The following is a 341742-nucleotide window of genomic DNA, read 5'->3' on the forward strand; positions in this document are numbered from 1 at the left end:
TTACGTATTAACGGTGACGGATTTTTCCTGGTCAAAATGAATGATGCACAGGAAGTTCCTTATCTGACTCGTGCGGGTGATTTCCACATAGATGCAAACCGGAATCTGGTTACTTCCGATGGATTTTTTGTGGGAGATTTGGGTGGAGATCCAATCACACTTGCTGACAATGTTACGGCAGTCTCTATCTCACAGGACGGTACAATTGTACAACAATTGGATGACGGAACAGTTGATAATGGTACACAAATTGGATTAGCCAGAGTCACGAATCCAGAAGGTTTAGAAAAAATCGGTGGGAGCTTGTACCGTACTACGGTCAACTCAAATATTGATGCAATTGAGCCTGGAGCAGCCAACTCAGAGGGGCGTGGAGCTATCATCGCGGGTCAGCTGGAAATGTCCAACGTTGATCTGACAGGCGAATTTACCGAAATGATCGTAGCTCAGCGCGGATTCCAAGCGAACTCGCGTATCATTACGACCTCGGATGAAGTGCTTCAGGAAGTTGTAAACTTGAAACGATAATCTCATTTAAACGCGGAGGAGTAGAGGCTCCTCCGCACCTATCAGGAGGTTGGTGTTACGATGATCCCGTTAACGCGGCTGAACGGCTCGCCTATGTGGCTTAATGCGCTGCTCATTGAGACTGTGGAGGAAACACCGGATACATACGTCACTTTGGTGACGGGGAAACGGTTGATTGTATTGGAAAAAGCGGCAGATGTCGTCTCCTTGATCAAGGGTTACAGCCGTGAAATCGGCATGCATGCCGCCACGATAAAAGTGCAACAAATGGAGGAAGACGAATGAAGAAGATGCTGCCATGGCTCATTACAATTTTACTCGCGATTACTTTGATTGCAGGCGCGGCCTTTGTACTTATACCAGCGCTTAGCGGGAAGAAGTCGGAAGTCATACCGAATGCGCAAGCTGCTCAAGCAGAACAACTTCCAAGATTGTCAGCAGATGAATTGGTGGAAGTGAGCTCTGAAATTACCGGTATCAAAACGAATTTGGCAGACGCAGATTACATTGTCCAGATGAACCTATCTTTTCAATTGAACGATGCCAAAGCAAAAGAATCTTTTGAAAAAATCAAAGATATCAGTATTAAGCCCATCGTTATTCAATTACTTGCAGACACCAAACCTGATGAGCTCAGAACGGCTAAAGGCCGGGACCAGTTCAGTGACAAGCTGACGGATCTCATCAACAAGTCGCTCCCTGAAGGTCACCTGGGGAACGCCAAAATTACAGACTTTTTGCTGGCAGCCATTTGATTCCAGGTGAACTTGTCAGGAACACGTAAGGGGGTGAATAACATTGGTGGATGTACTGTCACAAGGGGAAATTGATGCCCTTTTAGCAGCTCTTTCGTCCGGTGAAATGGATGCGGAAGAACTTAAAAAGGAAGATACCCAAAAGAAAGTTCGCGCTTATGATTTTAAAAGAGCGCTTAGGTTTTCCAAGGATCATATACGGAGTCTGACGCGGATACACGAGAACTTTGCACGGTATCTGACCACATATTTTTCAGCGCAGCTTCGTACTTTTGTCCAAATTAATGTCGTTCAGGTGGAGCAGCTTCCTTATGATGAATTCATTCGCTCCATTCCGAAAATGACCATTCTGAACATTTTTGAAGCTGAACCGCTGGAAGGCCGTATGGTGCTTGAGGTTCACCCGAACGTTGCTTATGCCATGTTGGACAGGCTACTCGGAGGAACAGGTTCGGCACCGTCAAAGGTTGCTGCGTTGACCGAAATCGAGACGACGATCATGGAGCGAATTTTCAGTCGTACCTTTGATAGCCTGCAAGAGGCTTGGAAAACGGTACTGGACATTGAACCGCGCCTAGAGGCGATGGAAACAAATCCGCAGTTCATGCAGATTGTTTCGCCGAATGAAACGATTGCTCTGATTTCGCTTAGCACCAAAATTGGTGATACCACAGGGATGATTAACCTCTGTATCCCGCACGTGGTATTGGAACCCATTATGGCCAGACTGTCCACGCACCAGTGGTTTACATCCGAAAAGAAATCAAGGGCGCCCGAAGAGATCGACGCCTTGAGATTACGGGTCACCAAAGCAGAGCTCCCTATTATTGCGGAGTTGGGTGAATCCCGAATAAATGTAGCCGAGTTTCTGGGTCTTTCGGTAGGGGATGTCATTTCATTGAACAAGCCTGTCAAAGAAGGACTATCCATCCGGGTAGGAGAGAAATTGAAGTTTATGGGAAGTCCCGGCATGGTAAGAGATCGTGTTGCCGTACAAATTGATGAAATTGTCAACGAAGGAGTTGAAGAAATTGACGAGTAAAGACTATTTGTCCCAGGAGGAAATCGATGCCTTGCTGAAACAGTCTGAAGCGGGGACGGATTCTACTCCCGCCAACAAGACCGTTGACGATTTTCTGACTCCTCTGGAGCAGGATGCTCTCGGGGAAATCGGTAATATAACGTTCGGCAGCGCAGCTACGGCTCTTTCCACACTGCTCGGTCAAAAGGTGGATATTACGACACCTAAAGTTTCAATTATTACCCGTTCTGAATTTGAAACTGCATTTCCAAAGCCACACGTAGCTGTACATGTAAATTATGTTGATGGATTCGAGGGTATTAACTCACTCGTAATCAAAAAGCGTGATGCACAAGTGATAGCTGACTTAATGCTTGGTGGTGAAGGAAACCCAGTAGATGAAGAATTGAATGAAATCCACATCAGTGCCGTGCAGGAAGCGATGAACCAGATGATGGGGTCGTCGGCGACCTCTATGTCTACCATGTTTAATCGTTTTGTTAATATCTCTCCACCGGGGATAGATATTTTGGATCCTATGCACGGTGATGGAGTATCCAGTCTGCCGGATGAAGAGACGCTCATTACAGTATCCTTCCGTTTATTGATCGGGGATCTTATTGACTCTACGCTGATGCAACTGTTACCTGTTAATTTCGCCAAAAAAATGGTGAGCATCCTAATGAATGGCGGAGAGGATGAGGAACAACCGCAAGCGTCCGCACAGCAGGTAGCTGCAACAGCAGCTCCTGAAGCGCCGCAACAAGCTAGCGTTCCGCAGCAACCGCCTGCACCAGCCTATCAGCAGCAGCCTGCAGCCGCGCAGGCGCCACAAGACGCAGGCTATGGGCAACAACCGCCAATGTATCCTCAAGACCCGGGATATGGGCAGCAGGGCGCTCCAGGCTATGGAACACCGGGTTATGGAATGCCAGCTGGTGTACCGCCGCAAGCTCCTTACGGAACGCCTCATCACTACGGCGCAGTACCGGGACGTAATGTAAATGTACAACCTGTACAATTTTCTAACTTGCAGTCCGGTGCATTTGCGCAAGTGGATGAAAACAATTTAAATTTATTGATGGACATTCCCCTTAGAGTCACCGTAGAATTAGGAAGGACCCAAAAGCAAATTAAAGATATTCTGGAGCTCTCACAAGGTTCAATTATTGAACTGGACAAGCTTGCCGGGGAGCCGGTGGACATTTTGGTTAACAACAAACTGATTGCCAAGGGCGAGGTTGTCGTAATCGACGAGAACTTTGGCGTGCGTGTAACAGATATTGTAAGCCAATGGGACCGTATTCAAAAATTACAATAAAAGCATAATTTAGGGAGGATTTATTTCAGATGGCAAACCGTATTTTGATCGTGGACGATGCTGCATTTATGAGAATGATGATTCGGGACATCCTGTCCAAAAATGGATTTGAAGTAGTAGGAGAGGCCCAGGACGGATCACAGGCCATTGAAAAATTCAAGGAGCTTCGTCCGGACCTGATTACGATGGATATCACGATGCCTGAAATGGACGGCATTGCCGCTCTGAAGGAAATCAAACAAATTGACGCGAACGCAAAGGTTATCATGTGTTCCGCGATGGGTCAGCAAGCAATGGTTATTGATGCCATTCAAGCTGGCGCAAAAGATTTTATCGTTAAGCCTTTCCAATCGGATCGGGTTATCGAAGCCATCAACAAAACACTGGGTGTGTAAGGCGCACCCAGTATGGATACACAACAGGGTGCCTCTGACGCATTGAGTACATCCAGCAATATAGGCAACATTGCCTGGGTCCTTTTCGTGCTAATCTTTATCATCGTACTGATCGTGTACTTGATACGGTTTTTGAGTAAAAGAAATCAGAGCTGGTTCAGCAACCGCTCCGTTCGCATACTGGGAGGCGTGGGACTTGGTCCCAATAAATCCCTTCAGCTTGTTGAAGTTGGTAGCAGTGTGTACCTCATTGGTGTGGGAGAAGATATCCGGCTTGTTGACAAAGTATCCGATCCTGAAGAAGTGGAGCAAATTTTGGCCGCACTGGAGCAAGAAGCTTCTCTGCAGCGCGGCCCGATTGCCCCGCTATTCGCTAAAATTGCGGATAAGCTTCGCCGGAACAACGCGGCACAGCAGCAGCCTGAAGAGGAAACATCTTTTCACGAGATGTTTGAATCCAAGCTTCGGCAAATGCCGAATCGCAAGGATAAACTTGAAAAGCTGCGCAATGAGGAGAATACTACAGATCGGTCGGGAGATTCATGAGAAAAAAGATTATACTTGCATGTTTGCTGCTTGTCTTGTTCAGCTTCATTTCGGTGACGGCGGCCTCTGCGGAACCGATTCCGAACATTGATATTCAAGTCGGCAATTCGGACAAAGGACAGCCCGGTGCCACCTCGCTGTCTATTATTTTACTTATTACTGTCATTAGTGTAGCGCCGGCGTTGCTTGTACTTATGACAAGTTTTACGCGAATTGTGATTGTGCTTGGCTTTGTGCGAACTTCGCTGGGAACCCAGCAGATGCCGCCTAATCAGGTGCTTGTCGGGCTGGCTTTGTTTCTCACTTTATTCATTATGGCACCGACGTTCTCAGCTATGAATGAAACTGCACTTCAGCCGTATCTCAAGGGGGATATAACACAGTCTCAGGCGCTGGATAAGGCATCGGTACCGATCAAGACCTTTATGTTCTCTCATACACGTGAGAAGGATCTACTGCTCTTTATGAAATACACCAAGATGGAAAAACCAAAGAATTATCAGGATATTCCACTAACGGTGATGGTTCCGGCTTATGCAATCAGTGAGTTGAAGACGGCATTTCAGATGGGCTTTATGATTTTCATACCGTTTTTAGTTATAGACATTGTGGTGTCGAGTACACTCATGGCTATGGGGATGATGATGCTACCACCAGTAATGATTTCACTTCCTTTTAAGATACTGCTTTTCGTACTTGTAGATGGTTGGTATTTGGTTGTCAAATCATTGCTTCTGAGTTTTAACACATGAATACTTCATGCAAGGACAGCAATCAAGGAGGACGGCAATGACTTCGGAGTTTATTATTTCCCTGGCTGGGCAAGCGGTGTACATTGTACTCAAGGTGAGCGCTCCGATGCTGATTTTGGGGCTAGTCGTGGGTTTGATTATCAGCATTTTTCAGGCGACAACCCAAATTCAGGAGCAAACACTGGCCTTTGTTCCGAAGATTGTCGCCGTATTGCTGGCATTGCTTTTGTTCGGGCCCTGGATATTGACCACATTAGTGGACTTTACGTATAACATTCTGGACAATTTGTACAAATATATAGGTTAGGCTGAATGTTATGAACATATTGTTACAGAGTTTTCCTGTTTTTTTGCTGATTTTTTGTCGGATTACCTCATTTTTTGTAGTAGCGCCTATTTTTTCAACCCGAGGGGTACCTAATATCTTTAAGGTCGGAATTTCAGGATTTCTAGCTTTGGTCGTGTATCTTACATATGGTACGCATCAACAGGTACCGACTGATGTAGCGTATGTGCTCTTAGTGGGCCGTGAAGTGCTGATTGGGTTGTTATTGGGGTTTACTGCATATCTGTTCATGACAGCGATCCAAACCGCAGGTTCTTTTATAGACCTACAGGTGGGTTTCGGAATGGCGAGTGTGTTTGATCCCATGACAGGGGCTTCAACGCCTTTAACGGGGAATTTCAAGTTTGCCATAGCTGTATTGTTCTTTTTAAGTATAAATGGGCACCATCATCTGCTAAATGCTATCTTATACAGCTATGATTGGGTACCGTTGACAAATGATTTTTTTGTAAAGCTGTATGGTGGCAGTGTAACTGAATTCCTGGTACGTTCTTTTGCGGAATCATTTATGCTTGCTTTTCAAATTGCTGCTCCCATTGTAGTGGCTACCTTTTTAACAGATGTGGGACTCGGTTTTTTAGCTAAAACAGCGCCACAATTCAACATTTTTGTTATTGGTGTACCTCTTAAAATTATTGTGGGACTGTTCATGTTACTGCTTCTCATGCCAAGTTTTGCTTTTATATTCGAAAGATTGTTTTCTGTGATGTTCGAATCCATGCGCAACTTGTTGGATATTATGGGTAATCGTCCTTAATGTCTGGTCTGGAGGAACGTAGTTTGTCATTTAAATATGCTATGAACCTGCAGTTGTTCTCAGGGGAAAAAACGGAAAAAGCTACACCCAAAAAGAAACAGGATGCAAGACAAAAAGGGCAGGTTGCCAAAAGCATGGAGTTGCCCGCCGCTGGTGTCCTGCTGGTTACGTTTTTTTGCCTCATGATTTTCGGCGGGTATTTTAAGGATCATGCAGTTCGACTATTTCGAGATATTTTTGTGAATCGGCTCTCTATGGAGGTAACGCCGAACACAACGCTGCTGATGATGGGTGAGTACGGCGTGCAAATCTTGATTATGCTGGCACCTATTTTTATTGGGGCTATTGTCATCGGGATAGTAGCAAATTACATGCAGATCGGTTTTTTATTAACCGGAGAGGGCATTACGCCCAAGTTTAGCAAGATTGATCCGATTAAAGGATTCAAAAATATTTTTTCCATGAGGTCATTGGTTGAATTCCTGAAATCTGTTTTAAAGATGACCGTAATTGGTTATCTGGTGTACAGCGTACTCTGGAAAACAAAGGCTGACCTACCCAAACTAGCTGAAATGTCCGGCGATCAGATGTTGAGCTTTACAGCTTCATTAACAATGGAACTGGGACTCAAAATTGGTGTGGTGCTGTTCGTTTTAGCGGTGTTGGATTATATGTATCAACGTTACGAGCATGAGAAAAACCTGAAAATGTCCAAGCAGGACATTAAGGATGAATACAAGAAAATGGAGGGTGACCCGCTGATCAAGGGGAAAATTCGCGAGCGTCAGCGCCGTATGGCTATGCAGCGTATGATGCAGGAGGTTCCTAATGCAGATGTCATCATCACCAACCCTACGCACTTTGCTGTGGCTTTGAAATATGACGGTTCGGAGATGGAAGCGCCGCAGATTATTGCGAAAGGGCAAGATTACGTTGCACTCCGAATTAAAGAAATTGCCAAGCAAAACGGCGTAATAACGATGGAAAACAAGCCGCTGGCGCGGGCGCTGTTTCAACGAGCCGAAATCGGGGATGCGATACCAGCTGATCTGTTCCAGGCCGTTGCCGAAGTGCTGGCGTATGTATATAAATTAAAAGGTAAAGTGAAATAAAGGGATCGGAGGGCTAGAGACCCGTGAAAATAAAAGAAATAACTGTCCTTGCAGGCGTCATCGGTATCGTTCTTATGATGATTCTCCCGATCCCATCATGGCTGCTGGATATCCTACTCGTCATTAATATTTCTATTGCTTTGATGATTCTACTCGTTTCTATGAACACGAAGGAAGCATTACAGTTCTCTATTTTCCCTTCATTGTTGCTCATTACAACGTTGTTTCGATTGGCACTTAATATTTCTACAACCAAACTTATTTTAGGTGAGGGCCATGCAGGGGAAGTAGTTGCTACGTTTGGTAGTTGGATTGCAGGAGGGCAAATTGCCGTCGGTTTTGTTGTCTTTCTCATTCTCGTGGTCGTACAGTTCATTGTTATCACCAAGGGATCTGAGCGGGTTGCTGAGGTAGGCGCACGGTTTACGTTGGATGCGATGCCGGGTAAACAAATGAGTATTGATGCTGATCTGAATGCAGGTTTGATCAATGAGCAGCAAGCCCGTGAACGACGCAGTAAAATCGAACGGGAAGCAGATTTTTACGGAGCGATGGATGGTGCGAGTAAATTCGTTAAAGGTGATGCCATTGCTAGTATTATCATTTTGATCATTAACTTGGTCGGTGGCTTTATTATCGGTATGGCCGTTCAGGGAAAAGGATTTCAAGAGGCGCTGTCGACTTATTCTGTCCTCACCATCGGTGACGGACTGGTCAGCCAGATTCCCGCACTGCTCATATCCACGGCGTCAGGCTTGATTGTTACGCGGGCTACGTCGGATGGCAACTTGGCGGAGGATTTAACTGGACAGCTCTTTTCTTATCCAAAACTGATCTACATTGTGGCAGCCACAATTGCATTATTGGGACTTTTTACACCTATTCATATCATTACAACTCTTCCACTGGCGATACTGCTGTTTTTCGCGGCTCGAAGAATGCAGGGCAATATGGAGCGCAAGCAGATAGCCGATGAACAGCTGGAAGAGGAGCAACAAATTGAAGAAGTCCGTAGTCCGGAAAGTGTCATTAATCTGCTTCAAGTAGATCCAATTGAATTTGAATTTGGATACGGGTTAATTCCGCTGGCGGATACACAGCAGGGCGGGGATTTATTGGATCGGATTATTATGATCCGTCGTCAATGTGCTTTGGAGCTGGGTTTGGTTGTGCCGGTCATTCGTATTCGGGACAACATTCAGCTCAAGCCTAACGAGTATGTAATTAAAATTAAAGGTAATACCGTGGGCGGCGGAGAGCTTCTGTTAAATCATTACCTGGCTATGAGTCCAGGATACGACGATGATTCTATTACAGGAATCGAAACGACGGAACCAGCCTTCGGATTGCCTGCGCTCTGGATTGATGAGAACACCAAGGATGTTGCGGAACTATCGGGTTATACCGTAGTTGATCCACCTTCAGTTGTAGCTACTCATCTTACGGAGACGATCAAGAAACATGCTCATGAGTTGCTTGGCAGACAGGAAACACGGTCGCTGGTCGACAATCTCAAAGAGAATTATCCAGTGCTGGTGGACGACCTTATTCCTTCTGTGCTTGCGATTGGGGATGTACAAAAAGTGCTGGCCAAGCTGTTGAAAGAAAAAATCTCCATTCGCGATATGGTGACTATTTTCGAAACATTAGCTGACTACGGCACTTATACAAAAGATCCCGACGTGCTGACTGAATATGTCCGTCAGGCGTTGTCCCGCCAGATTACGCAGCAATTTGCCCAACAAGGGGAGACGTTACGCGTTATTACAGTGGGACCAGGATTGGAGAAGAAAATTGCTGAAAGCGTGCAACAGTCGGAGCAAGGTAGCTACTTGGCTCTTGATCCAGTGTCTACGCAAACGGTGTATCAAAGAATGATGGAGCAAATCAACCGCCTTATTCAATCTGGACAGCAGCCTATTGTGTTAACGTCACCGACAATTCGTATGTATTTGCGGCAAGTGATGGAGCGGACGATGCAGGATGTCCCGGTGCTGTCGTACAGTGAGCTGGAGCCGAACGTTGAAATTCAAAGTGTCGGGGTGGTGAACTTATGAGAGTGAAACGATATGTAGTGGATACCATGCCAGAAGCTATGCTGCAAATCAGGGGTGACTTAGGAACAGACGCCGTCATTTTAAGTACAAAAGAAATGAAGGTCGGCGGTTTCATGGGAATGTTCAGTAAAAAGAAAATCGAAGTGGTTGCTGCGGTAGAGGAGAAGCAACCTCAAAAGCCACGACGGTTTGGACCCTCTTCACAAGAACTTGCCCAGGCGTCTTCACCTCTAATGAACGCTCCTGAACAGCCAGAAAAATCATTTATGCCTGTGGTTCCCAGACAAGCTGCTCCAGAAGCTTATCGACGGGTAACGCAGATGACGGGTGGTTCCAAAGAAGAACAAGCTGAATTAACGATGAATGAAGAACAAGCTGCTTCAGCAACTGAGCATTTGTCATCTAGGTCTGCAAATAATCTGGAGACTATATCTCAAGCACTTGATCATGAAGCATTGCTTTCGAACATGAACTCATCCAGTGAACTGTTTAAACAGCCCATTGAAGGAAGTGCTCCAGATAAGAGCGGAGTAGAGGAAAATCAGGCTCTGCTTAATGAATTGCGGGAAATGAAAGCCATGATGACTCGGTTTTCCCGAAATTCTTCATTGGAAAGTACTTGGCCGGAGCCGCTGCAAGAGATTTGTGAGCGTGTACTGGAGCAGGAAGTGGAACGTGATTTACTGGAGTATTGGCTCGAACAGGTATATGTGCGTCGGAGTGAGCACCCTTTTGCGCCTGAAACTTTTGATTGGGAACAAGCCTTTCGTGAGGAAGTGGCCAGTTTTATTCAGACAAGACTGGACAAAGGGATCTCTAAAGATACCAAAATTGTGTATGTGGCAGGTCCTACCGGAGTAGGGAAAACGACAACCATTGCCAAGTTAGCAGCAGAGCAGTTGTTCAAGCATCACCGCAAAGTTGGATTTATTACTTCTGACACGTACCGGATTTCAGCCGTCGAGCAACTGCGTACATATGCTACGATTTTGAATGTACCGCTTGAAGTTGTGCAATCTCCTGGTGACGTTCACAGAGCCATTCAACGTCTGGAACATTGTGACCTGATCCTCATGGATACCGCAGGACGAAATTATCGTAATGAATTACTTGTTTCGGAACTGCAAAGTCTGCTTTCGCCTATTAATGAAAGTGAGACGTATCTGGTACTCAGTCTGACATCCAAAAGTAAAGATATGCTCAATATAACTGGACATTTCAGTAAGTTTGGTCTTGGTAAGGTTGTATTTACTAAGATGGACGAGACAGGTAGCTGTGGTGGGATGTTTAACCTTTTGCATCATTTTCCGATGCAGCTGGCCTATATTACCAATGGACAAAATGTTCCTGACGACCTGCTTCATCCCGATGCAGAAATGGTGACAAGCATGCTGCTTGGACCCAAAGCATCAACAGGAGTTAACGGAGATTCCATATGAGTGACCAAGCCCAATCACTTAGACAAATGGCTTCTTCCTTGGATAAATATCGATTGCCCCCACGTAATCGTCAAGCGAAAATTATAACGATCACCAGTGGTAAAGGCGGGGTGGGCAAATCCAATTTTACGCTGAACTTTGCTCTGGCTCTGCAATCCTTTGGTCGAAAGGTACTTGTGTTTGATGCTGATATAGGTATGGCCAATATTGATGTATTAATGGGGGCCAATTCACAATACAATCTTCTTCACCTGCTAAAACGAGAGAAATCAATTGATGAAATTATTCAAACGGGTGTAGGTGGTTTGCCTTATATTGCTGGAGGATCGGGCTTGAGCGAATTGTTTACGTTATCGGATAACGATCTGAATTATTTTGCCGAAGAAGTAGAGAAAATGGCGGCAGATATGGATTACATTCTATTTGATACAGGTGCAGGTTTATCCAAAGAAAACCTTAAATTCATCACTTCAGCTGACGAATGCCTGGTCGTAACCACACCGGAACCGACGTCCTTAACAGATGCGTATGCGCTAATTAAAGTCGTCAGCGGGTTACAAAAGGATACGGTATTCAAAATTATAGTCAATCGTGCCGATAACGATAATGAGGCCCGTCAAGTTGCCGATAAGATCGCACTGGTTGCGAAACGCTTTTTGGAGATCGAAATCCCGTTGCTTGGACATATCAGTGATGATACTCATGTCATGCAAGCAGTCAAAAGGCAAGTACCTTTTATGGTTGCTTTTCCGGGATGTGCGGCTTCAAGAGATGTATTGAATCTGGCACACCGTTTTGCAGCAATGCCACAGATTCCGCAATCAGGTGCATTGAGTGGAATTAAAGAGTTTATGCAAAAATGGTTGCGGCGTTCTGTACATTGATTTTGATGAGAGGAAACAGAGGTGTTTAACATGTGTGCTTACCAGGTGCTGGTTGTAGATGATTCGGCCTTTATGCGCAAAATTATTACAGATTTAATTGTAAGGGATGAGTCGTTCAACATCGTAGGTACAGCCGCCAATGGCAAAGAGGCTGTAGAGAAAGTGAAGGAATTGCAGCCCGATTTGGTCACCATGGATGTCGAGATGCCTGAAATGAATGGTCTTGAAGCATTGCCATTGATTATGGCAGCCCATCCGCTACCTGTTATTATGCTGTCAGGCATTAATGAACAAGGTATGAAGGAGACCATCATGGCTCTGGAGGCAGGAGCTTTCGATTTTATAAGAAAGCCTTCCATTGCTCATGCGCAAGATATTGAGCAAGTGAGCAAGGCGCTGCTGGAACAGATGCACACTGCTATGCAAGCAGTGCGGAGCCGCCTGGAACGCAAGGAAGCTAATGAGCGCAAAGCTGCATTGGAACAAGCGGAGAAAACGCCACAGGAAAAGCCTCCAGGACAGGCTGTGACTGAGAAACGAACAGGCAGTCAAGCTTCGACAGACAAGCCTCCTGTTGTTCCGCTTGCTCCTTCACCTGCTGTATCAGCTCAGCCGAAGCGTGATGTGGGCAAGTCCGTCCCGGCAACAGCCAAGCAGGAAACTAAACGACAACAGTCTGGAACATCTGTTACAGCGGGGCGCATAGAACAGCCAGCTGCTCAGCCGAGCAAGTCAGTCCAAGCACCTACTGTTCAGAAGAAGGAAGACTTGTCCAAGGGGATGGGACGAACACCAGGGCAACTAAACAGTTCTAATACGGCCGCTGGCAAATCGCTGCATGGTAAGGATAAAGCAGGGCTGGTTAAGCCGGAGCCCCGTAAGACGGTGATTTCATCAGCTACGCCTACTCCTGCGGCTGCTACGCCTCCAGTAACTGCACCTACAGTTCCTGCCACACCTAAGGGATTTTCTCTTAAAAAAGGTGTGCACACGTCCAGCTTTCGCAAACTGGTGGCGGTGGGATGTTCTACGGGCGGTCCGCGGGCGCTCAAGACGCTGTTGGAACGCATTCCTGGTGATTTTCCTGCTCCAATCGTTATCGTTCAGCATATGCCGCCAAACTTCACTCGTTCGCTGGCACAACGCTTAAACACGTTAAGTCCACTCCGAGTTGTGGAGGCTGAGCAGGGAATGACGCTGGAGACTGGAACGGCCTACATTGCCCCAGGGGGATATCAACTAAGAATTGTGCCAGGAGCCGGTGGTAAATACACTGTGTCACTGAAGATGGAGGAAGCTCGCAATGGTCACCGTCCTTCCGTAGATACGATGTTTGAATCGTTGCTCTCGTTAACCTCGTTGGAGCGGCATCTAGTATTGCTCACTGGAATGGGGAGCGACGGGGCCAAAATGATGAAAAAGCTTTATGATGCTGGGGTACAATCCACATTTGCTGAAAATGAGGAAACTTGTGTAGTGTACGGAATGCCCCGCTCAGCAGTAGAGTTAAAATGTGTGCGTCACCTTCTGCCAATGCAGGAGATCGCCCCCAAGCTTGTACAAGTTGTGAAATAATCGGAGTGTAACTCATGGAGGAGGTGTCTCACAATGGACATGAACCAATATTTAAACATGTTTATTGATGAGTCGAATGATCATCTGCAATCTCTTAACGAAAAAATGCTTCAACTGGAAAGCAATCCAACCGATCTAGGCATCGTTCAGGTGATTTTCCGTTCTGCCCATACCCTCAAGGGAATGGCTGCTACGATGGGGTTTGAAGACCTAGCATCGCTCACTCACCAAATGGAAAACGTTCTTGATCTGGTACGTAACAACAAGCTGGCGATGCATGAATTTATATTCGATACCTTATTTAAAGGATTGGATGCTTTGGAGTCCATGGTGCAGCACATTACAGAGGGAGGCGACGGAAAAGCGGATGTCTCCTCTATTGTATCTTCACTACAATCCATCGTGAGCGGGGATTTCCAAAAGTCTGGCGCAAATGCTGTCACTGAGGAGTCTCCATCTAAAAAAGTGGACAAAAACGATAGTGCTGGGCTTGTCTTGGATCAGTTCCAGTATTCTGTACTGGAGCAATCTATTTCTGAAGGACATCGTGTTCACTATATACAGGTAACAATCAGCTCAGAGAGCCAGTTGAAGGCGGCACGTGCTTTTATGGTGTTCAATACGCTGGAAAACTCTGGTGAAATCGTCAAGGCCTATCCGTCGGTACAGGATATTGAGCAGGAGAAATTCGAGCAAAGCTTCTCGTTATATTACATAACGCAGAAAGAAGTTGGGGAGCTGGAAAAGGAAATCGCGGGTATCTCTGAAATTGAGACTGTCTCAGTGGTACAACTAGATCAGGAATCACTTAAACAAATGAGCGAAGTTACTGCTGGACTGGCTGAGACTGCTGCGGTACAGGAAGCTCCTGTTGCCGTGCAACCACCTGCTCCTTCCCAGCCGCAGTCTCCAGCTGCGGCCTCTGTGGCTAAGCCAGCTGCAGGTAAGGCGCCAGCAGCTAAGGCAGCTGCGCCTACGCATAACCGTACGATTCGTGTAGATATTGAACGTCTGGATGTACTTATGAACTTATTTAGCGAGTTGCTTATTGACCGTGTGCGGTTAGAGCAGTTGGCAAGTGAAGCTTCCAATCCAGCACTGACAGAAACCGTAGAGCACATGAGTCGTGTGAGCAGCGATTTGCAAAACGTCGTTCTTAAATTGCGGATGGTACCAGTAGATACTGTTTTCAATCGTTTTCCGCGTATGGTGCGCGATCTGGCCAAATCGCTGGATAAAAAACTTGATTTGGTTATTACTGGAGCAGAGACTGAAATGGACCGCACTGTTATCGACGAAATTGGCGATCCTCTGGTGCATTTGCTTCGTAACTCCGTGGATCATGGCATTGAGTCGGTAGCCGATCGGATAGCAGCTGGTAAACCTGAGACAGGAACGGTTAACTTGCGTGCTTTCCATAGCGGAAATAACGTATTCATCGAGATTGAAGATGACGGAAATGGTATTAATCGCGATAAGGTACTAAACAGTGCTATTTCTAAAGGGATTTTGACGGCAGAGCAGGCAGCGGTCATGACCGACGAGGAAGCCTATCAGGTATTGTTTGCTCCGGGCTTTAGCACAGCTGCAGTCATTTCAGACGTATCAGGACGCGGTGTCGGTTTGGACGTTGTTAAATCCAAAATCACCGCTTTGGGTGGCAATGTTACGGTTCACTCTACACTGGGCCAAGGCACTAATTTCTCTGTGCAATTGCCGCTGACCCTATCCATTATTGCAGCCATGATGATACAGATCGGTTCTGAAAAATATGCGATTCCATTGTCCTCCATTGTGGAAACTGCGATCGTCAAACGGACACAAATTCGTTCTGTACATGGCAATAAAATGATTGCTTTCCGCGATTCTCATATCCCGCTCATCTCCTTGAGTCAGCTGTTTGAGGTACCGGACTTCAATGAAGATGAAGAAGAAGAGACAGAGGTCGTGGTCATCCGCAAGGGAGACCGTCTGGCAGCTCTTTCCGTACAGGACTTTTTGGGGCAAAGTGAAATTGTCCTTAAAAATCTGGGCAAATACCTTCCAAACATCCAAGGAATTTCAGGCGCCACGATTCTGGGTGACGGTCAGGTTGCTTTGATCATTGACCCGAATGTTTTCATTAAATAATGTCTTCATCAGAAATGAAAGAAATGTGAAGTTGCTGACATCAATAAGGAGGGTTTTTAGACATGGGAGAAGAAATTAAAGTTATCGTATTTAAGCTTGGTGAAGAGGAATACGGTGTTGAAGTAGAAAAAGTCCAATCTATTGAACGCATGGTGCCGATTACACGGGTTCCAAGAACCTACGATTTTGTTAAAGGCGTATTCAACATGAGAGGCGTAGTCATTCCGGTTATTGATCTTCGTGGCCGATTTGGATTGCCTGAAGCTGAATATACCGATCAAACTCGCATCATTATCGTTGCAGTGGGTGAAATGCAAGTCGGCTTTATCGTTGACTCAGCGAATGACGTTATTGACCTGAATACTGACAATATCGAGACACCACCGGAAGTGATTGGCGGAGTTAAGGCTAAATACCTTCGCGGAGTTGCTAAAATTGGTGAAGAGCGCTTGTTGATTATGCTGAACTTGTCCGAAGTCCTGAATCGTAGCGAGATGAACCAACTGGAAGGCTTAGAGGATTAACATATGGAAAATCTCGGAAATCTTGAAGACTTCAAGTTGGATGTGTTGAAAGAAGTCGGCAACATTGGCTCGGGGAACGCTGCTACAGCGCTCTCCCGGCTTCTCAATAAACCGGTCGATATGGGTGTCCCCAAAGTACAAATGCTGCCCTTTGAGGAAATTGCCGAGAAAGTCGGCGGCTATGAGCAACTTGTTGTTGCAATATTTTTTAGGGTAGAAGGGGAAGCCCCCGGGAATCTATTCTTCATATTGCAGCCTCAGGCGGCAAAAAGCTTACTTTCCCGTTTGGCGAATATTCCTTCAGATGACGAGGACAGTTTTAACGAAATGGAGCACTCAGCCCTGTCGGAGATCGGAAACATTTTAGCGGGCTCATACCTGTCTTCGCTGGCAGACTTTACGCGTTTATCTATGTATCCAACAGTCCCTGCGCTGGCGTTGGACATGGCAGGAGCAATTCTCAGCTATGGACTGCTGCAGTTTGGGCAGATGGGGGATGCTGCATTATTGATTGACACATCGTTTCTGGAAGGGCAGAATCAGATAGAGGGTCAATTTTTCCTGATTCCTGATCCAGAATCGTTCGGGAAAATCTTTAGGTCGTTAGGAGTCCCGATGAACGATGATTGAGGATAAAAGCATCATTAAAGTCGGTATGGCTGACTTAAATGTTACCAGTAACCCGAACTCGATTCGCACGACAGGACTTGGCTCCTGCGTCGGATTGACTCTCTACGATCCTCATTTGAAATTGGCAGGTATGGCACATGTGATGCTACCATCCTCGGATATTGCACGTGAAGGGCAACTGAATATTGCTAAATACGCCGATACGGCGCTGCCCGAGTTATTTGAGCGGATGCTGAAATTGGGTGCTGAACGACGCAGGCTGATTGCCAAAATGGCAGGGGGAGCGCAGATGTTCGCCTTTGCTGGTAGTGGAGACACCATGCGGATTGGTCCACGTAATGTAGAATCATGCAAGGAAATGCTCGTAGATCTCGGCATTCCTTTGATTGCGGAGGACACAGGTGGCAATTATGGACGAACGATTGAGTTGGACTCTGAAACTGGCGTTTTGAATATTCGAAGCGTACAAAAAGGTGTAAAGGAATTATAAACATGTTATTTGGCAGCTTACGCATTAATCTTTGGTCTGGAGTAGTCGGATTTATTCTGACTTTTGTGTTGTCCGTTGGCAGCAATCTGCTGACCACGAGCTTAATTCGTGGCTTGATCGCCTTCGTTTTTTGGTTCCTACTTGCATTTGTGCTGCGCTGGACACTAGGTGTTGTGGCGCGGCCAGATCTGGGGAATGCCCAAAGCCGGGCAAGCTCTCAGGTAGATGGCGTAGGGGGTAACCTGGACCTGACGACACCAGACGAAAATGAAGACCTGAATGAATTGCTGAAACCGAAACCAGAGCAGACGGACGAGGGGAATAATGGTTTCGCACCTTTAAACCCACCTAAGCTGGTTTCCAACAAGGACCCTGAAGAATTGGCCAAGGCCGTTCGTCACCTGACAGACAAATAAGGAGGGTGAAGCCGATGAACGAGCGAAAAGCCGCTCATTTAAACCATTCCGAACTATGGGAACAATGGAAAGAACACGGTGACAAGGAAGCAAAAAAACAGTTAATTGAAAAGTATCTCCATATTGTGGAATATGTGTCAGGCCGTCTTGCAGTAGGCTTGCCTAAAAATGTATCCAAGGATGATCTGGCGAGTAATGGCGTTATGGGTTTGATTGACGCTTTAGAGAAATTTGACTATGAGCGTGGTTTGCAGTTTGAGACCTATGCTTCTTGGCGTGTTCGTGGAGCGATTTTGGATGGTCTTCGTCAAGGGGATTGGGTTCCTCGTTCAGTTAGGGAAAAAGCGAAAAAAATCGAAGATGCCTACCAGCATTTGGAACAAAGATATCTACGCACGGTAAGCGACGAAGAGATGAGTCATTATTTGGACGTTTCTGAGAAAGAGTTTCAAAATATGATCCAGGAGGTCGCCGTTATGTCGATTGTCTCACTGGAGGACCCGATCCGCGAAGAGGAATCGGAAACACGGCTTTCCCTTTTGGTGGACGAGAAGGCGAAAAATCCGGATCATAAGGTCAATGAATTTACACTTCGTGATGCCCTTGCACAAGGCATTGATAAATTGACTGAAAAAGAACGTATCGTTGTTTCTTTATTGTATTACGAGGATTTGTCACTCAGTGAAATCGCTGAGGTCATGTCGCTATCTCCATCGCGAATTTCACAGTTGCATTCCAAAGCAATATTACGTCTGAGAGCGACATTGGACAAACAACGGGATTTGCTAATGCGTAAAGATTAACGTACGGGAGGTTACAGTAACAGTTAGACGGAAGGAGCACCCTTGTGGAGAAGCAATATGCTTTGGACCAGTTTTTAAAAGTGGTTGTCTCACCTGACAAACAAACCGCCTACTTGGAGTTTGCCAAACGTGAAGAAGGCTTTGCCTGTTCTGTGGAAGAATTAGAGCGTTTTCTAAGCAACCAAAAAATATCCTACGGTTTAATGACCGATGCAATTCGTGTATTTGCGGCAAGTCCGGAAGATCATTTCTTCGGAAAATTACTGATTGCTCAGGGAAAGCAGCCGATCCATGGCACAGACGGAAAAATTAATCTGGCTGATATTGTGACTGGCGAAGATGCACATAAGCCGCTTGAAACCGTGGATGGACGGGTGGATTATAAAGAATTAACTCGTTTAAGAAATGTAAAACGTGGTCAACTGATTGCCGAACGGGTTGATCCTGTGCCGGGTGTACCGGGGATTGCTGTAACCGGAGAGGAAATTCCTTTTCTTCCAGGTAAAGAGGCGCGTTTTAAAGTCGGAAAAAATGTAGTGATCCATCCAGAAGGTGTTGCGATGTATGCGGCTATTGACGGACTGGTGACTACGACTGAAAAGGGCAAACTTAATGTATTCCCTGTATATGAAGTGAACGGGGACGTCGATTATAGTGTCGGTAACATTGATTTTGTTGGAACCGTCGTCATTCGTGGGAATGTCTTGACTGGTTTTCGTGTTCGGGCGGCTGGCGACATTCGTGTCATCGGTGGTGTGGAAGGCGCTGAAATTGAGGCGGAAGGTTCAGTGGAAATCAGTGGCGGTATTATCGGATACCATAAGGGGTTCGTGAAAGCTGCACAAAATGTCAAATGCTCATTCATACAAGATGGTAACGTGATTGCCGGAGGCGATATACTTGTATCCCAGAGCATCATGCATTCCCAGATTAAAGCGAGTGTAAATGTACTCTGTGAGGGGACCAAAGGGCTTATCGTAGGTGGCAGTGTACAAGCTGGTAAAAAGGTAGTGGCTCGTACCATCGGTAATACGATGTCCACAGCTACTGTTATCGAAGTTGGTGTGCTTCCCGAACTGCGCGATGAACTGACAGAACTCCGCGCACGTTTGAAGCAGCAGACAGACAGTCAGGATAAAACGAATAAGGCTCTTACCATATTGGATCAGCTTGCCGCCGCCGGACAGCTTGCACCTGAAAGAATGGCTATGCGAATCAAGCTGACATCTACTAAAAAGTCTAATGAACAGGAGCTTTTGGAAACCAAGTCCAGAATGCTTGAAATTGAACGAACATTAGAGGATACAAGCCGCGCACGGGTAGAAGTGAAAAATGTAATTTACGGTGGCTCTAAAATAGTTATCGGCAGATATACAAAATTCATTAAAGATTCAGTGGAAAGAATGGCGTTTTATTATCACGAAGGAGACATCAGCATGTCCTCCTACGTGTAATTCGGCACACTGAAAAACAACATTCAACATTGTATTCCTTGGAAGACAGAACGGATGCCCAATCGGAAAGGGTGTGGTCCAATGAGCTTGAAGGCTGTTGAATTGCAAATTGCCGTACCTCGCACCAGCGAAGCAGGAAAATACCAAAGTGAGTCCCAGCAGCGGCCGATGAATGATCAAGCATTGCTTGGACAAAAGGCCGCGTTGGAGACGGAAAACATGCGTCAGCGAAGCAGTGCCGTAGACCAGTCTGCGGAAACATTCGTCGGTGAGCGGCAAACAGGAGGGCAGAGCAGAGATTCTTCCCAGCAGAGCCGCTCTCGCTCAGATGAGTCTGAGCTACCTAAGGAGCATCCGGCAGAGCATCCGTTCAAGGGACACCATATTGATTTTTCGCTCTGATCCGACAGGTGGAGAAGCGTTATTAAAGGAGACGATGGGCAGTGGATCAACCATGGATTTATATTGTTCTGCTGGGCGCCGCAGCTGTTGTCTACGCCTGGCTTCTGCCTAAGCGTCAGCCAAGCCGGGGAACAGAAGAGGCCGTCGTCCAAAAGGTCGAGGCCACATTGGAGCAATATATGGCCGATATTGAAAACGATAATGACGAGTTGATTGAGCTCGTTTCGGGTATGAAGCAGGAGCATACAGTTAAACAGGCGGCATTACAGGAGCAAGTAGCTGAGCTTCGGAGCCGTATCGTGGAGCTTGAGCACCAGGCTATGTTTGCTACTGTCTCTATGCAAACCGAGCCTGTATCTAAGGAAATACAACATACAGCTACTTCTCATCAGGCAGCGGTTGCATATGGTCAATTTCAAAGTCCGCAACCTGGAATGTCTGTGCAGGAAGGCTACTCTGGTTCAGAAGCTCCCCTCATAACTATGGAGGAGCAGACGGTATTACAAGACCCTGAAACTGAGCAGGAAGCAGATTCCATCCGTGATCGTTATCAAGAGTTGTTTGCGCTGCATGAGCAAGGCAAGTCAGTGGACTATATAGCCAAGCAATCAGGCATTCAACGGGGTGAAGTACAGCTCATATTGCAACTCGCGGAGCGGGAGGATGTAACGTGATCAAAAACCGTTCATTTATGCTAGGCATGGGTACTGGTCTGATAACGGGGGCATTGCTGTTGCAACTGGCAATGATCGGTCAGGGACAATCGCAGCAATCTTCAATAGACCCGAAAAACATGACGCGAGAGCAGTTAGAAAAGGCAGCAGCCGAATTAAATCTTCAGATTAATGACAGTTCTGATCCGAAGATGACAGAAGAGGAATGGCGTAATAAGGTGATTAAGGAAGGCAACAAAAATCCGGTTGCACCCCAAAAGGCTAAACCAGCTCAAACGCCGGCAACACCAAAGGCACCTGCAAACAGCACATCCTCGACTGCGTCTAAACCTTCGACTAGCACATCGGTTCCACAAAGTCCGAATAAGCCGCAAACTCAAAGATCCGGCACTACACCGACTCCCAATATCCCCAAGCAGCCTGCCACCCCACAAGTGCAGTATAGCATTGCATCGGGAAGCAATTTGAGAAGTGTGGCATCAGGATTGCAACGGGCAGGGGTCGTATCTGATGCTAGTGCATTTGAGGCAGCAGCTAAGGCTCAAAAAATCAATACCAAAATTCGTACTGGTACCTATCAGTTTGCTAAGGGTGAGGATTTCAGTTCTATCATTACTAAAATTACGAAAAAGCCGTCCAACTGACCAGACTGGGAAGTGGGCGGCTTTTATTCTTGCTGACAAGTTCGATGAGAGGCGTAAAACGTCACATTTTGCGTTGTTCCAACTATTGTCGAAAAGTTGGTTGCAACGATGCAAGTGTTATGGTATATTAATTGACGGTGTTAAAAACGCACGTCGGTTAATTTTATAAAGGGTGCTTTCTAATGGAAAGTCTTTATGAAAAATGATGTCGGCGGAGGACACACAAAAAACCAAACTTAGGAGGTGCGTGAAGATGGCAGTAATCTCCATGAAACAGCTTTTGGAAGCTGGGGTTCACTTTGGTCACCAAACACGTCGCTGGAACCCGAAAATGGATCGTTATATCTTCACTGAAAGAAACGGTATTTACATCATTGACTTGCAAAAGACAGTGAAAAAGGTTGAGGAAGCTTACAACTTCGTAAAAAGCATTGCAGCTGAGAATGGTACAATTCTGTTCGTAGGCACGAAGAAACAAGCACAAGATTCCGTTAAAGAAGAAGCAGCACGCGCTGGTCAATTCTACATTAACCAACGTTGGTTGGGTGGTACGCTGACTAACTTCCAAACGATTCAAAAACGTATTGACCGTTTGAAACAACTGGAAGCTTGGGAAGAAGACGGTACATTCGCAGTTCTTCCTAAAAAAGAAGTTATCATTCTTCGCAAAGAAAAAGATCGTCTTGAAAAATTCTTGGGCGGTATCAAAAACATGAAGGGCCTTCCAAGTGCTCTGTTCATCATTGATCCACGTAAAGAACGTATCGCGGTTGCTGAAGCTCGCAAATTGGGTATCCCAATCGTTGGTATCGTTGATACAAACTGCGATCCAGACGAAATCGACTATGTTATCCCAGGTAATGACGACGCAATCCGCGCTGTTAAATTGCTGACAGGTAAAATGGCTGATGCAGTTATGGAAGCAAACCAAGGCGAAGAAACTACAGCATAATATTTCCATTAGGAAATACCTATATGAATTAAATGAAAAGGGTGGTTGGCAGGTGTATAACCTCTCACTACCCTTTTTTTAAGGAATAAAGCACGGTATACCACTGAAAATCAAATTTGGAGGGAAATAATATGGCAGTTAATGCTAGCGCAGTAAAAGAGCTTCGTGAAAAAACAGGCGCAGGAATGCTGGATTGTAAAAAAGCGCTTGAAGAAGCAAACGGTGATTTGACAAAAGCGGTTGAAGTTCTGCGCGAAAAAGGACTTGCAGCTGCAGCCAACAAAGCAGGTCGTATTGCTACTGAAGGTGTTGTTGAATCCTACATTCATGCTGGCGGCCGTATCGGCGTACTGGTAGAAGTAAACTGCGAAACAGACTTCGTAGCTAAAACAGACCAGTTCAGAGATTTTGTACGCGACATTGCAATGCATATCGCTGCATCGAACCCTCGTTATGTTCGTCGTGAAGAAGTGCCACAGGAAGAAATCGAAAAAGAAAAAGAAATCCTGAAAGCACAAGCTCTGAACGAAGGTAAACCAGAGAAAATCGTTGAGAAAATGGTTGAAGGCCGCATTGGTAAGTTCTATGAAGAGTTCTGTTTGCTGGAGCAATCTTTCATCAAAGATCCGGACAAAACAATCTCCACGCTTATCAACGAAAAAATCAGTACAATTGGCGAAAACATCTCCCTGCGTCGCTTTGTTCGTTTTGAACTGGGTGAAGGTCTGGAGAAAAAAGAAGACAACTTCTACGAAGAAGTTATGTCTCAAGTGAAACAATAATTACCAACGAACGGTAATTGCATATGAAAAAAACGGAAATGGAACACATCAGTGTTCCTTTTCTTGCAACAGGACACCTATCCTGTTACATAAAGTATAAATGATATTGGAGGGTGATCATTTGGAAAAACCTGTGTTTAAGCGTGTTGTCCTGAAAGTTAGTGGTGAATCGCTGTCAGGCCCTAACGGTTACGGTATTGATGCGGATACGATTGCGTCCATTGCTGAACAAGTCAAAGATGTGGTGGAACTGGGAGTAGAAGTTGCTATCGTGTGTGGTGGCGGTAACATCTGGCGTGGTATTGCTGGAAGTGCCAACGGAATTGACCGGGCCACGGCAGATTACATGGGTATGCTGGCAACAGTGATGAACTCACTGGCCTTACAGGATGCTTTGGAACAGATTGAAGTACCTACGCGTGTACAAACATCCATTGCGATGCAACAGATTGCAGAACCATACATCCGCCGTAGAGCTATCCGTCATTTGGAAAAAGGTCGGGTTGTAATTTTTGCAGCAGGTACAGGTAATCCGTTCTTCTCGACTGATACTACAGCTGCACTGCGTGCCGCTGAGATTGAAGCGGAAGTGATTCTGATGGCTAAAAATAAAGTGGATGGCGTATATTCTGCTGATCCGTTTAAAGATAGCACAGCTGAGAAATATGAGCAGCTTACGTATTTGGATGTGCTCAACAAAAATCTCGGTGTCATGGATTCTACTGCTTCCTCGTTGTGCATGGATAACAATATTCCGTTGATTGTCTTTGCTATTACAGAGCAAGGTAACATTAAACGTGTCGTGCTGGGTGAGAAAATTGGTACGATCGTCAAAGGGAGTGTAAATTAATGCCACAATCTGTGAAAAAGAGTGCTGAGGAGCGCATGCAAAAAGCAATCCAAGCATTGCAACGTGATCTTGCATCTTTGCGTGCAGGACGGGCGACACCAGCTTTACTGGACCGTGTGCAGGTAGAGTATTATGGTGCAATGACTCCAGTCAACCAGCTGGCGAATGTCAATACACCTGACAGCCGGACCTTGATGATTCAGCCTTGGGACAAATCTTCCTTGGCCGATATCGAGCGCGCTATACAAAAATCCGATTTAGGTTTGACACCTTCGAATGATGGCAACACCATTCGTCTGAGCATTCCTGCTTTGACGGAGGAGCGCAGAACTGACTTGGTGAAGTTGACGAAAAAGAACGGTGAAGAAGCGAAGGTCGCTATTCGTAACATTCGTCGTGATGCAAATGATGACATCAAAAAAATGGAGAAAAGTGATATTTCCGAGGACGAATCTCGTAAATATCAGGAAGATATCCAGAAAACAACTGATAAATTTATTGCTGAAGTGGATAAAGTTTTAGCTGCAAAAGAAAAAGAAATTATGGAAGTTTAAAAGATTGGCAGCCCCTCCCTTACGGTGGGGTTTGTCTCTTTTCAAGCCTGAGGCACATTTTCAGAGAATGCTGGAGGAACTGGAATGATCAAACGGGTTCGGTCTTGGTGGAACGGGGAACAAAAACAGCAAACACCGGCCATTTCAAAAGACAATATTCCGCAGCATGTTGCTGTCATCATGGATGGGAACGGCAGATGGGCCAAACGGATTGGAATGCCGCGGATTGTAGGGCACCAAAATGGAATGAAGGCAGTGAAACGCACAGCAATTGCGGCGGATGAACTGGGTATTAAGTATTTGACTTTGTTTGCATTTTCAACTGAAAATTGGACGCGTCCAAAGGACGAAGTTGATTTTCTAATGCGCTTACCGCAGGAATTTCTGGCTATTGAGCTGGATGAGCTGATTGAAAAAAATGTGCAGGTGCGTATGATGGGAAACAAGGAACATTTACCTTCCCATACCGTTGAGGCGCTGACTGAAGCGACTCGACGAACTGAAAATAATACCGGACTTGTTCTTAATTTTGCATTGAATTATGGAAGTCGGTTGGAAATCACAGAATGCATGCAAACATTGGGCCGTCAAATTGCGGATGGGAAGCTTAAAACAGAAGATATAACATCTGAGCTGATCGGTAATACGTTGCTTTCTAGTGGTATGCCAGACCCTGATTTGCTGATTCGAACAAGCGGTGAGCTTAGACTTAGTAATTTTATGCTCTGGCAGCTTGCCTACAGTGAGTTGTGGTTTACTGATATTTATTGGCCTGAGTTTAAGAAAGAACACTTATACGAAGCAGTGATCGAATATCAGCAAAGAACACGGCGGTATGGCGGACTGAAGTAAATGGAGGATGAAAGCCGTTGAGACAGAGATTAATTACCGGTATTCTGGCAGGCATATTCTTTTTGGCGATGGTCCTGTGGGGCGGCTTGGCCTACCATTTGCTTATATTGGCGATGGCCCTAATCGGATTTTATGAGTTCGCACGAATGACGCAGGTATCTCCTTTTGGAGGTACAGCAATACTTGGATACGTAAGCATATTTGCTTTTGTATTTCCATATGAACCTTTTGGTTTGCACTCACCCTTACCCATTGCCAGTATGCTTTGGCTGGTAATGATAGCTTTTATGATCATCACGGTAGGAACGAAAAATAAAATCCCGATTCAAACGGTAGCTATACTATTCCTTGGTACCGTTTATATAGGGTTTGGATTTTCGTATATAGCGGAATCACGTCATATGGAACATGGACTGTTATGGACTTTTTTATTGTTGGCTTGTATTTGGGCAAGTGATGCAGGGGCATATTTTGTAGGCAAAATGGCAGGGAAGACAAAACTATGGCCTGCGATTAGTCCAAACAAAACGGTCGAAGGATCCATTGGCGGCATTGTTTTAGCGTTGGTTATAGCTCTAGTATTCGCTGGATTGTCAGGTGGACTGCTGCCATGGGGCAAAGCCATCGGCATCGGTTTGTCATGTGCAGTTGTGGGACAACTGGGCGATTTGGTACAATCTGCATACAAACGAGTGTACGGCATTAAAGATTCCGGTAATCTGCTGCCAGGGCACGGTGGTATACTAGACCGCTGCGACAGCTGGATTGTCGTTTTTCCATTTGTACATATGCTGATGCTGCTTCCATGAGTCTGTTGATTACAGTTTATGCTCAGGCTTAATCTCTATGCTGTCACTCTGCGCTACTAAAAGGATGGAACCAGTAGCATAGCTGCCTGAATAACAAACAATGAGCTCCTGGCTAAAAGTGATTTTCAGGATAGGAAGGTGCATCATGAAAAGAATTACGGTACTTGGTTCAACCGGATCTATTGGAACTCAAACGCTGGATGTAGTGTCCATGCACCCGGATCAGTTTACTGTTGAGGCTTTAGCAGGTGGTTCTAATATAAAGTTACTTGCTGAGCAGGCGCATCTCTATAAACCCAAAAAAGTGTCTGTGGGTACTCGGCAGTTGGCGGATGAAATTCGTCCTTTACTGCCTTCTGGAATGGAACTGTATTGGGGAAATGAAGGACTCGTTGAGCTTGCTGCGAACACAGAGGCGGATATGGTTGTGACGGCTGTAATGGGCAGTGTCGGATTGCACTCCACGCTGGCCGCGATTGAGGCTGGAAAACAGATCGGTTTGGCCAATAAGGAAACACTGGTTACTGCTGGTCATCTGGTCACAGCGCGGGCTCGGGCGAAAGGAGTGCCGTTGCTGCCGATTGACAGTGAGCATTCAGCTATTTTCCAATGCTTGAATGGTGAGCGTATGAAAGATGTGGCACATATTACCCTCACAGCATCAGGGGGTTCTTTTCGAGATTTGACAAGAGAACAGTTGCTTGAAGTTACAGTGGAAGATGCACTCAAGCATCCCAATTGGTCAATGGGGGCCAAAATTACGATTGATTCAGCAACGATGGTAAACAAGGGGCTGGAAGTCATTGAGGCGCATTGGCTATTCGGACTTGATTATGAGCAGATTCATGTGTTGCTTCATCCGGAAAGCATTATTCATTCCTATGTTGAGTTTCAGGATACAAGCATTGTTGCTCAACTTGGGAATCCGGACATGAGAGTACCCATTCAATATGCGTTGACTTACCCTGAGCGTATGAAGTCCCCGGCGAAGCCGTTGTCACTGGCTGAAGTGGGTAGACTCCATTTTAAGGAAATGGATTATAATCGTTTTCCTTGTTTAAGGCTTGCCTTCGAATGTGGTAAAATGGGTGGTACAGCACCGACCGCCTTTAATGCAGCTAATGAGATTGCTGTTGCCCGTTTCCTGCGTGGAGAAATTTCTTTTCTGCATATTGAAGCTATTATTGAACGTGTGCTGGAGCGGCATGTCAATGTGGCTAATCCTGATCTTTCTGCGATTGAAGCCTGTGACGGAGAGACTCGTAGCATAGCTGCGGGGTTGTAGGCTAATGCTGGGTTAAGAAACGAAATGTGATTCTCTTGTGCGGGATTGGAGAATAATGATAATCTAGGAAGACAAACTCGATCTCATTGAAAGGGGAACGGAAACGATTGGAAACGATTCAAATAGTGTTGATGACGGTGCTCATGTTTTTCGTCATAGTGACGGTGCATGAATGGGGGCATTATTATTTTGCCAAGCGCGCCGGGATTCTGGTACGGGAGTTTGCGATCGGTTTCGGTCCGAAACTGTTTTCTTATAAAAGAAACGAGACGCGATTTACGCTGCGTTTGTTGCCGTTTGGTGGCTTTGCCCGCATGGCGGGAGAGGATCCGGAGATCAATGAAATTGAGACCGGACAAACGATTGCTGTACGCGTAACGGATGACGTCGTTAAAACCATCTATCTAGATCAACTGGATAATCGCAAGAATGTGGTACGCGGCGAAGTGTTGGATATTGATCTGGAACAGTCGTTAACTTTAAAATTGGATGTAGATGGCGAAGATCAGCAATACACAGTACACCCGCAAGCGATGATGGTAACCAAAGGACAATCCATTCAGATTGCACCAAAGGATCGGCAGTATGGGAGTAAAACAGTAGGACAGCGTGCGATGGCTATTTTTGCTGGACCACTGATGAATTTTATACTTGCCTTTATTCTGTTTGGTCTTCATATTCAGATGGTCGGCATACAAGTGGACAACCCGACCTATGTCCAAATTAGTGAAATTACAGCAGGTATGCCCGCTGCTGAAGCTGATTTGCATAAGGGAGATATCATCGAATCGGTGAATGGAATAGCCATTGGTGCAAATGTTGAAAACATGATCAAACTGATTGCGGATTCTCAAGACAAGCCGATGAAGTGGACGGTTCGCCGTGATAATAAGACCTTTGATCTTACTATTACACCTCGTGCAATGGAAGGACAAAAGGGTGGCAAGGTGGGCATTGTGCCTGAACTTCCAAAACGCCAAGCAGGTGTGGGTGAAACGTTCAAATTTGCCGGACAATCCATGGTCAGAACGACCGATATTATTTTCCAAGGATTTAGCCAGCTCATTCAACGTTTTTCTATCAACGACCTGGGAGGCCCGGTACGTACTTTTGAAGTGACGGGGCAAATTGCCAAGCAGGGGATTGAGCAGTTGACGTATTGGACTGCTATAATGAGTCTTTATCTGGGGATATTTAATTTATTGCCTATTCCGGCGCTGGATGGAAGCAGACTTGTTTTCCTTGGTGTGGAGGCGGTAAGAGGACGTCCCGTTGATCCGAGCAGGGAAGGAATGGTCCATTTCGTTGGTTTTGCTATGCTATTCCTGCTTATGATTGCGGTCACGTATAACGATATTTTACGCTTAATTAATGGTTAATTAGAGACGGACTTATATAAAAACGGTCTATATGGGAGGACATGCATTTCTATGTCGAATGATAAACAGTTTGTCGAGGAAATTACGCCGCAGAGCGAAGATTTTTCCCGATGGTATATTGATGTTATTAAAAAAGCAGAACTGATGGATTATTCCCCTGTTCGCGGATGTATTGTATTCCGTCCCGATGGTTTTGAAATTTGGGAGCATATCAAGGAAGCCATGGACGTGCGCTTCAGAGAAACAGGCCACCGTAATGCCTATTTTCCAATGTTCATTCCCGAAAGCTTTTTTCAAAAGGAAAAAGAGCATGTCGAAGGGTTTAATCCTGAACTACCTTGGGTAACCGAGGCTGGTGGAGAAAAGCTGGAAGAGCGTCTTGCAATACGTCCGACTTCGGAAACCATGATAGGTCATATGTACTCCAAATGGATTCAATCCTATCGTGATCTGCCGGTGCTTATTAACCAATGGGCTAACGTAGTGCGTTGGGAAAAACGCACGTTGCCTTTCTTGCGTACAAGTGAATTTTTGTGGCAAGAAGGTCACACGGCCCATGAAACAGAAGAAGAAGCACGTGAAGAAACGATGAAAATGCTGGAAGTATACCGTGAGGTTATTGAGGAAGTTCTAGCTATTCCGGTTATTACTGGACAGAAAACACCTTCTGAAAAGTTTGCAGGTGCGAAGGATACATTTTCACTAGAAGCGATGATGAAGGATGGACGGGCGGTACAAGCTGGGACTTCCCACTACATGGGGACTAATTTTGCCGTTGCATTTGATATTAAATATTTGAGTCGTGAAAACAATCTGGAATTCGCGCATACGACTTCATGGGGAACAAGTACACGTTTGATCGGCGCACTGATTATGGTCCATGGAGATGACCGTGGTCTGGCATTGCCTCCTAAAGTTGCGCCTACGCAGGTTATTATGGTTCCAATTGGACCACCTAAGAAGCGTGATGCCGTTATCGCTCGTGCAGATGAACTATTTGCTGAGTTGAAACAAGCGGGAGTGCGTGTTAAAATGGACGACCGCAGTGATGTAAGCCCAGGCTGGAAATTTAATGAATATGAAATGCGCGGTGTGCCGGTTCGTATGGAAATCGGGCCTCGTGATATGGAAAACGGCGTCTGTGTGCTCGTATCCCGTATCAGCGGTGAGAAAAAAATCGTGCAGCAGGATAATCTGGTTGAGGAAGTACACGCGATGCTCGCACAGGTACAGCAGGAGATGTTTGATCGTGCGAAAAATTTCATGGAAGAAAATTTCTATTCTGTCGATACGTTGGACGAAATGAAGACTCTCATGGAGGAAAAACGCGGTTTTACTTTGGCAGGTTGGTGCGGATCTGAAGAATGTGAAGACAAAGTTAAAGAAGTGACAGGTGCTACAAGCCGTAATATACCGTTTAAAACAACCGAGCAAAAGTCCACATGTTTGTGCTGTGGCAAACCTGCCAAGCATACAGTAGTGTTCGCACGGGCGTACTAATATAGAAGTAGGGCAATACCACTATACTCACTTCATTCTCTTCGCCGACAGGGTAGCTGTTACCGGACAATGTTCCGAAGGATCTATGTCGTTGTGAGGAGGATTAAAGAGGGTTACGAAAAGCTTTTGCGGTCGGAGATGTTTTTGACGCAGAAGCTTTTCATGTTTTCAGAATGGTAGATTTGAAATTGGGGGGAGAGCCATGGGCGGAGCTGAAGAAAAGAGAAAGCGGCTGGAACTGCTGATGAAGCAGGTTGTGATGCCGACGGGAGTGGTTGAACCTTATTTTTTGGACGGTTGGATTGATCAAGTGGAGATTAGCCGTACCAATAAGGATTGGAATATCACTATTGCCAAGGAGACACTGGTCCCCGCTCAGGTGTATCGTACGTTCTGTATTCAAGTACAGGAAAAAATGAGTCACATCGCAAAAATTACGTTCCGTTTTCAGTATAGTGAGATTCAGCCGGGTGATATCATTAGTGAATACTGGAAACTTTTTCTAGAGTGGGTACATCGTGAGATTCCTTCTGTTAACGGTTGGTTGAATCGGGCTGTGCATGAGTGGGAAGACGGTCTATTATTGCTAACGATGAGCGACAGTATGTCATTGGAACTGGCGCGTAAAAAGCAGATAGATCAAGCTATCATCAAATTTTACAATAAATATTTTGGGCTCTCTATGCGCATTAAAGTCCAGGTGGGTGAAAGTAACCAGGAGGCATTACAGCAATTCCAAGAGAAGAAGATGCAGGAAGAACGCGAAGTTATTCAGCAGATGATGGAAAGTATGGAATCCGAAATGCCGCCTTTGGACGAAGAAGAAGGAGACGTGCGGCTTCAATTTGGTTATGACATCAAAGAACCGGCTGTTCCGATGCAAGATATTCAGGACGAAGAAAAGAAAGTCACCTTACAGGGGACAATCTTCGGTTTGGATAGTAAAGAATTGCGCAATGGCAGTACGTTGTTTACGTATTATTTGACCGACTTTAGTGATTCCCTGCAAATGAAAATGTTTGCTAAAACTAAAGAAGATCTGAAGATCCTCAGTTTGTTGGCTAACGGGAAATGGGTCAAAGTGCGGGGGCGAGTTGAATATGATCGTTTTATGCAAATTCCCGAGCTGGTTATGATTCCTTCCGATCTAGTTGAAGTACAGGCTCCACCCACACGTAAGGATAAGGCAGAGGAAAAACGGGTTGAGTTCCATCTACACACAAAGATGAGTGCAATGGATGCTGTCGCCTCGATTGATCAATACGTCAAAACAGCCGCCAAATGGGGGCACAAAGCGATTGCGGTCACCGATCACGGTGGTGTGCAATGCTATCCTGATGCAGCAAAAGCAGCAAAGAAAAACGGAATTAAAATGATCTACGGTATTGAGGCTAACGTGGTTAATGATGCCGTTGAGGTTGTAATGCAGGCACAACCATTAAATTTGAAAACAGCGACTTATGTCGTTTTTGATATTGAAACCACCGGTTTATCGGTTACACAGAATAAAATTATTGAGATTGCGGCTGTAAAAATGCATGATGGCAAAGAAGTTGATCGTTATGCTACCTTTGTCAATCCGCATGAGCGTATACCCTACAATATCCAACAACTGACCAACATTAACGATGAAATGGTCAAGGATGCGCCGGATGTAGAACCTGTTATGAAGGAGTTTGTAGCTTTTGCTGGCGATGCTGTATTGGTTGCCCATAATGCGCGATTTGATGTCGGCTTTATCCAGGCCACCCTTCGAAATATGGGCTTGCCTGAAATGACCAATCCGGTACTGGATACGCTCGAACTGGCTCGTTTACTGTTTCCAACGATGAAAAACCACCGTCTGAATACGCTGACGACCAAATATAAAGTGGCGCTCGAAAGCCATCACCGGGCCATTGACGATACAGTCGCACTGACTGAAGTGCTGAATGGCTTGCTGAATGATGCGGAACAAATTAAGGGTTTAAAAATGCTCGATCGTCTGAATGATTATGTGGGTAAGGATTTATCGACCGTTCGTCCTTTTCACTGCTGTATTTATGCCCTCAACCCGATTGGTAAAAAAAATCTGTACAAGCTGGTTTCGATGTCTCATACCGAATATTTCAAGCGTGTGCCTTGTATTCCTAAATCAAAATTGTCAGAAATGAGAGACGGATTGCTTATTATTTCTGGCTGCGAAAAAGGAGAGTTCTTCGAGGCTGTATTGAACAAGTCCGAGGAAGAGGCCGAGGAAATTGCACAGTTTTATGATGTGTTGGAGATTCAGCCTTTGACAATGTATATGCATCTAGTGGAAAAGCAATTGGTAAGTGGGCCTGATGCTCTGAAAACGGCGATACGCAAAGTATGCGAAATTGGTCGGCGACTTGATAAGCCCGTAATTGCCACAGGTAATGTTCACTATTTGGAAACTCGCGATAAGCTGTACCGTGATATTACGATACACGGCATTACGGGATTTAGCCCGCTAAAAGATATTCGTAAGCCAGATGCGCATTTACGCACCACAGACGAAATGCTGGCAGAATTCGAGTTTTTGGGCGAGGAGAAAGCCTATGAAGTCGTTGTGAAGAATACCATTGAGCTGGCGGATCGGTTTGAGGAGCTGGAGCTGTTCCCTGACAAGCTGTTTACACCTTTGCTGGATGGGGCGGACGAGGAAATCCGCAACACTTGCTACGAGACGGCTAAATCCATCTATGGTGAGGAATTGCCCGAGGTGGTTGTAGCCCGCCTTGAAAAAGAACTCGAGCCGATTATTAAATACGGTTTCTCTGCCAATTATCTCATTTCCGAGCGTCTGGTTAAAAAGTCTAATAAGGATGGATATCTGGTAGGTTCACGGGGGTCTGTTGGATCTTCTGTGGTCGCTACCTTTCTCGGAATTTCCGAGGTTAATCCACTGCCTGCACATTATATTTGTGGTAATCCTGAATGCAGACATAGCGAATGGATTTTGGACGGTAGTGTGCCGAGCGGATTTGACTTGCCAGACAAAAACTGTCCGAACTGTGGTGGCAAATTGAAGGGTGAGGGACAGGATATTCCGTTTGAAACGTTTCTTGGGTTTAAGGGAGATAAAGTTCCCGATATTGACTTGAACTTCTCTGGCGAATATCAGCCTGTCGCACATAACTATACGAAAGTATTGTTTGGTGAGAAAAGTGTATTTCGTGCTGGAACCATAGGTACAGTTGCCGAGAAAACAGCCTTTGGCTTTGCAAAGAAATATGAAGAGGCGCATCATAAAAAATGGCGTGGGGCTGAGCTGAACAGGCTGGCTTCGGGCTGTACAGGGGTCAAACGCAGTACCGGGCAACATCCAGGCGGAATTGTCGTTGTTCCCGATTATATTGAGGTCGAGGATATTACGCCGGTACAGTATCCCGCCGATGATACAAGCTCAGAATGGAAAACAACGCATTTTGATTATCACGCTTTTGATGCGAATTTACTCAAACTCGATATTCTGGGTCATGATGATCCGACCATGATGAGGATGCTTCAGGATTTGACCGGTGTCGATCCTACGACCATTCCAATGAATGATCCTAAGGTGATGAGCATGTTCAACTCCACGGAGGCGCTCGGTGTAACACCCCAGCAAATCCGCACGCCTGTAGCAACCTATGGTGTACCAGAGATGGGGACGAAGTTTGTACGCCAAATGCTAGTAGAGTCGCAGCCAAGTTCTTTTGCTGATTTACTGCAAATATCCGGACTGTCTCACGGCACGGGCGTATGGCTGGGGAACGCACAGGAACTGATTAAGAATAATACCTGCAACATCAAGACTGTAATTGGTTGCCGTGATGATATCATGTTGTTTCTGATTTACAAGGCAGGGATGGACGCAGGTCTGGCCTTTAAAATTACGGAGAGCGTACGTAAAGGTAAGGGGCTTAGTGCCGAATGGATTGAGGAAATGAAAAAATGCAAGGTGCCACAGTGGTACATTGATTCCTGTCTGAAAATCCAGTACATGTTTCCGAAGGCGCATGCTGCAGCCTATGTTATTTCAGCAGTGCGCACAGCGTACTTTAAGCTGTATCATCCGATTGAATATTATGCGACTTACTTTTCAGTACGTGCAGCCGATTTTGATATTGAGCTGTGCTGTCAGGGATATGATGCAATCGCGCGGAAGATTGTCGAAATCGAGCAGCTCGGCTTTCAGGCACCGCCCAAAGAAAAAGGGATGCTTCCGATCCTAGAAATGGCTCTGGAAATGACGGCTCGCGGGTTTAGTTTTAAATCCATTGATTTGTACCGTTCCGAAGCTACACGCTTCAAGGTCGATGGAGATTCACTCATTCCGCCATTCGGAGCTCTTCAGGGAATTGGAGACAATGCAGCACGTAACATCGCAGCCTCCCGTGAACAGGGTGAATTTTTGTCTGTCGAGGATTTTCAACAAAAATCGAAGGCAAGTAAAACCATTGTCGAAATGCTATCCCAGTTGGGATGCTTTCGAGGTCTGCCAGAGAGTAATCAGCTGTCTCTGTTTTAATCCGAACTACAGTAGTCAAGCTCTGGCACTTGTCACATAACTATGGTTATGTTATAATTTTTTTGGTAATCATGGAGATAAAACCGTTGCTAAAAGAGTGGGGAAACCCACTCTTTACTGTTTGATATACAGTTACAACGTGAAAAGGTTATTTTTGGGCACGAAACCGGTACGCCGGTTTATTTGCAGTGAGCCCGAAATGAACATTACATCAAATGAAAATGAAAATGCCGGTGATGGAGAAGCATTGTCCATGGCAATAGGGCGTCTTTTTTTCACCACAGGAAAGTTCACTTTTGGAGGTTATAATCTTTGAGCACACCAAAGATCAAATCAGTAGTAGAAGAAATGGCCCAACCTTACCTCGATGAGCATGGTTTTGAACTGGTCGATGTCGAGTATGTCAAAGAGGGCAGCAATTGGTTTCTTCGCGTTTTTGTAGACAAAGACGGAGGAATTGATCTGGACGACTGCAGTATGATCAGTGAATATCTGGGTCAAAAGTTGGATGAAAATGACCCTGTTTCTACAGCATATTTTCTGGAAGTGTCTTCACCAGGCGCCGAAAGACCGCTGAAAAAAGCGGAGGACGTTACTAAAGCGGTAGGCAAAAACGTATTCGTTACTACATACGAGCCGATCAACGGCCTGAAGGAATTCGAAGGTCGTTTGCTTTCTTTTGAAGATGGGGAACTCACCGTTCAAAGCGGACAAAAGAAGCATGTTATACCTTATGACAAGGTAGCTGGTGCAAGGCTCGCGATCATATTTTAATTCAGATTTGACTGTTGCTGTTTGACATGTACTACATGTTTTTTGCCTCGTGTGCCGACCAGTACGCAGGTGCATCATTTGAAAGGGGGAGCAGTAATCCATGAGTATGGATTTTATTGAAGCAATGAACGAGTTGGAAAGAGAAAAGGGGATCAGCAAGGATGTGCTGTTTGAGGCCATTGAAGCAGCCTTGATTTCCAGTTACAAACGGAATTTCAACACCGCACAAAATGTGCGTGTTGATATGAACCGCAACTCGGGAGTCATTAAGGTATATGCCCGCAAGCTGATCGTTGAGGAGGTATTGGATCCTCGCACCGAGATTTCGTTGCCTGCGGCCCGTGAGATTAACCCGCATTTTCAGTTGGAAGATATCGCTGAAATTGAAGTCACACCACGTGATTTTGGACGGATTGCTGCACAAACTGCGAAGCAGGTCGTGACCCAGCGTATCCGCGAAGCGGAACGGGGACTGATCTACAACAAGTTTGTGGACAAGGAAGAGGATATTGTGACAGGAACTGTACAGCGCCAAGACCCACGTAATATTTATATTGATCTTGGTAAGGTGGAAGCGGTTCTCCCGTTAGGTGAATTGATGCCTAACGAGAAATTTAGCCATCTGGATCGAATTAAGGCTTATATCACCAAGGTAGAAAACACAACCAAAGGACCGCAAATTATGCTGTCCCGATCACATCCGGGTCTGCTTAAGCGTTTGTTCGAACTCGAAGTGCCTGAAATTTTTGATGGTGTTGTAGAGATTCGTTCCGTAGCGCGTGAAGCAGGCTTCCGTTCTAAAATCGCGGTTCATTCCCGTAACGCCGAGGTTGATCCGGTCGGCTCTTGTGTGGGTCCTAGAGGTACACGTGTACAGACCATTGTAAATGAGCTGCGTGGCGAAAAAATTGACATTGTACGTTATTCCGATAATGTTGATGAATACGTGGCTAATGCGCTGAGTCCATCCAAGGTGCTCGAAGTGCAAGTGTTTGAAGAAGAGAAAATGGCGCGTGTTATTGTGCCTGATTATCAGCTTTCTCTTGCTATTGGTATCAAAGGGCAAAATGCTCGCCTTGCTGCTAAGCTTACGGGCTGGAAAATTGATATTAAGAGTGAAACACAGGCGGAGGAAGAACTCGGCAGACCGAGAACATCCACCGATGAAATGCATCAGGATTCCGTTTCTGTAGATTAAGCGGAGTGTAGGGGGGTTAATGCATGAAACAGAGAAAGATACCTTTGCGCAAATGTGTGGCCTGTCATGAAATGATGCCAAAGAAGCAGTTGATCCGTGTCGTCAAAACCCCTGAAGACGAAGTATTGATTGACTTGACTGGCAAAAAGTCGGGACGCGGCGCTTACTTGTGCGGCAAAGCCGCCTGCTTCAAGCTGGCTCAAAAGAGCAAGGCACTGGATCGAGCATTGAAGCACTCGGTTCATCCTGATATTTATGAGCAGCTAAGTCGTGATTTTGCTGCCGTCGAGGAAGAATTCCTGGCGGCACAAGGCAGCGTGCAGGATGAATAAGGCGCTGTCTGGATTGGGTCTTGCCATGAGAGCTGGCAAGCTGCTAACAGGTGATGAGATCGTTTATAAAGCGATCAGGTCTTCAGAAGCCAAGCTGGTCATTCTTGCGAAAGATGCTTCAATGAATACTCAAAAGAAATTCCGCGACAAATGCGGGACGTACAAAATCCCCTTATTGATAGGATTTGACCGGGAAAGCTTGGGAAGCAGTATCGGCAAACCTGAACGGGTTGTGCTGGCTGTGACGGATCAAGGATTCGCGAAATTGATCAAGAAACATGCGGGGATAATGTCGGAGGTGGAGTATATTGAGTAAACAAGAAAGCAAAGACAAAGTGCGGGTATACGAATACGCCAAATCGTTGAACATGAGCAGCAAAGAAATTATCACCATTCTTAAACGGCTGGATATTCCCGTGAACAACCATATGAGCGTCATGGAACATGATGCCGTAGGTAAAGTGGAAAGTTTTTTTAAGAATATTAAATCCAATGCTGCGGCCAAGCAAGGCGGGGCAGGTACGGCGCAAGTAAGCTCGAATCAGGCCGGTTCAAGCCAGAATAGTAATCATTCAACTGAGCAAACCAAAAATCAACAGGAAAAGCAGGTAAGTATGAATAGGACAAACAACAACCAAAACAGTAACCGAAGTAGCGCTCCAAAAGCGCAAAGCAGTCAGCAGGGCGGTCAAAACCGCAGTCAACAAAGTACTAGCAGACCCACTGGTCAGCAAAGTACACAGAACCGCAGTAATGGTCAACAACAGGGAGGACAACAGCGTCCCGGCGGTAACACAGGTTCGCGTCCTCAAGGTAACCAAAGCACTAACTCACGCCCTCAGGGAAGTAGTCAGGGTGGTACGGCTGTAAGAACATCATCCTCCACAGGTAGCAACAATGCGAACCGTAGTGGTGGCAACCGTACAGGTAGTAACTCCAGCAACGGTGGTAACCGTTCCGGTCAAGGACGTTTTGACGATAACCGTCAAGGCGGCGGACGCGGTGGTAACGGTGGTCGTGGAGGCAATAATCGCGGCGGCAGCAATCGTGGCGGGAAATTTAACAATCGTGGTAAAGGTCAACAACAGGAGCGTCGCGAGAAAATCGACAACACGCCTAAGAAAATTATTGTGCGTGGTGAGATGACCGTAGGCGAAACAGCCAAGCTTCTTCATAAGGATGCGTCAGAAGTCATCAAAAAGCTGATTGTGCTCGGAACAATGGCGACCATCAACCAGGAACTGGATATGGATACCATCCTCTTGCTTGCCGGAGACTTTGGTGTCGAGGTAGAAGTGAAAATTCCTGTCGAAGAAGATCGTTTTGAAACCGTGGAAGAAAATGATGATCCTGCGGATCTCAAAACACGTCCACCGGTTGTAACGATTATGGGTCACGTCGATCATGGTAAAACAACTTTGCTGGATGCCATTCGCTCGACTAATGTAACCGGTGGCGAAGCTGGCGGTATTACACAGCATATTGGTGCATACCAAGTTGAAATTAACAGCAAAAAAATCACTTTCCTGGATACACCGGGTCACGAAGCCTTTACTGCTATGCGTGCACGTGGTGCCCAAGTGACAGATATGACGATTATCGTGGTTGCAGCTGACGACGGTGTTATGCCACAGACGGTCGAAGCTATTAACCATGCGAAGGCGGCAGGTCTGCCCATTATCGTAGCTGTGAACAAGATCGACAAACCGGATGCCAACCCGGATAAAGTGAAGCAAGAACTCACTGAATATGAATTGGTACCTGAAGAGTGGGGCGGCGATACAATTTTCGTCAACGTTTCCGCGAAACAAAGAATGGGTCTGGAAGACCTGCTCGAGATGATTCTGCTCGTAGCTGAAGTGAATGAGTACAAAGCGAACCCGAACAAACGGGCACGTGGTACCATCATCGAGGCAGAACTGGATAAAGGTCGCGGTTCTGTAGCCCGTATCCTCGTTCAGAACGGTACACTGAAAGTCGGCGATGCTTTCGTAGCGGGTAACTGCTTCGGACGTGTGCGTGCCATGGTCAACGATAAAGGTCGTCGTCTTAAGGAAGCAGGTCCTTCCACTCCAGTTGAAATTACTGGTTTGACAGAAGTTCCACTTGCTGGCGATCCATTCATGGTGTTTGAGGATGAGCGCAAAGCTCGTGCTATTGCTGACAGACGTGCGATCACGCAACGCCAATCTGATCTGGGCAGTAATACCCGTGTAACACTGGATGACCTGTTCCAACACATCAAGGATGGCGAAATGAAGGATCTGAACGTCATTATTAAAGGTGACGTACAAGGTTCCGTCGAAGCGTTGAAAGGTTCCTTGAACAAGATTGAAGTCGAAGGTGTGCGCGTTAAAATTCTTCACAGTGGTGCAGGAGCAATCACCGAATCCGATATTATTTTGGCAGCAGCTTCCAATGCTATTGTCATTGGTTTTAATGTTCGTCCGGATAACCAGGCGAAATCTACAGCGGAAGCTGAAAAAGTGGATATTCGTCTACACCGTGTCATTTACAATGTCATTGAAGAAATAGAGCAAGCCATGAAGGGCATGCTGGATCCTGAATATAAAGAAAATGTGATTGGGCATGCTGAAGTACGTAACGTATTCAAAGTTACTAAAGTCGGTACGATCGCTGGTTGTATGGTTACATCTGGTAAAATTACCCGTTCAGCAGAAGCACGCCTGATTCGTGATGGTATCGTCATTTTTGAAGGTAAAATCGACTCACTGAAACGCTTTAAGGACGACGCAAAAGAAGTTGCCCAAGGTTACGAATGTGGTATTACCCTTGATGGCTATAATGATGTTAAGGAACTCGACATTATTGAAGCGTTCGTCATGGAAACAGTGGAGCGCTAACGGCAGAGAGGTGAGCATCCATGGCTAAAATACGTACAGGTCGGGTTGGCGAGCAGATCAAGAAGGAGCTAAGCCAACTCATACAAACTGAATTAAAAGACCCCCGCATCGGTTTTATCACGGTAACGGGTGTCGATCTTACAAATGATTTGTCCCAAGCGAAAATATACTTGAGCGTGCTCGGGGATGAAGAACAAAAAAATTCTTCCCTGAAGGCATTGGACAAAGCGAACGGTTATCTTCGTTCTGAACTCGGCAAACGGATACGGCTGCGCCATATTCCTGAGTTGATTTTCAAAATTGACGAATCTATTGCTTACGGTAGTCGAATTGAAAAACTGCTGAGTGATATCGACAAGGATGAAAAATAAAACTTTTAGTTTGTCTGAAGGAACCATGAACTGAATGTAAAGGAGAAGGCAATGCATACCTATGAACAGGCGCTTCAACAAGCGAAGGAATTTATTCTGGAGCATGATGATTACCTGATCGTATCGCATGTACAGCCGGACGGAGACGCAGTCAGCTCCACCGTAACGGTGGGCTGGCTTCTCTCATGTCTGGGGAAGAAATTTACCATGCTAAATGAGGGACCTATTCCCAAGCGTATGGATTTTTTATGGCATGCCGATGAGATTATGGATATGAGCCAGCAACCGCCAGAACGGAAATACAACCGGATCATTTGTGTAGATTGTGCGGATTACCGTCGTGTTGGTTTGACAGAGCAGTTTTTTACGGAAGATGCCATTATCCTGAATATTGATCATCATCCAACGAATGATGCGTATGGTACAGTTAATGTGATTAAATCGGATGCTGCGGCAACAGCAGAAATTCTTTTTGACCTACTGAAAGAGTTCGCAGTAACTTGGGATGTCGAAATAGCTACGGCTTTATATACAGGGTTGCTAACGGATACAGGAGGTTTCCGTTACTCCAACACTTCACCGAAAGTGATGTCTACTGTGTCACAGCTACTTGCTTACGGTGTAGATGGTCCATCTTTATCCGAGAAATTGCTCGAGGAAATGACTTTTCCACAAATGAAGGTGCTGACAAAAGCATTGCAGACGCTCACGATGTCGGAGGATGGAAAAGTTGCTTGGGTCGTAGTATCACCTGACGACATGACGGAATGTGGCGCTGTAAATGAGGACTTGGAAGGCATTGTGAATTATCCAAGAAATATTCGTGGAGTTGAGGTAGGCATTTTCTTTAAGGTTATTAATGATCAAGCGGTCAAGGCCAGCTTGAGGTCGGCAGGAAATGTTGATGTAGCTGCGCTGGCTCAATCATTTGGGGGTGGTGGACATGTACGTGCAGCTGGCTGCCGTCTAGAGGGTAAGCTGGGAGATATCATTGAGACAGTTGTAGGGCGGGTGAAGTCTGAGCTATGAACCCGATAAAGAAGGAACAGGCAACTTGGGAAGGCGTTCTACCTGTCTATAAACCTGCTGGATTTACCTCTCATGATGTGGTGGCCAAGGCTCGCCGTTTATTAGGTATGAAGCGAATCGGACACACTGGAACGCTTGATCCGCAAGTAACCGGTGTTTTGCCCTTGTGTCTGGGACGTGCCACCCGTGTGGTGGAATACATGCAAGAGCGGCCCAAGGAATATCGGGCTACACTGCGATTAGGAATTGCCACGGATACCGAAGACCTAACTGGGAAAATCACGGAAGAGAGTGAACGTCCAGTAGAGGTGACGGAAGTGGAAGTCAAAGCGGTTTTGAAACGTTTTGTTGGTACGATTTCCCAAGTGCCTCCAATGTTCTCCGCGCTAAAAGTGGATGGCAAACGTCTATATGAACTGGCTCGAGAAGGCAAAACCGTGGAACGCAAAAGTCGTGAAGTGAGCATTTACGAGTTGGAAATGACGGGATTCGCGGAGACGGGGGCGTATGTGGATATTTCTTTTCGTGCCTTATGCTCCAAAGGTACTTATATCCGTACACTATGTGTTGATATTGGCCGTGAATTAGGATATCCTTCAACGATGGTTAAGCTGGAGCGAACCATGTCTGCGGGAATTCCTGCGGAACGTTGTCTGACTTTCGAAGAGATAGAGCGTTTCGTAGCGGATGGTAGTCTTGGAGAGCGACTTATTACAACGGATCAGGCGATTGACTATATGCCTGAGCATATAGTGGCTGAAGCCAAGGTAACTGCGGCTCTGCAAGGCCAACGTCTGTCGCTGAATATGATTTCACCACCTGTGACGGACAACCAGCCCTTCCGTTTGTATAAAGAGGATAAAACGTTTTTAGGCATATATGGTCGGGATGAATCAGACGCGATCGCTCCCATTAAAGTTTTTTTACCTTGAATTGTGCTATAATTTTGACGAAGTTAGTCAAATGATGTGAAATGCAGGTGAATTAATAATGATTACCGTATCGTTATCTTATCCATTGAGTGATGAGCTTTTGCAGCAATGGGGACGTCCACAGGTCACGGCGATCGGTCAGTTTGATGGTCTTCATCTGGGACACGCAAGCGTGATACGTAAGGCCGTTGCGCTGGCTCGTGAACAGCAAGTGCCGGTATCTGTCATGACATTTCATCCTCACCCAAAGGAAGTCATGAAAAAAGGCGATTATGAAGGTTATTTAACACCGCTTGCGGACAAGCAGACTATTCTGGCTGATATGGGTGTGGACGTACTTTATATTTTGAGTTTTAACGAAGAATTTTCTAAGGTCAGCCCTGAGGCGTTTATAAGCGATGTGCTGCTTCCGTTGCAAATTCGAACAGCGGTAGTAGGCTTTGATTTTCGGTTTGGCCACCGGGGAGCCGGGCATGAGGATACCCTCCGTAAGCTGGGAGGAGAGCTAATGTCTGTACACACCGTATCACCGTTCGAACTGGATGGGGACAAGGTGAGCAGTTCTGGCATTCGCCGTGCTTTACAGAACGGGGATCTAGCACATGCCTCTCGCTGGTTGGGACGTCCTTATCGTATCCAAGGTACTGTAATGGATGGAGAGAAGCGCGGACGTACGATCGGTTTTCCGACTGCTAATCTCAAACTGGATGATACCTACGTGATTCCGATCAAGGGTGTATACGCTGTACGGGCGCTTGTAGGCGATCGTTGGATAAATGGTGTAATGAATGTAGGGGTTAAGCCTACTTTTCATGAAGGTGTGCTGAATCCGTCGTTTGAGGTACACCTATTTGATTTTAATCAGCAAATTTATGGGAATTCTGTGCTTGTGGAGCTTCACCATTACATCCGCCCTGAACGCAAATTCTCTTCGGTGGATGAGCTGATCAGCCAAATTGGCAATGACGCACAAACGGCTAAAAAGCTGTTAGGCTAATTTATTTACATAAGACAGGCGCTGTGTTATACTGACTTATGTTGTGTAAACAACGATGAACCTTAGCTTGGTTGTCCGCTTTCACCGGCGGCTACGAGGCTAATGGCGATTATAATGAAGGAGGTGAACAGGATGGCATTGACTCAAGAGCGTAAACAGCAATTGATCGAGGAGTACAAAACTCATGAATCCGATACAGGATCACCAGAGGTACAAATCGCTATCCTTACTGAAAACATCGTCAACTTGCAAAGTCACTTTCGTTCGCACAAGAAAGACCATCACTCCCGCCGCGGGTTGTTGAAAATGGTCGGTCAGCGTCGTAAACTTTTGGCTTACCTGAAGAAGACTGATGTTAAACGTTACAGTGCGTTGATCGAGCGTCTCGGACTGCGTCGTTAATTTTCAGACATGTAATGAGAAAAGAAGCCTGGTTGTTCACCGCTTGTCCCTGCTAAGGCGACGGCGGACAGCAGCCGGGTTCTTTTTTGAAATGAGGAATCTTTTTTTGAATTACATATCCTGATTTGTCTGCTAGCTTCTTATGAATAAGCCCTGCGCAGGAAATACTGGATATGTATAGAACTTTTACAATGAAATGAAATGGAGGGATACCATGGAGCAACGCGTAGAAATGCAGCTCGGCGGAAGAAAGCTGGTGCTGGAAACAGGACGTCTTGCGAAACAAGCCAATGCGGCAGTTAAAGTGAGCTACGGAGAAACAGTTGTGCTTTGTACCGTGACCGCTTCCCGTGAACCGAAAGATTTGGACTTTTTTCCCCTGACCGTAAACTATGAGGAAAGATTGTATGCTGTAGGGAAAATTCCTGGCGGATTTATTAAACGTGAAGGACGTCCGAGTCAAAAAGCAATTTTGTCCAGCCGTTTGACAGACCGTCCAATTCGCCCATTGTTCCCGGAAGGTTTCCGGAATGATGTACAGGTGTTGAACCTGGTTATGAGTGTCGATCAGGATTGCGAACCTGAAATTGCAGCAATGATCGGAACCTCGGCAGCACTTAGCATTTCGGATGTACCTTTTAATGGGCCAATCGGTGGAGTCGCTGTAGGACGTGTAGACGGGCAATTTGTGATTAACCCGGATATTGCACAGCAGAATGCAAGCGATCTGTACCTGGTTGTAGCCGGAACGAAAGATGCCATCATGATGGTAGAAGCCGAGGGCAATGAGATTCCAGAGGAAGTTATGCTGGAAGCTATTATGTTCGGTCATGATGAGATTAAGAACATTGTGGCAGTCATTGAACAATTGGTGCAAGTAGCAGGTAAAGAAAAAATGCAGGTTAAACTGCATGCTGTTGATGAAAAAGTGAACAGTGAAGTACGTGCTTATGCAGCTGAACGTTTAATGGAAGCTGTTAAAATTGCAGAAAAACACGCCCGTCAAGAGGCGATTGATGCAGTCAACGAAGAGACAGTTGCCCATTTTGAATCACAATACATAGAGACACCTGAGCTTTTGAGCGACGTGAGCGAAGTTCTCTATGATATCGTCAAGGAAGAAGTACGTCGTCTGATCACGCATGATAAAGTGCGTCCTGATGGTCGTAAGCTTGACGAAATTCGTCCGATTGAAAGCGACACTAGCATTTTGCCGCGTACTCATGGTTCGGGCTTATTTACACGCGGTCAAACGCAAGCACTTAGCATTTGTACACTTGGTGCATTGGGTGATGTACAAATTTTGGACGGTATTGATCTGGAAGAAACAAAACGCTTCATGCATCATTACAATTTCCCGCCATTCAGCGTAGGTGAGGCTCGTCCTTTGCGTGCGCCAGGCCGTCGTGAAATCGGACATGGTGCTCTTGGTGAACGTGCACTTTCCAAAGTAATTCCTTCCGAAACTGAATTTCCATACACCATCCGTTTGGTTTCCGAGGTACTGGAATCAAATGGTTCGACTTCACAAGCTAGTATTTGTGCAAGTACACTGGCTATGATGGATGCAGGTGTACCGATTAAAGCTCCGGTTGCAGGTGTAGCGATGGGATTGATCAAGGATGGAGACCATGTTTCCGTATTGACTGATATCCAAGGGATGGAAGACCACCTGGGCGATATGGACTTTAAAGTTGCTGGTACTGCGGAAGGCGTAACTGCCATTCAAATGGATATTAAAATTAACGGTATTGACCGCCAGATTTTACAGGATGCGCTCAAGCAAGCTAAAGAAGGACGCTTGTTCATTCTTAGCAAAATGATGGAAGCGATCCAGAAGCCACGTGAGCAGTTGTCTCAGTATGCTCCAAAAATTATGACGATGCACATTAACCCGGACAAAATCCGTGATGTTATTGGAGCTGGTGGTAAAATCATCAACAAAATCATCGAAGAAACCGGCGTGAAAATCGATATTGAACAAGATGGTCGTGTGTTCATCGCTTCCACAAATCAAGAGATGAATGAAAAAGCACGTTCCATTATTGAGGGTATCGTAAAGGAAGTCGTGGTCGGTGAGATTTACATCGGTACAGTAAAACGGATTGAGAAATTCGGTGCATTTGTTGAAATTTTACCGGGCAAAGATGGTCTGGTTCATATTTCTCAACTGTCTACTGAACGTGTAGCCAAGGTTGAAGATGTAATTGCTATTGGGGATACAATTACGGTGAAAGTAACCGAAATTGATCAACAAGGTCGTGTCAATCTGTCCCGTAAGGCTGTTCTGACTGCAGAAGCACCTGCAAAATCCTAGGTACCTGCATGTTGCAGACTAGAAAGGCAGGAGTAGCTTTTCATATTAACAGTACAAGGGATTTGAATAGCATTGTTTAAGCTTTTGGAAAGAGGCAGAGCTACGTTTCTGGCTCTTTTTTCATACATATTGCACAAGCTGCGTCAAAGTAGGCTTCTAGAGGCTACTGCGTCATAGTTCTTGTCCTCCCCGCATACAATGTGGACAAACGGGCGGGAGGATGAAGGAATCATGAGTAGGGCAAAAAGAGCAGTGTGGGTGGTAGCCAGTTTAGCCATCACACTGGTAATCGGACAGTTTAGCGGGGTTCGTGACTTCGCTAATCAATTACGCAATGGAGACGCTACAGGAGTTGGGGAGCCTAAAGCTGAAACAACGATGGCGATGGCGGCTTTACCCGATAATGCGCTTATGCAGCGACTAAGAACAGAGGCAGCCCGTCAGCGGCGGGAACCAGTTGATGCCAAGATCGACAGGGTATGGAAGGCTATTCCAGGCTATAACGGACTGGAGGTGGATTTGGATGCTACCTATCGCAAAGCGATTGCATCTCCGGATCGACCCATTCAATATGTATATCGGCAATTGGCACCTAAAATACATTTAAATCAGCTTGGTAATGTTCCAATTTACAGGGGGAATCCCGAAAAGCCAATGGTATCCTTCATGATCAATGTAGCATGGGGGAATGAATTTATCCTGCCGATACTGAACACGCTGGATCAGGAAAAGGTCAAGGCCACATTTTTTCTTGATGGAAGTTGGCTGAAAAAAAATCCTGAACTCGCCAAGGAGATTCAAAAAAGAGGACATGAGCTTTCGAATCATGCTTACTCTCATCCGAATATGAGCCGTCTGAGTCGGGCCAGAGCCACACAAGAAATTGAAAAGACACAAGAGCTTCTTCAAGAAACTTTGGGCGTCAAAAATAACTGGTTTGCCCCTCCATCGGGCGATTTTAATCAGCAAACGGTGGATATAGCAGCAGAACGTGGGCTCAAAACAGTGTTGTGGACATTGGACACTGTAGATTGGAAACATCCGTCACCGGAATCGGTGATTAACAAAATCAGTAGTAAGGTTGAATCAGGCACACTGATATTAATGCACCCAACAGATTCCTCAGCGGCTGCTCTCAAAGGCATGATCCATGCCATTCGTAGTAAGGGACTTGTGCTCGGAACTGTCAGTCAGACACTTTCCCCTGATCGACAGCTACCTGCTCCGGTTGAGTGAACGTCTTTTTTCTGTTAGGATTGAACATTATGGCTAAGTATGCAATTCAGTTTAGGAGGGCCAATCGTGGAAAGAATTCAACTCAAAAACGGCCTAAGAGTGGTCATTGAAAAAATTCCAACCGTGCGTTCTGTTTCTTTCGGTATCTGGGTTAAAACCGGCTCCCGAAATGAAACGCCGGACAATAGCGGTATTTCTCATTTTATCGAACACATGCTTTTCAAAGGAACAGAGCGTTTTAACGCTAAGGAAATCGCTGAGCAATTCGATGCCATCGGAGGAAATGTTAATGCTTTCACTTCGAAGGAATATACATGCTATTATGCCAAGGTGTTGGATGAGCATCTACCGATCGCAGTTGATGTGCTGTCTGATATGTTTTTTAATTCCAAACTAGATCAGGAAGAATTGGCAAAAGAGAAGAATGTGATTTTGGAGGAAATCTCCATGTACGAGGATACACCGGATGATATGGTTCATGATCTTGTATCTCGCGCGGCCTATGGTGAACATCCACTGGCTTATCCGATTCTCGGAACCGAAGATCACCTGCTTGCTATGGATAGCTCACATCTCAGCCATTATATGAGGGAGCATTATACAATCGACAATACAGTTATCAGTGTGGCTGGTAATGTTGATGATCGCTTGGTAGAATTGTTGGAGCGACATTTTGGACATTTTGATAATCATGGAACCGTTTCGCCGCTGACAGTACCTGCGTTTAACGGTGAGCTGTTGTATCATGAGAAAGCAACGGAGCAAAATCATATTTGTTTATCCCTGCCTGGATTTGCAACGGGTGACGAACTCCAGTATGCTATGGTTTTGCTGAATAACGCGATCGGCGGCGGCATGAGTTCACGTTTGTTTCAAGAAATTCGGGAAAAGCGTGGACTGGCTTATTCGGTCTATTCCTATCATAGCTCCCATGCGGACAGTGGTATGTTCACGATCTATGCAGGTACGGCTCCTAAGCAAACAAAGGACGTGCTGGATTTGACGCTGGAGCTTTTACGAGATGTGGCTGTCAACGGTTTGGACGCTAATGAGCTTCGTAAAGGTAAGGAGCAATTAAAAGGAAGTTTGATTTTAAGCCTTGAAAGTACAGGTAGCCGGATGAATCGGCTTGGAAAAAATGAATTGATGCTTGGTCAGCATTATACGCTGGATCAAATGATCGAGCATATCGAGCAAGTGACGGCAAATGATGTGAATAAAGTGCTGGATCGGATGTTCTCGGAGCCGTTTGCCCTGTCGATGGTGGGAGCGAGTGATTCAGCGGTAAAGGATATGAGGAGGGACTGTTTTGTTAACTTACGTGGAAATTAACAGACTCGCGGGCAATGAAGATATTGAGCTGCCCCGCAAAATGTCAGAGCTTGCATCAGGGTTTGACTTGTATGCAGCAGTACAGGAAAATCTGGTACTGGAACCCGGCAAACGTTGCCTCGTTCCAACTGGATTTGCAATAGCTATGCCAGCGGGATTGGAGGCACAAATCCGTCCACGAAGTGGACTGGCTCTTAAGCATGGTATTACTTGTCTCAATACACCGGGAACGATTGATGCGGATTATCGTGGGGAGATTAAGGTACTTCTTATTAATTTGGGCGAGGAATCGTTCACGATTACGCGCAATGAGCGAATTGCACAAATGGTATTTCAGGTTGTACCTGAGGTAGAGCTGAAACAAGTAGACCAATTATCTGAAACAGTGCGTGGTGCTGGAGGCTTTGGCCATACAGGACGCTGAGGTTATGGTTAGTTTGCGATGTACGAATGTCTATTTTGTAAAATCTTCAAATTTACTTGCTTAAGAGTAAGCATGCAAATAAAGGTCGTCTCATAAAGGGGCGGCTTTTTTTTGTGTTTTTTCACCCCTCTCCGGGCACTCGCATAGACTAAAAGCATATCGTGTCTCGGAAAGGAGTGATCCGGATGCTAACAGGAATACGCGTCGTTGTTTTGGGTGGCGATGCGAGGCAGCTTGAGGTAATCCGCAAATGTGTGGACATGGATGCTACCGTCAGTGTGGTCGGTTTTGACAAGCTTGAAGTACCACTCAAAGGAGTGACACTAGAACCAATGTCTGTCAAGCTGCTGGAATCGTCAGACGCACTGATTTTGCCGGTGGTGGGATGCGATGAGGAAGGCAACGTAAATGCACTTTTTGGAGCACAGAAGCTCCAGTTTCTGAATGAGCATGCTGCTGCTCTTCCACCGCATTGTGTTGTATATACAGGGATGGCGCGGACGTACTTAAAAGAAATTTGTACCAGACATGAGTTAAAGCTGGTAGAGCTGCTGGAGAGAGATGATGTGGCCATATACAACTCTATACCTACGGCCGAAGGCGCACTGATGATGGCCATTCAGCATACCGATTTTACGATTCACGGTGCAGATTGTATGGTTCTAGGCATGGGACGGACTGGATTTACCATGGCAAGGGCACTACAGGGGTTGGGAGCCAGAGTGAAGGTTGGAGTACGGCGGGCAGAGGATGCAGCGAGAGCCGTGGAAATGGGTTGGAAGCCTTTTATGACAAGGGATTTAGCGCAAGAGACAAAGGGAGTTGACTTGATTTTTAATACGATACCCTCTATGATTATCACAGCGCAAATCCTGTCTAAATTGCCATTGAGCACCGTGATTATAGATCTTGCTTCCGCCCCGGGCGGATGTGATTTCCGTTATGCGGAAAAGCGTGGAATCAAGGCTATGCTTGCCCCTGGTCTTCCCGGTATTGTTGCTCCCAAAACTGCTGGTGCCATTATAGCGAATACGCTGGTGCAGTTGTTAATGGAAGATAATCCTGATCGGGGGGATGCACAATGAGTTGGCAAGGGAAAACAGTAGGTTATGCAATTACAGGCTCACATTGCACATTTGAAGAGGTAATGCCTGTTATACAGCGCTTTGTTGATGAGGGTGCGAAGGTCATTCCTATTATATCCAATACAGTACTAACAACGGATACTCGCTTTGGTACTTCGCAAAGTTGGCAAAAACAGTTGAAAGATATAACAGGGAATGATATCATTTCTACAATTGTGGAGGCTGAGCCACTGGGTCCCTCCCAAATACTCGATGTGCTGGTGATTGCACCTTTGACGGGGAATTCAATGAGTAAGTTAGCGAATGCGATGACAGACAGTCCGGTTTTGATGGCTGCCAAGGCGCAATTGCGCAACGGTCGTCCACTTCTTTTAGCCATATCTACTAATGATGGACTGGGTCTAAATGCTGCCAATATCGCCAAATTACTCGTAGCCAAAAATATCTTTTTTGTGCCGTTCGGACAGGACAATCCAGTTAAAAAGCCGAACTCGCTTGTAGCTAACATGGAGTTGATTCCCGAGGCTGCTTATGAAGCATTGCAAGGTAAACAGCTTCAGCCGATGATTGTGGAACGCAAGACCCCATGAAGTACTATAGTTAACTGCTGAGCATCCCTCGCCTAGAAGATGATTCGATATTGTATCGAGTCTAATTTCTTGTTGGCGGTGGATGCTTTCAGAATAAAAAATGGTTTTTTAGTCGAGAAGGGGAGATACACCAGATGAGCAATAGAAAGTTTAATGTAGCTGTCGTTGGAGCAACAGGCGCTGTAGGAGAACAGATCGTAAATCTGCTGGAAAAACGGGATTTTCCTGTGGACAAAATCAAATTTCTTTCTTCGCCTCGTTCTGCCGGCACGTTAATTAGCTTTAAAGGTCAGCAAATTCCAGTAGAGATTGCTACCCCCGACAGCTTTGAAGGAATCGACATTGCTTTGTTTAGTGCAGGTGGAGACGTAAGTAAGGAATTGGCGCCGCATGCTGTTCGTCATGGGGCGGTTTGCATTGACAACACCAATGCATTCCGAATGGATCCGACAGCTCCTCTTGTAGTGCCTGAGGTGAATAGCGACAAAATTGCCGAGCATCAAGGAATTATTGCGAACCCGAACTGCTCCACCATTCAGATGGTAGCTGCTTTGAAACCATTATATGATCAGTATGGCATTTCTCGTATCATAGTATCCACATACCAGGCCGTTTCCGGGGCTGGAAGCCGAGCTATTGATGAATTGAATCGTCAAAGCGCAGCGATTCTTAACGGTGATGAAGTTCAGCCTGATCTGTTGCCAGTAGGCTCGTTGCCAGTAAAGCATCAGATTGCTTTCAATGCTATCCCGCAAATCGATAAATTCCAGGACAATGGTTATACACTGGAAGAAATGAAAATGGTACGTGAAACGAAAAAAATACTGGGTGACGAATCTGTGGACGTAACAGCAACGTGTGTACGTATTCCTGTTGTATACGGTCACTCGGAATCTGTATATGTAGAACTTAAAAAAGATTATGATTTAGAAGAAATCCGCAATCTGCTGGCTTCGGCACCGGGAGTAACGCTAGTGGACGATCCTGCTGCTCAGCTTTATCCACTGGCATCCGAAGCTGCTGGAAAACCTGACGTATTTGTGGGGCGTGTACGCCGTGATTTGGGCAATAGCCGTGGATTGAATTTGTGGGTTGTATCCGATAATCTGCTCAAAGGAGCGGCATGGAACGCGGTGCAAATCGCGGAAATTATTGCTGCAAACGCGGAGTAACGTTCCGATATGGGGGAAGAATAATGGGTATTTTGGTGCAAAAATTTGGGGGAACCTCGCTGTCCACACCTGAAGCACGTCAACTTGTGCTGGCACATGTGAAGCGGGAGCTGGAGCAAAATCTTCAATTGGTTGTTGTTGTGTCGGCCATGGGGAGAAAAGGAGAGCCTTATGCCACCGACACGCTGCTGGATTGGGCGGCGTCTAACGGCGACAGTCTTCCGAAGCGCGAGCGGGATTTACTGCTGTGCTGTGGTGAAATCATTTCTGCTGCTACATTATGCAGCCTGATGGAGAAGGAAGGTATTCCTGCTACGGTGCTAACTGGGGCACAGGCGGGCTTTATTACGGATGATCAATACGGCAATGCTCGTATTTTGGATATAAAGCCAGACCGTGTTGTTGAAGAGTTGAACCAAGGCAGAGTTGTCATTGTGACAGGTTTTCAGGGACAAACAGCAGACGGTGATATGACCACCTTGGGTCGGGGCGGCAGCGATACGTCAGCTACTGCTCTGGGTGCTGCTCTACATGCGGATATGGTCGATATTTATACGGATGTGAATGGTATATTAACCGCCGATCCGCGCATTGTGGAAAATGCAAAGCCACTTACACATGTTAGCTATACGGAGATTTGCAATATGGCTCATCAGGGAGCAAAGGTTATCCATCCTCGTGCTGTTGAAATCGCCATGCAGGCTAATATCCCGGTCCGTGTTCGCTCTACCTTCTCTGAAGGAGAAGGTACGTTAGTTACCCACCCGGAAGGCTTTAAAGACGTGCAGGCAGACATCGTAGACCGTTTCGTGACCGGTATTGCGTATGTCGGCAATGTCACTCAGATTAATGTTGAATTAAAGCCGGGTTTGGAGCACTTGCAATTACAAGTATTCAAATCTATGGCTGAACATGGAATCAGCGTTGACTTTATTAACGTAACTCCATCGGGGGCAGTTTATACTGTGTTCGATCATGATGGAAGCAAAGCGGTTGAAGTATTGAACGGTTTGGGTCTAGAACCTAAGATACTGGCCGGGTGTGCTAAAGTTTCTGTCATAGGCGGTGGTATCAACGGGGTACCGGGCATTATGGCGACGATTGTGGAGGCATTGGCAGAATCAGACGTACAGATCCTTCAATCCGCAGATTCCAACACGACGATCTGGGTACTTGTTAAAAAAGAAGATATGGTGCAGGCTGTACGCGCATTGCATAATAAATTTGAACTCCATCAATAGGTGCATTGTCCGTGCTCGGACTTGCAAAAAGGAGGCAGCATGGTGAACTTCGGCAGATTGATTACCGCAATGGTGACACCTTTTGATCAGCAAGGAGAGATTGACTGGACTGCATTGTCCTCGTTGATTGATTACTTAATAGAAGAACAGCACTCAGAGTCACTTGTTGTATCTGGAACAACAGGGGAGTCTCCTACCCTGAGCGATGATGAAAAAATCAAGTTGTTTGCATTTGTTGTAGAAAAAGCAGCTGGACGATGTAAAATTATTGCCGGGACTGGAAGCAACAATACGCGTCACTCTATTCATCTAACCCGTGCCGCGGAGCAGGCAGGAGCAGATGGTGTTCTACTGGTAGTACCATATTATAATAAACCGAATCAGGAAGGGATGTATCAGCATTTCGAAAGTATTGCAAACTCCACATCCCTTCCAGCTATACTGTATAATGTTCCAAGCCGTACTGGAGCGAGTCTAACAGCTGAAACAACGCTACGTCTTGCACAAATTCCGAACATTGTGGGAACCAAAGAATGTGCATCACTTGCGCAGGTCACACAGATTGCAGCGTCAGCGCCAGAAGGTTTTCTGGTTTATTCCGGGGATGATGCTTCTGGGTTGCCTGCTATGGCTGTAGGTGCTTATGGTATTATCAGCGTAGCGAGTCATGTGGTAGGTGCTGAAATGAAGCAGATGATCGATTCACTTGTAGGAGGACACTCGCAGGAGGCAGCCAAGTTGCATCAGCAGTTGTTCCCGATTTTCAAGGGTTTGTTTGGCTGTCCTCATCCTCTGCCTAATCCGGTGGCAGTAAAATATGCATTGGAATTACGGGGGATTAAGGTAGGTTCGGTTCGGTTGCCACTCATTCCTCCAACTGAGGATGAAGCGGAATTTATTAAGAAATTATTTACCCGCTAAAGAGAAATAGGAATGTAAGCTGTTAATTAATACTAAGGAGTATCCTTGTTAAGGGCAGTCGGTAGGTACAAAACCGATAGAGTTTATTGTCTGACAAGGTTCTCCAGCGTGAAGGGCGTTCTTATAGGACGTCCTTTTTGCTGTGCTTTCAACCATGTATGTAGATAAAATGACAGATACTAATGGTTTCAGACGGCAATGGGAAACCTAGCGTAACGAACAGGATGACTTGTTTTTTCTTATTTTAATCATGTATAATGGGGTCAAGTGACTGGGTGCGGTATTTTTTTGAAAATTAAATAAACAAATCAAGGTACGACGTCCAACTACCATAGGAGGTTTAGATTCATTTGTCTAAAAAAACAAACAACGATAAATTGATGATTTTCGCTTTGGGCGGCGTCGGTGAAATCGGGAAAAATATGTATGTCGTTCAATACGGCAATGACATTGTCGTGGTGGATTCCGGTCTGAAATTCCCGGAAGAGGACATGCTGGGCATTGATATCGTTATTCCTGATATTTCCTACCTTACAGAGAACCGCGACAAAGTAAGAGGCATTGTGCTGACTCATGGTCACGAGGACCATATCGGCGGTTTGCCTTACGTGTTGAAACATTTGAATGTACCAGTATATGGTACCAAATTGACGCTGGGATTGGTGGAAAACAAGCTGAAGGAAGCGAATCTGCTTGGTGAAACCAAACGTATTTTGATCAATGCTGATTCCGAAATCAAGCTGGGTTCCACACTAAAAGCAACTTTCTTCAGAACCAACCATAGTATTCCGGATTCTGTAGGTGTATGTATTGATACTCCTGAAGGCGCTGTTGTTCATACAGGTGACTTCAAATTTGACCATACTCCGGTGAACGGACAATATGCAGATTTGCAGCGTATGGCTGAAATTGGCACACGTGGTGTACTGGCTCTTTTGTCAGACAGTACAAATGCCGAGAAACCGGGCTTTACACCTTCGGAAAAGAGCGTTGGTATTGTCCTGGAAGACATTTTCCGCAAGTCGAGACAGCGTGTGGTCGTAGCCACTTTTGCTTCTAACGTACATCGTATTCAGCAGGTAATTAATGCTGCTGAAGCTACGGGACGTAAAGTAACAGTTATTGGTCGAAGCATGGTTAATGTCGTAGGTATTGCTTCGGACTTGGGCTATTTGGAAATTCCAGATGGAATGCTGATTGAGCCTGAAGAAGTTGGCAAAATGTCAGCGGATCGTGTAGTTATTCTCTGCACAGGCAGTCAGGGTGAACCGATGTCCGCTTTGACAAGAATGGCTCGTTCCACACATCGAAAGGTTGACATTCTTCCAGGGGATTCAGTCATCATCGCAGCTACTCCGGTACCGGGTAATGAAAAATACGTTGGACGCACAATTGATGAACTGTTCCGTCTGGGTGCCAATGTATATTACAGCGCAGCTAATCCAGGTATCCACGTTTCTGGACACGGAAGCCAGGAAGAACTCAAGCTGATGCTGAATCTGATGAAACCAAAGTTCTTCTTGCCAATTCATGGTGAGTTTAGAATGCAACGTCGTCACGCTCTTCTTGCTGAAGGCGTAGGTATAGAGCCTGAAAATATCTTCATCACGGATATCGGTGAAGTCATTGAAATTCAGAATGGCGGAGCACGCAGAGCTGGTAAAGTTACAGCAGGCAACGTACTGATCGATGGACTAGGCGTAGGGGATGTAGGAAATATCGTATTGCGCGACCGCAAATTGCTGTCACAGGACGGTATTTTGGTGGTGGTTGTCACGCTGAGCAAGCAAGACGGAACGATTAAATCAGGCCCAGATATCATTTCCCGCGGTTTCGTATATGTCCGTGAATCGGAAGGTCTACTGGATGAAGCAAATCGTATTGTCTCAAGTACACTGCATAAGCTCATGAGTGAAAATGTAAATGAATGGGCTTCCCTCAAGACAAATGTCAAGGATGCACTAGGTCGCTTCTTGTATGAGCAAACTCGTCGCAGACCGATGATCCTGCCAATTATAATGGAAGTGTGATTCAATTGAAATTTGTTCAAAAACCTGAATTAAAAACTTAAGTCACAGGCACACAGTCGCCTCTCTTCCCGCAGGAAATATTGGACGGTTTCCGCGGGAGGAGAGGCTTTTTTGATTTTGCGGGACAAGGAAAAGCATGGGGTCGGGTATAAAATATTCCATTTCCATCCCATACTATAGGGTGAATACGGGTCATATAGATGCGTAAAGCGAAAGGAAGATCACCCATATGGAACAATACAGCAATCTAACATCTGGCAACGAGGAAACGGAAGCGCCAGATCAACCAGAAATTGGGCAAAGACCCGCTTTACCTGCTATGGAGGCTTTGCAGCAGCTGGGTCAAACTTCCATGCCTGGAGGCGAGTCCAATATTTTTTGCATGACGATTATCGGTCAGATTGAAGGGCATCTCATTTTACCGCCTCAAAACAAAACGACAAAATATGAGCACATTATTCCCCAGTTGGTAGCGGCAGAACAAAATCCTCGTATCGAAGGATTAATGATTTTGCTGAATACAGTTGGTGGTGATGTAGAGGCAGGACTGGCTATTGCTGAAATGATCGCATCGATGAGTAAACCAACGGTGACTATTGTCATAGGTGGGGGGCATAGCATCGGTGTGCCGATTGCTGTGTCTTCCACTTATTCCTACATTGCGGAGAGTGCGACGATGACCATTCATCCCATTCGGATGAACGGTCTGGTCATTGGAGTACCACAAACTTTTGAATACATGGAAAAAATGCAGGAACGTGTTGTACGCTTCGTCGTTTCTCATTCTCGTATTACAGAAGAGCAGTTTAAGGAACTGATGTTTAAAACCGGTGAGTTAAACCGCGATATTGGTACAGCGGTTGGGGGAGCGGATGCAGTGAAGTATGGATTGATGGACGCGGTTGGAGGCATCGGAGAGGCTTTAAAACAGCTGAACACCATTATTGAAACGCGGCGTCAGCAAAACGGGATCGCTGGGATTCAACAGCAGGCTCCGTATGCTCCTTTTTCTCCCAGTCCCACAGGAACTCCTACAGAGACACTGTCAGGGGAGCAAAGCAGGGAGCTACCTCAATGACACTATATACTGTGATGCCAATGGAAATGGTATGGCAAGGGATGTGGAAAGAGGCTGAGGAGCTTGCAGAGGTTCGGGTAGACGGTCTACTTATGCAGGTACAGCCGCTTGAAAGTCGTCGGGGGATCATTGTACGGTTGTTGGACTGTCCGCTGGAAGCCTACCTGAATCCGCGTTATGGACCAGGTCAAGTTATCGAGTGGTCGTAGAAGGTGTCGAATAGTATAGAAATAGGTCATTTACTGCTGAAAAAGAACATATGTGCGGATACCGGGTGACGTGGTATAATATTCTTCTGGGGGGTGACCTTGTATGTCCAGAAGAAGAAAAAGAAAAAAGAAAGCCGCATTTGGCGGAGTTCTAAAATTTGAAATTTACGGCATTGTGCTGATTACATTAGCGGTCATTGCGTTGTCGGGTGAAGCGGCAGTTGGTCGGTCGCTATCCAAGATGTTTGGGCTCGTACTGGGGAAATTCTATTTTGTTATCCCTCTCATTGGCATTTATTATGGTCTGATGGTGATGATTCACCGCAAGTGGCCGAACCAGTGGAACTCGCGTAAAACGGGTTTGCTCCTGTTGGTATTTGCCTTTACACTTATGAGTTCTATTTCATCTATGGAGCAGCGTTTGGGGCCGATCAACGCGCTTCAGCCGGGCGGAGTGATGACCCAGATACATATAGATATGCGTGAGCAGTTGCTGTCGCCTGACCAGCAGGGCCATACCTCAATGCTGAACAAGGATATCAGCGGGGGGTACGTAGGCGCATTGCAGCTTACTGTTCTGTTGTGGCTGTTTGGTCTCACAGGAGCTAAACTGATCATGATTGTTATGTTCGTCATTTGTTTCATGCTGATGACCCAACTGTCCTATGTGGATTTGGTACGGATTGTAAAGACCAAGCTGCTGACAGTCGGGGGAAGCGTGCGTAAAAAATGGACTGGTAAAGCTACTCCGCTTTCGGCATCTAGCAAAGGTAGTGGAAATAGAAAAATCAAGTCTGAGCCGATTCCTGCCTATGAGGAAGACATGGATGATGACTTTGACGAAATGCAGCCTCCTGCACGCAAACAACCGATTTTCTTTCAGTTGTTTGGTCTCAAAAATTCAGATAAAGCGGACAAGGAGAAGCATTCCGTCGATACGGATGAGGATGATCATGATCTTCCATATGAAGCTGAGGACGCGCAGGCCCAGTGGATAAACGATAACCAGAGTGAAGAGCTGTCTGACGTAGTCGAACACGCTGAGCAGGAAGCTGCAATTCCGGTAAAGAGGTCGCCCATTATTAGGGATTTCTTCGAACAAGTAAAGCATGAGGAAAGAAGACCGGAAGCTGAATTTGGAGAGTCCCTTACAGGGGCAGAGCATACAACTTCCATTATTGATGAATCCCTGGATGATGACTTTGTGGATGCCAATGCGAATGATTCGACAACGATCCAGGGGACATTAGAAGGTGCTCAGGGACAAGCTCAGACGATTGCAACTGGGGTTGCAGGCGAAGAGGCTGAAGGTACCCATACAGCTATTCCGGCTCCGCCGCCGCCTAAACCGTACAAGCTCCCATCGTTTCGTTTGCTTGCTAAACCACAAAACGTAGGCAAAGGTATGGGACAAAAGGATTACATGCAAACGGCACGCAAGCTGGAAGCAACGCTGGAAAGCTTTGGTGTGCGGGCGAAGGTACTGGAGGTTGTCCGTGGCCCTGCCGTAACGCGTTATGAAATTCAGCCGGACATTGGAGTAAAGGTCAGCCGCATTGTGAGTCTGACGGATGACATTGCGCTTGCGCTTGCTGCCAAAGATATCCGTATGGAGGCTCCGATTCCTGGCAAATCTGCTATCGGAATTGAGGTTCCGAATAATGAAGTTTCCATTGTCACGATGCGTGAGGTAATGGAGACAACCGTTTTCCAGGAGTCAACTTCCAATTTATCCATTGCATTCGGACGTGATATTGCAGGACAGACGATTGTTGGTAATTTGGCCAAGATGCCCCATCTGCTTGTAGCTGGGGCAACAGGTTCGGGTAAATCAGTGTGTATCAATGGGATCATCACGAGTATTTTGTACAAAGCAAAGCCGGATGAGGTCAAATTTTTGATGGTCGATCCTAAAATGGTGGAGTTGAACGTGTACAACGGAATCCCGCATTTGTTGGCTCCGGTCGTGACTGATCCAAAGCGTGCCTCACTTGCATTGAAGAAAATTGTAGTTGAAATGGAAAAAAGATATGAGTTATTTTCCAAATCAGGAACCCGTAATATTGAGGGCTATAATAATCTGATGAAAGATAACCCGGATGCATTTCTGCCTTACATCGTCGTTATTGTGGACGAGTTGGCAGATTTAATGATGGTAGCTGCGGGAGATGTGGAGGATGCGATTGCACGACTTGCCCAAATGGCGCGTGCAGCAGGCATCCACCTTATCATTGCAACCCAGAGACCTTCGGTTGACGTAATTACCGGGGTGATTAAAGCCAATATTCCTTCACGTATTGCCTTCGGCGTTTCCTCGCAGGTAGACTCCCGTACCATATTGGATATGGGCGGAGCCGAGAAGCTACTCGGACGTGGTGATATGCTATTCATGCCGATGGGTGCTTCCAAACCAGTCCGCGTTCAGGGAGCGTTCATGAGCGATCAAGAAGTCGAAAATATTGTTAACTATGTACGTGAACAGGGTGAAGCGCAGTATGATGAAACGCTAGTGCCGGAGGTGGAAGAGGTATCGGCTGATGCAGATGAAATGCTGGATGAGCTGTACGATCAGGCTGTCAACATCATTTTAGAGGCTAAACAAGCTTCCGTTTCGCTCCTTCAGCGCCGTATGCGGATCGGTTATACACGTGCTGCTCGACTGATTGACTCCATGGAAGCTCGCGGAGTCATCGGCCCTTACGAGGGCAGCAAGCCCCGTGAGGTCCTTATCTCAATGGAGCAATATCAGCAAAATAAAGTTAGTTCCTAAGCATTATCTCTATCCAGCACTACATTAAAACGCTGTTTGTTCGCATGGTGGTTGTTCTATTATGGCAACTCCAAGTGAACAAACAGCGTTTTTTTGTGATGTTTTTTTGAGGTGTGGCGACTACCTGCTGAAAGAAGATTAAAAGGGTGAATAGCTTTAAGCGGAGCTTGTCATAATAAACGTAGCCATCCTGTTAATCCCACAAAAGAAAGGTAGAGCGCAGCATATGAAAAAGACAATGGTCTGGATTTGCACGGGTATCCTCGCAGCCTCGGCTATTACGTACACAGGACTTTTTAAAAATGACTCTGCACAGCAGCAAGCAGAGCCGCTGAGCACACAGCAGAAAGTACAAGCAGCGCAACCTTCCCAGCCGACATTCAGCTCGGGAGCGGTTGATTTTGGATCTTACGGTCAGGATGTATATGAGTTGCAATCACGTTTGAAGTTGCTGGGCTTTTTTGGCGGGAAAGTGGACAGCCATTTTGGCAGCAGTACACTAAAAGCTGTCAAGGGTTTTCAAAAGGAATTTGGCATCCGTCCCGATGGAGTGGTCGGAGCAAAGACGAAATTAAAGCTGGTGAATGCTACTCCTAACTGGAAGCCAACGGAAACTCCTATGCATCGTAACAATCAAGGTTCCGCTCAGGGACAGACAGCGGACAATAACGATAAAGCGGATCAAAATGATGAAACGATGGGATCGGCCAACACCATGGGACTATCTGAAAATGATCTTAAAATTATGGCCAACGCGGTCTACGGTGAATCCCGCGGCGAGCCATTTGAAGGACAAGTTGCCGTCGCGGCTGTTATTTTGAACAGGGTTAAGTCACCCAGCTTTCCCAACTCACCATCTGGAGTGATCTTTCAGCCAGGAGCTTTCACAGCTGTAGCAGACGGCCAAATCTGGCTCACACCGAATGAGACTGCACAAAAGGCGGTACGCCAAGCACTGAACGGCTGGGATCCAAGCGGAGGATGTCTTTATTATTTTAACCCAAAAACAGCCACCTCCAAATGGATTTGGTCCCGTCCGCAGGTGAAAACCATTGGGGAGCATATTTTCTGCATGTAAAACGCCGAAGCAGCCGGGAGCTTGTCTCCGGTTGCTTCTTGGCTTTTGCATGGTTAGAATAAAGATTGGTACACTTTACCTCTTTACAGGAGGATGATTTACAGCAGCTAATGCTAATCAAAGGCTAGACGCAAATTGACGTCACAAAGGAGTTTTGGACTTGAACAAAACAGGTTTCGAGCGTGGCACACGCAGACAACTGAGGATTCATGTACTGCCGACCAAGCGCTTTAAGACGTTTGCCATATCGTTGTATGTAGGTACTCCGCTACGTGAGGAAACCGTAACCCGAGTGGGGCTGGTACCTTTCGTTCTGCGACGGGGTACAGAATCGTATCCGCAGACTACACAATTCAGAGAACAGTTAGAACAATTGTATGGCGCGGGTTTCGGATTCGATGTATACAAACGTGGAGATTATCAGATCGTGCAATTTCGCATGGATACGATTAATGACAGCTTTGTAAACAGTCCGGATAGTTTGCTGGATCGTTCGTTTGCTTTTCTCGGAGAAGTGCTGACGAAGCCTGCATTGGAAAATGGTGCATTTCAAACGGGATACGTCCAGCAGGAACGAGAAAATGTGCGTAAAAAGCTGGAATCTATAGTTAACGATAAAATACGTTATGCTGGTGAGCGCTGTATGGAGGAAATGTGCAAAGATGAGCCTTATCGTCTGCACCCTCTTGGTCAACGATCCGATCTGGACAGCATAGATGCACAGAGCTTGTATCAGGCTTATGGAGAATGGCTGAATCATGCCAGCATGGATTTATACGTTGTGGGAGATACGACGCTGGAAGAAGTTGAGAAGTTTGTTGATCGCTATTTTCAATTGAATCGTTCAGCGGAAGCAGGGTATGTTCCAGAACAGCCCAAGTCAGTAGAGCGTGAGGTTCAAACCGTTGTAGAGCGTCTTGATGTGAACCAGGGCAAGCTCAACATGGGGTTGCGCACCCCTATTACGTATGGAGACGATCGCTATGCTTCCGCTCTGATGTATAATGGCATTTTGGGCGGGTATCCGCATTCAAAGCTGTTCGTTAATGTAAGGGAAAAGGAAAGTTTGGCGTATTACGCTTCATCGCGGTATGACGGGCATAAAGGGATTGGTACGATTCAATCTGGTATCGAAATTCCTAATTATGAAAAAGCGGTTACTATTATCCGCAAGCAACTGGAAGATACGCAAAATGGAGCGATTACCGAGCTGGAAATGACCCAAACGCAGGCGATGATTCGCAACTTGCTGAAGGAGATGCAGGATTCCGCTTTTGAAATGATCGCCTATGATTTTAACAGACAGCTTTCTGGTAAAGAGCGGACGGTAGATGAGCTGCTGAGTCAGGTGGAGGCAGTCAAGGTGCAGGATGTTCAGGATGCCGCCCGGACGTTCCGACTGGACACTATTTATTTCTTGAGAGACCAGAAGGGGGAATAGCGGTGGAGCATATACCATATGAGCATTTGCAGGAAACGTTGTACTATGAAGTAATGGATAACGGTTTACACGTTTATGTGTTGCCCAAACCGGGTTTTCAGAAAACGTACGCTACATTTGCGACTAAATACGGCTCGGTTGATAATCATTTCCGCGTAGAAGGTCAACAGCCCGTAAAGGTGCCGGATGGCATAGCCCATTTTTTGGAGCATAAAATGTTTGAAGAGCCTGAAGGCGATATTTTTGCTACCTTTTCCTCTAATGGGGCATCGGCGAACGCATTTACGAGCTTTGATCAAACAGTATATCTGTTTTCGGCAACCGAGCGTATTCAAGAAAATTTGACCACCCTGGTCAATTTTGTGCAGCATCCTTACTTTACAGATGAAAATGTAGAGAAGGAAAAAGGCATTATCGGCCAGGAAATCAATATGTATGAAGATAATCCCGATTGGCGGAGTTACTTTGGTCTGATCGAGGCGTTGTACAAGGTCCATCCGGTGCATATTGATATCGCAGGTACTGTTCAATCCATCAGTACGATTACAAAGGAAACGCTGTACAGTTGCTATGAAGCTTTCTACCATCCAAGCAATATGATTCTTTTTGTAGTGGGCGGAGTGGATCCAGCTGAAGTAATAGAACTGGTACGTAACAATCAGGCTAAAAAGGACTATAAGCCGCAGGGAGAGATCGAGCGGATTTTCGACGATGAACCCACTACAGTTGCAGAACCACGTCGTGAGGTAAAGCTGGCCGTTTCTCTGCCAAAGCTACTGTTTGGATTTAAGGAGGCTGAAGTAGGCCTAACGGGTGAAGAATTGCTCCGTCATGATCTGGAAACCAAGCTGATGCTAGATCTCCTGTTTGGCTCCAGTACACAATTGTATCAAAAGCTCTACGATGAGGATCTGATTTCGGACAGTTTTGGTCATGAGTACAATAGCACGCAGCAATATGCATTCTCTGCAATCGGTGGGGATACCAAAGACCCGGATCGGCTGTTGGCGAGAATACGTGAAGAGGTGGAGTCCATCCAGAAGCAGGGCTTTGCAGCAGAACATTTTGAACGGGCACGCAAAAAGAAAATCGGTGGTTATCTGCGTACACTCAATTCACCAGAAAATATTGCGCATGAATTTACAAGACATCGCTTCCGGGGCAGCGATTTTTTCCAACTGCTTCCGATTTATGAAAGTATCACGCTTGAGGATGTAAATCGCCGTCTGAAAGACCATATCCAGTGGGATCAACTCGCAATATCACTAGTGGTGAGTCCGTAATGTCCAGGGAGAGGGAAACGATGACCACCGAGGGCGGAGAACTAAAAGCGATTGGCGATACAACCGTGCTGATTACAGGGGCAAGTGGCGGAATTGGTGCGGCTATTGCTGAGCGTTTTGCAGCTGTAGGGATGAATGTGGTCATTCACTACATGAAGTCCCATGAAAAAGCAAATGAAGTTGCCCGTCGTTGCATGGCTTATTCAGGCAAGGTAATGACCGTGTCAGCGGATCTGCGGAGCAAGGAGCAGATTGAACGCATGCGTGAAAAGCTGGATAATCACGGGATGAAGCCGGATATTCTTGTGAACAACGCCGGATTATCTCATTATGGGCTGTTGACAGATGTTTCGGAAGAGGAATGGGACGAAGTGATGGCTGTCAATGTTAAGGGAACCTTTCTGTGCACGCAGGTTTTTATGCCGCATATGATATCCCAACGCTATGGCCGCATTGTGAATGTTTCATCCGTGTGGGGGATGTGTGGCGCTTCGTGCGAGGTGTTGTATTCCACCACCAAGGGAGGCATTAACGCTTTCACTAAAGCGCTGGCTCAAGAGGTAGCACCTTCCGGGGTGACAGTGAATGCTGTAGCTCCAGGTGCAGTGGATACGTCGATGCTGGATCATTTGGATGAAGGCGAAATTACCAGTTTGGAAGAAGAAATTCCTGCTGGACGATTGGCTCGACCTGATGAAATATCGTCCCTAGTTTATTTTCTTGCGCTTCCTGAGTCAGGTTATATTAATGGCCAGGTCATAAGTCCTAACGGAGGATGGGTGACTTAAGGGAAATAGCGCTTGGAGGAATCCACCAGTATAGTAAGCGTCTGAGAAGAGCATATTACAACTGTTGATTTTAAATCTGAATCATCTAAGGAGGATTTAAGTATGTCAACAGTTGTTCAGAATTTTGATGTTTGGAAAAAGTTCCTCGGTCAGCGTGTAGAGCAAGCGGAGAAGCTGGGAATCAGCCAAGATACCATTTCTGAGCTTGCTTATGAAATTGGTGATTTTCTGGATGAGAAGGTCGATCCAGCTAACCACTCCAACCGCGCACTGAAAGAACTGTGGGGAGTTGCCGATGAGGACGAGCGTCACACCATCGCCCGGCTAATGGTTAAATTGGCCAAGAGCAACGCATAAGTAGGAACCAACATGAAAAGCTCCCTTTTGGGGGCTTTTCTGTAATGGTTACAGAGCTGTTCTTGTAATTCCATTGTAATTTATATATCATAAACGTGATTGAGGCTTACAACACAATGCAGCCTATCAAATTTCAATAATTGGTTTTGTCGAAAGATGTTATTTTATGATACAATAATGCTTTGATTTGGAGTTGTTGACGGTTTGAATGTGAATGAGGTGCTAACGTGACGGAAGAAACGAAACAGTGGTACATGGAGTACAAGATACATAAAAATCGACCCGGACTGCTGGGAGACATTGCTTCCATGCTTGGTATTCTGGGGGTTAATATACTGACGATCAACGGTGTTGAAGGCGAAAGACGGGGGATGTTGCTTGAAACGGACGATGACGAGAAGATACGCATTCTCGGAGACACGTTAAAAAAAGCGAGCAACATTACAGTCACGGCCTTACGTGCTCCGAGACTGGTTGATATATTGGCAGTAAGACACGGCCGTTACATCGATCGGGATTCGGATGATCGTAAAACATTTCGCTTTACACGCGATGAGCTTGGGTTGCTGGTCGATTTTTTGGGTGAAGTATTAAAGAGGGACGGCAATCAGGTGATTGGTCTTCGCGGGATGCCGCGGGTGGGCAAAACGGAATCCATTATTGCCAGTAGTGTATGCGCAATGAAGCGTTGGACTTTTGTGTCTTCAACGTTACTACGACAGACGGTGCGCAGTCAGCTCTCTGAAGAAGAAATGAACCCAAACAATGTGTTTATTATTGATGGTATTGTGAGTACAATTCGGTCAAATGAAAGACATTATCATCTGCTTCAGGAAATCATGAGTATGCCAAGTACTAAAGTGATTGAGCATCCTGATGTATTTGTACGTGAATCAGGATACAGCTTTGACGATTTCAATATCATTATTGAGCTTCGCAATAATCCGGCTGAGGAAATTATTTATGATACCTTTACAGCCAGTTATACAGAAGATCTTTAAATAAGCGTAATTACACAAGGAGATGATGACATGTCAGAACTGGGTCAGCAATTAAAGGAGGCCCGGCTGCAAAAAGGATTGAGCCTTGACGATGTTCAGGAAATGACGAAGATACGCAAACGTTATCTGGAAGCCATTGAGACGGGCGATTACAAAGTGCTGCCGGGAAGCTTTTATGTCAGAGCTTTTATTAAAACATACGCTGAAACGGTCGGGTTGAACCCCGATGAGATTCTGGAAGGGCATCAAAGCAATGTGCCTGAACCTGAGCCGGAAGCAGTCATGGAGCCTGTTACACAGAAACGCTCCAGCCGTCCCGCCACGATTGGTAATCTTAAATGGTTGCCTACAGCGTTAATGTGGCTTTTTCTAGTTCTCATTGTTGGGGTTATTTATGCTTATTGGGTGAGCAACAACCATTCAACTCCAAAAACAGCAGAAAACACAACGCCGATTACAACACCAAGTACAACACCAAGCACCACACCAAGCACGTCTACTCCTGATACCACTACGACACAGCCGAACAATGGTCAAACGACGGCTCCAAATGGTGCTGGTGGGCAGACTCCTGATGCGGGGCAAACCGGCCAAACTCAGCCAGGTGGTACGGGGAGTACGGGTGCTACTACTCCAGATACTGGACAGCAGCCGGATACGACTACGCCACAACAAGGTGTAACTGTGGCACAGGACGGCAAGCAAGGCAAGACGACGATTTTTAAAGTTTCCAGTTCAACGGGAGCCGCGGTCAAGGTTGATATTAAAGCGACGGGCGAAAGCTGGCTTGAAGTGTACAAGGGAGAAAATTCCCGTGGAGAAAAGCTGAGTTATGGTATGACTAAAAGTGGAGATGCCATGTCTTTCGATATTGGTCCAGAAGGTTTATATATCAAATCAGGACGGTCTTCTGCCACAGATATTTCCGTAGCAGGTCAACCGATAACAGATAATAAATCGACTACTCGTGTACTGATCCAGCAAGGAGAAGCTTCTTCGACCGGAACGAGTGCAGGGGTAACGGGTTCACCTGCAGATTCTACGACAGGTAGCAGTACGGATTCAGCACAAAGTAGTACAGATTCTACAACTACTGATGGTGAATAAACGCCTTGGTGCGAGGAAATACTAATGACTGTAATTCCTGGAAAGGCAGTCATTTCATTTTCCGCAAAGTGAGGTGTATACGTTATGACCGTCAGCTGGATTGTGACTGGGCTCGGTATAATTGTCAGTTTACTGGGCTATTATCTGACACCGAATGCATGGGGCTATGGCATACTGGGCTTTGGTCTTGCTCACATTGTGCTTGGACTTTTGGATATGTTCCGAACTCCAACACGAAGCCATAATTAGATATTTTGACCGTAAATGAAATAAAGGCGTTTTTGTCAGGAAAACTGGCAAGAACGCCTTTTTAGTCAACGGATTATTGGATTTTTGTAAATGACTAGCCTATAATTAGATATTGAACTTTGTTGTGGAAAGGAAAGTGAAACGATGGCTTCAGAAAATTCATTTGATATCGTCTCCAAAATGGATATGCAGGAGTTAACAAATGCGGTTCATCAGACGGAGCGTGAAATTGAAACACGATTTGATTTCAAGGGTAGCAAAAGTAGCCTTAAGCTTGAGAAAGAAGCTCTTACGATTGCATCGGAAGACGAATACAAGCTGAATGCGGTGATTGATATTTTGCAATCTAAAATGGCCAAACGAGGTCTGTCCCTTAAAAATGTGGAGTATGGCAAATTGGAACCCGCCTCTTTAGGTTCAGTGCGTCAGCGTCTTTCGCTTAAGCAGGGAATTGATCAGGAGAATGCCAAGAAAATTAACATTCTTATTCGGGACTCCAAGCTAAAAGTTAAAAGTCAGATTCAAGGTGATCAAATCCGAGTGACCGGAAAAAACAGGGATGATTTACAGGCGATCATTCAATTGCTGCGTAAAGCTGATTTGCCATTGGAGCTTCAATTTACAAACATGAAATAAAGCTGTTTTCCCTCATACATTTTGTAGGAAAAAACGTTGCTTGATGTGCGGCAGGTTATTTTGACATGCGTTTTGCGCCATATTATACTTGTAACGAAAATGCAGACAATTCAGGTGTATAGCGCTCGTTGATAGCGATTTACATAGGATTGAATTTAATCCGAAAACTGCCATTTGTAATCAAGTACGATAATCAGGGGAGAGTGTGTTGTGAATTTACCCAACAGAATTACAATAACGCGGATTTGCCTTATTCCGGTGATGATGCTGGCTTTGCTGGTGGACTTTGATTTTTATCCGCCGCCGATTGAGATCGGAGCTTTCAAGCTGCCGTATAATCAGCTGATTGCGGCTATCATTTTCCTTGTAGCAGCCAGCACGGATGGTCTTGACGGATATTTGGCACGTAAAAATAATATGGTCACCAATTTGGGCAAGCTGTTGGACCCCCTTGCTGATAAGCTTTTGGTAACCGCCATTTTGGTTTCCTTGGTAGAAATGGGAAAAATCGATTCGTGGATTGTCGTTGTGATTGTTAGCCGTGAGTTTGCGGTTACGGGTCTGCGTCAGATTGCCTTACTGGATGGTTCTGTGGTTGCTGCAAGTAATTGGGGCAAATTGAAGACGATCATCCAGATCGTTGCTATTGTAGCGTTGCTCATTAATAATTTCCCGTTTGTTTTTCTTGGTATCCCGTTTGATTTAATAGCGATATGGGCAGCGGTGTTGATCACCATTTATTCGGGTATTGATTATTTTGTGAAAAATATCCACTTGCTGAGCTCCTCCAAAGTTTAACAGGATAAATTTTATGGAAACAGCAATAGGGACTAAACTTATTGCTGTTTCTTTACATAATTCCCATAATATTCGCAGTACAGGAGGAAGAATTGATGAAAGCTGAAATAATTGCAGTAGGTACAGAGTTATTGCTCGGACAAATAGTGAATACAAATGCTCAATATTTGTCACAAGAGTTGGCTACAATCGGAATCGATGTATATTTTCAGACTGTAGTTGGCGATAACATAGATCGGCTTCAGGAAGCGATAAGAATTGCTCAGAAGCGTGCGGATTTTATTTTGTTTTCCGGTGGTCTGGGACCGACTCAGGATGATTTGACGAAAGATGCGATAGCGTCTGTATTGGGGCGAAAATTGCACATAGATCGTCTTGCAATGGACAAGCTAGATCAGTTTTTCCGTAACCGTGGGGTAGAAATGACCGAGAATAACCGCCGGCAGGCGCTTTCTATTGAAGGCGCTACTCCGCTTGAAAATGAGACAGGGCTAGCTGTGGGCGACGCAATTGCACAGGACGGTAAATTTTATGTAGTTTTGCCTGGACCGCCTAAGGAACTCAAACCCATGTTTGCAAACCAAGCGAAACCTTGGTTGCTTCAGCAGGCATTGAGCGGTGAGGAAATGCCAATTTATTCAAAAATGCTAAAATTTGCAGGGATCGGTGAGTCAGCTCTTGAAACCCATTTGTTAGATCTGATCCAATCCCAGACAGACCCCACGATTGCTCCTTATGCCAAGGAAGGGGAAGTCACGATCCGTATATCCACCAAGGCGGCCAGCGAAAGTGAAGCACTAATTAAGCTGACGGCTACGGAAGTAGAAATTCAGCAGCGTCTTTCGGAATATATGTATGCAAGTGAAGATGTTACGCTGGAGAAGGTTATCGTAGATCTAATGGCCAAACGCGGGCTCACTGTGAGTGCGGCAGAAAGCTGTACAGGTGGAATGCTGATGGAACACATCACTTCTATACCTGGCAGTGCTGTTATGTTTCAAGGTGGCATCGTGTGCTATTCCAATGAAATGAAGATGAAATTACTCAACGTGCCTTATGATTATTTGGAAGGGGATCAAGCGCCAGGTGCAGTGAGTAAGGAAGTAGCCCTTGTGCTTGCAGAGCAGGCGAGAATGATCATGGACAGCGATTTTGGACTTTCAGTTACTGGTGTTGCCGGGCCTGGGTATTCCGAACGGAAGCCAGTCGGTTTGGTGTATATTGGCATTGCTGAACGCGACAAGGAAACGGAAGTACATGAACTGAGACTGAGTGGTAACCGTGAAACAATCCGACTGCGATCAGTCAAAGCAATCCTGTACAGATTGTGGCGCAGGCTGGTAGAGAACGAGAAACTCTCTTAAACATCTATGTACAGTGTGGGTCGTAGAGTTGTTTTAGATAGATATTCATGATATAATCATCTTATCGGAAGAACCGTTGCAAAGCCTTTTGCCAGCGGTTCTTTTTTTGTTTTAAGAGACAGGTGTAATTGTAGAAGAGAGCTGTGTGAACAAAAAAAACGAATGTATGTTCGAAAAAATGCTTGGCAAGCGTGTCAAAACAAGGTATTATTAAAGTACAAACAATGAAGGATGTGAGTTTATTGTCAGATCGTCGTGCTGCGCTGGATATGGCGCTCCGTCAAATAGAAAAGCAATTTGGTAAAGGTTCCATTATGAAGTTGGGTGAGTCTACCCACATGCAAGTGGAAACGATCCCCAGTGGTTCGATTGCTTTGGATATTGCGTTAGGAACGGGCGGCTTTCCAAGAGGCCGGGTTATTGAAATATACGGACCGGAATCATCCGGTAAAACGACAGTAGCTCTTCACGCTATCGCAGAGGTGCAAAAAACAGGCGGACAAGCCGCCTTTATCGACGCCGAGCATGCGCTTGATCCGTCGTATGCAAGCAAGCTGGGTGTCAATATTGATGAGTTGTTACTATCGCAACCAGATACAGGAGAGCAGGCGCTTGAGATTGCCGAAGCTCTTGTACGTAGTGGAGCAGTAGACATTGTAGTTGTTGACTCCGTAGCGGCACTTGTGCCCAAGGCAGAGATTGAAGGCGAAATGGGAGATTCCCACGTTGGTCTTCAAGCACGTTTGATGTCTCAGGCATTGCGTAAGCTTTCTGGAGCCATTAATAAGTCGAAAACCATTGCTATTTTTATTAACCAGCTACGTGAAAAAGTAGGTGTTATGTTCGGTAACCCTGAAACAACACCAGGTGGACGTGCCTTGAAGTTTTACTCTACGGTACGTTTAGATGTTCGTCGTATTGAAAGTTTGAAAATGGGTAACGACATTGTGGGTAACCGCACACGTATTAAAGTCGTGAAGAACAAAGTTGCCCCTCCTTTCCGTCAGGCTGAGGTAGATATTATGTACGGTGAGGGCATTTCCAAAGAAGGTAGCCTGATCGATATCGGTACGGAGCATGACATTGTCGACAAGAGCGGAGCCTGGTATTCCTACGAAGGTGAGCGCCTTGGTCAGGGACGTGAGAATGCTAAGCAATTTTTGAAGGAAAATCCGAATATTGCTAGTACGATCGAACAAAAAATTCGGGTGGCCAGCAATCTGATTACGACGGTTGTTCCGCCTACAGAAGAAGAGTTGGCACAGCAAGCGAAGGAAGAACAGGAATTGTTGGAGCTTGAATAAAGCTCGGTGAATCCTGGTTTGTGAACTGGGGCCAGGGTTATGGCACCGTCCGTTTGAATAGCATGATTCTGATGCCCTGCACAGTTGTGCAGGGCATTTTTGCATCAACTAGAGTCTGCTTTGTCAGTGGAATCTAACTTTTGCGTAGCAGGTGTTCAAAGGCTGCTTTCGTGAATTTCAAAGTGAGGGAAATATATTGCAGTTGGACGATGAAGATGAATACACTTCGGAAGCAAATAAGCAACAAGGGATTTCTCTTTTTCCGGATCATGAGGAATTGATGATTACTAGGGTAGAGCAGGGACAGGGACGCAAACGTGGAAGGTATATCATACATTTTGGTCCTTATTCACTGTCTGTATTAGAAGATGTAATGATCAAGTACAATATGTTCAAAGGAACGTCATTTGATAAAAAAGAACTGGAAGATATCGTTCTGGCAGATGAAAAGCAACAGGCTTATGTACTTGCGCTTCGCTATTTGGGGCGAAAGCCTCGCACACGTCAGGAAATTGCCCAGCGTTTAGCGCAAAAGGAACTGGATCAGTCTGTTATTGACGAAGTAATGGTCCGACTCCATAGGGAACAACTCGTAGATGATGATTTATACGCCCGTCAATGGGCAAGGCAGCGCATAACAAGCCAACGTAAGGGGAAGATGTGGGTTAGGCAAGAACTTCGTCAGAAGGGCATCTCTAAAGCCTCTATTGGCGAAGCGTTAGGTGAGATCACCGATAATGAGGAGTGGGAGAGCGCTTTGACGGTCGGACGTAAGAAATGGAATCAGGTACGTGGTGATATAATGGAGAAAAAAAGGAAAACATACCCTTTTCTCATGAGACGCGGATATTCGGGGGATATGACACGCCGGGTAGTCAATCATCTCACTGCGACCGAGCATGACGCTGCTTCAGATGACGAGGAATTGTTGCAGTGGGAGGAATAGTTGCCAAACTGCTGCTGAACCTTTGGCTAGTATGAACGGATAGGATGAGCTAGTTATTACATGGAAAGCTGCATGGTAGTCTACTAATGTTTGCATTCCCTTGACAATGCCATTTGTCAAATAATAAAATATATATGAAACGATACTTGTGGAACGCCCTTTTTCCTTCCAAAAAAGCGGAATCCACGGTGAGTTCTCATCGCCAAATAACAAGTGATGCCGCTATGCCAGGCGGAATTGTACATGTGAAAGCATGTGCATATGAAATGAAACGACCTTGTGTCGTTGTCTTAGTTTGACGATCAAAGTAAATGTGACAATTGCAAAAAGTCCCAAGGAATGCCTTGGAGGAACCAACGGGGAGGTGAACAGTATGATGACTGCGATCTGGTTCGTTCTCGTTGCTGTAGCCGCGTTATTCTTTGGGTTCGGGATTGGTTATTTTATTCGCAAATCTATTGCAGAAGCTAAGATCTCCAGTGCGGAAGAAGCTGCCGCGCAAATCGTGGAGAACGCGAAAAAAGAGGCAGAAGCGCTGAAGAAGGAAACGGTATTGGAAGCGAAAGATGAAATCCACCGCATCCGTGCCGAAGCTGAAAAAGAAACTCGTGAACGTCGCAATGAAATTCAACGACAGGAACGAAGATTGCTGCAAAAAGAAGAATCGCTGGATAAAAAATTGGAATCGCTGGAACGCAAAGAAGAACAAGTGGCCAACAAAGAGAAACGAATCGATGAAACCCAGCAGCAAATTGATTTGATTTACAAGAGTCAGGTAACTGAGTTGGAACGTATTTCCAATCTGACGATGGAGGATGCAAGAAGTATTATTCTGACCAACGTAGAGCAGGAAGTTCGTCATGAAACAGCTCAGATGATTAAAGAAATTGAACAGCAGGCCAAAGAAGAAGCGGACAAAAAGTCTCGTGAAATCATCACACTGGCCATCCAACGCTGTGCGGCAGATCATGTAGCAGAAACGACGGTTTCTGTTGTCACATTGCCGAACGAAGAAATGAAAGGCCGGATCATCGGGCGCGAAGGCCGTAATATCCGTGCACTTGAAACCCTTACAGGAATTGACCTCATTATTGATGATACGCCGGAAGCTGTTATTTTGTCTGGATTTGATCCGATTCGTAGAGAGATTGCGCGTACTGCGCTTGAAAAGCTCGTAGCGGACGGACGGATACATCCGGCTCGTATTGAAGAGATGGTGGAAAAATCCCGTAAAGAGGTGGACGAACGAATCCGTGAGTATGGTGAACAGGCCACCTTTGAGGTGGGCGTGCATAGCTTGCATCCAGATTTGATCAAGATCTTGGGACGTCTCAAGTTCCGTACAAGTTACGGACAGAACGTATTGAAGCACTCGATGGAAGTTGCATACTTGACAGGTCTGATGGCCGGGGAACTGGGCGAAGACGTTGTACTGGCAAGACGGGCAGGATTGCTGCATGACATCGGGAAGGCGCTGGATCATGAAGTGGAAGGATCGCACGTTGAAATTGGCGTGGAGCTGGCGAAGAAGTACAAGGAACACCCGGTCGTCATCAACAGCATTGCCTCACATCACGGTGACTGCGAAGCGACTTCAGTGATCGCCATGCTGGTTGGGGCGGCAGATGCCCTGTCAGCAGCAAGACCGGGAGCGCGGCGTGAAACGCTAGAGACGTACATCCGTCGTCTTGAGAAGCTGGAACGCATCTCCGAATCTTTTGAAGGCGTTGAAAAATCATACGCGATTCAAGCCGGACGCGAAGTTCGTGTCATGGTACAGCCAGAGAAAATTGATGATGCGGAAGCATTCCGACTGGCCCGCGATATTACGAAAACGATTGAGAATGAACTGGACTATCCGGGACATATCAAGGTTACCGTCATACGCGAGACCCGTGCCGTAGAATACGCAAAATAAAAGCATTTCAATGAAAAGTGGCCGCTGCTTGTAGGGCCACTTTTCATTATGTAAGGCAGACTAGGGAGGGCTTTCTATCAACGTATTATTTATTGGAGACATCGTCGGCAGTGTAGGCAGAAAGGCACTGAGGGAGAATCTCCCTTCGCTAAAATCAAAATACAACCCGCATGTTATTATTGTGAACGGAGAAAATGCGGCTTCGGGAAGAGGAATTACCCCAGCCATCGCCAGAGAGTTTTTTGATTGGGGCGTTCATGGGATTACGATGGGAAATCATACTTGGGACAATAAGGAAATATTTGATTTTATAGATGATGAGCCGCGGATCATCCGCCCGGCTAACTTTCCACCAGGAACACCAGGCCGGGGTTATACCGTTGTAAAAGGTGGAGGTAAGGAGCTGGCTATTGTTAATCTGCAAGGTAGAACTTTTTTGCCAGCTATTGACGATCCATTCCGTGCAGCAGATGAAATTGTCGATGAGCTGCGCAAAAAACATAAACATATCCTAGTTGATTTCCACGCCGAAGCAACCTCGGAAAAAATCGCTATGGGTTGGCATTTGGATGGACGTGCTTCAATCGTGGTAGGTACGCACACACATGTACAGAGCAATGACGATACGATTTTGCCACAAGGAACTGCGTATCAGACAGATGCGGGAATGGTAGGTCCTTATGAGGGAGTGCTTGGGATGCAGAAAGAGGCTGTGTTACAGAAATTCCAGACCCAGCTTCCAGTACGTTTTCAAGTGGACATGGGCAAATGGCATTTTCATGCCATCAGCGTAGAGCTGAATGATAACGATGGAAAAGCCCGCAAAATTCAGAAAATCAGACTCAAAGAAGATGAATGGCGGATGGATTAACCTTTTTGTGAGCTACTTAAGGAAAGAATAAGGAAAACTGTCACCAAAAAGCAGGAATTTTTTGCTGACCCTCGAATAACATCTAATAGTGGAATCAAACCATCATCATTCCCAGGGGAGGTACTTACTATGGATGTATTAAAAGTATCAGCAAAATCCAATCCCAATTCAGTTGCAGGCGCACTCGCAGGAGTACTGCGTGAACGCGGAAATGCAGAATTACAGGCGATTGGAGCGGGTGCACTAAACCAAGCCATTAAAGCGGTAGCCATTGCCCGGGGATTTGTCGCACCAAGCGGAGTGGATTTGATTTGTATTCCTGCTTTTACAGACATTGTTATTGATGGAGAAGATCGGACTGCGATCAAATTGATTGTAGAGCCAAGATAATAAATGTAAGTTGCCTGAGCCTGTTTACGATTTGTAAACGGGCTTTTTTGCTTTGTGAGTCTGTTACTATGATTTTTAAAATAAATTTGTGATGCTTCAATCTCTAAATGGAGGTAAGATGCATGAATGATAAGCTAAAAGTGAATTGGCCAGTTGTTGACTTTCATTGTGATGTGTTATGTAAAATGCAGCTCGATGCGCAGATCGATTTCAGTCATCCATCGCTTGATGTCACAAAAGAACGTTTGCTAGAAGGTAACGTGCGGTTGCAAACATTTGCTATATATATTTCTCAGGTATTGGGCACGCCAAGATTTGAGCATGTGATTCGTCAAATTGAGCTGTTCAGGCAGCATGTTACCTCTATCTCAGGTGGGTTGAGACCATTGCTGTGGAAGGAAGACTTGGTAATGTGTAAAAATACGTCCGCAGTGCATCAGGAGGAGCAAGTAAAGCAGGCAGGAAAAGAGAAGCGCATGGAAAAGATAACGTATGTGGATGGTAATGGGACGGATCATACATGGGCACCTTGGGCTTTGCTCTCACTGGAGGGGGTAGATGCGCTGGAAGGGAACCCGTTTTATGCAGAATTGTGCTATGCCATGGGAATACGATTGATTGGACTGACATGGAATTATGCGAACTGGGCAGCTGACGGCATTATGGAACATAGAGGTGGCGGGCTGAGTAGCAAGGGGCGCGATTTGGTCAATCGCTGTAATGACCTGGGACTGCTGCTAGATGTATCGCATTTGTCCGTACAGGGCTTCTGGGAGGTGCTAGAGGAGGCCACTCTACCGCCCATTGCTTCGCATTCGAATGCCTTTGCGAAGTGTGCTCACCCCCGTAATCTACGGGATGAACAGATTCGTGCACTGATCGCTCGTAACGGACGGATTGGTTTGACCTTCGTCACAATGTTTCTCAAAGAGCAGGGCATGGTAACTGCTGAGGATCTGCTACCACACATTGAGCATATTTGTTCATTAGGCGGCGAAAGGCATTTGATGTTTGGCTCTGATTTTGACGGTATCGAGCACCATGTGCAAGGGCTGGAGCACTCGGGGAAATATCCGATTTTTGCAGAACTGCTGCTGAAGCATTACCCTGAGGAGCTGGTCAAGGGATGGCTGGGAGGACATGCGCTGGAATACTTGCAAACGAATCTGCCTTCCAAAATTTCTTCTTAAATAGCTATTTATAGAGGGAATTTTTAGCTGCGAACACTCTTGACAAAGCGAGAAGGATTACGAAATAATTGGAGCATCTTAGAATTGCATGGTGCTAAAATAACATTTGCAGAAATACGGCAGACGTTGGAGCGAGACTGACGGGTCACCATGCTGCACCGCCATATCAGAGGGGGCTCCATTACATAATGTTGATAAAAAAGGTTACCTGGCTTGAGCTCTTTTATGACTTGTTGTTCGTAGCTGCTGTCTCCAAGGCCACTCATGTTTTGCTACATGTTGAGCATGGTAGTATCTCATGGGAACATATGGAAAAGTTTATTATGATTTTTATCCCAATATGGTGGGCTTGGGTGGGGCAAACGGTCTACAACAATCGTTTTGGGCAAGACAGTATAACACATCGAATTTTTATGATCCTGCAATTGTTTTTCGTGTTGATCATGACCGCCAGCCTGAATATAGATTTTGATGCGTATTATGTATCTTTTTTTGTTGGCTATATTGGGTTAAGAGGTTTGACTGTCGTTCAATATTTACTTTCGGCACCCAAAGAAACGGCTCATAAACAGGAGACAGCTCGTTTTTTCGGAATTTATTTTTGGATTGGAATAGTCATCTCTAGTTTCTCCCTCTTCTTTGATTCTTGGGTTCGATATTTGATTTTATATACAGGTATAGCTATTGATATCCTCGTTCCTTTGATTGGCCGTAAAAAGTTGGTGATCACACCTATCCATACGGAGCATCTTTTAGAACGCTTTGCACAGTTCACCTTAATTTTGCTTGGCGAATCTGTGATAAGTATGCTTTCTGTTTTACAATCCGATCATTTTACGGTTTCTTCTATTGTATTTGCTGCTTTGGCTTTTGTATTAGTCATCGCAATCTGGTGGCAATATTTTGAGAATATGGAGAAGCGCGTAGATAAATCAAAACAATCAGCAGGACAGACTATTATTTATGGTCATTTGTTTATTTATCTTTCCCTTAGCATGCTAGCTGCTTCGATTCAGCTCTTGTTTTTGGGACAAGTAGACTATATCTTTGTGCTTTGCTTTACCTTTGCTTCTGTTTTTATTTACTTTTTGTCGGTTTTGCTGGTATTTCATCAGTACAGATTAAGTCATCTGAAACCTCGTCTCAGAGTCATTTTTTTCTTAACTGGAATACTCTGTGTCCTGTTTATTCTTAATATATTTGTTGTCGTTCCCCCTCATCTCATCGTAGCTGAAATCATGCTTTTCTTTCTCTTGTTCGCTAAAACGACGGTTTGATCCGATTTCTATGGACGATATTTAACGCCGATTAGGGCGAAAAAGGGAACTTTATACGCTCTCCTTTTCTTTCTTGGCAAAATAGGAGTATAATAGCATAGATGTGTAAAGTATTGTATAGAGAAAAAGGAGTGACCACACGATGAGTAAAATCGTACCTGTCGGCGTTTCAGCCCGTCATATTCACCTGACTCAAGAGCATATTGAAATTTTGTTCGGAGCAGGCTATCAATTAACTGAATTTAAACCTTTGTCCCAAACAGGACAATTTGCCGCAAATGAAACGGTAGCTGTAATTGGTTCTAAGGGTCAATTTGATAAGGTTCGCATTTTGGGACCTGCTCGTCCCGCATCCCAATTGGAAATCTCTCGCACTGATTCCTTTGCTATTGGTGTAAAAGCACCTGTACGCGAATCTGGTAGCATTGATGGTACACCAGGAATCACGGTAAAAGGACCCGCTGGTGAAGTGGAACTGCAAGAAGGCGTGATTGTAGCAGCCCGCCATATTCATTTCCATACATCTGATGCAGCTAAATGGGACATTAAGGACAAGCAGTTGCTGAAAGTACGTGTCGGCGGCGAACGTGGCCTTGTATTTGAAAATGTTCTTGCACGTGTGTCCGATTCTTTTGCTTTGGATATGCACATTGATACAGATGAAGCGAACGGAGCCGGTGTGAAAAACGGTGACAACGCTGAAATCGTAGACTAATATACACGTATTTAAATGCCGGAAGGCTTAAAGAGTCCGATTCTTGCAAAAGAATCGGGCTTTTTACATACTATATAATTCACAAATACTTCACTAATGTACAAAAAGAACATGAGTTCACATTGCACTCAATGGTATCTGCGGCTGATCTATGGCGATGGCCTATAAATCATGCTATAATTTAGTGTAATGCCTTTTTTAAAGGTTTTTTAGAACTAAAATAAATTTACCAAGCCTAAAGATACAGTAAAATCACAAATTAGCTCGTGAAATAGATGGTGTAAGGAGTGACTAAGGAATGGAAAAGAAAACAAAAGATTACTCCAAATATTTTGATTTCTCGGATGCAAAGATTATTTCTGAAGATGAGCATAGCAAAAAGATCCGTATTCGCGGACGTGAAATCAACATTATGGCGGAGCCGAACCATAGAAAAGAAAAGCAACGCGGTAAAGAGGATGTACAGGTATTATATGATAACGCAGTCCCGGATGAGTTAAAGCATATCGGTGAGGGAAAGCATTATATCGTATACACATTCGGTTGCCAAATGAACGAGCATGATTCCGAAACCATAAAAGGCTTGCTGGAGCAAATGGGCTACCAGGCAACCGAGGATCGGAAGGAAGCAGACATCATTTTACTGAACACTTGTGCTATCCGTGAAAATGCGGAGGATAAAGTGTTTGGCGAGCTGGGTCACCTCAAGCATCTCAAAACAGAAAAGCCAGGACTGCTGCTCGGCGTGTGTGGCTGCATGTCACAAGAAGAGAATGTCGTTAACCGGATTATGCAAAAACACGGTTTTGTCGATATGATTTTTGGTACCCATAATATTCATCGTCTGCCTCAGCTCGTCAAGGAAGCACTCTTTAGCAAAGAAATGGTGGTCGAAGTGTGGTCTAAGGAAGGCGACATTATCGAAAACCTGCCGAAGAAGCGCGAGGGTATGCGGGCTTGGGTGAACATTATGTACGGTTGTGATAAATTTTGCACCTATTGCATTGTTCCCTTTACACGTGGTAAGGAAAGAAGCCGCCGTCCAGAGGATGTTATCGCTGAAGTACGGGATTTGGCACGTCAAGGCTTTAAAGAAATCACCTTACTGGGGCAAAATGTTAACGCTTATGGCAAGGATTTGAAAGATTTGAATTACAGATTCGGGGATCTGATGGATGATATGCGCAAAATTAATATCCCGCGTGTACGTTTTACGACATCACATCCACGTGATTTTGATGACCATTTGGTTGAAGTGCTTGGTAAGGGTGGCAATTTGGTGGAGCATATCCATCTGCCTGTTCAATCCGGTAATACGGATATATTGAAGAAAATGAACCGAAAATATACCCGTGAGCGTGTTCTGGAACTGGCTGCGAAGATTAAAACAGCTGTTCCGCATGTTTCTCTGACAACAGATATCATCGTAGGTTTCCCGGGCGAAACAGACGAGCAGTTTGAAGATACTCTATCTTTGGTGCGCGAGGTCGGCTATGACTTTGCCTACACATTTATTTATTCACCACGTGAAGGTACGCCAGCTGCTTCGATGGAAGATAATGTGCCTATGTCGGTTAAAAAAGAGCGTCTCCGGCGTCTGAACATTGCTGTGAACCAAAACAGCCTTCGCTTTAATAGTCGATTGCGTGGCGAAGTGGTTGAAGTGCTGGTGGAAGGCGAGAGCAAAAATGACAGCAAAGTGCTTGCCGGTCGGACCCGTTCCAATAAGCTTGTACATTTTGAGGGTTCTAAGGACCTGATTGGTTCCTTTGTTCAAGTGAAAATTACGGAACCTATGACCTTTTACATCAAAGGTGATCTGGTTGAAACGGCTGTAGCAGTTAACGGATAAAAGAATATTCTAGCGGGTTGCATGCGGTCTGAGTAAAGGGCTGTGTGCAAGCCGTCTAAGTGAGAAAAGGAGCGATGGACAATGACAGAGGAGCGGTTGCAACAAACAGAACTTCAATCGGCGGCGCGCCAGCATGATCATTTGGTCAATCGCGAAATGATATTGGCAAAAGCCAAAGAATTGGCAGGTATTTTGGGTAGCAGTGAGGAAGTACAGGTATTCCGAAAAGCAGAAGAAAAGATTCAGGATCATGGGCGCATCCAGCAACTGATTGCAACGATGAAAAAGAAGCAAAAGGAAATTGTAGCATTTGAATCCTTGAAGAATCAAAAAATGATTGCCAAAATAGAGGCCGAACTTCAGGAGCTACAGGAAGAGCTTGACGGTATTCCAATTGTAACGGAGTTTCAGCAGAGTCAGGTGGAAATTAATGAGCTACTGCAAATGGTGATTATGGCGATCCGTGATACCGTTGCTGAGAAGGTAAACGTAGAAGAGGGAAAAAGCACTTCCTCGTCGAATTGCAGTGATTAGAATGAAATCTATGGTGTGGAGGCGTAGCTTCCACGCCTTTTTTTCGAAAGCATTTTGCCAACGTATATGGTTATAGGACTTCAAGAGAAATGGGACAACATAGAAGGGATGGAAGCAAGGGAATGGATAAGTTGGGTAAGATGCTAGAGGGAGAGAATAATACTTTTTGGGAGTATTTAGGGTGTGAACTGATTGCAGCTGATGCAAACGAGGTACAGATCGCTTTGGAGGCCAAACAAGAGCATACCAATGTGATGGGTATTGTCCATGGGGGTGTACTTACTTCATTGATGGATCAGGCGATGGGGATGGTCAGTATGGCTTCACGAAATATGGATCCATGTGTAACGACGAACCTGAATGTTCATTTCTTGTCACCCATGAGGCAAGGACGACTGGAGGTTAGGGCGCGAATTCTTCATCAAGGAGGTCGCACGATAACCACTGAGGCGGAAGTAAGAGATAGTGAAGGCACACTCGGTTCTACATCTACAGCAACCTTCCGAGTATTACGTACACAAGCAAGTGATTCAGGCAAGGCCTGACACTTGACAAAAAAATTTAGTATGTCATAATGAATTTATCAAAACGATATAATATGGTGATGCCAATGGATAGCAATCGTATAAACGAAGAGGCGCAAAAGGCGTCGTACAACATTAAGAAATACCGTACCCCGGATGGAGCTCCGGCGGATATCGTTATGTTTACCTTAACGAAGCGGGAGCGCAAGACGGTAACAAAGACATTGCCGATTCGTGAGCTGAAAGTGATGCTCATCAAGCGCCGCAGTTGGCCTTTTGCAGGACGCTGGGCGTTGCCTGGAGGGTTTTGTCAGGAAGATGAATCCATGTATGGAGCTGCCAAGCGGGAGCTGTTAGAGGAAACGGGTGTGGACGGCGGGCATCTGGAGTATTTGGGTGTATATAGTGGACCGGGACGTGATCCGCGCGGGTGGATCATATCGCATGCGTTTTTTGCGCTGGTAGAAGAATGGATGTTGGAACAGCGTCAGGCGGCCGATGATGCTTCCGAGGTCGGGCTATTCACCATCCGCGAAGCGTTGGAGGAATTGGAGCTGGCATTCGATCACCGGGATATCATTGTAGATGCTTATCGCAAAATTCAGTTGCAGATGCTTCAGACGACGATAGCCAAGCAGTTTTTACCGCTACATTTTACACTGGGTGAATTATATCAGGTGATTCAGAGTGTCGTACCGGATTTCGAAGAGCCAAACTTTATTCGCAAAATAACATCGACTCGTAGCAGGCAGGGAATACTGGAAGAGGTGCGTGATGAGAATGGCAAACCGCTCAGTTCCAACCAGTATTCACAAAGACCGGCACAGTTGTACCGTTTTAGTGACAGAGTACCGCGTTTATCTATCTACACGTAACGCCTAATGTAATAGGTTACGCATAGAACGTACAATATCACTTTGAGGATAAGGAGCTGACCGTACGATGCAGGCACTAATTGTTATTGATTACACGAAAGATTTTGTGGACGGTAGTTTGCCTGTAGGACAACCTGCGATTGAGTTGGATGAACGGATCGCAGCAATTACGCAGGCATATGTGGATCAAGGGGACTTTGTTGTCATGGCTGTGGATTTGCATGAGGAGAACGACCTTTATCATCCGGAGAGCAAGCTGTTTCCTCCACATAATATACGTGGAACCAACGGACGACATTTGTATGGCAAGCTTCGTAGCCTTTATGAGCAACAAAGTGATCTTATCTACTGGTTGGATAAAACACGGTACAGTGCTTTTGCGGGCACAGATCTGGAGCTCAGGCTGCGTGAACGTGGTGTTCTGGAAGTTCATCTAATTGGTGTGTGTACAGATATATGTGTGCTGCATACGGCTGTAGATGCTTATAACAAAGGTTTTGCTATTACTGTATACAAGGACGCTGTGGCGAGCTTTAATCAAGCTGGACATGATTGGGCTTTGGGTCATTTTGAGGGAAGTCTTGGAGCCGCGGTACGGTCGGCTGAGGATACGGTTTTACGTCAGAAGAAGTAAAATAACTTAACGATTGTGCACCAATGTCCGATAACAAAATGGAGCCGGATATTGCTGAATCTGGGCAGATGAGGCGGTACGCTGCCACAAACCTGGGGACAGTCAGAGAGGATGATTACGATGCAGTCAACGAGCCTCGCATTACATACAGATAAATATCAGATTAATATGATGTACGCCCATTGGGTGAACGGAAGTCATCAGCGTAAAGCTGTGTTCGAGGCGTATTTCCGTAAACTCCCTTTTGGTAATGGATACGCCGTGTTCGCTGGTCTGGAACGCATTGTGAATTATATTGCAAATTTGCGGTTTACAGAAGAGGACATTCGCTATCTGTCTGAACAGGAGGAGAATTACGATCCCATGTTCATGGAGGCGCTGCGCCAGTTTAAGTTTGGTGGAACAGTCCATTCGATGAAAGAAGGGGCACTTGTTTTTCCAAACGAGCCTCTGGTACGTGTCGAAGGAACGATTATGGAAACGCAGCTTGTCGAGACGGCATTACTGAATTTTATGAACTATCAGACACTCATTGCGACAAAGGCATCGCGCATCAAGCAGGTGGCAAGTGACGATACACTGCTCGAATTTGGAACACGGCGTGCGCAGGAAGCAGATGCGGCGATTTGGGGAGCACGAGCAGCTTATGTGGCAGGTTTTGACGCGACTTCTAATATGCTGGCAGGCGAGCACTTTGGAATCCCGACGAAGGGAACACATGCCCATTCATGGGTGCAGACCTTTATGACGGAGCAGGAGGCGTTTGACGTGTATGCGAAGGTTTTACCAGACCAGGTTACACTGTTGGTAGACACCTTTGACACGCTGGAAAGTGGTGTTCCTCATGCGATTCGGACAGCAAAAATGCTGGAGAGTCAGGGCAAGCGTATGAATGCAATCCGTCTGGATAGCGGTGACTTGGCTTATCTATCCATTCAGGCGCGGGAAATGCTCGATGCTGAAGGCTTAGATTACGTACAAATCGTAGCTTCCAATGATTTGGACGAAAATACGATTTTTAACCTGAAAGCCCAAGGGGCACGTATTGATGTATGGGGTGTAGGAACACAGCTTATTACGGCTTCAGATCAACCTTCGCTTGGCGGGGTGTACAAGCTGGTTGAGCGTGAAGTGGATGGCGAAATGTTGCCGACGATTAAGATCTCGGGTAACCCAGAAAAAGTATCCACACCAGGCAAGAAGGATGTATATCGCATTGTGGATAAGAAAAAAGGGAGAGCTGTGGCCGATTATATTTCTTTCCCGGATGAAGAGCGTCCGCGTAATGGTAAGCGCCTGAAGCTGTTTAACCCTTTGCATCCGTATATGAAGAAGTATGTAGAAAATTATGAAGCCGTACCAATGCTTGAGCCTATTTTTATAAATGGACAGAAGGTATATGAGCTTCCTGAGCTGGATGAAATTCGTGCCTACCATACTTCACAGTTGAAACTGTTTTGGCCAGAATATTTGCGGAAGCTGAACCCTGAAATTTATCGTGTAAATCTGAGCGAGAAGGTATGGGAGCTGAAGCAAAAGCTGATCGATAGCTATATGCAGCCCGAAGTTGAAGAAAAAGAATAGTTGGAAGAGGCACCTCATGAATATATGGGGTGCCTTTTTGTGTCGCGGCATGTAGGAAATAGGAGCTTATTTATAAATTTCTCTCATCACATGTCGTAGCTCAGGGACAATAATGCGTTCCATTGCCAAACGAACGGCTCCACGTGAGCCAGGCATAGAAAATACAGCTGTCTGGCCCACAGTGCCAGCTACAGCCCGGCTTAAGATAGCTGCTGAACCAATGTCCTCAGCAAAGCTTAAATAACGGAAGATTTCTCCAAAGCCAGGTAGTTCCTTATCCAGTAGAGAGGAGACGGCTTCATATGTAGTATCACGTGGAGAAATACCGGTACCGCCTGTCAAAAGTACAGCCTCGATTTCATCCTGTGCCGCTGCTTCGGATACTAACTGCTGAATACCTTCGTAGTCATCTTTGACGATGACATATCGAACAACCTTATATCCATTGGTTTCTAGTAGATCCATGAGCAGTCGTCCCCCAGTATCTGTTTCCACGGTGCGGGTGTCCGAGACAGTCACGACCATGCAATTAACCTGTTGCGGGGATTCCTGTCGATGCTCCTCTACAGAAGACATATTCATTGAAATGCTCACTCCTTGATCGGTGGTTAGACATACACTTTTTACAATAGAGCAATGACTGAGTGTATGCAAGTCAGAAACAGGGGCTAAAAATCCATGTGATTAATATCCTTGCACTTGCACACTGGAATATAGTACACTTCCTTACATAAGTCGGGATTACTTTGTTTTTATTTTATTGAAAGCGCGCACATCAAATGATTAATCTCAAGGGTCAGCGGGTAATAGTACAGCAGGGTCAACAACTGGGAGGTAATGTAATATGAATCATTCATACCAACAATGCGTGGATGCTTGCCTGGAATGTATGAACGCTTGCAATGTATGTTACGTAGCGAGTTTGAAGGAATATGATTTAGCTATGCTGCGTGAATGTATTCGAGTGAGTAGGGAATGTGCAGAAATATGCGGATTTGCTGCTCAAATGCTGCAGCGTGGAACGGATTTTGCCGAGCAAATCTGTGAGCTGTGCGCCAAGGCCTGTGAGGTATGTGCTGCTGAATGCAGCAAGCATTCCCATGATCATTGCAAGCATTGTGCCGAAGCCTGCCGTCGTTGCGTTCAGGCGTGCCGCCAATTGGTGGCAGTGTAATTACATATATGGAACTAGTGCCTGAAGAGGAAATAATAGGTTGCTTTCTACTGAATAGGTTTGTATAATGATTGGAATTAACGTCATGGAACGGGAGAGTAGCAGCGGAGCCGTATCATTACAGCGAGCCGGAAGAGGTGAAAGCCGGTATGAGGTCCGATGTGAAGCGCACCCGGGAGACGGTTGATCCAACGAGCAGAATTTCTAGTAGATCAGCTCGGCAGACACCGTTATTAGTCATTGGAGTGAAATCGCGATTTGTGTAAGTTAGCTTTAGCTGCACAACCGATTTACGAAGAGTGGTACCGCGGGGATATTGAAGTTCTCGTCTCTTGAATTATTTCAAGAGGCGGGGGCTTTTTTTGTTAGATTCTATAAAAAGAAGGAGAGAGATCATGTTGATGAGGATTGCTGCTCAAGCGATATTGGCCCATACGGGCTTGGAGGAGAAAGAAATTTTATCTTTATTTGAGGTGCCTCCGCAGCCTGAATGGGGAGATGTGGCGTTTCCCTGTTTTGTGCTGGCCAAAAAGTTTCGAAAGTCTCCACAGCACATTGCACTGGAATTGGCGGAGCTAGTGAATCATGAAGAAGGTTTAACTGCTTCAGCATCGGGTGCCTATGTAAATATAACATTGGATCGATCTGTTCATATTCCACTTATGCTTGCTGAATTGAGCAAGGCCGATTTCCTCAGGCCCAATATCGGGCACGGACAGCGGGTAGTTATTGATATGTCCTCGCCCAATATTGCCAAACCGTTTGGTATCGGTCATCTTCGCTCTACTGTTATCGGTGCTGCCTTGTATCGTATTCTTGGTGAAACCGGATATGTTCCAATTAGTGTGAATCATCTTGGGGATTGGGGAACACAGTTTGGCAAGCAAATTGCGGCCTATAAAAGATGGGGAAATGAGGAGCAGCTACAACATGATCCGATTGGTGAATCGCTGAAGCTATATGTTCGTTTTCATCAGGAGGCCGAGCATAATCCGACTTTGGAGGATGAAGGCCGCGAGTGGTTCCGACGTTTGGAGCATGGGGATGCTGAGGCTCAACAACTATGGGAGTTTTTTGTTGAAGTTAGTCTGGGTGAATTTGATCGTATGTACCAGCGTCTGAACATTACATTTGACCATGTGCTGGGAGAAAGTTTTTACAATGATAAGATGCAGGCAGTTGTTGCTCAATTAAGAGCAAAAGGATTGCTGGAGGAAAGTGATGGTGCGCTCGTGGTTCGTCTGGAAGACGAGGAACTGCCTCCATGTCTTATTCTAAAAAAGGATGGGACCACCATTTATCCGACACGTGATCTGGCAACAGCGATTTATCGTCATGAAGTGATGAAGGCTGATCGGTTGCTGTACGTCGTTGGTGGAGAACAGAAGTTGCATTTTCAGCAGGTGTTTGCGGTGCTGAAGCATGCAGGGGAGGCTTGGGCGGAGCAATGTGAGCATGTGCCGTTTGGATTAATGCGGTTTGCGGGTAAGAAAATGTCCACAAGACGCGGAAAAGTTGTCAAACTGGAGGAGGTGCTGGATGAAGCTATAGCGCGTGCTCAAGCCATCATTACTCAGAAGAACCCCGATTTGCAGGAACAACAGGCAGTAGCTGAGGACGTTGGTATCGGGGCGATTATTTTTGGTGATTTAAAAAACAACCGGCTGAATGAAGTGGATTTTTCGTTGGAGGAGGCGTTGACCTTTGAAGGCGAGACCGGGCCTTATGTGCAGTATACTCATGCGCGCATACGCAGCCTTCTGGAGAAAGCTCACGCTCGCGTCGATGTTGATAATACCAATTCTAGCGACAACGCCCTTGTCCAAGATAGCCATTCTCGTGATTTGAATGACGTATCGGATGGAATGTTGGGTGACACAGGTTGGGCGCTGCTTAAGCAGTTGGATCGCTATCACGGACAACTGATACGTGCGGTTCGCCAACTGGAGCCTTCGGTAATTGCGAGATTTGCATTGGATACGGCCCAGGCGTTTAACCGTTTTTACGCCAAGGAAAGGATTGTCGATGGTGGACAGTGGCGTATTCAGTTGGCGGAACAAACTGCCGATATTCTGGCATGCGCGCTGCAACTTCTTGGTCTGAAAGCACCGAATCGGATGTAAGCAAAGCGAACAAAGGGGAGCGAGTTTTTGCTGGCGGGATGACTGCTACCCAGACCTGGATCTTCCAAAGGAATACTGTAAAAAAATAAATCGGTTACAGGCACTTTTGGGTATGTATAAAGATTGTGAGCAGAAAAGAGTTAGACGGGTACACTAAACGCAGGTATTCCACTGTTTTGCAACCAATTTGTGCATATTTGAAACATTTGATGCTTTTATTGCGTCGGTAAGTGTAGAAGCAAAGTAAACATGGAGGTGTATCTCATGAAAAAGAACAAAAGCGTGACAGCTGCCCTGCTTGTCATCTGCTCATTGGCAGTAGCTACGTCGGCCTCTGCTTTTCGTGATATAAAGGGAGCTGAACAGGAGAAGATCGTAAACTCACTTCAGGACAAAGGAATTATTCAAGGAATAACCAAGGATAAATTTGCACCGGATCAAACGCTCACGTATGCACAAGGAGTACACTTGGTTGTTCGTGCAATGGATCTTCAGGTAATGCCTGATTTCACAACGGGTTCCTTTGCAAACATTCCGGCTTCTGCATGGTATGCCCAGTCCTATCGGATTGCAGCCCAACACCAAATCCCTTTGTCACCAGATATTGATCCAAGCACCCGTATGACAAGAGAACAATTTGCGAATATTCTGTATAAAGCAGTGAGTGCAACGGGTGAATATCCAACTGTCCGTATGTTAATTAATGTAGCGGATGGCAAAAAACTAGACCAGGAATCAAATGCAGCCGTTCAATTCCTGCTATTGACCAAAATTGCAAAATTGGACGAACAGAGCAACTTTAACCCGGATCGTAAAGTAACGCGGATGGAGGCAGCAGAAATGGTCTATAACGCATCCGAATTTGTACAAAGTCATAAAACGGTTGAAGCTACTCCTGAAAATCCGGCTGAGCCTGTAGATCCGGTTCAACAAAATAACATTAGTATGAGTATAGAAAAGGCAAATGACGAGCAGAACAAAGTGACAATCACCCGTCTGCAGGCACCTAATCCAGGTTACGGCATTGAAGTGGATCACATCGACTACGTAGATGATACGAATGCAGTAATTTACTACAAGCTGACTAGTCCAAAGCCAGGGGAAATGAATATTCAGGTCATTACGGATACCCACACAAGCACATTGGTAGACAGCAAGTATAAGGTTACGCTTAAAGCAGTAGATGGAACAGTGCTTCCGCCCACAGGAACAGGCACGTCTGTAGCTAAATAAAATTACGAGCCCTATGTTATAGATATAAATAAAACCAGCGAGCCTCCAATTTGTAGGGGAGACTTGCTGGTTTTTTTCATACCAAATGTTAATCGTTAGCCCTAAGCAATAGGGCTATTCAAGCTTTAAATGCTGACTTTGCTTGCAAGTAGGTCATCTTGCGCAGCATGTGCAGAGGATGAAGCCGAATCTGTTGCAACTGTTCCCGACTGGAGCTGATACATTTGGAAGTAACGACCGCCTTGAGCCATAAGTTCGTCATGGCTGCCCCGTTCAACAATTTCACCCCGATGAAGCACCAAAATTTGGTCCGCACTGCGAATGGTGGACAAACGGTGAGCAATGATAAAGGTCGTACGTCCCTTCTTGAGTACCTCAAGAGCGGATTGGATGAGCGCTTCCGTTTCGGTGTCAATATTGGCAGTAGCTTCATCCAGAATTAAAATTGCGGGATCAAAGGCTAGTGCACGAGCGAAGGAAATAAGCTGGCGTTGCCCGGCTGATAAAGTGCTACCTTTTTCAATAACAGGCTCATCGAATCCTTGCGGCAAATGGGCCAGCAATTTGTCGGCTCCAACGTCATGCAGCGCTTTATTCACCTGTTCTCTCGTGATTCGGCTGTCTTCGAGACTGACATTAGAGGCTACCGTACCTGTAAACAAATATGGATCTTGAAGAACAATACCCATATGATGGCGAAGCCATTGCTTAGGGATGTCTTTGACAGATGTTCCGTCAATGGTGATCGTTCCTTTTTGCGGATCATAGAACCGGAATAGCAGGTTAATAATCGAACTTTTGCCTGATCCGGTATGTCCGACAAGGGCAACTGTTTGCCCGGGCTGTGCAGTAAAGGAAATATGTTTAAGTACATCATCCTTTTTGTAGGCAAAGGAAACGTCGTTAAACTCTACCTGGCCTTTGTAGCGTGGCATCGTGCCGTCCGTCACCGGCTCTCCAGTTTCGTCCATCAACTCAAATACGCGTCCTGAGGATACGATGGAAGTATCCAGTACGGCGAGTTGGTTGACCATACCCGTCATAGGTTGGAACAGTCGACCCAGCACATCGACGAAGGCATACAATACGCCTAGTGAAACAGCACTACCTGTAGTTCCGAGCGCCTCAGATCCGAAATACCACAACACGACGGCAAAGGCGAGATTTCTCAACACGTTGACTAAATTGTGCGAGGTGAAGGCGTTCAAATTCAGCATTTTATTCTGATGCTTCATATAATCATCATTCAGTTCTTCAAACTCTTGCTGCGTTTGTTTCTGGTGGCGGAATACGCGAATGATGGACATCCCTTGAATCGATTCATTGATAATCGCATTAATTTCACTGAGTCTGGACCGAATGATCGTATTATAGCGGGTGGCGACCTTGCGATACAATACAATCCACAAGATCAGTAACGGTACAATAAACAGAGAGATAAGACCCAGTCTGAAGTCCAGTAAAAAGAGTGCAACATATACTCCTGCCATCGTTACAATCCCTGAAGTGAAATTTGAGAGCACAGCCACAAACAAATCTTTGACTGCCTCAGTGTCATTCGTAACACGGGATACGACTTTGCCTGCGGGCAAGTTATCAAAAAAGTAAACTGGCAACCGCTGGATGTGCGCGTAGAGATCAAGCCGAAGCTTTTGAATGACCTTGTTCGCCGAGGATTGCAGCCAGTATGTTTTGCCGAATTCAGCAAAAATGGAAATAATCAGGAAGAAGCAATACCAGCCAATCAGCTGAAAGATACCGGGCATTTCCGGTTTGTAAAAGCTATACAGTTCATCAGCTGTCAGAGCCTTAGCTTCATAGCGAAAGGTGTCGGAGCCGCGTGTCACAGTCAGCGTTCCGTTCGTAAAGGAGCGGTTACCGTCAGCCACTTTAACCGAGCCATCGATAAATACGAAAGAGTTCCCAACTTGTAAAATCCTCGCTTCGCGACCTTTGGTCTCCCCGGACTCAAAGCGATCTTCACGCTTAAAGTGGGTTCCAGCATAGCTTACAGTTCCGTCCACACTAGTTGTTTCATAAAATGGTTTTTCAATAGCGAGCATATGGTCGTCAATCATCGTTTTGGCGATGAAGGGACCAGCGAGCTCGGCGGCTACTCCGATAGCCAAAGCGATGAGAGCGGCAATAAAGCCTGCTTTGCTCGTCAGCGCGTACTGGAATAGCCTTTTGCCGATATTAGGTTTCATTAGGATACCTCCCCTGAGGTCAGATCAGATTCCACTTGTTGCCGTTCATACTGTTGTCGGTACCATCCGTCAGCCTGAAGCAGCTCGCTGTGGGTCCCTTCCTCAATAATGCGTCCTTGCTCCAGCACGACGATCCGGTCTGCATGTTCTACAGCAGAGAGGCGGTGGGTGGAGATCAAGGTTGTTTTACCCGAGCGCTTACGTCGGATATTGTCAATAATCCTTGCTTCCGTCCGGGCATCTACTGCAGATAGTGCATCGTCGAGCAATAGAATATCCGGATCACCGATAAAGGCGCGTGCCAGCGAAACACGCTGCTTCTGGCCGCCGGACAGGGCGATACCTTTTTCTCCGACCAGTGTATCCAGCCCATCAGACAAGGTACCTAAATCCTGGTCGAAGGCAGCTGTACGGATAGCTTCCATAATGTCGTCATCATCTGCACGAGGTTTCCCGAACTGAATGTTCTCGCGCACCGATTTAGAAAACAAAATTTGCTCTTGCGGCACGTAGCCGATCCAGCTGTGTAGTTGTTCTACTGCAATGTCCTCCAAACGTATGCCGGAGATTAAAATATCACCGCTACCCGTCGGATATTCATGCAGTAGCTGTTTGAGCAGAGTGGATTTCCCGCTGCCGGTTCTACCAACGACGCCTAGCGTTTCTCCGCGTTTGAGCTCCAGACTCACATGTGACAGATTGTCAATAGTAGAAGTAGGGTAACGGAAGGTAACGTCTTTCATCCTGATGGATTCGAGGCGGTCCACTGGAACAGGTTGAGCTGCATCCTGAACGTCTGGCTGGACATCGAGAGTTTCATTGACCCGGTCCAGGGAAGCGCTACCGCGCTGCATAATGTTAATCAGCTCTCCAATGGCAAACATCGGCCAAATCATCATTCCTAGATACATATTAAAGGAGACCAATTCGCCTAGCGTGATATCGTTATGAAATACCAGATAAATACCATAACCGAGTCCAATGACATAGCTAAGTCCTACACATAAACGAATCGTTGGTTCAAAGAGAGCATCCATCCGAGCGACAGCCAGATTTTTACGAAATACATCGTCGGTAATATCAGCAAAACGCTTTTCGTCCATTCGCTCTTGCACATAGGCGCGAATGACTCGGATGCCTGCTACGGATTCCAACACCTGATCGTTCATATCACCAAATGCATCTTGTGCCAGTGTGTAACGCTCGTGAACGGCTTTACCGTAAATGCTCATAGCCAGTGCAATAAAAGGTAGGGGCAGGATAGCTGCCAGTGTCAACTTCCAACTGATTAGGGTACCCATGGCAACTAATACAACGCTCAGATAGACCGTAGAGTCTGTCAGTGTCAGCATGCCGAAGCCCGCTGTACTTGCTACGGAGCGAAGGTCGTTCGTAGCACGAGCCATCAGATCACCAGTACGATTACGTTCAAAAAATGGAGGGGTCATCCGCAGTAGATGATTCATAAAGCGTGTGCGCAGTAAGCGCTCCACCAGATTGGCACCACCAAACAGCTTGTGCATCCATATGTACGTAATGTAGTAGATGACGGCTAGAATGCCTATGATGTACAAAATATAACGCCAAAGTGAGGACCAGGAAATCGAACCGCGCACAATCTCATCAATGGCACTACCTAGTAGCCGAGGTGGAGCAAGCTCCAGCACACCAACGGCTATCAGCAAAAACAATCCAATGGAGTATCGGCTTCGTTCTCTTTTAAAAAACCAGCTTAAATTTTTAAGTACCGAAAACAAGAGGAATCCCATCCTTTCATGACAAGTTCTTTCGAGAGTTGTGTACCATTTTGAAGAAACAACAGCGACTTGCTACCACAAATATGATCCGGCAACAGGCGCAAAAAAGGCATACCGTCCGCAGACGATATGCCCTAAATCTCAATATCATATGGCGCGCAGGTATTTTCAGCACACTCACCACTGAAAAACTGCTCAAACGCAGGCAGCCACTCGTATTAAACCATACAACGTGAATGGCCCAATTCTGAAGGATGCGACAGGGGAGATGCTCCGGTATGAAGTTGTTGTGTTTGTAGATGTGGGTAAAATGCAATAGGAAATTTTAGCACCGGTAACACTCCTTTCTTCCTCAAAATGGGTTCATTCTAACATGAGTAATCGTTCGAATTGGTAATAAATTTCAAAATGGATCTCGTATGGTTGAATCTTAACACCCTTTTTTGCGAATTGTCAAACCTTTTTCAAAAAAATGTATATGACTTGTCCAAGAACCTCGCTGGGTTGGGACGGTTGGTGGTCATTCTAAAAGATGCTATGATATAGTTGGCAGACGTCATTGTACAAGGAGATGAGCATAACGTATGAGCATACAGGTAACTGAACCTGCGGCACAGTGGTACATTAAGGAGCTTAGTTTGAATCGTGGAGATTCGATCCGTTTTTTTGTTCGCTATAGCTCTGGCGGCGGGTTGCATCCAGGCTTTTCTCTGGGAATTGCCGTAGAGCCTCCGCAGCACCCCGTATTACAGCATGAAGCGGCTGGCATTACGTTTTATATGGAGGACCAGGATTACTGGTATCTGAAGGGCCATCATCTGGAAGTTAAGTATTTGGAGGAACATGATGACATTATTTACACCTATGTTGAGGATGGACAAGCTTAGCGCTCTACTGTCAATCATAGCGTGCAAATAGTTGTTCTTGGACAAGAAAAGCGGTGGAGTATCGTGTTACAGGAGATGAACCTGTACATGATGCTCCGCCGCTTTTTTGTGGTTAAGGCGGGTATGTCGTATGTTAAGGGTTGTTAAGTATCGGGCCATCGAGTGCAAAATCAAAATCATCAATGTCGTACACATGTACAGGTACGGAAGCTTCGATAATGCGGTGGATCCAGTCCAATTGATCCGTCAGAATAGGTAATGATTCACGTTGAGCTGTCAACACTAGTTCAGTCTCAATTGGATCAAAATATTCTCCGTAATGCGCAGTATCAACAGCATTAATGATAATGAGTGATGTATTGGCATCGAATAGAATAGGCAAGCTCTTGGCCCAAGGCATCTGAAGGGCACGCCGAATTTTTTTCTGATTCAACGGTTCCTCAAAATAACTGATCAACTCGCTTACCTTCCGCTTCACATGTTGATCGTCCATAGGATTATCCATGAGCGGCTCTGTGCTATCCTGGAATTCGTATAGCTCTAGCAGTGATGTGTAAGGCACTATATATTCCACAGGGGCGGGAGATGTAAGTAGTTGGCCGTATATAGCCACCATTACAGCTTCCGTTACAAATTGTCGAGACATCGGTCAAGCCTCCTGCATTTACCAAATTATGCGATATGAGTATACCACAAAGCGGGACTGAATTCAGCCCGACATGCAGATTGCTATCATTTATTCCTATATTTGTTGTACGAATTTAGCTGCGGCCGATTAACAAGGAAAGCAATCCGGCAGCAATCAGAGGTCCAACAGGAACTCCTTTAAAGAAGGCAACGCCAATGACGGTCCCGATCAGTAAACCTGTCACAATAATGGGCTGTCCAGACATCAAAGTTACTCCGCGGCCGCCAAGATAGGCTACCAAAATTCCGATACCAATCGCGAGCAGTGATTTCCAGTGCAGGAAAGACTCCATCACCTGATTGATACTGATTTTACCGCTGGCTAGCGGGGTCATGACCCCAATCGTCAAAATAATAATTCCGATTGTCAGGCCATACCTTTCAAGCCAGGGGAAAGCAGAATGAAAGCTGGTTACCCGCAGCAGCAGTAATACAACCATGGCAATAGTCACGGTAGAGTTGCCACTAACAATCCCAAGACCAGCCAATACCAGTAAGATAAGTGAGCTGTAATCCATACAGATGTTCTCCTTCGTTTATTTAGCTTTGGATATGTTCGGCGATTTGTCGCCCGTGCCAGCGGCCTGTTTCAATAAACACTTCATTGGCATTGCTGCCTGAAGCGATGACCCCAGCGACATATATACCTGGGATGTTCGTTTCCATCGTGGCAGGATTAAATTCTGGTTTGTCCAGATCCTCAGCCATGTGGACGCCAACAGACTCCAGTAGTTTTCGCTCCGGGTGAAATCCAGTCAGTGCCAGTACAAAATCATTTTCGAGCCGGAATGCTTCAGTGTCCAGCGGAGTGACTACGACATGGTCTGGATGAATTTCGGTAATACGTGCGCCTAAGTGCAGCGTGATCTTCCCTTTTTGTACCATACTGTCAAACAGTGGACGAACCCACGGCTTGATGTATTGGGACAACTCGCTTCGACGATATACCATATCAATCGTAGCTCCGACCCGCACCAATTCCATTGCAGCATCTACCGCAGAGTTACTGCCACCGATGACTGCGACCCGGGTTCCTGTATAGGGATGGGCTTCGCTGAAATAGTGCGTGACTTTATCCAATTGTTCCCCAGGAATGCCCAAATAGTTCGGATGATCAAAATATCCTGTAGCCACAACGACATAGCGTGACGAATACGTTTTGGTTATTTCCCCTTTGCTCAGGGTATGTACGGTAAATGTACCGTCATCCTGGCGATGAATGGACTGGGCCTCCTCATAATGCTGAATGTTCAAGTTATAATGAGTGGCTACCTTACGATAGTACGCCAGTGCTTCATGACGAAAAGGTTTATCATTAGGGGTGCTGAATGGAACATCACCGATTTCCAGTAGTTCGGCGGTGCTAAAAAACTGCATGTTGGTCGGATACAGAAAAATGGAGTGAACGATGTTGCTTTTTTCAATAATGACAGTTTGCAAACCTCTGCGGCTGCATTCGATTGCAGCGGATAGTCCGCAGGGTCCACCACCGATAATGATTACGTCGTACATTTGGATGAACCTCCAGTTGTATTGGTTTATTACGCCAGTTTTGTAGGGTTAACATTATTTTGACGATTAAAAACGGATCTCAGGATTGAAGCAAATAGCTCAGTATGTGAGAAGTTTTCAAATAATAATCCTACCGCAATGCGAACACAATATCCAGCCGTTTTCAGAAAGTGATGATGGAAGGTGAAGATTGACAGCTACTTTTAGTAAACATATAATTAGATATATATCTATTTTATGTGATTGAATTCGCTTGCATAGCAAGTATGTACTAGTGAAAAGAGGTGCAATAACGATGCAACTGGATAAAATGGTCAATTATCATAAAGCACTTGCTGATCCAACGCGTATGCGAATATTACTTCTTTTGTCCCGTGGGGAGATGCATGGCCAAGCTTTGGCGAAAAAGCTGAATTTGTCTCAGCCGACTGTTACACATCATGCTTCCAAACTCCGTGAGGCTGGGCTGATTAAGGAACGACGTGATAAAAACACGGTGTATTTTACACTGAATCCAGAGCTGATCCGGCAGCATGCCGAGGCGACGGTGCGATTTATTTTCGAAAAAGGAGAGGGGGAGGAAGAGATGTCAGAGTTGAATGAAACGCTGGAGGCGTCGGTCTTACGCAATTTTTTTTCCAAGGACGGCAAGTTGCGCCAAATCCCTGCGCAGTATAAGAAAAAATTAATCGTCCTTCAGATGCTGGCAGAAAAGCTGGAGCCAGGCCGCATGTATCCTGAACGTGAATTAAACGAGTGGATCAAGCAATACCATGAGGATTTTGCAACGATTCGGCGTGAGCTGATTATGCATCAGTTTATGTACAGGGAACGGGAAATGTACGAATTGAACCCGCGTGAGATGTGGACGCGCTGGGATCAAGTACACTAAACGAAACTTGACAAAGATTTCAAAAAAGTTTCGTGGGCAGCCTTGACAGACAATTGATGGACTTGTATGATAAAGGAAATTTTAGGAGGAGGCGATGTTATATGCGTACGAACATGAATGGATGGGTTCAGCAGCAGAATGACTTGTCTCCCGCACGGACGATGCACGGTTAAAGACTGTATAGATCTATAGTCTTGGCTTAGCAGTTGGTTGGCAGTAGAACCAACGAAATCCGCAGGGAGTGATTCCCTGCGGATTTTTTATGGTTAGGCATCTTGTTATCCAGTTGCTGGTTCTGGGGAGTGGTCTGTGAAGACTGCTTGCTTAAGTGAACGAACGGATCACATCGGCCTGAATCGTATACCCTCCGCAGGGAAACCCCTGCGGATTTTTTGCGTTGTTTGCATGCGGGGAGAAAAATGTATACCGATCGATCGAATAACACTACGATCAAAAAAATAATAATGATTTCAGGAGGAAAACAATGAGTATACATGAATACGGTTGGTCTGATTACTGGAACGGTTTTTGGGACCAATGGAAGCAAAGCTTTGAGGAACGCGCAGGAAATACACAGGTACGTCCTGCCCGCTTGATTGCCGATTATGGACAAAAGGTGAAGCTTATCACAATGGATGGAGAACGCTGGGGAGCGGCTTCAGGTAAGCTACGACATGCTATTGTCGATCCGGCGGAAATGCCTGCTGTAGGGGACTGGCTAGCAATCACTACGCCAGATGAAGTGTCGGATGCAGTCATCCATGCCGTCTTGCCACGGAAAAGTCGAATATCTAGACAGGCCGCGGGCTTTGAGACGAAGGAGCAGCTAATCGCTACCAATGTGGATACGTTGTTCCTTGTTAATGCGCTGAATCATGATTTTAATATGCGCAGACTGGAACGGTATTTAATTATGGCTTGGAACAGCGGGGTAAACCCGGTTGTCGTTTTGAGTAAGAGTGATCTTTGTGAAGATGTCGAACAACGGGTTGCTGAAGCGGAGGGAGTTGCCCCTGGTGTACCTGTTATCGTTATTTCTGCTTTGCAGAACGAAGGCAGAGAGCAACTGGAGGCGTTTCTTCAACCTGGCTGTACAGTTGCTTTGACAGGCTCTTCCGGTAGTGGAAAATCCACGATAGTAAACTGGCTCTCCGGATCTGAAGTTCAACTGACACAGGATGTGAGGGAGGAAGACAGTCGAGGCAGGCACACCACCACTCACCGACAGCTTTTTCCCATCGCAAAGCAAGCCGTTTTGCTGGATACACCTGGTATGCGCGAGTTAAATCTGTGGGATGATTCCATGGGTGTCGCTCATACCTTTACGGATATTATGGAAACGGCGCAGCAGTGCCGTTTTGCAGATTGCAAGCATAAGGGCGAAGCTGGATGTGCAGTGGAGGAAGCTATAGAGAGAGGGGAATTGTCGGAATCCAGAGTGAACAATTATCGCAAAATGCAGCGGGAACTGGAATATCAGGCGCGTAAGGAGGCAGACCGGCGCAGGAAAGATAGCCGTTCAAGCACAACCCCGGGTCGTAGGGATCAGCGAAGCGGCTGGCGACGTGATGTGGAGTGGTAAGCCGAACTGCAGTGAAGCATCAAATGTAAAAATATAAGAAAATCTATGTTGTAGTCGGCATATGGTATAAAGGGGTGAATATATGCCGAACTACAGCATTGTGGTGGATTTATCGGATCGTCGTTTATATTTGAAAGATGGAGATCAGATTGTTCTTAGTTATCCAGTCGGTATTGGCAAGCTGGCTACACAGACACCGCATGGGCAATTTACGATTATTAACAAACAGCCCAATCCCGGCGGCCCTTTCGGAGCGTTCTGGATGGGGCTGTCCAAGCCGCATTATGGCATTCACGGCACCAATGAGCCATGGTCCATTGGCAAGATGGTGTCACATGGCTGCATTCGAATGCAGAATAAGGATGTGCTTGAGCTTCAGGAAAAGGTAAGTATAGGCACGCCAGTCACGATACAGCCGTAGCGGCTAGACGATACTAGATTCTGTATCTACTCAGACGTGGATACCGCGTCATAGGCTGTATCTGTGAAGTATATTTCATGGCGAACGGCCGTAACTTTAAGTTAGATGCTGCGTTTAGTTACGATTTGGGTTGGATAGGGATACGGGCTTCAATCTGTTTGGAGCCCTCTTTGTCGTCTGCGGATTTGACTAACGGTCCCGAAAGACGTTCTCCTTGTGTACCGTATGCCTGTTTGGCGTTGGTCCACATATCTTCGTTTGGTTCGAAACTTATGACTATGGTGTAGCGGTTGGCAAGGCTCGGCTTTTTGACCCTCATGCTGAAGGAGCCGTCAGGCATAACTTTGGTTTGATCATCGTAGCCAAACTGCCATCGTCCCGGAAAATCAATCGTGAGTTTGACGTCCGACCCTTCCAGCAAATTGCTGCGCGCATATACATGATAATAGTTACCTTCTTGCTTCACATCAGGCTTAATCCACACTTGAGGACTACCGTAGTCCTTAGGTTTGTTCCAGACGGGCTTAACTAAAGGGGTATTGCGTTCTTGTTCAGGATCAAATTCAGCCCCAATCCGAACTTCATGCAGAAGCTGTTTGTTTTCTTCGTATTGATATACATAAGGACCTTCCAACTTGTTGCCACCGCTGCCATACAGATTTCGTATTTCATTGTCTTGGTCATCCGGACGGAACAGAACAGTCAGATCCATACTGCCCTGTATTCCAGGGCGTTGCACTCGGAGTACAAAACTTCCGTCCTTTTGAATAGTGGTCTCATCCGTGTACCCAGTTAACAGGGAGTTTTTGACCGCAAGATTCCCTTTGATCCGTGCTCCGGCTGGGAGGTTGGAATGTCCTGTAACTTTCACGGTATTTTTATCAATGCTAACGCCACCTGATATTTCGACATAGCTGCTGCCTTGCTGATGAACAGGTGTATGATTGGCAGCTCTTTCATCAAGGGATGATGCGCCTTGGTTGGGATTACCCGTTACGGTGTAGGCACGTGCTTCAGCTTCATGTTGGGCCATACTCCGGGTTGAAGCTTTTTCCCTGCTGCATGCAGCCAGCATCGTTAGGATTAAGAATGCACATAAAAGGTTCCAGCCTATTTTAGTAATCATGTGTTTACTCATGGTTTCTGCTCGCTCCTTGTCCATAGCTTCCAGGCTTAACGTGATAAAATTTTCGAAACTTTATGTATTTACCCTAATTAAAGGGTATGTAATCCCGTCTGCTTTATCCTATAAGGAACGTACCTGTTTAAACAACGTACAGAATGGTTAAAAATGGATAGCCTGATCATCCCCTTGAAAAGCAGGGGCAGCTTGCTGTAAAGGAGCCTGAGTCATATGTCCATTGACCGTTTTATCTTAAAAAAGCTGGACAACTGCCGGGAAGAGCATACACGCGCTAATTTACTAGAACTGTTTAGAATACGGATTGAGAAGGCGCAGAATAAGGAACGAGGCGGTAAAAAAGGTTATCGCAGAATACTTTAAATAGAGTCTGATCAAATGCATAAGCTGCGGTAAGTCACATGTATCATGTTTCAAAGCTGCTGATATGGAGAGGGTGCTGAAATGCCCCTCTCTTTTTTGTGTCTAATGTGGACAAAAAAAAGTCCCTCTTAATAGAGGGACAATGCCAATGAATCATTTTCACTAACGCTATGCAGGATGGCTTCACAACCGACAATCTCTATACTGATCAAAGAGTTAAGACATTTTTGAAGGGCACGTTTGCCGCTGGAGATTTTATTCTCCAAAGTGTTACTTAGAAGTTTTAAAGTTTTTTGTACCGGTTGCTTATTTTCTTGATTGAAGTATACGGGAATACGTTTGTTTTGAAATGTAATTAATGTTCTCACAAAAATCACCTCGCCTGAGTTATTTCATGGCTTTATTGTAGTGCCCGTTTCTTAAAATTACCTTAAAAACACCTTATAAAAACATAAAGGTCTGAAAAATTTACAAAGTGTTCACAACAATCTAGGGAATAATCGAATTTAGTTCTAACTAATCGACAAAATGACGTATATAGCCGTATTAGAAACGATTAAATACATATTATTGATACCAATGACTCTACTAATGTGAGAGAATATGACTAAAGTCGCTGTTTTATTTTTAGAGTGGGTATTTTGTAACAAATTGACAGTCTAATAGTCGGATGCTACAGTTACGATAGCCATATTTCCGTTGAAATAGGCTTTTTGCGTGAACTTTGCCATATATTAAGGATCGGGAGGGATGACAGATGATCCTGACCGTGCTTTCAGGACGACAGGAAACAGAGTGGTTTGACATCGAGGTAGCTGATGAATACTCGGTGGAACATTTAAAGTTGATGCTGGGTGTGCGCATTTTCGGCGAGCCTCCGGCGGAAGGCATGCAATATATTATGGAAGCAAAGTTCCCGGAAGGGCTTTGGTTCAGGGTGGGGGATAACCAGCTACTCACAGGATCAGGCTTACGGGAAGGCTGTACTGTGCGTATTCAGCGCGCTTTTTCGACAACTCAGGACGAAGCGCCTGTGTATGGAAGGCGTTCTCTGTTTCAAAGTGAAAAAAATGGGTAAATACACACATGAAATTATATGAAACCTTGGTAAAATGAAATAGTAAGCGAAAAGGGGGACTTTTGTCTTGAATGCATTATACCAGCGATCCCCGAGATTAAGGCCGGCGCTCCGAGAGGAGAAGCTGGAGATTTTACGGCCTCCGGCTGAGCCGAGCAAGCCGTCTTTTTCTATTATATCTATACTTATTCCGTTAATGATGACGTTGGTGACTATAGGCTTTTACGTATATATGAGCAAAACAGGCAAGATGGGTAACAGTAACTATTTGATGTTCCAGATGGTCACTGTGGTCATGATGCTTACATCTTATACGATTCCTTTTTTCGTCTATTTAAATAATAAGAAGGAATACAAGCGCAATCTGGAGGAACGGGACCGGATGTACCGGGAACAGCTTCAAAAGCATCGTGAAGAACTTGAAATGAAACGCGAGGAGCAAATTCGCACACTATATGAAATTCACGGTGACCCGCAAATATGCACTCAAATCGTCAAAAACCGCAATAGTTCACTCTGGGAACGATCACCGGAGGATGAGGACTTTTTGCAGGTGCGTATTGGGACTGGACAAGTTCCCTTTCATATTAAATTGCAAATTCCACGTCCAGATGGTTATGACCGAGATCCTTTGTTGGGAGCTGCGGATGAGCTGGAAGAGGAATTTCGTCTGGTAGACGCTGCTTCCATTGCATTACCGCTGTTTCAATCCAAAGTGGTTGGATTGGTCGGCGACCGGGAGCATACCCTTGCTGCGTTAAGAGTCATTTTGGCACAGGTGACGGTTCGTCACTCGCCAGATGAAGTGAAAATTGCTTCCTTCTATGACGAGCGAGAGGAAAGTGAATGGACTTGGATGCGCTGGCTCCCACATGTGTGGGATGATGACCGCATCCAGAGAATGATGTCAGACCGCAGTAGCAGTGCACATCAATTAGCTGATTTTCTGTTTGCCAGACTGAACCGTCGTAAAAATAATCGCAATGATCGCCAGGGCAAAGGAATGGAAGTCCCGTGTTATATCGTTGTTTTATCTGACACCCAGCTGATTGAGGAAGAACCGTTGCTGCCGTTGTTACTGGAGGACGGTCGAGCCATTGATGCGTGTACGATTGTGCTGGCTTCTCGTAAAGAGGCTTTGCCGATGCAGTGTCAGCTGATTGTGGAGGCTTCCAAAGAGCAGGGCGTATATGCCCGCAAATCAGAATCGGCGGAGGTTGAACAGCAAAGTTTTAAACCGGATCGTTTGTCAAAAGAGGAAGCCGATGCATTGGCGAGGTACATGGCTCCTATTCGCTTGAAGCGTTCCTCTGCTTCTGACATTCCCGCTGTGCTACCTCTGTTTGATATGATGAGCGTAGCGAGTGTGGAAGAACTGGACGTGGCAGATCGGTGGCGACGTAACCGCCATCCCGATACCTTACCTGTGCCGATGGGCGTGCGAGCAGGCGGTAAGAGGATTATGATTAACCTGCATGATAAGATAGAGCGTCAAGGACATGGTCCCCATGGCTTGATCGCCGGTACAACGGGTTCAGGGAAGAGTGAGGTTATCCAGTCCATCGTAGCCTCGCTTGCTGCCGAGTTTCATCCGCATGATCTTGCTTTTATGCTGATCGATTACAAGGGTGGAGGCATGTCCAACACGTTCGTTAACTTGCCGCATGTTGTGGGTACGATCACGAACTTGGACAATAATTTGATTGAACGTGCCAAAATATCTCTTAAAGCAGAACTGGTTCGTCGACAGAAGATATTGAACGATGCAGGCAATTTACAGCATATTGATGAATATTACAGACTACTCCGGCAGCGGCAGGAACAACCGCTGCCTCATCTGGTTATTATTATTGATGAATTTGCACAATTAAAGCGAGATCAGCCAGAGTTTATGGACGAGCTAATCAGTATTGCCGCGATTGGGCGGACACTAGGTGTCCATTTGATTTTGGCGACGCAAAAGCCCGCAGGTGTCGTAGATGATAAGATCTGGAGTAACTCCAGATTCCGCATCTGTTTACGGGTGCAAAGCGAAGGTGATAGCCGTGACATGTTGAAAATACCGAATGCCGCGTGGATTACGAAGCCGGGACGAGGGTATTTCCAGGTGGGTAGCGACGAGGTGTTTGAAGAGATGCAGTTTGCTTGGAGTGGTGCGCCGTATATAGGCAACAGCGATATTTCTTCTGCACTACCTGTACATGAAGTGAGACTGAACGGGAAACGTGAAGCGCTACTGACGGGCGGCGAACGGGCAAGCTCAGGCTTAAAAGGAGAAGAAGCCCCTAAACAGCTTCAAGTATTTATTGATTATATTGCGAATGAGGCTGCTAAGGCAGGGATCGAACGACTTCAGGGACCGTGGCTTCCACCGCTGCCTGAATTGCTGGATTTAACAAATCTGCCGGCATGCACCGAAATAGATAGTACATCATCACCTTTGGAGCTGAAGGCTCTTATTGGTCTGGTGGATGATTTGCCGAATCAGCGGCAGGAGCCAATTTATGCATCGCTGGATCATGGTCATTGGGCTGTGTATGGCATGCCGGGCATGGGAAAAACGACCTTTTTGCATACATTGCTGATGTCCACGGCTCAGCGTTTTGCAGCGAATCATTGGAACGGGTATATCATTGATATGGGTCGAACGATGCGCGACTTTGGGGAACTTCCCCAAATCGGGGCTGTTATGATGGCTGAGGAGGATGACCGGATCAAGCGACTGTTCCGTTATCTGTTCAAGATGGTGGCCGTACGCAAGGAAATGCTTTCCGAGGCTGGTGTCAAAACAATAAGCTCTTATCGACGTTCTGCTGTTGAGGATATTCCGCAAATTGTCGTAGTTATTGATGGATATCTTAATTTCCGTAATGCTTATCCAGATGAAAATGAACTGCTGGAATCTCTTTTGCGAGAAGGAGGCAGTCTAGGTATTACGTTTATCATTACAGCGAATCGGATTACCGATGTGTTTGAGAAATTCCGCAGTAACATACCGAATGCTGTTTCTTTTGAAATGTCCGACCCGAGTGACTATTACTATGCGGTAGGACGACCAGCCAAAACGCCAGGACCGTTAATTCCAGGCCGCGCTCTGGTTAAAGGGCATGTTCCTCCGCTGGAGTTCCAGACGGCATTGCCTTCACCAGGAGAAGATGAGGCGGAGCGATCAGCACGGTTACGCCGCAATATTGCTGGCATTGTGCACGAATGGAAAGGCAAGCACGCACCAGCCATCCTCCCATTACCTGAGCGGATTCCACTGTCGGAACTGCTTCAGCAGTGGGATCGAACAAGTGGACCATCGGGTGCACTTCCTTATGAAGTACCTGTAGGTCTACAGAGTGACGATCTTGAGCCTTTTCTCCTGAATCTGAAAGAAGGGCCCAATTTTATAGTGGGTAGTCCAATGGAGGGTGGAAAAACCTCTTTTCTAATGAGCTGGATTATATCGCTTGCTTATTACACATCACCCGATCAATTGGAAGTCTATACGATCGATACACGCTATGGAGGCGGAGGACTATCTAGATTACGGCATCTTCCTCATGTTAAGGCTGCTGCCGAAAGCGAGGAAGAAATGGGACCTCTGGTACAGAAAGTGTATGATATCGTTCAACAGCGGAACAAGGAGGGGAATGATCCCGAATTGCTACTGGTCATTGATGATGCGGATATGTTAAGTAAGCAACTGAACGATTTTATGATAAAGGATCAGCTCTCTGCCATTGTACGGTTGGGACGTGATCGCAATGTGCATGTCGTGCTCTCGGGTGTGCCATCTGATTTCCCTACCTTTGGTGTGGACTGGTTTAATGATGTCAAGGCAAGCCAAAGCGGTATGCTATTTGGAACACTAGATTCGAATGATCTATCGTTCTTTCGTATCCCTTATTCGGAGGCGAACGCCGCTGCTGGTGGCCTAAAAGTCCTGCCACCTGGGCAGGGATACTACGTACGGCGCAAATTTACCAGGATAAAAGCGGCAATTCCCTTCTCAGAGCAAGTGAGCTGTGAGGATTGGATAACGAAAATTCGTGACCGATGGCATGTTGTAGTTTGAAGGGAGGTGGCTCATAATGTTAACGTTTCAAGCTTCCAAGCAGAAGTTAATAACCCTCAAGGCGAAGGAACTGTTTTTTCTGGCAGGCGTACTGGGTTCTGACAGACTGCTTGGGGTGGAAGATCCGTTTAAGGGCTATCTAGCAGAGGAGTTGGCGGAAGAGTGGGAGCAGGTAAAAGCTACTCTTTTGGAAAAGGGGTATCTAAAGCGGGTAGATAAGGGCAAAGAGCTAGCAATGCCTCCTACCGTTTTTTCAAGAGTCGCTATCGCGGGATTATCCAACAGGGCTTGCCGTATACGCTATGTGCGGGGAGGTAAGCGGTTTGAAGGCTATCTCCATTGCACGAACGAGCGTGTAGTGGAACTCGTGAAATCCGCTGATGAACCCGATGAGTATCGACTGTACGATCTGGGAAATGTGGAAAAGGCTTGCGAGACATTGATTGATAAAATGGGTTGGGTAGATCGACTTGTGCCTGAATCCCCCGCACTTATGTTCTCCAAGCAGGCATTTAATAAAATTTACGAGCAATCGGCAGGAGAAAGTGTGTCTCTGATCAGCAGTAAACTGACCGAGGCTAGCGGAGATGCAGAGGGGGCTGCAAGACTGGCTCAGTCTTTGAGTTCTCGTGTAGCCGAAGGAGAACTGCAATTGCTGGTATGGAACGGCAGGGAGTGGGAATCACAACGGGCAGCCTTTGTCCTGTGTCCTGCAATGAACTGGATATTTCGGATGAGCTCAAGTGGTAACGGAGACTGGCTGATTGCAGCTATGGCTTCAAGGGATCAGTTTGTGGATTTATTATTAAATTGGTTGAAACAGTCGGCAGTGAATGAAGAAGTGACAGAAGAAGGGTGATGGATATGCGCATTCGAGTTGAACCGGATGTGCTTCGGGGGCTTAGCGGGCAGCTACAGCATGCGGCGGAGCAAATTCAACAGTTAACAGCAGGTTTGGAGCAGGCGTTACAATCGCTGGATTGGGATGTATCTGCACGCGAGGCGATCTTGAATCATTGGATGCAGGCCAAGCGGATGTCAGAACAGATCCATGCTTACCTCCATACATCAGGTACACAACTGAACCGAAAGGCAGAGCAATTTCAGTCTGTTGATCACAACTATCAAACGATTCTGTCATTTGCCAGCCAACCATTGGGACGACCCGTCACAATGCTCGATTGGTCGAATCAGCAATCACCGTCTATTCTGCCTGGGCAAGCTTCGGAAACAGGCAGTCTGATTTCAAACCCGCAGTCTGTCGTACATGCCATTGCTGGTGTACAGTCTTCGGATGTAGAAACGTTGCATCAGGATATTCTGATGCAGGCGTCTTCTAGCAGTCCGCAGGATTGGTATTTTACTGATCCGTCTACAACAAGAGATCAGCCTGTCGCTTAGTTGGGATCGCGTTCCGGGACAATCTGGATCGACTGCAAAATTTACTTGATTCGTTTCGCAGTTCCCGACTTTATGGGACTTATTAGGTGGTTGTTTTGTTAATATTATACTGTTAGGTGCTGTTTTATAGTTAAAAAGTGGGATTGTTACAATTAGGTCCTTTGCCTTTTGTAGGGAATTAAATAGCCATAGTACAATTTGAACTAGATAAAACAAAAACATTTTTATCATCAAGGAGGACGCAAAAAATGGCAGGACGCATTTTAATTACCCCAGAACAGGTTGATCAGGTGGCTAACCAATTTAAACAAAGTGGTGAGCAAAGCCAACAGATCGTTTCCAGTTTGACACAGTCCATCTCAGGTATGGAAGGTCAATGGGAAGGTATGACTAAACAACGCTTCTTCCAAGAGTTTCAGGAAGCTAGCAAACAAATGCAAGCTTTCGTAACGACTTTGAACAGCATCAGCCAAGAATTGACAGCTATCGCTAACAAATTCCGTACGGTTGACCAAACGAAATAAGTTGCCTTGCCTGATAGGCATTAACTTGTCATATACCACTCTATAAGAAGCAATATGTGAGCCATTCCTCACGGTTTGGCACAGGATGTTCAGGAAAAACCGGGCGATCTTCGGATACCCGGTTTTCTTGCCATCCATAGATGTATATAATAAGGTGAGGAAAACTAGCATACTGAATGATGTAAGGAGAGGGATGTTTCATGTCTTTTCAACCGAATCCGGGAGACGAATTGATCATAAACGGCACAGCTTATGTGGTTGGACGACATCCCGCTGCACCCGGTTTAGCCTATGCTCAAGCAGGGCGGCAGGGAATTGTATACCAACTGAATGCCAAAAACGGAGCACCGCATGAGGCAAAAGCCCTTAAAGTGTTTTTTCCGAAGTTCCGCATCCCGGCTATGGTTTATCAATCTGAGCATATGGAAGCATACGGGGATATTCCCGGTTTGCAGGTATGCAAGCGTGATGTGCTCACTCCAGAAAGAAACGGAAGTCTGATCGCCGAGCAGCCTGATTTGCTGTATGCGGTGCTGATGCCATGGGTTTACGGTATGACATGGTTCGATTGTCTCACAGATCAGCGTCAGCTTGAGGCTTCCGATAGTCTGGCTTTAGCCAGAGCATTGGCAGGGATCGGTTCAGCTATGGAGCAAAAAGGATTGGCGCACTGTGATTTATCGGCGCCAAATGTGATGCTTCCGTTTTTTTCTGAAGTGGAACTGCCTCAAGGCACGTCAGCTGTGGAATTGGTGGACGTGGAACAAATGTATAGTACTAAAATGGATCGTCCAGACGCTCTATTGGCAGGTTCGCCAGGGTATGCCGCACATCGTACCGTCCACAGCGGGTTATGGAGTGCGTATGCAGACCGTTTTGCAGGGGCAATTATTATAGGAGAAATGCTGGGCTGGTCTGACCGTGTAGTAGTCGACAAAGCTTGGGGCGAGAGTTATTTTGATCAGCATGAAATGCAGACGCCTTGCGAACGTTATTTTATTTTACGAAAATCGCTTGAATCTCGTTGGGGCAGCAAGGTGGTAGAATTGTTCAGCCGTGCTTGGGAAAGTCAGGATTTAAGCAGTTGCCCTACTTTTGGCGAATGGCTGGTTGTACTTAATGCGGTTACTGAGCAGGAAATTCCAGTTGAGGCTATAGAACCGGAGCCTGTTGCGACAGAAACAATAGAATCGGCAGCGGTGGGCGGTCTTGCCAGTGAAGCTGCACCCTCTTTGTCAGCGCCTGCACCGCTCAAGGCTGAACAGGCTGCATTGCTAAATCAGGCTGCCCTGGAGCAGGGAGAGCGTGGGGTAACGGACAAGCTGTTCCGACAGGCACGTGATTTGGAGCAGCAAAACAAACCTGCTGCAGCGCTGGAAGTATACCGGTCGTTGTATCATTTTGTAGAAGATGGCAGTCCTCTGCATGTGGAGGTGTCGGCTGCGATCACAGGGCTAGAGGAGCAGTTGAATCCCAAGACGCCGGAGCAACCTGAAAAATCAAAAGCCTGGTATCGCTCCAAAGCGTTTATCGTGACAACTGCGGCCGCAGTCGTTCTGTTGGCAGCTGGAATCCCAGCCGTGAATATTCTTGCAGATCAGTCCAATCAGCGGCAAATCGAGGCGGCCAAGCAGGAAGAGGCAGCGAAGGCTGCAAAGGCGGCCGAGGAAAAGCTGGCAGCCGAGCAGGAAGCCGCTCAAAAATTGCTGACGGAGAAACAACGCCAGGAAGCGGAACAGCAGGCCAAACAGCAGGTACTTGCCGCTCAAAAGCAACAGGAAGAGCAGAAGAAACAGCAAGCCCTTATCGATCAACAGGTTAAATATGAAGCTTATCTCGCCCAAAAGGAACAAAATAAGCAGGCGGCTGCCAAGTTAGCGAAGCAAAAAGCGTATGATCAACAGGCAAAGTATGAAAAATACTTGGCTTTGAAAAAGGAGCAGGAAACCCGTGCCGCCCAGGAAGAGGCAGCTCGTAAGGCAGCAGCCGAGGCGGAACAAAAGCAAAAAGAGTCTATGCATGCACGAAACAAGGAGAACGTTCTTCAGCTTATTTCCCTGTACAACAAGGCATATGCCTCTCAGGAAGGTGGAAGCGCTGCGAAGGCAAAGAGCTTTGCGAAGCGTTTTAGAACACTATATGATAGTAATCCTTCTTATTATCGTTCGGTAGGCGAAGTGGGATATCGGGCTTCCTCGATCTATAATTTTTTAGGCGATACGAATTTTAGACTGCCTAAAATTTAATATTTCATATGTTTATATATGGGCGGAATGATAGCTACAAACAGATGAAGATAGAAGGTAACTGAGGGGAGCATGTACAAACCATGAATTATACAATACAGGCTTCACAACGCACTCCCGCCCTGATCATTTACCTGATTGACATCAGCGCGTCGATGAACATGCTGATGGAGGGGCGGCGGCGTATTGACGTTGTATATGAAGCTATATCGTTGGCGATCCGGCAGATGGTTTTCCGATCAACCAAAGGAAATCGGCTGACAGCACGCTATCGGATTGCGATTTTAGCTTATAGTGACGACGTGTATGACCTGCTGAATGGTGTCAAGGGAATTGATGAAATCGCGGCCATTGGTTCGTTGCCCGATTTGACACCCAAACGATTTTCAGATTCAGCAAAAGCCTTCCTGCAAGCTGAGCGTATTTTGCAGGCAGAATTACCAGGGATGCAGGACTGTCCTGCACCTTTGGTCTGTCATATGACAGATGGGGTTTCCACTGGCGATGATCCGGAACCGATTGCGAAGCGCATTATGAGCATGAGTGTACCGGACGGTAATGTACTGGTGGAAAATATATTTTTATCGGACAGGTTGCTGGAAACGCCTATTCAGGACCCCCGTCGATGGAAAGGTCTGACACATAATACGCCGTTGCAGGATGAACATGCTGTGAAATTGCGTGATATGTCTTCTGTGCTGCCTGAAAGCTATCGGGAAATGCTATTTGAGGCGGATTATCAGTTAGGTGAAGGAGCCATTATGATGCTGCCTGGAACCTGTGCGGAACTGGTGTCCATTGGGTTCCAAATGTCGGCTGCAACGCCTGTACGGTAAGGAGGTAAAAGCATGAATCCACTGCTGTCCCTGCTCCCCGCGAGCAAAAAAAAGGGAATGAATGCAAGGCTGACTCAGCAATTTGCTTACATAAGCTCTCAGACAGGCGATCAGCCTTTATCATCTCATCACAGTCGTTTTATGTGTCGTTATGGCTATGGAAGATCTGCCGAATCTGCCAGTATGGGAGAAAGCGGACAGGATTTTGCCGCAGTACGTATTCATAAATCCGTCTGTTGTTTTGTCTTGTGTGATGGTGTGGGGCTCAGTTACCGAGGAGATTTTGCAGCCCGCTATCTGGGTTCTTCTTTACTGGATTGGATGGAACGGGGACAAGATCTGTCTGCTGATCAGTTGAAGGTGTACCTTGAACGTTTGGCAGGTACAGCGGCAGAGGAACTGGATCGGCAGCCTCTGGATCACGAATCAGGCTTAATGCGTTCGGTATTGGAAGATAAACGTCGTCAGGGAAGCCAGTCCATGTATATTTGCGGTAAAATCGAACTGCCGAAGCGTGGTAGCCGTGGCCGTCTCCGACTTGCCTGGCAAGGGGATTCACGTTTACGATTATGGAACGGTGCCGAGGAAATCAGCGAGCTGTTCGATCATACCTTTTCTACATCGGAGCGCTGGTCTACAAGTCGTGGGCCGATTGGAGGGAAGCCTCATTGGTATGAAAGAAGCATACCCGCAGATATGCCGATGAGATTACAGGTGTATACGGACGGTTTATCCGATTTGGACCCCATTCGCGAGCCTGTCCCTGATGAGCAGATACAGGTATTGCTGGACGCATCCCATACCGGGGGACTTGATGATGATGCTGCATTTATTGAGCTGCAGTGGTAAATGAATAAGCAAAAGGACGTTATACAACCATGGTTATGGATGTATAACGTCCTTTTTTTGATGAATACATAGAAAAATACGATTCGTTAAGATATTTATAGAATGTAACGAGGAGGAGAAGGAAAGAGGCGCTAATGCGCATAATATTCGTCCTTTTCTTAAATATCGCAAAGGAATAGCAAAAAATGCGCAAAAATGGTGATTATAAAGTATATCCTTTTGGGTAATCTTGTGATTATACAGATTACTGAAAGGGAGCGATACATATGAGCTACACATATGCAGGAGGCGCGCGCTTTGAAGGCAAAACCGCTCTAATCACGGGGGCTGGTTCTGGGATTGGAAAGGCAACGGCCATTCAAATGGCCAGAGAAGGAGCGAATGTCGCTCTTTTTGACGTAAGTAATGAGCGCATTTTGGAGACGGAAAGAGAAATTAATGCCATACGTGAAGGATCAGCTCGGGCATTTGACGTGGACATTGCTGATCCGGTGCGTGTGGAAAAAGCAGTTCTGGAAGCGGTTGAATTATTTGGCGGTCTGCATATCATTTTTGCTAATGCCGGGATTAACGGGGTCGTCGGACCGATAGAGGATCTGAGCATTGAGGATTGGCGGCAAACATTGTCCACGAATCTGGATGGTACCTTCCTGACGGTGAAGTATACAATACCACATTTGAAAAAGAACGGTGGCGGCAGCATTATTATTACCAGCTCCATTAATGGAAATCAGCGCTTTACCAGCTTTGGGATGTCAGCCTACAGTACATCGAAGGCGGGTCAAACCGGTTTTGCTAAAATGGCTGCGCTGGAGCTGGCTAAGTTCCGTATTCGTGTCAATGTCATCTATCCTGGGGCCATTTCGACCAATATTGATGAAACCACGGAGAAATCGGAAGGGTTAAAGCAAATTACCATCCCCGTCAAGTTTCCCGAAGGAGGGCAACCGTTGGCAGATGGACCGGGTCAACCCGAGCAGGTAGCTGATTTGGTGACATTTTTGGCTTCTGATCATTCGCGTCACATTACTGGTGCACAAATTGTAATTGATGGGGCAGAGTCGTTATTGTTTTAGAAAATAGAGCATGCTCTGGGACGGAGAAATGTTTTGTGGTATCCTGAGTGTATTGTCTTGGTTACGGTGCGAATGTGAAGCTCACATAAAAACCCCGGATCCTTCGCACCTCGAAATTTGTCGAAATGGATTCAGATTAGCTTTCTTCGTTAGAAGTCAATAGTCGATTCAAGCTTTTTTGGCATCGTTTTTTTCGAAAATGCATGGAATTGATATCATTAGGGTATGAATTCCTTCATTTTCGCTGTCGCACTCTATATGAGTGCGTGGATTGAAATACGTTTTTCTTCCTCCTATATGGCATCGACTTCCGGTCGCACTCTATATGAGTGCGTGGATTGAAATAATGATAGTAAATAAAATCGCACTTAGAAACGATCCTAGTCGCACTCTATATGAGTGCGTGGATTGAAATATAAGTCAACCAAAATAATTCGTATTACCTAACCATGTCGCACTCTATATGAGTGCGTGGATTGAAATCTCATCCGTTTTTTCTTCAATCAGATACTTGGCCTTGTCGCACTCTATATGAGTGCGTGGATTGAAATAATCAATTGTACTTCCTGGTCGTCCAACTCAGGGTCGCACTCTATATGAGTGCGTGGATTGAAATTTTAAGTTTGGAAAGCACATCTTCCAAGGCTTGAGTCGCACTCTATATGAGTGCGTGGATTGAAATTGAGAAGCAGCATTAGCAGGATTAGCATTAGCCTTGAGGTCGCACTCTATATGAGTGCGTGGATTGAAATTCTCATACAGATTGAGGACGATTTTTGGAACAAGCGTCGCACTCTATATGAGTGCGTGGATTGAAATCTCACATCCAGCTAAGAAAGCGTCATTTGTGCTCATGGTCGCACTCTATATGAGTGCGTGGATTGAAATATTAGTAGCCCAACGCTTGGCGGCCGCGAGACTCCTAAGTCGCACTCTATATGAGTGCGTGGATTGAAATATTGATATCCCTCAACCAGAATGCAGTTTTGTAGTCGCACTCTATATGAGTGCGTGGATTGAAATTCTGACAAATGTTAATTAAGCAATGCCTCACATGTCGCACTCTATACGAGTATGTGGATTGAAGAATCTATAGTGATCCTAACCTTGCATAGCAACTCCCAGCAGACTTTACATGATTGGAGCCTTTAAGATTATTAGTTTAGTTCTCTCTAAAAATACTATTTCCACATGACTTAAAATAATATTTGTTTACATAACGAGAATAGATCTAATATGATTAGTAAGTAGAAGAGAATCTAGTGTTTTAAGCGGAATACAAGTCTCTTACAATAACCACCTAAAAGTCATAAAATGAATATAGAGCTATGGAGTGAAACCGTAATCCTTGAATTAAGTAGATAAGAGAGGAGAGGAAGGAGAATTACTACAACGCTAGGAAATTATATTAGTATTATTTATAAATTCACTTAACAACGGTAAATGTCCAAGTGGGGATTCTAGATGCTGTCGCTATTGTATCTTATGACACGATTACACATTTTAAGTATTTGCTCAAAGGGGGAAAATAGATGAATTTATTATCTATTCCTGGTTTATATTTTTATATCTATCTAGGTATAGGCCTTATCGTGGGATATTGGTTTGTATCTAAGGAATTAACTGAACGTGCACAGGAAATGCAGCAAGAGAACCCAGAGGAAAACGATGAGGAACTGTCAACAGCTAGAGAGGGTCTTTATCAAGCTCTACATGATCTTTATCATTTAATAGGTCAGAAAGGTGTTATTGCTGCGATCTATATTTTATTTATGCTTTTTTGGCTTCCGATGTGGTTAGTCATTACTTGGAAGAGGTTATTCACGAAGAAAACTAAAGGAGATTAAAAAATGCAATATATCGCCCACATACGGGAAAGCGACCAAGAGATTCAAACGGTTGCCGAACATCTATTGGAAACCCGACAATTAGCAGAAACCTATGGAGACAAAATAGGTATTCGACATATCACCGGACTCGCTGGCATGCTTCATGACTTGGGGAAGTACACGGAAAAGTTTCAAAATTACATACGTTTGGCGGTACAAAATCCTGACAATCCACCGAAACGAGGAAGTGTAGATCATTCTAGTGCGGGTGGAAAGTTATTATTTAATCTTTTTCACATTCAACCTAAAGGCACATTCGATAAGCAGGATTTATTTATCAAATATGTATTGACCGAAGTTGTAGCAAACGCTATTATTTCACACCATTCTTATTTGCAGGATTTTTTAAACCCACAGCTGGAATCAAGATTTTTGTATCGGGTGCGTGACCTAGAGATAGAGGGGTTTGAAGATGCAGTAACGCTTTTCTATGAGCAGGTCATGGAGGAATCTACATTTTTTGATTATGTGAATCAAGCAAAGGCTGAGTTGGATCAATATATGAACCGAGATGATGAGGCAGATTTTGAACTCAAATTGATGTATTTATCCAAGTTTGTGTTTAGCGCTTTGATCGATGCAGATCGAACCAATACTCGCTGCTTTGAAGAAAATAAGAACACAGGCGATAAGATCGCAGTTGAAGCAATGAATTACCAAAAGTTATTTCATGAGTATTACGAAAAATTAATGATGCACATCAAATCCCTACAAGCAGCCAAGGATGCCAATACACCTATTAATCTACTTAGGAAAGAAATGTCCGAACAATGCGAACAGTTTGCAGAAAGGCCCTCTGGAATACATACGCTCTCGATCCCCACAGGCGGTGGAAAGACGCTCGCCAGCTTTCGTTATGCCTTAAAACATGCTGTAACATTTAAGAAGAAACATATTATTTATGTCGTTCCATTTACGACCATTATTGAACAAAATGCCCGAGAAGTTCGCGAAATAATAGTGGACGATGCGAATATTCTGGAACATCATTCTAATGTGGTCATGGACGATGTAGAAGAGGGAGAGAGTAATGAGCTTGAAGATGTAGTTGTGAGTACGCGCCAAAAATTAAAGCTGGCTAAGGACAATTGGGATTCGCCGATCATTTTCACCACAATGGTGCAATTTTTAAATGTTTTTTATGCTGGCGGCAGTAGAAATATTCGTAGACTTCACAATTTAAGCGAGTCTGTCATTATTTTTGATGAAGTACAAAAAGTTCCTACTCACTGTATTTCATTATTTAATCAAGCAGTGAATTTTTTGAAAACATATGCTCATTCAGGTATTGTTCTCTGCACGGCTACACAACCCGAATTGGATTTTGTACATAACAAGCTAGAGATCGAACCAGATGCAGAAATGGTGCATGACCTGAACCATGTTATAGAAGCGTTTAAGCGGGTTGAAATTGTGGATAAAGCAACGGATATGAAATTTAATACGGAGAAACTTGCCGACTTTGTTGAGGAAAGACTTGCTGATGAACAAAGCGTGCTCGTTATTTTAAATACAAAAACAGTGGTGAAAAACCTATATCACAGATTAAAAGAAGAAAGCGGTACAGTCCCGATCTACCATTTAAGTACATCCATGTGTCCAGCTCATCGCAATTCCATATTGGAGAAAGTTAAAAATCACCTGCAACATAAAGAGCCTGTCGTTTGCATCAGTACACAATTAATTGAAGCGGGAGTGGATATCAGTTTTAAGTGTGTCATTCGGTCCTTGGCTGGTTTGGATTCCATTGCTCAGGCGGCGGGCAGATGTAATCGCCACGGAGAAGATAGAATGAAGCAAGTATATGTCATTGACCATGAAGAAGAAGATCTCAAGCGATTAAAAGAAATCAGAATAGGTAAAGAGATTTCCAGAAAAATGTTCATTGACTTAAAACGTAATAAAACTTGCTTAGGCGGAAACGTATTATCAGCTCAGTCCATGGAAATATATTTTCAAAAATATTATTCCGAGTTAAAGACCGACTTAAATTATTTTATTCCTAAATTGAGAAAAAACATGACTGAACTATTATATACCAATCGTATAGAAAATACTTATTTTCAATCTTATTGCAAAGAAAATGAGACGATTCTTCCCTTATTCTTAGCGAATAGCTATAGGACCGCAGCGGACCATTTTCAAGTCATTGAGGATCATACTACGGCGGTAATTGTTCCTTATGGGGATGGAGAAAAAGAAGGAAAGGAGATCATCGCGGACCTAAATGGACAGCAAAGCATAGAAGACCTTACCGATTTGTTACGCAGGGCACAACAATTCACTATTAATATATTTAACTATGAGAAAGACCGATTAGATCAAAATAAGGGGTTAGTTTCTTTTTTGGATGGAAAAATATATGCACTAACCGATGGAGCTTATGATGACAGTTATGGACTTAACCTTGAAAATGACAGTCTGCATAGTAGATTTATCCTTTAAAAACACTTTAATTGGGTCTAGGGACTTATATTCTACATTGACTGACCCTGCCAAAAGTAATATTCTGGTACTGGGTTTAGAAAAAATAGTCATAGAAAGGAGGTAAATGCTAGTTGAGAAATGCGATCGAATTTAAAGTTTATGGAGATTATGCACTGTTCACAGATCCACTAACCAAACTTGGTGGTGAGAAATTAACTTATAGTGTCCCAACATATCAGGCGTTAAAAGGTATTGTCGAAAGTATTTATTGGAAGCCTACGATTATGATGGTAATAGACAAAGTTCGTGTTCTTCATGCTATTCGGATGGAATCCAAAGGCGTTCGCCCCATCGAATATGGCGGTGGTAATACCCTTGCTAATTATACTTACTTGAAAGATCCCTGTTATGAGGTTCAGGCTCATTTTGTATTTAATCCGCATCGTCCCGAGATGGAATATGACCGTAATGAGAATAAGCATCATAACATTCTCAAGCGATCATTACTTGCTGGTGGACGTAGAGATATTTTTCTAGGTACACGAGAATGTCAAGCTTATGTAGAGCCTTGTGAATTTGGTATAGAAGCAGGTTTCTACGATAATTATGGTGACATTCATTTAGGCAATATGGTACATGGGATTAACTATCCAGATGAGACAGGCAGGGATCAAATGGAAGTCCGTTTGTGGAATCCAGTAATGAAGGACGGAGTCATTGATTTTATTCGGCCGGAAGAATGCACACAAGTTCGCACAATAGCGAATATGCAACCTAAACGGTTTAATGAAAATAACGTTCAATCCGCTGATGAGCTGCTTGCGCAATGGGAAGGGTGGGAAATTAAATGAGCTGGTTGTTAAATTTATATGAAACGTATGAATCTAATCTTGACCATGTTGGTGTGATTGAGAAGAAACATAATGATCGTGAATATACATTGTTGCCTATTTCCCACACGACCCAAAATGCGCAGATCGAAGTCGAAGTTACAGAACAAGGTGATTTTCATTCAGCCAGGATATTGGATAAAAATGAGTTTAGTACATTGATTCCTTCTACTGAAAAATCCGCCAGTAGAGCCGGCTCTGTCATATCGCCTTATCCGCTGCATGATAAATTAAGCTATGTTGCCGGAGATTTTGTAGCATATGGTGGAAAAATAAAAAAAGAAGAGCCATTTTCTGCTTATATTCAGCAGTTAGAAGGCTGGGCTACTTCAGATTATGCAACTTCTAAGGTGAAAAGCATATATCGTTACTTAAGCAAGCGCCGCCTGATTAAAGACTTAGTAGACGAGTCGATTTTATATCTTGATGCGAATCAGAAATTAATAAGTACATGGGACAAGAAGTACGAACCTATACATGGGGAAAAACCACCTATATTTACAGCGGTTCCTGGTGAACAAGAGAGCGTATTCATTCGTTTTAATGTGTACTCTCCAGATAAAGTTTTAGCTAAAGTTTGGGAAGATAAAGAAATGTATGATTCATTTGTTGGTTACTATAGCCAGTTGCTGGGAGAAGAAGACATTTGCTATGTTACTGGAAAGCAGCTCCCTAGCACAGACAAGCATGTCAATAAAATCAGAAATTCTGGGGATAAGGCGAAGTTAATTTCCGCCAATGATACGAGTGGATTCACGTTCAGAGGACGATTTTCCCACAGTCATGAAGCTGCAAGTATCAGCTATGAAGTATCTCAAAAGGCTCATAATGCCTTAAAATGGCTCATTAACCGTCAAGGTAAAGTCATGGAGCAACGTGTTTTTCTAGTGTGGGGAAATGATGAACCGAGTATTCTGAATTTTACCGAAAATGATAATATCTTTGCAATGGGCTTGCCATCCAAGGCTAAAGAAATAAAAAGTCATACAAACGAAGAGTTTGCTTTTGAATTAGCCAAAGCGTTAACGGGTTATGCCAATACACTAGCTGTCAAATCTAGTTCCAAAGCAAAAGTCAATATTCTTGTACTTGACTCAGCAACAACAGGACGGATGGCTGTGATCTATTATCGGAATTTGGATAAAAAATTGTATTTTGAAAAGCTTATTCACTGGCATTCCACCTGTGTATGGCTTCATCGCTATCAGAAGGATGAGCAAGGTGAATATTTACAATTTTGGGGTGCTCCAGCAACGAAAGATATTGCTTTTGCAGCATACGGTTCAAAGGCTAATGATAAACTCGTTAAGGGTTTGATGGAACGAATGCTCCCCTGTATAGTAGATGGTCAAAACATTCCTCAGGATATTGTGAGGAGTGCTATTAACCGCGCCTCTAGCCCGGTATCCATGGACAAGTGGGAATGGGAGAAAACACTGAGCGTGACATGTGCTTTGGTTAACCAACGGGAGGGATACAATGTGGCATTAGATAAAGAAAATATGGATCGCAGTTATTTATTTGGCAGACTGTTGGCGATAGCAGATGTGATGGAACGAAGCGCATTAGACAAGGATGAGAAACGATCTACAAATGCAATCCGATATATGAATGCATTCTCACAACATCCAGAAAGAACCTGGAGGACCATTCAGAATGCCTTGCAGCCACATCAGGCCAGACTTGGTAAACGCTTAAGCTATTATTCCAATATGATTGATGAAGTGCTTCACAAAATCCCCTTCAACGAATTCAACAATAAACCATTGACCGGGAAATACTTGTTAGGACTCAGTAGCCAACGCTATGAAATCTACCATAATAATCATAAAAAAGATCTTGAGGGTAATAACGACAACAAGAGAACAACACCTTAGACATGAATGAACAGCAGGAATCCTAAGTAACTTTAAAAATATGTAGGTACATTAAAGGAGAGTAATCATATGTCCGTGTTGGATCACAAAATTGATTTCGCAGTTGTATTGTCGGTTACTAGAGCAAATCCCAATGGCGATCCCCTGAATGGTAATCGTCCGCGGCAAAATTATGATGGTTATGGTGAGATTTCAGATGTGGCTCTGAAACGAAAATTGAGAAATCGTCTGCAAGACATGGGAGAGTCTATTTTTGTTCAATCGAATGATCGTAAATCGGATGCTTTTAATAGTTTAAGAGAACGTGCAGATGCCAATCCTGAATTGGAAAAATTCTTCAAGGGCAAGGAAGGCTCAAGTGATGAATTTGCTAAAATTGCCTGTCAGGAATGGATAGATGTTCGTAGCTTCGGTCAAGTATTTGCGTTCAAGGCGGCGAGTAAGGGAGCAGGAGTGTCCGTTGGGGTAAGAGGGCCTGTATCTATACATACGGCAACCAGTATAGATCCTATTGATATTACAAGTATGCAAATTACAAAAAGTGTAAACTCCGAACCAGGGAAAGAAAGAGGTTCCGATACGATGGGGATGAAGCATCGGGTGGATTTCGGCGTGTACCTTTTCAAAGGAAGTATCAATACGCAGCTAGCTGAAAAAACAGGGTTTACCAACGAAGATGCTGGAAAGATCAAGGATGCGCTGATTTCGTTATTTGAAAATGATGTCTCATCCGCTCGTCCTGACGGTAGTATGGAGGTTCATAAAGTCTATTGGTGGGAGCACAATTCCAAACTCGGAAAATACTCATCTGCTAAAGTACACCGATCTTTGGAAGTGAAACCGAAAGAAAATGTAAGTGCAATCGACAAATCGTTTGATACACATTATGAATGTATATTAACACCGCTCGAAGGCTTAGAGGTCCAAGAGTATGCAGGTCTATAACGAAGAAGATTATTTGCTGCTGTCCGGTTTACAGCATTTTAATTTTTGTAGAAGACAATGGGCGCTTATTCACATTGAGCAGCAATGGGAAGAAAACGTGCGGACGATTGAGGGCAATCATTTGCACAGGAAAGCCGATCAGCCCATGATTCGTGAAAAAAGAGGGGATAAGCTCATCGTACGCGCGTTACCTATACATTCCAGAGAACTTGGAATTACGGGAATCTGCGACGTGGTAGAGTTCATATGTGATCCCCTTGGTGTTCCGCTTGCAGGAGAGGAAGGTACCTACCTTCCTTTTCCTGTTGAATACAAGCGTGGCAAACCAAAACGAAATGACTCGGATCATGCACAATTGGTCGCACAAGTGATGTGTCTTGAAGAAATGCTCGTGTGTGAGATTTCAAAAGGCTACTTTTATTACGATGAGATCAAACACCGTGTAGAGGTCATCATCACGGCGGCTGACCGAGAGCGTGTGCTTAGAAGCTTGCAGGAAATGCGGCATTATTTTGAGCGAAATCATACACCTAAAGCCAAAGCGGGACCACACTGCCTGAGCTGCTCACTACATAACATATGTGTTCCCGAAATATTGAATAAAAAATCAGTTTCAAGCTTTATTGAAAGCAGGATAGCTGAATGAAAAAATTACTAAACACATTATTTGTGACCATGCCAGATACGTACTTGTCACTAGATGGGGAAAATATCGTGGTCAAACAAGAAGAGTCCATTCTTGCACGGTATCCTTTGCACAATTTGGAGGCGGTTTGCACTTTTGGCTATTCAGGGGTCAGTCCAGGCCTCATGGGAGCTTGTGCAACACGCAATATAGACCTAACCTTTATGACACGAAGCGGACGCTTCTTGGCGAGAGTTACCGGGGAAAGCCGGGGAAATGTGGTACTTAGAAAAGAACAGTACCGGATTTCCGATGATGATAGAAGAAGTGCTCTTGTAGCCAGAAATATGATTATAGGCAAAATATATAACCATAAATGGATTTTGGAACGGGCAACGAGGGATTATCCACTTCGTATTGATACGGAACGCATGAAGAAGGTGACCGCTTCTTTGACAGAGATCATGAAGCAAGTCCGAGAAGTGGAGGAACTGGACATATTACGCGGTTTGGAGGGGACGGCGGCAGTTCAGTACAATTCCGTGTGGGATGATCTGATCTTGCAGCAAAAAGATGATTTTTACTTCCATGGGCGCCATAAGCGCCCGCCGCTAGATAATGTGAATGCCCTATTATCTTTTGCCTATACACTGTTATCCAACGATATGAAATCTGCACTGGAAGCTGTCGGTCTGGATGCTTATGTAGGTTTTCTGCATCGAGATCGTCCAGGGCGAGCCTCCTTGGCACTGGATGTGATGGAAGAGCTTCGAGGAGTATATGCCGACCGTTTTGTCCTTACATTGATTAACAAAAAATTGATTCATGGGAAAGGATTTTACAAAAAAGAAAACGGGGCTGTGATGATGGACGATGATACGAGGAAAATCGTATTGAAGGCATGGCAAGAACGAAAACAGGAAAAAATGATTCATCCTTATTTGAATGAGAAAATGTCTTGGGGACTGGTGCCCTATTCACAGGCTTTGCTCTTGGCTAGATATATTCGGGGAGATCTGGACGAGTACCCTCCATTTTTGTGGAAGTAGGTGTGAACACTTGCTCATTTTGATCACGTATGATGTAAGTACAGTAGACAGAGAAGGTAGAAAAAGACTGGCAAAGGTTGCGAAAAAGTGCGTAGATCACGGACAAAGGGTGCAAAATTCTGTGTTTGAATGTATTTTGGACTCGACCCAGTTCCGCAGCTTAAAGTATGAACTCGAAGAATTAATAGACCCAAAAGAAGACAGCTTGCGCTTCTACAACTTAGGAGATAACTACAAGAAGAAAGTAGAGCATATAGGGGCAAAGGAAGCTTACGATATGGAAAGCCCACTAATTTTATAAGGTGCGAATGTGAAGCTCACATAAAAACCCCGGGTCCTTCGCACCTCGAAATTTGTCGAAAAGCATTAGAATGCTGTCTATGAGAAAAAGTCAATAGTTGATACAAGCCTTTTTGGCATCAGTTTTTGCGACAATGTGTGGAATTGATATCATTAGGGTATGAATTACTGCATTTTCGCTGTCGCACTCTGTATGGAGTGCGTGGATTGAAATACATGCACGATTAAGCCCCATTGAGTCTTAATCAGAGTCGCACTCTGTATGGAGTGCGTGGATTGAAATATTACGGTTATCTTCGATTTTTACCACATTTTCTCCGTCGCACTCTGTATGGAGTGCGTGGATTGAAATCAGTCCTTCGGATCAGGAGCAATAGGCATAGCCTCGTCGCACTCTGTATGGAGTGCGTGGATTGAAATAATCATCATCATCTCCTCTTATTTTCTTAATAACGGTCGCACTCTGTATGGAGTGCGTGGATTGAAATCGATCATCGGTGACGAAGGCGTGGTGTACTACCCAAGTCGCACTCTGTATGGAGTGCGTGGATTGAAATTTTGTTTTGTGTAACAAAGAGGGTATTGCATAAAAGTCGCACTCTGTATGGAGTGCGTGGATTGAAATTTGATCACTATATAGCCATCCCTCGTCCCCTCTTAGTCGCACTCTGTATGGAGTGCGTGGATTGAAATTATATTGAAAATTGCACAGGGTCCGGGAATGTTACGTCGCACTCTGTATGGAGTGCGTGGATTGAAATTGTTTAGAAGTGTTAAATAATCCCGATGTTGTACGCGTCGCACTCTGTATGGAGTGCGTGGATTGAAATTCTTGATCTGGTTCGGGGTAGCTTGGGGAGTCATTGTCGCACTCTATATGAGTGCGTGGATTGAAATTTCACAAGTACCGCTCCCATCGAAATGAATAGAAGACACGTTGCGGAATTGAATCGCACAAGGGTTCTGACCAGGCTGTTATTGTTTCCGTTGATTGACTGGTTCTTTGCCGTCTGCACGTGCCATAAAGCCCCGGAATAACTCGGGAAGTGCCTCTGGATATTGCTGAATTACAGGAGCTCTGCTGCGATCTGTTTGAGCACTGGCGGTGTTGGGATGAGTTGGCCGTCACCTTTGTTGCCCTTGATGTAGGCTTTATCCTCGTAGGCATAATATACATCGCCTTGGCCCTCAACGACCGGGTAGCCGCTCTCATCATCAGTTAAAGATGTTAGCACGTGATTGCCATGTTGTGCGGCGTGCTCCTCATCATGCAAGCGCAGGATGCCGTCCTTACTTAAAAATGCGAAACGTGGTTGTGTAGTAGACACAATCATGTCCTCCTGAAATGATTTTTTTGAGAAATCAAAAAGGCCGACACATTGGGCGACCTGATTCACCGAGGCTGAAAAGCTGCGATGTGTTCCTTATTTGATTTTCAATGATACAAATTTACCATATGAAAAGTCGAGTGTTGGGCCTTAAAGGACCAAATTTAGGCCAATTATAGGCCACAGAAAAACTTTTCTGCGAAAATAGGTTATATTTGTCATTCATGTATGATAGTATTGTATTTAGCTGGCCAGCTACCAAGTTTATGTAATCTGGAGGATGAATGAATGAAAAAGCTGTCTGCAACCTTGCTGACACTCATTTTTTTATTGGTATTTTCCATCCCTGTATCCGCAAATCCAGCAGAGTCAGACTCACACGGCTTAGAACCCTTTAAGGATGCTAGTACAAAAAGCGAATCGGAAATTGACGGTTATTTAAAACAAATGGGCTTTACTGACGAAGAATTAGGTTTCACTCCATTGGAATTAAAAAAGGACATTGCGAGTAACGGTGGCACTAAGATAAAAATTGAAGAGTTAGACCCTGAAGTTGTCATTAAAGATGAAAATGGCAAAACAGTCGCACCATCTGATAAAATTTCTACTCAAGATGTAAAAGATGGAATCTTCAAAATGTACGGATATGCATTTAAACTCGAATCTCCGAACAGTAAAGAAAATGCCTACCATGTTTATGCTTCTTATAACTGGGAAAGAGGTCCTTTGGCTTATTACACTGATACATTGGCAATGGCTTGGCAAAGTAAAGTTACTCCTTATCGTTCTCCATATAGTGTCCATAACTGGAGAAGCGGATCGCACCTTTATCAGTACGAAAACCAACTACAGAAACAACAAATTGAGGGTGACGCCTTCGAGGTAGATGTTTTAGGATATCCAGATCCGCAAGATGGATTTGCCAGACAAGAAGTAAGAGCTCCTAAATCACTAACTGGCCAAACAGGCGCAGTGGAGATTGCTTATGCTCACAAGACTATTCCTGGTGTGGCATTGGCAATACTTAACTATTTCAGCATAGACTTCTCTGGAGCAGGACAACAAGAGTACCAAGACAGATTCAATTTTACTTACTAAAATAATTCACAAAAAAATAAAGGTACCGGGATAAACTTTGCCCGGTACCTTTAAATAAGTTGGAGGTAATAAAAATGGTCTATCTATATATGCTTGTCAGTCTCATAGTGTTTTATCTCGTAGTTTTCATTCTCTCTCTGTTCAATATTCATATAATTAAAGGTGATGAAACTACCTATATTTTACTGGTCCTCATAATCGGAATCCTTCTTCACAATTCTGAAAACAAAAAAGATAAGTAGGCATGCACCAATAAATTCGGCTATATAACCTCTCTACATACCCCACCTCATATACTTCGCCTCCAGTTCTGCCTCCTTGTCCACGTTGTATGTGGCGATTTCCTCCGTCTGCTTGCTGATCGCATTTGTAGATTGATGTTCTCTATATGAATACGCCTGAGTGGTTGTTGCTTCCCGACGAACAAAACCGATCTGACGATACTGCCGAACTGTCTCCAAATATTCCTCCACCGCAAGACGGGTGGCTTTTTCGTCGATCGGCAGAATATGAGGGCGTACAGGGGATAAAATGCGGAAGAACCACCGAAGGATGAAAAATCCAGTGCGGTGGTTCTTTTTTTTTACTCGTCTTGTATGCCATCATTATAGGGGGAGGGGATGAAGGATGTTCCAGGATTTCAAGCTCGTAAGTGACCGGCCGGTCTCGATACAAGTAAAAGAATACGTCAATCGTTTAATTATAAAAGGGGCGCTTCAGGCGGATCAGAAGCTACCTTCCACACGAGAAATGAGCGTTCTGCTTAAGGTGAGCCGCAATACAGTCATTGCAGCCTATGAAGGCTTGGAGGATGACGGGTTTACGTATGCGATTCCCGGAAAGGGTAGTTATGTGGCCGCCATGGTGGGCCAGTCGGCCGTAGATAACGGAGGATCTGACGGTTCTGCCACCTGGGAGATCGACTGGAAGGCAAGAATGAACGAGTATGCTGTATCGGCTGTTGATCTGGATATGATGAAGCAGGGCATTCGTGCCCAAAAGGGAACTATCTCGTTCACAAGCATCGCTCCGGATGAGCAGCTGTTTGATCTGGGGGATGTAAGGCGAGCTTTTATGGATCGGATGGCAATCGAAGGGCAGGTGCTGCTCAACTACGGCTATGCCAAGGGCTACAAGCCGCTGATTGATTATCTGATGCATTATATGGAGAACAAAGGCGTCGATATAATTGGCAAGGATATGCTGATTACAGGCGGGTTTACAGAAGGCTTTGACATTGTGCTGTCGGCTTTACGCCCTTCTGCACGCCGTGGAGCGGCAATTTGTGAAAATCCGACCCATCACACAGCGATCAAAAATTTGAAGTTGCAAGGATTTGAGATTACCGGCATTCCGATGGAGTGTGACGGTATTGATGTAGAGCGGCTAGAGGAGGTACTGCAGAACAATAGCTTCGATTTGGCCTATTTGACTCCTTCCTATCATAATCCGACAGGCATCGTCATGTCGCCGGCAAAGCGCAGCGCTGTTATGAAATTAATGGCACGCCATCAGATTCCGGTGATCGAGGATGGATTCAATGAGGAGCTGCGTTACTCGGGAGCGCATATTGCGCCCTTAATAGCGACAGCAGGCCAAGGGAACGGAGTAATCTATATTGGCAGCTTCTCCAAGGTGCTGTTCCCTGGCTTGCGTGTAGGCTGGGTGCTTGGAGACCGAGCACTGATTGACACTCTGGAAAGCATTAAGCGTGCGCGCACCATTCATACCTCAACAATCGATCAATCGATTTTATACCAATATATGCTTAACGGAAATTTCGATAAACATGTAAAAAAAGCACGTACAGAGTATAAGCGCAAATATGAGCTGACAAAGGCATGCTGTGAAGCACATCTTCCTGAGGCGCAGGTGTCTGGTGACGGGGGCTTGCATTTGTTCCTTACCTTCCCGGCAGGCGTAAATACACGCCAGCTGCTAGAAGCTTGCAACGAACAGGGCGTCATTTTTACACCGGGAGACAAGTTTTTTATTCAAGAAGGCGAAGGGACGAATACATTGCGGCTTGGGTTTTCACGAGTAACGGATGAAAATATCGAACGGGGTATTCAAATAATCGGCAAACAGACACGTAACTTTCTTAAAGCATAATGGTTAGAAAAGAGCTACAGAGACGGAATATTGTTCTGGAGAAGCACCAGCGATCAAAAGAACAATCCGTAGCCACATAAAGATTTTGAAGAAAAATGAGGTGTCATGATGAAAATTGGCGTTATTATGGGCGGTATTTCCTCTGAGCGTGAGATTTCTCTGCAGACAGGTCAAGAGATGATCAATCATTTGGATCGCAGCCGTTATGAAGTGGTTCCAATGGTGATCGAGCAGCGAGCGGATTTAATCGCGCAGGTCCAGCAGACAGGCATTGATATCGCGCTGTTGGCACTGCATGGTCAGTATGGCGAGGACGGCACGGTGCAGGGAGCGCTGGAGACGCTGGGCATTCCCTACACAGGCAGCGGTGTCCTGGCAAGCAGCTTATGCATGAATAAGCAGTTGTCCAAGATGCTGTTGAAGGCAGCGGGTGTGCATACGCCTTCAGGCCTTTACTGGCAGGGGATGGACGATTATGATCCGCAGGTGGTGGAGCGTTTGGGCTACCCGGTTATTGTGAAGCCGAATACAGGGGGATCCAGCATTGGCATCCAGCTTGTACAAAATGAGAAGGAGCTGCTACCAGCTGTTCAGGAGGCTTGCAGCTTGGATCAAGCGATCTTGATTGAGCCCTATCATAAAGGGAAGGAGATTACCTGCTCCATCGTAGATGGCGAGGTATTACCGATTATTAGCATTAGCTCCGCTCGTTCGAAGTGGTTCGACTACAAAGCAAAATACGAGGTCGGCGGTGCTGAGGAGAAGGTGATCGAGCTTCCCACCGTTATTGAACAGCGTGTGCGCGAGGCGGCACTGGCCAGCTACCGGCTGCTGCAATGTAAGGTCTATGCAAGGGTCGATATGATTTTGTGTCAGGATAGACCTTACGTGCTGGAAGTGAACACATTACCGGGAATGACCGCCAACAGCCTGCTTCCGAAGAGTGCGGCAGCTGCGGGTATAACCTTTACACAGCTACTGGACCATATTATTGCCAGCTCGCTCCATGAGCGGAAACAGGAATGGGGGATGGCGTAATATGTTTAGTGAAAAGGGGACAGGGCGGTTTGTATCCTCGCGTGTACGGGATATTCGGCCATCGGGAATTCGCGCTTTTTTTGATCTGAATGCAGCAGGCGGAGGTACAATCGCCCTTGGGGTCGGAGAGCCTGATTTCGTTACACCGGAAAAGGTACGTGAAGCTTGCATTCAGGCATTGCGTGAAGGACAGACGAAATATACTTCGAATGCCGGCTTGATGGAGCTGCGGGAGGAGATCTCGGCTTATTTTTCCAGCAGCTTCGCGCTTTCCTATGACCCTGAGCAGGAAATGATTGTGACGGTGGGGAGCAGTGAAGCCGTCGACCTGGCGCTGCGAGCAGTGATCGATCCGGGTGACGAGGTGCTGATTCCAGCACCAAGCTATATTGCCTATGAACCCATTACCCATCTGCATGGCGGTAAAATTGTAGAGGTGGCGGCTACGGCAGAGGAGCAATTCAAGCTGACCCCGCAAGCGCTGCAAGCGGCAATTACACCTCATTCAAAGGTTTTAATGATCAATTATCCCTGTAATCCGACTGGAACAGTTATGACGGAGCAGGATTGGCTGCCGATGACAGAGCTCATTATCAAACATAATCTGGTCGTCATTTCGGATGAAGTGTATGCCGAACTGACTTACGGGAGAAAGCATGTCAGTATCGCCTCTTTGCCGGGCATGAAGGAGCGTACGATTGTCATCAGTGGTTTTTCCAAAGCATTTGCGATGACAGGCTGGCGGGTAGGCTATGCGTGCGGTCCGCATGAGCTGATTGCCGGCATGCTGAAAATCCACCAGTACACAGCCATGTGTGCGCCCACCATTGCACAGATTGCCGCGCTGGAATCATTGCGCCATGGCTTGGCTGCCAAGGATGAGATGATGGCGAGCTACAATGAACGTCGCAAGCTATTTGTGGCCGGCTTGAATGCAATCGGGCTTGCTTGTCATGAGCCTGAGGGGGCTTTCTATGCCTTCCCTTCAATTACTTCTACTGGCATGTCATCTGAGCAGTTTGCACTTCGTATGCTGAAGGAAGCAAAGGTGGCGGTCGTACCAGGACATGTATTCGGATCAGGCGGAGAGGGCTTTATTCGCTGCTCATATGCAGCCTCGCTCGTCGATTTGGAGAAGGCGCTGGAACGGATGGGAAGGTTTATGCAGGTAATGCAGCCGGTATGATGAACAGGATTAATAACTCAACTTTTGCCGAACGTTTTCATAAAATATTTTACAAATACCTTTATGATTTTCGGAAATATAAAGGTATTTTTCTGACCAATGTAGTGGATATTTCCGGATGTATTTACCCAAAGCCAGAACGTTCAGCTTTGGTGTTAACTGGTGGAACCCTGCTTTTAAATGAGCTATCGATGAATTAAATATATTCGAATGTGCGCTTCCTCCTTCACAGGTGGCAGAACTGGCAGAGGTGAAATAAGTCCAGGCAGGTATTTGTTGCTAAGCCAAAAAACGAGTCTGTTCAGGTGCGAATGTGAAGCTCACATGAATTCTCCGAGAGATTCGCACCTCAGATTTTGTCGAATTATATCGAATGTGAACAAGTTTTAAACGATCGCAAGAGGATGAGGTAATATTAGATGCGTTTTTGCCAAAATAACGCTAGAATGGTACTTAAATAGGAGGCATTTGACCCATTTTCGCTGTCGCACTCTATATGAGTGCGTGGATTGAAATTTTTAGGTATGTGGATTATCAAAATAAATATGGCGTCGCACTCTATATGAGTGCGTGGATTGAAATTTCGATGAAAAAATAGTCTTCAAATCTTCCACCAAGTCGCACTCTATATGAGTGCGTGGATTGAAATTTGAGCGAGCCATAAAGGTACTCAGACATTAGGCTCGTCGCACTCTATATGAGTGCGTGGATTGAAATATACACCGCATCTGAAAGAGATACGATCGTTAAAGTCGCACTCTATATGAGTGCGTGGATTGAAATTATCCGTGCTAAAGCAGCTTGTAACGATGCTGCGTCGCACTCTATATGAGTGCGTGGATTGAAATGATCCGGCTTTTTGTATACGGAAAATGATTGGCGTCGCACTCTATATGAGTGCGTGGATTGAAATGATCCGGCTTTTTGTATACGGAAAATGATTGGCGTCGCACTCTATATGAGTGCGTGGATTGAAATCGTCATTTTGCGCGAATCGTTAGAAGCAAAACGGAGTCGCACTCTATATGAGTGCGTGGATTGAAATCTCAGTAAGCCAGTCATAACAAGCGAGATAATAGTCGCACTCTATATGAGTGCGTGGATTGAAATCTCTTTCGTAGGTGTTTTGTATGTTCCGTCGTTACGTCGCACTCTATATGAGTGCGTGGATTGAAATATCCAGACAGATAATGGACGAAGGCTGCTGCGCAACAGTCGCACTCTATATGAGTGCGTGGATTGAAATCAGACGCATGTAAAGCTGGTGTCATTCAGAATCGGTCGCACTCTATATGAGTGCGTGGATTGAAATGCGTAGACTACGAGGTCAGCCACGCCATCTCCGCGGTCGCACTCTATATGAGTGCGTGGATTGAAATCTCTCCTTGCCCTTTAGGGGCTGTGATTTTATTGTCGCACTCTATATGAGTGCGTGGATTGAAATCAGTAAACAATGAAAATCGCATCGCGCACTCTATATAAGTGCGTGGATTGCGAATTTGTTGGCTGCTAAAAGGTTTGGTTTAGAACAAGTCGTGGTTCAGTACAGTCAGCATTTTCATTTTACAAACGAAGATTTGCACGAGGAGGATTATATGAATAAAAATGATGATCGTCATGATAACACCCCAGAATAAAGAAGGCAGTCGAAAATATAGACGTACTCTTGATAAACTTTCTAATACATAAATAATCAGTCAAATAAAACGCCGTTTGGAACGGAGAAAGCAATCACTATTTATCAAGTTTGTCCCTAATTGACAATGAAGTAGGTTGGGTTATTTTTATGAACGTAAGGAATTTGAAATTCACAAATCTAATATTTAACAGTAAAGCTGATCCTAGAAAGGATCAGCTTTACTGTTTACCCATTCCACTATACAAGTAAAAGTACTTTTTTACTTGTGAGTCTTTAGCGTTCTGCCCTTAAAGAGAATATACGACAGTTCATGTTTGATAATTTTTTTATTCTCTATTGTTTTCACATAATCTATGTCATATTTGCGAGTTACAATTTCATCCTTATCTATACTGGGTCTTTTGCGATTTCTATTTTCCCCGGCCGTGCTATCGTCAGAAAAAATAAAAGTGGTATTTAAATCTTCAATGCCCTCACTAATCTTTTTCCCTGTCATATTCTTAGCTGTAATGGCCAGATGAATTTTTTCTCCCATGGCCAATTTGTACGATAATAACTGAAATGCATTTTCATTATCAACATGTTCTCTAAAATGATCCAAATCTTCTACATTCTCCATCATAGGTGTCTTCATTAATTCTTTCCCTGATAGGGAATACAGTTTATTTTGCTGATCCCATTCCTGGTGTATGTCTAAGTGCTTAGTAAGTACCCCTAAAGGGACAAACATCGCATTTTTATAAAGCACAGGGACGGTATCCATCACGGACGTGCTCGAGTCGGTAACAATCTCAGTGGAGTTCATTTTAAACTCAACCTTGTGTGTTCCAAACTTAATTGTGGCCGTATTAGAAGTTGGGTTAAACGTAGTCTGTCCCCCCAACAAATCATTAATGGATCTCAAAGGCACCATATAGCGATTATTCTGATCAATATAAGGTGCTTTAGGAGCTGTGAACAAGACATAGTAATTGTTAATCTTCAAAAATGGAGAGCTTGGAGCTATACTCTGAGCTGACATTTTTCCTGTATAGGGTAGAGAAAAACAAAGAAACAATGCACCTATAAGCATAATTCTGAACAACATCTTTCCCATAAAAATATCCTCCTTAAAAGAGAGGGGCTAGCAGCCCCTCACGGAATTCAATCTAAAAATATATTATCTGTTTCTTCTCCTCCATGTACGTAATCCACTACAACTTTACTCCGTGGCATAGAACAATAATCATAGGTTTGACTGTTTCGCCAAGGGATATTATCTTCTGAATTTGTACCAATATAGGATGTAGCCCAACGAACTTTCCGGATATAAGAGCCATCGTTATAGTCTTGTTGGCCTTGTATCTGCCCGATACTTGTCGTTCTTTTAATAAGGTTACCATTACCAGTAGCCGTCCAACCTGGGGCCGGCTCAACATAGGTTCTACTTATCTTTTCACCGTCTGCGTAGCCTGATACAGTCAAGGCAATGTTACCGTCAGAAGGAACATAAAATTTCATTTGCACTTCCTGATCAGGCTCAAAGCGTGGCTTAAAACTATAAGGCTCTTTTACACCTTCAATGAGCATGAAAGGAGCCCAGTCATTATATTTTGTACTATGTTGCAAACCAACATCAACCGCCATATTGGTGTTACTCCAACCACCCATATAGATAAATCCTGTGCTTCCATTATAACCACTATTATTATCACGTATCTCTCTAGCACTTGGTAAATGAACTCGTGTACTAGCCCATGCAAACCCTATATGTGACCATACCGAACGATACGGCCCGTTTCTCAGGTCTCGACATTCAGGGAAGCTCGCGGAGTTAGTGCTAAAATCCATTGGTGTTAATGAATGATTTCCCATACACGCTGGTTTAGGCTGTAACACGGGTAAAGTATATAGCTGCCCCGTCGAATCTTTATACCTATTATTTTTATACGTAGTATCAGTTACGGATGTGAGGGATGAATTCGAATTCTTATACGTAACCTGACTCACTGGTTCCAGGGGGATAACTTCCTGCCTTAAACTTTCCTTGTTTACCAGCACTTTGCCCGTTTCATCTATGTATGTAACGTTTTCTCTGTCTTCGGGGTCCAACGAGTTGATGATATCGCTCAAAAAAGCATTGTCTGATTTGGTCATCGATGGATTGATTAACTGTTCATTTTGGAGTGATTCTGCACCCACTGAACAAGTTAGCGATAACGAAAGCATGCCTACAACCACACACGTACACAAACTCTTAACCTTCAAAATCCATTCATCTCCCTCAAATTTTTGTTGTTACAATTACATAAAAAATCACTATCCTCCTTTTTTTGGTATTTTAAGCACGAATCTATTATGTACAAAACGATACATTAAATCAAGATCATATAATTTACCATATTTCCAATAAACATGGTTAAATATTTAAAATGGAAACCAATCAAAAGCAAGCATGAGGTAGATTCTGACCGTTGCTGACTTATAACTCTCAAAACTCTATTTCTTAACTTCAACCTCTAATTAAGTAGAAGTAATGGACCTAGACGCGGACGTATGATGTACATTCAATCTCGTATGATGATGATATAAACAGGGAGTATTGAGGTATTTATATGAAAACTGGATTATATTATCATCCAGGCAGAATTAAATCTGACCAATGTCCTGTCATCATGAACGCATCGCATCACAGAGAAGTGGAGGAGCTGGAGATTTTACGCTGTTTGGAGGGGAGGGAGGCCGTTCAGTACAATTCCGTTTGGGATGAACTGATTTTGCAGCAAAAAAATGATTTTTACTTCCATGGACGCCATAAGCGCCCGCCGTTAGATCATGTGAATGCTTTGTTATTTTTTGCCAATACACTGCTGCCCAACGATATGAAATCAGCACTGGAAAGCCGTCGGCTTGGATGCTAATGTAGGTTTTCTGCATAGAGACCATCCGGGATGAGCCTCCTTGTCACTGAATATGATGAAAGAGTTTCGAGGCGTATGCCGACTGTTTTGTCCTGTTTTTGATTAACAAGAAAATGGGCTGTCATGATGAAACGATGATACAAGGAAAATCGTAATGAAGGCATGGTACAATGAAACAGGATAGAATTATGTATCCCTATTTGAAAGTATTTTGGATTTGACCCAATTTCGACGTTTAAAGTATGAACTAGAAGAATTAATAGATAAAAGATAAGATAGCCTACATTTCTATAATTTGGGTGATAGTTATAAAAAGAAGAAGAGCATATAGGGGCTAAAGAAGCTTCCGATATGGAAAGCTCACTGATTTTATAAGGTGCGAATGTGAAGCTCACATGAAAACCCCGGGTCTTTCGCACCTCGGAATTTGTCGAAAAGTATAGAAGATGCTATCAGTGAGAAAAAGTCAATGGTTAATTTAAGCCTTTTAGACATTGCTTTTTTCGAAAATGCATGGAAATGATATCATTAGATAATCAATTACTGCATTTTCGCTGTCGCACTCTACATGAGTGCGTGGATTGAAATCTATAAGGCTGCGCCTGTAACCTATGGTAGTTTGGGAGTCGCACTCTACATGAGTGCGTGGATTGAAATATTCCCAATCCTTAAAGTTACCCAAGACGTGAAGTCGCACTCTACATGAGTGCGTGGATTGAAATTTGATGATTAGTCTAACTATAAAACCAGCAAATAAGTCGCACTCTACATGAGTGCGTGGATTGAAATAGCATGGTAGTCTTCACACCTCGACCAGCACAACGTCGCACTCTACATGAGTGCGTGGATTGAAATTATAGGTGCCCGGCGCAGCGTGGGGACGCTGTAACGTCGCACTCTACATGAGTGCGTGGATTGAAATTTCTATCGCCCGGCGCAGAAACGCCGCAGGAGCGTCGCACTCTACATGAGTGCGTGGATTGAAATACCCCTTGATTTTCTCGACTGCAAACCCTAATGATAGTCGCACTCTACATGAGTGCGTGGATTGAAATCCCCGAACCCTGGAACGATCCGCAATGTCTGGAGTCGCACTCTACATGAGTGCGTGGATTGAAATAATCAGCCAAATCAACCAACCAAAAGGGACAGAAGTCGCACTCTACATGAGTGCGTGGATTGAAATAGATATCTTACTTGCACATACAGGACAAACCCAAGTCGCACTCTACATGAGTGCGTGGATTGAAATACGCCGCGCCAGGGGTCTTTACCCAGGCGGCGCACGTCGCACTCTACATGAGTGCGTGGATTGAAATCAGTAGGAACGTTGCTTAAAACACAGGCCACGGCCTCGTCGCACTCTACATGAGTGCGTGGATTGAAATTTCAGCCCGATCCGAAACCCCAAATCTCCATCAAAGTCGCACTCTACATGAGTGCGTGGATTGAAATCCCGTGTGTTGTAGGAACAGTGAAGTTTCCATCCGTGTCGCACTCTATACGAGTGCGTGGATAATGACGTAGTAGCCTCGTCACCTGGTCACATAAAGTGGTGACCGGATCATGAAGCAAGTCCGAGAAGTGGAGGAACTGGACATATTAGCGGTTTGGAGGGGACGACGGTGGTTCAGTACAATTCCGTGTGGGATGAACTGATCTTGCAGCAAAAAGATGATTTTTACTTCCATGGACGCCATAAACGCCTGCCGTTAGATAACGTGAATGCCCTATTATCTTTTGCCTATACACTGCTGTCCAACGATATGAAATCCGTACTGGAAGCTGTCGGTCTCGATGCTTATGTGGGTTTTCTGCGTAGAGATCGTCCAGGGCGAGCCTCCTTGGCATTGGATGTGATGGAAGAACTTCGAGGAGTATATGCCGACCGTTTTGTCCTTACATTGATTAACAAAAAAAATTGATTCATGGGAAAGGATTTTACAAAAAAAAGAAAACGGAGCTGTGATGATGAAAAAATGATTTTGAATGAGAAAATGTCTTGGGGGCTGGTGCCCTATTCATAGGCTTTGCTCGTGGCTAGATATATTCGGGGAGATCTGGACGAGTACCCTCCATTTTTGTGGAAGTAGGTTGATCTTATTAATACTAATTACGTATGATGTAAGCACAGTGGACAGAGAAGGCAGAAAAAGACTGGCAAAGGTTGCGTAAAAGTACGTAGATCACGGACAATGGGTGCAAAATTCCGTGTTTGAATGTATTTTGGACTCGACCCAGTTCCGCCGCTTAAAGTATGAATTAGAAGAGCTGATAGACAAAAGAGAAGACAGCTTGCGCTTCTACATCTTAGGAGATAACTACAAAAAGAAAGTAGAGCATATAGGGGCAAAGGAAGCTTGCGATATGGAAAGCCCACTGATTTTGTAAGGTGCGAATGTGAAGCTCACATAAAAACCCCGGGTCCTTCGCACCTCGAAATTTGTCGAAAAGCATTAAGGATGCTATCTATGAGAAAAAGTCAATAGTTGTTACAAGCCTTTTTGGCATCAGTTTTTGCGACAATGTGTGGAATTGGTATCATTAGGGTATGAATTACTACATTTTCGCTGTCGCACTCTGTATGGAGTGCGTGGATTGAAATCCTTTAATACGATCTGCAAGAGTTAATTTATCTGTGTCGCACTCTGTATGGAGTGCGTGGATTGAAATAACCCTAGCAGGCAAATCAACATTAACGAGATAAAGTCGCACTCTGTATGGAGTGCGTGGATTGAAATCTTATCAGCCTGAAAAGCGTATGACTGAAATTTAGTCGCACTCTGTATGGAGTGCGTGGATTGAAATTTATTCTCCAGCACAGACACACGCGATGTGTTTTGGTCGCACTCTGTATGGAGTGCGTGGATTGAAATTTAACGGGCCTGTGGATAAGAAATGGACGAGGGCAAGTCGCACTCTGTATGGAGTGCGTGGATTGAAATCAAACTGCTTGCGGAAGCTCTCTGCACTTAACACGTCGCACTCTGTATGGAGTGTGTGGATTAAAATTAAAGCGCTATGCAGTGATTTTGTTGGGCTACGCAATATGTATAGGGTTATTTTACGCTTTGGGATATAAGATGAGCGCTATGGGAATCTATGCAATTTTGACAGGAATTGTGATTGGAGAAATAATCAACTTCGCATTATCGAAGCGAGAGAAATGACCTATGTATCCCTTGATTGCATCAACATCAGGGGATTTTTCATGTAATTAAAAGATCCAACAGAGTTTCTGCATGGGACCTCTATATCATTTACTGGTGAGAATGCACATTGGGAAATGAATCCGTCATGTCAACATTGTGAAACCTTTTACTTGGAACCATCCAATGATTTCAGGATGTCGCTTGTCCAATATGTCTCAATATGTGTAAGTTATGCTGAATTTTCACTATAAACATTAGTTGCATAATACATTGACAGATGGTTAATTATGGAGAAGAATAGAGGGTGATTTTTAAAATAATGGAATTTTTATGTGAAGGGTGGTTATGACTTGAAGCATACACCTACGATTTCAGCGGAGTTTGAGGATTATCTAAAACAAAATGATATGATGTTGAGTCAATTTGCCGAATATTCAGGGGTTCATCAAAGAACGCTTAGTAATTGGATTACTCAGCATCGTCCTATTTCCGTACAGCAGCTAGACAGAATTACTGTGGCTATGGATTTGCCAGAGGGCTATTTTTACGATCTATACATAGAAAATTACATTATTGACCTTTCCCCGAATTTTAGGCGAATCGAGCCATTATTGTATCGTTGTGCGGAGCTGGACAAGCTGGATGCAATCCGTCGAATGGTTGGACATATCATGGATAATCCGCTGTATGCGTCCAGGCTATTTGATGTTGCAGAAGCATTATTTGAACAGGGACGACATGCTGCTGCGCTGCCTCTCTATGAGAATGTCGCAGAAGTGGAGAAATATCAGCATTCTGAACGCTTGGCCACCTGCCAATATCGTATATTCTCAATTCAAGTTGGAGACGACCAAAGCCGTAATCTCAAGGCAGCAACGCTATTTGAACCCTTCGTGGAACGTCTGGATGAAATAGACCAGCTTGATGCTTTAAAAGATTTGGCGAATGTGTATCGTTCTTTACGCTTATGGGACAGGCTTGATGTGATAGCTCGCAAAATGAGAGATAAAGCGAAAATCCAATATACATTAGAGCATCAGCAGAAAAAACGAAATCCTGCACTTGAAAAGAAGCTAAGTCGTCCTTTGTTTGTGTATATCACCTATGCTGATTTATTGTGTGCAAGTGTCTGTGAAGCCCAAGGTAATTACCAACAAGCTCTACAATATACATATGCCTACGTTAATTTAGATTGGGTCAAAGAGACGGACGAGGATACTCTGCATTGGATTAAACTATTTCAAAATTGGGCGCTATGTAATACTTACGTTAATAAGTTATTATCCGGAGATATAAGTGTGCTTCCAGATTATGTTGAATACATTAGTGTATCATCAAATACCACTAAAGAAATGGTTACTCAATTATTGAATATTATGATGGCGGCTAACCGATTTCATGTTGATGTGGATGAAATACTTAAGCAGTTCGAAACGGAGATAGATTCGATCACCCAACAGCAACCATCTGCTGATATGTACACTCATCAAGTGGTTCCAGAACAATCAACGCGTTTTAAATATGAACTGGCTAAATACTACTTAAATAAAGGTAATTACTCATATGGATTTAAATACTTACTAGACGTTTTATCTAAATCATTAGTCATTAACAAAGAAGCCTTTTTCATTAGCTGTATAAGATTATTTGAGCAGTTCAAGCAATTTGCAGACTTTACATTGTGTACAAAGTATGAAAGTTTAGTTAGAGAAGGGCGAAAAGAAAGATTATTTTATTATTAGTAGTAATTAATCATTTCTCAGTGTTGATTCCAAGCTGAATAAAAATGTATATGGAAAACGAAGAAGGCAGAATGTTGCTGTGCAAGTAAAGCGATCGCTTTTGCCACGGATTTTAACCCTCATCTGACTTTATTCAGGAAATACAGGGGTGGTGACGATGGGAAGCAGCATCCGACTGCGTAGTGAAACAATAGTTGAATTTTTAAGTTCAGCTTGTAGGAGTCTGTTGCATTTTAAATAAACATAAATCGCCAAAAAAGTGCCTCTGGAATGCGCCAGAAGCACTTTTTTTGTCGAGCAAATTTTCAAAAAATCCAAAAGTTTACGTTTTGTATTAGGATATGACACAGAAGGGGGCATCATACTGATGAATCCAGGTGAGACTTTACTTCGTGTCGAACGGGCCAGAAAAAGACTGTACCAAATCCAGAAGAAATATGGATTTTTAACGCATCCCAAAGTGATTGAACAATCCATGAAACTGGATGAACTATTGAATCAATACCAAATATACAAAATGAAATCCTAACAAATGAGTTCACGACATGTTGCTAATGGTAGAACGTGAAATCCAATCTCCAAACCCCAATCAAAATTCTAAATCCTATACTATGAAGAGGTGATAACGTTGTTGAACTTACGAAATCCTGTAACCCCTTTTGGATGGAAAATCAAAGAAAAGCTAGTCGAGAGGCAAATGGATCAGAGAACATTTTGTGATACCTACCATATTCCTGCTAGCCGCTTGTCCAATCTCATTCATGGAACACGTAAGGCCAAAAAATATAGAGTACAAGTATGTCAATTGCTTGGGATCGAAGAATAACCCCCTCTCTCTTTTATGGAAACAGGATATCCTAATGATATGTAAGCTACAGTGGCAAAGGACTCCAGGTTTCTTTAATATAGATTGTACATAGGATGTTTAATACAAGGAGTGGAAAGGGGCGATGGGGGGGTTCTCCAGAATGGCAGAGCAGAAGATTGCCGAGGCGATGGCCAAAGGTGAGTTTGATCATTTACCGGAAGAGGGCAAGCCACTGGTGATCGAGGATTTGTCACATGTTCCAGAGGAGCTGCGGATGTCGTACAAGCTGTTGAAGAATGCAGGCATTTTACCGGAAGTGCTTCAGTTACAAAAGGAATGTGTCCAGCTACGTGATTTGCTTCACGCTTGTCATGAGGCAGGAGAGCAACAACGGATCAGTCGCAGGCTGACTGAAAAATCACTTCGTCTCCGTATGCTGCTGGAGGAAAGAGGGCTAAATACGTCGTCTGTATTTTATGAATATGAGTCCGCTATGCGTAAGCGACTGGAGGAATAGAAGCGAGCGGAGCAAAGGGCGGAATGCCCTTGCCCGTACACTTTGATTTCCGCGCTTTACCTCATTACCGTTGCAGTGCGGATAATCTCATGAGGCATTGTTTCGTCAGGATGACGGGTTCTTTGGGCAGTTTGTCCAAATGAAAGTCATCGATTAAATCCACAGCCTTCACAGGCTCAGGTGAATCCAGCAGCCCGGAAAAATAGGCGAGCCAGCCAATGACTGCTTCCGGTGTGATACCTTGTCGGCGCATAGCTCGGAGTGCTACGCCACCATGTCGTTTGGCCAGCCTTCGCCCATCAGGGCCCAGGACAAGGGGAACGTGTGCGAAACGTGGCGACTGCAACCCCAAAGCTTGGTACAGCAATAGCTGACGGGGAGTCGAATCGAGAAGATCATACCCACGTAGTACGTCGGTCATATACATATCTGCATCATCGACAACGACAGCCAGCTGATAGGAAAACATGCCGTCCGCCCGTTTGACGATAAAATCGCCGCCCTCTGCCGCACCGAAGGTCACATGGCCTGCTACCTGATCATGAAACGAAATAACGGCATCTGGATTTTGCGGTACTTTAAAGCGAAGTGAAGGGAGTTTATGTTGTGCTTTGGCTACGACATCTTGAGAGCTAAGGTTACGACATGCACCTGAATATGCGGGTCCTTCACCAGACAGTCCATGTGGAGCATGGGCGGCAGCCACAATGTCGGCCCGACTACAAAAACAAGGATACAGCAAATCTTGCTCCTGTAGTATCTCCAATGCAGATTGGAAGCGTTCCAGCCGCTGGCTTTGAGTGTAGGGACCGTAGGGACCGCCTACGTCGGGTCCTTCGTCCCATTCCAGCCCGATCCAGCGCAAATCTTCCATAATCCCTTGCGCCAACTGGCTGCGAGCTCGCGTCATATCGATATCTTCCATGCGCAAAATATAGGTTCCACCCAGGGAGCGAACGTGCAGCCAGGATAATAAGGCAGTGCGAGCGTTTCCTAAGTGTATCCATCCCGATGGTGTTGGGGCAAATCGCCCTCTGATGGGTTGGGCCTGTAATTCCATACGAAAGTGACCTCGATTCTATATTCCGTCCTTCAGCAATCCATATCAACCATATTATAAAACGAACTTGCCGCGAGTGCATCTCGACAGGTATAGAAGCTAAACACGAAGCATACATAGCCGCGATGGCCAGACGGGAAATTTAAATATCTGTATAATAGATTTAGAAGAATTATGCACGACAGACCGAAGAGAAGTCCCAGAGTGCAGCTTAACATTTTTAATTCAATATTCAATAATTACAGGTAATGAAAAATTCACAATAATAAAGGAATTAAAACTTAGATTCTACGCATCAAGCGTATCATTGGAGAGATTTCATTGACAGATAAACAACTGCCTATTATGCAAGTGATCCCCGAGCTTAAACATACACTGCAATCCCATTCGGCGGCGGTACTGATTGCACAGCCGGGAGCGGGGAAAACGACGGTAACACCGCTGGAGCTGCTGCATGAGCCGTGGCTGGCAGGGCAAAAGATGATTATGCTGGAGCCGAGGCGTTTGGCAGCACGTGCAGCAGCAGCGCAAATGGCGAAAGCGCTGGGAGAGCCCACCGGGAAGACCGTGGGTTATCGGGTTCGTATGGATACAAAAGTAGGACCAAACACGCGGATTGAAGTGGTTACGGAGGGCGTACTGACCCGGATGCTGCAACATGATCAGGCATTGGAGGGAGTCGGGCTGATTATGTTTGATGAGTTTCATGAACGCAGCCTGCATGCAGACTTGGGATTGGCACTTGCCCTGCAAAGCCAGGCGCTGCTGCGACCGGATTTGAAGATATTGATCATGTCTGCCACCCTGGAGGCAGAGCCTGTATGCAGACTATTAGGGGATGCGCCATTGCTGGAATGTCCAGGCACCGTATTTCCAGTAGAAACCTTTCATATGTCCAAACCTTCATCAATCTCATTAGAGTCCTTTACGGCTGAGACGGTAGAAAAGGCGCTTGATGTTCATGAAGGCGATCTGTTGGTGTTTTTACCAGGGGCTAGAGAAATTCATAGAACGGAACGAGAATTGGCTTCAAAGCATTTACCAGCACACGTCAAGGTAATTCCGCTGTACGGCAGCATGAAGCTGGAGCAGCAGGATGAGGCAATACGTTCATCGGCTTTGGGCAGTCGAAAAGTGGTATTGGCCACATCGATTGCCGAGTCCAGTTTGACCATCGCCGGGATTACGGTGGTGATCGATAGCGGACTGTCGCGGGAATCGGTGTTTTCCGCGCGAACCGGTATGAGCCGTTTGACCACCGTCAAGGTGTCCAAGGCCTCCGCCGACCAGCGGCGCGGACGGGCGGGCCGTCTCCAGCCGGGCGTATGCTACCGGCTGTGGAGCGCACAGGAGCATGCCGCGCTCCCCGATGCCAGTCGCCCGGAAATCGCCGCGGCGGATCTGGCCCCGCTCGCGCTGGAGCTGGCGGCCTGGGGCGTGCGCGAGCCCGCCGAGCTGGTCTGGCTGGATGCCCCGCCTGAGGCCGCGTACCGCCAAGCCACAGGTCTGCTGCACCAGCTCGGCTGCCTGGATGAAGCAGCCGACGGCACTACAGGCGGCATCACCGCGCATGGGCGCGAGGTGTCCGCCCTAGGCACGCACCCGCGCCTTGGACACATGCTGTTGCGCGCAGCCGCCCTTGGCCTGGCCCCGACTGCCAGCCGTCTGGCTGCGCTGCTGCAAGAGCGGGACCCGTTCCGCGCACATGGCGGAACGGATTTGCGCCCGCGGCTGGATGCCCTGCGCGAGGCGGCCCATGCCCGCAGTACGCACAGCCTGCTGCGGGCAGCAGACGATACGGTGATTCGCCGTATCGTGCAAGAGAGCCGGCAGCTGCTAGCCACGCTGCCGACAGCAGCCGCAGCGCAGGACGAGCCTGACGGCTCCGCGGCTTGCGGGCTGCTGCTGGCCTTTGCGTATCCGGATCGGATCGCGCAGGGCCGGGGGGATGGCCGCTTTTTGCTTAGCGGCGGCCGGGGCGCGCGACTCCGACAAGTGGAGTGGATGTCGCGTTCGTCCTATCTCGTCGCCGCCGAAGTGGACGACGAGGGAGCAGATGGCGCCATTCAGTTGGCGGCACCAGTTGAACTGCAAGAGCTGATCCAGCATTGCAGCGATTTGCTGCTGGAACAAGCCAGCGTATACTGGGATAGCTCCGCCTCAGCAGTGAGAGCCCGCAAGGTACTGCGGCTGGGCTCACTCGTCTTAAAGGAAACGTCCTATGAGCGACCTCCGGCAGAGGAAGTAGCTGCCGCCTTGATGCAGGGTGTCCGTGAACGAGGTCTGAAGCTACTGTCATGGAATCGGCAAACCCTCCAGTTGCAGGCTCGTTTGATTTTTATGCACTTCTCGGCGCCTGAGGACTGGCCGGACTGCACGGAATCGGCATTGCTGGATTCACTGGAATCGTGGCTGTTGCCTTTTGCTCTAGGAGCCAAAAATGTATCCGATTTGCAACGGCTGGACAGTGCTGCATTGCTGCTTGGCAGGCTGGATTGGGAACAGCGGCAGCAGCTTGATCAGGAAGCGCCGACGCATATCCGCGTACCCAGCGGTTCCCGCATTCCTGTCGATTATTCGAATCCTGAGGCACCAGCGCTGGCTGTACGACTACAAGAGTTGTTCGGTATGAGGGATACGCCTCGTATTGGACGCGGACGCGTACCCATTGTATTGCATTTACTGTCACCTGCCCAGCGACCTGTCCAAGTGACGTCCGACTTGTCCAGCTTCTGGAGCGAGGCTTACTTTGAAGTCAAAAAGGACCTGAAGGGCAGATATCCCAAGCATTATTGGCCGGATGATCCACTGGAAGCTGTGGCGACCAACAGAGCAAAGCCAAAGCGTTAAATAGAAGCTGTTTTATGCTAATCGACTTTTGAATTTTCGTAAAATCGTTTAAACGTCATAATGGCGGGGTAATGAAAGACGAACCACTCAACACCAAAATATTGGGAGGTAACTATTATGGCTAATAACTTAAACGATTATAATGAAAAGAAAATTGTTGGTGTTTTTGATACAGAGCAGGAAGCATCTCGTGCGATAGGACAATTGCAGAGCAAAGGAATCCCAAGCAGTGAAATTTCTGTGATCACCCGTGACCGTGACGAGCTAAGGACGATTAGTGAAGAGACAGGCACCAAAGCACCGGAGGGTGTGGCCACAGGTGCGGCTACCGGCGGTATTGTAGGCGGCGTTGCTGGCTTGCTGGCAGGCATCGGGGCCTTGGCTATTCCGGGTATCGGACCGATCCTCGCTGCTGGACCTATCGCGGCTACTCTTACCGGAGCAGCTGTCGGTGCGGGAGCAGGTGGCTTGGTCGGTGGACTGGTCGGGCTAGGTATTCCAGAAGATGATGCACGTCAATACGAGACATACGTCGATCAGGGCAAGATTTTAGTGCTGGTGGATTCAGCTGACCATCACAGGGATGTTTATGATATTTTCCGCACCAACCGTTCGCTGAATGCGGATCGTTACAGAACGTATGATGATACGGTGGCGGACACGCGGACAGATGCGTACACAGATACTAGAAGGAACCTGTAAACAACTAACGGCTAGTTGAGAACGTGATTTAACAGGCTTTCCTATCTCCTTTGTATATAGGTTGTTTCTCCAGCAGCAGTCTCCCCGAGAGGGAAGACTGCTGCTTTTACATGTTAGTGAAACATAGAATAAACCTGAGATAAATGATGCTTTGCTTGTTGTTGGCACGTTTATCCTTCTATATATTTTTACAGAATTGTCGTTATAATAGATTTGAGGATTTTGAAAAATCATGGATTTATAAATTGCTAGATGTAACAGGAGAGTGACATGAGTCAAAAAGAGAGAATTTCCGAAGTCGCTTTGCTAAGAGGGTTGGCTTTTGCCGCCGTTGTTCTTCAGCATTCCGTCGCACATTATGCGGTTGCGCAGGGGGCGCGCATCCAGGACGGGGTTTTGATGACACTTTTACTGCTGTGTTCCAAATTTGCAGTTCCGGTGTTTGTGTTTATCACGGGCATGGTGCTATTTTACAATTATGATGGGGTCTTAAAGTACGGAACGTTTTTACGTAAAAGATTCATGGACATCATTGTTCCGTATATCATATGGTCTCTTTTATACGAATTGGGAAATCAGCTTGCCCAAAGTGGTGGATATATTCACCCGCTGGATTTTTTCCAGAAGCTATTGAACGGGAAAAGCAGCTATCATCTATGGTACATCGTTATGATTATCCAATGTTATGTGTTATTTCCCGTGTTTCGTTATGCGGTCCGTCATTTGTCTGCGCTACTGCCGTCGAAATGGCGACCAGCTGCATTGGCTGGATTCGGCGTGCTATATATTTTGCTCATGTTCGCCGTTGGACCCGTATACCAAGCGATGGATAAGCTCCAGCTTCCGGTTATTACCTCTTGGTTTACCCTGTACGCTGACCGGAATGTGATCTACTTTTTCTTTTATTTTGTGTTAGGAGCGGCAGCCGGGATGAACGTCAAGCGTTGGAATGCTTGGGTAACCAAAGCACAGATGATATACTGGCCGTTGTTTATCGTGATTACAGGCTACTTACTGTACGAGATGATCGGTCAGTTCCAGACGCCGCGAGGTACAGTTCTTTCCTTTAACTATTTGTCTTTGCTGCGTCCGGTCATGGCTGTATATTGCGTCGCGTCTATTTTTGTAGCTTATCGGGTAGCGACGTGGATTGCTCATAAGGGGGGACGTGCGGCGAGTATGCTGACGGCCATCGGAACGTTGTCCTATGGAGCGTATCTCATGCATGCCTTTATGCTGCGTGTGACCTATTATTTTGACGAGACGTTTTTTGCAGACTGGAGCCACGTTCTTCGTACGCTGGCTTCGTTCGTTCTCTGTATGATCTTTTCCGTTGCCGGAACATGGCTACTTGCACGCTTGCCTCTGGGCAAATGGATCGTGGGGCTTCGGGTTCGTCCTCGCCCGACTGGAGGTCCGCCAGCCTTACAAAAGCAAGCCTGATTTGATAACCCAATCACATATGTTCACAAGAGTATCCCAAAGCCAAGAAATAAGGCAATGGGCTACTTTTCTATCTACATTTGTTTAATAGTATGCATACTGATAGACTGGATGTTCCTTTACCAGTAAGGTGAAGGAACATCCATATGGGAGGGTCGCAAAATGAGTGGTCCAGATACAAGAAGCGTTTTTCCGATGAAAAATATTAGAAGTCTGTGTTTTTTGAACAATGTAGTGGTTAATCCATATATCGAAATCGGGGATTATACCTACTATGACGATGATGATAACCCTTTGGATTTTGAGAAAAATGTCCTTTATCATTTTGATTTTATAGGGGACAAATTAAAGATTGGTAAGTTTTGTGCGATTGCAGCCAAAGCCAAATTTATTATGAATGGTGCTAATCATAATACAAATGCATTTACGACTTTTCCTTTTGGAGCGTTTGGCGGAGATTGGGAAGTTGGTTTACCCAATTTAAGTGGGGGCTACAAAGGGGACACTGTGGTTGGAAATGATGTTTGGATTGGTTACAACGCTACCATTATGCCCGGAGTTCAAATTGGTGATGGCGCGATCATTGCGTCAAACGCCGTGGTGACTAAAGATGTTCGGCCATATTCCATTGTAGGAGGAAATCCCGCGAAGTTAATTCGTTATCGGTTTGATGAGGAAACTATAGCTATGCTACAAACCCTGAAATGGTGGGACTGGGACATCCAAAAAATAACAGAATATATTCCTGTTTTGACAAGTAACGATACGGAGGCCTTAAAACAATTAATCCAGTCTTCGTAATCTGTAACTCTATTTTTTTAGCTTTAGTTATATTATTTCAACATATGAAAAATTCATAATAGCAAAAACAATAAAATCATTTCTCAGCGCTTCGCACACTACTCTATATCGCCTCATTCTATATCTCTCGCCATCTTAAAACAGGTCACAAGAGATGAAGGGTTCTCATACGCTCTCATATCATCAAAGGAAATAGTGTATGGACGCAGAGTGGTTTATAATGGAAGATAAGGTGCACGAATAAGGTGTGGAGGAGGCTGTGAAATGGCGTTTATGATATCCCAGCGGGCTTTTATCAAAATTTATCTGATCACAATGGTGGAGAGGCATCGCGGTTATGGATATCAGATGCTCGAATCGATGAAAGATGAGTTTAGTGGCTTTGGGTATGTTCCGCCTCAGAGCGAGGTTTACCGGGCGCTGCATGAGCTGGTACAGGAAGGTGTTTTTTACCGTACCAAGCGATTGAAAGGAACAGACCCGCGCGTGGATTTTCAGGAGATTGTACTCTATCACTTTACAGATGATGGGGAGGAGAAAGCACGATTGTACAAGAAGCAGGTCAAAGCTGATTTGGACCGTTGCTTAGGTATGCTGCATAAAGCGGAACAAGACAACTATTCCTAACCACGAAAGGATGAGAATGATGGGTAGAAAGCTGAAATGGGGAATTTTAGGCACTGCGGAGATCGCCCAAATCGCTGTAATTCCGGCAATTCAGCAATCCGAACGCGGAGAAGTGCTTGGGATTGCTAGTCGTAATGCGGATAAAGCCGCTGAGACCGCCCGGGAGTTCGATATTCCGAAAAGTTATGGAAGCTATGATGACCTGTTGGCTGATCCCGAAATCGGAGCGGTGTACATTCCGTTGCCGAACCATCTGCATGAAGAGTGGACCATTCGGGCAGCGGAGGCTGGGAAGCACGTTTTGTGTGAAAAACCATCTTCTCTTAGCTCGGCCGGGACAAGCCGCATGATTGAAGCATGTCAACGTGCAGGAGTGATCTTTGCAGAGGCTTTTATGTATCGCTATCATCCCAAACATCGAAGAATTAAGGAAATTATCAATAGTGGGGAAATTGGTGACATTCGCGGCATCCATTGCACGTTTACGTTTAACAATACCGATCAGGCAGATAATGTGCGCTTTAATAAAAACATGGGCGGCGGCTCGCTATATGATGTGGGCGTCTATCCGATATCAGCCGCTCGTATGTATTTGGATCGGGAACCGGAGGCAGTGACGGTACATGCCTTATTTTCCCCGGAGCATGACAACGTCGATATGATGGCTTCCGGTTTGCTGGAATTTCCGGGTGGAGTCAACCTTACTTTCGATTGTGGCATGTGGGCAGCCAACCGTTCCAACATGGAAATTCTCGGTAGCAAGGGTACGATTGCGATGCCCAAAATGTTCGGTTGGGAAAGAACGTCTGTTGTACCGCAAATTTTCGTCCACGTCGGTTCGGTCACGCGTGAGGAACGTCTGAAAGGTTTTAATTCCTTTGAACTGCAAGCGGATGCTTTTGCTAAAGCGGTGCTTGACGGTGTCCCGTTGCCGTATGAGCCAGAAGATGCGGTGAGCAATATGAAGGTGATCGACGCTTGTATTGAGTCAGCTCGCAGTCGGAAACGGATAGAAATTGGATAACGGGATCACTGTATTCCCGTAAAGACATAAAAAGCAGCCTGTCCAAAGGACAAGCTGCTTTTTTAGATGAACGAATACATAAGCATATAGCATTACATATTTTCATCATAATCAGTGACATCACGCTTGGCGGCAGTTGCAGGCGAGTTCGATGTACCGTATTTCTCCACGGCGTCCCATGCGCCCGCATCGTCAAATCGTCCTGCATTCCGTTGGCGAACCTCACCTGCACCCTTGGGCGGCGGAGTCATGACCTGTTCCTCTACAGGACGGTCATTCGATAATTCTCGAGTTGGCGTGTGCTCGACTGTATAGGCTGTATATGGAATGGCTTGCAACCGTTCAAAAGGAATTTCTTCCCCGCTCTCCACACATATTCCGTATGTCCCATCCTTCATCCGTTGAAGGGCTGCATTGACTTGCTCCAGCTCGTCTTGCAGCGAATCATTAATCGCCAGATCACGGGACCGTTCAAAGGTTTCTGTCCCTATATCAGCGGGGTGGTTGTCATAGGACGAGAGCTCACCTGTGGAATCTGTCAGTGTTTCTCCCAATTGAGCGTTTTCCTGACCGTTTTGTTCAAAATGCTTTTCTAAATCCTTTTTCTGCTCCAGCAACATATGTTTCAGCTCTGCAAGCTGCGAATCGTTCAAATGGTTCATGATCATCTCTCCCCTTCGTGGTCTGTATAAGTGACACGTATGCTCTTGTATACCCGTTCATAGGGCCGGGCAATCAGCAGAGACTTTTATTCCCAGCCTAGAATGTGATATAAAAAGAATAGTGTGTTAAGGAGGGAATAACCGATGGATGAACATATGAAGCGTCGTCTGGATAAACAAAAGCAGTTGTTTAAACAACTGGGCATTCAGCTGGACGCGCTCTCCATTCATGAGAAACAGTTTAAGAATAAAATGCGCGGCTATGATCCGGACGAGGTGGATGCCTTTCTGGATGAAGTGATCAAGGATTATGAACGCTTTTATGCGAATATAGCCGACCTGATGGACAAGTGGCAGGAGCAGCAGGCAACCATACGTGATTTGAAAAATGCACCCAAGCCTGCGGCCGACCTTAATGGACTGGACCGTCGTCAACTGGAGGATATCGTTAAGCAGTTGGAATATAGTGTACGCCAATTAAAAGTGCGAGTACGTCCTGAAAATGACTATTTTCCGGAGTAAGGTGCAGTAAGCACTGTGTTGGTGCCTCTATTGTGGTATGATGGAAACAAGCATTTTTCCAAACATTTAATGAGGCACACACATAAAGGTGGTTAACATGAGTACCCATTTTTCCGTTAGTATCCATTGTCTGCTTCTTCTGGCTGAAGGGGCACCGGAGCGAATGACATCGTCACTTATTGCTTCCAGCATCAATACAAACCCAGTAGTTGTGAGAAGGATTATGAGCCGACTCAAACAAGCGGGTTTGGTGGATTCGTCGCCTGGAGCACGCGGCTTTCGTCTAAGCATGTCCAGTTCAAACATCAATCTGAAAATGATCTATGAGGCGACCAAGGATGAAGGTCCGTTGTTCGCCATCCATACCGACAGCAATCATAATTGTGAGGTAGGCAGGAACATAGACGCATTATTGGATGGTTTATATACCGTGGCAGAGCAGAAAATACAGGCGTTTTTCGAGACCGTTACGCTGCGAGATCTGGAGCAGGCACTTCAGCAGCGCGTGGGGCAACAAAGTTCATCCGTGTAAAGACGCTGGTAAGGAGAATTTATATGAAAATCATCGTACTTTCAGACACTCATATGCCGCATAGAAGCAAAGCGTTGCCTAGTCGGCTTGTACAGGAGTTAAAAGGCAGTGACCTCATTCTCCATGCCGGAGACTGGACGGATTGGTTTGTATATGAACGTCTAGCTGAATTTGCGCCTGTGCAAGGCATTGCCGGAAACAATGATGCAATGGACATCGTGGAGCGTTTAGGCTATCAGCGAATCGTTGAAGTTGAAGGCAAGCGGATCGGTATGGTTCACGGTCACGGCTGGCGAGGAACGACAGAAAATATCGCATTGAATACGTTTAAGGGAGAAACGCTGGATTGCCTGATTTATGGACATTCGCATATTCCGGTGGTCAAAACGATTGACGGTCAGCTTGTCCTTAATCCGGGGTCTCCGACGGACAAACGCGGCGAAGACGAATATTCATTTATCGTGCTGACGATTGAAGCTGGTCAGATGGAAGCACAGCTTGTTCTTTATCCAGATAAACATTGATTTAAAACCAACAACTGTTGATTAAAGGGGAAGCTATGGCCATTTTTGAATTAGAACCAATGAAGCATCATGTGTTGATCTGCAATGGAGGCACATGTATGCGACATGAGGGTGAAGAAGTTACACAGGCAATTCGGGATGAAATTCGTAAACAAAATGCAGAAGCATATATTCACACGACCAGAACTCGCTGTAATGGGCGTTGTCATGATGCTGCGGTTGTGATCGTATATCCTCAAGGGGACTGGTATGGTCAAATGACCCCCGACTCGGGGACTCAACTGGTGCAGAAGCTCGTAACGGGAGAGAAGCTGGAACCTCATCTTTTTCATGAGTGTACAGGTAAATCCAGCTCGGAATAATCCAATCAACCATTTATAAGAACATGAGTAGAGAAAATCTTTGCGGAGATTTTCTCTTTTTTGCGTTTAATCCTCGATGTGAAAGGTAAAAGTATACTGTGAACACCAATCCGATAGGGAGGGAAGTAAAATGGCCCCATTTGAAGATAACCTGCACGATCAGAATGAGCAGAAAGGACAGACGGGGAAAGGAACAACGGAGTCTAAACATCAGGAACAGTCGATCAATCGAGATCATGCAGAGCAGTATCCGACAGAGCAGGAAAGCTTGTTTGACCGTTTTGAGATTGAGCAGACGGTAGACGCCATTCCCGTAGAGGATTTGAAGATGGAAAGGCAGGAGGAGAGAGACAAGGATGCAACCAAGCACACCTCTTCCAGTGAGAAAAAATATAATGGTGGCGTATAATCATCAACTAACTGGTAATATTTAAAAAGAAATCTCTTGACTTTAAGATATATGTAATGTATATTAAGTTACGAAAAGTAATTAATTTTTCTCAGGAGGTAACAAAATGGCTAAAGACTTCTTCACAGCTCTGAAAGACAGACGCTCCTATTATGGTATTAGCAAAGAACAAGTCATTTCTGACCAACGGATTCAAGAGATTGTAGAGGAAGCTGTTAAGTATACACCTACCTCTTTCAACTCCCAAACTTCACGTGCTGTAGTGTTGCTCGGAGAGCATCATGATAAACTGTGGAATATTACAGAAGATATTTTGCGTGAGGTTGTAGGCAATGAGGAGCAATTCAAGTCTACTGCCGAGAAGATGAACGGTTTCCGCAGCGGATACGGAACAGTCTTGTTCTTTGAAGACAATAACGTGGTGGCTGGTCTGCAACAACAATTTGAAGCCTATGCGGACAATTTCCCGATCTGGTCCAACCAATCTAATGGTATGCTGCAATTGGTTGTATGGACGGCTCTGGAGCAAGAAGGACTGGGCGCATCCCTTCAGCATTACAACCCATTGATTGATGAAAAAGTGAAAAACGAATGGAACATTCCTGAGCATTGGAAACTGATTGCTGAAATGCCATTTGGTAAACCGACATTCCAACCAGGTGAAAAAGAATTCCAGCCTGTTGAAGAACGAGTAAAAACATTTAAATAATTATAATTTTCACGATAAAATGACGATTCAGGCTCGACTTGGTAAAGCACTGTGGGTATCCACAGTGCTTTTTGTCATTCCATTTTTAAGGCATATAAGCTTTGATATGTACGGACACAGGGGTTAATTCATCCGTTAGTGGGTGATATTATGTTTAAAATTGGATGAGAAGTTTACATTGGTGTTATTGCGGTTTTATGCAGATGTCTAGGATAACGCGCATTCAAAGGAGGAAAAGTGATGAACTATGATTGCATTATTGTTGGTGGGGGAATTGCCGGATTGCAAGCAGCGATTCAATTGGGGAGATACAGCAGTCATCGAGTTCTAGTGATAGATTCGGGCTATGGTCGATCTACGCTGTGCCACCAGTATCATAATATTTTGGGCTTTCCTGACGGAATTTCTGGTGAAGAGCTGCGACGGCTTGGACGTAGTGAAGCCACGAAACTAGGTACTGAATTTGTTGAAGGGAAGGCGGCAAAAGCCGCCAAAAGAGATGAGCTTTTTGACATTCAAGTGGATGCAGGATCCGTCTATTCGTCAAAAACGCTGCTGTTGGCGACAGGGCTAACGGACCGTTTTCCAAAGCTGGATGGGTTACAAGCCTGCTTGGGCAACAGTGTATATGTGTGCCCGGATTGTGACGGTTATGAGGTTCAGGATCGCAGCACGGTCGTTATGGGGGCAGGCAAAGCAGGAGCTTCCATGGCTCTGACTTTATCAGCGCGCACCGATCAACTTGTTTATGTCAATCATGAGCGTTCAGAGGTGCCGGACGAGCTGATCGTAAAGCTGCGGGAAAAAGGGATTGGCTATAAGGAAGCAGCCATTTCAGAGATTATAACCGGAGAATGGGGCTGTTTTGAAGGAGTGCGGCTGGCTGATGGACATGTGGTTCGAGCAGAGCGGGGCTTTTTAGCCTTTGGCAGCAATCACGTTCATTCAGAGCTGGCGGAGCAACTGGGTGTACATCTGCTGCATAATAAGCATATTGAGACTCATCCTCGCAGCAAAATGACAAATGTGGAAAATGTATGGGTAGCCGGGGACTTAGGAGCTCATGCCGAGCAAGCGACTGTGGCGATGGGAGAAGGAGCTATGTCAGCGATTTGGATACACAAGGTATTAACTGGTATGAAAACAAAAGAACCGCAGCTCTGAGAGCTGCGGTTTAGAACGATGGGTGTATACTCGTTGGGAGTTGAAGTTCGAAGCGTTTTAATTGATCGCTCATGCCGTACTTACGTAAAATTTCCGTCTGTTTGTTGCCGATAAGATCAAAATGCGGATAGGGCTGACGCTGATGAATATATTGGGGGTTCAATCCGTTATGGTTGCACCATAAGCGCAGCTTGTCCAAATCAGAACATCCCACCTTGGTGACGGTTGTAATGCCTGGAAAGCGATCATCCAGCCAGTAATGTGTCAGGAAAGCAATTTCACCACGACTGACCTCTCTTTTCCAGGCCATAAGCTCCTGCCGGGTAATGCCAAATGCCATCGTTCTCATCCTTCCTTGGCTCATTCTGAAATCATGAGCTGTTGCGCGGTTGTTCCATTATTTTCGTACTATAGTTTGTATTATGATCCACATGGGGTAACACAATAACAGGAGACCCTGTGTGACGACCTCCTGTTAGCGGTTAAAGCCATCTCTCGGCCCAGCTCTCCACACCATTTAATGCATCACCTAGCTCTTTACCCTTGCGTGTCAGCGAATACTCGGTACGCACAGGCCGCTCTGTGATGACATTGCGAAGGATCAGGCCGGAAAGCTCTAGTTCCTTGATGCGTTCGTTCAGCATGCGTTTACTAAGATCAGGTATGGAGACGTGAATTTCACTAAATCGTTTGGGATGTTCCATCAAAGTATGAATGATGAGAGCGGTCCATTTTTTGCTGATGATCTGAAAGGACTGTTCCACCTTACCGCACAAAAGCTTAGGCTGCCTGTCGTCGCTCATCTGAATCCCCTCAATTTCATTGTTGTTTTAAACAGTATACTAAAAGTAACTCTGTATACCAATAGTAACTATAACGCTTTGTATCAACTGTGACATATTTAACAGTTTTTTCTCTTTCCTTTCGTCAATCATACCACAGAAAACGTTATCATTACAGGATATATCGAATGTTCACGATTTCGCTAAAATTTGATTGACTTGCCCCTTATTTTGGGTGTATTATGGGTTACGTTAATTCCTCAGGTAACTTTTAATAACCTCATCTTTATAATGGGAAGAAGGAATATTTCATGGATTCAATGACATTTGTCTTATTTGGAGCGACAGGGGATTTGGCGAAACGCAAAATTTACCCTGCCTTGTATAATTTGTTTGTAGAAGGTAAAATTCCGGCTTCCTTTTCTGTAATTGGGATGGGGCGTCGTGAAGTGGCGGACGAGCAATTTCAAAGTAATGTAGAGCAATCCATTAAGGATTTTTCCAGACACGTGAATGAAGACCGTGCACAGATGGATCAGTTCTTAAGTGCTTTCCGTTACAGCGCATTGAACGTCAACCACCCGGAAGATTATAAAAAGCTGCTGCAGCTTGCTGAGCAACGTGAAAATGACTTGGGAATTCCGGGGAACCGCATGTTTTACTTATCGGTGGCACCGGAATTTTTTGATGTGATTGCCCTCAATATTCGGGAGAGTGGTTTAGCTGAAACAAAGGGTTGGAAACGGCTCATTATCGAAAAACCATTTGGACATGATCTGGAATCAGCACGTGAGCTGAATGATCGCCTGAGCAGAACATTTGCTGAGGATGAGATTTATCGTATTGACCATTACTTAGGTAAGCCCATGGTACAAAACCTGGAAGCCTTAAAATTTGCTAATCCATTGCTTCAAGGGATATGGAACAATCAATACATCGCCAATGTGCAAATTACCGCATCCGAGACTGTAGGGGTGGAGGAGCGAGCAGGATACTATGATCATTCTGGCGCTATTCGTGATATGGTACAAAATCACATGCTACAGGTGTTGATGATGACGGCTATGAACAAGCCGGGACATGTCACGGCTGACCAGGTGCGTGATGAAAAAAGCAAGGTGATGGACGCGCTTCGTGCACTTGATCCTTCCGATATTGCTTCCAACGTGGTTAGAGGCCAATATACCAACGGTGAGATCAACGGAAAAGCAGTTCCTTCCTATAATGAAGAGCCGGACATCGGTCCTGATTCACAAAATGATACTTTCATTTCAGCTCGCCTATGGATTGACAACGAACAATGGTCGGGTGTACCTTTCTATATTCGTACTGGCAAACGCATGAAAGAAAAATCTACTCGTATCGTTGTGGAATTCAAAAAGGACAGCACAGATCCTTATGCCGCTCAAGGGCAACCGACTGACCCGAACTTGCTGATCATCCATGTTAACCCGGATGAAAAGGTAACGCTGCGTCTGAATAGCAGAGACCCGTTAAACGCTGGTCAACTGGAAACGGTTCTGATGAATTATCATTCCGAGGCCAAGGATGTACCAGAAGCCTATGAGCGCCTCATCTTTGATGCGCTGCGCGGCGATTCCACCTTTTTTGCTCATTGGAACGAAGTTGAGCTTTCATGGGTGTGGGTTCAACCTGTACTGGAAGCTTTTGCTCGTGGTGAGGTTCCACTTCATACGTATGCAGCAGGCTCTTACGGTCCAGAAGCTTCAGACCAATTGTTGGAAGAGCAAGGCTTTACATGGTGGCTGGACGAAAAGTCCGAAAGCACTGAAAAAGCAGTCGTTCGTTCTTAACATCAATAAGAAAGTATATACAAAATATGTTTGCTACGGCAGGAGGCCTTTACAATGCAAGTAGGATTAATTGGTTTGGGAAAAATGGGTTTAAATCTCGGGAAAAATTTGATCGATCATAAGCATGAACTTGTGGCTTACGACGTCAATGCAGCCGCCATCCAAGAAATGAAGGATTATGGAGCTACAGGTGCTTCCACATTGGAAGAGCTTGTACAGGCAACTCAATCCCCTAGAGTATTGTGGATTATGGTTCCTCACCAAATTGTGGATTCTGTGCTGGATCAGCTTCAACCGATGTTGTCCAAAGGGGACATCATTATTGAAGGTGGTAATTCTCATTACAAAGAGTCTATTGCTCGCCATGCCCGTCTTCAAGAATATGGTATCAGCTTCATGGATGCTGGAACCTCAGGCGGGATGGAAGGCGCACGCAATGGCGCTTGTTACATGATCGGTGGCGATCCGGAAGCTTGGGCGGTTGTTGAGCCTATTTTCCGCGACACAGCAGTGGAAAACGGATATCTGTATGCAGGTAAATCCGGAAGCGGACATTTTCTGAAAATGGTTCATAACGGTGTGGAATACGGCATGATGGCTTCCATCGGTGAAGGATTTGAAGTGCTGGAAAAAAGCAGCTTTGACTTTGATTATGAACAAGTAGCGCGTGTGTGGAACAACGGTTCTGTTATTCGCTCTTGGCTGATGGGCTTGACTGAACGGGCATTCTCCAAAGATGCAAACCTGGACGAAATCCGTGGGGTTATGCACTCTTCTGGTGAAGGAAAATGGACGGTTGAGGAAGCGCTGGACATTCAGGCTGCAACTCCAGTCATTGCTTTGTCCCTGCTGATGCGCTACCGTTCTCTTGATGCGGACACGTTCAACGGGAAAGTGGTTGCTGCGCTGCGCAATGAATTTGGCGGTCACGCGGTAGAAAAGAAGTAATAACGATATAAGCTAGTATCTATCCCCGTAGCTTCACAACTGCGGGGATATTGCTATATGTTTTGTCGTTTATTGGATGTTTGCAAAACCTGCATATGCATATTTTTCCTTGTATATCCGCACAATAGATGAAAAAGGCGGAAGGATGAATAGCGTATGTGCAAAAGGTTTTCGTTATCGGCTGATTTGGATGAGGTAAGGGATCATTTTGGTATACAACGGGTGATGTATTATTACAAAACACGCTATAACATGAGCCCCACTCAGCATGTTCCAATTGTGCTGCATCAGGATGGAGAACGGGTACTTGATGAATTTCGCTGGGGATTTATTCCCTACTGGGGCAAGGATTGTGTCAATGCAGACTTGAATACGGTTCGGGTAAATCCGAGTTATCGCAAGATGGCGGAAACCCGACGTTGTATCATTCCATGCAATGGATTTTATTATTGGCGCAAATTGGGTAAACGCATGTGTGCTGTACGGGTGGTACTGCCGGAACAGAAGATGTTTGCGGTCGCGGGGCTATATGAAGTATGGCAGGATAGTCGTAAGGAGCCTTTACGCACCTGTACGATGATGACAGTTCATGCCAATACGGATATACGTGAATTCGATACCCGTATGCCGGCTATTTTGGAAGCTGATCATATAGATTCATGGTTGGACCCGTCTGTCCAGAACATAGATGAGCTGTTGCCTCTACTGCGCACGTATGAGCAAGGAGACATGAGTATCTATCCAGTGACCCCACTGGTGGCCAATGATGAACATGATAACCGTGAATGTATTCAGGAAATGGATTTGCAGTGGTCCTGGATTAAACCTTAAACGTATGGAGATTTTCATCCATGATTGATCATAAGCTTCCCGCCACCTGCATAGGTATGTATTGGGGAACAAGCGTCATGATCCGGGGAGAGGGGAAACGGCCGAAGGAGTATCTCATGTGGGATGGAGGCGATTGGAATGAGTAACGATACACTCATCCAGCTGCTAGTGCTCATGGTGACGATCATCGGTCTGGTCCAAAACCGGTAAGTGGCAGGTTCCAGAAGGCGGGAGAATTGCCGTAGGCAATCTTCCGTTTTTTTCTGTGTTAAAAAGCTCGCAGATTAAGGAAGCTTACGGTACAATAGATGCTAGGCTACAGGTGACAAGACACCTGAATATACGTCTACATACGATATATTTTTAAGGGAGAGCGAATCATGAGTGAATTAACTTCATTACCACCAGCCAAAAAAAGAAAATTGCTGTTTAGCGCAGGGCTCAGCTGGTTGTTTGATGCTATGGATGTGGGGCTGCTTTCATTTATAGTCGCAGCGTTGGCAAAGGAGTGGCATCTGGGATCTGAGCAAATTGGACTGCTGACTGCAATGAATTCGATAGGAATGGTGTTCGGAGCCGCTTTGGCGGGGATTTTGGCGGATCGTTACGGCAGACGCGCCATATTAGTGTGGACATTGTTGATCTTTTCTATTGCCAGCGGCTTATCCGCTTTTGCGACAGGTCTCGGAATGCTGCTGGTGCTGCGTTTTATTGCTGGTGCAGGCTTGGGCGGGGAATTGCCTGTTGCTTCGACGCTGGTGTCAGAATCAGTGCCTGTGAAAGAACGAGGAAGAGCGGTTGTGCTGCTGGAAAGCTTCTGGGCGGCAGGCTGGATCCTTTCGGCTCTTATTGCTTATTTTGTTATTCCAAAGTATGGTTGGCAAATGGCATTTATTCTCGGCGCAGTACCTGCGCTGTACGCTCTTTATCTGCGCAGAGCTATTGAGGATTCACCGCGTTACAAGCAGCAAAGCGTTAAACTTCCGCTGCGTGCACGATTGGCTTCGATTTGGTCGGGACCCAATCGCAAGTCTACGCTGATGCTGTGGATTTTATGGTTCACAGTTGTATTTTCATACTACGGCATGTTCCTGTGGCTACCGAGCATTATGTTTATGAAAGGTTTCGAACTGGTTAAAAGCTTTGAATATGTACTGATCATGACGCTTGCGCAACTACCAGGTTACTTTACCGCCGCCTATCTAATTGAAAAGCTGGGGCGCAAATTCGTACTGATCATCTACTTGCTGCTCACAGCAGTGTCCGCCATTTGGTTCGGCACCTCGGAAACGGCGGGAATGCTGCTAGCTGCTGGTATCTGCTTGTCCTTTTTTAATCTCGGTGCTTGGGGAGCCATGTACGCTTATACTCCGGAATTGTACCCGACAGCGGTCCGTTCTACCGGTGTGGGTATGGCGGCTGCGTTTGGCCGTATTGGAGGCGTTATCGGGCCTTTTGCGGTCGGTATACTCGTAGGACAAGGCGTAGCGTTACCATCTATCTTTGTGATTTTCTTCGTAGCTATCTTGATCGGAGCAGTGGCTGTATGGTTGCTGGGTACGGAAACCAAAAACCAGGAGATTGACTAACCTTTACATTCACCTGTGTAAAGATTCATAATATAAGAGAGAGGAGTGACCTGAAATGGAGCATACCTTTCTGCTCAAGGCAGACTGGAACGGGGGGCGCAACAGCGACGGCCGTATTGAGGCTGGACAGTTGCGGACTGCAATTTCGATCCCAGCTGAGATGGGGGGCCCTGGTGTGGGCACCAATCCAGATGAAATGCTGCTCGGTGCCGCTGCTACCTGCTATTTGATTACTTTGGCGGCGATGATGGAGCGCGCGAGTCTCCCGGTGGCATCACTGGCGCTGGAATCCGAAGGGATTGTCGATGTAACGAACAATATTTTTACATATCGCCGAATTGTGCATCGTCCGCAGGTTCAATTGGCCGCCGATGCGACAGAATCGCAGATCGAACAAGCATTGCGACTGGCAGAGCAGGCAGAAACCTCATGCATGATCTCGCGTGCCGTAGCGGGAAATGTGACGTTGTCCACAGAGCCCGTGGTGGAGCGCGCCTCTTAAAGCGATATTTGTAACAGGAGCAATCATTCCAATTGCCCATCATTTTTTTAATCCAAGGAGGACACAACCATGACAGCACAACAAAAATTGCTCGTATTCGCAGGCTCTTACGCCGAATTGGAAGGTAACGGAGTTTATTCGTACACTTTTAATGAACAGACAGGAGCACTTACACTACAGGATGAGTTCTCCGGCTTGAAAAATCCTACATTCTTGAATGTGGACGTCAAAAATCGGAAGCTGTATTCCATTGGAGAGACGACTTCTGCTGCAGGAGCGAAAGTAGGCGAAGCTTCTGCTTTCGAAATTGACCCAGTTAAAGGAACATTTACATTACTGAATCGTGCGGAAAACGTGGGTGCAACAACTTGCCACATTCAGCGTGATCCATCTGATCGTTACCTTATTGTAGTCAGCTACCACGGAGGTATGGTGGGACTGGTGTCTCTGACTGAGGACGGACGTATCGGTGAGTTGCTGGATGTTAAACAGCATGAGGGCAAAGGAGCGCATCCTGAACGTCAGGATCGTCCACATCCACATTCCAGTTTCTTTAGTCCGGATGGCCGCTTCCTGTTCGTACAAGATCTCGGCCTGGATCTGATCCGCGTTTACACCATTGATGACAACAAAGGACAACTGGTGCTTCATGGTGAAACGAAAACCCATGCAGGTGCAGGTCCACGTCATTTGACGTTCCACCCGAATGGTAAATTTGCTTTTGTCATTAACGAAGTGGATTCTTCCATTACTTCTTTTGCATACGATGCAGAGGCTGGCAAGCTCACTGAGCTTGAGAGCGTACCGACATTGCCGTCTGACTTTACAGGTGAAAACACAACTGCTGAAATTGCGATTTCGGGGGATGGAGCTTATCTGTACGGTTCCAACCGCGGGCATGACAGCATTGTGGTATACGCTGTAGACGGAGCAAATGGCAAGTTGAGCTTGGTCGAGCATGTATCTGCCGAAGGGGAGCATCCACGCCATTTTGCTTTGACTCCAAATGGTGACCATATGCTCGTGGCCAACCGCGACACCAACAACATTGTTACGTTCAAAGTGGACAAGGCAAGTGGACGCTTGACCTACACTGGGCAACAAGTAACCGTGTCCAAGCCAGTATGCGTACAGCCTTTTTACTTTTCCGTGTAAAAATTAGGAAAACATTAGGGGTAACTAAGTAACGGTATGCGGCTTGTGACCGCTACGAGGACGGATCATTCTTCCGATCGCTGTTGCCCCCGGATTTCTCGATTGTATGTTCAAGGGTAGAAATCCGGGGACAAAGGCGAACGCTCCGCTTCTTCAGAACAATTCCGTCCTCTCCGCTGCTTTAGTGCTTTTGGCGACCATTTTTTTATGCAGAAACAATAACTGAATACGTATATGTTGATGGTACTGATAGATTAACCAAGCATAGAAAATTTTTTAGTGAAAACGGCTCGTAGGATAACCTACAGCCGTTTTTATTTTAGGGCTTAGTCATTTCAAAAGAAGTCACTACCTACAAAAATAATATAAAATTTTATGGTTACAAATAAGATACGAATAATCTCGGCAGGAAAAGGGTACATATGTTATAAGCGGGACAAGAATCTCTCAATCCGATAATGCAAATCTAGGACAAGCATTGTGAGTTCCATATAAGGGTTAGAGGCTTAAAATAAAAGTATTATATTTGGCCTAAGTATTAGTTTAGGTCGTTGGCTTTTTTAGAGGCAAACTCATGAAAAATGAGCAATGGCAAGGATAAACTGAGTAACGAAGCGGGCAGATGGATTTCGGAGAAGCGATAGCGTTCGCCTTTGGAACTTGATTTTAACCATTAAAATATATTCAAAAAATCAAGCTCCAACAGCGATCGGAGAAACCATCTGATCGCGAAGTGGGCCTCACAGACCGATAAGAGTATATAAAGGAGGAAACGAAATGAAAATTATCATTACGCAAAAGGAAGCCGTCGACAAAGGAATATGGACAGAGATCATGGGGATGTTTGCTGTAACCAAAGAGGACGAAGTATGGCAAAATGAAGAGTTTATTCTCACCGAAGAACAGGCACGTCAGGTCGGATTATTAAGATAGCAAAGACAAATAGGACATGTTATCAAGTTTTAAGACCAAGTCTTAAAAAATCGTAACTTCTTTTTTATGTATCTGATACACTTTTTAACCGTGCAACGTTTATGATAAGTACACAAGGGTAATGAAGCTTACAGACACCGTGTACATACCCAAACGGCAAGGAGAGATCAGACATGATGAAACTAGCTTCGAAATGGACCGTATTGGCTTTAATGATGATGCTGATTACGACGGCAGGGGCAACAGCGCAAGGCTACACGCCTGTAGCAGCTGCTGAAAATCAGGAGACCGTATATATAAACCAAATGGAGATTCGTGACGGACAAATTTATTTGTCGGCAGACCCGATTGAATGGTATGAAGGCGCGGCAGCTGACAAAGCATTTGTGGAGCATGAAGGAAATACAGAATTGGATGGAGCTCCGGATGGCTACTACATCGTAAACAATTCCGTGCAAAATGACGTGTATCAGGTTGCACCAGATGCTTCGGTAGAGGTGCAGATTTATGATCACACGGGTAACATAGAAGATACAGACGTGCAATGGAACGAATCGATTCCTCTGGCACAGTTTGAGAAAGATTTTGCTAAAAAGGACGTTCTGGACCTCAGTCAATTTCCATACCATATTACGCTTCGTGAGGGTAAAGTTGTAAAAATCGTGCAGCAATTCATTCCTTAAAATAGAAGTAATCTCATTTCACAAACACGTGCTTTCACTTGATCATAGATCAGGGGAGCACGTGTTTTTTTATACTTTATAACAAAAAAAGAGGATATCCAGCCCATATAGGGCGCGGATATCCTCTTCTCTTCATAATATATGATTAGAACGATTTTGCTGTGTCTACTGCACGTTGTACAGCAGAAGCAACGATTTCTTGTGCTTGATCTGGAGATTGATTATGTCCTTCCAGAACAACTTTCACGATGTCTTTCACTCCGAAGAAGGATAAGATGTTGTTCATGAAGTTCAAAGACATTTCAGCTGCAGCAGCTGGTCCTTCGGAATAAACGCCGCCTCTTGCATTCAGCAGGGCTACTTTAGTTTCAGTTACGAGACCAACAGGACCTTCAGCAGTGTATTTGAATGTTTTACCAGCTTGGTTCAGGTAGTCAATGTACGTATGCAGTACAGCTGGAATCGTCATGTTCCAGAGCGGGAAAGCAAATACGACTTTGTCTGCTGCCAGGAATTGATCCAGGTAGCCATTAGCAATGTTTGCCAGGCGAGCTTCTTCTGCGTTCAGCTCCATGCCTCTAGCGGATTTGAACGTGCCGTTGATCATGTTAGCGTTCAAATAAGGAAGCTCGACGGAGAACAGGTCCAGCTCAGTGATTTCATCAGTTGGGTGGGAAGACTTGTAGCTTTCTACGAAGGCGTTATACAATTTAACTGTTGCAGATTCTTCAGCTGTACGATCATTAGCTTTGACAAATAATACTTTAGACATGATTTATTTCCCCCTAAGTAAGTTGAATAAGTAAGTTAAGTTAGTAAGTTACCAAGTAATATTACAATATAAAGATAATATCTGTCAACACTTTTATATTAAATTTACTTTGAAAAGCTACTTTATTTTTTACACTGAAAATTTTACGTGTTTCTTTTGCAAAATATCAGTTTTGCGGTAAAATTTAAATGTAAAGTTTAATGAAGAGAATGGTTTGAGTAGGCGAAGAAGAAAATGAACATGGTGCCAGCAAGATATAGCACAATAGTTGAACGAAAAAAGGTGAGTAGCTTGAAGATAGGTTTTTTTGATTCAGGATTGGGTGGAATTACAGTATTGTCCGAGGCACTAAGACGTTTGCCAAACGAAAATTTTGTATACATGGCGGATACCCTTCATGTGCCTTACGGGACGAAAACTCCCCAAGAGGTGCTTGGTTATGTCAAGGCTTCAGTACAAACGATTCTAAAAGAAGATGTTAAGGCATTGGTAATTGCCTGCAATACGGCTACAAGTATCGCGGTTGCGGAGCTAAGGAAAGAATATCCTATTCCGATTATTGGTATGGAGCCAGCAGTGAAGCCAGCGGTCGAGATGAACCGATCCAATGGTAAAAGAGTTCTGGTGTTAGCCACACCATTGACCTTGAAACAATCCTGTTATGCAGCGCTGGTATCCAGAGTTGACGATCATGGGAGCGTGGACTCACTACCTCTGCCGGAGTTAGTACAGTATTGCGAACAGTTGAATTTTGACCGGGCAGAAATGTCCGAATATTTTAACCGGGAGCTGTCTTCGTTCAATCTCGACATATACGGTACGGTGGTATTGGGGTGTACTCATTATCCTTTTTATAAGGAGATTCTAAGGGAACTACTGCCTTCTCATATTCAGTTAATTGACGGGAGCCAGGGAACAGTTAGACGGTTGAAACAGGTGTTGTCTGAGCGTAATTTGCTGGAGCCTTCGCCAAAATCCGGTCCATCGCAGGAGGGACACATTACATTTCTATGTTCTAGTCAGGATGAGACCTATGTGCATAAGATGGAGCGGGCGCTTGAAATCTATGCGGAGCATGAAAAGATTTATTTTTAAAAGAAGAGCGGCTGGCGAACGTGTTGGATCTTAGTGAAATATCCAAATCGCCAGCCGCATTGTTGATCAGACGCATGGGGGGAGGGCGTAAGATGGATGTTCAACTGATCCTGAATGAGCTTCACGAAACGGGCGTGCTTGAAAGCCATATGCGAAATCTCAAACCGCTGACCGGCGGAACTTCGAGCAAAGTGGTTGTTGTCATGGACGGAACTAAGCCGCGATACGTGATTAAGCAAAATGATCCCGCTGTCGTAGAAGCCGAGGCAGAATTCTTACATACCTATGTACAGGTTGAGAAACTATCGCGTTTGGTTTATGTAGATCCGTTGCACCGTTATTTGGTGTACACGTTTAGGTCAGGGCTCACACAGTATCATGGACGAAACAAAAGCGATTTGTTACTTCGTCTGGCGACGGAGGTGATCTCGCACTATAAGCCTTTTGGTGAGGAACGTCGTTATGGTTATCCGGACCACCCGTTTGTGGAATGGAGAGATTTTCTGCTGCACAGAACGAAGGAATCTGAAAAGATCATACAAGACGTTTTACCCCCAGAGGATCATCGGTTCGTCCATACCCTTGTGGCCGGATCGCCGCAACGGAATATTAAATATTTGCTTCATGGTGACTGTGGAGTACATAATTTTGTGTTTGCCGAAAATGGTACGTTGACAGGCATTATTGATCCTGACCCAGTCGTGGGAGAGCCTCTGTATGATCTGATATACGCCTTTTGTTCTTCACCCGATAGGCTGATCGTCGTGCTAATGCCACCTCCAATGGAGCTTGTCATGCCACGGTGTCCTGTATGCCCGAACTCTTTTTGCACTAATGCGCTGAAAGTGATGTTTTCCTTATCCGTTGTATACGTTGGGTGAAGCACTTTGACTACTTTATCGTTCCAGACCCAGTGCATGACTCCATTTCTCCATGTATAATTTATACCCATCTTAGGCAGGAGTGACAATGGAATATACAATTGACCGTTTTTCATAAACGTTTTAGGGATTGACTCATCCAGCGCTGTCATTGTTCCGTCTGAGTACCTGAAAATCTTTGATTGGTTAGGCATCAACCGTAGTGAAGGAAAAGGTACAGAATTCTCGGCGTCAAAATCCGCCCACGTGCTACCTGTCTTTGCATCCCACTTGATAGTTGCCAAGTGAGCTGTCTCCAGCCATTTGAATGGGAAAAACAAATTATTATTTTTCTTCAGCAGGGGAGCGGCCTTTATGGAGACGGAATCCAGCGATATGGAAAATTTGTTCAATTCGGCAGTCAATTGGTGCGGTACCAGATAGAACACAGCAGCATCCTCTGCGACAATGGGAAGATTGGAAATTGATTTCTCCGCATAACTCAGGGCTGTTGGTAGTATGTCAGAAATAAGTAGACAGGAATATACGAGTAGAGCAACAAAAATTCGTCTCATTGAATAAGCACCTGATTTCATTTTTTTATCATATATACCATAAAAACGAAAAAAAGTTACACAGATGTAATCTTTTATACTGACCACCAGTTTTTTTGATTAACTTAGTGGGGGTTCAAGTCCCTCCACACGCATCTTGTTTTTGCGGACGTGGCTCAGCGGTAGAGCATCGCCTTGCCAAGGCGAGGGTCGCGGGTTCGATTCCCGTCGTCCGCTCCATATTTGCGCCCTTAGCTCAGCTGGATGGAGCGTTTGACTACGAATCAAAAGGCCGGGAGTTCGAATCTCTCAGGGCGCGCCATTAATTTCATAAGCCGGTGTGGCGGAATTGGCAGACGCGCGCGACTCAAAATCGTGAGCGTAAGTCGAAGAAATAACCGCTGAAGCCTTGGTATTATTGGATTTGTTTAAAGTCAGATTTTAAAGTTCTCTCCTAGAGTTCTTTCCTTTTTCTAAAGGAGTTTTGGAGTTTCATAATTGTGCCGATGTGGTGGAATTGGCAGACACGCTGCACTCAAAATGCAGTGCCGTCAGGCTTGCCGGTTCGAGTCCGGCCATCGGTATTATCTAAAAGGTTCATTTTATTCCTTCTTGGAGTAAAGTGGACTTTTTTTCTTTACAACAACTCATCTAATTGTAAGCAATTGTTCATAGCTTGAGCAGAAGAAACCTTTGAACTGTAATCCAGATGAGCATAAATATTAGCGGTTGTTGAGAAATCACTATGCCCAAGCCACTCTTGAATTTCCTTCATTCCTACTCCATTAGCCAGTAACAGGCTGGCGCAACTGTGTCTGAGATCATGAAAGCGAATCCGCCGTAACCCGAATTTTTCAAGCATGAACGGAAAGTGCTGCGTAATATACCCTGGCTTGATTCGTTGCCCTAGTTTGTCCAAGTAGATATAATCTGTGTACTCTGTGCAATAAGACGAATGATATTGAATTTGATTATTCTCTTGCTGGGCTTTCAATTGTAAAAGCAAACTTTCAAAGGCTGGAATCAGCGGCAAGGTACGCCGACTAGCTTTGTTTTTTGTGCGATCTTTGGCAACTGTAATGTATTGTCCTTCTACAGATACAGAAATAACCGTATGTTGGATAGAGATCGACTTATTCTTGAAATCAATGGCATCCCATTTTAATCCTACAACTTCACTGCGGCGTAGGCCATAAAATGCGGCTAATTGAACAGCCAACTCAATAGGGTCTCCTTTGATAGTCTCAACTAACACCTTTATTTCTTCACTATCATAGAAGCTAGCTATAAACGTATTTTTCTTGGGGCGCTCGATTTTATCTGCCGGATTGGAAGAAATCAAACCTGTTTTAAACGCGTATTGAAGGGCTTTTCTAACATTAGCATGAATGCGAATGACGGTGTTGGGTTTGACTCCACGAGTCTTTAACTCGTATTGATAAAATTCTTGAATATGTTTCGGTTGCAAATCCTTTAGTAAAATTTCTTTTTCCTTAAAGTGAGGGACAATACGATTTTTCACTGCACGTGAATAGGAAGCATAGGTAGTGAGTTCAATCTGATGTTTCATCATTTCAAGCCATTGGAGCATGAAATCCGTAAACAGCAATTCAGCTTCCTTGATTTGAGGTGTTTCTTCAAACTGCTGTCGAGCTTCAAGCAACATGGCCTCAGCTCTTTTTTTGTTCCCTTTGATTGGAAGTCCCGTAGGAACCCACTTCGGCTTTCGTTTGCCATTTTCATCCTTACAGTTGAGAACAATATAGAAGAGTCCTTTTTTCCTGTAGGTGGCCTGCTACCATACTCAATCCTCCTTTATTTCGCAGCCTACAACCTACCATTAACACTTTAAATATAACACAGTATACTAGTTGGTTAAATGCTTTAAAGTGATAAAGTAAAGTTGTTTTCTGCGTTTATTTGTTGAGAATGTATCAATGATTGAAGGTGGGCTATAACGTGGACTTTCGGTATCTTGTAGGCACGTCCAATTTTAAAGTGAAGGATTCGATTCGCTTGTAAAAGTTTATACGTACTCTTGGAACTAATTCCACCGAGCATTTCGCATAATTGAGGGATAGTAACAACATCCGGATAGTCTTTAAATATGGTAAGTAGCAGATTCGTCTCCTCAACTATACAATCGGGCAATCTGGCATAGAAAAAAACTCCTTTCATGATGTATGTAGAAGCACACGACGGGCCATGTGCGTAGTAGAAAAAAGTCCACATGCAATCATCTCCATAGGATGAAGTTATATGTTTCAAGCTGCCGTTGGTAACTGGCATCATAGCTTTGGTCGTCCAAAGCTCTCCCTCATCCGAGCGGGCTGCCCCCAATACCGTGACGTTGGCCAGGCAGAAGTATCATAATCCCTTTCGCTGGTCATGGCGTTCATCCCACCACAGGATGATTCCGGCCGGAGAGGTGTCGCTCAAGCCCTAATAGGGGGCTCTCATGGCGCTTCCGCTTTGTCGCTTCTGTTTTCACAGCAGAGAAAGGAACGTATTTGACATGAATTATGAGATTTTCAAAGGTCAAGAAGCGATCAGAACGAATATCTGCATCCCTTTGATTGCTTCCTGATATATAAATGGGGGACAGACAGAAAAAAAGGCAACCATTTCAACAAATTTTTTTCTTTCAATGCATTTGACTTACTTAGCTTTTATTATACAAAGAAAGGGAGCATTTTCATTGAAACTCATTTAAACAGCAAGAAGCCATGAAAGAGTCTCTACATGGCTTCTTGCTGTTTTATTTATAACGACTAAGATCAAAGCGACGAGCAGCCAGAATAAAAGCTATCGTCATCTGTTGTTTGCAATCTTCATCAATAATTCCATTTTTTCTTGCCAATTTATTATTCTTTTTATCTTCACCAAAAAGTTGGATTTGATCTTTGAAATAGCTTGTCTACTTACCCCTAACAATTGAGCGATTTCTTTATCAGTTTTTTCTTCAAAATATTTGTAGTGTAACACCCGTGCCTCCTTTGGAGTAAGCTGGAGAACGTCCATCACCTGAGACAGCATAGAGGAAGGATTAACTGGTAATATGTCATGGGAACGAATAAGTAAATTGATATTGATTTCAAAATTTATGGCGTCTACAGAGATGCAGTGTGCTTTTTCACGATATAGTTTCTCTAAATAATCCTTCTTTGGACGTTGGAGACATGTCTTAACATAACTACTGAATGCCTTTTCAACTGCTTCCTTAGTTCTAGCTTCTGCTATCATAAATTCCCATTTCCTCTCTCTATTTAAATGGGGTACAGAGCAGAAAAAGGCAACCTCGGGTCAAAAAAACAAATATTGGAATCTATATCTCTATTCTCGTCATTTCTCAACAAAAAATGAACCTATAATTCCAACTTGATAATAAAAAAATTAAAATATACAATTGTGAACATTTAAATAGAAAAAGACGGGAGTTAGCTCTCTTAAGAGAGGACTACCCGTCTTTAGCTTTGTTCATGGTCTAGTCATTTTCCAGTAATTCTTTGAGAACTCGATACAGTTTTTTTTGCGTGTTGGGACTCTGCTGTAAAAGTAGCGTCAAACTGTCCAAAGCCCATTTGTTATGCTGAATCCCTGATAGGTGGTCATGTTCAAACAAAGAAAATAGACTATATATAGTTGCTTTCGCAATATATAAACAAATGGATTCCACCAATACAATGCACAAAGTATTTCTATAATTTGTTTTCTCCAATTATCTTTGTAAAAGTAATGTTGCAATTCATGTCGCATAATAAAGTATTGCTCCTCTTTAGTATAGGTTTCGATTGGCAACACAATTGTTGGCCTCAATAACCCATACATAATCGGATAATTAACAAGTGTTATTTCAAGTAATCTAATTCTTGAAGGTAATTTAATCTCATTTTGAAAGTGTTGTATTAGCTCATAATCTATATTTTATTAATTGAACAACTTTCTAAAGATTTTTTAAACTTAAAACTATAAATGAGCAAATTCGCTTCCAGTAAACTGTAAAATCAAAAGAATTGAGACAAAACGCGTTCCTGTGGTAAAAAGTAGTCACCACAACCCCATTTACAACAAGGAGAACATACCGCCATCATACCTGATCATGCCACATTACGCAACTATTTGTTGCATCATAGAGGCTTTCCATTCTTGTGTTGTCATAGCAACGTCCTGTGTCGCTCATGCTCAGAATGACATCTCGTTTAGCCAGGCACGCTCGGAACGCATGGCTCGTGAATTGACTACCTCGATCGCTATGAAAAATCATTCCGCGAGCATTTTTGCTTTACAGACGTTCTCAAAGGCTTGAATACAAAGTTCTGGTGAGTCTTTTGGGTTACAACAAAAGACACGTACCAACTCCAAATGTGCGACGCTACATCCCGAATAGGAAAATGTATCTTAACCGTGAGTGCTTGTTGGGGGGGCTCAATAACTAAATTAGTGAATGTGCTAAGTTTTTGATAGATGTCAAAGAAAATACACTTATGGCAAAGAAATTCCATCTATTTTTATTTTTGTTTGCATTTTGGAGAAAATAACAGTCACTATTTAGGTTTTTGTTTCGTTAACATAGTACAGGCATTAAATACCAGGATTCATGTTATGGTAGTAGATGCTTAGTACATGAGAAAGGTTGCGATAAGTTTATGAAGCAGTGGAAGAATCAGATAGCTAATCTGAAGGCGGACACGGAGAATCCAGTTGGCAGCGTACTGTCTGAATTGACAGATACTGAAATGGAGATGATTTCGGGCGGTATCGGGGCGTATGGATTTACGGATGGTGATTGTATTAGGACCATAACTGCTGGTTGCGATACTGTTTGTTATATTAAGGGCTGCTTCTAATCCAAAAGATTGGGATTTCTGAAAAAGGAAGTTTATTCTTTTTCAGAAATCCCAACAGTATTAGGGAGGGAGAGATCAAGTTTATTGAACGAAATTATTAAAACATTTAGTAAAAAGATTACGATTATTGCTTTATTATGTTTTATTGCCATTGTAGTAATATTTACATTCTCTTGGTTGCGCAATGTTGATGAGTTCACGGTCCTGGACATAATAAGAGGTACTTTAGGACCAATAAGCATGATTTTGATTATACCCTGGTCTATGATTATTCCCCCGATGTTGTTTATGGATGAGTATCAGTATCATACACTAAAGCAACTTTTTTTGCATGCACCTTCCCGCATATCTGTGTATTTTTATAAATTTTTGGGTATGACGGTTCATATTACTTTATTTATTGCTTGTTTATTTGCTGTACCCCTCGTAATGACGCTGGTTGCTACTCCAATAAATATAACCTGGGGAGTAGTAATGAATGTTTTATTTTTAGAGTGGTCATTGATACAGCAATGTGTTTTATATAGCTCCTTGGTAGTTATGATTGGTATATGGACAAAATCCGCTGCAGTAGCTGTAGGATTGGGACAAGGTATATATTTCATTCAGTTGTTGTTTGAAGAGTATTTATTATCTCAACAATGGTCCCATTTTCTGTTTATTCACCATGATGATTTGAGTGTGTATTTAAAAGCTCTTGATTTATCGAGTGGTCGGTTAGATTTTCCTATATCGTTATCAAAAAATATCGGATACATACTGCTGTTCTTACTACTTGGTCTTTGGAAGTTTTTAAAAAGAGATGTTGTGTGAGAAGGGAAGAGTGACTCATGGTAAACGTAGAGCGTGCTGAATACTGGTCAGAGTTTTTTTATAGTAATGAGTTGTACTTGCGTCAGAGTTTAAAGGAAGTATCCGATATTGATATCGAGGATGCTTCAGAGTTGTTAAGATATCGGTCTGATTGGAAGATACAATGGAGAGATTTAATAAATCGTGAGGTAGAGGCTCGAAATTTCTTGAATGAAGATAGTTGTTCCTTTTCAGGATTTGTAGTGAGATTTTTGTTATTCGCCCAAGATTTATTAGATGATAAGCAAAATGAGCAGTTGTCAAGATTAATTATTAAGGATGCTATTTATGAACATTTCTTTGCTTTTCTGACTGAAAGAGTTGTCGAATATAGTTATAAAACATTGATATTAGAATTGAATGTTCTAAGAGAACAATGCTCTTTAAAAGGAGATTCTTCAGAAGATAAATATCGCTATTTTGAAAGTTTATTATGGAATGTAGATTATTTAAGTCAATTAGCGGATGAGTATCCTGTGCTAATTAGTACAATGCTTCAAGTCACAAAACGTTATGTGGAACATTTGAAAGAAGTAATGACACGTTTTAAAACAGATATCTCGGATATCATTTCGTTTATGCCGGAAGTTGGATTTTTTGGTAAGGTTATAAAGTTCCGCATTGGTGCAGGTGACTCGCACAATGGTCGTAGTGTAACGATTTTAGAATTCGAAAGCGGCAATAAGTTGGTGTATAAACCACGTTCCTTAGCAGTAGATAAAAGATATTATGATTTTTTATCGTGGCTGAATCAGTTTGATCTTCCAAATATGCAGGTCATAAGAACAATAGATAGGAAGGAATATGGTTGGTCTGAGTTTGTACAGTTTTCTGAATGCAAATCATTAGAAGAGGTTGAGCGTTTTTATTTTCGCATGGGTGTACATCTTGCTATTATGTACATGTTTAATGCGACGGATTTCCATTATGAGAATATTATTGCTATGGGTGAGCAACCTATCATTATAGATTTGGAGTCTTTATTTCATCAAACATTGAACATGCAATTATTTGCTAATGACGCGAATGGACATGCCTATAAAATATTGTCTAATTCAGTGATGTCATCGGGTATGTTACCGCAATATGTTTATAGGACAAGAGTACATCAAGGCATTGATGTTAGCGGAATATTCGGATATGGAGATCAGGAAATACCTAATTCATCTTTACGAATTATACATGGTCGGACAGATAAAATGAGGCTCGAACGAGGAGCTTCTAAGACGGATAAAACGTACAATATTCCATACTATGATGGGCGAACAATGGACAGCTATCGCTATCTTTCTGAAATTAAACAAGGTTTTAGACAAGCCTATCAGATTATTATTGGTAACAAAACTCGGATCGAACAGCTTATTGGTGAATTCAGTTATGATAGAGTTAGAGTAATATTACGGAATACTAGATCGTATGTTGAATTGTTACGGACTTTGAAGCATCCGGATCTGTTGAGAGATGAATTGGATCATAAGGTAGTTGTTCATCGTTTATGGTTACAGTGTCTAGCCAATCGAGAACACTTAAACTTTGTTAAGTATGAAATGCGTGATATTGAAGCTAGTGATGTCCCCTATTTCTATACTTATCCAGCAAGTAAGGATGTTTGGGCGTCTAATGGTGATGTTATTTCAGATGTATTTAGAAATTCAGGGATAGAAATTGTCATGGATAAAATAGGGAAAATGGATATTCATGATTTGGAGGAGCAACTTGAATTGTTGAATATGTCTATTTCCGCTGCAAGGAATGACTTATATGTGCAGTCTATGCCTAAACTAGATTCTTATTCATCCGATTTAACAGACTTGCAAGTAGCGAATTGGAAGGATGAGTACATTCAAATTGCTACATCTATCGGAGATACTCTTATTCAATCTGCTGTAACTTCTTCCGACATGGGGTGTGATGAAGCGACATGGATAGGTTTGCTGTCTGATAGCAAAGAAGAGCGAAGATTAAGACTAGTTCCTGTAGGCTATGATTTATATAACGGTAATAGTGGGATAGCCTTATTTTTAGCTTATTTGTTCGATGTAACTGGCAATAGAGCCTACAAAAATATGGCGTTGCAGGCGTTAAAGCCATTAATTAATATTATGGAAAATAAGTTCGAAAACAGCTCTCTAACAATCGGTGCGTATAATGTGAATAGTATTGGGGGGGGGATTTTTGCAGCTTATCAATTATCTCTCTTATGGAATGATACTCAGCTATTGCAGGTTATCAAGGGATTTCTTCCATATTATATCCAACATATTGAAAATGATACGTTGTTAGATTATATTGGCGGGGCTGCTGGAGCAATTGATATACTACTACACATATATTATGGAACTGGCTGGGAGCTGGCACTTCAAGGTGCGGAAAAATGTGCCGAACATTTGCTACAAAATGCTCGAACGATGCCAGATGGCAGCGTAGTGTGGGCAATGAATTTGGACAATATTCCTTACGTCGGTTATTCTCATGGCATCTCTGGAATTGTTGCTCCTCTGTCATCGTTATATCGTGTGAATCATCGTAAAGAGTATATTGATTATATTGCTAGGGGATTACGTTATGAACGTGTTAATTATGATAGTAGGGTGAAAAATTGGATTACTCCTAAAGAGCCAGCTAGAGTAACATGGTGTCATGGTGCTCCGGGTATATTACTGTCCCGATTAAGGTTGTTAGAGAATGGATATTGGGATGAGTATATAGATGAAGAAATTAAAAATGCACTTTCTACTACAATTCAATCAGGGTTTGGGATAGAGCCAGTATACTGTCACGGAGATTTTGGAAACTTAGAGATATTACTAGCCGCGGATAAAGTTTTGAATAATCCTGATATTCGTAAGACTATTGATACTGTTAGAATGTATCTACTTAAATTCTTGCAAAATAACCCGTGGAAAAATACGGGTATCCATCGCGGGTTCGACATTAAAGGTTTGATGGGTGGTTTAGCGGGTATTGGATTTGGTTTATTAAAGCAAGTGAATCCTGATAGAGTTCCCAATATTTTGAATTTAGAAAATAAGGAGTCTTACACTCCTCATTTACTGCGGACAGCACATCGAGAAGTGGAGGGAGGGTAATTGTTATTTCGGCGTATACCATATATTGAACAAGTGAATCAAACGGAATGTGGTATTTCTTGTCTAGCAATGATATCTGCATACTATCAGCATGATATAATGTCGTCTGATTTTCAAGAGTTTGCGAGTGCAGGACGAGATGGTACAACATTATTAAGATTAAAACAAATAGCTGAAAGTATTGGTTTTAATGCTAGTGCTTATCGTATTGAAGATATTAATCAATTCAAGCAGATTGTCCTTCCAGCTATCTTACATTGGAATCAAAACCATTATGTTGTACTTGAAAAGATGAATAATCACTATGCTTACATTATTGATCCGAGTTGTGGGCGGCGAAAACTATCTTTATCAATTTTCATTCAGCAGTTTATGGGTTTTGTGATGGTTATGACACCAACAGAAAAAGTGGTGGCCGTAAAAACTCCCAATGTTTGGCTACCGATGCTAAAACTTGTTCAGACACATAAGAAAATGTTTATGTATATTTCATTACTTACTTTTATGTTGCAAATAGCCGTAGTAGGTATGCCAATTTCTATACAATACGTGATTGATTATGTTGTGGTGCCAATGAATCCCCAACCTTCAATAACTATTATTTCTGCAATTATTGGCTTTGTAATGATTTACATGGTAATTACTTTTGCTCGAAGTCGCGCCTTAGTGCGCTTACATAATGTTATTGATTATGCAATTCAGACACATTATTTCTCAAAGTTATTGAGGCTATCATATCCTTTCTTTCTATTACGTTCGTATGGTGATTTATTGTTTCGAGCAAATAGCTTGACCATAATTCGAAATCAGCTTTCAGGTATACTGATTACAGGCATATTAGATGGAGTGATAGTCCTTGTGTTATCCGTGTACATGTTACTAGTGTCACCGTATATGGCGTTATTAGTATTTATTCTCGTTAGTGTAGATATTGCATTTGTGTTCTGGTCGAAAAGATATGTTGCGGAAGTGAATCAGCAGCAGGTAGTGAGTATGTCAAAGCTTCAAGCTTTACAATCGGAGATATTGTATGGTATAGCAAACATCAAAACCTCTGGAAACGAGAACCAAGTATATATGCAATGGCTTGATAAGTTCAATGGATTATTGCAAATATATCGACGTAAGGAGTATCTGAATAGTTATCTTACGACCGTCAGTAATGGAGTGCAGTTTATGTCCCCTCTTATCATATTGGGAACGGGCATATTGATGCTTGATAAGGGGGGGATTTCTTTGACGATAGGGGTTTTGATTTCTTTTCAGGCAATTGCGACGCATTTTTTCTCCAAATCATCAAGTATCATGAATATGATTAATTCGTTTATTTTAACATCTGCTTATCTAAGACGAATTCATGACGTGTTGGAAGCTCCAACTGAACATAATGAGGGTAAATTGCAGGTACAAATCTTGGGGGAGATTTTGCTTTCAAATGTGACCTTTTCTTATTCTCGATATAGTCCTAAGATATTGAAAAATATTAATATACACATTAAACGGGGACAAAAGGTAGCTATTATTGGACATTCTGGTTCTGGCAAGTCTACATTAACGAATTTATTGATTGGTTTACTTTCTCCTACTGCTGGGCATATCTACTATGATGGAAATGATATGGCTTGTTTAGATATGCAGTTTGTACGTAGGCAAATGGGGATTGTGTCGCAAGATGTGACATTATTTAATCGGAGCATTTATGATAATATCGCTTTGCATCAAGTTAATGTTACACTTGAAGACGTAATACAAGCCGCAAAAGCAGCGAATATTCATGATGAGATTATGGCAATGCCTATGCAATATCAAACGATGGTCGCTGAAATGGGTAGAAATATTTCTGGTGGACAAAGACAGAGGATTGCTTGGGCAAGGGCAATCTTGATGAAGCCCTCAGTTTTGATTTTAGATGAGGCCACAACTGCCCTAGACTATAGGAATGAAGAACGAATAGATATGTATTTATCCAGTATTCATTGTACACGAATTGTGATTACTCATCAATTAAAGACAGTTATGAATAGTGATATAATCATTGTTCTAGAAAATGGTAGAATATGTGACATAGGTACACATGACCAGTTGTTATATAAGTCAAAGTATTATCAAGAACATTATAGAGAAATGTATATATGACATACTATAAGTCCATCTAAAATATTGCCCTGCAAAAGGAGAAAGTTAGGGATGTCTTTTCTCAACTTTACGATGATGTCTTTCGAATTCTTAACAATTTAGGACAATAATTTTCTGAACTTAACTATGGTATTCGTGTCACGGTAACAGTATATTGATTAATATTTTATGCTTGATTATCGTTTGCAACGTTTTAACGTCTAACGGGTAGTGGCTACCCAGATATGAGAAATGGTAAAACAAATAGCAGCAAATAGGTATTTTATTAGGAGTTGGCTCAGCAATAGTCGCTTATTGGTCAATACCTAAGCTTAAATTTTATGAAAAGAATACTTGCATATATGAAAAAAGAGAATATTATATTTTTCCATCTAAGTATAAATCTAAAAGATTATTGATTGGGAGGAGGATATCCAGTGGAAACAATATGTTCAGTGCAGTCTGTAACGAAAAAAATTAAAGGGAAAGAAATTGCACAAAACGTTTCATTTGAAGTCTCTAAAGGAGAGATCGTTGGTCTCCTGGGCCCAAATGGAGCGGGTAAGACAACTACGATGAAAATGATCGTTGGGTTGAGTGAAATTTCTGTTGGTGATATTAAGATTATGGGTTACAGTATAAAAGATCATCTATCAAAAGCTCTAAATAATATAGGCGCTGTAATTGAAGAACCAACATTTTATCCTTATCTAACGGGAAATGAAAATTTACGACAATATCAACGGATGCATAAAACCGATGATAGGAAATGGTTGTTGGAAGTAGCCAATCTAGTCGGGATAGAATATGCATTGAAACAACGAGTAGCGACTTATTCAATGGGCATGAAGCAACGATTAGGAATTGCCCAAGCTTTATTAAAGAAACCCAAATTACTTGTGTTAGATGAGCCGACTAATGGGCTTGATCCAGTTGGTATCCGGGACATAAGGGAATACCTTAAACAGCTTGCAGGTAACTTAGGAATGGGCATTCTTATATCCAGCCATCAATTATCCGAGATTTAGAAAATTGCTGATCGTGTAATAATTATGCAAGATGGACGGATATTTGCAGATCAACAAATTGGAGATGTAACAAACGATGGTTTTTCCCGAATCATTCTCCATATTGATGATGCTGAACATACTAGTAAAATTGTTGCAGAGTTATTCGGTGTTAACAGTTCAGTATCGAAATCTATTACAGCAGAACGGCTTCCTAATCAATTGTATACGGTTGCTTTAACGATTAATGAGAATCAGATTCCTAAACTGCTCACCTCGTTATGTATTGTTGGAATTAGTGTTTTTCGTGTGTTGTCACTAAGTTCAACGTTAGAAGAACAATATTTAAAATTGACGAATTTAAAGAGTTAATAATAACTTTAGCAATAGCATGTCAATAAACAAATCCTTAATATAACTGGGTAAACCGGAGATCCATTACTGTAGTTGAAAAAAATAGTCGTTTTGTTCTTCTTTGTTTTTGCCTGGGACATTTCGAGAAATAAACTCATGAGCTGCTGAAGTGCGGTCTGATAGTCCTTATTGCGTACTTCGTTGGCAAAGAGTAAGAAGAGTCGTCCGATTGTCCGGTCTCACTTGACTGACGTCGTTCGTATTCCATGGCCTAATTTTAGTGCCTTTATAAAAGGTCAGGTCTCTATGCTCCAGCGCATGCGTAGATTCGTACAAATTCATACGTCTATCGTCACATCGGTACTTAAAATACCAGCCATTCTCGACGAGATGTAACAAATTCTTCTTACGCTCTCAAGGGTTTATGGCGATTTTCTAAGTGTGAAAGATGGGACTAGTAACTATTAGTCATATAGATTCAACATAAACTTCCTTTTAAGCTTCTGGCGTATGCGTTGGAATCTTTTCTTCACAGCGGATTCAGTACTATCTATGGATGCTGCAATCTGTTGGTAAGTAAGTTGTTCATCATAATGCATAATAATAAGAAGTTGTTCCTGATCGGTTAGCTCTTTTAAAACGCTATTTATTAATTCAGTCAGATACGTTCTTTCTATTTCCTCATCGATATGTTCATACCCATATTCGGATATATCTGTTTTATCTATCGATATGTCTTGGGTGTTTTTTTTCAACTCCCTGAAGTAATCAATCACCTCATTTATTGCTATCTTACGAAAATAAGGGATTCGTGTATTCTCATTAATATTAGCAAATGCATCAGATTTCATGAGTACTAACATCTTGCAACACAAACGTTGATATATATCATCAATATGTTGATGTATTATGTTTTTATTCAAATGATAATCAACCTTATATTGACTTGTTTTATGATAAATAGATGGTAGTACACACTTTTTAAAGCAAACTAGAATTTTGTTTTGTGTATGTATTGGTAATTTGTGGAATTGTCCATTCATCATTGCATGCCAATCATCCATCATTATAACCTCCATATTCATTAAGGTAGCAAGAAGATAGAAAGCAAATTTAAGAGGATTCACCTCGCTATTTCGAATCCGATCCGATAGCGTTATCCACTCCTCATTCTATATATCGGAGCCGGCTGAGGCGAAAAACTTGAATTCTATATTGATCCATAATTGAGCTAATGCGGTGAGCCCCCTAATTCCAGAGTCTCCCGTACGTAATCATCTTGTGTCGCCGTCTTAATCACTAATTCATTTTCTTTCTCGGCCAGAAGAAGTCTGAGCGATCCTCAAAGCTCATAACCCATTCTGCAAACTAGCGGGAGATATTCTTTTATGATTCGTTAACATTCTTCCGTTGTTATAAGAATTACATGTACCGCTCTATTGCTCAAATGCATCTTCGAATGATGCGAATTCCTCCTTACTGAACAAGGTCACGTTCTAAGTTGCTATGGAACGATTCAATAAAAGCATTTAGATCTGGCATTCGAGGCGGAATCCGTTCGTGAGTAATCCCTCAGTTTTACACTTACTTATTGATTTTTACACAACACTTGTGATTCTATCAAAAATATTATACCTTTAATCACTTGTCGAATATTGTTAGTTCTTGGATGAATAAAAAATGTATAATTATACCCATATTTTTGATTCAATTCCGAGTGAAGATTTATTGGGGGTTGTTAATAGCATTACTCCTTCCTCTCTTATTTTATTGCTACCGATTTAGCTACAATAAAAGTCAATTTGGGCGCGTGGGCATTGTATGGAATTGTTTATGCACTTCTCACATATGGGGTCTACAAGTTATTGGCTTTACGAATTGGAAATCATTAAGCTGGCCCTATTATCTTCAACCAATATCAGGAAGGCGACTGAATAATAACAGTTGCCTTTCTGTTTTGTAGTTTTACCATATTACTGCCTGAGTAAATTTACTCAATATGTGCATTTAACAAGTTAGTGAATATATGGTTGTCATACGAATGAAATAAATCGTGGGAGTTCTCAACGAACTCAATATTCTTGTTAATCACTCCTTTTACATAGGGTTTAATATCATGTGGAACAAAAAGTCCAAGTGGTTGAATGGTAAGATGTTTACACCGTTCTATAGCCTTATAAAATCCAGCCAACTCATACGGCATGGCAGATCCACAGAGTACCCGCAGATCAGCCGATATAAAATCATCTTGCAAATGTTTTTCGCCCAAAACGCCACAGTCCAGAACAATCACGTTGTAGTCCCGATTTAGCTCCTTTGTCATATAAAAATCATTTTCGTCCAGGATATAAGCATTTCCTACCTTTTCAGGATCAAACAAGTGAACAATATGGGCCAAGTGATTGTTCGGATTGGCCTCCACATAGCAAGCAGACCCACCATGTGCATTAATTCAGCAGACAAGATTCATAGCAGATAGCAGTCATCGTTACCCCTACGCAGCGATCACATCCTGCAATCGCTATTTTGAGATTGGAGCAGGTAAAGTGATACTGTTCGTTTTCCTCATGAATTATATGGGTTGATTTTTCTTCTGTTTTCAATGGAAAAGCGGTAGGCTTAAAGCGCTGCATCCCTTCTTCGGAAAAGCATTCCCTCAGTTCATTGCGGATCTCCTCAATCTCTGTAGCCGTCACGACATTCAGTATCCCAATTTGAATCAGTTTTTGAAATAAAGGACTACCCACTGGCAGTCCTTCCGCAATGACCACAATACGTATGTCATATATGGTTTGATAAGATTGCAAGGCTTGAATCAATTCCTCATCAGATTCCGTTATCGCCTCTCGATCCAAAGCGATATAACGAACATGAGCAAAATGCCGCATATCTTTAATGACAAAGGATAAGAGGGAGAAGCTGCCGATCAACTTTTTGACAGGTAGCTCTTGTTCCATCTCTAAAAAGTCCAGCAAATTGACACGGGCATCACGGGTCAAATATAGAATCATGGTTTATCCCTCTTTCATAATCAAGAGAATAAGCCCGACAATGACTAGAGCGATATAGAAAAACAACTCGATGAGCTGCTTCCGTTTATCCATCGTTATCGCCCTCCAGCCGAACCCATATAGGCAAATTTGTAATCTGGGATTTCAAAATGAGCGTGGATGCGCTTAGAGCCAATCATGAGTACAGCGTGTTCCCGTTTTTTGCTAGCCAGCAGTTCTTCTTCGGCATCGGTCAAGTTGTACAATTCTCGTGTTTCTTGCAGGTTCTTCCCGTCAGTTCCCATCAGTATCTTGATGCAGGGGATGTCCAGTAAGGCTTGACCGTACACTTTGATTTCTGGAGCCAGAAAATCCACCACACTATGAGAAATAATTGCTAAAACTGCCTCATACTTCCGGGCGCGTTTTTCAACGTTGCGCAGAAAGACTAAGCTCTGCGGCACTTGCGGGTCGATCATTAAATATGATTCATCGCAGATCAGCAGAACTTGTTCGGAACGATCTTGCGACATCTGCTCCCAGCACCAGGAGAGCAGATTGAAGTATTGCGTCCGCTTAATATTGTCACTTGTATTTTGCAGGGAATGGGTGTCCAGGCAGATACAGCGGCTACGGGTGTGATTCGTACTATGACCGTTCCAGAGAAAGGAATCCCCACCATGGGCAATGTCATAGAGCAGGAGAGAAAGCTCCTTGTACACGTGATCTCCCAAGGATTGCTCTTTGTATTGAATGAGCTGGTATAGGTCGGAAAATGTGGGAAAGTTGATGCTTTGCAGCTTGGCAATATCGGTTGTCCAGGTAATGTGAAACTGGTTATATAGTTCAATCAGACATGGCTTAATGTCGTTTCGTTTGCCTTGAGAGAACATTTCCGAATAGCGGAGAGCCAGCACTTTTGCTTTTTCAGAGGGCAACATATGCGAAAAGGAACGCTGCAAAACATTGGTTTCGACCACATACATGAGCGCTTCTTCATCGGTTAGGTTTTCCTTCACAATAGCGGGCAGTTGTTTTAGCCCTAGCAATTGCGCTGCGTTCATCCGGTTATGCCCGGTCAGCATTTCGTGGTCGCAGTCATTCTCATCAGCTTCGATTTTTCGCAAAATAACCGGGATAAGAACACCGTTGCTCTCGATGCTGCTAACCATATCCGCTAATCGTTCACCATCATATAAGCGGAAAGGATGGTTTTTATACATTCTGATTTTGTTGATCGGTACAGTTTGAATTCCACTAGATTGCTCAAGTTGAGCCTGACCTTGTTCGGAGAGCAACAATAACTCATCAATGCTGGATAGCTTGGGAACAGGACGTTTAGCAGCCACTCTCCATCAGCTCCTTCGCCAGTTCTTGATACGCCGCAGCGACCTTGGATTTGGGTTCAAACTGTATAATGCTTTGACTGTAAAAGTTTGCTTCTCCCACTTTGACGGACAATGGGATTTGCACATCGAAAATACGGAAAGTTTCGCGGTAATAGACTTTGACCAGACGAAAAGCTTCCTTATATAAGTTGGTGCGGGTGTTGCACATCGTCATCAGGATTCCTTCAATGCTGATACGTGGATTGATGCGTTTTTTGACTTTTACAATGATTCTGAGCAGTTGGGTTAATCCTGTCGCAGACCATAGCTGCGGATTAACAGGGATCAGTACGCTATCACTGGCTGCAAGAGCATTAATCGTCAGTAAGCCAAGCGAAGGGTTGGTGTCGATTATGATGTAGTCGTAGTTCGGCTTCATCGGTTCAAGCAGCGAGGCCAACGTTTTTTCGCCGCCCATTTCATCCCGCAAGTTGATTTCGGAAACGGACAACTCGATGTTGCTCGGAATGAGGTCAATATTGCCGTGCGAATGGATGTACTCCTCAGTAGGCGGAAGTGGCTCGTAGCTCATAATGGCATTCATGACATTGAACATAGAGAATGCAAGTTGATCCGGCTGCTCAATGCCAAAGCACATGGACAAATTGCCTTGCGGGTCGAAATCGACGAGTAGCACTTTTTTTCCTTCATTAGATAAGGCGTAAGCCAGATTGTAGGCGGTGATCGTTTTGCCTGTGCCACCTTTCTGATTAGCAATGGTGATAACAGTTGTTTTGGACATGACATATACCCTCCCTGGAGCATTCGCTCCGTTAATTTGGTCAATGGCAGGGGCGGGCTGGTTCTGCTTTGGTTCTTTCCGAGTTCTTCCCAACGTCTAAAAATGGCTTCTTTTTTGGTGAAATCCAGGAAGTTAGACTGGCTCTGAATTCAACGCAAAAACCCGCAAAAAACCTTGATTCTACAAGGCTTTTTGCGGGTTTTATATTCCTCTTCATGGACTTAACTTCTGCCATCTTCTCAATAGCATGTGCGACTCAAAATCGTGAGGGAAACCGTGGAGGTTCGAGTCCTCTCACCGGAATCTATTTCGGGATGTAGCTCAGTTTGGTAGAGCGCTTGGTTTGGGACCTGGGGATCGCATGTTTAAAATCGTGTTGTCCCAATAAATTATTCGCGGGTGTAGTTCAATGGTAGAACTCCAGCCTTCCAAGCTGGTAGCGTGGATTCGATTCCCATTACTCGCTTTATATAGAAATCAAAAAGGGGAGACGGCTTATTTTTATGCCATCTCTTCTTTTTTACTTTTAAACTATCGTGTCCCGTTAGCTTAGAACACTAACGAACTACGTACTATTCTTTTTGAGATAATAGCGCTGGTGCACAGAGGACAGTCATTTAGTATGTCGCGTATTCCTTGGCTGTTTTTTTAATTTCAATAAGCAGCTTGCTTCCCAATCTATTTTTCCTAACTCATTCTTGACCCACAGATCTTCTCTAGATCTAGGAGAAGAAGGTTTGCCTTTTGAGTTGTACACTTCGTCAGGTCAGAGAGTCTCTTCCTGCATGAATTAGTGTTCAATTCTCCTGTATGATAAACTTGTAAGAAGTTATCTGCCATTTATAAGGGAGCGGAAAAATAGTATGAGCAAAAAGAAAAAAACATTACCCGCCAATTTTGACGAGCTGGTTAAAACGAATGATGTATCTGCCTTAAAAGAGGTATTTGAGCTATGCGAATGGGATGCTCGAGGGGGTTACAGCAAAGGTACCGCCCTCAGTTTCCGATAAATACCGGATGAAATGGTTCGCTGGCTTGTGGAGCAGGGGGCTGACATCAACGCTGCCGACAATTATAAGCGCACCCCTATTCATGCCCAGGCTGCAACCTGGTCAGGAAATATCTCCTTACTCCTTGAGCTAGGCGCGGATCTGGAAGCCCTTGATTACCAGAATGAGACACCGCTGCACTCAGCAGCAGCTTTTTACCGGACCAAAGCAGTGCGGGATCTGGTGATCCGCGGTGCAAATGTCCATGCAGAAAACAAGCAGAAAAACACACCTCTCGCCAAAGGATTATTACAATGCCGGAATATCGATATAGTCCACATGGCAGAAATCTCGGGAATTATGCTGGATGCCGGAGCAGCAATCACGCCGGGGATGAAGGAATCCGTGCTGCGAATTGGCAAGGATTTTGAATTCGTCAGAACAAATTACAATAAAGATCAGCTGGAGGAAACTGAAAATGCTCTCCTGGAGCTATACCAGCAATTTGATGTCGAGCCTATAGCGAAACTGGAGAAACATGATGGAATCTCTCCGATCAAGGTAACGGCAGCCTCATGGCTCGAACAGCACCAGGAGCTATGGGATGTTCTCGTCCCTGGTTCAGGACACGCGAAAACGGTGCAGGGAGAGGTTATCCGCATCACAGGGCGGGTGTCTCATGAAATACTTAATAACGGCGGGGGAAACTGGGATGCCAATTACCGTAAAATGCTGGATGCACTGATCCAGTATTTCAGCACGGGGACGCCCTTAGCACCCGTTCTTCTTCAAGAGGCAGCTCGATACTATTTTGCCTACCTTAGAGAAGCTTGGGCCGGAGTTGACAGGGGAATACGAGCTGAACAGGGAAGTGTTACTGGGATTATACTTTCGTATAGCTACCTGCATTCGGCATCATCCGGGAGATCTAGATCAATATACAGAAGCGTGGACCTATTGGCTAGACAGGATTTGCTGAAAGGAATAGGGAACATGAGCATACAAGGGTGGAATCATATTTGCTTTTCGGTGTCTGATTTGGAGAAGTCTATACATTTCTATCAGAATATACTAGATGGAAAACTGCTCGTTAAAGGACGTAAGTTGGCTTACCTGGACTGCTTGGGAATGTGGCTGGCCCTCAATGTGGAGGAGGATATCCCAAGAAATGAAATTCATCAATCCTATACGCATATTGCATTTTCGGTAGCGGAAGCGGATTTTGAGAGCATGCTTAACAAGCTGAGAACTTTTAATGTCACCATTTTGCCCGGAAGAGAGCGGAATGAACAGGACAAAAGGTCGGTCTATTTTACAGATCCAGACGGACATAAGTTTGAATTCCACACAGGACAATTGCAGGACCGCTTGAACTATTATAGAAACGATAAAAAGCATATGACTTTTTATGATTGAGTAAGTGTTATCGATATTGACGTGTAGGTATTAAGTAATAATTGGGTCGCATTTAGGAGGAATACGGAAGGATGTCACTGTCGCAGGAAAACGGTTCCAAGCAAGCACAAGCCGTTAAAACGATGACGGTTTTCGCAATCACTTGGCCGATCTTTATAGAGATGTTGTTTCACATTTTGATGGGTAGCGTGGATACGTTCATGCTAAGCCATGTTTCTGATGAGGTTGTATCGGCTGTAGGTGTATCAAGACAGTTGATTGAATTCACGATTATACTTTTCAATCTGCTTGGTCTTGGTGTAGGTGTGATCATTGCTCAGCTATTGGGGGCGCAAAAGCATGTGGATGCAAGCCGTGTTACGGCTTCGGCACTAACCTTTAATCTGGTGTTTGGTCTGGCGCTGAGTTTGATGTTTATTGTGAGCCGGGATTTTTTACTATCCTTTTACCATATTACCCCGACGATTAAGGAAAATGCAGAAATCTATATGATGCTGGCAGGGGGTTCGCTGTTTCTGGAAGCGCTCATGCTAACCGCAGGTCCGGTTATTCGCTCGCATGGTTTTACTAAAGATACGATGATCGTGGGCATTGGTATGAATATATTGCATATCGTGGGGAATGCGTTGCTCATTTATGGCTGGTTTGGTCTGCCGCAGATGGGAGTGGCGGGAGCAGCGATTTCAACGGTTATTAGCCGTGCTGTAGCATGTGTCTGGATTTTTCTACTGCTGTACAAGCGTGTAAGTGCGCCGATTCGCATACGGTATTATGTACAGCTCCAATGGAGTAAGCTGGTAGCCATCCTGAAGATTGGTATTCCTGCTGGGCTGGAATGGTTGTCTTATCAACTTAGCCAAATGATGGTGACCCGGTTTGTCAGCTTTATGGGTACAACGGCGATTGCAACTCATTTTTATACGAATACGATTGTATACTTCTTTATGGTATTTGGAATGGCCGTAGGTGAGGGGACAGAGATTATTGTTGCCCGCCTGATTGGAGCAGGAGACAAGGAAAAGGCCTATCATCAACTTTTACGGAGCCTGAAATGGTCTTTGGTCATTACGATTGCTGTGATCGTGGTAGTATCCTTTTTCCGATATGAAGTGATGGCGATCTTTACAGATGAGCCGGCGATCATTCAATTAGGGGCAGCGATTTTGCTATTCTGTATATTGCTGGAGCCGGGCCGTGTGTTTAATCATGTTGTCATTAACTCCTTGCGAGCGGCGGGAGATGTTCAGTTCCCGTTGATGATGGCCATTATTTCAATGTGGGGGATTAAAATCCCGCTAGCATATGTGCTGGGCATTCATATGGGATATGGTGTGCTGGGAGTGTGGATTGCACATGCCTGCGATGAGTGGGTACGAGGCATTTTCCACTATTTACGCTGGAAGGGGCGGAAATGGCAGCACAAATCGCTGTTATCTAAGGCTGAACTTCAGGCGGAATCAGCCTAAGGCTGAAAAGATTCTACAACAGACATTCTTCAAGCGAATTGGAGGATGTCTGTTTTTTTTACAAAAATAAGCAAAATGGGGATGTTAAAACTTTTCAAAAATTGCTAGAATATAGTAACCTCGAATGTAGTAGAGGTTTTCAAAGTTTCAAAGACGGATGGTTTCCGATTGAATCCATGAAGGAGGGAATAAGATGGAACGTAAAGTGCATATCATTCCTTACCAAGTGATCAAGCAGGAGCAACAAGTGAATGAAATACCGCGAGGTGTAGAGCTGATTCAGGCTCCTGCGGTATGGAACCAGACTCGAGGCCGAGGCGTGAAGGTGGCGGTGCTGGACACGGGCTGTGATTCGGACCATCCTGATTTGAAGGCGCGCATTATTGGCGGCCGGAATTTCACGGATGATGATCAAGGTGATCCGGAAATTTTCAAGGATTACAACGGTCATGGTACGCATGTAGCAGGAACCATTGCGGCAGCAGAAAATGCGGAGGGTGTCGTGGGTGTTGCTCCAGAGGCAGACCTGCTCATCATCAAAGTGCTAAACAAGCAGGGCTCCGGTCAATATGACTGGATTATTCAAGGCATCTATTATGCGATTGAGCAAAAGGCAGATATCATATCGATGTCACTTGGCGGTCCTGAGGATGTGCCAGAGCTTCATGAAGCAGTAAAAAAGGCTGTAGCTAGCCAAATCTTAGTCATCTGTGCAGCTGGAAATGAGGGAGACGGTGACGACAGAACGGACGAGCTCGGCTACCCCGGCTGCTATAATGAAGTGATTAGCGTAGGTGCTATCAATTTTGACAGGCACACCTCAGAATTTAGTAATTCTAATAATGAGGTGGATTTGGTTGCACCGGGAGAAGATATTTTGTCCACCGTTCCGGGCGGCAAATATGCGACCTTTAGCGGAACTTCGATGGCTACACCGCACGTAGCAGGTGCATTGGCGTTGATTAAGCAGCTGGCGAATGCGAGCTTTGAGCGTGATCTCACCGAACCGGAATTATACGCACAACTCATCAAACGCACGATTCCACTGGGCAATTCTCCTAAGCTGGAGGGCAACGGTCTACTGTACTTGACGGCAGTGGAGGAGCTTTCTCGTATTTTCGACGCGCAGCGTGTAGCGGGAATACTAACTGTAGGATCATTGAAGGTTAAATAAACCGTAACTTCAATTCGGAAATATAGCGGCTCTCCTAAAGGGAGGGTCGTTTTTTTGGATTTCAAATCTTAGGAAAAACTCCATTTACATTGCATTCAAATGTCGGGTAACATATACCTCAAAGATAGGCATGAGTCAGAAGTGGAGGATGAATATGAACGATATCATGGCGCAAGCTGACGAGCTTAGACGAACAGGGCAAGCAGAGAAAGCACGTAAGCTTCTTTTAAAGGCATTAGAACAGCAGCAAAATGATGCAGAATTGTGGTATCAGACAGCTTGGACACATGATTCATTGGGCTTAGAGAGGGAAGCGGTTGCCTATTATGAAAAAAGCCTAGGTATGGCGTTATCCGCAGAATCAAGGAAAGGAGCCATCCTGGGATTAAGCAGTACATATCGTGTATTGGGAGATTACGCCAAGGCGAAAGCGTGGTTGGACACAGGAATGAACGAATTTCCGGATTACAGACCGTTTCGGGTATTTTACGCGATGGTGTTATACAATCTGGGGGAATACAGGAAAGCCATGCAGGAGCTGCTAATGGAGGTGGCTGAGACGACCTCGGATTTATCTACACAGGAGTACTCACGTGCTATTCAATATTATGCAGATAAACTGGATCAGATCGAGGCATAGGTGAACCGGAGTGAGAGCATAAGCAGTAACGTATATATATGCTCGTACATAAAAAGATCACAGTCAGAGAGCAGTAATTCTCTTCCCTGACTGTGATCTTTTACTGTTTATTGTTTAGCTATAGGGTCCGTAACTTGATGAGTTAAATAACTGTGATTACTGCGCACCTTCAGTAACGGCAATTTCTTTCTCCAGGTTTTCTCTGGACAGGTTGGCCTTCAAGTAATCCGGCGTATCGGGCAGGACCAGGTGCAGATTGGATTTTTGACAAATGCGGATGGTACACTTTTCGACGATAAAATCAAAGACATGCCCGCCTCCGGTGCGTTCATCGTTAATAAAATGCAGATGAAATCCGGCTACCCCAATACCTTGAGCATAGGCAGGTGTCCAAAAACCTGTAATCACGCCGGAAGCCTCATTAAAAGTGAAGGTAGGCTGTGATTTGGTCGCTTCGATAAAAGGTTTGTATGGTTTAACTTGGTGAGGCACGGTCCGTGTCTTTACTTCATGAAAAGTGCCATCCATACGGAAGGCATAGAACAGATTACGGCTTGGAAACAACGTTAACAGCAGAGCTTCCAGCTCTTCACGATGCATAGGGCGGTCAATAGTATATGTGAAATCTTCCTGGAAAAAGGTGACAGTGGAAAAAGGTGTAGTTTCTTCCGGTTTTACGCGATGGGCCGTACCGTCTGGAAGCAAGTGATAAAATTCACCATCGAACGCGATCATCTCGCCATTCAGTTGATCAAAGGTACCAATTCCGAAATCCCCGTGCTTTTGCAACTCCTCAAAGGCAACAACTCCGTCATAAAGACCATCTAATAGAGCAAGCATAGTGGATGTTTGGTAAATATCATGATCAGCTTCTTGCTTGGTTTCCAATTGCGCAACGGTCATGGCAATACACTTCCTTTTATAATTGTATGCATTTATTTTCTTTCTTTTTCAATAATAAACGTAAAATTTCAGTAAATAACATGAATAACTCAAAAAAATCATTAAAAAAACGTTATACTCCATAATTGTCATAAAGCCGTCACGACTGAGGCATGGTTAAGGTTAGTTTAATTGGTTAGGCAGCAGTTTACGTCCCAACTGGATGTTATCCTGATAATCAATCGGAATATCGACGACCACAGGACCATCGGTATGAAGTGCCTGCTGCAATACACTTTCTAGTTCTTCAGGAGAGTGCACGCGTAATCCAGTGGCGCCGAAGCTTTCAGCATATTTCACTACATCAACATCTCCAAATTTTACACCAGACGTTCTTCCGTATTTAATCTGTTGTTGAAAAGCGACCATGTCATAGGAACCATCTCTCCATACGATATGCACCAACGGTGAGTTAAGACGTACGGCGGTTTCGAGCTCCATGGATGAAAAAAGAAATCCTCCGTCTCCAGAAATAGAAACGACTTTGTGACCGGGATTGACGAGCGTGGCAGCAATCCCCCAAGGCAGCGCTACGCCTAGCGTCTGCATTCCGTTGCTGAATAGAAGGCGCCGCGGTTCATACGAACGGAAATATCGTGCCATCCAAATATAGTGTGAACCGACATCACAGGTGACTGTGACGTTATCATCAATCAGGCTGCGCAGTGTACGAATAAATTGCAATGGATGAATCAGAAAATCATGCTTGTGTGCGGGAACAGCCGCTTGCTCGTTTAGATCATGGCGCAGACGATTCAATTGGTCGCAGGAGGATTTAGGTAGCTTTAAGGTAGGTAATTCTTCTGCAAGGCTACCCACAATCAGGGCTATATTTCCGATTAGCTCGTAGTCCGGTTGATAATCATGATCAATATCGGCTTGATGGTCATCCAGATGAATGAGTGTTCGGTTTGCCGGAATGTTCCAGTTTTTTGGATCGTATTCGATAGGATCATAGCCAATCGTCAGTACCAAATCTGCGGCTCCAAGAAGCATATCACCCGGTTGATTGTGGAACAGACCCACTCTTCCAAAATAGTGGTCTTCTAGTTCACGGGAGATGGCTCCAGCGGCCTGGAAGGTTTCGACAACAGGCAGATCTGTATCTCGGATGAGAGCACGGATAGCTGCGGTGGCTTCAGGCGTGCTGGCTTTCATGCCGAGAAGAAGTACGGGCAGCTTGGCTTTTTTGATTTGCTCTGCGACTTGTTTGATGAGTCCGGCGGGTGCGGTTCCGAGTTGGGGAAGAGAAACCTTCTCAATGACTGTTACTTCAGATGACGAAGTCAACACGTCCTGCGGCAGGCTGACGAATGTGGCTCCAGGCTGGGCTGAGGTCGCAATTCGAAATGCATTAGCAATTGCTTCCGGTACATTATCAGGATGTTCTACTTCTACACTGTATTTGGTGATGGGTTCGAATAGTCCGGCGTTATCCATAGATTGGTGCGTGCGTTTCAAGCGTTCGGATCTTGGGACTGCACCCGCAATGGCGACGACAGGATCACTTTCTGCATTAGCGGTGACAAGTCCTGTCGCCAAGTTAGATGCGCCTGGACCTGAGGTAACAATGCATACGCCCGGTTTACCGGTTAATCGACCGACTGCCGCTGCCATAAAGGCGGCATTTTGTTCATGACGACATACGATCAATTCGGGCCCCCGATCTTGAAGAACATCAAAAACAGAATCGATCTTGGCACCTGGAATGCCAAAAATATGGGTAACCCCTTGCTTGATCAAGCAATCGACAACAAGGTCGGCTCCTTTTGTATCGGATATAGTTTTAGTTTGAACAGCTTGCACTTTTGTACTCAATGCTACCACCTCTTCTTCTTCTCTGTGAAATAACTAATGAAATACTTTTAATGTAAATCAATGGATGTATATTGCAATTATAATACAATAACTGGTATTTTCAAGAAAGAAATTTTCAGAAAAAAAGAGAAAAATATATAAAACGTTTTCAAAGTTTGATCTATCACGGAAAATTAAAATTGTGGAATTTTCTTGTGGTGTCGGTCATCGAGAAGGTATAGAACAGATCTGTCCCAAATGGAGGCAGATCATTTTTATCCGCTCACATGATAAAAATCACTTTCCTCTACAAAGGATAGCGGTTACAATGTAATTGTTGTTAACGTAAACATTAAATTTAAGGTGAAGCAAACCAGTATGACATGATGTACAGGTATCATTTTATAGTTGTATTTTCCTGTACAAATCATATGGATTTCCCACTGCTATGGGGAATGTAATTGTTAAAAGGCAAGTAGTATCTCGAACATTTTTGTTAACGTTAACAATTTATTAGGAAACACGATTATAGAAGGGATGAGAGAGTAATGACTAAAGCGTTTTTAGACGAAAACTTTTTGTTGAGCAATCCAACGGCTGAAATCTTGTACCATCAGTACGCCAAGGATATGCCGATTATCGACTATCATTGTCATTTAAGTCCACAAGAAATTTATGAAAATAAAGCGTTCAAAAATATTACGGAAGCCTGGTTGTACGGAGATCATTACAAGTGGAGACTTATGCGGGCTAATGGGGTTGAGGAACGCCTGATTACGGGGGATGGTGAAGATTATGACAAGTTTTTGGCTTGGGCCAAAACCGTACCTACACTAATAGGCAACCCGCTGTACCATTGGACGCATTTGGAGCTTCAACGCTTTTTTGGTGTCTATGAGCTGCTGAATGAACAGAACGCACCAGTGATCTGGGAAAAGGTAAACCAAAAGCTGCAGGGAAAGGGATTTGGCGCACGTGATCTGATTGTGAACTCGAAGGTAACTGTGGTGTGCACCACGGATGATCCGACGGACCATCTCGAATACCACAAACAAATCAGCAAGCTGACCGATTTCCCAGTGGCAGTGTTGCCAAGCTTCCGCCCCGATAAAGCTTTGGAAATTAATCGTGAAACTTTCCAGCCTTGGGTGGCTCGGTTGGGTGAAGTCAGCGGACTGGATGTTTCTGGCCTGGAAGGATTTTTGAATGCGCTGGCGAGCCGGGTGCGCCATTTCCATGCTGCTGGAGGCCGGGTATCTGATCATGCGCTGGATACTGTAGTCTATGAAGAAACGAAACTGGAGGAAGCGGCAGCCATATTCAGCAAGGCGCTGGAGGAAGGCCATGTGACTCCTTTAGAGGAGGCGAAATATAAATCATACGTTCTGGTTTTCCTTGGCAAACAGTATGCAGAACATGGCTGGGCTATGCAATACCACATTCACGCGCTGCGTAACAACAACACGGCTATGTTCCGTCATTTAGGACCGGATACAGGCTACGATGCCGTAAATGATGGCTCTATCGCTCGTCCATTGGCGGCATTGCTGGACGCACAGGAGCTGGCAGGTGGATTACCGAGAACCATTTTGTATTCGCTTAATTCGGTTGATTATCCAGTACTGGCAAGTCTCGCGGGCTGCTTCCAATCCGGTGGAACTGTAGGGAAAATCCAGTTTGGCACGGCATGGTGGTATAACGACCATATCGAAGGCATGCAGGAGCAGATGAAGTTGCTGGCTAACTATGGGGTGCTGTCCCGCTTTATTGGTATGCTGACGGATTCCCGCAGCTTCCTTTCCTACACACGCCATGAATATTTCCGCCGTATACTCTGTGACTTAATTGGGACGTGGGTTCAGGAGGGTAAGGCGCCTGAGGATCTGGAACTGCTCGGAGCAATGGTACAAAACATTTGCTACAATAACGCTGAGCAATATTTTAATTTCCCAACAGTTGTTCATAGTAAGTGAAGCTACCGCCTAAGGTGAGAACTCACTAACTTTATAAAAAATTGCTCTTGCCAGGAGCTTGTTTCAAACTCCCGGTAAGAGCAATTGAAAACAAAATAGTTATCAACTAGATATGTGAAAATAATTACAAACATAGAGGAGTGTGTAGGTATGGGAGTGCCTATCGTGCAGGAGAGCGTCCAAACTGACAACAAGACAGGCGAGCATATTAGCCTGAAAGAAAAGATTTCGTATGGTATGGGTGACTTTGGAAACGGATTCATGTTTGATTTGGGGCAGTTGTATTTGCTGAAATTTTTTACAGATGTAGCAGGGGTTTCTGCAGGAGCCGCCGCAGGCATTTTCTTGGTCAGCAAGCTGTTTGCCGCCATCTGTGATCCCATTGTCGGGTCCTTTGTTGATTATCGCAAACATATCGGTGCACGTGGAAAATTTAGGCCTTTTCTTATCGTTGGAAGCGTTATCCTTGCAATTCTTACGGTTCTAACCTTTATTTCGCCGAATATTTCCCCCACAGGAAAACTCATTTACGCCTATGCGTCCTATATGATCTGGGGGATCGGCTACTCTATTGTAAACATTCCATACGGCTCGCTGGGTGCCGCCATTACGCAGGATACTCATCAGCGTGCTTCATTGTCATCTTTCCGTCAGGCAGGATCTCTGGGCGCATTATTTGTCACCAGTGTCGTTGTCATGCCGCTTATTTTACTGTTTCCTAACCATCATGTTGGCTATCCGGTTGTGATGGGGATTATGTCACTCATTGGTGTGATCGCTTTCATCATATGTTACCGAGGAACGAAAGAACGTATTATTAGCCAGTCCGGGCCAAAAGAGAAGCTATCTATAGGCGTTATCGTGCATACCTTTACGAATAACAAGCCTTTGCTGGTACTCGTTTTGATGACGATTTTCACCATATCCGCGTACAATATTAAGTCCGCACTGCTGATCTATTTTGCCGAATATAACTTGGGGCATGTAGAATTAATGGCTTATATGAATTTTATTATTATCGGTTCGTCGCTACTGGGTGTGTTGTTCCTGCCCAAGCTGGTACGGCGCTTCGGTAAACGAAAAACAGCTATACTGGGGATGCTGGTTAGTGTCATTGCCGACTCTATTAACTTTTTCATGCCTTCAAATGTATATATTTTCACAATCCTGGCCAGTATTTCGTTCATTGGTATTAGTATTCCTAACGGGGTTACCTGGGCATTCGTGTCCGATATCATTGATTATGGCGAATGGTCATCCGGGGAGCGTAAGGAAGGGATTACTTACTCGTTATTTAACTTTTCACGTAAGTTGGCTCAATCCTTGTCTGGCTTTCTATCGGGTATTGGACTAGCGCTCATCGGGTATGTTCCGAATGTGGTTCAGTCCTCTGGAACGCTGCTTGGGATCAAGGCATTACTTTGTCTCTATCCGGCTGTTGCCCTGGCTTTGGCCATGCTGGTCATCGGTAAAATGTACAAGCTGACTGACAGTAGACATGCAGAAATGGTTCAAGAGTTACAGCGTCGACATGCGGACAACCGCGTATAATTTGTGAAAGTCTTCTTTTCCGGGCGGCTCCTGTGGTATGGTGGGTATATAATTTTTTTAGAGCCTCACTAAGGAAAGGATACGTATATGGCAGCTACCATTAAAGACATTGCCAAATTGGCTAATGTTTCCCATACAACCGTCTCCCGGGCGCTCAATAATAGCCCGCTGATTAAAGAAGATACGAAACGCAAAATTATGGAGTTGGCAGAGCAACTCAATTACATTCCAAATTTTAATGCCAAAAGCCTGGTTCTCCAGCGCTCGCATACGATAGGCCTGTTTTTCACCAGTATTTCAGAAGGCACCAGCTCCAGTTTTTTTGCGGATACCATCCGCGGAGTTAATCATGTCATCGGGGTGGATTACAATTTGTTTGTGCGAGGAATTGACGATTACGCCGATTTTTCGGCCATTCACCACAAGCGTTTTGATGGTATCATTCTGATGAGCCAGAGCGAGGCGGACAACCCTTTTATTTATCATGTGCTCGGTCAAGGTATTCCGCTTGTTGTACTGAATCGGCAGGTGTCCGGTGCGGGGATTGTAAATGTGATCTCTAATGATAAGGAAGGGTCCTATGAAGCGGTCTCCTTTCTCGTTGAAAGCGGGCATGAACGCATTGCGATCATCGAAGGGGTAGAAGGCTTCAAGTCTACCCAGCAACGCCGTGAGGGTTTTATGAATGCGTTGATTGATAGTGGTAAGCCGATTCGACATGAATATATCGTGCAAGGTCATTATGATACTGAAAGCGGAAGCCAGGCAATGAAGCAACTGCTTTCCTTGCAGGAGCCGCCGACAGCGGTATTTTGCTCTAACGATGATATGGCTATTGGGGCCATGAATGCGGTATTCGAAAACGGCTTGAAGGTACCAGAGGATATCTCAGTCATTGGTTTTGACGATATCGGGTTCTCAATGTATACGACTCCACCGTTAACAACGGTCAAAAGACCGATTGAGCAGATAAGTGAGCGCGGAGCCGCCTGCATTCTGGAACGAATTCAGTCACCGTCCAATGAGGGTGAGCTTATATTTATGGAGACTGCGCTTATGAAACGGAAATCAACGGCAGGCAGACCACGCTGAGTTTCGTTTTATTAACAGGCAGGCCAAAGGGGTAGAAACCATGCTAAATGTATGGTTTCTGCCCCTTTTAGGTTGAAATGCGCTCTGCTTCGTCTGGATTTAACGAAAGAGATTGGTTTTAGCCAGTTCCACAATCTCGTCACCGCGTCCGTTCAACATCGCTTTCATCATCCACAGTGTAAATCCTTCTGCTTGTTTAAGATTAATTTTGGGTGGCATAGATAGTTCCTGACGGTTCACCACCACGTCTACCACAACAGGGCCATCATGAGCCAATGCTTGCTGAATGGCATCCTCCAGCATTGCTGGATCTTCAACCCGGATGCCCTTGAGCCCCATGGCTTGCGCTACAGCACCAAAATCAGGATTCACCAGTTCAGTGCCGTTTTCCAGGAATCCGGCTGCTTTCATTTCCAGCTCGACAAAACCGAGAGCGCCATTATTGAAAACAATGACTTTAATAGGCAGCTGATGCTGCTTCAGAGTGAGCAGGTCGCCCATCAGCATCGTGAGCCCGCCATCGCCTGAGAGGGCAATCACTTGTCGGTCAGGCTCAGTAGCCTGCGCTCCGATTGCCTGCGGCAGCGCATTTGCCATCGTGCCATGGTTGAACGAGCCGAGAAGCCGACGCTGACCGTTCATCTGCAAATAACGCGCAGCCCATACAGTGGGAGTACCGACATCACAGGTGAAAATAGCATTTTCCTGCGCGGCGTCACTGATGACCTTGGCGAGATATTGGGGATGGATCGGCGTATGACCTGGTTTACCGACGGCAAGGTCATCCAACTCCTGGCGTACCTTGGTATAGTGGGAGACGGTTTTCTCTAGATGCTTGGAATCATGCTCTGACGTTAAATGCGGTAGCAGCATTTCCAATGTGGCTTTTACATCCCCGCATAAACCATACGTCAACGGAGTACGTCTGCCGAGATGGGCTGGCTCTATGTCTACCTGTAGGACAATCGCATCTTCAGGGTAAAATTGTCTGTAAGGAAAGTCTGTTCCGAGCATAAGCAGGACGTCACAATCCATCATCGCATGGTACCCGGAAGAATACCCGATCAGTCCCGTCAATCCAGCATAGTAAGGGTTGTCATACTCCAGATATTCCTTGCCTCGCAGAGCAGATACCATAGGGGATTTTAACTTGTCGCATAGCTGCATGAGCAATTCATGAGATTGTGCACAGCCGGCGCCGCATAGTAACGTAATTCGTTTGCCTTTATTCAAATATTCGGCCAGTCTGGAAATTTCGGAAGCTGACGGATGCACTACAGGTGCAGTGGGATGGTAGACATGTTCAGGGACGGGTACCTTTTCCGCCTCCAAAGCTGCTACATCACCGGGAAGAACAATGACGGAGACACCTGAACGTGAAATTGCCTGTTGAATGGCCATGGTCACCGTTCTGGGAATTTGACGCGGTGTCGTAATAACCTCACAGAAGTGACTGCATTCTCCGAAAAGATGCTCAGGATGCGTAGCTTGAAAATATTCACTTCCGATTTCGTCGCTTGGAATATGAGCGGCAATAGCCAGTACAGGCACCCGATTGCGGTGGCAATCATATAAACCATTAATCAGATGCAAATTTCCGGGACCACTACTTCCAGCACATACAGCAATGCTACCACTAAGGTCAGCATCCGCTCCGGCTGCAAAGGCAGCCACTTCTTCGTGCCTTACATGAATCCATTCGATTTGACCATTGCTGCGAATGGAATCAACCATATTATTTAGAGAGTCTCCAACAATGCCATAAACCCTCTTGACCCCTGCATTGACCAAAACTTGTACAATAGTATCTGCGATTGTCTTCATAGATGTTCCTCCTGCCTAGTAAGTAGTGTTATCCTGCCCGTGCTTTCTTGCGTCTATTCTCCTGAAATGTATATAAGAACAAGGTCTCGGGATAGGGTGATAGTTAGCCTTAACCGTCTTGGATCAGGTGCGAAACAACAGAAAAAGGACGATATACTTGCAAATTTTTATATAAACGTATATGTTAACGTGTTCATATTATTGTCATTATTATTTTTTTAAACTAAAAATATTGATAAAACTATTTTGTTAACGTGTGCATTGTGATAAAATAACGATGAAATCATTATGGTAATTGTGGGAGGTTACTCCGGATGAAACAAGTAGATGAATTAGACCAATTAAACAGAAAAAGCTTTATCGTAACAGACCCGCATCCTGTGAGGGTGCTGCAATTCGGGGAAGGGAACTTCCTGCGTGCTTTTGTAGACTGGCAATTTGACAAAATGAATAAGCTGGCAGAATGGAATACGGGAGTTGTGATTGTACAACCGCAGCCAGGAGGCCTCGTGGAGAAGCTTAACGAGCAGGATGGCCTGTATACGGTTATTCTTGAAGGGATTAAGGATGGGAAGGCCATGAAGGAGCATACCGTTGTGGAGTGCGTCACTCGTGGGATTAATCCATACGGCTCTGATTTTTCCGAGTATGAAGCATTATCCCAAAAGCCGGAGCTGCGTTTTGTCGTGTCGAACACGACGGAAGCGGGGATCGCTTATGCACCAGAGGATCAATTGGAAGATCGTCCGCAAAAGAGCTTTCCAGGCAAGCTAGCCGCCTTTCTGTACAAGCGCTTTCAATTCTTCGGGGGCGATCAGAGCAAGGGACTGGTGATCATTCCGTGCGAGCTCATCGACCGTAATGGAGACGCTCTCAAGGAAATCGTACTGAAATATGCGGACCAATGGAAGCTTGGGGCCGAGTTTATTGCATGGTTGGAGGAATCGAATACGTTCTGCAACAGTTTGGTCGATCGGATTGTACCTGGTTATCCCAAAGACCGGATTCATGAGATTCAAGCAGAATTGGGTTACAAGGACGATTTGGTTGTTGTGGGCGAACAGTATCATTTATGGGTTATTGAAGGGCCACAGTGGCTTAAAGAAGAATTACCTGCTCATTTGGCCGGATTGAATGTACTGATTGTCGACGATATGGCGCCATACCGTACACGGAAAGTACGCATTTTGAATGGAGCACATACGGCGCTTACCCCTGTAGCTTATTTATATGGCCTGGACACGGTGGGGCAGGCGGTCGAGCATGATATTATGGGAAACTTTATCCAGTCGCTGATTCGAGAAGAAATTATTCCGACACTGGACTCGCCAGAAGCGGAATTGAATGTATATGCCGACGATGTTATTGAACGATTCCGTAATCCCTATGTAAGTCATTATGTTATGAGTATCGCACTAAATTCGGTGTCCAAGTTCAAGACACGGAACTTGCCATCCTTGCTCCAGTATGTGACACAGCGTAAGGCGTTGCCTGCCAAAATTGTATTTTCGCTGGCGTCCTTGCTCGTATTTTACCGGGGTGACAGAAATGGCGAGTCGATTGCGTTGGCAGACGAAGCTGAAGTGTTGAGTACGTTTGGTGAACTGTGGAGTAAATATGACGGTACTCTCGCCGGGGCGAAGCAATTGACTGCGCTGGTACTTGGCCGGCAGACATGGTGGGGGCAAGACCTGAACCAGATCGAAGGACTGGCTGAACAAACGGCACAGCACGTGTATGAAATTACAAGCAGAGGAATGAAGGAGACGCTCGATTCTCTAACCGGGAACAGCGTGCCCAGAGCATAAGCAAGGAGGAGACCGGAATGCTGGAGTTCATTCAAATTCATGATCAAGATAACGTGGCTGTCGCCTTGCGTGATTACAAGCAGGGAGAGACACTGGCGTGGGGAGCACAAGAAGAACAACGAGTGGAGCTAGCCGAGGATGTAGCACGTGGGCATAAAATCGCCTTGCAGGATATAGCTGAAGGTGGGCATGTTCTGAAATACGGATATCCCATCGGTCATGCCATTCAGCCCATTCAGGCAGGACAGCATGTGCATACGCATAATACGAAGACGAACCTGACAGGCGTGGAGGAGTACACTTATAAGCCTAAGCCAGCTCCTCATTTATATGAACAGGAGAGTCGTACGTTTCAAGGTTTTCGGCGAAAGGACGGCCGTGTGGGGATTCGCAATGAGTTGTGGATTGTGCCGACGGTCGGCTGTGTGAACGGGATCGCTGAACTTATTTTAAACCGTTTCAAGCAGGAAGCGGGAGATATTTCACCTTTTGAAAATGCACTGGTGCTCAAGCATAACTATGGTTGTTCTCAGTTGGGTGACGATCATGCACATACGCGCACGATTTTGATCGATGCTGTGAAACATGCGAACGCAGGTGGTGTACTTGTACTGGGTTTGGGCTGTGAGAACAATGAGATGAAAGAATTTAAGGAAGCCATCGGAGAATATGATTCGGAGCGGGTAAAGTTTTTGCTTTCCCAGGATGTGTCGGATGAAGTAGAGGAAGGGGTAAGGCTGCTTCATGAAATTTTTGCGGCCGTGCAAGAAGATCGGCGGGAACCTGTACCTTTGTCAGAGCTGAACATCGGATTGAAATGCGGTGGATCTGATGGCTTATCGGGTATTACTGCCAACCCACTACTCGGACGATTGTCGGATTATATGGCCGCGCAAGGTGGAACAACGGTATTAACAGAAGTACCTGAAATGTTCGGCGCGGAGACGATTTTAATGGAGCGCGCTGCCGATGAGCAAGTATTTAATAAGATCGTACATCTGATTAACGATTTCAAACAATATTTTCTGGATTACAAGCAGCCAGTATACGAAAATCCGTCACCGGGCAATAAAGCAGGGGGCATCACGACGCTGGAGGATAAATCACTGGGCTGTACGCAAAAATCCGGGTCTTCCACGGTCACTGATGTCATTCAGTACGGGGAGCGTCTCAAGACCAAGGGACTCAACCTACTCAGCGCGCCGGGGAACGATCTAGTGGCATCTTCAGCTCTCGCCGCAGCAGGCTGCCAGCTTGTCATTTTCACAACCGGACGCGGTACGCCGTTTGGCTCCTTTGTTCCGACGATGAAGGTCTCAACCAACTCGCCGTTGTATAAGGCTAAACCTCATTGGATCGACTATAACGCCGGTTCATTGGTGGAGGATGTCAGTATGGAAGATGCGCTCCGCAACTTTGTCGATTACATCGTCGATGTAGCCAGCGGAACCTGGGTGAACAATGAGAAAAACAATTTCAGAGAGCTCGCTATTTTTAAAAACGGTGTTACGTTGTAAAAGGCTGAAGTGTAAGGGAGGCGGAATTATTCCGCTTCCCTTTTTGAGTTTGTATGCTTCTAAATAAGCATGTTAGAAAAATTGGAATATATTATCATAATGTACTTGTCACATGCTTGAATTTATGGTATAACTTAATTACGTAATAAATACGTAATTAAGTTATTTTTAGATAGGATTTAGATCTTACTTTTATTTGGTGAATATAGAAAGTCGGACAAGGAGGCGGGAACGGTGGATGATCTTGTTCACTCCGACATCACAGATCTAGACACACTTGTTAACATGATTAAGCTGTCTTTTTCATTTGCGGATGGTGCCAATATGATTGCTTTATGCGACCAGCTGTATAGCCATGTCAACCAAAAGTATCAGGAATTGCAGCTCTACAAAGCGCGCAAGAAACCTATACAACCCATACATACCAAACGGCCGCTAGTCTACTACTACGGCTACAGTCATCTTATGAAAGGCATGGCCTTCCAAAAACAGGGCAAGTATGAGGCCGCTCGCGATTGCATCGAAAAATATGCAGAATTGGGCTGGTTTAATGGTCTCGATCAATATGGGGAGGCAGAGGTAGAATATTACCGCTATGCTGCCAGAGCTAATTTGTATGCCCTTGATATTTTGTCAGGTCATGCCGAAGTGTTGCAGGAATACATCGAATTTCTTCGTAACAATCCGGAAGAACTGTTACCGGGGCTTCTTTCCATCGTTGAGGGAGCGTCGAGATACGACTATCCTTTAGAGGCTGTGCTAGAATCATTTGCCGAACAAATTGAAGGTTTTACATATTTTGAAGAGCCTGTGAATGTATCTTATTATTTTCGCTTCTGCTATCAACTGGCTCTTTATTATATCAAGCAACAACAGTTTACGGTTGCGTTGGGCTATATCCTGCAATCTCTCATGCTGTCCGATACCCTGGGTATGGAACATGAGCATGAGTTTAGGAAATGTACTGCTATATTTGAAATTTTCAGATCCCAAGCTACAGCAACACAGCAAGACCAATATATAACTATTTTAAAAGGAGTGTTAAAGGATGAAAAAATTGATTTCACGCCCTCTGTCGCTCAGTCTGTTTAGTTTGCTAGTGTTTGTTACAAGTCATGACCTCATCACGGTGTTTTATCATGGAGCCAATCATTAAGAAGGCAGAAGTAAAGTAGAAGTACACCCAATAGCAAGTAAGCTCATTAAGATCAGGGCTTACTTGCTATTTGGCGTATTATGAAGACCGATCATAACGTATATATAACGTGGCACATGTCCCAAAAATATTTAAGCTGTTGTAGGTTTATGCAGCAAACCTTGTTCTGATGGATGCAATGAAATCCTTGTCTGTTGGTAAACGGCGAATGGTTCTTCCGTACTGTATGGTCTGCTTTTTAACGCTGCATCCAGTGCCCGTAGCAAGGAACCTATGAATTGCTCTGGAGAAAAGAAAATGCTTTTCCCGACCATATGAATGTGAAGCTCGTTATGGTCACGGTTGCTTACAGACAGCAATATACCTTGACCCTGGAAACCCGTACCGATTGCGCGTATTTTGTTTATACCCGAGAGTAGCATTTCCGTTTTCACCGCACGCCCCTGTTCCTCTACAAATACAGAAATCAGGCGTTTGTCTGTAACGATAACAATTTGGTTACCCCGAAACGTATGGCTCAGGTGTAGAAAATCTTTATATACCCCAATAGTCTGCTCATGCGGAGAAACAATCCCCATCCGTACAAACTCCTCCAGCTCAGTGACATCGGGTTCCTGATGATTTTTAATTCGTTTTTTGATACTGAACTGAATAGTCAGGATGCCCAAGATAGCTATGAGAAAAGCGCTAAGTCGGACATTAAATATAAAGAACATCAGGACAATAAGGCCGCCTACTAACCACTGTCCCCAAGTTAGATAGCGCAGCTTTTGTTGTACCGTACGGCGATAATAACCGTAGCCCTTTCCCGGTTGATACTCTTTGGTAAACTTTGTCATACCACGCATCATGCTTAATCCATAGACGGATAAAATTGTCATCGCGAGCGCCAAGAGCGTCATAAGCCATTCCTGAACTGCAACGCCAACTAAAGTACACAGACCAAACATGATGAGCCCCGCCCAGCAGGCAACCTTTTTAATTCGAACCTGTTTCTGAATCGAACGAACCAATTCTTCCATTCTTAATCCTCCTGATCTAGGTATATAGGTAATGATTGGAATCACATATAGTCTTATCGTACCATCTGATAGTCTTTTTCGTAAATTAATAGATGTAAAAATCCAAAGGATGGAAGAAGATTTTCGCGTATAGTCAGATCCCCACCTGAACTTTAGATACCAAAATCGAAAAATCCAGTACTACTCATTCGAAGCAGAAGCCTCTAAAATAATAAATGTAAGTGCTTACATTACAAAGAAGGGAGGTCTTCGTATGAGAACAGGATGGAAGAATCCGCAGCCACAGCCACCGGTTCGATCGGGTAGAGGGGCATCACTAGCGCGCAAATGGGTTCAACAAAGACATTTGCAGACTATGGCGCTGCTTGGGGTGGTTTGGATGATTATTTTCCATTACATTCCGATGTACGGCATTTTGATTGCTTTCAAACATTTTGACATCATTGGTACCCTATCAAGCGCACCTTGGGCGGGGTTAGAGCATTTTCGGGCCTTTTTGGAGGATGATAACTTTTGGTACATTGTCAAAAATACACTGGGCATTAGCCTACTCAAGCTGGCCATCGGGTTCCCGTTGCCTATTGTATTTGCTCTATTCCTGAATGAAATACGATCTACTCGGTTCAAAAAATCTATTCAGACCATTTCATACCTTCCTCACTTTTTATCTTGGGTCATTCTTGGCGGGATCTTAACGACGTGGCTGGCAGATACCGGGATGATTAATCAACTGTTGCTAGCCTGGGGTTGGATTGACCAGCCGATCAGTTATTTGGCAGAGCCGAGCTATTTTTGGGCTATCGTCGTTAGCTCGGATATCTGGAAGGAGCTTGGATGGTCAGCTATTATCTATTTGGCAGCAATGGCGGGGGTATCTACAGACATGTACGAAGCGGCCACCATTGACGGGGCCGGACGGTTTCAGAAAATGTGGTACGTCACCCTTCCCGCTATCAAGGGGACAATATCTATTTTGTTTATTTTGGCGGTTAGCGGCATATTGAACTCCAACTTCGATCAAATTCTCGTCCTGCGTAACTCGCTGAATGAAAGTACAAGTAATGTAGTTGATATTTATGTGTATCAGGTGGGCATTCAGCAGGGCCGTTTCTCGTATTCTACCGCGGTGGGTTTGCTGAAATCGGTTCTTGCTCTCATTTTGCTGCTAATTGCCAATTCGGTGACCAAGCGGGTGAATAATACATCTCTATTTTGAAGGAGGACGGCTGCATGCAGCTATTGCAACGCAGAACAGCAGGCGAAGCGATATTCGATTTCATGAACAACGTCTTCATGCTGATCATTTGTTTTGTCACGTTGTATCCCGTGTGGTATGTGCTGGTGAACTCCTTTAACGAAGGAGCAGACGCTATGCGGGGCGGCATTTACTGGTGGCCGAGGGTCTTCAGTCTGGGCAGCTATCAGGCTGTGTTTGCCAACAACGGTATTATGACCGCGATGGGGGTGACTATTGCCAAGACGCTTATCGGCACGATTGTTCATGTGTTTTTTACTGCCATGATTGCATATGCATATTCCCGTAGGGAGCTGATCGGGCGCAAGTTGTATATGCTGATTGGCACCATTACCCTGTTTTTCGGTGGGGGATTGATTCCAACCTATTTGCTGATACGTGATCTTGGACTGCTGGACAGCTTTTGGGTGTACATCATTCCTGCGATGTTCAGTTTTTTTGACCTTATTATTTTTATGGCTTTTTTCCGAGAACTGCCGGATGCACTGGAAGAGGCGGCGAAAATAGACGGTGCGAATGATTTTGGTATCTTTTGCCGGATCGTGCTTCCTGTATCTATGCCGGTAGTAGCGACGATTGCGTTGTTTCATGGGGTATACCAGTGGAACGATTATTTTACCGGAATGATTTATATTAATAATACGGATCTTCAGCCGATTCAAACGTATTTGTACCGGGTTGTTGCCCAATCTAGCTCTAATCAGATGATGGCTGCTGCACCGGGAATTGTTGCCCAGTCCGTCACTTCGCAATCGATCAAGCTGGCGACGATGGTCGTGACGACACTGCCTATTGTACTGGTATATCCTTTTCTGCAAAAATATTTCGTCAAGGGTCTGATGATCGGCTCGATCAAGGGTTAGCACATCATCCAAGGGGGAGATTTATAATGAACATTCGCAAATGGCAGAAGGGGCTGTTGGCCTCTGTTCTGCTGGTGGGTTTGCTCGCGGCATGTACGTCCGGTGGAGGCGGTACTGTCACGGAATTGAAGGACGAGAAGACCAAGGCTACGGCAGATGCACCGGGATGGAAGGCGGATATGGAGCCGATTACGTTTGACTGGTATTTGAACTTTTCCTGGTTCCCGAACAAGTGGGGGACGGATATGACCTCGAAGTATGTTACGCAAAAGACCGGGGTCAGCGTCAATTTTATCGTACCCGCAGGGAATGAAAATGAAAAGCTCAACACCATGCTGGCCTCCGGCAAGCTGCCTGATTTTGTCACGCTTGGTTGGGGAGAGGACGCGGTCAAAAAAATGATTGAGGGCAAGATGGTGCTTCCGCTCAACAAGCTGGCCGAGAAATACGATCCGTATCTGATTAAAATAGCTGATCCGGCGAAAATGTCCTGGTATCGCCAAACGGACGGGAATGTTTACGGGTATCCTAACGCTTCTTCTTCGCCACAGGATTATCAAAAATACGGCCAAAATTTTGTTTCCAACCAGACGTTTATGGTTCGGAAAGATATGTACGAGGCGATCGGCAAGCCGGATATGAGAACACCGGAAGGATTTTTGAAAGCGCTTCAAAAAGTGAAAGAGAAATTTCCAGAGGTTAACGGTCAGCCTCTTATCCCGATGGGATTCCACGAATTTACGGATAACGGAAATTATTCTTTTGAAGACTATTTACTTAACTTCCTAGCCATTCCTCATGAAAAAGACGGCAAGCTATACGATCGTCGTTCGGACGAAGAGTATATTCGCTGGCTCAAAACATTCCGTCAAGCAAATGAGCAGGGCCTGATCGCCAAGGACGTATTTATCGACAAACGTCCGCAAATGGAGGAAAAGGTGGCACAGGGCCGATATTTTGCCATGTTATATCAGCGCTCTGACTTTGCCACACAACAGGTAATGTTATATGCGAAGGACCCGAACTCCGTCTATATCGCGGTGGATGGACCTTCGAACAGTAAGCTGGACCCGCCGACGCTGGCTGGGCCGGGTATTTCCGGCTGGACGGTGACGCTTATTTCGAAGGATGTCAAAGACAAGGAGCGGGCTATTGAATTTCTGACTTATCTGATTAGCGAGGAAGGAAACCGCGATCTGTATCTGGGGGAGCAGGGCAAGCTGTGGGACATGGTTAACGGTAAGCCAGCCTTCAAGCCAGAGGTGCAGGAGCTGCTGAACAAGGATCGTTCTGCTTTTGATAAAAAATATGGAGCCTCCTTCACCTTCTGGATGCTGATGGATACGAATATGAATTTGCAGTGGGCGCCGCCCAGCGTCGAGCCGTATAAGCAGCCAGAGGATTGGACGAAAGGCAAGACGAAAGGCTTCTCCCAATATGACAATATCAAACCGACCGGAACTTCGGCGGAGGGCATTGCGTCAGGCCAGATAGATAAAATTTGGGGCAAGACATTGCCGAAGCTGCTGCTGGCTTCCTCAGATGAGGAATTCGACCAGCTGTTTGCTCGCTTTTTGGAAGATCGCAGAAAAGCAGGATATGACAAAGTTATGGCCTATCAGCAAAAAGCCTATGAGGAAAACCTTAAGAAAATTGAACAGTTCACCAAATGATTTAATTCGATGACTTAATCTATTGAACCCCTAAGGATGTGATTTCATGCCAGGCCGTGCACGTTCACAGATGAAGAGCCTGCTGCGCAGCACTATATGGCAGTGGATGAAGGGGACGGCCGATCGGCTTGGCGGTTGCTCTCTTCAAGTTAAGCTCATTGTCGCGTATATCGGAGTCATTTTAATTCCGGTGGTATTGTTCTCGCTATATACCTTTCACCAACTGTACGAGAATACCATGCAAGACATTACCGTACAAAATCAGTATGTGTTGGATACAGAGCTGGCCCATATTCACAGCAATATGGAAATTATGGAGCGAACCGCACAGCTTGCGATCTCAGATCGCAACGTACTTCGTTATCTGACCGAGGAACGTGAAATAAGCAGCGATGAGCTGGTCCAATTCAACTTGAATGTGTTTCCAAATTTACAGCACTTGCTGTACAGTAATCCCAATGTAGAGAACATTCGACTGTACACGAGTAATCCTCAGGCACATGAAATATGGCCAATGATTTTTAATGAATCACGACTGCCTAAAGCTTCCTGGCTGAAAACGGCCCAACTCCGACAAGGGAAAATATGGTGGGAAATGTACAAGGGGCCGAAAAGCTTACTTCTGGGGCAATCCCGGCAGGAAAGTGAGACAGTGCAGTATATGGCACTGCTGCGTGAAATTCAGTCTACCGGAGGAAGACACGCAGGGTTGGTAGAAACAAACATGAGGCTGGAGCTATTTTCACCTAGAGTATTTGGAATCCCACAACGTGACCGCGCATGGCAAATGTTCATTCTAGACGGCGACGATTCCAGCTCAAGGAACGCTGATAAACCAATGTCTTCTACCGATATAGCTACAGCTTCCTCTCAATCAGATTCAATTTCGATCCCTCTGTCCCATGTGCACCATCTGTTTCAGTCCCAGGTTCAGGGACCGGGTGGTGCTTTTGATTTTTCCTATGAGAATAAGCCTTATCTCGGCATGTACCGTTATATAGAAGGGTTGGACGCCTATTTGCTAAATGTGGTGGCGCTGGACGGTCCGCTGGGTGATCTCCGTCAGAAACGCAATGCCATGCTGCTCATTATTAGTATGCTGATTTTGTTTATGTCCGTCATTTCTTATACCCTGCATGCCTTCATTCTCAAACAGCTACATACACTGCGTGAATCCATGAAAAAAGTAGAGCAGGAGGGTGACTTTCAGCTTAGAATTCCAGTATATGGGCGGGGAGAAGTGGCTGAGCTGGCTCTATATTTTCGCAGTCTACTGAGTCGGATTAACGGACTCATTGCCGAAGCAGTACACAAGCAGGCCGCTGCTCAGGAGGCTGAGCTGCTAGCGCTCAAGCATCAGATTGATTCCCATTTTCTCTATAATACATTGGAAAATTTAAAAATGATGGCGGAGATAGAACGACAGTATCCGCTGTCGGATGCCCTTACTTCCCTTGGCTCGATGATGCGTTATAATCTCCAATGGTCGGGATCGTGTGTTGCTTTGCGGGATGAAATCCGCCATATTCAGCATTATGTGGCCATCATGAACATTCGCCACGATAACCAAATTGGATTGGAAATTCATCTATCGTCGGCGTTTATGGAACTGGAGATGCTGAAAATGTCGCTGCAGCCTGTAGTCGAAAATGCTATCAAGCACGGTTGGAGTGCATTGCAAAGCCCATTCAGCATCACGATTGAAGCCTGCCCTAAGCAGGATATTATAGAATTGCGCATACAGGATAACGGAGTGGGGATATCTGAAGAAAGAAGAAACGCCATCATGGCTGGTCTAGCGCGAACGGAAATGGATTCCCACGAGCCCGGGATGAATGGGGGAATCGGTTTGTATAATGTGCATCGCCGTTTGAGTATGCAGTATGGCGAAGAGTATGGCATAAGACTGGACAGCATCCCCGGACAATCGACGACAGTGACCCTGATTTTGCCTAAACGTTACATGATGAGGGGGGCAGACCATGACGACCAAGCTGTTGATTGCGGATGACGAGAAAAATATTCGAATGGGACTTCAAGCTATGATCGAACGGGAATTTTCCGGTCTATATGAATGTGTACTGGTCAAGGACGGAATGGAAGCCTGGCAGCATGTGAAGCAGTTTTTGCCCGAGTTGGTGATAACGGATATCCGTATGCCTGTTATGGATGGCATTATGCTGATGCAGCATATTCACGAGCTGGAGCCGGGTCGCAGACCTTTGGTAATCATTCTCAGTGGATATGACGAGTTCCAGTATGCGCGCGAAGCGATTCGCTGTGGGGCACGGGAGTATTTGCTCAAGCCGATCGTAAGGGAGGAACTGTTCGGTGCGCTGGCAGTTTTGAATGAGGAATTGAAGCAGAGGAACCACCTCATATACGATGGTGTTGTCAGCGTAGATAAAGATAGACTAGCTGGCGCGAGTGCCATCGTCGATAGAAGCGGTAGTATGACACGTGCTATCCAATACATCCATGCTCATTACAGCGAGGATTTGAATATGGCAGTAGTATCCAATTCAGTATCCTTGAATTATACGTATTTTAGTCAGGCGTTCAAAGCCTATACAGGCCTTAGCTTTGTTCAATATGTAAAAAGGCTGCGCATTACAGAAGCCAAAAAGCTGCTGGAGTGCCAAGGGGGCAAGATTTATGAAATTGCGGCTAACGTGGGCTTTGACAATGCAAAGCACTTTAACAAAGTGTTTCGTGAGCTGGAGGGGATGACCCCGCAACAGTTTCGAGTGCAGAATCAAAGGGGTAATTAGATATAAAGAGGCGGAAAACTTCACTGCCTTTTTAACCTTATCCTGATATAATAAACGTAAGCATAACCATCGCCTTCAATCAGAGAGTTTGTACACAATCACACGAATCGCCGAACGGAAGGGGAGAGCATATGGTTATTTATGAAACGGACCAAGCTTATATCATGACGACGCAGCATGACCATGCCCATATTTCAGGTGAGTTGGCTTCACAATGGGAAGATAGTGCCTTCAAGAATAGACGTCATAAGCAGGATTTTGTATATGCAGCAAGGGAGCATGATCGGGGCTGGATACAGTTAGACGCTGCTCCTTTCTGGAATGATCATGTGTCTGCACCTTATACGTTTATTGATTTTCCGCTCAATCCTCGTTTTGTTTTCTATCGTCTTGGGATTGATGAAGTCGAACAAGGTAATACGTATGCGGCGTTGCTGTGTAGCTTGATGTACAAGGAGCTAGTCGGACGGATCGAGCATCAAAACGCTCAGGACAAGCAGATTACGCATGCTTATCAGGAAGCGGAGGCACAGCGTCGTCAGAGGCTCAAACAGGAGCTGGCATGTGGCGTAACCTTCGACCATCAAGTGCGGACGGATGTACGGAGAATGTTGTTTTGTGACGAATTGAGTCTGTTTTTGTGCAGCCGAGAGCCGGGTACGCCTACAGCAGATTATGAATGGTTTGCTGAAGGTTTAAGCTTCCCGGCTGTTCGACATGAAAGCGGGCGAGTTTGGGCCGAGTGGCTATCGGATCAGACTGTAGGTCTTTCCTTTTTTCCTTTCAGGGGCAAGGTAGGGATTACTCATACCTTTAAGAAGGTGGACAAGGAGAAGATTCGTACCTTTGGTCTCCTAGAGGCTTACCGTTCTTCTGAATGGACGCATCGAACCTTTACCGTTGAACATATCATGGAAGTAGAAGAACATAAGGAGAATGCCTGACCGTCTACGGATACAGCCTCGAACAATATTTTGTTCGTAGACGCAGAGAAAAGTCAGAGCAAAGCCTCCCTGAACCATGCTTCAGAGAGGCTCGCTTTTTTCTAGCTTTAACATTTTACGATTTTGCAGATGTTTTCGCACGATTGACAATAGTCTGTACCTTATTCAATACCTTATCGCGTGCCCCTTTATTTTTCATCAGATACGTAACACCCATTCCCAATGCGGCTACCACCCATTTTTTATTCTTCATGAATAACGCCTCCTTATGATCATGTTGTCATACACGCTTGCTTTAAAAGCATCCAAAATGTGAAAAGATGAACGGGATTTTACGATTTAGTGATTCCTTGCACTCGTTCCGCATAACTATGATTTTACCCTTCTCCATCAAATCTTACCCGTTCCTTCGCCAATGAAACGATTACGACTGTCTTTTCATGTTTAATGGATATTATTAAATATCCCGCCACAATTGCTTCAGACGCACATGACAGGGAGGTCTTTGTTATGAGAAAGAAGGAAGTGGTTGCCATGCTGCTCGCCGGCGGACAAGGCAAAAGACTCAAAGGACTTACCCGTACACTAGCCAAACCGGCAGTATTTTTTGGAGGAACTTACCGCATTATTGATTTCCCTCTCAGCAATTGCACTCATTCTGGTATAGACACCGTAGGCGTATTGACCCAATACGAGCCGTTGGTGCTTCATTCCTATATCGGCGTTGGGAGCGACTGGGATTTGGATCGCCTGGATGGAGGAGTTTTTGTTTTACCACCGCACGAGAAAGAAAATGGAAACAACTGGTACAGAGGCACGGCGGATGCAATTTATCGAAACCTGCATTTCTTGGATCAGTATGACCCAGAGCATGTACTCATTCTGTCAGGGGATCACATTTATAAAATGGACTACAGTCGAATGCTCCACTATCACAAGGAGAAGGAAGCAGACTGCACCATTTCTGTCATCAATGTCACGATTCAGGAAGCCAAACGATTTGGGATATTGAACGCCGATGATGATCTGAAAATATATGACTTTGAGGAGAAGCCTGATCAGCCGAAAAGCACATTGGCCTCCATGGGCATTTATTTGTTCAAATGGGAGGTGTTACGTCGCTATTTACTGGAAAGTGCAAGCGATTCTGAATCCTCACATGATTTTGGCAAGGATATCATTCCATTGCTGCTTCAGCATGGCCGGTCGTTGTATGCGTACCCGTTTGCCGGGTACTGGAAGGATGTAGGTACCATTCAGAGCTTGTGGGAGTCCAACATGGATCTTCTGGTTCAGGATCCGCCTTTGGATCTGAACGATCCTTTCTGGCGCATCTATACCCGCAGTCCCAATCAACCGGCCCAGTATATAACCCAACGGGCAATCCTCAAAAACAGCATTGTAAATGAAGGCTGCATGGTGGATGGAGAAGTAAGGCATTCTGTACTATTTTATGGGGTCGAAGTAGGTGAAGGGAGCGTCATTACCGATTCTGTCATCATGCCAAACGTAAAAATTGGGCGCAATGTACGTATCCACCGGGCTATCGTGAATGAGAACATCGTTATTGAAGACAACGCGTTTATCGGACCTGAAGATAGTTCTGATGAGATTATTTTGTTCGATCAGGAAAGCCAGCTTCATGCACGAATTTAACCCGGACAAGGACGGTGTCTGCTATGAGCCGACTCATTGGAGTTATCAACCTGGATCACGAACTGGATCAGTTGAAGGAGTTGACCTATTTCCGGTGCGGGGCCGCAGTTCCCTTTGCCAGTCGATATCGGCTCATTGATTTTACCTTATCCAACATGATGCATGCAGGGGTGCATGATATTGCACTGTTTATCCGCCGCAAATACCGTTCGCTGCTGGATCATCTGGGTGAAGGTCGGCCTTGGGATTTAGACCGCAGACGGGGCGGGTTGTTTATTTTGCCACCGGACTGGAATGATCCGACGGATGCATCACGTGGAGATTTGCAGCATGTGCACAACAATCTGGACTTTTTCCATCGCTCATCGGGGCAAACCATTGTTCACGCAGGAACTCAGCATGTCAATAAGGTTGATATTGAGGATGTATACCGTTATCATCGGGAGAAAAATGCAGATGTTACCCTCGTATATAAACCCATCGACCAGCTCGAATCTGAGCATGCTCCTTGTGCACGACTGGAGATTGATGAGAACGGACGAGTGACTGGTATTCATCAGGAGCAGGATCATCATAATATTTATCTGGAAATGTTCGTAATGGACAAAGGCTTGTATCTGGATCAGGTGAAGCATTGCATTGCCCATCAGGATAATCATTTCTTTCGCGATGCCATCCAGAAAAACCCAAGTGGACTGCGCATTTATGCGTATCGTTATGAAGGTTATCATGCGGTCATTAATTCTATCGAGAGCTACTATAAAAATAGCATGAAGCTGCTGGATCAGGAGCAGTATCATGCACTGTTTCAGAATCAGCCGGTGCATACCAAAATCAAGTATGAAGCCCCGACCCGTTATACGCACAGCGCCGAGGTGGATCATTCACTTGTTGCCAATGGCTGCACCATTGGGGGCAAGGTCGAGAACAGTATTCTTTTCCGTGGAGTACGGGTGGAGGAGGGTGCGCGGGTAAGCAACTCGATTATTATGCAAAAATGCGTCATCCGTAAAGGGGCAGTTGTGGAGAATGTGGTTTTAGATAAAGATGTACAGCTTTCACCAGATCGAACTCTGATTGGAGACATTAGAGTTCCCTATGTCATTGCCAAGAATAGCGTAATTTAAAGGATATACTTAGCCATTAAAACGGAAATAACAGGAGGTACAACTTTGTTCAGCAATAAAGAAGCATTTAAGCAGGCTTTTCGAGAGCAACTGGTCGGAAGGCTGGGCAAACCGATGCAGGAGGCTCAGTCGGAAGACGTATATAAGGTTTTGGGTGGCATGATTCGTGAACAAGTCGGCAAGAATTGGGCAGAAACGAACCAAGCCTACAAAGAAGGACAAGAGAAGCAGATTTATTATTTTTCACTGGAATTTTTGATAGGTCGTCTATTGGGCAGTAATCTGCTGAATTTGGGCGTACTGGATATGGTTCGGCAGGCATTGGGTGAACTGGGCTGGGATCTGGAGGAAATTGAAGAACAGGAGGCGGACGCGGGGCTAGGCAATGGTGGTCTCGGCCGCCTGGCGGCTTGCTTCATGGACTCGCTGGCATCCCTTGGCTATGCAGGACATGGTTGCGGTATCCGATATAAATATGGTCTGTTTGAACAGCGTATTGTGGACGGCAATCAGGTTGAACTGCCGGATTACTGGCTACAGAAAGGGAATGTCTGGGAGGAACGTCGTCCTGACAAAAAGGTCGAGGTTCATTTTTGGGGAAGAGTGGAAACCCGTGAACAGGAGGGACGTCTTGTATTCGAGACACAGGATGTCGAAACGGTCTGGGCTGTCCCTTACGATATTCCGCTGGTGGGCTATGGTCATGCGCAGGTGAATACGCTGCGGATTTGGAGTGCGGAATCAGCGCTTGATCCCGTTCGAGGACCGATTCGAGGCGAGGGCGGTTATTACCGCTTTCTCGACTACAATCGATCGGTGGAATCCATCTCGGCATTTCTATATCCGGATGACTCCAATTATGAGGGGAAGCTGCTTCGCTTGAAGCAGCAGTATTTCCTGTGCTCGGCCGGATTGCAAAGTATTTTGCGTACGTTTGAGAAGCTTCGTTTACCTTATAGCCAGTTGCCCGATAAAATAGCACTGCACATTAACGATACACATCCGACGCTGGTTATACCGGAACTGATGCGTATTCTGATGGACGTGAAGGGCTTGGGCTGGGACGAAGCATGGGATATTACGACGCGAACCGTTTCATATACGAATCATACGATATTAAGTGAGGCGCTGGAACAATGGCCTGTCAATATGGTACGGGAGCTGCTACCTCGTATTTCCTTGATCATTGAAGAAATTAACAAACGTTATTGCGCTATGCTACTGGAGCGTTACCCAGGCCAGGACATCAAAATTGGTGAAATGGCGATTATTCACGGTGAACAAATCCGTATGGCTCACTTGGCAATCGTCGGCAGCTACAGCGTTAATGGGGTGGCTGCGCTGCATACGCAAATATTAAAGGAACGAGAGATGAAGTCGTTTCACGAGCTGTACCCTGACCGTTTTAATAATAAAACAAACGGGATTGCCCATCGCCGCTGGCTGATGCACGCTAACCCGGAGCTGGCAAGCTTGTACGATGAGACCATCGGCACACGTTGGAGGACCCGTCCAAGGGAGCTCATCGACCTGCTTCGTTACAGTGGGGACGAGTCGTTCAAAGAACGGATACAGGCGATTAAGCGAAATAATAAAGTCAGGCTCGCTGAGCATGTTTTTGCAAAACAGGGAGTACGACTGGATACGTCCTCCATTTTTGATGTACAGGTCAAACGGTTACATGGTTATAAGCGACAGCTGCTCAACATTTTGCATGTGATGCATTTATACAGTCAGCTTAAAAGTAATCCTGGCCTGGATGTGACGCCACGCACGTTTGTTTTTGGAGCCAAAGCCGCCCCCGGTTATTTTCTCGCCAAACAGACGATCAAGCTTATTAACAACGTGGCGGACACGATCAATCGGGATGTAGATGTCAAGGACAAGCTGAAAGTCGTTTTCCTTGAAAATTATTCGGTCTCGCTAGCGGAGCTGATTATTCCTGCGGCGGATGTCAGTGAGCAGATTTCCACGGCAGGCAAGGAAGCCTCAGGCACAGGGAACATGAAATTTATGATGAACGGTGCGCTCACAATAGGTACATTGGACGGAGCCAATGTTGAAATGCATGAAATGGTAGGGGATGCCAACATGTTCATTTTTGGATTGAAGGTGGATCAGATCGAGGCATATTACCGGGACGGCCAGTATTCGGCGCGCAAAACAGCCAATAGTGACGAAAGACTGCGTGAAGTGTTGGATCAACTCGTGAACGATGCTCCTTTTACGCGGCATGAACGGGAATTTGAGGCCATTTATCAATCCCTGATTGATCATAATGATGAATACTTTGTGCTCAAAGACTTTGCATCCTATGTGGATACACAGGTTCACATTGAACAAGTGTATCGGAATCCCTCGGAGTGGACTCGGCGTGCTATTGTGAATATGGCCCATTCTGGGAAATTTTCTAGTGATTGTACGATTCAGCAGTACGCGGCTGAGATTTGGGACATTGTACCTCTCCAAAACGATGTCAACAAGCGAATTCTGTCCTAAAACGGCGAAACAGGCGGAATAACATTGCTTTTCGAACGCTGAGGGTTATAATGACAGTATAGACATAAGTAAGGATGGGAGCTGTATTAACTCATTCCTGAACTTGAATAGTACTGTTGAAGGAGTCCTCCTATTGATAAAGCTCAATCCGAAAAGGCTCAAACCTCATAAATCGAAGAAGAAATATAATATGTTTCAAAATATATGGCGTGCGATTCGGCTGAATTTCATCAAGCTATTGCGCGCCCCTGGTGGAGTTAAAAAGATCTCTTTGGGCTTCGCCATTGGCTTTGCGCTGGAGATGATTGTGATTTCCACGGCTTCTCTGGTATACCTTGTTTTTTATCCGATTGTTCGTCTGTCCGGCGGCTCGTTGCCTGCGGCCATTGTGGGTAACGTTGTAGGTAAACTGACCTTTTTGCCAATTGTACTGATGCCATTCGCCAAGCAAGTGGGGGCTTGGATTTATCCATCCCATTATCCGGTACATGTCAGGGGCGGACGACTTCACGAGCATTCTTTTATGGAGCTGTTTCACGGCAACTGGTCTGTATTCAGAGACTTGCTGCACGGAGGCTTGCACATCCTGATCGGCATGTCGATTTTCGGTGTGGTGCTGGGCATTATCTCGTATTTTGTCATTCAGGTTCTGTATAATCGTTCGCTGCACAAACGGTTGGAAAAGCGGAAGTTGCGTCATGGTGCAGCATTTTCGGCGGCCAGACTGCTGAAGAATGGATAACGATGCATAAGAAAGAAGCTCTTCGAGCCTATTTATTAGGTCCGAAGGGCTTCTTTGAGTTGGGGCAAGCAACTTTTATTTTTGTATTACGTCTAAGGAATATATGTATCCATTCTTTTAAGTCTCTTTTGAGACATCAGGAGGAATTGCCCCATGAAAAAATGGAATTCTATCACTGCAACAGTTGCGGCAATATCCATGCTTTTGGGAACGGCTCCAGTTGCATGGGCACAGCAGCCCGCTGCTGCCATAGCTCAAAACGCACAAACTTCTGTTAACTTGGACCCAACCGCCACTAAGCGTTTAACAGATGTGCTGAACACATTAGCGGGGAAACAAACAATAAAGTTTACAAGCGCTGATACTGCTTTTGACTCATGGACGGTAAACGGTACTTTGAGCGGGACAGCTAATGCTGATTTCATCCAAAATTACGATTCCAAAAAGGGAATCGTGCAATCCACCAGCATTATTTATGATGCGGCTGATCTCAACAAAGTTATGGACAATAATCTACGCAGCAAGGTTGCATCGTTCCTGAAAACATTTGATTCTGATGGAGTGTTTAAAACGGATGCTGTCTGGCGTGTATATTCACCGGATGACGAAGGAGAACTCAAAAATTATTGGGTGCTATGGGGGCATGACCAGAGTCTCTACATTGACCTTGATCAAGGAAATAAAATAACGGCTAGCATAATGTATTCGCTTAAAGACGTTAAAGCTTCACTGTCCAACAAAGCGAATCGTTCGCTTAAAACAGTTGGTATTGCTTCGAGCAATCCGTTTGAATATGTGTTTCGTCAGCATGAAGGCAATGATACCGTTTGGAATTTCCGGGACGATAATGAGTTAAACAACGTGTTGATTGGGGTGAAAACTGGTAAAGTGTGGGCCGTAAAAAACGAGCTTGGCATGGATTGGACGGGGGAAAAGGATTTTGTCAAAGCATTCGCTAAGCCAAAGCTCAGCCAAACTCAGGCTCTTTCAGCCGCGAAGTCGAAAGTGCAATCTCTTTTCGGAATTAACCTAAAAGGATATACCGTAAAAATTAAGGATAACGAGTATACGTTCTCCCAAAAAGGCGCGGTTACTGTGGTGGGAAAAATCAATAAAAAAGGAGCATTATATTCCCTAGAGGCTATGCCCGCGAATGGAGTTCGAAATTAAGCAGAATGATTTTATTGAAAAGCGTATGATCTCTATAAGAGGCATACGCTTTTGACATATTTTGTAACAGGATTGGCTTCATTCGCTCGAATCGTTTACAATACGTGTGCATACAACAATGGACGACAGGTTAATGTACATACAAGGAGTGATGAAGTTGCGGAAGATATGGCAAATCTACTTAACAGACTGGAGAAATGTATTCAAAGTATCAACCGGGACTTTATTAGTCATTGGCATTATTCTTTTGCCTTCTGTCTATGCATGGGTGAATTTGAAAGCGATGTGGGATCCGTATGCGAATACATCTGGGATTAAAATTGCAGTAACCAGCCAAGATCAGGGTGCAGAAGTGAATGGTAAAAAGATTAATATCGGCGATGAGGTTTTGCATAACCTTCAAAATAACAAGAAGCTGGGTTGGACTTTTGTCAATGAAGCGGAAGCACGAAAAGGTGTGTTGAATGGTGATTATTATGCCAGCCTGCTGATCCCGAAAGATTTTTCAGAGAAAATTACGAGTGTGCTGACGGAAAATCCGCAAAAGCCGGAAATTGATTACGCCGTAAATGAAAAAATTAATGCAGTAGCTCCGAAAATTACATCTTCGGGGGCAACCTCTCTAACGAACCAGATTAGCCAAAACTTTATTGAAACTGCCAGCCAGGCGGTATTGACGAAGTTGAAGGAAGCCGGAGTCAAGCTGGAGGAGGAGCTCCCGACGATTCGTAACATTGAGAACCGGGTGTTGGAACTTAATAATCGATTACCAGATATCGATAGGTTGGGCAAACAGGCATTGGAGCTGGAGCAAAATCTGCCCAAAATTAAGGCACAGGGACAAAAGATCATTGCATTGAAGGAGAAAATTCCTGAAATTAACCGTGCCGGTGACCTGGTGCTCAAAATTGACAAAAACATGCCTGAGCTGGACAAGGTAGCCGCTGTTATTTTGGATATCCAAAAAAGACTACCTGATATTCAAAAGGCCGGTGATCGAATTGTTGAACTAGATCAAAATTTCAGCAAGGTAGAAAGCGCACTGGCCACCGCCCTAGAGGACACGCAAACGGCTCTTAAAGTCATTAATGCTGCCCAGAAAGCACTGCCGGAAGTACAGAAAATAGCGGACACAGGCAAGGATTTTACAACCGGTTTACTCGAATTTCTGGACAAAAACGAGGGTGCGCTTGATTCGATTGGTACAGTAGTTAAAGAAGACTTACAACTGGTACAACAAATCGCGAATGAGTTTTCTCAGATTACAGACATTGTTCGTGGTGTGGATTTTGATCCTAAAGCAGCACAAGCTGCGGTGAATCGTGTCAGCGGTAGGCTGACAACTGCCGTGGGAGTGTTGGATCATATTTCTCAATTGTTGAACCGTGTGAACGGATACTTGCCAAGTCAACCTCTGGATTCACTTATTTCCCGTGTGAGCGGGGTAGAGGATCGTTTCCGTCGTCTGAATAGCACAGTAACTAGCATCGGGGATGCCATTCAGCGCGGCGAAAAGCCTGCGCAAAATCTACTGGATGACACTGATCGCCTTGCAGGAGAAATCAGTAGCGGAATTGACAGCATTTTGGGCAATTATGATACGGAGTATGCACCCGCCATCCAAAAGGCGCTGGATCAGATCAAATCCGTTGCCCGCAATTCTGCCAATGTGCTGACTACAGCTCAAGAGCAGCTACCGAATATTGAAAAGCTATTAAATGACGCACAGGCTGCAGCAGAATTCGGTCAGCAAGAGCTAACACGTCTCCAGCAGGATCTGCCACAATACCGTCAAAAACTGCATGAAGCGGCGACGACGATTCAGGGGCGCATGGGCGAGTTTACGAATGCTGTGAACAAAGCGGCAGACTTTGTAAATAACGATTTGCCAGCGGTTAAAAGTAAAATTCATCAGGCCGCAGATTTTGTGCGTAATGATTTGCCTAAAGCGGAACAGCAGTTTGTCAAAATGGCTGACTTAATAGAAAATAAATTTCCTGATGCAGAAAAAGCGGTACACCAAGTAGCCAATTTTGTAAGGACCGATCTTCCAGCTGCCGAGGATTCCATACGTCAGGCTGCAGACACAATTCGCAAGCTTAAGGGCGAAAATGCACTCGGACGCGCTATTGCATTGCTCAAGGGGGATGTGAAAAAGGAAAGTGATTTTCTCGGCAGTCCGGTATCGTTGAAGCAGGAGCGGATATACCCAATTCCCAACTATGGTTCTGCGATGTCACCTTTTTACACTACATTGTCGATTTGGGTAGGTGCGATGCTACTGGTCTCGATGTTTAGGGTAGATGTGGATGACTCGGAAGGACAATTTAAAAGCTACCAAGTGTATTTCGGACGGCTTATGACATTCTCCACGATTGGCATTTTTCAAGCGCTGAGCGTATCTCTCGGTGACTTGTTCCTGCTCGGGGCGTATGTGGATGCCAAAGTAGCTTTTGTACTATCGTCTATGCTGATCAGTCTGGTGTTTACGGCGATGACCTATACACTAGTTTCTGTGTTCGGCAATATCGGCAAGGGACTGGCAGTCATCCTGCTGGTGCTTCAATTCTCCAGTTCAGGAGGGACATTCCCGATTGCGACGAGTACACCGTTTTTTCAGGCGCTGAATCCGTTCGTACCATTCACCTATGCGGTTAGTCTGTTACGAGAGACAGTAGGAGGGATGTTGCCTTCAACGGTGATACGAGATGTGGTGATGCTGTTTGTATTTATCGGTGTTTGCTTCCTGTTTGGATTGGTGTTTAAGAAGCCGCTCAGCAAGCATACGAAAAAAATGGCCGAGCGAGCAAAAGAAACGAAATTGATTCCTTGATTGTAAAAAAAGAATGAGTTACGGTGGCTGAAGTGAGCCGCTCCGCGAAGGATTTGATCTTACGATCGCTGTTGCCACGGGATTCTTTGGATTGGATTAGGACATGACAAGGTAAGAATCCCATGGCAAAGGCGAACGCTTCGCTTCTCCAGATTCAAATTCTCCGCTCCGCTGCAACCGCCGTAAAGTCACTATTTTTTCATATGGAGTAGGTAGTATGGTAGGAGATGCCTCGTGCTTGCTGCTTCGGCGGTGCGTGGGGCTTTTTTGCATGCGCTATCCAACCTTAAATTGCATTTGGGGTTGTTTCAATGTGGTTTTTTCTGGTGAATAAACGGAGTATGGTCTTTTTTGGCATGTAATTTCGCGGAATTTTTAAAATCCTTAGGCAAAGGCGGGAAGCAGTATGGAGTATTCATACTTAGGAAAGTCAGGCTTGAAGGTTAGTCGGTTATGTCTGGGGACGATGAATTTCGGACCGGAAACCGAAGAAAAGGATGCGTTTAAAATTATGGATGCCGCACTGGATGCGGGCATTAACTTTTTTGATACGGCTAATGTATATGGCCATGATCGTAAAGGTTGGACAGAGGAAATTATCGGACGTTGGTTCCAGCAGGGCGGCGGAAGACGCGAGAAGGTCGTGTTGGCAACGAAGGTATACGGAGACATGAAAAATGAACATGACGGACCCAATGCAGGATCAGGCTTGTCTGCTTACAAAATTCGCCGTCATTTGGATGCGTCGCTGAAACGTCTTCAAACCGACCATGTAGAGCTATATCAAATGCATCACATTGACCGAAATGTGTCATGGGATGAACTGTGGGGCGTATTTGAGTCCGTGGTGGATCGGGGACAAGTTGATTATATCGGTTCCAGTAATTTTGCAGGCTGGCATATTGCGGTGGCGCAGGCAGAAGCGAAGGCACGGCGTTTTCTGGGGCTTGTATCCGAGCAGCATTTGTACAACCTGAACGAACGTTCCGCCGAGCTTGAAGTATTACCAGCAGCTCAAGAGCTGGGTCTGGGTGTGATCCCATGGAGCCCGCTGGCGGGCGGACTGTTGGGACGGAATGCGTTAGCAGGTACTGGTTCTCGCAGCGCACGCGCCAAAGAAAAGGTGGAGCAGAATCGTGCGAAGCTGGAGCAATTTGCAGCATTGTCCCGCGAGCTGGGTGAAAAGGAAGACGTGATTGCACTGGCTTGGGTACTGTCCCATCCGGCCGTAACGGCTCCAATTATCGGACCACGGACCTTAGAACAGTTAGAGGATGCTCTACGGGTACCTGAGGTCAAATTGAGCGAAGATGTGCTTGCCAAGCTGAATGAGATTTTCCCCGGTCCGGGAAAACCTGCGCCAGAAGCCTACGCTTGGTAAATAATACTTCGTACTCGTAATAAAACATCATTCTTTGTGAGAAATAATCGGCAAAAAAGCAGCAGATCAGGAGCTTCCTCTTTGATCTGCTGCTTTTTTTCTGGTGCCTGATCCACACTTGAACGACCGTAACAAGAATAAATATGCGCTAAATGGGATCTATCTTTTTAGATATGATTTTCTGAGTGGTTTTCTTATGATGTGTTACATAACTGTGTAGAATCATGCCGAGGATGACGATGAACATACCCATCCATGATAAAGGAGACGGCATGGGGATAGACAAAAAGATTAATTCTCCCATTAATGCAAAAAGAACTTCCAGAGATTGTGTTGCTTCTACGGTCGCCAGCTTTTGCATATTTCCACGAACCTGATCTGTAGCTTTAAAAAATAAAACCGTAGCGATCACCCCTGAAAACACAGCCACCAAAGCAGACTGTATCGTCTGATCCTTACTTGGCATTCCCGCGCTGAAAACTCCATATAACGAAAGCAATAACCAGAAGGGTAAGCTGGCTAATGTCATCCCGAGCACACGCTGATAGGCATCCAATCGTCCTGCACAGACTTCCATCATTTTACGATTACCTAATGGATAAGCGAATGAGGCGAGTATGACAGGCAGAATACCGAATAAAAAATCTTGGGTAGAAATGGATTGCGACTGTTCGACTTGCATAACAATAATGCCGATTAAAATAACGAGAGACATCAACAGTCCCTGGAGGGGGATTTTTCCTCGTATTTTGACAGGGCCGTTCTCCGTTTGGACAACCTCAGCAAATAAAGGGACAAGCAAAGAACCAGAAATGATGGTAATTTGCCAGGTTCCCGCGATCAACCACCCTGGTGAATAAGCCGATGCGAAGCATAACGGAGCATAAAATAAGCCAAATCCGATGAAGCTCCACCACAACCACGTTCCTGGTTGTTCCTTCATGACTTTCCAAAGAGGCTTAAGCTTTTGTTGGGTCATCACAATGACGACTAGAATAGGAACCATAAACAGATATCGCAATGAAGCACTCCAGATCCAGCTCCCGCCAGACAGCTCCATAGACCGGTTCAGAACAAATGTAAAAGCAAAAAAGAAAGCCGCCAACACACCTAACCAGATTGAGCGCATAGCATTCACCTAATTCTTTAAGTATCGTTATTTCTCATATTAATAACTTTAGATCATTCAATTCAAGAGTTTCTTACAGTTGACAAGGTAAGAGGGATGCTGTATATTACTGAAAGTTAATGTTAATAGTAATTATTACGATTTAAAAAGAATGAAAATGAAAAGCCAATATTCAAGGGAGCGTAACAGCGATGAATAAGAAAGCAATACCGGTAACAGTGTTGAGCGGATATTTGGGTGCAGGAAAAACAACGATTTTGAATCATGTATTAAACAATCGGGACGGAATGAAAGTGGCAGTCATCGTCAATGACATGAGTGAAGTGAATATAGATGCTGAGCTGGTTAAAAAAGAGGGCGGCTTGTCCAGAACAGAAGAAAAACTGGTCGAGTTGTCTAATGGTTGTATTTGCTGCACATTGCGTGAAGATTTATTGCTGGAGGTCAAGAAGCTGACGGAACAAGGCGGTTTTGATTATATTTTAATCGAATCTACAGGCATCAGTGAACCCGTGCCAATCGCTCAAACTTTTACATACGTTGATGAAGGAACTGGCATTGATTTGGCATCGCTGGCAAAACTGGATTGCATGGTGACCGTAGTTGATGCGAATCGTTTCTGGCATGATTTTGAATCAGGAGAAACGCTACTGGATCGCAGGCAGGCTACTGGTGAAGACGACACGCGTGATATCTCGGACTTGCTGATTGACCAGATTGAAACCTGTGATGTATTGATTCTGAATAAGTGCGATCTGGTTCAGCCTGCGGAGCTGGACAAGCTGGAGGGTGTGCTGCGGAGATTACAGCCTGAAGCCCGGATCATTCGTACTTCCAAGGGAAAGGTCGCTCCTTCGGACATTTTGAATACAGGGCTATTCAATTTTGACAAGGCTAGTCAATCCGCTGGATGGATTCGTGAGCTGGAGCTTGAAAGCCATACACCAGAAACGGACGAATATGGGATCAATTCCTTTGTATATCGCCGTAGAAGACCATTTCATCCTGCGAGATTGGCTGAATTTATGAACTACTGGCCGGAGGAGGTCGTTCGCGCCAAAGGTTTGGCCTGGATTGCAACCCCGCAGGATTGGGCAGCGAGTATTAGCCAAGCTGGACCATCTATTCAATTTGGCCCTGCGGGAAGCTGGCTTGCTGCGTTATCTGAAGAAGAACGGCAGGAGATCGTCGCAGCCGACCCTGAGGCTCTGGACCATTGGGATGAACAATGGGGCGACCGTATGAACGAAATCGTCATGATAGGTATCGAAATGAATCGATCGGACTTGGAAGAAGAGCTAGATGAATGTCTACTGAACGATAACGAAATGGATATGGACTGGTCCAGTTTTGAGAATCCGCTTCCTTGGCCGACATGCTGAAGCTAGTTGATCCATTCAGTAATAAAGTCCATACATTTTTTAGCTGCTGGAGAAACATTTTTTAAGGAAGTGGTAGCGATACCGATAGTACGGGAATGCCTTTCGTCCAAAGGTAGAATAGTGATGTCGTAAGGAATGTGAGATAGGATCATTTCAGGAAGAATACTCACGCCTAGGCCATTCTGCACCATAGCCATAATCGCATGGTCATCTTCTAATTCATATTTGATTTTAGGTGACATATGATGCTGTGAAAAAATATTTCTTACATCGGTGTCACAGCCTGCAACAGGCATAATGAAAGGCTCATCTCTGAGCTGTTCTACTCGAATTGAGGCTTGCTTTCCAAGAATATGATCGGAAGGAAGTAGACAAAGCATGCTTTCTTCTTTTAATGGCAACGCCTCTAATGTGTCTAACGTGGGTAGGTTCACAAAGCCGAAATCAGCTTCCCCACTGACTATCCAGCTCTCAATTTCATGGTAGTTCCCATCGAGCAGTTTTACTTCAATAAGAGGAAACTGCTCATTGAATTTTTTTAGAATACGGGGCAGCCAATGAATAGAGACGCTTGAAAATGTGCCGATCTTTACGGTTCCGATTTCCAATCCTTTAATTAAAGCTACCTCTTGGTAGAGCTTTTCGTCCATTTGTACAATCTCTCTAAATCGCTTCATTAATCTTTCCCCGTTATTGGTCAATCTGATGCCTGAACGACCTCGGATCAGAAGAGTCAGCCCTAGTTCATGTTCCAATCCAGAGATCGCATGGCTGATTGCTGATTGTGTAAGATTTAAAACTTCCCCGGCCTTTGTGAAACTTCCCATTTCAACTACGCAAAGAAAAATCTTATATTTAAACAAATTCGTGTTCACTCCTATTTTTATGAAATATATTCATGCATCATATCAGATATATTCATTTTTTTTATTTAATATTTATGATTATAATCAAATTAAAGAAAGGTTATTTAATTTTGTTTTAGGAGGGTCATATGAATTCAATTGCTAAAACTCCTCGTCCGCCCTATTATGCGGCTATCTTTACTTCTGAACGTACGGAAGGAGATGGTGGGTACGGAGTGATGGGAGACAAAATGGTAGAACTGGCTGCCCAACAGCCTGGTTTTCTAGGTGTGGAAAGTGTTCGTGACCACAATGGAGTAGGCATTACAGTTTCCTATTGGGAGTCTCTGGACGCTATAAAAAATTGGAAATATAACGAGCTGCACAAGGTAGCGCAGGAAAAAGGGAAATCCGAGTGGTATAAAACATTTGGTTTAAGAGTGAGCAAGGTAGAACGAGATTATTTTTTTACAGTGTAAATAGGTTCAATATCAAAGTTAGTGCTTAGCATGAATCCAAATCTGGAAATAAAGGTTTAATTCCATTATTCCATTAAAAGGATATCCATGAGTTGAAGCCAAAGAGGTCCCATATGGGACTTCTTTGGCTTCTCTGTCAGAAAGGCATCGTCGACCATTTTGGGAAACGTAAACGGTTCTATTCATATTCAGTTCATAAACGTGGGTTATCCTCTCTATAGAAACCGTACAGGGAGGATATGAATGTGGTTTATACAGACAGAAAAGAGACCTTGGCCATTGAAGCAAGGGGACTCGTAAAAGCTTTTGGTGACAAGCAGGCGGTTGACGGTGTCGACCTGAACGTGCGTGCTGGCACGATCTACGGAGTGCTTGGTCCTAATGGAGCAGGCAAAACGACTACCATCCGAATGCTGTCAACGTTATTGCGGCCCGATGGGGGATCAGCCCGTATCTTCGGGCACGATGCAGTAAAGGAGCCGCAGGTTGTGCGTCAGTTGATCGGGGTGACAGGTCAGTACGCATCGGTCGATGAGTCGCTTAGCGCTACCGAGAACCTGATCATCTTCTCCAGACTGCTTGGACTGGGACGTGCCGAGGCGCGTCATAAGGCAGCGGAGCTGCTGGAGGAATTTGGCTTGGCCGAAGCGGCCAAACGACCGCTAAAGCATTTCTCCGGAGGTATGCGCCGTCGGCTGGATTTGGCCGCAAGTCTCATTGCCAAGCCGCCGCTGATTTTCCTGGATGAGCCGACTACTGGACTAGACCCGCGCACGCGTGTCCAGATGTGGGACACGATCCGGAGTTTGGTCAAGACCGGTTCCACCGTACTGCTCACAACCCAGTACCTCGACGAGGCGGATCAACTTGCTGATCGAATCGCGGTGATCGATCATGGCCGGGTAGTCGCTGAGGGTACGGTGGATGAACTGAAAGCGGCAGTGGGGGCGTCGACTCTGCAACTCAAAGTGCAAAATCAACAGGACATCGAGAGAGCTGTTCAGATCGTTGAACAGGTGCTTTCAGTTAAGTCCAGCGTGTCAGTGGAAGCTGGAAAGATTATCTCTCCGATGGCCAACGCAGATCGGGTAACGGACCTGCTGATCGCCCTCCGTACCGGAGAGATTCGTCTAGCAGAGATGAGTGTGCAGAAGCCGACGCTCGACGAGGTGTTTTTGTCCATCACTGGTCATGGGGCACAAGTAAACAGACAGCAGACGTCCCAAGGAGCGCATGCTGTGGAGGGGGCGAGAGCATGAAGAGTACTACTGTTATGACAGGTTCTGATCGCACATTGAAGAAGTCTGTGAGTTTCAGGCAGGCGTTTTTCAATTCCATGACGATGGCCTACCGGGGCATTCTGAAGATCCGGCATACTCCCGAGCAATTGTTTGATGTCACGCTCCAGCCGATCATTTTCACCCTTATGTTTACCTATATCTTTGGCGGCGCCATCTCAGGAGACGTGCAGCATTATTTGCCTGTTATTATTCCAGGCATCCTCGTGCAGACGGTGATCTCGACCTCCGTCGTTACCGGCGTCCAACTACGTGAGGATATGGACAAAGGAGTGTTCGACAGGTTCAAGTCACTCCCAATCGCACGCATTGCGCCTTTGGCTGGAGCTCTGCTGGCTGACAGTATCCGGTATACTATTGCGACTGTACTTACCTTCGCCATGGGGTATATTTTGGGGTATCGGCCAGAGGGAGGACTGCTGAGTGTCGCTATCGCCGCGCTTTTGGTCATCGTGTGTTCCTGGGCAGTCAGCTGGATTTTCGCCTTCTTTGGCGTGATTGCCCGCACTGCTTCCAGTGTACAGGGCATCTCCATGATTGTTCTGTTTCCGCTCACTTTTGTTTCCAATGCATTTGTGCCTGTGGACACCATGCCTGGTTGGCTACAGTGGTTTGTAAACGTCAACCCGATTTCACATCTTGTGAACGCAGTCAGGGAGCTTGCGAATACGGGAACGATTGGCGAGGAACTGGCGATCTCACTGCTTGGCGCTACAGTCATTGTGGCGATCTTCGCGCCGCTTACGGTGCGTGCTTATATGCGTAAAGCATAAGATGGCGGTCTTCTTGACGAGGACGAGAGATTTAAGGCAGAGTTAGTTAGGGGGGATTGAAATGACGTGTGTATTAGTCGTTGATGATGATCCGCATATTCGTGAACTGGTCGGACACTTTTTGAGAATGGAAGGTCTGGAGGTAGTCGAGGCGGTGGATGGTTTGGACGCGATGCGCATTTTTGATCAAATCAAGGTCGATTTGCTTGTTCTTGATATCATGATGCCGGGAATGGATGGTTGGGAGCTGTGCCGTAAGCTGCGAGAGCAGACCGACCTGCCGCTGCTTATGCTTACAGCCAAAGGCGAGACGTCACAGATCGTGAAAGGCTTCGCGCTCGGAACGGACGACTATCTTGTCAAACCATTCGACCCCATGGTGCTTGTCGCACGCGTGAAGGCTTTATTAAAACGTTATCGTATCATGGCTTCAAAATCAGTGACTGTCGGAGATCTTGTCCTGCGCAGCGATACATTTGAGTGTCGGACTGGAGAGAAGGAGATTACCCTGCCGCTCAAGGAGTTTGAGCTGCTCTTTAAGCTGGCCAGCTATCCTGGCAAAACCTTTACCCGCGACCAGTTGATCGAACAGATCTGGGGTTATGATTATGAGGGAGACGAAAGAACAGTTGATGTCCATATCAAGCGCCTTCGGGAACGATTTCCGGAGGCAAGGCACTCTTTCCGGATCAGTACGATCCGAGGATTGGGTTATCGGCTGGAGGTAAGGCAATGAAGCGGGAACCGGGATTCCTCCATATCCTTGCGAGACTCATGCTGGTGTTATTGGTGCTGTATCTTAGCTGGACTGCCGCGTACTTTATTACGGCGGCGATCTATTCGCGCATGTCATGGGCTTTTCATGATTTGTTCGTCTTTCTTATTAATGCGACGCTTGGCTTTTTCTTCTTCGGTATTATCAGTATGACGGTAAGACGCTTCATCCAGCCTAGAGAGCAGCACGCTTTTACCGAAATGATCGATGCTTTAAAACGTATTTCGCAAGGAGACTTTCACATTAATCTGGATTGGGACCTCGGCGGGCGGAACGGAAAACATCGGAGGCCGCATCCTTATGTACAGTTGGTGGACAGTATCAATGATATGGCTGCAAATCTGAAGGCTATGGAAAAACTGCGGGAGGAGTTTATTTCGAACGTATCCCATGAAATCGGCTCACCACTGACCTCGATAATCGGATTCGCCAAGGCGCTTAAGGATGAGAATCTGGATCGTGAGCAGCGAGATCGGTATTTGACGATCATCGAGACGGAGTGTATTCGTCTATCCAAGCTAAGCGATAATCTCATGAAGCTGGCGATTCTGGATTCGGAGCGGTATCCGTTTCGTCCGTCCCTTTATCGGCTGGACAAGCAGCTGATTTCGCTTATTCTCGCCTGCGAACCGCAATGGGAGGCTAAAAAAATCGAGATGACTGTTGAGGTGGATATAGTTGAGGTCAACGCGGACGAGGATCTGATGGGCCAGGTTTGGGTGAATCTTCTTCACAATGCCATTAAATTTACACCACAGGGTGGAAGCATATCTGTTTCTCTTTCAAGTAACGGTGATCAGGCGGTTATCTGCATTGCGGATACGGGACAGGGCATCAACGAACAGGATCGGCAGCGCATTTTTGAACGTTTTTATAAAGCAGACCAGTCACGGGCCCGAACTGCAGGAGGCAGTGGTTTGGGACTTTCCATTGCTTATAAAATAACAGAGATGCATACCGGCTCTATCTCTGTATCCAGCAAGGTGGGAGAAGGAACGGTATTTACAGTTATGCTGCCGCTGCGCCAGAAAGTAATGAAAGGCAGCAGCAACTGTGAAATGTACAACGGCACAGTAATTTAAAAAGGAGCGTCTTCAAAGCCACAAACGGCTGAAGGACGCTCCTTTTTAGTTCCCATACTCATACTCTTATGGCATATGCGTATGTGCTCAGGACTTAGATGTATTTACCGGCTGCATCTCCTGTATAGCTTCTTTCAAGCTTTGTGAGCATTGCTCATATAGCTGTTTTCTTTGTTGCTCACTGGAACCAGATGCGAGTTTTTGCAACTCCGTTGTGCATTGTTCCAGCAAAGTCAGCACGGCTTGATTCGAATCCTGCACCTTGTTTAGCTGTACATTGTCACTATATTGGTCAATGTACAGTTCTCCTTGCGGGTCCACCTGCGCGAAAAATACATCTTTGACCGTTAGACTCTTTTCCTTTAGCTTGGCATCCAGCCATTGTTGAGTGATCCCCATATATGCCATTTGTTGCTCCATAAGTTGTCCATCCATAATGACTGCTGTTGGTTCCTTCTCCGGTAATTGCTGCATATTCAGATCCTTAAGTGTCACAGGCTGCTTGTCTTTGGTTAACAGCACATTGACTTCGCCACTGGTTTCCATAAGAGCAAATTCCACGTCAGATACTTTGAATACATTTTTGCTTCGAAGCTGCTCCATGAGTTCATCCAGGGTGAGCCGTTCTTTTCTCAGATTATCCTCTAAAATTTTGCCGTCTTTGATCAGGATTGTTGTCCTTCCATCTGTTATATCTCTGATTTTCTTGCTTTTAATTTGCAAATATTCAATGCCAAGTGTTGTCAGTACCCATACTGACAAGGCTATGAGGCCTAGATACCAGGTGGATTCACGTTCCATAGGAATGGTAGCAGCCAGGTTACCTATCGTGATTCCTGTTATATATTCGAACAAGGAAAGCTGGGATACCTGACGTTTTCCAAGAATTTTGGTGATTAAAAATAATATAGCGACAGCCATCAATGTGCGTATAGCAACCTCGGCCCAATCCTGCATTTGCTCAACCTCATTTCATTTCGCCACAAGGACGCTACTATTCCAAGGATATCCGCGTCAAGGCACATTTAAACTCCAATTCCCCTAAATTTAAATAACCAAGCTGCCAATAAGCGATGAGATACAATATATAATTAAAATTTTCTATCGATGAATTATCATTGTCTATTGCACAAGCGATTGACGGAAAGGAGGGGGGAGGATACATTATAGATATAATTCTTATTTAATTCATCGGGATTATAAACATTAAGCTCACGGAGGTATGTATATGTCGTCCAAACCTAAAGTTGTATTGTGGAGTAAAACCGGCTGTCATTTTTGTGGAGAGATCAAATCGTACCTGGAATCCCAAAATCAGCCGTATGAAAATATCCAAGTGGACGGAAATGATGCGCTGCGTGACGTGCTGGAGACCAAATATGGTATTCGTTATGTCCCTGTCGTCGAGGTAGGCGGGGATAATAAATATGAAGCACTGCTCAACCCGGATCTGGAAGAGTTGGGTAAAGTGCTGGAAAGTTACAATCAAGTAGTATAGGCCAATAGGAAAAGGATCAGTTGCTCCGCTGCCTATTCAAAATAAGTAGCGGAGACTGCCCTACAAACCATTAGCAGCCTAGCTACCCTAAAAAAATGATAGCCGTAGGATAACAATTATGTTCAAGAGAGGTGGAAGAGTTATGGCTAAGAATAGACAAATTAAATTTGGTGCGATTATTCACGGTGTTGGGGGAAGCATGACGACTTGGCGTCACCCTGAAGTACCTGCGGATGCGAGTGTTAACTTTGAATTTTATAAAACGCAGGCGCAAAAGGCAGAGGAAGGAAAGTTTGACCTCGTATTTATCGCAGATGGCCTGTTCATTAACGAAAAATCCATTCCCCACTTTCTGAACCGTTTTGAACCAATTACGATTCTGTCCGCTTTGGCTGGGGTGACGAAGCATATCGGACTGGTCGGCACACTGTCGACTTCCTATAGCGAACCGTTCACGGTAGCACGCCAGTTTTCTTCCATTGATCATATTAGCGGAGGTCGTGCAGGTTGGAATGTGGTAACTTCTCCGCTGGAAGGCTCTGCCCTTAACTTTAGCAAAGGCGAGCACCCGTCGCATCCGCAGCGCTATAAAATTGCAGAGGAATATTTACAGGTTACCAAAGGACTGTGGGACTCGTGGGAAGAGGATGCGTTCGTTCGTGATAAGGAAGCCGGCGTATTCTTTGATCCTGAAAAGCTGCATACATTGAACCATAAAGGTGAGTTTTTCTCTGTGCAGGGTCCACTGAACATTGGACGATCCAAGCAGGGACAGCCGGTTATTTTTCAGGCAGGTTCCTCGGAGGATGGCAAAAACCTGGCCGCCAAGGAAGCGGATGCTGTATTTACAGGACATGAAACGTTAGAGGAAGCGCAGCAGTTTTATCGTGATGTGAAAGAACGTGCGGTACGCTATGGTAGATCCGAAGAGGATATTGTCATTTTGCCGGGCATATCGCCGATTATTGGCAGCACGACGGAGGAAGCGGAACGTAAGTATGAAGAGATCACTAATCTGGTGACGATTGAGGCTGCGTTAAAATATTTGGGACGTTTCTTCGATCATCATGATTTCTCACAATATCCGCTGGATGAGCCATTCCCTGAGCTTGATGGTATTGGCAGCAATGCGTTCCGCAGCGGTACAGATAAAATCAAACGAGTAGCCAAGGAACAAAACTTGACCTTACGCGAGGTTGCGTTGCGTTCAGCTACGCCGAGAACCTCTTTTATCGGAACCGCTGAGCAGGTGGCGGATCGAGTGCAGGAGTGGTTTGAAAGAAAAGGAGCAGACGGATTCATCATTGGTTCTGATGTACCATCGGGTCTGCATGACTTCGTAAATCTGGTTGTGCCTATTTTGCAGGAACGCGGTATTTACCGTCAGGATTATGAATTTAGCACACTGCGTGAAAACCTGGGCGTGCCTATTCCTGAGAACCGCTATACAGCAGCCAAATCCAAAGTGAAGGTTGACGCATAACAGAAGGAGGAAAAAATATGTCCAAGGTTGTCATCCTATCAGGCAGTCCGTCTACACAATCCCGTTTATACGGCTTGATTAACTATACAACGGAGCAGTTGCAGCAGGCTGGAGCGGAGGTTACATTACTGAATGTGGTCGACTTGCCGGCGGAGGATCTGGTCACGGCTAACTTTAACAGCCCCGACGTCACAGCATCACTTGCGCTGATTGCAGCAGCGGATGCCGTTATTGTGGCTTCTCCAGTCTATAAGGCGTCCTATTCAGGACTATTGAAAATATTCCTGGATTTGGTTCCGCAGGAGGGGCTAAGAGGGAAACCTGTCCTGCCTTTATTTATCGGAGGTACGCTGGCTCACCTGCTGGTCATTGACTATGCCTTGAAGCCGGTTATTAATGCACTGGGCGGAAGACATATTCTTGGCGGGGTGTATGCAGTGGATCAGTGGGTCGAACGTCTGCCAGATGGAGCATACGGGTTGTCCGAAGAATTGGTTGCACGGTTGGAACGTTCTGTTAAAGAACTAAATGAGCTATTAAAATTATAGATATTTTCAATATTTCCATTGACAGGTCGTTCAGTGAGTTTTATGATACAAAAAAACCAAGTTAACATATTGGATAAATGTATATAAAACTTACTGGGGGACTTGCGTATGAATATCGAGAATATGGAAGCCTTTGTATACGTGAATCATTATGGGAGCTTTAACAAGGCGGCAGAAGCCTTGTTCTTGTCCCAGCCCTCCGTTACAGCACGGATTCAGACGCTAGAGCGCGAGCTAGAATGCAAGCTGTTCGACCGCCAAAGCAAGCAAACGGTTCTGACGGAGGATGGACGAAAGTTTCTTCCTTATGCGGAGCAGATGCTTCAGGTGCTGCAAAAAGGGAAGCAAAAGCTCCAACAGCGTAAGAAAGCCCCTCAGCAAATTCGAATTGGCTGCACGATATCGGTGTCGAACTACATCATTCCTGAAATATTAAAGCAGCTTCGTGCCCGTTATCCAGAGGTTAACTACAAAATTGTGACGGCTACGACGGATCAACTGGTACATAAACTGTTGAACCGTGAGGTAGACATTAGTTTTGTCCGTAAAGTGATGCATCCGGCTATCCGTACGCTTGCTTTTTATGAGGATCCGATTTCCCTGTATGTATACGACGGCCATCCGTTTATGAAAACAGGAAAGGCCAGCATACAGGATATTCAACGTGAAACACTGGTATTTTTCGAATGCGGATCACTAGATTGGATGAGGATTCATCGCGCTTTTGAATCACTGGAGCAGCCACCGGACATTGCTTTTCAGGTAGACAATGTGGTCACGGCCAAAAAGCTGGTATTGGAAGAAGCGGGTATTGCCTTTTTGCCGGATGTCTGTGTGAACCGTGAAGTGAAAGATCAGAAACTATTCCGTATCCATGTTCCAGAGGTAGCTGGGGTGTCTATGCAGATTAGCATAATAGCGACCAAAGAAGACTGTGCAGTGACCTCGGATTTTGCAGATGCACTGACAGAAGGTTTCCGGGGTGCTGTTTTGTTATAGAAATGTTCTATAGCTTGGTGGATTGACGTATAGGTTTCCAGGTGTTAAATTAATCACATCCTAAAACCGATTAAGCTTATAGGAATTATGAATTATTGGATGTTGTAGCTACCATGTATGTCGCAAACTGCTGATATACAAAGAGATGAGGGGGATTCATATGAAAAAGTGGTTTGCAATATTGTCTGTTATGGCAATCATCCTGGTGTTGGCAGGCTGCGGTTCCTCAGATAACGCGTCTAGCGCGTCAGGTTCAAGCGGAGACGTGAAGAAAATTATCGTAGGCACAGGTACTCAATTCAAAAATGTATGCTTTATTGACGAAAACGGAAATTTAACAGGTTTTGATGTGGAGCTGATTAAGGAGCTGGACAAGCGCCTGCCTCAATACGAATTTGAATTCAAAACGATGGACTTTGGAAATTTGCTGCTAAGTCTCGATGCCGGCAAGATTGATCTGGTATCGCATCAAATGGAAAAAAACCCGGAGCGCGAAGCCAAGTATCTGTTCAACAAAAATCCGTATAGCATTTTTCTGAACAGAGTCGCTGTAGCGAAGGATAACAATACCATTCATTCAATTGATGATTTGAAAGGGAAAAAGGTACTCACCAGCCCAACCAGTAATGCGGCGTATGTGCTGAAAGAGTATAACAAAACCCACGGAGATGCCCTGAATATCGTTTATACGAGTGGTGCAGCCAATGATACGGTGCAACAAATTACGAGCGGCCGTATAGATGCTACCGTTACGACAGACTTTGCGAACCGTTTTAACACCGATGAAAAAGGAGAAGTAGCTCTGAAAACCGTTGGTGATCCTTTGACTCAATCGGATGTACTGTATGTACTGAACAAAAATGAGCAAGGGTTGGCGGATGACCTAGACAAAGCCATTCAGGAAGTGAAGGACGACGGTACGCTGTCGAAGCTGAGCATTAAATGGCTTGGAGAGGATTTCACTAAGTCTCTGGAAGATGTGAAAAAAGAAGGTAGCAGCAGTAAGAAGTAAGGATAGACTTGGACATTTCAGCGGTCAGGGTACTCTATGTATTCTGACCGCTGATGTATAGAAAGGAGGCAGGCATATGAGCAGAGAGTTCAATATTGACTATGTTTTTAGCTTTATCCCGAAAATGCTGTCTTACTTACACATCACCTTGTTTATTGTGGCAAGCTCGCTTGTATTGGGGCTTATCATTGGTCTGTTGGTTGCGCTGCCTCGCATGTATAACATTCCATTTCTCAAACGTGTTTCTCAAGTGTATGTTTCCTTTTTTCGCGGAACACCTATTCTAATCCAATTGTTTCTGGTGTATTACGGCCTGCCAGAGCTACTAAAGCTGGTGGATATCAATTCCTCCAGATGGGATGTGCTGTGGTTTGCCGTAGCGACCTACGCGCTCAATAGTGGAGCCTTTATTTCCGAAATTATCAGGTCAGGAGTAGAGGCAGTAGATCGAGGACAAATCGAGGCTGCGCAGTCCGTCGGCATGTCAGGCTACCAGACCTTTACACGTATCATAATGCCGCAAGCGCTGGCTGTGGTGGTTCCGGTATTTTCCAATCTGGTGATTGGCAATCTGAAGGATACTTCGCTGGCATTTACGATCGGAGCGATGGAGATGACAGGGAAATCACAGACATTAGGGTCGGCTACCCAGCATTTTGTTGAAACCTATATCGCGTTATCCCTTATCTATCTGGTGATCAGTCTGATTTTACAAAAATTGTTCAAGGTGCTGGAAAATACGCTTCTCCGGCACGAGCATCGGGATGCAGTACAGAAAGAACCCGAGAAACGAAAAAGTTTTGTGGTGCGCTACCTGAGAAGTCCTCGTCTTAGTAAAGGAGGTAAAGGCATATGAGTCTGGATTTTGGATTTATATATACTGCCTTTTTAGGGTTGTTCTCCGCGCTGCCCAACACTTTAATTATTACGGTGGTTTCCGTACTGGCAGGGTTGGTCATCGGTATTATAACGGCACTGGCGCGAATCTATAAGGTTCCTGTGTTGTCCCAAATTTCTCACGGTTACGTTACCTTTATCCGTGGCACACCGATGCTGATGCATTTGCTGCTTATTTATTTCAGTTTGCCTTTGTTGATTGATGCGGGAGCGAAGCATTTCGGCTGGCCTCTGCATTCCAAAGATGTTCCTTATATGGTATTTGCACTCATTTCGTTTTCCATTACCAGTGGCGCGTATATGTCTGAGGTCGTCCGTTCTGGAATCCAATCGGTCAACAAGGGGCAAATCGAGGCGGCTTATGCCGTTGGTATGACGACGTGGCAAGTGCTGAGACGGATTGTATTTCCGCAGGCGTTCGTGGTGAGTTTGCCAAACCTGACGAATTCCGTTATTGGGATGCTTCATGGCTCTACCTTGGCCTTCACGGTTTCGGTCACAGAAATCCAGGCACAGGCTGAAATTCTGGCATCTACCAACTGGAAATATTTAGAGGTATATATCGCGGCTGCACTGCTATTTTGGGGCTTGACGGTATTAATTGAGCGAATATCCGGCTTGGTGGAGAAAAAAATCAATGTGTTTAATGGAGGTCGAGCATCATGATCCGTCTGCAAAATATTACGAAGTCGTTCGGCAAACATGAAGTGCTCAAAGGCATTGATTTGACCGTGAACAAAGGCGAGGTCGTCGTTATTTTAGGCCCGAGCGGTTCAGGAAAAACGACTCTGCTACGCTGCATTAATTATCTGGAAAAGCCGAATGATGGGGAAGTCAGCATTGGCGATTTTACAGTGAACTGCAAGCGACCTGCGAAGAGGGATGTTTTGGCTCTACGTCAAAAGACGGCTATGGTTTTCCAGCAATACAATTTGTTCAAGCATAAAACAGCGCTGGAAAATGTCATGGAGGGACTTGTCGTTGTCCGTAAGGTCAAGCAGGAGGAAGCGAAAAAAATTAGCATTGAAGTGCTGGAAAAGGTCGGTCTGGGTGAAAAGCTGAATCATTATCCAAGCCAGCTATCCGGCGGGCAGCAGCAGCGTGTCGGCATAGCGCGTGCCTTGGCGCTGAACCCGGAAGTGATTTTGTTCGATGAGCCGACTTCGGCGCTGGACCCTGAATTGGTGGGTGAGGTGCTGTCGGTGATCCGCAAGATTGCGAAGGAAGGCATTACAATGATTGTCGTTACACATGAAATGGGCTTTGCGCGCGATGTTTCAAATCATGTGGTATTTATGGATGGCGGTCATATTATCGAGGAAGGCACACCGGACGACATTTTTAACCACCCCAAAGAGGAACGTACCAAACAATTCCTGAAACGGATTACACCGGAATATAACTATTCAATTTAGACGGGAGAGGGAGACATGAGTATTAAAATCGGAGTGTTGGATCAAAGCCCTATACACGAGGGGGAAACGGCAGCGCAGGCCCTTCGTAATACGATTAAGCTAGCACAGCGTGTAGAGGAATTGGGGTTTACGCGCTTCTGGGTATCAGAGCATCACGATTCCGAGCAGGTTGCGGGCTCTTCGCCAGAGGTACTCATTTCCCATTTGCTGGCACGCACTGAACGTATTAAAGTCGGTTCTGGTGGAGTGATGCTTCAGCATTACAGCCCTTATAAAGTAGCTGAAAACTTTAATGTGCTGTCCTCTCTTGCACCGGGTCGCGTAGATTTGGGAATTGGACGCGCGCCGGGCGGGTTGCCGAAATCCACACAGGCGTTACAACGAAACGTTCATGACGCGCCTTCTCTCGAAGAAAAAATTGATGAAGTAAGTCGCTATATTCATAATATTCCGTTTGAAGAAGGACCGTTAGCCGGGTTACAGGCGAATCCGATTCCAGAAACACCAGCGGATATTTACGTTTTGGGTACAAGTACAGACAGTGCTGGAATTGCTGCGCGTTTGGGGTTGCCCTACGTTTTCTCGCAATTTATCAATAGTAATGAGCAGATTGCAGTGGAATCATTCCGTACGTATCGGGAGTCTTTCGATTATAGTTATGGACGTGAGCCGAAAGCTCTTTTTGCGCTTTCAGTCATCGTAGCGGACACTTCCGAGAAAGCTGCGGAGTTAGCAGGGGAGCACAAGTTGTACAAAATTCATCTGGCCAGTGGCAAGACGGCTACGGTGGGCACGCTGGAAAGTGCAGAAGAGTTCGGCAAGCAATCAGGTGAAGAATATACAATTGAAGCTACACAAGCGCAAATTAACAAAGGGAATAAAGACGAAATCTATGCTGTGTTGACGGAAATTCAAGCGAAGTATCAGGCCGATGAGCTAATTGTTACGACAGGAATAAGGGATATACACAAGCGCGTGCGCTCGTTCGAGTTATTGCATGAAGCTTTTGCCGGGTTGCCTGTGCAGTCCTAGATGTTGTTGGTCTGAGAGAATTGTAACTATTTTGGGTTCACGAAGGAGGAATAGGGATGAGTGGATCAACCGGGATGAAGGAGCAGGTTTTGGAGCAGAAGCTGGTGGACATTCGCCGCCATCTGCATCGAAATCCCGAGTTATCTAACGAGGAGGTTGAAACTACCGCCTTTATCCGCCGTCTGCTGGAAGAACAGAACATAACCATTCTGGATGTGCCGCTGCGTACCGGATTAGTAGCGGAAATCGGCGGACAGCAGGAGGGACCAACTGTCGCGCTTCGTGCAGACATTGATGCGTTGCCTATTCAGGAAGAGACGGGATTGCCTTATGCTTCGGTGCATCCCGGCAAGATGCATGCCTGTGGGCATGATTTTCATACCGCATCCCTGTTAGGAGCAGCCGTATTGTTGAAGCAGCGGGAGCAGGAGCTGAAAGGCACGGTTCGGCTGGTGTTCCAGCCAGCTGAGGAAAAGGCCAAAGGCGCTGCCCAAGTGCTGGACAGCGGTGCGTTGGCAGGGGTGCAGGCCATATTTGGCCTACATAACAAGCCGGACCTGCCCGTAGGCACGGTCGGCATCAAAGAAGGTCCGCTAATGGCAGCGGCGGATGGTTTTTACATCGAGGTGGAGGGTCTGAGCACACATGCGGCAGTGCCGCATGCAGGGATTGACCCCATCGTGGTATCGTCACATATCATTACGGCGCTGCAATCCATTGTGAGTCGGAGCGTTAATCCGCTGGATAGCGCGGTCATTAGCGTCACGAAGCTGCACAGTGGCAACGCCTGGAACATCATTCCTGACCGCGCCCATTTGGACGGAACAATTCGCACATTTGACGAAAATGTTCGCGCCCAGGTGACTGAGCGCTTCGAGCAGGTCGTAAAAGGCGTTGCGGATGCTTTCGGCACGAAAGCATCCATCCGCTGGATCGAGGGTCCGCCGCCTGTGCTGAACGACGGTAAGTTGGCCGTCATCGCGGAGGAGGCGGCAGAAGCGGTCGGTCTGGACGTAGTTCGTCCCATACCATCCTCGGCGAGCGAGGATTTTGGGTTTTATCAGAAGAACATCCCCGGTGTATTTGTCTTTGTCGGCACTGCGGGAAGCCAGGAATGGCATCATCCTGCCTTTGATCTGGACGAACGCGCGTTGCCCGGAACAGCGAAGCTACTGGCTTCACTGGCAGAATCGGCATTGATATCCATAGAGTAGGAGTGCGAGCCTAGTCTATGGATACTTATCCCCTCCTTGTAGAGGGGATATTTTTGTTTGACGCTATATCATTCCAATGATAGTATAAAATTGTAATTTTATTCAAAATCGAGAGTGGGTGTAATAAGAGAGTAGGCGTTGTCCTTTTAGATGTCTCGTAAAAATAAAAGGTATGGAGGTTAAATAAATGCCGAAGAAAAATGGAATGATCATGGCTTCTTTTTCATTAGTAGTGGCTGCTTCTTTACTGGTTGGCGGGGCTAACGTTGGTTCAGCAGCCTCAGATTTGGAAAGCACTTCCGATATAGAGTCGACAAATATTAATTTGGCTGCTGCTGATATACCTGCTAAATTTAAGCCATCGGTAGAATGGGTTTGGAAGAATAGAATGGTCAAAGAAGGCTCCACCAACCGTAAAAATTTGATTTTTGATCAAATCTATGCGGGAAAAGGAACGCTAAATTATGTAGTGCGTTGGCAATCCTCTAAAAATATCACTCTTCAGCAGCGTAAAGATATGGCTTCCATGCTGAGTCGCCAAATCAATAATTGGAATAAGCAGTTGAAAGGGTATGATGGCTGGCCTTATAACAATATTACAGTAAAAATAGTAGGCTGGGCCGTTGCGAATCCATCACAGATTCTTAACAAACAATCTAATGAAATCGTTTACACGGATACCATTACGGATGACTTAAGTAAAACAGACCCGAATATTCCAGCTAAACTTCCGGTTGCTCCTAACGCACTATCGAGATTTGAACATTTTATGGACCCTAACTATTCTTACCCAGGTGGCCTGGACAAGCGGTTTGATATGTACTTATGGGGAACGTCCAATTTTCAAGGCGGAGCCGGCGGGGATTGGGGGCAACGTATGCCTGATGATTATATCCTGAACACCTTGAATTCGGATGAAATCCAGATTACAGAGCACGAGATGGGGCATGGATTCGGCTTGCCTGACTTCTATGAAGAACATGAGCGTCCACCCGGTGGGTTTCCTGTGCCAACTATTATGTGGGCCGGAAATTCCCCCAAAATAACAGAGTGGGATACCTGGATGTTGCGTTATACCTGGAGCCAGGTTAAGAAGGATACCTCTCGTTTTCCTAACCGCTAAAAAATGCTAGAGTAGTGTGAAAAAAGCTTATAAATAGAGCCGTTTGTTCCAAAATCAAATTCTATGGTGGAATTGATTTAGTGAATAAACGGTTTTTTCATTTTATAAAATACCAGTTTTGTGCATGCAAAGATCAAGTATATGTTCCAAGATACGATTAAAATGACTAATTTAAATCATTAAGGAAAATATTGACGATGCAATAATCCAGTGATAATATGATTTGTGATTATTTACAAAAAACGACAAGGAGATTTGATAGTGTAATCTTAATCTCCTAGATTAGTTCGCAAACACGAAAAGAGAGGTGATAGAGATAGTTATTTCAAGAAAACTATTGCAATAATACAAATGGATATGGAGGTACATACATGTTGAACAGAAAAGGAATGATGATGGCTTCTTTTTCAGTAGTCATTGCTAGTTCATTACTGATGGGAAACGCTAGTTTTGTATCAGCGGATTCTCATCTAAACGGGGATTCTGTGGTTGCGGCAACGGGTGATTCGACGTTAGCTGATATGCCAGCTTATCTCAAATCCTCAGTGGAATGGGTTTGGAAGAATAGGATGTTGACTGAAGGCTCGACGGTTCGTAAAAATACGATTTTTGATCAAATTTTTGCGGGAAAAGGGACTCTTAATTATGTTATACGCTGGCAATCCTCTAAGCCCGTCACACTGAAGCAACGCCAGGATATTGCTAAAATGATAGATCGGCAGATGAACCATTGGACAGATCATCTTCAAGGATATGACGGTTGGCCCTATAAGAATATTAAAGTAAAAGTGGTAGGCTGGGCTGTTGCCGATCCTTCACTGCTCCTGAACAAGCAGCCTGACGAGGTCATTTATACGGATACCATTACAGATACACTAGCTTCTGAAAAACCGGAAATTCCTGCTGCGCTTCCAGTTGCGCCTAATGAAATATCCCGATTTGAGCATTTTTCGGACCCGAACTATTCGTATCCAGGTGGATTGGATAAACGCTTTGATATGTACCTCTGGGCCACAGAAAATTTTGGCGGGGGGGCCGGCGGCGACTGGGGACAGCGTATGAACGATGAATACGTTCTGAGTACGGTGAACGCTGATGAGATTGAGATTACTGAACATGAAATTGGTCACGGATTTGGATTAAACGATTTTTATGAAGAACATGAGCGTCCACCAGGTGGATTCCCAACGAACACCATTATGTGGGCCGGCAATTCCGATCATATCACCGACTGGGATGTTTGGATGCTGCGTTATACCTGGAGTCAAATCAAAAAAGATACGGCTCGTTTTCCAACCACGACTAAAGACGACGATGGCCCAATTGAAACAGATCCTGATGAAATCGTGAACATAGCACCTGCGGCAACGGCTAGCAGCTCTTATACTTCATCTTGGGAAAATGTAAGCGCGCTAAACGATGGATTTGAACCTGCCAATTCCAACGATAGAAGTCATGCTGTGTATGGTAACTGGCCTGAGACGGGTACACAATGGGTCCAATATGATTTTGATCAAGAATATACGATATCCCAAACCGATGTATATTGGTTCAAAGATGGCGCTGGCGTTGATGTTCCTAAATCTTACAAGATTAAGTATTGGAATGGTCGTAGCTGGTCCAATGTCAAGCAGGCTAATGGATTGGGTACTTCGGCAGACCAGTATAATACGACCACTTTTACGCCTGTAAAAATAACGAAATTAAGAATTGAAATGGTATCCAAAGGTTCAGCATCCACAGGAATATTAGAGTGGAAAGTAGCAGCTAACAAACTTTAAGCATCATATTATTTGTCCAAAGGTTGTCTCCTGCGATATTTGTGGGAGACAACCTTTTTTAATTCATAGCTGAACAGTTAGAGTCTGATGAGATCAGGCTTTTTTTTCGTCTTGATTATGATGCTTGTTTCCTTCATATTTGTATCTGTGCTTTGCTAAATTCTCGTATGAATGGATCACTAAGAATGAACGGGTGTACGATAGTATGTATAATGGACATCAGACATGAAAGAAAAGAGGACAGAAAGCGATGAGTCACGACGTGAATGCTCCTTACGATGTACATGTAGCATATGGACCGGTGTTTGAGCTGCTCAGCAGCTTACACACCTTTATTTGCCGCAAGGCTTACAAGAAGACCGATTTATCAGCCGGGTGGGCGGAGCAAGTGCGTAGAACGCTGTCTCCAGGTTTGTCTAAATTGCTGGAGTCCATGGAAATCAATGCAGATTGGAAGGTTATTTATGGACTCGTCTGTATGCTTTCTGATCAGGGGAACGTTGAAGAGGTCGTAGACCGTCTGGAGAACCGGACTGTACAGGAATTAAATGAACAGGCATCAGCCTATGGGGTCTCGCTGCCTGACGACATGGAGAAGCTTCGCAAACTTGCTTTGCAACTGCTATCTGGCTGGGACGAGGAGTATTTCCGCCATGTGGATACAAGTATTCTAAGCGGTCTGGAACAGGAAGCTGAACGGAGAAATAAGGAGAAGGGCTTACATAGCTCTATGGAGTGGGTGGATCGTACCACTAATGGCTTCCGGTTCGAGCCTTCCGAAGGGCTGACACGGGTGTTGCTGGTGCCTCAATACCATTTTCAGCCGATTAATATCATTTATCGATTTGGGTCGCTCCTGTTGTGCCATTATTCGGCAGGGATTTATGTTCAGGAGGACGATTTTTTATCCCCACAGGAATATCGAATGATCCGAAGTTTGGGGGAGAAGAGCAGGCTAAAGATTTTAAAATATTTGTACCAAAGCCAGTCCCCACGAACCTTTATTGAGATTGTCCGTCATCTCAAGCTGTCCAAGGGAATCACGCACGATCATATTTTCAAGCTCCGGGCCTCTGGCTTCATCCATGCACATTTTGATGGCGAAACATTACTCGGATATAGCGCACGGCTTTCGGCTGTGGATGAAATGCATCGAAGCATTCTTGGCTATATGGAGCGAAATTAGGCTGTACGCACCAGTTAGACTTTAACACTTTAAACAAAAAGACGTCGATCATTTGGAATCCAGATGAGTTGACGTCTATTTTTTTACATAAAAAATGGAGTTCTCTCTTTACAGAACCGGAATAGATTCCTATAATGAGATTTATCTTATTAATTACAACTTGTTCGATCGGAATTTACTAAATTAACTCGGGGGGATTATTTTGAAAAAGGGAATTATTCTACTCAGCAGTCTACTTCTGGCAAGTTCTACCTTATTAGCAGCTTGCTCTAGTGGTGGATCAGATAGCGCTAATGATGCTACTTCGCAAAATAGTGATGTCGCACAGACAGCCGCTACAGCGCAGCCATTAACAAGTCTGGTACAAGCTTCAGATTTATCCAAATTGCCGGAAGTGTCCAAAAAGAGAAGCGACACGATTATTGTTGGTCTGACTGACCCAGCCGGGGTGTTTACTCCGTATTTTAACCAAAGCGGCTATGATGGCAACGTGATTTCGCAGTTGTGGACTCCGCTGGTCACGGTAGACGAGAAGGGGCTTCCGCTGCCAAATCTGGCTAAGAGCTGGGATATTTCTAAGGATAATCTAACGTACACGTTTCATCTGGTTCCCGGTACAAAATTCAGTGATGGCTCTCCTTTGACAGCAGAGGATGTCGCTTTTACCTGGACGTTGATCTATGACAAAGCCTATCCTGGTGACAGCCAAATCCGAAAGCTGAACATTAAAGGCGGCAAAGACTATACGGAAGGCAAGGCAAAACAAATTGAAGGAATCAAGGTGATTGATGCGCAGACCATTTCTGCGACGTTGGAAAAACCAAACGCGCTGGCTCTGCCGATTCTGGGTGACTATGTACTGTCCAAAGCCTACTACGGCAAGGATTACAAGTTCGGACAGCTGGATTATTTTAAAAATTTACATAGTAGCCCTCTGGGAAATGGGGCTTATAAGTTGGAAAAGTTCATTCCAGGGCAAGAAGTTCGTCTGGAGGCGAATGATCACTTTTTCAAAGGCAAACCGAAAACACAGCATTTCATTTACAAAACAGCAGAAGGCGACGCTTGGCAATTCATAGAAACAGGCGATACCGATTTTGCTCAATTCACCGCAACTCAGGAAAATATAGACAAACTAAAAGGGCTTGGCTTTTTAAACATTTTGCCGTATACCCCTAGCACTTACGGATATTTGCAAGTAAATCTTGAAAATGAAAAGCTTAAGGATAAAAAGGTTCGTCAAGCATTGACCTATGGACTGGATCGGAAAAGCATTTATGTCGACGCAGCTCAGGGAGCAGGGGCGGTCGCAAACATTCCAGCTTCCCCAATATTCTGGTCTTACACGACCGATGGAATCAATCCATATAACTACGACCCAGAGCAAGCGAAAAAGCTGCTGGATGAAGCGGGCTGGGCAGAAGGTAGTGATGGCATCCGTGAGAAAAACGGTCAGAAGCTGACCATTCATCTGCTGACCTCTAAACGTCCAGAAACAGATACCTTTATTGCGCTTGCGGCTGAAAATTACAAAGCGATTGGCGTTGACCTACAGCCGGAAATCTTTGCAGACTTTAATGCAATGGTCGCCAAAGTAGAAGGTAAGGATTATGATCTTGCCGCCTTTTCGACAGGCATGCTGACAGATCCATCAGATGGAATCGAGCAATTCGTCAATGGAGAAGTCAAGGGATATAACAATCCAAAGGTAAAAGAGCTATATGAAAAAGGCTTGTCTACGACGAATATGGAAGAACGCAAGAAAATATATCAAGAATTATATGTGCTGCTAAACGATGAACTGCCCGTAATTTTTACCAACTATAAGAAGACGGTGTATGCCTACAATGGTCGGATGGAACATGTAAAGGTCAGTCCGTTCATTGGCTTGTCTGGTAATCTGTTCGAATGGTCCCTTAAATAAGCCACATTTGCGGGCCCCTTGTGAAGAACATCAGGTTCGGATCAAGGGGCCTCCCAAATAGGGGAAACGTAATGAGTAGCCTGACCTTGAATTGAAAGGAGTCTGTCATGAGCTCGTTTTTAACGAAAAGACTGACGTATATGGTTATTATTTTGTTGGCCGCTTCGATGATGATTTTTTTCCTGTATGCCATGACACCGGGAGATTTCATTAGCGGCAATCTGAAGCTGTCGCCAGAGAGAAAGGCGGAACTGAGAGAAATTTACGGCCTGAATAAGCCTATTCTTGAACGCTATGGAAATTGGCTGGGCAATGCGCTGCATGGAAATTTTGGTTTTTCGCTTGCCCAGCAAAAGCCGGTGCTGACCTTATTTAATGAGTATATCTGGAACTCGTTTTTGCTGGCCGTTGTATCGACCTTCCTGACCTGGTTTATCGCAGTCATTATCGGTGTGGTTGCTGCTTATAAGCAGTATTCATGGTTTGATACTCTGGTAATGGTGGTGATTTTCGCTGCCATGTCTGTGCCCTCATTTTTTATCGGGTTGTATCTGATTAAAATCGCAGCGGTTGACCTGAAGTGGTTGCCACCCGGTGGCATGCTTAATACGGGGAGTAACGCTACAGGTATGGAGTATGTGAAGGAGGTTCTCCAGCATATGACCTTGCCAGTGATCGTTATGACGCTGTTGGGACTGGGGTCGTTGACCCGCTACTTCCGTAGCAATATGATCGACGTGATCCAGCAGGATTATATACGCACAGCCCGTGCAAAGGGCTTAAAGGAAAGAAAGGTACTTTTTACGCACGCATTGAGAAATGCATTGCTGCCTGCCATTACGCTCGTTGGCTTCGAATTACCTGCGCTGTTTGGCGGGTCCCTGATTATTGAAAAGATTTTTAATTGGCCAGGAATCGGTCAGTTGTACATGCAATCCTTTTCGCTCCGGGATTATCCACTACTTATGGGCTTTACGATGCTAATTGCCATATTGAGCGTTATCGGAACACTGTTGTCCGATATTTTGTATCGCATCGCGGACCCGCGTGTGAAAGTGTAAGAAGGGGGCTAAGGAATGTCATCCGTGAGCAGTAATTTGAGCAAGAGCAACGGCAGACTGCGAACAACTGTTAAATCTTCAATGTGGCAGCAAGCGCTCCGGCAGCTGTTCAGAAACAAGCTTGCTATGGCTGGTCTGCTTGTCGTGGTATTTATGTTTTTGCTCTGTTTTATCGGTCCGCTATTTTCTCCTTATTCCGATAATAAAACAAATATATTAATGATGAACAAGGCGCCAAATATCCATCACTGGTTAGGAACAGACAAGCTGGGGCGGGATGTGTTGACACGTGTGATGCAAGCAGGTCAAATTTCTCTTACCGTGGGTTTGGCTTCAATGGTATTGTCAGTCTTTTTGGGGGCTACGCTGGGGGTCATATCCGCATATTTTCGCGGAATTGCGGATCAGATTATTATGCGCGTTGCTGATTTGCTGCTGACGATTCCCAGTTTGCCCCTGCTATTTATTATGGGCGCGCTGCTATCTGACTGGAAGGTTCCACCCGATCAACGGATGTATATTGTCATGCTGATGCTTAGTCTGGTCAACTGGCCGGGGATTGCACGGATGGTGAGGGGCCAGATGCTTAGTTTGCGGGAACGTGAATTTATGCAAGCCGCGACGGTACTGGGACTCTCGAATCGTCGAAAGCTGTTCAAGCATCTGCTGCCGAATATTTTACCGTTGTTGATCGTTATCGCTACATTGAATATTGGCGGAGCCATCCTGAGTGAATCTGTGCTCAGCTTCTTTGGCCTTGGCGTGCTGCCCACAACACCGACTTGGGGCAACATGATTGATGCCGCTAACAATGTGCTGGATTTTCAGCAACGTCCGTGGTTGTGGATACCGCCAGGACTGTCTATTTTTGCTACAGTCATCGCTATTAATATTTTTGGTGACGGGCTGAGGGATGTACTTGACCCGAAACATAAGAGGTAGGTGATCATACACCATGGACAATTTACTTTCTATTGAACATTTAAGCACTCATTTTTATACAGAAGAAGGAACGGTTAAAGCGGTGGATGATATCAGCTTCCGTGTGAAGCCAGGGGAAACGGTATGCATTGTCGGTGAATCGGGATGCGGCAAAAGTATTACCGCGATGTCCATCATGGGTCTGATCCAGAGTCCCGGTGGTAAAGTGGCAGGCGGAAGCATCCGCTTTGAGGAAACCGATCTGCTAGAGCTTAGCAGAAATGAGATGCGCACGATTCGCGGACATGAAATATCCATGATCTTTCAGGAGCCGATGTCTTCATTGAATCCGGTCATGACCATTGGTGAACAGCTATGCGAACCACTGATTGAGCATTTGAAAATGGGCCGTAAGGAAGCTCGTAAGCGAGCACTGGAGCTGATCGAACAGGTCGGTATATCCCGGCCGGAGCAGATTTTAAAAAGTTATCCGCATGAGCTGAGCGGGGGGATGCTGCAGCGAATTATGATTGCGATTGCTATTTCTTGTGGTCCCAAGCTGCTTATCGCGGATGAGCCAACCACGGCGTTGGATGTAACGATTCAGGCGCAAATCCTGGATATGCTGCGTGAATTTAAAGCCCAATCCAATATGTCGCTCATGCTAATCACCCATGATCTGGGTGTTGTCGCCGAAATGGCTGATTACGTCATTGTGATGTATGCAGGCAAGATCGTCGAGGAAGGCGAAGTGGTACAGCTGTTTAATCATCCCAAGCATCCTTATACACAAGGGTTACTAAAATCCAAACCGGTGCTTAATCAGCGCCAAGAGGAACTGTATTCCATTCCCGGGCAGGTCCCTAATCCGCTGGAGCTGACGACTTCCTGTTATTTTCATGACCGCTGTGGGCAGTGCATGGACATTTGTCGTGTAAAGGAGCCTACATTAAAAGAAGTTTCAGCTCAGCAGAAAGCATCCTGCTGGTTATATGAGGAGGCGGTTGTTCATGGCTGAGCCGTTGTTGGAAATAGACCGCTTAAAAACGTACTTTCCGGTGAAGTCCGGATTTATGAACCGTACTTCAGGACATGTGCGGGCGGTAGACGATATCAGCTTTACGATCCGTCAGGGTGAAACCTTCGGATTGGTAGGGGAATCGGGGAGCGGTAAAAGCACGGTGGGCCGCACGATTGTTAGATTGACGGATAAAACGGACGGTACCGTAAAATACAAAGGGGTGGATCTACACAGCTTGTCAGCCAAAGGGATGCAGGAACTTCGTCCCAAAATTCAGCTGATCTTTCAAGACCCATATAGCTCGCTGAATCCGCGTGTACGGATTGGTGATGCCATTGGTGAGGCGCTACTGGATCACGGTATAGCAACGAAGGAGGAGGTCCGGCAGATTGTGCTGGACGTGCTCAAGCTATGTGGATTGTCAGAGTATCATATCGACCGTTTTCCCCATGAATTTTCGGGAGGTCAACGCCAACGGATCGGCATTGCCCGAGCGCTGGCGCTTCAGCCGGATTTAATTATCGCTGATGAGCCGGTATCAGCGCTGGATGTGTCCATACAGGCGCAGATTATTAACCTATTCGCCAAATTGCAGGCCGAACGGGGTCTGACATATTTGTTCATCTCGCATGATTTGAGCGTGGTGGAACATTTGTGTTCCCGTATTGGCGTGATGTATTTAGGCTCCATGGTCGAAACGGCATCGCGTGACGAGCTATTCGGGAATCCGTTGCATCCGTATACGAAGGCGTTGCTGTCGGCTGTACCTATTCCGGTGCCGAAGCTGAAGAGAGAACGTATTTTGCTCAAGGGGGATATTCCAAGTCCGGTTAATCCGCCTTCGGGCTGCAAGTTCCATACTCGCTGCCCCTTTGCAATCGACCGTTGCTCCAAAGAGATTCCACTCTATCGTGAGGCTCGTCCAGATCACTGGGTAGCTTGCCATTTGGCTGAATGAACAAAGTCAGTCAGCAAATTTTAAAGCCGTTGAAACGGCAGACCGTTCACAAGAGTGAAGGGGGCTGCTGTTTCAACGGCTTTTTAATGTCGTGATTCAAACCGCTTGGGTTGACAACACACCTGGAGCAGCGTTATATTAAAAAGTAATCGTAATGATTACTATTTAAGGTATAAAATCATGTCCATATCCGTGTTCATCAATCTCGCGGTAGTGATGGTGAACCTTCATGATTGGCATATATCACAAGGAGGAGCTTTACATGGCCAAGAAGTCAAAAGTCGTAAAAGAGAAGAAACGCCAGGATATTGTAGCTAAATATGCGGACCTGAGACGTGAATTGAAAGCAAAAGGGGACTACGAAGCTTTGCAAAAGCTTCCGCGTGACTCATCTCCAACCCGCCTGAAAAGCCGTTGCGAGCTGACAGGCAGACCTAGAGGATACTTGCGCAAATTCAAGCTGTCTCGTATCGCGTTCCGCGAGTTGGCACATAAAGGCCAAATTCCAGGAATTACGAAATCAAGCTGGTAAACAGGCACTTATGTCGATCGTCAGCGCATGGAGATTATCTGTGTTGTTAACCTGAGGGTATGTCTGATAGAAGGTTGTAACGGGAATGCTTCATGTCGTAGGGGGACATGGGGCATTCCTTTTCCATGGAAAATATTATCGTTTGTATTGATTCTCCTCAGATGGTTAGGTAGAATATGGACGGGTTAAAAATATACATAACAAACGATTACATAATGTGGATATATCAGATTATGTATACCTCAGGAGGAGCTACAAGATGGAAGTGAAACAGAGAGAGGACTCCTTTTGGAGTATGGTCAAAAAAGGAAACAAATCCTCGGGCTCGGCGGCGTTAGGTAATACCGGCATTGCTCTGATTAAGGGGATTGCTTTTGCCTTGACAGGCAGCGGCTCTATGTTTGCTACGATGATGCATTCCATTGCGGATGCAGTGAATCAAATGTTTGTATTCGCGGGCAGTGTACTGGCAGAGAAAAAACCGACAAAACGCTTTCCTACCGGCTTTGGACGAGTGATTAACCTGTTTTGTATGGTTGCCGTTATTGTTGTAACGATTATGGCCTATGAAACCGCATTGGAAGGCATTCATTTGCTGCAGCATCCGGCTGAATCTACACATGGATTTTGGATTAATGTAGTAGTGCTGATTTTGTCACTAGTGGTGGACGGATTTGTATGGAGCAAAGCGATGAAAGAAGTGCTGCATGAATCCAGAGTAGAAGCGAAGGGGCTAAGCATTTTCACCACTGCGTTCCGCCATGTGGGGCGTGCTGCACCGCCAACCCGGCTGGTGTTTTATGAAGATTTGGTAGCAACAACGGGTGGAGTACTTGCTCTGCTAGCAGTGGTGGTCACATCGCTGACAGATTTTAAACTGCTGGACGGAATTTCGAGTATACTCATCGGTTGTCTGATGGTCGGTGTTGCTTTCCGGGTCGGTTACGACAACATGGTAGGCTTGATTGGTGTATCTGCTCCTCCTGATATCGAAGAACGTGTGGCTTCCATTATTCTAGCAGATACACATGTAACGGATATTTATCAAATGCGTATTTTACAGGAGGGACGCTACTATCACGTGGAAGGGTTGATTGAGCTTACACCGGGCATGACGCTGGCAGATGCTGACGATATTAAATTTAGAGTCGAGGACGCTTTGCTACGTGATCCTAATATCTCAGATGCAGCATTGGGTATTCTGGAAGATGACGGGATTAGAAAGTGGAAACAAGAGAAACCCACAGTTTAGAAAAAATGATCAAAGCGAATCTGGACGGGGATTGGCAATAGTGTAAAACAAGAACTTCCATGACCACAGCAACGGGGCATGGAGGTTCTTTTACTTTTTCTCAATTGTTTTACTACCCCTTTGAATTTAGGATGATTGTTAGATACAATGAAAGCGTTAACAAAAAAGAAGGTGAAACAAATGCTTCTCATGGGGAGGAAATGCAAATGAGTCTTCTGAGGGAGGCTTGGCCTGCTTCGCGGCTCGTTAAGGCGCTGGCTGGCGGCATGCAGGATTCAGCAAGGCAACGGTTAAGGAGTAATTGGACAAAAAGGCTGCGGACGACTGTCTCTGAGCCGATATACGCCGAACTTTGGATGGATATTGTGCGTGTCTGTAAAGATAATCGGGAAACATCATGGCCTGAACTGCCGTTGTCTCTGTTTCGGGAATTTACTAATACAGGAGAGCGCAAGCCGTATGAGGATGTGTACTTTGAACGGCGTGGACGACTGGTTGCTATAGTGCTTGAAGCTGTTGTCAAGCCGGAGCCTCGAAAGATGAAAGAGGTGGAAAGCGGTCTGCTGGACATATGTAGCGAGTACACATGGGCGCTTCCTGCACATGTCAATGAAGAGGACACAGTAACACCGCCTTGGCAGCAGGTGGATTTATTCGCGTCCGAAACAGCACAAACGCTGGTTGAAATTTTATTGCTGCTAGGAGAACAACTGGCTAGCCATGTGGTCGCTCAGGTGCACGAAGAGATTGAACGTCGTGTGCTGCAACCCGTTTTTTGGAAGCCTCGTCATTTTGGATGGGAAACCGCAGATCATAATTGGTCGGCAGTATGTGCTTCCGGTTGCGGAATTGCAGCATTGCTGCTGGTAGAAGACGACTTTTCCAGAGCGGTAGCCATCGAGAGTATGCTGGGCGCGCTGGATTGTTTTTTGGCAGGCTACAGAGAGGATGGGGGATGTCCCGAAGGCGTAGGTTACTGGGTATACGGCTTTGGTTATTTCACTTATTTTGCCGATATGCTGCGTGAGTTTACCGAGGGAGCTGTGGATATTCTGAACTCGGAAAAGGTTAGGCAAATCGCAGCCTTTGCAGAGCGGGTTCATCTGTCGGATGGTATTTTCGCTAATTATTCGGACAGTAGTGAAACGGAACGATTGCCTTCCGGACTCATTTCTCATTTGAATTCTTTGCAAGGAGGACCATCTACACTCCCTTTCCGCGTACCTGGTCTGTTGGAAGACCCCTGTCGCCGCTGGGCTCATGTATTGCGCAACTTGGTCTGGACGAATCCTCTGGCATTCGGGAGCGGTGAGACCGTTACCAATTATTTGCCGCAACTCGGTTGGCTGATGTGCCACAGCTGCAGTTCCAGCCATAGTGGACCCGAAAGCCAAAAGGGTGAACCAGGTGTCATGCTTGCATTTTCAGCGAAGGCTGGGCATAACAATGAACCGCACAATCATAACGATCTTGGACATTTCATCCTTCATGGCGGTGGCGAAAATATATTGTGCGATCTGGGAGCAGGCTTGTACACGAAAGCCTATTTTTCATCGGGACGAGAGTCGATTATTAATATCTCCTCCGGCGGTCATTCCGTGCCTGTCATCAATGGGACTATGCAGCAATCGGGCGCACAGGCAAAGGCGGCTGTGCTGGATATTGCTTTGGATGAGCAGGAGGAGGTACAGACGGGCACAAGGCTTAAGCTTGATTTGACATCTGCTTATCCTGTAGAAGAATTGGCAGTCTTCACCCGCTCCTTTACATGGAATGTGCTGGAGGGAAACGAGGGGGCAAGGCTTACCGTCACAGATCATTTTGAGTTTGAAACGTCTGGCGTGAGCATGAAGTCACGGGATGTGGAGGAGCTTTTGATCAGTCGTATTCAGCCTAATCTGGGAGCAGGCTTCGTGGAATGGAAGGGAGCGAACGCAGGGGTCAGGTTAGATTATGATGCCAGCGTGCTGCGGGCGGGGTTGGAGGCTGTGAAGCACATAGATCATGACGGAATTCCTTTTGTGTTTTATAAAACATCGCTGCAACTGGACTCCAATCAATGGAACGGTTCTGCAAGCGTAGATTGCAATCTGTTTTTTACCATACATTAATTTTCATTTTGAATGGGAGGCAGACAGGATGAATAAGCTGCAGACAGGCAGCGTGTACCCTTGGCAGACGGAGCTGGAGAGATTTATAGAACAGGTGGAAAGCGCGCCAAATCGAGTGAATGACGGATGGACTCACCAACATAAGCTGGCTGTGCTGGAAAAGCTGGTTCGTGCATATGCCCTGCATCAGGACGAAACCGGAGCTATCATTGACCCCCATTCTGAAAGTGAACGGTACTACTCCACCCCCTCCTATGCGTTGGCTGCGGCGGTGTTGGTCAAAGAAGGTCGGCATGATTTACTGGAATCTGCTGCTGCGGCCTTGACGCATAGCATAGCTTGTGTAGTGGAGGAAAAAGCGCCAGATCACCACCCAGACTTTTTTCCAATTATGATGATGGGAGCGTATCGGCTCCTTAAAAATCTGCTGCCAGAACAAGCCATGGCATGGAAGCAGCAACTGAGCAGAATTCAGCCGGAGCAGACCTACATTTTTACGATGAGCAAAATGAAAAATCCGAACCGGATGATCAACTGGAATGCGATTATGATTTCCGGCGAGTTTTTGCGTGCAACGGAAGGAATTGCAGCCGATTCGGAATGGATGGAGACGTATATCCGCAGCTACCATTTGCCTCGTTTTACCGGGTTGGGCCTGTATCAGGATGGTCCGTTGGATCGGCCCAATAGCCCATTTGCCTACGATATCGTTACACGTTTTCATCTGGGCGTGATGCTGGAGAACGGATATGATGGCAGCTGCGCACTCGAACTGCGTGACCACCTTCGCAGGGGGGCGCTCAGCACATTACTGGCGCTATCCCCGCACGGGGAAATTCCGCCGCGTGGAAGAAGCGCCCAGCATCAGTGGAACGAAGCGGCGGCGGCCTTTGTCTTTACAACACATGCACAGCGGGCTTTTACAGCAGGAGAGCATGGGCTCGCAGGTGCGTTCCGACGGGCAGCAGATCTATGCTGGCAAGCGATTAGCCGCTGGCAGACGGATGACGGCAAGCTGCATATCGTCCGCAACCATTATTCGTCCGAGGCACGACATGGCTTCGAGGTGTACTCGAATCATACCTGCTACAGTCTGTGGACGGCGGCTGTACTGGCCCACACCCTTCTACATGGGGAGGAGATGGATCACATTCCTCCAACCTTCATCCCGGCGGAGATCGGCAGCCGGGTGTTGGCAACGGATGGCTGGTTCCAGACTGTCATTGCAGCCGTAGACGGGCAGCAAATGCTTGTGCAAACATCGGTCAACGACCCGTACAATATTCCGGGCATCGTGCGTATTCAGCAGTCTGCGCTGCCGTCGCTGATCGGTCCGTCCTCAGCAGGTCATGCAGACCGCGGCTTTACAGGCTTCGCGGAGGGAGATATTTTCCCGCTGAGCTATACCCCGGCCTGGCAAACGGAGGACGGAAAGTGGCACAGCTTGTCGGAAGGCATTCCCGGTACGCTGGAGTTCGACCGGGATGGAGGGATTGACCCGCAGGATGGTGGAGGAACCGTACAGATGGAACAAAGCTCAGCGTCTGACGGAGCAACGGATTTTACACTCCTGTGGGAAGGCCCATTCCCGGGAGTGAGGGAAATCCGAACGCATTATCGTCAGGTACCCGGCAAAATTGAAGTGGCGTATGAGCTTCAAGGCAATATTCAGAATGTAGGGGCACTTATTCCCCTAATGGCGTACGACGGTCGGGAGCGCAGTGTTATTCATCATGTCATGTCAGCTGGGAAAGAAACGGAAAGCATTCGAGTAGAATACGCAGGTGCAAGCCTTGAAGTCATCCCGACGACGGAAGGAACGAATGTGGTCTGGCCGGAAGAATTAGCTTCTGTGGCCTGTCGGAATGGTTTACTTAAGGGAGCGCGTCTGGAATGTGAAGGCAACCGCATTTCCTTTATCATTCGGTTACCTGAATAAATGGAACTGGTGTAGCCATATATATTTTTAAACATGTGGAAAAAGGGAGAGGAAAAAGAAATGACGAAAACAGAAGCGTGGCTGGAGCAATCGTGGGAGCTGGCTTTGGATAAAACGCTTGCCTTGGCGGCAAGACTGGGGGACGCTTTTCCACATGTTGCAGAGGGTGGACGTTATGATAATCGTGAAGAAGCGTGGTGGACAGCAGGCTTTTATCCGGGACTGCTATGGCTAGCCAATCGGGCGCGTCCTGACAGTGTGGCTGCCGGGATTGCACAGCGGTGCGAGGGTCGTTTGGAAAAAATACTCTATAATAGCGAAGCTGTAGACCATGATCTTGGCTTTATTTGGCTGCTCAGCGGCGTGGCCGCCCACCGATTGAACGGAGATTCTGAGTCCAGAAGACGTGGGTTATTGGCTGCCAATCTGCTGGCTGCCCGTTTTAACGTGAATGGCCGTTTTATTCGTGCGTGGAACTTCCCCTCGAAGGACATGGATACACGGGGCGTTGCGATTATAGACAGTATGATGAATCTACCCCTGCTTTATTGGGCTTCGGAGGAAAGCGGAGATCCGCGTTTTGCCGCTCTCGCTGTGCAGCATGCAGATACCGTAGCACGTGAATTTGTCCGTTCGGATGGCTCTATCGCACATGTGATCGAATTCGATCCGGAGATTGGAAAAAAGGTCGCCGAGCATGGTGGACAGGGATTTGCTCCCGGTTCTGCCTGGGCACGTGGCACGGCTTGGGCTTTGTATGGTTTTACGCTTTCGTACGGGTACACGCGCGATTCGCGTTATTTGAAGGTGGCCGAGAACACGGCTGACTTTTTCCTGTCCCAGCTGGGCGATGCTTGCCTGCCTGTGTGGGATTTTAGAGCAGAAGAAGAGCACCGCGGGGCATGGGATTCATCGGCGGCGGCAATTGCGGCCAGTGGTTTGCTGGAGCTGGCAAAATATTCGACGCGTGCAGAGCATTTTACAGAAGCTGCAGCATCTATCCTCGAGGGCTTGCATCATACATGTACAGCGTGGGGCGAGGAGCATGAGGGATTGCTGATGAACGGGACTGTACATTATCCTGAGCAAAAATACATCAACGTTCCCATTATCTATGGCGATTATTTCTTTGTCGAGGCATTGGCAAAGCTGCGCGGAGAAGAAGGTTTGTTTAGTATTGAATGCAAAAAAATATAGTGTATAAGCGTGCAAGAACGAACTCATTTTAATCATACGGTCGTTTGTCAGATTTACGGAATGAATTGTGAAGCAGCGTGTGTGTAATTTCATTTACATATACGCTGTTTTTTTATGCATGAAAAGGCTGGATTTATTTCGATGCCAAAGTACTACTTATAGGGGGTTAAGAGATTGTGGCTGAGCTTATTTTGTACCCAATCAGAGAAAAATCATTGATATAAGCTCTTAACTCCTATGAAAAATTTCATTTTGATGCATGGAAATAGGTCCTTTTACTTGTTTAAGAGCATTTACTCGTAAATTGACAATATAGGTGGGGAACCGTATGATATCTTCTTGGGTAAAGGAATAAACTGGATTTTAAATCTCATTTGCAAAAGGAGTTATACATATCATGACAGCAACAAGTGATTGTACAAAAAGAATATACGGAGGATTTTGGATAAGAACGGCAGCGTTTGTGATTGATCTGATCATCCTTACTGCCATAGTCCTTTTAGTAGGGGGCGCAATTTACATTATCCCAGATATTCTGGGCATAAAGGAGACGGGTTTCATACAAGTACTGCTTATGTTGTGGCCGCTGATCTTATGGCTCGTAGTGCCATGGTTGTACTGTGTGTTATGGGAATCATCGAAGGTAAGAGCAACACCGGGTAAGCTGGTGTTCTCTTTAATTGTTGTAGACAAGGAAGGAAATCGTCTTGGATTCTTACATGCCTCAGGACGTTATTGGATTAAAGCCATTTCTTTTGTAATTGCTCATATTATTTATATTGTGGTTGCTTTTACTGCCAAAAAACAGGGACTCCACGATCTTTGTACCAACACCTTTGTTGTGAATAAAAAAGAATTGCAGCGATATGATCAACAATTGCCCTTCCCTCCAGTAGCTTCTAATATCATGAATTAAGGAAATTTCCGTTGCAGAAGATGGGTCTATTATGTAATATTAAGTGAATGATAATGATTATCATTTTCTATAGACTATATAACTTGGAGGATACATCCATATGCTACATGTAAAAAAATCGACCAAACTCCCTATACTGGCGGGAGTACTGCTCATTATAGCCGTTGTACTATCAGCTTGTAGCTCTCAAGGAAATGTTGCCCAAACTTCCCCTACAGCAGGACAGGCTGCAAACAGCACGGTTCAAAAGGAAGAGGCATCAACAACGCCGACCACCCGAGAATATACAGACTCTCAAAAACGTAAAGTAACGATTCCGGTAAATCCACAGCGGATCGTTTATGTAGGCAGTGATCCGGGGGATTTGCTTGCCTTGGGTGTACGTCCAGCAGGTGCGAGTCTGAGTGTCATTCAGTCACAAATTGTGTATGCGGACCTTACCAAGGATATTACCGATGTAGGCTACCCAGTGAATCTGGAAAAAGTGACGATGCTGAAACCGGACCTTATTCTTCACGACAATTGGGATGAAAAGGCGATTGATACGTTAGCTAAAATTGCACCTACCGTGGCTCTTCATTCCGACCAGGCAACTTTTGAACGTATGCAGGAGCTAGGTAAACTTCTTGGAAAAACTAAAGAGGCAGACCAATTCAAAACCTTATATGACGAGAAGGCCAAACAAATGAAGGCCAAGCTGGATGTTGACATTAAGCCAGGAGAGACAGCGACAGTGTTGTTAGTTATGGGGAAGAACCTGTATGTTATGGGACATCAGGGTGCATCCGTGTCCTTGTATGATGTGCTTGGCTTTAAACCGGCTCCCAAGGTACAAACAGACCTGATTGATAAAAAAGAGCGCTTTGCTACCATTTCTAACGAGGTGCTTCCTGCATTTATCGGGGATGAACTATTTATTCTGTCGGATCAGAGTAAAGAAACAGTTGCAGTTACTAATAATCTGATGAACAGTGAAATATGGAAGACCATTCCCGCGGTTCAAAACAAACGGGTATATACACTCGACAGCTCATGGAATTTTGATGATGCCATCACGAGAGAACGGCTTCTTGAACAAATTCCAGATTTGATGAAGCAAAAGTAAACATGGAACCAGCCAGTGCCTGAAAGCATTAGCTGGTTTCTTTGTTTTCTCATTATGCTATGAATACTTCCCTTGCTTAACCTATCTCTTACCAAGCTTTCTCCACCAAATCCTTCGCCAAATCCTCCTCGTAGCATACTCACACAAACGAACCCTGATGTCCTTTATTTATAGAATTTCATGGCGAAATAAAAAATGTAAGCTGTTCTTACAGTTTTCATGTTCTTTTTAGCTTGTTTTGCGTTATAATGAAAGGATGCACATTATGAACGAATTGGAGGCACAGCCCGATTGACTACTTACCCTTTTGCCTTTGATCCGTCCAAGCCGTTTATTGAGCAGGCAAGTGACTGGATTGCGGATGTATTTTATGAAGTTTTGCCTGAAGTCGGCTTTGAGGTTCGGGATGAACAAATTTATATGGCATTCCAGCTAGAACGTGCCTATAAGGAAAAAAAGACCATTTTTGCAGAAGCAGGTGTGGGCACTGGTAAAACGCTGGTATACCTGCTGTACGCTATTGCATATGCTCGATACATGAGAAAACCGGCGATTATCGCCTGTGCGGATGAATCGTTAATTGAACAATTGGTAAAGCCGGAAGGGGATATCGCCAAGCTGGCACGGCATTTGAGTCTGACGATTGATGCCAGATTGGGGAAGTCGCCGGATCAGTATATTTGCCTGAATAAGCTGGATGAGGTGCGAGGCGGACTGGATGAGGACGCAGATATTTTCCGTGATATTTATCAGGAACTGCCGGATTTTGTTCATTTTCCAGATACGTTACAGTCCTTCACTCCTTACGGAAATCGGAAGGAGTATCCCGAGCTAACAGATGGACAGTGGAGCAGACTCGGATGGGATGTATTTCAAGACTGTCTCGTTTGCCATCAGCGCCATCGTTGCGGTCAGACGTTGTCTCGTGATCATTACCGCAAAGCGGCAGATCTGGTCATTTGCTCTCATGACTTTTATATGGAGCATGTATGGACCTACGAAGCGAGAAAGCGCGAGGGTCAGCTGCCGTTGCTGCCGGAGCACAGCTCTGTCGTCTTTGACGAAGGGCATCTGCTGGAGACAGCGGCACAAAATGCACTTACCTACAAGCTTAAGCACGCTCAGTTTGAGTCTATTATTACCCGACTTCTCGAGGGGGAAGTGCGAGAATCTTTGGCAATGACGATCGAAGATGCGATCTCCCAAAGTGAGGTTTTGTTCGCTGCGCTTGATAAGAACAGTCAGCCTGTACAGGGTTCTAATCGCAAGGAGTTCATCCTGAATGAGTCGCTGATTCGAGAGGTAAACCGCTTTGGTGAATTGATCGGCACGATCGAAGAAGAGCTTGTATTTGAAAGCGGGCTATTCTCTTTGGATGAGTATCAAGTCAAAATTGTGGAAGAACATTTGGAAATGATTCAAACCGCATTGGCTTTGTTTAAGCGTCCTGAACTTCTCATTTCGTGGGTGATGGAGGATCAGGATGGGTTAACGCTTGTGGTTATGCCGAAGATGGTAAAAGAGATTCTCAAAGAACGAGTATTTGCGCAGCATATACCAATCGTATTCTCTTCAGCTACGCTTTCCGTAGAGAGCTCTTTTGACTATATGGCACAGAGTCTCGGTATTGAAAATCCACTAACGTTTTCTGTTGCTTCACCTTATGACTACAGCGATCAGATGCAAGCTGCACTGTACCCGTTGCAAGTGGGGCATGATCCAATCCAGAGAGCGCTGACACTGCTGGAGAAATCGCAGGGAAGAGCGCTTATCCTGTTTCCTTCACAGGAGGAACTGGCTGCATTCAAGAAGGATCTCGTTGCTTACCCGGAGGCATCAGCCTATCGTTTTCTGTACGAAGGTTCGGCTGAAATCAGCCATCTGATCTCAGCTTTTCAGAATGATGAGGAAAGTGTGTTGTGCGCTGTTACATTATGGGAAGGATTGGATATTCCTGGACCTTCTCTGTCGCACGTCATTATCTGGTCACTGCCATTTCCTCCGAATGATCCGGTTTTTACGGCTCTGCGCAAGGATGCAGCAGATCCGTTTATTCAGATAGATATGCCTCACATGGCACTTAGACTCAGACAAGGCATAGGGCGTTTAATTCGCTCGCGTAATGATCGAGGCTGGATATCCATCATGGGCCAGGATTTGAGACGTCAAGAAGTACGCACACAAGTTGAACAACTACTGCCTGCGGGCGTAGAATGCACCGTAATTGAAGGAAACCCGGAGGGAATAAAAACATGTTGAATTTTACAACGTACACAGTAGATCAGATTAAAGATGCTTTTGGTATTTTGACTGGACAGCGTTATGAATTTATCATTGATGTAGAGGTAGAGGAGGACGACGAGCTATACACTGAAAACGGACTGTATATCCGTTGTCTTTATTTAGTAGACGAAGAAAAGACGGGACTGCTAAAGTATGAATTAATTGAAAAAGTAACGAATAGTTACATTGATCTTGAACTTGAAGATGATGAGCTGCAAGCTGTTGAGAACTTCTGTAAAGAACATGTACAGGATGAAACAGTGAAGTAACAGTATAGAACACTTAGCTAGCACAGCTGGTGTATAGCTAACATATAATGAAGATATCAAGGAGTCCTGACATGATCAGGCTCCTTTTTTTATGGTCAAATGAAGAGAACTTATTTGCTCTAGCGCAGTCTATCCCACACATTCACCATAAACAGCACAGTCCCCCCCGCGAGTAACACCCACCCTATGGTGATCCACACTCCAGCCTCTGGAACCTCGTAAATTTCACCTATAATCGCCAATATCAACACAGGCAGACCGATATTATGCATCCAAAAATGGATATGTGCCAGAATAGTAACTGAAAGTGCAGGAAAGGTCACATAGATCAGACCTATAATTCCAAGTGCAATCCAACCTAACAAATGGATATGAGACTGAACATTGGACAGACTGTAATCACCCGACACGCCAATAATTACACTAAGCAGCACACTGAGGGCAAAATATACGGCAGCTATCTTCAGAAATTGCTTTCCCATATATGAACTCCTTCTTATGTTGCACGGGGATATTTTGTGACATCTTCTCTATCATATCGAGCAAGCAGGCAGGGTGTGTGGGTATTGTGACTGGTCCATTTGACAAAAGCTTCAAATACACATAAAATCTTATTGCATCAATACTTACCGTATTACTGTGTTTTCTCGGAGATGATAGCGAACTTCTCCGACAATAGGCGTTAATTTTTGACCATTGGTTTATTTTGGATTCGCCATTAAAAGGAGCTTGAAATTATGAATGTATATCAAAATACCCTTGAACTCATCGGACGTACGCCATTAGTGGAGCTGAACAGCTATTCTCTACCGAGAGGAATTCGCCTGTTTGCGAAGCTGGAGTTTATGAATCCCGGCGGCAGCGTAAAGGATCGGGTAGGTAAGGCTCTAATTGAAAAAGCATTAAAAACAGGTCAGCTGAAGCCAGGTGGGACATTAATTGAAGCAACAGCAGGCAACGCAGGTATTGGTCTTGCGATGGCGGCGCTTCATTATAATATCTCGGTTATTTTTGCTGTGCCTGAGAAGTTCAGCCAAGAGAAGCAGGACCTGATGAAGGCATTGGGAGCACGCATCGTTCATACCCCGACAAGTGAGGGGATGAAAGGAGCTATCGAAAAAACAAAAGAATTGGCTGCTGAAATAAAAGATGCATACTTGCCACGGCAATTCAGTAATCCGGATAATCCCGAGGCATATTATACGACAATGGGACCTGAAATATGGAACGATCTGGACGGCAAAGTGGACGTATTTGTGGCAGGTGCAGGCTCGGGGGGAACGTTTATGGGAACCTCGCGTTATCTTAAGGAACAAAATGCAGCCCTTAAAACGGTCATCGTGGAGCCGGAAGGGTCCATTTTGAATGGCGGCGAGTCAGGTCCACATAAAACGGAAGGAATTGGCATGGAATTAATCCCTGAATTTGTGGATAAAGGATATTTTAATGCCATTCACACCATTAGCGATGTTGATGCTTTTGACCGTGTCAAGGAACTGGCTGCACGTGAAGGTCTTCTCGTTGGCAGTTCTTCAGGGTCTGCTTTACATGCCGCTTTACTGGAAGCCGAAAATGCACCGGATGGCGCACATATTGTTACCATTTTCCCGGATAGCAGCGAACGTTATCTGAGCAAAAAAATATATGAAGGCGGGATATAAAATGAAACGCAAAACAAAACTGATTCACGGCGGGCTTCCTACCGATCCCCATACAGGCGCGGTTAACGTTCCTATTTATCAGGTAAGCACTTATGAGCAAGAGGAAATTGGCGTCCATAAGGGATACGAATATTCGCGTACAGGCAATCCGACCCGGTTTGCTCTGGAGGAGCTGATCAAGGATCTGGAGGAAGGAAAGCGTGGTTTTGCTTTCGGTTCGGGTATGGCAGCAATCCATGCGGTATTTTCACTGTTTAATGCAGGGGATCATATTTTGCTGACCGATGATGTATACGGAGGCACCTACCGTATTGTAAGCAAAGTCCTCAGCCGTATCGGAATTGAGTCCACATTTGTGGATACGACTGACCTGGAAGCCATCTCCAAAGCAATTCGTCCGAATACGAAGGCATTGTATGTCGAAACGCCAACGAACCCGCTTTTGAAGGTTACGGATATCCGCGCTGTTTCGGAGCTTGTAAAAAAACATGATCTTTTATTGATCGTCGACAACACATTTGCTACCCCTTATTGGCAGACGCCAATTACACTTGGGGCTGATATCGTCATTCACTCTGCTACCAAGTATTTGGGCGGCCATAGCGATGTTGTAGCAGGTCTGGCTGTTGTGAACAGCGACGAGCTGGGAGAACAACTTCATTTTCTGCAAAACGCCATTGGTGCTATTCTCGGCCCGCAAGATTCTTGGTTATTGATCCGAGGTATTAAAACATTGGGTCTGCGTATGGAAGCGATTGAGCAAAATGCGAAGGAAATTGCAGCCTTTTTGGAAAAACATCCGAAGGTTAGCAAAGTGTACTATCCTGGACTGGAAAGCCATGCACAGCATGAACTGTCCAAAATCCAGGCCGAAGGCTTTGGCGGCATCATTTCCTTTGATGTAGGTAGCGACGCTAACGCGGTTGCACTTCTGAAAAAGGTGAAATATTTTACACTGGCTGAAAGCTTGGGAGCGGTTGAAAGTCTGATTAGTGTTCCGGCACGTATGACGCACGCCTCTATTCCAGTAGAACGTCGTGCAGAGCTAGGTATTACCGAAGGTTTGGTGCGGATTTCGGTTGGGATTGAAGATCTGGAAGATTTGATCGAAGATTTGCAGGCAGCATTGTAAGAAAATAATCGTAATGTTCAAGAGAGGTAGCTGAGGCTGCCTCTTTTTTTGTGTATTGTAGAATAAAGTATTGCTTTCCCTTAATAACCGAGTATAATACTTGGTAATAGATTGAGCCATAAGGAGAGAGACCCTATGAAACAGATAAAAACACGCAGTTACCTGCAGGTAGATGACTATCTGGATCTTCTTAATTATGCGAAACAATTGAACGATATAGAGTGGCAACAGGAGCTCAAAGAAGCCCTGCGGCATCAATTGCTGGAGAATGGCAAAGAGACTAAAGATTCTGAGATTAATACGCTGTGGCGGCATTTTGATCAGATTAACGATGAATTGCTGAGGTTGTTTGATCTCTTACGAAATAGTAATAACGCGGCGGATCGAAACTCGTGGAGCGAACAGATTTGGGAGCTAAAGTTAGAACGCATTAAGTTGGAAAAGCAAATTCAAGCGAGTTATGCACATTTTTAAAATAGTAACTTCACCCTAAACATACTATACCCTAGTATTGTTAGCAACAATCATGGCAGCATTAAATAGGTTTTTAGATATAGAAATTTTTAATAACGAAGTGAAGCACTCTGCTTTCTTCGTTTTTTTTGTTTTATCATAGCTACTTTTTTGAGAAGAACAGAGGAGTACGTAGAGGTAATAACGAATAGTTTTATATAGTTAAATTGAATGTTAAACGGAATATAACCGCGACTACGTCTCTGAGGAAACAAAAACCTGGAGGGGGAATGTTATGAGGTTCACACATCTGGAAAAAGCAACAACTGTGCTGTCGGATCATCCGGTACGTCTGAGGTCTGCTTATGCAGTCGGTCCGGTCATGCTCCCGGAAAATTGCGGTGTGGGCAGGGAATGGACAAGTTATTTTGCCCATGAGGAATGGAATTTGGAAAAGGCTTGTGATGAAGAAGGAGTAGAGCTTTCAGCCGGAGGAAAGGCAACTTGCCGATTATTGACCGAGCTGGATCCTCGGACTGCCGAACTAAATCTAGGTGTTTTTCCGCCTTTGGCCGAACAAGAAAGGCTTTTGCTGGTTTCAAATCTTCGTTGTATGGCTGCACAGGAAGTGATTTTCAGACCCTTTGAAGGAACGGGACAAATTTGGATAGATGGCACACTGGTATATGCGGAATCCGGTCCTTTTCGCTTGTATCTGGAGGAAGGCGATCACACGGTAGTTATCATTGCTGCGTTTATTCCCGAGGAGGCCCGCTCTATTCGTATCAGTGGAAATCAGGTATGCGACGAACCAGATGTGACAGAACTGCAACGTGAATTTGTAGAGCGTAATATACGTTTTCATATGGCTTGGTTAGAGGTTGAGAAAAGTGCTGGCAGGGAGGGTGAAGACAGCCCGATCTTATTTTATTTACTGCGTAAGGATCGGATAGATCTTCCCTTAGATCAAACGTTATGGGTCGAGGTAACGAATGATGAAGGCATGAAGCTGGATCGCTTTCCAGCACATTGGGAGCAGGAGCAAAGCTATGACTGGGACGAGGAAAAGGCCAGGAATACGGGAATGCTGCACTTCACCGTTACATATCGGGATCATGAGGCTGTGGAGCATCATTTTGTGTATTCGGCACTTGTGCGGCCTTTGTCAGTCGTCGTGGAGGGCTTGCAGGAAGAGTATGACCGGTACATTCAAGCCCGCGCTATAGATATTCTTCATTCTGCGCAGAAAATACAAATAGAGGGCCTGCTTGAGGAATTAAAAAGGTTAACGGATTTGCCGGAAGATCCTTTTGAAATCTGGGATTACCGGGTTGTACGTGAATATATCAAGCTATTAAAACAAATCTTCACGTGTGGACATGCCGAACAGTCACACTCCCCGTCCTTACTTCAAGAAGAACACACCTTTTTGTCTAATGACGGAATTGGGGAAGGATTTTTTGTCTCCCGTTTGGATAATAGTTTGCAACGCTATACCATTCAGCTTCCCAGAAGCTATTCGACTGACCGACAGTATCCTCTGATCGTTCTGATGCCAGGCAAGCGATATGAACTGGGCTTGCCGGATTTTCAGAATCGAGGTTTTGGGCAAGGCTGGGAAGAGGAAGCTATATTCGTTACTTTTTCATGCCGTGGTGTAACGTTGGGCAGTTATATTGGAGAAGCTGCTTTTTTGGAGGCGCTGGATGTCATACTGCAAGCGTACCGAGTGGACGAAGAGCGGATCTATCTGACGGGTTATTCGAACGGAGCATATGCGGCCTGGGCGATGGCACAGGCTTATCCTTCTCGGTTTGCGGCTATTGCGGTTATCTCTGGAGCGCCACATCCCAAGCATCTGATAAATCTGTTGAATATGCCAATATTGAATGTATGCGGAGATCAGGATTACTTATTTGCACAAGCATACACAGCCCCTGTAACAGAGCTTCCATCTGATCATTTTAAAGGTGTCGTAGAGCGGCAGTCTAATCACTGGGATACGCATGAGCTGAGACTTCTGGACGGCGTACTGGGTTGGCTTATGCAATGGAAAAGGGATGTCGTACCTCAGCGTATTGCCTATCGGACGGAACGGGGCAGACATAACCGGGCTTACTGGCTGGAACTGACGCGAATGGATGAAAATGAGGAATATGCCGAGTTGTACGGTGAAATGAGTGCCACAGGTGAGTTGGATATTGAGGCAGTTCACGCCGAAGAATTTATCATTCATCTTTCTCAAGAGGTCATGCCCTTGGAATTGGCCCAAGTTCGTATCGGAGCCCGTATTTTCGTGTTGGACTTGCGGGAATACAGCCGCTTTCGCTTTGTTAAAACACACTCACATAAACGTCCCTCACCTGAATACCGTTTGATTGCCGAACGGGAGGAAGAAAGCAGTGAATGCTTTTCAAAAGAATCGGATGCCAAAAAGGAAATTGTGGATTCGAAAAGCGTGGGAAGAAACGTTTTGAGCCATGGTATGGGTGTGCTTGACGTTTATATGGATCGTCTTCACATTGTCCTTCCATCCAGCTATGCTACACCGGAGGAAGAGCAGGCGGTGAGACGGACGGCGAACGCCTTGGCTAGCCCACGAACAGCGACTTGGAATCCGTATATCGGTGTTCATTATCCGGTGGTGTCTTCCAATGATATTACAGAGGAAGCACTGGCTGATAGCAACGTGATATGTGTCACTTCGGGCTTGTCCAGACATGAGCTGCTTCAGAAGCACCAAGCTGATCTGCAAATTACATGTACGGAGGAAGGGTATACATTGGGCGGCGATTTTACGGCAGGCGAGTATTGTCTGTCATATATTCAACCTAGCCCATGGTCTGCAACCCAGCAAATGCTTGTCGTAGCGACCAATTCCCCCCGTATGTTGGGTAAAAACCTATTTATGCGCAGACTGATTATGCCTGGATATTTTAATGGTTTACACCCATATTTGAATAAAGAGATTATTGTGTATGACAGCAAGGGAGTGCGTGCTTTTAACTTTACTTCCATCAGACATGCGCAGCAAAAACTGCAAGGCCAATAAAGAAGACAGCTAATTAGACACGATAATCCTAAAATAAAAAAACGTCCGGAGTTGGGGAGGGGGACTGACCCCTTAACGTGAGACAAATCAAAACTCCTTCAAGAGAGCTCAACCATGTCGAGATATGGAAGTAGCCTTGTGCGTCCACTTTATTGACAAAGCTAAAAAATGTGAATATCATCATAAACGTTTTGAATCCTTCTTCTGTCCAGGGAGAGGCACGTTAAGTGCACAGGAAAAGATTAATCTAGTCATGCATTCTATTAATATTATTATAAGATATTTTTTTGATCTATTTAGAGAGCAAATGCTCTCTCCGAAGGAGGGAAAACATAATGGAAAATTCATTTGAAAACAAGTCGGTTATTGTAACTGGTTCGAGTAAGGGGATTGGTAAAGGAATCGCCAAAGTCTTTGCTGAAAAGGGAGCTAAAGTAGCCATTATTTCTCGTAACCTAGATGAGGCCGAGATATGCGCTGCCGAAATCAGAGCATCCGGTGGATACGCGCAAGGCTTTAGAGGTGATGTCACGGATCGATCTTCTATGGAAATGATGGCACATTCAGTATCGGTGGCCTTTAGCGGCATTGATGTGTTGTGTGCTAACTCAGGTATTGCCCCTATGACTACAATTGAAGAAATGGTTGCTGAAGAATGGGATAGCGTGATGAATACTAATGTGCGTGGAGCTTTATTTTCTGTACAGGCTTGTCTGCCATTCTTAAAAAAAGCTGAATATGGAAGAGTGGTGTTAACATCTTCGATTACGGGGCCGGCGACAGGATTTGTAGGATGGTCGCATTACGGTGCCAGTAAGGCTGCCCAACTCGGTTTTATTCGCAGTGCAGCGCTTGAGTTAGCTCCGTTTGGTATTACAATCAATGCGATCATGCCCGGTAATACAATGACTGAAATGATACAAACCTTCCCAGAATACATTGAAACCATGCTTCCAGCTATTCCATTGAAACGGTTTGGAACCGTTGAAGAAATGGGACATGCAGCTGCATTTCTTGCCTCTAAGGAGGCTGGCTTCATCACGGGACAAACAATTATTATTGACGGAGGACAGAGCTTGCCTGAATCTTAATAAAAACAAGTTTGTACCAAGAGGAATAAAATGAATCCTTCAAGTAGTCATACCCCTGTCAAGTAGACGAATGAAAAAAGCTAAGCTGCAAGCGCGTGCCGATACTCGATCGGGGCGCGCTTTTTGAGTTTATCCTGAAACCGCTGAGCTTCGCTCCGTCACCAGATTTGAATATCGCTTTTTAAGTAGTCCACCCCTGAGCTATCAAGTAATCTCGTTCTTCTTTGATACTGGAAAAGGAGGTACGTGTACGCCCCTTCATCGGGCTGGATGAACCCTTGCGCCAATCGAGCGGTTCAGCATTTCGAACCTTCTTCACCCAAACTTTGAGTTGGTTAGCCATACGAAAATCCCCTCCAGGTTCACTCATACCCTCATGGTAACACACAAGGTTTTTTTAGAGTGTCTACTTGAAGGGGATGATACCACCCAGGCGATCCTGACGGTTTTTTGCTGATTCATTGCAGTGATTTGTGATCGGGATGACGTCATATATAGAAGGGCGTTAGGACAGATCAGTTTTTATACTGCTCCATCAGGTACATGATCTTTACTTCATCGGCCAAATCTCCAAAGGGTTCTAACGGATTCTCTTGAATGATATGATATAAACGCTGGACTCGTTCCTTTGGCAGTTTGCGTACATATCTGGAAATGAAAGCGGCATGGGTGACTACGTAGCGCTTTTTACGGACAGCTGCACTGGCTACGCGGACGAGAATATCTTCGCCCCCTGCCAATTCCAGAATACGGCGCTCATAAAAGACTACGTATCGGAATGTCCGGTCCTTGATCAGCTCACGATTGAGTCTGGCAATCTCTCCGATATATCTGACCATAAGCGGCTCGAAGCTCTTGATCAGGAGAGGATCGAGCGTTAATTCCATGTCTTTGCGGAGAACAAAAGATTGCAGCAGGGCGACCTGCTGGAGCCTTATCCGATCATTGTGAATGAGTACAGCCATCTCACGCAGCATTTCATAGGAGACACGCTCACTGAGCTGCCGCAGGGCAACCGCGTTTTTATGATTAACGTTTAGTCCTTCCTGGATCTGCCCTATACGACCTCTGAACAGACGTATAAGCTGCCTACGCTGTTCATAAGGATAAATACCCTGCTGTAGAAGCACCAAGGGCAGCAGAAAGAACGCACCGACGATACCGCATAGAAACATTTGTTGCTGCGAGTGGCCGAAAAAAACAGTAGCGGCCAGCAATATGACGCCGACGGCAAGGTCTTTACGAAAATAACGTTTGGCTCTAAGTTTGGCATATTGCTCTACAGGAACTAGTGTATCCCGACCACATGATGTACATTTCTCTTCCCAAAGGGCGGTGAATTGTCCACAACGCTTGCAGACTCTTAGCTTTTGGAAGGCGTGCTCTGTGCGGGTAAATGGGCGAAATTGTACAGCTTGTTTGGAACTATTCATTGCGCTCACTTCTCCGGTTCAGCAGTGCCAGAAGCTCGGTGTCGATTTGTGTAATCGACGGGGCGCGTTTTTTATGTATATAGTAAATTAGTGATTTGATGGCGACAAAAAGAAACATAATCGCCAGACATCCGTATGAGATCATAGTGTACTTCCTCTTTCTGCTTGGATTTTTACTTCAATATTTTACATGGGCGGGTTTCGCTACTGTCATTTTTGTCGTATAAAGGAGAAGGCTGGTGCCCGATTGCCCTTGTTGGGGTATAATTATATCATTACTGCAGGATATTGGTAAAATCACGCGGTATAACAGGCTTTTTGGTTGGATTCAGACCATTCGGGCAGTATTTTCAGCTGGCGCTCATGTAAAACTCATTATAATTTAATAGTAGGGGAGTACAACTGTAATTTAGAATGAGAATTAACCGGCAAAGGGGTACAAGCGATGTTTAGTAGAGACAGAAAATGGTTTTTGGTCATCGGAATCATATGTACAATGATCATGACCTCGATTTTGGCATGGCAGCCACAGATGGCGAATGCCGCTTCGCCCTCTGCTTCTAAGGTGGATGCGGTGCTGGTCGTCGATGTAAGTAATTCAATGAACACCAGTGATCCTGGGAAAATTGGCAATGAAGCCATGAAAATGTTCATTGATATGCTGTCGACGCAAAATGACAAGGTCGGGATTGTAGCGTATACGGATGTCGTACAGCGCGAGAAAGCCTTGCTTAATATTACATCCGAAGCGGATAAGCAGGAACTGAAGACGTTTATTGACGGACTGAACCGGGGGGCGTATACTGACACCTCCGTGGGTGTCAAGGAAGCGATCCGCATTTTGCAAGATGGTAAAACAGCTGGACATGCGCCTATGATCGTCATGTTGGCCGACGGTAACAACGATTTTAATAAGACGACAGGCAGAACCGAAAGCCAATCCGATCAGGATATGGCACAGGCTGTAGCCGAGGCTAAAAATAGCGGCGTTCCGATCTACACCATCGGCTTGAATGCAGATGGGAAGCTGAATAAAAACAAGCTTGCCGACATAGCGCAGCAAACGGGCGGCAAGTCCTTTATTACAAGCTCAGCGGATGACTTGCCGAACATTTTAAGTGAAATTTTCGCCAGCAATTTGAAGTTGAAAGTGGTGCCTTTGCAGTCCATTACGGCAAACGGCGACTATCAGGATGTAACGGTAACCGTACCGAACGATAGTGTGCTGGAGGCTAACATTTCGATCATGTCCTCGAAACCGGTGGATGCGAGACTGATAGACCCGTCGGGCAACACCAAGCCGATTCCTTCGAGCGATGTGCTGCTGTCCAAGTCCAAAAGCTACTCGCTGATTAAACTGCTCAAGCCTGTGGCTGGTGACTGGAAGCTCCAAGTCAAGGGAGTCCAGCAGGATCAGATTGATATTAATCTGGTGTTTAACTACGATCTGGAGCTGAAAATGGACGCACCGTCCGCCAAATCATACAAAAAAGGCGATGCAGTTCAAATTCGTTCCTACCTGACGAGCAATAGCCAGCAGCTTCAGGATCAGGAATTGTATGCGAATATGAATGCTGTTCTGAAGGTCAAGGATCTGGATTCCGGTACAACGAATGAGGTGCCGTTAACCAATGCAGGGGATTCTTTTACCGGTAGCTATACGATTCCAGATGAGCATGACTACGAACTAACCGTTAGAGCAGAGGAGAAGAGCTTCTACCGTGAAACACAGCCTGTAACCATCAGTGCTAAAGCAGGGGCGACGAGCGGTACGAATACGGGCACGACACAGCCAACAACACCTGCTGAAAAGTCCAAGCTAATGCCACTCATTCTTTTAGGGCTGGGGCTGCTCATTCTGCTGGTTGCCGCATATTTCATCTGGAAGGCTGTCAAAAAGGCCAACCGTGGCTTTGTCGGTCAAATCGTACTGGAAATCCGGGATGAGAACACTGGCGAAAAAACGTATCCACAATACAAGAAGCTGAACACCTTCCGGGGCAAATTTAATCTGCACCAGTTGCTGCAACTGGCACCGGAATTTGCTGGAACCGACAAGGTCGTGTTCACACCAGCCAATCAGGATCGTATCATTGTGCGCAGTACCCCCGAGATTACGATTGAGAAATCCGGACGGGCTGTAGACACAGGCAACGGTCTTGAACTCAAAAACGGTGATCGTCTGACCATCCCGTTAGCCAGTGTGGACAAAACCATTTTACTGGAATTTATTTCAGTAAACAGCTAAACGAACCCTTAGGAGGTCATATCTATGAAACCAGTAGTTAGAGAGCATATCCAACAATTAGACGTATCACTCGGCGGGGGGATCGTAAGCGATAAGATCAGAGTTGATACTATTGATAATCCTATTTTAATTATCGGACTCGGAGGCACGGGAATTGATGCCCTTCTCCGCTTGAAATATCAAATTAACCGCAGATTCAAGCTTCCAGCAGATCCGATCTCCAAGAAAAAGAGCGATAAACCGGACAATGTGGAATTTCTCGCTTTTGAAACGAATGAACAAGACCGTAACAAAAAATACAAGGGGATTGGTTTGGACCCCATCAATGAGTTTGTATTGCTATCCAATGCGGAAATCGGCGGATTGCTGCAAAACCGCAGCATTCTTGAGCCGTACATTACCGATTGGCTGTCTCCAGAGCTGAGCATTACCGATGGTATGAACGGGGCGGCAGGGGTACGTCAGGCAGGACGATTACTGCTGTTCACCAAAATCAATCAGGTCGTACAAAGTATTGATAAAAAAATCAAAACCTTGTCTGAAGGCACCAACAAGAAGCTCATGGTGTTCTTGCTGTCCGGTTTGTCCGGCGGTACAGGAAGCGGCACTTTCCTCGATATCTCATATATCGTCCGAGGAATTATTGAGCGTGACTATGGCTCTGCAGGTGTAGACCGTGTAAATACATTAGGTTATCTGTTTACACCGGATATTAATTTAGCGAACAAAAGCCTGAGCGAGCATACACGTGAATATATTAAAAAGAACGGCTATGCTGCACTGAAAGAACTGGACTATTGGATGAATGTAGACAGCCGTGGTGAACGCTTTAAACAGCAGTACGGAAATATTTTGACCGTGAACTCGCCGCTTCCGCCGTTTAATCTGTGTCATCTCATTTCGGCCACGAATACGGAAGGCAAGCTGTTGGAAAATGCTTATGATTACTGCATGAATGTCACCGCCGAGAACATCACCAACTTTATGGCGAGTGAGGAAAAACAGTCAGGTGAAGAGTTTGCCATTCATGACTATATCAGCAATATCCGTACCAACATCGCACAAATGAATAAGGCCTATCCGGCAAACTACGATTACAATATTATCGGGGCTTCCTCGGCGGTACTGCCAATGGAGGAAATGACGACATATCTGGCCTATCGAATGTTTGGCAAAATGTCCAAAATGTTTGAGCAATCGCCAAATCAAGAGGATGTAGAGAAGTTTGCCCGCAAGCTGGGCGTGGATCTGGATAGCATGATCAAAAACTTTGAATCCCGTGTACCTGAGCCGCTTCCGGGCTTTGAAAACAGTGAACGGTTGAGTTATAGCAATGTTGTTAAAATGCAAGTTGTCAATATGGACACCGAGCTGGAGCAAACGTTCCTGACGCGTGCCCGCGAAGAGTATATCAAAGCGAAGAAACAGCTTCCTGGCGAAATTACAGGACAGTTTACGGACCAAATCCGCCGGATGTTTCTGCATCCTGAGCAAGGGCCGTTTTATGTATCCCGCATGATTTATACTGAAAAAGGATTTAGCTTGCTGAAAATGCTGCTGTCATATGTTGAGACGTTGCGTGAATCACTGCACCGTATTCCAACGGACATTGAATGGGCGCGTGAGCAGGCGAACGAAAAGCTGGGCGATGCCAAGAGCGCGTTTGTGTCCAAGGATAAAAAGAAAAATGCGTACATTGAAGCGAAAATTAACGAATATTGGCTGCGGGCTGATGTGGAACGTACAGAGCAGCTCATTGAATTTTATGAAGACCTGTATGACCTGTTGAACAAGGAAAATAGCCGCATTTATAATGTATTTACTGAAATTTTGAACGCATTGAGCGCAATTTTCGAGAAGAATGGCGATCTGCTGATTAACGGCGAGGAACAGTCCGATCACAAAGGTAATAAAACGTACTATTGGAATCTGGTAAGTGTACCGGATATTTCTGAAGTTGTGACCAAGCTGCTGGACAACCGCAACGGTGATGATTTGATTCGTGATTTTGCCCAAGAATTGCTGGAAAATTCAGATCAATGGGTGAAGGATCAGGATATGGACATCATTAGCTCAATCTCCAACTTCTTGACTGATAAGTTCGGTGATCTCATTACCCGTTCCATGGAGGATTTCCTCGTCATGAAATACGGGCAAGATGAAGCCATTGAAAAATTTGTGGAGCGCTACATTGCGAGCAAACTGGATGAGGAAGCTGTACCTGTGTTCCATTTGAGCAATAGCTCTGGCAACTTGTACTTCCCATCATGGGGATTCGTTTCAGTACCTGTACAGTCACCTAATATCCTGAAAGGCGTTCGCAATTATCAAAATAATGCAATTGGCAAATCACACTTTACTATTAAAGAGAGTCAAGTTCGTAACCGGATTTTCTGGCTCAATACGCGTAATGGTGTTCCTCTGTTTGTATATACGCCGCTCAAAGTGTATGAAGAAAGCTATGAAAAAACGATTCTTGACCGCGAAGGTATTGGCCGTCATCTGGTGCAAACAGGTCAGAACAATTGGACTAATCTGCCGTCGCCGATTCCTGAAAAGTCATGGGGCGAAACTTACGTCAATTCGCGTGTGCAAGCTTACAATGCCCGCATTCGTAATGATTTTGACCGTGCCAAGTCACTTGGCGTGATTCGGGAAAAGGATGTCGATCAGAATACGAGCAGCCGCTTCACTGTAATCCGTTCACATGCGCTAGATCTGAATGCGATGCTGGCAGGCTACGATATGCGCTTGCAGGAATCCAAGCCGAATTTGGGTGAAGTCAAAAGAGCATGGTCTGAGTTGAAACGTCTGCTGGCTGAAGGGCTGGAGCAGGCCGGAAGCAAGGACATCTTTGGCAGCATCAATGAAGAGATGGCGAAGGAAAACCTGATCCGTTCACCAGAATTAACACAGGTGGTTCGTGAAGAACTGGCGAAATATACACTAATTGAAGCGAAAGCCGCTGAATTGGAAGCTTTGCTGGGCAAATATCAGGATGAAGAAAAATGGCTGGATCAGTTCATTCAGGCACTCTATACGGACACGATTACGAAAAAAGGTGCTTTGTACGTCTATGATCGCGACGAAGAGGAAGAGGCTTGGGAGCCATTTGCCAATGTCATGAAGAGCCGTAATTATGTGGAGTTTGAAGTGTTTACAAACTTCCGTGGTTTGGAAGAAAAGAAATTTGCTGCTCTAATGCGCAAGGCGGATCGCCGTGATGCTGTATTGACTTCATCTGAGGATATTACACCATTGCTGTCGAAGCTGGACGAACTGGCTGCGATTTACACAGAGGCCCGCAATCAATTGGAATATGAAAAGGTGGAGCTGGCTAACGGAGCGGAACTTTATGCATTCTATGCTCAAATGGCTGGAAAATTAAACGACATCCGCAGAAAGTTGAAGTAAAGTATGAGAGAGCAGCTGTTACGTTATGCGGCTGACTATGCAGCCGCAGAGGACCAATTAATCGGAAGCGGGGATGGACGCAGTAGCATCCATTTCCCGTCCGTGTTTCTTTTTATCGGTGATCGCATGAACCCAGTGATGAACACCATTGCAGATATCAACCGGACCAAGTGGGATAACAGCACGGGAGTAACGTATATTCAGATCCGCTCGCAGGAAGAACATGCGGCTGTAGATCGTTCGGTGGATGCTATTGTTCATACGATAGCGGTACCGGAGGAAAGTGGCCACCAAACGATACGCCGTGACTTGCACCAGGCTTTTTATACACATGAATCGCAGCTAATTGAGCTTAACACCGCGTTGCGCCGGGCTAGTGGACATCTGGCAGATTACGGTCGGTTGTATTCTTCGTTCGAGCGTGTCCATTTGTCGATTTTGACGACAGCGGATGACCCCATGAACGTATTAATCCCTGAAATTACGCTGTTGGCGGAGTATATTTTTGCACAGTCTTTTAAATCGGTACAAATGGATCTGTATGTGTTGGTGAATGAAAGCGATCAGGCTGTCCAATTCGGCTACAGTAGTGCAACGTCCGTTGCTTTCATGCGGGAGCTGGACTATATCCAGAGTCCAGAGTATACGTTTACGGCACCGCTTCATATGACCGAGGACAAATTGACCATTCCAGTATCCCATGCTCCATCACCGTTGTTCGATCTCGTCTATGTGCTGTCCGACAAGAACGAACGCGGCGTAACGGTGCCGAATAGCCTGCGGGAAAGCTGTGACATCATTTGCCACATTCAGCTTCTTAAAAACCGCTATCAGGCAGGAGATTCCTATCGGTCACAGGATGGGGGATACAACAATACATCGTTTAAAAACAACATCATGACGGAATCCGGGCGGCAGGGTTATGTGTCGGCTGGATTTTCCCGAGTCAACCGCCCTAACCAGTCAATCGCACTCACGGTGCTGTATCACTTTTATGTAAAGCTGCTAGAGCGTATGAGAACAGAGCAGGAGTGGGACATACGCGATAAGCTGAATTATTTTGGTTTAGATGCTGCTAAACGCGGTCGCACGCGAAATGATCTCGTTCCTGGTAATGAGGCGATCACGGACATGAGCGCACTGATGACCAGCGGAGCCAGCTACGGCTCCTTGAAGCGCATGACATTACGTGAGGCGGAGGAAGCCTTGTTCGGTCAGGGCTGCGAAGCCTTTTTCCGCGATAACTGTGAACGGATTATGCACAAACGGTTGGGAGATTTTCAGGCGGAATCAGGTCTGCAGTTGGCTGTGAATGCAGCTTCCAAGGAATATCCTGAAATCGGCTTATTCGAGTTGACAGACTGGACGGATGAAAATAAAACAGGAAATGTGCTTACGGCCATTCGGGGGCTGATTCGGGATACGTCCAATGACTTGCAGATTAGTACCGCTGAACTGGACACCCTGTATAGCGGTCAGGTGGAGGACCAGCCTTTTCAACGACTGCCACTCATGGATAAGCATAATGTGCGTAGCTTGATCCGTTACCTGACCGAGACGGTTTACGGGCACAAGCTGCACATGCTGCGGATTCAAGCGGATTTGGAGCTGCTTCGTCGCTATGAACTGGCACTAGAGAAATGGCATGCACAGGCGAAGCATATTACAGTACAGCTTTCCAGCCTGGAGCGTGAACTGCATCAAGCTGCAACGGATAGTATTCGGCAGGCTGATAGTTACACAGGTCAAAACCTGTTCGAGTATTACGAGCGTGTGACGGAGGATGTCATGCGTGAGCTGGAAAGCAAGCGGGGAAAATCTATATTCTTTGATACCCGGCATATGGGGCCTGTATCCGGATTGCTGGACGGGGGCCTGTCCGCATTGGTGGATCGACTTACGCAGACCTGTCGAACCTTGATTCTCAGTTCACAGCCGTTTAATCAGACCTTCGAAGAAGAATTATTGCGGCGTGCCAATGTAGCTGCTGCATATGAAAATCGGCTGGTCGTTCCGAAGGATGAGCTGTTTAAGAAACTGTATCAAACGTTAGAGGAACATGGTGGAATTAACGTACGTTTGCTCGACTATACCCATGAGCATCGGTATGAAGAAAAGTACTTCTTTGGTGACTACGAAGGCGAATTTCTTCCTTATGCGATGGATGTGGACATTACTTCGCGTATTTACAAGCTGGGTTTTGTACATGAGCGTCGCAGCAGCGGGGTGGAAAAGCTGCATTTGATGGGCGGCTTCCATCTGGAGGATCTGATGGTTTACCGCAACGGCAAAACGTATTATGAGACATATACTGCGAATGGTTTCGTGTTTCACGGAATCGACGTGGACCGGTTGCCGGAATTGCGGTAGCCACATATTAATCCTACTTTAATGATGGAAGGAAGCAACGATTCTTATGAAGCAACGTAAATTTAACGTTCTCCTATTACTGTTCGGCTTGTTGGGTGCTGTAGTAGGCTTCATCTTGGGAGAGCTTATTCTTCACAAATTGATAGGGCACTGGCCGCATATCGTCGTGATTGGGCTGTATTTTGGCATCATGGCACTGTGCATTGGCCTAGGTTGTCTGATTGGCGAACTAATTTCGCCACAGTTAAATGGGCATTCATGGCGGCAGCGCTACTCCGGGTTATCCTGGAAGTTACTGGTGCCTGCTACACTAGTGATGTTGTTCGTGGCAGGTCTGCTATTGGAGTTGGGCTATCAGGTTAACCCTGAAGGGCGCAAGAGCGTACAGGACCTCGTGCTTGTGATTGATAATTCCGGGAGTATGCAGCAAACAGATCCCGATAATGAGCGCCTAACGGCTGCCAAGAGTCTGATTGGCCAAATGGATGGAGACAAGCGGGTAGCCATTGTTTCATTTGAATCTGCTGCGCAGTTGGTTCAGCCATTTACTCCCATTGGCACAGATGCAGAGAAGCAAGCGGTTTATTCCAAAATCGATAGTATGCAGACTATAATGTCAGGCGGTACAGAGATCGGGCTTGCTTTGGACGAGACGATCAAAGAGATTGAAACCCAAGGTAATGCAGAAAAAGGTTCTCTCGTTATCATGCTCTCTGATGGCTTTAGCGATCTGGATACCCAGACAGCATTGGCTCCTTATATCGCCCGCCAGATTCCGATTAATACGATCGGGCTGAAACTGGCAGAGTCGGATGGTATAGCCTTATTGCAAAATATTGCTGACCTGACGGGCGGAACTTATTCTAATGTAGCCAATGCCCAAGGACTTACTCAGGCGTTCGGAAAAATATATAACAAAATCGGTGATCGCACACTGGTAACGGAGCGGACAGGTGAGTATGCCGACAGTCTGTATTTTGCCATTTATCGCGTAACGGCGCTGGTCATTATCGGCGCTTTATTGGGATTGGCTCTTGGGCTGATGTTCGATAACCGTTTTCTCGCACGGAATTTTGCGATTGGAGGAGTCCCGGCAGGCTTGCTCGCTGGTTTTATTTTGGAAAAGGGACTATCTGGCTCGCCTATAGGCGACTTGATGATTCGTTTGGTGGCAGCGCTCGTACTGGCAGCCCTTATTGCTGTCTTTTCGCTTGTTCTGCCGATTGCGGAAAATACTCGCCGATCTTCCGGTGGAGGAAGTCAGGGTGCGCCATCAGGACGCCGGAGAGGGGCACCGGAAGCCCCGACGCGCAATCGACGCAGCAGTGGATTTTAGAACGGGAGGCTGGAACTTATGCAGTATAGGGAAGCACAGCCCGGTGATCCTATTATTTCGGAGCTGAGCCACAAAATTGATGACAACCGGGTTGTGTTACGCTGGCAGTGGCCTGAGGGCGCAGCCGTGGTATATATTGCGAAACAATCAGCCGATGCAGGTGTGAATGGGCAAAATGAAGGTGAAGTTTTACCGCCTTTTTCAAGCCTAAAACTTTTTACACGCGAGGAGTATAAGGCTGCTGGCAGCTATCGTGACCGAATTGAAGGCATTGGACGCGTGCGGTATATCGTATATCCAGCTGTTCGGGAGGATGGAGACACTTACGTGATCCGTCAGCAAGACGGAGCCAACCAACTGGAGTTGAGCACGGGGAGGGCTAAAATCAGATATGCAGTTCACCATAAAAAAAGCTGGTTTCGCAGCCGCAAAACCGTCCAGATTCAGGTGACAGCCGAAGTTCCTGTCCCGCAAGAGGCGCTTTGCTACGTGAAGAAGCGCGGGGGTTATCCAGCAGACCGGGACGATGGAACCTTGTATCCGTTCACGGCACCTTTTGCCGCGGGACGGAATGTTTTACCCTCTGTTGAAGTGGGGGGAGATGAATATGTGCGGCTGTTTTTTACGGATGGCCAGAAATATGGCACGGTATATGAATTAGTCCCTGAATGAAAGGAGGCCGCAACCGATGAGTTTTCTTAGCAATTTATTCAGAAGAAAGCCACAGGCAGCGCCAAGGCCGTTATTTTATGATATTGTGTGCCCTTATTGCTTTAGTAAATTTTCCCCGGAGGAAGTGGTATTCCGTGCTTCTCATCACCGTGAAGATGACGAGGACTACGCTTTGGGTGAAGATGAGCTGTTGAACAAATATCGGGAGCGTTTTGGTTTGGACAGTGTGCATGATATGGAGGCGATTTTGCATCCCCATGATGTCCCTGAGGAACATCGATTGTATTCTGATCATGTACTGACAGGACTGACCGACCGTTATGGCGAGCTGACGCGTCACCGACTGTGCCCGCACTGCCATAACGAACTGCCCGTGACCGCGGGTAAGGTGCCTAGCAATATCATTTCGATCATTGGAGCTTCGCAGGCGGGGAAATCTGTTTATATGACCTCACTGATTCACACGTTGCAGCATGTTACGGCCGATCATTTTGACGCGGCTTGCATGCCGCTCAATGCAGAGATCAGCCGAAAGTTCCGCACCATGTATGAGGAACCCCTATTTGAACGAGGGGATCTGCTTACATCGACACAAAAAGAAAAGATGCAGGAGCCTTTTATCTTCCAGTTTGTATTTAAGGATGAGGAAAAGCCGCCACTGACGCTGGTATTTTTTGATGTCGCCGGTGAGGGAATGGTAGATCAGGACTATCTGGGACTGCATGGACAGCATATTAAGAATTCTGCAGGTATTCTCTTTATGGTCGATCCACTGCAAATCCGCTCTATTCGGGAGCGCATTAAGATTAACCTTGGCGATAAGCCGGGTGAATGGGTCTCGCAATATGATGAACCGCGTGATGTCGTACTTACGATGTTCGGCGATTTTATCGCTTATCAGGAAAAAGGGAAAACGGACATTCCGACCGCTGTCGTCCTGACCAAAAGTGATATGCTTACTGCGTTGGCAGATGAAGAAGGCACATACATCAAGACGAACAGCAATATTTTTAATCCGATGGAGCATCGCAAATATATGGATTTGGATGAGTTCGCGAACATTGATGGCGAAGTTCGACGCTTCATCGAAAAGGTGGATAAGCCGTTCAAGGGCACGATGGATGTATATTTTACGGATACGGCCTATTTCGCAGTTTCCGCGCTGGGTAGCAATCCGGTGGAGCAAAAGCTGCAAGGGTTGGTTAGTCCGATCCGTGTGGATGAGCCATTCATTTGGCTGCTTTATAAGTTGAAGTACATTGAGGGGAGAGAATCACAGTGAGTTATTCTACCTCTCATTTAATACAACAGCAGATGTACACACGGGAACGGCGTGGTATTTTCCGTTCTACGGAAGGCTTCGATACAGTGGCTAATTCCAAAGGATTGGATGCTTCTTTTATTAAAAAGGTGCTCCATCCCTTATGTGTATATGATGCGCCTGCTGCTTTGACGGCGCGTGGTGAGAAACAGGAAAGCGTCTATCCGGAAGCTATACATCTGGTACGGACGGAGTCCGGGGATGTAGTGCTTGGCCGCAGTATTTATAAGGCCGCGGATTTTACTGGGCTGCGGAGCGCCTTTTTCACGCACAACTATGTGATTCCAGCCGGACATGGTGAATCTCCGTCTGACTATAAGCAGTGGCTGAACACATCCTTTGTTGATACCTATGATATTGAGCAGGGAACGGATTTGCCGGAATTGGAGCGTCTACCGGGTGGAAGTGTATTTCCGGCTGTTGACCCGTCTACAGTGCTGACTCAATTACAGCTGAGCGAAGAAGTGTTCAAACAGCTTTTATACGCAGTCATGATGTCCGCAGCAGGTCGCAAAAAGGTATATGTAGCGCTGAATGTTCCTGTAGAAGCGGTCGGATCTTCAGCCAAGCAGCTACTGGGTGTGCTGTATGCGGCACTGCCTTATGCATTTCGTAACAGACTCGGATTTCTTACATATGCACAGGAACCGAACAGCAGAAAAGGCATTCACTTGATGTTCGTTGAGCCTTTTAGTTTGCGTCCCGGTGATCGGAATGTGGAAAAGGACTTTGTATTTGACCTGTCTAACCATAGTCGAATACTTAATGTGGATGCAGAGCAGGTGAGACAGCCGTATTTTGACTGGATTGTTCGTACGTTGCTGAATGGTGAGACGCCGGACGATTTCTTCAAATTTGCCGAGCAAATGCTGACAGGTATGGAGGCCGGGCGTGATTTGACGCCATCCAGCTATCATGAGCTCATTACGTTGTACAGAATTGAGCAGGGAGAGCGGGCATTATACAACGAACAACGAATCGCTGTGTTACGAAGCTTGACTGATTATTTATCGCCACCCGATGCGCTGCCACGTAAAATGAGGCTGAATGATCTGTTTCTGTCGTTTTTTGATCATGAATTTGATCGGGTGAAGGATGGATATATTCCAGACGTAGGTCTAGTCGATAGTTTCAAGGACTATTATAAAGTTCATGCACGCAGCAGCGAAAATCGGTTGGTGGAATATTTAATCCGTTCGCTAAACAATGCTTATACTGCCAGAAATACGGAAGCAGTCACGTATATTTATCATACGATTGAAGAAAATCCATCATTAGGCAAGGCATATTTTACGAAAGTGTTGGGTAATCCAGCACTTACAAAAATGCTGTTCATTCCCTACATGGACAGTCAGATGAAAAGAACACCGGATGCCAAGGGACTGCTGGCTGTTGTGCACGAATGGGGCAGTCGGTATATCGAAGTGTCGGCGAATGCCGATTTTCAGCTTTTGGCAGAATCTGCGCTGATGGGCAGACTGCGTGCCGAAAGAAAACCAGTAGAGGCTGTGGCTGCCATTCACCAACGCTTGCGTCAATGGGACAGCAACTCTGCCGTAGGCAAACTGTCCCCGTTGGAGCAATCTGGATTGACAGAGCGCTTGCAGGAAGCGTCGGATCGGTATTTACTTACCGAAGTAGAGCTAAAAGAGATATCACCCGATCAGGTCGTACAGATTCCCTTTTTTACACGGCCCGATTTGGTGCAGTGGGTTGGAAAGCTGCCTGCTCCTCTCAAGGGACAAGCAGTGCGATTGATTGCGGCTTACGATTGGTTTAATACAGAGGAACCGGAACCGTCGGTGCTGGACGGCCTGGAGCCTGGCGAAGTAGAAAAGGTACAGGATTGGGCTTATGGCTGGCTGCCCCAGCAGCTTGCGGAAGGCCATTTTGCCCGTCTGTTGCCTGCTTTCTATCGTTCTGACGGGCCGGGAGAAGGAATATTGGACTTCGCTCGCCTAGTCGGTTCGATCCGCAAATGGGCGAAGGATAACGATACGATGTACCGTTTTATCCGATGGTCAGAGGAACACCCCGAGTTTGCTACTCCACGTGGCGGTTTCGAACCGGCGTATCGACGTGCGCTACTTCTATTCTTCCAAAAGGAAGGACGAGAGGGATTGCACAAAAAAACGCTGTGGCGTCAATATTTTGAACCTGCAAAGCCTGCTTTTAAAAATTTCTATTTGGCAGCAAAGCGGGAGACGGACACGCCCTTGGTCAAAACACTTCGTCGTTTCCGTAAAGGTGGGGTGATTTCCGGGATTGTGCTGATTGTCATTGTAGGTACGCTAGGTGGCCTTAAAGCAACCGGAGTGATCGGATCTGTTGACACACCTGCGCCTGTTGCTGCTCCGAAGCCTGTACAACAGCCTGTAGAGCCTACAGTGCCCGTAAAAGAGGAGCCTACGGCGATAGTGACACATGTGCCTAATACCAAGTCCACTACGAAAATGGTCAAGCTGTTGTTTGCGTTTCAGACATCGACAGAGCAGGCAGAATTTAAGCCTAAGAAGCTCGTCATTGTCGGGGCGGATCAACAGGAGCACTTATACGAAAATTTTACGCTTGCTGAACAGAACGACAAGGAAGTAGCCATTAAAGCGAACAATGATCCATCCAGTGACGTAAATATTGGGAACCCCACCACAAAAAGCACGACAGCAGATGGACAATCCACGGACAGTGGTTCCACAGCTCGTGGTGGTACATCCAGCGGAAAAAGCGGCGATCAGTCTGGAGCAGTGACAGACAATACGGACGGAGGCTCGACTTCAGAGATTTCTACTGAGGGTAGTGGTAATGGAACCAACACAGACACTGACGCACCATCGGAGTATGATCTGAAGAAGTATCCTTATCGTACGCTGTTGACCATTTGGCAACGGCTGGAGCTGAATGATGCTAGTACGGTTACCGTTGATGGAGAAGAATATCCGCTAGTTCAAGTGAAAACTGCAGACTAAGCAACAATAAAACAGTAATGAATGATGAATGAAGTAAAAGACGGGTTTCCTTCAAGGGCTCGTCTTTTATTATGCCTATATTTCCATAAAGGATGAATTCAAAATTTGAAATTCACCTTATCTAATAAAACATCATTTTACGAAAGTATTGACACCAACTAGGCAGCTGATTAAAATTAGTTGGAATTCAAACTATTGAAATTAGATAGATATGGAGGTTAGTAGTGAGATGGGAAGTGAGGTGTATCCCGTTTGTCTTCCTTGGGAGGAAGAGAGTACGATGTATTTAATTAAATGGATTTTCACTACCGTCCGGCGCGAAATTGAAACAGCACTGCGCCCTTTGGGGCTCACCTCCCCACAATCGCAGACGCTCTATATACTGGCGATGTCGCCTGGAGTCACCAATACGGATTTGGAAAAGCTATTGCTTATTGATAAATCAAGCGTTACCAGCCTGGTTAACGGGATCGTTAAGAAAAACTGGGCAGTACGCAAAAGTCACCCGGAAGATGCACGAATGAAGCAAATCTATTTGACTGAGGAAGGTTTGGAGATTCACAAGACAGCTGAACGTACCATTGAGGCAATTAAAAGCTCGGTAGGTGAAACGTTATCTGTCGGAGAATCGGAGACGCTGCGCGGCCTGCTTAAAAAAATTCTCCACGATTACCGTTATGCGAACACCCGCGTTTGAGCGGATATATAGAGAGTTTGCCCGGATAGGGATATTCAAAAGCAGTGAAATACGATCTTAGATAAGAGGTTTACAGGAGAGGGAGAAAACCAAATGATAAATGAACAAACTTATCCCAATGCGGATAAGCTTATGCGTGTGTTGGCTTTCACACTTGTTTTTTCAGTGATGAACGCTTTTATGTTTAATGTCGTTATGCCTGTGATTCGGGAGGAGTTTCATATTAGTGCTTCCGATGTAAGTTGGTTGCTGACTGGCTATATGATTGTGTATGCGGTTGGTTCAGTGACCTACGGCAAATTGGCAGATAAATATCGTCTTAAGGATTTGCTGACGTTTGGGATTATCTTTTTTGCACTGGGTTCGCTTATTGGACTGTTGGCCAATCAATTTTGGATGCTCATTGTAGCTCGTTTGCTTCAGGCTGCAGGGGCTGCTGTTATTCCGGCAACTGCTATGATCGTCCCAGTCCGTTATTTCTCGGCTGAAAAAAGAGGACGTGCTTTGGGTGTCACAGCAATCGGCTTGGCGTTAGGTACTGCACTGGCTCCGATTATTTCCGGTTTGATCACAGGCTTTGCAAGCTGGCGTTTTTTGTTCGTCATTTCCATGCTGCCACTGATCGCATTGCCGTTCTTTCGTAAATATTTGGACGATCAGCGTGGAGAGGATCAGAAGTTCGATTTTCTTGGTGGATTATTGCTGGGTGGAACAGTAGCCTTCTTGTTACTTTCGATTTCGCAAACCAATATGATGTTTTTTCTGCTCGGTATGGTGTTATTTGCACTGTTTATATGGCGCATTAACACTGCGCATGATCCATTCATCCAGCCGAAGCTGTTCCGTAACAAGCAATATTCATACGGGCTCCTTATCGCTTTTTTAGGGACGGGGATTAGCTTTGGATTGCCGTACTTGGCACCGCAGTTTCTGAACAGTCTCAATCAGCTTACGCCGGCAATAATTGGACTGGTTATGTTTCCGGCTGCTATTGCTTCGGCTCTATTGGGTAAAAGAGGGGGGCGTTTGGCGGATAGTAAAGGAAATTCGTTTCTCGTCTATACAGCTGTATCGCTTTTGTTCATCTGTTTTATCAGCTTGTCTACGTTTGTGGGTGCATCTCCGTATCTGATTTTATTTTTGCTTATTTTCGGAAACGTAGGTCAGACCTTCATGCAAATTGCCATGTCCAACACGATTTCTCGTACCTTGTCGAAAGACCAGATTGGTGTTGGAATGGGGCTGCTATCTCTGCTGAATTTCATTGCCGGAGCGATCACGACAAGTATTTTGGGCAAAACGCTGGATAGTTCGTCGTCCTTTCATTTGAATCCTGTCGTATCTAATGTGCAGGTGTTCAATTTTAGCAATATTTTTACGGTGCTTGCACTGATTGCGCTTGTGACGATGGGACTTTATGCGTTGCAATTCCGAAGGGGTTCACGCCGTAATACGCCTGCTGTTGAACAAGGATAAACATTTGATGCAAACTCATGCCAAAACAAGGGTATAATATAGAAGGAAAAGTTCATCTATGGAAGGACGGAGTGTCCAGCATGACAAGAAACCTTCAATATGTGCCCTATGGTTATGAGCCTCCGATCGAGACGCATAAAGGGACCATGGTTTACTATGATACGTTCGAGCAGATTACAGCCAGAGAGCTGGAGCTTTTTGCCGAAACGGGGGCTGCATTATCTTTTACAAAGCTGGTGCTGTATCCGCTACATGAAGAAACCGTCAGAAGAATGTGGAAGCAGCCGGTACGTTCGTATTACAAGCGGGTGGACGAGCTGGGAGAGTGGCAGCGGGAGCAGGCTTTGAGTGCTGTTGTGATTGAGAGTTGGGAAGGTAAGCGTAAAAAGTATACGCCGATTGAAGCAGCCATCCGTTTTTTGGCGGAAAAGTATACGACCCCACTTTTTTTGTACATGAGTCCTGAAACTGCAAATTTGTGCGCTTCCTATGCATCGTTTGGAGAATGGATTAGAAATGTCAGATTGCTGCTTTCGAGCGAACCCCAGGAACTTCATCCGAAGCTTGCACAGTACCGTAATCGCTGGAACACGGTAGAAGAAGCGACAAACCGTGACTCTAAGGTTGACAAAGCGGAGCATGAATTATAGAATAGAACTAATCGTAAAAATTACTATTGTAATTGTATACCATGTATTCCAATTAAGGAGGAAGAGAAATGCGCGTAATTGTTACCTTGGCATGCACCGAATCCGGTGATCGCAACTATACAACAACCAAGAACAAAAGAAATCATCCGGAGCGTCTTGAAATGAAAAAATACTCTCCGCGTCTGAAAAAGTACACGATCCATCGTGAAACTAGATAATTTGAGGCTTGCTATATAGCAACCTGAATGATCCTGCATCCTGAACGGAGCCTGTAATTCTAATGAATATAGGGCTTCATGAAAGGAGCTGCGGCATGATCTCTCCAGTTAACGATGAAGAAATCGTGTTAAGTTTGCAAAAGCCTGCGTTATGGAACCGGCGAAAACTTGAATTAGTCCAGTGGACAGAGCGTCCAAAGTTAAAGCTTGCACCTAAGAAAACGGCTTTTTTTCAAGGCTGTATGATAGATGCCGAGCTACATGGCACGCTTTGCCTTTTGAATCGAAAGCACGTGGCTACCGAGTTCTCCTGTGCTGGTGTCAGCATTTGGGACGAGCCGGAGGACCATTCACTATATGCTTATATAACGATGAAGGCTGACGAAAGATCCGGAGCGTTCGTGCAATGGGCGATGCGATATATGCGGCATCGTTTGCTTGTCGTTTACGAGCTTGAGCGCAACCGTTATGATCTGTCGTCTTTTTTTCTGGGACATAACCGTTCCTTTTGCCAACTGATGGAGTATTGCGCCAGTACGTTTGAGTTTGAAACTAAAACTATATGAAAGATTAGGTGAAACTAATGAAAAAAGATATTCATCCAACATTGAACAAAGTTATCTTTTTGGACCCTAGCTGTGGATTTACTTTCCTGAGTGCTTCCACTAAATATTCGCAAGAAACGATGGAATGGGAAGATGGCAACACATACCCAGTTATCCGTGTAGATACTAGCTCCGCTTCCCACCCGTTCTTCACTGGTAAACAAAGAAACGTGGATATCGGTGGCCGTGTGGATCGCTTTAACAAAAAATATAACCTTAAGTAAGAACAGTCGAGCGTTATGTTTATGGATTATGCTAATAATCCGTGAACATCGCTTTTTAAAAAACCTCCTGCAGATGCAGGAGGTTTTTTTGTCTTAATCTAGACCTGTCATTTATAGCGAAATGAAGCACTGTTCCCATTGGTCGGTAATGGATGCTTTGTCGAGCTGCTCCCCAATTAGCGTGACATATCCCTGACTCACGGGAAGTGCAGTAGGCTGCCACTCCAAGTGATTTCCTGAAAATTGCAAAAGCATTGTACCTTCCTGAGGAAGCACGCAATAACCTTTCGCTCGAAGCAGTGAGGAACCTAACCCGGTTAGAAAGTTTTCTAATCGTTGTTTTTCGAGTGGCTGAGGAGAATATTGATGCAGCGTTATGCTCTCCAGACGGGAGAACGAATGAGGCTGCTTAGGATCGTGGTTATGACTGTGTGTCGAAATAACTTTGAAAGCCGTACTTCTGGAGACACTACTGGTGCTTCCGATACTTTTGACGGGAATGGGGACGAACGGTGCATCTGCATCAGTGAGCTGGACCTGTGCAGGTGCTGGTTGAGGTGTCTGTGCAGGTGCTGGTTGAGGTGTCTGTGCAGGTTTCGCGGCAACGGATGCGGAGGCCAGAACAGGCTCTAGTAGTGGTTCAAGGTCAACTCGGCTATATTCAGTAGTTTGCAGCTTGGCCGTATCGTTGAGCTTGCGGATGCTCTTGACGACCTTCGTCACTTCACGGCTGCTTGCTGCATCCGTCTTGTTCACCACAATGAAGTCTGCGGTGCGCAGCTGTCCGTGCAGGGTGCGAACCAGTTCTTTATCAGCCGTAAAGCGGCTGTTGTATTCATGGAACAGCTCAGCATCCACAACACTGATGCTGTGAACCAGATAAAGCCGATCTGCCAGTAGAGGGGAGCGAAGCTCCTCCAGTACTTGTTCGGGGTTGGCTACCCCGGTGGTTTCCATGAAGATCAGATCTGGCTCCTGGCTGAGCAGGGTATGCAGAGCCCCTGCCAGCTCATTTCTTTTGCTGCAACAAATGCAGCCTTCTAGCAATCCTTCTACTGTTACGTCAGGCATTTCCTCTGAAATTATAGCGCTGTCTACATCATATTCGCCCATTTCGTTCATTAAAACAGCAGCACGAAGGGGGATTTGGCGAGTATGGGCTAATAGGCGCAAAAGTAGTGTTGTTTTGCCGCTTCCAAGAAAACCACTGATTAAAATAACAGGAACTTTATTCATCATTTTTCCTCCTTGGTGGGTTTAGTGTGCTGTGTTCAAGCGATCAAAGGTAGCTACCGAGTCTGCTTGGGTATAGACATAAGGGGATTCTGGCTGCTCGACAGCGGTTATTTTTTCGGATCGAATTTCAAGTACGGGAGCGTTGCCCTTTTGTGTGGCATGCAGTGTTCCTTCAATGGTCACCCAGGTATCCTTGTCAAAGGACGGGGCTTTCTGGGATTGGACGATGATCCCGAATGGCATGGCATCGGCAGTACAACACATGACGAGGAATCTTCCTACTGCAAATAGGCCTTTACCCGGCAGGTTGTCGTCTTTATAGACAAAGCCTGTCACCTGTACTTTTTTTCCTTCAAAAGCTTGTTTATATAATTCAATGGCTCCAATAGTTTCGGAAAAAATCTCTGGCTTGATCTGTATGATAGGTTGCTGATACAGGCGTTTCGCCAGCTCAGCGAATTCTACATTGTACTTATCAGGCGGAACGAACAGCTTATCCAGCGTTTCCTGACTCCATTTTCCCTCTGGAGGGGACGAAGTTGGGACAGAAGATGCAGTTGATAAAAGGGAGGAGGTGGATGCTTTTGTGATCTGTGTATCCGTTTTTCGTCGGATATCCGGGTTGGGATACGTGAAGGACATGCCTTTTTTGGCGGCCATATCACTACCAAGTGCCTGATTGGGCAGCAGAGAACCGAACAGGAGCGGGATGAGCAGCATTCCATATACGAGTGTTTTTTTGAACCAGCTTTGCGGCAACGGATGCTCACAATCACATACATCCTCACCGTCCCGCTCCCCGATGATTCCGTGCCATGCCATCGCCAATGCGATGAACAAGAGTGGTACAGGACAGAGTAGGAGCAGCTTTTGCATATGGGGAGCCAAGTAGTAATGAAGTGCATTCGTGCGGCTTAATGAGACGATGTACACAGCCAATCCGATCAGGAGCAAGGAGCGCATGCCGTATTGCCAGCGAATGCTAAAGGTTGAATTCACGTTTGTATTCACCTCCCTAATAACCATTCAGCAGCTATAGAACCCACTAGAACGAGTGAAACAATGAGCAAGCCCAGGATGGCGACAAATTTGGTGCGGAAGGTGCTTAGCAGCATGAGCGTGCCTTTGAAGTCTAGCATCGGACCGAGTACAAGAAAGGCTGCCAGCGGACCCAGTGTAAAGGTATGTGAAAAAGCAGTGGCTACAAAGGCATCGGAGGTGGAACACAGCGACAGTATGTAGGCAAAACCCATCATAAAGGCGTACGATCCAACCGTTCCGTTGCTTAACGAAAGCAGTTCATCGCGTGGGATGAAGGTTTGAATGCAGGCTGTTAATAGTGCGCCGATAATGAGATATTTACTCATGTCCAAAAACTCGTCACCAGCATGTACAAAAAAGCCCCGCCATGTGCGAGTATGCCGATGAGTCTGATTGTTCTGCTTTTGCTGGTTAAAAGAGAGCAACGACCGTTTGAGCGGATGCACTCGTACAAAGGCATACACGATCAGCCCGATGATCGCGGAGACGGCAAAAGCCAAACCCATTCGAACGGCAGTGACCTCGGGATGGGAAGGGAAAGCCATCATCGTCGCAGCCAGTACCACGGGATTGATAATGGGCCCGCTTAAAATAAAAGTGATACCCATATAGGCAGGCATTCCCTTGAGCATTAATTGCCGAACGACAGGGATCATGCCGCATTCACAGATGGGAAATAGCATACCTAGTAAGGAGGCCAGCAGGACACCCGGTACAGGATGCGCAGGCGCTATTTTGCGAATCCATGTCTCCGGTACAAGCCACTGCAAAAGGGATGAGACGAGTACACCGATAAGGAGAAACGGAACAGCTTCCAGAAAAATGCCCATAAATACCGTTTTTAACGGTTGCAGCTGGCCCATATCTAACAAACGAAGCCACTGGGGAGATAGCGTGACAAGCACAGGGATGAGAAAGGCAAACGGAATTATAAAAGGCAGCATCTTCAACAGCGTACTGTTTTTCATTCCACGTCTCCTTGGGAATAAGGGTTCTTATCTACATCCTATGTCTGTAGAGGGACAATCATGCCCGCTGGATTGTGCTTGTCTCACCTCCTATATTGACAATTCAAAGAGTGGTCATATATATTTATGTTTGTTATTAGTAATTATTACGATTAAATTTCGATAAATGATTGCAAGAAGGAAACTTTTACGGTACGATCCATATTAAATGTTGCAAAGACAAGGAGGGGTTATATGATACCGATTGTTGTTTTATCCGGTTTTTTGGGTAGCGGTAAAACCACTCTTCTTCAGCATGCGCTGGCTTACTACAAGGAGAAGGGCCTCAAGCCAGCCATTTTGATGAATGAGTTGGGTGATGTTAATCTGGACGGCAGTTTGGTGAATGGCCAAGCACCCATGAAGGAAATGCTCAGCGGTTGTATATGCTGTACCATTCGCGGGGATTTGGGCGTCGAGCTCATGAATCTTGCTGATGAATATAAGCCGGACGTGATTATTGTAGAATGTACCGGAGTGGCTAACCCGATGGAGATTGTAGATGCAGTGACAGACGCCTCCATTTATTCTTCTATGATTTTACAATCCGTTATCACGGTCATAGACTCGCGTCAATTTCTGGATTTTGCCTCGGGGAACGAGAGAAGCAAGTCGCTTCGTTTGATGCAGGATCAGCTTCGGTGCGCTTCCAAACTGATTATTAACAAGACCGATTTATTGGCTGCGGGCGAGTTGCAGAAAGTACAGGCCCTCGTAAAAGAGTTAAATCCATATGCTTTGACTGTGAGCACGCAACGAAGTGACGTGGACGCGGGTATTTTTTTCTCCACTCAAGGAGAGGAGCGTATGGACGTTTCGCGGCATAAGGAATCCGCAGTTGATATTAAGAGTAAACATTCTCATTCGGAAAATCATTTGCAGACGTATGATCATGATAACCATACAGATCATCATGATCATGATCACCGTGATCACGCCCATGGCCACGAACATGGGGAGCATTATCATTCCTACGACCATGTAGTTGTTCACACGCATTTCTTTGGACAACCTGTGCCACGATCCGAGTTTGAACAGTTGTTCCGCAGTTTGCCAGCTGAAATTTACCGGGCCAAAGGAATTGTGCGGTTTCTGGAATCAGAGGGCCAGATGATGTTTCAATTTGCCTATCGGGAGCTGGAAATCATTCCGATCCGCCCGCAAAAGCCAGTGAACGATGTAGCGGTTGTCATGGGTGAGAATTTCTCTGCTTCCGAGATCGAGGAACAATTGAGAAAGTTGGAAGCTGCCGAAAAGCCATTGAGTAGTAGTTCATGACTTCGAGAACGAGCAACCTTAATCCATCACAACATAATTCTCGCGCACACCTAGCGGGCAAGCCTACTTGGGGATTTACAACAATTCTGCTGCTGACTGCTGGACTGTTGCTTTCGGTCACACTCGCGGTTATGCTGGGTCCTGTAGCTGTCACACCGGGGACGATATGGCGAATTGCACTGTCCCATCTTCCCTGGCTGGACCAGTGGATACCCGTGACATGGACCAAGCCTGAGCAATATATCGTTTGGGAAATCCGCTTTCCACGCGTGCTGCTAGGTGTTGTCGTAGGAGCAGGACTTGCTGTTACAGGAGCGACTATACAGGCATTAATCCGTAATTCGTTAGCAGATCCCTATATTTTAGGAGTCTCGTCTGGGGCTTCGGTAACAGCCACGTTGGTGATTGTGTTCGGAGCTTTCGGATTTTTAGGACGACTTGCGCTGCCTTTATCTGCTTTTATAGGTTCGTTAACTGCAATGCTTATGGTGTTCGCGTTAGCCCGTGTGGCTGGGAGCATATCGACGACCCGCTTATTGCTGGCAGGGGTGGCGGTGTCTATGATGCTGTCGGCAGTGACTAGCTTTATCGTTACGATGGCCCCGAATGAAAAAGGCATTCGTGACGCGATGTATTGGATGATGGGAAGTCTGGCAGGTGCTCAATGGGATACGCTTTTTATTCCAAGCCTCATTGTAGCCGTTGGAACGGCTGTGCTCCTGACCCGATACCGTTCGCTGAATGCTTTGCTAACGGGTGAAGAGACCGCAGTAACGCTCGGTGTGAACGTACAGGCGTTCCGCGTATTACTGGTTGTTGTGGCGTCTCTTTTAACCGGGGCAGTCGTATCAGTTAGTGGCTCGATTGGCTTTGTCGGGCTTATGATTCCGCACATCGTTAGGCTGATAGTGGGATCAGATCATCGGCGTGTACTGCCTGTCAGTCTGTTGGCGGGAGCTATTTTTGTCGTGTGGGCTGATGTATGTGCCCGGCTCGTGCTGGCTCCACAGGAGCTGCCGATTGGTATTGTGACGGCTGTGTGCGGAGGACCCTTTTTTGTGTGGCTGCTGCGTCGTAGTTCCTACTCGTTTGGAGGCGAAAAATGAATATAGAAGTCGAATGCGTGACCTTCAGTATTCACGACAAACGGCTGATCGACGGCATCTGTCTCCAGGTAAAAGCAGGGGAGCTGGTCGGATTGATCGGTCCGAATGGCAGCGGGAAATCGACGTTGCTCAAAAATATGTATCGTGTGCTAAAGCCTGACAGTGGTTTGGTTACGTTGGATGGCCAGGATATGCTGCGGATGAAGTATAAAGAGACGGCCCGACAAATGGCAGTGGTGAGTCAGGATGCGCCGCAAACGTTTGATTTTTCAGTACGGGACATCGTGCTGATGGGGCGCCATCCGCATAAGAAACTGCTGGAAGCAGATACTGTCGTCGATCATGAACTGGTCGAGCAGGCGCTGGAGCGGGTAGGCATGGATGCTCAGGCGGATCAGGACTTTGCCACCTTGTCCGGCGGAGAAAAGCAACGGGTATTGATCGCCAGAGCTTTGGCCGGGCAGGCGAGATTTCTTGTTTTGGATGAGCCGACGAATCATCTGGATATCAGGTATCAGTTGCAAATTTTGGATTTGGTCAAAACACTTCGGATAACTACGCTAGCTGCACTACATGATTTGAATTTGGCGGCATTTTATTGTGATCGAATGTATGTATTAAAAGAAGGCAAAGTGGTAGCCTCTGGCATAACGGAGGATGTGCTTCAGCCAGACCTGCTGTGGAGTGTATTCGGTGTGGAGACAGAAATCTGCATTCATCCAAAAACCGGGAAGCCGAATATTACCTTTTTACCGGATTCTCTCAGGAGAGGAGGCTATCCATAACGTCAACAGAAAAGGTGATACGATGAGGTAAGATATACTACAAATAAAAGAGGAGACGGTACATATGAAAAAATATAGCAAGCCCGCGTTACCGCTGGTTATGCTCGCTTTGGCGATGATGCTGTTGTTATCAGCCTGCGCAGCAGGAAACACAGCTCAAACAAGCGATCCATTGGCAAACGGGCAGCAACCTGCCGCATTGCAATCGGCAACCAATAAGACGTTGGTAGAGCTTGAGAACATGGGCGTTAAAATGGTATTTCCCGAGGCGCCCAAACGCGCGGTTACATTGAACCAGCATGCGACTGAGGTTATGCTGGCTCTTGGACTGGAATCCTCTATGGTAGGAACTGCGTATTTGGATGATCAGATTTTGCCAAAATATAAGGCTCAATATGACAAAATCCCGGTACTGGCCGGACAATATCCGTCCAAAGAGGTGTTTATGGCCGCTGCACCGGATTTTGCCTATGCGGGCTGGAAGAGTGCCTTTAATGATAAAAATCTGGGTTCCCGTGAGGAGCTAGCCAAACAAGGGGTGCTGACCTATGTACAGGAGTCCTCCAATAAACCGGGTCCCACGTTAGAAGATGTGTATCAGGATATACTAAATATTGGGCGTATTTTCAGGGTTGAGGAGCGTGCAGAAAAGCTGGTAAATGACATTCGTGAACAAGTGCAGTCCATTCAGACTCAAATTGGTATTGTTGAACAGCCACCCAAGGTGTTTGTCTATGACAGCGGAGAAGACAAGCCCTTTACGGCTGCCAACAATTACCTAACGTCTTTGATTGAAAGTGTGAAGGCGAAAAATATTTTTGATGATATCGACAAAAGTTTTACCGAGGTAAGCTGGGAAGAGGTTGTGAACCGTAATCCTGACGTCATTGTCATTCTCGACTATGGTGATACTTCACTGGCGGATAAAGAGAAGCTGCTCCTGAGCAAGCCTGCGCTGGCTGGTGTGGAAGCGATCAAAAACAAACGGTTTATAGTACTGCCATTATCCGCAGCGGCTGAAGGCGTGCGCGCTCCGATCGCGTTGAAAACCTTGGCGGCAGGCTTATACCCGGACAAGGTGAAGTAAACAAACAAAAGAGTTTCCAAAACATTGACGAACCTTGCCTAAACTGTTAAACTTGCTAATGCGTAAAGGTTACGTTTATCAAACGCTTATTTTTTTATTACCAAATCGTAATAATTACGGTAGATGGTTTAATGATCATAAACGACCTGGAGAATCTGCGCAAATGATGATCGCTCAGATGGCTCCAGGCTTTTTAAAGGAAAAGGAGATTTGCGTCATGTTATTGGCCTCATTGGAACAGGTCACATTTGGCTACGGAGACGTTCCTAACTTGGTGGATGCCAATGTTGAAATTTTTTCGGGAGAATTTGTAGCTATTACCGGACCGAATGGTGCTTCCAAATCAACCATGCTCAAACTGTTGCTCGGCTTGCTTCAGCCTTGGAAGGGCAAGGTGTTCATGTCTAACCGTACAGGTGAAGGCAAAAAGCTCGTTGTCGGATTTGTATCCCAACAAATTGCTGCTTTCAATGGCGGATTTCCAAGTACGATTTTGGAATTTGTCCGTTCAGGAAGATATACTCATGGCTCTTGGTTACGCCGTATGCGGTCTGAGGATCATGATCTGACTGAGCAGGCGCTGCGTCAAGTAGGCATGTGGGATTTGCGTCACCGTAAAATCGGAGAATTGTCGGGTGGACAGAAGCAGCGTATTTGTGTGGCAAGAGCACTCGCTCAGGAATCGGATTTGCTCATTTTGGATGAGCCTACGACCGGAATGGATCAGGAAAGCCGCCATCATTTCTACGATCTGATGAATCAGCAGGTTAAGGAATATGGAAGAACTGTGGTCATGGTGACCCATGGACTATCGGAAGTGCAACATTATCTGGATCGAATTATTGAGCTTGAGAGGAAGGAAGATGGCGGATGGAAATGCTGCACTACGACTTCATGCAGCGGGCATTTTGTGCCGGTGGGGTAATTGCACTGCTGGCCTCGGTGCTTGGAGTATACCTGATGCTACGGCGTCAGGCTCTCATGGCGGACATGCTATCGCATGTATCGCTGGCAGGGGTGGCAGCGGGTGCCTATTTAGGCATTAACCCAACGATAACTGGATTTATTGTTGCCGTAATCGGCGCGATTATCGTTGAATACGTCCGCAGGTCTTATAAAACATATAGTGAGATATCTGTGGCTATTATTATGGTAGGTGGCCTCTCGACGGCCGTTATTTTAATGAATCTGAATCAGAGCATCAACAAAGGGTTTTCCGCTTATTTGTTCGGTTCGGTAGTAGCGGTCAATCAGACAGAGCTGATGTTGATGATTGTAGTGGCTGTGATCGGAGGTATTTTCTTTTTTGTATTCCGGCGTCCATTGTATCAGATTACCTTTGATGAAGAAACGGCGAAGACTAATGGTCTTCCTGTCAAGTCCATCTCATTTGCATTTAGTATTTTAACAGGGATGATTGTAGCTGCTGCAATGCCGATTGTCGGTGTACTGCTTGTCTCCTCACTCATCGTGCTCCCTGCGGCGCTGGCGATTCGAATCGCACCGAGCTTCGCGGCAGCCATCTGGATATCTATGATCACTGCATTGATCGGCGTATTTATGGGTTTAACGGCGTCGTATGAACTTAGTACACCCCCAGGGGGGACAATTGCCATGGTGCTGTTATTATTCCTGATCGTAGGAGCTGGTATTCAAAAGCTGGTCCGTAAGCTGGGCAAGCAGCAGGCTTCCCGACGGAAGAATGCGACAGGCCAGTGAGTGTAATTACAGTGAGAGTGACTAAAAACTAACACATAAAGGAGTAATGAATATGAATACATGGTTCAAAAAATCATTTGTATTGTCTGCGGGACTAGCACTTATTTTGTCTGGCTGCGGAGCCAAATCTGATAATACAGCTACAAATGCTTCCCAAACCGAGCCGAATGCGGCACAAACAGCAGACAAGCTGAATGTGGTCACCACTTTTTATCCAATGTATGAATTTACCAAGCAAGTTGCTGGAGACCATGCTAACGTAACCGCGTTGATTCCTGCCGGTGCTGAGCCGCATGACTGGGAACCAAGCGCCAAAGATATGGCAGAGGTTAAGGATGCTGACGTATTTGTTTATAACGGTATCGTCGAAGGTTGGGCAGAACAGGCTTTGAGCAGCGCGTCCAACGATAAGCGTGTTGTAGTTGAAGCGAGCAAAGGGTTAAACCTGATGGAAGGCACTGCTGAGGAGGAAGAAGGAGAAGAAGCACACGCAAAGGAAGGCCATGATCACGATCATGTGCTGGACCCTCATGTATGGCTTAATCCAGTCTTGGCCCAAAAAGAAGTAGAGTCCATTGAAGCAGGGCTTGTGGCAGCCGATCCGGCAAACAAAGCTGATTATGAGAAAAACGCTGATGCTTATATCGCCAAGCTAAAAGAGCTGGATAACGAGTTCAAAACAGGTCTGAAAGATGTAAAACGTAAAGACTTTATTACACAGCATGCTGCTTTTGGTTATTTGGCTAAGCAATATGGTCTGACCCAAGTACCCATTGCCGGATTATCTCCGGAACAAGAGCCTACACCAGACAAGCTGGCGGGTATTATCAAATTTGCTAAAGAAAATAATGTTAAAACGATTTTCTTCGAAACTCTTGTTGATCCGAAGGTCGCTGAGACCGTAGCTACTGAAATCGGTTCAAAAACCGATGTACTGAATCCGCTCGAAGGATTGACGGATGAAGACAAACAGAAGAACCTGGATTACCTTGGTGTGATGAAAAACAATCTGGAGGCTTTGAAAAAAGCTCTGAATGAATAAGGAATTCTTAAACGAATAAGTTTAAAAACTGACGTCGGAATGATACCGGCGTCAGTTTTTTTATAACTATCTAAGAAGATTGTACTTTTTGGGCTAGTGCTCTAGATTCAGTAGATATATAGTCCTTTGTAATTTGCTTTTCAGAAATGATTTACGTCATTGTGAAACGTTTTTTTGAAAACTAATTCTGTAGTAGCTAGTTTCAAATTTCTTTTATAATTCATTGGTAGCGTTTTTATTTTTACAGATTCTTTCTATTAATATTACTAGTTTATTCACCGATATTGAAGTTTGGGCGTGCATATCATTTGACAACGGATTGGAGAGGTTAATTTGGCAACAGTTATAGTAGTGGATGACTCTTTATTTATGCGTTCTGTGCTTAAGGATATTCTTTTGGATTTAGGTCACGCTGTTATTGCGGAAGCAGAAAATGGGTATGATGCTGTTTTGAAATACGCACACTTTCGTCCCGATTTAATCACCATGGATATTAATATGCCTAAGATGGACGGACTTGAGGCTGTTAAAAAGATTGTAGAGCTTGATCCCCAAGCCAATATTTTGATGTGTTCTGCTTTGGGGCAGCAGGAAGCGATTATAAAAGCATTTCAGGCAGGTGCAAAAGACTTTATTGTTAAACCATTTGAGATGGAAAGGGTCGTGAATGCAGTCACAAAAATGCTGGGGAGTTAAGGAATCAAGATTTTTAATACATAAATATTGAACATGTTAAAGCGAGAATTCCATGCTTATTTTCACGAATATGGAGATGAATAGGATGAGCAATCGAGTGTTGTCTCAAAAAGTATTTATAGACGAACTGATCGCTACGATCAAGAATGGAGGGCTTGTCCCTGTAAATTATGAACACCTCGTCAGCGAACAAAGGGAAAGAATGGATGCTCTTAACAATGAACTTACCCTTCGTATTGAGGGATTAGAGACCGACTTGATCTCTGCTTCGACACATTCCATTCCTTTTGCCAATGGCGAAATTATGTTTCTTGCTCGCTATATTGTACTCATTGGGGATCATACCGAGGGATACTTTGTGTTCTATCGAGCAGAAGACTGTGAAAGTCCAGAGGAATATCAGTTTTTAACAAGCTCTTATCAACTTCCGCATTTATTACTTGAATTATCTCTTTCTTTAAAAGAACATGGTACTAATGAGCCGCTTGATATTCTGACTTATTGGAATGGCCCTGTCTATCCGCTGAAAGATTTGAATAAAGAAGATATTAAGCTATCCACCTATGAATTTTAAAGTGAGGAGATGGGATTAGGGGCATCGAGGTTTGGTAATTACTTATACAAAGGAGTTGAAAAATCAATGATTAGTAAAGTCGGTCAAATTATGTTGTATGTAAATAACCAGGATGAGGCACTGGATTTTTGGACAAAAAAAGTAGGATTTAAAGTAATTTCTGAAGAAAATAATGGTCAAGGAATGAGATGGATTGAAATTGCTCCTGCAAAGGGTGCAGAAACAAGCATTATTCTCCACAATAAGGAATTCGTTGCTAAAATGTCACCTGAATTAAATCTCGGTACACCTTCTTTAATGTTTTTTTCGGAAAATCTTGATCAATTATATGACGACTTATCAAATAAAAATGTCAAAGTTGGAGAAATTGTAACTATGCCTTTCGGAAGAGTGTTTAACTTTGCAGATAATGAAGAAAATTACTTTGCTGTAAGGGAACGAACTAAATAATAAATTTTTGTAGAAGTTAAATTTTTAAGTTCAGATTACATTGTTACGAAATCCCTTGAGAGAGTCAAATCCCTCAGGGGATTTTTTTACATTGATAATCAAACGCATGTTCGCATATAATACAAACAAACGTTCTGATAAGGAGTGAAGGATCATGTTGGAAAAATACGTGGGGCAGATCGTGGAAATCGTGTATTTGGATCGGAAGGGCAAACTGTCTCATCGGCGTATCGAGGTGCATCGTGTGCAGAATGGCTTGATACGAGCCACCTGTTTACAGACAGGCCAGCCACGTGTTTTTCGATTAGATCATGTATTGGCATGGCATCCGGTAACCAGAACAGCATAGGAGGGGCTTACGATGGGGAAAAAGCTTGAAGGAAATGGCATATGGGAAAGCTCGCGCATGATTTTGCCTGAGCATCGGGAGGCATATTTAAGACTGATGAAGGAGCAAGGAAGGCGCGGCAAGCCAGCACTGGACGATCAGGAAATGCAGCAGATTGAACAGGCCATTATCGTATCCTATAACGAACGTAAGCCTATTACGCTAAAAGTGTTCAATCCATTTGATGATGAGGAGCTGCGTGGACTGGTCACGGTGATTAACACAAGTCGGCGAGAGGTGAAGCTATCCCGTGGGGAAGAGGATTTTAGCTGGATAAAGTTGGAGGAAATTATCGAGGCGGATATATAAAAACAGTCTGACTAAGTCGGAGTGTTTTTTACATTTGTCCCGCCGTTTTTTAAAATTAAGATTGTAGCTCTATGAATCCATATTTAAAATAAAACTGTAATTGCAAAAGGAGGAGTTCAATATGAAAATAAGTAAAAATAATGCTGAACATTATATATGGGGAGATCAATGTGATGGTTGGCGCTTGGTGAAAAATAATGATTTGAGCATTATTCATGAGCGGATGCCTGGAAATACACATGAGGTGAGACATTATCATCATCATGCGCGCCAATTTTTCTTTATTTTATCAGGTAAAGCGGTACTTGAAGTGGATGGTGAACGAATCCAATTAGGATCTCAGGAAGGATGTGAGGTTCCTCCTATGGCGCCTCATCAAATGTTTAATGAAACGAATCAGGATGTTGAATTTTTGGTTATTTCTCAGCCTGCGAGCAGAGGTGACCGGGTTCTGGCCGAAAAATAATATTTTGGAGCAGACATGTTCCAGCGAAGGTTGACAAGTCTTTTTTAGTACCGTATAGTGCTAAATATGATGAAAAAAAATAAAATCACGAATCGGGATGTTGTTCTGCGCATCGCCACCTCATTGTTTCTTACCCAAGGATATCATGCAACAAGTATGGATGAAATTGTGGCTGTGAGCAATGTGTCCAAAACCAACATTTACTATTATTTTAAAAGTAAAGAAGAGCTACTTTCAGCCATTCTGGATCAACTGATTCAAACGTATAATGAGATGATTTATGAAGTTGTTTCGCGTAAGGATCAGTCTGTTCAGGAACGTTTTGAAATCCTTCTTCAATTGCTGACAGAGCAAGAGACAGATTGTTTGGGAGGCTGTCCCTTTATTACTCTTTATACGCAAATGCCTCAAGATAGCGCCTTGTTTCGGAATAAAATAAGCCAGTTCTTCCAAAGCCAAATCACTACCGTAGAAATATTGCTGAACGAGGGAAGGGAAAGATTAGAGATTCAGGCTGAACTTCCTGCGAGGTCGACGGCCCAATTCATCGTCTCGGCCATTGAAGGTGCGCTCTTTCTGCAGCATGCAAGCCAGGACCCGAGCATACTCGAAAATTTAAAATTTACTTTAGCACTTCTGCTAAAGTGATTTTTTTAATCTTTATTAGTACTACGAAGTACTAAAAATTAAAAAAGGCAGGTTTCGTATATGGCACATATCTTTATCACGGGCGGCACAGGGTTTATCGGCATGCATACGTTACGACAACTTTCAAAGGCGGAACACACTATTACCGTCCTGGTTCGTTCGCAGCAGAAGTGGGAACAAATATGCAGGCAAATGGATTTGGAGACAGCATGGCATATCGGGAAATTAACACCGGTTATTGGCAATTTGAGTATACCTGCTCTAGGATTAAATCCTGTTGACAGGCAACTCGTGGAGACAGCAGATGTGATAATTCACGCAGGAGGCCCGATGGATATTCTGCTGGGAGAGGAGGATGCGAGAGCAGCTTTTCTACAAGCGGCAGAAGAAATGATAACGTTGGCTACACATATTCATGCGAGCAAAGGGTTACGACATTTTATTCATTTGGTTGGTTACAAAAGCCCTTTTAATGATCATAACTGGATTACTCCCGAGCCCGTCATCGCTCATTTGGAACAGGCGCCTCCATATGAACGGATGAAATTTTTGGCTGATTTGCGTATTCGTCAAGGAGCACACAAGGAAGGATTTCCGCTTTCGGTTGTCCATTTGAGCGTTGTCATGGGTGACTCAGAGTCTGGGGATACGCCCCAAACTGGTGGGCTAGGCATTCTCGTAGGTTCTACAGCGCGCAAGCTTATGGGACTTGTCCCCGGCGGAAAATCTCATTGGCTTCCCTTGGTCCATGTAGATCATGCAGCCGAATTGATCAGTGTTCTTACGAAGGAATCACATCCTGCTAGTGAAACATACTACTTGATGGATGACAGGCAGCAGAGTCCAACGATGATAGAGCTGGGAACGAATATGGCGAAGGAGCTTCGTGTCTGTAAACCGCTCGGTTCGATCTCGCCAGCTTGGCTAACCAGTATATTGGGTACTCCTCTGGGCCAAAAGTTAGGTATTCCGAAGGAATCACTCGATTTTATCGTGGATGTGGACTACCCACTGGATGCAGCACGAGAGATTCAACGTAAATACGGGTTGTCACAGGCAACGAACAAAAGCATGTTCCCATTTGTCATTACTGATCTTGATTTCAGGATTGCTCATTCCACCATAGATACAGATGGATATGTCCGCAACAGACGTGGGCCATTAGCTACCCTGGAGCGAAGGGTGAAGAATGGAAATCCAACGATCGTATTAGTTCACGGTACTTTCAGCGGGGCAGATTGTTTGATACCGCTGGCAAATCAATTTCCGGAATCCTCTGTTTGCTTGGTGGATCTTCCCGGTTTTGGCCGTTCCCCATACCATCATAAGGAGGATGTACTAGAAGGCCACATTGAATCGTTAGTGCAGGCTATTCAGGCTTTGGAAACGCCAATCTGCCTTGTAGGTCATTCGTTCGGCGGACTACTAGCTGCTAAGGCATGGGAACGCGTACCTGAGCGTATCAGTAGCTTACACCTATTGCAGCCTGTATTGCATACTGCTCCGCGCAGATATCGGAGCGCACGAATTACGGAGAGTATGCTAGGCAGACTCAGCGAGTCAGGCTTACGCAAGCAATTGCTTGCGCAGACTTGTTTTGAAAGTATCGACGATATCCCGTCAGCATACATCACATATGTTCTTGAAGAAATGCGTTCCCCACGCGTAAGAAAGACGACTGCGCAAGCCCTAGCCATGCTAACCAAGTCCGATAGCTTCCGGTCGGTCCCTGAGATACCCGAAAGAATGGATAAAGAGGAGGTTTCGATTCTATGGGGTGTGAAGGATCAGATCTATAAGTTGCCCGAGCCATTTCATGCCCTGCATACGCTGAATATTCCGGCAGCCCATCATTTTCCGATCTCGCAACCGGAACGAACAGCGCAATATCTAAAGCAGCACATACGACAGAATAACGTTAGTGTATAAAAATAAAACCAGCCTAGCACATATAAATCAAGTGCCGACTGGTTTTTTATCAATAAATGTCCTTAGCATCTGCTGGGAGAGCTTTTACGTGATGGAGATAGTTCGTAACACGTTGATCGTCCAGAGTCGGATATTCGTAACCATAATGGTTCGCTACTTCCAAGGCAACTTCTCTAAATAAATTTCCCATGATAAAAAGAGACTGCCACATATGTTCATAATCTGCATCCGCAAACGTTTGGATGTAGGCTGTCCATTGTTCAGGCTCAAGGTGGTTCTCGAAATATTTTCCCTGCTTACCCGGATCTGCCGCGAAGTCTGTTCGTATACCAATATGCCATTCCAACATCAAGTGGAGCGCATCTCTAACAGGCCGATCCAGCATAAATTTAGCATAGGGCAGCTCTTGTCGCCATAATCCTTTAGCCACATAAGTACTGACCCACCAGAACTCGTTGCAGGAATCCGCATAGGCTTGGGCGGTTGGGGGTATCGTCTTATAATCTTGAAGACTTGGCGGTGGGAAAGGCTGCACAAGCCCGTCTTTATCCAGCAGCAGTACACTTAAGCTGTCTCGGGTCCAATTGGCGATGTTTTCTGTAGGATAGAGAGTAAGATCTATGCGATTGCCGTCCGTAAATAACATGAGAAAAGCAAAGCGATCACGGGGCATCGGAGCAGGTTCCATATGCTCATCGGGCGTCTGCATAATGATCAATTCACCAAAATGGTTGATCCAGCGACGTTCCTGAATAAAGCTGTCCATGGAGGATACGAGAAAGACGATATCATAATCCTGAAAAATGTCCCGTGGAGCATGTGGATTGGCGCGTGAACCATTCAGAATCACGGCACGTACCCGTTCGTCCTCTTGAGCAAGATGGAGAATGGTATGAAGCATTTCATGTTCACTTCTCATAATAGTTGTCTCCACAAGCGGTATCTAAAGGAGAAAAACGTGGACAAGGGAGCAATAGAAATAATGGCCACTAGCTCAAGGATCATCAAGGAAAACAACCTCCTGTAAGTTCTTTTATCTGGGAAAAGTCTCCTATCCTTACAATAGCCTATACACAGAAGCCATTCAATTGTGCTGCCGAGGCCTTCTTCATTACCAGAAGTACACTTGACCGAATTGTATGTTTTATCCATAATGAAGCGAGGCATCAAGTACAGACCATCTTAGAGCCTAATCCTCTAATACGTTTAAAGGAGTGATGATGTTTGAATACGAACAAACAAATCAAAAAGCTTATGAGAGGTTTATGTATTTAAATGAATAAGAAAGAATCTCTCATAGGCTTATGGGAGGCAAATCGGACAGATGTGTGCTCATCACATGATTCAAGGAATAGAACTCGCGGAATCTTATTTTTATAAGGCATTCGGTCTTTTTATTACAATGAAGCATCACATATCGATTCAAGGTGTCATTAGCGGCACTATACCGGGTAAAATTTTTTTATCTAATAATGGGGATACCGCTGTATTGAGCAACCCCCAAGGCATTTTTCTGGGAGGAAGTCCGGACAATAAAGCCTTTTTAAAAGAAATCAACATGTTGCTTCAAGAAATCCTATTACCTCAACTGGCATCCAAAGGAGAATTAGACTACGTGCTATATTACCCGGCAGATGAGAAGTGGGAAGCTGCTCTTGAAACCGTGATGAAGGATTTACGGCCTATGAAGAGTGGACGAATGACGTTTACTCAGCATTTGGACGGTATAGCTAATCCTCTTGGAGAGGATATCGTAGCAATAGATCGTGAACTATTAAAGCAGCGGCATCTGACCGTAATTGTAGAGGTGCTGAGTTTTAAGACTTGGTACCTACCGCAAGCATATGCGGGCTCATACCGATTACGGATTCCTGCTCTTCAACCTGCCGTGATATATCCAGCAAGCGGCTGCGATGGAAAGGAAGCACCCACTTTTCCTCAAATCCGGGTGCAATCCAGACGGGTCCTTCCACACCCAGTATACGAGGCTTCGGTAATCCAGCCGCCTGCCAGTCTGCGCGCAAGGCATCCGGTGTATGGAAGTAGGAGCGTGTGAGAAAAGAGGGATAAGCAGCAGGGCGCACATGCTGACCAACTGTTAGCTCCTGTCTGACCATATCCATGAACGCATCTTCCTCCACAATGGTATTGCACTCACCGTACACCGATAGCCCCCACAGTAGCGAGCCAAACCTGGAAATAGCTGAAGTAATCAGCGTTCCACCTTTTTTTAAGACACGCGCCGCTTCTTGCAGTGCTTTTACTCGTTCCTTCTGTTCCGTTAAATGATATAAAGGTCCCATCAATAGCACGATGTCCGCGCTTTCATCTTTACGATCAAGATTTCTGGCATCCGCGGTTTCCAGCTTGCTGATGATGGGTTTATTCAGTTGCTGCTGACGAGCGAATTCAATGGCTTGGGAAGATAGATCAAATAGATGAACTTCGTATCCCAGCTCCGCCAGCCACGAAGAGTAGACCCCTACACCGCCGCCGATATCGTAAATAACATGAGTAGACTCCCTGAGATAACGTGAAATGATTTCTTTTGATCTTTCCAGTTCTATTTTTCCTATGCCTCGCTCTAACCTGCCTATTTCTGCACCGCCATCATAATAAGCCAGAATTTCATGCGTATCTTTTTCAAGCATAGCGCACCTCATCTCAAGTGATTGGAATAATATAACATTATCACTTACATCATGAACAAGTCTACCGTGTTTAGGATTAAGAAACCATCGGAAGCATTGGGAAAGAAAAAAGCTGTTCCCCAGTAGCTAAACCTACTTTTTGGGAACAGCCCATATTTAAATGATGTTTGTTTCCAGCATGCCTTCGAGATCTTCTTTGGTAAGATGGTAGTGTGCGTTACAAAAGTGGCAATGAGCTTCAGCCTCTCCATCGGTATGGATCATATCTTCTATTTCCTTATTCCCTAAGCTGATAATGGCATTGGTAACGCGCTCTTGTGAGCAGGGACAATGAAATTGTACAGGCATGATTTCCAGTATGTTCATGTTGCTTTCTCCTAAAATCTGACCTAGAATCTGCTCTGGTGTAAGACCTTCCATGACCATTGCGGAGATGCTTGGAATGCTCTCAATTCGTCTCTCGATAAAACTGATAACCTCTTCTGGTGTATCTGGCATCAGCTGAATAATAAAACCTCCAGCCGCCTGTATAGAGTTATCCGGGTTAACAATAACTCCCGCTCCCACAGAAGAAGGAATTTGTTCGGATTGGACGAGATAAGATGTGAAGTCCTCGCCCAGTTCACCCGATATGAGAGGGACCTGTCCAACAAACGGGTGTTTTAAGCCGATATCTTTGGATACAATTAGCGCTCCATCTGTTCCTACAGCTCTGGCGACATCCAATTTCCCTATCTGATTAAGCTCAAAATGGGTTTGTGGATTTTTTACATAACCTCTAACTTCACCTTTGGAGTTGGTATCGACAAGAATGGTGCCGATAGGTCCGCCACCGTTGATTCTGATCGTCAGTTTATCCTCATCCTTAAGCATGGCTCCCAGCATGACGCCGACCGTCATAGAACGTCCCAATGCAGCCGATGCTGTGGGCCAGGTATAATGACGCCGTTGGGCTTCACTTACCGTTTCCGTTGTTCTCACGGCATAAGCCCGTACCTGATTGTTGTAGGCAAGAGCTTTTACTAAATAATCGTTCATGTTCATATTCCTTTCTGTTAATTAGAGTTCTTTACAAGACCATTTTTTCCTGAATCCAGTTCTCTAAAGAAGTAATTTTGTCATCATATCCTTCTTTAAAAAAGTCAGCGGATAGTGACGCGATGGTTTCTCTTTTCAGAACTGCCTTCCAGGAGGCTTCCGCTTCTTCCATCAAATTTGCCAGTAAACAACACTCATCGTCTTTCTTTAATTCAAGCATTTCGTTGTATATACCACTGGAAGAATAAAGGGTTTGTTGTCCCTCAATCGCTAGATAAATGTCAAATACCCGTATATCCTCAGGTTTTTTCTTTAATTTGAACCCGCCCTTGACACCAGGTACAGAAGTAATCAAATCGGAGCTAACCAATTTTCGTAACAGTTTATGAAAATAAGTAGGTGAAGCACCTAACTGCTGGCTGATGGCCTCCCCAGGTAAAACGGCTTTGTCCGGCAGCATCGTGAGTAGAAGAAGAGCGTAGACAGATTGTTCGACACCTGTTTTCATATGCACTAGCAATCACCTCAATATTTATAACCAGGCTAATGTGGATAAACATTATCCACATATATTGCATAATAGATGAGCTTATTATAAAAGTAAACTGTTTTTTGATAAAAACTAAAAATTTAAATCATTTGCAATTCATAACGGAACACATTATCATAATTGACGTATCAATTGATGGGTCAAAGAATTAAGACGTTGAGGGAAATATGTAAAATAATATTTTGACAGGGGGTTTATATATAATGACTACGCGTAACGTTGCACTATCTATATTAGATCTTGCACCTGTCATTGAAGGCGGCACTCCTGCCGATTCCTTCCGCGACACGGTGGATCTTGCCCAGCATGCTGAACAATGGGGGTACCATCGGTACTGGCTAACGGAGCATCATAACATGCAGGCGGTCGCCAGTGCGGCTACGTCCGTGATCATCGGGCATGTAGCTGCACATACAGACAAGATTCGGGTCGGTTCAGGCGGTATTATGCTGGCTAACCATGCTCCACTCATGATTGCAGAGCAGTTTGGAACCCTAGAGTCGCTCTATCCGGGACGAATTGATCTAGGACTTGGCCGGGCTCCAGGCACGGATCAACCCGCGATGAGGGCACTGCGGCGAGGGCTTCACAGTACTGGGGAAGATTTCCCCGAGCAATTGAATGAGCTGCGTTCTTACCTGAATCCAGCGCTAAACGGAGCCGTTCCGGGAGTAAGAGCGATTCCTGGAGAGGGGCTGGACATTCCCATCTGGTTACTGGGATCAAGCGGATTCAGCGCACAGCTGGCAGGTCAGCTTGGGTTGCCGTTCGCGTTCGCCAGCCACTTTGCCCCGGCTCATTTGTTACAGGCTTTAGAGTTGTATCATCGCAATTTTCGGCCATCCAAAGCACTGGATAAGCCATATGTGATGGTCGGTGTTAATGTGCTTGTTGCAGATTCTGATGAGGAAGCAAAATGGCTCTTTACTTCACAAGAACAGCAGTTTCTAAATGTGCTGCGCGGGCACAGCGGAGGACTGAAGCCACCAGTGGATGACATGGAAAAGCTTTGGAGTGAGCACGAGAAGGAGATGGTTCGTGGTAATATGCTGGGGTATTCAGCCATCGGCAGTCCTGACACCGTCAAGCAAAAGATGGATTTGATAATCGACCAGACGAGAGCCAATGAGCTGATTACAACCTCTCAGGTATATGACCATCAAGCGCGCCTGCGCTCGTACGAGCTGCTAGCCAAAGTGATGCGTATAGTTGGGTAATTAGATGAGTTAAACAAATGAGGCTGTGCCAGAAAGGTTCTTATAACCGATTCTGACATGGCCTTTATTTTCTGCGTGGAAATGATCGTTTTACAATGAATATATCCGTTTTATAGATGGGTAAAAATTAAAATTTATTTTTGATTATTTTTGTATTACTTATTTTCAAATTAAAACAAAAGTGTTATAGTCTCCATAAACAAAGAATAACCACTGTAATAAAGCCTTTCAAAACTAAAACTAAACTTGGAGGTCTTTTTCCTATGGTACAAAGTCTGTGGATTTCTTCACAAGCATCTGAGCAGAAAAGCACGCTGGAACAGCTCGTATACCGTTCTAACCTGATTGGCACAGATAGGAGTGTGTGCAACTGGGGAGGCGGCAACACTTCGGCCAAAACGATGATACAAGATTTTCGTGGGCGTGAAGTAGAAGTGATGTACGTTAAGGGCAGCGGTTCCGATCTCGCAACAATGAAAGCGCATAACTTCACAGGGCTTCGTATGGAGGATATTCGTCCTTTATTTGAAAGGGAAGATATGTCTGACGAGGATATGGTCGCATATTTGGCGAACTGTATGATAGATGCCAAGCATCCACGGGCTTCAATTGAGACGCTATTGCATGCTTTTCTGCCTTTTAGACATGTGGATCATACACACCCGGACGCGATTATTAGCTTGTGCTGTGCGCACAACGGCAAGGAAATTGCTAAGGAAATTTTCGGTGACCGTTTTGTATGGGTGCCTTATATCCGTCCTGGCTTTAAGCTGTCGAAAATGATTGCCCAAGGTGTACTCGATCATCCACAAGCTGAATTGGTATTGATGGAAAAGCATGGTCTGGTTACGTGGGGAGAGACATCCGAAGCGGCTTATGCGAAAACAATCGAAATCATTCAAGAAGCAGAAAGCTATATTAAAGCTCGTCAAGAGGAAAAGCAGGCATTTGGAGGCACAAAATATAAAGCGCTTACTTATAAAGAACGCCGTATCATTGCATCCCAGGTCATGCCATCCGTCCGTGGTGCAGTCAGTGATGAGAAAAAGATGATCCTCACCTTTGATGACGCGGAGGATGTGTTGGAGTTTGTGAACGGCCGGGATTCTGCTGCTTTATCCCAGGTCGGGGCTGCGTGCCCGGATCATCTGGTCCATACCAAGATGAAGCCACTCTATGTAGATTGGACACCGGATGTGGAGGATGTAGAGGGCTTGAAAGTTAAGCTTGCCGAGGGTATAGCAGCCTATAAGGAGCAGTATCAAGCTTATTTCGAGCGCAATCGGCATGAGGGAGATGTTATGTTTGAGGCTGCGCCACGTGTAATTTTGATTCCGGGTATTGGTATGATCAACACAGGAAAAAGCTGGAGCAACGCGCAGGTAAGCGGCGCCTTGTATCATCGGGCTATTGCTGTCATGCGAGGAGCAACGGCGTTAGGAGAGTTTGTTTCACTCAGCGAGAACGAGTCATATAACGTGGAATATTGGCCGCTGGAGCTTTATAAGCTGTCACTCGCGCCAGCAGAAGCTGAATTTTCCCGTAAAATTGCGTTCATTACAGGCGGTGCAGGCGGAATTGGCAGTGCAACCGCACGTCGTTTGGTGGATGAAGGCGCACATGTCGTACTGGCAGATCTGAATCTAGAAGGCGCGCAAAAGGTAGCCGCAGAGATAAATAGCAGCTACGGAGAAAATCGTGCCATCGCCGTAAAAATGGATGTGACGCTGGAGGAGCAAATTCAGGCTGCCTATGCAGAAACGGCATTGACCTATGGCGGTGTAGATATCATCGTCAACAATGCAGGGCTTGCTACATCCAGTCCGTTCGATGAAACATCGTTAAAGGAATGGAATTTAAATGTGAATGTGCTGGGAACGGGTTATTTTCTGGTTGCACGAGAAGCGTTCAAGCTCATGAAGGAGCAGACACTTGGCGGCAGCATGGTGTTCGTCGGTTCCAAAAACTCGGTCTACGCAGGAAAAAATGTAACAGCCTACAGCTCGGTCAAGGCGCTGGAAGCGCATTTAGCCCGTTGTATTGCCGCAGAAGGCGGTGAATATGGTATCCGTGTGAACACCATTTTGCCGGATGCCATTCTGCAAGGCTCGGCAATCTGGAACTCCAATTGGCGCAACGAGCGCGCTGCCGCCTACGGGATTGAGCCCGACCAGCTGGAGGAACATTACCGCAAACGGACGACGTTGCTGGTCAACATTTACCCGCAGGATATCGCCGAGGGCATTGCCTTTTTCGCCTCGTCCAAGGCAGAGAAAACGACAGGTTGTATGCTGACCATCGACGGTGGCGTTCCCGCAGCATTTACACGCTAGCCGAATTAAAATGAACCTATGTAAGCGATAGACTCATTTCAACGGCTCAACACTTAGGATTATAATGAACTAATTTAATGTACTAATTTATTTCACTAATCCAAGCCACATGACGATAGTTTCGAAGGGCTTATACACACTAACACTTTAAAAATAGAAGTGACTTTATGGGTGGTCAGCAGCAGAGCGGGCGGAATTGTTCTGAAGAAACGATGTGTTCGCCTTTGCAACGGGATTTTAACCTTATCATGTGTTATAAAATGAGAAATCCCGTTGCAACAGCGATCGGAAGAATAATCCGCACGCGAAGCGGCCTCCCGTAACTCACTTCATTTTCCAAGGAGGAACCACGATGAGTGACAAAGCGTACGCCTTATTCGAGGAGCAACAGCAACAACGGGGCATTGACCTGGAGCAAGTAAAGGCAAAGCTGAAAGCGCTTAGCATAGAAACACCATCCTGGGGATATGGCGACTCAGGTACACGGTTTAAAGTCTTTCAGAAAACAGGCGTGCCGCGTGATCCGTTCGAAAAGTTGGAGGATGCTGCGCAGGTTCATGCCGTGACAGGCCTATGTCCATCCGTTGCGATCCACATTCCGTGGGATACAGTAGACAATTACGGCAAGCTTCGCAGTCATGCCGAAAGCTTGGGACTACAGATTGGGGCCGTGAATCCCAACCTGTTTCAAGACGAGGACTACATGCTCGGCAGTGTCACCAATGTAGACCCGGCCATCCGCCGCAAGGCCATAAACCATTTGCTGGAATGCGTGGATATTGCGAAGGAAACGGGCTCTAACGATTTTAGCTTATGGTTCGCAGACGGAACGAATTATCCCGGCCAGGGGGACATTCGCAAACGGAAAAATTGGATGCTGGAAGCGCTCAGTGAAATGTATAAGGCGCTTACTCCTGACATGCGCATGTTGATTGAATACAAGGCGTTCGAGCCAGCCTTTTATCATACGGATATTGCCGATTGGGGTATGGCGTACAATTTCGCAACCAAGCTGGGGCCGCAGGCACAGGTGCTGGTGGATACAGGGCATCATCTGCCGGGAGCCAACGTGGAGCATATTGTCGCGTTTCTAATTGATGAGAAGCGATTAGGTGGTTTTCATTTTAATAGCTACAAATATGCGGATGATGATCTGATCGTGGGCTCCGCGAATCCGTATGAACTGTTCTTGATTTTTTATCAGATTTTGAATGCGGCTCAGGATGTGGATGCGGATATTCGCCATACCGTCGATAAAATTGCTTATTTGATCGACCAATCGCACAATATTGAACCCAAAATTCCGGCGATGATTCGCTCGGTGCTGAATGTGCAGACTCAATATGCGAAGGCACTTCTGATCAATCATGCAGAGGTGGAGGAAGCGGCGAGTCGCCAGGATGTGCTGGGTGCGGAGGATGCCGTGCGCCAAGCGTTTGAGTTCGATGTGGCACCATTGCTCAGAGCGATCCGTGAAGAGCAAGGGTTACCGGCAGACCCGATGAAAGCCTATTTAGCGTCTGAGTATGGCACGCAGATTTTGCAAAGAGGCAAGGGTGGTGCAAGCTGGTGAGCATCCTCGCTTATGATTTGGGGGCAAGCAGCGGCAGGGTTCTACTCGGAGAATTGACAGATTCACGTATAGTGGTGGAGGAAATTCATCGCTTTTCGAATGATCCGGTCAAGGTTGGGGAGCGTCTGCACTGGGATCTGTTGCGTCTGTATCACGAGGTTCAGCAAGGATTGCTCAAAGCCAAGCATATGGGAGTGAATCCGTCCAGTCTTGCGATTGACTCCTGGGCGGTCGATTTTGGATTAATTGGGGAAACCGGAGAATTGCTGGGGAACCCTTATCATTATCGGGATTGGCACACCCACGGGGTGATGGAAGAAATACAGAGACGGCTGGGAAAAGACTCCATTTTTCAGCGTACAGGCATTCAGTTTTTGACGTTTAACACGATTTATCAGCTGGCTGCTATGCGAAATGCGAGTTCACCGTTGCTGGAGCAGGCAAAGCATTTCTTGATGATTCCAGATCTGCTGCGGTATTTTCTGACAGGTGAAATGTACAATGAGTTTTCGAATGCGACTAGCACGCAATTATATAATCCGTTGCAGCAAAAATGGGATGATGAGCTTTTGTCTGGAATCAATATTCCCCGTTCCTGGTTTGGTGAGGTACTGGAGCCAGGAAATGTTGCAGGAACTATCCGCTCGTCGGTCATGACCGATCTGGGTATTGGGGCGATTCCTGTAATTGCAGTAGCAGAGCACGATACGGGATCTGCTGTGGCTGCCGTGCCTGCGCTGGAGCACTCGTTTGCGTACTTGAGCTGCGGAACATGGTCCCTGATGGGAACGGAAACGGCACAGCCTGTAATCAATGACGATACGCTTCGTTTTAATTTTACGAACGAAGGTGGGGTCGGTCGAACTTACAGGCTGCTTAAAAACATTATGGGCTTGTGGATTTTACAGGAGGCGCGCAGAGAATGGGAGCGGCAGGGATACTCCTATTCCTTCCCCGAACTGGTTCATATGGCAGAACAGGCTCCAGCATTCACTTCTTTGATTGACCCGGACGATGAACTGTTTCTGCACGCCGGGGATATGAAAACACGTATTCGCCAATATTGCCGCAACACCGGGCAGCCATTGCCCGAGACGCCGGGAGAAATCACGCGCTGTGTTTTGGAGAGTCTGGCGTTAAAGTACCGTTACATTTTGGAGCTTACGGAGCAGGTGTCAGGACAACGGTTTAATGGTTTGCATATGGTCGGAGGAGGGATTCAAAATCGCTTGCTGTGCCAATGGACAGCTAATTCGGTTCAAAAACCAGTGTGGGCGGGACCTGCAGAAGCGAGCGCAATCGGCAATCTTGCGGTACAATGGATGACACAGGGAAAGTTCGCCGATATATGGGAAGCACGCCGGGTCATCGCGGATTCTATTTCCGTGGAGGAATATGAACCTGCCGAGTCAGAAGCGTGGGAGGATGCCTACGGGCAATTCCGGCGGGTGGCGGGACTTTTTGTACATTAAAGATGTGGAGTGAGATTGCCATGCTGGTCGCAGAAAGATATGAGATGATTGTGCAGCTCGTTAATGAAAAAGGAAGCATACGGGTGTCCGAATTGAGTGAGTTGTGCAAAGTAACGGAGGAAACGATCCGCCGTGATCTGGACCGCCTGGAGCAGGCGGGACGACTGCGCCGTTCGCATGGGGGAGCGGTCAGTGTCAAAAACGAGCAGCCTGAAACGCCCTATGCGGTACGGGAAATTATGAACGCAGAGGAAAAGCGTAGGATTGCCGAGGAAGCGGTCAAGCAGATTCAGCCGAATGATCGTATTTTGCTGGATGCCAGCACAACCGCCTGGTATATGGCGTCAAGTTTACCGGATATTCCTTTGACAATATTAACAAATTCAATTCGGGTAGCTACAGAGCTGGCGGGTAAGGAAAAAATCGAGGTTATTTCGACAGGGGGGCAGTTGCTTCAACGCTCGCTGTCATTTGTAGGCCCGCTCGCAGAGCGTTCACTAGAAACCTATTATGTGGATAAATTGTTTTTCTCCAGCCAGGGGGTTCATCTGGATCGCGGTATTAGTGAATCGAATGAACTGCAAGCACGTTTGAAGCAGAAAATGGTCAGCATTGCAGACCGTGTGATTTTACTGGCGGATGCGAGCAAATTTGGGCAACAGGCGTTTACGCACGTCGTGAACCTGTCGCAGGTATCCGAGATTATTACGGATTCGCGGTTGTCGGACCCGATTCGCAGTCAACTTGCGGAGCTGGCTATTCCAGTTACGGTTGTGTGAAGCGGGGAGTTTCCAAGGTGAAGGCTGCTTTGCGTTTCATTTGGTCTTACGATCGCTATTGCAGTGGGATTCTTTGATGATGTAAAAAAGTTATAAGTGAGAATCCCACTGCAAGCTTCTAAAGTATCACTTCCCCCGGATTTTTAGCATTGAGTAAAGAATCTGGGGGCAACAGCGATGGGAAGCACCATCTGACTGCGCAGCGGCACTATAGGTAACCTTTCAGTTATAAAGTAATAGCTATTCCATGGACGGAAGGGTGTTCCGTATGAAGGTATCTTTATTTATTACCTGCCTGAGTGATGCGATTTATCCCAAGGTAGGGGAAGCGATGGCACGCTTGCTTGTCAGATATGGTGTTCAGCTGGATTTTCCAAAGGTACAGACATGCTGCGGACAGCCATCCTATAATAGCGGCTATTGGGATGAAACGAGGGTTGCGGCTAAAACGATTTTGAAAGCGTTTAACGACAGCGATTTTGTCGTATCTCCTTCCGGATCGTGCACATATATGATTCATCATTACCCGGAGTTGTTTAAGGATGAACCCGAATGGCTCGATTCGGCACGGAGGCTGGAGCAAAAGACGTATGAGTTTACGCAATTTATGGTGCAGGTGCTTGGCGTGACCGATGTGGGCGCGTCTTTTCCGCATACGGTAACCTACCATCCGTCTTGCCATGGCACACGTTTGCTCGGCGTGAAGGAGGAACCGATGAAGCTGCTTGGCAGTGTAAAGGGGCTGCAATTAGTACCACTTCCCTTTGCTGAGGACTGCTGTGGCTTTGGCGGGACTTTCGCGGTGAAAATGCCGGATATTTCGGGAGCGATGGTGACTGAAAAAGTGGACCACATCAGGGAGACCGAAGCCGAGGTACTGGTCGGACTAGATATGGCCTGCTTGATGAACATTGCTGGAAATCTTCGGTATCGGGAGGAGCCAGTTCGGGTGATGCATCTGGCTGAGCTGCTGTACGAAGGGGTGAAGCACGCATGACCGCCGTACACTCACATTCCATGAACCAAAAGGTCAAAAAACGCGCAGAGCTGGCCCTAAATGATGATTTTCTGCGGAATGCAGTTCGTTTCACTACGGAGCGGCTGCGCAACGGCAAGCGGGTGGCTTCAGAACAGCACGGAAATTGGGAGGAATGGCGTGAACGGGGCCGTCAAATTCGTCTGCATACCATTGCCCATCTGGACTATTATTTAAATCTATTTGTAGAAAATGCCCGTGCCAACGGGGTGCATATTCATTTTGCCGATACAGCAGCCGATGCCGTACGTATTACACTGGATATTGCTGCGCATAGCCAAGCCCGCTCCGTCGTCAAATCCAAGTCGATGGTGTCGGAGGAGTTGCATTTGAATCAGGCGCTGGAGGGTGCGGGTATCGAGACGATTGAAAGTGACCTCGGTGAATATATTATTCAACTGGCAGGAGAGCCCCCGTCTCATATCGTCATTCCGGCGATTCACAAAAACCGTTATCAGATTGCCGAGCTGTTATCCAAAGAAGCAGGGGAGAAATTGTCCGCGGATACGACGATTTTGGCGGGCTTTGTCCGCAAAAAGCTGCGTGAGAAGTTTCTAGAAGCGGATATTGGCATGACCGGGTGTAATTTTGCCATCGCCGAGACAGGCTCCATGGTCCTGTTTGAAAATGAAGGCAACGCACGAATGGTATCCACTTTGCCCAAAACGCAAATTACACTGATGGGCATGGAACGGATTATTCCATCCTGGACGGATTTGGAGGTGATGGCTACATTACTGCCACGATCCGCTACTGGACAGAAGCTGACCATGTACATGTCTGGTATTTCAGGCCCTCGGCGCAGCCAAGATGCCGATGGGCCTGACGAAATGCACATCATCATCGTAGATAACGGACGTTCACTACAGCTAGGCAATCCCGAGTTTCAAGAGTTGCTGAATTGCATTCGCTGTGGGGCTTGCCTGAATGCCTGTCCGGTGTACCGACACATTGGCGGGCATGCGTATGGCGGGACATATAGTGGCCCTATCGGTGCAGTGCTTACGCCTGCCCTTCATGGCAACATCGAAGAGTGGAACGATATTGCGAGTGCGTCCAGTCTGTGTGGTGCGTGTTATGAAGCCTGTCCGGTCAAAATACCGCTGCATGATATGCTGGTATATTTGCGTAGACGTAAGGTAGAGGCGGGACAAGGAGATAAGCTGGAAACAGTAGGAATGAAAGGTTTTGCGACTGTGGTTTCCAGCTCGAAGCGATTCGCAGTGGCGATTCGGCTAGGGCAGATTGCCCAGAAAGCGGTCGTTCGTAAGGGCAAAATTACCCTAAAGCTGGGCCCCCTAAAGGGATGGAATACGTACCGTGTGGCTCCCTCTTTGGCGAAAAAATCCTTCCGTCAGCAATGGAACACGCTGGAGCATAAGCTGGAGCAGGAACGCAACGTGATGCAGCCGGATGTTCTGAGCCGAATGGAGAAGATTTTGGCAGATAGAAGTAAAGGAGGGATGCAGCATGAGTGAACAGAGTAATCCTTCTGCGCAAGCAAAAGCGGCCCATGAAACGTGGCTTCATCAAATGGAAGCAGAATCCCGTGCCAAGCAGGTACGCTTTATGGACGGCATCGCGAAGCGGCTCAAGCGTCCACGACAAACGGAGCCGCCAGTTCAGCCGTTTCGCGGGGCACCTGCATTTTGGCACGAATTCGAATGGAGCACGGAGCAGCGCATCGAGGAGTTCACCGCCAACTTTACAAGTGTTGGCGGGCATGTCGTGCGTCTGCCGGATTTGGAGCAGACCGCAGACTGGATCGCGCACAAAGCGCGAGAGCTGGGAGCGGCCTATATCGTCCGGCAGAATGAGCCGGACCTGGATGCGCTCCAGCTGGAATCGGTGCTGCCGGAAGTCCGTTTAACGGTGTGGAACACCGATCCAGTCGAGGATTGGAAGGCCCGCGCCGCTGAGGCGGATATTGGCATCGTCATCGCCGACGAAGCGGCTGCTTACACCGGTTCGGTAGCGGTGTTATCCTCGCCGGAGAAAGGCCGTGCAGTCAGCCTTTTGCCAACTGCACTGATCATTCTTCTGCCAGTAGAGCGCTTGCGAACACGACTGGGCGAAATTCTAAACCGCTTTGACAAAGCCGGGCGTGAGCAATTGCCCGCAGGCATTCATTTTATTACTGGACCGAGCCGCTCGTCGGATATTGAAAATGATCTGACGATCGGTGTACACGGGCCGGGTATCGTCTATACACTGTTGATTGGTTAGTTTGTAGATGGATTAGCAGGTAGACTGGCGGACCTTCAATTCAAAAGCAAGGGAGGCTGGCTCCAAAGGCTGTCCGTTCAATTGCTGATATAATGTACGGAACATTTCCTGTCCGATTCGCTGCAATGGGTTCGTAATATTGGTCAGTCCCATGGCGTCGGCTACCTGACTTTCGTCAGCTTCAAAGCCGACCACTGCTAAATCTCCTGGAACCTTCCACCCTTTACTACGAGCAGCTGAGATAATACCGCATGCCACCAAATCATTGGTTGTCATGATGGCATGGGGACGTTCCTTTAAAGACTCCAGCTTGGCGAACGCTCGCATTCCGTCCTGCACCGTATGGATACCACTGAGCAACCATTCCTCATTCACTGGCAGCTTCCTTGCCGCGAGCAGGTCATAATAGGCCTGGAGTCTTCTTTGGCTGTTTACGCTGTTTTTTCTGCCTACGGTGCAGGCGATTTTTCTAAATCCCAGCTCGGCCAAATGCTCTAATCCAATCCGAAATCCTTCATAATGATCGAGATAATTGGATGAAATCTCTTTATTTTTTAATGGCTCGCAGGTCACAATCGGCCCATACTTGGTGTAATGCCTCACAGCAGACCAATCCAGCATACGCCGTAAAATGACGATCCCGTCCACTTTTTTCTGCCTCAAAAGCTCTAACGCCGCGCTTTCCAAATCCTGATTTTCCTCCGTCTGGTAGATCAAAACCTGATAATCTTGCTCTTTACCCGCATTGGATACTCCCTTGATGATTTGCATGTAATAATTATTAATCGTTGGGGTCATGATCCCAATAACCTTGGTACGGCCTACTTTCAACTGCACCGCATTAATATTCGGAATATAATCCAGTTCCCGAATGACTTCCATCACCCTGGTCCGCGTTGCTTCACTGACATATGGATGATGATTAAGCACACGAGACACGGTACTTGTCGATACCCCCGCAATTTCAGCAATTCTTTTTATATTATGCATGACATTCAACTCCAAAAATTTAGTTCTTGACCTGGAATGCATCCCAGATTGTAGCATGAAAGCATAAAGCGTATGCAGCAATCCGGGATGCATTTGAAGGACATGGGTTCCGCATACTTCTTCACAAATTATAACCTACTTGGAGGAATGCAACATGGAACAGGCAAAAGGTTTTCCCAAGAACTTTCTATGGGGCGGGGCAGCCGCTGCCATGCAGATTGAAGGGGCTTACAACGTAGATGGAAGAGGGCTCTCGATTTCTGATGTATTTACCTTTGATCCAGCACTCGACAAAAAGCATTGGCTGGATCAGTGGCATATGATGACCCATGCGCAGGTCAAGGAAGCTTTGGACCCAAACAGCACCAAAAATTATCCAAAACGTCGGGGAAATGATTTCTATCACCGTTATGAAGAAGATATTAATCTGCTGGCCGAGATGGGTTTTAGATGCTTTCGCACTTCCATTTCCTGGACACGTATTTTCCCGAATGGCGACGAGACAGAACCCAATGAGAAAGGGCTGCAATTCTATGACAAGGTTTTTGATGCCCTGCTGGCCAAAGGAATTGAACCTGTCATCTCGCTGACCCATTACGATATGCCTTTGTATCTTGTCACCGAATATGGTGGCTGGAAAAACCGGAAACTGATTGAATTTTTCGTCCGTTTTGCCGAGACTGTATTTACCCGTTACAAGGATAAAGTAAAGTACTGGATTACGTTTAACGAAATGAACTGTGTCAAACATCATCCGTTTGTCAGCGCGGGGATCATTGAAGAGAATCACCCGAATCTGGAGCAGGACAAGTATCAATCTGCCCATCATCAGTTTATAGCCAGCGCGCTGGCAGTCAAAGCCTGTCATGAGATTATACCGAACTCCCAGATTGGGTGTATGATCAGCTATCTGTTGCTTTATCCGAATACTTGCAATCCGGATGATGTGCTTGAATGCCAAAAGGAAGAACGAGTGTCCTTCTTTTTCAGTGATGTACAAGCTAGAGGGTATTATCCGTCCTATACCGCACGTATGTTCAAAGAAAAGGGTGTTGTTCTGCATAAAGAACCTGGCGACGATGAAATCTTGCGAGATAACCTCGTGGACTTCGTGTCCCTGAGCTACTATATGTCCAACAATGCCAGTGCCACTGCCGATCAGCATGCCAAAGCAAGCGGAAATCTGATTGGTGGCGTGAAGAATCCTTACCTCGAGCAGTCCGAGTGGGGATGGCAGATTGATCCTAAAGGATTACGTTATGCGCTCAATAACCTGTATGACCGCTATCAAAAGCCACTGTTCATCTCAGAAAACGGCGTGGGTGCGACAGATCAAATGAATCCTGACGGCACCATTAACGATGATTACCGTATCGACTATCTGAAAAAACATATCGAGCAAATGAGGGAAGCCATTGAGGATGGAGTGGACCTGTTCGGCTACACCGCCTGGGGTCCCATCGACATGATCAGTGCTTCGACCTCACAGGCATCCAAGAGATACGGCTTCGTCTACGTTGACCAGGATGATCTGGGCAACGGAACACTGAACCGCTACAAGAAAAAAAGCTTTGACTGGTATAAAAAAGTGATTGAATCGGGCGGAGAAGTGCTCTAAACGGAGGCGTATGATGCATGAAAGGCTTGAGCCTGCTCTTATGCCTGATCTGGGGCTTTAATTTTGTCATCATGAAATTGGGCAATGGAGCCTTTGAACCTGTTCAATTTGCGGCTCTTCGGTTTCTCACAGGGACGCTACTTCTGTTCGGAATTCTGATGTGGAAACGGGTTCCGAACCCTGACAGGCACACGATAAAATGGTATATACTCTGCGGGATTCTCCAGACTACCTATTTTAATATTGCGATTCAGATATCCCTGAACTACATTAATGCGGGCTTAACCTCCGTGCTTACGTACAGCATGCCGCTGTTTTTATCCATTATGGCTCATTTTATGATTCCAGGTGAGCGGCTGAACACACGCAAAACGATTGGAATTGCTACAGGGGTCTTGGGGCTATTATTTGCTATGGACATTCATTTGGGCGGCAATTTGTGGGCCATGCTGCTTGGGGTGAGTTCAGCGATTGCTTGGGCACTTTCGAACCTGATTATCAAGCTCAAGCTCCAGCATTGCGATAAAACCCAGTTTACGACCTGGCAGATGGCGTTCGGTGCGCTCGGATTGTTATTGTACTCCCTGTTGTTTGAGCGATGGGAGCCGAACTTTAGCGCTGCGTCGATCTTTTATATCTCATTTTCCGGCATTGTGGCGTCTGCTCTTGCATTCCTGCTGTGGACTCATATTCTCACTAGAATGGAAGCAAGTAAAGCTTCTGTTACGCTGTTGCTGGTTCCTATCATCGGTGTTGTGTCCGGCTGGATCTTTCTTCACGAGGCGCTCAAAGCGGCTACCTTGCTTGGCATTTTCTTAGTACTGGCGGGCATCTGGATTGTGAATCGTTCAGGGACTCCGAAGCCGCAGTAAGCGGATGGAAGGCTTTTTTTAATAAAGGGTTGACAGAAAAAAAGAAACTCTATTATAATGAAGCCAAGAAAACGATTACAAAAATGAATCTCATAATTTTCAGGGTGTTACTATTTTAGGCATAACCTGAATGGAGTTCCGGTAAATGGGCGATAACGTCTATGAAGCGGTATTCTGTTCAGGTTTTTTAGTGTATGCACATTTTTTAACAGAGTCTTTTAAAAAATGGCCTTCCAGTAAATAAAAGCAGGTGGTCGCATGATTTTGAAGAAAGCGCTTAACAACAATGTCGTTTTAGCAGAGGAAGAGGACGCCCAAGAGGTCATTGCGACAGGAAATGGAATCGCATTCAACCTGAAACCGGGGGATACCATCGATGAGCGAAAAATCACGAAGCTGTTTGTAGTCAAAACTCAGGATTTATCCGCGAAGCTGGCGGATTTGCTGAAAGATGTGAAGATGGAATGTATTGAAATCGCGGATGAAATCGTGGAGTATGCCAGACCGAGATTGGCTGGAGACATTAGTGACTATATTTACCTAGCCCTGATCGACCACATTTCATTCGCCATCCAACGGCATGAACGGGGAACACCGATTGAAAACCGATTTCTTTGGGAGATCAAGCGGTTTTATCGCGAAGAATTCGCGATCGGAAAACACGCGCTGGAGATGATTCGTAACAGGATCAACATCACGTTCGATGAGAATGAAGCTGGGTTTATTGCCCTGCATTTCGTCAACGCCCGCCTGGATAACCAGAAGCTTGATCTGACGCTAAAAACGTCAAAAGTCATCAAGGATATTATGGATATTGTAAAATACCACTTCAATGTCGAGATTGATGAAGATTCATGGAATTACAACCGTTTTGTAACCCATCTTAAATTTTTTGCCCAGCGGCTTTTTGCCCACGAATCGGCAGACCCGCAGTACATGAATTTGTTCGAAGACCTGAAAATCAAATTTCCAGAAGAGCACAGATGTGTACAAAAAATAGGGGTGTATGTGAATAAGCAGTTTGAGCAGAAATTAACCAATGATGAAATGATGTATCTTATGATTCACATTTCCAGATTGGTCAACAGAACTGAAAACTAACAGGGTGTTACCATTCGTGGGCATTACCTGAGTGATTTCGATACTAAATTGCATTTTGGTATCGGGGATTACTCAGGTTTTTTTTATATCAACCAGAGAACATTGGAGGCAGGCATTATGAGCAAACATGATGAATTAGCGAAATTCATTGTAACTAATGTAGGCGGAGAAGAAAATATACGTGATCTGTACCATTGTATGACCCGTCTGAGATTTACACTTAAGGATAAGCAAAAAGCCAATAAACAGGCTTTGGAAAATTCCGACAGTGTCATTTCCGTGATAGAAAGCGGAGGGCAGTACCAGGTGGTGATCGGCAATCATGTTAACGAGGTTTATGATACGATTGCGAAGAACTATAACCTTCAGGTAAAAAGCGGCAACGAAAAGAAAGAGGATAATGCAAAGGAAGGTAATTTCATCAGTCGTGCTTTTACCGTCATGAGCTCTATCTTCCAGCCGATTGTACCTGCTTTGGCTGGTGCAGGGATGCTGAAAGCTATCCTGGTTATTCTTACACAGTTAGAGTGGTTGGACAGTGCCTCCAGTACCTATGCTATCCTTGCTGCCGCAGGCAACGGCGTATTTTTCTTCCTGCCACTGATGTTGGCGTTTTCAGCTTCGAGAACATTCAAGACCCAGCCTATCGTATCTGCTGCCATTATGGCCGCTCTGCTGGAGCCTAACTTCACCAAGCTGATGGAAAACACGGGGGATATTGCTTCCTTTATCCACATTCCCGTTGTCCTGATGAGTTATACGACATCCATTATTCCAGCAATTTTAGCCATTTGGCTGTATTCATATCTGGAACGGTTTCTGAAGCGGGTGGTTCCGAAAAGCATTGAATTGTTTATGGTCCCGCTTGTTTCCTTATTAATTATGGTTCCGCTTACCGCCATTGTGATCGGTCCACTGGGAGTGTACACCGGTAAAGGTATTGCGGATGGTATTGAATTTTTGAGTACGCAAAGCGGTCTCTTGACTGGAGCCATTCTGGGAGGCGGCTGGACCTTCCTAGTGATGTTTGGTTTACACTGGGGGATTGCACCTGCGATGATCAACAATCTTTCCCTCAAAGGGTTTGATACGATTCGACCTATGATGGCTTCTGCGACCTTCGCCCAATCCGGTGTCGCTCTTGGGGTCTTTCTGAAAGCCAAGGACAAAAAGCTGAAAGCTTACGCACTGTCATCTATTTTCCCTTCACTGTTCGCTGGTATTACAGAACCTATCGTTTACGGATTGTCCGTGAAGCTGAAAAGACCAATGATTGCCGCCGTCATCGGGGGAATGATCGGAGGGGCCATTGCCGGACATTTCCAAACGACCGTGCTTGCTTATGTGTTCCCGGCAATAACAACGATTCCGGCATTCTTTACGAATACAATTGCTTTTTATTTGATTAGTATCATCATTTCATTTGTGGTTACTACCGTATTGACTTATATTCTGGGCTTTAATGAAGGAAACGGGGCAACGGATGCGGAGACAGGAAAGACGGAAGCAGAAAAATCCGAGCCTGCCTTACAAACTGAACCTGGACATACCGAAGTCACCGAGAATGTCTATGCGCCTATCCATGGCCAAATTGTTCCGCTTCATGAGGTTCCTGATCCTGCGTTCTCTACAGAAGCGATGGGTCAAGGAATAGCCATTCTACCGAGTGAAGGAAAGGTATATTCACCGGTTTCCGGGGTTGTCTCGCTCGTATTTCGAACCGGCCATGCGATAGCCATCACCTCAGATAACCATCTGGATCTGTTAATTCATGTGGGACTAGATACGGTTAAGCTGAAAGGCAACTATTTCACGAAGCATGTAGAACAAGGGCAACGGATTGAACGAGGCGATTTGCTGCTTGAATTTGATATTCCGAAAATCCAGGCAGCCGGTTATGACCTGACCACTCCGATTATTGTTACCAACAGCACTGCTTACCAAAAGGTTACCCAGACACAGCAAAAATCCGTTGATTTGCAAAGTGTTTTACTCACCGTACATTAAATAAAGGAGGAAATGAGTCATGACAGCACATATAGCCAAAAGTTTTCCTGATAATTTTCTATGGGGTGGTGCTATAGCAGCGAATCAGGCTGAAGGGGCATGGAACGAGGATGGTAAAGGGCCAGCAATCAGCGATGCATTTCGGGGAGGAATAGTAGGCGGGACGTTTGATGATACGATTGATGAAAACAAGTACTACGCCAGCCATGAAGCGATTGATTTTTACCATCGTTATAAAGAAGATATCGCCCTGTTCGCCGAAATGGGCATGAAATGCTTTCGGACTTCCATTGCATGGTCCCGAATCTTTCCGAATGGGGATGATGCCGAGCCAAATGAAAAAGGGCTGCAATTTTACGATGATCTGTTTGATGAGCTACTGAAGTATAGAATTGAGCCGGTCATCACCATTTCTCACTTTGAGCTGCCTCTGAATCTGATTCGTAAATACGAAGGCTGGAAAAGCCGCGAGCTGATTGGATTCTACGTAAAGTATGCGGAAGTTGTCTTCAAACGTTATAAAAACAAAGTGAAATATTGGATGAACTTCAACGAAATCAACCATTTTCATACCATTCCTTTGGCGGCAGGAGGCATTGTTGTTCAAGACGATGAGCACAAACTGCCGACCATTTATCAGGCTAGTCACCATGTTTTCGTTGCCAGCGCATTGGCTACTAAATTGTGTCATGAAATTATCCCGGGCGCGATGATGGGCGCTATGTTATCCCTGAGCCCGATCTATCCGAATACCTGCAATCCGGACGATGTGTTTGAAGCCTATGAGCTGAGAAGAAGATCCTTATTTTATTCGGATGTGATCCTTAGGGGCTATTATCCAAGCTATGCCAAACGGATCTGGAAAGAGCATAACATCATGGTTCAAATGGAGCCCGGAGATGAACAATTACTACGGGAGCATACAGCGGATTATTTAGGATTTAGCTATTATCGAAGTACGACACATAAAGCAGGTATGCCCATCTTGGGCAACACAGGGGGAATTATGGGACTCGACAATCCCTATTTGGAAAAAACGCCATGGGGATGGCCAATTGACCCGAAGGGCTTCCGCTATGTGTGTAATGAGATGTACGACCGATATCAGAAGCCTCTGTTTGTTGTAGAGAACGGCTACGGCAGTCATGATGAAATTTTGGAAGACGGTTCAATTCATGATCCCGAGCGGGTAGACTATCTGAACAAGCATCTGATCCAGCTGCATGAAGCTATTGAGGATGGCTGCGAAGTGCTTGGCTATACCTGGTGGGGTCCAATCGACATTGTCAGTGCGGGAACGGGAGAAATGAAAAAAAGGTACGGCTTTATCTATGTAGACAAAAACAACGATGGTACGGGTACGCTGGAAAGAAGAAAAAAGAACAGCTTCTACTGGTACCAAAAGATTATTGAATCCAATGGGGAAGTATTGTTTGAACAAAATAAAGGAATATAATCCTGTATTCCATAAAAGTCAGAAACGAACCAGCCAGAGATACGATCTTTGGCTGGTTCGTTTGTTTATGTGTAGGAGTAGAGGGGAAAACGGGTTTCAAAATCTGTTTGTCTGCGATTGCTCCTAACCGAAATGCGGCCATCATGCAGCTCGGTAATACTTTTGGTAATCGCAAGGCCCAGTCCGGTGCCTCCGGTTTCCTTGGAACGTGATTTGTCCACCCGGTAAAACCGCTCAAACAAGTGCGGGACATCTTCCGCAGGAATTGGGGTGCCGTAGTTAGTGCAGATTACCACCGCCTCGTCGTCTTCGCGTCCTATGGTGATATCGAGGCGTTTGCCGTCTTTTCCGTATCGAATAGCGTTGGAAAACAAATTTTCATACAGGCGTACCAGCTCGTCGGTATCGGCTAGAATCCGAACAGGCTCGACGATTCGGACACGGTAGGACATGTCCGCCTGTTCCAGCGAGGGTACAAATTCCTCAGCAAGCTGGGTAAGCAATTTGCCGAGATCTACAGGCTCCAGCTCCAGTGGCAGACTGCCACCGCTCACACGCGTGTATTCAAACAGCTCATCGATCAGCTTTTTAAGCGTCAATGACTTTTCATAAGCAATGTTCACATAATAGCGCAGCTCAATTTCATCCCGATAGCGGTCGGTTTCAATATATTCCAAAAAACCGATCACGGATGTTAGCGGGGTACGAAGATCATGAGATACGCCGGTGATCAGGTCGTTTTTGGCTTTGGCGGAAGCCCGTTCTTCTTCCAGTGAGAGACGGAGCTTGTCCGCCATGGTGTTCATATTTTTCGCCAAGGTACCCAGCTCGTCCGCTGAAGAAACAGGGATCGTATAGGACAGATCTCCATCAGCAAACTCCTGCATACCCGTCGTAATTTCGCGAAGATAGCCAATCGTATTTTTGGTAAAAAGGAAAAAGAAATAAATATATAAAGGCAGCCCTCCAATCAGCATGATGAGTGGGGACCCAATATGATTCACGGTCCAGCGAATTAGACGAGTGCCAAAAAATGAACGGGAAGGGTTCAGCCATAGTAGCAAAGATGCTCCATAATAAAACACCATCAAAATCAGTCCGGTTAAAGTGAAGGCGGCAAGGCTAAGGGCTGCCAGCTTCCATCCCAATGTGTCATATCGTTTTGCCTTCAAGACGTGAATCCTCCATTAATCGAATTTTTCCATTTTGTAGCCGATTCCCCACACCGTTTTCAGGTATTTAGGTTTTCTCGGATCAGCCTCAATTTTCTCGCGAATTTTACGCACATGAACCATCAGCGTGTTGTTGGATTCCAGATATTGCTCCTTCCACACTTTTTCATAGATCTGCTCCATGCTCAGCACTTGACCACGATTACGTGCCAACAGCTCGACAATGGCAAATTCACGCGGGGTCAGCTTAATGGATTCTCCGGCGAGAGTGACCTCATGCGTAGCAGAATTAATGGAGAGTTCATCCAGTATCATTTCATGCTCCAATGCAGGGGAGGAGTGGATGTATTTCCGTACTCTGCGCAGCTGGGATTTGATGCGTGCCACCAGCTCCAACGGGCTGAACGGCTTAGTGACATAATCATCGGCCCCAACGCTGAGTCCTGTGATTTTGTCCATATCTTGTCCCTTCGCAGACAACATAATAATCGGAAAATGCTCGGTTTCTCTGATCTTCATGCAAGCTTCAACCCCGTCCATATTGGGCATCATCACATCAAGCACCATCACATCTATCGATTCCCGACTGACTTGCTCCAGCGCTTCCAATCCGTCTCGTGCCATAAGCAGTCGATATCCTTCATTTTCCAAATAAATTTGCATCAGCTTAATAATTTCAGGTTCATCGTCTACTAATAAAATGGTTCCGTTATGCATGGTTGTGCACCCTTTCTGTTCTTTCCAGCAGTATATAATATGGGCGTATTATATACCTTTTTAAAGATGGAGGCTATGGACACTCATCTCAGTTCGCTTGCTTGGGGTCGTCAGCCTTTGGATAGTGCTGTTTCAGTTGAAGAAATACGGTTTTCTTGCTTGAATTGTCTTTTTTCTATTTCTGGTAGTTGACCGAACAAGATCCAAGCAAATGGCAGGAAACGGGAGATGATCGACACGACGAGCCAAGAGCAAAGAAGTGCAAAGAAAAAACCTCCGGCATACCACACATGAATAAGCTGCGGAGAACCGATATGTGGTGAAAACTGCCGATACAGGAGCAGGAAGAACGGATGAATCAGATACACACCAAAGGACAGTGTGCCCAGACGTTCCAGTTTGCGAGTCACAAAGGAATGTTGTCGTCTAAACATTAAAAAGGAAATCTGTAGTATTACCAGCGTGCTAGACAGGCTGTACATATTATACATAAGTTCAAAAACTAGCGAATTGTACGAGATTCCGTACATTCTATTTTCGTACCACATATAGACATGCATGGTGGCTGAAATCAGCCATAAAGCCCAAATTGCGATCCATGTCAACACTCCGGCAACACTTCGTTCCCCCTTACGCATCAGAAACCACGTTCTCAGCTGTGGGTAGTAGTAACCGAGAGCAGCACCCAGCATGTAGCAGGCTATATAAGACAGTGCCCAACTGCCCTTATTTTGAACCTGAAATAGAAATTTATTTCCAATAACAAATGACCACTGTACCAACAGCCCAAGGACAATAGACCATTGTGGAAGTTGCCGACAACGCTGGAACAGCCACAGTACGAATGGAAATGCAAGATAGAATTGCATCATGATAAAAATATAATATAAATGAGTATACGCTTTGCCTGTGGCCAGCTTCAGAGCAAAGCTTTTCGCAAGTGTGATTATATTCCATGGTTCGGAGCTGCCAGCCATAAGGGACAGGATGAAATAAAATAGAGAGAACATGACGTAAGGTAAGAGGATGTACAGCAACCTCTGCTTATAAAAGCGGCTTAAGAGCTGTCGTCCCATCGGACGATCCTTGTAGTTGTAGAACAGTACCATGCTGCTAAGCGCGATAAATACGGGGGTTCCATACTTCATCAACACATTGAGCGCATTGTATACAACATAAAGACTGGAATTTGTAAGCTGAACCGTTGCATAAGAAGTGGCATGTACCATCAAGACGGCTAAAATCGCCATGGCTCTGACCAACTGCAATTCGGGAATTTTTTCTTTGGTCTTAGGCTTCATAAGCTTCATTTCCTTTCAGGAGTGAACTGTATCTTGTTGAACTCTTTCTATTAAAAGATAAAGTTCTTAACAACCCTGAAGGGAAGGGCTTAAGAAACGCTTATGAACTTCTTAACTTTTGTTAAGAATTGAGGATTTTGCAAAAATCCCATAAGCGACTTCCAATGAACAAGATATAGATTGAAATGGTTTAGTCCGTCTATATATGCACTTCGGAGCGACTGGAATCGAATTTTGCAAAATCCTGAATTAAGAAAAGAACTTCCATAGCCTCAAAATGAGTGACATGGAAGTTCTTTTTTATACTCATGATCATTCGTTATTTGCAGCGTTTGATAGGTGCGCGTCTAATTTGTCCACGAATGGCACCGTTCGGATGACGGATGGTGTGGACATTGACGTAGGCATTGCCCTCTCTAATTTGGCACACCAAATCATAAATGGTTCTGCCTCTGAGCGGACCGGTAAGATCACATGCACGGAGCACGCCGCTAACGACGCCTCTTCTAACGGTTATCCCAAACTTCGAAGGACCAAACAGTGTAGCAACAACAGGGCCATTTTCACCTCTTCGTCCCAGATGAATATGCGCTTCGGTTACCCGTGAGATATTGCGTACAGTCAGTTCAAAGCTTAATTGTTGGCTCGTTGGACGGTAACGAAATTCGGCTGTTCCCGTCGCATTTGTTCTGACAGGAGGCACTTCATTAGCCCCCCTTAAGGTGGCTCTAAACTTATTAGACATGACATCCCTCCTTTCCCAGTGTTGGTTTAGTGTATTCACAGGGCCAGGGAAAGGGCTGCACATTAGCCTATTCATCAGAAGTTGTGTGTTTTACAAGATATTCAGTCCAAGCACAAAACAAACTTTTTCATAGTCTATGAGTATCTGGTAGAGAGAGGAGGGGAAACCATGGGAACATTTATTGATGGGAGAACATCCCAAAACGCTTCGACAGCTAACTCTATTGCTATTCCGATCACGGTTTTGAATACACCTCAATTGTTTGGACAGATCGGATTAAACACACAGGGAGCTACAGGTACGCCACGGGTTCTGCTTAAAGGAACCATATCGCTTCAACTTCCGCTTGCTTTAGTAGGAATTACTATCACTATTGTAAGAGGTACTGTGGTAACTGACCCTGTTGTTTATTCGGCTACATCCACTTTTAGTTTGAGTTTATTAGCTCCACAGGTTATTGCGTTCTCAGCAGATGATTTCAATCCGCCGATTACGCCACAACTGGTGTACACTGCTTTTGTTTCTGCTAACCTGCTGGGTACAATACGTGTAGGTCCAGAGAGCTTTGACGGAATTTTGGTTGCGGATTAATGTAGTGATTTTGATATGAAGAAATATTGCTTCATAAAGCTTCGCAGTTGTAACTGCGAGGCTTTTTTGTGTACAAGTACAAGTTTTAGCTTAACGAATAAACTACTTTTCTTTTGCATAATAATCACATAGGCATAACCCTGCAACAATGGGTAGAATTTTATGTATGCGCTTACAAAAATAAAATATTCTTTGCTTCGTACAATTAAAAATCTGAAGGAGGAATGAAGAATGAAATGGAAAAAAGGATTGACTGGTATGCTTTTAGCAGCTTTTTTATGTGGTGCACCAGGTATGGGCATAGCTACGCCGGCACATGCATCCGCTGGCGAGTACAAGTTTGATTTTGGCGGAGGTACGGTCGAAACGGGTTATACCGGTGTGAGTGCTTCGCTGTCCTATGACTCAGCACGTGGGTATGGCTTTCGTACCCCTGAGAATATGCGTAATGTCAGCGCTTCGGGGACTGGAGTGGCAAGTGATGCGGTACGGTTCCTGGCTACAGGTACGAAAAGCGAGAATACTTTTGACGTTGATCTTCCTCCTGGTTTGTATGAGGTGTCGGTTACTTTAGGAGATACCTCTCGTTCGAGTATTGCGGCTGAAGGGGTGTATCAGGTCATTAATATGACAGGGAATGGGGCCAAGGATCGCTTTCAAATTCCAGTGACAGACGGGCAGCTAAATCTGCTAGTTACTGAAGGCAAAGAGGGCGCGGTCTTCACACTCAGTGCATTGGAAATCAGGCAATTATCTAGCAATCCGGTTACGAATCGAACGATTTATATCGGTGGAGATTCTACGGTTTGTAACTATTATCCGCTAGATAGCAGCGTGCAGGCGGGATGGGGCCAACTGCTGCCAGAGTTTGTGAACACGAATACTTTTCAAATTCGCAATATGGCGTCAGGAGGCCAAATTGCTAGAGGCTTCCACCAGGACGGTCAGTTGGAGGCCATCGTCCAATATATTAAGCCGGGGGATTATTTTATTCTCCAATTGGGCATCAATGACACCAATCCAAAGCATAACGAAAGCGAAGCCGAGTTTAAGGACTGGATGAAGGATATGATTCGGCAGGTTAAGGCTAAAGGGGCGACGGTAATCCTGTCAACTCCGCAAGGACGAGCCACTGACTTTAATGCTAACAATGTACACAACGCAGAAAATAGATGGTATAGAAGCGCTATTTTGGCACTGGCTCAAGAGGAACAAACGCCTTTAGTCGACCTGAATGTTCTTAGCTCAGCTTATTTCACTTCTATTGGTAAAGACGCTACACTGGCCTTGTATATGAACGGTGATACACTCCATCCAAACTATGAAGGTGCAAGGGAACTGGCCCGATTGGTAGCACAGGATTTAAAAAGGCAGGGTCTGAGCGGATTCTAAATTTAAACGATGGGTTTTCCCCTGCTTCTTACATTCGTAGGAGCAGGGGTTTTTAGCCTCTGTTCAGGGTGCTATAATTATTGAAAAAGCAATAGTAATACGGAGGAATTAGAACATGCAGCCTTTCACTGCCCGTGTGCTTCAAATTATACTGTTGATCCCTGAGGGAAAAGTAATGACTTACGGTCAAATTGCGGCAGAGGCCGGAAGCCCAAGAGGTGCCAGACAGGTGGTGCGAATTTTGCATACATTGAGCCAAAAACACCGACTTCCTTGGCATAGAGTGGTCAACCGTTTGGGGGAGATTGCTTTGCAGGAGGATGAGTCCGCATCCCTGCAGCGTCTGTATTTGGAGGAGGAAGGCATACGTTTTAATGAAAGCGGGCGTATTCCACTCGATCAATATCTCTATGATCCGCAGGCGGAGATGGAAGAATAGGAACGGAACAAGCTATGCGGTTTTATATTAGATTTGATGATCACAAAAATCCGGGACAAATCAATCATCGATTTGTCCCGGATTTTTTTCATCTAGCATACGAAGCAGATAACTAGAGGTAATCTGTTATTTATAGCATAAGATTCACTTGTCATTTTATCCGATGAGATGCTGCTGATCCCGTTGGGCAAGGTGAAAAGAAATGCTGTTCATCAGCGGTATATCGTTATTTTTCCGGGCTTCCCGGATCAGTTGTTTCTTTTTTTGTTCTGATTCACGTAAAAAGCGGGTCATCCACAAATCAGACGGTTCGTTAGTGGTTGTCATGCGAGATTCTTTTATCATCTATTAACCCTCCCAGTGAGCGGCTGTTATTCTTTCTCTAGTATATGTTCCAAACCTTAATAGATGCTGTTGGTTTCCTTAAAATTAGCTGAAAATTAGGTAAAGTTCAGGTAAAAATAGGTTGAATCAATATCTCATTGGACGAAAAGTAGTATAAAGCGAGTAATCAGGAAGTAAAGGTTACAAAAATGTATTGTTTTGACACCTTGTACCAACATAAACCTGAAAGTACAATTAGAATGCAAAGAGTTCGTGGAAGTTTATGTCGAAAAAAATGGAAAAGATTCGGGGAATGAACCGAAAGGGGAGAGATTCATCTATGAAGCAAAAAGCGGCTGTCGTGCTGCTTGTATTGTCCTTATCATCAGGATTGGCCTCCACTGTACAGTCTGAGAGTTTATCAGGAAATGTAGCATCAAGTACGTCGGTTAGTCCATCTACTGAGGCTACATCGAAGACATCATCCGTAACGGGTCAGGCTTTACCTACATTAACACTCAAGCAGGCCGTGGAATGGGCACAGACGAACAATTACAATACGCGTACCGCCGAACGGGACGTAGAGCGTCGCAGAATGGAACTGAAAAATGCAGAAAAGGATCTGGGAAATGCATTTGTTGATTTTATAGACGGTGAATATGTTGATGATAATACCTCTTGGAGAAGTTATAACTCTTCGACGCTATCTTATCTAGCCAGCAAAAAGCAGGCGCAGTTCGCCAAAGACCAGATTTATTTTAATGTGATGAAAAGCTATCAAAGTGTGTTCGTGGCAGAGAATCAAGTGAAAAATGATCTAGAAGCGCTTGAAATTGCCCAAGCGGAGGAAAAGATTGCACTTGCCAAATTTGCGCGCGGCAAGCTGTCTGAGTATGCGAAAAACGAGAGTACACAGACCAGAAGCCAGGCTCAGCAAACAGTAGAGCAGGGGAAAATTGCGTTGCAAAAATCTAGGGATGCTCTGAACTTCCTCATGGGACAGCCTAACGGAACAGCCTATGAATTGGTTGATCGGCCCGTGTACAAGGAACCGAAGAAGCTGGATATCGAAATACATATACAACAGCTGACAGACATGAATCCAAATTTATGGAAGCTGGAGGATAGCATCAAAACTTCGGAACTTAATGTGAGATACTTCGATTTTAACAACGGCGCAGGTGCTTACGATCTAGCTAAAATGGATGTCGATACAGCCAAAGAGGAGCTCGCCAAAGGTCAAAAGGATTTTGCCGAATCACTCCGTAATTTGTATGCCACGGTTAAGGAAAACCAAAAAAAATATGTACAACTGGAAGAAAGCTTGCGTACGGCAAAAGAGGCCTTGGAGTTATCACGCAAAAAGTGGGACAGAGGTCTAATTATCGAGATGGAATTGAAAAATAATCAGTTGAAAGTGAACCAGATTGAACGGCAAATGGAAGAGCTGGCGATCGAGTTGGATCAAAATGAGTATACGTTGAACAAGCCATGGAGCACATAGGGAGGAAAAGGCGTTGGCAGAAACGGTTTTAAATGATGCTTTAATCAAGTTACGGAAAAAACGGAGAAAAAAGTGGATATGGACTGCAATTGTTCTACTGGTTGTAGGTGGAGGCGGAACGACAGTATATCTGAATCTGCCCAAGGAGCAGGCGGCACCTTTGGTTCAGGATGAGACGCTTAAAGTAGAGCGCGGCGATGTGAGTGAGAAGCTGGACACGTCCGGTACCGTGCAAGCGTCCAAGGAAGTGAAGTTAAACTTCACGAGTGCAGGTGATAACAAGCTGGCAGTGGTAAATGTGAAAGCCGGGGACAAGGTGAAAAAAGGACAGGTGCTGGCTCTTCTGGACAGTTCAGAAATTAAAATGCAAATTCAGACTGCGTCTGATACTTTGGAAATATCCAAATCCAAGCTGGCTGAATTGGAGAAAGGTCCGAAGGCAGAGGATATTGAAATTCAGAAAACAAATGTACTTCGGGCCAAAATGGCTATCGATACAGCGCAAGAATCATTTGAGCTGGAAGAAGCCGAAAGTCAGAAGAAAACTTCCCAAAAGCAGTTGGAACAGGCGCGAAAGGCATATGAAGACCAAAAGTTTTTACATGATGCCGGTGCGGTGTCCAACAGTGAATTGGAGCAGGCAGAGCAAGCACTGGATAAAGCACAGACGGACTATGATGGTCTGGATCTGCAGTTCCGCAAAATCATGTCGCAAAAACGTCGCACCATTTCAGAAGCTGAAATCGGATATCGTACGGCAATGGCAGAGCTTCGCAAAATTCAGGTTCCGGCTGATGCATCCAATATTCAAGCCTCACGGATAGAGGTTCGAAGACAGGCGACGGAACTGGAGCAGAAGAAAAATGAATTGAACAAGCTTCAGGTCACAGCACCTTGGGACGGGGTAATCTTGAAGGTGAACGGGGATGTAGGGACCAGTCCGACGGCTCCATTCATTGTCATGAATAACTCGGATTCCAACGATCTTAAGGTGGTTGTGAAGGTAAGTCAGACCGACATTGTCAAAGTAAAGAAGGGTCTTTCAGCCGTGTTGACTACCAATGCATATCCGGGTGAATCATTTCCAGGGAAGGTGCAATTCGTCTCACCGGAAGCCTCTACGGATGAAGGGATGACGACGTATCTGATGGAATTGTCTGTTCATGACCCGAAAGGCAAGCTCAAAACGGGCATGATTATGAATGTGGCCGTTATTTTGGGAGTACACAAAAATGTATTGTTCGTACCTGCTACTGCGCTGAGATCGGAAGGGGGACAGGATGGCGTGTATGTTTCCGCTAATAACGCTGCGAATCCAGGGGCGCGCACATTCAAGCCCGTAGAACTCGGATTTTACACGCCAGATCGAGTCGAGCTCAAGTCAGGTGTAAAGGAGGGTGACACGCTTATTGTGCCTGCTCCTGAACCTCCGCCGGACCCTTCTGCTATGGGCGGCATGCAGGGAGGTTTTTAAACGGGTATGAGATACGTCATTCAGATTGAGGATTTGAAAAAAGTGTATCAGGTCGGAGATCAGGAAATTCATGCCCTGCGTGAGGTACAACTTGATATTGCTGACGGTGATTTTGTCGCGATCATGGGACCGTCTGGATCAGGCAAGTCCACGATGATGAATGTCATCGGCTGTCTGGATTTACCTACATCGGGACAATTTTATTTGGATGGCTATTCGATATTAGATGCCCGCGAGGATGAACTGGCTATTATACGTAATCAGAAAATCGGATTTGTATTTCAAAAATTCCATTTGCTCCCGCGAGCAACGGCTTTGGAGAATGTGGAACTGCCTATGATCTATGCGGGTATTCCTGCCAAGGAGCGTCGTTTGCGGGCAATGGAGGCTCTTACTAGCGTAGGTCTAGGCGATCGGATGAACAATAGGCCAAACGAATTGTCAGGCGGTCAGCAGCAGCGGGTGTCTATTGCGCGCGCACTTGTGAACAATCCGGTCATTCTCTTGGCGGATGAACCGACAGGCGCATTGGACTCCAAAACAAGTGTTGAAATAATGGGGATTTTTCAGCGTCTGAATGATCAGGGGAAAACGGTTGTACTGGTTACTCATGATCAGGAGGTTGCGGAATACGCCAAGCGTCTGATTCATTTTCGGGATGGGCGGATTGAAGAGGATCAGCCTGTTGGGAAACGAAGAATGGCGGCAGAGGAAGTGAAGGCATGAAGTTTAAGGAAATTATCCGTGTATCGCTCAACAGTTTGCGAACCAATATGCTGCGATCTTTGCTGACCATGGTGGGCATTATTATCGGAGTGGCCGCTGTGATTATGATTGTAGCCATTGGTAAAGGATCAACGGCTACGATTACATCTCAGATCAACAGTATGGGAAATAATCTGCTGATGATCTATCCTTATGCTCCATATGATGGCTCCAGCTCCATGTCGTTCAGTCAGACGAAAGGAATATCTCTGGAAGATATCGATGCGCTAGAGGAGCAAAAAGCAGTAGCAGAGGTAGCGCCAAGTGCCATGACCAATGCAGATATTACGTGGAGTCGCAATAAGGTCAGCGCGCAAATTGAGGGGACTTCGCTGGCATTCGTTCATGTGAGAAAGCTGTCACTAGCTCAAGGCAGGTCGTTTACCCACTATGAAGTGGATAAACAAATGAATGTGGCCGTGCTTGGGAGTGATGCGGCCCGTAATATTTTTGGTCCGGATGCCCCAAGAGCGGTCGGTGAGACGATCATGATTAAACAGCTTCCTTTTAAGGTGGTTGGTGTGCTGGCAAATTCCAATTCCAATATGAGTAACAGTGGTCAGCAGGTATATGTACCGATTACAACGGGGATGGAACGGCTAGGCAATATGAGTATTCAGCAGGTGAACGCCTCTGCAACAACAGAGGAGAAGATTAATCAGGCAAGTGCTGAAATTCGGCAGGTGCTACGTGCCAGACATGAGCTAAAGCCATCAGAGGGCGATGACTTTCAGATCATGACCCAGACGGAAATCTTAAAAACAGTGTCCGGGGTTGATCGGATTATGAATATGCTGCTGGCCGGTGTAGCTGCAATTGCGCTTGGCGTTGGAGGTGTCGGCATTATGAATATTATGCTGGTGTCCGTCACGGAACGTACGAGGGAGATCGGGATTCGTAAAGCGATTGGTGCGCAACGCAGTGATATTATGCTGCAGTTTGTGGCTGAGGCTGTTTTTCTCAGTCTGATGGGTGGACTGGTTGGCGTAATGGTGGGTCTCGGAGGTGCAAAGCTGCTCGAGAAATTCGTCCAAATGCCGATTGTGTATTCGATAGAGCCCGTGCTTTACTCTTTTCTGTGCTGTATGGGGGTTGGAGTGTTGTTCGGAGTATATCCGGCGCGAAAGGCGTCGAAGCTGCGTCCAATTGATGCTTTAAGATACGAATAAGGGAGCGGGTACTTCGCCTTACTCGAAAGAGCAGGGTGCAAAGTACCCGTTTTTTGTGTTAAATAAGTGTTTTAAATGATAAAAAGACATGAATAACTGCCTTAATTTTATATATGTGATGTTTTATATGCTTTTTAAGGTTGATTTATTGTTATATATGACGTATTATATTCAATATTAGATCGCAAGAAAAAAGGAGGGACGTTCATCATCGACCTTACGGCAAGACAAGTAGAAATTTTAAACATCGTACAAAAGCATGCCCCGATTACCGGGGATCAGATTGCGGAAATGCTTAATCTCAGCAAGGCGACCATTCGGACCGACCTATCCAAATTGGGCATTCTGAATTACATAGATGCAAAGCCCAAGGTCGGATATTTTGTTGGAAAGCGGGGCACGCCGAACCGGGAGGAAAAGTTCCGGCTGTTGCAAATGAAGGTCGGCGATCTTCATGGTGTTCCAGTCATCGTACGAGAAACAACCACGATTCAGGAAGCTGTCGTAGCTCTCTTTTTGGAAAATGTGAGCAATTTGATCGTCACCGATGAAGACGGAGATTTGGCAGGGGTAGCTTCCCGCAAGGATTTGCTTAAGGTAACGTTAGGGAATCCCAATGCAGCAACCATTCCTGTCAGCCTTGTGATGACCCGACAGGCGAATGTTGTCACCGTTTCCCCAGAGGATACGGTATTAGAGGCAGCGCGCAAAATTATTGCCCGTCAAATCGACAGCCTGCCTGTTGTCGTCCCTTCCGACTCCGACAAGCCAGGGGAGCACTGGAAAGTCGTGGGACGCATTACAAAAACGAATATTATTAAAATGTTGCTCGATATGGTAGCAGAGGATTAATGGGAGGAATCGAATGGTTCAGGTGAGCAGTCATTTTATAGCGATCTGTTCAGACTCGATTGGCGAGACGGCAGAAGCTGTCGTACAGGCGACCATGCGCCAATTTGAGTTACCGGACACAGAGATCAAAAGATTTATGAACGTGAGGGATGAAGACGAACTGAGCCGGGTGATGGAGGAAGTTGCCGAGCGTAAAGGCTTCGTAGCTTATACGCTGGTACAGCCAGAATTGAGAGAAGCGATGAAAGAGGAGGCTGTCCGGCTGAATGTGCGGGCTGTCGACATTATGGGACCGATGATGCAGGCGTTTGCTGATACGTTCCATAACGATCCCAAAGAGAAGCCTGGTCTGCTGCACCGACTGGACGATAACTATTTTCGTCGTGTAGAGGCCTTGGATTTTGCGGTTCAATATGATGATGGCAAAGATGTGAGCGCCATTCTCAAAGCGGATATTGTATTGCTTGGAGTATCCCGTATTTCCAAAACCCCTTTATCCATGTTTCTCGCGCATAAAGGTTATAAAACGGTCAACATACCGATTGTACCGGAGCTGACACCGCCTGTTCAGTTGAAGGATGTTCAGCGTGGTCGAGTATTCGGATTAACGATCGAGCCAGAGTTACTGTTGAAAATACGCAGTGAGCGACTAAAGGTTATGGGGCTTCCTAATAATGTGCAGTATGCTACAGCGATGAGGGTAGAAGAGGAAATAGCGTATGCGCAGTCTTTGTTTAAAGAGCTGAATTGTCCGGTTATTGATGTTACAGATAAGGCGATTGAAGAGACGGCAGGTTTAATTATCAGAATGTTATAGAGCCTAGTAGCTGCTCATATAACTAAAAATTAAAATCGT

General features: G+C 45.4%; 311 protein-coding genes, 5 tRNA genes, 4 pseudogenes, 5 CRISPR repeat arrays and 1 other annotated feature (1 of these 326 only partly in view). Of the genes and pseudogenes, 270 read left to right on the plus strand and 50 right to left on the minus strand.

The genetic code is table 11. From position 1 onward, the window contains the following. From flgF to MKY24_RS10430, 84 genes are all read left to right on the plus strand, one after another. On the plus strand, positions 1-528 hold the 3' portion of the coding sequence (flgF, locus tag MKY24_RS10015) for a flagellar basal-body rod protein FlgF (protein ID WP_023988193.1). The gene continues 282 nt to the left of window position 1, outside the view; only the last 528 of its 810 coding nucleotides appear in the window; its start codon lies off the left edge, out of view; its stop codon occupies positions 526-528. A gap of 60 nt (positions 529-588) precedes the next feature. Then, entirely contained in the window at positions 589-813 is a 225-nt protein-coding gene (locus tag MKY24_RS10020; RefSeq protein WP_013309896.1) for a flagellar FlbD family protein, read from the plus strand. Next, a complete protein-coding gene (locus MKY24_RS10025; RefSeq protein WP_023988194.1) occupies positions 810-1283 on the plus strand; it encodes a flagellar basal body-associated FliL family protein in 474 nt (157 codons plus the stop codon). Before MKY24_RS10020 ends, MKY24_RS10025 begins: the two co-directional genes overlap by 4 nt. 43 nt (positions 1284-1326) lie before the next feature. Further along, entirely contained in the window at positions 1327-2325 is a 999-nt protein-coding gene (gene fliM, locus MKY24_RS10030) for a flagellar motor switch protein FliM (protein ID WP_023988195.1), read from the plus strand. Beyond that, positions 2315-3625 carry a flagellar motor switch phosphatase FliY gene (fliY, locus tag MKY24_RS10035; RefSeq protein WP_053325261.1) on the plus strand — a complete coding sequence of 437 codons (1311 nt, stop codon included), beginning with the start codon at positions 2315-2317 and terminating at the stop codon, positions 3623-3625. Before fliM ends, fliY begins: the two co-directional genes overlap by 11 nt. Positions 3626-3654: 29 nt before the next feature. Beyond that, positions 3655-4020 (plus strand): response regulator, encoded by a 366-nt coding sequence (locus tag MKY24_RS10040; protein ID WP_010346372.1) that lies wholly within the window; start codon positions 3655-3657, stop codon positions 4018-4020. Between the two features lie 12 nt (positions 4021-4032). After that, on the plus strand, positions 4033-4566 hold the full coding sequence (locus tag MKY24_RS10045) for a flagellar biosynthetic protein FliO (protein WP_023988197.1): 534 nt from the start codon (positions 4033-4035) through the stop codon (positions 4564-4566). Beyond that, entirely contained in the window at positions 4563-5318 is a 756-nt protein-coding gene (gene fliP / locus MKY24_RS10050) for a flagellar type III secretion system pore protein FliP (RefSeq protein WP_013309901.1), read from the plus strand. The genes MKY24_RS10045 and fliP overlap by 4 nt, the downstream gene beginning before the upstream one ends. Positions 5319-5355: 37 nt before the next feature. Beyond that, complete coding sequence (fliQ, locus tag MKY24_RS10055) at positions 5356-5625, plus strand: flagellar biosynthesis protein FliQ (RefSeq protein WP_007430038.1); 270 nt, start codon at positions 5356-5358, stop codon at positions 5623-5625. 10 nt (positions 5626-5635) lie between these two features. Then, positions 5636-6421: a flagellar biosynthetic protein FliR gene (fliR, locus tag MKY24_RS10060; RefSeq protein WP_023988198.1), complete on the plus strand. Its 786-nt coding sequence runs from the start codon at positions 5636-5638 to the stop codon at positions 6419-6421. Beyond that, positions 6421-7533, plus strand: coding sequence for a flagellar biosynthesis protein FlhB (gene flhB / locus MKY24_RS10065; protein ID WP_023988199.1), 1113 nt, complete (start codon positions 6421-6423; stop codon positions 7531-7533). Before fliR ends, flhB begins: the two co-directional genes overlap by 1 nt. 23 nt (positions 7534-7556) lie before the next feature. Further along, positions 7557-9590 carry a flagellar biosynthesis protein FlhA gene (gene flhA, locus MKY24_RS10070; RefSeq protein WP_016820963.1) on the plus strand — a complete coding sequence of 678 codons (2034 nt, stop codon included), beginning with the start codon at positions 7557-7559 and terminating at the stop codon, positions 9588-9590. After that, positions 9587-11029, plus strand: coding sequence for a flagellar biosynthesis protein FlhF (gene flhF / locus MKY24_RS10075; protein WP_339201888.1), 1443 nt, complete (start codon positions 9587-9589; stop codon positions 11027-11029). The genes flhA and flhF overlap by 4 nt, the downstream gene beginning before the upstream one ends. After that, positions 11026-11913, plus strand: a complete 888-nt coding sequence (locus tag MKY24_RS10080) for a MinD/ParA family protein (protein WP_339201890.1) — start codon at positions 11026-11028, stop codon at positions 11911-11913. The genes flhF and MKY24_RS10080 overlap by 4 nt, the downstream gene beginning before the upstream one ends. A 30-nt stretch (positions 11914-11943) precedes the next feature. Beyond that, positions 11944-13488 (plus strand): chemotaxis protein CheB, encoded by a 1545-nt coding sequence (locus tag MKY24_RS10085; RefSeq protein WP_339202296.1) that lies wholly within the window; start codon positions 11944-11946, stop codon positions 13486-13488. Between the two features lie 33 nt (positions 13489-13521). Next, on the plus strand, positions 13522-15618 hold the full coding sequence (locus tag MKY24_RS10090) for a chemotaxis protein CheA (protein WP_339201892.1): 2097 nt from the start codon (positions 13522-13524) through the stop codon (positions 15616-15618). A gap of 62 nt (positions 15619-15680) precedes the next feature. Then, complete coding sequence (locus MKY24_RS10095; RefSeq protein WP_007430046.1) at positions 15681-16142, plus strand: chemotaxis protein CheW; 462 nt, start codon at positions 15681-15683, stop codon at positions 16140-16142. Between the two features lie 3 nt (positions 16143-16145). Beyond that, the gene (locus MKY24_RS10100) at positions 16146-16772 is read left to right on the plus strand and encodes a chemotaxis protein CheC (RefSeq protein WP_023988204.1); all 627 of its coding nucleotides are present in this window, start codon (positions 16146-16148) and stop codon (positions 16770-16772) included. Further along, positions 16765-17262, plus strand: coding sequence for a chemotaxis protein CheD (locus tag MKY24_RS10105; protein ID WP_010346358.1), 498 nt, complete (start codon positions 16765-16767; stop codon positions 17260-17262). Before MKY24_RS10100 ends, MKY24_RS10105 begins: the two co-directional genes overlap by 8 nt. Positions 17263-17264: 2 nt before the next feature. Beyond that, a complete protein-coding gene (locus MKY24_RS10110; protein ID WP_013309910.1) occupies positions 17265-17678 on the plus strand; it encodes a hypothetical protein in 414 nt (137 codons plus the stop codon). Positions 17679-17692: 14 nt separating this feature from the next. Next, positions 17693-18481, plus strand: a complete 789-nt coding sequence (locus MKY24_RS10115) for a FliA/WhiG family RNA polymerase sigma factor (protein WP_013309911.1) — start codon at positions 17693-17695, stop codon at positions 18479-18481. 44 nt (positions 18482-18525) lie between these two features. Next, a complete protein-coding gene (locus tag MKY24_RS10120; RefSeq protein WP_023988205.1) occupies positions 18526-19935 on the plus strand; it encodes a FapA family protein in 1410 nt (469 codons plus the stop codon). An 81-nt stretch (positions 19936-20016) separates the two neighbouring features. Beyond that, positions 20017-20337, plus strand: a complete 321-nt coding sequence (locus MKY24_RS10125; protein WP_023988206.1) for a hypothetical protein — start codon at positions 20017-20019, stop codon at positions 20335-20337. A gap of 41 nt (positions 20338-20378) precedes the next feature. Next, positions 20379-21011, plus strand: a complete 633-nt coding sequence (locus MKY24_RS10130; RefSeq protein ID WP_053325263.1) for a hypothetical protein — start codon at positions 20379-20381, stop codon at positions 21009-21011. After that, entirely contained in the window at positions 21008-21655 is a 648-nt protein-coding gene (locus MKY24_RS10135; protein WP_053325264.1) for an endolytic transglycosylase MltG, read from the plus strand. The genes MKY24_RS10130 and MKY24_RS10135 overlap by 4 nt, the downstream gene beginning before the upstream one ends. A gap of 253 nt (positions 21656-21908) precedes the next feature. Beyond that, positions 21909-22607, plus strand: a complete 699-nt coding sequence (gene rpsB, locus MKY24_RS10140) for a 30S ribosomal protein S2 (protein ID WP_013309916.1) — start codon at positions 21909-21911, stop codon at positions 22605-22607. A gap of 131 nt (positions 22608-22738) precedes the next feature. Further along, positions 22739-23389 carry a translation elongation factor Ts gene (tsf, locus tag MKY24_RS10145; RefSeq protein ID WP_013309917.1) on the plus strand — a complete coding sequence of 217 codons (651 nt, stop codon included), beginning with the start codon at positions 22739-22741 and terminating at the stop codon, positions 23387-23389. Positions 23390-23510: 121 nt separating this feature from the next. Further along, a complete protein-coding gene (pyrH, locus tag MKY24_RS10150; protein ID WP_013309918.1) occupies positions 23511-24239 on the plus strand; it encodes a UMP kinase in 729 nt (242 codons plus the stop codon). Beyond that, the gene (gene frr / locus MKY24_RS10155) at positions 24239-24793 is read left to right on the plus strand and encodes a ribosome recycling factor (protein ID WP_023988209.1); all 555 of its coding nucleotides are present in this window, start codon (positions 24239-24241) and stop codon (positions 24791-24793) included. Before pyrH ends, frr begins: the two co-directional genes overlap by 1 nt. Positions 24794-24877: 84 nt before the next feature. Continuing rightward, positions 24878-25645 carry an isoprenyl transferase gene (locus MKY24_RS10160; protein ID WP_023988210.1) on the plus strand — a complete coding sequence of 256 codons (768 nt, stop codon included), beginning with the start codon at positions 24878-24880 and terminating at the stop codon, positions 25643-25645. Positions 25646-25662: 17 nt separating this feature from the next. After that, the gene (locus MKY24_RS10165; protein ID WP_053325265.1) at positions 25663-26454 is read left to right on the plus strand and encodes a phosphatidate cytidylyltransferase; all 792 of its coding nucleotides are present in this window, start codon (positions 25663-25665) and stop codon (positions 26452-26454) included. 145 nt (positions 26455-26599) lie between these two features. Continuing rightward, positions 26600-27739 carry a 1-deoxy-D-xylulose-5-phosphate reductoisomerase gene (locus MKY24_RS10170; RefSeq protein WP_023988212.1) on the plus strand — a complete coding sequence of 380 codons (1140 nt, stop codon included), beginning with the start codon at positions 26600-26602 and terminating at the stop codon, positions 27737-27739. Positions 27740-27846: 107 nt separating this feature from the next. Continuing rightward, the gene (gene rseP / locus MKY24_RS10175; protein WP_023988213.1) at positions 27847-29118 is read left to right on the plus strand and encodes an RIP metalloprotease RseP; all 1272 of its coding nucleotides are present in this window, start codon (positions 27847-27849) and stop codon (positions 29116-29118) included. Positions 29119-29169: 51 nt separating this feature from the next. Next, entirely contained in the window at positions 29170-30618 is a 1449-nt protein-coding gene (proS, locus tag MKY24_RS10180; protein WP_013309924.1) for a proline--tRNA ligase, read from the plus strand. Positions 30619-30820: 202 nt separating this feature from the next. Continuing rightward, positions 30821-35134 carry a PolC-type DNA polymerase III gene (locus MKY24_RS10185; protein ID WP_339201895.1) on the plus strand — a complete coding sequence of 1438 codons (4314 nt, stop codon included), beginning with the start codon at positions 30821-30823 and terminating at the stop codon, positions 35132-35134. Positions 35135-35446: 312 nt separating this feature from the next. After that, the gene (rimP, locus tag MKY24_RS10190; protein ID WP_013309926.1) at positions 35447-35908 is read left to right on the plus strand and encodes a ribosome maturation factor RimP; all 462 of its coding nucleotides are present in this window, start codon (positions 35447-35449) and stop codon (positions 35906-35908) included. A gap of 100 nt (positions 35909-36008) precedes the next feature. Beyond that, entirely contained in the window at positions 36009-37106 is a 1098-nt protein-coding gene (nusA, locus tag MKY24_RS10195) for a transcription termination factor NusA (RefSeq protein ID WP_013309927.1), read from the plus strand. Between the two features lie 23 nt (positions 37107-37129). Beyond that, the gene (locus MKY24_RS10200) at positions 37130-37438 is read left to right on the plus strand and encodes a YlxR family protein (protein ID WP_007430067.1); all 309 of its coding nucleotides are present in this window, start codon (positions 37130-37132) and stop codon (positions 37436-37438) included. Further along, positions 37431-37754: a ribosomal L7Ae/L30e/S12e/Gadd45 family protein gene (locus tag MKY24_RS10205; protein ID WP_013309928.1), complete on the plus strand. Its 324-nt coding sequence runs from the start codon at positions 37431-37433 to the stop codon at positions 37752-37754. Before MKY24_RS10200 ends, MKY24_RS10205 begins: the two co-directional genes overlap by 8 nt. Then, positions 37747-40302: a translation initiation factor IF-2 gene (gene infB, locus MKY24_RS10210; RefSeq protein WP_028542714.1), complete on the plus strand. Its 2556-nt coding sequence runs from the start codon at positions 37747-37749 to the stop codon at positions 40300-40302. Before MKY24_RS10205 ends, infB begins: the two co-directional genes overlap by 8 nt. Before the next feature lie 20 nt (positions 40303-40322). Beyond that, a complete protein-coding gene (gene rbfA / locus MKY24_RS10215; protein WP_010346342.1) occupies positions 40323-40673 on the plus strand; it encodes a 30S ribosome-binding factor RbfA in 351 nt (116 codons plus the stop codon). Positions 40674-40724: 51 nt separating this feature from the next. Further along, complete coding sequence (locus tag MKY24_RS10220) at positions 40725-41702, plus strand: bifunctional oligoribonuclease/PAP phosphatase NrnA (protein WP_023988218.1); 978 nt, start codon at positions 40725-40727, stop codon at positions 41700-41702. After that, entirely contained in the window at positions 41699-42634 is a 936-nt protein-coding gene (gene truB / locus MKY24_RS10225; RefSeq protein WP_053325268.1) for a tRNA pseudouridine(55) synthase TruB, read from the plus strand. Before MKY24_RS10220 ends, truB begins: the two co-directional genes overlap by 4 nt. Before the next feature lie 58 nt (positions 42635-42692). Further along, a complete protein-coding gene (locus tag MKY24_RS10230; protein WP_028542712.1) occupies positions 42693-43631 on the plus strand; it encodes a bifunctional riboflavin kinase/FAD synthetase in 939 nt (312 codons plus the stop codon). Positions 43632-43763: 132 nt separating this feature from the next. After that, complete coding sequence (gene rpsO / locus MKY24_RS10235) at positions 43764-44033, plus strand: 30S ribosomal protein S15 (protein ID WP_007430074.1); 270 nt, start codon at positions 43764-43766, stop codon at positions 44031-44033. Between the two features lie 214 nt (positions 44034-44247). After that, positions 44248-46350 (plus strand): polyribonucleotide nucleotidyltransferase, encoded by a 2103-nt coding sequence (gene pnp, locus MKY24_RS10240; protein WP_023988221.1) that lies wholly within the window; start codon positions 44248-44250, stop codon positions 46348-46350. 231 nt (positions 46351-46581) lie between these two features. Further along, positions 46582-47586: a polysaccharide deacetylase family protein gene (locus MKY24_RS10245; RefSeq protein WP_177235812.1), complete on the plus strand. Its 1005-nt coding sequence runs from the start codon at positions 46582-46584 to the stop codon at positions 47584-47586. 66 nt (positions 47587-47652) lie between these two features. Beyond that, the gene (locus tag MKY24_RS10250) at positions 47653-48918 is read left to right on the plus strand and encodes a pitrilysin family protein (protein WP_053325269.1); all 1266 of its coding nucleotides are present in this window, start codon (positions 47653-47655) and stop codon (positions 48916-48918) included. Next, a complete protein-coding gene (gene dut, locus MKY24_RS10255) occupies positions 48896-49342 on the plus strand; it encodes a dUTP diphosphatase (RefSeq protein ID WP_013309936.1) in 447 nt (148 codons plus the stop codon). Before MKY24_RS10250 ends, dut begins: the two co-directional genes overlap by 23 nt. A 185-nt stretch (positions 49343-49527) precedes the next feature. Then, complete coding sequence (gene dpsA / locus MKY24_RS10260; protein WP_028542709.1) at positions 49528-50427, plus strand: dipicolinate synthase subunit DpsA; 900 nt, start codon at positions 49528-49530, stop codon at positions 50425-50427. Beyond that, on the plus strand, positions 50424-51017 hold the full coding sequence (locus MKY24_RS10265; protein ID WP_023988226.1) for a dipicolinate synthase subunit B: 594 nt from the start codon (positions 50424-50426) through the stop codon (positions 51015-51017). Before dpsA ends, MKY24_RS10265 begins: the two co-directional genes overlap by 4 nt. Before the next feature lie 134 nt (positions 51018-51151). After that, positions 51152-52189 carry an aspartate-semialdehyde dehydrogenase gene (locus tag MKY24_RS10270; protein WP_013309939.1) on the plus strand — a complete coding sequence of 346 codons (1038 nt, stop codon included), beginning with the start codon at positions 51152-51154 and terminating at the stop codon, positions 52187-52189. 23 nt (positions 52190-52212) lie between these two features. After that, positions 52213-53430: an aspartate kinase gene (gene dapG / locus MKY24_RS10275; protein ID WP_013309940.1), complete on the plus strand. Its 1218-nt coding sequence runs from the start codon at positions 52213-52215 to the stop codon at positions 53428-53430. Positions 53431-53469: 39 nt separating this feature from the next. Further along, positions 53470-54351 (plus strand): 4-hydroxy-tetrahydrodipicolinate synthase, encoded by an 882-nt coding sequence (gene dapA / locus MKY24_RS10280; protein WP_028542708.1) that lies wholly within the window; start codon positions 53470-53472, stop codon positions 54349-54351. A 350-nt stretch (positions 54352-54701) separates the two neighbouring features. After that, on the plus strand, positions 54702-56381 hold the full coding sequence (locus MKY24_RS10285; protein ID WP_013309942.1) for a ribonuclease J: 1680 nt from the start codon (positions 54702-54704) through the stop codon (positions 56379-56381). Between the two features lie 229 nt (positions 56382-56610). Next, positions 56611-57459 (plus strand): ATP-dependent Clp protease proteolytic subunit, encoded by an 849-nt coding sequence (locus tag MKY24_RS10290; RefSeq protein ID WP_023988228.1) that lies wholly within the window; start codon positions 56611-56613, stop codon positions 57457-57459. Then, positions 57456-57668, plus strand: a complete 213-nt coding sequence (locus MKY24_RS10295) for a YlzJ-like family protein (protein ID WP_023988229.1) — start codon at positions 57456-57458, stop codon at positions 57666-57668. Before MKY24_RS10290 ends, MKY24_RS10295 begins: the two co-directional genes overlap by 4 nt. 103 nt (positions 57669-57771) lie before the next feature. Beyond that, on the plus strand, positions 57772-60438 hold the full coding sequence (locus MKY24_RS10300; protein ID WP_053325270.1) for a DNA translocase FtsK: 2667 nt from the start codon (positions 57772-57774) through the stop codon (positions 60436-60438). Between the two features lie 226 nt (positions 60439-60664). Continuing rightward, complete coding sequence (sleB, locus tag MKY24_RS10305) at positions 60665-61516, plus strand: spore cortex-lytic enzyme (protein ID WP_023988231.1); 852 nt, start codon at positions 60665-60667, stop codon at positions 61514-61516. Positions 61517-61676: 160 nt separating this feature from the next. After that, on the plus strand, positions 61677-62957 hold the full coding sequence (locus MKY24_RS10310) for a pitrilysin family protein (RefSeq protein ID WP_023988232.1): 1281 nt from the start codon (positions 61677-61679) through the stop codon (positions 62955-62957). Between the two features lie 2 nt (positions 62958-62959). Next, the gene (locus tag MKY24_RS10315) at positions 62960-64240 is read left to right on the plus strand and encodes a pitrilysin family protein (RefSeq protein WP_023988233.1); all 1281 of its coding nucleotides are present in this window, start codon (positions 62960-62962) and stop codon (positions 64238-64240) included. A 20-nt stretch (positions 64241-64260) separates the two neighbouring features. After that, positions 64261-65028 (plus strand): SDR family oxidoreductase, encoded by a 768-nt coding sequence (locus MKY24_RS10320; RefSeq protein WP_053325271.1) that lies wholly within the window; start codon positions 64261-64263, stop codon positions 65026-65028. A 102-nt stretch (positions 65029-65130) separates the two neighbouring features. Beyond that, entirely contained in the window at positions 65131-65385 is a 255-nt protein-coding gene (locus MKY24_RS10325; protein ID WP_013309950.1) for a DUF3243 domain-containing protein, read from the plus strand. 227 nt (positions 65386-65612) lie between these two features. Beyond that, positions 65613-66386 carry a DUF3388 domain-containing protein gene (locus MKY24_RS10330; RefSeq protein ID WP_013370747.1) on the plus strand — a complete coding sequence of 258 codons (774 nt, stop codon included), beginning with the start codon at positions 65613-65615 and terminating at the stop codon, positions 66384-66386. A 30-nt stretch (positions 66387-66416) separates the two neighbouring features. Then, on the plus strand, positions 66417-67493 hold the full coding sequence (locus tag MKY24_RS10335; RefSeq protein WP_028542704.1) for a RodZ domain-containing protein: 1077 nt from the start codon (positions 66417-66419) through the stop codon (positions 67491-67493). 84 nt (positions 67494-67577) lie between these two features. Next, complete coding sequence (locus tag MKY24_RS10340) at positions 67578-67742, plus strand: hypothetical protein (RefSeq protein WP_023988236.1); 165 nt, start codon at positions 67578-67580, stop codon at positions 67740-67742. 144 nt (positions 67743-67886) lie between these two features. Further along, on the plus strand, positions 67887-68378 hold the full coding sequence (locus tag MKY24_RS10345) for a YajQ family cyclic di-GMP-binding protein (protein WP_053325272.1): 492 nt from the start codon (positions 67887-67889) through the stop codon (positions 68376-68378). A gap of 210 nt (positions 68379-68588) precedes the next feature. Further along, entirely contained in the window at positions 68589-69176 is a 588-nt protein-coding gene (gene pgsA / locus MKY24_RS10350; RefSeq protein WP_013309954.1) for a CDP-diacylglycerol--glycerol-3-phosphate 3-phosphatidyltransferase, read from the plus strand. Between the two features lie 95 nt (positions 69177-69271). Continuing rightward, positions 69272-70540, plus strand: a complete 1269-nt coding sequence (locus tag MKY24_RS10355) for a competence/damage-inducible protein A (RefSeq protein ID WP_339201900.1) — start codon at positions 69272-69274, stop codon at positions 70538-70540. Between the two features lie 242 nt (positions 70541-70782). Beyond that, on the plus strand, positions 70783-71844 hold the full coding sequence (recA, locus tag MKY24_RS10360) for a recombinase RecA (protein WP_053326557.1): 1062 nt from the start codon (positions 70783-70785) through the stop codon (positions 71842-71844). A 196-nt stretch (positions 71845-72040) separates the two neighbouring features. After that, positions 72041-72790 carry a RecX family transcriptional regulator gene (locus MKY24_RS10365; RefSeq protein ID WP_034095016.1) on the plus strand — a complete coding sequence of 250 codons (750 nt, stop codon included), beginning with the start codon at positions 72041-72043 and terminating at the stop codon, positions 72788-72790. Between the two features lie 373 nt (positions 72791-73163). Beyond that, the gene (gene rny, locus MKY24_RS10370; RefSeq protein WP_013309958.1) at positions 73164-74708 is read left to right on the plus strand and encodes a ribonuclease Y; all 1545 of its coding nucleotides are present in this window, start codon (positions 73164-73166) and stop codon (positions 74706-74708) included. Positions 74709-74784: 76 nt separating this feature from the next. Next, positions 74785-75579, plus strand: coding sequence for a TIGR00282 family metallophosphoesterase (locus tag MKY24_RS10375; protein ID WP_013309959.1), 795 nt, complete (start codon positions 74785-74787; stop codon positions 75577-75579). A gap of 129 nt (positions 75580-75708) precedes the next feature. Continuing rightward, complete coding sequence (locus tag MKY24_RS10380; protein ID WP_007430104.1) at positions 75709-75969, plus strand: stage V sporulation protein S; 261 nt, start codon at positions 75709-75711, stop codon at positions 75967-75969. Positions 75970-76091: 122 nt separating this feature from the next. Continuing rightward, a complete protein-coding gene (locus MKY24_RS10385) occupies positions 76092-77159 on the plus strand; it encodes a membrane dipeptidase (protein ID WP_053325273.1) in 1068 nt (355 codons plus the stop codon). Between the two features lie 188 nt (positions 77160-77347). Next, complete coding sequence (locus MKY24_RS10390; RefSeq protein WP_028542700.1) at positions 77348-78436, plus strand: low temperature requirement protein A; 1089 nt, start codon at positions 77348-77350, stop codon at positions 78434-78436. A gap of 142 nt (positions 78437-78578) precedes the next feature. Further along, positions 78579-79151 carry a phosphate propanoyltransferase gene (locus MKY24_RS10395; protein WP_023988243.1) on the plus strand — a complete coding sequence of 191 codons (573 nt, stop codon included), beginning with the start codon at positions 78579-78581 and terminating at the stop codon, positions 79149-79151. A gap of 298 nt (positions 79152-79449) precedes the next feature. Then, a complete protein-coding gene (gene miaB, locus MKY24_RS10400) occupies positions 79450-81003 on the plus strand; it encodes a tRNA (N6-isopentenyl adenosine(37)-C2)-methylthiotransferase MiaB (RefSeq protein ID WP_023988244.1) in 1554 nt (517 codons plus the stop codon). An 81-nt stretch (positions 81004-81084) separates the two neighbouring features. After that, positions 81085-81537: a YlbF family regulator gene (locus tag MKY24_RS10405; protein WP_023988245.1), complete on the plus strand. Its 453-nt coding sequence runs from the start codon at positions 81085-81087 to the stop codon at positions 81535-81537. 122 nt (positions 81538-81659) lie between these two features. Beyond that, positions 81660-82082 carry a PaaI family thioesterase gene (locus MKY24_RS10410; RefSeq protein ID WP_023988246.1) on the plus strand — a complete coding sequence of 141 codons (423 nt, stop codon included), beginning with the start codon at positions 81660-81662 and terminating at the stop codon, positions 82080-82082. 65 nt (positions 82083-82147) lie between these two features. Next, complete coding sequence (locus MKY24_RS10415; protein WP_023988247.1) at positions 82148-82936, plus strand: NUDIX hydrolase; 789 nt, start codon at positions 82148-82150, stop codon at positions 82934-82936. Positions 82937-83003: 67 nt separating this feature from the next. Next, positions 83004-83570, plus strand: coding sequence for an isochorismatase family cysteine hydrolase (locus tag MKY24_RS10420; protein WP_023988248.1), 567 nt, complete (start codon positions 83004-83006; stop codon positions 83568-83570). 23 nt (positions 83571-83593) lie between these two features. Next, positions 83594-83725, plus strand: coding sequence for a hypothetical protein (locus tag MKY24_RS10425; RefSeq protein WP_256703528.1), 132 nt, complete (start codon positions 83594-83596; stop codon positions 83723-83725). Further along, the gene (locus MKY24_RS10430) at positions 83691-85154 is read left to right on the plus strand and encodes a nicotinate phosphoribosyltransferase (protein WP_028542698.1); all 1464 of its coding nucleotides are present in this window, start codon (positions 83691-83693) and stop codon (positions 85152-85154) included. Before MKY24_RS10425 ends, MKY24_RS10430 begins: the two co-directional genes overlap by 35 nt. Positions 85155-85220: 66 nt before the next feature. On the opposite strand, the gene MKY24_RS10435 is transcribed toward MKY24_RS10430, so the two are convergent. Further along, positions 85221-85736, minus strand: a complete 516-nt coding sequence (locus tag MKY24_RS10435; protein ID WP_023988250.1) for a MogA/MoaB family molybdenum cofactor biosynthesis protein — start codon at positions 85734-85736, stop codon at positions 85221-85223. 262 nt (positions 85737-85998) lie between these two features. Between MKY24_RS10435 and MKY24_RS10440 the strand changes: the two genes are divergently transcribed. From MKY24_RS10440 to MKY24_RS10450, 3 genes are all read left to right on the plus strand, one after another. Beyond that, the gene (locus MKY24_RS10440; RefSeq protein WP_023988251.1) at positions 85999-86328 is read left to right on the plus strand and encodes a four-helix bundle copper-binding protein; all 330 of its coding nucleotides are present in this window, start codon (positions 85999-86001) and stop codon (positions 86326-86328) included. Positions 86329-86405: 77 nt separating this feature from the next. After that, positions 86406-86664, plus strand: a binding site (T-box leader). Between the two features lie 59 nt (positions 86665-86723). After that, positions 86724-88451, plus strand: coding sequence for an arginine--tRNA ligase (gene argS, locus MKY24_RS10445; protein WP_053325274.1), 1728 nt, complete (start codon positions 86724-86726; stop codon positions 88449-88451). A 264-nt stretch (positions 88452-88715) separates the two neighbouring features. Further along, complete coding sequence (locus tag MKY24_RS10450; RefSeq protein WP_053325275.1) at positions 88716-89684, plus strand: S-layer homology domain-containing protein; 969 nt, start codon at positions 88716-88718, stop codon at positions 89682-89684. Positions 89685-89809: 125 nt separating this feature from the next. Here MKY24_RS10450 and MKY24_RS10455 read toward each other — a convergent pair whose 3' ends face one another. Further along, positions 89810-91891, minus strand: a complete 2082-nt coding sequence (locus tag MKY24_RS10455) for an ABC transporter ATP-binding protein (protein WP_339201902.1) — start codon at positions 91889-91891, stop codon at positions 89810-89812. Then, positions 91891-93648, minus strand: coding sequence for an ABC transporter transmembrane domain-containing protein (locus tag MKY24_RS10460; RefSeq protein WP_023988255.1), 1758 nt, complete (start codon positions 93646-93648; stop codon positions 91891-91893). Before MKY24_RS10460 ends, MKY24_RS10455 begins: the two co-directional genes overlap by 1 nt. 50 nt (positions 93649-93698) lie before the next feature. Here MKY24_RS10460 and MKY24_RS10465 point away from each other — a divergent pair, with 50 nt between their 5' ends. Together MKY24_RS10465 and MKY24_RS10470 are read left to right on the plus strand one after the other, a co-directional pair. Further along, positions 93699-93884 carry a hypothetical protein gene (locus MKY24_RS10465; protein WP_226887697.1) on the plus strand — a complete coding sequence of 62 codons (186 nt, stop codon included), beginning with the start codon at positions 93699-93701 and terminating at the stop codon, positions 93882-93884. Positions 93885-94232: 348 nt separating this feature from the next. Next, positions 94233-94535 (plus strand): HesB/YadR/YfhF family protein, encoded by a 303-nt coding sequence (locus MKY24_RS10470; protein WP_013309976.1) that lies wholly within the window; start codon positions 94233-94235, stop codon positions 94533-94535. A 133-nt stretch (positions 94536-94668) separates the two neighbouring features. Here the strand turns inward: MKY24_RS10470 and MKY24_RS10475 are convergent, their stop codons facing one another. The 3 genes from MKY24_RS10475 to MKY24_RS10485 all read right to left on the minus strand — a co-directional run bounded on the left by MKY24_RS10475 (position 94669) and on the right by MKY24_RS10485 (position 96734). Beyond that, positions 94669-95181 carry a hypothetical protein gene (locus MKY24_RS10475; protein ID WP_023988256.1) on the minus strand — a complete coding sequence of 171 codons (513 nt, stop codon included), beginning with the start codon at positions 95179-95181 and terminating at the stop codon, positions 94669-94671. Positions 95182-95296: 115 nt separating this feature from the next. Then, positions 95297-95740, minus strand: coding sequence for a DUF441 domain-containing protein (locus tag MKY24_RS10480; RefSeq protein ID WP_013309978.1), 444 nt, complete (start codon positions 95738-95740; stop codon positions 95297-95299). 22 nt (positions 95741-95762) lie between these two features. Further along, positions 95763-96734: a YpdA family putative bacillithiol disulfide reductase gene (locus MKY24_RS10485; protein WP_023988257.1), complete on the minus strand. Its 972-nt coding sequence runs from the start codon at positions 96732-96734 to the stop codon at positions 95763-95765. Between the two features lie 295 nt (positions 96735-97029). Between MKY24_RS10485 and MKY24_RS10490 the strand changes: the two genes are divergently transcribed. The 3 genes from MKY24_RS10490 to MKY24_RS10500 all read left to right on the plus strand — a co-directional run bounded on the left by MKY24_RS10490 (position 97030) and on the right by MKY24_RS10500 (position 99629). Then, on the plus strand, positions 97030-97626 hold the full coding sequence (locus tag MKY24_RS10490) for a metalloregulator ArsR/SmtB family transcription factor (protein WP_068940675.1): 597 nt from the start codon (positions 97030-97032) through the stop codon (positions 97624-97626). A 484-nt stretch (positions 97627-98110) separates the two neighbouring features. Next, positions 98111-99208: a ribosome small subunit-dependent GTPase A gene (gene rsgA, locus MKY24_RS10495; protein ID WP_025719067.1), complete on the plus strand. Its 1098-nt coding sequence runs from the start codon at positions 98111-98113 to the stop codon at positions 99206-99208. Between the two features lie 82 nt (positions 99209-99290). Beyond that, positions 99291-99629, plus strand: a complete 339-nt coding sequence (locus tag MKY24_RS10500) for a L,D-transpeptidase (protein ID WP_023988260.1) — start codon at positions 99291-99293, stop codon at positions 99627-99629. Between the two features lie 118 nt (positions 99630-99747). Here the strand turns inward: MKY24_RS10500 and MKY24_RS10505 are convergent, their stop codons facing one another. Next, positions 99748-100767: a hypothetical protein gene (locus tag MKY24_RS10505; RefSeq protein WP_023988261.1), complete on the minus strand. Its 1020-nt coding sequence runs from the start codon at positions 100765-100767 to the stop codon at positions 99748-99750. Between the two features lie 216 nt (positions 100768-100983). Between MKY24_RS10505 and MKY24_RS10510 the strand changes: the two genes are divergently transcribed. Continuing rightward, on the plus strand, positions 100984-101133 hold the full coding sequence (locus MKY24_RS10510) for a hypothetical protein (RefSeq protein ID WP_023988262.1): 150 nt from the start codon (positions 100984-100986) through the stop codon (positions 101131-101133). A 128-nt stretch (positions 101134-101261) separates the two neighbouring features. Here MKY24_RS10510 and MKY24_RS10515 read toward each other — a convergent pair whose 3' ends face one another. Further along, positions 101262-101501, minus strand: coding sequence for a hypothetical protein (locus MKY24_RS10515; RefSeq protein WP_013370782.1), 240 nt, complete (start codon positions 101499-101501; stop codon positions 101262-101264). A gap of 389 nt (positions 101502-101890) precedes the next feature. Here MKY24_RS10515 and MKY24_RS10520 point away from each other — a divergent pair, with 389 nt between their 5' ends. The 17 genes from MKY24_RS10520 to cas2 (MKY24_RS10600) all read left to right on the plus strand — a co-directional run bounded on the left by MKY24_RS10520 (position 101891) and on the right by cas2 (MKY24_RS10600) (position 123209). Continuing rightward, a complete protein-coding gene (locus MKY24_RS10520; protein ID WP_023988263.1) occupies positions 101891-102211 on the plus strand; it encodes a hypothetical protein in 321 nt (106 codons plus the stop codon). 67 nt (positions 102212-102278) lie between these two features. Further along, positions 102279-106274 (plus strand): type VII secretion protein EssC, encoded by a 3996-nt coding sequence (gene essC, locus MKY24_RS10525; protein ID WP_339201904.1) that lies wholly within the window; start codon positions 102279-102281, stop codon positions 106272-106274. A gap of 16 nt (positions 106275-106290) precedes the next feature. Continuing rightward, the gene (locus MKY24_RS10530) at positions 106291-107133 is read left to right on the plus strand and encodes a hypothetical protein (protein WP_068940682.1); all 843 of its coding nucleotides are present in this window, start codon (positions 106291-106293) and stop codon (positions 107131-107133) included. Between the two features lie 5 nt (positions 107134-107138). Next, positions 107139-107675 (plus strand): WXG100 family type VII secretion target, encoded by a 537-nt coding sequence (locus MKY24_RS10535; RefSeq protein ID WP_023988266.1) that lies wholly within the window; start codon positions 107139-107141, stop codon positions 107673-107675. Between the two features lie 248 nt (positions 107676-107923). Further along, positions 107924-108199 (plus strand): WXG100 family type VII secretion target, encoded by a 276-nt coding sequence (locus MKY24_RS10540; RefSeq protein WP_013309990.1) that lies wholly within the window; start codon positions 107924-107926, stop codon positions 108197-108199. Positions 108200-108399: 200 nt separating this feature from the next. After that, a complete protein-coding gene (locus MKY24_RS10545) occupies positions 108400-110445 on the plus strand; it encodes a hypothetical protein (protein WP_339201906.1) in 2046 nt (681 codons plus the stop codon). A gap of 83 nt (positions 110446-110528) precedes the next feature. After that, a complete protein-coding gene (locus MKY24_RS10550) occupies positions 110529-111281 on the plus strand; it encodes a vWA domain-containing protein (protein WP_013309992.1) in 753 nt (250 codons plus the stop codon). A gap of 12 nt (positions 111282-111293) precedes the next feature. Then, positions 111294-112130: a hypothetical protein gene (locus MKY24_RS10555; protein WP_339201907.1), complete on the plus strand. Its 837-nt coding sequence runs from the start codon at positions 111294-111296 to the stop codon at positions 112128-112130. Between the two features lie 266 nt (positions 112131-112396). After that, the gene (locus MKY24_RS10560) at positions 112397-113206 is read left to right on the plus strand and encodes an SDR family NAD(P)-dependent oxidoreductase (RefSeq protein WP_023988269.1); all 810 of its coding nucleotides are present in this window, start codon (positions 112397-112399) and stop codon (positions 113204-113206) included. A gap of 246 nt (positions 113207-113452) precedes the next feature. Beyond that, positions 113453-114294: a CRISPR direct-repeat array (repeat unit 32 nt; unit sequence GTCGCACTCTATATGAGTGCGTGGATTGAAAT). Between the two features lie 444 nt (positions 114295-114738). Further along, positions 114739-115053, plus strand: coding sequence for a hypothetical protein (locus MKY24_RS10565; RefSeq protein ID WP_025719051.1), 315 nt, complete (start codon positions 114739-114741; stop codon positions 115051-115053). A gap of 3 nt (positions 115054-115056) precedes the next feature. Beyond that, positions 115057-117540, plus strand: a complete 2484-nt coding sequence (locus tag MKY24_RS10570; protein WP_068940688.1) for a CRISPR-associated helicase/endonuclease Cas3 — start codon at positions 115057-115059, stop codon at positions 117538-117540. 113 nt (positions 117541-117653) lie between these two features. After that, on the plus strand, positions 117654-118373 hold the full coding sequence (gene cas5c, locus MKY24_RS10575; RefSeq protein WP_023988272.1) for a type I-C CRISPR-associated protein Cas5c: 720 nt from the start codon (positions 117654-117656) through the stop codon (positions 118371-118373). Further along, complete coding sequence (cas8c, locus tag MKY24_RS10580) at positions 118370-120289, plus strand: type I-C CRISPR-associated protein Cas8c/Csd1 (RefSeq protein WP_339201908.1); 1920 nt, start codon at positions 118370-118372, stop codon at positions 120287-120289. The genes cas5c and cas8c overlap by 4 nt, the downstream gene beginning before the upstream one ends. A gap of 69 nt (positions 120290-120358) precedes the next feature. Continuing rightward, positions 120359-121234: a type I-C CRISPR-associated protein Cas7/Csd2 gene (gene cas7c, locus MKY24_RS10585; RefSeq protein ID WP_076156845.1), complete on the plus strand. Its 876-nt coding sequence runs from the start codon at positions 120359-120361 to the stop codon at positions 121232-121234. Then, positions 121221-121880, plus strand: coding sequence for a CRISPR-associated protein Cas4 (gene cas4 / locus MKY24_RS10590; protein WP_339201909.1), 660 nt, complete (start codon positions 121221-121223; stop codon positions 121878-121880). Before cas7c ends, cas4 begins: the two co-directional genes overlap by 14 nt. Next, positions 121877-122908: a type I-C CRISPR-associated endonuclease Cas1c gene (cas1c, locus tag MKY24_RS10595; protein WP_339201911.1), complete on the plus strand. Its 1032-nt coding sequence runs from the start codon at positions 121877-121879 to the stop codon at positions 122906-122908. The genes cas4 and cas1c overlap by 4 nt, the downstream gene beginning before the upstream one ends. A 10-nt stretch (positions 122909-122918) precedes the next feature. Then, a complete protein-coding gene (gene cas2, locus MKY24_RS10600) occupies positions 122919-123209 on the plus strand; it encodes a CRISPR-associated endonuclease Cas2 (RefSeq protein WP_023988276.1) in 291 nt (96 codons plus the stop codon). A gap of 180 nt (positions 123210-123389) precedes the next feature. Beyond that, positions 123390-124106: direct repeats of the CRISPR family, unit length 33 nt; unit sequence GTCGCACTCTGTATGGAGTGCGTGGATTGAAAT. A 169-nt stretch (positions 124107-124275) separates the two neighbouring features. Here cas2 (MKY24_RS10600) and MKY24_RS10605 read toward each other — a convergent pair. After that, entirely contained in the window at positions 124276-124542 is a 267-nt protein-coding gene (locus MKY24_RS10605; RefSeq protein ID WP_034095017.1) for a hypothetical protein, read from the minus strand. A gap of 282 nt (positions 124543-124824) precedes the next feature. Between MKY24_RS10605 and MKY24_RS10610 the strand changes: the two genes are divergently transcribed. Next, the gene (locus MKY24_RS10610; RefSeq protein WP_023988278.1) at positions 124825-125634 is read left to right on the plus strand and encodes a hypothetical protein; all 810 of its coding nucleotides are present in this window, start codon (positions 124825-124827) and stop codon (positions 125632-125634) included. Positions 125635-125909: 275 nt separating this feature from the next. Here the strand turns inward: MKY24_RS10610 and MKY24_RS10615 are convergent, their stop codons facing one another. Next, complete coding sequence (locus tag MKY24_RS10615) at positions 125910-126095, minus strand: hypothetical protein (RefSeq protein ID WP_279830790.1); 186 nt, start codon at positions 126093-126095, stop codon at positions 125910-125912. Between the two features lie 166 nt (positions 126096-126261). On the opposite strand from MKY24_RS10615, the gene MKY24_RS10620 reads away from it, so the two are divergent. The 4 genes from MKY24_RS10620 to MKY24_RS10635 all read left to right on the plus strand — a co-directional run bounded on the left by MKY24_RS10620 (position 126262) and on the right by MKY24_RS10635 (position 130170). Continuing rightward, positions 126262-127746, plus strand: a complete 1485-nt coding sequence (locus MKY24_RS10620; protein WP_028542673.1) for a PLP-dependent aminotransferase family protein — start codon at positions 126262-126264, stop codon at positions 127744-127746. A gap of 108 nt (positions 127747-127854) precedes the next feature. After that, a complete protein-coding gene (locus MKY24_RS10625) occupies positions 127855-128784 on the plus strand; it encodes a D-alanine--D-alanine ligase (protein ID WP_076264221.1) in 930 nt (309 codons plus the stop codon). Position 128785: 1 nt separating this feature from the next. Beyond that, positions 128786-129970: an aminotransferase class I/II-fold pyridoxal phosphate-dependent enzyme gene (locus MKY24_RS10630; RefSeq protein ID WP_068940708.1), complete on the plus strand. Its 1185-nt coding sequence runs from the start codon at positions 128786-128788 to the stop codon at positions 129968-129970. Beyond that, on the plus strand, positions 129967-130170 hold the full coding sequence (locus tag MKY24_RS10635) for a hypothetical protein (protein ID WP_339201913.1): 204 nt from the start codon (positions 129967-129969) through the stop codon (positions 130168-130170). Before MKY24_RS10630 ends, MKY24_RS10635 begins: the two co-directional genes overlap by 4 nt. 284 nt (positions 130171-130454) lie before the next feature. Then, positions 130455-131468: direct repeats of the CRISPR family, unit length 32 nt; unit sequence GTCGCACTCTATATGAGTGCGTGGATTGAAAT. Positions 131469-131868: 400 nt separating this feature from the next. Here MKY24_RS10635 and MKY24_RS10640 read toward each other — a convergent pair. Together MKY24_RS10640 and MKY24_RS10645 are read right to left on the minus strand one after the other, a co-directional pair. Next, positions 131869-132705 carry a copper amine oxidase N-terminal domain-containing protein gene (locus MKY24_RS10640; protein ID WP_279830781.1) on the minus strand — a complete coding sequence of 279 codons (837 nt, stop codon included), beginning with the start codon at positions 132703-132705 and terminating at the stop codon, positions 131869-131871. A gap of 47 nt (positions 132706-132752) precedes the next feature. Next, positions 132753-133829 (minus strand): YrpD family protein, encoded by a 1077-nt coding sequence (locus tag MKY24_RS10645; protein ID WP_339201914.1) that lies wholly within the window; start codon positions 133827-133829, stop codon positions 132753-132755. Positions 133830-134203: 374 nt separating this feature from the next. Here MKY24_RS10645 and MKY24_RS10650 point away from each other — a divergent pair, with 374 nt between their 5' ends. The 7 genes and pseudogenes from MKY24_RS10650 (at position 134204) to MKY24_RS10680 (ending at position 140728) form a co-directional block, all read left to right on the plus strand. Then, complete coding sequence (locus MKY24_RS10650) at positions 134204-134509, plus strand: CRISPR-associated endonuclease Cas1 (protein WP_339201915.1); 306 nt, start codon at positions 134204-134206, stop codon at positions 134507-134509. 556 nt (positions 134510-135065) lie between these two features. Next, a CRISPR array of direct repeats spans positions 135066-136032; the repeat unit is 32 nt; unit sequence GTCGCACTCTACATGAGTGCGTGGATTGAAAT. 43 nt (positions 136033-136075) lie between these two features. Continuing rightward, positions 136076-136602, plus strand: a pseudogene (gene cas1 / locus MKY24_RS10655) (CRISPR-associated endonuclease Cas1); the annotation flags it as partial. A 4-nt stretch (positions 136603-136606) separates the two neighbouring features. Beyond that, positions 136607-136900 (plus strand): annotated as a pseudogene (gene cas2, locus MKY24_RS10660) (CRISPR-associated endonuclease Cas2). 181 nt (positions 136901-137081) lie between these two features. Next, positions 137082-137521: a CRISPR direct-repeat array (repeat unit 33 nt; unit sequence GTCGCACTCTGTATGGAGTGCGTGGATTGAAAT). Between the two features lie 490 nt (positions 137522-138011). Further along, positions 138012-139403 carry a helix-turn-helix transcriptional regulator gene (locus tag MKY24_RS10665; RefSeq protein ID WP_339201917.1) on the plus strand — a complete coding sequence of 464 codons (1392 nt, stop codon included), beginning with the start codon at positions 138012-138014 and terminating at the stop codon, positions 139401-139403. A 361-nt stretch (positions 139404-139764) separates the two neighbouring features. Continuing rightward, entirely contained in the window at positions 139765-139932 is a 168-nt protein-coding gene (locus MKY24_RS10670) for an aspartyl-phosphate phosphatase Spo0E family protein (RefSeq protein WP_081047516.1), read from the plus strand. A gap of 102 nt (positions 139933-140034) precedes the next feature. Further along, on the plus strand, positions 140035-140229 hold the full coding sequence (locus MKY24_RS10675) for a Rha family transcriptional regulator (protein WP_023988289.1): 195 nt from the start codon (positions 140035-140037) through the stop codon (positions 140227-140229). 124 nt (positions 140230-140353) lie between these two features. Next, on the plus strand, positions 140354-140728 hold the full coding sequence (locus MKY24_RS10680; RefSeq protein WP_339201919.1) for a DnaJ family domain-containing protein: 375 nt from the start codon (positions 140354-140356) through the stop codon (positions 140726-140728). Positions 140729-140792: 64 nt separating this feature from the next. On the opposite strand, the gene gluQRS is transcribed toward MKY24_RS10680, so the two are convergent. After that, the gene (gene gluQRS, locus MKY24_RS10685) at positions 140793-141788 is read right to left on the minus strand and encodes a tRNA glutamyl-Q(34) synthetase GluQRS (protein WP_023988291.1); all 996 of its coding nucleotides are present in this window, start codon (positions 141786-141788) and stop codon (positions 140793-140795) included. Positions 141789-142109: 321 nt separating this feature from the next. On the opposite strand from gluQRS, the gene hrpB reads away from it, so the two are divergent. The 6 genes from hrpB to MKY24_RS10715 all read left to right on the plus strand — a co-directional run bounded on the left by hrpB (position 142110) and on the right by MKY24_RS10715 (position 149235). Next, positions 142110-144638, plus strand: coding sequence for an ATP-dependent helicase HrpB (gene hrpB / locus MKY24_RS10690; protein WP_339201921.1), 2529 nt, complete (start codon positions 142110-142112; stop codon positions 144636-144638). A gap of 117 nt (positions 144639-144755) precedes the next feature. Further along, complete coding sequence (locus MKY24_RS10695) at positions 144756-145340, plus strand: general stress protein (protein ID WP_028542417.1); 585 nt, start codon at positions 144756-144758, stop codon at positions 145338-145340. A 270-nt stretch (positions 145341-145610) separates the two neighbouring features. Then, positions 145611-146783, plus strand: coding sequence for an acyltransferase (locus MKY24_RS10700; protein ID WP_023988293.1), 1173 nt, complete (start codon positions 145611-145613; stop codon positions 146781-146783). 162 nt (positions 146784-146945) lie between these two features. Then, positions 146946-147584 (plus strand): CatB-related O-acetyltransferase, encoded by a 639-nt coding sequence (locus MKY24_RS10705; RefSeq protein ID WP_023988294.1) that lies wholly within the window; start codon positions 146946-146948, stop codon positions 147582-147584. 264 nt (positions 147585-147848) lie between these two features. Further along, positions 147849-148211, plus strand: a complete 363-nt coding sequence (locus tag MKY24_RS10710) for a helix-turn-helix transcriptional regulator (protein WP_013310011.1) — start codon at positions 147849-147851, stop codon at positions 148209-148211. A 19-nt stretch (positions 148212-148230) separates the two neighbouring features. Further along, positions 148231-149235: a Gfo/Idh/MocA family oxidoreductase gene (locus MKY24_RS10715; protein WP_028542415.1), complete on the plus strand. Its 1005-nt coding sequence runs from the start codon at positions 148231-148233 to the stop codon at positions 149233-149235. Positions 149236-149327: 92 nt separating this feature from the next. Here the strand turns inward: MKY24_RS10715 and MKY24_RS10720 are convergent, their stop codons facing one another. Then, positions 149328-149897, minus strand: coding sequence for a TraR/DksA C4-type zinc finger protein (locus MKY24_RS10720; protein ID WP_023988296.1), 570 nt, complete (start codon positions 149895-149897; stop codon positions 149328-149330). A gap of 144 nt (positions 149898-150041) precedes the next feature. Between MKY24_RS10720 and MKY24_RS10725 the strand changes: the two genes are divergently transcribed. The 7 genes from MKY24_RS10725 (at position 150042) to MKY24_RS10755 (ending at position 154119) form a co-directional block, all read left to right on the plus strand. Continuing rightward, positions 150042-150419, plus strand: coding sequence for a DivIVA domain-containing protein (locus MKY24_RS10725; RefSeq protein WP_023988297.1), 378 nt, complete (start codon positions 150042-150044; stop codon positions 150417-150419). A 97-nt stretch (positions 150420-150516) separates the two neighbouring features. Next, a complete protein-coding gene (locus MKY24_RS10730) occupies positions 150517-150951 on the plus strand; it encodes an Rrf2 family transcriptional regulator (protein WP_013310015.1) in 435 nt (144 codons plus the stop codon). 23 nt (positions 150952-150974) lie between these two features. After that, positions 150975-151475 carry a metallophosphoesterase family protein gene (locus MKY24_RS10735; protein ID WP_075154092.1) on the plus strand — a complete coding sequence of 167 codons (501 nt, stop codon included), beginning with the start codon at positions 150975-150977 and terminating at the stop codon, positions 151473-151475. Between the two features lie 35 nt (positions 151476-151510). Further along, a complete protein-coding gene (locus tag MKY24_RS10740; RefSeq protein ID WP_023988299.1) occupies positions 151511-151837 on the plus strand; it encodes a (2Fe-2S) ferredoxin domain-containing protein in 327 nt (108 codons plus the stop codon). 130 nt (positions 151838-151967) lie between these two features. Continuing rightward, a complete protein-coding gene (locus tag MKY24_RS10745; RefSeq protein WP_013310018.1) occupies positions 151968-152246 on the plus strand; it encodes a hypothetical protein in 279 nt (92 codons plus the stop codon). Positions 152247-152352: 106 nt separating this feature from the next. Beyond that, positions 152353-152955: a nitroreductase family protein gene (locus MKY24_RS10750; protein ID WP_025722870.1), complete on the plus strand. Its 603-nt coding sequence runs from the start codon at positions 152353-152355 to the stop codon at positions 152953-152955. Positions 152956-153195: 240 nt separating this feature from the next. Then, complete coding sequence (locus tag MKY24_RS10755; protein WP_071558832.1) at positions 153196-154119, plus strand: NAD(P)/FAD-dependent oxidoreductase; 924 nt, start codon at positions 153196-153198, stop codon at positions 154117-154119. Between the two features lie 10 nt (positions 154120-154129). On the opposite strand, the gene MKY24_RS10760 is transcribed toward MKY24_RS10755, so the two are convergent. Next, positions 154130-154459 (minus strand): hypothetical protein, encoded by a 330-nt coding sequence (locus tag MKY24_RS10760; RefSeq protein WP_339202301.1) that lies wholly within the window; start codon positions 154457-154459, stop codon positions 154130-154132. A 142-nt stretch (positions 154460-154601) separates the two neighbouring features. After that, positions 154602-154922, minus strand: coding sequence for a helix-turn-helix domain-containing protein (locus tag MKY24_RS10765; RefSeq protein ID WP_007430161.1), 321 nt, complete (start codon positions 154920-154922; stop codon positions 154602-154604). A gap of 290 nt (positions 154923-155212) precedes the next feature. Here MKY24_RS10765 and zwf point away from each other — a divergent pair, with 290 nt between their 5' ends. The 9 genes from zwf to MKY24_RS10810 all read left to right on the plus strand — a co-directional run bounded on the left by zwf (position 155213) and on the right by MKY24_RS10810 (position 163356). Continuing rightward, a complete protein-coding gene (gene zwf, locus MKY24_RS10770) occupies positions 155213-156715 on the plus strand; it encodes a glucose-6-phosphate dehydrogenase (protein ID WP_023988303.1) in 1503 nt (500 codons plus the stop codon). 54 nt (positions 156716-156769) lie between these two features. Next, complete coding sequence (gnd, locus tag MKY24_RS10775; RefSeq protein WP_053325295.1) at positions 156770-157663, plus strand: phosphogluconate dehydrogenase (NAD(+)-dependent, decarboxylating); 894 nt, start codon at positions 156770-156772, stop codon at positions 157661-157663. Between the two features lie 156 nt (positions 157664-157819). Then, positions 157820-158494 (plus strand): SOS response-associated peptidase, encoded by a 675-nt coding sequence (locus MKY24_RS10780; protein WP_023988305.1) that lies wholly within the window; start codon positions 157820-157822, stop codon positions 158492-158494. 20 nt (positions 158495-158514) lie between these two features. Then, positions 158515-158640, plus strand: coding sequence for a hypothetical protein (locus tag MKY24_RS10785; protein WP_256703523.1), 126 nt, complete (start codon positions 158515-158517; stop codon positions 158638-158640). Between the two features lie 234 nt (positions 158641-158874). Beyond that, on the plus strand, positions 158875-160083 hold the full coding sequence (locus MKY24_RS10790; protein WP_069080484.1) for an MFS transporter: 1209 nt from the start codon (positions 158875-158877) through the stop codon (positions 160081-160083). A gap of 55 nt (positions 160084-160138) precedes the next feature. Continuing rightward, positions 160139-160585 (plus strand): OsmC family protein, encoded by a 447-nt coding sequence (locus MKY24_RS10795; RefSeq protein WP_028542408.1) that lies wholly within the window; start codon positions 160139-160141, stop codon positions 160583-160585. A gap of 69 nt (positions 160586-160654) precedes the next feature. Continuing rightward, positions 160655-161740: a lactonase family protein gene (locus MKY24_RS10800; protein ID WP_069080485.1), complete on the plus strand. Its 1086-nt coding sequence runs from the start codon at positions 160655-160657 to the stop codon at positions 161738-161740. Positions 161741-162517: 777 nt separating this feature from the next. Continuing rightward, positions 162518-162673 (plus strand): hypothetical protein, encoded by a 156-nt coding sequence (locus MKY24_RS10805; RefSeq protein WP_023988309.1) that lies wholly within the window; start codon positions 162518-162520, stop codon positions 162671-162673. Between the two features lie 173 nt (positions 162674-162846). Next, positions 162847-163356, plus strand: coding sequence for a hypothetical protein (locus MKY24_RS10810; RefSeq protein ID WP_076294168.1), 510 nt, complete (start codon positions 162847-162849; stop codon positions 163354-163356). A gap of 145 nt (positions 163357-163501) precedes the next feature. Here the strand turns inward: MKY24_RS10810 and MKY24_RS10815 are convergent, their stop codons facing one another. After that, positions 163502-164128 (minus strand): FMN-dependent NADH-azoreductase, encoded by a 627-nt coding sequence (locus tag MKY24_RS10815; RefSeq protein ID WP_025723667.1) that lies wholly within the window; start codon positions 164126-164128, stop codon positions 163502-163504. A 240-nt stretch (positions 164129-164368) separates the two neighbouring features. On the opposite strand from MKY24_RS10815, the gene murI reads away from it, so the two are divergent. The 5 genes from murI to MKY24_RS10840 all read left to right on the plus strand — a co-directional run bounded on the left by murI (position 164369) and on the right by MKY24_RS10840 (position 167221). Continuing rightward, positions 164369-165223, plus strand: a complete 855-nt coding sequence (gene murI / locus MKY24_RS10820) for a glutamate racemase (RefSeq protein ID WP_053325296.1) — start codon at positions 164369-164371, stop codon at positions 165221-165223. A gap of 92 nt (positions 165224-165315) precedes the next feature. Further along, positions 165316-166104, plus strand: coding sequence for an aminoglycoside phosphotransferase family protein (locus MKY24_RS10825; protein WP_081327474.1), 789 nt, complete (start codon positions 165316-165318; stop codon positions 166102-166104). Between the two features lie 698 nt (positions 166105-166802). Beyond that, positions 166803-166877 (plus strand) — tRNA-Gly (locus MKY24_RS10830). 5 nt (positions 166878-166882) lie between these two features. Beyond that, positions 166883-166959, plus strand: a tRNA-Arg gene (locus tag MKY24_RS10835). Positions 166960-167139: 180 nt separating this feature from the next. Next, positions 167140-167221, plus strand: a tRNA-Leu gene (locus MKY24_RS10840). Between the two features lie 53 nt (positions 167222-167274). Here the strand turns inward: MKY24_RS10840 and MKY24_RS10845 are convergent. From MKY24_RS10845 to MKY24_RS10855, 3 genes are all read right to left on the minus strand, one after another. Continuing rightward, a complete protein-coding gene (locus MKY24_RS10845; RefSeq protein WP_196773801.1) occupies positions 167275-168303 on the minus strand; it encodes a site-specific integrase in 1029 nt (342 codons plus the stop codon). Positions 168304-168521: 218 nt separating this feature from the next. Then, complete coding sequence (locus MKY24_RS10850) at positions 168522-168929, minus strand: helix-turn-helix domain-containing protein (RefSeq protein ID WP_339201925.1); 408 nt, start codon at positions 168927-168929, stop codon at positions 168522-168524. A gap of 519 nt (positions 168930-169448) precedes the next feature. Beyond that, positions 169449-169880, minus strand: a complete 432-nt coding sequence (locus MKY24_RS10855; RefSeq protein WP_339201927.1) for a sigma factor-like helix-turn-helix DNA-binding protein — start codon at positions 169878-169880, stop codon at positions 169449-169451. Positions 169881-171283: 1403 nt separating this feature from the next. Between MKY24_RS10855 and MKY24_RS10860 the strand changes: the two genes are divergently transcribed. From MKY24_RS10860 to MKY24_RS10885, 6 genes and pseudogenes are all read left to right on the plus strand, one after another. Next, a complete protein-coding gene (locus tag MKY24_RS10860; protein ID WP_069080488.1) occupies positions 171284-171484 on the plus strand; it encodes a hypothetical protein in 201 nt (66 codons plus the stop codon). Between the two features lie 84 nt (positions 171485-171568). Next, on the plus strand, positions 171569-172297 hold the full coding sequence (locus MKY24_RS10865) for an ABC transporter permease (protein WP_176716864.1): 729 nt from the start codon (positions 171569-171571) through the stop codon (positions 172295-172297). Positions 172298-172314: 17 nt separating this feature from the next. Next, positions 172315-175425: a type 2 lanthipeptide synthetase LanM family protein gene (locus MKY24_RS10870; protein WP_339201931.1), complete on the plus strand. Its 3111-nt coding sequence runs from the start codon at positions 172315-172317 to the stop codon at positions 175423-175425. After that, positions 175426-177561, plus strand: coding sequence for a peptidase domain-containing ABC transporter (locus MKY24_RS10875; RefSeq protein WP_339201933.1), 2136 nt, complete (start codon positions 175426-175428; stop codon positions 177559-177561). A gap of 416 nt (positions 177562-177977) precedes the next feature. Further along, positions 177978-178919: pseudogene (locus MKY24_RS10880) on the plus strand (ABC transporter ATP-binding protein). A gap of 183 nt (positions 178920-179102) precedes the next feature. Continuing rightward, a complete protein-coding gene (locus MKY24_RS10885; RefSeq protein ID WP_339201936.1) occupies positions 179103-179297 on the plus strand; it encodes a hypothetical protein in 195 nt (64 codons plus the stop codon). Between the two features lie 68 nt (positions 179298-179365). Here the strand turns inward: MKY24_RS10885 and MKY24_RS10890 are convergent, their stop codons facing one another. From MKY24_RS10890 to MKY24_RS10910, 5 genes are all read right to left on the minus strand, one after another. After that, entirely contained in the window at positions 179366-179968 is a 603-nt protein-coding gene (locus MKY24_RS10890) for a sigma-70 family RNA polymerase sigma factor (protein WP_339201938.1), read from the minus strand. A 923-nt stretch (positions 179969-180891) separates the two neighbouring features. After that, positions 180892-181224, minus strand: coding sequence for a hypothetical protein (locus tag MKY24_RS10895; protein WP_218061353.1), 333 nt, complete (start codon positions 181222-181224; stop codon positions 180892-180894). Between the two features lie 124 nt (positions 181225-181348). Then, positions 181349-181912, minus strand: a complete 564-nt coding sequence (locus MKY24_RS10900) for a hypothetical protein (RefSeq protein ID WP_110455449.1) — start codon at positions 181910-181912, stop codon at positions 181349-181351. Positions 181913-182007: 95 nt separating this feature from the next. Next, complete coding sequence (locus tag MKY24_RS10905) at positions 182008-183240, minus strand: ParB N-terminal domain-containing protein (RefSeq protein ID WP_081327478.1); 1233 nt, start codon at positions 183238-183240, stop codon at positions 182008-182010. Further along, positions 183230-184021, minus strand: coding sequence for an AAA family ATPase (locus MKY24_RS10910; RefSeq protein WP_069080492.1), 792 nt, complete (start codon positions 184019-184021; stop codon positions 183230-183232). Before MKY24_RS10910 ends, MKY24_RS10905 begins: the two co-directional genes overlap by 11 nt. 310 nt (positions 184022-184331) lie before the next feature. On the opposite strand from MKY24_RS10910, the gene MKY24_RS10915 reads away from it, so the two are divergent. The 8 genes and pseudogenes from MKY24_RS10915 (at position 184332) to MKY24_RS10950 (ending at position 189706) form a co-directional block, all read left to right on the plus strand. Continuing rightward, positions 184332-184406, plus strand: a tRNA-Pro gene (locus MKY24_RS10915). A gap of 10 nt (positions 184407-184416) precedes the next feature. Beyond that, positions 184417-184487: transfer RNA gene (locus MKY24_RS10920), tRNA-Gly, on the plus strand. Between the two features lie 397 nt (positions 184488-184884). Then, positions 184885-185031, plus strand: a complete 147-nt coding sequence (locus MKY24_RS10925) for a hypothetical protein (protein ID WP_226887691.1) — start codon at positions 184885-184887, stop codon at positions 185029-185031. Between the two features lie 12 nt (positions 185032-185043). After that, positions 185044-185246 (plus strand): annotated as a pseudogene (locus tag MKY24_RS10930) (ankyrin repeat domain-containing protein); the annotation flags it as partial. Between the two features lie 757 nt (positions 185247-186003). After that, positions 186004-186426 (plus strand): metallothiol transferase FosB, encoded by a 423-nt coding sequence (fosB, locus tag MKY24_RS10935; RefSeq protein ID WP_028542404.1) that lies wholly within the window; start codon positions 186004-186006, stop codon positions 186424-186426. 71 nt (positions 186427-186497) lie between these two features. Beyond that, positions 186498-187892, plus strand: a complete 1395-nt coding sequence (locus tag MKY24_RS10940) for an MATE family efflux transporter (RefSeq protein WP_023988315.1) — start codon at positions 186498-186500, stop codon at positions 187890-187892. A 193-nt stretch (positions 187893-188085) separates the two neighbouring features. Next, the gene (locus tag MKY24_RS10945) at positions 188086-189066 is read left to right on the plus strand and encodes a S8 family peptidase (protein ID WP_053325298.1); all 981 of its coding nucleotides are present in this window, start codon (positions 188086-188088) and stop codon (positions 189064-189066) included. Positions 189067-189220: 154 nt separating this feature from the next. Continuing rightward, entirely contained in the window at positions 189221-189706 is a 486-nt protein-coding gene (locus MKY24_RS10950; RefSeq protein ID WP_076294856.1) for a tetratricopeptide repeat protein, read from the plus strand. Positions 189707-189862: 156 nt separating this feature from the next. Here the strand turns inward: MKY24_RS10950 and budA are convergent, their stop codons facing one another. After that, positions 189863-190609 carry an acetolactate decarboxylase gene (budA, locus tag MKY24_RS10955; RefSeq protein WP_025722973.1) on the minus strand — a complete coding sequence of 249 codons (747 nt, stop codon included), beginning with the start codon at positions 190607-190609 and terminating at the stop codon, positions 189863-189865. A 162-nt stretch (positions 190610-190771) separates the two neighbouring features. Next, positions 190772-192475 (minus strand): acetolactate synthase AlsS, encoded by a 1704-nt coding sequence (gene alsS / locus MKY24_RS10960; protein ID WP_172828313.1) that lies wholly within the window; start codon positions 192473-192475, stop codon positions 190772-190774. Between the two features lie 518 nt (positions 192476-192993). Here alsS and uxaC point away from each other — a divergent pair. The 3 genes from uxaC to MKY24_RS10975 all read left to right on the plus strand — a co-directional run bounded on the left by uxaC (position 192994) and on the right by MKY24_RS10975 (position 197061). Next, entirely contained in the window at positions 192994-194418 is a 1425-nt protein-coding gene (gene uxaC, locus MKY24_RS10965; protein ID WP_023988321.1) for a glucuronate isomerase, read from the plus strand. Positions 194419-194568: 150 nt separating this feature from the next. Further along, positions 194569-195969: an MFS transporter gene (locus tag MKY24_RS10970; RefSeq protein WP_023988322.1), complete on the plus strand. Its 1401-nt coding sequence runs from the start codon at positions 194569-194571 to the stop codon at positions 195967-195969. An 87-nt stretch (positions 195970-196056) separates the two neighbouring features. After that, positions 196057-197061 (plus strand): LacI family DNA-binding transcriptional regulator, encoded by a 1005-nt coding sequence (locus MKY24_RS10975; RefSeq protein ID WP_023988323.1) that lies wholly within the window; start codon positions 196057-196059, stop codon positions 197059-197061. A gap of 99 nt (positions 197062-197160) precedes the next feature. On the opposite strand, the gene poxB is transcribed toward MKY24_RS10975, so the two are convergent. Then, positions 197161-198885 (minus strand): ubiquinone-dependent pyruvate dehydrogenase, encoded by a 1725-nt coding sequence (poxB, locus tag MKY24_RS10980; RefSeq protein WP_028542396.1) that lies wholly within the window; start codon positions 198883-198885, stop codon positions 197161-197163. A 314-nt stretch (positions 198886-199199) separates the two neighbouring features. Here poxB and MKY24_RS10985 point away from each other — a divergent pair, with 314 nt between their 5' ends. The 3 genes from MKY24_RS10985 (at position 199200) to MKY24_RS10995 (ending at position 203302) form a co-directional block, all read left to right on the plus strand. Continuing rightward, on the plus strand, positions 199200-200693 hold the full coding sequence (locus MKY24_RS10985; protein ID WP_023988325.1) for a tagaturonate reductase: 1494 nt from the start codon (positions 199200-199202) through the stop codon (positions 200691-200693). 17 nt (positions 200694-200710) lie between these two features. Then, complete coding sequence (locus MKY24_RS10990) at positions 200711-202210, plus strand: altronate dehydratase family protein (RefSeq protein WP_013310046.1); 1500 nt, start codon at positions 200711-200713, stop codon at positions 202208-202210. A gap of 234 nt (positions 202211-202444) precedes the next feature. Beyond that, complete coding sequence (locus MKY24_RS10995; RefSeq protein WP_028542395.1) at positions 202445-203302, plus strand: hypothetical protein; 858 nt, start codon at positions 202445-202447, stop codon at positions 203300-203302. 195 nt (positions 203303-203497) lie between these two features. Here MKY24_RS10995 and MKY24_RS11000 read toward each other — a convergent pair whose 3' ends face one another. Beyond that, positions 203498-204388, minus strand: a complete 891-nt coding sequence (locus MKY24_RS11000; RefSeq protein ID WP_028542394.1) for a hypothetical protein — start codon at positions 204386-204388, stop codon at positions 203498-203500. A gap of 253 nt (positions 204389-204641) precedes the next feature. Between MKY24_RS11000 and MKY24_RS11005 the strand changes: the two genes are divergently transcribed. The 6 genes from MKY24_RS11005 to MKY24_RS11030 all read left to right on the plus strand — a co-directional run bounded on the left by MKY24_RS11005 (position 204642) and on the right by MKY24_RS11030 (position 211894). After that, complete coding sequence (locus MKY24_RS11005; RefSeq protein ID WP_053325304.1) at positions 204642-205604, plus strand: ABC transporter permease subunit; 963 nt, start codon at positions 204642-204644, stop codon at positions 205602-205604. Positions 205605-205618: 14 nt separating this feature from the next. Beyond that, entirely contained in the window at positions 205619-206506 is an 888-nt protein-coding gene (locus MKY24_RS11010) for a carbohydrate ABC transporter permease (protein ID WP_028542392.1), read from the plus strand. Between the two features lie 26 nt (positions 206507-206532). Then, on the plus strand, positions 206533-208179 hold the full coding sequence (locus tag MKY24_RS11015) for an extracellular solute-binding protein (protein WP_028542391.1): 1647 nt from the start codon (positions 206533-206535) through the stop codon (positions 208177-208179). A gap of 46 nt (positions 208180-208225) precedes the next feature. Further along, positions 208226-210190: a sensor histidine kinase gene (locus tag MKY24_RS11020; RefSeq protein ID WP_076294853.1), complete on the plus strand. Its 1965-nt coding sequence runs from the start codon at positions 208226-208228 to the stop codon at positions 210188-210190. After that, the gene (locus MKY24_RS11025) at positions 210162-210950 is read left to right on the plus strand and encodes a response regulator (RefSeq protein WP_028542389.1); all 789 of its coding nucleotides are present in this window, start codon (positions 210162-210164) and stop codon (positions 210948-210950) included. Before MKY24_RS11020 ends, MKY24_RS11025 begins: the two co-directional genes overlap by 29 nt. A 131-nt stretch (positions 210951-211081) precedes the next feature. Further along, a complete protein-coding gene (locus MKY24_RS11030; protein ID WP_339201949.1) occupies positions 211082-211894 on the plus strand; it encodes a DUF3891 family protein in 813 nt (270 codons plus the stop codon). A 115-nt stretch (positions 211895-212009) separates the two neighbouring features. Here the strand turns inward: MKY24_RS11030 and MKY24_RS11035 are convergent, their stop codons facing one another. Next, entirely contained in the window at positions 212010-212147 is a 138-nt protein-coding gene (locus tag MKY24_RS11035; protein ID WP_023988334.1) for a hypothetical protein, read from the minus strand. Positions 212148-212404: 257 nt separating this feature from the next. Here MKY24_RS11035 and MKY24_RS11040 point away from each other — a divergent pair, with 257 nt between their 5' ends. The 7 genes from MKY24_RS11040 to MKY24_RS11070 all read left to right on the plus strand — a co-directional run bounded on the left by MKY24_RS11040 (position 212405) and on the right by MKY24_RS11070 (position 223302). Next, complete coding sequence (locus tag MKY24_RS11040) at positions 212405-213550, plus strand: glucose-1-phosphate adenylyltransferase (protein WP_023988335.1); 1146 nt, start codon at positions 212405-212407, stop codon at positions 213548-213550. A 23-nt stretch (positions 213551-213573) separates the two neighbouring features. Beyond that, a complete protein-coding gene (gene glgD / locus MKY24_RS11045; RefSeq protein WP_023988336.1) occupies positions 213574-214677 on the plus strand; it encodes a glucose-1-phosphate adenylyltransferase subunit GlgD in 1104 nt (367 codons plus the stop codon). Between the two features lie 45 nt (positions 214678-214722). Continuing rightward, positions 214723-217176, plus strand: coding sequence for a glycogen/starch/alpha-glucan phosphorylase (locus tag MKY24_RS11050; protein ID WP_339201950.1), 2454 nt, complete (start codon positions 214723-214725; stop codon positions 217174-217176). Positions 217177-217366: 190 nt separating this feature from the next. Beyond that, positions 217367-217918, plus strand: coding sequence for a DUF2062 domain-containing protein (locus MKY24_RS11055; RefSeq protein WP_028542387.1), 552 nt, complete (start codon positions 217367-217369; stop codon positions 217916-217918). A gap of 153 nt (positions 217919-218071) precedes the next feature. Further along, positions 218072-219088: a hypothetical protein gene (locus MKY24_RS11060; RefSeq protein WP_339201952.1), complete on the plus strand. Its 1017-nt coding sequence runs from the start codon at positions 218072-218074 to the stop codon at positions 219086-219088. 157 nt (positions 219089-219245) lie between these two features. Next, a complete protein-coding gene (locus MKY24_RS11065) occupies positions 219246-221921 on the plus strand; it encodes a YhgE/Pip domain-containing protein (protein ID WP_339201953.1) in 2676 nt (891 codons plus the stop codon). A gap of 406 nt (positions 221922-222327) precedes the next feature. Next, positions 222328-223302, plus strand: coding sequence for an aldo/keto reductase (locus MKY24_RS11070; protein ID WP_023988341.1), 975 nt, complete (start codon positions 222328-222330; stop codon positions 223300-223302). 148 nt (positions 223303-223450) lie between these two features. On the opposite strand, the gene MKY24_RS11075 is transcribed toward MKY24_RS11070, so the two are convergent. Beyond that, on the minus strand, positions 223451-224431 hold the full coding sequence (locus MKY24_RS11075; protein ID WP_023988342.1) for a multidrug resistance efflux transporter family protein: 981 nt from the start codon (positions 224429-224431) through the stop codon (positions 223451-223453). 191 nt (positions 224432-224622) lie between these two features. Between MKY24_RS11075 and MKY24_RS11080 the strand changes: the two genes are divergently transcribed. After that, positions 224623-225813 (plus strand): GTP-binding protein, encoded by a 1191-nt coding sequence (locus MKY24_RS11080; RefSeq protein ID WP_053325310.1) that lies wholly within the window; start codon positions 224623-224625, stop codon positions 225811-225813. A 2-nt stretch (positions 225814-225815) separates the two neighbouring features. On the opposite strand, the gene MKY24_RS11085 is transcribed toward MKY24_RS11080, so the two are convergent. Further along, the gene (locus tag MKY24_RS11085; protein ID WP_339201955.1) at positions 225816-226676 is read right to left on the minus strand and encodes a LysR substrate-binding domain-containing protein; all 861 of its coding nucleotides are present in this window, start codon (positions 226674-226676) and stop codon (positions 225816-225818) included. A 131-nt stretch (positions 226677-226807) separates the two neighbouring features. Here MKY24_RS11085 and MKY24_RS11090 point away from each other — a divergent pair, with 131 nt between their 5' ends. The 5 genes from MKY24_RS11090 (at position 226808) to MKY24_RS11110 (ending at position 231065) form a co-directional block, all read left to right on the plus strand. After that, complete coding sequence (locus MKY24_RS11090; RefSeq protein WP_339201957.1) at positions 226808-227137, plus strand: antibiotic biosynthesis monooxygenase; 330 nt, start codon at positions 226808-226810, stop codon at positions 227135-227137. A gap of 239 nt (positions 227138-227376) precedes the next feature. After that, on the plus strand, positions 227377-228396 hold the full coding sequence (locus MKY24_RS11095) for an ATP-binding cassette domain-containing protein (protein ID WP_339201959.1): 1020 nt from the start codon (positions 227377-227379) through the stop codon (positions 228394-228396). Continuing rightward, complete coding sequence (locus tag MKY24_RS11100) at positions 228393-229208, plus strand: ABC transporter permease (protein ID WP_028542381.1); 816 nt, start codon at positions 228393-228395, stop codon at positions 229206-229208. Before MKY24_RS11095 ends, MKY24_RS11100 begins: the two co-directional genes overlap by 4 nt. Before the next feature lie 61 nt (positions 229209-229269). After that, complete coding sequence (locus MKY24_RS11105) at positions 229270-229944, plus strand: response regulator transcription factor (RefSeq protein ID WP_069079644.1); 675 nt, start codon at positions 229270-229272, stop codon at positions 229942-229944. After that, positions 229941-231065 carry a HAMP domain-containing sensor histidine kinase gene (locus MKY24_RS11110; RefSeq protein ID WP_028542380.1) on the plus strand — a complete coding sequence of 375 codons (1125 nt, stop codon included), beginning with the start codon at positions 229941-229943 and terminating at the stop codon, positions 231063-231065. Before MKY24_RS11105 ends, MKY24_RS11110 begins: the two co-directional genes overlap by 4 nt. Positions 231066-231152: 87 nt before the next feature. Here the strand turns inward: MKY24_RS11110 and MKY24_RS11115 are convergent, their stop codons facing one another. Then, positions 231153-232022, minus strand: a complete 870-nt coding sequence (locus MKY24_RS11115; RefSeq protein ID WP_028542379.1) for a DUF421 domain-containing protein — start codon at positions 232020-232022, stop codon at positions 231153-231155. A 271-nt stretch (positions 232023-232293) separates the two neighbouring features. On the opposite strand from MKY24_RS11115, the gene MKY24_RS11120 reads away from it, so the two are divergent. The 27 genes from MKY24_RS11120 to MKY24_RS11250 all read left to right on the plus strand — a co-directional run bounded on the left by MKY24_RS11120 (position 232294) and on the right by MKY24_RS11250 (position 262742). Next, entirely contained in the window at positions 232294-232563 is a 270-nt protein-coding gene (locus MKY24_RS11120; RefSeq protein WP_023988351.1) for a glutaredoxin family protein, read from the plus strand. A gap of 142 nt (positions 232564-232705) precedes the next feature. Then, entirely contained in the window at positions 232706-234046 is a 1341-nt protein-coding gene (locus MKY24_RS11125; protein WP_023988352.1) for an LLM class flavin-dependent oxidoreductase, read from the plus strand. A gap of 17 nt (positions 234047-234063) precedes the next feature. Next, entirely contained in the window at positions 234064-234594 is a 531-nt protein-coding gene (gene ssuE, locus MKY24_RS11130; protein WP_029519116.1) for an NADPH-dependent FMN reductase, read from the plus strand. A 108-nt stretch (positions 234595-234702) separates the two neighbouring features. Beyond that, positions 234703-235593 (plus strand): LysR family transcriptional regulator, encoded by an 891-nt coding sequence (locus tag MKY24_RS11135; protein WP_013310069.1) that lies wholly within the window; start codon positions 234703-234705, stop codon positions 235591-235593. A 160-nt stretch (positions 235594-235753) separates the two neighbouring features. After that, positions 235754-236605, plus strand: coding sequence for a transporter substrate-binding domain-containing protein (locus MKY24_RS11140; protein ID WP_028542376.1), 852 nt, complete (start codon positions 235754-235756; stop codon positions 236603-236605). A gap of 76 nt (positions 236606-236681) precedes the next feature. Continuing rightward, a complete protein-coding gene (locus MKY24_RS11145) occupies positions 236682-237461 on the plus strand; it encodes an amino acid ABC transporter permease (protein WP_023988355.1) in 780 nt (259 codons plus the stop codon). Then, the gene (locus MKY24_RS11150) at positions 237458-238168 is read left to right on the plus strand and encodes an amino acid ABC transporter permease (protein WP_023988356.1); all 711 of its coding nucleotides are present in this window, start codon (positions 237458-237460) and stop codon (positions 238166-238168) included. Before MKY24_RS11145 ends, MKY24_RS11150 begins: the two co-directional genes overlap by 4 nt. Continuing rightward, positions 238165-238917 carry an amino acid ABC transporter ATP-binding protein gene (locus tag MKY24_RS11155; RefSeq protein ID WP_023988357.1) on the plus strand — a complete coding sequence of 251 codons (753 nt, stop codon included), beginning with the start codon at positions 238165-238167 and terminating at the stop codon, positions 238915-238917. Before MKY24_RS11150 ends, MKY24_RS11155 begins: the two co-directional genes overlap by 4 nt. 15 nt (positions 238918-238932) lie before the next feature. Next, on the plus strand, positions 238933-239949 hold the full coding sequence (locus MKY24_RS11160; protein WP_339201963.1) for an LLM class flavin-dependent oxidoreductase: 1017 nt from the start codon (positions 238933-238935) through the stop codon (positions 239947-239949). Positions 239950-240005: 56 nt separating this feature from the next. After that, on the plus strand, positions 240006-241163 hold the full coding sequence (locus tag MKY24_RS11165) for an amidohydrolase (protein WP_338533517.1): 1158 nt from the start codon (positions 240006-240008) through the stop codon (positions 241161-241163). Positions 241164-241350: 187 nt separating this feature from the next. Then, a complete protein-coding gene (locus MKY24_RS11170; RefSeq protein WP_068940757.1) occupies positions 241351-242286 on the plus strand; it encodes a dockerin in 936 nt (311 codons plus the stop codon). A 371-nt stretch (positions 242287-242657) separates the two neighbouring features. Further along, a complete protein-coding gene (locus MKY24_RS11175; RefSeq protein WP_339201965.1) occupies positions 242658-244067 on the plus strand; it encodes a discoidin domain-containing protein in 1410 nt (469 codons plus the stop codon). A gap of 250 nt (positions 244068-244317) precedes the next feature. Continuing rightward, positions 244318-245253, plus strand: coding sequence for an ArsR family transcriptional regulator (locus MKY24_RS11180; protein ID WP_339201967.1), 936 nt, complete (start codon positions 244318-244320; stop codon positions 245251-245253). Between the two features lie 202 nt (positions 245254-245455). Continuing rightward, complete coding sequence (locus MKY24_RS11185) at positions 245456-247177, plus strand: ABC transporter substrate-binding protein (RefSeq protein WP_028542372.1); 1722 nt, start codon at positions 245456-245458, stop codon at positions 247175-247177. A gap of 107 nt (positions 247178-247284) precedes the next feature. Next, positions 247285-248238 carry an ABC transporter permease gene (locus tag MKY24_RS11190; RefSeq protein WP_339201968.1) on the plus strand — a complete coding sequence of 318 codons (954 nt, stop codon included), beginning with the start codon at positions 247285-247287 and terminating at the stop codon, positions 248236-248238. Positions 248239-248253: 15 nt separating this feature from the next. Then, a complete protein-coding gene (opp4C, locus tag MKY24_RS11195) occupies positions 248254-249180 on the plus strand; it encodes an oligopeptide ABC transporter permease (protein WP_069079650.1) in 927 nt (308 codons plus the stop codon). A gap of 13 nt (positions 249181-249193) precedes the next feature. After that, complete coding sequence (locus tag MKY24_RS11200) at positions 249194-250177, plus strand: ABC transporter ATP-binding protein (protein WP_339201971.1); 984 nt, start codon at positions 249194-249196, stop codon at positions 250175-250177. Continuing rightward, complete coding sequence (locus MKY24_RS11205; protein ID WP_053325319.1) at positions 250170-251138, plus strand: ABC transporter ATP-binding protein; 969 nt, start codon at positions 250170-250172, stop codon at positions 251136-251138. The genes MKY24_RS11200 and MKY24_RS11205 overlap by 8 nt, the downstream gene beginning before the upstream one ends. A 262-nt stretch (positions 251139-251400) precedes the next feature. Beyond that, positions 251401-251670: a 30S ribosomal protein S14 gene (gene rpsN, locus MKY24_RS11210; protein ID WP_023988368.1), complete on the plus strand. Its 270-nt coding sequence runs from the start codon at positions 251401-251403 to the stop codon at positions 251668-251670. Positions 251671-251929: 259 nt separating this feature from the next. Continuing rightward, the gene (locus tag MKY24_RS11215) at positions 251930-252922 is read left to right on the plus strand and encodes a cation diffusion facilitator family transporter (RefSeq protein ID WP_023988369.1); all 993 of its coding nucleotides are present in this window, start codon (positions 251930-251932) and stop codon (positions 252920-252922) included. A gap of 206 nt (positions 252923-253128) precedes the next feature. Continuing rightward, the gene (locus MKY24_RS11220) at positions 253129-255033 is read left to right on the plus strand and encodes a heparinase II/III family protein (RefSeq protein ID WP_339201972.1); all 1905 of its coding nucleotides are present in this window, start codon (positions 253129-253131) and stop codon (positions 255031-255033) included. A gap of 28 nt (positions 255034-255061) precedes the next feature. Next, positions 255062-256972, plus strand: a complete 1911-nt coding sequence (locus MKY24_RS11225) for a glycosyl hydrolase (RefSeq protein ID WP_068940770.1) — start codon at positions 255062-255064, stop codon at positions 256970-256972. 60 nt (positions 256973-257032) lie between these two features. After that, positions 257033-258169, plus strand: a complete 1137-nt coding sequence (locus MKY24_RS11230; RefSeq protein WP_339202306.1) for a glycosyl hydrolase — start codon at positions 257033-257035, stop codon at positions 258167-258169. A gap of 397 nt (positions 258170-258566) precedes the next feature. Further along, the gene (locus tag MKY24_RS11235) at positions 258567-259085 is read left to right on the plus strand and encodes an RDD family protein (RefSeq protein ID WP_028542365.1); all 519 of its coding nucleotides are present in this window, start codon (positions 258567-258569) and stop codon (positions 259083-259085) included. Between the two features lie 100 nt (positions 259086-259185). Beyond that, positions 259186-260190 carry an ABC transporter substrate-binding protein gene (locus tag MKY24_RS11240; RefSeq protein ID WP_023988374.1) on the plus strand — a complete coding sequence of 335 codons (1005 nt, stop codon included), beginning with the start codon at positions 259186-259188 and terminating at the stop codon, positions 260188-260190. A 291-nt stretch (positions 260191-260481) separates the two neighbouring features. Continuing rightward, entirely contained in the window at positions 260482-262449 is a 1968-nt protein-coding gene (locus MKY24_RS11245) for an ATP-dependent DNA helicase (protein ID WP_339201974.1), read from the plus strand. Further along, positions 262443-262742 carry a DUF6509 family protein gene (locus tag MKY24_RS11250; RefSeq protein WP_023988376.1) on the plus strand — a complete coding sequence of 100 codons (300 nt, stop codon included), beginning with the start codon at positions 262443-262445 and terminating at the stop codon, positions 262740-262742. Before MKY24_RS11245 ends, MKY24_RS11250 begins: the two co-directional genes overlap by 7 nt. A gap of 119 nt (positions 262743-262861) precedes the next feature. Here the strand turns inward: MKY24_RS11250 and MKY24_RS11255 are convergent, their stop codons facing one another. Then, complete coding sequence (locus MKY24_RS11255; RefSeq protein WP_068940772.1) at positions 262862-263224, minus strand: hypothetical protein; 363 nt, start codon at positions 263222-263224, stop codon at positions 262862-262864. 255 nt (positions 263225-263479) lie between these two features. Between MKY24_RS11255 and MKY24_RS11260 the strand changes: the two genes are divergently transcribed. The 5 genes from MKY24_RS11260 (at position 263480) to fabG (ending at position 270131) form a co-directional block, all read left to right on the plus strand. After that, the gene (locus tag MKY24_RS11260) at positions 263480-264403 is read left to right on the plus strand and encodes a cysteine synthase family protein (protein WP_023988377.1); all 924 of its coding nucleotides are present in this window, start codon (positions 263480-263482) and stop codon (positions 264401-264403) included. A 1-nt stretch (position 264404) separates the two neighbouring features. Further along, positions 264405-265535: a bifunctional cystathionine gamma-lyase/homocysteine desulfhydrase gene (locus MKY24_RS11265; RefSeq protein ID WP_025724184.1), complete on the plus strand. Its 1131-nt coding sequence runs from the start codon at positions 264405-264407 to the stop codon at positions 265533-265535. Between the two features lie 135 nt (positions 265536-265670). After that, complete coding sequence (locus MKY24_RS11270; RefSeq protein ID WP_023988379.1) at positions 265671-266009, plus strand: hypothetical protein; 339 nt, start codon at positions 265671-265673, stop codon at positions 266007-266009. A 274-nt stretch (positions 266010-266283) separates the two neighbouring features. Further along, entirely contained in the window at positions 266284-269040 is a 2757-nt protein-coding gene (locus MKY24_RS11275; RefSeq protein WP_339201977.1) for a PHB depolymerase family esterase, read from the plus strand. Between the two features lie 335 nt (positions 269041-269375). Beyond that, on the plus strand, positions 269376-270131 hold the full coding sequence (gene fabG, locus MKY24_RS11280; RefSeq protein WP_068940776.1) for a 3-oxoacyl-ACP reductase FabG: 756 nt from the start codon (positions 269376-269378) through the stop codon (positions 270129-270131). 181 nt (positions 270132-270312) lie between these two features. Here fabG and MKY24_RS11285 read toward each other — a convergent pair whose 3' ends face one another. From MKY24_RS11285 to MKY24_RS11295, 3 genes are all read right to left on the minus strand, one after another. After that, positions 270313-270474: a hypothetical protein gene (locus tag MKY24_RS11285; protein WP_023988383.1), complete on the minus strand. Its 162-nt coding sequence runs from the start codon at positions 270472-270474 to the stop codon at positions 270313-270315. Between the two features lie 172 nt (positions 270475-270646). Then, the gene (locus tag MKY24_RS11290) at positions 270647-271564 is read right to left on the minus strand and encodes a hypothetical protein (protein WP_023988384.1); all 918 of its coding nucleotides are present in this window, start codon (positions 271562-271564) and stop codon (positions 270647-270649) included. Continuing rightward, a complete protein-coding gene (locus MKY24_RS11295) occupies positions 271557-271709 on the minus strand; it encodes a hypothetical protein (protein WP_023988385.1) in 153 nt (50 codons plus the stop codon). The genes MKY24_RS11290 and MKY24_RS11295 overlap by 8 nt, the downstream gene beginning before the upstream one ends. Positions 271710-272009: 300 nt before the next feature. Between MKY24_RS11295 and MKY24_RS11300 the strand changes: the two genes are divergently transcribed. The 13 genes from MKY24_RS11300 (at position 272010) to MKY24_RS11360 (ending at position 289761) form a co-directional block, all read left to right on the plus strand. After that, a complete protein-coding gene (locus tag MKY24_RS11300; protein ID WP_023988386.1) occupies positions 272010-273812 on the plus strand; it encodes a vWA domain-containing protein in 1803 nt (600 codons plus the stop codon). A gap of 24 nt (positions 273813-273836) precedes the next feature. Further along, a complete protein-coding gene (locus MKY24_RS11305; protein WP_339201979.1) occupies positions 273837-277226 on the plus strand; it encodes a tubulin-like doman-containing protein in 3390 nt (1129 codons plus the stop codon). A 3-nt stretch (positions 277227-277229) separates the two neighbouring features. Continuing rightward, complete coding sequence (locus MKY24_RS11310) at positions 277230-279596, plus strand: transcription initiation factor TFIID (protein WP_339201980.1); 2367 nt, start codon at positions 277230-277232, stop codon at positions 279594-279596. 46 nt (positions 279597-279642) lie between these two features. After that, positions 279643-280932 carry a vWA domain-containing protein gene (locus MKY24_RS11315; RefSeq protein ID WP_023988389.1) on the plus strand — a complete coding sequence of 430 codons (1290 nt, stop codon included), beginning with the start codon at positions 279643-279645 and terminating at the stop codon, positions 280930-280932. An 18-nt stretch (positions 280933-280950) separates the two neighbouring features. After that, a complete protein-coding gene (locus MKY24_RS11320) occupies positions 280951-281604 on the plus strand; it encodes a beta-mannanase (RefSeq protein ID WP_068940786.1) in 654 nt (217 codons plus the stop codon). A gap of 16 nt (positions 281605-281620) precedes the next feature. Next, positions 281621-282886 carry a hypothetical protein gene (locus MKY24_RS11325; RefSeq protein WP_023988391.1) on the plus strand — a complete coding sequence of 422 codons (1266 nt, stop codon included), beginning with the start codon at positions 281621-281623 and terminating at the stop codon, positions 282884-282886. Beyond that, the gene (locus MKY24_RS11330) at positions 282883-285891 is read left to right on the plus strand and encodes a hypothetical protein (protein ID WP_339201981.1); all 3009 of its coding nucleotides are present in this window, start codon (positions 282883-282885) and stop codon (positions 285889-285891) included. The genes MKY24_RS11325 and MKY24_RS11330 overlap by 4 nt, the downstream gene beginning before the upstream one ends. A gap of 229 nt (positions 285892-286120) precedes the next feature. After that, complete coding sequence (locus MKY24_RS11335) at positions 286121-286588, plus strand: MarR family transcriptional regulator (RefSeq protein WP_023988393.1); 468 nt, start codon at positions 286121-286123, stop codon at positions 286586-286588. Between the two features lie 93 nt (positions 286589-286681). After that, entirely contained in the window at positions 286682-288064 is a 1383-nt protein-coding gene (locus MKY24_RS11340; RefSeq protein ID WP_028542356.1) for an MFS transporter, read from the plus strand. A gap of 80 nt (positions 288065-288144) precedes the next feature. Continuing rightward, entirely contained in the window at positions 288145-288714 is a 570-nt protein-coding gene (locus tag MKY24_RS11345) for a hypothetical protein (protein ID WP_053325330.1), read from the plus strand. Positions 288715-288782: 68 nt separating this feature from the next. Further along, positions 288783-288932: a 50S ribosomal protein L33 gene (gene rpmG, locus MKY24_RS11350; protein ID WP_007430271.1), complete on the plus strand. Its 150-nt coding sequence runs from the start codon at positions 288783-288785 to the stop codon at positions 288930-288932. Between the two features lie 95 nt (positions 288933-289027). Further along, complete coding sequence (locus MKY24_RS11355; RefSeq protein ID WP_023988396.1) at positions 289028-289498, plus strand: hypothetical protein; 471 nt, start codon at positions 289028-289030, stop codon at positions 289496-289498. Positions 289499-289515: 17 nt separating this feature from the next. Then, positions 289516-289761 carry a type B 50S ribosomal protein L31 gene (locus MKY24_RS11360; RefSeq protein ID WP_013310118.1) on the plus strand — a complete coding sequence of 82 codons (246 nt, stop codon included), beginning with the start codon at positions 289516-289518 and terminating at the stop codon, positions 289759-289761. 111 nt (positions 289762-289872) lie between these two features. Here MKY24_RS11360 and MKY24_RS11365 read toward each other — a convergent pair whose 3' ends face one another. Genes MKY24_RS11365 through MKY24_RS11375 form a run of 3 tightly spaced genes read right to left on the minus strand, consistent with a single transcriptional unit; the run spans position 289873 to position 293006 of the window. After that, positions 289873-291000, minus strand: a complete 1128-nt coding sequence (locus MKY24_RS11365; RefSeq protein ID WP_053325331.1) for a GTP-binding protein — start codon at positions 290998-291000, stop codon at positions 289873-289875. Positions 291001-291018: 18 nt separating this feature from the next. After that, a complete protein-coding gene (locus tag MKY24_RS11370; RefSeq protein WP_053325332.1) occupies positions 291019-291996 on the minus strand; it encodes a TIGR03943 family protein in 978 nt (325 codons plus the stop codon). Positions 291997-292004: 8 nt separating this feature from the next. Further along, positions 292005-293006, minus strand: coding sequence for a permease (locus tag MKY24_RS11375; protein WP_339201984.1), 1002 nt, complete (start codon positions 293004-293006; stop codon positions 292005-292007). A gap of 234 nt (positions 293007-293240) precedes the next feature. Between MKY24_RS11375 and MKY24_RS11380 the strand changes: the two genes are divergently transcribed. The 15 genes from MKY24_RS11380 to MKY24_RS11450 all read left to right on the plus strand — a co-directional run bounded on the left by MKY24_RS11380 (position 293241) and on the right by MKY24_RS11450 (position 305522). After that, entirely contained in the window at positions 293241-294323 is a 1083-nt protein-coding gene (locus MKY24_RS11380; RefSeq protein WP_075154134.1) for a CobW family GTP-binding protein, read from the plus strand. After that, positions 294320-295429, plus strand: coding sequence for an iron ABC transporter permease (locus MKY24_RS11385; RefSeq protein WP_034095024.1), 1110 nt, complete (start codon positions 294320-294322; stop codon positions 295427-295429). The genes MKY24_RS11380 and MKY24_RS11385 overlap by 4 nt, the downstream gene beginning before the upstream one ends. Continuing rightward, positions 295426-296214 carry an ABC transporter ATP-binding protein gene (locus tag MKY24_RS11390; RefSeq protein WP_076160276.1) on the plus strand — a complete coding sequence of 263 codons (789 nt, stop codon included), beginning with the start codon at positions 295426-295428 and terminating at the stop codon, positions 296212-296214. Before MKY24_RS11385 ends, MKY24_RS11390 begins: the two co-directional genes overlap by 4 nt. 64 nt (positions 296215-296278) lie before the next feature. Then, complete coding sequence (locus MKY24_RS11395; RefSeq protein WP_076160280.1) at positions 296279-297301, plus strand: ABC transporter substrate-binding protein; 1023 nt, start codon at positions 296279-296281, stop codon at positions 297299-297301. A 217-nt stretch (positions 297302-297518) separates the two neighbouring features. Next, positions 297519-298226: a metal ABC transporter ATP-binding protein gene (locus MKY24_RS11400; RefSeq protein WP_025724201.1), complete on the plus strand. Its 708-nt coding sequence runs from the start codon at positions 297519-297521 to the stop codon at positions 298224-298226. Continuing rightward, a complete protein-coding gene (locus MKY24_RS11405; RefSeq protein ID WP_028542348.1) occupies positions 298172-299020 on the plus strand; it encodes a metal ABC transporter permease in 849 nt (282 codons plus the stop codon). The genes MKY24_RS11400 and MKY24_RS11405 overlap by 55 nt, the downstream gene beginning before the upstream one ends. A 52-nt stretch (positions 299021-299072) precedes the next feature. Beyond that, positions 299073-300062 (plus strand): metal ABC transporter substrate-binding protein, encoded by a 990-nt coding sequence (locus MKY24_RS11410; RefSeq protein WP_339201986.1) that lies wholly within the window; start codon positions 299073-299075, stop codon positions 300060-300062. A gap of 333 nt (positions 300063-300395) precedes the next feature. Then, positions 300396-300758 (plus strand): response regulator, encoded by a 363-nt coding sequence (locus MKY24_RS11415; RefSeq protein ID WP_023988407.1) that lies wholly within the window; start codon positions 300396-300398, stop codon positions 300756-300758. An 85-nt stretch (positions 300759-300843) separates the two neighbouring features. Further along, a complete protein-coding gene (locus MKY24_RS11420) occupies positions 300844-301332 on the plus strand; it encodes a hypothetical protein (RefSeq protein ID WP_023988408.1) in 489 nt (162 codons plus the stop codon). 66 nt (positions 301333-301398) lie between these two features. Further along, positions 301399-301782 (plus strand): VOC family protein, encoded by a 384-nt coding sequence (locus MKY24_RS11425; protein WP_023988409.1) that lies wholly within the window; start codon positions 301399-301401, stop codon positions 301780-301782. A gap of 154 nt (positions 301783-301936) precedes the next feature. Further along, entirely contained in the window at positions 301937-302131 is a 195-nt protein-coding gene (locus MKY24_RS11430) for a hypothetical protein (RefSeq protein WP_013310131.1), read from the plus strand. 12 nt (positions 302132-302143) lie between these two features. Continuing rightward, positions 302144-302479, plus strand: a complete 336-nt coding sequence (locus MKY24_RS11435) for a YolD-like family protein (RefSeq protein WP_013310132.1) — start codon at positions 302144-302146, stop codon at positions 302477-302479. 121 nt (positions 302480-302600) lie between these two features. Beyond that, positions 302601-302945, plus strand: coding sequence for a cupin domain-containing protein (locus tag MKY24_RS11440; protein WP_023988410.1), 345 nt, complete (start codon positions 302601-302603; stop codon positions 302943-302945). Positions 302946-303011: 66 nt separating this feature from the next. Continuing rightward, positions 303012-303593, plus strand: a complete 582-nt coding sequence (locus MKY24_RS11445) for a TetR/AcrR family transcriptional regulator (RefSeq protein ID WP_226887689.1) — start codon at positions 303012-303014, stop codon at positions 303591-303593. Positions 303594-303653: 60 nt separating this feature from the next. Continuing rightward, positions 303654-305522, plus strand: a complete 1869-nt coding sequence (locus MKY24_RS11450; protein WP_264453841.1) for an alpha/beta fold hydrolase — start codon at positions 303654-303656, stop codon at positions 305520-305522. Positions 305523-305571: 49 nt separating this feature from the next. On the opposite strand, the gene MKY24_RS11455 is transcribed toward MKY24_RS11450, so the two are convergent. The 4 genes from MKY24_RS11455 to MKY24_RS11470 all read right to left on the minus strand — a co-directional run bounded on the left by MKY24_RS11455 (position 305572) and on the right by MKY24_RS11470 (position 309719). Continuing rightward, entirely contained in the window at positions 305572-306441 is an 870-nt protein-coding gene (locus MKY24_RS11455) for an aminoglycoside 6-adenylyltransferase (protein ID WP_339201989.1), read from the minus strand. 898 nt (positions 306442-307339) lie between these two features. Then, complete coding sequence (locus MKY24_RS11460; protein WP_339201990.1) at positions 307340-308173, minus strand: class I SAM-dependent methyltransferase; 834 nt, start codon at positions 308171-308173, stop codon at positions 307340-307342. Between the two features lie 156 nt (positions 308174-308329). Beyond that, complete coding sequence (gene hslO, locus MKY24_RS11465) at positions 308330-309211, minus strand: Hsp33 family molecular chaperone HslO (protein ID WP_339201991.1); 882 nt, start codon at positions 309209-309211, stop codon at positions 308330-308332. 31 nt (positions 309212-309242) lie between these two features. Further along, positions 309243-309719 (minus strand): Rrf2 family transcriptional regulator, encoded by a 477-nt coding sequence (locus MKY24_RS11470; RefSeq protein WP_081327414.1) that lies wholly within the window; start codon positions 309717-309719, stop codon positions 309243-309245. 245 nt (positions 309720-309964) lie between these two features. Between MKY24_RS11470 and MKY24_RS11475 the strand changes: the two genes are divergently transcribed. The 8 genes from MKY24_RS11475 (at position 309965) to MKY24_RS11510 (ending at position 320397) form a co-directional block, all read left to right on the plus strand. Further along, on the plus strand, positions 309965-310978 hold the full coding sequence (locus tag MKY24_RS11475) for an LLM class flavin-dependent oxidoreductase (RefSeq protein ID WP_023988418.1): 1014 nt from the start codon (positions 309965-309967) through the stop codon (positions 310976-310978). A 263-nt stretch (positions 310979-311241) separates the two neighbouring features. Next, positions 311242-313311 carry a bifunctional aldolase/short-chain dehydrogenase gene (locus MKY24_RS11480; RefSeq protein WP_339201992.1) on the plus strand — a complete coding sequence of 690 codons (2070 nt, stop codon included), beginning with the start codon at positions 311242-311244 and terminating at the stop codon, positions 313309-313311. A 352-nt stretch (positions 313312-313663) separates the two neighbouring features. Next, positions 313664-314884 carry an L-rhamnose isomerase gene (gene rhaI / locus MKY24_RS11485; RefSeq protein ID WP_025724216.1) on the plus strand — a complete coding sequence of 407 codons (1221 nt, stop codon included), beginning with the start codon at positions 313664-313666 and terminating at the stop codon, positions 314882-314884. Beyond that, entirely contained in the window at positions 314881-316356 is a 1476-nt protein-coding gene (gene rhaB, locus MKY24_RS11490) for a rhamnulokinase (protein ID WP_339201994.1), read from the plus strand. The genes rhaI and rhaB overlap by 4 nt, the downstream gene beginning before the upstream one ends. A 20-nt stretch (positions 316357-316376) precedes the next feature. Beyond that, positions 316377-317135: a DeoR/GlpR family DNA-binding transcription regulator gene (locus tag MKY24_RS11495; RefSeq protein ID WP_023988422.1), complete on the plus strand. Its 759-nt coding sequence runs from the start codon at positions 316377-316379 to the stop codon at positions 317133-317135. 268 nt (positions 317136-317403) lie between these two features. Further along, positions 317404-318132 carry a (Fe-S)-binding protein gene (locus tag MKY24_RS11500; protein ID WP_023988423.1) on the plus strand — a complete coding sequence of 243 codons (729 nt, stop codon included), beginning with the start codon at positions 317404-317406 and terminating at the stop codon, positions 318130-318132. After that, entirely contained in the window at positions 318129-319649 is a 1521-nt protein-coding gene (locus MKY24_RS11505; protein WP_339201996.1) for a LutB/LldF family L-lactate oxidation iron-sulfur protein, read from the plus strand. Before MKY24_RS11500 ends, MKY24_RS11505 begins: the two co-directional genes overlap by 4 nt. After that, positions 319642-320397: an LUD domain-containing protein gene (locus MKY24_RS11510; protein WP_075154143.1), complete on the plus strand. Its 756-nt coding sequence runs from the start codon at positions 319642-319644 to the stop codon at positions 320395-320397. The genes MKY24_RS11505 and MKY24_RS11510 overlap by 8 nt, the downstream gene beginning before the upstream one ends. A gap of 12 nt (positions 320398-320409) precedes the next feature. Here the strand turns inward: MKY24_RS11510 and MKY24_RS11515 are convergent, their stop codons facing one another. Beyond that, a complete protein-coding gene (locus tag MKY24_RS11515; RefSeq protein ID WP_339201999.1) occupies positions 320410-321387 on the minus strand; it encodes a LacI family DNA-binding transcriptional regulator in 978 nt (325 codons plus the stop codon). Positions 321388-321541: 154 nt separating this feature from the next. Here MKY24_RS11515 and MKY24_RS11520 point away from each other — a divergent pair, with 154 nt between their 5' ends. The 5 genes from MKY24_RS11520 (at position 321542) to MKY24_RS11540 (ending at position 328441) form a co-directional block, all read left to right on the plus strand. Next, positions 321542-323005 carry a glycoside hydrolase family 1 protein gene (locus MKY24_RS11520; protein WP_068940817.1) on the plus strand — a complete coding sequence of 488 codons (1464 nt, stop codon included), beginning with the start codon at positions 321542-321544 and terminating at the stop codon, positions 323003-323005. Positions 323006-323022: 17 nt separating this feature from the next. Then, positions 323023-323877, plus strand: coding sequence for a DMT family transporter (locus MKY24_RS11525; protein ID WP_068940819.1), 855 nt, complete (start codon positions 323023-323025; stop codon positions 323875-323877). Between the two features lie 258 nt (positions 323878-324135). Further along, positions 324136-324978 (plus strand): PRD domain-containing protein, encoded by an 843-nt coding sequence (locus tag MKY24_RS11530; RefSeq protein WP_023988429.1) that lies wholly within the window; start codon positions 324136-324138, stop codon positions 324976-324978. A gap of 117 nt (positions 324979-325095) precedes the next feature. Continuing rightward, positions 325096-326985: a beta-glucoside-specific PTS transporter subunit IIABC gene (locus MKY24_RS11535; RefSeq protein WP_068940821.1), complete on the plus strand. Its 1890-nt coding sequence runs from the start codon at positions 325096-325098 to the stop codon at positions 326983-326985. Positions 326986-327004: 19 nt separating this feature from the next. Next, complete coding sequence (locus MKY24_RS11540; RefSeq protein WP_339202004.1) at positions 327005-328441, plus strand: glycoside hydrolase family 1 protein; 1437 nt, start codon at positions 327005-327007, stop codon at positions 328439-328441. A gap of 65 nt (positions 328442-328506) precedes the next feature. Here the strand turns inward: MKY24_RS11540 and MKY24_RS11545 are convergent, their stop codons facing one another. From MKY24_RS11545 to MKY24_RS11560, 4 genes are all read right to left on the minus strand, one after another. Continuing rightward, positions 328507-329613 (minus strand): HAMP domain-containing sensor histidine kinase, encoded by a 1107-nt coding sequence (locus tag MKY24_RS11545; RefSeq protein WP_028542331.1) that lies wholly within the window; start codon positions 329611-329613, stop codon positions 328507-328509. A gap of 15 nt (positions 329614-329628) precedes the next feature. After that, entirely contained in the window at positions 329629-330330 is a 702-nt protein-coding gene (locus MKY24_RS11550; protein ID WP_339202005.1) for a response regulator transcription factor, read from the minus strand. Between the two features lie 110 nt (positions 330331-330440). Then, positions 330441-331631: an acyltransferase gene (locus MKY24_RS11555; protein WP_339202307.1), complete on the minus strand. Its 1191-nt coding sequence runs from the start codon at positions 331629-331631 to the stop codon at positions 330441-330443. Positions 331632-331950: 319 nt separating this feature from the next. Next, on the minus strand, positions 331951-332376 hold the full coding sequence (locus MKY24_RS11560) for a CHRD domain-containing protein (protein WP_023988435.1): 426 nt from the start codon (positions 332374-332376) through the stop codon (positions 331951-331953). Positions 332377-332544: 168 nt separating this feature from the next. Between MKY24_RS11560 and MKY24_RS11565 the strand changes: the two genes are divergently transcribed. The 3 genes from MKY24_RS11565 (at position 332545) to MKY24_RS11575 (ending at position 334798) form a co-directional block, all read left to right on the plus strand. Continuing rightward, positions 332545-332967, plus strand: coding sequence for a hypothetical protein (locus MKY24_RS11565; protein WP_028542329.1), 423 nt, complete (start codon positions 332545-332547; stop codon positions 332965-332967). A 294-nt stretch (positions 332968-333261) separates the two neighbouring features. Beyond that, positions 333262-334359: a GDSL-type esterase/lipase family protein gene (locus MKY24_RS11570; RefSeq protein WP_226887707.1), complete on the plus strand. Its 1098-nt coding sequence runs from the start codon at positions 333262-333264 to the stop codon at positions 334357-334359. Between the two features lie 115 nt (positions 334360-334474). Next, positions 334475-334798: an MGMT family protein gene (locus MKY24_RS11575; protein ID WP_023988438.1), complete on the plus strand. Its 324-nt coding sequence runs from the start codon at positions 334475-334477 to the stop codon at positions 334796-334798. Positions 334799-334954: 156 nt separating this feature from the next. On the opposite strand, the gene MKY24_RS11580 is transcribed toward MKY24_RS11575, so the two are convergent. Then, positions 334955-335143 carry a hypothetical protein gene (locus MKY24_RS11580; protein WP_013370989.1) on the minus strand — a complete coding sequence of 63 codons (189 nt, stop codon included), beginning with the start codon at positions 335141-335143 and terminating at the stop codon, positions 334955-334957. Positions 335144-335462: 319 nt separating this feature from the next. Here MKY24_RS11580 and MKY24_RS11585 point away from each other — a divergent pair, with 319 nt between their 5' ends. The 6 genes from MKY24_RS11585 (at position 335463) to MKY24_RS11610 (ending at position 341703) form a co-directional block, all read left to right on the plus strand. After that, positions 335463-336626 carry a TolC family protein gene (locus MKY24_RS11585; RefSeq protein ID WP_339202008.1) on the plus strand — a complete coding sequence of 388 codons (1164 nt, stop codon included), beginning with the start codon at positions 335463-335465 and terminating at the stop codon, positions 336624-336626. Between the two features lie 13 nt (positions 336627-336639). Further along, a complete protein-coding gene (locus MKY24_RS11590) occupies positions 336640-338100 on the plus strand; it encodes an efflux RND transporter periplasmic adaptor subunit (protein WP_076294831.1) in 1461 nt (486 codons plus the stop codon). 6 nt (positions 338101-338106) lie between these two features. Then, the gene (locus MKY24_RS11595; RefSeq protein WP_023988440.1) at positions 338107-338826 is read left to right on the plus strand and encodes an ABC transporter ATP-binding protein; all 720 of its coding nucleotides are present in this window, start codon (positions 338107-338109) and stop codon (positions 338824-338826) included. Further along, positions 338823-340034, plus strand: a complete 1212-nt coding sequence (locus MKY24_RS11600) for an ABC transporter permease (RefSeq protein WP_339202011.1) — start codon at positions 338823-338825, stop codon at positions 340032-340034. Before MKY24_RS11595 ends, MKY24_RS11600 begins: the two co-directional genes overlap by 4 nt. Before the next feature lie 237 nt (positions 340035-340271). Beyond that, positions 340272-340886 (plus strand): helix-turn-helix transcriptional regulator, encoded by a 615-nt coding sequence (locus MKY24_RS11605; RefSeq protein WP_223822107.1) that lies wholly within the window; start codon positions 340272-340274, stop codon positions 340884-340886. 13 nt (positions 340887-340899) lie between these two features. Beyond that, on the plus strand, positions 340900-341703 hold the full coding sequence (locus tag MKY24_RS11610; RefSeq protein ID WP_025723337.1) for a pyruvate, water dikinase regulatory protein: 804 nt from the start codon (positions 340900-340902) through the stop codon (positions 341701-341703). The last annotated feature ends 39 nt before the right edge of the window (positions 341704-341742 follow it).

Source organism: Paenibacillus sp. FSL P2-0322 (assembly GCF_037975315.1).
GTDB classification, from domain to species: Bacteria; Bacillota; Bacilli; order Paenibacillales; family Paenibacillaceae; genus Paenibacillus; species Paenibacillus polymyxa_B.

Excerpts from the sequence above, each read along its gene's own strand:
- poxB (WP_028542396.1), bottom strand. The coding sequence starts at position 198,885 with ATGAAGACAATCGCAGATACTATTGTACAAGTTTTGGTCAATGCAGGG.
- MKY24_RS11175 (WP_339201965.1), top strand. The coding sequence starts at position 242,658 with ATGTTGAACAGAAAAGGAATGATGATGGCTTCTTTTTCAGTAGTCATT.
- MKY24_RS10220 (WP_023988218.1), top strand. The coding sequence starts at position 40,725 with ATGCATACCTATGAACAGGCGCTTCAACAAGCGAAGGAATTTATTCTG.
- MKY24_RS11320 (WP_068940786.1), top strand. The coding sequence starts at position 280,951 with ATGCAGTATAGGGAAGCACAGCCCGGTGATCCTATTATTTCGGAGCTG.
- cas8c (WP_339201908.1), top strand. The coding sequence starts at position 118,370 with ATGAGCTGGTTGTTAAATTTATATGAAACGTATGAATCTAATCTTGAC.
- MKY24_RS10810 (WP_076294168.1), top strand. The coding sequence starts at position 162,847 with ATGATGAAACTAGCTTCGAAATGGACCGTATTGGCTTTAATGATGATG.
- MKY24_RS11095 (WP_339201959.1), top strand. The coding sequence starts at position 227,377 with ATGAATGTGGTTTATACAGACAGAAAAGAGACCTTGGCCATTGAAGCA.
- MKY24_RS10795 (WP_028542408.1), top strand. The coding sequence starts at position 160,139 with ATGGAGCATACCTTTCTGCTCAAGGCAGACTGGAACGGGGGGCGCAAC.
- rsgA (WP_025719067.1), top strand. The coding sequence starts at position 98,111 with ATGAGTATACATGAATACGGTTGGTCTGATTACTGGAACGGTTTTTGG.
- dapG (WP_013309940.1), top strand. The coding sequence starts at position 52,213 with ATGGGTATTTTGGTGCAAAAATTTGGGGGAACCTCGCTGTCCACACCT.
- MKY24_RS10125 (WP_023988206.1), top strand. The coding sequence starts at position 20,017 with ATGAGCTTGAAGGCTGTTGAATTGCAAATTGCCGTACCTCGCACCAGC.
- MKY24_RS11265 (WP_025724184.1), top strand. The coding sequence starts at position 264,405 with ATGAAACGCAAAACAAAACTGATTCACGGCGGGCTTCCTACCGATCCC.
- MKY24_RS10435 (WP_023988250.1), bottom strand. The coding sequence starts at position 85,736 with ATGAATATGTCTTCTGTAGAGGAGCATCGACAGGAATCCCCGCAACAG.
- MKY24_RS11390 (WP_076160276.1), top strand. The coding sequence starts at position 295,426 with ATGAATATAGAAGTCGAATGCGTGACCTTCAGTATTCACGACAAACGG.
- MKY24_RS11190 (WP_339201968.1), top strand. The coding sequence starts at position 247,285 with ATGAGCTCGTTTTTAACGAAAAGACTGACGTATATGGTTATTATTTTG.
- truB (WP_053325268.1), top strand. The coding sequence starts at position 41,699 with ATGAACCCGATAAAGAAGGAACAGGCAACTTGGGAAGGCGTTCTACCT.
- MKY24_RS10565 (WP_025719051.1), top strand. The coding sequence starts at position 114,739 with ATGAATTTATTATCTATTCCTGGTTTATATTTTTATATCTATCTAGGT.
- MKY24_RS11530 (WP_023988429.1), top strand. The coding sequence starts at position 324,136 with ATGATTTTGAAGAAAGCGCTTAACAACAATGTCGTTTTAGCAGAGGAA.
- MKY24_RS10720 (WP_023988296.1), bottom strand. The coding sequence starts at position 149,897 with ATGAACCATTTGAACGATTCGCAGCTTGCAGAGCTGAAACATATGTTG.
- MKY24_RS10950 (WP_076294856.1), top strand. The coding sequence starts at position 189,221 with ATGAACGATATCATGGCGCAAGCTGACGAGCTTAGACGAACAGGGCAA.
- rny (WP_013309958.1), top strand. The coding sequence starts at position 73,164 with ATGATGACTGCGATCTGGTTCGTTCTCGTTGCTGTAGCCGCGTTATTC.
- MKY24_RS10085 (WP_339202296.1), top strand. The coding sequence starts at position 11,944 with ATGTGTGCTTACCAGGTGCTGGTTGTAGATGATTCGGCCTTTATGCGC.
- MKY24_RS10735 (WP_075154092.1), top strand. The coding sequence starts at position 150,975 with ATGAAAATCATCGTACTTTCAGACACTCATATGCCGCATAGAAGCAAA.
- MKY24_RS11055 (WP_028542387.1), top strand. The coding sequence starts at position 217,367 with ATGTTTCAAAATATATGGCGTGCGATTCGGCTGAATTTCATCAAGCTA.
- MKY24_RS10410 (WP_023988246.1), top strand. The coding sequence starts at position 81,660 with ATGGATAAGTTGGGTAAGATGCTAGAGGGAGAGAATAATACTTTTTGG.
- MKY24_RS11250 (WP_023988376.1), top strand. The coding sequence starts at position 262,443 with ATGTTGAATTTTACAACGTACACAGTAGATCAGATTAAAGATGCTTTT.
- MKY24_RS11575 (WP_023988438.1), top strand. The coding sequence starts at position 334,475 with ATGCAGCCTTTCACTGCCCGTGTGCTTCAAATTATACTGTTGATCCCT.
- MKY24_RS10110 (WP_013309910.1), top strand. The coding sequence starts at position 17,265 with ATGTTATTTGGCAGCTTACGCATTAATCTTTGGTCTGGAGTAGTCGGA.
- MKY24_RS10490 (WP_068940675.1), top strand. The coding sequence starts at position 97,030 with ATGCAACTGGATAAAATGGTCAATTATCATAAAGCACTTGCTGATCCA.
- MKY24_RS10340 (WP_023988236.1), top strand. The coding sequence starts at position 67,578 with ATGACCGTCAGCTGGATTGTGACTGGGCTCGGTATAATTGTCAGTTTA.
- MKY24_RS10560 (WP_023988269.1), top strand. The coding sequence starts at position 112,397 with ATGAGCTACACATATGCAGGAGGCGCGCGCTTTGAAGGCAAAACCGCT.
- MKY24_RS10245 (WP_177235812.1), top strand. The coding sequence starts at position 46,582 with ATGAGTAGGGCAAAAAGAGCAGTGTGGGTGGTAGCCAGTTTAGCCATC.
- MKY24_RS11460 (WP_339201990.1), bottom strand. The coding sequence starts at position 308,173 with ATGCTTGAAAAAGATACGCATGAAATTCTGGCTTATTATGATGGCGGT.
- MKY24_RS10270 (WP_013309939.1), top strand. The coding sequence starts at position 51,152 with ATGAGCAATAGAAAGTTTAATGTAGCTGTCGTTGGAGCAACAGGCGCT.
- MKY24_RS10850 (WP_339201925.1), bottom strand. The coding sequence starts at position 168,929 with ATGATGCCAGTTACCAACGGCAGCTTGAAACATATAACTTCATCCTAT.
- MKY24_RS10535 (WP_023988266.1), top strand. The coding sequence starts at position 107,139 with ATGCGCATTCGAGTTGAACCGGATGTGCTTCGGGGGCTTAGCGGGCAG.
- MKY24_RS10045 (WP_023988197.1), top strand. The coding sequence starts at position 4,033 with ATGGATACACAACAGGGTGCCTCTGACGCATTGAGTACATCCAGCAAT.
- MKY24_RS10625 (WP_076264221.1), top strand. The coding sequence starts at position 127,855 with ATGAAAATTGGCGTTATTATGGGCGGTATTTCCTCTGAGCGTGAGATT.
- MKY24_RS11610 (WP_025723337.1), top strand. The coding sequence starts at position 340,900 with ATGGTTCAGGTGAGCAGTCATTTTATAGCGATCTGTTCAGACTCGATT.
- MKY24_RS10635 (WP_339201913.1), top strand. The coding sequence starts at position 129,967 with ATGATGAACAGGATTAATAACTCAACTTTTGCCGAACGTTTTCATAAA.
- MKY24_RS10780 (WP_023988305.1), top strand. The coding sequence starts at position 157,820 with ATGTGCAAAAGGTTTTCGTTATCGGCTGATTTGGATGAGGTAAGGGAT.
- MKY24_RS11135 (WP_013310069.1), top strand. The coding sequence starts at position 234,703 with ATGAATATCGAGAATATGGAAGCCTTTGTATACGTGAATCATTATGGG.
- MKY24_RS11585 (WP_339202008.1), top strand. The coding sequence starts at position 335,463 with ATGAAGCAAAAAGCGGCTGTCGTGCTGCTTGTATTGTCCTTATCATCA.
- MKY24_RS11115 (WP_028542379.1), bottom strand. The coding sequence starts at position 232,022 with ATGCAGGATTGGGCCGAGGTTGCTATACGCACATTGATGGCTGTCGCT.
- MKY24_RS10895 (WP_218061353.1), bottom strand. The coding sequence starts at position 181,224 with ATGACAAAGGAGCTAAATCGGGACTACAACGTGATTGTTCTGGACTGT.
- MKY24_RS11270 (WP_023988379.1), top strand. The coding sequence starts at position 265,671 with ATGAAACAGATAAAAACACGCAGTTACCTGCAGGTAGATGACTATCTG.
- MKY24_RS11305 (WP_339201979.1), top strand. The coding sequence starts at position 273,837 with ATGAAACCAGTAGTTAGAGAGCATATCCAACAATTAGACGTATCACTC.
- MKY24_RS11295 (WP_023988385.1), bottom strand. The coding sequence starts at position 271,709 with ATGATCTCATACGGATGTCTGGCGATTATGTTTCTTTTTGTCGCCATC.
- MKY24_RS10530 (WP_068940682.1), top strand. The coding sequence starts at position 106,291 with ATGTTAACGTTTCAAGCTTCCAAGCAGAAGTTAATAACCCTCAAGGCG.
- MKY24_RS10790 (WP_069080484.1), top strand. The coding sequence starts at position 158,875 with ATGAGTGAATTAACTTCATTACCACCAGCCAAAAAAAGAAAATTGCTG.
- MKY24_RS11015 (WP_028542391.1), top strand. The coding sequence starts at position 206,533 with ATGAACATTCGCAAATGGCAGAAGGGGCTGTTGGCCTCTGTTCTGCTG.
- hslO (WP_339201991.1), bottom strand. The coding sequence starts at position 309,211 with ATGAACGATTATTTAGTAAAAGCTCTTGCCTACAACAATCAGGTACGG.
- fliQ (WP_007430038.1), top strand. The coding sequence starts at position 5,356 with ATGACTTCGGAGTTTATTATTTCCCTGGCTGGGCAAGCGGTGTACATT.
- MKY24_RS10345 (WP_053325272.1), top strand. The coding sequence starts at position 67,887 with ATGGCTTCAGAAAATTCATTTGATATCGTCTCCAAAATGGATATGCAG.
- MKY24_RS10725 (WP_023988297.1), top strand. The coding sequence starts at position 150,042 with ATGGATGAACATATGAAGCGTCGTCTGGATAAACAAAAGCAGTTGTTT.
- MKY24_RS10520 (WP_023988263.1), top strand. The coding sequence starts at position 101,891 with ATGATCCTGACCGTGCTTTCAGGACGACAGGAAACAGAGTGGTTTGAC.
- MKY24_RS11500 (WP_023988423.1), top strand. The coding sequence starts at position 317,404 with ATGAAGGTATCTTTATTTATTACCTGCCTGAGTGATGCGATTTATCCC.
- MKY24_RS11560 (WP_023988435.1), bottom strand. The coding sequence starts at position 332,376 with ATGTCTAATAAGTTTAGAGCCACCTTAAGGGGGGCTAATGAAGTGCCT.
- MKY24_RS10550 (WP_013309992.1), top strand. The coding sequence starts at position 110,529 with ATGAATTATACAATACAGGCTTCACAACGCACTCCCGCCCTGATCATT.
- MKY24_RS11410 (WP_339201986.1), top strand. The coding sequence starts at position 299,073 with ATGAATACATGGTTCAAAAAATCATTTGTATTGTCTGCGGGACTAGCA.
- MKY24_RS10265 (WP_023988226.1), top strand. The coding sequence starts at position 50,424 with ATGAGTTGGCAAGGGAAAACAGTAGGTTATGCAATTACAGGCTCACAT.
- MKY24_RS11385 (WP_034095024.1), top strand. The coding sequence starts at position 294,320 with ATGACTTCGAGAACGAGCAACCTTAATCCATCACAACATAATTCTCGC.
- MKY24_RS10440 (WP_023988251.1), top strand. The coding sequence starts at position 85,999 with ATGAATCATTCATACCAACAATGCGTGGATGCTTGCCTGGAATGTATG.
- glgD (WP_023988336.1), top strand. The coding sequence starts at position 213,574 with ATGAGCCGACTCATTGGAGTTATCAACCTGGATCACGAACTGGATCAG.
- MKY24_RS11125 (WP_023988352.1), top strand. The coding sequence starts at position 232,706 with ATGGCTAAGAATAGACAAATTAAATTTGGTGCGATTATTCACGGTGTT.
- MKY24_RS10480 (WP_013309978.1), bottom strand. The coding sequence starts at position 95,740 with ATGGATTACAGCTCACTTATCTTACTGGTATTGGCTGGTCTTGGGATT.
- MKY24_RS10455 (WP_339201902.1), bottom strand. The coding sequence starts at position 91,891 with ATGAAACCTAATATCGGCAAAAGGCTATTCCAGTACGCGCTGACGAGC.
- MKY24_RS11505 (WP_339201996.1), top strand. The coding sequence starts at position 318,129 with ATGACCGCCGTACACTCACATTCCATGAACCAAAAGGTCAAAAAACGC.
- MKY24_RS11000 (WP_028542394.1), bottom strand. The coding sequence starts at position 204,388 with ATGGAAGAATTGGTTCGTTCGATTCAGAAACAGGTTCGAATTAAAAAG.
- MKY24_RS10335 (WP_028542704.1), top strand. The coding sequence starts at position 66,417 with ATGTCAGAACTGGGTCAGCAATTAAAGGAGGCCCGGCTGCAAAAAGGA.
- MKY24_RS10945 (WP_053325298.1), top strand. The coding sequence starts at position 188,086 with ATGGAACGTAAAGTGCATATCATTCCTTACCAAGTGATCAAGCAGGAG.
- MKY24_RS10855 (WP_339201927.1), bottom strand. The coding sequence starts at position 169,880 with ATGATAGCAGAAGCTAGAACTAAGGAAGCAGTTGAAAAGGCATTCAGT.
- rhaI (WP_025724216.1), top strand. The coding sequence starts at position 313,664 with ATGAGTGACAAAGCGTACGCCTTATTCGAGGAGCAACAGCAACAACGG.
- MKY24_RS11230 (WP_339202306.1), top strand. The coding sequence starts at position 257,033 with ATGACGAAAACAGAAGCGTGGCTGGAGCAATCGTGGGAGCTGGCTTTG.
- MKY24_RS11200 (WP_339201971.1), top strand. The coding sequence starts at position 249,194 with ATGGACAATTTACTTTCTATTGAACATTTAAGCACTCATTTTTATACA.
- MKY24_RS11090 (WP_339201957.1), top strand. The coding sequence starts at position 226,808 with ATGAATTCAATTGCTAAAACTCCTCGTCCGCCCTATTATGCGGCTATC.
- MKY24_RS10415 (WP_023988247.1), top strand. The coding sequence starts at position 82,148 with ATGGATAGCAATCGTATAAACGAAGAGGCGCAAAAGGCGTCGTACAAC.
- MKY24_RS10740 (WP_023988299.1), top strand. The coding sequence starts at position 151,511 with ATGGCCATTTTTGAATTAGAACCAATGAAGCATCATGTGTTGATCTGC.
- MKY24_RS10325 (WP_013309950.1), top strand. The coding sequence starts at position 65,131 with ATGTCAACAGTTGTTCAGAATTTTGATGTTTGGAAAAAGTTCCTCGGT.
- MKY24_RS10890 (WP_339201938.1), bottom strand. The coding sequence starts at position 179,968 with ATGATGGATGATTGGCATGCAATGATGAATGGACAATTCCACAAATTA.
- MKY24_RS11440 (WP_023988410.1), top strand. The coding sequence starts at position 302,601 with ATGAAAATAAGTAAAAATAATGCTGAACATTATATATGGGGAGATCAA.
- MKY24_RS10680 (WP_339201919.1), top strand. The coding sequence starts at position 140,354 with ATGGGGGGGTTCTCCAGAATGGCAGAGCAGAAGATTGCCGAGGCGATG.
- MKY24_RS10200 (WP_007430067.1), top strand. The coding sequence starts at position 37,130 with ATGAAACAGAGAAAGATACCTTTGCGCAAATGTGTGGCCTGTCATGAA.
- ssuE (WP_029519116.1), top strand. The coding sequence starts at position 234,064 with ATGTCCAAGGTTGTCATCCTATCAGGCAGTCCGTCTACACAATCCCGT.
- MKY24_RS11215 (WP_023988369.1), top strand. The coding sequence starts at position 251,930 with ATGGAAGTGAAACAGAGAGAGGACTCCTTTTGGAGTATGGTCAAAAAA.
- rbfA (WP_010346342.1), top strand. The coding sequence starts at position 40,323 with ATGGCTAAAATACGTACAGGTCGGGTTGGCGAGCAGATCAAGAAGGAG.
- MKY24_RS11495 (WP_023988422.1), top strand. The coding sequence starts at position 316,377 with ATGCTGGTCGCAGAAAGATATGAGATGATTGTGCAGCTCGTTAATGAA.
- MKY24_RS10380 (WP_007430104.1), top strand. The coding sequence starts at position 75,709 with ATGGATGTATTAAAAGTATCAGCAAAATCCAATCCCAATTCAGTTGCA.
- MKY24_RS11260 (WP_023988377.1), top strand. The coding sequence starts at position 263,480 with ATGAATGTATATCAAAATACCCTTGAACTCATCGGACGTACGCCATTA.
- MKY24_RS10630 (WP_068940708.1), top strand. The coding sequence starts at position 128,786 with ATGTTTAGTGAAAAGGGGACAGGGCGGTTTGTATCCTCGCGTGTACGG.
- MKY24_RS11140 (WP_028542376.1), top strand. The coding sequence starts at position 235,754 with ATGAAAAAGTGGTTTGCAATATTGTCTGTTATGGCAATCATCCTGGTG.
- MKY24_RS10485 (WP_023988257.1), bottom strand. The coding sequence starts at position 96,734 with ATGTACGACGTAATCATTATCGGTGGTGGACCCTGCGGACTATCCGCT.
- MKY24_RS11310 (WP_339201980.1), top strand. The coding sequence starts at position 277,230 with ATGAGAGAGCAGCTGTTACGTTATGCGGCTGACTATGCAGCCGCAGAG.
- MKY24_RS10925 (WP_226887691.1), top strand. The coding sequence starts at position 184,885 with ATGAGCAAAAAGAAAAAAACATTACCCGCCAATTTTGACGAGCTGGTT.
- sleB (WP_023988231.1), top strand. The coding sequence starts at position 60,665 with ATGAAAAAGACAATGGTCTGGATTTGCACGGGTATCCTCGCAGCCTCG.
- MKY24_RS10115 (WP_013309911.1), top strand. The coding sequence starts at position 17,693 with ATGAACGAGCGAAAAGCCGCTCATTTAAACCATTCCGAACTATGGGAA.
- MKY24_RS11225 (WP_068940770.1), top strand. The coding sequence starts at position 255,062 with ATGAATAAGCTGCAGACAGGCAGCGTGTACCCTTGGCAGACGGAGCTG.
- MKY24_RS10505 (WP_023988261.1), bottom strand. The coding sequence starts at position 100,767 with ATGAGTAAACACATGATTACTAAAATAGGCTGGAACCTTTTATGTGCA.
- MKY24_RS10320 (WP_053325271.1), top strand. The coding sequence starts at position 64,261 with ATGACCACCGAGGGCGGAGAACTAAAAGCGATTGGCGATACAACCGTG.
- MKY24_RS11395 (WP_076160280.1), top strand. The coding sequence starts at position 296,279 with ATGAAAAAATATAGCAAGCCCGCGTTACCGCTGGTTATGCTCGCTTTG.
- MKY24_RS11160 (WP_339201963.1), top strand. The coding sequence starts at position 238,933 with ATGAGTATTAAAATCGGAGTGTTGGATCAAAGCCCTATACACGAGGGG.
- MKY24_RS11600 (WP_339202011.1), top strand. The coding sequence starts at position 338,823 with ATGAAGTTTAAGGAAATTATCCGTGTATCGCTCAACAGTTTGCGAACC.
- MKY24_RS10845 (WP_196773801.1), bottom strand. The coding sequence starts at position 168,303 with ATGTTGCTTGAAGCTCGACAGCAGTTTGAAGAAACACCTCAAATCAAG.
- rpsB (WP_013309916.1), top strand. The coding sequence starts at position 21,909 with ATGGCAGTAATCTCCATGAAACAGCTTTTGGAAGCTGGGGTTCACTTT.
- MKY24_RS11525 (WP_068940819.1), top strand. The coding sequence starts at position 323,023 with ATGAAAGGCTTGAGCCTGCTCTTATGCCTGATCTGGGGCTTTAATTTT.
- frr (WP_023988209.1), top strand. The coding sequence starts at position 24,239 with ATGCCACAATCTGTGAAAAAGAGTGCTGAGGAGCGCATGCAAAAAGCA.
- MKY24_RS11080 (WP_053325310.1), top strand. The coding sequence starts at position 224,623 with ATGAATAAGAAAGCAATACCGGTAACAGTGTTGAGCGGATATTTGGGT.
- cas1c (WP_339201911.1), top strand. The coding sequence starts at position 121,877 with ATGAAAAAATTACTAAACACATTATTTGTGACCATGCCAGATACGTAC.
- MKY24_RS11170 (WP_068940757.1), top strand. The coding sequence starts at position 241,351 with ATGCCGAAGAAAAATGGAATGATCATGGCTTCTTTTTCATTAGTAGTG.
- MKY24_RS11145 (WP_023988355.1), top strand. The coding sequence starts at position 236,682 with ATGAGCAGAGAGTTCAATATTGACTATGTTTTTAGCTTTATCCCGAAA.
- MKY24_RS10730 (WP_013310015.1), top strand. The coding sequence starts at position 150,517 with ATGAGTACCCATTTTTCCGTTAGTATCCATTGTCTGCTTCTTCTGGCT.
- MKY24_RS11040 (WP_023988335.1), top strand. The coding sequence starts at position 212,405 with ATGAGAAAGAAGGAAGTGGTTGCCATGCTGCTCGCCGGCGGACAAGGC.
- MKY24_RS11020 (WP_076294853.1), top strand. The coding sequence starts at position 208,226 with ATGCCAGGCCGTGCACGTTCACAGATGAAGAGCCTGCTGCGCAGCACT.
- MKY24_RS11005 (WP_053325304.1), top strand. The coding sequence starts at position 204,642 with ATGAGAACAGGATGGAAGAATCCGCAGCCACAGCCACCGGTTCGATCG.
- MKY24_RS11405 (WP_028542348.1), top strand. The coding sequence starts at position 298,172 with ATGGAAATGCTGCACTACGACTTCATGCAGCGGGCATTTTGTGCCGGT.
- MKY24_RS10605 (WP_034095017.1), bottom strand. The coding sequence starts at position 124,542 with ATGATTGTGTCTACTACACAACCACGTTTCGCATTTTTAAGTAAGGAC.
- MKY24_RS10900 (WP_110455449.1), bottom strand. The coding sequence starts at position 181,912 with ATGATTCTATATTTGACCCGTGATGCCCGTGTCAATTTGCTGGACTTT.
- fosB (WP_028542404.1), top strand. The coding sequence starts at position 186,004 with ATGAGCATACAAGGGTGGAATCATATTTGCTTTTCGGTGTCTGATTTG.
- MKY24_RS10805 (WP_023988309.1), top strand. The coding sequence starts at position 162,518 with ATGAAAATTATCATTACGCAAAAGGAAGCCGTCGACAAAGGAATATGG.
- MKY24_RS11355 (WP_023988396.1), top strand. The coding sequence starts at position 289,028 with ATGATCTCTCCAGTTAACGATGAAGAAATCGTGTTAAGTTTGCAAAAG.
- MKY24_RS10700 (WP_023988293.1), top strand. The coding sequence starts at position 145,611 with ATGAGTCAAAAAGAGAGAATTTCCGAAGTCGCTTTGCTAAGAGGGTTG.
- cas7c (WP_076156845.1), top strand. The coding sequence starts at position 120,359 with ATGTCCGTGTTGGATCACAAAATTGATTTCGCAGTTGTATTGTCGGTT.
- MKY24_RS10230 (WP_028542712.1), top strand. The coding sequence starts at position 42,693 with ATGATTACCGTATCGTTATCTTATCCATTGAGTGATGAGCTTTTGCAG.
- MKY24_RS10385 (WP_053325273.1), top strand. The coding sequence starts at position 76,092 with ATGAATGATAAGCTAAAAGTGAATTGGCCAGTTGTTGACTTTCATTGT.
- MKY24_RS10185 (WP_339201895.1), top strand. The coding sequence starts at position 30,821 with ATGGGCGGAGCTGAAGAAAAGAGAAAGCGGCTGGAACTGCTGATGAAG.
- MKY24_RS11060 (WP_339201952.1), top strand. The coding sequence starts at position 218,072 with ATGAAAAAATGGAATTCTATCACTGCAACAGTTGCGGCAATATCCATG.
- MKY24_RS10985 (WP_023988325.1), top strand. The coding sequence starts at position 199,200 with ATGAAACAAGTAGATGAATTAGACCAATTAAACAGAAAAAGCTTTATC.
- MKY24_RS10640 (WP_279830781.1), bottom strand. The coding sequence starts at position 132,705 with ATGGGAAAGATGTTGTTCAGAATTATGCTTATAGGTGCATTGTTTCTT.
- MKY24_RS10405 (WP_023988245.1), top strand. The coding sequence starts at position 81,085 with ATGACAGAGGAGCGGTTGCAACAAACAGAACTTCAATCGGCGGCGCGC.
- MKY24_RS10395 (WP_023988243.1), top strand. The coding sequence starts at position 78,579 with ATGAGTAAAATCGTACCTGTCGGCGTTTCAGCCCGTCATATTCACCTG.
- rpmG (WP_007430271.1), top strand. The coding sequence starts at position 288,783 with ATGCGCGTAATTGTTACCTTGGCATGCACCGAATCCGGTGATCGCAAC.
- MKY24_RS10500 (WP_023988260.1), top strand. The coding sequence starts at position 99,291 with ATGCCGAACTACAGCATTGTGGTGGATTTATCGGATCGTCGTTTATAT.
- MKY24_RS11540 (WP_339202004.1), top strand. The coding sequence starts at position 327,005 with ATGACAGCACATATAGCCAAAAGTTTTCCTGATAATTTTCTATGGGGT.
- proS (WP_013309924.1), top strand. The coding sequence starts at position 29,170 with ATGTCGAATGATAAACAGTTTGTCGAGGAAATTACGCCGCAGAGCGAA.
- MKY24_RS11475 (WP_023988418.1), top strand. The coding sequence starts at position 309,965 with ATGACTACGCGTAACGTTGCACTATCTATATTAGATCTTGCACCTGTC.
- MKY24_RS10425 (WP_256703528.1), top strand. The coding sequence starts at position 83,594 with ATGTCCGATAACAAAATGGAGCCGGATATTGCTGAATCTGGGCAGATG.
- MKY24_RS11515 (WP_339201999.1), bottom strand. The coding sequence starts at position 321,387 with ATGCATAATATAAAAAGAATTGCTGAAATTGCGGGGGTATCGACAAGT.
- MKY24_RS10470 (WP_013309976.1), top strand. The coding sequence starts at position 94,233 with ATGAGCATACAGGTAACTGAACCTGCGGCACAGTGGTACATTAAGGAG.
- MKY24_RS10555 (WP_339201907.1), top strand. The coding sequence starts at position 111,294 with ATGAATCCACTGCTGTCCCTGCTCCCCGCGAGCAAAAAAAAGGGAATG.
- cas4 (WP_339201909.1), top strand. The coding sequence starts at position 121,221 with ATGCAGGTCTATAACGAAGAAGATTATTTGCTGCTGTCCGGTTTACAG.
- MKY24_RS10020 (WP_013309896.1), top strand. The coding sequence starts at position 589 with ATGATCCCGTTAACGCGGCTGAACGGCTCGCCTATGTGGCTTAATGCG.
- flhB (WP_023988199.1), top strand. The coding sequence starts at position 6,421 with ATGTCTGGTCTGGAGGAACGTAGTTTGTCATTTAAATATGCTATGAAC.
- gnd (WP_053325295.1), top strand. The coding sequence starts at position 156,770 with ATGCAAGTAGGATTAATTGGTTTGGGAAAAATGGGTTTAAATCTCGGG.
- MKY24_RS11510 (WP_075154143.1), top strand. The coding sequence starts at position 319,642 with ATGAGTGAACAGAGTAATCCTTCTGCGCAAGCAAAAGCGGCCCATGAA.
- MKY24_RS11070 (WP_023988341.1), top strand. The coding sequence starts at position 222,328 with ATGGAGTATTCATACTTAGGAAAGTCAGGCTTGAAGGTTAGTCGGTTA.
- MKY24_RS11240 (WP_023988374.1), top strand. The coding sequence starts at position 259,186 with ATGCTACATGTAAAAAAATCGACCAAACTCCCTATACTGGCGGGAGTA.
- pnp (WP_023988221.1), top strand. The coding sequence starts at position 44,248 with ATGGAGCAACGCGTAGAAATGCAGCTCGGCGGAAGAAAGCTGGTGCTG.
- MKY24_RS10785 (WP_256703523.1), top strand. The coding sequence starts at position 158,515 with ATGATTGATCATAAGCTTCCCGCCACCTGCATAGGTATGTATTGGGGA.
- MKY24_RS10090 (WP_339201892.1), top strand. The coding sequence starts at position 13,522 with ATGGACATGAACCAATATTTAAACATGTTTATTGATGAGTCGAATGAT.
- MKY24_RS10715 (WP_028542415.1), top strand. The coding sequence starts at position 148,231 with ATGGGTAGAAAGCTGAAATGGGGAATTTTAGGCACTGCGGAGATCGCC.
- budA (WP_025722973.1), bottom strand. The coding sequence starts at position 190,609 with ATGACCGTTGCGCAATTGGAAACCAAGCAAGAAGCTGATCATGATATT.
- MKY24_RS11380 (WP_075154134.1), top strand. The coding sequence starts at position 293,241 with ATGATACCGATTGTTGTTTTATCCGGTTTTTTGGGTAGCGGTAAAACC.
- MKY24_RS11595 (WP_023988440.1), top strand. The coding sequence starts at position 338,107 with ATGAGATACGTCATTCAGATTGAGGATTTGAAAAAAGTGTATCAGGTC.
- MKY24_RS11165 (WP_338533517.1), top strand. The coding sequence starts at position 240,006 with ATGAGTGGATCAACCGGGATGAAGGAGCAGGTTTTGGAGCAGAAGCTG.
- MKY24_RS11535 (WP_068940821.1), top strand. The coding sequence starts at position 325,096 with ATGAGCAAACATGATGAATTAGCGAAATTCATTGTAACTAATGTAGGC.
- MKY24_RS11435 (WP_013310132.1), top strand. The coding sequence starts at position 302,144 with ATGGGGAAAAAGCTTGAAGGAAATGGCATATGGGAAAGCTCGCGCATG.
- MKY24_RS11570 (WP_226887707.1), top strand. The coding sequence starts at position 333,262 with ATGGGCATAGCTACGCCGGCACATGCATCCGCTGGCGAGTACAAGTTT.
- MKY24_RS10760 (WP_339202301.1), bottom strand. The coding sequence starts at position 154,459 with ATGGCATTTGGCATTACCCGGCAGGAGCTTATGGCCTGGAAAAGAGAG.
- MKY24_RS11155 (WP_023988357.1), top strand. The coding sequence starts at position 238,165 with ATGATCCGTCTGCAAAATATTACGAAGTCGTTCGGCAAACATGAAGTG.
- nusA (WP_013309927.1), top strand. The coding sequence starts at position 36,009 with ATGAGTATGGATTTTATTGAAGCAATGAACGAGTTGGAAAGAGAAAAG.
- MKY24_RS10545 (WP_339201906.1), top strand. The coding sequence starts at position 108,400 with ATGTCTTTTCAACCGAATCCGGGAGACGAATTGATCATAAACGGCACA.
- MKY24_RS10095 (WP_007430046.1), top strand. The coding sequence starts at position 15,681 with ATGGGAGAAGAAATTAAAGTTATCGTATTTAAGCTTGGTGAAGAGGAA.
- MKY24_RS11360 (WP_013310118.1), top strand. The coding sequence starts at position 289,516 with ATGAAAAAAGATATTCATCCAACATTGAACAAAGTTATCTTTTTGGAC.
- MKY24_RS10475 (WP_023988256.1), bottom strand. The coding sequence starts at position 95,181 with ATGTCTCGACAATTTGTAACGGAAGCTGTAATGGTGGCTATATACGGC.
- MKY24_RS11235 (WP_028542365.1), top strand. The coding sequence starts at position 258,567 with ATGACAGCAACAAGTGATTGTACAAAAAGAATATACGGAGGATTTTGG.
- MKY24_RS11470 (WP_081327414.1), bottom strand. The coding sequence starts at position 309,719 with ATGAAAACAGGTGTCGAACAATCTGTCTACGCTCTTCTTCTACTCACG.
- MKY24_RS10355 (WP_339201900.1), top strand. The coding sequence starts at position 69,272 with ATGAAAGCTGAAATAATTGCAGTAGGTACAGAGTTATTGCTCGGACAA.
- MKY24_RS11030 (WP_339201949.1), top strand. The coding sequence starts at position 211,082 with ATGGTTATTTATGAAACGGACCAAGCTTATATCATGACGACGCAGCAT.
- fliP (WP_013309901.1), top strand. The coding sequence starts at position 4,563 with ATGAGAAAAAAGATTATACTTGCATGTTTGCTGCTTGTCTTGTTCAGC.
- flhF (WP_339201888.1), top strand. The coding sequence starts at position 9,587 with ATGAGAGTGAAACGATATGTAGTGGATACCATGCCAGAAGCTATGCTG.
- MKY24_RS11035 (WP_023988334.1), bottom strand. The coding sequence starts at position 212,147 with ATGAAGAATAAAAAATGGGTGGTAGCCGCATTGGGAATGGGTGTTACG.
- MKY24_RS11345 (WP_053325330.1), top strand. The coding sequence starts at position 288,145 with ATGACAAGAAACCTTCAATATGTGCCCTATGGTTATGAGCCTCCGATC.
- MKY24_RS11075 (WP_023988342.1), bottom strand. The coding sequence starts at position 224,431 with ATGCGCTCAATCTGGTTAGGTGTGTTGGCGGCTTTCTTTTTTGCTTTT.
- uxaC (WP_023988321.1), top strand. The coding sequence starts at position 192,994 with ATGACTAAAGCGTTTTTAGACGAAAACTTTTTGTTGAGCAATCCAACG.
- MKY24_RS10420 (WP_023988248.1), top strand. The coding sequence starts at position 83,004 with ATGCAGGCACTAATTGTTATTGATTACACGAAAGATTTTGTGGACGGT.
- fabG (WP_068940776.1), top strand. The coding sequence starts at position 269,376 with ATGGAAAATTCATTTGAAAACAAGTCGGTTATTGTAACTGGTTCGAGT.
- MKY24_RS11550 (WP_339202005.1), bottom strand. The coding sequence starts at position 330,330 with ATGCATAACGGAACCATTTTATTAGTAGACGATGAACCTGAAATTATT.
- MKY24_RS10170 (WP_023988212.1), top strand. The coding sequence starts at position 26,600 with ATGAAAAGAATTACGGTACTTGGTTCAACCGGATCTATTGGAACTCAA.
- MKY24_RS11450 (WP_264453841.1), top strand. The coding sequence starts at position 303,654 with ATGGCACATATCTTTATCACGGGCGGCACAGGGTTTATCGGCATGCAT.
- MKY24_RS10825 (WP_081327474.1), top strand. The coding sequence starts at position 165,316 with ATGGATGTTCAACTGATCCTGAATGAGCTTCACGAAACGGGCGTGCTT.
- rpsO (WP_007430074.1), top strand. The coding sequence starts at position 43,764 with ATGGCATTGACTCAAGAGCGTAAACAGCAATTGATCGAGGAGTACAAA.
- murI (WP_053325296.1), top strand. The coding sequence starts at position 164,369 with ATGGTGCCAGCAAGATATAGCACAATAGTTGAACGAAAAAAGGTGAGT.
- MKY24_RS10815 (WP_025723667.1), bottom strand. The coding sequence starts at position 164,128 with ATGTCTAAAGTATTATTTGTCAAAGCTAATGATCGTACAGCTGAAGAA.
- MKY24_RS10040 (WP_010346372.1), top strand. The coding sequence starts at position 3,655 with ATGGCAAACCGTATTTTGATCGTGGACGATGCTGCATTTATGAGAATG.
- MKY24_RS11425 (WP_023988409.1), top strand. The coding sequence starts at position 301,399 with ATGATTAGTAAAGTCGGTCAAATTATGTTGTATGTAAATAACCAGGAT.
- MKY24_RS10910 (WP_069080492.1), bottom strand. The coding sequence starts at position 184,021 with ATGTCCAAAACAACTGTTATCACCATTGCTAATCAGAAAGGTGGCACA.
- dapA (WP_028542708.1), top strand. The coding sequence starts at position 53,470 with ATGGTGAACTTCGGCAGATTGATTACCGCAATGGTGACACCTTTTGAT.
- MKY24_RS11110 (WP_028542380.1), top strand. The coding sequence starts at position 229,941 with ATGAAGCGGGAACCGGGATTCCTCCATATCCTTGCGAGACTCATGCTG.
- MKY24_RS11025 (WP_028542389.1), top strand. The coding sequence starts at position 210,162 with ATGACGACCAAGCTGTTGATTGCGGATGACGAGAAAAATATTCGAATG.
- MKY24_RS10205 (WP_013309928.1), top strand. The coding sequence starts at position 37,431 with ATGAATAAGGCGCTGTCTGGATTGGGTCTTGCCATGAGAGCTGGCAAG.
- MKY24_RS10695 (WP_028542417.1), top strand. The coding sequence starts at position 144,756 with ATGGCTAATAACTTAAACGATTATAATGAAAAGAAAATTGTTGGTGTT.
- MKY24_RS11220 (WP_339201972.1), top strand. The coding sequence starts at position 253,129 with ATGAGTCTTCTGAGGGAGGCTTGGCCTGCTTCGCGGCTCGTTAAGGCG.
- MKY24_RS11290 (WP_023988384.1), bottom strand. The coding sequence starts at position 271,564 with ATGAATAGTTCCAAACAAGCTGTACAATTTCGCCCATTTACCCGCACA.
- MKY24_RS10100 (WP_023988204.1), top strand. The coding sequence starts at position 16,146 with ATGGAAAATCTCGGAAATCTTGAAGACTTCAAGTTGGATGTGTTGAAA.
- MKY24_RS10940 (WP_023988315.1), top strand. The coding sequence starts at position 186,498 with ATGTCACTGTCGCAGGAAAACGGTTCCAAGCAAGCACAAGCCGTTAAA.
- MKY24_RS10705 (WP_023988294.1), top strand. The coding sequence starts at position 146,946 with ATGAGTGGTCCAGATACAAGAAGCGTTTTTCCGATGAAAAATATTAGA.
- MKY24_RS10710 (WP_013310011.1), top strand. The coding sequence starts at position 147,849 with ATGGCGTTTATGATATCCCAGCGGGCTTTTATCAAAATTTATCTGATC.
- MKY24_RS10610 (WP_023988278.1), top strand. The coding sequence starts at position 124,825 with ATGAAAAAGCTGTCTGCAACCTTGCTGACACTCATTTTTTTATTGGTA.
- MKY24_RS10160 (WP_023988210.1), top strand. The coding sequence starts at position 24,878 with ATGATCAAACGGGTTCGGTCTTGGTGGAACGGGGAACAAAAACAGCAA.
- MKY24_RS10970 (WP_023988322.1), top strand. The coding sequence starts at position 194,569 with ATGGGAGTGCCTATCGTGCAGGAGAGCGTCCAAACTGACAACAAGACA.
- MKY24_RS10450 (WP_053325275.1), top strand. The coding sequence starts at position 88,716 with ATGAAAAAGAACAAAAGCGTGACAGCTGCCCTGCTTGTCATCTGCTCA.
- MKY24_RS10755 (WP_071558832.1), top strand. The coding sequence starts at position 153,196 with ATGAACTATGATTGCATTATTGTTGGTGGGGGAATTGCCGGATTGCAA.
- MKY24_RS10570 (WP_068940688.1), top strand. The coding sequence starts at position 115,057 with ATGCAATATATCGCCCACATACGGGAAAGCGACCAAGAGATTCAAACG.
- MKY24_RS10025 (WP_023988194.1), top strand. The coding sequence starts at position 810 with ATGAAGAAGATGCTGCCATGGCTCATTACAATTTTACTCGCGATTACT.
- MKY24_RS10390 (WP_028542700.1), top strand. The coding sequence starts at position 77,348 with ATGTTGATAAAAAAGGTTACCTGGCTTGAGCTCTTTTATGACTTGTTG.
- MKY24_RS10870 (WP_339201931.1), top strand. The coding sequence starts at position 172,315 with ATGGTAAACGTAGAGCGTGCTGAATACTGGTCAGAGTTTTTTTATAGT.
- MKY24_RS10860 (WP_069080488.1), top strand. The coding sequence starts at position 171,284 with ATGAAGCAGTGGAAGAATCAGATAGCTAATCTGAAGGCGGACACGGAG.
- MKY24_RS10620 (WP_028542673.1), top strand. The coding sequence starts at position 126,262 with ATGTTCCAGGATTTCAAGCTCGTAAGTGACCGGCCGGTCTCGATACAA.
- fliR (WP_023988198.1), top strand. The coding sequence starts at position 5,636 with ATGAACATATTGTTACAGAGTTTTCCTGTTTTTTTGCTGATTTTTTGT.
- opp4C (WP_069079650.1), top strand. The coding sequence starts at position 248,254 with ATGTCATCCGTGAGCAGTAATTTGAGCAAGAGCAACGGCAGACTGCGA.
- MKY24_RS11445 (WP_226887689.1), top strand. The coding sequence starts at position 303,012 with ATGATGAAAAAAAATAAAATCACGAATCGGGATGTTGTTCTGCGCATC.
- MKY24_RS10300 (WP_053325270.1), top strand. The coding sequence starts at position 57,772 with ATGTCCAGAAGAAGAAAAAGAAAAAAGAAAGCCGCATTTGGCGGAGTT.
- tsf (WP_013309917.1), top strand. The coding sequence starts at position 22,739 with ATGGCAGTTAATGCTAGCGCAGTAAAAGAGCTTCGTGAAAAAACAGGC.
- MKY24_RS10990 (WP_013310046.1), top strand. The coding sequence starts at position 200,711 with ATGCTGGAGTTCATTCAAATTCATGATCAAGATAACGTGGCTGTCGCC.
- MKY24_RS10650 (WP_339201915.1), top strand. The coding sequence starts at position 134,204 with ATGAAAACTGGATTATATTATCATCCAGGCAGAATTAAATCTGACCAA.
- MKY24_RS11375 (WP_339201984.1), bottom strand. The coding sequence starts at position 293,006 with ATGAAAAACAGTACGCTGTTGAAGATGCTGCCTTTTATAATTCCGTTT.
- MKY24_RS11365 (WP_053325331.1), bottom strand. The coding sequence starts at position 291,000 with ATGATGAATAAAGTTCCTGTTATTTTAATCAGTGGTTTTCTTGGAAGC.
- MKY24_RS10750 (WP_025722870.1), top strand. The coding sequence starts at position 152,353 with ATGGCTAAAGACTTCTTCACAGCTCTGAAAGACAGACGCTCCTATTAT.
- MKY24_RS11275 (WP_339201977.1), top strand. The coding sequence starts at position 266,284 with ATGAGGTTCACACATCTGGAAAAAGCAACAACTGTGCTGTCGGATCAT.
- MKY24_RS11100 (WP_028542381.1), top strand. The coding sequence starts at position 228,393 with ATGAAGAGTACTACTGTTATGACAGGTTCTGATCGCACATTGAAGAAG.
- MKY24_RS10800 (WP_069080485.1), top strand. The coding sequence starts at position 160,655 with ATGACAGCACAACAAAAATTGCTCGTATTCGCAGGCTCTTACGCCGAA.
- dpsA (WP_028542709.1), top strand. The coding sequence starts at position 49,528 with ATGCTAACAGGAATACGCGTCGTTGTTTTGGGTGGCGATGCGAGGCAG.
- MKY24_RS11120 (WP_023988351.1), top strand. The coding sequence starts at position 232,294 with ATGTCGTCCAAACCTAAAGTTGTATTGTGGAGTAAAACCGGCTGTCAT.
- MKY24_RS11340 (WP_028542356.1), top strand. The coding sequence starts at position 286,682 with ATGATAAATGAACAAACTTATCCCAATGCGGATAAGCTTATGCGTGTG.
- MKY24_RS10105 (WP_010346358.1), top strand. The coding sequence starts at position 16,765 with ATGATTGAGGATAAAAGCATCATTAAAGTCGGTATGGCTGACTTAAAT.
- MKY24_RS10080 (WP_339201890.1), top strand. The coding sequence starts at position 11,026 with ATGAGTGACCAAGCCCAATCACTTAGACAAATGGCTTCTTCCTTGGAT.
- MKY24_RS11105 (WP_069079644.1), top strand. The coding sequence starts at position 229,270 with ATGACGTGTGTATTAGTCGTTGATGATGATCCGCATATTCGTGAACTG.
- MKY24_RS11480 (WP_339201992.1), top strand. The coding sequence starts at position 311,242 with ATGGTACAAAGTCTGTGGATTTCTTCACAAGCATCTGAGCAGAAAAGC.
- MKY24_RS11335 (WP_023988393.1), top strand. The coding sequence starts at position 286,121 with ATGGGAAGTGAGGTGTATCCCGTTTGTCTTCCTTGGGAGGAAGAGAGT.
- MKY24_RS11300 (WP_023988386.1), top strand. The coding sequence starts at position 272,010 with ATGTTTAGTAGAGACAGAAAATGGTTTTTGGTCATCGGAATCATATGT.
- MKY24_RS11150 (WP_023988356.1), top strand. The coding sequence starts at position 237,458 with ATGAGTCTGGATTTTGGATTTATATATACTGCCTTTTTAGGGTTGTTC.
- MKY24_RS11555 (WP_339202307.1), bottom strand. The coding sequence starts at position 331,631 with ATGAAGCCTAAGACCAAAGAAAAAATTCCCGAATTGCAGTTGGTCAGA.
- rpsN (WP_023988368.1), top strand. The coding sequence starts at position 251,401 with ATGGCCAAGAAGTCAAAAGTCGTAAAAGAGAAGAAACGCCAGGATATT.
- MKY24_RS10290 (WP_023988228.1), top strand. The coding sequence starts at position 56,611 with ATGGAACAATACAGCAATCTAACATCTGGCAACGAGGAAACGGAAGCG.
- MKY24_RS11285 (WP_023988383.1), bottom strand. The coding sequence starts at position 270,474 with ATGGCTAACCAACTCAAAGTTTGGGTGAAGAAGGTTCGAAATGCTGAA.
- MKY24_RS11205 (WP_053325319.1), top strand. The coding sequence starts at position 250,170 with ATGGCTGAGCCGTTGTTGGAAATAGACCGCTTAAAAACGTACTTTCCG.
- MKY24_RS11565 (WP_028542329.1), top strand. The coding sequence starts at position 332,545 with ATGGGAACATTTATTGATGGGAGAACATCCCAAAACGCTTCGACAGCT.
- MKY24_RS10765 (WP_007430161.1), bottom strand. The coding sequence starts at position 154,922 with ATGAGCGACGACAGGCAGCCTAAGCTTTTGTGCGGTAAGGTGGAACAG.
- MKY24_RS11580 (WP_013370989.1), bottom strand. The coding sequence starts at position 335,143 with ATGATAAAAGAATCTCGCATGACAACCACTAACGAACCGTCTGATTTG.
- MKY24_RS11325 (WP_023988391.1), top strand. The coding sequence starts at position 281,621 with ATGAGTTTTCTTAGCAATTTATTCAGAAGAAAGCCACAGGCAGCGCCA.
- MKY24_RS11255 (WP_068940772.1), bottom strand. The coding sequence starts at position 263,224 with ATGGGAAAGCAATTTCTGAAGATAGCTGCCGTATATTTTGCCCTCAGT.
- MKY24_RS10975 (WP_023988323.1), top strand. The coding sequence starts at position 196,057 with ATGGCAGCTACCATTAAAGACATTGCCAAATTGGCTAATGTTTCCCAT.
- argS (WP_053325274.1), top strand. The coding sequence starts at position 86,724 with ATGTTGATGAGGATTGCTGCTCAAGCGATATTGGCCCATACGGGCTTG.
- MKY24_RS10745 (WP_013310018.1), top strand. The coding sequence starts at position 151,968 with ATGGCCCCATTTGAAGATAACCTGCACGATCAGAATGAGCAGAAAGGA.
- MKY24_RS11010 (WP_028542392.1), top strand. The coding sequence starts at position 205,619 with ATGCAGCTATTGCAACGCAGAACAGCAGGCGAAGCGATATTCGATTTC.
- MKY24_RS11400 (WP_025724201.1), top strand. The coding sequence starts at position 297,519 with ATGTTATTGGCCTCATTGGAACAGGTCACATTTGGCTACGGAGACGTT.
- MKY24_RS10295 (WP_023988229.1), top strand. The coding sequence starts at position 57,456 with ATGACACTATATACTGTGATGCCAATGGAAATGGTATGGCAAGGGATG.
- MKY24_RS11420 (WP_023988408.1), top strand. The coding sequence starts at position 300,844 with ATGAGCAATCGAGTGTTGTCTCAAAAAGTATTTATAGACGAACTGATC.
- MKY24_RS10510 (WP_023988262.1), top strand. The coding sequence starts at position 100,984 with ATGTCCATTGACCGTTTTATCTTAAAAAAGCTGGACAACTGCCGGGAA.
- MKY24_RS11455 (WP_339201989.1), bottom strand. The coding sequence starts at position 306,441 with ATGAGAAGTGAACATGAAATGCTTCATACCATTCTCCATCTTGCTCAA.
- MKY24_RS11520 (WP_068940817.1), top strand. The coding sequence starts at position 321,542 with ATGGAACAGGCAAAAGGTTTTCCCAAGAACTTTCTATGGGGCGGGGCA.
- MKY24_RS10430 (WP_028542698.1), top strand. The coding sequence starts at position 83,691 with ATGCAGTCAACGAGCCTCGCATTACATACAGATAAATATCAGATTAAT.
- gluQRS (WP_023988291.1), bottom strand. The coding sequence starts at position 141,788 with ATGGAATTACAGGCCCAACCCATCAGAGGGCGATTTGCCCCAACACCA.
- MKY24_RS11180 (WP_339201967.1), top strand. The coding sequence starts at position 244,318 with ATGAGTCACGACGTGAATGCTCCTTACGATGTACATGTAGCATATGGA.
- MKY24_RS10540 (WP_013309990.1), top strand. The coding sequence starts at position 107,924 with ATGGCAGGACGCATTTTAATTACCCCAGAACAGGTTGATCAGGTGGCT.
- zwf (WP_023988303.1), top strand. The coding sequence starts at position 155,213 with ATGGATTCAATGACATTTGTCTTATTTGGAGCGACAGGGGATTTGGCG.
- MKY24_RS11315 (WP_023988389.1), top strand. The coding sequence starts at position 279,643 with ATGAAGCAACGTAAATTTAACGTTCTCCTATTACTGTTCGGCTTGTTG.
- miaB (WP_023988244.1), top strand. The coding sequence starts at position 79,450 with ATGGAAAAGAAAACAAAAGATTACTCCAAATATTTTGATTTCTCGGAT.
- MKY24_RS11430 (WP_013310131.1), top strand. The coding sequence starts at position 301,937 with ATGTTGGAAAAATACGTGGGGCAGATCGTGGAAATCGTGTATTTGGAT.